Below are 343,008 nucleotides of genomic sequence, written 5' to 3'. Positions count from 1 at the left end.
GAGTCCCGTCCACTCCGCCATTTATTATTGAGTTCGGGTTTGATACCTGAGCTCAGGTGAGAGTAGCGCGTTGCGCTACGGGTCGCGGGACTAGGCGTCCCCGTTGAGTCCCGTCCACTCCGCCATTTATTATTGAGTTCGGGTTTGATACCTGAGCTCAGGTGAGAGTAGCGCGTTGCGCTACGGGTCGCGGGACTAGGCGTCCCCGTTGAGTCCCGGAAACGAAGCCATTTATTTACAGAAAGCCTGAGTCGAAAGACTCAGGCTTTTTGGCATATCCGGAGTTTGAGTTGCGGACAGTTCAGTGGTTCGTGGGTGTTGGCTGCGAGCAACACTTCCCTGTGATCTCCCCCAGGCTGCCTTCCATGGCAGCCGCTTCAGGCCTGCGTCGCTTTGCGACGGTGCCCTTCGCCCACTCCGCCATGTATTTGCAGAAAGCCTGAGACTAGGCGTCCCCGACGAAAGACTCAGGCTTTTTGGCATATCCGGAGTTTGAGTTGCGGACAGTTCAGTGGTTCGTGGGTGTTGGCTGCGAGCAACACTTCCCTGTGATCTCCCCCAGGCAGCCTTCCATGGCAGCCGCTTCAGGCCTGCGTCGCTTCGCGATGGTGCCTTTCGCCCACTCCGCCATTATTTACAGAAAGCCTGAGACTAGGCGTCCCCGACGAAAGACTCAGGCTTTTTGGCATATCCGGAGTTTGAGTTGCGGACAGTTCAGTGGTTCGTGGGTGTTGGCTGCGAGCAACACTTCCCTGTGATCTCCCCCAGGCTGCCTTCCATGGCAGCCGCTTCAGGCCTGCGTCGCTTCGCGACGGTGCCCTTCGCCCACTCCGCCATGTATTTGCAGAAAGCCTGAGACTCGGCGTCCCCGACGAAAGACTCAGGCTTTTTGGCATATCCGGAGTTTGAGTTGTGGACGGTTCAGTGGTTCGTGGGTGTTGGCTGCGAGTAACACTTCCCTGTGATCTCCCCCAGGCTGCCTTCCATGGCAGCCGCTTCAGGCCTGCGTCGCTTCGCGACGGTGCCCTTCGCCCACTCCGCCATGTATTTGCAGAAAGCCTGAGACTAGGCGTCCCCGATGAAAGAGTCAGGCTTTTCTTCTTCTGAACAACTCTTTAGCTCTGTAGACCAAAGGGATCGTCGAGGCTATGGCTGGGTTGAGTAAACCAGACCGGCCCTTGCTCATTGAGATAGAAGTGGTCCTCCAGCCGAACACCAAACTGGTCAGGGATCACCAACATGGGCTCATTGGAGAACACCATGCCGGGGGCTAGTGGCGTTCGATCTCCCCGTACCAGGTAGGGCCCTTCATGAATATCCAGGCCGCAGCCGTGGCCGGTTCTGTGTGGCAGACCCGGCAGGGCATAGTCAGGGCCAAATCCATAGGCCTCCAGGGCGCGCCGTGCAGCATGGTCGACCATCTCACAAGTGGAACTCGGCTGGGCAGCAGCAAATGCGGCTTCCTGGGCCGCTTTCTCAGCCTGCCAGGCGTGGCGTTGGGCATCGTTGGGAGTGCCAAAACAGTAGCTGCGAGTGATATCTGAGTGGTAGCCTTCGATCAAACATCCGGTATCGATCAAAACCCAGTCATTGTGTTTGAGTTGCTGTGGGTCCTTCACCCCGTGTGGGAAGCTGGTCGCAACGCCAAACAGTACGATACAGAAGCTGGATCCGCCGGGAGCACCAATTGCTTTATGAGCTTGATCAATAAAGGCTATTACTTCGGTGGTACAGATCCCCTCATGCAGGATCGCTGCAGCGGATCGCTGTACTTCCAGGGTCATGGACTTAGCTTGTTGCAGCAACGCCAGTTCAGCTTTGGACTTGCGGCTTCGGCAGGCTGTCAGCGGTGGCTGAGCATTAGATAAATGCCACTTTGGCAAAGCTTGTTGTAGACCGTCCACCAGAAAGAAGGGGGCAGAAGGGTCGACACCTAGGTGACCTTCGGCACCTAACTGACGGGCAACCTTTTCATAGGGACATTCATGCTCGTGCCACAGTAGCATGGGAGCGGGTTCAATCCAGAAATCCTCAATGGAGCCCTGTTCAAAATGGGGCACCAAGTAACAGAGTTCGCCGGAGGCATGCAGCAGGGCGCCCACCATGCGCTCGCTGGCTTTCCATTTGAGCCCGGTAAAGTAGTAGAGATTGGTACCGGCATTGAGGTAGATGGCATCCATTGCCCCTGCTTGCATCAATTGGCACAGTTGGGCACGGCGCTTAGCGAACTCCTCCTTGGGTAAGGGAGAGATGGTTTGTTTGAGTGCAGCCAGTCGGGCTAGCTCCTGTTGGGCGGTACGACCGCCAACGCCGATGGTCATGATAGGAAGACTCCATTGGGGGACGAAGATCCGGGATATGCTACTTGGGCTATCCCGTGGGGACAAAAGAAAAGCGGCCATTTGGCCGCTTTTGCGAGGAGGCTCAACCGAGCTGGGTGCTGACGGAGAGTTCGCGATCCTCGGGCATCTCGTTATAGGAGAGCACATTGAGGCCCCGGGCAAAGGCGCGGGCGTATCGGGCCAGGACAGGGCGTAGCTGTGGGGCGACCAGCAGGATCGGTGCACTGCCTTGTTGCTGCATCAGGCCGAGCAGGCTAGGCATTTTACTCTGCAGTTGTGCCAGGAGCTGAGGTTCGATGGCAAAACCATCCAGCGGAACATTGCCGGCCTGCTGCGCCTGGTTGAGGGCGCTCATCAGGGTTTGTTCCAACTCCGGGGCCAGGGTAGCCACTTCCAGTTTGCCATTTTGTCCAGCGATCTGGTGCAACAGGGTTTCCTTTAGGGCGCATCGCACGTCTGCTGCCAAAAGGATGGGGTCTTTGGTGTTTTCGACACACTCCAGCAGTGTGGTTGCGATGGTGCGGATATCCTTGAGAGAAACCTGCTCTCTTAGCAATAGACGGTAGATCTTCAACTGCTGTATTGGAGTCAGTGCGGCATTAAGCGACTCTGCCAATCGCGGCGCCTGGGCAGTGAGGCGATCGGTCAGGCTGGTGATGTCATCGTGTTGGATCAGATCGGCCAGCTTCTCCCGCATCAATTTGGAAACGTGGGTGGCGATGATGGTGGCGTTGTCTACCACGGAATAGGCCAGGTTTAGGGCCCGTGCCTTATTTTCCGTGGTGATCCAGACGGCATCCATGCCATAGGCCGGATCTTTGGTCAGAACCCCGTCGATCTCGCCGTACACTTCACCGGACTGGATCGCCAGCAACTGATCCGGCTGCAGCTCGCCACTGGCCACCGGGACCCCCATAAACAGGATCTGGTATCCGGTCGGCGACAGGGTCAGGTTATCGCGAACCCGAACCTCCGGCAGCAGGAAGCCTGCCTGCTCCGACAGGGTACGCCGAATACCGATCAGCCGGTTGAGCAACTCGGCGCCCTTGGAGCGGTCCACCAGGTGAACCAGACGGTAGCCCAGTCCCACCTCAAATACATCCGTGTAGGGCAGGGCTTCCCAAGTGGGTGGCTGGGTCTCAGAGCGAACCTGCTCAACTTTTTGTTCGACCTGTTCAAGGGGGGTCGCCGGAGCAAAACGGTATTGCTGCCAGGCGGCGAAACCCAGCACAAAGGCAAAGGTGCCAAAGGCCAGGGTAGGCATGCCGGGTACCATTGCGATGATCGCCATGACACCTGAGGCCGTACCCAATACGGCCGGACTGGCCAGCAGCTGGCTGGAGATCTGATCCGGCATCTGCTGGGCATCGGATACCCGGGTGACGATGATTGCGGCAGCCGTTGCCAACAGCAGGGACGGGATCTGGGCGACCAGGCCATCACCAATGGTCAGCAGGGAGAAGGTGCGGAAGGCATCGCCGGCACTCATGTCGTGCTGGAATACCCCGATGGCGACACCACCGATGATGTTGATAAAGAGGATCAGGATCCCGGCGATGGCGTCGCCGCGAACAAATTTTGACGCCCCGTCCATCGAGCCGTAGAAATCTGCCTCACGAGCCACTTCGGCACGGCGCTCCTTGGCCTGATCCTGGGACAGCGCGCCGGCGTTGAGATCGGCGTCGATGGCCATCTGTTTGCCTGGCAGCGAGTCCAGGGTAAAGCGGGCGCTCACCTCGGAGATCCGCTCGCCCCCCTTGGTGATCACCACAAAGTTGATGATCATCAGGATCAGGAACACCACCATACCGACGACGTAATCCCCGCCGATCACCACTTCACCGAAGGCCTGGATCACCTTACCGGCGGCATCGCCGCCATTGTGGCCCTCCATCAATACGATCCGGGTCGAGGCAACGTTGAGCGTCAGGCGCATCAGGGTCGCCAGCAGCAAAACGGTGGGGAACACGGAAAACTCGAGGGGACGTTGGGCGGAGACCGCCACCAGCATCACCAGGATGGCCAGAACGATGTTGAAGGTGAACAACATGTCCAGCAGCCAGGGGGGCAGGGGGAGGATCACCATGGCCAACACAGCCAGCAGCAGTACCGGTACACCGATAAAGCTGTTGCTCACATTGAGGCCGGACGGCAGGGAAAACTTCATAGGAGTTGCCTTTGTTGAATGTGCCTGAAATTAACGACGCAAAGATTTAGGTATGTGGAAACTGGGCAGCGCATCGGGCTTGGCCTGGCGGCCCTGACGATAGGCTTTGAGCTGCATCACGTAGGACAGGACCTGGGCTACCGCGACAAACAGGGCCTGAGGGATCTGCTGTTCTATCTGGGTGGAGTAGTAGACGGCCCGAGTCAGGGGCGGCGACGAGACCACCTCGATGTTATGGGTTTTGGCCAGGTGACGGATGTGCAATGCCAGTTCATCTTCGCCCTTGGCGATGACAAAGGGGGCATCAGCCCGCTGGGGATCGTACTGCAGCGCTACCGAGTAGTGACTGGGGTTGATCAGCACCACATCGGCCTTGGGGACGGCTGTGTCGGCCCGGGAGCGTGCCATTTTTTGCTGGATCTGTCGGATCCTGGCCTTGACCTCGGGCTTCCCTTCCATCTGCTTATGTTCATCTTTGACCTGTTGCCGGGTCATTTTGAGCTGCTTGGCGTGATCAAACATCTGCCAGGGGACATCGATCAGGGCAATAAACAGCAGCATCACTCCGAGGGTCAACACGCCCCCCGCCAAAAAGCTGACCCCTTCGGCGATCGCCTGATCCATCGGCAGCTGGTAAAGGCCTATCAGGCTGCCGAGTCGACCGCGCAGCAGGAAATAGAGGGTGGAGAGCAGCAGGGTGATCTTGAGGATCGACTTGACCAGCTCGACCAGAGACTTCATCGAAAACATCCGTTTCAAGCCTTTGAGCGGGCTGATCCGTTCACCCTTAAACTGCAACGCACTGGCCGATAGCAGGGGACCGCCAGGCATGGAGCCGGCCACGGCGGCAAGCACCCCCAGAAGCAAGAACAGTGGGCCGAGCATGCTCAGCAGGTGCATCAGGCTCTGGCCGATGTGGCGCATCATCATGTCCGGCTCTTGGAGCTCTTCCAGCGAGATCGTCATGTTGTAGCGCATCAACTCGGCGGCGTGGCGGGCAAACCACTCCGCACTGGCCATGATCATCAGGCTGGCACCGATAAAAAGCATGGCCGTGGCCAAGTCTTTTGAACGGGGAACCTGACCCTTCTCCCTCGCTTTTTTCAGCTGTTGGGGTGTCGCCTGTTCTGTTTTGTCACCGGCTTGCTGACTCATGGCTGCCCTCCCACCAGTTGATGCATGGCGGACAGGGCATCGAGACAGATCTCCGTATAGCGGTCCGGCAGGCCACTGAAGGAGATAAGGATGCTGACCAGGCCCAATAGCATGGCTAAGGGGAAGCCCAGGGAGTAGACGTTAAGGCTGGGGGCAGCCTTATTGAGTACCCCAAAGGTGATGTTGACCATGAGCATCGCCATGACAGCTGGAATGGCCATCATCAATGCCATTGCATAGGTCCAGCCAAATTTCATCACCACCATCATCAGTGGCAGATCCAGCACACCACTGCCGACAGGCCAGAGGTAGAAGCTGTCGATCACGATCGCCAGGGCGACCAGGTGGCCGTCCAGTGCCAGGAACAGCAGAGTGCCGTACATCACCATCAACTGACCCAGCAGGGCGTGGTTGACCCCGTTGGCGGGATCGTTCATCACCGACATCGCCAGGCCCATCTGCATCGACAGCATCTGGCCAAGCAGACTCAGTACATGGATCAGCAGGGACAGGATCAATCCCATCAGGCTGCCAACGGCCAACTGTTCAAAGGCGAGGCGCAGCGCCGCAAAGGAGAGGGGATCGACCGGTGGCGGGGGAGGCAGTAATGGCGCCGCCAAGCCGGCAATGGCCATGGCCAGCAGGATCCGGATCCTGCCGGGAATATGGCCATTGGAGAATAGGGGCATCAGGGCGAACACACCCATGATGCGAAAGAACGGCCACCAGAAGGTACCCAGGAAGCCGCCCAGTTGTGTCGAGGTCAGTTCCAACATAGGTCAGCCGATCAACGTTGGAATGTTGTAGAACAGATTGTTGAACAGATCACCCAGCTTGGTCAGCAACCATTGACCGGCGTAGAGCACCATCAGCAGGGTGATCACCAGCCTGGGCAGAAACGACAGGGTTTGTTCGTTCACCGAGGTGGCCGCCTGCAGCACAGCAATCACTAGGCCAACGGCCATGCCGGGCATGATCAGCACCCCCACCATGGACACCACCAGAAAGATGGCGTCGGCGAATAGGGAAGTCAGTTGCATTTGATCCATTACTAAGTCATCCCAAAGCTGGCAGACAAGGTACCGACGGTCATGGCCCAGCCATCAACCAGTACGAACACCATCAACTTGAACGGCAAAGAGATGATCAGCGGGGAGAGCATCATCATACCCATGGACATCAGCACCGATGCCACCACCAGATCGATCACCAGGAAGGGGATAAAGAGCAAAAAGCCGATCTGGAACGCAGTTTTGAGTTCTGACAAAACGAAAGCGGGCATCAGAATTGTGAAGTGGATCTGGTCCACAGCCGTATCCACCGGCTCGCCGGCGATCTTTAGCATCTTTTCCAGGTCCGTCTCCCGTGTCTGACCCAGCATAAAGACGCGCAGGGGTTGCTCTGCCGCCTTCATCGCTTCAACCAGATTGATCTCACCGGCGTCATAGGGCTGGTAGGCCACCGAATTGATCTCTTCCCATACCGGTCGCATGATAAAGAGCGTCAAGGTCAGTGCGATCCCCACCAGCAGCTTATTGGGGGGGCTTTGCTGCAACCCCAAAGCCTGCCGCAGCACTGCCAGTACAATGATGATCCGCGTGAAGCTGGTCATCATCAGCAGCATTGCTGGCAGCAGCGACAGCATGGTCATGATGGCGACAATTTCCAGCTTAACGCTGATCGCCTGACTACTGTCGCCATCGCTGAGGGTGAGCAGGGTCAGATCCGTGTTGGCCAGTGCGCCTGGGCTCAACAGCAGCAACAGCCACCACCAATAACGCATGGGATCAGGCTCCCGTCAATTTGCTGGCTTCAACTTCCAGCAGGCGAACACCGTAGCGCCCTTTGACTTCCACTACTTCGCCGCGGCCCAGCAGGGTGCCGTTAACGCGAAGGTCCAGGGGTTCGCCGACCATGCGGTCCAGTGCGACAATGTCGCCTTCACCCATGGCCATCAGTTCACCCAGGCTCAGTTCGGCACTGGCCAGTTCCAGGGAAACCTGGACCGGCAGATGACTGAAGAACTGCATATCGCGAGTGGGTTGAGGGGCAGCTGCCGTTGCAGGCATCTTGCTTTCCAGGGTTGTATCGTCGCTGCCGAACAGGTCGTCGTCCAACAACAGTTCGTCGTCGAGCAGCAAGGTATCGTCGGACATCATTAATCCTCGTGTTGATGTAGTTCTTGGGTGATTTTGGCGACCAACTGGCCATTTTGGCTATGGACGCTCGCATGAAATAGGGGGCGCCCACCGATGGACACCGGGCTACGGGGCAGCAAGGTTGCCGGCAGCACTTCGCCTGCCTGCAGCTCATGAATGGCGGCGGCGGGCATTGCCTGGCGTACCAGCTCACAGGATAAGCGGATAGGCAGTTGGTGCAGCTTACGTTTAAGCTGGTTGGCCAGCTCAGGGGAAGTAGCTTGATGGGGGGCGACCGTCAGTCGCGCCAGGAGATCTTCACTGAGCAGCCATTGACAGGGGGGCAGGGGCTCATCCCGGCGCCACTCCATCTGCCAGCGCAGTGGGGCGCTGACATCGACGGGACCGGTCAGGGGCACCAACTCAAGCTGCTGGGGATCCAGCGCCAGTTCCTTGAGGGCGTTGATCGCACCGGTAAGCAGGCGTTTGACCAGGCGCAGTTCCGATTGACTCGGGCTACGCAAGGGAGAGTAGAGGGCGCCTTGACTACCGCCATAATATTGGCTGGCCAGTTGGTCGAGACTGCAGCGGTCGATCCCCCACCAGGCCAGTGGCTGACGTTCGTAGCTTAGCTGGAACCAAGCCAGTGAGCTCTCCAGTTTGAAAGCCACCTCATCTCGGATCGGCTGTAATGATCGAATGGGAGACTGGTTTACGGCGACGCCCGGGGCAAGTGCCTGGGTAACCGCTTCCAATATCGCACTCTGACGCTTCTCCAGTTCCAGCAGCAACCGGCTGCGGGCCAGGCGCTCTTGCACCAGTGCGACGGGTCGGTAGCTGACCTGTTGACTGGCAGGCAGCACCATCGCTTTTGCGGTGGTTTTCATATCCTGTTGATCCCTTCAAATAGCTCCGCTTAATAATTGGACGATTTGGCTGGCCGTCACAAAATACATAAGCAAACAAAGTTAAATCACACGGTTCATAAATTGAGCGTCAAAATAAATTGCTGCGTCAAAAAATTACCACATGACCTTAAAATAAATATTTCGTCAAATTGTCGTTTCGTTGCCAATCATTTGGCGCGCCGGTTTTTTGTTATTAATGTCATTTTATTGACTGCAAAAATGCCTGCAAGACAGCGTGATAGCTGCGTTTGGGCCGATACATTAACAGCACTAAAAACCAAATTTCAATATTGCTTTTTATCTAGGTTTCACATTAAGTTATGCAACCAAATTAAACGACGGCGGGATAGCTGTCGTCATATAAATAACAACGATTGCCGAGCCCTTCACAGCCATGAATAAAAAGACAATAGGCCTTGTCGCTTTATTAGCGGGTTTTGCCACAGAGACATGCGTTGCCCAAACGGATTTACCGATGGCGAACTACCAGACGCCGATGGATGCGGTTGACTGGCGCTACAGCGGTAACCGGTTCGGTTGCCGCCTGAGTCACACCATCGATGGTTTTGGTACTTTGCGGCTGCATCAGTATCCTGCTCAGTCCATGGGACTGGCTTTGACGACCGACTGGTTGCAGGAAACCCCGACAGGGCTGCGCAGCATCCTGTCTTCCCCGTCCTGGTTGCACAGTACGCCGGCGCAGCAGCACCCGCGAGACTGGCGTTGGAAGGGCGGTGCGGGAGTGATGTCAGGCTCCGCCGAACCGTATCTGGATGCGCTTGAGCAGGGTTGGGGACTCTCGCTGGCTATGGGCCTGGAGGGCCAACGGGGTTACCAGTTGGAGGTGGAGCCGGTTGCGGTGAAATCGCCTTTGCGAGAATTTCGCCAGTGCGTCACGCAATTGGTCCCCCAGCCCTATGATGTGGTCCGCCATGTGACCCTCAATTACGCCAGCGGTCAGCTCCTGCCCAGGGCAGAGCAGTTGCCGATGATCGACGCCATCGCTCAGTACGTGGCCGCCGATAAGCGGATCAAGGAGGTGCTGGTGGACGGTCACACCGACACGGTGGGCGATCACCTGGCGAACCTGGTGTTGTCTCGACAACGCGCGGATGAGCTGACCGGCCTTCTGGTCGAACGCGGCGTTTCTGTCAACAAGATCGAGGTGCGAGGCCATGGCCAGCGTTACCCCTTGACCCGAGCCAACACTGCTGCGGCGCATAACAAGAACCGCAGGGTGGAGGTACGTCTGGTGATGTCCGGAGAGTCGGGAAATGCCAGTGAATAACCGGATCTGTGCCGAAGGTGTTGAGCTACCTCGCCTGTTGGCGAAGCAGCTCTCGCTACAGGGCTATCAGCTGTCTGAACAGCTCGATGAACAGGCCTGGGTGAGTCTGGTGGATCTGAGCCAGCAGACGCCGGAGCAGATCGGTCAACGGCTCAAGGCCGCGGCGGGGCAGCATCGCATCGCCCTGGTGGAGCCAGAGCAAACCGACTTGGCTTGCGCAGCCATGGAGCAGGGGGCACAGGATTACCTCTTGTTGCCCCTGGACGGCGATCAGCTGGTGAACCTGCTGCAACGCCTGAACCAGCTTGAGCAAGATCAACGCTCCATGGTGGCGGTTTCTCCCCGTTCGCGTCAGATGCTGATGCTGGCCCAGCGTGCCGCGCAAACCGATGCCAGTATCCTGCTTACCGGCGAGTCCGGTACTGGCAAGGAGCAGGTGTCTCGTTTCATTCATCGTCAGTCATCCCGTAGCGGTGAGCCTTTCATCGCCCTCAATTGCGCCGCCATCCCCGAGTCCATGCTGGAATCTTTGCTGTTTGGCCACGTCAAGGGGGCTTTTACTGGCGCCCATGCGGATAAGGCCGGAACCTTTGAGGCCGCCAATGGCGGCACGCTGCTGCTCGATGAAATTGCTGAAATGCCCCTGATGCTGCAGGCCAAACTGCTGAGAGTCTTGCAGGAGCGCACCGTTGAACGGCTGGGATCGCACCGTAGCATTCCCCTGAATGTGCGGATCATCGCCGCCACCAATCAGGACCTCACCAAGGCCGTGGCTGAAGGCCGCTTTCGTCAGGATCTCTTCTACCGGCTGGATGTGTTGCCACTCAAGCTGCTGCCCTTACGGGAGCGGCGCGAGGACATCCTCCCCCTGTCGGAGTTTTTCCTGGAACGATACCGGGATATGGCCGGCGGCAGCTGCCTTTTCAGTGACGCGGCACGCCAGGCGCTGATCGCCTATGACTGGCCGGGCAATGTACGCGAGCTGGAGAACGTGGTGCAGCGTGCCTTGATCCTGCGCCGTGGAGCCACGCTGCAATTTGCCGATCTGGGGTTACCGGGCGATGCCACGCCGACCATGGTCCAAGCCACAAGCGGCGATCTGGACAGTGGTCTTAAGGCATCCAAGCGACAGGCCGAATTCCAGTTCGTGCTCGATACCCTGCGACGCCATGGCGGTAACCGCTCCAAGACGGCCGATGCGCTGAGCATGACCACCCGATCACTCAGATACAAGATGGCTCAGATGCGGGAGGCGGGGATCGATGTTGATGCTGCGCTGGCCGCTTCTGATGCCGCCTAATCAACACCGGAGAGTGTGATGTCTTCCCCGATTGCAATGAACCAAACCCAGATGCTGGAGAGCCTTCAGCAACACAAAGAGATCGCCAAGGGCGCCATTATGCCCAACCTGGTCAACGGATCGCATGGTGCGTCCCAGGGGCCCTCTTTTGCCACGTTGATGACGCAGAAAGTGCGCGGGATCAACGAGGACCAGATCCATGCCAGCCATTTAAGAACTGAGGTGGATATGGGCCGCAGTGACGATCTGGTGGGGGCCATGGTGGCCTCACAGAAAGCCAGCCTCAGCTTCAGTGCCCTGATCCAGGTGCGCAACAAGCTGGTGGCCGCTTTCGATGATGTAATGAAAATGCCGTTGTAAGGACAACCAGAATGACAACTGCAACCGCAGCAGCTCCAGCCGCCGGTCTCGGTGTGATGGACCGAATGAAACAACTCTTTGGGCGCTGGCAAGGGGCCAGCCGCAGCGATCGTCAGGTATTGGTGATCGCCGTGATGGCCACTGTCGTGGCCACCGTGATTGTCCTGATGCTCTGGACCGCCAGTCGAGGCTACCGCCCCCTCTATGGAGCACAGGAAGGCTTCGACAGTGCCGAAGTGATCGAGGTGCTCGAAGCCGAGAAGATCCCATACCGGATGCAGGCCGATACCGGTCAGATCCTGGTATTGGAAGACCAACTTGGTCGGGCCCGCATGGTATTGGCTGGCCGCGGGATCCGCGCCGCCATGCCGGAAGGGATGGAGATGCTGGATAAGGCCGGTGCCCTGGGCGCCAGCCAGTTCCTTGAAGAGGCCCGCTATCGCCATGGTCTGGAGGGCGAACTGTCCCGCACCATCATGGCGCTTAAGGCCGTTCGTAGCGCCCGGGTTCATCTGGCGATCCCCAAACGGACCCTGTTTATCCGTCAGCAACCGGAAAAACCCAGCGCCTCCGTGATGCTGGAGCTCTACTCCGGCGCCAAGCTGGCTCCGGAGCATGTCGAGTCGATCGTCAACCTGGTGTCCGGCGCCGTCTCCGGCATGCCCAGTGATGGGGTTTCTGTGGTCGATCAGAGCGGCCGGCTGCTCAGTGCCGAACTCGATCTGAGCGGGGATCTCAGCCGTGCCAGCGACCGCCAACTGGGTTATGCCCAGCAGTTGGAGCAGAGCCTCTCCCAGCGTGTTAACGATATGCTGCTACCGATCCTGGGTTACGGTAATTACCGGGTACAGATAGCTGCCCGCATGAACTTCGACCAGGTCGAGGAGACCCGGGAGCAGCTGGATCCTGAATCCGTGGTACTGATGCGGGAAAACAGCCGCAACGAAGAGCGCAACACGGATCTGGCCATCGGTATTCCCGGTGCGCTGGCTAATCAGCCACCGGCGGACGGCAACCAGCCGCCGAACGCCGCCACCAACATCAGCAATCAAGCTGACCGCCAGTTCGAGTCCAGCCGTTCGGTTCGCCATACCCGGTACCAGCAGGCACAGCTGGAGCGTCTGTCGGTTTCGGTTCTGCTCAATAGCGACTCGATTGAGCTGGCCGCCGAGCAGACGGCCCGGCTGGAGCAGATGGTGGCCGATGCCATCGGCTTCGAAGCCGCCCGAGGCGATACTTTGAGCATCACGGGCTTCCCGTTTGCCACTCAGATGATGCCGGAAATGGAGCCGCTGCCTTGGTGGCAGACCCAAGAATACCAAGTGTACCTGCGTTACATCATAGGCACCTTGTTGGCACTTGGATTGATGCTGTTCGTGTTGCGCCCTCTGGTCAAGCACCTGACCCGCACCGTCGAGCAGGAAAAAGCGTTGGAAGAAGCGCAAACCGCCGCCATCGTGCCGGAGATCGAGCTGGCCGATGCGAACCTACCGGAACTGCCACCGCCAGGCTCTGCGCTGCATATCCAGCTTGAGCACTTGAGCCTGCTGGCCAACAAAGAACCGGCGCGGGTCGCCGAAGTGATCACACAGTGGATGGGCAACAATGAGCGCGATTGAGTATGACAAGCTGACCGATCTGTCCGGCGTTGAACAGGCGGCAATGCTGCTGGTCAGCATGGGTGAAGAGGGGGCGGCCAAGGTGCTGTCCCACATGAACAGTGGCTCGGTGCAGCAGGTCAGCCAGGTGATGGCACGCCTGTCCAACGTCAAACAGGCGGACGCAGAGCTGGTGTTGCTGCGCCTGTTTGAGGATTATCGAGGCCAGGCCGGGATCGCCCGCGCCAGCCGCAACTACCTGCAGCGTACCTTGGACTCGGCCCTGGGCGACAAGCTGGCCAAGAGCCTGCTCGACTCCATTTACGGCGACGAAGTCAAGAAACTGGTACAACGCCTCGAGTGGGTGGAGCCTCAGTTGCTGGCGCGCCAGATCGGACCGGAGCACCCACAGTTGCAGGCCGTCCTGCTGGGCTTGTTGCCACCGGATGCGGCGTCCATGGTGCTGCAGCGTCTGCCCAAGGAGAGCCATGACGAGCTGTTGGTTCGTATTGCGCAACTGGGTGAGCTGGATCGGGAGGTGATCGAGGAACTCAAACAGCTGGTGGATCGTTGTCTGGCCGTGGCCAATGAGCGCTCCCATACCCGGGTGAGCGGCGTTTCCCAGGTGGCCGGGATCCTAAACCGCCTCAACAGCGATCGCAGCCAGTTGATGGAGCTGCTCAAGCTGCATGACAGCCAGTTGGCTGCCCAGGTGGAAGTGAACATGTTTGACTTCATTATCCTTGGTCGTCAGAACGATGAAACGCTACGTAACCTGCTGCAGGAAGTGCCTCAGGATATGCTGGCGATGGCGATGAAAGGGATCGACGTCGAACTGAAGCGCAAGCTGATGGATGCCCTGCCAAAACGTATGGCTCAGGCCCTGGAAACTCAGGTTATGGCCCTGGGTCAGGTTACTTTGTCTCGTGCCCAGGTTGCCCGTAGCGACGTGATGCAGGTGGCCAAGAAGCTGATGGAGCGTGGTGAGATCGAGCTGCAGCTGTATGACGAGAAGGTGGTGGAATGAGCATGCCAATCAATCCGGGACAACGCTGGCGTCTGGATCCCTCCGTCGCCCGCCAATACCGTTACACGCCACTGCCTACCGAGGGCACCGGGCCAGAGCGCTCTGAAGGCGAGAGCTGGCAAGGCTACCAGGATGGCTTTGACAAGGGATACCAGGAAGGGGTGGCCCAGGGCCACCAGGCCGGTTTCGATGAGGGTCATACCCAGGGCGAGGATGCTGGACGTAAACAGGGCTTCGGTGGCGGTCGCCAGGAGGGCCTGGAAGCCGGACGCAACGAAGCCCGAGAACAGTTGCAAACGGCCCTGGTGCCACTGAGTGCCCTTAAGGAGCTTCTCGAGGAGGGCCATCAGGCTCAGGTGCGCCAGCAGCAGGAGCTGATCCTCGAACTGGTGCAGCGCGTAGCCCAGCAGGTGATCCGCTGTGAGCTGACTCTCCAGCCCCAACAGGTGCTTAACCTGGTGGAGGAGACGCTGCAGGCGCTGCCCGACGGACAGGGAGAGGTGAAGATCCATCTGGAGCCGTCCGCCTGTACCCAGCTTAAGGAACTGGCTCCGGAGCGGGTGGTGGACTGGACCCTGGTCGCCGATCCGACGGTGAGCCCGGGGGGCTGCCGAGTGATCTCCGATACCGTGGACGCCGATGCCTCCGTGGAAGCCCGACTGGATGCCTGCATGGCGCAGGTTCGTGAACGCCTGGACAGCATGGAGCACGACGGTGACGGCCACTGATTGGCTGTCGGTGCCGGTAGCTCAGATCTACGGCCGACTGGTGCGGGTTAACGGCCTGCTGCTGGAGGCCGTAGGTTGTCAGTTGGGAACCGGCGAGCGCTGCCTGGTTGAGCGTCAGGACGGTTCATTGGTCGAAGCCGAGGTGGTGGGGTTTGATCGGGATGTCCTGTGCCTGATGCCGATCACCGGGACCGATGGGCTGGTGCCCGGGGCCCGGGTTCGGCCTCTCAATGGGGTCTCTCCGGCTCCTGTGGGCCCCGGCCTGTTGGGACGAGTCCTGGATGGCTGTGGTGAGCCCATCGATGGTAAGGGACCGTTGATGGGGATCCAGTGGTGCCGCGCACGCCTGCAGCCACCCAACCCCATGCTTCGCCGTCCCATCGATGAGCCCCTGGATGTCGGAGTCCGTGCCATTAATGCCTTGCTGCCCGTTGGCAAGGGGCAGCGCCTTGGGCTGTTTGCCGGATCCGGCGTGGGTAAGTCCGTCTTGCTTGGGATGATGACCCGCTTTACCGAGGCGGATGTGGTTGTCGTGGGCTTGGTGGGCGAGCGGGGCCGTGAGGTGCGTGAGTTTATCGAACACTCCCTGGGCGAGGCCGGACGCAAACGTGCCGTGGTGGTCGTGGCACCGGCTGATGCCACCGCTCTGATGCGGTTGCGGGCGATGCGCCTGTGCCACCGTATTGCCGCAGGCTATCGGGATCAGGGTCAGAATGTACTCCTCCTGGTGGACTCCCTGACCCGCTATGCTCAGGCCCAGCGAGAGATCGCCCTGAGCCTGGGTGAGCCACCGGCCACCAAAGGTTACCCGCCTTCGGCTTTTACCCAGTTGCCCTCCCTGGTGGAGATGGCCGGTAACGGCGAATCGACCCAGGGCAGCCTGACGGCCCTCTATACCGTACTGGTTGAGGGGGATGACCAGAATGATCCCGTGGCCGATGCGGCCCGAGCGATCCTCGATGGACACATAGTGCTCAGTCGTACCCTGGCCGAGCAGGGACAGTACCCGGCGATCGATGTGAATTCGTCGGCATCTCGCCTGGCGGCTCAACTGTCTGATCAGGAGACACTCGATGCCATGCAGCGCGTGCGTCGTCTCAACGCCCGTTACAGCGAGGTGCGCTCCCTTATCCCACTTGGTGGATACCAACCGGGACAGGATCTTGAGCTGGATCTGGCGGTTCAGGCCCAGCCGGAGATCAAGGCGTTCCTCAGCCAGGGGATGGACGAAGGACAAGGTCGCAGCGAGAGCCTGGCACAGCTGCAACAACTGACAGGAGGCTGGCCACATGGCTGATCCCATAGTGATGTTGCGCAAGCAGCAGGAAAAGCGTTTGGTGGCCCTGGGTCAACAGCGACAGCAGCGCCAACAGAGGCTCAGTCTGCTGGAGCAGCGTCATGCCCAGTTGCAGGGGTTGATCGCCGAGTATGCTGGCAGCGGGAGCGACAGCGGTATTCTGGCGCTGCGCAACCGCAGCCAGATGGGACAGCAACTGCGGCCTTTGGCCGAGCAGTGTCAACGTCAACAACAGGTCGCTTCCCAGGATCTGATGGGACTGGATCACCAATGGCAGCGTCAATTGGGTCGTTGCCAGGGGTTGGTCTGGCTGGAAGGGGAGCAAGCTCGGAGCCGTTTGCAGAAGGCCGAGCGGCTGGAGCAGAAGCAGATGGATGAGTTTGCCCAGCGCAGTGTTCGTCGGCGCTGATCGACCGGGGAGAGAAAAACGCGGCCATCGGCCGCGTTTTTTTGTCGTTTTTGAGCGAACTGCCTGCCTTATATCGGGCGATTGTGCATTGATGCAGAAAAGCCGCTGGGTCTCAGCGGCTTTTTCCTAGAGGGTGATGTCGGGCTTAGGCGGGCTGACCATAGTCTCTATGGGCGCTATTTTCCCCATCGAGGATCGTATCGATCAGGGATTTCTGACCGACCAGCAGCTTGCCGTTGATCTCGTTTTCATTCTGACAATCGCGGATCAGGCTACCCAGCTGGGCCCAGAGGCTGGCCAAAGGCCGCTGGGTCTGTGCGGACAGGGCTTTGAGCAGTCGCTCCATCCCCTGCTGGTTCGCATTGACCCCTAGGGTGCGAAGAATGTCACTGCGTCGCTTGGCGCGTTTGGCCAAGCGCTGGCAGAGTTCATTCTGGCGTGGATTATGGTCTTGCAGCGCCTGGCTGTCCCGCCGCTGCAACAACTCGCGCTGGTGGCGCAGCAGGCTGCGCAGTTGTTGGTAGTCTTCGACATCGAGGCGGATCTCCCGCACCAACACCTGTAGCAGTTCGCGTTTATTCACCATGCTTAACCGTGTTGATCCAGGATCTGACTTGCCAGGTCGTCCAGGTTTAGCTCGAAGCTGCCCTGTTTCAACGCGGTGCGCAGGGCATTGACCTTGTCCAGATCAACATCGCTGATCTGGCCCAGTTGCTCTCGGGCTTGATCCAGCAGTTGCCAGTCATCACTGATGCTGTCTTTGCGACCAGCAGGAGTCGGCGTCGCCTGCTCTGTGGTTTGGGTCTGTTTCGGAGCGGCCTTCAAGCTGACCGCGTAGTTAGATGATAACTTATTGATTTCCATGGCTAACCACTTCTGTATTTGGCTGTGTTCGGTGCATTTCTGCTTCTGATGTCAAAAAAGCGTCTCGCCGGCGTCAAAACTTAAACGCCTTTTTGATTTTTTTCTCACGGGGGCGCTGTCCCTTGCAATGAGTCGGCGCAACTCGGCTCGTTGCAGTGAAGAGCCGTATTGATCCGGCCATTGGCTGCCTTGGGATCCCCCATTAGGAGATAAGCCCAGCGGATTTGCCATCGTTCCCCAAGCCGGTCAGCTGGTACCGATCAGAACCGGGTTTCCACGATCCCTTCGGAGATCGGGTAAGCGGTGATCACGGCTCCTGAGCTGTGGTTTCTGATCCGGATCCCCTGGCCCTTGCTCCCGTTTTCCAGGGCGACCCCTGTCATGGTGGCGGCGAAGCGATCTGTGCCGGCTCGGATCAACACCTCGTCTCCCAGGCTGATCAGATGGGGGACTGAGATCTGACTGGCTCTTACCGGTTGGTCCGGGCGTAATCCCCGCCGTGCAGACTGACCGATCAACGCCTTATGGGTGAAGATCAGGTCCTGATCTTTTAACCCCAAGGTGCGCACAGCCCAAGTGAGATCGGAAGAGCCCAGTGTCTGACCCTGGCTGATCCGATGGCGTAGCACCGGCACCCGGGCCTGGGCTTCGACCCTGGCCCGGACAAACTGGCGCCATTGGGGAGAATGGCAACGCACCTCACGTTGCACATGGCCCAGCGGAACATTGCGACCGGAAGTGACGACAAGTTTACCCTGACAGGGCGGCAGCGCATTCAGGGCGGAGCCCAGTCGAGGCTCTATGTGGGTGGTGATCAGTTGGGCACCCGTGCGCAGCTGCCACTGCTTGACTTCGGTAAGCAGCTGTTGCTCCAGGGCCAGGGCGATCTGGGAAGCGGTCTCGGCGGCCATGAGCGGGCCGGATAACAGTGGCACCAGCAGCGGAAGCCACGGCGGAAGAATGCGCTTCCTTGTCTCTAAATAAGCGGAATCTGGTTTTCCCATTGAACCCTAAGTTCCATCCTAATTCACTGATAATAAAGAAAAATAAAAGTTGGCATGACTCTTGTTAGTACTGCCGGGCCAACGAGTAAGCCGTTATTGAAAAAGGAGTCGTCATGGCGATTAATCTGGATGCCGCTCTGGGCGTTCATGCTAACACGCTGGATTTCCGCGTAGAACGGTCGCGGGTATTGTCCGGTAATTTGGCTAACGCCGAAACCCCGGGATACAAGGCCCGTGATCTGGACTTTAGCCAACTGATGAACCGACTCGATCCCGCTCAGGGGGTCGATCGAAACTACCAGATGGCCTATCGCATACCCCATCAGCCATCGAAAGATGGCAACAGTGTGGAGCTGGGCCAGGAACAAGCTCGATTCGCGCAGAATGCGATGGATTTCCAGACCAGCCTGACGTTTTTGAACATGAATATTCAGGGCCTGCAAAAGGCCATTGAGGGTAGATAAACATGTCGTTTAACCAGATCTACCAGATCGCAGGCTCAGCCATGAATGCACAGAGCCTGCGTCTGAACACAGTCGCCTCCAACCTGGCCAACGCCGATGCGGCTGCCGCCAGTGAGCAGGATGCGTTCCGTGCCCTGAAACCCGTGTTTCAGACCGTGTACGAGCAGACCCAGACCGGTGGCATGAGTGCCAATGTCCATATGGCCGGCGTCGTGCAGTCCGACGCGCCATTGGAAAAGCGTTACGAGCCGGATCACCCTCTGGCCGATGACACAGGCTATGTCGTCTATTCCAACGTCAACACCGTTCAGGAGATGGCGGACATGATGGCCGCCACCCGCGCGTTTGAGACCTCCACCGATGTGTTGGCCCGGGTGAACTCCATGCAACAAAACCTGCTGAAACTGGGAGGCATGTAATGCTGGGGATCGCAAACTACAACACCGGCGCCGGTGTACAGCAAAACAGTGAAGGTGTGCCAGCGCAAAACAGCGCGGATATCGCCGCTTACAACGGCGCGCCGGCAACCACCAGTGGTGGTGGCTTTGGTGGCGACATGAACAGTGCTGCGGGTCTGCGCAATGAGTTTCTGACCCTGATGGTGGCGCAGATCCAGAACCAGGATCCGCTCAATCCTATGGATGGCGCCGAGTACGTCTCCCAGTTGGCCCAGTTCTCCCAGGTAGAGAGCCTCGAAGGGTTGCGACTCGGTCAGAATAACATGCAGATCTTGGCGGAAAACCTCCAGGTACTGGGGACCACCTCGATGATTGGCCGAGATGTGCTGGTGCCTGCCGATGAGATCAGCATCGGTGAAGACGTGATCAAGGGCCAGGTAGAGCTGGAAAATGCCGTGGAAACCCTGCTGGTGGAGATCAAGAACGAATCGGGTGAGGTGGTGGCTACCGTCGATCTGGGTCAGCAAGGTAAAGGCGCGGTGGATTTTGAGATCGATCCCGAGGCCCTGGGTCTCGAACCCGGTGATTACACACTGGCGGCCAACACCACTGCCGACGGCGCCGAGAGTAAAGGCACTGTCCTGATCGCCGCGACCGTAGAGCGTGTCCACATCGCCTCCATGACCGGCTACATGATGCTTGAACTGGGCCATGGGCTTGGTGCGGTTTCCCTCTTTGATATTCGAGAAATGGCCTAAGCGGCCGGAGTAAAAACAGATGTCTTACAACATTGCCCTGAGCGGCCTGAACAGCACCAGCCAGCAGCTGAACACCATCTCTAACAACATTGCCAACGTTTCCACCCCGGGGTTCCGTGGTGCCCGTGCCGAGTTTGCTGCGGTGTACGCCGGCAACCAGCCGGGCGGGGTAGCGATCGCAAACGTTTCCCAGGATTTCTACAACGCCGGTGACATGATGTATACGGGTCGCCAGTTGGACATGTCGATCTCCGGCAACGGCTTCTTCATGACCTCCAACCAGGGCGCGGTCAGCTACACCCGCTCCGGCATGTTCTCCCAGGACAAAAACGGCTTTATCGTCGATTCCTACGGCGGTACGCTGCAGGGTTACCCGGTTGGGGCCAATGGCAACCTGCTGACCGGCTCGGTGACCGATCTGCGCATCGACAACAGCTCCCAGGCAGCCAATGCTACCGGTAACGTGGGCCTGGGCCTGAACCTGGATTCACGCAACGAGGCGCTGGACATCAACAACTTCGATCCGGCCGATCCAGACAGCTACCACGCCCTGAACTCCACCAAGATCTACGATTCATTGGGTAACGAGCACAACCTGACCCAGTACTACATCAAGACCGGCCCGAACGAGTGGGAAGTGCGCTTCGAACTCAATGGTACCGACGTGAGTCAACACGCCACCAATACCACCCTGACCTTCGATGAGAACGGCGCCCTGACCTCGGGCGGCAACTTCGATTTGAACGTCCCCAACAACATCACCGACGCCGATGGTAACCCGATCCTGGATGGCTCCGCCTCCCTGGCGATCGCCATGAACTACGACAAGGTGACCCAGTTCGGCAGTGACTTTGCCGTGGCATCCATGACCCAAGATGGCTACACCGCCGGTGAGCTGGCCGGGATCCGCATCGACGACAACGGCATGGTCTATGGCGTTTACACCAACGGCCAGGACGCCCTGCAGGGCCAGGTGGCCTTGGCCAACTTCGCCAACCCCAACGGTCTGCAGCAGATCGGCAACACCGCCTGGACCTCCACCTTTGCCTCTGGCCAGGCCACCATCGGTGCGGCCGGGACCGGCACCCTGGGCTACCTGACCGCCGGTGCCATCGAGGGCTCCAACGTGGACCTGACCTCTGAGCTGGTCAACCTGATGACTGCCCAGCGCAACTATCAGTCCAACTCCAAGGTGATCAGCACCCAGAACCAGATGACCCAGACCCTGTTCCAGGCCATCTAAGGACGTAAGCTGCCATGGATAAGTTGTTATACACCGCCACCAGTGGCGCGACCCGGGTGATGGAAGCCCAGAGCATTCGTGCCAATAACCTGGCCAATGCCAACACCACGGGCTTTCGCTCCGATCTGGAACGGATCAACAGCCACGCGGTTCAGGGTGCTGGCCACGGCACCCGGGTGCTGGCCCAGACCCAGACCGCCGGAACCAGCCTGCGCAATGGTGTGATGAACGCCACCGGCCGGGATCTGGATATCGCCCTGCAGGGGGACGGGTGGTTCACCGTCGCCGTGGATGGCGGGGAAGCCTACACCCGTGCCGGGGGCATGACCCTGGATGCGGATGGCCAGTTGTTGCTGGACGGGCGCCCGGTCCTGGGCGTCGACGGCCCCATTCAGTTGCCGGAATACCGCGAGTTGACCGTCGGTAACGACGGTACCCTGAGCGTGATCCCAGCCGAGGGCGGCCTGATCGATGAGGTGGCCCGTCTTAAGCTGGTGAACCCGGCGGCGGCTCAGCTGGAAAAGGCCCCCGACGGTCTGATGCGCTTCGATGGTGGGTTGGCCGCCGCTCAGGATGAAGAGGTCCAAGTGGTGAACGGCTTCCTGGAAGGGAGCAACGTACAGGCCATCGACGAACTGTTGGCGTCCATGAACCTCAGCCGTCAGTTCGAGCTGCAGGTCAAGATGATGAAAACCGCCGAAACCTTGGCCCAGTCCGGCAACCGCCTGGTCCGTGGCAGCTAATAAAACGAATTTTTAGGGAAATAATCCGATGCAATCTGCACTTTGGGTCAGCAAGACAGGCCTGACCGCTCAAGATACCAAGATGACCACCATCGCCAACAACCTGGCGAACGTGAACACCACCGGCTTTAAGCGTGATCGGGTTAACTTTAACGATCTCTTCTACCAGACGCAGCGCCAACCCGGTGCCATGGCGGATCAGCAAAATGAACTGCCAGCGGGCCTGCAACTGGGGACCGGCGTACGCATCGCTGGCACTCAAAAGGTGTTCAGCAGTGGTGAAGTGTTGACCACGGGCCAGCCGCTGGATATGGCGATCATGGGGGGCGGCTTTTTCCAGGTGGAGCAGGTCAATGGCGATTTTGCTTACACCCGTGATGGGCAGTTCTACCGCAATGCCGATGGCATGATGGTGACGGCCGAAGGCTTGCCCATGGTTCCGGCTGTCGAGATCCCGGAAGATGCGCTGACCGTGACCATCGGCACCGATGGGATCGTTTCCGCCCAGATCGCCGGTGACGCCGAGCCCCAGGAGCTGGGACAGATCACCCTGGTGAACTTTACCAACCCGGCGGGCCTGGAAGCGATGGGTAACAACCTGTATCGCGAAACGGCCGCCTCCGGTGTGGCCCTGGAAGGGATCCCGGGCGAAGCGGCCATCGGCGAGCTTAAGCAGGGCTTCCTGGAAGGCTCCAACGTGAACGTGGTGGAGGAGATGGTTGAGATGATCTCCACCCAGCGTGCTTACGAGATGAATGCCAAGGTGGTGTCTTCCACCGATGACATGCTCAAGTATCTGAACCAGGTACTGTAAGGAGTTGCCAGTGAAACGCGCCTTGCATTTATGGGCGGTGCTGCTGCTGGGTGGATGTGCCAGCAGCTACCTGCCGGAAGCCGTGGAGCCGAATACGCCGGAGTACGCACCACCTGCTCTGGAAGTGGTGGTGCCCGAGGCCCGCCACGGAAGCTTGTATCGTCGTGGTTACACCATGGCACTGTATCAGGATCGCCGGGCCTACCGCATCGGCGACATCCTGACGGTGGATCTGGATGAACGTACCCAGGCGAGCAAGAAAGCCGGCACCAGCACCTCGAAGGACAGCCAGGTGCAGGGCAGCGGCTCCTACGGTTTCGGCACCAGCAGCGGCTCTGGCGAAGCCGGTTTGGGCATGGGGCGGAACTTTTCCGGTAATGGCTCCTCCAGTCAGCAGAATCAGCTGTCGGGCTCCATTACCGTTACCGTTGCCGACGTGTTGCACAACGGCGTCCTGGTGATCCGAGGTGAAAAGTGGCTGCGCCTGAACCAGGGGGATGAGTTTATCCGCCTGGTGGGGCTGGTACGTACCGAGGACATCGATCAGCAAAACCGGATCTCCTCACAGCGTATTGCCGATGCCCGGATCAGCTATGGCGGCCGTGGCACCCTGTCGGATGCCAGTGCCCCCGGCTGGGGTACCCGTTTCTTCAACGATCCCATCTTCCCGTTCTAAGGGGTAACCATGCGGAAATTCATCATTATGCTGGCTGCGCTCTTGCCAGCCATGGTAAGTGCCCCCTTACAGGCGAAGGGGGAACGAATGCTGATGGACATCGTCGATGTTCAGGGCGTACGTGATAACCAACTGGTGGGCTATGGCCTGGTGGTTGGCCTGGATGGCAGCGGGGATAAATCCCAGGTGCGCTTTACCAGCCAGTCTGTGGTCAACATGCTCAAGCAGTTTGGTGTTCAGCTTGATGATCGCACCGATCCCAAGTTGAAAAACGTGGCGGCGGTGGCCGTTCACGCCACTGTGCCGCCGATGGCCAGCCCGGGTCAGACCATCAATGTCACCGTATCCTCCATCGGCGATGCCAAAAGCCTGCGGGGCGGGACTTTGATCATGACACCACTGCATGGGATCGACGGCGAGGTGTATGCCGTGGCTCAGGGCAATCTGGTGGTTGGTGGCATCTCCGCCGAGGGACGTAACGGCACGTCAGTGACCATTAACACACCGACGGTTGGTCTGATCCCTTCGGGGGCGATCCTGGAGAACGCCATTCCATCAACCTTCAATGATGGCTCCGATATCGTATTGAACCTGCGCCTGCCGAGCTTCCAGACGGCTCGAAATGTCGAGTTGTCCATCAACGAAGTGTTCGGTCCGGACGTGGCCCGGGCGCAGGATCACGCCAAGGTGATCGTGCAGGCACCCCTGGAACCCCGTCAACGAGTGACCTTTATGTCCATGTTGGAGGAGTTACCGGTGGAGCTGGGACGACAGCGCCCTCGAGTGGTGTTTAACAGTCGCACGGGCACCGTGGTGATTGGTGCCGACGTGCGTCTGCATCAGGCGGCCGTGAGCCATGGCAACCTGACGGTCAGCATCACCGAGAGTCAGTTGGTGAGCCAGCCTGGACCCCTTTCCGGGGGAGAGACACAGGTGATCCAGGATTCGGCCATCGAGATCGATCAGGGGGATGGGCAGATGTTCATCTGGCCGGAAGGCACCTCGCTCGATGAGATCGTGCGGGCGGTCAACAGCCTGGGTGCGGCACCGACGGATCTGATGGCGATCCTTCAGGCATTGGATGAAGCCGGTGCCCTGGAAGCCGAACTGGTGGTGATTTAGGTCGAGATGACAGTGAATAAAGTACAGAACCTGCCCGGCGTGCTCGCCGGGCAAAACCAGACCGCTTCCTCCATTCGCGCCCAACATGGCGAGGAGGGGGCGATCCGTGAGGTGGCACAGCAGTTTGAGGCCCAGTTCCTGCAAACCGTGCTTAAGCATATGCGCAGTGCCAGCGAGGCGCTTAAGGATGAGGAGAGTGCACTGAGCGAAAAGCGCGGCGTATTCCATGACTTCTATGACATGGAGTTGGCGGACACCCTCAGTCGTAAGCAGGGGATCGGCCTGAGTGATGTGATGGTACGTCAACTCGGTGGTGATACCGGCCTAAAGCCCCAGGGGGATGAGGTCGCTTTGACCTCACAAGAACACGATCCGAAGCGGGCGTCTGCCGCGGCCATGGCGCAAAGCAAAGCCATGCAACCGGCGCTGGTGATCCCGCTCTCCATTAAGGAGTCTTAATGAGTCTTTTAGGTAACGGCCTGTCGGGGATCCATGCCTCGCAGGCGGCCCTCTCCGTAGCGTCAAATAACATCGCGAACGCGGCCACTCCGGGATACAGCCGTCAGCAGATCCTGCTCAGTGCCCGTCCCGGAGGCTTCTATGGCGCCGGCAGTGGTGTGCAGGTAGACGGTGTGCGCCGAGTGGCGGATCAGTACCTGACCGCCGCAGTCTGGCAGAACAATACCCAGCTTGGCTTCAACTCGACTAAGGCCTCCTACCTGGGCAAGACCGAAGAGCTGTTTGGCTCCGATGGTTCCAACATCTCCGATGGTCTGGACAGCCTCTATGCGGCGCTCAATGCCTCCATGGAGAGTCCCAATGACATCGCCACCCGCCAGGGGGTGTTGAACGAGGCCCGAGCTTTGGGCAGTCGGTTCAACACCATCAACCAGGGGCTCGACAGTCAGCTCAAACAGATTGAAAACCAGCTGGGGGCGTCGGTCAGCGAGATCAACACGCGGATGCAGCACATTGCCGATCTGAACAAGGAGATCCAGAGTCATAACGCCAGCGGGGATATTCCTGCGGCCTTGCTCGATGCTCGAGATCAGGCGGTCTCTGAGCTGTCGGAGATGCTGGAAGTCCGTACCACGGAAAACAGTGACGGCACCATCAACGTGACCCTGCCTACCGGCCACCCGCTGGTACTGGGTAACAGTGCCGGTACCTTTCATCTGCAACCGGATCCGGATAACCCCCAGTTCTCCAAGCTCAGCCTGACGGTGGGTGGTACGGACTACGCCCTTGACGGCAATGTCGGCGGCACCATGGGGGCACTGTTTGATTACCGGGATAACAGTTGGCAGCAGAGTCGCGACTTTATCGATGAACTGGCGATGAAACTGGCCGATGAGTTCAATGCCGTACTGGCTAACGGTACCGATCTCAATGGCAACAGCCCGACCATGGATCTGTTTACCTATGATCCGGCTAACCCGGCGGGGACAATCCGGGTCACCGATGGGTTTACCGCGGACATGTTGGCCTTTGGTAAAGATGGGACGCCGGGCGACAACTCCAACCTGTTGGATCTGGTCGGCCTGGCCAACAAGAAGTTGGATTTCGACTCCTTGGGTACCAGCGCCACCCTGAACGAGGCGTATGCCTCGAAGCTGGGACAGCTGGGGATCGAAAGCCGCCAGGCCAAGTTGGACGCCGAGACCTCCTATGAGTCCTGGGTACGTGCCATGAACGAGCGGGACAGTGTCAGCGCCGTAAACCTCGATGAGGAGGCGATCAGCCTCATCATCTACCAGCAGCAATACCAAGCGAATGCCAAGGTGATCAGTCTGGCCGACCAGCTGTTCGCTACCGCTTTGAATATGTTTTAAGGGAGTTTGACGATGCGTGTCAGCAGTCAAATGATGCACCGGACCAACTTGATCTCGATGCAGCAAAACGCCACCAACTACGGCCAGGTGATGCATAAGATGTCCACCGGGAAACGGATCAATGTGGCTTCGGACGATCCGCTCGGGGCGGTTCAAACCCTGAGCCTTAAACGTGAGCAAGCGGCACTGAACCAGTACATGGACAATATCGGTGGCCTGCGCATGAGTCTGAGCCGTTCCGAGTCCAACATGGATAACATGAACAATGTTGTGCTGCGGATGCGGGATCTGACCTTGCTGGCGTTCAACGGCGCCAACGGTCCGGCGGAGCGTGAAGGGATCGCCGGTGAGCTTCGCGCGCTGCGGGACTCCCTGGTGGACTACGCCAACGCCAAGGACGAGAAGGGCAAGTACATCTTTGCCGGTAATGAAGTGGATACGCCACCTATTGGCATCGATGCCAACGGTAACTACGTGTACCAGGGGGATGACAGTCAACGGCAGATCCCGGTGGGAGAAGGCAACTTCGTCACGGGCAATGATACCGCCGAACAGCTGTTTTTCTCCGGTGCCGCTGACATCTTTAACAAGATGGAGGAGTGGATCACCGCACTGGAGGATCCGAACCTCGACAGCAATGATCCCGCCTTCCACGCCCTGTTTGAAGAGGCCATGCTGAGCATCGATGATACCTTGGCTGCCATCGGCCAGACCATGACCGAGATCGGTGGTCGGCAAAATGCCATGGATCTGATGGAGACGGCGCACCAGGATATCGGCCTGTTTAACCAGGAACTGATAGGCAACATTGAAGATCTGGACTACGCCGAGGCGAGTCTGGAGTTGGCTACCTATCTGCTGGCGTTGCAGGCAACTCAGCAGAGTTATGCCCAGATCAATCAGATGAGTCTGTTCAACCATATCTAAGGAGAGCCGTTATGGTAACCGCCGTATCCGATGCCTTATCCGTCCAGCAGAGGAAGTCGTCTCAACCTGCGGCCGCCGCAGCCCTGTCTCAACCGCCGAGCAATAGCAAAGCCAAGAGTAAAGGACGGGGCGTGGCTGTGCCCCAGTGGCGCCTGGAAAGCTACCGACGCTGGGCCCAGGTGGGTCAGGGACAGCATCAGATCGCGGCGGCCCAAACCGGTGCCCAGGCCCTTAAACAGGCCAAGGGCCAGTTGGAAAGCCTCAAGCGGCAGGTGGACAGTGCCCTGACTCAGCGCCAGCATGATGGCCAGGCACTGTCCCAGCAGCGTGACCGCTTGCTCGATACCTCGACCTCTTATCAAGGCCAACTGCTGGTGGATCGCCAGTTTAACCTGTTGGGACGTAACGCGGCGCCAGCCCCTCGGCAGTTTGTTACCAAGGGGGTCGATCTGGCCGCGACGAAACCCAGGAACGAACAGGTTCAGGTGCAGCTGGGCAAGGAGCAGGCCTATATCGATCTGCCTGCCGGGCAGGATCGCCAGGCCCTGGCCGAGGTGCTGGATAGTGGCCTTAAGGGGTTGGGGCTGGGCGTTCGCGTCGGCAAGGATGGCCAGGTGTTGCTGCTGCTCAATGAACAGCAGGCGGCGATGCTCGATGGTGGATTATGGATGAGCGGTCAGGGAATGCGGTTACCTGCCGGTCAGCCGGTGGCGATCAAAACCCAGGAGATGCCACCCTGGCAGGATCCCAGGGAGTGGCAGTTTGCCGATCAACAACAGTTGCGGGAGAGCCAGGCCAAGTTGCGTAAGACGCTGGATAAGGTCAATAAGCAACTGGCACAGTTGGACAGCGCTCAGGCTGCGGTCGCCCAGCGGATGACGAAGATCAGCCGGGCAGTGCAGGCCACCGAGGCGGAAATAGAGCAGATCTCCGCCCGTTTTCAGGACAACACCGGCACGGCGCCTTTCCAGGCTCAGATCGTGACCCTGTTGGCCCAGGCAAACCTTACGCGCTCCCAGGTGACGGATCTCTTGAAAAGCTAAGCTTTGTTACACTGGATAACGGCCTTCGGGCCGTTTTTTTATCTCTGCTAATCTGCTGTGCAAACACAATGTAGCGAACTATGGGCCAGCGGCTCCCCGTTACCTTTCCACCTCTCTGTCACCATTGATCTGTCATCAGTGGACTTTTTTCTTCTCCCGTTGTCGATGAGCGGGAAGCCGTCATCTATCCCCCGCCCTTTGTCCCCTGTTGGCTTTTATTACCGTTAGCCGCCCCTGTCCCCTCGAGGAGAGTTGAAATGCGTTGTCGATGCCCTTCTGGAAGCCTTGAGGCACTTCCTGAAGATGGTGCCATGCGAGGGCTGTGGGTTTGCCCTGAGCTGGTGGTGTGTCAAAGGGGGTAGGGGTCAAACGCTGCTGATAGCCACTTGAATCAAAAAGGGCGGACAAGCCAGGGGGCACTAGCAATACTTTGCTGGCCAGCACGGAGTGAGGGCATTCGAAACGACGCTTTGTTGGCTCTTTAATGGGCTTGGCGTGTTGTCAAAAAAATTAATTAAATCAGGATGAAAATGTCAAATGCGTGACACTTTTCTGGGCCGTTCGGGGGGAGCTTGGATCAGATCCTGGTCAAACAGTCGCTGGAACCAGAGGTTGGAGCTGTCATTGTATTGACGGCATGGGGTATATGGGTATTATCGGTTGAAGAGACGGGATTTGAATCCCTTTCCCGTAGTGGAGAAATAATAGAGTGATCAACGTTTTTCTGGTCGACGACCATGCATTGGTTCGTACCGGGATCCGGCGTATTCTGGAAGATGAGCGTGGGATCAAAGTTGTAGGCGAAGCCGAGGACGGTGAGCAGGCGGTGAGCTGGTGTCGTAAAAACAACGTCGACGTTGTGGTAATGGACATGAGTATGCCCGGGATCGGTGGACTGGAATCCACTCGTAAGATCCTGCACTTCAATCCGGATGCCAAGGTGATCATTCTCACCGTCCATACCGAAGAGCCGATCCCATCCAGGGTGATGGCGGCCGGCGCGGCAGGTTTCCTGACCAAGAACGCCCCTCCGGCAGATATGGTTCAGGCGATACGTGCCGTGGCATCGGGTCAACGATACATCGATCCTGTGATTGCGCAGCAGATGGCATTGCGTCCCTTCAGCGCCGAGAATAATCCCTTTGACGAGCTGTCCGACCGTGAGTTGCAGATCACCATGATGGTGACGAACGGCCAGAAGGTTTCCGATATCGCCGAGCAACTCAACATCAGTCCGAAAACGGTGAACGCTTACCGCTATCGCTTGTTTGAAAAGCTTAAGATCAGCGGAGATGTGGAGCTGACCCGCCTGGCGATCCGCTATGGTATGTTGGATGCAGAGAAGATCTGATCCCTGAGATGACCGAACCTTTTGACCATCGGGCGTTTCTGCGCTCGGTGACCAGTGAACCCGGGGTGTATCGTATGTACGATGCTCCCGGGGGCACTGTGATCTATGTGGGCAAAGCCAAAGATCTGAAGAAAAGGCTGAGCTCCTATTTTCGCACCCAGGTCGATAGTGCCAAGACCCGTGCACTGGTGGCGCAGATCCGCCATATCGAAGTGACGGTGACCCACACCGAAACCGATGCCCTGATCCTCGAGCACGACTACATCAAGCAGTACATGCCCAGGTACAATGTGCTGCTGCGGGACGACAAGTCCTACCCCTATATCTTCCTGTCTGAACATCGTCATCCTCGCCTCGCATTCCATCGGGGGGCTCGGCGCGCCAAAGGCAGCTACTTTGGTCCCTATCCCAACGGCGGGGCAGTAAGGGAAAGCCTGCACCTGATGCAGAAGCTGTTTCCGGTACGCCAGTGTGAGGACGCCTTCTATCGTAATCGCAGCCGCCCGTGCCTGCAGTATCAGTTGAAGCGTTGCTCCGGGCCCTGTACCGGGATGATCGCTGACGAGGAGTATGCGCATCAGGTGAGGCTGCTCAAGTTGTTCCTGCAGGGGCAGAGCCAGCAGGTGATCGGCGAACTGGTCGGCAAGATGGAAGCGGCCAGTGGGGCCCTGGAGTTTGAACGGGCCGCACAGTTGCGGGATCAGATCCAGGCCCTGCGCAAGGTCCAGGAGCAGCAAGGTGTCCAGGGGCGGGAGCAGGGAGAGCTGGATGTGATCGGCCTGGCGGTGGAAGGCGGCATGGCGTGTTGCCATCTGCTTTTTGTCCGTAAGGGGCGGATCATGGGCAGTCGAAGCTATTTCCCTAAACTGCCTCGTAATACTGAGCCAGAGGAGGTGCTGGAGTCCTTCTTGCTGCAGTTTTACCTGGGGGGAGGCGAAGACCGGCAGATCCCTAAAGAGATCATCCTTGCTCAAGGGTGTGAGGGGTTGGCGGCCATTGAGCAGGCCATCGGTCGGCACAGCGGTCATGCCGTTTCGCTGAAAACCTCTGTACGCGCCGAACGGGCCCAATTTCAACGTTTGGCTCAGACCAATGCCAACAGCGCCCTGATCTCCAAGCTGGCCCATAAAACCACCATGACGGAGCGATTCCGCCAACTGGCTGAGGCACTGGAGCTGGAGGCGCCCATCGAGCGGATGGAGTGCTTCGATATCAGCCACACCATGGGAGAGAAAACCGTGGCGTCCTGTGTGGTGTTCAATGGCGAAGGGCCCGCCAAGCAGGAATATCGCCGCTATAACATCAATGGGATCACCCCGGGAGATGATTACGCCGCCATGACCCAGGCGTTGACCCGGCGCTATCAGAATACCCAGGATGCCAGCAGTCTGCCGCAGATCCTCTTTATCGACGGGGGCAAGGGGCAGTTGACCCAGGCCGAACAGGTGATGGAGCAGGTCTTGGGGAATACCCAGCTGCCTGTCCCGCTGATGGTTGGGGTTGCCAAGGGCGAGGGGCGAAAACCCGGGCTGGAAACCCTGATCCTCGGTTTTTCCCGAGAGATCGTGGATATTCCCTCTGATGCGCCGGCATTGCACCTGATCCAGCATATTCGGGATGAAGCGCACCGATTCGCCATCAGTGGCCATCGGGCTGCTCGGGGGAAGGCGAGGAAGGAATCGGTGCTGGAGGCGATCCCTGGCGTTGGAGCAAAACGGAGGCAGCAATTGCTCAAGTTTCTTGGTGGTATGCAGGAATTAAAGCGTGCAAGTGTGGCCGAGATCGCTAAAGTGCCAGGGATCAGTTCATCCTTGGCCCAAAAGATCCATGATGCATTGCGTCGATAGCCGTAGATACGGCATGATTGGCGCCAAGTAGTGAAGCCGGGTCAGTTATGAAACTCAATATCCCAAACATCCTAACTCTCATTCGTCTGTTCATGATCCCGGTGTTCGTCGGATTGTTTTATTTCCCCTGGCAAGGTGCCTTTATGGCGGCAGCCATCCTCTTTGTGGTGGCCTCGTTGACCGACGCCCTGGATGGTTACCTGGCGCGCCGGCTGAATCAGTCCACCCCCTTTGGCGCCTTCCTCGATCCTGTCGTCGATAAGTTGATGGTGGCCACGGCGTTGGTGATGTTGGTGGAGCACTATGACAATGGTTGGGTGACACTGGCCGCCATCGTAATGATTGGCAGAGAGATCGTGATCTCCGCTTTGCGTGAGTGGATGGCGGAGATGGGGAAACGTGGCATTGTTGCCGTATCCTGGCTGGGGAAGTTTAAAACCGCCGCCCAGATGATCGCCATTACCGGATTGATTGCACAGTACAATGAGCTGGTGACGAACATCTCTCTGGGCCTGTTGTATGTGGCTACTTTCTTGACCATCTGGTCCATGTTCTCCTATATCCGTGCCGCCTGGAGCGATCTGACCCGTCACGGCTAACAGATACACACGGATCGCCGCCTTGCTGAGCAAGCTGCTTGAAAAGGCGGCAAACGATTCATTTCCTTGAAAACAGGCGTTGACCTAAGGGAAGGGATCCGTAGAATACGTCTCGTCTTCCGGGGAAACGAGCTTTCTCAAGAAGCCGGAGCCGAAAGGTTCCAAGTAATGCGGCACTAGCTCAGTTGGTAGAGCGCAACCTTGCCAAGGTTGAGGTCACGAGTTCGAACCTCGTGTGCCGCTCCAAATTCTCGGATTTGTCTTGTTTAAGGCGGATTTGAAACACAGTTATATGGCGCGTTGGCAGAGTGGCTATGCAGCGGATTGCAAATCCGTGGACCTCGGTTCGACTCCGGGACGCGCCTCCATATAGCCAGTTGGGTCTTTCACCTTGCTGCACTCGTTGCCCGAGTGGTGGAATTGGTAGACACAAGGGATTTAAAATCCCTCGCTCTTAGAGTGTGCCGGTTCAAGTCCGGCCTCGGGTACCATTCTTGCTTTGCCAATTCGGCAAGAGTGACAACAAGCCAGCCTAGCGCTGGTTTTTTTGTGTCTGTAATTTGGCGATGTTTGGCTGTGCTACTAGATGTTTGGCTGTGCTACTAGATGTTTGGCTGTGCTACTAGATGTTTGGCTGTGCTACTAGATGTTTGGCTGTGCTACTAACAGAAGCGGAAGCTCTGCCGCGGGACCACTCTTGCTTTGCCACTGTTCACGACAAGCTCGGCAAGAATGACAACAATCCAGCCTAGCGCTGGTTTTTTTGTGCCTGGAATTTGGCTATCCGTCGTATCACGACTCTCCTATCTCCTTAGCGTATCTGGCCTGTTCTGGTCGTCTTGATGCATTCCCCTGTCCGTATACTGTAAACGCGCTCCTGGTCCCTGTGCGGGCTTCCTGTGCATGGTTGCTGCTGCGGGTAGCGGTGGGTGATCGTCGCTAGAGTATCGGATGGAGATGGCTGAGGTTGGGGCAGGGGAGGGTTTACGGGCTGGGTACTGTCTGTGGGTGGCTAGATACACAAAAGGCGCTGCTCAGCTACGGGGGATCGCTAAGCGAGCTGATCCCGTATCGGGCTGAAACAACGCCTGTTGTGTGCCAGACAGGGGTAGGCTGTTTGATCGCTCCATCAACCCAAGGACGTGGATCGCATCCAACGAGTGAGCCAACAGAGCCAGCCTAACCAACTGACGCTGTTTATCTTATGTGCAGGTTGGCTGGAGGTCAATGATGATCTCCGAGGTGCATTCAGCTTGTGTTTGGGGGTATTCGGGTGGATCAGTGTTTGTCAGGCTCGTGGCCGGTGCGGGAGCATGAGGCAAGCTATTTTTGCTTACCTCAGTGTTTAGGTTACGGCATGTTGTTTACGGTAACAAAAGCAAACACGAGTACTATGAAACATAGAAGAAATATTCCGGCAGTTGAGCCGTTACTCTGTCCGATTTCTTCTTGAGGTTGGGCATCTATAGTAGCTGCATTCACTACTTTATCGCCTGTTGCACAAGAATTGGCACTTTTTGCACTTTCAACAATATTCTTCACTACATCATCAGTCATTGCGGACTCTCCCAACGCAATGAATACGCGAGAGAGTTCTTCTTCGGCAAACTCATGCTTTTCATCTGGGAGTTGAGCTTTGATACTTGCCAACTTTTCCTGGACAACTGTCACGTATTGCTTTGCAACACGCCATTTTTCGCATTCTAGTGTTGGGTTAGTTACCTCAAGTGCATCAGTGTGCGAACTGGTAGCACCCTCCACATTTACAGAAATTTCCCCTTTTGAGTTCTTCTTCATCATTAGTAGAATAATGTGGAATACACCTGTAACAACGAGGGCAGGTGGTACAGTGAGAAGAGCAATAAAATGCACAATAAACATCATGATGTTCACGGTTGAAATCCTCTTGAGCGTATGTCTTTTTAAGCCATATCAAAGTTGTGACTGTAGCAGTCGTCATCCTATCGCTATTTTCGGTTATTTAGCCAGAACATGATCACATCAGCCTGTCCATCTCTGCGCTACTTTTAGTGCTTACCCCCACTTCCTATCCATATCCTGAAACCTTGTCCTGACTTCTGTGCGAAAGCGCCAGGCGTCTTTGCGCTGCGAGATTAGCTGGACTGATTATCGCTAGGGATTGATGGCTAGAATGTCGTGGGGCAGGAGGGGCAGGGTTCTGGTCCGGGTACGGTCTTCTCAGGTCCAGAAACACAAAAGACGCTGATCAGCTTCCAGAGGTCCGCAAAGCAGTTTTACTCTGGATCGATGCTGAAACAACGTCTTCCATGTGCCAGATGCGATTAGGCTGTTGAGTGCTCTATCAGCGCAAGATCGCGGATCGCATCCCTCGGGGGGGCCAACAGAACCAGCCTAACCGACTGACGCTGTTTATCTTATGTGCTGAGGAGGTGGCGAGCAAGCGCGACATCTGACGCTGATTCGGTTTTTGGTGGCGGGATAGCGGTTGGGTTGGTACTTGGGATGCTGCTGGGTGTGGACGGTGCTGTAGTTTAGGCTCTCAGGTGCACGCGGTGGAGTGTTCACTCTATACAAAGGACTCTTCGGCAATATCTGCTTTAGGGAAAATGCACGTGATACCTCCGCTAGCTATTGCAAACTTATGGCTGTTAGCGGCTTGAAAAGCTGTATCTGAATGCAATGACTGCGGTGCTAATACTCGAACTGTATCTTGACTCTTTGGAGAGTGAACGGCCTCAAGGTCCTTCGAATAGTTGTTCTGAGTCTTTAACCCCGCATATAGCCGTATTTCGGAAAGCAGCGCCTCCAAGCGTTGATAGCTAAGTACGACAGGGTAGTAAGGCAAGCTAACAGCATGACAAACATCACCTGCGTCGGTTCTTCGTATGTACTCCACCGAGAATGCGGATTCGCTATCAACCGAGATGCCAAGAGGTCTCATTCGTTCTAGAAAGTCGGAAACCACATTCAGGAAACGGTCTTCGTGTTCAACAGCCTCGAGTTCGTTGCTTAGCCAAACTGGGAAGTCAGTTGAGTAAGCTGATAAGTGTTCGGCAACCGCATTATTGTATTGAAACTCGACGTGCTTAGGTGAATTTCCTGGAAATACAGCATGGTACAAGCGCCTTGCATCGATTTTGAAGTTAAATCGCTCCTCTAATTCAGAGCAAAATTCAGCAAACTCCCGACGGTGCATAAAGTAGTTGTTCGCCATATTATGTTCTGTAGTGAGCTCGATTTGTGCATCTGCCCGCTCAATCTGAGCATCTGTTCGGGCAATCTGACGCTCTGTCTGCACAGAACGCTTTAGGACAGTGATGATACCGAGAGCAGGTATCAGGCCAGCGAGGCCGGTTAGGGGTACCTTGAGCACCTCACTGAAGAAGGTGTTGATACCACTGACCGAGATATCTGACGGCATGGTTAGCGCAGCAAGCCCTATCTGAACGGTGGCAATGATGAGCAGGGTACCGCCACCCCACTTCAGGGCGCGGTTAAACCACCGGTCGTACTGATCCTGTTGAATATCGAGAGGTGATTTATCCTGCGTGTCACGTTCCATGCTGCTGTACCGTATTCCTTTAGTTCGAACACTTTATCAGCAAGAACAAGCAGTCGTCATTACCGAACCTCAATGTTGATGAGGCTGATGAGTTGGTGCAGATTACGGTGGCAGAGTCGATGGGCGGGATTACTCAGGGCTCGCCGTGAGAAGTGGACGGCGAGCCTTATAGGAGATTGACAAGGTCAGGCGTCCACTTTTGCTTTGGCTTGAGGCGAATTTCTCTAGCGTTTCGCCATTTCGTCTAGGTTATTACCCTTCTTACCATCGCGATTTGTACGGATATAGCTGCTGCCATCCGATAGTTTGACTACGTGGGCATTGGATGAGCCACCACGTTCAACGATAGGCTTGGCTCTATCAACTGAAGTGAAGTTAGAATTTCCTTCAAACTTTACGGCAGTGATTACACCATTGGAATTAGCGCGAGCATCAATGATTTTTCGAGAGGCAGGTTTGTGGGAAGTATATTTCTTGCGTGTCATGGGCCTTTCCTTTTCAAAGTGATAGAAAACGAAACGCGGCTCGATCCATAGAGCCTTCAACCCAAAATCCATGTCAAACAGTACTTTAACAAACATCGGTGTGTAAGTTGAATGTTATGTGTGCGTGAGTGACATTTTGTTGTCCGAGTTCTAATGCGACAATTAAGTTGCAGGTCTAGTGCGGCATCAAATCAGGATTATCACTCGATATATGCCCCTCAATACCAAGGAGGCATTGAGGTATCTCGTTAGGATCATTTCAGTGAAGCTGAGCCGATGATGCGGGCTAAGGTCAGCGGCTATAGTCGGTGGGTTGCGCGAGGGTTGAGATGGGAAATCAGGCGGATGTCACAGGGAAAGTTAACCCAATATCCCGATATCCCCTGCGGGGATATAGAATCATCCACAGTGTTAAAAAACTGGTGTTGCACAACTGCCGTCCATGGCTGCTTGTGCAAGACCAGTGCTCGGGAGAGCCACTGTAGCGTTCCATCAACATGCCATCAGTTCAGTGAACTGACACGACGAGAGAAACGAGATCCTATATCAATGATTTGTTGGTGCGAACGGTCGGTTGGTGATTGGGGTTAAGCCCTATCAATAGCAGCAGACAGGTCCTGGCTACCCCAGTTCGATTACCTCGTCACCCACCTTGATGCGGCACCCCCTCCATCATCACCATGGCACGTGATCATAGACCCGATACCATGCCTCGCTTTGCACGACTCTTAACCGTTCAGTATTCGGCCCGTAATGAGGCTTAATCATCGGGGTTAGCTAGTACCAGGTCATCCATAAAAGAGTCGTTGAGAGTCGAAAAGACAACGCTGCCGATGCTACCTGGTGGCGAAATGCGTCGATTAGCGACCCACTCCAGTCCCCGTAACAACCTGAAGCTCAAACACATATTAAATAAATGATGTGTATTGAACCTAGGGGGACCAATGGACAAGAAATTCAAGTTCACCACAGCCAGCCTCAAAGCCCTTCCAGCAAATCCAGCGTCATCGAAAGCCACAGAGCTGGAGTTTAGCGATACCGAAGTGATCGGACTCAAGTGCCTATGCGGTAAATCGGGGTCTAAGCGGTTCTTGCTGCGCTACACCTTCATGGGTAAGAAGACCAGCATAGGCATTGGTCGCTTCCCCGATGTGGACTTGGCGACGGCAAGGAAGGTTGCCAGGAAGTACCGAAGCCAGATAGCGGAAGGCATCGATCCAAAGGCCGAAAGGGACAACTACCGCGCCATGCCGACAGTGGGGCAGTTCTTCAATGAGTCATACCTGCCATTGGCGAAGAAACGCAAACGCAGTTGGGGCCATGATCAAACCCGTTTCATTGCCCACTGTAAGGGAATAGCCAAGTTGCCATATAGCCAACTCAAGGCGGCTCATATCATGCAGATCCAGATGGAGATGAGCGAGGGCAACCATAAGCGTGGAGAATATGCCCCTGCGACCTGCAATCGGGTGACGGCCATGCTCAAGTCCATGGGCAAACTGGCGGAACGGTTGCTTGATCTTCCCAATGTGGCCATGCGAGTGCCGCTGCTGCCGGAGAACAATGTGCGCACCCGATACTGCGATGTGGATGAAACCAGAAGGCTGATAGGTGAAGCCAGACGGTACCGATGTAAGCGCAGGGGATCGTTCATCGCACTGCTTTTCCTGATCGGCTGTCGGGATTCGGAGTTGCGATTGCGGCGCTGGGAAGAGTTAGATCTGGAGAAGGGCACCTTGATCGTGCCACGAACCAAGAACGGCACTTCCAATGTGATCTACCTTTCCGAACTGGCGATAGAGATCTTCCGTGAGATCCCGAAGGCGACTGGCAGTCCTTTCATCTTTGCTGGCTGGAAGAAGCATAAGGCGATGGGCCAACCGCGCACGGCTTTCAAGTTGATCAAGGAACGGGCGGGCATCAAAGATCCCAACGAGGTGCTGTTTCACACGGCGAGGCATTCCGTGGCAAGTAACTTGATCTCATCCGGCACAGATATCGGCACCGTACAACGAGTCCTCAACCACAAGAGTATTTCCAGCACCTTGCGCTACGCCAAGCTCAGTGAAGGACGACTAAGGCAAACCGCAGAGCACCTATCGCAAATGATTGAGCAGTCACCACCGCCTACATCGGATTAACTGCTTACTACGTCCGAACCACCTAACCATATGGCCCCATGATGAACCTTCGTCATGGGGCTTTTCTATTTCAGGGAGAAACACCATGCATGTGATCAGAGACATCAACCAGATCGACAAGCTGCCAATCGCCAAGGGCATCAAGGAAGAAGTGATCCGTCTACTGCTGGAGCCATTTGACGGCGATGTTCGGGTAGCCATGGATCTATGGAATGAAACGGCCACCGTCCTGCTACTGCTCGAACCAAATGATACCGACGACAACCTGGCTGAGGATCATGCCGAGTGCCAATCCATATTGCAGTTCGTCAGCGACTATCCGGAGTTCGCGATGGTGATTGAAGGCAAGCCGGAACCCTACCTCATGGCATTGGCGATCATGACCGATGACGGAGGGGGCTGCTATCTGCTGGCTCCGATATCCCACAACAGCCAAATTGTGACAGCACTCAAGCAGCACCTCAAAGCCCAATACAAGGAGCGTTTCCTATGACCCGTAAACAGACCAACAGCAAAGCCAAGGTTACCGAGGCATCGACGGTTGAACCCGTCGAAGTCACCCAGCCGGACACCACCGATGATGGCAATGAGCAAGGCCAAGCCGGTGAGCCGAGCCAAACCGAACCATCAACTAGTCAGCCTGATACACCGAAACCATCCGCACCCATCTATAAGGTCGTGCTCGAAGGCAAAGCGTTAAAGCTTAGCCCCAAGACCGATAAACATGTGCTGTTCGTGGTGGCGGTCAACAATGATGACGATCAGCTCTACCTGCGACTGAGCGGTAATGAGGGCGGGGGGCTGCACTCTAAGGAATGGCTGCTTCTTCAATCCATTTTTGATCTGCTGGATAAACAGGGTAACGCGCCGTTCGCCAGTTCCAGATTGAAGCCGTTGTTCAAAAGCGGCAGTGCCAATAAAGCCGGTTTCTTAGCGGCGGTACTGCGGAGTCCGGATGCAGGGCTGACCGTTCAATCCGAAGCAAGCCGCTTTCAACACCAATGTTCGCCGGACTACGTCAAACGCAAAACAGCCTGGCTCAAATTGGCCGAAACCCCGTAAAACATTCCCGCCATACCTGCACCGCTGCAAGCCCACTGCCTAGACCTGCTCAAAGCGCGGTCATTATGCGCCGTTAGCCATTTCATATTTCCAGTCAGATCACTAAGCCCGTAAGCACCCATCAAAGCCACCTAAATACCGCCATCCGGAAGATCGAAACCGATGTGTCCGTGTGTCGCAGAGAAGTGGGTCCAAGGGGCCAGTGATGGCGCAGGAGGAGGTCGGCAAGGTGGTGGGGGATAACGGCAAACAGCATCGGTTTAAGGGCTGTCTGGACTGATGAGGCGGGGCGGGAGGCGTTACCGAAACCTGCGCGGGACTTTACATCCTGCGTAACCAGAAGCGGCTTGCCATCTGATCGGCTGGCCGCATTAACCCGAGAGCAAAGGAGTAACAATGAAGATAAACCCGATAGCGGATAACTCGGTGATCGAGATCGAAGATCCGGCAGAGAACAAAAGGCGAGTGACGGTCAAGCTGAGTAAGTCTGGTGCCAAGAAGGGGGCGGCGATAGGCGGTATGCTGGGCGCTCGCTTGGGTCCACAAGGGGCAGTCGTTGGTGCGGTCGCTGGTGGAGCCGTGGGGGCCATACTCGGACCCGATGACTAGGGCGGTGCCATCGGAGCTACGTTAAGCTCCGATGGCTAGAGAGGTTGGGGCGGCATAGTGCTGCCCCCTATTTTTATTGCGCTTACGAGGCTTAGCCAGGCAGTGCATAGTATCTATTCCAAATTTTAGTAGTGGCTTGGGTTAAAGAGCTATGAAGTCGTTAACTCACGATCTCACAGATCTCAGCTAAATACGTTTCGACCGTATCGAAGGACGGGCGGGGAGATAAGCTCTTGGACTGCATCAAGCGATGCTGCATGAGAACGGGCAATTGCCGCTTAAGAGGGTTTTGGCCGCCATAGGACTCGATAAACGCAACAAACTCATGTAGTCGCGCATCGCACTCCAGCGGGAGCTTGCTGGCAACCTCCGAGTAACTCTCGCGCAAGAAGAAAAGTTGGTCTTGTAGGTCATTCGTTAGATTATCCATGGTTAGTTTCTCCGGATAGGGTTGAGTTGAGGGTTTGTTGGCGGCACGTATCCTCGATGGCCGCCATTAACTGAGCTGAGGCCTTTTTGTACCCCCAGCCAGGTTGAGCGGACAGGCGCTGGTGGAAAGCGCGACGGAGTTGATGGATGGTCTCGTCTGGCAGTTGATCACCGATGACCTCGGCAATGGCCCATTCAAAGTCGAGCTTAAGCGCCGCAGTATTTTTATTGCTCTTAGTACGAGCGAGACGCATAAATGCGCGATGAATTTCAAGGAACTTAGTCATGAGTTTTGTCCTCTAGTTGACTATTAAAAAAGACCCAGGAGGGCCGGTACACCTTCGACGGAGTGGCGGGCTGAATGGCCTTCACTAGCTCATCGGAGATCTGTTGCTGCAGTTCAGCCCTTTCGACGGGGATGAATGCAATGATTCGGTTACGGAAACCGCGAACTACCACACCCTGATGTCGACCAGAGTGAGGTTCGATGGCGAGGACACTGTTTTGGCGGATGAGGTCACCGTCGGGCAACTCTATGAATTGATTCTTGTCACGTTCCGAAGCAGATTTAAGCTTCTGCCGGAGTGAAGCCGCCGCTTCAGTAGCCGCCACATCATCGGCAAAGGTCCGATAGTCAATACAATCACCAGCAGCCCCCTTAACAGAGACGGCGGTGCGGTGGCGCACCATGGCGTGTATCGCACTAGGGCGAATCACACCACCGGAGAAACGTTCGATTATCGTAGTGACCTTTGACATTGCCTTGCACCTCGCTGGCTCGCTGATCGTCTTGTTATGTGGAATCTACATGGCGATATCGATCGCTCAAAGCTGGCGGCATGGTTTTTGGTTCTGTTTTTGCTTGTTGTTTTGGGTGAATGTGCAATTTCACTTCCTGCCTTGGACAAGGCGCAAAAAGTTCGTCAAAGAGGTTTAAGCAGTCATCAAGGCAGATAATGGGGCGAACAAAAAAAGAACAAAACAGGATGTGAAGGCTGTTGAGACAGGCTAGGGCGGTAGGATCTGTCGAATTGCCACCGACTCAAAAAAAAGAACGAAGCTGACCCGAGAAGCTACGAAATTAACGATACCCGCGTTCTAGCACCATCGAGGTTTTCCCTTATGGGATAGGGGCTGAGAGGCAGGTGATAGAAAAGACATAATGGTATGGTGACATACCGCGACCCTCTTCTGGCTTTATTGGCATCATCCTGCTGCGGAACCGATCACCTCAAGCCGACCTGATGTGAGTATCGATAGCAGGGTGGGTAGCGTGGTATTACATACCATAGTGTTTCCTCTACGATCGGCTTCAAAACCTTGATATGTCTGGGTTTGTGCGCGTAAGCTAGAACGCTAATATGGGTCATTTCGTAGTTGTTTTTATTCAGACCAAAGGGATGTGGTTGATGGTAGTGCCGAGTGAAAAGGCAGCAAAGTTGGCAGGGAGCCGAGCTGTTGATGATGAGTTGGATCAGTTCCATGCCGACCTGCAAACCCCTCCAGACCCGAGTGTGGCTGATGATGAGCTAGACGACTTCTTTACTGGCTTGGTTGATAGCGCTGTTTCCCCCGAATCGGTTGATAGTGAGATTGATGATTATTACACCTCGATCCTGACTGCGCCGTGGGAAGCGATCCGAGGGGGTGGCGAGAATGTCCATATTGGCATCGACACCGAGTACGTCTACAACGAGCAGACCAACAGTAACGACATCCTGAGCTACCAGTATTACCTGATCTGCGGTGATTATCATATGTCGAAGGTGGAGCTGACTCCGGTGGCCGATGAGATCAAAAAGTCCCGTGCTGCTGGCAAGTCTCCCGAGGATGAACAGAAGGTCATTAAGCGGATCAAGACCCCCCGTAAGACCTTCGATAACTACCTTGTTGATATTCTCGAAACTGCACGGTTTCGTGGTTTTATCGACGAGTGGCCGAAGAACATCTACATCTATGCCCACTTCATGCGGGCCGATCTCGCTTCGTTCAAGGCGTTCTGGGATGTGGGTAAAGGGAACGGTAGTGAAAGCAAACTGGCCGTGATCCGGAACACCGTGGCCTCAGTGCGAGGAGCCTACGGGATAGATGTGGAAGCCGTGGGTCGTTCTCGTCGCCGTCTTGAGCCGGTTCATTTGGTTGATAAGAACCGCAATAAGAAAGAGTCCAAGGTGCGCTTTGTCGACACCATGCTGCTGGCACCAGGTCGTTCAACCCTCGATGCTTTGGGTGAGTTGATTGGTATACCCAAGTTGAAGCTGCCCGAAGGTTACCGCATCGACCGTATGGATGAGCTTCTCGTGGGTGATGAGCAGGCGTTTCGAGCTTATGCCCTGAGAGATGCTGAGATCGCCGTGAAGTACGGATTGGCGATGCAGGAATTTGCACTGGCCGATCTGTCTTCTGATCTCGATATCCATATGAAAGAGGTGCCTTCGACTCTGGGTAACTTCGCCGTATCGCTGTTTCGCCACATTGCCGGTGATAAGCACGATCTCAATCGTCTGCTGGGTAAGCAGATCCATAAGCGTCAGTTCTGGCATGATGGTCAGAAGAAGACCATGGAGCGGGAAGAAGTTGTACTGTCACCTGCACGTAAGCTCTTTGAAGATCTGGCGATTGACTGTTACCACGGTGGGCGGAATGAGTGTTACACCTTCGGGCCAACGGCGATCGGTGAATTCAATGACTTTGATTTGGCTGGGGCCTACACCACGGGCTTAGTTGATCTGCTGCCTGTCGATTATCAGCGTGCCTATACCTCTACTGATGTGGAGGATTACATTGGTCACAAGCTGGGCTTTGCTTATGTCCGTTTCAAGTTCCCAGCTAAGACCCGATTCCCGTCCTTGCCTGTTCGAACCGATATGTATGGGCTTTATTACCCCTTAGACGGTATGTCGTATTGCACCGCACCGGAGATCGAGGTTGCTCATAACATGGGGTGTGAGCTTGAGATCCAATTCGGGGTGGTGGTGCCTTGGGTCGAGGGTGCCAAGCCTCTGTTCAAGAAGTTTACGCAGATCATTCGGTACCAACGCGGTAAGTATGCCGAAAGCTGTGAGGTGCTGAAGGAGAAGCTGTGGAAGGAGATTGGGAACTCGCTATACGGCAAACTGGGGCAAGGTCTGAAGGGCAAGAACGGCTTTGACTCTGGCACTGGTTTTAGCAAGACCATTCCTCATTCACCGATCACCAATCCTTACTTTGCAGCCCACGTGACTGGTTTCGTCCGAGCGGTCATGTCCGAAATGCTTGCGGCGACCCCAGATGACGTTTCCATCATTAGTGCCACCACCGATGGTTACTTGACCGACTCCACTGAAGAGCAATTGGATATCAGCGGGCCGATAAGCCATCGTTTCATTCAGATCTGCGAGCAGTTTGGTGATGGTGAGATGATCAAGTTAAAGCATCGGGTCAAGCAGGTGATTGCCATGAAGACCCGAGGCCAATTGACGGGTGAGGTGTTTGATCCTGTAGATCCCAGCGATCCAGTGTCAGTGAAAGCCGTGAAACCAGTCATCGCTAAGGCCGGAGTGAAGCCCCCGCAGTCAGAAACCGACGAGAACCGCTATATGGTGGCATTGTTCCTAGACCGGTTTGCTGGGCAGAAAGTCTCGAATAACTCACTGGTATCAGCCCGTGACATGTATCTGAAGGAGATGGATCTGATTGAGATCCATCGGGAAAAGTTCCTGAATCTGGACTTCGACTTCAAACGTAAGCCGGTTAATCCCCGTATGGTTTCGGTAAGGCATCCGATCAGTGGTGAGATCATTGAACATATTGCTTTCGATACAGTACCTTGGGAGACCGAACAGCATGGTCAGCAGGCCAGAGCGTTGTTTGATGGTTGGCGGAAAGGGAACTGTCTCAAGACCCTGGCTGACTGGGATAACTGGCAGGATTACTACCTGACGGTGCCACGGTTGAAGGGAACGCGTCTGCATTACACCGAGAATGGCTCTCAGGATGTGCTGCACCGACTGGCGTTACGGGCTATCACTCAGGGTAAATGGGGCATGGAGAAGCGCATAGTGAACGGTAAGCGGATGACCAACAAGCAGATCGCTGATGAGTTCACTGCGGCTGGCTTTCCGACATCCAAAACCGATGTTGATAACGCGAGATCGGCTAAATCAATGCCCGAACAATGCTTGGATGGTACAGCGCCGAAGTTGAAGAAGTTGCTGGCTTGGTTGCAGAAGGTGTACCCGATTATGCAGGTTAAACATTTTTGTTTGAATGAGCCTCGCTCATTGAGAGGTATTTAATTGATGATCGCTAAACGTATTGAACGATGGTTGTCACGATGGAAGCGTCACCGTTCTGTTACTGCTGACGACATTGTGTCTTTCTCCTTAGGTACAGACCGTGGCCTGAACCGAGAAGAAAACCAAGACAGGATAGTTGTTGCTCGAATTGAAGGAGCAAACGCTTACTCGGCCCCTTTGTTCGTAGCTGCTATATCCGATGGAATGGGTGGAATGATCGATGGGAAGAGTTGTTCAATTCTCACAATTTCTCATGTCGTTGAGTCTCTATTTTCAGGTTCAGACTCGTGCTTATCGACGCGTATTACAAAAGCAATATCAGTAGCGAATGATGCGGTCTACGAGCGTTTTTCCGGTAATGGCGGGGCAACACTTTCATTGATTGTTATGGATGAGCGGTCTGGAGCCTCCTACGTTGCCAATGTGGGTGACAGCAGGGTTTATGGGCATACTGAAGGTCAGCTACAGCGTTTGACAATTGATGACTCCATGGAAGAGCGCGTGGGAGGGCAAGGTAAAGGATTGCTCCAGTTCATTGGTATGGGATATGGGATAAAGCCAGAGGTAAACCCAATCGAAAGTGCTTTTGAACAGTTTTTAATAACTACTGATGGGGTCCATTTTGTGGATCAGACCACTATGCAAAGTGTGGTCGATCATAGCGAGCTCAAACCTGTCAGGGCAGTTCAGCGCCTCTTAGCTTTGGCTGGCTGGTGTGGTAGTCCCGATAATGCCTCAGTTGCTGTACTGAATGTTGAAAAAGTACTTGAGAGGAAGATATACCCTGGACTCTTTGACGAAGAGAGTTCGGTTCCTGCCATAGAGCTTACAGATCCCTTCGGTGAACTGAGTATGGAAGTGTCTCCGTCGCTTGAAGTTGAGCCAACTGCTGGTGAGGATTCTGCGCGAATTAAGGGTGATGAAGGCACTAGCGGGTCTGTTGTAGACGGCGACCAGCAATCGGATGTTGAAGCAACCTCTTCAGCTATTGATGAGGCAGATGAGGAAGGCACGGTTGTTATCGCTGACGATAAGCCAAGACGGAAAAAACGTGCATCTAAAGTTCAAAAAACAGAAGCTGACGAAGAACAAATTCAGCTCGTCATCAGGGATGTTGACAGTAGCGACCAGGAGGGTTCGTCATGATTTTTCCGGAACGCTATGAGTTAGATCCTGACACTACCCTCAACTCTGGTGGTATGGGGGACGTGTTTATCTGTCGCGATAGACACTTGAAGCGTAAAGTGTTGATTAAAGTCTTGCAGGCAGGGCAAGAGCATAGGCGATTCATAGATGAGCAGCGTGCACTGATTCAATTACGTTCCCGGCATGTTGTCCAGTTGTTCGACTCCATTGTTATTCAGCGCGATGGAGTTGATTGTAATGCGCTTGTGATGGAGTTCATCGAGGGGCGGGAGGTTCCAGTTAATGGCTATGTCGCAGGTGAAGAGTTCACCAGAACGATGTGGCAAGTTGCAGCCGGTCTCAGAGATATTCACGGGGCTGGAATCGTGCACAGGGATATAAAGCCAAACAATGTGCTAATCGGTGATGATGACATTGTCAAAATTATTGATTTTGGCTTGGCTCGTCCGATAACAAACGCAAGCACGTGCTCAGTGATTGGCACACCCGCTTTTATGGCTCCAGAGCTTTGGGGGCAACCGCAAATCAATTTTGATCATAAGGTGGACGTGTATGCATTTGGGGTTCTAGCTATCGCAATGCTTGGGGTTCCTGCCCCACCTGGTTTGACTGCTCAACCTCCTTTAAATGTTGGAAATGGTTGGTTGGCTGCACTTGCCCCTTCATTGGAACCCGAGTTGACCTCACTGATTGAGCAGTGCATTAGCTATAGAAAGGACGACCGTCCATCAATGTCAGAAGTTGAATTGGTCCTCAGGAAGCACTTGCTAAAGGATCAACATAGTGGGTTATTTGTACTGAATGGGCGTGAGTCTTACATAAGTGCCACACGTCGCTCGGTTACATTGACATATGGAAATGTGGGGACGATTGAGGTCCACTATGACGGTTTTAGTTTTTGCATTCGAAGTGTCTCCGGGGCTGTAAATGTTAATAACATCGCAGCAGCTATTGGAGACGATCTTCCCGCAGCATGTGTTGTTACCTTTGGAACCGTTGGAGGGCAAAGGGCGTTCGTTACATTTGACGTTTCTAACCCGGAGGTGATGGTATGATTCTGCCTAATACGCTAGTTGGTGGTCGCTACCGCGTAGTGTCTCACGTTGGCAATGGTGGTATGCAAGAAGTCTATCGCGCGAACGATGAGTTGCTGCATATTGAAGTTGCGCTAAAAACCCCTTTGCCCGGTCAAGCTGACAAGCGATTTGAGCGAAGTGCAGTAGTATCCGCCAAGGTTAACAATCATCATGTTGCAAAAACTTTGGATTATTTTGTCGATGGTGATCGTCCTTTCCTTGTTGAGGAATTTGTAGCTGGTGAAGACCTCGAGAAAAAGTTGCGACGACTAGGGCTACTTGATCCTCATCTTGGAGCGCATGTATTACACCATCTGTCTAAGGGGGTTTTTGCTTCACATCGTTGTGGGGTGATTCATCGTGATCTAAAGCCCAGTAATGTGATGGTATCTGGAGGACTGAATGTCCACGAGTTGAAGGTGACAGACTTCGGGATTGCCACTTTAACTCAGGAGGTCTTTGAAGAAGCGGCTCAGGCTGGTGATCTCACGCAGTCACATTCGGGAACCGTGAAGGGTGCTCTTCCTTATATGTCGCCGGAATTGATGTTCCCTGGTGATGGCATCGAGCCTGACCGACCGACCGACATTTGGTCAATAGGGGCAATGATGTATCAGCTCTTAACGGGAGAGTATCCATTTGGCGTGTACTTGGAAGCTGCGGTGAATGTTCGGGGCAATAACCGGAAACCGTGGCCTGACTTTATGACTTCAAAGCCACAGTTTTCTCCGCTTGCGAGGCAACTGCAAGAGCTTGTTGATAGCTGTTTGGAGTATAGACCTGAGGATCGACCAACAGCTGAGGAACTGGTTAAAGCTTGTCAAAACCTACGTTATTTGGCCGTTGAGCGTTCCGAAGCCAGAGTATACCGATTGATTCAAAATGGCTTTAGTGGTTTTGCTTCGAACGATAGGGAAGAGGTGTTCTTCAGTATGGAAAGTGTGTACGGGCCGGTACGACCAAACGACAGTGATCGTAATCGCATCTTGTATAGTTGCTTTGCTGGAGCGCCAAACCCGAGGGCACACCCAGTTTGTGTGTTACCTCAATAGACGTGAGTTCAGGTGCCCAATCGCTGAAACCCTTGCCAGCTGCCGGTTTCAGCGATGCGCTTACTCTAGGCTGTGAGTCGGCGGCAGTTCGGTGGCGCAGCGTTTGAGTCAGATTTCCTTGTGCGCCATGGTCTGTTTGCGGTTGTTGCTGCGAGGTTGGCGGATCTCTATGACGCGCATAGAGAAATTGGGTTCAATTTAAAATCCCTTGCTCTTATCTGCACGATATATGAGGAGTCTGTGGCTGAAACCCTTGCCTGCTGCCGGTTTCAGCCCTGTCGGCTATGGTGACGGGTCTCTTTTTAAAATCCCTTGCTGTTGTTGGATCTATTGATGATGTTGGCGCACTTGACTGGATTGTTGATCGAGACGAATACGAAGGAGGGATGGCAAACAGCTGTACCTCCTTTTTTGTACGAAATTATAGTTTTGCGCGTTCTTGATGCAGATTTGAAACCCAGTGCTGGCAAGGGGTACGGCAAGATCGTAGAGAAGACATAATGGTATGCAATAGCATGCCACCCACTCTGACATGGCATCGAGATTGTCATTTGGTGGTGGGGAGGTGTTGGATTTCCTGGCTGGGATGACGAGCGTAAAGCAAGAGCAGGATGGCGAGTATGTACCATACCATTATGTCAGTTCTACTGATCTTCCTCTGAGTCTTGGTACTACTGGCTTCTGCGCGATTACTGTATACGAAGCGTGGTGTAATTTCGTAGCTGGTGTAGCTCGGGAAAGTGGACATGGAGCCTTAATACCGATTTATAAGGGAGGGCGTCCACTTTGAATGTGTGGCAGAGCTCGTGCTGAAATGGGCTGCAGGAGTATGAGAAGGACAGCTGTCAGTTTACCGATCTGAACGAGGCTGGTCTGATAGCTTTGATTGCTGAGATTGGTGGTCTGGAGATTGCTGGGACTTGGGTAACCGAGGATAATTGGCTTTATTGGGAAGAGGCTTGGCTAAATGCTTTGCTGAAGCGAACCTGAGTAGACCGTTTGTAAACGGAGGAAATGCTCTGGGCGATGTTTCTGGACTGCCGGGTTGAAGGGATCATCCTAGTTCGTGCTGTTGAAATACCCCTCACAAGTTGCAATGGAGTGCCTGAATAATGTCCACGTCTATTTCTACATCTTGGCTTAAACCCGCTTATCAGACGAAAGGGCTGGACTTCCTAGGTGTCCAGGCCCCTTGTATACAGATATACAGCGAACTCTTGCCCGGTGTAACAAACGTTACCGATCGCATCCGTTATTACAGTTTTTACCCTTGGTTATTGGTTCAGTTCGAACAGCGAGGTTGGCGTGAAAACGAACAGGTCCAGACGAAGCTTCGGCGAGCAGAGTGTCTTCTTACCCTGATCGCACAGCGGCACCGGTATGCGGGAGGGGATGAGTCGCTCCACATTGGAGCAATGGTTGGTAATGTCGCGATGGAGAAGGCCATTGTTCTCATTAGCGAAGGTGAGACCGTTACACTCTCAACTTATGCCAACAAAGCCGAAAATCCTAACCGTTACTTCAAAAATCCCAACGGGGGATTTGGGCAGTACTACTATGGAACGCTATTCAGTCTCGGGTTGATGAAGGGGGAAAACCCCTCGCAGGCTAGAGTGGTAAGGGAAACAGGGGAGAGACTGGCATCAGCTTTTGATCAACATGTGCCGGGTCAATTGTTCTTAGATGCGTTGGTTGATGACCAGGTGAATGATGAACTTTTGGATAAGCTTGCACCATTTTGCTTTTGCCACCTGAAGTCAGCGGAGGTGGAGGCAGAGGCATTAATTGCGCTGCTTTCACGCGGTTGGTCAGCCTTTTATCCGGATAAGGACATGCCCGAGGTAGAGCTTCAAATGACTCGTAACAGGGCGCAGTCACTGGTATATCTCGCCCTGTTAGCTGATAGGGCGAGCAGGGAGAATCCAGAAGATTCTCAAGGTGTTTTTGATGTCAGTTTTTTCCGTGGAGTCAGCTACGCAGAGAGTCTCGAAGGATACACATCCCTAGATACGGTCGAAAGGTTGTGGAAGTCGTATCATCGCAGCGAGATGCTTGCGATCGCTCTGCAAGGTCTTTTCTTTGCTCTGCTGGACCGAGCGCAGTGGCACTTGCCCAACTTTATGTCGACAGAAGCAATGAGTGAGTGGTTTTGGACAGAGGGTGCCGGATTTGACGTGCTTATGGGGGCAGGTTCAAGCACTTTTTTGGAATGGCTCGAAGCTAAGGCAGAACATCTGCCGCCCCTGAAAAGGTGGAGAGATGACAAACACGAGTTCCGCTGTATGGAACGGATTGTTCAGGCTACAGGTCGTGGCAACCTATCACAGGTTGAAGTGACAGCACTTATTGATGATTGCTTAAGCGTTGTTGCTGCGTTGTATACGCGCTCGGAGAACGCTAAAGGGTATGACCTACACCAGTTTGAATCAAACTGGCTTAGTTACTATCCGGCGAATCTGAACACGATAAGGGAGTTTCTCGAAAGGGAGGCATCAAGGTCTTCTCCTGCAACCGTTCTGGCTAATCTCTGTCGGCATTTCTGTTTGGATGCTCATCAGCGAGTTGCTATTCGCAAGTTGAGTCAACAGAGTAACGATACTTTTCGTTTCCGTCAGGGGGACACAGGATTAGAGGTTGAATACGCCTCACCGGCTGTCCACACAAGCCCTCGTTTTTACCAGGCTCTCAATGCGATGAGGGATCTTGGCTTGTTGGCTAACTGTAGTGCTGGGTATCAACTCAGTGAGAGAGGCTGGCGGTTTGTGAGGGAGGTCGTATGAGCGGAACTGTTTCCCTGTATAACGAACTCAGAAGCGGCGGTTACGAAAGTTGCTTGATGACTTCGTTCAATATCGATTTCCCTTTCTACGAAGAGGTTCTACTGCGTCGCATGCGCTCAGTGGGTATCAGTCATCACGTGGTGCTCGTCGATGCAGGGATGTTAAATCAGTCGCTAAAGCATCGGCCACCTAAGTGGGCAGGTTGGTATTACAGTTTGGCCCCAATGCATTGTGGAGGCAGCTTTCATCCTAAAGTGATGATGCTGTTGGGTCGGGATAAGGGACTGCTGGTTGTTGGCAGTCACAACATCACTCAATCTGGATTCGGCAGAAATCTTGAGGTCACAAATGTCATTCGATTTGATAGGAAGAAGTCACCTCAAACAGCAGCGATATTTCGTCAGACCTATGAAGCATTTGTGACTTGGCTGGGCGACTATCAATCAGACGATTTGCCTGAGCAAGTTGAAAATTCACTGTTAAAAGCAAAAGAGTTCAGCCCATGGTTGAATGCTGATGATGAACAGGGCGCTACAGAAAGTGTTTTCATTTTCAGCTCTTTTTCGAAGCCGACTCTTTGGAAGCAATTGACACCGTACATCCCCACACCTTGTATCGAGGTTCGGGCCGTTTCCCCATTCTTTGATGCTCAGCTTTCGGTAGTGCGTAAGCTCACTGACTTAGGCGACGCGAAGATAACTTTGGGTGTTCAGCCTGATAAGGTGAAGGCCCCTCTGGCTCTAACCGGTATTCAGGGTGCCAGGGTGGTCGACAGCGGGTGCCTTAATGCCGCAGCTAACCGAGACAGTATTGATGGTTATGTTCATGCCAAGGTCATCGCCGTTACTGGTGAGGATGGCCAGGTTTTGGTTTCGGGAAGTGCCAATTTGTCAGCTCCAGCATGGCTAAACCTAGATGGCCCGAGAAATGCCGAAGCGGTTTTGGTGCGCTGGGGCAGCGGTGCTGAAGATGCGATTTCCGACATGGGACTGTCAGAGCTTGATGACGCTGAGACCGTGATGGAACTGCCGGAGTCTGCTTCGGTATATGAAGAAGCGAAAGAATCGGTCCGCTGTTTCATGGCCACCTTTACTCTTGATGCTGGTGCTGTGTGGATCGACTTAAAAGGGCATTTTAGTCAGCCTGTGCAATTGGCTTACAGTGGTCAGTTTGGTCATTGGGAAACAGTCCCTTTCCGCGAGGAGGCAGGGCTTCTGTGTGTCGATAGGGCACATATCGATAGCCAGCGTTGTTTGACTGTTCTCGTGGATGGAGACCTTGGAGCGAGAGTACTCATTCAATTTGAGGCTGAAATCGAAAAGAACAGCGCAACTGGAACGGAACGCATGGTTCGTCAAGCGCTTGGTTCTCTGGGGACTGATGCGCCCGACTTGAGCCTTTGGGGTAAGATTTTTAACCAACTGCTGAATCTTGAGACAAACAAGCCCGTTCAGATGAAAGCCAAAACCGACAGAGCAGACAAAGAGGAGCAGGTCGCGGAGGCAGAAAGCCTCTTGGTGAATGCCGAACTTTGGCTGGGTCTTGACAGTGATTCGAGACGTCGTATGCAAATGGCTAATGATATAGACCTATTGTTTCAAACGTTGAGCGCGTTGATGCGTCAGCAGGTTTCTTCCTCTCATCACTCAAGCATTGAGGACTCTCTGGGGCGGACTGAAGAGGAGCTCATTGGTTCAGACGATGGTGAGGAGGCTGAGACCTCAACCGACCAAGCCAAAGCGGTTATTGCACTCTGTGAGCAACGTCTTACTCACATCATCAAAAGACTATCTGGGTTCCTGCAACAAGCCGTTAAGTGTCAGGTTGACGAAGAGCGCCCGGAAGCCAAGGCCAGACAGATGAAACAGGGTACGATCGCTGCGTTAGGCGTCCTTTCTCTGGTTGTAGGGCTTCTTCGTAACGACAAGTTGGCAGTATCTGTTTCTGATGAGGCTTTGGAAGAATTGTTTAGTATCCTTTGCACTGAGCTGATGACAGAAAGTCCTACTAGTGATGTTTGGGCGGAAGTAGCAGAGGTGCAGCAGACAGAGGATTGGGGGCACTTACTGGGGTATTTGGTTTGGTTAGGCAGCAAGATTCAGTTGGGCGTACAACCTATGCCGCCCCTGTCATACAGCAAGCCTGAGCGCCAAAGGGTGCATTGGAGCAATGCTTGTTGGCTCTTTTTGGCTCAGTCTCTGATGGGGGATTCTATTGCCTTGGATACGGCTCGTGGTTTGATCGGTAATGATCCCAATTCGCTAGCGTGGCTGCAGCGGGTCATGCAGTTTGAATGGAGTGCGTGGCCGAAGATTGCTGACGGTTATGGCTTGGTATCACGGAAGGATGCAGCGGTACCTAGCTATCTGTTGGTCGTGGGCGAAGATCGGGATCTGCTTCGGCTTGCAACCGTTGCGACTCCAACCTCTGAAAGGCGTTTTTTACGGTCGCGCATGCATATCAAATTTGATGTTGGCATCAACGCTAAGAGCGAGCGAAGGCCGATTTTCAACTGACCGTTATATTGAATCGGCTGACGAAAAGTGTAGTCACCTTCTCTGTGGGTAATCGCTGAAACCCTTGCCTGCTGCGGGCTTCAGTGATGTGCTTACGCTAGGCTGTGAGTCGGCGGCAGTTCGGTGGCGCAGCGTTTGAGTCAGATTTCCTTGTGCGTTATGGTCTGTTTGCGGTTGTTGCTGCGAGGTTGGCGGATCTCTATGACGCGCATAGAGAAATTGGGTTCAATTTAAAATCCCTCGCTCTTAGAGTGTGCCGGTTCAAGTCCGGCCTCGGGTACCATTACCGTCTTGTGCGGAATGACAAATAACCAGCCTAGCGCTGGTTTTTTTGTGTCTGCTGCTCGGCGAATTAGTGGTGAATGCGTGAGGAATTCGCTTTCCTCCCTGCTGCATCAGCCTGTCCATCTCTGCGCTGCTCTTAGGGCTTATAGCCACTTCCTATCCCTATCCTGAAACCCTGTCCTGACTCCTGTGCGAACGCTCTGGTGCGCTTTGTGCCGCGTGCTTGGCGGGATTGAGTATCGCTAGGGCGCGATGGCTAGAGTGTTGTGGGTCGTAGGGGCAGGGTTCTGATCTGGGTATTGGTTTTTTGGTGGGAGGGGAGTCGCAGTGATGCGCCTCAAAGCGGCTTAGAGAGTTTAGCTCTCCGCACGAGGTTGAATCACTGCGACAGTGCCAGAGCCAGGAAGGCTGTTTAAGTGCTCCATCTGCGCAAGGTCGGGTTCGCATCCCTCGGGTGGGCCAACAGAGCCAGCCTAACCGACCGGCAATGCTTATCTTATGCGCAGGTTGCTGGATTTTGATCACTGTCTCCGAGGTGGATTCAGCTTGGGTTGGTGGTTAATCAGGTGGATTGGTGTTTGTGAAGCCGGGGGGGAAATGACTGGGAGGTGGGGGCGATCCAGCATGGGGCGGTCTATCATCGCCTGCCTGTACCGCCGAACACTCCTCCTGCTCCTGTCCGTCTCGGGCGGCGAGCTTGCCCCTATAAACCTGCATCAGGCTCCCTGCCGGGGGGATGGTGGGGTTCGTTCGGGCATAGACGTAAGGTCGCAGGCCCGCGCTCATCCAGGGCGCAATGCTCAAAATTTGCCCATTTTTTAGCCGGTAAGGCATAGGAGAGTTTTTTCGCGAACGAAGGGGAGGAAAGATTTCGCCCAACTTTTGTAAATTAACCTTTTACTATTGCGCAGATCCCTGTACCATTCGTCGTGCTCTGAGATTCAGAGTTATTAATTAGCGTCAAGTAAAGTAAGCCTTAGATGTCTGCGTTTTTCGTTGTTATTCATAGTGTTTCCCTTGGCTTCACAGTTACATTTAATAATTCAAGCTTCAGTGCATCGCATTACCGCGATAGAGTTTATTAATTTTTTTTAGAAGGGACATATTATGTCTAACAAAACAACTGGTACCGTAAAGTGGTTTAACGAAGAGAAAGGTTTTGGTTTCATCACCCAAGACAACGGTGGTGCTGACGTATTCGTTCACTTCCGTTCTATCGTTTCCGACGGTTTCAAGACTCTGGCTGAAGGCCAAAAAGTATCTTTCGAAGTTGAGCAAGGCCAGAAAGGCCCTCAAGCAGCTAACGTAACTGCTATCTAAACTTCGTCAAAGATAGCGCAAGGGGTTTAACGACCGCTTGCGCTTTTTTTTGTCTGAAATTTGTCACTTTTTTCACTTTCCGGCTCCTCTGTAGCATCAAACCTTCCTCCTATCTCAACCTGCTTTTCCCCCGGTATTGCTCCTAACCCCTGTATCGCTCCTGGTCGCCCTCTTTGTCTAACCGTGTTTGGACGAGGTCAGCGGAGGGCTTCGTGTTGGTCGAACGCCGTGACTCCACCCTTTCCAGCTAGCAAAAACGACGGGATCTCTAATCCTTGATTGTGCCCAGATAGGTATCCAGGGTCTTTTTCAGGCTTGAGACCGCCGGATATTCCCGAAAAAGGAAGTGGCGGCTGGGATCCAGGCACTCCAGTGACTCTTGCCACTCGCCCTTGAGCAGGGTGCGATCTATGGCCAGGATCAGGGGCTCCTTTATCTTTTCCAGCTCCTCCAGGCGTTGGGTGAGTGGACCTCGGTGCCAGCGATGGAAGATCTCAAGATACACGGTCACCCCGGAGCTGTGTTGCAGGGTGAAGTCGGGAAAGATCAGCCGGCCCCTGGGACGTTTGAGGAAGGGCGACTCGGCGACAAACTGCCACTCTTCGACCGTGTCGGCAAAGTGCTTGGCGAACAGCTTGACCTCGTCGGGCACATAGGCAGACATATGGCGGTAATGGCTGATCAGCTGGCTGCTCTCATCCAGTTTCAGGGTTTTAATGGCGCGTTTGGGTTGAACCTTGGCACTGATCTGCCACTGCTCTAACAGGCAGATGATGGGAAAGAAGGAGGCGATCTGCAGCCCGTACTTTCTCGAGCCCTCCATTATGGAGAGTGGGCCGTCGATCACAACTGTGGTCTTATCCTTGCTCTGCTTGAGCTCGGCCAGCAGGCGAAAGAATTTCAGGCATTTAAATATACGGCGCAGCTGCGCTGCCGAGGTTTCATTAGTGGTGAGGGTCAGGGATTGGGTCGACAGCAGCAGGGCCTGGATCTGGGCCATGTTGTAGCGTTGCAACAGCCGCCGGGGCGAAAAGCTTTTGATCCGGGTTAGCTGTTCGAAGGCGGGAAGATCCGGATACAGGAGGCTGTCGATCTCCTGCTGGCTTTGCGTCTCCACCGCGTCGCGGTATTGCGTCAGGGTTTGTGGTTCTGGCTGCTTCAGCTGGGCGGCAGCGGCCCTCAAGATGGCGTCGCGGCGTGCTCCTGCATCCTCGGCGGCCAGAGTGAAATCGGCATGGTCCATCAGGACCTTGTACAGGCCTTTGGCGAATTTGAGGTCTTCTTGACCCTGCAGATAGAGTCCGGCCTCAGACTCAAGGGTTTCCCGGGTCTGGCCTATTCCCTGGTCAAACAGGTTCAGCAGCCGCTCGGCAAACAGCAGTAACTGGGGATCGTCGACGTCGACAAAGTTGGGAAGGATCCGTGTGGATTTAAGGCTGTATGACAGCAGATCTTTGGTCAGCATCCCGATCTCTGGGTTGGGTTGTGTGGGGCGGGTTCGTAGGCCTGGTGTTGGCGCCGGCGCTGGGAGACGTTTTGCTCGGAGCTGCCGGCGGAGATCAGCTCGTAGAGACGGGCCTGTTTGTCGGCAGAGGGCCTGAGGATCCGGCCCAGGCGCTGTACATGCTCCCGCACCGAGCCTGAGCCCGAGACAATGATCCCGACGCTGGCTTCCGGCACATCGATCCCCTCATTGAGTACCTTGCTGGTGACCAGTACGGTCAACTCGCCCTGGCGGAAAAGATCCAGGTAACGCTTACGTTCGGCAGCCTTGGTGTGGTGGGTGATCACCGGCAGCAGGAAGCGCTCGCCGATCTCGTAGGCCAGCTTGTTCAGCGCGGTAAAGAGGATGATGCGCTCGCCGCGATGTTGATTGAGCAGCGTCCAGATCTGGTCGAACTTGGCGCTGCTGGCGGCGGCGATCTCCTTTTGTGTCCGATAGGCCTGCAGCACCTCCCGACCGTCCGGTGCCTGGGCACAGGCTCTCAGGAATCGACTCCAGCCATAGGGCGAGGAGAAGCTGATCCTATGGTGACGGACAAAATCCAGGTATTGCTGCCGATTTTCCTGATAGGTCGCTTGCTCTTGGGCATTCATCGGCACTTCGATCACCAAGGTGTCGTATTGGGCCAACACGCCCTCATCGAAGTCGTGAATGTCGCGGCGGTAGATCTCCTCACCGATCAGGCGGTGGAGCAGGTGCTCGCCGTTGTCATTGCGCTCCGGCGTGGCAGTCAGACCCAAGCGGTAAGGGGCAGGGCTCAGCTCGGCCGCCTGGCGATTGACCGTCCCGGGAAGATGGTGGCATTCGTCGAAGATGATCAAGGGGAACCGGTCGCCGATGTATTCCATCATCAAAACGGCGGAATCGTAGGTGATGACGGTGATGGGCTGTAGATCCTTGCTGCCGCCACCGTATACCCCGATGGGTTGCTTAAAGTGTTGTTCCAGCTGGGTGGCCCACTGCACCATTAGATCGATGGTAGGCAGGACGATGAGGGCCGGGACCCGGCAGCGACGGATCGCTTCGACCGCAACAAGGGATTTGCCGACGCCGGTGGGCAGTATAACCAGGCCTTGCCCCTTGTTGGCCAGCCAGCTGTCCACTGCTTGCTGCTGGTAGTCCCGAAGGGTGAATTCGAGCTGCTCAGGCACGGTTAATGGCGTGGTGTTGAAGACCTCATCGTCGAACTCACACTGGGTGAGCAACTGCTGTTTGAGGCTGCTGTAGGCCCAGGCCGGGGCGCGCCAGGCGTCGACGCGACCGTCAAAGACCAGGTGGTCGATGCGGTGGGACGCAAGCATAGAGGTGTCACCGCTTAGCAGCAGTGAGCCGGCATCGAAGTTCAGCTTCATGGTCGGGAGAGATCATTGGAAAACGGCATCATAGCAGATGTTCTTACTGATCTTTCTACTGACCTTTTGCTACCGGCAAGCGGGGGGTGCAGGTGTGCGGATATTGGGCAAGTGAAAAGACTTTGGTGGATTAATCAGCGATTTGTGGCGGATTCTGCTTCAGTTGGTTTTGTTGTGGGTTTACAGGCAATGGCTGCTGCCCTAATATGCGTAACCGCTGGAGGGATGGCAGAGTGGTCGAATGCACCGGTCTTGAAAACCGGCAGGGGTTTATAGCCCCTCTAGGGTTCAAATCCCTATCCCTCCGCCATATAAAGAAGAGCCCGCACCATCGTTAAGATGGTGCGGGCTTTTTCGTGACTCGTTGTGACAATAACAGCCTGGCCATCGTGCCTGAATGGGTGTTTAGCTCTGCAACAGACCGGCCTGTTTCAAAGTGTTTGTCATTCGAGCTCCATGACTGCCAAGCCAATAGTGACGTTGGCAATTGGGGCAGTATCGCATAGGGGCACCGGCACGGTGACTGGCGTAGTCGGGAAGGGGCTGTTCGGCGGTCGACACAGCCAGGCAGGTGTTGCACAGCAGGCAGCGGTCAAATGTGAGCCGAACGGGGGCGAGTTGGCACTGGCTAATGACCTGTTGTAGCTGTTCCAGGGGGCGTTGTGAATGGATCAATAGGGCACCATGGGGATGCAACTCGCGCAGCAATGTACGATCTCGGGTCAATAGCAAGCGGTGCTCGGCATTGGCACGGGCAACCAACTCTCTGTCACTCCAGCCGGGACAATCCAGGGTGTCATAGCCCAAGGCTCTCAGCCAGCGGGCAAGGCGCAGTAGCATGGCATCGGCGAGGAAATGTTGAGCACTCATCCGCTGAGTGTAGTCAAGGCATCCTGCGCCAGATCTGGCAGCGTCGCAGGTGACGGCTCAGTTCATTCGACCTAGGCGTGAGTTGCGGATATCGTCGGCCGAGATCGGTGCGCGGCCTGTGGGAGTCAGCTCTTTTTTCGGTGCGCGACGCTCAGCCAAGGCGGCCATCCGGCGTTGACGATCCCGTTCGGCGCGCTTTTCTCGCATCTGCTTGTAACCTTTGAACGCCATGGCTGCGATCATCAGCCACGGCAGGACCTTCACTGGTAGCACCATCACCAGGATAAAGGCCAGAAATTCAATGTCATATTCCATCGCGCCTCTCCTGTTTCGGTTTCGTGATGAAGGGTATCAGTGATCTTGGCGCGCAAAATGTACCAGTGTTGTGAACCAGGATTCTGGGGGATTTGTCAGGTTGTGATGGGGCTCTCGAAATTGTTTCGGTGGTGGGGACAGGGTTATGGAAATTTGAGGTATTAAAACGTCAGCCTGACGATGGCCCGAAAGGAAACTGGATCTCAACGCCACTTCTTGCCAAGGTAGTGCAGTTAAGGTTTTTACATTGTGGCGAGAGGACAGAGGGATGAGTTTTGAGTTGCGGCCGATAGGCGTTGCGGATGATAAGGCGTTGGCCCGTATCATTCGGGCGGCCCTGACGGAGTTTGGTGCCAACCAACCGGGCTTTGCCTGGGCCGATCCTGAATTGGATAACCTGAGTGCCGTGTACCAGCGTGACGGCAGTTGTTATCTTGTAGTGGAAAGCCGTTCAACCCTGTTGGGCGGCGGAGGACTGGCCCCGTACCCTTGTCACCTGGAAGGGGTATGTGAGCTGCAGAAAATGTATCTTTCCCCTGATGCGCGTGGCTTAGGGGTCGGGCGCTCTTTGGTGGCCAGGCTGGTGCAATATGCCCGCAAGCAGGGTTATCGCTATTGTTATCTTGAGACTTTTGGCCCCATGACCCAGGCCCAGCAGTTGTATCAAAGTTTGGGTTTTCGTGAGTTGGAAGCCCCTTGGGGCAGCAGTGGCCATACCGGCTGTGATCGCTGGTATGCCTTGAGATTGTAAGTCGTACACTCCAGGGTTTTGCTGAGGTGTTAAGGGCACCTGGAGCGAAACGCAAGCTCCTGTGCCTTTTTGCATTGCCGATTGCCCATTTGTAGGGGGACGTTGATCCCTACCATGACCATGGCAACCACAGTGACGTCTCGCTTGGGTCGTGAAGAGGAGGCGAGGTGGGGCGGACAACTGGTGCCCTTGCCATGAGGAGATGCGAACTCGAGCCGCCTGCTGCCCACTTGGTTTGGGCGCCAAACTCTCAAGCGCGGTAAAAGGTGCCGTTGAGAAAGTGGTGGATGGCGCCTTTGCTGGCTTCGAAATGGGGTTGGGGCAGGGGGGTATCGAGATCATGCCACAGCCAGCCTTCACATTTATTCGGCTCCAGATTTTGCGCCTCGCTGTCATCATCAGGCCCCAACCGGGCAAATAGGCAGACGGAGATACTGTGGTATCCCTCCTGGCGATAGGTGAGCAGATTGTTGGTCAGGGCGATCATCTCAGGCTGCTTGATAACCAGTCCCGTTTCTTCCCGGATCTCTCGAATGGCGCATTGTTCGAAAGACTCTCCGAGCTCCAAGTGGCCACCGGGAATAGACCAGAAGGGCGCATGGCTGCCCTGTCGTTTACCTAACAGGATCTTACCGTCGTGGCGCTGGAGGATCACGCCGACCCCGATGCGGGGGAGTTGAGAGTGGGTGGCCATAAGGGGACTTCCTTTGAGATGAGCCAGGACAGGCGGAGTAGGCGCTATGGTGCCAAAGGCAGAGCCGCTTGCCAAATTGGACCGTTTTGCTGGTCGGATGGGTTAGCAAAGTGTAAGGCTAACAACTTGTCTGAAAAGCAATTGTGATGTTTTTGCACCCATCGGAGGTGGATCCGGCGCAAGGATCACGCCTGGGGTGGACCGAGCTTGCTTACCTTAGGCCAAGGCTTAATATATTCACTACTGTGCGACACTCTGTTGTCGTTGGTGTTCACCCGATAAGGAGAGCAGGCTTGGCGTCCATTTCCCCCGACCATCATCACCCACAATTTGAATGGTCTTTTTTGCATCCCAAGTATTGGGGGCTGTGGTTGGCCCTGTTGGTTGCGGCCCTGCTGGCCTACTGCCCCTATCGTTTGCGCGACGCCTTGGCGGGACGGATTGGACGCATTGCAGGACGTCACTCCAAGTCTATGCGACGCCGTGCTCGGATCAATCTGGAGTTGTGTTTTCCCCAGTGGGATGAGCAGCGACGGGAGCGGGTCTTGGATGAGATGTTTGAGCGTGCCGCCCAGGTGATGTTCTCCACCGGGATCCTGGTGGTGCGCAGCAAGCGCTACCTGGAGACGCGGATCAAGCTAAGGGGACTGGAACATCTGGAGAGTCTGTTTGCACAGGATAAGAAGGTGATCCTGATGGTCCCTCATACTTGGGCCATCGAATTTCCCGGGGTGTTGTTAGCGTCTCGAGGCCATTCGTGGACGTCGATGATGAGTCCGGATAAAAACCCCATGCTGGACTGGATGATGACCCTGGCACGCAATCGTTTTCCCGGTAAGCTCTTTACCCGTCAGCATGGGATCAAGGCGATGCTGGCGGCGATCCGGGCCGGACATATGGCGTATTATCTGCCGGACCAGGATCACGGCATGGCTAAGAGCGAATATGTGCCTTTCTTTGCCACCCATAAGGCGACGCTGCCTGGATTGGGACGAATGGTTGAGTCAACGGATGCCGTGGTGGTGCCCCTGTGCGCAACCTATGATCCCAACACGGGCTTGTATGAAGGGCATATTCGGCCGCCGATGTTGGATCTGCCCAGTGGGGATCGGGTCACGGATGCTCGGCGGATGAATGAGGAGATCGAAGCGATGATCACGGCAAATCCTGAGCAATACATGTGGATCCTGAAGATCCTCCGTAGTCGACCCGAAGGAGAGCCGGATCCCTATCGGCGCCCATGAAGCTGCTCCTTAGCCCGCCTTGTGCGGGCTTTTTTCTGCCTGCGATTGCTGTTTATTCCGGCGACTGAAGTTTGCCTGTCTGTTGTTATGATTCGGCCTGGGTTAAGGTTGGGTTAATAATAATAAGTACCAGGATGGTGCATATGACTCCCTCTTCTGCCGGTTACCGGGCGCCATTTCATTGGCATATGTTGGCCCCAATCCATTGGCCTGCTTGGTTCGCTGTCGCGGTATTGGCGCTGACGGCCTTTATTCCCTTGAGCGTTCGCCAAGGGGTGAGCTCTGTGTTCGCGCCTCTGCTCAAAGTGTTGTGTCGTAAACCCGTGCGGATCGCCCGGCGAAATCTACTAGCCTGTTACCCCCAATACAGTGAGGCTCAGCGAGAACGCTTGCTGACACAATTGGTGTACGCCTTCTGCTGTACCGCACTGGGCATGGGAGAGCTGGCGGTACGCGGTCGCTCCTATCTGGAGCGTCGCATCCATATTGATGGACAAGAGCATATGGACATAGCGCGGGCCCAGGGCAAACCCATAGTGTTTCTGGTCCCCCATATGTTTGCCCTGGAGTATGCCGCAGCCGGTCTGGCGCTGACCGGCCTGCCCATGGTTGGCTTGGTGAAACATCATCGAAGTCCGGTCTTTAACTGGTTTGCTTGCCGCCAGCGACTGCGCTTTGGTGGACGCTTGTATCATCGTGATATGGGGATCGCGACCGTGATTCGGGCACTGAGACAGGGGGATAGCCTGTTTTACCTGCCTGATCAGGATCATGGTGCAGAAAACAGCGAATTTGCCCCCTTCTTTGGGTGCCAGAAGGCGACGCTGCCGGTGATCAGTCGTATTGCCCGTTGCAGCGGTGCTGTGGTGCTGCCGCTGAGTACCGGTTACGTGGATGGGCAGGTACGGCTGGTGCTGGATCCCCCATTGAACCTGGAGCAATTGGACAAGCCTGCCGAAGCTCGTTTGCTTAATCAGCAGTTGGAGCGCTTGATTGGACGCCACCCGGAGCAGTACATGTGGTTCTTAAAGGTGCTTAAAAGCCGGCCCGAGGGGGAGATCCGGTTTTATTAAAGTAAACTGGCTTCCTAGGTTCAGCCCTTCGCGAGTTTGGTCGCATCAGGGAGGCAGATCCGATTTAGCATACAGGCCCCGTCATGTTCGAACTTCGCCCCCTGGGGGCTTATGATCTTCCTTTACTTAGCGCATTGTATGGCTGCGCTGACCGAATGAGCCAGGTCGGACCCGTGATGGAGTGCGCACAGATCCAGACGTTGCTGGATGAGAGGTTGCAGCCTTGGCAGCCGGGAGATCTGCATTGGCGCTGCTGGGTGATCCTTCACCGGGGTGAAGGCGCCGGGATCGTAGGTTGGCGACAGTTACCCCTGGCTCAGAGCACCGCAGAAGTCGGTTTTATGTTGTTGAAACCTTATGAAAAGCATGGTCTGGCCCGCAGGGCAGTGCGCCAGATCATCGGGCACAGCTTGCTTCCCTTGTCATTTGAACGCCTGGTGGCCTTGTGTACCGTCGGCAACCGGAGCAGTTGTGCGGTGTTGACAGGCTGTGGTTTTCAGCGGGTTGGACGACTGCCGGATAGTGTCGAACTGGCGGGTGGGCTGGTCGATTCCTGGATGTTCGAGCGGGATCTGATCGAGTAAAGCGCCTTACTGGCTGCGATCCTGTGATAACCGGGGCAGTGGACACTCGCCCCTGATCAGGGCCTCTTTCCTGGCCTTGGGCCACCGCTTGATCTGGTACTCGGTACGCAGTGCCTGGCTTCGCACACCGATTTTCTCGAAGAATTCCAGGGTGAGTGGTCCCTTGCCCCGTAGCGCCTTTGCCCCCTTGGGAGCCCCTTGTTGATGTTCGGAAAAACGACGCTCGACGTCCGTGGTGATCCCGGTATAAAGGCTGTTGCTGCCGGTTCGGATGAGGTATAGCCACCAGGCTGAAGGGGACATAGGGGATCTCTGAGGCTTTGACAGCGGGATCATACCCCGGCGGCGACCTGTTGTCCTGCTTTAAGAGGGAGGTAAGGTTTGCATTGGCGCTGGAAAACTCATTATTCTGCGGAGAGTTTATCTAGTAAGGGATTTGGATAATGAAGCGTCTGGTGATCTGTGCTTGGGGCGATTGGAGCGGGGATGAGGTGACGGCAGAGCAGGCCAGTGTGGCGCGCCTGGCCCGGGGGATCCTGCCACGCAGTCAGCAGGGTGTCGGCCAACAGATCCTGATGTTAAGGGTGTCAGCAAAGGGGAGCCTGGATCCGGCGACTCTGGATACCGCCTTGCTTGATGCTTATCGAGCCGTCTGCCTGAATTATGAGCCGGGTGATCAGCTCTATCTGTTGGGCCAGGGTGTGGGCAGCTACCTGTTGCGACGCCTGGCGAGCATGTTGGAGCACTGTGGTGTGATGAGACGCAGTTGTCTTGGTGAGGCTCCCCTGGCCTTGAGGCAATTCTATTCACCACAGATCCTGGAAGACGATCAACTGCTGAGTCAGTTTCGGGCACAGTTTTCCCAGGCGGACGAGTGCCAGATTGCCTTTATGGGGTTGATCGAGCCCGTTGGAGAGCGGGGGGTTCCGGCTCGAGTCCTTGGAGTGCTCAGCGAAACGGCGTTGTTTCATGATCAGGGCCTTTCGCAAACCGTCTGTGTGGCGGAGATCGCCTGGGCGCTGGATGAACAGAGGGGCGACTACACGCCCTGTGACTGGCTGGATGAGGGGCAGGCCTCGGTTGCTCGTACCTGGTTTGTGGGCAACCATGACGATCTGTTGGGGGCCTCGTCATTGGCGGATCCCGTTATAGGGCATTTTGCCGAGCGTTTACAGGCACTGGAGCTTGAGCTGGATCCGGCGTTGTTTGCACAACTGCAAGATCCCACCGACATTACGCCGGGAGCCGGTTCAACCTATGCTGACCACTTTGGTTTGCAGCAAAGATATCCCTTGCCACACCATGCCTTGCACGCCAGCGTCGAGGAACGCATGGCGGTGCGTTACTACGAACATCCCGGGGTAGCAAGCTGGATGCAGCAGGCACACTCTGAGCCTTGATGGCAAAGGGCTCGGTGCGTTTTGCCTTTTGCCGGATGCGTCGTAAAGGGATCAGGGTTTGTCCGGTGGTGGCTTTAGCTGCACGATATCGGCCTGTGTTTGGCGAAAGCCCGCAGGATCTCTCAGGGCAAATGCCAGGGTGTCGAGTTTGCCACGCATCATGGCCATGGCGGTTACCATCCTATGGTAGGGGTTGCTGCAGCGATCCAGTCGTGTGTCTATCTGGTGTTGCAGCGCGGCCAGTTGGGTTTGTTCGCTCGATTCGTCGATGGTTTGACGGATCAACCTTTGCCTTAACTGTTCCAACTGTTCCGGGTTTTCCTTGGCCAGGCGCATCAGGGTATCGAAGTCTGGTAAGGTGACCAAAGGTAAGCTCCAACGGAGGGGGCAGGAAAAAGGAAACCGCTCCGTTGGCAAAGCAAAGACCCAAAGCGGCATTTTGGCAAGGGAAAGGCGATGAGTTGTCACCACCGCCGACATGCTTTGGATTGCCAATTTTGCCCTGTTGGCACCGCCAATTGGGGCCTCACCGTGCGGCGTTTGAACCGCGAGGAGTCCAGGGACGGAGGTTAGCCTCGGGTGCCGACGTAATAGTTGGTGCGCCCTGGCGGATCCAGGTACTGGAGGGCAGCCGGGGGCAGGTTGTCCGGCAGCAGGGTGCTTTCGATCTTCAACTGCATCTCCGCCAGGCTGACGATGGGTGCATCGATAGAGGGGATGGCGGGATCGTAGAGGACGACATTGGGCTGCAATAGGTTGCTTTCGTTGGTGGCGATCACCATGGCGTATTGCCTGTTTTCCAAGCGAACCAGCGACGCTGGTGGGTAGATCCCCATCATCTTGATGAAGAGCTGAAGATATTCTCGGTTAAGTTGTCCCTGGCGGTGTTTGAACATCCAGGCAAGGGCATGGCTTGGTGGCCGAGGTTGGTGGACCCGATGTAGCAGTTCATCAAAGTCATTGACCACGGCAACCAGTTGCGCCAGCGGATCGATTTGATCCCCCTGGAGACGGTCAGGAAACCCTGAACCGTCTCGATATTCATGGTGCTGACGTATGATGGCTCGGCTGCTGGCTGGCAGTTGGGGTTCTTCCCCCAGTAGTTTGAGTCCCAGGCGCGGATGCTGCTGGTAGAGCAATTGGGCTTGTCGGTCCTGATGTTGTCGCTGTGCAACACCAGCGGGTAACTTGAGCTTGCCCAGATCGTGCAGCAGGGCACCGAGTCCAGTGGCATGCAGTTCATCGCGGCTCAATCCCAGTTTTCGGCCCAGCATCATCGAAAGCAGCATCACATTGAGGCTGTGGTGGTGGGGATCATCACTGTGTTGGCCGCTTCCCATCAGGTGAAGATCCAGTTCTTCAGCGCTGTGGAGATATTCGAGAGTGTCGCTCACCAGCTCACTGGCGACGACGGTCGCATGGGCAGGGCGTTGTTGAAACTTATGGTTAACGTTGCGGATCCGTCCCAGGTTGTTGTTGTAGCGTCTCTGGGTTTCCTTGAGGGCGCGCCGGTGTCGGTTCAGGTGCTCGATGCTGCGGCGCTTGTTGTGATCCATCTGTCTAAGCAGTACCGGGGCGTCAACAGCGAACTCCTGGGGCTCTGGGCTTCCGGACTCGTCCACTTGTGAACGTTTGAGGTCCAGTTCAACATGCTTGAGACCAAGCTGCTTGATCACCATGATCTGCCGTGGATCTTTAATACGGAATCGATTCATTAGGAAAGGATGGTCGCGCCAGGGCAGGGGAATGATCACGACATGGCCTATCTGGATCTCGTCGACCGGAATATGCACTTTCTCTTTCTGCATAAAATGCCAGCAGGTTGGAAACTCTGCTGGCATTTTAACTGCTTTGTGAAAGAAAAATAAGCCTTTATTTACGAGTTAGTAACTCCACCAGCAGTTCGTCACGACTCCAGAGCTGGTGTGCGATTTCACTCCCGCGCTCGTCTTGGAGCATAAAGCTGGGGTCCTCTGCATAATCTTCGGCTTTGTCCAGCTCCATCATCGGGGCAGAAAGGAAGTAGTCCTGGGACTGCTGAGCATCGAAGGCCAGTACCTGGATCTCGCTGCGAACGAAGTGGTGTTGTTCTGTGTTGGGAATAAACAGCTCGTCATACCGGACGGTGAGTACCTGGGTACCCTGCATCAGTGGAAGGCGATCTTCATAGCTTTCCACCGGATTGCCATTGACCGTCAGGATCTGCACGTTGTCGGCCGGAACGAGATCGCCACCTTGAGTGGCAAAAGTGAGCAGGGTTAGCGAAATGAAAATAAGCGATTTCATGGTGACGGGCTCCTTTGGCTGCACTGTCCAGGCAATAGACCGGCCTAAGGTGCCCTTTCATTCACTTTTTATCGTAACCGTTAGCGGGTATAACCAAGGCGATGCGAGCGCCGCCCAACGGGGAGTCATCGATCTCCAGTGTTCCGCCGTAGCTGCGGCTGAGGGCATGACACACCGCCAGGCCAATTCCTTGACCGGGATGACGCTCGTCGGCCCGAACTCCGCGTTGCAGTACGAGCTGGCGTAACTCTGGCGCAATGCCTGGGCCGTCGTCTTCCACTACCAGGCTCAATTTGTTGTCGTCATCAAGGCTGACGCTGATCCGGACCAGGGAGCAGGCGAACCGATGAGCGTTATCCATGAGATTACCCAGAAATTCCATCAGGTCGTCCCCGCTCCCGGGAAAGGTGTCATCATCCTTGAGCTTCAACTGACAGTTGATGGCTTTATCGCGATAGACTTTACTCAACATCTGTTTGAGCTGGCTGGCAATGGGTTTGATGGCTACCTGTTCTTGGATCAGGCCCTGGCGTCCCATGACGGCTTTGCGCAGTTGGTACTGGATCAGTTGGTCCATCTGGCTGAGCTGATCGTACAGATCGTTGCGGTGTTGCTGAGGGTTGCCCTCGGGATCGTCCATGATGGCCTGGATTGCCGCGAGGCGGGTTTTTAGGCTGTGAGCCAGGTCTTTCATGGCATTTTGATACACTTCGCTGCGCACTTCCCCCTGTTCCAGCAGTGCGTTGAGCGCATTACCGATCCCCTCTAACTCCCTTGCCTGGGGAGCAGCCAGACGCTTACGCTTACCGGCAATCACCTCATTAAGCTGTTGGCACATCTCTTTCAAGGGCTTCATGCCCCAACGGGCACAGCTGATCAGCAAGATCAGGATCACCGGTAGGAAGATGAGCATCTTGATGGTGGTTACCCGGTTCTTGGCTTCCAGTACTTCTTTGGCTTTATTGGCGCTGCGAAAGACCACCATGGTGATCTCTCCCTGCTTGGTGTTGATCGCCACCGGGTAGACGTAAAAGGCGTCACCGCTGCCCAGTTGCACGGGCTTGGTTGGCCAGTGATCAAGGCTTGTTCCACCCTCGCCGATGAACTGTGAACATTCTCCGTTCATGCCCAGTTGGCGCAGGCGTCGCGAGACGAAAGTGAGCTGAGGACCATCACAGATGGCAAAGAGGTTGGTACCGGGCCGGAAATCATCGAGCTCCAGCCACTCTTCCGGCGCTTGATGCATTCCCTCTTGCCGGAGTTCAATGCCAATGGCCGCGAGCTGGGATGGCAGGCTCGTTCCTACGTGGCTGTAGATCTCACGTTCGTTCTCGAATCGCTGGGCGCCCGCCAGGGCCATCAGACTGAGCGTCAGTAGCAGCATGGAGGTGCCAATCACACGGCGAAAGATGGTTGGGTGCTGTCGACAGCGGTGTTTATTGGGCATCAGTTGCAGGCCTGGTTGAAACGGTAGCCTTGGCCCCGAATGGTGGCAATCGGGTTCTCCATACCGCCGCTGACCAATTTTTTACGCAACCGTGAGATCATTACTTCTACGGTGTTGGGATCCCCTTCCCGGTCTTCATAGAGGACGTCGAGGAGGCGCTGTTTGGACACGACCTGCTGATGATGGCGCATCAGGTATTCGAGGATCTGGTATTCGAATGCGGTCAGTTCCAACACTTCATTGGCCAGCACCACGCGACGACCGGTCAGGTCCAGACTGAGCTCGCCGCAGTGGATCTCGGGCTTAGTAAATCCCGCGCTTCGCCGGACTAGGGCATTCATCCGGGCTTCGAGCTCTTCAATGCGAAAGGGTTTGACGACATAGTCGTCGGCCCCGGCGTTGAGTCCCTCCACTTTGTCCTGCCAGCTGTTGCGTGCGGTAAGGATCAAGATAGGAAAAGCCTTGCCCTGCTCCCGCAGGCGACGGATCAGGGAAAGGCCACTTTCATCGGGAAGGCCGAGATCGATGACTGCCACGTCCAGTGGATAGTTGTTGGCGAGGTATTCACCTTCGGATGCGGTTTGGCTGGCCTGCACCTGATTGCCCAGATCAGTCAGGCGAACTTTCAGGTGGTGACACAGGAGCGGATCGTCCTCAATAACCAGGATCTGCATGGTGGCGTTTTTCCTTCGTGGTAGCAGGTTTATTTGGCCAATTTGTAGCAGCTATTGTGCCATAGCCCAAGTGACAGGGCCTGTATCGTCGCTGAATCAAGATGCCAACCGGGAAGATGAATGGGGTTACTGTTGTTTTATACAGTTGTTTTGGTAGGATAGCGTTAGATGGAATAACACAACAGGGGGGGCCAACATGGCGGTGGTCGTCAAATACGTGGTTGAACGCAAAGGTGAGGAAGTGATGACCTTTTCCAGTAAAGCAGAAGCCGATGCCTACGATAAGATGCTCGATATGGCGGATGGGTTGGCGGATTTTCTGGAGAAAACGTCCCTGCTGTCCGATGCACAGATAGAGGAATTGTCTCTGTATATGGCGCAGAATAAAGAGACTCTAGGTACTTTGCTGAAGGGAAAGAAGGCCAGCAAGCCGGTTGCAAAGGCTTCGAAAGTGGCCCAAGAGCAGGCCGCCTGAGGATCAGTTCGAGCGAGTCAATAAGAAAGCCCATCGTTTTGCCGATGGGCTTTCTTGATCTTGCTGGGGCCTACTCGGCCGCTTTGGCTTTGCGGCGAGGAGTGGGTGCTGGCGCTGCCGCCGGGGTTGCGGGGACGTTCAGGGCACCGGAGGCGATTTCGGCGACGGTTTCACTCAGCTTGGTGAGGTCGGCCACATTGGCTTTAACAAATTCTTCGGCCTTGTTACGAACCTCATTAGCGTAAGCGCTTTGCTGCTCGATCACTTGCATGGGGCTCTTACAGGCGGTCAGGCTCTTGCTGACATCGGCACCGCTTTTGAACAGTTCGGTCAGGTATGAGTTGCTGCGCAGCGCAATGTTGTTGGCAAATTGAACGTTAAGTTCGCTCAGTTTTACTTGATTCTCAATGGCACGCTGCAGTCCATCTTCGAACTGCTGTTTCATATCGTTGAACATAGCTAGGCTCCTTGAAAGTTAGAAAGGAATTGTGCGCCGCACAATTTCATTGTCCAATTTATGGTCAGCAGGTCCAAAGGTCAAGAAAAATTGTGCGGTGCACAAAAGTGTAAGCTGGGGGAGAATGGGTCGTGCCTTTTGATGAAAAAGGCTGTGAAGCTGTTGCGCAAGACTCTACACTGGAGGAAATCCATTTCGGCACTGCAATATGAAACTGATCAAGCGTTACCCCAACCGTCGCCTGTACGACACAGAGCGGAAAGGTTACATCACCCTGTTGGACGTACGGGGATACATCAAGGGTTATGAAGCGTTTCAGGTGGTGGATTCGAAGAGTGGGGATGACATCACTCGCCAGGTGTTGTTGCAGGTGCTCTCCGAGATGGAGAGCGAAGGGCATGCATCGGTACTTACCAACAAGTTTTTGGAAGAGATCATTCGTTTGTATGACAGTCGTATGACCGGAATGGCCGGTCAGTGGTTGGAGCAGGCGATGGTGGGCCTCCTTTCTCAGCAACAGCGCTGGCAACAGGAGCTTAAACGCATGCAGGATATGAATCCGGCTACGCTCTTCACGTCGTTTTTTACGCCGCCGGATATCGACCCCAATAAGCGTGACGATCCGGAACGCTGAACACGCGCATCCCTTTTACCCCAAATCAAGCCTCGCTCCTTAGTACCGAACGCACACCCTCCGATCAGCTGCTACAGTGAACGAATAGGGTGATAGTTTCTGATATCTAGGGAGTTTTCATGGGAAAGGCGATCCTGGTCAGTGCGGTAAAAGGGGATGTATACGTAGTCCAGCCGGATTCCACTCTCAGTCAGGTTTTGACCGGTAATGTTTTGGCCGAAGGCATGCAGCTGGTATTGGGAGATGGTGCGCAGATCAATCTGGGTACCGGTGAAGAGCCTTTGGTTATTGATGGGTGCAGTGTTTGCCGCATTGGTGAAGTGACGGAGGAGGGATCTACCCTTAGTGTGACCTCCCACCCCATAGAGCCCGGTTTTGATCTTGCGGCGTTGCAGCAACTCTTGGCTGAAGGAGGGGATCCCTCCAATGTTATGGCTCCCCCGGCGGCCACCTCGGCCAGCAGTGAGCATGGCGAAGGGGCTTGGATCGAACGTACTGGCCGAGCAACCCTGGCGGAGGCCGGATTCGACACTCAAGCGAATGGCGTGATGACGATGCCGCTGGCGACAGCTCCTTTTGTCACGGATCTCCCCGCAACAACGGAGCCGGGTGCTGGCAGCGTCATTGAAGATATTCAACCCTCGACCTCGGACCGACTGCGAGTGGTTGATCCCGATGGGATCCCCCCCACCTTTGTTCCGGCTCAGCTTCTGGGGGAGTACGGGGCATTCAACCTCGATAGCGATGGCAACTGGAGCTATACCCTCAACGCCAATGCCGATCCCCTGGCCGAGGGGGAGCAGGCCAGTGACACCTTTACCGTCACCCTGTCTGACGGCTCCACCACTCGGGTGATCATCGAGATCACAGGGACCGACGATCTGCCGGTGATCTCCAGTGGCTCAGGGAGCGTGGTGGAGGACAGCCAACCCAGTACTTCGGGGACGCTCACCGCCACGGACGTCGATAACCCGAACTTAAGCTTTGTACCCGGGAGTCAGAGTGGCGCTTATGGCGAGCTGAGCTTGGATAGCGATGGCAACTGGAGCTATACCCTCAACGCCAATGCCGATCCCCTGGCCGAGGGGGAGCAGGCCAGTGACACCTTTACCGTCACCCTGTCCGACGGCTCCACCACCCGGGTGATCATCGAGATCACAGGTACCGACGATCTGCCGGTGATCGCCAGTGGCTCGGGGAGCGTGGTGGAGGACATCCAACCCAGCACCTCGGGGACGCTTACCGCCACGGACGTCGATAACCCGAACTTAAGCTTTGTACCCGGCAGCCAGAGTGGCGCCTATGGCGATCTGGTCTTGGATAGCGATGGCAACTGGAGCTATACCCTCAACGCCAATGCCGATCCCCTGGCCGAGGGGGAGCAGGCCAGTGACACCTTTACCGTCACCCTGTCTGACGGCTCCACCACTCGGGTGATCATCGAGATCACAGGGACCGACGATCTGCCGGTGATCTCCAGTGGCTCAGGGAGCGTGGTGGAGGACAGCCAACCCAGTACTTCGGGGACGCTCACCGCCACGGACATCGATAACCCAAACTTAAGCTTTGTACCCGGCAGTCAGAGTGGCGCTTATGGCGAGCTGAGCTTGGATAGCGATGGCAACTGGAGCTATACCCTCAACGCCAGTGCCGATCCCCTGGCCGAGGGGGAGCAGGCCAGTGACACCTTTACCGTCACCCTGTCCGACGGCTCCACCACTCGGGTGATCATCGAGATCACAGGCACCGACGATCTGCCGGTGATCTCCAGTGGCTCAGGGAGCGTGGTGGAGGATAGCCAACCCAGTACCTCGGGGACGCTCACCGCCACGGACGTCGATAACCCGGCCTTAAGTTTTGTACCCGGGAGTCAGAGTGGCGCTTATGGCGAGCTGAGCTTGGATAGCGATGGCAACTGGAGCTATACCCTCAACGCCAATGCCGATCCCCTGGCCGAGGGGGAGCAGGCCAGTGACACCTTTACCGTCACCCTGTCCGATGGCTCCACCACCCGGGTGATCATCGAGATCACAGGGACCGACGATCTGCCGGTGATCTCCAGCGGCTCGGGGAGCGTGGTGGAGGACAGCCAACCCAGCACCTCGGGGACGCTCACCGCTACAGACATCGACAACCCGAACTTAAGCTTTGTGCCCGGCAGTCAGAGTGGCGCCTATGGCGAGCTGAGCTTGGATAGCGATGGCAACTGGAGCTATACCCTCAACGCCAATGCCGATCCCCTGAGCCAAGGCGAACAGGCCAGTGACACCTTTACCGTCACCCTGTCTGACGGCTCCACCACCCGGGTGATCATCGAGATCACAGGGACCGACGATCTGCCGGTGATCTCCAGCGGCTCGGGGAGCGTGGTGGAGGATAGCCAACCCAGCACCTCGGGGACGCTCACCGCTACAGACATCGACAACCCGAACTTAAGCTTTGTACCCGGGAGTCAGAGTGGCGCCTATGGCGAGCTGAGCTTGGATAGCGATGGCAACTGGAGCTATACCCTCAACGCCAGTGCCGATCCCCTGGTCGAGGGGGAGCAGGCCAGTGACACCTTTACCGTCACCCTGTCTGACGGCTCCACCACCCGGGTGATCATCGAGATCACAGGTACCGACGATCTGCCGGTGATCTCTGTTGGCCAAGACAGTGTCATCGAAGATCTCCAACCAAGTGTGTCCTGTACCTTGACGGCACATGATCCGGACAATCCCAATTTAAGTTTTATCCCCGATAACCAGAGTGGCACCTATGGCGAGCTGAGCTTGGATAGCGATGGCAACTGGAGCTATACCCTCAACGCCAATGCCGATCCCCTGGCCGAGGGGGAGCAGGCCAGTGACACCTTTACCGTCACCCTGTCTGACGGCTCCACTACTCGGGTGATCATCGAGATCACAGGCACCGACGATCTGCCGGTGATCGCCAGTGGCTCGGGGAGCGTGGTGGAGGACAGCCAACCCAGCACCTCGGGGACGCTCACCGCCACGGACGTCGATAACCCTAACTTAAGCTTTGTACCCGGGAGTCAGAGTGGCGCCTATGGCGATCTGGTCTTGGATAGCGACGGCAACTGGAGCTATACCCTAAACGCCAATGCCGATCCTTTGTCGGATGGAGAGCAAGTGAGCGACACGTTCACTGTGTCCCTGTCTGACGGGTCCACAACGACGGTGACGGTGAATATTTTGGGCAGTAGTGAGGGACCGGTGGTGATCGGCGGTGCGGTATTGTTGATGGAGCCGCTCTACCTGGACAATGTTCTGGGAGTCGATGGTACGGGGGAGGGAACGACGACGGTAACCTACCCGGATGGTACGGTGATCTCCACAGAAGATGGCCTGCTGTATTTTAGCGGGGGGCAGGGGATCGGGGTCGGTACGAATGGCCAATTTCGCATCAGTGGAGACGATGAACTGACGATCAGCTTCAAGGAGGGGTATACCTTTTCCAGCGTTGATTTGACATTAAAAAATGCCGGAAGCGAGATCATTCGTGTGGTGTTTTTCGACCAGTATGGCGACGTCATTTCGGAAGAGCTGTTTGATGTGGCGGTTTTGGCGCAAGATAACGACAATGCGTTAGACCTTATTACCCTAGGTCCTGCAAATGGTGAATTCTTTGCTTCGTTTACCATCAGTGATGCTGACAACATAGGCGATGGTTTCACACTGTTTTCCATTCAGACGCAAACACTGGCTTATCCTTTAACCCTTGAGTTCAGCCTAAGTAGCGGTGCGGATCTGGACACCCTGGATTCCGTGATCCTCTCAGGCTTGCCCGATGGAGCGGGTCTAACGGCAGATGAAGGGCTGGACCCTCAAATGATCGTCGATAACGGCGATGGCACCTGGAGCCTTGATGTTAACGCCTTTACTGAGGACCCTGCTAAACCCGGTGTCTATAGGCTCGAGGGGATCACCCTTAATGTTGAGGCACTCCTGCCCGATGGGTACTCACCCTCCATGACGGTGCAGTCAAATGATGGAGGAGTAACCGCCTATACCATTGTTGATGGTAGTGATGGCAATTTGCTTCAGGGCGGGGAGGGGGTCGATGCACTCTATGGCGGAGGGGGAGATGATCAACTCCAGGGACATGGTAACGATGACATTCTGCAAGGTGGGCGCGGCAACGATATTCTTACCGGTGGCGACGGTGGTGATCTCCTGATTTGGTCCGCCAATGATGCCGATGGGGGAATAGACACCATTACGGACTTTGGTCAAGGACACGACACGCTTGATCTTAGCGACCTGTTGCAAGGTGAAGAGCTCGGGGACATTAATGATTTCCTTCGGGTTGAGACTGTGTCCGATGGTCAGGGAGGCTTCGACACCCTACTCTCCATCGACGTTGACGGTGCAGCCGGTGGCCAGAGTGTTCATCAGAGCGTGCTGCTCAAAGGTATCGACTACAGCGGGATGAGCAGTGCCGAGATCCTGACTCAGCTTCTGGATAACAACCAGCTGATCATCGATGAGAACGGTTAAGCCTGTTTTCAGGGATGCTTGACGCTGCGCAGGGGGGCAACTTTCCCCTCACGCAGCGCGTTAAGCACTTGAGCTTTGGGTCCATCACTGACGAGTCTGCCTTGGTCCAGGACAATGATCCGGTCGACGATGTCGAGCATGCTCGTTTTATGTGTCATTAATATCAGGGTCTGTTCCTTTCCCAGCGCTCCGAGTTGTTGCTTTAGCTGTATCTCACTGCGATTGTCCATCGCACTCGTGGGTTCATCCATCAGAAGAACCGGTGGCTCGGATAACCAGGCCCGGGCGATGGCAATTGCGTGGCGCTGGCCACCGGACAGCATGGTGCCACCTTCTCCGACCTGTCGATCCAACCCTTCCGGCTCATGATTGCTGAAGTCCGTTACTCCCGCACGGTGAGCCGCTCTTAGTAGGCTTTGATCATCGACCTGTGGACGACCAAGCTGGATGTTGTCGCGAATGCTGCCGTGGAAAAGGTGTGGCTCTTGAGGCACGCTGCCAATGTTCCGCCGGACATCGTTGGGGTGGAGCTGAAGAATGTCGATGTCGTCCAGGCGGATTGCACCTTGAGTGGGACGGTAGAGCTTGAGAAGGAGACGCTCTATGGTGGTTTTTCCTGATCCGATCCGGCCAATGATGGCCACTTTTTCACCGGGTTTGATGGTAAAGCTGATATCACTGATTGCGGCTTTTTCAGTACCAGGGTACGTGAAGCTCACTCGGTCAAACTGGATCCGCCCGGTCAGCAGAGGCCGATGAAGATAGCGCTGTTCCGGCTCCTGTTCTTTGGGTAAAGCCATCAGTTGGGTGAGGATCTGGTAGGCACTTTTCGCCTGATTATAGCGACTGCCCAGTAGCGAGAGCTGCATCAGTGGGCCGATGGCCCTCCCACTGATCATGGTGGCGGCAATCATGCCTCCCATGGTTAAGTCACCAGCAGCGATCAGATAGACACCGGCAACGACCATGGCAGTGAAGGAGAGTTGCTGTGCCGTACCTGCACTGATCTGCAACCAGTCGGTTAGACGCTTGGTTTTGATTGACCAATGGGACAGGTGGGACACGGCTTCCTCCCACTTGTATTGAAACTGGCCCTGGGCACCGAATCGTTTGAGGGTCTCAAGCCCGGATAACGCCTCGATCAGTGTTGCATGCTTCTGGCTGGACAGCTTTGCACCCTGCTCGACGCTGTGCCTCAGCCGGTGTTGAATGAACAGGCTCTGGAGCAGCAAGACGATGACCACGATGACCGGCACCAGTACTAGGGGGCCAGCAATCAGATAGATAACCAGCAGGAATAGCAAGGCAAAGGGCACATCAATAAGGCCAATGATGGTTGTCGAAGTCAGAAACTCTCGAATGGATTCAAACTCCTGCATATGGCGGGCAAAGGCGCCGACCGAGCTTGGCTTAGCCTCCATTCGCAGCCCCATCACCTGAGCAAAGATCTTGGAGGAGAGTAACAGGTCGGACTTTTTTCCCGCCAGATCGACAAAGTAGCTTCGTAGCGCTTTTAGACCCAAGTCAAAGACTAATACGAGGCCGAGGCCGGTTGACAGCACCCAAAGGGAGTCAAAGGCGAAGTTGGGCAGTACTTTGTCATAGACGATACGACTGAATAGCGGCACGCTAAGGGCAAACAGGTTGATTAACGCCGAAGCAACCAGTACATCGCGATAGATAGGGTAGGAGTGGCGCAGGGTGGACCAAAACCAGTGTTTGCTGTTGTCGGCCAGATCGGCACTGCGATCATCATGGCGAAACAGTCGTTTGAAGATGAGCAGTTGTCCCTGGTAATTGGGCTGCCAGTGGTCGAAATCGACCCATCGTTGGGATCCATCGGCATCGGGTTCCATGATCAGCAAGTTACGCTGCTCTTGATCGACTTCTAGCACGACACATGCCCCATCTTCCAGGGGCATGATCGCGGGAAGCAGGGCGTTTGGGATGGCTTCCAAAGGATAGCGAGTCGGCTTGCAGCTGAGTCCTGCGCTCTGGGCGGCCTTGGGTAGCAACGCCAGGGTCAGTTGCCCGTCGGACAACGGCAACCCGGCGATCATTGCCTCGGGGGCATTGCCAACGCCATGATGGCGGGCAATATAGAGCAGGCATTGCAGCAAGGGATCGGTCATTGGCCTTGAGCCTCTTCCCATGAGTGGGACAAAAAGCCCTGGATCCCGTCAACGTGCAGCAGGTTGAAGACCCTGAGTTGGTTCGAGTTTTCGATACGGGTGGCAATGGTCTTAAGCCCCAGGCTATGGGCAGTACGACACAGCGAGATAAGCAGATCACGCTGTTGCTCGTCATCCAGTCGCTGGCTGTACAGGTGGTCCAGTTTGACGTAGGCCGGCGACGGGACCTCTGTCAGGTAATCCAGATTATCCAGGTGACGGCCAAAGGTATCGATCCCAAAGCCAAATCCGCTTTGTTCAATCATTTCGCAGACCATCAAGCATTCATCGCGTTGCTGGAAAAAGGCGTTTTCCGGGATCTCAAACAACAGGGTCTCATTGAGTTCATGATGGCTTTTAAGAGTTTGTTTGAGCCAGCGAACAAAGCCATGATCTGACAGGCTATAGGCCGATAGATTGATGCTCACCTTGGCTTGACGGTCCTTCTTCAGGCGCTGGATCACTTGCTCGATCACATGGCGATCGAAGAAAGCCGTTCTGTTTAATGCTTCCAGGGCGGGCAAGAACTGGTTGGCAGAGCAATACTCGCCGGGCAGTTCGATGGCACTGAACAACTCGTAATGAATCAGCTCGCCATTCAAGGTAAGGGCGGCTTGCTGGCGGAAGCTGATCTTTTGTTGTTTCAAGGCCGTCTCTACCAGTGCCTGCCATTGGCGGCGTCCCCGAGCTATCCCCTGCTGATCATGTCGTACGAGCAGAGGCAGTGTTTCACCGCTTTTTTTATGCTCTGACAGCATGTTGTCCAGTAGTGCTAAAAGTTGGGAGGGATTGTGAGGGCTTTCTATGTACAAGCCTACCAGGGTCGCGGATGTTGGGTTGAGTGCAAGAGGATCTACCTGCACGTTTTCCAGTACCTGTTGGGCCTGGTTAAAGGGACTGCGGATCGCTTCTTCCGATACCTCACGCAGTACCAGGGCCAGTTCGTCATTATTCATTCGGACCAGATGATAGCTGCCAACATTGTTGAACAACATCGACAGGTTTCTGTCCAGTGCTTCAGTGGTTGCACGGTAAGCTCGGGACTCGTGAGCGTCCAGTAGATTGGAGAGGCCGGGCAAGGCGACCAGTGCAAGAACCCCGTTGTTGCCATCCTGTACCCAGCTGTCCATCAGTGCTTGCAGTAATTGTCGGTTTCCCAGGCCCGAGAGTGGGTCGCGATAGAGACGTTTACGCAGTCGCTGGGCATCCTTGGCTTGATCGGCGAAGAGTCGGTTAAAATGGTCGGACACTGCAGTGAATGCCCTCTGTACCTGGGCAAACTCCTGAGTCTTTGCCAGCTGAACGGTGGGAGGCAGTGGTCGCTTCTCGGCGATGGTTTTACTCTGCTGGCACAGGGCTTTTAATGGCTTAAGGAGTTTCTTTAACCACAGTGCCAGCAGGGCACCGGAGGCCAGGATTAACAACAGGGTGATCAGAAAGGTTCGGCGAACACTTTGCCAGAGTTGGCGATAGGCGAGCCTGGGATCCGTTGTTAAAGTGAGGACGGCCAGAGGGCGCCACTGAATATCGAGCTGCTGCTTCTGTTCAATGGGGGAAAATAGGGGAAGCGCCTGAAACCAGTCTGGCACCTGGGTCAGTTGGGCTGAGCTGGTTCGTTCCCACAGTGGTGTACCATCAATATGGTGAATCTGCCCCGAGAGGTATTGACCGGTATCAAAATAGGCGGCCATTGTCGCCTCCAGCGCGATCCGATCGTTGGCAAGGACTAGGGGTTTGACGGCCAGCGAGGCACTGGTGAGCATGCTGCCCAGTGCCAATCTTTGTTGGTGAACAATAAACTGTCTCTGTTCGGCCAGATTGAATCCTTGCTGGATCGTCGTAAGCAGGATCAGGGCGCTAGAAAACACCAGTGCCAGTTGTCGAAATAGCGTCATTGTTCCGCTCCTAGGCCAATGGCCGGGATCCTAGGGTGTTGTCGAGAATGGACAGAATGCCATAGGGAAAAGTTGGATCCGTTGCCGACCCGTTCATCGTCCAGACGAGTTTTATTGAGCCAAAGGTTGGCAATATTGAAACTGAAGATCGGGGTTAAGTCTGGCCGCTGATCGGCGGGTACGAGCTGTTCGGTCAAGTTATCGAGCAACAGCGGGATCGCGTCGGCAGTCGGGTAGTAGGCCAGCACGACGTGGTATTCATCACGCCGCTGCGCCTTGGCATAAACCAGGCGCAGTCGGTCGGGTTCGACCCCTAACTGGCGCAAACTGTCGAATTTGGCGATGGCGAAATCTTCGCAGTCGCCCCCTCCAGCGCCGATAAATTCGCTGGCACTGGCCCAATAGTCCGCCATTCCCCACAGGGTTTCGTCGTCCAACTCCACCATGGTATTGATAAAGCGGTTGATGCCTTCAAGTTGCAGCTGGCGGGGTTGGTCTGCCAGCTGGGCAAGAGTTTGCTGCCAGCGCTCCAGACGCAACCGTGCTGCCTCACCATAGAGTAGAGCGATACGCTCGTCCCATTGTTGCGCGAGCAGCGTCGGCATCAGCAGCATGGTCGCCGCCATCGCCTTAAGGGGTTTCCACACTGTTGATATGCCAGCGCATCAAGGGCAAATCATGATAGGTGAAAAAGCGAACCTCGACCCTCCGGTTAGTGGCTTGGGCAAGGGCGTCACCCCGTCTATCTTTCAGTTCGTTTTCACCCCGGTAGTCGGTAGTCAAACGTTCGGGCGCTATGCCTGCCTGGATCAACGCATCGCGCACGGCCATGACTCGGCGCTTGGATAGAGCCAGATTGTAGTGGGGATCCGCCGGTGCACTGGTATGGCCGACCAGGGTTGCCTTGCCCTTGGGATCGGCTTGCAGGATGGTGATGGCACGGCGGATTGCTAGCTGTTGATCGACTCGGATCGCGTGTTTGTCATTGTCGAACAGGATCACTGCCGGGATGATCTTCTCGGTCGTGTGGTTGCTGGCACAGCCATCGTTGTTGACCAGGGCACCGGTGAGGGTGTCGAGGCAAAGATCCCGTTGATTGATCACGCCATCTAGATCCTGATCGGCCAGGTCCAGTTTTTGCACCATTGGGGGGAAGGACTCGGCCTGCCACAGGTTTCCGCAACCAGACAGCAAAGGTAATAGCAGTAGGGGGAGATAGAGATGCTTCATGGATGATTACCTCCGGCTTTCCATCCAGGCGGTGGGTACGGTGATCCTTAAGGCCTCAAGCAACTGCCCGGTGGCATTCAGGACCCGGTAGCGGGCTTCAATCTCATCGTATTCGGCGACGAGATAGCTGCTGCGAGCCTCAAACAGTTCGTTCTCGGTATTGAGCAGGTCAAGCAAGGTACGTCGACCGATCTCGAACTGTTTCTGGTAGGCCTGGGCCGTCTGGTAGGAGGCTTCCACATGGCCCTGTAGAAAGCCCTTTTGCTGGTCGGTAAAGCGCCAGGCGTTCCAGGCCAGACGCGTCCCTTCCTCCAGCTGACGCATGCTGTTGTCTCGCACACTCTTGGCCACGGCCAGTTGTGAAGCGCTGCGGCGTACCTCGGCGTTGTCGGCAAAGCCGTTGAACAGGTTCCATCGCATTTTGAGCATCGCGCTCAGATCATCGATCCGGCCGTCCTGTCCTCGGGTTTCCTCTTCCCAGCTTTGTTTTACCTCAATGTAAAACTCTGGATAAAAGGGGCTCTTTGCCACTTCGCGCTGGGCCACGGCCGCTTCGATGTCTTGCTGAGCCAGCTTCAAGGTGGGGTTGGTCCCCATGGCCTGCGCCAGAGCCTGGTCGAGATCGCCGGGCAGGTAGTTGCCGTCGACTTCCGGCCGGATCTGCTCAGAAGGCAGGCGGCCTACGACTCGAAGGTAGGTTTCTTGGGCGTCTTGATAGTTGTTCTGGGCTGCGATCAGGTTGCTATTCGCCCGAGCGAGACGGGCGGCGATCTGCGACATGTCGGCACTGGAGCCAACGCCCTGCTGTGTCCGTCGGCTGATGTCGTCATAGATCCGCTGGTGAGTATCGCGATTGGTTTTGGATAATCGGTAGATCTGTTCACTCTTCATCAGTGCCAGGTAGACCTGGGTCACCCTCAGGGCCAGGTTTTCGGCATCGGAAAGCAGTTGAAAGCGCTGGGCTTCGGCTTCGGCTCGCACTCGGGTCAGGTTTTCACTGGTCTCGAACCCTTGGAACAGATACTGACGCAGGGTCAGGCTGATCTCCTGGGGATCGAACTCCTCGTTGCCGTTGATCCGCGTGGTATCGCTTTCGAGTTTCTGATACCCCAGCGCCCCTTCCACATCGAGGCTGGGTTGGTAGCCGCTATAGGCCCCCTGGATCTGTGCATTGCGGCTTGCCAACTCGTTAAATGATCGGTGGATGGTTGGGTGGCTTTTCAAGGCAAATGCCACTTCCTGCTCAAGGCTTAGTGCTTGAGCATAAAGGGGGGTTACGAACAGTGCGGCGGTCGTGGGGATAAACCAGATCAACGATCGTTTCTTCATAGTTATCGTTCCCTGAGTGCGTTTTGAGAAGCTGAGCGAATGGGGCGGATCAGGTAATCCAGCACGGAGCGCTTGCCACTGATGATGTCAACGGTCGCTGTCATGCCGGGTATGATGGTGTTTTCTTTGTGGGTGCCAATGTGGCTCTTTTGAGTACGGATCCTGGCTAGGTAAAAGCTGTTGCCCTCCTCATCAGAGACGGTATCGGCGCTGATGTGCTCCAGGGTGCCTTCGAGTCCGCCGTATCGGGTGAAGTCGTAGGCGCTGAACTTGATGATGGAAGGAAGACCGGGCCGCAAGTGGGCGATGTCTTGTGGGGCGATGCGGGCCTCTATCATAAGCACGTCGCCGTCGGGAACGATCTCGACCAGATCCGCCCCGGGTTGGATCACACCGCCCAATGTGTTGACGTGGATCTTTTGTACCACGCCATTGACGGGAGAACGCACTGCGGTGCGATTGACCTTATCCTCCAGACCGACATTGCGCTCGGTTAAGGCAGCCAATTCGCCGCTGACCTGATTCAGTCTGGCTCTCTTGTCGGTTTTGAAAGCGATGGCGGCCTCGTTGCGTTTGAGGATGGCTTCGGTGAGGGCGGAGGCTAGGACAGGTAGCTGCAGTTCCGCGGATTGCAACTCCCTGAGCGTGTCGTTGGTTTGGCGTTCCAGTTTGAGGATCTCGACTCGGGAGACGACGCCTTCGTCTGCCAGGGGCCTGGTCAGATCGTACTCGTTCCTGGCTAAGGCATAGCTGTGGCCCAGATTGTCCAGCTTGGCTCTGCCTTCACGCAGCGCTTGCTGACGTTGGGTGATCTGTTGTTCCAACTGGCGCAGTTGAGCCTTGAGGTTATTGAGCTCTTGTCGATATTCCGCCAATTGTCCCTCAATCAGTTGGGTTTGTTGCCACTGGGGTGGGAAATTAGGTTTTTGCTGGGAGATCAGCAGGTCATTGCTGGGATCGCCATCCTGATTCTCTGCATCCAGGATCTGTACAGAGTGCAGTACGGCCTGCAAACGGATGGCTCGGGCCCGCAGATCTTTTTGTTGTTGTGCCTGTTCGCGAAAATCCGCTTGGAACCGGGTGTCGTCGATCTCCATCAGCAGCTGGCCTGCCCGGACCCGCTGTCCCTCTTGTACATCGAGGCGTTCTAATAGCCCCCCTTCTAAATTCTGTACGACTTGGCGCTGGGAGGAGGGGATCACCTTTCCGGGTCCACTGGTTACCACGTCCAGTTCGGAATAGTGAGCCCAAAGTGCAATGAGCAATAAAAACAGCAGGGTACACCAGAGGATCCCTCGGCCGGAGGTCGAAGGCGCCATCAGCGCTGCCACGCTGGTGTCGTCGAGAAACGCGACGTCATCCTTGCGGGGCTCCTGGCCGGTTTGGTGCATGCCGTTACCTCGTTAAGTATTTATTGAGAAGTGTAGGCAAAGATCTCACAAATGTTTGTTTTTAGGCTTTTTAAATGCTTCATCTCGGATTGGTGGGGCGCTCATTCGCACAGGTATTTTTGGGGCTTGCTGGTTCAAGCAACAGCCGCGCTTCAATAGGGGCCGCCGTCATTGGTGCGCCGCCGCTTCATTGCCGACTTGGAGGTGCCCGAATGACGTCCTGTGATGCGGCCTGAGGGGTCAGCGAAGGCATGGGTAAAAACCGAAGGTTTGAACGCGTAGCCGGGCTTATTGACGAAGCTGGGACTGCGCCGTCATCAAAGCCGACTCTGGCCCCAGCCGCTGCGGCATGGAGAGAAAGCGAGGCTAAGCACCAAATGGAGTCGAAAGGGAGTCAGGGCAGGGCGCGCAGCCTGGAGGATCCCCTTTTGTTGGCCGCTCATCCGCATCCATGCTGTCGCGGCATTGGTGCTTCCTGCACGGCACCATGCCAACGGGACAAACGGACGTTATGGGCCACAACATTCCCACGCCTGTGGCGTCCCCTAAACTGGCTGCGATGCGGAGGTGCATCCGGACCATGGGTTGCTGTATGCATTCCCCGGTAAAGTGCGAAGCACGCCTTCAATGGGGAAAGAGGGAAGCTTAACTCTTCACGAATTCAGCGATATGACGGTAAAGGCTGTCGACCCTTTCTGGCACCAGCCGTTCCAGATTCATAAAAGCGTGGGGCATGTCGGCAAAGTGATGATGATGACTCAGTACCCCGGCCAGCAGCAATCGTCTGTGGTATTGGATCCCTTCGTCCTGTAGGGGATCCAGGCCGGCGGTGATGATCAGGGTCTCGGGCATTGTGGCACTGAGGGGGCCAAGCAGGGGGGAGTGCGCGGCCCGGTCTTCACCGCACTGGAAGTACTGATCAAAGTACCAAGCGATCTTGTCTTGCTCAAGCAAATACCCCCGACCGAACTGCTGCAGTGAAGCTTGGCTTTGGGTGTAGTCCAGGCTTGGGTAGATCAGGCATTGCTTGTGGATCCTCGAGGGATTACTGGATTGATATTCTTGACTTAACTGGGCTGAAAGTGCCCCTCCTGCGCTGTCACCTGCGAGGATCCTGCTGGGTAGGTGGGGCAGATCAGCCAGCAGGGTGTCGAGCCCTTCGACAACGGCTCGGGCGTCGTCGAGTCCAGCAGGGAAGGGGAACTCAGGGCTGAGGCGGTAATCAACCGCGACGACAATGCAGTGGCATCGCTGAGCCAGTTTTCGACACATGGGATCGTACAGGGTCACGCTGCCACACATATGGCCTCCGCCATGCAGATAGATCATCACGGGCAAGGATTTGGAGGGCGCGGGATGATAGATGCGGACCGGGACCCGGTGGTGTTGGTGTGTGACCGTTCGGTCCGCTGTCCAGGTGATTTCGGGACCGTCATCATAGTAGTCACGCAAACCTTCGAGGCCCGCTCGAACGGCCTCGACGGTGAAAGGAAGCTTGGCGATCTTTGCTTGCGCAATCAGCTCATTGACACGGGATATAAAGTCTTTCAGATCAGGATGCAGCATTGGAACATCGCTCCTTGGTTGGCAGCACCAGGCCGGTTTCGGGCAAGGTGAAGCTGCCGAAGAGGAAGGTCAGGCTGAGCAGGGAGATCATCATCAGCGCCGGGGTAAAGTTTCCGTCAAACCAGTCCACCAGGTAGCCAAAGAACCATAAAGCAACGGTGGCCAGCAGGTAGCTGATGGACCAGAACAGGCTAAAGACGATGGTGATCCGCTCCGTGGTCATGCCCGGCAGCTCCTGAGGGAGGGTGATCAGGGCACTGATGGGGAAGAATACTGCGAATCCCAGGACAACTCCGATCATCGGCTGCCAGTCAGTAGGCACGACAAAGGTCAGTAGCACAATACACAGGCTAATGGCCGCACCGCTGAGCTTCATCACCGGCAGACGCAGCGGTGATCGCTGGCTGTGGAGGATCCCGGCCAAAGTGCCAAAGATCCCGGCGCCGATCACCCATTTGGTCGCTTCGAACCCCGCCAAGGGGTAGAAGGTAAAGAGACAGATGTAGAAAGCGAGTAGGCCGGAGTATGTCAGGGCGTAGCGCCAGCAAAAGGGATCTTTCAGTCCCTGCCAGTATCCGTAGTGTCGTGCCCCCCTTAGTTTTGGGGAGTGAGGGATACCCTGTGAGGGAACAAGAAGCCAGAGCAGGGTCACGGCCAAACTGAGCAGGGAAAACAGTGCCAAGGTCATACGCCAGTGGCCGGTGAGTAGGGTGATCTCGTCAACAAACCAGAATACGAGAGCAGTCCCTATGTTAAAGGCAACCGCGTTAAGGCCATTGATCCGGGGCCGTTCGTGGGGTTGGAAGTAGCTTAATATGTAGGGATTAAAGTAGACCACCATAAAGGCGCCGCCCAATCCCATCAGGAAGCGGCAGAGTAGGAGGAGATCAAATGCTTGAACAAAGGGAGTCGCGATCCCGACCACCACGAGTAGGGCTGCGATAAAAAAGGCCCACTTTAGGCCCATTTTCAGGGCCAGGGCGGCGGCAGCAAAGGTACCGGCGATCTTGGCCAGGGTGACGGCTCCGCTGAGTAGGCTCGCATCGGCCCAACTGTGGATCTGCGCCTGGGCCATGATAGGTTCCATGTATACGGTTCCGCCAACCCATGCCATGGCAAACAGCAGGTAGTTCAGAAAGAGCAGTGCCTCGATAAAATACTTGTTGTCTGTTCGCATGGCTGAAATAAGTGCAGATGTGGTGTAACGTTTCAGTAGTTAAAGTAACGAATGATTTTGTTAATTGAGTTAGTACCTTAGTGCTAGCTCAGGAGGAGCCAAGGATGGCTGAACAGGTGCAGATTGACCCCGGCTACGTGGCCGCAGCCTCGGTGGCTTTTTTCGCGGTATTTTTCTTCCTGGCCTGGATGGCGGGACGTCGCCCCCAGTGGGTAGGCCGTCCCTGGCTGTTGACCCTGAGTCTGGCGGTCTGCTGCACCAGTTGGGCGCTGTATGGCACCGTTGCTCAGGCGGCGCAGTCGGGCTGGCTTATCTCGCCAATTTTTATTGGCACGCTGGCCATGGTACTGCTGGGTTATCCGGTATTGGCCAAACTCGTCGCTGTGAGCCGCCGCCAGAATGTCACTTCCATCGCCGATTTTCTGGCCGGGCGCTATGGCCATTCCTCTGGGCTGGCAGTGATTGCCAGCCTGGTTTGTCTGATAGGGGTTGTGCCCTACATGGCGTTGCAATTGCGCGCCATCGGTCAGTCTTTTGATGTGTTGGTTGGTCAAGCCTTGGCCGGGTGGGACACCGTGTTTATGGTGACTCTGTTGATGGCGGCGTTTTCTTTTGTGGTTGGAACGCACCGTTTGTCGGCCACGGAGCACAACCCAGCGTTATTGATGGGGATTGCCTTTGCCAGTGCCTTCAAGTTACTGGCAATCTTGCTGGTGGGCGGCACTATGGTATGGGTGTTATGGTCTCCTGAAGACTGGCCTTTGCACATGACGCAATGGCATGCGTTGCCAGGATTGGAAACCAATCGCTGGGTAGGGCTGACACTGCTTGGCGCCCTGACTCTGTTTTGCCTGCCTCGCCAATTTCATGTCCTGGCCGTTTCGGCACACCCGTCTGGTGCGTTGCGCAGTGCGCGTTGGCAATTTGCGCTCTATCTGGTGCTGATCAACCTATTCGTCTTACCCATAGCTTTACTGGGAAAGCTGCACCTGCCAACCGAAGTGTCGGCAGAAAACTATGTGTTACTTTTGCCTCTGGTCCTAGGTCATCCCGGGCTTGCCTTATTGGCTTATCTGGGAGGACTCGCTGCAGCGGCCGGGATGCTGATCCTAAGTTCCATCGTGATGAGCACCATGCTGACCAATGAGATCCTGGTACCTTGGGGACTGGGACGGGGACGCTCAGCCGGAGGGAAAGAGCGGCTCTGGCTTAAGCGAGCCCGACAAGGCATGAATGTTCTGCTCCTGTTGTTGGCTTATTTGTTCCATCGTTGGAGTGGCAGTGGCAGTGTTCTGGTGGATCTGGGCTTGCTGGCTTTTGTCCTGCTGGCACAATTGGCCCCATTGATGTTGCTTGGCCTTTATTGGCGTGGGGGAAGTGCCAGTGCGGCGATCGGCGGTTTGCTGGCCGGCAGCCTGGTGGCGGTGTTGACTCTGCCGATGCTGCCTATGGGCCAGATGTTTGAGAGCTTGAGTTTACTGGATGCTTGGGATCCTATCACTCGTTCCATATTGCTCTCTTTTAGCGCCAATCTAATGGTGTTTTTTCTCTTATCTTTCCTCGAACAGCCCTCTTTCAGCGAAGAACAACAGGCTCAGGCGTTTGTGGGTGAAGCTCACTTATTTGTTGATACGGCGACGGGGTTGGACATGAGCAGGCTGGAAACCTTGCTCGAACGTTTTACTGAACCGGCCCAGCGCTTGGAGTTGTTGTCGGGATTTGAGGGGCTGGCGCGGGATGCCCAGGTGCCCGTTGCATTACTGGAGCGGGTGACCCATTTGCTCAATGGGATCTTGGGGACGACCTCAACGGCCATGGTGCTTCGGGCGGCTCAACAGGACCAGGGAGCCCTGTCTTCGGTTGTTGAATTGGTGGATGAGGCGCAGCAGCTGCTGCGCTTTAACCGAGAACTACTGCAAGGTGCGGTCGAGAACATCGAGCAGGGGTTGGCAGTGGTGAACTCGGATCTCCAACTTGTGTGCTGGAATCACAAATACATTGAGCTGCTTGGGTTTCCTGATGGCCTGGTGCGCCAAGGGGTTGCCATCGAGGAGTTGCTGGAGAACAGCCAGGGAGGGGAGAAGCCTGAGGTGCATCGACAGATCCAGCGGCGTCTCGATTATATGCGGGCGGGCTTGCGCTACAGCCAGCGTCATGGGACGGAGGGAGACAGAGTTCTGCAGGTGATGGGCAATCCCATGCCCGGTGGCGGTTATGTGATCACCTATGCCGATGTGACGGCCGATGTAGAGGCTCAGGCGGTGTTGGAGCAGCGTGTTGCTCAACGGACCCAGGCACTCGAACTGGCCACTAAGGAGGCGGAGCTGGCCAACCTGAGTAAAACGCGTTTTTTGGCGGCGGCCAGCCACGATCTGATGCAGCCATTTAGCGCCCTGACGCTTTTGATCTCAATGATGAAGCAGAAGGTGGCGGGGACCGAATTGGCGCCCATGACGGCGCAATTGGCTCAGTCTCTGGAAGCGCTAGAATCCCTTTTGTCGGATCTTGTCTCAATCTCCCGACTGGATGCCCGGCGAGAACAACCGTCGATGCAGCCGGTGGCGGTGCACGAGTTGGTCGGCTGTTTGTGTGGTGAATTTGAACTGTCGGCCCGGGAGAAAGGGATCCGTTTGCACTATGTGGCAAGTCGAGCCTGGATCAATACCGATAAGGCGATGCTGCGCCGGGTGATACAGAATCTGTTGGCCAATGCGATTCGCTATACGCCGACGGGGGGACGTATCTGTGTTGGGGTGCGGCGGCGGGGTGAAGCCTTGGGTGTGCAGGTATTGGATACCGGCCCTGGGATCCCGAAAGACAAGCAGCACCTGGTCTTTCAGGAGTTTGAACAACTGGGGAGCGGTGGTGAAGGGTTAGGGCTGGGCCTGGCGATCGTAGAGCGGATCACCCAACTGCTGGATTTGCCTCTGATCTTGAATTCAACCCCGGGGAAAGGCACTCAATTTGAGGTACGTGTGCCCAGGATCGCGATACAAGGAGCCCCACCGCAAGAGGTATCCGACATGGTTTCTGCCGAGTCGCTGGCACCACAGCGAGAGCGAGTGGCAGTGATTGATAATGATCCTCTGGTGCTCCAAGCCTTGCAGACCTTGTTGCAAGGGTGGGGGTGTGAGGTATTGGTTGCTGCGGATCGTCACTCTTTGGAGCAATGCCTCCGTGTCGCGGCCTGGCAAGGTGAGCAACCGGATTTGCTGGTCGTGGACTATCACCTAGGAGAGGAGAAAGGGACCAACCTGATCCGGGCGATGAGAAAGAGCTGGGGCTTTCAAGTGCCTGCCATCGTGTTATCTGCCGATCCTTCGGAGTTGGTGCGTCAGGATACCACCGACTGTGATGCGGTCTTTATGCGAAAGCCGGTTAAGGCACTGGCACTCAAGCAGCAGATCCGTCGCGTGATGCAGGCGCAGATGGCGTAACCGATAAGTCGGATATCCCTAAAGACTTCGGAGGGATTGTCAAAGTGTTGAGTTCAAGCCGTGCTTGGCCCTGATCAAGGCTGCAGTTTATGGCGATTGCCTTCGAAGCATGAACAAGTGCAGCCATGTTGAGTGGGAGTGGATGGCGTGCTTTCGCGCTCTGACTCTCTGGTGAAGAGAGGATGCGCTTGGGGCCAAGTTATCTGGTCCAAGCGCCGACTCATTGATTGTAGGGCTAAACCGTCTCCATGGCTTCCAACTGACGTAGCTGCTGGTAGAGGAGTCCCGCCTGGGTGCGATTGTTGACTGAGAGCTTGCTCAGTATTGCAGAAACGTGCTGCTTTACTGTGGTTTCCTGAATGTGCAGTTCATAGGCGATCTGCTTATTCAGTTGGCCATCGGCGAGCAAGGACAGAACCTTAAGCTGCTGTGGCGTCAGCTTGGCCAGGCGGGACGCCAGTTGATGGGCAGGGTCGGGCTGGGCCGTTTGTGTCGCTGACTCTGGTAACCAGGTGTGACCCTGAAGGACCTGATTGATCGCATCTGCCATGGTTGCGACATTGACGGATTTTGGGATAAAAGCACTGGCACCAAAGGTCAGGGCCCGCCGCATAATGGTCGGGTCGTCCTCCGATGAGACCATGATCACCACTAGGTCGGGAAAGGCATTGAGCAGACGGATCAACCCGGTGAAACCGTCGTTACCGGGCATATGCAGATCCAGAAAGACCAGCTCCAGATCATCATACTGCTGGGCAAAGGCGATGACCCCGTCCAGGCAGTCGGTTTCCTGCAATTCGCTGGCGGGTAAACACTGCTGCAGTGCCTGGTTCAGGGCACTGCGAAACAGAGGATGGTCATCGGCAATAGCGACGCGATTGGGTTGCATACTTCCCTCCTTGGCCCTTGGGCTTTCCTGGCCCAGAGGATCTCCAGAATTACAATCGATACCCAAGTGTCAGGGTAAAGGTCCGTGGATCTATGTGGTAGGACGTGACGACGCTGCCAAAGTCGTAGCCCGCTACCCGTGCTTGTTGATCGGTCAGGTTCTTGCCATAGGCTCCTAGCGACCAGTAGCCGTTACTGCTGTACCAGGTCACGCCCACGTCCACCAGAGTATAGGCATCTTGATCGAGCAAGGGGTTCGGGGTTTCAAACAGGGTACTCTCCCCCCGGTAGTTGGCACTGCCGGTGAAAACCAGATCGCCAAAGTCGAAGGTATGGGCGTAGTTCAGTGCAAAGCGGCCGCTCCAATCCGGGGTGTTGGAGACGACGACCCGATCCGAAATGTCGGTACCTTGGTCGATCCATTGGGTGATCTCTGCATCTAGGTAGCCAAGGATCAGATCGGCGGTGAGTCCTTCGGTGATCAGCAGCGAGGACTCGAGCTCAATGCCCCAGGTACGTGCCTGACCGGCATTGAGTACCCGCTGAACGATGTCCGTGGCATCATCCGAGGGCTCCTTGAACTCGCCGACGATGATCTGCATATCCTGATAGTCGTTATAAAAGCCCGCGAGGTTTAGGCGGAGTCGGCGGTTGAACATCTCACTCTTGAAACCCAGCTCATAGGCGTCAACGATCTCCGGATCGAAAGGTTGCGCGGCCTTGGGATCGATGGACAGGTTGCCTCTGGGATTGAAGCCGCCACTCTTAAAGCCCCGACTGAAACTGGCGTAGAGCATGAGATCGGAGGAAACCCGATACTCCATGCCAAGGCGGGGAGAGAAGTTGCTCCAGCCGTCATCATTTTCCCAATCTGAGATGATTTGGCCCAGGAGGGTGACCCGGTTGTTACCCACCTTGTCATCCCGGGTATAGCGCCCCCCCAACGTGGCAGAGAGGTCATCGGTGAGGAAATAGGATCCTTGCAGATAAGCCGCGTAGCTCTTGGTTTTCACACAACCGCTATTGCTGAGGACCCCGTTGATCTCGTAGTGGCCACAGGCATCGCCATTAAAGTAGTAGAGGCCGGCGATCGATTTTAGTCTGTCACCCAGATAGCTCGCCTGGAGCTCATGGGTTTGCTGAGTGTCATCGTAGATCGCAGGAACATCCACCAGACTCTGCTGCATGGAGTCCATGTCGATATGGGTGCTGCTGTCGTTGTCACGCCAGGAATAGATGTACTTGCCGGTCCACTCAGGGCTAATCTCCCAGCGGCTCGTCAGGGCCACCCCTTTGGAGCGAACCTCATTGTCCGTGGACAGACCCGATTCGGAATCATAGAGATCGGTAAGGGGGGGCTTTTGCGCCAGATCCGGCAGCAGGCGGTGGCCGCCCTTGGCGTTGGAGTCATCCTGAGTCTGATCATAACTGAGCTGAAACTTGAGGGTGTCTGTGGCAGAAAACTCGGTGTTTATCCGCCCGGCCCAGACGTCCTGATCGTAGTTTTCCTCGCCCTGATTGAGGGGGCCAAGATACTCGCCAAACCCATCCCGAGTGAGTCGGGCCAGGCCAATGCCAAGATGCCACCTGTCCTGGATAATGGGAGCCTGCCCGTTGAATTTCACATCCATCTGGTTGTAGGAACCATAGCTGGCTTTGACGTCGAAAGCGGGATCGCCGTGCAGCTCCCGGGAAACGTATTTGACTGCTCCCCCTATGGTGTTTTTGCCGTACAGGGTACCTTGTGGTCCCCGTAATACTTCGATGCGACTCACATCATAAACACTCATGACGGCCCCCTGAGGGCGGGCAATGTAGACGTCGTCAACGTAGATCCCGACGCCGGGCTCAAAGCCCCAGATGGGATCCTGCTGGCCTATCCCACGGATATACGCCGTCAGGGTTGTATTGGTCCCTCGGCTTACCTGCAATGTCGTATTGGGTGAGATCTTCTGGATCTCGGTGAGCAGCTCGATCCCCGTTTCCTCCATCTGTGTATCCGTGACGGCGGTGACGGCCACCGGTACTTGTTGCAGGGTCTCTACCTGACGCCGGGCGGTGACTTCAATGCGTTCGAGTCCCTCATAGAGACCCTCCTCGGCTGCTATGGCATAGGGTGTGAGAGCCGTCAGGATTGCCAGGGACACGGCATTGAGTTTGGGCAATTCCATTATCAGTTCCTTTGATGGACATGGAAATTTCGACGTAGCTTGTTGCTCAAGCTACCAGTGGCTAAAGCAATAAGGATCTGTACCATAGTAGTATTCGTCTCGTCACCGACTTTATTAACAATGCACTGAGATCATTGATTAAAGGGATGAAAGCAGATGACAGCCAAAGTGGCGTTGATCACAGGAGCCGGCTCCGGGATCGGTATGGCGGTTGCCCGAAGCCTGGCTCAGGCTGGATGCCGGGTCGTCCTGGTCGATCGGGATGAGGCTGCGGTCAAGGGGCTGGCAACAGAGCTAAGGGGGATCCCTTATCCCCTGGATTTAACTCAGGACGGCGGTTGTGAACGTATGGTGCGGGAGTTGGTGGCCATGGGACTGGCGGTGGATATTCTGGTCAACAACGCCGGTTTTCAGCACGTATCCCCCATCGAGTCCTTCAGTGAGACGGCCTGGGCTGAGATCCTCAAGGTGATGCTGACAGCACCGTTTTTGTTAACGAAATATTGTTGGCCCCATATGAAGGCAAAAGGGTGGGGACGGATCATCAACCTGGCGTCGGTGCATGGCTTGATCGCCTCGCCCTATAAATCGGCCTATATCGCTGCCAAGCACGGCTTGATTGGCCTAACCAAGACGACGGCCTTGGAAGGGGGAGAATTTGGGATCACGGTGAATGCCGTGTGCCCTGCTTACGTGCGGACTCCGTTGGTTGATGAGCAGATCCTGGCTCAGGCGGAATTCCATCAATTGGAACCGGACCAGGTGGTCTCTGAGATCATGTTGGCGCCAGCTGCGATTAAGCGTTTGATCGATCCCGAGGAGATCGGCGCCATGGTAAGCTATCTGTGCAGCGAATCGGCACGTAGTATTACCGGAGCCAGCCTGACCATAGATCTGGGTTGGACGGCGCGCTGATCAGAATGCGCCTCCATGTTGCTGATCTTGTACGCACCGAGTATCGATCTTGACTAAGATTAGGATCTGTTAGGGCAACAAGGATCTCGTTCTATGTCGGCCAAGGATCGCCACCCCATCACAACCCATCTCACTCACGAGCAGTTATCTCGCCTGGAGCATCTGACTTTGATCTCAGGCTTCATGACTGTGGAAGATTACATTGCTTACTTGATCGCCGCGAAATGCCTGGAACCCGATCCTCGGGAATTTCTGGTGTTAGATCTCCATGAAGAGATTGAGCAAGCTTGCAGTTTGTCGGTTGCGCATCAGCGCGACAGCGTCGCATCGAGCCAGACCAACCGATGATCCGATGAGGCGCGCCGATTGCGGATCAGCCGGTGTAATGGGTCGCCGGCCCGGGGCCAGAACACACCGCCTCCGGTGATCGTGAGTCCAGAACGACTGGGAAGCACATAATCCACCCTGGCGCCCCAGGAAGCCGTATGACTGGCTGCGAAGGGGTTGTCAGGGCGATGTGCCAAGCCGCCTCGGCTGGTCGGGGTGAAGTCGGCGTTGATCCTGGGGTGGTTAAGCAACTGCTCAATGGCGCCGGGGCGGCTGCGTCCTTCATCGGGCGACGCGTTATAATCGCCTAAGATCACGAAGGGTCGGCCCGTTGCCAGTCCTCCCCGATGACCCAGATCATCCATCAGATACTCCCACTCCCGTTCATCAATATAATTGGCCCACAGGCGGATCTCGTCATAGTTACGAGCGCCATTACGCCCCTCACGGCCATCAAAGGCGGGCGGGGTTGGGTGTGCGGCGAGCAGATGCAGCACCTGTTGATCCAGTTGCACAGGAAGATCCCAGTGAGACTTGGAAGAGAGTCGCAGGCCCTGCCAGGTTTCTGGCTTATAGAAGGGCTTGCCATCTGGGCCAATAATGGGCTGAGCGTCCGGCAGGGTATGCCATTGCAGAGTGCGAAAGGAGCGTGCCTGTTGGGGCAAAAGGGGGTAACGGGAGAGCAAGGCCATGCCATATTGGCCGGGATAGTGGCCAAATCCCCAGGCATCGCCACCGGTACCTGAGGCGATGCCATCGCCATCGATGTCGTAGGGACTGGGCACCCCGGTATTAACGGGGCCGACATGGTAGTAGGGGTAGTCGATGGGCTGGGCCCCGCTCTGGCTTTTGTGCAGATAGTGCTGGATAAAGGCACCGATCCCCTCGGAGGGATCGGCGATATAGTCGAATTCGTTAAGCAGAAGAATGTCCGGGCGGATCCGTTGAATGATCTCGGCGATGTTTCGAATTTGAAGATTTCGTCCGGTTGCCAGGTGTGTGCGCAGTGCATCGGGATCCAAGGCCGCATCCGGTGAGGCAAGGTAGTTACTCGCTTCCATACTGACGTTAAAGGTGGCGATCCGCATGGCGTTCCTCGTTCTGCATTCTGTCTTGGTCCCACGCCTAGGGTAGACTGAGTCCGCAGATTGTCCCCTGAAATACCCGATTCAAGCAAATGGTGAATAGAAAGTGCCTTCTGAAACAAGAAGTTGTTCGTTGTCATAGGGGGCTAAGGTAGAGTAGGAAAGCTCTCTATGCTCGGGGAGACCGAGTCACACGGGGTGGTGGCGGCGATGCAGGATGGAAGGAACGCATGACGGGACAGGCTGAGAGCCGGGTACTTTCCTGGCTTTGGGGATTTCTCTCCCCCTATCGGATCCGAGTGGGGTTGGCACTGACAGCCTTGCTGGTGGGATCGGCCACCTGGCTGGTTTTGGGCCAGGGGATCCGCCTGCTGGTGGATGAAGGTTTTCTCAGTGGCGATCCTGCGGCCCTCAATCGTTTGATGACCCTGGTGCTGATCATCAACTTTATCGGTGGTTGTGCGGTGTTTGTCCGCTTTTACCTGATGACCTGGCTGGGCGAGCGGATCAGTGCCGACATTCGAAAAAGTGTGTTTGAACGCCTGCTGCTGCTCTCCCCCGAGTTCTTCGAGCGAACCCGAACCGGCGAAGTGATCTCCCGCTTTACCGCCGACACCACGGTGCTGCAAACCGTGGTGGGGATGAGCCTGTCCATGGCGCTGCGCTCGGCATTGACCTTGATAGGGGGACTGGTGATGATGAGCATTACCAGTGCCAGTCTGACCCTGATGGTATTGTTTGCCGTGCCCGTGGTGTTGGGTCCTATCTTCTTTTTTGGCAAGCGGGTACGGAGGTTGGCAAAGGAGAGTCAGGATCGCGTGGCGGATCTCGGCGCCCATCTCGATGAAACCCTGCATGAGATCCAGACCGTCCAGGCCTATGGCCACGAGTCGCTCGATAGAGACCGTTTTGCCATTCGGGTCGAAAGCGTCATGGCCACCGCGCGACGCCGGATCCGCTATCGCTCGGGCCTGATCGCCTGCGTGATGATCCTCTCCATCACTGCCATCACCCTGGTGAGCTGGAAAGGGGCGCTGGAGGTGATGGCCGGCACCATCACTGCCGGTGCCCTGACCGCCTTTATGTTTTACGCCGTACTGGTGGCCGGTGCGGTGGCCACCCTCAGTGAAGTGATTGGCGAGATCCAGCGGGCGGCGGGTGCCAGTGAGCGGTTGCGTCAACTGATGGCGACCAAGCCCGCTCTGCAGACTCCGTCTTCACCACGGCAACTTCCCAGTCCGATTCAAGGCGCACTGCGCTTTGAAGGGGTTGACTTTGCCTACCCCGCTGCACCAGATGTGAATGTCCTATCCCAGTTCTCTTTGTCAGTACGACCGGGTGAGACGGTGGCGTTGGTCGGGCCCAGCGGCGCCGGCAAGTCGACCCTGTTTCAGCTGTTGAAGCTGTTTTATCCGCCTGGGGCCGGGCAGATCTTACTGGATGGGGTCGAGAGCAGGGCGTGCGATCCCGAGCATTGGCGTCGTCAATTTGCCCTGGTTTCCCAGGAGCCGGTGATCTTTGCGACCTCGGTGCAGGAAAATGTGCGCTATGGCCGTCCCGATGCCAGCCTTGAGGAGGTCCGTGCTGCCTGTCGTGCCGCTCGGGCGGAGGAGTTTGTTGAGGCCTTACCTCAGGGCTATGACACGGATCTTGGCGAGCGGGGAGTGCGCCTCTCCGGCGGGCAGAAGCAGCGCATCGCCATTGCCAGGGCGATCCTGGCGGATAGGCCCATATTGCTGTTGGACGAGGCGACCTCGGCGTTGGATGCTTTGAATGAAAAGTGGGTTAAGGAAGCGCTGGAGACCCTGATGGAGGGCCGCACCACCTTGATCATTGCCCATCGACTGGCCACCGTAGTGCGTGCCGACCGTCTGGTGGTGATGGCAGGGGGGCGGATCCGTAATATCGGTGATCATGCCAGCCTGTTGAAAACGGATCCCCTCTATCGTCAACTGGCCCAGTTGCAGCTATTGGGAGAGGAAAAGCTCAGCCAGGGAAATATGGCTGAGCAATAGGCGAACGGTTCAGTTGGCGGAGGGTAACGGCGTACGCCTTATCGCTGGTACGCCGCCATCTCGGGTTCAAGGGGGGATTACAGCTGGATCTTGCCCTCTTCAGCGGCGACGACATAGCCCCGGAAGAACTGGTTCAGGGTTTTGGAGATGTGCTTCTCCAGGAGTTCGGCCGCCAGATCCTGGCCGATGGAGGTGCTATCAAACTGGCCCCGTTCGTGATCGATCTGGTCCTGGACACGAAACACGTCGTGATACAGCTCTGTTCCTTGGCGATCTTTGAGGCGGTAAGTGACCTCGAAATCGGCGATTATATTGTACTCGGAGGATGCTAAGCCCAAGGTTAACAGCGACTTTCCAAGGCTTTTCATTGCTTCATAATCTGAGTAGGCCGGGCCTTTCTTGTCGTAGGCAACCAGCTCTGTGGTCAGGATGTAGTCGGGATCTTCATTGGGCGTGAAGGCGGCTTCGGCGGGCAACTGATCGATCATCAACTGCTTGAACCGACTCAGGACTCGGGCTGCGCCGACCGAGATCTTGGCATCTTTGATGGGAACCAGGGCTTGTTGTGTCGCGGCGGTAAAGAGTCCCGGCTCCGGCTGGCTGTACCAGACATCGTAAGCAAACTGCTTGCCGGTAAAACCTTGCCAGTCGATCACTTGGGTTGGTTCGACCTCGACCTTGCCGTGGCTGGCACAGCCGCCCAGTAACAGGAGTCCGATGGCGAACAGGGTGTGGTATCTCAACATACTTTCGTCCTTGTGTGAGGAGTGACGGGTTATTGCATCCTTGCACTGTCGATACTGCATTCGACAGTCATTCCAATTTGCCGTTGAGTTGATCCTTTGTCCAGAATTTCTGTCTAAGCTGGCTGCAGCGCTCGCTTTCACTGCCCTGTCTTTTTGCTTCTGGACCCTGTGCGCATTTGTTTCCAGGGCCTGGCATTGCAGGGGGGTGTTAACGAGGCTTGTGTCACAGGTAACAATCCTGTTGCTTGCGATTGGGAGTGATTACCGTATTCTTGTCGCCCATAGAGACAGTGGACAAAGATCCATACTGAAAATAAAGGACATTCCAGATGATTGATTCGAAATTGCCTTTGGTGGATCTGCACCGCCATCTCGACGGTAACATCCGGCCTGCCACCATCCTGGCACTGGCTCACCAATATGGGCTTGCCCTGCCTGCCAATGATCTGGAAGGGCTCAGGCCCCATATCCAGATCACCGACAATGAACCAGATCTGATGAGCTTCCTGGCCAAGGTTGATTTTGGTGTCACCATGCTCAAGGACTACGACGCCGTTTACCGGGTGGCTTATGAGAACGTCGAAGACCTGAAAACTGCCGGGATCGACTACGCCGAGTTGCGCTTTTCCCCTCACTTTATGGCCCGTACCCATGGATTAAACATGGAGGGGGTGATTGAAGCGGTGGCAGATGCGGTACGTGCTGGCTGTCGCCAGTGGGGGGTTCAGGCGCAGTTGATCGGGATCTTGAGCCGGACCTTTGGTCCAGATGCTTGTCATGGCGAGCTGCAGGCGTGCCTGGCCCATCGGGACAAGTTGGTGGCTTTGGATCTGGCTGGTGATGAACTGGGACAGCCCGGGGTGTTATTTGAGGATCATTTCCGCCTTGCCCGGGATGCCGGTTTGCGGATCACCGCCCATGCCGGTGAAGCTGGCGGGCCGGAAAATGTCTGGCATGCCATCGAGAAGCTGGGTGCTGAGCGCATCGGCCATGGCGTCAAGGCGGTAGAGGATCCCAAGCTACTGGAATACATGGCAAAGCATAAGATCGCCTTCGAGACTTGCCTGACGTCCAATGTTCAGACCACCACGGTCACCGCCATCGCCGCACATCCAGCCCGTCATTTTCTGGCTGCAGGTGTGCCCGTGACTCTGAATACTGACGATCCCGCCGTCGAAGGCATTGAACTGCGTCACGAGTATGAACAGGTTGCCGGCTTGGCCGGACTCACGGCGTCGGATTGTCATCGGATCCAGCGCTACGGCGTGGAAGCCGCCTTTTTGTCCGCTTATGACAAGCAGGCATTGCTGACGGCAAAGGCCCAGTAACAAGGCCGCTTCGCTGCATCGGCAGTGATGGTTGTGGGGCAATGTTTCCCGGAATGGGGTTGGCGGGCACGGGAACCATGAAGGTCCCCGGCCGCCAATGTCGAGCCTGACTGAGATTTGACTGAGTCAGGCTCAACTCAACCGCTCAATTCAATGGCCTTAGTCAAAGCCAATCAAATAGGTATCTACGCTGAAGCTTAGCCCAGTTTGTGGTCCCCCGGTGCTGATCACCAGTTGATTATTCAGGGTACCGAATCCGGGACCGTGAGTCGGAGCCTGAGCATTGCCCAGGGTCTTCCAGCTATCGGTTTGTGGATCGTACTGCTCAACGGAGTTATACACCCCGCTCGAGGAGTCGGCATCGTCCTCTCCGCCTATAACCTGAAGTTTACCGTTCGCGGTACCCACGGCAAATGCCCGGCGTCCATCGGTCATGGGATCGGCATTTGACCAGCTGTTATTGTCCGGATCGTACACTTCCATACTGGCTAGGCTGCCGTTGACCGTCGTACCGTTGGCCAGGCGTTCCCGTCCGCCGAGCACATAGAGTTTACCATCGAGGACGGCGCTACCTGGATTGTCCCTTGTCTGGCTCATCGACGGGCCACTTCGCCAGCTGTTATTGCCCGGGTTGTAGATCCACAGGGTGTCGACCGAGGCCCCCGAGTCTGTCATGCCTCCAGCGATGTAGATCTCGCCGTCGAGGCTCTCGGCCCGGATCCCGCCCAAGGCCACAGGCATGTCGGCAACGGCACTCCAGCTGTTGCTGGCAGGATCGAAACGCCATGCATCGTTAACCGCACCACTGAAGGCGGCTGTCGAGCCACCAAACAGGTAGAGCTCGCCATTATGGTTCACCAGTGCCGGGTTCTCGACCCCCGGACCAGGCTTGGCCGCCAGTTCACTCCATTGGCCGGTGGTTGGATCGAAGGCATAGTGGCTGGTGCGGGGACCACTGCCATTTTTGCCCGCCACCAGATGCAGGCGGCCATTGAGCACGGCACTGCCCGCATCGACCAGGGCGACCGGAGCATCTGTGGTAGCCAGCCAGCAACCCGAGTTGACGAGGGCCATGACCGCGATGCGGTTGGCACCAAACTCGGCGACGTAGAGATCCCCCTGATGTTCGCTCAGTACCAGGGGATCCACCAGATCGAAGCCGATCTTCTCCTTGAGCAACACCTGATCGCCACTTTCATTGAGAACGAGCCGTTCGACGCCATCGTTCTTGGAGTAATTGGTGTACATCAGGTTGCCCTGCAGGGCACCACAGGCACGACTGGATCGGTATTCGATCAGGCCGTTTGCCGACAGATTGTTACCCAGGGTGTATGTAGGCGGTTCGTAGTTCGACAATGGATTGACGCCCTGTAAGCTGCCGTCTTTGAACACGCACTCGTCCCGGCTGGGATTGGGGTGACCGTAATACTGACCGGATTCGAGCCGGAAGAGCAGATCGGGCTGAACCCCGGGATTATCGCCCCCTTGAGAGACGGGGCGCGGATCGCCAAACCCGGAACAGTCAGGGGTCGGCCTGGGTGGGAATGCGCCGGTGACCCCTAGACCATTGTCCGTAGCATAGGCTTCCCCGTTGCTGTGGAACACAAAGTCATAGCTGTTGCGCAGTCCGGTCACCCAGTTGTCCACATCACAGGGATTGGGGCCGAAGATATTGGGGCTATTATCACAACTTCCGTCGAAGCCGGAGGCGAAGACATCGGCCACCAGGATAGCGGCAGACAGCGGCTGTTCGGCGCGATCACCAAACTCTGTGTCGGCGATGGCAGGGTCCACGGCAGCGCCTGCTCCCGTGATCCCACCGATGGCGATATAGAGTCGATCGTCCGGCCCAAAGTGCAGGCTGTTTGGACCGTGGTTGGCCTTGGCACGGGGCAGCCCCGTAATGATGGCTTCAGCATTCTGCCAGTTGTTGCCGCTGATCCGAGTCACGATCCCGCTGTTGATCACCCCGTCATCCACCGAAGGACTGGAGTGGTTCAGCCACAGCGAAAAGCCATTGGGGTCGGAGGGGGTGTCATGGTGGACCGTGATCCCCAAGGTCATCCTCGGGCCATGCAGATCCGTGAGGGCGTCGATCACCACGTCGCTGCTAACCGTGCGATCCTCGTTAAAGGTCAGTTCGTGGATGGTGCCAAACAGTTCGGTGACATAGAGTTTGCCATTGGGTCCCCAAACCATGGAGCTTGGGAAACTCAACGCATGGGTGGAGATCTTATTGAAGGACCATTCGCCGTTACCGGGGATCGGGCCACCGCCGTTGCTGTCATCTTCGACAATCTCGAAGAATTCAAAGGTGTAGGGTAGGGCGCTGTTGGCGTTCCTGTGGCTGGTCATCAAGCCGGTGAAGGTGCGAGTGCCGATCTGGGGATCGATCCCGGCGGCATCGAAGCTGAAGAACTCCGCCGGCAAAGGAATGGTGGCCAGCACGGATTCACCGCCGCCATTGATGCTGACTCGACCTTGCAGTGTCAGATCGTCTGGGTTGGCGATGAGCACTAATTCCAGGGTTTGGCCCGTCAGATCGCCCACCGTGGTGCGATCGGCTTGTTGGCGCACACCGTTCCACTCGTACAACATTTCAACGTTGTTGATGCCGTTGGCGGAGAGCAAGACCAGTTTGACATAGTGATCTTCACTGAATCCGAACCAGAGCCCCGCCTGTTCATAGTTGCTGGTGCCGTTGGGCGGATCCACCAGTTGTGTGCTGATCCGTGCCACCTGATTGGCACCGGCAAAGCCGACACCCAGTGCGTTGTCCAGATCATTATCGCCGAGATACTGGAGGCCAGCGGTGCTGGTGATGGTAAGACGCTCGGTTTGCTGGTTAAGATCCAGCCGATCTGCCAGGTAACCGACGCCATTGCTGCTCTCTTGCAGGAAGGTGAATCCAGTGCCATCACCAAGTCGGTCGTTCAGCCCCCCGGCATCCTGGTCGAACTCCAGCCTGAATGGCAGGGTGACCTTGATCTGCTCGCAGATCACCAGCCCACAGTTGGATCCACCGCCGCCATCGGCAGTTACGGTCAGGGTGACGGGTACGTCCACCGGTAACGCACCGTTGGCCTCAAAACGAATGGTTTCGTTGTAGCTCCCTTCGTTCAAACTGGTGCTGTCGATCTGGACTGTGGCCAGTGCCGGTTGGACTCCGTTATCGATAATGACGTTGAGCCACTCGGCACTTTCGCTGGCGGAGACGACTAAGGGGGAGTCATCGGACGCACCAACCGAGACCGACCGGGTTTGCAGACCCTGCCCCTCGGTGGCACTGACACTCAGCGCCGAGGGCGTGGCCTCTAGTGTCGTGATACCTGAATCTACGGCAAAGCTGGCGCTGATCACCAAGGGACCGGAATCGGTTTGCACCTCGGCGGTCACCGGGTAGCTGCCCGAGGCCAGGGTGCTGGTGTCGAAGGGGCGGGCATTGCCATTCCCCTCGGTGCCCATCATGTCATAGGGTGCCCGGTTTTCGATCTGGCTCGGTGTCCCATTGGGAGAGCTTTGATTAAAGAAGAAGCGCACACGGTTGATGTTATTCTCGGGTTCGACAAAGACATAGATATTGCCGGCCAGGGTCTGTCCGGCCAACGGGACGGCGCCACTGCGATCAGCCTGCTGACTGATTTGGAGGCTGTATGGGCTGTTGCCATCAACGACACTGAGCGAGACCGAAAAGGTTACATCGGGAAATCCCGAGGCCTCTGCCGTCAGGGCCGCGTTGTAGTTACCGGCGGTCAATGCGCTGCTGTCGATCTGATAACCGATCTCGACAGGTGTGGTCCCTGAGCTTTGTGACAGCATCAGCCAATCCGCATCACTGGAGAGCGTGACACTGTAGGCTGCGCCATCGCTGGCTTCGAGCGTCACCGAGTCATTGCTGCTTTGGCTCGGTGGCAGGGTGTAGCTGGCCGAGCCGGGAACGAAACGCAGGGACAGTGCCTGCTGGTTATCGACAGTGAAGTCGGCCCGCTCTTCAAAGATGCCACCCGAGGTCGGGGTGATCTGGGCGACGACGTAGTGGCTGCCATCCGCAAGGCTTGCGGTGTCAAACGGGTTGCCGACGTCTTCATCTGTGCCTGCGAAATCGTAGGGGGCGAAGTTTTCGGTCTGGAAGATGGGGCCGCTGCTGCCATTATCCAGATAGAAGCGCACTCGGCTGATGGCCTGACTCTCTTGATAGAAGATGTACTGGACACCGGAGAGACTGGCGCCATCGAGCGGTTGGGAGTTGCTTCGGTCCGGACTGCTGCTGACGCGCAGTTCAGCCTGAGAAGGCATTGAAATTGCGAGTAAGCCAAACAACAGAATTGGCAAAAGAGTAACGCCCCGGATCCACATAATTTGGTTCTCCGACAAACAGTTAAGACAGCTTTGTCATCCAATACGACTCTATAGGGGATCCTTTCCCTTGGTGGCTTTTCGAAAGATACTGAGCATAGTTCAGGCATTGTTATGTGCCAGAAATTGAGTGCTTTCCGGCAGAGGCAAATTGTTTTAGATCAAGTTTTGCAAGGGCTCAGGTGGCTTGATGATTAATCAGAAGATTGATTTTTTTGGGATTGTTGACTGTGCCCGGCCGGATCGGTTTGGGGTTTAGAAACAACCGATTTAGGGGAACCCGTCTGACTGGCGGCCAGACGGGTAACGAGGCGGGCTCAGGAGTGGGCTGGGGGAGAGATGCGATAGAAGCTGGCAAACAATACCGGAACCACGATCAGGGTCAGCAGAGTGGCAAAACCCAGGCCAAACATGATGGTGACCGCCATCGACGCGAAGAAGGCGTCGGCCATCAGGGGGATCATCCCCAAGATGGTAGTCAGCGCCGCCATGGAGACGGGACGGACCCGGCTGATGGCACTGTCGACCACGGCCTGATAGGCGGCTTTGCCGGAGTCCAGTTCGCAGTTGATCTGATCCATCAGCACAATGCCGTTTTTCAGTACCATGCCCGACAGGCTCAACAGGCCCAGCAGTGCGGTAAAGCTGAACGGGTTGTTGGTGAGCAGCAGGCCGGTGGTGACGCCGATCAGTGCCAGGGGCACGGTTAACCAGATCACCAGCGGCTTGCGCAGTGAATTAAACAGAAACACCGTGATGATGAACATGATGAGATACCCCATTGGCAGGGAAGTGAACAGCATCTCTTCAGCATCCTTCTGGGCTTCATACTCTCCGCCCCAGCTCAGCTCATAACCCGGCGGCAGTGCGATCGCCTCGACTTGTGGCTGGATGCGGTCAAACAAATTGGCGGCGGTGTCGTCACCCAAAATGTCGTGATCGGCCATCACCGTCAGCGTACGTTTACGATCCCGGCGCTGAATGAGCGAATCCTGCCACTCGATGTCGATACGGCTGATCACCTGCTGGATCGGTACATAGGATTGCAACTTTGGGCTCCAGATCCGCAGGTTATCCAACGACTCCAGATCGCCACGTTCATCAAAGGGCAGACGCGCAACAATGGGCAGCATACGGGTGCCGTCGCGGTACAGACCCACCTGTGAGCCGGTGTTGGCGCTGAGCAGGGTGGTGGCGATGGACTCGTTGCTGATCCCCAAACGTCGGGCCTGGGATTCATTGATCACGGGAACCAGCACCTTGGTGCGCTCACGCCAATTGTGACGGATATTTCGGGCCCCTGGATCCTGCTTCAGGGTGTTTTGTACCTCCTGCGCTAATTCACGCAACACGTCGGGATCCGGCCCTATCAGTCGGGCTTCAATTTTGGCCGCCGGTGCCGGCCCTATTTCCATCAGGCGCAGTTGAAACTGGGCTTGCGGGTAACGATCTTCCAGCTCGGCATCGATCTTCTTCATCAGTGCGGCCTGACTGTCTCGATCCCGCATGCGGATCTGCATCTGGGCGAAGGCTTCGTAGCTGTGCTCCGGGATGTAGGTCAGGGTAAAGCGACCCATGCCGCGGCCCGTGGTGGAGGAAACAAACTCCACGCCTTCCTGTTGTTGCAGGAAGGCTTCCACCTCTCGCAGATTGTCGCGGGTGGTGCGGAGATCCGTGCCCTGTGGCAGCCACATATCCAGGTAGAAGATCGGCGTATTTGACGGTGGGAAGAACGCCTGTTTGACCGAGCCGAAACCGGCACCAGCGGCAATGAGCAGGGCAAACATACCAGCCAGGGTCACGCTCTTGTGCTTCATGGCCCACTTCAGGGTGCGACCAAAGATCACAAACAGCATGCCCTTGTAGGGATCTTCCACTTCGTCACCATCATCGGCCATCTGTTCCGGCAGGATCAGATCTGCCAGGAAGGGGGTCAGCGTCAGGGCGGTGATCCAGCTTAAGAACAGCGAGAAAAACAGCACCCAGAACAGGGATCCCATAAACTCACCGGTGGCATCCGGCGAGAGGCCGATGGGAGCGAATGCCATGATGGCGATCACCGTGGCGCCCAGCAGTGGCCAGGCGGTTTGACGGACGATCTCGATGCTCGCTTGCAGCTTGGTTCGGCCCCGCTTGAGCCCCACCAATATGCCTTCCACCACCACGATGGCGTTATCCACCAGCATCCCCAGGGCGATGATCAGGGCGCCCAGGGAGATCCGTTGTAGCTCGATGTCGGCATAATCCATGGCGATAAAGGTGCCGAGCATGGTCAGCAGCAGTACCAGGCCGATGATCAGGCCGCTGCGCAGCCCCATGGCGAACAGCAGCACAATGATCACGATCCCCACAGCCTGAGCCAGGCTGAGGATAAAGCCGTTGACCGAGGACTCCACCTCCTTAGGTTGATCGTACAGAGTATGCAGTTCAAGGCCGGCTGGGCGAGACAACTCCAATTGGGCGATGCGATTGTCGAGGCGTTTGCCCACTTCCACCACATTAACGCCCTCGCTGAATGAAATGCCAAAGGAGAGAGCGGGTTCACTGTTATAAGCCAGCAGGTGAGATGGGATCTCCTCCAGCCCCCGGTAGATATTGGCCACATCGGACAGACGCACCAACTGACCACTGTCACGGCCATGAATGATGGGATCGATGTTGGAGTCCAAGCCGCCGGGACGCAGGTACAGGCTTTCGCCATTGATGGTGATCTTACCCGCATCCAGCACGGCATTTTGTTGATTGAGCAGGCCAATGACCTGTTGGAAGTCGAGATCCAGCGCCGCCAGTTTTTTCAGGGAGATCTCGACAAACAGCTGCTCCTGTTGATCGCCTTCCACCTGAATTTTGCCGATGCCATCCACCAGCTCCAACTCACGCTTGAGCATGTCGCTGTACTGTTTTAGCTCGGTATAATCAAAGCCTTTGCCGGTGATCAGCAACATCACACCAAACACGTCGCCGAAATCGTCCATCACTTGAGTCGGGCGGGCGCCCGGCGGCAACATGGGCTGTTGATCGTTAACCTTGCGGCGCAACTCATCCCAGATCTGCGGCAGTTCATCGGCACCGTAATCCATCTTCATCGACACCTGGATCTGAGACAGGCCCGGTGACGAGGTGGAGACGATGAAGTCGACGTAGGGGAGCTGGCGGATCGCCTGCTCCAGCGGATAGGTGATCTCCTCTTCGACCTCCTCGGCAGTGGCGCCCGGATAGGCGGTGATCACCATGGAATCTTTGATGGTGAAGGCGGGATCTTCCAGCCTGGCGAGGCTGTTAAACGCGTTCAAGCCACCGATGGCGAGGATCAACAGGAACATCCAGCTGATCACCCGGTGCTGAATGGCGTATTGGGCAATGTTCATGATTACTGCTTATCCTGTTGCTGCGCTGGGTTGGCGGACGAGTGGGGGCGCACGGTCATGCCGTCGCGCAGGCGTGATAAACCGGTGACGATCAACCGGTCGCCGGTATTGATGCCATCAATGATCTGGGCGCCAGAGTGGGTCAGCTCACCGATGGTGACATTGATGCGACTGGCCTTATCCTGCTCCAACCGCCAGGCATAGAACTGCCCCTGCTCCGCACCGGACTGCAGGGCAGTCATGGGCACGGTAAAGCCCTCGGGCAGGTCCAGTTCCGCGGCTTTCATATCGACCACCACGGTCACCGGCTGACCCGGGCGGATGGGCTCCGCCGTGGGCGCCATGGTCAGCCACATATGGAAGGTGCGGCTGCTGGGATCCAGCTCCAGCGTGTGCTCCAGATAGCGGGCCGGATAAGACTTACCTGAGCCGGTCACTCGGATCAGCGGTTGATAGTCGCTGTTGTCTGGTTGGCCGGGATCCACCTGTGACAGCAGGGCGTCCGGCAGCGGCACTTGGATATCGACACGGTCATTGCGATACAGGGTGATCACCGCTTCGCCCGGCTGCACCGTCTCAAAGTCTTTCTTATTCACCTCAGACACCACGCTATTAAACGGCGCAAACAGCTCGGTGTAGCGCAGGCCCAGCTCGGCCGCTTTTTGATTGGCTTTGGCCAGACGATGATTGGCCGCCAGTTCATCCAATTCCGCCTGAGACAGCAGATCTTGCCCCGCCAGCGTCTGGGCGCGGCGCAGCTGGCGATCCAGCAGGGCATACTGGGCCTTGGCATCGGTCAGGGCATCCCGCGCGGTGCTGTCGATCAGGCGGGCGATCAGTTGCCCTTTTTTCACGGTTTGGCCGGACAGCACGGCGATGTCGCTGATCTTGCCATCGACGCGAAACGACAGACGGGTGAGATCCGCGGGGACCACACTGGCGTTAAACTCACGTTGGTTATTCAGCACATCGGCGACCACCGTCAGGGTGGCAACCCGCATAGGTTCGGCTATCGTCTCGGCTCGCTCGCTGCTGCAGCCCGCCAGCGTCAGGCTGATGGTGGCGGCCAGCGCCAAGGGTTTCAGTAGGCTGTTTTTTACTTTCAACATCTTAAATTCCTCGCTCGCGCTGCCAAGGGCGCACTTGTTGTCCCTCGACCAACTGCTCGCCGCCGACGGCCACCACCTTGTCACCGGCGGACAGCCCTTGGGTGATCTCGCCTTGTGGGTTCAGCCGCAATAGCACCAGCTCCAGCGTCATATCGGCTTTGAGCCGCCATGCCCGGGCACGGTTGGGGCCTCTATCCATTAAGGCGCTATCCGGTAGCGCTAATGCTGTGGGGCGGGCCAGCGGGTTATCCAGCGTCACTTGTGCAGTCATGCCCGGCAGGATGTTGAGCGCATCGGGGCGCTCCACCGTGAGTAGGACACGGTAACTGTTGGTGTCCGGATCCGGCTGGGGCGAGATCTCTTTCAGATAGGCGTCCAACTGCTGGCCGGGAAAGGCGTCAAAGGTGACGACAGGACGGGCCTCGTCCACCGAGGCCAGCACCTGGCGGTATTGGATTGGCAGGTTAAACGCCACGTCCAACTGGGCATCACTTTGCAGGTTCAACACCGGCTGATTAGCGCCCACCACCTCAAAGGGGCGGGCGTGGGTCAAGGCGATCTGGCCATCAAACGGGGCGGTCAAACGGGTGTAGCGCAGTTCGGTTTTGGCTTGCTCCAGCTGGGCTTGCGCCACCGTGAGCTGGGTTTGTGAGCGATCCAGCTGATCGTCACTGATCAACTGGCGGGCGTGCAGCGTGGTGTCCCGCTCCAGTCGGACCTTCGCCAGCTGATACTCCGCCTGGCGCGCCTCAACGGCCACCTGATAGTCGGATGGATCCAACTCGGCCAGTGTCTGGCCGGCTTTGACTTCATCCCCCATGCGGACTCGCAATGCTCGGATCTCGCCGGGCACCTGAAACGCCATGCGGGCGCGATTATTGGCTTCGATCTGACCGGCAAAGCGGATGGTTTGATGATCCGCGAGAGCGGGGATCTCGATTATCTTGACTGGCTTAATGCCACTTAACTGTGGCTCTGCGTGGGCTGCGAAGTTAAGGCTGATCACAGCGCCAACGGTGATGATGGCGGCCAAACTGAACAGCTTAAGCTTGGTGGAGAGCGATTTCATCTTCGTCCCTTTAGGATTGGGCAGGTGACTATACATGCGTATAATATATTTACTGTCCGAGTGGATAGCAAGTATATTATCCGGGTGGATAGCAAGTTTGCTGTACTGATGGATAGTAAAGTAGGCTGGATCGGGCATAATGGGCCCGTTCCCGGCGCCCTGATTAGATGAATGGCGTGATTGAGTTATAGGTAAGCGTATGATTGAGAAACGTTCAGGTAGGCAGAGTGCCGACTCGGCTGAACACACCAAAGATCAGATCTTGTGTGCCGCCGCGGCGCTGTTTTGCGAAAAAGGCTACGACAAGGTCTCGGTACGGGAGATCAGCGAACGTGCGGGGGTTTCCCACGGCCTCATCCGTCATCACTTCGGCGCCAAGCAGCAGGTTTGGGAGCGGATCTGTGACGGCGTGCATCAGGAGTTCGGCCTTATTCTTGAGCGACTGGTCTCGGAGATGGATCCGTCGATGTCAGCCAATGTGCGCCTGTATACCTTGATGAGCCGGTTGACGGCCACCCTGTTACTGGATCCCCGTCCCTGTCAGTTGATGGCCGGTGCGGTTCGGGAAAATACCGAACTGTTTGATTACCTTAAGGACCATCCAACCTCAATGGTGATGCCTATCGAGCAGGCCTTGAAAGAGGCGCAGGACGCCGGATTCATGCGTGACTCCAGCGTTGGGGAGCTCAAGTGGATGATGATTGTCCACCTCGATGCGGCAACGACCCTGACGCCCATGCTGCAGGAAACCTATGGTGAGGATAAATCTCTGGCGCTGTACCGCCACTGGTTGATGTATTGCCGCAGTTTGGGCTCGATGCTCGGGATCGAACACGATACTTTCCCGCGTCCGGCGACGCTGGAAGAGATCGCGATTGAACGTACCTGCGGACTGAGCCGCTAAAGGCAGAGCCGTTGGCCAAAGCCCCGACATAGATCGGGGCTTTTTGCGTTTTCAGGGGGCACCCGCGGTGTCTAAGCCAATGCCGTCGCCGGTCACTGAGCGCTCAGCGGGCGCGGTCGATTGACTCCTTCTGATCAGGGGCTCGTCACTTGCGGGCCTTAAACAGGCGTAAACGGTTGGCATTGCTGACCACTGTGATGGAGGAGAGCGCCATCGCCGCCCCGGCGATCATCGGGTTGAGCAGGGTGCCGGTCAACGGGTAGAGCACACCGGCGGCAACCGGAATGCCAATGCTGTTGTAAATAAAGGCCCCCAGCAGGTTTTGATGCATGTTTTTCAGGGTGGCGCGAGAGAGTTGCAGCGCGTCCACCGCGCTCATCAAGCTATGGCGGATCAGGGTGAAGTGGGCACTCTCCTTAGCGATATCACTGCCACTGCCCATGGCCATGCTGACGTGGGCGGCGGCCAGGGCGGGCGCATCGTTGATGCCATCGCCGATCATCAATACCCGGTGTCCCTGCGCACTGAGCTGCTCCACCAGGGCGGCTTTCTCACCGGGCTGAACGCCGGCATACAGGTCATCGATGTTGGCCTGTTTGCCGATCGCACGAGCGGTTTTCTCGGTGTCGCCGGTCATCATGATCACCCGCTTGCCCATGGCCTGCAGTTGGGCCACGGCGGCGGCACTGTCCTCGCGCAGGGGGTCGCTGACGCCCAATACCGCGATGACTTCTCCCTCACTGGCCACAAATATCGGCGTCGCGCCTTGCTCGCTGATGGCGTCGGCGTGCGCCTGGATGGCCGTCGATAGGGCGGGCATAAAGCGGGCGTTGCCGATCAGCCACTGCTGGCCGTCGAACGAGGCGCTGATCCCTTTGCCCGGATGGGCCTGAAACGCCGAGGGCTTCGATGGCGCCGTCAGGTAGGGACGGAAGGCCATCGCCAACGGGTGCTCGGAGTGGCCCTCGATGGCGGCGACCGCGTTGAGCAGCACCGTTTCATCGCCATGATAGATATGGCGGTGGGTCAGCTTGGGCTGGCCCTGGGTCAGGGTGCCGGTTTTATCCAGCACCACGGTATCGATGGCATCGGTGAGCTGCAGTGCGGCGGCGTCCCGCACCAGGATCCCCAGCTCGGCGGCGCGGCCCACACCAATGTTGACCGACATGGGCGTGGCCAGACCCAGAGCGCAGGGGCAGGCGATGATCAGCACTGTGGTGGCGGTCACCAGCATATAGCTGATGGTCGGCTCTGGGCCGAACAGGCCCCAAACCACCGCGGTCAACACCGCGATCGCCACCACCACGGGCACGAAAACGGCGGCGATCCGATCCACCAGGCGGGCCAGCGCCGGCTTGGAGTTTTGCGCCGTGCGCACCATCTCGACGATATGGGCCAGCAGGGTGTCACTGCCGGTGGCGGTGACCCGATAATCCAAAGCGCCTTGCTGGTTTTGCGTCCCCGCGCTGACGCGATCGCCCGCACTCTTGGCCACGGCGATGGGCTCACCAGTGAGCATGGCTTCGTCGATGTAGCTGTGGCCATCCACCACCACCCCATCCAGTGCCACTTTCATCCCTGGCTTGAGGCGGACGCGCATGCCCGGCTCAATCTCGGCCAGCGGCGTGATCACCTCCTGCTGATCCACCATGACCACAGCTTCCGGTGGCTGCAGATCCAGCAGCTTTTCCAATGCGCGGGAGGCACGGCGCTTGGCCTTGGTCTCGATGGCGTGACCCAGCGAGATCAAACCGATGATCATGGCCGAAGCTTCAAAGTAGACATGGCGGGCGGCTTCTGGAAAGAAGCCGGGACTGATCACCACCAGCATGGAGTAGAGCCAGGCACTGCCGGTGCCCAGCGCCACCAGGGTGTCCATGGTGGCACTGCCACGACGCAGGGCAGACCAGGCATTGGTGAAAAACAGGCGGCCCGCGCTCATCAGCATGGCCAGGGTCAGCAGGCCGGCGATCCCCCAACCCAGTTGCAGGGCAGGGGAGGTGATCATCATCGAGCCCCCCAGCAGGCCGTAGGCCATCATAGGGATCCCAAGACCCAGAGCGATGGCGGTGTCGCGCAGGAAACGGCGGTATTGCGACTGGGTTTTCTGCTCCAGTTTATCGCGTCGCTCCTGCTCACTGCGCATCGGCTCGGCAGGGTAACCCGCCTGCCGCAAGGCGTTCAGTACGGGCGTGATCTCATCGCATTGTACTTGCAGGCTCTGCTCCGCCAGACTGACGCTGACGTGAGACACCCCTGGGGCGCTGGCTGCCGCGTTTTCGACGGCGCGCACACAGCTGGCACAGGTCATGCCGGCCACCAGCAGATGGTGTGTGGTGCCTCGTTTGGGCTTCGCCGTGTTGCTGAGAACGGCGGGATCCGGGTTGACGTTCAGCGGCGTTAAGGGAGCCTGGGTGTGAGCGGTCGTCTCTGGTTCCGGCTCAACGGGGGGCTGGGTATCAAAGCCAAGTTCGCGGATCAGGCCGCGCAGCGTGTCGGCGTCGATGGCGCCGTGCACCGTCATGGCCTCTTTATTGACACTGAACTGCTCAATGTCGCTACGCTGCTCAAGCGCTGCTTCCACCTTCTTGACGCAGCGGCCACAGTTCAGCCCATATAAGGGATAGTGGCGTGCCATTGAGTCAGAATTCGGGACGGCAAACCCAAGCGCTTCAATCAGCTCGACCGCCTGTGCACGGCTGATGGTGCCATGCAGGGTCATTTGGGTTTTGCTGATCTCAAAGTGCTCTACGTCGCTGCGCTCACTCAGGGCAGCGGAGACTTTGTTGACGCAGCGCTGGCAGTTGAGGCCAGCCAATGGAAGCGCTAGGGACATCGTGTTTTCCATCTCGATTCGGTATGCTGACAGCATAAAGCTTCCAGCTACTGTAAGGTCAAGCGTGAATATCAGTGAAGTGACCCAGCGCACGGGCGTGCCCCAGAAAACCATCCGTTTTTACGAGCAGCGGGGCCTGTTGACCCCGCCCGAGCGAGCAGGCAACGGCTATCGGACGTACGCCGCAAATCACCTGGCGGAGATCTTAATGATCAAACGGGCTCGCCTGATCGGCTTCAGCCTCGATGAGTGTCACTCACTGTTGGCCCTGTCGCGGGATCCCCATCGCTCCAGCGCAGACGTTAAGCAACACGCACTGGATAAGTTGACGGAGATCGACAGTAAGATCGCCGAACTCGAAGCGATGCGTACCACCTTGGCGGCCCTAACCCAACAGTGCCCCGGCGATGGCTCTCCGCAATGTCCTATCCTGATGGCCCTGAGCGAGACGCCCTGCAAGCACAACAGCTGAACGGGCTCCCAGCGAATAAGAGCCTGTCAGGGCGCGACCCTTAGTCTGAATGCATGTCGCTGCCGTGCGTTTGCTGCGGTAGTTTGGCGCTTTGTTGGCTTAGCGTTAGGGGAGTCCGAATGGACAAGGCATTGGCGGGTAAAACCGTGTTTCTGACCGGCGGTTCACGGGGCATAGGGCAAGCCATCGCGGTGCGCTTGGCGCAGGCGGGGGCCGACATCGCCATCGGCTCGAAATCGTCCGAGCCCCATCCCACCTTGCCGGGCACCATCCATGAGACCGCCGAATTGGTCGAGCAGGCAGGGGGCAGGGCGCTGGCCATCGAACTGGATGTGCGGGACCAAGCCAGCATTCAGGCAGCTGTCGAGCAGACGGTGGGCCATTTCGGCGGCATCGATATCTGCATCAATAACGCCGGGGCTTTTTGGCTGCAGCCGTCGATGGAAACCCCGGCCAAGCGCCACGATCTGCTGTTTCAGATCAACGAGCGTGCCTGCTTCCTGGTGACCCAGGCCTGCTACCCCTACTTGAAACAGTCCGACAATGGTCATGTGCTCAGCCTGGCCCCGCCACTGGATCTCAAACCCATCTGGTTTCAGCACACCTCCCCCTATAGCGTCTCCAAGTACGCCATGAGCCTGTACACCTTGGGGTGGGCCAAAGAGTTCGCTGCCGACGGCGTGGCCGCCAATACCCTGTGGCCGCGAACCGGCATCGAATCCCCCGCCGCCCTGTTTCACGGCGGCGACGAGCTGCGCCGAGAGTTTCGTAAAGCCGAGATCATGGCGGACGCCGCCCTTGCCATCGTCAGCAAGCCAGCTTCGGAATTTACCGGCAACTTCTGCATCGATGACAGCCTGCTGTATGCCGAAGGGGTGCGGGATCTTGATCGCTACAGCGTAGAACCCGGCGCCGCCCTGGTGCCGGACTACTTTGTGCCCGACAGTATTGCCGCGCCACCGGGCGTCAAGCTCAGCCAGTTTCGCATGTACCCGTTGGATTGAGGTGTCAGCTTAGCGTCGGGCTGGATGTGCGCCTGAAGATGGGCGCCGATGCTTGTGAGTCTTCGCAACGCATTGATATGCATTGATAAGCATCGAGTGATTGGGTCTAGCGACCGTAAGGGATGCGGTCGCGTGCGAGCGGTTTGGCCGCTTGCTGAGCTCGTTAGCGCCAGTTGATCCAGGGATCGTCGCTGGCTTTCGATGCAGAGGTGCTCGTCTCGCCCCTGGAGCCGCTTTTTCCCCGCTTTTTGTCACCATCGCGCGAACCGTATGAGGCACTGCGGGCGCCACTAAAGCCTCTGCCTGAGCCCTTGCCGCCTTGACGGAACCCGCCATTTTTCTGGTGGGATTGGGCTTTCTCCTCGCGCTTCTTACGCTGCTCTTCGGCATCTTCAAAGCTCAGTGCTTTGGGCTCGCCGATCTTGTGATGATCCGGAACGATGCGATCTCGCGGGGGCAGCGCAAACTGTTCCGATGAAGGTCGGGGCAGGCTCTTAAACGTATACAAATAGAACACTTCCAGTTTGTGGCGTGCCCACTCGGTTTTCTTTAAGAACTTCAAACTGGACTCAATCGTCGGGCGATTTTTAAAACAATGGATATTTAAATACGCATCCAATAACTCAAATCCATATTGGTCCACCACCTGCGTCAGCATGTCTTGCAAACTAAGACCATGTAGTGGGTTGTTTTCATAATTAATTTTGTCAGTCATTCGATTTTCCAATATGGACAGCCTGAGTGACATTGTACGCTCGAATGCCCTTCAGGCACAGCTGGCTGCGATGGGTCTGCAAACAACCGAGAGGCTAGCTACGGCGCGCAGCGTAGGGAAAGCCGAAGGGGGAGTGTTTGCATGGTCATTGACCTCTGTAACCCAGCATGCTGACGGGGTGTGCTTCCGTTGTCCCATCAACCTGACGCCCTGGTACGATCTTGATGTGATCAAATAGGCGAGATCGCAACCATTCGAACCGGCTCCCCGGCGTCGGTTTTCCTTGTGTTGGCGACTTGATATTCGCTACTAGTGCATTTTTATGCGCGGTTGCGAGATTTTTTGAGAAGTGGTTATGAGTGTTGAGATCTGGCTGGCCTATCTGGGCGTGATTGGGTTGTTGATTGTGTTTCCGGGACCTTTTGCCCTGTTGTGCGTGACCCATGGGGCGCAGCATGGCCGACGACGTTCGCTGGCGACCATCGCGGGTGGCACGCTGGCGTCATTGACCCTGATGGCGGCGTCGGCGCTGGGCCTGGGGGCGGTACTGGCCAGTTCGACAACGGCCTTTATGGCGGTAAAGCTGTTTGGTGCTGGGTATCTGATCTACCTGGGGGTGTCAGCCTGGCGGGAGGGAAGTGTCGAGTTAACCGCAGCAACCACCACCGAACAAGGCATGGGCCGGATGAGTCGCTGGCGCCTGTTGCGCACCGGTTTTATGGTGGGGATCAGTAACCCCAAAGGTCTGCTGTTCTTTGCGGCTCTGTTTCCGACCTTTATTCAGATCGACCAGCCGTTCCTGGCGCAGATCATGATCCTGGCTTTGACCTGGGTTGTTCTCGATTCGCTGGTGATGTTTCTCTACAGCATGCTTGGTACGCGTATTACCCCTTGGTTTGCAAAGTGCCGGAATCAGCAGCGATTTAATCGAGTTACGGGCGGATTGTTTGCCAGTGCGGGTGGGGCATTGCTGTGGCGCACGGCTCGGGAGTGATGTCTGAGCGAAGATCAATGGCTCGGATCGAGGCCCCGACAGGCATACCGTCGAGACCTCAATTTGGGCTTAAAATTGATAATCCAGCAAAAAGTGGAGGTTTGAGTCACTCTCTTTGAGGGCTTCCCAGCGGGTGTGGCTGCGCACGTACTCCAGGGTCAAGCCCAGTCCCATGCGCCAGCGGAACTCCATGGCCAGGTTGGCCCCATAGCTGCGGCCATCCAGGCGGTAGTCCTGTTGCCAGTGGGGATCCTCATCCGGGTACCAGCGACGCTGCTCCCCCTTGAGCCGGTTGTCCCGGTAGTAGGGGCCGCCGTACAGCAGCACGAGATCCGAAGCCCGGTAACCCAGGATCCAGGCGGCATCGATCCCGGTGATGTCATGGGCCCAACGATCATAAACGTCGTTCTTGTCCTGATCACGCAGCGTCCGTTGTCGACTCTGTGACTGGGTTAGTGCTCCCAGGGTCAAGGCCTGGGACAGGTTTCCTTCGGAAGCGTTACCCCGACCCTCTCCCCAGAACTGGTATTGGATCTGGTAGAGGGTACCGCTCTCTTCGTCCCGAACCGCGAGGGCAAGCTTGGGGGCGACCGTCAGGCTGCCACGAACTCCAAAGTCCACTTCATAACCTCGATGAGTGAGCGCATCCTCATCCACCCAGTAGTTGGCAGTCGTCGCCGAGCCCAGGGTCAAACCAACCTTGGGTCGCCAGGCCTCGCTGCTGATCTCCGGGCTGTCCAGGCGGGTATTGCCTGTGCTGAGGTAAACCGGGTTGGCACAACCGGAGAGCAGCAGGGCGATAAGGGGATACAGGAGCGATCTCAACATGGGGCATTCAGTAGGGCAGTCCAATTTGGCCGGGAGTATCGATGATTGGCTTGGTGAAACGCCAGTCGGCTTGGCGAGTTTGTGATCGCCTAGGAAAAAGAGGAAATGGTTACAGTGGGTTACAAAGGGCCTCTGTATCGTTTCTGGGTGGGGCCTGGGACGGTTAATGCTGACGGAGAGGCAATGCAAACAGGCCCGGTGCGTATGCGCCGGGCCTGTGTTTTTTTAGTCTGAGCCCAAGGCGGGCTTAGCGACGGAAGTCCACCACTTCGGTGTTTTCCAGGGTGATCTCGGTGTGTGCAGGACGGGTCTGGGCCAGTACCTTGCCATGACGGATGGAGTAGCGCACCGGCACCTGGCGGCGCAGGGCATCAAAGCCGTTTTCCGCCGGCAGCACCAGCAGGCTCATGGGCTTACCCACCTCGATGCCGTATTGATCTTCCACCTGCAGGGTGCGGGCGCTGTGGCGGCCAATCAGCTTGAGGCTGTCATTGAGCTGGTCATAGCCCATGATCTGACACACGTGCATGCCCATGTGCAGCACCTGCATCATGTTGGCCGTTCCCAGGGGATACCAGGGATCGAACACATCGTCGTGGCCGAAGCAGACGTTGATCTCGGCGGCCAGCATCTCCTTGACCCGGGTGATCCCGCGGCGCTTGGGATAATCATCGAAGCGGCCCTGCAGGTGGATGTTCACCAGGGGGTTGGCGACGAAGTTGATGTCGGACAGTTTCAGCAGACGGAACAGGCGTGATGCGTAGGCCCCGTTGTAGGAGTGCATCGCCGTGGTGTGGCTGGCGGTGACGCGATGGCCCATGCCACGCTCGTAGGCCAGGGTGGCGAGGGTCTCGATGAAGCGGGACTGCTCGTCGTCGATCTCGTCGCAGTGCACGTCCACCAGACAGTCGAACTCTTCGGCCAGGCTGAACATGTAGTGCAGCGACTCGATGCCGTACTCTCGGGTGAACTCGAAGTGGGGAATGGCGCCGATCACATCGGCACCCAGCTCCATCGCCTCACGCAGGATCGCCTTGCCGTTGGGGAAGGATTGAATGCCCTCCTGGGGAAAGGCGACGATCTGGATGGTGATCCACGCTTTCATCTCTTCGCGCAGTTCGATCATGGCCTTGAGGGCGATGAGATCCGGATCGGAGACGTCGACGTGAGTACGCACAAACTGGACGCCATTGGCGATCTGCCATTTCAGGGTCTGCTTGGCGCGAGTTTTTACATCCTCGGGCGTCAGCATTGCCTTGCGCTCAGACCAGCATTCGATGCCTTCAAACAGGGTGCCGGAGATGTTCCAGCGAGGCTCGCCTGCGGTCTGGGTGGTATCCAGATGGACATGAGGCTCGATAAAGGGGGCGACCGCCAGGCCGCCCTCACCGTCGAGGACTTCGCCATGAGCGCTTTGTGAGCAGGCATCGGCCATGGGGACGATGGCGCGGATCACGCCTTCGTCGCTCTGGATCTGCCACAGGCCGTCACGCCCTTCGAGGTGTACGTTGTTGACCAACATGGATCAGGCTCCTTGGGCTGAGTTCTGAGCTTGGCTCTGAGCTTGTTTGGAGCTTACGCTATTTTCCAGGCGAGCGAGCAGCACGAAGGAGAGGGCACCGCCGATCACCGCATTGACCGGGACGATGCCGGGCAGGAAGTGGCCAGCCGCCACACCGATGGCCACGGCGGCCAGGGCGCTCCAACGCACGGTCTGGAACTTGGCGTTGGCAAAGTCGTGGTAGCGCTCGCGGTTCATCAGGTAGTCGGCGATCAGGACGCCGCCGATGGGCGGGATGGCGGCGGAGAGGAAGGTCAGCCAGCCGACGAAGTTGTTGTACAGCCACATGGCGAACAGGGTACCAAACAGGCCGTTGAGCATGGAGAGGCTCTTGGCGTCGAAGCCTGTGATGTTGGCAAAGCCCAGGCCGGAGGCGTACAGGGCATTGTCGTTGGTGGTCCAGATATTCAGGCCCAGCACGATGATGGCGGGAATGAGCAGGCCCTGCAGGTACATCACCTCGGAGATATCGGACTCACCGGTGGCGGCGGCGCCGGCGGCACCGAAGATGAACATCAGGGAGTTGCCGATAAAGAAGGCGATCAGGGTGATCAGCACGGCGGTGCGTGGGCTTTTGCCGAAACGAACGAAGTCGGCGGTCAGGGTGCCGGCGCTGATAAAGGAGCCGACCACCATGGCCAGGGCCATGTTGAACTCGATGGGCTCTGCCGGGGTGAGGCTGGTCAGTTCACTGACGCCGCCCACGGAGTCCGCGGCCAGGAATACGGAGTAGCCGCCCAGCAGGGCGATGGCCGGTACGGCGATGGTGGAGAGCACCATCAGGGCCTTGATCCCAAAGGCGACGGTGGCGGTCATCGCCAGGCCGGCAACGCCGATCAGGATGTAGGCGTCGATCCCGGTGAACTTCTGTACCGGGAAGGCGAACATGGCCACACCCACACCGAACCAACCCACTTGGGTGCCGCCAAGCAGTGCGGAGGGGAGCCAGGAGCCTTTCACGCCGAAGGAGTATCGAGCCAGCAAGTGAGTGGAGAGTCCGGTGGAAGCACCGATGTAACCAAGAGAAGCGGTGTAGAGGCCGAGGAGCAGGTTGCCGATCAGAACGGCGAGGGCGAACTCTTTAAAGCTGAGGCCGGTGCCGAGGGCGCCGCCGGTCCACATGCTGGCGGAGAAGAAGGTCAAACCCAACATCACCAGCGTCAGGGGAATGAATCCCTTTCGAGCTTGACGGGGGACGGGACTGAGTCCGTATTCGGTATCGGCAGACATGGCGAGGCTCCTAATATTGTTATAAAAATTGAGTGAAGTTCAGGGCTCCAGACAAATTGCGCGGGAGTCTACGTGGGTGTTTTGTCCAGTCAAGCGGATTGCAACGAAAGCGGGCAGGGATCACAATGAACCCAATAGTGGACGGAAGTTCTGAGACATGGAGCGTAATGATGGGATTGTTGAACGCCCTGATGGGCAACGCCAGTGAAGTTGATTTGACCCAGTTGGCCGAGGAGTTGGAGCCGGTTTTGATCGAGACTGAGCAACTGGAGCTGGCTTATAAGCTGGTCCGGGATCTCTTCGTCTTTACCAACAAACGGCTCATCCTGATCGACAAGCAGGGGATGACAGGTTCTAAGATCAGCTACCTGTCGATCCCCTTTAAATCCATCACCCGTTTCGCGGTAGAGACCTCGGGACGCTTCGATCTGGATGCAGAGCTTAAGCTCTGGCTGTCCGGCCAGTCCGAGCCATTGGTTCAGGAGCTGAAGAAGGGCACGGATGTGGTTGGGATCCAGAAAGCCCTGGCCCGACTGGTCCTGTGCTGATCTTGGCAGCGGTATGATGGAGGACGGAGCGACTCCCCGGGATGGGTTTCGTCTGGCCACGCTGAACCTGTTTAACTACCTGGCTCCGCCCGGGGCCTTCTACAGTCCGGAAAATATCTATACCGAGCAGGAGTGGCAACACAAACAGGCGTGGCTTGGCCGTTACCTGGCCAATGTGCAGGCGGACATTCTCGGCTTTCAGGAGGTGTTCAGCCCACAGGCGCTCAAGGCACAGCTGCAGGGATTGGGCTATGGGCATTTCGCCGTGGTTGGCGAGCCGAAGCGGGAGCAGGGGTATCTTTACTTTGCGCCCCCCGTGGCCCTGGCCAGTCGTTTTCCCATCGAGTCCTGTGTGCCGATCACCCCATCAATTCAGCTGCTGGAACAGTTGGACCTGCCGGAGTTTGCCTTCAGTCGAGCGCCCCTTCGGGCGCTGATCCGGATCCCGGGGTTTGGCCCACTGCGGATCTACGTGGTGCATCTCAAATCTCAGCGCGCCGAGCTGAAGGAGGCGTCCGGCGGTGACGACAGCGAGCGCCTGTGGTTAGAGCCCAAGATCGGTGGCTGGCTGTCGGCCCGGCAGCGGACGGCGGAGGCGCTGGGTGTGCTGGCGGATCTTCAGGGGCAAGATCAGAGCGTGCCGACCGTGGTGATGGGAGACTTCAATGATGTGCCCGGCTCGGAAACCCTGGCCCTGTTTTCGGCGCCCAAGCGTCTGCCGCTGCGCCCCAGCGGCAGCGACCTGTCCCAGCAGGCGATCCAGGCGGTGGTCGAGGAGCGTGCGCTGTCCTGTGCCTTTGAGCTGGCGCTGGAGCACAGTCCGGTTGGACCGACCCACTACTGGGGGCCGATAGGCACCACGTTGGATCATATCCTGCTCTCCGCCGCCTTTCGGCCAGAGCACGGCATGAGCCTGGCCCAGGTGGACTGGGTGCGGCCTTTTGATGCCCACCTGGTGCGCAACGACGCCGAGGCGGATCGCCAGTGCAGCGATCATGCCGCGGTGGTGGCACAGATCCGCATACGGCAGTGAGTGCCAGCGGTGGGAGAGTGTCAGTGTCGACTGTGAAAGCCGGTTGTGAAAGCCGGGCGCAGTGCAACGGGGATTCAAGTTCGCATCGGACTTGCCGGCAGCCACGATGCCGGGCGCACAGGGTGCGATTCAACCCACGTATCGAGGTACAGATCCCGCGCCGCGATACGTAGACCTTGAGGCATAAGCGCATGTCGCTGTCGCGGAGCCTAAATGTTCGCCAGGGGTTAAATGCGGTCATTGGCTGATTGGCTGCATTTCACCATCCGGCTTCTCTGTTTCACCCACAGAACGGTGCCGTTAGGCACTTAAGGCATTGATTGAGCTAGATTCGCTTGTTAGCGTGGATTCACTTTCGCCGGTGTTAATGCGCCCATAAAGGTGCCACAGGCGCAATAACAACACTGTTAGGCCTATAGGACACGGATGACTACAGTAAAACGACTTCAAGCCGGGCAATATCAAGTATCTGACGGTCGTACCATCATCAAGGAAGGTTCAAGTTGGTATGTACTAAAAGAGAACGGTGATGTTGATATGGGGCCTCTTTCTACTCTCGCTGCTGGAAAGGAGTATGTGAGCACAGGTTCAACTTCGCTTGGCCATCATAATCTCGCATCAAAGCACGGTAGGAGGCAAAGTAAAAAGGAATTCAATGCCTACTTAGCGTCTGAAGCAAAAAATGGAAACTACGGGCCAGCAATTGTATGGATGATATTGCTGATTCTCGTAGCTGTGCTTCTAGAGGTGTTGAAGGCTAGTTGATGGGAGCATCAAGGCCTAACAAGCCCAATCAGAAATGCGCACTGTGTGCGCGGGATCTCGCTACGCTCGTCCCCTGTTGGGGGCGTTAATGTTCAAGGAGGACGGAATGAGACTATGGATGTCTGCTCTATTGTTTTGGCTATTGACTGGTTGTGTAACGACATATCAGACAGTCCAACTAGATTCTTTGGGGCAAAATTATTGGACTAACGCGGAACTTTCACATCTACAAAGTAACGACTTTCAATTAGAATTCTCTAAAGTAAAGGGGCAATGTAATGTCGAGGCATATAAATTGCCAGTACCGTCACCAAGTTGTGTGCAACCGCCTAGACAGGATTGCACGGGCCTAACTGGGTTTGCATTAGGATTCTGTCAGTCACATACACCCCAAATGAAATGTGACTATTCTGGAGTGAATGCCGCAAAGAGTGCACGTAACGAAATATATTCAAGTTGCATGCAAGCAAATGGTTGGGTGCTACAAAAGAAAAACGGGCAAGGGACTGACATATCTGGTGGAACATTTGAGTATGTCGCTTACGATAATACAAGTAACTACTACGTGAAGCTTGGCACAGTCATTAAGCAAGGCTCTATATACTCAGCAATAGTAAGGAAGATCTCCAAGACTAATGCCGATGAGTCTTATCAAGGAAGATTCTACTTTGATACAACTTCTAATACGTTAAGTGTTGATAATGCTGCTCCTGTAATTATTAATGACGGTAGTGCTGCTACATTTTTGTTAACGCGACTTAAGCAGTTGATATAGAATGAACATTAACAAGCCGCTTCAGATGGATCGAAATTTGGTTGGCTGTTGCTCGTGCCTCGCATACGTTAGCCAACCAAACTGCTTCCGCTGTGCTAGGCGTTATTTCTACCATAGGGAATGGTCATCGAATGAAAGTTAAAGGATTGATTTTTGGACTAGGCACACTCATCGCTTTGTTTGGATGTGTAAATTCTGAACAGGTGCTCTTCAATGTGGAAAAGGAGCAAGCGATAAAAATAGCTTATTCAGCAGCCATAGAAAAATATGGTTCTGAAAATGTCAGTGGTTATGATGATGTAACGGTAGAAGTAAGAGAGGCCGTCAAGAAAACGCCTGTAGAACATTTGAAAGTCGATTTTGCAAAGGTAAACTCAGTAGAGCTATTAACCAGTGGACTAGAGCTGGTTAAGTCTGAGGTGATTACTGTTAAGTTAGCAAAAGATGGAAAAGTTCTAAGCGTTAACAAAGGGCGTGCTAAGTCTACAGGAATTATGCCTTGAATTGACATAACACATATGAGTCTTCTCGGAGTCAAGAGGTACAAGCAACGCCCACCGACAAATAGGTCAGTGCAATGAGTTAACCGAGCAGCCCTGCTTCGTCTGTCTCAGCGAGCGTTTGCCGCAAACACATAGAGGGGCTCGGTTACACGGCGCTTTGCCGGTGTCAACAGCGCTTCGGCGACTGTTGAGGCACGAGACAGTCATCGGTAACCCAGGACGGACGGGAGTCGAGTCGGTTGGTGTGTTCGTCCCTTTTCAGCGCGACGCCAGTCAAGTTCACCTATGGCGGGGTGCCAACCCACTGGGTTGACTCCTTGTCGATGAGGTGCATGGCAGATCCAGTCAGGGAAACTGGTTACTCCGTGCCCTGCAGCCTTGGGTCGGATCATGCCCAGTTCGTTGAGTTTTTACCGCAATCCGTGCTTGGGACATCATCCCTCGTCATGGGAGTGGCTTGTGCCCTGAGCTACTTTTGAACCGATTTCGTGGACACAGCGAGAGCCGTCAGCTTACGCGGCGTTGCCGCTAAGCGAACCTGCGGAGCTTGGCGGTGATATTCGGTGGTCAGGGTTTGGTTGGCGAGAGCCGTCAGCTTACGCGGCGTTGCCGCTAAGCTAACCTACGGAGCTTGGCGGTGATATTCGGTGGTCAGGGTTTGGTTGGAGAGAGCCGTCAGCTTACGCGGCGTTGCCGCTAAGCTAACCTACGGAGCTTTCAGAGCTTTCAGAGCTTTCAGAGCCGTCAGCTTACGCGGCGTTGCCGCTAAGCTAACCTACGGAGCTTTCAGAGCTTTCAGAGCTTTCAGAGCCGTCAGCGTACGCGGCGTTGCCGCTAAGCTAACCTACGGAGCGTGTTGGTTCGGAGCGTGTTGGTTCGGAGCGTTGCCGTTCAGCGCGTTGCATCCGCAGGAACGTTCTACGTAGGATCCCTTGATTGGGTGTAATGGAGCAAGCATATGATTAAAGGAAGTTGTCACTGCGGTAATGTTCAGTTGTCTATTCCCGATTTGACTGAAACGGCGACGAGTTGTAATTGTTCAATCTGCTCACGATATGGGGCGATTTGGGGCTATTTCACCGGATCCGATGTGGAGGTTGTGGTTGGGGAACCGGGTTTGTCGTCCTATTGTCATGGCGACAGGTTGATCAACTTTAACCGGTGTAATGAGTGTGGTTGTATTACGCATTATATGTCAACGAGTTCCACGGCAACTCCAAGGCTTGCGGTGAATTATCGCATGTTCCCGGTTTCATTGACCTCCAAGGTAAAAGTGAGACTTTTTGATGGTGCAGACACCTGGAAATTCTTGGAGTGACGTTTTGCCCAGGGCTTACTGCCTTTAAGCCGTGACTGGAGTCGCTTAGGGCCCAATAAGCGCAGTCGGATCCCTTGTCTGGCAGGGAGTTCCCTGAAGCCGAGCCTGGGCTATGGTGGGCACTGGCTGTGCTGCGGCACTCACTGGTGGCCAGGGGGGCCAAAGGACTTCTTGCTGCACTTTGAGGTCAAGTCCGGTCGATCTACCCTGTTGAAAGCCTGGCAGATTGCGCGGGATCCCACTTCTTCTGCTGCGGGTTTGAACTGACGTCGCACAATCCTCTATGGTGGGCCATATCTCCTTTTATGACTCCTTGTGGTACCGGGCGGCGTCCGGCAGGTGAATTATGTCAAAGATCAATCAAGAACGTCTGATCCAGCACTTTATCGAACTGGTGAAGATCAACAGCGAATCCATCAACGAGAAAGCCATCAGCGAGACCCTGGCCGAGCAGCTGGGTCAGATGGGCTTCGAGGTGAAGAAGCTGGCCGTTCCGGCCGAGATCTCCAACGGCCACAACCTGTACGCCAAACTGGCTGGCACCCTGGAGGGCAGCATTGCCCTGAGCTGCCACATGGATACCGTGGCGCCGGGCAATGATATCGAGCCGGTGATTGAAGACGGCGTGATCCGCTCTGCCGGTGACACCATCCTTGGCGGTGACGACAAGTCCGGGATCGCCGCCATCATGGAAGCGGTACGCGCGCTGCAGGAGCAGGGCGTTGCCCACAAGACCATCGAGTTGGCCTTTACCGTTCACGAAGAGGGCGGCTTGCACGGCTCTCGTCTGTTCGAGATGGACCACCTGGAGTCCAACGAGTGTGTGGTGCTGGACTCTGGCGGTGAGATCGGCACCATCATCACAGTGGCACCGGGCCAGCAGAACCTGAAAGTTGAGATCACCGGTCGTCCGGCCCACGCCGGTCTGGCCCCCGAGGAGGGGATCAACGCCCTGACCGTGGCCTCCGATGCGATCAGCCAGATGAAGCTGTCCCGTATCGACGCTGAAACCACCGCCAACATCGGTGTGGTGAAGGGCGGTATGGCCACCAATATCGTGATGCCAAGCCTCTCTCTGGAAGCGGAAGCCCGCTCCCTGTGTGACGACAAGCTGGCTGCTCAGGTGGCGCACATGACCGAGACTTTCCAGGCTGCCGCAGACAAGCACGGCGCCCAGATCGACATTCAGTCCAGCCGTGCCTACAACGCCTACCAGATCGCCGATTGCGATCCCCTGGTTCAAAGTGTCATGGTGGCCTTTGAAGCCAATGGTGTTGCGCCGCTGACCGCCTCCACCGGCGGTGGCTCCGATGCCAACATCTTCAATGGCAAGGGTCTCAAGACCATCAACCTGTCCACCGGCATGGCCAAGGTGCATACCTGTGATGAGTTCATCACCATCGATGATCTGACCAAGATCACCGAGTTTATGCACACCTTCCTGAGCCGTTAAGCGCGGTCGATTCCAGGTCCAAGCCCCGCCCATGTCGGCGGGGCTTTTTGTATTGCGTTAACCGACGATGGCGTTTGTAACTGTCATCAAGGGTGACTAGCTCATCGTGCCAATCGCCTTGCCGACACTGCCGGGTAGGACACATCAATGTCGCGATGGCAGAGATCCTAGGGAGTGGCGAGCAAAGGGGCGGCCCTCTCAGGCACTCTCTGTGCCGTCAACCATCGCCCTCACTTTCTGATGTGGATCCTGCGATTGAGGAAAATGCGGAGAGTCCCCCTTTATTGTGATTGCGCACTTCCTGCGTGTTGTGACTGCGCAGTCCCTGCCTGGGCAAAATGCCCGGCGAAGGGCTCCCTGGCTGAGTGTTTGAACCTGGGGTTTTCGTCCCTGTCCCGGCGTATCTACTTCGGCTTGGTCGTTGCTGCGCGTCAGAGTCTGGCCTGAGCATGCATGCCGGCCGGTTTGTATCTTCGATGTTCCCTCTTTCTCTCTTTTCCTCTTTTCCTCTTTTCCTCTTTTCCTCTTTTCCTCTTTTCCTCTTTTCCTCTTTATCAACGGCATGAAATAGAAGCATGACGGCGTGGGCTAAAGAGACTGTTGAGACCTTGTCCCGCTGATCTTTAGGTTGTCCATTGCTCGGCCTATTGGCCAGGGCCAGGGCCAGGGCCAGGGCCAGGGCCAGGGCTTGGTTTGGGTGAGCACAGGCGGGGTAAGCGGCTGTTTATGGTATGGGATGCCTATGGCCTCTGCGTACTCGGTACGGCGTTGATGGCGGTATGGAGTTGCTCTCGGCCAGGGCATGACGGGGGAGGGGGAAAGTGGTGCCAAAGGTCGGTTTTCGTTCGTTTATTTAACGAGTTATCAGTGATTTACCGAACTTTTCATTAGCATACTTGCCTGTTTGCGAGCGTTATTAGTAAGTTGCTTTACCTTAAGGGCTCGCTATTGAGTCCAGACAGTCGTAATACATTGCGGGCTGCCCAAACTGCAGGATGCGCGGGATATGATAGAGATAGTTGGCCTGACCAAGCGCTATACCCTGGGTCAGGAAGTGGTATATGCCCTGAATGGGGTCGATCTGCGGATCGAACAAGGGGATTTTGTTGCGATCATGGGGCCGTCCGGCTCGGGAAAATCGACCCTGATGAACGTGATCGGTTGCCTGGATCGTCCCACCAGTGGGGATTTTTATCTCGATGGTGAAGCGGTTTCCGGTCTGGATGATGATGCGCTTTCCGCCATTCGAAATCGTCAAATTGGCTTTATTTTTCAAAGCTTCCACCTACTACCCAGGCTGACAGCGCTGGATAATGTCCTGTTGCCCATGCGTTTTGCCGAGGCCGAGCCCAGTGCAGAGGATCGGCAACGGGCCGAGGCGCTGTTGCAGCGAGTGGCCCTGGGCGAGCGCCACAAGCACAGGCCAAATCAGCTGTCTGGTGGTCAGCGTCAACGGGTCGCCATCGCTCGCTCCCTGATCAACCAACCGGCCATCCTGCTTGCGGATGAGCCTACCGGGGCGCTCGATTCTAAGACCACCGATGAGATCATGTCGCTCTTTACCGAGCTAAACCAGCAAGGCCAGACCATCATCGTCGTGACTCATGAAGAGGAGGTCGCCGACTATGCCCGTCGTGTGGTGCGGATGCGGGATGGTCAGATCCAGAAGATTGAGGAGCGTCACAATGCGGTGGCCTAGTCTGTGTGCCGGTTTGCTCTGTGCCCTGGTAAGCCCAGCCACGATGGCTGAGCACCCCCCCTTGTTACTCACAGGTCAGGTGGTATCCATGGAATCCCAGGCTTTGTTGGTGCCCAAGGCCGGTGAAGGGTGGCACTACCAGATCCAATGGATGTTGCCCGAAGGTGCTGTCGCCGAGGTGGGACAGCCTGTGGTGATCTTCGATAAGAGCCAGCTTGCCGATCGTATCGAGCAGCTAGAAGCTCAGGTCGAAAGGGTCGAAGCCCAAAAGCTGAGTCGCATCGTCGAGCTTGATGCCCAGGTGGTACAGGCCGAGTTTGAGGTGCTTGAGAAGCAGCTTCAGCGGCAGAAAGCCGAGCTAGATGCTTCGATCCCCGAGGGCTATATCCCCAATAAACGCCACGCCGAAAATCAGTTCAATTTGCTTAAGGCCGAGCAGGACCTTGTCGTCGCCCAGCAGAAGCTGTCGGAGCAGCAGGCTCGGTATGAATTGACCCTGGAGCAACTTGCCCTGGAGCAGGAAAAAGCGGATCTGGAACTGAAGTTGGCATTGGAGGGGGTTGAGCAGCTAACCCTGCTGGCTCAGATCCCCGGGCCGGTTCTCTACGGTTTTGATCAACGTCAGCAGCGCAAATTTGGGGTCGGTGATACGGCTCAAGTTGGCCGACAGGTGGGGGCCATTCCCTCCGCCGATCGCTTGCAGGTTCGGGCCTGGGTAAACGAGGTGGATGTGGACCGTCTCAGCCTGGGACAACCCATCGAGGTGAGGATGGACGCCATGCTTCAGCAGGCTCATGGTGCGAGCATCTCAGCCATCGGACGCCGAGCTACGTTCCGTCCGGGCTGGGGCTCTGGCAACTGGTTTGAAGTGGAAGTGCAGTTCGATGGGGCGTTGGAAGCCGATATCGTGCCAGGCATGAGTGTATTGCTCAGCACGGAGGTGCAATGAGACAGCTAGGATGGAGTGCCTTGTTACTGGCACTGACCGGGTGTAGCCCCGCAGAGCAGATTGAGGTGGTGGCTGGGCATCTGCAGGACAAGATAGAGATCAGCGGTCAACTGCATTCGGCCGATACGGTCAATGTGATGCCGCCAAGCATTCGCCGGGTGTGGCAGTACCAGATCCAGGAGATGGTGCCGGAAGGTCAATTTGTCCAGGCCGGCGAGCAACTGGTGCAGTTGGATACCTCTGACGTCAAGCAGTCGATCTCGGTGCGGGCATCCCGACTTAAGGCGACCAAGCAGGATAGGATCACCAGTGCGATGCGTAACGAGAAGCGGATCGAAAAGCTGAAGTTGGATCTGGCCAACGCTCGGATGCGCTACGAAAAGGCCAAGCTCAAGGCGGAGCTGTCCGATGATTCCATTGCACAGATCGAGCAGGAAAAACGCAAGTTCGACCATCGTATTGAGCGCCAAAGGGTAGCGATGGTTGATGAGAAGCTTAAGCTGGAGCGGGAGCGGGCGAAACAGCGCGATACCATTCTGGAGACGGACCAACGCAAGCTCGAGAGCGAACTTGAGGTGCTCAGGAACGGGTATGAGGCGCTGACCCTGAGAGCCCCCCGTGACGGGATTGTGGTGTATGGCAGTGATAGCCGTGGCAACAAGCTGAGCCAGGGGGACATTGCCTATGTGGGGAATGTCCTGTTGACCATGCCTGATCTGTCTAAGATGCAGGTGCATATGGCGGTGCCCGAAGTCGAGGCCAGCCGGGTCCATGTAGGTCAGAGAGTGGCCATTCGTCTCGATGCCAACCCGGATCGTCAATTCTTCGGTGAGGTGCTGGAGATCGGCGCCGTGTTCCGGGAGCGAACGCCGGATCTTCCCCTTGCGGTGTTTGATGTGATCACCAGTATCACTCCGGTGATGCCTGAGCTGATGCGTCCTGGCATGACCGCCAAGATCAGCCTGGAGATGACGGAGGGTGAGGCGCAGCCCCTGTTGCCACAGGATGCCGTTTGGTTCGAAGGGGATCAGGCGTATGTGCTGCAATCGCGTTGGTTTGGCGATCGCGTGGTACCGGTGCAGATCGGTGGGATCGGCGAGTCATATGTGGCCATTGCCGAGGGGCTGAGTGTGGGTGATAAGGTGGTAATGCCATGAAGCAGGGTAAGTTTGCGATCCTGCTCAGTGCCATGATGATGCTGAGCGGCTGCGGCGAGGAGGCCGAGGAGTCGATACTGACCTATGCGGTGGACCTGGGGGACTTTCGTATGGTGATCCCGGCAACCGGGGAGCTGGAGGCTCGGCGCTCTATGCCCGTGGTGGTGCCCTCCGGCCTGCACGGACGTCAGTCGCTCGCCTGGGTGCTGCCCAATTTTACCGAGGTGAAGGCGGGAGAGGTCGTGGCTTTGCTGGATCCGACCCGGTCGAAGTATGGACTGAAGCGGGAGCGTTTTGACTACGATCGCTTGGCACTCGATCAGCAAATGCAGTCCGATAAGGACAAGACACAAAGCGTCGAGATCGATGTCGGGATCCGGGTGACCCAGGAGGAGGAGGCGTTAGCGGAGGCTTTCTTTAGCGACGATGAACGGGTCTATACCAAGGTTGAGATCATCGACTTGATGCGCAACCAGTCCTATCTGGATGCCAAGCTGGATTATTTCCGTTACAGCCTGGCAGAACATCAGAGCCAGGCGGAGGCCGAGCAAAATCTGCTTCAGGCAAAACAGATGCGCTTTACCACCACGATCGACCGCTTCGAGGAGAACCTCAAGCGGATGGTGATCAAGGCACCCCATGACGGCATGTTTGTGGCGGAGCTGGGGAGCAGCGGCTTGCAGCCGATGCCGGGTGATGTCGTCCATTCCGGGACTCGGCTGGGGATCATGCCGGACCTGTCCGAGATGCAGGCGCGGCTGTATGTGCTGGAATCCGACGCGGCCGGTTTAGCGGTCGGCCAGGCGGCCAGTGTGACACTGGATGCTTACCCGACCCGGCAGTTTCGCGGGCAGGTTTGCCGCCAGGACTCCTTGGCCAAACCGAAAGATCGGGGAAGCCCGGTCAAGTATTTTGAGTTTGTTGTCTGCCTGGATGAAACCCAGCCAGCGATCATGCAACCGGGTCGTCAATTGCGTGCCCAGGTGATGGCGGCGCAGCAGGACGGCGTGCTGGCCGTACCCAATCAGGCCGTCTTCAATGAGAATGGCCGCTACTGGGTCTACGTCCAACAAGGCAATGGCTTTACCATGCAAGCCGTAACCGTGGCGCAACGCAGCCTGGAACAGACGGTGATCGCCGAGGGCCTGAAGGCGGGTGATGTGGTGGCTTTGGTCCAACCGAGTAATCGATTGTTGCTGTAACGGCATAACGAGGGAAGTAATGATGTTTCAAAGGATCCGCTCGGGTATGGGCCAGGCGTTTGATGAAATGTGGCACCACAAGCTACGCACGGCTTTGACTTTGCTGGGGATGATCTTCGGCGTCGGTGCCGTGATTGCCATGCTCAGCGTCGGTGAGGGGGCTGAGCGGGAAGCCCTGAAGATGATTGAGTCCATGGGGGTGCGCAATGTGCTGGTGGATGCCCGCAGCGTGGATGGCCAGAGCCTGCGCGCGATACGGGAGCACTCCGTCGGTTTGGACCTGCGTGATGTTGACAGCATCATGACCACGCTGCCGGTGTTCGAACGCTGGAGCGCACAAAAACGCGTGCAGACCTACAGCCTGTTCAGTTTTTACGGACGAAGCGACGCCCAGATCCGGGCGGTGACGCCCAGTCATTTCGACATGAGCAGTTTGGCGTTTCACAGCGGGGCTGGCTTTTCCGACGAGGATAATCGGGACTATCGACAAGTCGTGGTATTGGGTACGGAGGCCGCCCGCAGTCTGTTTCCTCAAGGCGGGGCAGTCGGCCAATCGGTGAAGTTGAACCATCAATGGTTCACCGTGATCGGGGTACTTTCGTCCGGAGATGCTGGTCGCACCAAGATCCAGGGCGTACGCTTGGGCGGGGAGCGCAACCAGGTGTTTATTCCCCTGGAAACCGCGCTGAAGAAGATGAACTTCAAGCCGCTGGAAGATCAGCTGGATCAGATCAAACTGGCCTTAGCCGAAGGGGTCTCGCCGATCCAGGCTGCGGCAAGTCTCGAACACCTGCTGGAGCGGCGTCATGGGGGCGAGAAGGACTTTGATATCGTGGTACCTGCCCAGCTGCTGGCTCAGCATCAACAGACTCAGCAGATCTTCAATATCGTTATGGCCTGTGTCGCCGGGATCTCCCTGCTGGTGGGGGGGATCGGCATCATGAACATCATGCTTGCCACCATCCTGGAGCGCACCCAGGAGATCGGTCTGCTGCGCGCCATTGGGGCCCGCAAGAAGGACATTGAGCACCAGTTTTTGATCGAGAGCATCGTGATCTCGGGCACCGGCGGGGTGATCGGGATCTTCGTCGGCCTGCTGCTGGCGCTGCTGATCGCCACGGCGGCGGACTGGCCCATCGGCTGGTCACCCAGTGCCATCTTCCTTTCCCTGGGCGTCTGCATGTCGGTGGGGATCGGCTTTGGCCTCTACCCGGCAAAGAAGGCGGCCCAGTTGGATCCCATCGTGGCGTTGCAGCGGGATTGATGTGCCCTTTATAAGCCCCTTGTCGCGCCTTGTATGCGCAAAGGGGCTTAGTTGATAGCCTCTTGAACGGTGCATGGGCGATGAAACTCGATTGGCGTATGTATTTGGTCACCAACCTAGGGTATAAGGGTCCCCGTGAAGATCCCAAAACGACTCCAACCTCTGGTTGATGATGGACTGCTGGACGAAGTGATCCGGCCTTTGATGAGCGGCAAAGAAGCCGACGTATTTATCGTGCGCTGTGGCGAGGAGATCCGCTGCGCCAAGATCTATAAGGAGGCGGAGAAACGCAGCTTCAAACAGGCGGTACAGTACCGCGAAGGGCGTAAGGGCCGAAACAGCCGACGTCAACGGGCGATGGAGAAGGGCTCCAAGTTTGGCCGTGAGCAACAGGAGCAGGCCTGGCACAATGCCGAGGTGGATGCTCTGTACCGCTTGGCTCAGGCTGGCGTTCGAGTGCCCCAACCCTATGGCTGCTTCGACGGCGTGCTCTTGATGGAGCTTATCACCGACGATGACGGGGACGTGGCACCACGGCTCAATGACGTGGTGATGTCACCCGAGCAGGCAAGGGAAGACCATGCCCTGGTGATCCGGGATGTGGTGCGGATGCTGTGTGCCGGCCTGGTGCATGGCGATCTGTCGGAATTTAATGTGTTGGTGGACGACTACGGTCCGGTGATCATCGATCTGCCTCAGGCGGTGGATGCGGCGGCCAACAACCACGCTAAGGCGATGTTGCTGCGGGACGTGAACAACATGACCGCCTACTACGCCGAGTTTGCCCCGGAGTTGGCCAAAACGCGCTATGGCGAGGAGATCTGGGCCCTCTACGAGAAGGGGGAACTGACTCCCGAGGTGGCATTGACTGGCCGCTTTGTGGAAACCAGCAAGGTCGCGGATCTCAAGGCGATCATGGAGGAGATCGACGCCGCCAGAGAAGCGGAGCTAGAGCGACGCCAGCGGATTGCCGAAGCCAACGAGTGAACTCTGTATGGCGAAATGCAAAGGGGCTGCGTGAAACGCCGCCCCTTTGCTTTGGCGTACCCGGATCACCGGGCGCTTGAACCCTGTGTCATCCCACCTTTGAGATAAACGCATCGATACGTCTCGATGAGACGATACTCGGGGCGAGATCTGAGATCGCGCACTATTGGGGTTGCGACAGTCAACCGAGATACCTTTATGTGTTGTTGATCTCGTAGTAAAAAGTGCTCGATTGACCTCACCATTGAGTTCTTTAGCATGGCCCTCACTCCGGCTGTACTGGCAGCCTTCAATGCATCGATACGGGATCTCTCCATGTTGAAACACTCCTCACGAATGGCCAAACAGGGCCTGGCAATTTTGGCTCTGGCGATGGCGTCCTTGGGCGTGCAGGCCGAGATAGGCGGCTGTGGTGGTGATGCACCGGCTCAAGCCGGTGAACCTGCCCCGTTGTTCTCCACCTGCACTCAAAGCGTTGGGGCGGAGTCGGCGCCGGTCAAACAACTCAACCCTGGTGAGTATGTGGAAGGGATCCACTATCAGCGGGTCAGTGGTATTGAAGTGTCCGCCGAGCGCCCCTATCTGGTGGAGTACCTCTGGATCGGTTGTCCCTACTGTGTGGCCATCGAGCCTTACCTCAAGGACTTTTTGGCCGATCACGATGGCATGAGCCTGATCCGCCGTCACTCGGTGAAGAATGACACCTGGGAGCGGGACGGGCGGATCTTCTACGCCATGCAACACAGTGGTCATGATGAGCTGTTGATGCCGCTCAAGGAGTTCTATGTCGCCCTGCGTCGCGCGGAAACTCCACCGCAGGAGGCGGACTTTGAACGGTTTTTCACCGAGCATGGGGTCGACTTCAGTGCACTGATGGCCGTCGCGGAGGGTGAAGCTGTCTCCGTTGAGATTGCCGCGACCCACCGTGAGATGGCTGCCATCGGGCTGCAATACGTACCGACCCTGGTGATCAATGGCAAGTACATGGTGCTCTATTCCGACGAGATCGAAACCAATGCGCAGCGCATGGCGCTGGCCGAGTACCTGCTTACCCTGGATTAAGCCTCCCGCCTCGCCATGATCTGGCGGTAAAGCGGCCTCCAATGCCTACGCCCGTAGGCATTGGTCTCTTCACGCCTTGTAGAGCCCGGCTTCGATGCTTTCGCCGGGCAGTGGTCCTTCGCCGCCCGTTTGTCGTTGCTTCGCCGCCCGTCCATCCGTGCCCATCGCTGGCCGTTTTTCTATTGCCTTCGCCCATTCGTCGTTGCTTCATCGCCTGACTCTCCGTTGCCTTTGCCGCCCGTATCTGGTTGCTGTCATTAACAATGCACAAGTGATCCACTTGGTTAACGCCTGTGCGTTGCCGTCCTTTCTTCCATATCAAGAATGAACGCAGGGTCTGCGATCCGGGGCTCAATAACCAATGGGAGAAGATTTTGAACGTTAGGGCGCCTGACAAAGGATAAGGCTTCAGGGGCTAAGGCATCGGGATCGCCCGTTGATCTTCGTGGTCCGCCGGAGCCTAGCCCCTAGGTCGAGCATCCATTCGTTTCAGGAGTAAAACAAACGCCATAGGTGGTATGTCAGGCTGAAATCGAATTAAGCCTGGCGGAAATTTGGGGCAGGGTGCCTGGGAATACTGATGCTGCGGCCGCACTCAGTTTACGTCGCGAGGGGCGTGCATCGCACTGCGGGGCGAAGTGAAGGCCCTTTAGAGAGTGGATCACTTTTGGCCGTTGTCGCGGCGCTCGCCGAAGGATCTGCTTTAACGTTTTGCCTTAAAAGGGGAGGGACTCTCAGAAAAAAGCCGCGGGAGAGCACCGCGGCATCAAAGGGTAAGTAATGGGAGAGTTACTTACTGGCTGGGAAGGCAAACAGAGGCTTAACCACTTCGGTCACGGTCTCAGAGTACTGCTTCAGGGTTTCGCTTTGGGCTTTAACAAAGGCTTCGGACTGGGCCTTGAGTTCGTTGGCCAGTTCGGTTTGCTTGTCCAGTACCTCTTTGGGGGCCTTGGGCGTGGTGCCCTGGTAGGCGGCAGTGCTGGTCTGAGCAACCTGCTTAAGGAAATCGGCGTTGCTGGTGGCCAGGTTCTTGACCAGATCCAGTTGCAGTTCGGTCAGTTGAGACTGGGCCTTGATGGCTTGTTCTACGTTGGCTTCGAGGGTCTTTTGAAATTCGGTAAACATGACGAGCTCCTTTCAATGCAATGACTGGCGAAATTTGTGCGCTGCACAATGAACTTGTTCACACTGTAGATCTCTGGTGGATTATTCGTCAAGTGAAAATTGTGCACTGCACAAAAAAAGTTTTGTCATAGGGGGGATCGGCCGTGTTGGCCTTGGGGGCGGATGCATGTGAGGACTGAGCCGTGGGGCAGTCACTGTGGGTTGGGTAACAAAAACCCCGCTGGAAAGATCCGCGGGGCTTCTCTTCAACCTAAAAGGGCGTTCAAGGCGTCCTGTACCGGGAGGGGGCTAGCGCCGGGCCGCTTCCGACCATTGGCTGACCACCTGCTCAAGGAAACGCTGTTTCCGTGCTTCAAGCTCGGCCATATCCAGGCCGACAAAGGCCTGGGCCTGTGCCTTGTCGGCGTAGTCCGGGTAGTTCACGGACTCGACGCCCAGATCGGCCAGCAGGATCCCAAGCTTGGCCCGGGCCATCTTCGCCTGTTGCAGGCCCACGGCCATCAGATCCAGTGCCTCCTGTGGATTGTGGGCATGAATGCCGTGGGAAGCGACGGCGAAGTCCCAGCGCCACTGAGAGTGGCGAATATCCATCAGGATCGATTCCATCTGGTGCCAGTTGGCTCCGGCATTCCAGGCAGCACGGGCTTCCACATGAGCCTTGACCAGCATGGGCTCCAACTCATCCCGAGCGGCATTGATGGCGGCCTTGGCATCCACCAGGCTCTGCATCAGCTCGGCCTTGCTGTCGTGGCAACCGGCACAGGACAGCTCGAAGTTGTCCATGGCATTGCTGACGTTGTGGTCGGTGTAGCCTTGCCCCTGGGCGTTGGTCCTGGTGGGCATATGACAGGTGATACAGGTGACCTCAAGATCCGCATGGGGGCCCCGGCTCCAGGTTTCAAACTCCGGGTGCTGAGCCTTGAGCATCGGCGCACCGGACAGCGGATGCACCCAGTCGTGGAAGCGGCGGGTGTCGTAGTACTTCTCGATCTCCTCCAGGGTGTTGCCGAAGATCCAGGGGATGTTGACCTTGTTCTCCTTCTCCGGTTGGAAGTAGTACTCCACGTGGCACTGGCCACAGGTCTGGGCGGCCTGCATGGCGGGGCTCTGGGCCTCAAACGGCTGCTTGATCTTGGCCATGGCATCCTGAGTGAAGGGGCGTGCCAGGTGCAGTGTCGCCTTGCCCTCTTCATGACAGTCGATACAGCCGATGGCGCCATGGGTGATCTCATGGCCCACTTCGCTGAAAGTCTTGGCGGCAAAGCCCTCCTGACCGTACTTCTCCATCAGCCTTGGGGCGTCCGGCGTTTTGCAACTCCAGCAGCTGGCGGAGAGATCATGCTCGCCCTCGATGCCGATAGGCCCGCCGGTGCGCAGAGTCTGGGTCACATCGGTGACCGCGTACTGGTGGCCCCGGGCGCTTTTGTAGTCGTGGGAGAAGGGGTAACCGGCCCACAGCACCACCATGTCCGGGCGCTCGGCCAGCAGATCGATTTTCTCTTTGGTGTCGATGCTGGTGGACCAGCTTTCATGCTGGGTCGGAAAGATCTCCTGCCAGGCATCGCTGTCGTAGCCGGGCTTAACCGCACTGGGCTCGGAGCATCCAGCAAGGCCAAGCATCAAGACAGATGCGGCCGTCAGCCCAAACGTTCGGCCCGCTTGGGCGGCCAGGTTGAGTAAGTTGGGGGAAATCATAGTGTGGGCGGTGCCTCCATTACACAACTGCTTGGCGATAGGGTGTTGTTCAAACATGCTTTTTGCCGGGAACGTCATGGTAAATAATCGCCAGTGATGCAGTGATAGTAAGGGTAACAGCTCTGAGGGTTGAGAGACATTCTTGAGGTTTTGTCTCATTTTCTTTGTTCACGCCGTTTTTTTGTGATCCCTCAGGCAGTTCCCTGTGGGTCAAACCCGCAAGATCGCCGTCTCCCCATGGCTTAACGCGTTACGATGACAAAACTCAAAACACGGGTCCGGATCCTTGATGCCTTCGCGCAACTGGTCTGTCGCAAGGGCTACTTAGATGTTGGCATGGACGAACTGATCGGCGCGGCCCAGATAGGCCGCAGTACCTTTTATCGTTATTTCAGCACCAAGCTGGATCTGCTGATCGCCTTGCACGATCGAACCTTTATTCTGTTGCTGGATGGGCTGGACCGGGCCGAGGCCTGGCAGAGTGATACGCCGCCGGACGCTCTGGTGGCTTTGTTTGAACGATTCGCCGGGCAGCGAGGCCTGCATCGCTCGATCCAGGATGCGCTCGGCGCCGATGGCGAGCCCGCCGCCAAGCGTATTGAGCACTCTCTGGCGCAGATCCTGGAGCAGCATCTATTGGCAGCATTTGGCGATAAACCGTGGCAGGTGCCGGTGCGGATCCTGGCTCAGATCCTGGCGGGGCTTTACCTGTGTCATCTCACCCAGTGGCGCCGAGGACAGGGCCTGGAGAGCGCCGAGCAAACGGCGACTCTGCTGCATCGCCAGTGCCGGGCGCTGATCTGCGATGCACTGGATAACGCGCCCAGATCATAGGTGATAGCTTGGTCATAGGCCGGGAACTCAGGGCAGCTGTTCACCCTGGTTCCACTCCTGAGGCTGCCAGCGGCGGGCGCGGATCTCGACCCCCTCGGGGGCGTAGACCACCAGGGGATATTGACCGCTATGGCGTTGCAGGCGCTGGCCGATCATCACCTCGGTGGGCGCTTCGGGCAGATCCGGACAGGCCGCCAGAGTGCTGGCATAGGCGCCGGGCTCGAAACCGCTCACCTCGGCATAGCCATAACCCCAGCCCTCCAAGGTTTCCCAGCTCAGTGCCCCCTTGCCTCGGTATTGGTTACAGGGTGGCAGGCTCTCAACGCTGTAGGCCTGGATCTCGACTTGGTGGAAGGACTCGTGGCTTTGCGGGAAATGGAACAGGTGACGGACCAGGCCGGGCTTTTCGCCAAACATCCAGCCGGGTGCTTTGCTGTCGTTGGCATCGGCCGCACTCGCGTTAAAGGCGGTCAGCGGTGTCATCATCATGCACCCCAGTAAAAGAGCTCTTTTCATCGTGGATCCTCGGATTATCTGTTGCCTCCACTCTAGCAGCGGTGCCGCCGAGGCAAAGCATAGAATCATTTCCATTCAGGCTCGGTGCGGCTTTGTCGCAAAGTGTATCGGTGCCAACAGGCGCGGGAACTTTTTGCGGCGGGCTTGATAGAGCGAAATATGAGAGAGGCACAGAGATCACAGTGGCGGTCGTTGCACCATCAGCGCGGCAGTCTTCGGGATTGGATGAAGGGCTAGGATGATTGGGGATAAAGGCGGCGGCTGTGTCACGCCATCCAGGTGTCGCCTGCAGGTTGGGGCAATGACAGTCACCATGGGGGCAAGCAGGGCAACAGAGTGTCTCAATGGTTTGAAGGGAACTGCCTCGAGTTCGGTCTGATTGCGATATTTAGACCCTTTCTCATCGGAGTTTTCTTACCGTCCATGTACGTTGAAGGCGCAGTCCTGTTGAAGTTAACCGGCTTGAATCAAGGCGGGGCATTCGAGTCGGTAAAGGCTCTCCCCGCAGCTTGAATCCGTTTTACTGCCCGACAAGATGGGGCAGTAAATCGCTCGTTATTTGATTCTGGTGATCCCAAGCACGACCGAGATTGCTCCGCCAATCATGCCAGCCCAGGCTTCAATGGGGGTGTCGCCGCTCAGTGCACGTGTGACTTGAGAGCTCGCTGAGTCGTATATGTTGTAACCCCAGAAAGCCAAAGCCACGCCGACGATGATCAGTGCAACACCAATAATTTTATTGTTCATCTCTACTCCAAATAGCTACTAGCCTTGGGCCGGTTAAGTTAAGGCCCTTGAAACGCCGAATACCGCGTTGGCTTGATTTCCCACCAAGGGTGTTTGTGACGATACCCGTCATACCCGTCAAGTTACGAAATGCTAACGATTTGTTATCAATCAAACCATGATCCAGGCGACAGTTCCGACGCTTGGCTTACGCAAAGGGAGAAAAGCGTGTCCGTGCGATGTGATCTCACGACGCCTTGTGGACGATTGATCACAGTATGACGGGCGTGCATTGGTCGAGATCTGTGCCCGTTGAGGCGGGTGTCGTTTGAACTCACACGCCAAATCCGACCGTTCGTTGCTTCAGGCTCACTTTCACCAGATGGATTCTCTGTTTCACGAGAAGAACAGTCCGCCATTAAACGCTAACATATTGAGTGGTAATGGTTTATTTGCTATTTTGGGAGCATGGTTGCCTGAGATAATGTTGCGGCAACATTATCCTGCATAAGTGGAAATTCCGCTTAATAACACTGTTAGTGTTCAGCCAAACATGGATACTTTTATCATGAAACATACAATTAGAGAAACAATCATTGAGTACGACAAGCAGCTGCTGATTGATTGGAAAAGTGGAAGGAAGGATTGGGTTCCAGACTCTTTGTACATGCCTAGTGATGTTTACAATCAACCTAACTATCATTTTGGCGAGTATTACGCTCTTCGTCACTTCATGGAACAGGGGTGGAAAGGGACAGCGTTCTATGCTTTAGGAGACTGGGAAGCTAATAACCCAAAGTATGACGAAGGAAGAGCGCTCATAACGAGATATATAGACCCTAAAAGGTTGGGCATCTTAAAGTCAGTACGGCGAGACCTACTATCTGGAGAGCCAGATCTGTTTCTCTATAAAAATGATGGATCGACACTGTTTGTTGAAGTTAAGAAAGAAAAAGATAATCTTAAAGAAAGTCAGCTGATTTGTTTGTCTCAGATTAAACCGATATTAGGCTGTGATGTGGCTGTTGCATATTTAAAGGAGTGTGGAAGGGAATACATTCCCCGAGAGTATGAATTAGATATTGTTAGCTTTCCCGATTCATGGACAATATAAACACTAACAAGCCCAATCAGAAATGCCCACTACGTGGGCGGGATCTCGCTACGCTCGTCCCCTGTTGGGGGCGTTATGTTCTCGAAAGGAGAGGGAAGTGAATAGAGTTGTACTAGTTTTGTCGTTTATCCTAGTTAGTGGCTGCGCATCATTTGGTAGTGACTTTTATCATAATGATGAAGTTTCTGATAAGGCTACTCCAATAGTTAGAATTGAGCCAAGGTATCCAGAATCTGCTCTAGATAATGGTATCTCTGGATTTGTGAAGGTCAGGTTCTTAATCAAAGAGAATGGTAGTGTAGGGAAGGTGAAAATACTGGATTCAACTCCTGGTGGACGTTTTGATAAAGAAGCTGTTGGCGCGGTTAAGCGGTGGAAATTTAGGCCAGCAAAAGTTGATGGTAAGCCAGTCAAGGTCTGGGAAGACACTAGATTTGACTGGCAGATTTAGAATAGAGAGAACATAACAAGGCGCTGCAGGCGGATCGCAATCGTTTGGCTGGCTGTTGCTCGTGCCTCGCAGATTTTAGCCAACCAAACTGCTTCCGCTGAGCGGGGCGTTAGGCATACAAATGGAGGTGTAATGTCAATCGATGAGCTGAAAACAATGCTGGAATTTACTATCCGATATGGCTTTGAGGGGATAGTAGCTGGCATAATTGTATTTCTACTTATTAAGCACTTCCTGCCAGGATATTTGTCAGAGAAAGGAAAAAATTTAGCGACTAAAGAAGATATCACAGAGATAACTGATAGAGTTGAGTCTGTTAAGGTTAGTTATGCTGAAGTGTTAGAGGAAATAAAGAGCAACAATCAGATAAAGGTTGCTGCAATCGAGCGAGAAAAATCCTTAAAGAAGGAGGTGTACCTTGAAGCCGTAGAAGCAATCTCAAGTAGCTCCAGTATTATTGGCAATTTATCTAACATTAATATAGACCAAGAGCACTTATCAGCAAGGTTTTCAGAAAATGCTGGTAAGATTGCAAAAGTTCAGCTAGTTGGTAATAAAGAAACAGTCCGTGCTGTTACTTACTTTGTCGGCGAAACGGCGTCAGCATTCTTAGATTTAATGCTTGAACGTAGCTCATTGGTGCAGCGAAAACACGCTATATATGCAGCTGAGCAGCAACGGGATAAGCATCAGTCAGAGATAGATAGATACCTATCCATAATGAAGAACTTAAACTATGAAGGTAACATTAACCAGAGAGTCTGGGATTTTGTAAATCGTAGTGTTGAGTTTGAAAGTGAACAAAGAGACAAATTAAATCAAGAAATTGATGAGCTTTATGAAAAGCAAAATAGGGAGCAACTGTCTTTTTCTAGAGTTTGTATGTCGAGGCACTTCGAGGTGTCAAGATGTTTGCCTAACGCTGTGCTAGCTGTGCGCAATGAGCTTGGGTTGGATATTGAACTCAGTGACTACTATGAGATTTTCTCTGCAAATTTGGATAGAGGGGAGGAAGTTTTCAATGATTTTCTAAAAAAGGTAGAGGAACAAAATGCCTAACAAGGAAATTCATCCGATCGCTTCGCTCCGGCTGATTTAGGCGTTAAGTGTCACAGGGAGTAAGTGTGGTAGAACTAAATCAACAACTCTTAGAGAGTGATATAAAGCAGGCGATGAAACTGTATCGTTTGGCGAAGTGGTTGAAAGTAGCCCTGGCTATCGCAGTTGTTCTATCGCGGTTCAAGGGGTCAGAGTCATTGAAATCCCCAGTGACTCCTTTGTGGCGAAACCAGCCCCCTACGTAGGGGGGCTTAGCGAAGCGTAAGCCACCGTTACCCGTGCCCATACTGCGTATTTCGATAGGCGACGATCCCATTTGGTGAAGCCGGCAGGTTACGCCGCAGCGCGGCTAACCAACCCTACGAAGCGCGACATCTGATAATTGGCCGGTGTGTGGCGAAACCAGCCCGCGCAGGCACTGCCTAAAACGTTGAGCTTCGCTGCGCTCAACTCAACCTACGCCGAGGGGGCCAGGTTCAAACCGGCCGGAATGAGGGCGAAACCAGCCCTCCGCAGGCGTGTTCAACAACGTTGAGCTTCGCTGCGCTCAACTCAACCTACGCCGGGGGGGGCAGGTTCAAACCGGCCGGAATGAGGGCGAAACTAGCCCGCGCAGGCATTGCCTAAAATGTTGAGCTTCGCTGCGCTCAACTTAACCTACGCCGTGGGGGGCCAGGTTCAAACCGGCCGGAATGGGGCAATAGGAGTCATCTGGGAGCCACTGCCATAGATCAGCAGGGTGATCGTTTATCGGTTCCCGGATTCGATGCCCCTGGCGTTTGTATGGGCTCGGCTCAGAACACTTCGTTGACGTGGAAATAGAAGGCGGCTTCGTGTTCGCCAAAGCCAAGATCGGCACGCAGGTTAACCTTGTCCATGATCTTTAAACGAAAGCCGGTTCCGACGCTGTAGAGGGTATCGTCCCACAGACCGGACACCTCATCGGAGACCGAGCCAGCGGCTCCCCAGAATACCATCCCCAGGCGCCAGTAGATGGGCAGGCGGTATTCCGCCTGGGCCATCATCATCTGGCGGTCGCGATAACGCCCCTGAATGTAGCCGCGCATCGCTTCGTCACCGCCGAGATCCGGCAGCCGGTTCCAGGGTACCTCGCCGGAGGTCAGGCTGGCCTGTACCTGCCAGGCCAGCAGGCCGGGCAGGGGATCCAGTGACAGGTACTGGGCGGCGGAGAGATCGTAGCGGCCAAAGGCGTTATCGCTGCTGGCATCGAAATAGCCTCCCAGATCGGCCCGGGCGTAGAGTCCCTCGGAGGCGCTGATGATGTTGTCGCGGCTATCAAAAACGGCGGAGACGAAGGCACCGTAACTGGTATTGTCCGTAAGCTCTACGCCGGGATCCCGGCCAAGCTCCGGTGTCGAAAACGGCTGGCCGTCGGCGGGCTTGATATCATGGGGGCGAACGACATGGAGATCCAGACCCGCACCGAGAAACAGGTTACCGCTGCGGCGGTTGATCCAACTGGGTCGAAGGGTGAGTTGACGAGACGAGTAGTCCACCTTGTTGCCGTCCAACTGGCCTGCCTGGTAGCCCACGCCGTAATACACGGAGGTGTCGTCTTTGATCTTCGCCTCCAGGTGAACCCGGTCATCGCCCTGGTTGAAGAAGTGGTCGTTGTAGAGCGACAATCCCATGGATCCGTTGGTGGAGAGGTAGGGGTTGAGGATCAGCGAGGAAGGTTGCCGCGTACCACCGTCGGTTTCACCATAGAGGCCGACAAACAGCATGCCTACCCCCAGCCCCTGCTCCGGGCTGTAAAACAGGGCCGGAATGTAGCTGGCGTTCATCCCCTTGGACTCATCGTACTCCTCTTCGGCACCGAACACCGACAACAGGCTGTCCAGGGAGCGGGTAAGGGTATTGGCCCGGGTCTCGAACAGGGGCTGGATCTCGGCGGCGTGGACGACGGGCGACTGGGCTAACAGCATCACGGCTAACAGGGGCGCAGCGAGGATCCGGACTGGTTTGAGGGACAGAAACTTCATGGCAACGGCTTGATAGGTCAATCAAAACACGCAGTTATACCGGATCCTGACGCCATAAGACAGGATCCGATCATGTGTCGGCAAGGCACTCGCCCGGTTGAGCGGGTTTCGCTTAGCCTGGATCTCGTCCCGGTTGCTCTTCTGCCTGTCCAGCCTGCTGCCCCATTGTTACCAGTATTCGGGCTTATCCAACGCCGTCGCGCAGTGGCACTGCTCACCCAGTTCGCCCGGTTTGGGCAGTTCGTCCCCAGTCAGTGATTGCGCCAGCCATCCGTGGGGATGAGAGAGGGGCTGTGGCGAAGGCAGTTGGGCCGTCGTCACCGGCTCAAATCCGACTTTGGCATAGAAGTTGGGATCGCCATAGGTTACGGCCAGTTGGGCGCCCATCGCTTTGAGCTGTTCCAGGCCATAGCGAATAAGCTGCTGACCGATCCCTTTTCCTTGATGGTCGGGGTGAACCGCCACCGGAGAGAGGATAAAGGCGTTGACCTGTGTCTCGAAGCTGAGCCGGGTAAAGAGGATAGCGCCGATCAGCCCCTGATCGCCCTCAGCGACAAAGATGTGCCGTTCTTGTGGCGGTGTGGTGGTGGCCAGATCCTGGGCCAGTTGGCCAATAACTTTGCCTTCTACTTCGCCCTCGGAGTGAGTGAAGGTGTCGGTGAAGAGTTGCCGGATCGGTGCCGGATCGGTGAGTGAGTCGCGTGAGAGTTGCACGATTTGCTCCAGATGAGTCGGTGATGGGCGGCAGCGTAAACCATGAAGCCGTAGACAGGTCTAAGGCCGGGGTCTATTTGTGGGTCTATCTCTGGATCTGAGACGATGGCGTCGACCTAAGGTGCGCCGCTCCAGGCATCAAGCTGGCCCCGACGACAGTATTGCCGGGCCAGCTTGATGGGATCAGATGATAAGGCCGATCAGCGGCGTTGGCCCTTGACCATGTCATAGGCCATGGCGCCGATCTGGGCGATCAGCACTAGGGTGAAGGGCAGGGCACCGGCGATCGCCACCTGTTTGTTGAGATCGACGTCGTTGATAAACAGCAGTGCCATGGAGAGGGTGATCAGCAGGCCAGCCCAGAGCAGCTTGTATCGCTGGCTTTCGTTGCCTGTGAGCATGCCGCACACCAGCAGGGCCGAGTCGGCACTGGTGATGATAAAGGTGATCAGCAGCAGGATCGCCGCAAATGACAACAACTGGCCCATGGGCAGATGGTGGAAGAAGCTGAACAGGCCCTGGGTGTAATCCTGGTTGACCGCGTCGATCACCTCGCTGGCAAAGGGTTGATCCAGCGCGGCGCCGCCAAAGGCACTGAACCAGAGCAGGGAGGCGGCGGTGGGCACCAGCACGACGCACAGCAGGAACTGGCGTACGGTGCGGCCTCGGCTGATCCGCGCGATAAAAGGGCCGACGAAGGGGGCCCAGGCGATCCACCACACCAGATAGATCACGCTCCAGCCCAGGCTCCAGGGGCGGGAATCGGGATCGATGCTGAAGGAGATGCCGGGCAATATGGCCACGTAGGCACCGGTGGAGGTGAGCAGATCCTTCAGGGTGGCCAGGGGATCCAGCAGGGCGATCACAATCAGGATCATCACCAGCATCAGGGCGGTGTTGAATTGGCTGAGGCGTTTGATCCCCCGGGTCAGGCCAAGGATGGAGGAGACGGTGAACAGCAGGGCGATGGTCAGCAGCAGGCCGTAGCGAAAGGCGACGGAGCCGATCTCGGGCGAGAGCAGCTGCTGCAGTCCGGTCTGTACCAGGGCGATGGTGTTGGCGAAGGTGCCCGCGACGCCAAACAGGATGGCCAGGATCGCCAGGTAGTCCATCAGGGCAAAGCCGCCGGGCTGGGGCCGGGCGGTGAAGCTGGCGGAGATCTGCAAGGAGCGGCCGCGGTTAAAGCTGAACCAGGCGATGGCCAGCCCGGCCAGGGCGTAGATACTCCAGGCGTGCACGCCCCAGTGGAAGTAGGTCAGGGCCAGGGCCGTGTCCTTGGGCATGGGGCTGCCCTGGGCAAAGGCCGGAGGATTGGCGAAGTGGAACACCGGCTCGGCGATCCCCCAGAAGATCAGGCCTGAGCCCATGCCGGCGGTAAACAGCATCGCCAGCCAGCTCAGGGTGCCAAACTCGGTCTTGGCCTGCTCGCCACCCAGACGTTGCCGACCTATCGGGCTGAGGCTGATCCCCAGGGTAACAATCACCATAAGGCTGGAGAGCAGGATAAAGCCCAGGCCAAACTGTTCGATACAGAACTGGGTGAGCTCGGCCACCAGGCCGACGCTGTACTCGGGGAAGAGCAGGAAGGCTGCCATCAGCACTGAGATCATACCGATGCGGTACAGTAGTGCGCGTTGTGACTGTCCGGCTTGGCCGAGTGCAGTATTACGGTCCATCGCTGTTTCCTGTGAAAGCTGTTATTGCCAAAAAAGGGAGCACATTAGGGGGCTTTGCCGTTAACGACAAGGGGCGGATCCCGATAGGAGCCGATCGGGGTTTTCAACGGGTTCGGCAAACTCTGTTTTTGTGATCCGTGTCCCTGCTGAGGGGGGGTCAACCAATGGGCCAGGGAGGCGGGGATAGCCTGAGCCAAGAGCGGAAAGTGAATAAGCAATGGAGCTTTGCCGTTTGTCCCCCAATCGAGTGATCACCAGAGAGTACTCTCGCGCCTTGAGTTCTATTTCGCCAAGGGCTTAGAGCCTCCCAGGGGCGGGCTCAGGGAACCTGAAACCCAGGAGCTAGGATCTAGAACCTTGGAGCTTGACTCTGGAGCCTCGCACTCAGGAGCAGGTTGCTGATCTTGAGAGTGACGCCGAACCCATTCGTTCCAGCCACCGTCGTAGAGGGCTGCCCTGTGATAGCCCAGGGCCAGGCTCAGGGCCCACATCCGTGATGCGCGCCAGCCTGTGCCGCAATACCAGATGATGCGGTCGGCTCTGTTGATCCCCCGTGCCCTTAGGGCTTCGTCCAGTCGGGCCAGCAGGGTGTTGAGATCCGTCTGTTGCGACAGCTGGAACTCGCCGTTGATGATGTTGAGCGCACCGGGGATCCGGCCCGCCACGGGAATATAGTCATAGCCGGTTACCTGCCCGGTAAACTCTGGCTCGCTGCGGCAATCCAGCAGCCAGAGCGGCTCGCTGGGCGCGGCCAGGTCACGGAGCAGACCGGCGTGATCCACCCGTGGGTGAGCTGCCGGAGATGGCCAGGAGGCTTTGCCGCCGAAGGGGACGGGACTCGGTGCGGCGCTTCGCTGTGCAGAGGCCAGGCGTGCCGCCTGTTCGAGGGCGTCGAGATCGGGGTCCATGACGATGGCGACACGAGTAAAGCCGAGCCATCGCAGTGCAAAGGCGACCCGGGCGGAGGCATCGAAGCGGGAGGTGGCGCTGCCGCACCGCACCTGGATCCGATCAAACAGCAGGATCTGAGCTTGTGACTCGGGCACCAGACCCTGTTGTGCCAGCGCGTGACGCATTTTTTGCGGGGAGTTGAGGTTCCACAGGGGGCCGCATTCCAGCTCTTGGGTGCTGATCTGACGGTGTGCCTTGCAGGACGGTGGCGTCCCGGGATAGTCCTCGCAGATCACCTCGATCAGCGCCACCTGGGCGCCTCGATTCGCCAGGATCGCCTTCGCTTGCGTTAGGGTGATCACCAGATCCCGGTCGGCACTGTTCATCATTGTTTGGATCTCTGGCACGGTCATAAGGCGGGGGATTATAACGGGCGCGGCGCGGCCATTTTGCGCGGAAAGTGGCGTTGTGGCACAAAACATGGACTCGGAGCGCATTCCGGCGGGCAGCGTTGGGCAGGGGAGAGCGAGCTGACATCGCGCCTTTTGATTAGAGCGGGCTTGCGTGGAGCGTGCCGTAAAGGCGTGAGCCGGGGCTGGGGAGAGCTTGCACGTGTGGTAGGCTTAGTTCGAAACGACCCCCGTTGCGAGTGCGCAACGGGGGTCGAAGGAATGACGGGATCAGTCCTTGTGTTTACCCCGGTAACCGACTTTGGGTCCGACGTGGGGGCCCCAGCCAAACAGCTGTGGTGCATTTTGTGCGCGCCACTTCTCCAGCTCCTGGCGCATGGTCTCCGCCATCTCCGGGTACTGGCGGCTAACATCTGTGGTCTCGGCGGGATCGTCGCTGATCCGGTACAGGGCCTGGATCCGGCCAGGGCGCTTTTGTCCCCGTTCGCGCTTGTTGGAAGATTCAACGTACTTCCATTCATTGTTGCGAATGGCGGCATTGACGTTGTTGTCCCAGTAGAGGTAGCGATCCTCCAGGGCCTTGGCTTTACCGCTGGCGTAGGGCAGCAGATCGACGCCATCGAGCTGCCATTCTGGCTTGAGTTCGCCGGTGGCGGCCTTAAGCAGGGTAGCGGTGATGTCGATGCCGTTGGCCGGCTCCTCCAGCGTCACCCCTTCCATGACTACGCCCTTCCACATCACCAGGTAAGGTACGCGAATGCCACCCTCCAGGGTGGTGCCCTTGGTGCCGGAGTACGGCTTGTTACTGGAAGCCGGGTAGCCTTCGCCGCCGTTGTCACTGGTAAGGAAGATCAGGGTGTTATCCAGCAGATCTTCCGCTTCCAGCTTGTCCAGCAGTAAGCCGATGTTCTTGTCCATGTTATGGACCATGGCGTTGTTGGTCTGACGCAGTTCATCCTCGATATGGGCAAACTTGGCCAGATCCTCCTCCGTTGCCTGGAATGGACCATGGGGGGCGTTGTAGGCCAGGAACAGGAAGAAGGGATCCTCTTTGTGGCGTTCAACGAATGCCACCGACTCCAGGCCGAAAGCGTCGGTCATGTAGAGTGGGGTATTGGGGACGCGCTTGGCGTCTTCACGGAAGATCCCCTGCCAGACGTTTTTCTGCTGCTGGTTTTCATGCAGGACAAAGTAGTCAGCGGCGCCGTTGTTAAAGCCGTAGAACTCCTGGAATCCCCGGTTGTAGGGCCAGAACTCCTGCTCGTCGCCATCGTGCCATTTGCCGATCAAGCCGGTGATGTAGCCCGCATCGCTCAGGTAATCACCGATGGTGTTGAGCTCCAGCGGCAGGCCTTGCTGGATCCCGTGCTCACGCACACGGGGCCCCGTGTTGTCGTAGTAGCCGAAACTTTGCTGGTAACGGCCGGTCACGAAGCCGGCGCGGGAGGGGCCGCACACCATGTTCATGGCGTAGCCATTGGTGAAAGAAACGCCCTGAGTGGCGATGCGATCGATGTTCGGGGTCTCGAGATCTCCCTCACCCTGAGGGTTGTAACTGACGTCACCCATACCGAGATCGTCGGCCATGATCACGATGATGTTAGGGCGCTCCTGGGCGAGTGCACTGCCGTAGCCCAGGCTGAGCATGGCCAGGGAGCTGGCCAATAGTCGAGGGAACTTCATTGATTTTCCTGCTTATTGTCTTTGTCGTTGCTGCAAGGCGAGACGGTTTCGCGCCAGCGGCAATGGTGGATAGAGAAGCAATAGGGAGTCAAGTTGGGCGTGCGACCAGGGGGATGGGATGTGACGGTATTCACAGTGATCCTGGGAGGGTGATCGGGAATTGTTAGGGTGGGGGATTGTGCCGTGATCAGGCGCGAGTGTCCCACTGAAGGACACTCGCTCGGACTGTTCTATTGGCTTAATGGAAACCGAACTTGCCGTTATCGTTTTGCCATTCGCTACGGGGTGGGATGGCTTCGATGGTGTCCCAGTGTTCGACGATCTTACCTCCATCGACACGGAACAGATCGTAGAAGGCCACATGTTCACCGATAAACTGCCCTTCGCTGATGGCCAAGACAAAGTTGCCCTGTCCCAGGATCTTATGGTTTCGCTCAAACACCATGGGGGTGCCCGCTTCGGCGAGGGCAGCCAGGGCGGCACCCAGGCCACTGAGGCCGTCGGCGACACCCGGGTTGTGTTGCAGATAGTCCTGTTCATTCGGACCGATAAAGTCGGCAATGCGATCCATCTGGCCCTTGATCAGGATGGCGTCGACGAAGTCGCTCACCAGTGCCTTGTTGGCTTCTGTCAGGTCGAGATCGGCGACCTTCGTGGGGCCGTCAAACTGGGTTCGGCCACTGGGGTTGGGCTCGGCGATGGGCTGAAGGTTGTCCCAGTGTTCGACGATCTTCTCGTCCTCGAAACGAAATACGTCAAACCCGGCTTTGGGCCCGAAGAAGTTGTACTCGGTGTGCAGCACCACATAGTCACCGTCGGTAAAGGCTCGCTGCACATTGGCCCGGGCGCTGCCTTCGGGCAACTGGGCCAGTACTGCGCCGAAACCGGCCAGCCCGTCGGCGACGGCCAGGTTGTGCTGGGTGTATTGTGCGGCGTTGATGTAGCCAACCGGCTCCTGGGCTCCGGTCTCGATGCTCTGGATCAGGGCAACGGCTTTATCTTGAATGGTCATGGTATCACTCTCCTTGGACAGGGCGGCGCCAGTCGACAGCGTCAGCAGGCTGGCGGCAAAAAGGGTTGGTTTCATGGCTTGGGTCAAGGTGATCATGCTTTGGGTCCTCCCGATAACGATGGGGCCCATGGTAGTGATCTCGCGCTATACCAGGCAGAGTGGAAGTGGGTCGGAAAATGGTGAATGTCGAACCCTTTGAGCAGGTTCAACCTTGAGAATTACGGAATTGACTCGGCGTAAATCCAGTTAACTTTTTGAAGTACTTTACAAAATTGCTAGGATCGTCAAACCCGAATTCGTACGCCAGATGCTGGGAGCTTTGCTGGCCGAGGACCAGACGACGCTTGATCTCCACCAGGGTATAGGCATCAATCAGTTGTTTGGCGGTTTGCTCCGTTGCCTGTTTGCATAAGAGGTTTAGGGTTTTGTAGGTAGTACCTAACTGGCTGGCGTACCAGTGGGCGTCGCGGATCCGGCGAAACTCCCCCTGCAGCAGATCGAAGAATCGGGCGAATTGTCGACTTTGCCCCTCCGACAGCTTTTGGTGCTGGATCTGTGGTTGCTGGCGGTTGAGCAAAAGGGCCAGGGCGCAAAACAGGTGCATGACCACCAAGGGATCGGGCTCCGTGAGTGCCACCTCGATGCTCAGTTGCGCAAGCAGAGCCTGGCAGCGTTCCTGGTTGGTCGGATCCAGTCTGATCAGCGGAGAGTAATGCTGGTTGAGGTGAGTCGGGGTGTAATTGGGCAGGTGCATGTTGGCGTGAACCCGATCGAGAAAGGCCTGGGTGAAGACCATCACCTTGCCTTCGGGGGATTGACTGAGATCGAAGGCGTGGACCTGCTCTCGCTGCACCAGAATGAAACTTCCGCTGGCAAAGGGGAAGTGGTGAAAATCCACCATATGGCGTCCTTCGCCTCGAGCGATATAGACGAAGGTGAAGAAGCCAACCCTGTGGGGTTGATCCGGACGGTGATCGTGAAACCGGCGTCGCGACAGGGAGGCCAGTTCGAAGATCTCAAACTCGGCGTCCATCGTCTTGCGGTGCTTAAAGCCAACGAGGGGGATCGACATGCTCTGTTTTGGGTCGGTGACGAGAGCCTGAGTCTAGCCGACGTGTCGTTTGGAAACCATGCAAAATATTATTATTCAGTTGCTTATGCCAGTGGGCCGAGACGCCTAGGCCAGGGATTGGTCCACTCGTCAGGGCAGCCTGCCATCGGCCTGGGAAGAGGGGGTGGCACTCTCAGTCAGATAATGAGCGATTTGAGCCAGGGGCTCGCCCACCTGGGTCGTGTGATTGGCAAAGGTTAACTGGCAGATGGGTTGTACCGAGCAGGCGAGGGCGGTCGGTTCAGGATCCCTGTCAAGCTCAGCTAGGTAAGTGGACTCCGTGCCCGCTTCCCTGTTTCGGTGGAGGGGGAGCCTCTCCTGGCCATACTGTAACCAACCCAGGGGGGAGCTGCGCACCGTTTGGCTGGCATAGAGGCGGACACTCTGGTTGCCTTGAGTATCGCCGTAAGCGAGTCCTATCCGGATCGTGTCTTCACCTGTGTCCCACAGCATGAACAGCTCATCGGCCAGATCGGGGCCGGTGGCCGTGTGATAGCCACACTGTACTGTGCTTGAGGCGCACAGTTGGCGGGTCAGGGTGGGGGCCAGCTGATATTTGACGATCAGGCGATCCAGCCAGTCTCCCGGGGTGAGATCTCCGCCATCCTCAATGACCCACTCGTCATCCAGAATGATGCTGCCGTCGGAGTCATCAATCTGGATCTCAAAACGCTGCACCACGCCAGGCCGGGGGAAGACATCGGCGTAGGCGATCCCCGCATAGGTGGGCACGGTCAGCAGGTAGGGCATCACAGACTGGGGCGCGTAGATCCAGTGATGCCCCTCTCCCGGCTCGAACACGACCTTATCCAGCTGTGGTTGTTCGCTCTGGGCAGGGTGATCGTCCACCACGATATGCCCCCAGCGTGCGTTGCTCAGGGTGATGGTGAAGTGCTTTGCTTCGGCGGCGACCCATGCCTGTCCTTGCAGGGCATAGTGAGTGCCCGGAACGGTTTGCTCGGCCAGTTTGGGGTGGCGCAGGATGAGCTTGGCCGCACCATAGAGGGTCAAAGTGAGGGGCTGGCTGACGTCCAGTTCGGTCAGGGTACGTTCGCCCAGTTGATCCTGGATTGTCAGGCTGTAGTCGGTCAGTACCCGTCCCCGATGAGGGTCGTACTGGGGGACCTGCGGTTGAGGCGTTTCCCGCATCACCGCAATTTCGCCAACGTCCAGTTGCGGCGTGACGGTCACGGTCCGTCCCTCCATGGAGGGCTCCGACGATTCACAGGCGGTCAGCAGCAGGAAGAAGAGAGAGAGGAAAGGGATCCGCACAGAAAATACGCTCAAAAAAATGGTAATGGATTGTAGTAGTGAGCGGATGGAGTGGGCAGAGATCTTCGAACGGTTCGATTGAAACTGTGAGCGGGATCGTCGGGCTGTCGCTGGCAACAGCGAACAGCCCGGCTCTGGATCTCAGGATCGCATCTCGGGGGGGGGCCGCTTGGCCGAGGGGGATTTAGCGGTAGGGGTGTGCACTGGGATCTCCCCGCCTTTTGGCCCGGAGGGGCTCGGTGTTAGATCCGGCGTAGCTGGGCTGCTGGGCTGAAGGATTTGTGTGCTAGAAGCTTCGATTTGAGGCGACGCGTGACGGCTGTGCGTCTGTTGCCGAGCCTTGGCATAGCTGGCCAGTTTGTCGCAGTAGTTGGCGATCCCATGATCTTCGACCCCGGCCTTGAATCGGGTGGCCAGCAAGCGGCGCAGCAGACGCACGCTGCGATCGATGATATTGGGATTTTGCAGCAGTTGCACCGGCTCCCCGCTGCCCACGCTGTGGGTCAGAAAGCGCATGTCACCGATGTGGCGATAGCCCTGCATTTGGTTGAGCTGTTGGATGATCCAGTCGCTGAGATAGGGGATGCGGATAAACTCGAACAGGGCGATCAGGCCGTATTGCAGGTAGGCCGGTGGCAGGCGGGGCACCAGATCGGCAGCGTTGACGATGCGATAGATGGGGGTTCGGATCTGCTCGGCAAAGTTGGCGGTGGCAACACGCGGCCCGCCAAAGGTGTAGCAGGCACCGACGCTGTTGCTGGCCAGGAAGTGGGTGGCGATCAGCGCCAGGGCGCCGCCAAGAGAGTGACCCGTGATATAGAGGGGCAGGCGGTTTTGCCGAACCCGTGTCAGGGCCGCTTCCAGTTCGGGTTGGATCGCCTCAAAGGCTTCAAGAAACCCCTTGTGGATCCCGATCCCATTACGTTGGACCTGCACCGCATCGAGATCGGCCTGGATATCCTCGATGGCCATCTCGGTACCGCGAAAGGCCAGGACGTTCATTCCCAGGCTGGCGCTGCTACAGAGGAATGCCTGGGTCCCCTGGTGGTTAAACACCCCCTCAAGGGTGAAGTGGGCTACCGTCAGGTATTGAGACAGCTGCGCCCGGGCTTCGTCGGCACCGAGATCGCGTTGAGCCAGCAGGGCACTGAGCGCCTCCTGCACAGTGACCGCATCGGTTTCCGTTGCCAGCCGCAGCGCCAGGGTTTCGAGCTCCTCATGGCCTTCAAATCGGAAGTAGGCCAGACGGGCGAGTTCGGCCATCAGGTAGGCGGTTCGGTCACTATAGGCCGCTCGCGTTACAGGAGGGCTAAGTAGTTGGGATTCCATGAAATACATAAGACGTTCCTTCGTCATTGATCCAGCTTTTTCATCCTAGTTGGAAATGAGGACGTTAGGAAAGGGTTCGAGCATTTGAAATGAAGCAACGGACCCGTAATGGGTCCGTTGCTTCGGTGGGAGCGGGGAACTAGCGAGGGATCGCTTCTTTCACCGGGTAGGAGAGGGTAGCGGTGACCCGACGGTTTTGCGCATCGATCGCTTCCCCTCGGCCCTGGATCTTCAGTTGGCTTTCGCCCACGCCGATCGCCTTCAGAGTGTCGGAAGGAATATGATGCACGGTCACCAGGTGGTCCCGAACCGCCTCGGCCCGGCGCAGGGACAGGGCCTGGTTGTAGCGATCCGAGGCCGGTGCCGAGGCGTGGCCTGTGAGGATCACCGGCGCCAGTCCATGGGCCTGGATCCGATCAGCCAGCTCAGTCAGGCGTGGGTAGTCGCGGCGCTGGATCTCGCTGCTGTCGTTGGCGAACAGCACCTCGAGGTGGAACTGCTCCGTGACGCTGAGCCAGCGGGTGCAGCCGGTGGCATCGACGGCATGCTGCATCGGGGTCTCCGCACAGGCATCCTGGGGATCCGGTACGCCGTCCTGATCCCAGTCTTGAATGCTGGCCACTTGGGTTTGTGTTGCCAGCGCCTGTGTCACGTTGTCGTCCTTGCGGCCGCCAAAGTGATAGCGCAGGTTAAGGCCAAAGAGGGTCGAGGGGTAGTTGTCGAACTCGATCCGCTGGGCCTGCAGTGAGAGCAGCCAGCGTTGGCCCAAGCGGTGATCCAGGCTCACCCCGTAGAGCAGATCGGTACCGTCGGGGCGATCACTGCCGCCACCGTTGGTGCTGTCGAGGGGGGTACTGGAGTAATCGCCGCGCCAGAAGAAGGCGCCCAGGGTCGCCGAGGCGGACCAACGTTCGGTGAAACGATGACGATAGCCGACTTGGGCATAGGGACCACGGCCCGACTCGGGATAGATATGCTCAATCTCATCGTAAAACGCCTGAGGATCGTCGAAGCGCCCCTGCAGGGTGAGATCCACCTCGTCGAGATCCAGATAGCCCGCCTCGACAAACCAGGAGTCGGTGAGGCGATAACCCAGCCCCAATCCCCAGGCCGGCCGGTCCTTGTCCAGGCTTAACACCTCGGCATCCAGTCCGGCATCGGCAAAGTCACGGTTGAGATCGCCCCGGCTGGCGTCGCTGGTGGCCCAGTTTCCCTGGCCGCTGAGATACCAGGGAGCCAAAGGGCTTTGCTCGGCCGATGCGGTCGGCACGACTGCCAAGGAGAGCATGGCCAAGGATGGCAAGGTCTTCAGGCCCCGCCGCCGGAGCGCCAGCGTCATCACGGACCCCTGTGCCAGGCGACGGCTCAGCAGCAGGGTGAGCAGGGCGGTCAGCCAAGCCAGGCCCAGGCCGCCTGAGCTGCCCCCTTCGGTCTTGACGATCTGATCCCCCCGGACATCGATCTGAACCTGTGCATCGGCCAGGCCACCTTCGCCATCGGAGATCTGGTAGTGGATCCTGGTGCTGCCGATCCAGTCCCGGGGCGGCTCATAGTAGAGCTGGCCGTCATCCAGGACGCTGAGCGAGCCCTGTTCCACCGTCGCCGAGACCAGGGTCAAGGTATCGTGATCGGCGTCGCTGTCGTTAGCCAGTACGTCCACAGTTACCGCCTTGTTGTTATGGGTCTGGGCGCTATCGTCCATGGCGACGGGAGCCCGATTGAGGTAGATCGCCAGATCAACCTGGGTGTTGGCACTGCCTCCCATGCCATCACTGACGCTGTAGCTGAGTTGGTCGCTGCCCAGGAAGTTCTGCGGAGCGGTATAGCTCAGGGTGCCGTCAGCGTTGATCTCGACCTGTCCCAGGGCGGCGCTGGCGGCCACCAGGGTGAGGGGGTCTTGATCCGGATCCCTGTCATTGGTCAGCACGTTCAATACCTGGGTCTTGCCGGCGCGGATCCGGTATTGGTCCCGTTCGGCGATGGGGTCCCGGTTGGCACTGAGCATGACGCCGACGCCACCGGGATCGATCACCGAGCCATTGATCTGGCCATCGGCATCGTAGCGGCCACCATCTTCCAGAGTCAGCTGAACACACCAGTGGCCTTCGGTCAGACCCGGGCTCCAGTGGTCGCCACCGGGCGGCGGACAGAAGCCGGGCTCACCGGCGCTTGAGTGCACCCGGTTACCGCCGTCTTCGACCAGGGTGATCCAGCCTTCATTCGGCAGGAACTTACGGTAGACCGCCAACGCCGGGATCGCCTGACGCTGGGGCATCACCACCTGCAACTGCTGGCCCGCCTGGGGCAGGTTGTAGGCGATAAAGTCGAAGATCCCGCCGACGTTGCGTGCCTGGGTATCCTCGACCAGCTCATCGGACTCCTTGGCGATGTCCTCATCGACGATCTGGGCGCCACCGGTGACGCCCGCGGTGCTGTAGCTGCCGGTTCGCAGACACACGGCCGGATCGCCCTCGACGATGTAGCCATCCCACTCGCTGCCGGTTTCCGGGAGCACGTTACACTCGTCCACCATCTGATCACGGTAATCCGGGATCCCGTCGAAGTCGGAGTCGGTATAGCCCTCCTCGGTATCCGGGATCAGATCCCCATCGCTGTCGACACCGGGGATCAGCGGCTCCAGGCTGGCTCTCAGATCCAGCACCAGGCTGGCGATATCTTTCAGTCCGCCATCGTCATACACCTCCAGCTCCAGGGTATAGAGGCCGGGCGTCAGATCCCGGGGATCGAAGACAAAGCGAGTGTCGTCGACATCCAGATCGGCCAGGGCGGCATCATGGTGCCAGAGCCGCAGATGGCTGTCGCCGACGTTGGGATCTTCGATCTGTGCCAGGACGGTGACCTCGCCGCCGTCGGGCACAATAAGCAGCCGGGCCTGACCGTCTTGGAAGGCCGACAGGTGCACCTCAGGGGGAAGGTTTTGCTCTGTGATGGTGATGGTGTGGCTGGATTTCACGCCGGTATTGACGCTGTGATCCAGGGTGAGCACCAGAGTTTCGTCCATCTCTTCCATCTGATCGTCGGCTACGGTAAAGCTCAGGGTGGCGGAGGAGCCGCTTTCGATCAGGAACTCACCCTGGCTCAGATCATGATCATCACCGTCGGCACTGCCACCGAGGCTGAAGGGGATGGTGACCGGATACTGGAAGTGGGCCCCGTTCATCACCACTTCAACCTCCACCCGGTTGCCTTCCACCACCTGTTGGTCTTTGGCCAGGGAGATGAGGGGACGGACATAGACCTTCTGTGGCGCAATGGCGCAGCGCTGCGCTTCGTCACAGGCTTCCCACAGGGCGGTGTTTTCACCGGGCTGGAAGAAGGGAACACCATCCACCAGGCTGACCGGCAAAGGATTACCGAAGCGGTCGAGGGCTGTAGCTGTGCCCAGATCTACCTTGGTAAACAGGCCTTGGGCATCGACCCAGACCGGCTCGGGTACGGTGATCACCGGCTTGAGGGCATCCTGATCCAGGATCAGCACTAGGGCACTGTCCTCACCGCCGAAGCCATCACCAATGCGGTATTCGATGCTGGCGGTGCCGGAAAACGCCTCGGTCAGGGTAAACCTCAGGTTGTTGTCGACGATCTCCACGGTACCGCTGCGGCTGGCGGCACCCAGCAACGTCAGGGGATCCCCATCGGCGTCGGTGTCGTTGCTCAGTACATCGATCACAACCTGGGTTTGGTCCTGCGCCAGGATCACTTCGTCATCCGTGGCTTGGGGGGCCCGGTTATTGGCGGTGATCGTCATCCACACCGTGGCGCTGTCTTCGGCCCCCTGTTCGTCGCTAATCCAGTAGCGGATCCGGGTCGGCTCGGCCCAGTCTGGACTCGGGGTGTAGCTCAGGGTGCCATTCGGCTCGATAACGACCTGGCCATGATCCGCCTGGGCCCGGACGACGGTCAGGCTGTCCGTCTCGCCGTCGGGATCCGAGTCGTTGCTCAGTACGGCGATGGTCACGCTCTGGCGCACATCGGTCGAGGCGTGATCATCCCGGGCCTCTGGTGCATCGTTGAGCGGGGTGATGGTGACGGTGATCCTGGCATGGGCGATGCCGCCCTGGCCATCGCTGATCCGGTAGCCAAACTCCACGGCACCGTGATGATTGGCCGCCGGCACATAGTGGATCCGATCCTCCACAACGCTGGCCTGTCCCAAGGAGGGCAGATCTTGCAGGGCCAGCCCCAGGGGATCGCCGTCACCGTCGAGATCATTGGCCAGGACAGCAATGAAGACCGGCGTGTCTTCCGCAGTCGTGATCGCGTCGTTGTTGGCCACCGGAACGTCATTGACCGGGGTGATGCTCAAAGAGACGGTAACCGGCTCTGAGTTCAGTGCGCCGTCGTAGGCGTGGTAGCGGAACTGGTCATTGAGGGTTTCGCTGCCATCGTGCTGGTAGATAAGGCGGCCGTCGTCCCCAAGCTCAAGGGAGCCGTGCTCGGGCTGGGTCAAGACCACCACACTCAGCGGATCGCCGTCGAGATCCGTGTCGTTGTCCAGCAGCGCCAGGGTGATCCGTCCGCCCTCATTGAGGCTGGCCAGATCGGGATGGGCAACCGGGGGATCGTTGACCGCAGTGATGGTGAGCGACACCTCGGTCTCCTCGGAGGAGAGTGTCCCGTCGAACGCGACATAGCTGAAGCGGTCCGCATGGTTCTCCGAGCCATCATGCAGATAGCTGAAGGAGCCATCTTCGTTGAGCTCTAGGGTGCCATATTGTGGCTGGGAAACGAGGCGCACAGTCAGCGAGTCCCCATCCACATCATTGTCGTTGCCGAGCAGATCCGTATCGGCCGACAGCAGTGCCCCTTCGGCGAGCTGGTAACCGTCAGCCTGAGCCAGGGGGGCATCGTTGACCGGTGTGATCGTCAGGCTGACCTGTGCCGGTTCGGACGGGTTGCCGGCATCGTCCTGGACTCGATAGGACAAGCTGTCCATGCCATGGTAGTTGGCCTTGGGTGTGTAGATCAGGCCGCCATTGGGATCGATCGTCACTTCGCCATGACTGGGCGCCTCTGTGATCGCCAGGCTGGTGGGATCGAGCTCGCCGTCGATGTCGCTGTCGTTGTTAAGCACAGCAATGGTGACGCTGGCGTCCTCTTGGACAGTGGCGGCGTCATCGTTGGCCAGGGGGGCGTCGTCCACTGGGGTGACGGACAGGGTGACCAGGGCGGGCGCCGACCAAGCACCGTCATTGTCCTGCACCCGGTACTCGAAGCTGTCCGCACCAAAGTAGTGGGGAGCGGCGCGATAGGTCAACAGGCCCTTTTCGCTGTCGAAAGCCAGGCTGCCATGGGTTGGTTGGGTCACCGCTTCGATGCTGGCAGGCACCAGCTCACCGTCGATGTCCTCGTCATTACCCAGGACATTGATGGGCAACACGCCATCTTCGGCCAGCTCGACGGTGTCGGCGTTGGCGATCGGGGCGTCGTTGACCGATTCGATGGTGAGGGTAACGGTGGCCGGCTCGGACGTCAGTTCGTGCTCGTCTTCGAGCAGGTAGGTGAAGCTGACCGTACCGAAATGATCCTTGGCCGGAGTGTAGTACCAGGCGTTGTCGTCATTGAGAGACACGCTGCCTTGCTCCGGTTGCGTCAGGATCTGGATATGGGCATTGCTCAGGGTGCTGTCGACATCCTCATCGTTGGCCAGCAGATCCAGTGTTGCCCCCAGATCTTCCTGCAGGGTAAAGCTGTCATCCCTGGCCACCGGGCCATCGTTGATGGCGGTGAAGGCGACAGTCACCGTGGCCGGCAGTGATTCGGCACCCGTGTGATCGGAGATGGCATAGGTAAAGGTGACGGTTTCAACCTGGTTGGGGGCAGGCTCGAAGCGCAGCTTACCCTCAACCACGGAGACACTGCCCGATTCTGGCGGACTGATAAGACGCAGGCTGGCGGGATCCAGTTGGTTCTCTCCGTCCGGATCGCTGTCGTTAACCAGCACATCAATATCGATGGCGACATCTTCATCGGTACGGGCCTGGTCGTGCGCCGCTTCGGGGGCATCGTTAACCCCAATGACTGTGATGGCGACAGGGGTGACGGCCGAGCTCAGGCCCTGCTGATCGTCCACCTGGTAGGAGAAGCCGTCGTTGCCGAAAAAGTTTGTGTTGGGGGTGTAGGTGATGACGCCGGTGCCGGTATTGATGGCGATCTGGCCGTTGGCCGGACCATCACCGGACAGACGAAGGCTGGCGACGTTGAGCTTGCCTTCCGGATCGCTGTCGTTGTCGAGCACGGCGATCTGTACCGCTTCCTCCTCCTGCGTTTCGGCGCTGTCGGCGACAGCGACCGGGGCGTCGTTGTCGCCGGTGATGGTGAGGGAGACGGTAACCAGGTTGGAGTCGGCGCTGCCGTCATTCACCTTGTAGGTGAAGCTGTCGTCGGTGGTCTCACCGCCATCATGGGTATAGGTGAGGGTGCCGTCGAGATTGCTTTGCAGAGCGCCGTTGGCGGGCGGTGTGACAACATTGACACTCAGGCCCGGGCCATCGGGATCCCGATCATTGGCGAGCAGGTCCAGAACAACACTCCCTCCCTCTGAGAGGCTGCCGCTGTCTGCCATGGCCATGGGCGCGTCATTGCGACCCGTGATGGCGATGCTGATCTGGGTACTGTTTTCATCATTGAGGTACACGGTAAAACCGTCGGAAACCTGCTGTCCCTCGGTCAGGGCGTCGGCATTGGTGTTTAGGCTGTACTGCCAGTTGCCGTTGGCCTCAAGGCTCAGGGTTCCGTAGTGACCGCTCTGCTCCCCGGGAATAAAGGCTAATCCCGGGTTGTCCTGATCAATGGCAGTGATTGTGCCGCCGGTTGTCGGCGAGGTGTCTTCAATTACGCTGCCGCTGCCTGTGCCGATCTGGGGCAGGCCATCGGTGCCGGTAATGGCGATGGTGATGGTGGTGGTGCTGGTGTCGTTCAGGGAGACGGTAAAGGCGTCGCTCACCTGTTGGCCCTGACTCAGGGCATCGGCCCGGCTGTCCAGGGCATAGCTCCAGCTGCCGTTGGTTTGGAGCGTGAGGTTCCCGTAACTGCCGCTTTGTGTTTCGGCGACGAAGGCCAGCGCGGGGTTGTCGGCGTCGGTGGCGGTCAGGGTGCCGCTGGCGCTGGGCTGGCTGGTTTCGACCACGCTGCCGGTGTCGGTGCCGATCTGGGGCAGGGTGTCGGTGCCGGTAATGTTAATGGTGACCGTGGTGGTGCTGGAATCGTTCAGGGAGACGGTAAAGGCGTCGCTCACCTGTTGGCCCTGACTCAGGGCATCGGCCCGGCTGTCCAGGGCATAGCTCCAGCTGCCGTTGGTTTGGAGCGTGAGGTTCCCGTAACTGCCGCTTTGTGTTTCGGCGACGAAGGCCAGCGCGGGGTTGTCGGCGTCGGTGGCGGTCAGGGTGCCGCTGGTGCCGGGCTGGCTGGTTTCGACCACGGTGCCGGTGTCGGTGCCGATCTGGGGCAGGGTGTCGGTGCCGGTAATGGCGATGGTGACCGTGGTGGTGCTGGAATCGTTCAGGGAGACGGTAAAGGCGTCGCTCACCTGTTGGCCCTGACTCAGGGCATCGGCCCGGCTGTCCAGGGCATAGCCCCAGCTGCCGTTGGTCTGGAGCGTGAGGTTGCCGTAACTGCCGCTTTGTGTCTCGGCGACGAAGGCCAGAGCGGGGTTGTCGGCGTCGGTGGCGCTCAGGGTGCCGCTGGTGCCGGGCTGGCTGGTCTCGACCACGGAGCCGGTGCCTGTGCCAATGATCGGGGCATCGTCCACGGCGGTGACGGTCAGGGAGAAGGCCGCCGTCAGGCTGTCGGCTCCGTCATTGTCCGTCGCGAAGTAGTTGAGAGTGGTTGCGCCGTTCCAGTTGGGCCCCGGCAGGTAGTAGAGGGTGAGCGTGTCATTCGCAGCGGTGTAGTCGGTGTCCGCCTTGGCCGCCGTTGTGAGCGCTTCATCGGTATAGAGCGTTCCCCCTTGAGGCAGGGCGCTCAGGGTAAAGTGGGCGATCTGGCCGTCGGGATCGCTGCCCGACAGGATAACAGCGATGGCGCCACCATCTTCAGCGCCGCTGGCACTGCCAGCCTGGGCGCTCGGGAGATCGTTGATCTCGCTGATGGTGAGGGTGGCGGTGGCACTGCTGGCACTCTCATCCCCGGCATCATCTTTGACGGTGAACTGGAAAGTGCGCGTGCCAAAGGCGTTGGCCTGGGGGACATAGTAGAGGATCAGCTGCTGGCCGGTCGCGGCGTGGTCGACGTTGATCTGCGCTGGGGTGTTGAGCGTGTCGTCCAGGTAGAGGGTGCCGTCGAGGGGCAGGTTGGCGAGACGGAATGAGTCGATTTGACCGTCGCTGTCGCTGCCCGACAGGGTTATGGCGATGCTGGCCGCATCCTCATCCCCAGTGGCGTTGGCTGGTGTTGCCGTCGGCAGGCTGTTTACCGGGGGCGCGGCATTGAAATCATCGCGAAAATTCACCGTTTCACTCTGGTAACCCCCCAGGATTATGTCGGTGACGCTGTTGGGGCTGCCCTCGGCCAGGATGGCACCGGCGGGATCGGTCTCCGTCAGGGTGTAGGTACCGTTGCCCAGGGCGGTGAACGCATAATATCCCTGTGCATCGGTCAGCGTGGTGACCGAACCGTTGAGGCTCAGGGTAATACCGGCGATCCCTTCGCCTGCATCAAAGCTGTCGTTGCCGTTGGCGTCTTCATAGACATGGCCAGCAATCGTGTTGGTGCGGGCCGCACCACAGCTGGCACCATCCAGAGGTTTGAAACTGGATCCGGCAGGGGTTTGCTGCTCCAGGTCAAAGGTGAAGAGCTGGGTGAAGGCCGGATCGGTGATATCGTCAATTCGGTAGAGGTTGCCCGCCGCGTTGTTGATCAGCATCAGCCGGTCGGCGGCATCGAACCAGATCGCACCATAGACGCCACTGTCCCCGTCAAGCCTGGGATTTGCGACACTGTCGTTAGTGTTCGATGCGAGATCGAAGAGGGATAACCCGTCGCCCTGAGCCCCCCAAAGGCGATCTGTGCGTTTGTGATAGGCGACATCGGCCCCGCTTATGGCGTTTGCTGAGTTAGCTACCGCAGCCGCAGTCATATCATCGATATTGACTAGATAAACTTCATTGTTTTTGCTTTTGTCCAGGACATAGAAGTTGCCTTCTGGACCAAAGGCAGCTTTATGCGGGGTTGTGATCTCAGTAAATGTTCCTAGGTTTTGTGTCTTACCGCCTTGGCCAATGCGAAGCAGAGAGTAATCTGACGCATCAAATCCATAGAGGTAGTTGTCGAGACTGTTGTATCCCAGAGCGTCAAGTTCAAGATCCGCAACCAGGGTTTCATAATGGTAAAGGCCAGCATCGGCTTTGATACGGCCGAGGTTATAACGGGTAGTACCAGCCGTATCTTTGTATTTGTAGGCAATATAAGCATCGTCGTTACACACCAAGGGTGGAATGTAGTCCGGGCTCAAAGGCGGGGTAAACAGTCCCAGCTCTTCATAGCTTTTGGTGTAGTCGCTGGACTTATCATTGATCCCGGAAAAATCGCCGTTGATGCTGTTGGTCTGGTTCAGTGAGAAGACCACGTAGCGCAACGCCGAGGTGCGGTTGATGGTAAGGCCACTGACGCTATTGAGGGTATCTTTGACGGTTTGAAAACTGAGCTTGAAGCTGACGAAGTGGTCTTCCCCTTCGAAATCGCCGATGTCGGCGTCGAGGATATCGGTATCTATCGTCGTGACGGGGCCGAAGTGGTAGTTCGTGGCCGTGGTGTTCTCGTCATGGCTGGCTTTTGAGGCGATGGTGGTGGTACTGGGGCCATCGTTCCACTGGCGACCCGCTGGCGGAGTCTTACCTGTATCTGAGGCCCAAAGTTCCAACTTGCCGGATTTGCCACTGGCGCTGATAAAGAGATCCAGCACACTATCTTCGTTGGCGTCGATCCCGATCAGATAGGTATTGGCGTCACTGTTGGTGCCGATGCGAAAACGAAAGGCGATCTCGTCGTCGCTCTCATCCGAAGTCTGCTTATCATCATAGAGGGTATAGAACTGTGGGTGCTGCGCATCGCCCACCAGATCCAGCCCTGAGGTCTGTGCCTGTTCATCATCGATGGGATCGAAGTTGCTTCCCTGGAGTACGCTTTGCCACTGGGAAGAGGGGCCGTTGAGCACAATCTCTGCGGCAAACAGTGAGTGACTGATGAACAAGCATGGTAATGCGCAGACGCCTAACCGGCCCCAAACCTTCCTGTTTTGCATGACTTCGATTCCTTTCGTTTCATGGCACCGGGCAAAAATTGACGCAAGTCACATTTTTGACGGTTTTATGTGGGCGACTATACAAAGAAAATGGGTCAGCGAGAACCCTGGCGGTTACATTTGTGCAACAACTTTACAAAATATTAACCTTTTGGTTTGTAGGGGTAAGTGTCGAAGAGATAAGGGTTAATGGTTATTAAGGGGAGAAAAACTAAGGTGGGCTGTCTTGAGGGTTAAGGGGCTTGATGGGGGCGTCACTGATCTTTTGGAGCCGGTTCAGCCGTTATTCCGGGTCAAGGTATGAGTCGCGAAGCTCAAACGTGAAACGACGGTGCAAAACTGGGGATCAACGGATGTAACGGGTGTTTTTTGTGGGCAGATAGGCTCAATGTCTCTCCTGGCTCAATGGCCATGTCATGGCGTCCGATGCCTTAAACCTTCATTACTCATCGCTTTGTCATGGTCCAACGATCCCGACGGCCATTTTGTTGAGAAACGATGAGCCGCCGTACCGCCTGAGGCTATAGCTTGGGAGGCGGGGTAAGGCTGGCCGTGCCGCCCTAGGGCTCCAAACCCTCTCTGCGCCTTGCCCGGAGGCGAAACCAAATAGCCCCACACCGCGATTTCAATTTCTGTTAGGATCCGGCGCCACAAAAAACGTAAGTTTAAACATTCCTTTCGGAGTTTTTTATGACCGCTGACGGTTTTGCCAGTGTCGCCCTGCTTTCCTATGGCGTGATCGCCCTGGCCGAGATGGGGGATAAAAGCCAGCTAGTCTGCATGACCTTGGCGGCCCGTCATCGTGCCAGGCCTGTGCTGTTGGGAGCCATTGCGGCCTTTGCCCTGTTGAACGGCTTGGCCGTTACTCTTGGCGTGGGTCTGGCCCAGTGGATCCCCATGGAATACCTGGCCTGGGGGGCGGCGGCCCTGTTTGCCCTGTTTGGGATCCAGGCGCTGCGCGGTGAAGAGGACGAAGAGGAAGGCTTTAGCTTTAAGAGCGGCAGTCGCAGCCTGGTACTCACCACCTTTATGATGATCTTCGTCGCCGAGCTGGGCGACAAAACCCAGTTGGCGGTGGCAGCCATGGGCACCACGCACCCGCCGCTGGCGGTGTATCTGGGTTCCACCCTGGCCTTGGCCACCACCACGGTGCTGGGTGTCTATGCGGGTCGAAAGTGGCTGGCCCGATTGAGCGGCAGTTGGCTGCGTTGGGGCAGTGGTGTGTTCTTTTTGTTGATGGCGGTGATCGCCGCCAGTCAGGCGTTCTAAACGAACGGCTCACTTGAACGGAAAAACCAAAACGCCGACATCCGTCGGCGTTTTTTCATTTCTGCAAGGGGGATGTGGCGCTGAGATGTGTCGTTGCAATGAAGCGAGAGAACAAAGGGGAGCACGCAAAGTTGCAGCCCAATGGCCGGAGGCGTCGTCGCTGGCACAGGATACGCTCTCTTACCTGCAGACAGAAACGGCCGCTTCCTATCGAAGCGGCCGTTGGTGTTTTAATTCGTGCTCCGGGACTCAGCGCCCGGCATAGCTGGGCAACGCATAGTAACGATCGCTGCGGTGGTTCATCGCCAGCACCAGGTTGAGCATGATGGCGCCGAGCACCGAGCAGGCCAGTACCATGGGGCTCATAAAGAAGGCGGAGGCGATGAGAATACTGACGTCGATCCCCATCTGCATCTTACCGGCGGCGATGCCAAAGCGTTGCTGACAGTAGAGCACCAGCACGTTGAAGCCGCCCAGGCTGGTGTTGTGGCGAAACAGGATCAACATCCCCAGGCCCATCAGCAAACCGCCGATCAGTCCACTATAGATGGGTGAGAGCCAATTCAAGGCGATGACGTGGTGAAGATGATCGGTGATCACGGCCACCAGACCACCAGAAGCCACGCTGCTCAGGGCGAAGCCACGGCCCATGCGAAACCAGGCCATCAGGTAGAAGGGCAGGTTGATCAGCAGATACAGGGTGCCGAAGGAGAGCGCCACATGGTGGCTGACGAGCAGCGCAAGTCCCGTGGTGCCGCCGGTCAGCAGGCCACCCTGCTGCAGAAAAAACACCCCCTGGGCCACGATAAAGGTACCGGTGAGGATGGCGATCAGATCTTCTCGGGTGCTATGGCGTGGCTGGCTCAAAAGGGGCTCCTACTGCATTGATGGCGCTGTGGATCAAAAGGGCAAAGCGCTTTTGCTAAAAGTGCGGCGCGGGATTGTAGAGGAACACTCAAAGACAGAGAAGGGGAGAGAAAGCTAACGACTTGAACGGGGTGAATTTTGTTGCCAAATTGGGGGGAAGATCGGATTTTTGATCGATCCTCATTGGCGCCCGTGGAGGTGCGTCCAAGAAAGGCCGGTCAGGGCGAGTCGCAGCCGATCTTTGCGCGTGGCTTCGTTTATCTTATTCACCATACCGCGCGCACCTGGCAGTGAGGCTGACTTGTTTTCCATGCCTCCTGGCCCCACGTTTATGGGATACGCAGTGCCGGTGGGAGTGCCAATGAAAACCTTGAAGATCGATATTGTCTCGGACGTGATGTGCCCTTGGTGTGCGATTGGCTACCGGGCGCTGAAGCAGGCGCTGGAGAACCTTGAGGGCGAGGTGGACGCACAGCTGCACTGGCAGCCGTTTGAACTCGCGCCGGAGATGGCTCGCGAAGGGGAGGATCTGGCTGAGCACTTGCTCAATAAGTACGGCTTCTCTTTGGCTCAGCTCAAGCAGAATCAAGCCACTATTGAGCAACGGGCCCAGGCGCTGGGCCTGCCAATCCGCTTTTTCGATGGCATGAAGAAATACAATACCTTCGACGCGCACCGTTTGTTGCACTGGGCCGGAGAGATGGGCAAGCAGACCGAACTGAAGGAGGCGCTGTTTGCGCTGTATTTCGTCGAAGGCGGCGATCCCAGTGATGAAGGGCAGTTGATTGACCTGGCCGGCTCTGTTGGGTTGGACAAGGAGGTGGCCAGTGAAGTGCTGGAGTCCGGTTTGTATGCCGAGCATGTGCGGGCACAGCAGGCACACTATCGTAATATGGGGGTGACTTCGGTACCGACCTTCATTGTTAACGACAAATACGGGATCACCGGCGGTCAGCCGGTGGCAGTGTTTGAGCAGGCGCTGCGGGAGATCGCCGCAAAACAGAGCGAGTAATAACTGAGCAGATGGATTAGATCAGACTGGCTTGGCGCAAGCGTGCGCCTTGCCTATCAGGGACAGACGAAGTTCGGTGCTCAGCCATTGAGTTTTAGGCGGGCTCCGGCTTGAACCTTATCACTGCTTTTTCCTTACTTCATTCGTAACGCTTAGGTTTTACACCCCCAAACCGTTATGCATAGCGTCGATCCCCCCTGAGAACGTGGCACCGGTAAATGCCTCAGCAGGATCCTGAGCATAAGCAAGGCATACTGCAATCCCCTGAGAACGCTGCGCAGCGATGCGTAAGGAAAAGCAAGAACGAAGGGTGAGTGGCCAAGAGCAGCAGCAAGTTCCTAGGAGCGCTTGCTGCAAGGTTCTAGGAAGAGCTAGAGCGAAGGACCGCTTGGGGGTCAAAAGTGGTCGTTCGTTGCCTCAGGCTCACTTTCACCGAATGGATTCTCTGTTTCACGAGAAGAACAGTCCGCCACGTAACGCTAAGGTGTTGATTGGCAATGACTTATTTGCTAGCTTGGGAGTTTGGTTGCCTGAGATAATGTTGCGGCAACATTATCCTGCATAAGTGGAAATTCCGCTTAATAACACTGTTATGTTGCAGTGCCACCCGTGAGGCATCCATTGTTATCAGGAGAAAATAATGAAAACTTAATTCACCAATATTATCCGCATTATTTGCTCTATAACCTATTGCTTCCACACAACATAAATGGGAAACATTAACAATGTTTAGGTATCTTCTATTATCGCTCATGTTACTTTCTGGGGTAGCTTCAGCTGACGAGTGGCATGATATGCTTTTTGCCACTTGTGATCCGTCCAACGGGATATTCAAAGTTGAATATCGTGGTGGATACAATGACGAAGGCAAGGAAATGATAAGCAATCTTGAAGAAAAGACTCAAGCTAACTGTGTTTTAAATGAAAATAAGTATGAGCTACTTAAGCAACCTAAAATAGAAAGGAATATCCTTGGCCGCTGCGGATCTGTGTTTCCCTGGTATATACATATTCAGGTAAATGGGAAAACAATTTTTGAAGACTGGGTGGAAGAGGATTGTCACTACAGTAAAACGAAAATCAGATCGGTAACAATAGAATCTAATACCAAAAACCTCCTTATAAACAGAGAGGTTAGTTATCATCGCCTGCGATAAGCAACATAACAAGCCCAATCAGAAATGCGCACTGCGTGCGCGGGATCTCGCTACGCTCGGCCCCTGTTGGGGGCGTTAAGTTCACAAGGAGGTAGAGTTGAGTTTAGAGTATTGAGGGTTCAAGGGGTCAGAGTCATTGAAATCTTCAGCGGTTCAAGGGGTCAGAGTCATTAAAATCCCCAGTGACTCCTTTGTGGCGGAAGGAGCCCCCAGAGCTGGATGCCCCATCAGCTTTTCGCCGACTTCGAGGACGGCGCTGCGCACGGAACTCTGTGCTCGTGCGTTAACGCCAATCGAAACAAAACCGCGAGCAGCGCCGCCGCAGGGAGGCAAAGGGGGTTGTCAGGGGGCGAAGCCCCCTGGCCTGCCGTCGCCAGCGCGACAACCCAGGTTGGTGAAGCACAGAAGGCACATGCCGCAGGCATCCACCACATAGAGAGTGATGACCGCAAGGGGGCGTCAGGAGCCATTTAACAGAGCTCTCCCATCGAACCAATAAGCCCGTGCCAATAGAGAAGCCGATATGTCAGGTTACGGCGTATCAAGGTTTATGGTCATGGCCAAATAAGTGCGCGCCTAACCTGACCTACGCCGAGGGGCTGTGCACCGGTTCAAACGGGCCGCTCAGGGGCGAAACCAGCCCGCGCAGGCATTTCCTACAATGTTGAGCTTGGCTGCGCTCAACTCGACCTGCGCCGAGGGGTGCAGAGGCTCAAACAGGCCGCCCCGGAATGAAAGAAGCCTTCTTTTTTCTGAAAGGTTCGCCTGTTAGCGAGATTGTAGACAGTAGGGCCGGGGGAGATGGGCCCAGTAAGCTGACTTTCGCGCCGGTGCCTCGCAGCGCACGTTTCGATTTGCGCCCGCTTCTGAGTCGGCGGAATGGCTTGAGTGCCACGTGGGTTATGACTAAACTGTCGTGTTTTCTTTTTTGATAGGCAAGAACATGAGCGATGCAAATACCCGTCCGGAGCTTCCGGATCACCTGTCTGGCAACCCTCGCAGCCCGCACCATGTGGCTGAGTGTTTCGAGCATGAGATCGGGATCCGTCTCAATGGCAAGGAGCGCTTCGATGTCGAGGAGTACTGCATCAGCGAAGGTTGGGTGAAGGTCCCGGCGGGCAAAGCGCTGGATCGCTACGGTCAGCCAATGCTGATCACGCGCAAAGGCGAAGTAGAAGCCTTCTACAAGTAAACGACGTCGACTCATTGCATTGAGTCCGTCTAGAAAAAGGGCCTGGAGTGATCCAGGCCCTTTTTGTTATCCAGTGCTCGTAGCCTTGCTGTAAAAATGCCGACAGGCATGTCGGCATCTTGCTTTATTCGCTTCGTTAGAGCACTTGTGCGCCTTACTTGTGCCTTTGCGCCAGCTTGGCGATCACTTCTTCCATCGGCACCTGCTGCTGCTCCAGCAAGACGGTGAGGTGGTAGAGCAGATCGGCGGTTTCGTCGATCAGGTTTTCGCGGTCGTTGGTGGCGGCGGCCAGGGCGACTTCAACGCCTTCCTCGCCCACTTTCTGGGCCACCCGGCGCGGGTTACCCTGCAGCAGGGACGCGGTGTAGCTGGAATCGGCGGGGGCATCGCGGCGCGCGGCGACCACGGCAGCCAGCTTGTTCAAAAACGGCTGGTTGGCGCTGTCATCAAAGCAACTTTCGGAGCCCAGGTGACAGGTAGGGCCGACCGGGCGGGCCTGCACCAGGATGGCGTCGTTGTCGCAGTCGGTGCCCAGGGTCACCAGCTCCAGCACGTTGCCGGACTCTTCGCCCTTGGTCCACAGGCGGTTCTTGGAGCGGCTGTAGAAGGTGACCTTGCCGGTTTCCACCGTGGTGGCCAGGGCCGCCGCGTTCATATAGCCCAGCATCAGTACCCGGCCGGTGAGGTGGTTTTGCACCACGGCGGGCACCAGGTTGTCCATCTTGTCCCAATCGATTTTAGGAATGCTTACGTCGCTCATGGGCGTACCACCACTTGTTGTTCTAATAGGTATTGTTTGAGCTCTGGAATGGGGATGATCCCCTTGTGAAACACGGAGGCGGCGAGGGCGCCGTCGACGCGGGCCTGTTTAAACACCTCGGCGAAGTGCGCCATGGTGCCGGCGCCGCCGGAGGCGATTAGCGGTACGCTGCACACCTCACGAACGGCGGCCAACTGCTTGATATCATAGCCCTGGCGTACGCCATCCTGGTTCATCACGTTGAGCACGATCTCCCCGGCACCGCGTTTGATCACCTCTTGGATCCAGTCCAGGGTGTCCCAGGCGGTGTCGCGGGTGGCGGCTTCGGAGCCGGTGAACTGCTTCACCTTGTAGCGGCCGGTAGCTTCATCAAACCAGGAGTCGACGCCGACGACCACACACTGACGACCGAAGCGATCGTTAAGGCGGTTGACGAGGGACGGATCGGACAGGGCCGGGCTGTTGACGGAGATCTTATCGGCGCCGTCGGCGAGAATTTTCTGGGCGTCCTCGATGGTCTTAATGCCACCGGCGACACAGAAGGGGATATCCAGCTGCTCGGCCACTCGGGCGACCCAGCTCTTGTCGACGGTGCGGCCGTCGGCGCTGGCGGTGATGTCGTAGAACACCAGCTCATCGGCGCCTTCGGCGGCGTAGCGGGCGGCGAGATCGACGATCTCACCGACGATCTCGTGGTTGCGGAACTGGACGCCCTTGACCACCTGACCGTCTTTGACGTCCAGGCAGGGGATTATCCGTTTTGCCAACATGCCAGGGCCTCCTCGATGTTAAAGCGACCGGCCAGCAGGGCTTTGCCTATGATGATCCCGCCGATATTGATCGCTTTGAGTTCACGCAAGTCGTTTAACTCGGCAATGCCACCGGAGGCTTGCCAGCGCACCGTGGGGTAGGTGGCGATCAGGCGTTTATAGAGCTCGACATTGGGGCCGGTCAGCATGCCGTCTCGGTCCACATCGGTGCAGAGCACGTCGGTCAGGCCCGCTTCCAACAGCGGTGCGATCACCTCGGCCAATTGCTTGCCGGAGCCTTTCTGCCAGCCGTGGGTCAGCACTTCCGGCTCACCGGCTTCATCTAAGCGCACGTCCAGCGCGACGGTGATCTTTTCCGCGCCGTATTTCTGCATCCAGCTGGCAACCAGCTCGGGCTGGCTGACGGAGAGGGAGCCGATCACCACCTTGGCCACACCAATGTCGAGCAGGGCCTGAACGTCGGCCTCGCTGCGGACTCCGCCGCCGACCTGGATGGGCGCACTGAGGTTTTCCACCAGGTTTTGGATGGTATCCAATTGGCGGTTTTCCGGGTTTTTCGCCCCGTCCAGATCCACCAGGTGCAGCAGCTCGCTGCCCGCATCCTGATAGGCCTTGAGCTGGGCCAGGGGGGAGTAATCAAATTGGGTGACGGCGTTAAAGTCGCCCTTCTCCAGACGGACAACCTTGCCGTCGATAAGATCAATAGCCGGGATGATCATGCCGGGATCTCCAAGAAATTTTTCAAAATACGTGCGCCGACGGCACCGCTGCGCTCGGGGTGGAACTGCACCCCCATGATGTTGCCGCGGCCGACGGAGGCGGAAAAGCGCTGACCGTATTCGCTGGCGGCCAGGGTCAGCTCGGACTCCGCCACGCCGTAGCTGTGGACGAAGTAGACGTAGTCACCTTTGCTCACGCCAGCGAACAGCGGGTGATCCGTGGGCTCCAGGGTGTTCCAGCCCATATGGGGCAGGGGTTGATCGCCGACCCGCAGTTTTTCCGTGGTGAAGGGCAACAGGCCGGGAAGGCGAGTGATCTTTTGATCGACAGTGCCTTCTTGCGAGGCTTCGCCCAGGAGCTGCATACCGAGGCAGATCCCCAGCAGCGGCTGTTCAATCTTAGGCAGCACGGCCAGCAGTCCTCGCTGCTCAAGCTGCACCATGGCGGCCTGGGCACTGCCCACGCCGGGCAGGATCACCCGATCGGCGCTGAGGATGGTGCTGGCGTCCTGACTTACCACGGGCGTGGCTCCGAGTCTTTCCAGGGCGAAACGTACCGAGGAGAGGTTGGCACAGCCGGTATCGATAATGACGGTCATGGTTGGTTTCCTTAACTACCGCTGAATTAGAGCACGCCTTTGGAGGAGGGCAGATCGTTGCCTTCCTTCTTCACGGCTTGACGCAGGGTTCGGCCCAGTGCCTTGAACAGGGCTTCCACCTTGTGGTGCTCATTGTCACCCGCCACTTTGAGGTTTAGGGTGCAGGCCAGGCCGTCGGCGAAGCTGCGGAAGAAGTGCGGCACCATCTCGGTGGCCATGCCGCCGACGCTGTCGCGCTCGAATTGGGCGTCAAACTGCAGGTAGGCACGACCGGACAGATCCAGCAGGCAGTGAGCCTCGGTTTCATCCATGGGCAGGGAGAAGCCGAAGCGGCCAATGCCGCGCTTGTCACCGATGGCTTCGCGCAGGGCCTGGCCCAGTGCCAGGGCGGCGTCTTCGACGCTGTGGTGATCGTCAATCTCCAGATCGCCGGTCATGGTCAGCTCCATGGCGAAGCCGCCGTGGGTGGCAATTTGGTCGAGCATGTGGTCGAAGAAGCCGATCCCTGTGTCGATCTTGACCGGTCCCTTGCTGTCCAGATCCACCTTGACGTTGATGTCCGTCTCGCGGGTGGTGCGGCGCACGGCGGCGGTGCGGTTGGCCCCGGTCAGCTGCTTGGCGATGGCGGGCCAATTCAGGGTTTCCGGGTGGTATTGCAGGCCGCGAATGCCCATGGCGGAGGCCAGGCCGAGATCCGTTGCCCGATCACCAATCACAAAGGAGCGTTCGAAGTCGACTTTACCAGCGACCAGATATTCTTGCACCAGGCCCAGCTTGGGTTTACGGCAGCTGCAGTTATCCTCATCGAAGTGGGGGCAGATGAGGACGTCGTCGAACACCACCCCCTGGCTGCGGAAGATGGCCATCATCATGTCGTGGGGCGCGTCGAAATCCGCCTGGGGGAAGCTGTCGGTGCCCAGGCCGTCCTGGTTGGAGACCATCACCAGGCGGTAGCCAGCGGCCTGCAGCTCAAGCAAGACAGGAATGACCTGGGGCTCAAACTTGAGCTTGTCGAGGCGGTCCAGCTGCTTGTCGACGGGTGGCTCTTCCACCAGGGTACCGTCCCGGTCGATAAAGAGGATGGGCTGTCTCATTGCTGAGTCTCCTTGGCTAATTGGGCTTGACGGATCCGGTCGGATTCTCTGTCGATCTGGCGATTGGCCGAGTTGGCCAGTTGTTTGCTGATGTCCTTCAGGGCGGTTTCCACTTTGCTCATTTCGCTGTCGGCACCAATGCTGATCCGCAGCCAGTCGGCCAGCTCCGGCTTGCTGTAGGCGCGGATCAGCAGGCCTTGCTGAACCAGTGCGTCGTAACAGGCCCGGGCCTGATCGATCCGGAACAGGATAAAGTTGGCCCGGGAGGGGATCACCTGTTGGACGCTGTTAAAGCAGGAGAGGCGCAGCGCCAGGGCATCTCGACGGGCATTGAGCTGGGCAACCTGGCTTTGCATCCGTTTCACCCCTTCCGGGCTAAGCGCCTCGGCGGCCAGCTGTGCCACCGGCTCGGGGACCGGGTAGGGGGCGATCACCTTCTCCAGTACCTCGATGATCGCTTCATTGGCCAGGGTGAAACCACAGCGGGCGCCGGCCAGGGCAAAGGCCTTGGACAGGGTGCGCAGCACGACAAGATTTGGGCACTGCGCCAGGGCGCCGGCGACGGTTAACTCCGGACAAAACTCGATGTAGGCCTCATCCACCACCAGCAGGCTGTCTGGCAGTTGGCCGGCCAGATCTATCAGGGTTTGCGGATCGATCACCGTGCCGCTGGGGTTGTTGGGGTTGCAGACAAACACCAGCTTGCAGTCTTTGACCTGCTGGACAAAGTCTTCCGGCAACTGGTGGCCTTGGGCCCAATCCAGGGTACGGCATTCGACCGCGTTGGTGGCCGCGCTGATGGCGTACATGCCGTAGCTGGGGCCACAGGTGGCGACGCTGTCGACACCAGGACGACAGAAGGCGCGAAACAGCAGGTCGATCCCCTCATCGGCTCCGCGGGTGATCAGTACCTGCTTGTTACGCACCCAGGCGTAAGTCGCATAGGCGTTGCGCACGGAGTCTGGTTGACAATCCGGGTAGCGATTGACGCCGGGCACACCCGTGTTATTCCAGGGGGACTCGTTGGCATTGAGCCAAACGGTGCCGCCACTGACTTCACGGCGGGCTGAGGCATAGGGGATCAGCGCGGCGATCTCCGGCCGCACCAGCCGCTGGGCAACTTGTTGCGCGGTGGGTTTGTTCATTGTTGTGCCTCCAGTCGCAGGGCCACGGCATTGGCGTGGGCCTGCAGCCCTTCCGCCTCGGCCAGGGTGATCACAGTCTGGCCAAGACCGACCAGACCGCCCCGGGACAGCTCCTGGACGGTGAAGCGGCGCTGAAAGTCCGCCAGGGAGAGGCTGGACACCGTCTTGGCACTGCCATAGGTGGGCAGTACGTGGTTGGTGCCACTGGCGTAATCGCCAACGGACTCCGGCGTCCAGGCGCCGAGGAAGATGGAGCCGGCGGCACGCAGTTGCGGCAGCAGATCCCGCGCATTCTGGGTCTGAACGATCAGGTGCTCCGGCGCATAGGCGTTGCTGATCTCACAGGCCTGGGCAAGATCTTCGGCAATGATGATGCGGCTTTGGGCCAGGGCGACCTCGGCGATCCCGGCGCGGGGCAGGGTGGCCAGTTGTTTGGCCACTTCCGCCTCGACGGCATCGGCCTGGGATGCACTGTCGGTCACCAGGATTGCCTGGGAGTCCTCACCGTGTTCGGCCTGAGACAGCAGATCGGCGGCGATGAAGGCCGGGTTGGCCTGCGCATCGGCGATCACCAGAACTTCGGAGGGACCGGCAGGCATATCGATGGCGGTACCTTGCTGGCTGACCTGGGTCTTGGCTTCGGTGACGAAGCGGTTGCCCGGGCCGAAGATCTTGTCGATCTTGGGTACACTCTCGGTGCCGTAGGCCAGGGCAGCCACCGCCTGGGCGCCCCCCAGGGTAAAGATGGTGTCGACACCACAGCGGTCAGCCGCATAGAGGATGGCGTCGTTAACCGGTGGTGGTGTAACCATCACTTTCAGCGGACAGCCGGCGATGTCGGCGGGCAGGGCCAGCATCAGCACTGTGCTGATCAGCGGAGCGCTGCCGCCGGGGACGTACAGACCCACCTTTTCAATCGCTTCACTGCGCAGCTCACAGACGACGCCTGGCGCCACCTGTTGACGGAGTACCTGGGGTTGCTGGGCGCTGTGGAAGCGACGAATGTTGTCGATGGCGGCATCGATGGCCCCCTTCAGCTCAGGCGAGAGCCTCTGCTCGGCGGCGGCCATCTCCTCGCGACCCAACTGCCAGTTCTCCGGCATGGCGCCGTCGAACTGCTCGGTCAGGGCGATCAGGGCTTGATCGCCGCCCTCTTTCACTTGGGCCAGGATCCCAGCCACGGTGTCAGCCAGTTTGCTGTCGGTGACGATGTCGGAACGCTCCAGGGCGGCTTGTCTGCCGGCAGCGTCCAGTTGTTGCCAGATCAGTCGTTGCATCGTTTACCCCAGCATCTTTTCAATCGGCAGGACCAGGATGGAGCTGGCGCCCAGGGCCTTGAGCTCCTCCATGGTGTCCCAGAACAGGGTCTCGGTGCTGACGGAGTGCAGGGCAACACGGCTGTTGTCTTCGGCCAGAGGCAAAATGGTGGGACGCTCGGCACCGGGCAGCAGGGCGATCACCTCTTCCACCTTGTCCTTGGGGGCGTGCAGCATGATGTACTTGGACTCTTTGGCTTGAATGACGCCGTTGATGCGGACCATCAGCTTGTCGATCAATTGCTGCTGCTCTGGCGCCAGTTCGCGGGTGCCCTGAATGAGGGTGGCTTTGGAGCGGAAGATCACCTCCACCTCTTTAAGGCCATTGGCCTCTAGGGTGGCGCCTGTGCTCACCAGATCGCAGATGGCATCGGCCAGTCCGGCACGGGGGGCGACTTCGACGGAGCCTTTGAGCATGCAGCTGGAGATGTTGACGCCCTTCTCATCCATGTAGCGCTGCAACAGGTAGGGGTAGGAGGTGGCCAGGCGCATCCCCTCCAGGGAATCGGCGGCGGCGTAATCGAACTCGTCCGGCACCGCCAGTGACAGACGGCAGCCGCCAAAGTCCATGCGACGCAGAGTGCTGAAGTTGGCGTCCTGTCCCTTGGACTCGCGCTCCAGTTGGGTTTCCACCAGGACGTTTTCACCGACGAAACCCAGATCCACCACGCCATCCATCACCAGACCCGGAATGTCGTCGTCACGGACCCGCAGGATATCCACCGGCATGTTTTCCACGTGACTGATCAGGCGCTGCTCACGCAGGTTGATCTTCATGCCACAGGCTTTCAACAGGGCTTGGGTTTCGGTCGAAAGACGACCGGATTTTTGCATTGCGATTCTAAGTCTCTGAGTAGTCATGGTTACTAAATCCTTTAATGTGTAAAACGAAAAACCCCCGGCGCTTGGCCAGGGGTTTTGTCATGTCTCAGGACTCCACTGGCGGCACCGTAACGGCAGCCACCAGCGTTCGCGCTAGGCTACCGGTTCACGTGATGATGATGGTGATGGGTGGCGCCGCTGCGAAGGGTCATGATAAGTCCAAAAAGTTCAATATTCGTTAACTTGGTCTCTACGCTAAACCAAAGTGGCCGGGCTTGGCAACTCTTATCTGCGGGAAGGATTGATTCTATTTATCGAACGATGGCTAGGGGCCTAGGGAAACAAGTCTTATAAAAACAAGTGCATACATACATGCGTTGATTAGCGACCGATAGGAGGGCCGCTCGAACCGGGACAACGGGCGTTGTTGACCCCAAAGAAAACCCCGCAACGAGTGCGGGGTTGGTTATTCAGCAAGGGCGAAGGGATTAACCCTCTCCCATACGGGGAGATCAGCTTAGAAGTTGTAGCTGACGCCGAAGGTGTAGGTCGGGCCGGCATCGGTATAAGTGCGGTTGATCCCGCCTTCATGATACTGGTAACCGGCGATGTCCATGACGTTGCTGACCGAAGCGGTCAGGCGCATGTTGTTGATCGGGCGATAGGAGGCACTGATCCCCAGTCGCTTGGACATACCAACATACTGTTCCGTCTGAATTTCGCTGGCCAGGTTCTGCAGGTAGTCGTCGCGGAAGCTGTAGTTCGCCCGCAGATCGAACTTACGCGTGCTGTAGTACAGGGTCGCATTGTAGTTGTGCTTCGACGAGGACTTGAGCAGGTCCGGCCGGGAGTTATCCATAAAGGTGTAGTTGGCCCGCATACCTGTGTTGCTGAGGAAGCCAGGCAGGAAGCCAAAGGGCTGCTGCAGGCTGAACTCCACGCCTTTCAATACCACGCCGTCACTGTTACGGTAGGCGTTGATCTCGGCATCAATGGTTTGCAACTCGACGAGTTCATCATCTTCGGTCCGATGGTACAAGGTGATCTGGTCTTCGACGGTATGCCGGAGGTTAAGGGAGTCCAGATCCTTGTAGAAGCCTGCGATGGCAAACAAAGACTCCGGAGTGTAGTACCACTCCCAGCTCAGATCGACGGTGGTGGCCAGGGTGGGGTTCAGATCTGGATCCGGTGCCGTAATATTGGCCGTCTCGTCGCTCGCGCGGTAGCTGGCTTCTGTCTTGGCAGACAGGCCACTGATACTGGCGCGGGTCAGGGCGCGGCCAGCGGCGAAGCGCAATGCCTGCTCCGGGCCAAGGCTGAAGTTCATGGTCAGGCTGGGCAGCCAGTAGTCGTAGGTTTTCTCCTGGCCGTAACCGTCCTCGAAATCCAGCAACTCAGCATCGGAGCATACGTTGTCATTATCGAACTCCGTACAGATCATCCCTTTTGTCCAGTCTCCGCCACGACCGCTGGAGGACTGGTTGGTGCGGACATAACGCAGACCCAGGTTGCCGTTGACGAATCCGGCATAGTTGAAGTCGGAACGGACGTAGAAGGCGAAGTTATCTTCTTGCAGTTCGTCGTCCCAGGCGTCCAGCCAGCGGCCATAGTCGGTCTTGTAATCGCCGGTATCAGTGAGCTCGCCATTGGGGCCACCGAGCACCAGATCTCGCAAGCCATCCTCGCCCCAGAAGCTCAGGAAACCCTCCATGTCCGGTGCCAGCCAGCTGTAGGGACGCTGGCTGCCGCCGTATCGGCTGTCGAACCAGTTGCCCCGGGCCAGGGCGACGGGGGTGAAATGCATGTTGTAGTCGGCGCCATAAGCCCCCATAAAGGCAGCGTATTCGGCGTTGGACATGCGAAGGCGTTGTTTGGTCTCACGACGGTCACTTCGGCTGTAGCTGATGCCGGAGCGAATGGACTGCACCTCGAGATCGTCACCGATAAAGCCATAGAGCAAGTAGGTGAAGTCCAGGTTGGTGGCCAGGGAATTGTTCTCCCGTGTGGTGCCGTAATCGCTACCGGTCAGGGACTGGTTGTAGTAGTTGCTCTCGCTTAGCAGGAACTCTGCCGCATTGGGGTCGTTGTAGACAATTCCCCAGGGGCTGTGTTTGCCCTGGTTGTAGAAGGAGACGTCCATGCCATCCCACTCACCGTTCTCGACGTTGAAGAGTTCTTGTTTGAAATTGACGTTGGTGGTGTCTGACTTGGAGTGGGCATAGGTGATGCCCCCCTCCAGTTTCCAGTCCAGTGCCTCGTACTTGGCTTCTAAGGTATTGGCAAAGACGTAGTTTTCGTTGTTTCGGTACTTGTTCTCTACGAAAGACTTGCCGTTGGTAACACGGAACTGATCCAGCATGATCGTTCCGTCGTTACCGACCACATAGCTGTTGTCGATGGCCTGGATCCCCCCCTCGGCGGCGACGTTCATCTGGTACATGTCAGCAAAGCCAGAGTTTTGCTGATGGGTAGCAAAGGTTTCATAGAGGAAGGAGAGGGAGTCGGTGGGGCGCCACTCGAGGTTGGAGAAGATGGCTTTACGCTCACGCTCGGCTTGGTTGTACTCATACTGTACCCGGCCAATGCTCCCGACTTCGGTTTCCGGATCCAGCCCCTCCAGGCCGATGGCGCCTGCCGCATATTTTCGTTGCACGTTGCCGGACGTGACGGCTTTTTGGGTATGGTTCTTTGAGTTGACGTAATCCAGGCCAAAGCTGAAGCCGAGGGTGTCGTCGGCAAACTTATCGGAGAAGATGAAGGAGGTGCTCAGGCCCGGCTCGCCGGTGTTGTCCTGAACCTTGGTGTTCACCCTCAGGCTGGCATGGCGACCACGCTTGTCGAAAGCGCGGTGGCTGCGCATATTGATGGTCCCCGCAATGCCCCCTTCACCCAAGTCGGCGGAGGTGGATTTTTGTACCGCCACGGAGGAGATAAAGGCCGAGGGCATGATGGAAGTGGAGAATTTCCGATCGTTTGAGGCGGCCGTGGTGATGGGACGGCCGTTGAGCAGGGTGTTGGTGTACTGACCCGGCAGGCCGCGAATGTTGGACTCGCGAACGGTACCATCCTCGTCCCGGGTGACCTGAACCCCGCTGATCCGCTCCAGGGCGTCACCGATATCATCATCAGGGAAGATCCCGATATCATCGGCGGAGATGACATCGACAATGGCATCGTTGAAGCGCTTTTCGTTCAACGAGGCGCTCATACTGGCTCGCGTGCCGGTTACCCGGATCACTTCTACATCGTCTGCTTGGATCTCAGCTATATCGTTGTCATTTTCGGCTGCGTAAGCGACAGGGGAGCCGGAGAGGAGCAGCGCTACGGCGGCTGCAACCGGGGCTATCTTGTAAACCTTATTCGTCGTGTTCATCGCGATCTTTTACTTCCTTGATAAATACATCACTGTGATTAACCCGCGTGATGTAATTATTTGCGCCACTTTAAATAAATTGATCCCTTTTACGTCGCGGGCAAAAGGTGATCATCAATGATGAATGATGTGTGTTTGGGTCGCGTTAAAAGTCATAGAGTCGTTTGTGCACCGCCATAATTTGTATTTGTTCAGGTCATGTCAAGCAACGGTGGTGGATGGAAATACTTAGAAAATATTTGTGACACAAGCTGGGTTTCAACATCTTACGGAACAAAATGACGTTCAGTGAGGCATTAGTGGTGGTTTCCCCTGTTAGTGGCTGTGACATTTGTGTCTGCCATCTGGTTTTGTAATTGAGTTACATTCTGGGAGGGGTTAGATGTAGCGTCGAATGCTCATTTGTTTACGCAAATTTGCTATGTGGCTCTAATTTTTAGTGAAAGGCGCTGTTTCCTGCGTGAACATCAATCGGGTAATTGGTGTGTTGATGGAATATTGAACACAGGGTGTAATTAAGTGTAAATTTGCGAGGGGTGGGTTGAAACATAATGACACGGAAGTTAGTGTCCGGACCCGATGAGTGCGTTGTTTGGTATCGGGAATAAAAGTCGGGGTCGTATTTAAGCCAGCATATTTTGATTGCGAGTAAAATACGATAATGGCGACATTTAAGGTTTCTAAAATTGCTTCTGCTTTGGCATTGGGCTCTCTGAGTGCAGCTGCATTTGCCCAAGGTCCAAATATTTTGATGATCAGCATGGATGGTGTTAATCCTGCTTATCTTGATTCTGTTTCGCCGTCCCCGGTGACCAACCTGACCACGCTGATGGACAGCGGTAGTGTGTTCACGCGTGCCCATAATGCGGCCACGAACTTGGCCCCTGCGGTGAATGCCACATTGACCGGTGTTTATCCCTACCAAAGCGGTGTTGAAGGTGTGAGCCAGGTATGGCAAACCTGGGCGACAGCCTTGCCTGAATTGTTGCAGCAACAGGGCTATTACACCGGGGTGATTGGGGACGAAACCCTGCTGACCCCCTATCACCCATACGCCCACTGGAATTATCGAACCACGCTGGGCCAGGGTGACTCCAACCGGGATCCGAACATTTACGGCAACTGGGCTGCGGAAGCTTTCTCACAGAGTGAGCTGTTAGATACCCCTTTCTTTTACGTCGTTAATATCGCCGATCCGCAGCGCGCGTTCTGGGATCCGGACAATGCGTCTGCTCCCAGTCCTGGTAATGATTATACTCTGGGCTCGCCGACGATCCCCGCTCCTGTCCTGCCGTTGGTCAATGGTCCGGAGACCGAGCGGGATATTCAGCTTTACTTGAGCACCTTGTCCCGGGCTGATCTGGCACTGGGTCAGATCCTCGGCGAGTTGTCTGCGGCTGGGGAAGCCAATGCGGCTTTGAACGATACTGTTGTGATCTTCTATTCCACCCAGGCGTGGGCAATGCCCTACGGAGACTCCAGCGTCTGGAATGGCAGCACCCACACGCCCCTGGTGATTACAGGGCCCAGCATCGCGGGTCAGCAATCCTTTGACGACCAGGTGTCGACCCTGGATATCTTCCCTACCGTGTTGGAGTTCGCCGGGCTACCTGTGCCGGAGTATGCCCAGGGCAGTTCGCTCAAGACGCTGGTCGAAATTGGCTATAACGAAACGCATCGCCAAGGTGTCTACAAGGTACACACGGAAAATAATACCTTCCACAGTCGCAGCATGCGATCGCTGCAGAGTGAGATTGAGGGAGTTGAATATAGCTATGTGATCAATCCCTGGTCTGGCTCAGATGAGATGACCGGTTACCTCTCCTCGGATAGTGATGGCAATCCGGTTGGCGATGCCAAGGTCTTTGCCGAGATGGCGGAGGCGGACCAGCTGTTTTACCGTGAACGGATCACCCAGGAGTTATATAACCTGAGCACGGATCCGGCAGAGCGTAATAATTTGATCTCGGCAGAGGGTGACGCGGAGCAGCCTCAATTGGCAGTCATCGAGGCGATGCGGGATAAAATGGCGCAGGTGATGGTCGATACCCATGATCCTGCCTTGACCGCGCTGCAGAATATTCAGGATCCCGCCTGGCTGGCGAACTTCCATTTCGAGCGCTCCAACGAGGCGACTGCGCGCAATGTGAGCGAGATGAGGCGTACCGCCAAGTCGCCCACCATCTTCGTGCAGAACGACTACTACAACACGGCGTTTGGTGAAACGTTGACCGTCTCTGCCGAAAAAGGGCTGTTGGCGAACGATCAGCGCCCCGAGGGGACCAGTCTGAGTGCTCGCCTCGTCGAGGGCAGCGGCCCCCAGAGTGGTAGCCTGATGCTCAACACCGATGGTAGCTTTACCTACAAGCCAAATATCTTCTTCGAGGGGCAGGATCGCTTCGCCTACGAAGTGACCGACAACGCCACCTTTGAGAAGTACCAGGCCACGGTCAGCATCAATGTGGCCGATCTTCACGGCTATACCATGCTGGATAATGAAACCTTCGAGGGCAAAGGCTATGCGCTAAACCAAAATGTTGCCGCCGGTCTGACTGCCGGGGAGGGATGGACGAGCATCGAGCGGGATGCCGACGGTCACATTCGATATCTGGGAGGGATGACCGGCGAGATCGCCATGGTCCTGCGGAATGTGAGCAACTCGGTAACCCGGGTGGTCGATACCCGAGGCTACCGGGATATCCGCCTGCAATACGCGCGCCAGTGGCAGGTCACAGACGACAGTGATCTGACAGTGGCCAGTACTCGCGGAACGGTTGAATGGTCAGCCGATCCGGAAAACGGCCCCTGGTTTGAACTGGAGCGCCTGGGCCCTTCCTATGATAAACAGGTTAAGGTCAAGGACGTTGCGGTCAAGGTGTTTTACCTGCCTGAGGAGGCGAAAAACATCCCTGAGTTGGGCATTCGCTTTACCAGTGCGTCGCCGAATAAAAAGCACACCACGCAGTTGCTGATCGACAATATCTCGATCAGTGGTATAGCCATTGACGAGAACGAACCGCCAGCCTTTGAGGGGGACGTGGTGCGCATCAAGGACGCCAAGGCCAACGGACCTTACTCCTTCAATCTCAACAGTGTCGCGAAGGATGCCAATGGCAGTGAACTGACCTTTAAGCTGGTGGGTAGCTCCGACTGGCTGACCCTGGATGGTGAGACGGGCATGCTGACCGGGACTCCGGATGACAGCCACAAAGGCATGAACACGCTGGTGGTGGAAGTCCAAAACGCGAAGGGACTGACGGACGAGGCTGAACTCCTGGTGTTCGTCGGAGATCAAAATCGTTTGCCCGAGTTTGTCACGGAGACCTTAAGCCAAACGGGTCAGGCGGTAGAGATCTTTAACGGACTGCTGGAAGCAACCGATCCCGATATCAACGATACCCTGACGTTTGCCCTGGTCAGCGAGTCGACCTGGCTGACGGTGGATCGGGATGGCACTTTGTCAGGCTTACCGCTGGATGAGCATGAAGGGACGCAGCGCTTTACTGTCTCCGTGACCGACAGTTATGACACGGTGGAAGCCGAGCTGGTGATTGAAGTGGCCCGGGCTGAAGAGCGTGATCCTATCTGGCGTGACAACGAGGATGGTGAGGTCGTCAAGTATTCGGCTTATGAGGAGACCCAGTATAAGGGAAGCCTGGCCGACGACGCCTATGACATGGATCGTGACGATTACATCGCGGCATTTACCAAGATCGATGGGCCAGATTGGCTGAACATCGCGTCGGACGGCACCCTGTCTGGTGTCCCACCGGTACAGGTATGCAAACAACCGCCGATGATCGGTGGTGAGGAAGCACCCAAGTGCCGACTCCACAAGTTTAGCGTCCGTGCGACCGACACGACTGGCCGCTCGACGGATACCACTGTGGTGATTAAGGTGGGTAAGACCCCGCACGATAAGAGGGATGGTGGCAGCCTGGGCTTTGGCACCCTGGCATTGCTGAGCCTCTTGGGTCTGCGCCGTCGTCGCCACTAAGCACTACTGAGTAATCAAACAAAGCCGGCTTGGAAACAAGCCGGCTTTTTTAATGGGCGCTAGGAAAGCGACAAGATCAAAGCTTGCTGTCTTCGGCGTCCTGGTTGCTTGCCAGCTGGCCCGGTTGCCCCAAGGTGTCGAGCATCGCCTTGATCGCCTTAATTTGTGGGGCGTTGCGGCTGTAATAATCCGGTGTGACCAGGTTGCCGGGCTGGCTGTAGCCCCAGAAGTCCCAGCAGCCACCGGGGTTGACGGGGAATAGGGTGGAGGGGGAGATCTGAGGATAGAGCACCAGCATCCTATTGCTGGCCGCCAGTTCGTTGTAGCCGGTGTGGGCGACGAAGTCTGTACCGACCAATTCGCTGCTTTGCAGGCAGCCATGCAGTGCAATGTGCACCTTGCAGCCACCGGCCCGGCAGGCATCGGGGACGTAGAGAAAGCCTTTGGGGCTCAATCCTGTGGCGGCACTGCCGGCGAACGGTAACTGATCGAACGTCAGCAGTTGTCCCTGTTTGGCCTCACCGGGTGGGTTGAGACTCGGGTACAGATGGTTGAGCAACTGGTGGGATTGCTCGAACTGGCAATTATTGATAAAGGGAGCCGAAGTCTCGCTGCAGGGCGTATCGTCGGGATCGTTGGTAAGGATGGCGTGTCCTGCGGGTACCGATTGGTTAAACAGGATGGCATCGGCCGGTACGTCCAGCGCTTGAAAAAAACTGACCCCGGCCTGGACCACGGAAGTGGCCACCACTGGATCCTTCTCGCCGCTGAACAGGTAGAAGCGGTCGCCGTTGAGGGCATCCAGGGGGGCGATCTTCTTTTCATCGGCCAGTCGTCTGGCCTTATTGGCGAGGGTTTTGCCATTGGGAGGGCGGCTAAAGCTCAAGGTGGGATTCATACAGGTGGTGCCAGCAACGGCCATGGGGGCCAGCCAGGGGTTGGACTGGGCACACAGATAGGGGCCACCGGCGATGGACGCCATTCCCACCATGATGTCGGCATGGGCCATATAGAGTTGGGACGCCATGTAGGCGCCGGAGGAGATCCCGGAAACCGAACTGTGTTGGAGCTCAGCCCCCAGCTCGGGCAATGGGGGGAGCTTGGCCAGGGCCTGAGGGGCAAGCAGCAGTGTGGCAAAGAGCAGGCGCTTCATAACAAACATCCTTGTCAGCGAGTTATCCAGTATTTGGCACCAGGGATCGGAGCGGATCCATACTCCTAAAGTACAGTGTGATGGTCAAAGCCCGCGACTTGCCCTTGGGGCAGATGTGAAAACAGATTTAGACCGGGTTAGCTTGTGCAATGTACTCCTCGACTAATTCGTCCAGAATGGGTAGAGGCACGGCACCGTTTCTCAATACGACATCGTGAAAGTCACGCAGATCGAAACGCACCCCTAACCGGGCTCGAGCTTTTTCCCTGAGCGCCAGGATCTTCATCATGCCGACCTTATAGGCGGTAGCCCGTCCCGGAAACACCAGGTAACGCTCAATTTCGGCAACCGCCGTTTCTCGGCTCAGGCCGGTGTTGGCCCGAACATAATCGATCGCCTCAGCCGGACTCCAACGTTTGGCATGGAGCCCGGTGTCCACAACCAGGCGGGCGGCGCGTAGCAGTTCCGCCTGCAGGCGGCCGATGTTGTCAAAAGGATCGAAGTGAAAGCCCTGCTCCCAGGCAAGGTGTTCGGCATAGAGGGCCCATCCTTCGATATAAGCAGTGAAGGGTGCGATCCGGCGAAACAGGGGCAGGGCCCTTTGTTCAATACTCAGGGCCTGTTGGAAATGGTGCCCGGGGATCCCCTCATGATATGCCAAGGTACGTATGGCGTATTTGGGCAGGGTGCCGAGATCGCTCAAGTTGGTAAAGATTTGGCCCGGCCGGGAGCCATCGAAGGGCGGCGGTTCATAATACGCCAGGAGGGCGTCATCTTCTCTGAAACGCGGGATCCTAGCGATCTTCAGCGGTGTCTTAGGATGAAGTCTGAAGACTTCTTCCAAGCCGATATCGATATCGTGCAAGGTCTCCTGAAAGTCTTTAAGGAACTCATGGCGTCCGGCATCGCTGTCTTCATAGTAGAAGCGTGGATCGTTGATCAGGGCTTCCATGGCTAAGGTAAAGCCCTGAGTAACGTCGTAGCCTTGTTGCTCAAGCCGGTTAAGCAAAATTCCCTGCAGCCGCTTTACTTCGGCCAGTCCTATCTGATGGATCTCATCGGCAGTGAGCCCGGCACCGGTATGGAAATCGAGGAGCGCCTGGTAGGCTTGATCGCCATTGGGCAGGTAGCAGATCCCTCCATCGTGCAATGGTTGACGGTTGAGCGTTGTGAAGTAGTTGATAAGGCTTTGGTAGGCCGGGTAGACCCGAGTCGCTATCTGGATCTCGGCCTGTTGCAGCAGGTGGGCTTTCTGCTCTTTGGTCAATGAAGAGAGGCGAGACAGTTTGTGCTCCAAGGTGAGGTAGAGGACATTGTCGTTTGGCGGAGCGGCGACAAAGTGATGCATCTCCCTGAGCACTCGCTCTACGACACTTCGGGGCGGCAGGAGCCCGCGCTGTTCCCTCAGACGCAGGCCCTCCAGTACTCGGGAAAACTTGCTGTCCACGGCACCGAGACGGGACAGGTATTGCCGGGCCGAGTGGTGATCTTCGATTGAGTGTTGGCTGTCCATCAATGGGGGAAAGGAGTTTTGGAACCCCAGCAGCTGGTTAACCGGGTAGTAGTGATAACGATAGGGCCTAGTGTGTTTCAGGCTTGTCAGCAGGTGGAGTGCGACCTTTTTGGAGAGTCGCTCCTCTCGGTTGAGGTTTGCATCGTCGTAGCGCAACAACCCTGAATGGATCTGATCCAACCGGTGATACAAGACTTCCAGTGCATCGGGATCGGCCTCGTTCAGGTAGCCATGATGTTGATTCAAACCAAGGGTATGGAGAAAACCCTTGCGGCTCAGGATCTCGGGGCGGGCCATGGCCAGTTTGAGCACCTCCCTATCCAGGTAGGAGCGCAGCAGCCAGGGTTTCTCGGCAAACCATTCGTGGGTGAAAAATCCAGCGCCGACCGTACACAACGCAAGCAGGCCAATCCCGGCTTGTAGGAGCAGGCGTTTCAACATGTGTGATCCTTCACATGACTGTTGATAACCCCATTGTTAGTCGGAATTGGTCTCGGGGTAAAGTCACGAAGTGTAAGTCAGTGTACAGACGATTATGCATTCAATCTCATTGGGTTAGTGGCAATGAGGCCGGGGAAACTGCGAGCGATATTTGCCATTCGATGTATCGATCCTGGTCGTCTGGGTATGGATGTTCAGTGAGTCGGGCTGCCGATACAGGGTGCATTCCCTTAGGGGGAGGTTGGCTTGTTCGTCGAGTCGTGGGGCATGTCGTCTTGCTTATCGGATAGGGCAATGACGGGATCCCCCAGTTGCAGGGTTCCCCCCTGAACCACCCGGGCGCACAAGCCACCGTGTCCCCGCATGGCGTTAAAGCCACCGGGGCCAAGGACCGCTTCCATCTTGCTGCAGGGGGCGCAGGGGCCGGTACCCTCTAGGACGACCGCGCCGATCTGAAAACGTCTGCCTTTGAGCGCCAGCAGGTTGATCCCGGCGATGACCAGGTTGCGGCGCAGCATTTGGGGGGTGATCAGGGGGAGGGCGGCCAGGGCAGCAATCACCGGCAGGTGCTCGGCTTGGATCAGGGTGATCTGGCGAGCGCTTTGGTGCTTGCCGGTAAAGTGGTCCGGAACCAATCCTTCCCATTCGGTTGCCTCGACCCGGGCGAGATCCTGCATCGGTTTGCCCCGCTCCGGGCGCACGCCGATCCACTCCAAGGTACCCGTCTGCGGAAGTATATTGATCAGTTGCTGAACTTTTGGCGTAGTCGTCGCCATGGCAGTCTCCCGTGTGATGGCCCTGTCATTGAGCATAGGCGGCAATGAAGCAAAGGGAGGAGCGTGTTAAGCTTGCCGCGCCCCCATCCTGGAGGGCGTTGTTGTTTCTGGCCGGTTCGGGTGAAAAAGATGCGTTTTGCTGCTGCGATATTTGATATGGATGGACTGCTACTGGATACCGAGCGGGTATGCATGAAGGTGTTTAAGGAAGCCTGTGCTTCACTGGACTTACCCTTTATGGAGAGCGTCTATCTGTCGATCATTGGTCGAAACGCCCAGGGGATCGCGGAGATCTTTCGTGGGGCGTATGGGGAGGACTATCCGGCATTGCATGAAGCGTGGCGAGCGCGCTATCACGGCGTGGTGACGCAGCAGGCGATCCCGGTTAAGGCCGGAGTGATAGAACTGTTGTCCTGGCTGCGTAAGCAGGGGATCCCCACCGCGGTAGCCACCTCCACGCAAAAGGAGATCGCCCAGACCAAGTTGCGTCTGGCCGGCCTGGCGTCCTACTTCGATTGTGTCACCACTGGGTGTGAGGTGAAGAACGGCAAGCCGGACCCAGAGATCTACCTTCTGGCGGCCGCTCGTCTGGGCGTGGATCCCAAGGCATGCTTGGCCTTTGAAGATTCCAACAATGGGGTGCGCTCGGCGGTGATGGCGCAGATGATCGCCTTTCAGATCCCGGATCTGGTGCAGCCCTGTGCGCAGACGCTGGCATTGGGGCATGAGATCGCGCCTTCGCTGCTGCAGGTGCTGTCCCGCCTTCGGCCTGAGTCGGGTGACGGCCTAGGTGATTTGGCGAGTGTTCACCGCGAGCCCGTAACGCCTTGAGCTTGAGGGTCGAGCGTAGGTGTACAGCACTGACGGCCAAGGCGATCCGGTAGCGGCCAAAGGTGCGGTGTGCCGATGCCAGCGGGAAGCCGTGATTGGGCAGTTTGCCTGGTGGCCTACACTTGGCCCGACCAGGCTTTGCCCTGGAGCCACCACGATGGCGCCTGACACAATGGCTTAAAACAAAACGCCCCGGCTATCTCCAGATGGCCGGGGCGTTGTTCCGAAGCTGACGGTTAGTGTCAGTCGGTTTACAGGCGGAACTTGAGGCGTCGGGCCAGACGCTCGGCGCAGCCGAAGTTATCCCATTGCTCGGTCAACAACAGGGTTTTTTTGCGGTTGCAGATATGGGGCAGGAACGCATCGTGGCAGTCGGAGATCAGCTTGATGTACTCATACGGCGTGCCGTCCTCGGCATTACGAGCCCGGCTGAGCATACGCTGGTAGGCCAGTTGCGGGCTGGATCGCAGGTACAGCACGGAGGTGACCTTAGGGTAGTCGTCCAACTTGTCCCAGATATCGTAGTAGTAGGTCAGATCTTCGCCATCGGGCCGGCACGCTTCCTGCAGGTTGGCTTGGCAAAACACCAGATCGGAGTAGAGGGAACGCTCCAACACATAGTTGTAGGCGGGATCCAGATCGGCGCACAGTGAAGCGCGATGGTTGGTAATAAATCGCTGAAAGTTGATGCGCTGTGTTGGATCCTGAGTGAACTCGGCCAGCAGGCGACGAAACTCCGGGTTGGTATCGACATCTTCCAGGATCATTTTCCAGGGACGGTCGTCGAGGGCGTTGAGGTGCTCAACCAGTTTAGGTACCAGGGTCGATTTTCCAACACCGATATTGCCTTCTACCGCAACCAGTTCAAATTGCTGTTCTTTCATCATTCACCTTTGCAACGCACACTTCAGATCCCGTAGCCTGTGGGGCCAAACGGCGGGCAATACTAACGGCATCTTCAGGCAGTTTCCACAAAAAAATGACGCGGATTCGAGTCAAGTTTTTTCAGGTAAATTTATTGATTTTTTTTGCTTCACGAGCTGCGCAGTCGGGTTGCAAAAAGTTGGTGTGTTTGCTCGGAAATTGGGCGTTTGCCTCTTGGGTTCGATCCGTCTTTGGTTACACTAAGGTTCACAGTCTATCCCTTAAGTGGTGCCCAAATGAGTCCAGATCTTGCCGGCAACGAGCCGGCCCCATTTTCACTGATGCGTATCGATGTGTCGTTTGAATTGGATAGCAAGCTGGTGGCGCAGGTAGAGCGTGCGTTGTCGGCCTATGTGGATCACCCCGAGGTCGCGACGGAGATCGTAACCTGTGGCTATCACGGGGGGCAGATGGAGCTGGAGTTGGTGTACTTCTCCGCCGATGGCAGCTTCAAACATGAGCTGGTCTGGTTGCATAAGGCGATCCAGAGCGTTGTCGTCCCTGTCCCCGTATTTACCGTTCAAGTCCGGGAAGACTGAGTGAGGAAAGCCGGCGCACGATTGAGCGCAAAAGGGTTTTGACCCTCACTTCATCAAGAGAATGCCTGCTTGAAGAGCGCTGTTAACTCATCATTCGGGTTACAGCGCTTTCTTCTCCATCTCTAGCCCCTGCAGGGCGATCACCGCCTGGGTCCGATTACGCACGCCAAGCTTGCGGAAGATGGCGGTGGCGTGGGCCTTGATGGTGGCTTCGGATACGCCGAGATCGTAGGCGATCTGTTTATTGAGCATCCCTTCGGCAAACATCTGCAGCACTCGATACTGCTGTGGTGTCAGCTCGGCAAGTTTGTTGCCGATGTCATCCACAGGTGCTTCCTGATCCGCTAATGCCGCCATGTGGGCGGGAAGGTAGGTGTCCCCCTCCAAAACCACCTGGATCGCCTCGGCGAGTTGATCCGGATCGGAGGATTTAGGGATAAACCCCTGGCAGTCATAGGAGAGTGCCTTGAGGATGGTTTGCGGATCCTCATGGGCGGAGATCACGACAACGGGCACCGCAGGATGGTGGCTGCGCAGGTGGATAAGGGTGGAATACCCGTGGCTACCTGGCATCTCGAGATCGAGCAGCACCAGATCCGGTTGATGATCGTCCAGCAGGGTTTCCAGGCTGGCGGCACTGTCAGCCTCCAGCCAATGTGCCTCGATCCGCCCGGTAAGGGCCTGACGCAAGGCATTACGAAACAGCGGGTGGTCATCTGCGATGACAATGCTCAGTTGAGTGGCGTCCATGTCGTGTTTGGCCTGTAGTCTGTGTCGTGATTGGATTTTTATGTTCCTACTGTAAGAGAAAATACAGTGTGATAAAAGTCACTCCGACAAATTGTCGGAGTGAGATCTAAGTCAAATCAGGAATTTGCAGGCTTATTGAAGTATTGGCGACGGGCCCGGCTGGCTTGAGCAAGGGTCAGCAGCAGTTGCTTGGAGTCCTCCCAGCAGAGGCAGGCATCGGTAATGCTCTGGCCATAGGTCAGGGCCTTGCCCGGTTCGACCTTCTGGCTGCCTTCCACCAGGAAGCTTTCCGCCATCACCCCGGCGATGGCCTGGCCATGATCGGACACCATCTGCTGGGCGATGTCCTTGGCCACATCGAGCTGACGCTTGTGCTGCTTGAGGCTGTTGCCGTGGGAGAAGTCCACGACGACCCGTGGCAGTACACCGAAGTTTTCCAGGGTGTCGCGGGCGGCGATGATGTGCTCGGATTGGTAGTTCGGGCTCTTGCCCCCTCGCAGGATGATGTGACCAAAGGGGTTACCATGGGTCCGATAGACGCTCATCTGACCGTCTTTGTCCGGGCTGTAGAAGATGTGTGGTTCACGGGCGGCCCGTACGGCATCGATGGCGATCTGAATATTGCCATCGGTGCCATTTTTGAACCCCACGGGGCAGGAGAGGGCGGAGGCCATCTCACGATGCACCTGAGACTCTGTGGTACGGGCACCAATGGCTCCCCAGGTGATCAGATCGGAGATGTACTGGCCGTTGACCATATCCAAAAACTCCGTGGCGATGGGCAGCTGCAGTTCGGTGATCTTGACCAACAGCTCCCGGGCCAGTCTCAGGCCCTTGTTGGCGCTGAAGCTGCCGTCGAGATCGGGATCGGAGATCAGGCCTTTCCAGCCAACAATGGTCCGTGGTTTTTCGAAGTAGACCCGCATCACGATCAGCAGGTCGTCTTTAAACTCCTGGTGCGCCTTGGCCAGTTGCTCGGCGTAGGCCACGGCAGCGTCAGTATCGTGAATAGAGCAGGGGCCGATGATCACCAGGAGGCGATCGTCTTCGCCACTGATGATCGCTTCGACGTCTCGGCGAGCCTGCAACAGGGCCGCGGCGCCCGCATCACTCAGGGGGAACTGAGCAGCGAGTTCGGCCGGTGTGATCACCTTGGAAAGTAAGGTGGTTCTGAGTTCGTCAGTTTTTATGGTCATGGATTTCAGTCAAGGCACAACGCTGCCTGGTGCAGCGGAAATGGGGCAAGTATACCGAATTTCCGTCTGGGCTGATCGGTGAGTCGGTGCAAGTGGGGAATATTACCGCACCTGGGTCTGACCCAAGTGCGGCCGGGGGATAGGGGGAACTCTCACCCTGGCTGCGGGGATCATCGACACGGGTCCCCGCCGCTTGATGGTGAGGATCAGAACATCTTCCGTTCGAGGCCGGTTTGGGACAGGATCTTGGTGGCGATCTCTTCAACGGAATGGAAGGTGGTATTAATAAAGGGGATCCGCTCCTTCTTGTACATCAGTTCCACCTCCTTGACCTCCATGCGACATTGGCGCAGCGAAGCGTAGGTGCTGCCCTCCAGGCGTTGATTGCGGATCTCCCGCAGCCGCATGGGGTCGATGGTCAGCCCGAAGATCTTGTGTTTGTACTTTTTCAGCTCGGGCGGCAGCCTGAGGTGGTCCATATCCTCGGCGATAAAGGGATAGTTCGCGGCCTTGATCCCAAACTGCATCGACAGGTAGAGGCTGGAAGGGGTTTTACCACAGCGAGAAACGCCCACCAGGATAATGTCCGCCGACTCCAGATTTTTCAGCGTGATCCCATCATCGTTATCCATGGCGTAGTGGATGGCATGGATCCGATCGGCATAGGCTTCGTTGTCAATGGAGTGGGTGCGGTGGACCTTGGGCTCAGCCTTGACCCCGAGTTGCTCCTCCAGGGGCGTCACGAAGGTGTTGAGGAAGTCATAATCCCGGGCTTCGGAGGAGTAGATGATCTCACGGATTTCCGGATTGACGATGGAGTGAAACACCAAGGGGCGCTCGCCTGTAGTAATAAAACAGTCATTTATTTTGGCTTTAACCTCTTCGGCTTTCTCTAATGTTTCGACGAAAGGTATGGTTGATTGTTCAAATTCCATAGGAAATTGCGACAAAACCGCATGACCAAACACCTCGGCCGTAATGGCCGTTCCGTCGGAGATATAGAAGACTTTTCGCGACATCTTTCGCCTCATGTTGTAATTAAATTACAAATAAATATAAGGATTTACCCATTTGTTGCGGGCAGTGTAAGATGTCCGCGCCCCCACCGGAAGGGGCCAAATGAAAACCCGTGGTTGATGAGGAAAGAGCAGTGACCCAATACGTACTCTGGTACCAGGAACTTGGCATGCACGATGTGAATCGGGTAGGCGGCAAAAACGCTTCTCTGGGCGAGATGATCAGTAATCTCGCCAATGCCGGCGTGCAGGTGCCCGGTGGCTTTGCCACCACCTCCGATGCGTTTAATGAGTTTCTCGAACAAAGCGGGCTGAATGAAAAGATCTACGGGGTGCTCGATACCCTGGATGTGGATGATGTGAGTGCACTGACCGAGGCCGGTGCCAACATTCGTCAATGGATCATCGATACGCCCTTTACGCCGGCTCTGGACGCTGCCGTCGAGCAGGCGTATGCCGAGCTGGCCAAGGACGCCGGTGAGGAAGCCTCCTTCGCGGTACGCTCCTCGGCGACGGCCGAAGATATGCCCGATGCGTCGTTCGCGGGCCAGCAAGAGACTTTCCTCAACGTCAAGGGGATTGCCGCAGTGAAGTTGGCGATCCACCATGTCTTTGCTTCCCTGTTTAATGATCGTGCCATCTCCTACCGGGTCCACCAGGGCTATGATCACCGTGGTGTCGCCCTGTCAGCGGGTGTGCAGCGCATGGTGCGCTCCGATCAGGCCTCCTCCGGCGTGATGTTCTCCATCGACACCGAGTCCGGCTTCGAAGACGTGGTGTTTGTTACCTCGGCCTATGGCCTGGGTGAGATGGTGGTGCAGGGCGCGGTGAACCCCGATGAGTTTTACGTGCATAAGCCGATCCTGGCCCAGGGCCACAAGGCGATTGTCCGTCGCAATCTGGGCTCCAAGCTGATCCAGATGGTCTACTCGAACGATGAGTCCCACGGTAAGCAGGTCGAGATTGTCGATGTGCCGGTTGAGCAGCGTAACCGTTTCTCCATTACCGACGCCGAGGTGGAGGAGTTGGCTAAGCAGGCGGTGATCATCGAGCAGCACTATGGTCGCCCCATGGATATCGAATGGGCCAAGGACGCCCTGGATGGCAAGCTCTATATCGTTCAGGCCCGTCCGGAAACCGTCCGCTCTAACGAAGATTCCCAGGTGATCGAACGTTTCTCCCTGAGTGGCCGCTCTGCGGTCCTGTCCGAGGGACGTGCCATCGGCCATAAGATCGGCGCGGGTACGGCCAAGGTATTGGATTCCATCGACGATATGGACAAGATCAAGCCTGGCGACGTGCTGGTGACCGATATGACGGATCCCGATTGGGAGCCGATCATGAAGCGGGCGGCGGCCATTGTGACCAACCGTGGCGGGCGTACCTGTCACGCGGCGATCATCGCCCGTGAGTTGGGGATCCCGGCGGTGGTGGGTTGTGGTGATGCCACGGCCAAGATCAGTAATGGCGATGCCATCACAGTGTCCTGTGCCGAAGGGGATACCGGCTTTATCTATCAGGGCGAGCTGGAGTTTGAAGTCACCCAGTCTCGGGTGGATGCTCTGCCGGACTTGCCGATGAAGATCATGATGAACGTTGGTAACCCGGATCGGGCGTTTGATTTCGCCCGTCTCCCTAATGCGGGGATCGGCCTGGCCCGTTTGGAGTTCATCATCAATCGGATGATCGGTGTTCACCCCAAGGCTTTGCTGAATCTGGACGATCAGGATCCCACGACCCGTGCTGAGATCGACGAGATGATGGCCGGATACGATGATCCTCGCGAGTTTTACATCAGCCGTCTGTGTGAAGGGGTTGCGACCCTGGCCGCCTCGGTCTATCCGAAGCGGATCATCGTGCGGATGTCGGATTTCAAGTCCAACGAATACGCCAACCTGGTGGGTGGCGATCGCTACGAGCCCGAGGAGGAGAACCCGATGCTGGGCTTCCGCGGGGCCTCCCGTTACATTTCCGAGGAGTTCCGTGACTGCTTTGCCCTGGAGTGTGAAGCGATCAAGCGGGTGCGTGGCGAGATGGGTCTGACCAATGTGGAGATCATGATCCCCTTCGTTCGTACCGTGGGCGAAGCCGAGGGCGTGATGATGCGTCTCAAGGAGAATGGCCTGGAGCGGGGCCAGGACGGGTTGCAGGTGCAGATGATGTGCGAGCTGCCCTCCAACGCGCTGCTGGCGGATCAGTTCCTTGATCACTTCGATGGTTTCTCCATCGGCTCTAACGACATGACTCAGCTGACCCTGGGCCTGGATCGGGATTCGGGGATCATCAGCCACCTGTTTGATGAGCGTAACGAGGCGATCAAGGCGTTGCTCTCCATGGCCATTAAAACCTGTAAGGCGCGAGGCCGTTACGTGGGGATCTGTGGTCAGGGGCCGTCGGATCATGAAGACTTCGCCCAGTGGTTGGTGGAGGAGGGGATCGATTCCGTCTCCCTCAACCCGGACACAGTGGTGGATACCTGGTTGTATTTAGGCAATAAAATGTCGTAATGATCGCAGGAAATAAGCTCGGGGGATAAGATCATAACTCCTGCCCCCAGCGAAAACCCGAAGCCGCCGACAAGGCGGCTTCTTTTTTTTATCCTAGGCGCATAAACCGAAAAGTTGTAACAAGGAAGCCGTTATGCTGCCCGCACTGGATCCCCAGGCAACGCTGGATCCCCAGTACCAAGGATATCTGTTGGCCCTTAAAGGGGCTGGCTTTCAGGGGGAGATAGAAACCCGCTACGGTCATCGTCTGGCCTACGCCACCGACAACAGCATCTACCAGATGCTGCCCCAGGCGGCCATCTGTCCCACCTCAGTGGCGGATCTGCAGATCGCCCTGCGTCTGGCGCGCAACGGAGAGTTTGATGGACTGACCTTCTCTGCCCGGGGGGGCGGCACGGGAACCAATGGTCAGGCCCTCAATACAGGGATCATCGTCGACACCAGTCGTCATCTGACCGAAGTGTTGGCGGTGGATCCCCTGGCGCGCACCGCCACGGTGCAGTGCGGGGTGATCAAGGACGCCCTCAACGATACGCTTAAGCCCCACGGCCTGTTTTTTGCGCCGGACCTGTCCACCTCGAACCGGGCGACTCTGGGGGGGATGATCAACACGGATGCGTCCGGGGCCGGTTCACTGGTGTACGGTAAGACCTCGGATCATGTCGTAGGGATCACGGCGGTACTGGATGATGGCTCTGTGGTGCAGACGGCCCCCTGGGACGCCCAGGCACGCAGTGCGTTGCGTGGCCGCATCGCCGAACTGGCGGAGGCGGTGTTGACTCTGTGTCGTGACAGGCAGGCCTTAATTGAGCAGCGCTTTCCCAAGCTCAACCGCTTCCTGACGGGTTACGATCTTAAACACGCCTACGATCCCGCCACCGATACACTGGATCTCACCCGACTGCTGTGTGGCAGCGAGGGGACCCTGGCCTTTGTCGTCGAGGCCACGCTGGATCTGACTCCCCTTCCCGAGCGCAGGGTTCTGGTCAATGTCCAGTATGACAGCTTCGATTCGGCGTTGCGCGATGCGCCGGCCCTGGTGGCGGCCGAGGCCAACGTGGTGGAAACCATTGACTCCAATGTGCTGGGGTTGGCCCGAGAGGACATTATCTGGCATACGGTGGCCGATCTGGTGGAGCCGGCGGATCCCGGTGCGTCGGCACGTTTTGACGGGATCAACATGGTGGAGTTTGCCGGTGAGCCCGAGACGGTGGAAGCCCGGGTGCTGGCCCTGTGTGCCCGCCTGGACAACGGCGGAGCGGGCGTGATCGGTTACAAGATCTGTCGGGATCCCGGTGATGTAGCTCGGATCTATGGCATGCGGAAGAAGGCGGTAGGCTTGCTGGCCAATGCCAAGGGGGCGCGTAAACCCTTGGCCTTTGCCGAAGATACCGCGGTACCTCCGGAAACGCTGGCGGACTTTATTGCCGAGTTTCGCGCCCTGCTCGACAGCGAAGGCCTGCAGTATGGCATGTTTGGTCACGTGGATGCGGGCGTGCTGCATGTGCGCCCGGCACTGGATCTGTGTGATCCCGCCGATGAGCGATTGCTGCTTGAACTTTCTGACAAGGTGGCGGCGCTGACGGAAAAGTATGGCGGCCTGATGTGGGGGGAGCATGGACGGGGCATTCGCTCCAAGTATGGCCCCCAGGTGTTTGGCGAGCTGTTTGACGATCTGAGGCGGATCAAGGCTTGGTTCGATCCGGCCAACAAGCTCAATCCCGGCAAGATCTGTACGCCCTGGGGCAGCGAGGACGAGTTACTGCCTTTGGACAGTGAAACCCGAGGGGCCTTCAATCGTCAGATCAGCCCGCTGAGTCGGGAGCAGTATGAGCGCTCCATCCGTTGTAACGGCAATGGTTTGTGCTTTACCTACCAGAAAGAAACCCCCATGTGTCCGAGTTTCAAGATCAGCGGCGATCGGGTGGAGAGCCCCAAGGGGCGGGCCGAGCTGATCCGGGCCTGGCTGCGCCTGCTGGCCCGGGAAGGGATCGATCTGAGCCAGTATCCCCCCAAACCGGCTTCCTGGTGGCAGCGGTGGCGCAACAGCCGCTCTGGCGAGGCGGACTTTTCCCACGAAGTGTATGCAGGCATGCAGTCCTGCCTGGCCTGCAAGGCCTGCTCCGGTGCCTGTCCGGTGAAGGTGGACATTCCAACCCTGAGGACCGAGTTTCTTCATCACTACTATGGCCGCTATCTAAGGCCGATGAAGGACTATCTGGTGGCGGGCTTGGAAGACACTCTGCCCCTGCAGGCCCGCTTTCCCAAAGTGGTGAATGCCCTGAGCCAGAACGCGCTCAGTCGCTACCTGGTTGAGAAGCTGCTGGGCTATGTGGATGCCCCTGCGTTGTCGGTACCCACCTTGCGAGAGCGGGTGGGGCCACAACAGGTACTGACGCTGCAACAGTTGGAGCAGCGTCTGGCCAATGCCAGTGAAGCGCAGCGCCGTGATATGGTGCTGGTGGTGCAAGATCCCTTCAACAGTCACTATGATGCAGCCGTGGTGGAGCAGGGGATGCGTCTGCTCCACCACCTGGGGCTCTCGCCTCTGCTGGTGCCCTATCTGAAAAATGGTAAACCGGAGCACATCAAGGGGTTCCTCGACAAGTTTAAACGAACGGCCCAAGGCACGACCGAGGTGCTCAACCGCCTGGCCGCGTATGGGGTGCCCATGGTGGGCTTTGATCCCGCTCTGGTGCTGACCTACAGCGATGAGTATGTGGAGGCTCTGGGGGAGGAGGGGGTGCGTTTCACCGTGCGAATGCTCCCTGAATACCTGCTGACTCAACTGGATCGCTGGCCGGCGACAAGCCAAGCCCTGGGTCATTTCCGCTTAATGGGCCACTGTACCGAGAACAGTGTGCGGCCACAGGGTGTCGGTGAATGGCAACGTCTGTTTGCTCACTTTGGTCTGCAACTGGATCCGACCAGTGTCGGTTGCTGTGGCATGGCGGGTACTTACGGTCACGAGACTGCCAACCTGGCGCGCTCCAAGGCGCTGTATCAGATGCACTGGGCCGATGCCATTGACGCCGAGGCCCCCGAGCCACTGATCAGCGGCTACTCCTGTCGCAGCCAGGCCAAACGACTGGCTGGGCGGCCCATGCGTCACCCGCTGCAAGCCTTGCTACAGTCAGTGGAGCAGGTGCGACGGGGAGAGTCCTGATGTTGGAGCGGCTGAGCAGTCAACTCAGTGCCGAGGTGGGGGCCCATCCCAAGCTTGATAGCTGGGATCCTGCGCTGTGTGGCGATATTGATATTGAGATCGATGGCCAGGGTCAGTGGCACAGTCAGGGAAGCCCCATAGCCCGGGAGCGCCTGGTCCGCCTGTTTGCCAGCGTTCTGCGCCGGGAGGTGGATGGGGAGTACTATCTGGTGACGCCGGTGGAGAAGTGGCGGATCCAGGTGAAGGATAAACCCTTTGTGATGACCGAACTGGTCGAGCGGGAGGGGCAATGGTGGTTGCTTGGCCCGTTTGATCTGGCCTGCCCACTGGATGAAGCGCACCCCTGGACTCTGGATCAGGGCTTGCCCTGTATCGGCTTATGGCACGGTAATGAGGCTCGCCTGAGTCGTAATCTCTATTACCGCCTGGCGCAGCAGGCCGAGCAGCGTGGCAGGGAGTATGGCATCGAGCTTAACGGCCGCTGGTGTGTGCTGGGTCTGGAGGATGGCGGGCAGTAGGCATCGCCGGGAAGGGGGCTGGCCTGACGCCAGGGGTTAGCCGGGGATCACAAAGGCCAAAGCGGATGCTTTGGCCTTTTTGATCGGCTCGGCGTCCGTTACTTGTCGGCCATCTTGTTGTTAAAGCGCATCACATTGACTCGGTGCCCTTTATCGAACTTCTTGTTGCGGTTGGTGGGCTTGGCGCTGAGCTTGTTCACCGGCAGGGTGGCTTCCCAGGCGTCAAACTTGTCTTTCAGTTGCTGGGTCTTTTCCGGCATCTTAAAGGCCAGATCTTTCCACTCGCCGGGATCATCCGCAATGTTGAAGAGCTGAATGGTTTTTGGCCCGTTGGCGTCGTTCCAGGTCAGCTTCCAGTCGCCATCACGGATGGCATAGTCTTCATCACGGCGCCAGTACAGGGTTTCGTGCGGGATCTCGGTATCCTGCTTGGCCTCCAGTAGGTAGGGAAGCAGGTTGACACCATCGAATTTCATCGGGCCGTCGCCCCCCGCTTTGCCGCCCAGCACGGCGTTGATGGTAGCCATGATGTCCAAATTCATCACAGGATGCTCATATTGCCCACCGGCGGGCAGGACGGCAGGCCAGTGCATGATGAAGGGCACACGGATCCCGCCCTCATAGGTATCGCCCTTGAAGCCGTTGTAGATCCCTGGGTTGGACATGGTGGTTTCCCCCCGCTTTTTCTTACGGGGTTTCTTGATCCCCTGGCCGGATGGGGTGCCGTTATCACTCATAAAGAAGATCAGGGTATTTTCGTACAGGCCATGCTTCTTCAGTGCTTCCACCACTTCACCAACGCCATCGTCCATGGCCAGGGCCATGCCGGCAAACAGTTTACGTTCATCGTGGGTATCGAGATCCTGAACCCGATCGATGTAGCTTTGGGGGACGCTCCAGGGGTGGTGAACCGCAAAGTGAGCCAGGTGGATAAAGAAGGGCTGATCGGCGTTGCGATCAATAAAGTCCACCGCTTCTTCGGTAAAGAGCTCGGTCAGGTAACCGTTTTTATCCTGAATGGGGGGCTCAGGGGTCTCATTGCGGTAGATGGGCGATAGCCAGGGCTTGCCTCCCTCCTTGGCGTCGGATTTGTAGTAATCGTGGGAGCCCGCTTTAAAGCCATAGAAAAAGTCGGCGCCGCGCTCGTTTGGGGTGCCGGTGGGTTCGCCCATATGCCATTTGCCGATCACGGCGGTTTTATAGCCAAACCCCTTCATCATCTCCATCATCATAGGTTGATCATGGGGGATCAAATTGTCCTTGAAGTTGCCGTAGACACCGAAACGCTGCTGATAGACGCCGGTTAGCAATCCGGCGCGAGAGGGGCCACAGACAGACGCCGAGACGTAGGCCTGAGGAAAATGAACACCGCCGGCGGCGAGCTTGTCAATGTTGGGGGTCTTGATGTCGTCATAGCCATGGTAACCCACGTCACCCATACCCTGATCATCGGTGTAGATCACAATGACATTGGGTTTCTCAACGGGTTTGGCAACCACCGGAGCAGTAACCCCCATAGCTAAGGTAGCGGCGATCAGAGAGCCGCTTATTTGCGTAACATTGTTCATTTTCTGCTCTGCTATTTTGACTGTTAGTTGAAATTTTCAACTAAAGCAGAGGTTTGTAACAAGGCCTTGGACGTAAAGCTTGTTAAATATTCGTGGAGTGCGTGTTGATGATGGGGGAGGGCTTGAGGAGGGAGATCACCAAGACGGTGGCGTCAAGGGAAAGGGTCGTGACCGAGCTCGCCAGTGGATGGCGGTCGGCTGACAAACGCTGTTGATTTTCCCGAGGCAAAAAAAAACCGCGTGGCGATCCGGCCACGCGGTAAAAAGGACAATGAGTTGCTTGCTGCGAAACCGATAAAATTACTGAGGAAACGGTATTTCGCGGACAAGGTACGGTCTGGACTGCTAACTCCCCTCACCTGGTAGTGTGAGTACCGTCCCGTTGTCGATGTGGCGTAGTATAGGGAGGGTTGCGAATCGTCGACAGCGACTTATTATGATTCTCGAATGACTTAAGATAATGCGAGCGACCTATGCTGAGTAGCACCATCCTCTCCTCCATGTACTGTTTCTCCAGTGCTGCACGCCACCTGAGCTTTACCAAAGCCGCAGAGGAGTTGCACTTAACTCAGAGTGCGGTGAGCCATCGCATTAAAAAACTTGAAGAACAACTGGGTTTTAAGCTCTTTTTACGATTTAACCGTCGGCTTCAACTGACGGACCAGGGACAGGGACTGCTGGCGGTCCTGGAGAACTCACTGGGCGATCTGGATGATGCGATCCGTGATCTGAAACAGCAGGAGTTCACTTCGACGCTCAGTATTGCGGTACCTCACAGTTTCGCCCGCTGTTGGTTGGCCGAGCGATTGGGGGACTTGCACAGCCAGTATCCGAAATTGACCCTGCAGGTGCGGGCCCAGAGTCGTTCGACGGATTTCCAGCATGAGAAGGTGGATGTGGCGGTGTATTACGATCTCCCTGGCCGACACAACCTCCATGAGCATGAGTTGTTCGATGAGTTCCTGGTACCCGTATGCAGCGCGGATTATGCGGATCAGCACAACCTGTGGCAAAACCCGGATGGCTTGCAAGATTGCCTGTTGCTGCACGATGAGACGGCTTGGCAGGGCACAGGGTTTTATACCGAATGGGTGTACTGGGCCCGGGATGCACAGCTCGCCCATCTGGATGTGGAGCGCGGTTTTGTCTTCAACCGGGCGGATTTGGCATATCGAGCGGCCATGTCGGGCCAGGGGGTAGCCATGGGGCGCTGGCACATGGTTGCACCGCAGTTGGCTGCCGGTAATCTGGTGGTGCCCTTTGATGCGTTTGTTCGCGCGGCCCAGCGTTATCTTCTGGTGTGTCATCCGGATCGTCGAGAGGTGCCGGCGATCAAGGCGATGTTTGACTGGCTGTCGAGTCATGCCGAAGAGAGCATCAAGCAGCGTGAACTGCAGCGAAACCGGTTGAAATTTAACAGTTGAGGCCCGTGGTCGGGCCTCAGTGTCAGGCAAAGGCGAGTATCCTATTGCGCTGCGATAAGACGTAAGAATAGGAATAACCATGCAGCTGTCGATCCACGCCGACCAGATCCCATCCAATGTTCACTTGCTTTGGAAATGCTTCACCAAGCGTTGTGAGAATGGGGAGCTGCCCGAGGCGGTCATTCGCGTCGACAAATTTCGTTTCGATCTGCTGAAGCTGCGCCGTTACAACCAGTATTGTGGGTTTGAGCTGGATCAACTGCCATTGTGCTACCCGTTCGTGGCAACCCAACCCCTGCAGATGATGTTGATGACCCATGCCGAGGTCCCGGTAAAGCCCCTGGGGATGATCCATATGGGGGTGAGTTTTGAGCAGTTCAGCCCCCTGGATCTGGATACCGAATACGATTTCGAGTTGAAAGTCGGTCACCAGGAACGCACTGAAGCCGGTCTGGAATTTGAGTTGTTAGGGCGTTTCTTCAAGGCTGGCGAACAGGTGGCAGGTTACCGCAGTCGTTGCCTGTTGCGCTTGCCTGCCGAAGGTGAGCGTCGTCGTCGCCGTAAAGCGCGCGAGCCCAAGGTGGTACGACAATGGCACAGCCTCAGTGACATCAAGCTGGATGCTCAGCATGCCCGAGGCTATGCCCGGGTGTCGTCCGATTATAACCCGATCCATCTGCACCCCCTGACGGCGAAGCCTTTTGGTTTCAAGGCTCCCATTGCCCACGGCATGTACATGGTGGCTCGCCTCCTGGCTGAAGTGGAGCAACCTCTGACGGGGGCAAGCTTCGATTTCAAGCGTCCTGCGGCGATGCCGGTTGATGCGAAGGTTGAGCAAGATGCGACTGCCATCCGTATGGTCAATGATGCGGGTAAGCCTCTGGTGGAAGGCACGCTCGATTACGCGGAGTGACGCCGCCTTTAACGGCAATAAAATGCCCCAGCCGGCTTCCCGGCTGGGGCATTTTGTTAGGCTTGGATGATAATAACGCCACCCCTCAGTGGCGTTATTAAGATCATCGATTCAGAACGCAGAGCGTTTGTAGGTGCGATATTCCGGCTGCCAGTAGACGTTATCGATGGCGGCGCGCAGATCATCCTGCTTCACCTTCATCGCCACACCATCCGCCATGGCGGCCTTGCCCACGGCAAAGGCGATCTGCTTGCTCACTTCCTGGATCTGCTCCAGGGGAGGGAGCAGCGGTCCTTCTCCTTTCTGACCCAGTGGAGAACACTCGGCCAGGGCACGGCTGGAAGCCATCAGCATGCTGTCAGTGATGCGGTTCGCACCACTGGCCAAGGCACCAAGCCCCACGCCTGGGAAGATGTAGCTGTTGTTACATTGGGCGATGGGGTACACCACATCGTTGAGATGTACCGGAGTGAAGGGACTTCCGGTGGCGACCAGGGCTCGGCCATCGGACCAGCGCAGGATATTTTCCGGCGTCGCTTCCACTCGGCTGGTGGGGTTGGACAGGGGGAACACTATGGGGTGCTCGTGGTTGTCCGCCATGGAGCGGATCACCTCTTCGGTGAAGAGTCCTGGCTGGCCGGAAACTCCGATCAAAACACTGGGCTTGCCGTTTTTGATCACATCCAGCAGGGAGATGTTGGCCTCTTCCACCTTCCAGTCGGCGACGGCTTTTGGGGCTTGTACCAGATCTTTCTGGAAATCGAGCAGGTTGACCATGCCTTCCTGTAGCAGGCCCCAGCGATCCACCATGTAGACACGGGCACGCGCGGCTTTTTCACTCAAACCCTGGGCGATCATCTCGGCGATGATCGCTTCGGCGATACCACAACCGGCAGAGCCTGCGCCCAGGAAGGCGATGGTTTGATCTTTCAATTCACTGCCTTGAGCCTTACAGGCCGCCAGCAGGGAGCCGACGGTCACGGCGGCCGTGCCCTGAATGTCGTCGTTGAAGCAGCACAAACGATCTTTATAGCGGTTGAGCAGGGGCATGGCGTTTCTCTGGGCGAAGTCTTCGAACTGCACCAGAGAATCGGGCCAGCGGCGCTGGATTGCCTGCATAACCTGCTCGACGAAGGCATCGTACTCCTCGCCGGTAACCCGTGGCTGACGCAGTCCCATGTACATGGGATCGTCCAGCAGTTGGGCGTTGTCGGTACCGACGTCCAGGACGATGGGCAGGGTGTAGGCCGGGCTGATCCCGCCACAGGCGGTGTACAGGGCCAGCTTGCCGATGGGGATCCCCATGCCGCCGATCCCCTGATCGCCAAGACCCAGGATCCGCTCACCGTCGGTGATCACAATCACCTTGGCGTGGTGGTTGACCGTGTTGGCCAGCAGATCATCGATACAATCGCGGTCGGCGTAGGAGATAAACAGGCCACGGGAGCGGCGGTAGATGTTGGAGAACTGCTGGCAGGCTGCACCTACAGTCGGGGTGTAGATGATCGGCATCATCTCGCTGATGTGTTCCTGCACCAGGCTGTAGAACAGGGTTTCGTTGGTATCCTGGATGTTACGCAGGTAGACATGGCGGTCCATGTCATTGGTGAATGCGGAGTATTGCTGGTAAGCGCGGGCAACCTGTTCCTCAATGGTCTCCACTGCGGCAGGCAGGAGACCGTGCAGGTTGAAACTGTGGCGTTCCTCCAGGGTGAAGGCGGAGCCTTTGTTCAGCAGTGGGGCTTCCAGCAGGACCGGGCCTGCATAATGGATATAAAGTGGGCGTTTGTTGTCGTTCATGAAAGACCTTCTACGACAATGGGTTATTAGGGCATGTATTGGCGACAGAGTTTACCATAGAACACTCGGGATCGGGGCCTTTAGTCACGTTGACACGGAAGTTTGTGGCCTCCATAGGGGGCCAGCGCAGCGCAACCCCTGGATCAGGGGATATGCGAGGGGTGTTTGTGCAATTGGATCGCAACAAGTCCTTAGAATGAGAAGTCTTTACTGGTGGGGAAGGGGATCGCTCGGCAGGTAGGTTGCTCGGTGGCGCATTGACCAGTGTGGGTACTTGTCATCGAGATAGTCTATGGCCTGGTGTTCGTGTAGCTGTTTGCCCTGGCGCGACAGGGTGTGCTGGACGGCCACCGGCCGTCCGCCATGGGTCGTACGATGCTCCAGCACCAGGGTCCAGACCCTGTCGCTGAGCAGTTGCAGGGCAGAGAGGCGTTGTGGCGGGCACCCGCCTTGCACCGGGCGCTGCGGAGGGATCGCCACCGGAGCGGCGTCGATGCACAGGTGTCGGACATCGAGTCTTACTCCGGAACGTTGGGCGAAGCGGGTAAAGACTAAGGTGCGCCGATCGGCGGCGAAGGTGATGATCAGTTTGACCGGGTAGGGTTTGAGGCCGGCGCTGTGTCCTGGATCAAGGGTTAGCTCACCATGCCATCGACCCACGAGGCTGGTCAGCAGCCGCTCTTCGAGGGGACTTGAACTGACTCGACACGGCTGAATTGCCAACAGAGCCAGGGCGGCGATGAGCGTGCTGATCCGCTTTATGTCCGTTGCAGTGATGGCGTTATTTGATGGCACTGAGGGGTGACCTAGTGAGGCGGAACGGCCGTCAGGGCATCGCACAAGGCCTGGCGCAGGGGGCTGGGGATAGGGGAGGTGTTCAAGCTCAATGCCGGGTGCTGGACGGCGAAGGCGACGGGCGCACCACCAAGAAGCGCTGCTCGGTTGGCAGGGGTCAGTTGCCATCGCAGGAAATGGACACTCGAGGTCTTGTCCGGCTCGCTGCGGGGAAGATCTTCATCGGCGATGGGGGCGATGGGGGGCTCATTGCCAATACAGAGTAAGATCTGGTTTTCTATGCCAACCAGGCGGGTAAGGGCGAGGCGCCGCTCATCGCGATCTGTGTATTCGATCATCAGGGTGGCTTTCCAATTGTCACCGTCGGGGATCAGAGGGTTGTAGGCATCGAGCTCCTGCTGGATCTCGTCGGCTTCAAACAGTTTTTCAATGCGCAGCATCTCCTGGATCTGGTACTGCACCGTCAGCCGATCTTCAAACAACAGCCGCAGATGGGGGCCTAAAGGCAATTGGCGTGCCCGCTTGTGCTGCATCACCTGAGTGCGAAAAGCGTCGCGCTGGGCCGCATAGGCTTCCAGGGAGAGCAGATCTGAGCGTTGCAATTTGTTCATTGAAATGTCCCTCATTACAGACCGTAGGCGCGTCGCAGCAGCGTTATGGGGTGGAGGGCCGTCATGGCCGGAGTGGTCAGTCCGGCAATATGACCCGCCGCCATGGGACAGTCACTGGTGTGCAGTTGAGGTTTTGCCGCTTCGATCTGACGTACCACGGGCCGGGCGATCTTGACCGAGGCCTGGCGGGTTTCGCTCTTGACGGCGTAGGTGCCGTTGTGGCCCGAGCAGCGCTCGATGGTGGTGATCTCCGTTTCCGGGATCAGGGCCAGCAGATCCCGAGTACGGGGTCCAAAGTTTTGCACCCGCTGATGACACGCAGGTTGATAGCTGATTTTGCCCAGGGGCTGGCGAAACTCGGTATTCAGGGCCCCTTCTCTGTGCCTGAGCCAGAGGTACTCGAAGGGATCGAAGAAGGCCTCGGCGACTTGCGCGACGGCGCTATCGTCCGGATACATCAGGGGTAGCTCCTGTTTAAACATCAGCACGCATGAAGGAATGGGGGCGATCAGATCCCAGCCCTGCTGCACCAGGGTGAGCAGCAGGGGAAGGTTATGCCGTTTAAAGGCATCCACGCTGTCCAGATCGCCCAACTCCAACTTCGGCATGCCGCAGCAGAGCTCGCCTTGAACCGCGGTTATGCGGATCCCGTTGTGTTCAAAGACTTTGACGAAGTCAGTGGCCAATGACGTCGCGGCATAGTTGGCAAAGCAGGTGGTAAAGAGGGCAACCTTGCCTCGGGTCCTTCCTATGGCCACGGCGGTTCCACTATTGGCCGTTGTCGATTGCGTCATGACCTGTTGCTTCAGGGTGGGGCGCTGATATTGGGGCAGGTTGGCATCTCGATGGATCCCCAGACCTTTCTCCAATATGACCCGAAATACTTGAACGTTGCGGCTGGCGTTGTAGGTGTGCGAGATGCCGGGCAGGCTGGCCCAGCGTCCGGTTTGTTCGGTGCTGCTCAGCAGGGTGTCGCGAAATCGACTGCCCTGCTGTTTAAACCGATTGGCCTTGGCCTGGAGCATCAGGTGGGGGAAGTCGATGGCCCACTCGTGGGGCGGTACGTAGGGGCATTTGGTCATAAAGCAGAGATCGCACAAGTAGCAGTGATCCACCACCTGCTTAAAGTCAGCCCGGTCTACGCCGTCCAACTCCAGGGTGTCGGATCCATCGATCAGATCAAACAGGGCAGGGAAGGCCTGGCACAGGCTGACACAGCGACGACAGCCGTGACACACATCAAACACCCGAGTCATTTCATCCAGAAGCTTGTCGGTGTCGTAATAGTCCGGACTGCGCCACCGGATGGGGTGGCGCACCGGAGCGCCAAGACTGCCCTCTTTGTGCTTCATTGCTTTGTTATTTATCCAGGTTAAACAGGGCCTTTTGGAAACGATTGGCGTGGGAGCGCTCCGCCTTGGCCAGGGTTTCGAACCAGTCGGCGATCTCATCGAAACCCTCGTCCCGGGCGGTTTTGGCCATGCCTGGATACATGTCGGTATACTCGTGAGTTTCGCCGGCGATCGCCGCTTCGAGGTTTTGCTCGGTGTTTCCTATGGGCAGGCCGGTGGCGGGATCACCCACCGCCTCCAGGTATTCCAAATGGCCGTGGGCGTGGCCGGTTTCGCCCTCTGCCGTGGAGCGGAATACCGCGGCGACGTCGTTGTACCCTTCGATATCCGCCTTACCGGCAAAGTAGAGGTAGCGTCGGTTGGCTTGGGATTCGCCCGCAAAGGCGTCTTTGAGGTTCTGTTCGGTTTGTGACCCTTTAAGAGACATGATGACCTCCGCGCTCAAACAACAGGGCTCCTTGTAACCCTAGACCCTGTAAGCCGTAAGCTTGACGATTTTTTCCAAGTGGTTTAATCGATAAAGCAGAATGTGCTGCCTGTTTGTGTTGCACCGGGGGTGAACTCCTGTACAAGGGCAAAATGGTGTACCCTATTTTTTTCTTTTTTATCAGGTTGTTCTTATGGCAGTGACCCTGGTTGGGCGGCACACCAGCAAGCGCGAGATCTTTGGCTGGGCGATGTTTGATGTGGCCAATTCCGCTTATACCACCGTGGTGATCACCATCGTATTCAGTGCATTTTTTGTCGATCACCTGGTACCCGAAGACTCGCAATGGGGCAACAGCTACTGGGGGCTGGCCATGGTGCTGTCGAATCTGGCGGCCATGCTGTTAGCGCCGTTACTGGGTACCCTGTGCGATCTGACCGGGCGAAAGAAACGTTTCCTCATTGGCAACATGCTGCTGTGCGCCCTGGCAACCGGCCTGCTCTTCTTTGTTGGCCCGGGCGGGATCTATTGGGCGATTGGCCTGATCGTGATCAGTAATACCACCTGGATGCTCTCTGAGGTGTTTTGCGCCTCGTTCCTGACGGATCTGGCTACGCCGGACAACATGGGGTTGCTGTCCGGCATCGGCTGGGGTGTGGGCTATCTCGGAGGCCTGGTGAGTCTGGTGTTGGTACTGTTTGGCGTGATCACCACCAGCGCAGATCAGGATCTGAGTCTCTATATTGCTCAAAATCAACAGGCGATGTTGGTGGTCGCGGCGTTTTTTGTGCTGGTTTCCATTCCGACCATGTTGTGGTTGAAAGACCGGCCTGTCGGCAACCCGATTGACACCCACTGGCGCAGTGTTTGGCACCATACCCTGGAACGTTTAACCCATAGTTGGCAACTGAGCCGCCGCCTGCCGGTACTTCTGCAGTTCTTTCTGATCTTCACTCTGTACAGCGCTGGCATGGCGATTGTGATCAAGTTCTTCGGGATCTATGTGGACTCCGAGTTGACCCTGACCGCCACGGAGAAAACCGGAGTCTTTCTGGCGCTGCAACTGTCGGCATTTGTTGGCGCCGTGGCATTTGGGGTGCTGGAGATCCGCATCGGTCCCAAAGCCACCATTTTCCTGACGCTCATCTGGTGGGTGATGGGCGTACTCTCGATCTATTTCCTTGAGCCCTTGGCCCTGTGGCTGATCATGGAGGAGAACCTGTTGTTTATGGTGTCGGCGGTGATCGCCGGTGCCGGTCTGGGTTCCACCCAGAGTGCCAGCCGAACCCTGGTGGGGTTGCTGACGCCCAGCAGCTACAGCGCCATGATGTTTGGTTTTTGGGGTCTGTTCGGTCGTGTAGCCGCCATCTTGGGCAGTGTCTCCTTTGCCATCGTGGCGGATCTGGTCTCCGTACAGCAGGCACTGTTGGTGATCCTCGCGTTTTTCCTGGCTGGCGCACTGCTGATCTTGCTGCTGCCTATCGATCAAGGTCGGCAGCAGGCGCAAGGATTCGTCGAATAATTGGCCGATAGGCGGGCTAAATGGCCGTGATTTGCTACGTTTTTCACTATTGTGCGGTTTTTGCCTGTGATGAACGAGGAAATTATGGCCAGCCCGATCCGAGTGTTAGTGAGCACAGTCATGGCAATGGCTGTGCTGTTTGGGTGCAGCAAAGAGCCAGCACAACAGGGCGGTCTCCCTCCTGCCACGGTCGGTGCGATGACCGTTCGATTGCAACCTGTGACCCTAACCACCACGCTGGCGGGGAGGACCAAGGCCTCGCTGGAAGCGGAAGTGCGCCCTCAGATCAGCGGTATTGTGCTTGCGCAGGATTTTCGCGAAGGAGCCCTCGTCACCCAGGGCCAACAGTTGTATCAGATCGATCCGGCGCCGTTTGAGGCACAGCTGCAGCAGGCTAATGCAGAGTTATCCCAGAGTCGTGCCAACCTAAAAGCCGCCAGGGCGAAGGCGCAGCGGTACCAGATCCTGGTGGACTCCCGAGCCGTGTCTCGGCAGGACTTCGACGATGCCCAGGCCCAATATCAGCAGGCCCTGGCGGCCGTGGAAACGGCCAAGGCGTCGGTAGACACCGCCAAGATCAACCTCGACTACACCAAGGTCTATGCGCCGATCTCGGGCCTGGCCGGGCGTTCAAACGTCACCGCAGGGGCCCTGGTCAGTGCGAATCAGGCGCAGGCCCTGGTGACGGTGCAACAGTTTGATCCCATGTTTGTTGACGTGACCGAGTCGAGCCGTGAGCTCAATACGCTACGTCGTGCCTGGGCCAGTGGTGCCATCGTCAAACAGGAGGGCGAAGCGGCGCAGGTCCATCTGTTGTTTGATGATGGTTCCGAGTATGAACATCCGGGGGAGTTTAAGTTTGCCGACATCAATGTGGACGTTGGCACGGGCACCTTTACCATACGTACGACCTTTCCCAATCCGGATAATGTCCTGCTGCCAGGGATGTTTGTCCGCGCCACCCTGGTGCGCGGGGTCCTGCCCGATGGGGCGTTGGTCCCTGCCCGGGGAGTCAGCCGCAACGCCAAGGGGGAGGCCACTGTGGTGGTGGTGGGTCCGGACAATACGGCCGAGGTGAGGCCCGTCGAGGCGGACCAGATGATCGGCCAGTCCTGGCTCATTACCCAGGGCCTGGCAGAAGGTGAACGCGTAGTGCTGGAAGGGCTTCAGTCCCTTCGTCCCGGCGTCACGATAGGAACCGTCAACGAACTGGCCCCGGAGTAACCCGTCATGGCTCAATTCTTTATTGATCGTCCGGTGTTTGCCTGGGTGTTGGGGATCCTGCTGATGCTCGGTGGCGTGCTGGCGCTGATGCAGCTGCCGGTCGCCCAGTATCCGGATATTGCCCCGCCGTCGATCGAAGTGACGGCGACCTATCCCGGGGCTTCGGCAAAAACGGCGGAGGAGACGGTCACCCAGGTGATCGAGCAGCAGCTGACCGGACTGGATAATCTGCTCTACATCTCTTCCACTTCGGATTCGTTCGGTGGTGTCAGCATACGTTTGACCTTCCTGGCGGGGACCGATCCGGATATTGCCCAGGTGCAGGTACAAAACAAGGTATCGGCGGCCACGGCACAACTCCCCGATGCCGTCCAACGCCAGGGGGTGACGGTGCAAAAGGCCAGTGCCGGCTTTTTGATGGTGCTGTCGCTGATCTCTGAAGATGGCAAGATGACCTTTGAGGATCTGTCCGATTACATCGCCAGTAACCTGCAAGATCCCCTCAGCCGGGTCAACGGCGTCGGCTCGGTGCAGTTGTTCGGGGCGCCCTATGCCATGCGGATCTGGCTCGATCCCAACAAGCTGGAAGGCTATGGCCTGCTGCCCGGCGACATCAATGCGGCGATCTCGGCCCAGAATACCCAGGTATCGGCTGGACAACTGGGCGCGGCGCCACTGGTTTCCGGCCAGCAGCTCAATGCCACCATCTCCGCCCAGTCATTGTTGACCACGGTGGATGAGTTCGAGCAGATCCTGCTCAAGGTCAACACGGATGGCTCTCGGGTGCGGATCAAGGATGTGGCAAGGGTTGAGCTGGGTGCCACCAGCTATGGGGCGCTTGCCCGCTACAACGGTAAACCGGCATCGGGCATGGCCATCAGCCTGGCGACCGGAGCCAATGCCCTCGATACCATGGCGGCGGTACAGGCCAAGCTGGATGAACTCAAACCCTACTTTCCGGACGGTGTCGCCATGGCCGTGCCCTATGACACTACGCCCTTTGTCCGGATCTCGGTTGAGAATGTGGTGCATACCCTGATCGAAGCCGTGGTGCTGGTCTTCCTGGTGATGTTCCTGTTCCTGCAAAGCTTCCGTGCGACCCTGATCCCCACATTGGCGATCCCCGTGGTCGTGCTGGGTACGGCCGCGGTGCTGTTTTCGCTGGGGTACAGCATCAATACCCTGACCATGTTTGCCATGGTGTTGGCCATCGGACTGCTGGTGGACGACGCCATCGTGGTGGTGGAAGGCGTCGAGCGGGTGATGGAGGAGGAGAAACTCTCGCCCCTTGAAGCCACCCGCAAATCGATGAAGCAGCTCTCCGGCGCCCTGGTGGGGATCGGCATGGTGCTGTCGGCGGTGTTTGTTCCCATGGCCTTCTTTGGCGGTACGACCGGGATCATCTACCGTCAGTTCTCCATCACCATTGTGACCGCCGTTGCCCTGTCGGTACTGGTGGCCATGATCCTGACCCCAACGCTCTGTATCCAGTTGATGAAGCCGGGTCACACAGCGGAAAGCACCACCACCGGCTTCTTTGGCTGGTTTAACCGCACCTTTCATCGTGCCACCGAAGGTTATGTCAAAGGCATTGCCTGGATGGCCAAGCATATGGGGGCCGTGGCCCTGGCGTTCCTGCTGATCACCGCCGCAGCGGGATTCCAGCTCAGTCGCTTGCCCAGCTCATTCCTGCCCGATGAGGATCAGGGCGTCATGATGGGGATGGTGCTGCTGCCCGCCGGCGCCACGCAGGAGCAGACCGTGGCGGTGCTTAAGAAGGTGGAGAACTATGTGCTCAATAATGAGATGGAGTACGTCAACTCTGTGTTCTCCGTGGCCGGGTTCTCCTTCGCCGGCGCCGGCTCCAATGCCGGGATGCTGTTTTTCAATATGAAGGACTGGAGCGAGCGTAGCGCAGATGAAGCGCATGTGACCGCGGTTATGGGTCGGCTACAGGGCTTTATGTTCTCGATCCAGGAAGCGATGGCATTTGCCTTTGTTCCGCCGGCCATCATTGAGCTGGGTACGGCCTCTGGCTTCGATATGTATCTGCAGGATCGCAGTGCCCAGGGGCACGCGGCGTTAACCCAGGCGCGCAATATGCTGTTGGGCCAGGCCAGTCAGCACCCGCAATTGCAAAACGTGCGCCCCAATGGCCTGGAGGACACGCCTCAGTTTGTTATCGACATCGACAGCCTGAAAGCGGAAGCCCTGGGCGTTGCGATCGCAGACATCAATAACACCCTGATCACCGCCTTCGGCAGTGCCTATGTGAACGACTTTATCGATCGGGGTCGAGTGAAGCAGGTCTACGTCCAGGCGGATGCACCGTTTCGAATGACCCCGGAGCACCTGGATCAATGGTATGTGCGCAACGCCAGCGGCCAGATGGTTCCGTTGAAATCCTTCAGCAGCTCTCGCTGGGATTATGGCTCCCCCCGCCTTGAGCGTTATAACGGTATCGCCGCAATGCAGATCCAGGGGGAGCCCCGTTCCGGGGTGAGTACCGGGGCGGCGATGCAAGCGATGGAGGAGATCGTAGCCTCTCTACCCGGCGGTGTGTCGGTGGAGTGGACCGGACTCTCCTACGAGGAGCGTCAGTCGGGCAATCAGGCTGGGGTGCTCTACGCGCTCTCGATCTTGATCGTTTTTCTGTGCTTGGCGGCCTTGTATGAGAGCTGGAGTGTGCCGTTTTCGGTGATCCTTATTGTCCCCCTCGGGGTGTTGGGGGCGGTATTGGCGACCGGGATCCGCGGCCTGGAAAATGATGTGTATTTTCAGGTGGGGTTGCTGACCACAGTGGGGTTGTCCTCCAAAAATGCCATCATGATTGTCGAGTTTGCCAAGCAGTATCACGATGAGGGGCAGGGGATCCTGGAGGCGGCACTGCATGCGGCGCGGGTGCGACTGCGTCCCATCCTGATGACGTCTCTGGCGTTTGGCTTTGGGGTTTTGCCGTTAGCCCTGTCGTCAGGAGCGGGCTCGGGTGCGCAGAATGCCGTGGGGACTGGCGTGGTCGGCGGTGTATTGACGGCGACCTTTGTTGGGATCTATTTCGTGCCGCTGTTCTTTGTCTTTGTGCTGAACCTGTTCAGCGGACGAAAGCAGCCTGCAGAGGAGAACAGCCAATGAAGCCGCTAATCTTGTTCGGCTCTGTCTTCCTGTCTGGCTGTATGAATTTGGCTCCCGACTATGAACGGCCGTCGTCACCCGTACCGGAGATCTGGCCGGAGAATACCCAGGTGGTGCTTGACGGCAACAGCGCACTGCAGGATTGGCGCCAGTTTATTATTGACCCCAAGCTGCAGCGTTTGATCGAGCTGGGTTTGGCCCATAACCGGGATCTGCAGGTGGCGGTACAGACTCTTCGCCGAACCCAGGCCCTGTATGGGATCCAGCGCTCAGAGCGCTTCCCCAATGTGGATCTGCGTGCCGGATCGGTAAACCAGAGGCTGCCGGAAGCGGTCACCGGCGCCTCGGCTACCGTCAGCCGACAGCACAGTGTGGATCTGGGGATCCTCAGTTATGAGATGGACTTCTGGGGACGGATCGCCAGCCTGGAACGCCAGGCACTCAACAACTACCTGGCCAGTGAACAGGGACGGCGCAATACCGAGATCGTACTGATCAATCAGATCGCCTCAACCTATCTGACCTTGGCGGCGGACCGTGCTCTGCTGGCCCTGGCCCAGGAGACCCTGGACAGCCAGCTAGCCTCTCTGGCATTGACCGAGCAGAGTTTTGACAATGGCGTGGTGTCCGGACTGGATGTGGCCCAGGCACAGGTCACCGTGGCGACCTCTCGGGTGGATCTGGCGAACTTCTCTAACCGGGTTGCGTTGGACATCAATGCCCTGGCGGTTTTGGTCGGCACGGAGTTTGACCGAAACCTGCTGCCTGCGGCGGGCGAGCTGGGGGTCCTGGCACAGGTGCAGGTCGGCATGCCCTCGTTGCTGATGACGCAGAGGCCGGACATTATGCAAGCCGAGTATCGCCTCATCTCCGCCAATGCCAGCATCGGTGCGGCGCGAGCGGCCTATTTCCCGAGCATCAGTTTGACGGCGACGGCAGGCTTGCTCAGTGCCGATCTGGATGAGCTGTTCAGCGGCGATGCACGCAGTTGGAGTTTCTCCCCGGCCATCAACCTACCGATCTTTAACTGGGGCCAGATCAGCGGCAATGTCGAGGTGGCCAAGGCCGATGCGGCGATCGCCCTGGCGCAGTATGAACAGTCCATCCAGGTGGCATTTCAAGAGGTCTCCGATGCTCTGGCGGGGCGACGCTATCTGGCCGAGCAGTACCGGGCGCAACAGTTGTTGGTTGCGGCGACGGGGGACAGTTTTGAATTGTCGGAGCTGAGGTTTCGTCAAGGCGTGGACAGTTTCTTCTCCGTGTTGGATTCACAGCGCAGTTACTACACGGCACAGCAGGGGCTGATCAACCTGGGGTTGAGCCAGCAGGCCAATCTTCTCACCCTGTTTCGGGCACTGGGCGGTGGTTGGGTCGGTGCCCTGGAAGGGACGAGTGAAGGGGCGACAAGCTCCGACAATGACGATGGCCAGTAGGATCATCGCCTAGACTTAACCTGTTGGCCGTGTCGGGAGGGACAAAACTATGTTGCTGCGGGATAAACATTCGGGCGATCTGGTGGAGGTGATTGATAGCAATGCGTTGCTCAATCCCTTCGTCGACCGGATCGAAGTACAATATCAGTGTGGTCAGGATCTGGCGGATCCTGAATTGTGTGACAAGCAGACCCTGGTCTTTCCATCCGGGGAAGGATTGCCAGAGTGCTGGCTTAACGGCCACTACCGAACCAAGTCGTAATGCTCGGTAGTAGGTTAAGGCACCGCGATGCGGTGCCTTTTTCGTGTTTACTCCTTAGGCGCCTCGACGCATACCCGGGCCTTGCCGGTGCGTTTGGCACGATACAAGGCCTGATCGGCGGCCATATAGAGATGGTTGAAGGTGTGATGTGGGGGGGAGAAGGCCAGGCCAGCACTGCAGCTGAGGGCGATCTCATCGGGACAGTTGGATGTTTGTGAGGCGTTGGCTGCGGCCAACAGACGCTGGGCATACATTTGGGCGCTGTGCTGATCTTGAGTGGCCCACAGGACACAGAATTCGTCTCCCCCTATCCGCCCAATCAGGCTGGCCGACTCCTGTGCGGCGTTCAGCCGGGCAACCAGCCTCTGCAGTGCCCGATCGCCAAAGTGATGCCCATGGGTGTCGTTGATGGCCTTGAAACTGTCGATATCAAGCAACATCAGGCAGGTGAGGGAGGAGCCGCCCTGGCTTTGCGCCTGCTCAAACTGCTGCAAGATTCGGCGACGACCCCAGGCTCCGGTCAGTTGATCGGTTTCTGCCAACTGGGCCAGTTTCATTCTATGGCGATAGCTCTCATTGGCAAAGATCCAGGAACACAGGACCAACACGATGACGCTGTTGATAAAGACCGAGATCTGCATCTCCCTTTGCTGGACGCTGGTCAGGATGATGTGGTCGCCATTTCCCCCCTTGATGCAGGCCATCCAGGCGAGGGAGATCAGTGTCACCTTGCCCAGTTGGTGGGCCAACTGACGATTGGGCCACAGCAGAAAGACGACAGGGTAGAGGATCAACAGGTGCCAATGGGTGCCCGAATCGATCCCATATTGCTGGGTGGTAAAGTAGACGATGTCACAGGCAAAGATGGTGATCAGCCCATAGCGGGCCAGTACGGGACGATTGGCCTGGTTTAGCCACAGAACAATGCCATAGGAGGTTATAACCAGGACGTGATACAGGTAGATCACCAGATCATTGATGGGCAGCAGATGGATATGGAAGAAACCGTTGGCCAGGCTGATGGGCATCGCGATCACAGCCAGCAGGTTACATACCTTGGTGGGGGCTGCTTCGGCTTCTGGTCCAGCCTGGGTACCGAGGTGAATACATTGGCGGAGCAGTGACAGCATGAGACGTGATAGGCCCTGATTGACGGATGTGACCCCGTCAGAATTAAGGTATATGTAGTTTATAGTCAATGGCTTATGTCTTAATTGATATGGCTATATAAGCTTGGCGTTGGAACGCTTGAACCGTGTTGGGCAGGCTTAACGGGCCTTTGGCCTTGCCTCCGGGTCTCTTCATTCGGTCACTCTGGGCGGAGTTCGAGGTTAAGTTGTGTTCGTTTGTCGGAATGACTGGATTGGCTCATTGGTAGGGGAGAGTCCCTACGAACCCCTTTCCTGACTGCGTTGAAGAGGGGGAGTGGCCTCCTTTTCTGGGTGTTGTGGGCGCCTCCAAAGCGAATTTTTTCAAAGGCTTGGATCCCGCTTTGCGCCACACCGGCGAATTCAGCAAATGTGTGAAGGATCTCCTGCCACGGCGAACGACTCCATTTAGGACCGTTAAGCGGTTCTAGTCGTTGCGGAGTGTTGTCTGCCTGCTTATGATGGAAAAAACCAAGCCTGAACAAAGGCTTTTGAAGGGAAGACGGAGAACCATGGAGGTCGGTGTTATGAAGGAGCAGTTTCACCATCCCTTACCCGATATTGAGGGGTATTTCGGTGAGTATGGCGGGAGTTTTATTCCCCAACCGTTACAGGAGGTCATGGATGAGATCACCCAGGCTTATCAGACATGCCGGGAAGACCCCACTTTTCTCAATGAGTTGGCTCGCCTGTACAAGCATTTTGTTGGCCGGCCCAGCCCCATTTTCCATGCTCAGAACCTGTCCGCCCAATTGGGTGCACAGATCTTCCTCAAGCGGGAAGACCTCAACCATACCGGGGCGCACAAGATCAACCACTGCCTGGGTGAAGCCCTGTTGGCGAAACGCATGGGTAAGCGCAAACTGATAGCCGAAACCGGTGCCGGTCAGCACGGGGTTGCTCTGGCTACCGCAGCGGCCCTGGTCGGCCTCGAGTGCGACATCTATATGGGCGAGGTGGACATCGCCAAGGAGCACCCCAATGTGGTGCGGATGCAGATCCTGGGGGCCAAGGTGATACCGGTTAGCGAGGGGCGAAAAACCCTGAAGGAAGCCGTGGATGCAGCGTTTGGCGCTTACCTTGAAGATCCCCACACCCAGTTGTATGCCATAGGCTCTGTCGTGGGGCCTCATCCCTTTCCCATGATGGTAAGGGATTTTCAGTCGATTATTGGCATCGAGGCCCGTGAGCAGTTGTTGGAGATGACCGGTGCCCTGCCGGATCACCTGGTGGCCTGCGTGGGCGGTGGCTCCAACGCCATGGGTTTGTTTTCCGCGTTTCTCGACGATAAGTCAGTGGTGATCCATGGTGTCGAGCCGGCAGGCCGAAGCCTGGAACAGGCGGGAGAACACGCGGCGACCCTGTCACTGGGCGAGCCGGGTGTGATGCATGGTTTTAAGTCCTATATGCTCAAAGACGCCGATGGCGAGCCTCAGCCTGTCTACTCCGTTGCCAGTGGTCTGGATTACCCCTCGGTGGGCCCGCAACATGCCTACCTGAAAGACATTGGCAGGGCACACTATGTGGCGATCAGTGATGAGGAAGCGATCGATGCGTTTTTCACCCTCTCCCGCAGTGAAGGGATCATCCCGGCGATTGAATCGGCCCATGCCTTGGCCTACGCACTGAAACTGGCCAGGGAAAAACCGGGCAGCCAGATCCTGGTCAACCTCTCCGGGCGAGGCGATAAAGATATCGATTTCGTGGTGGCCAATTATGGTCACCAGTACGGGATCCCACGTGCCGAGTGAATCATCACAGCAAACCGCCGGCGGCAGCCGGCTTGGTTATTCAAGCGAACGTTTTGCCCAGGGTTTAGGGCGCTCGTCACATTGTTGCAACATGAGTAATGGTGCTCACCCGTTCAGTCACAGTTACCGTCCTCAAACTCCTTAAGCTTGGTGGCAAGCAAGCCGATGCCTCACATGGAACGTGGGGTACGCGGGATTGGATCGAGGGAGGAAGCGGTATGTTTGGTTTGGTCCGTTGGTGGTCACGTTTATCCGTTACTGAGAAGCCGGGCCTGATTGTCCTGCTGGGACTGATCTGGAGCCTGTCTCTGTTTCTATTTGGGGTCGAGTTGGGGGCCGCGTACGGCAAGATCTTCTGAGCGATACCCTTGGCAAGGCGCGAAGGAAGGGAGTGGTATCCGATACCACTCCCTTTGATTCAGGCTGCCTGGATCCGCGCGGCACACACCTTGAATTCGGGGATCTTGGCATCGGGATCCAGGGCGGCGTGGGTCAGCACATTGGCCGCCGCTTCGGCAAAGTGGAACGGCAGGAACAGCATCCCCTGGGGAACCCGCCGGGTGATGTACGCCTCAAGGACCAGGCTACCACGCCGGGTGCTGACCTCGACTCGAGTACCATTGACCAGTTTTAGGCGCTCGGCATCGGCCACCGAGACCATCACCATGGGCTGAGCCAGGGTGTCCAGTCCCGCCGTTTTGCGCGTCAGGGTCCCGGTGTGGAACTGCGCTAACTGACGCCCGGTACTGAGGATCAAGGGGTAGCTTTCACAGGGCAGTTCCGCTGCCAGCCGATAGGGGATGGGCGAGAACTGGGCTTTCTCCATACGGGCGAAACGGGTCCGGTGTAACACTGTGGTCCCCGGGTGCTGCGCCGACGGACAGGGCCACTGCAGCAGACCTTGCTGAGCGCGCTCCCAGGTGATCCCCCGGTAGGCGGGGGCGACCCGACAGATCTCGTCGGTGATCTGACGTTCCTCCCGGTAACGCCAGGGCGTGCCCATCGCCTGGGCGATGGCCTGAATGATGGCCCAGTCGTGGCGGGCTTCCCCCGGCGGCTTGAGGGCCGGGTTGAGTCGTTGTACCCGTCGCTCCGTATTGGTGAAGTGACCGGATTTCTCGGCAAAGGCGGTGGCCGGCAGGACCACATCGGCCATCTGCGCGGTCTCTGTCAGGAAGAGATCCTGCACCACCAGGAAGTCCAGCTGGGCCAGGGCTTCCAATACATGCTTCTGATCCGGATCGGATAACACCGGGTTTTCCCCAACCACGTAGAGGGCCTTGAGCTGGCCGTTGGCCATCGCTTCGATCATCTCGGTCAACTTGAGGCCGGGCTGGGCCACCAGCGGCGTGTCCCAATGTTGTTCAAATTGGGCCCGCAGGGCGGGATCGGTGATCTTCTGATAGCCCGGCAGGTAATCGGGCAGGGCACCCATATCACAGGCCCCCTGAACATTGCTCTGACCCCGGAGGGGGTTGAGACCCCCGCCGGTGATCCCGATATTGCCACACAACAGCTGCAGGTTGGCCAGGGAGCGGACATTGTTGGTGCCGTTGCTGTGCTGGGTGATCCCCATGGCGTAGTAGACGGCGGTATGTCCGGCGGTGCCGATCAGCCTGGCCAACTGTGCGATCTCCTTGGCCGGGACACCTGTGATCGCCGTCGCATTGGCCAGGGCGTACTCGGGGCGCATTACCTCATTTTTCAACACGGCGAACCCCTCGGTCCGGGCGTCGATGTAGGCTTTATCGTGCCAGTCATGCAGCAGGATCTGCTGCATCACGGCATTGAGCAGCATGACGTCGGTGCCCGGTCGCTGGCTGATGTAGAGCTGGGCGTAATCCGCCATATCGATGCGACGGGGATCGATCACCACCAGGCGAGCCGTCCCGGCGCGGACGGCCTGCTTGATGCGGGAGGCGATGATGGGGTGGGCGTTGCTGGTGTCGGTGCCGATCAGCAGGATCAGATCGGACTGATCGATGCTGGCGATATCATTGGTCATGGCGCCGCTGCCGATGGCCGGCTCCAGCCCGGTGACCGTCGTGGCGTGACACAGGCGAGCACAGTGATCGACGTTGTTGCTGGCCAACGTCGTACGAACAAACTTCTGGAACAGATAGTTGTCTTCATTGGTGGTTTTCGCCGAGGAGAGGCCCGCCAGGGCGCTGCCGCCATGCCGCTGTTTGATCTCAGCAAGGCGGCTGGCCACATGATCGATCGCCTCGGGCCAGGTGACCGGCACCAGTTGACCCTGTTTGCGGATCAGCGGACGGGTCAGTCGCTCCTTCGAGTGAAGGAAATCGAAGCCGAACCGCCCCTTGACGCAGAGCATCCCCTGGTTCACGGGCGAGTCCGGATTGCCGCTGATCTTGACGACGCGGTTGTTTGCCTCATCCACATGCAGGACGAGGCCACAGCCTACGCCGCAATAGGTGCACAGGGTGTTGACCTGTTTGTGGGTGGGTTTCGAGCCATGCTGATGGGGTTGTTTTTCCGTCAGGGCGCCTACGGGACAGGCTTGGACGCACAATCCGCACTGCACGCACTTGGAGTTTGCCATCAATTGACCGTCGCCGATCTGAACCGGGGAAAGCGGGTCGTTATTGGGGAAATTGAGCACATTGTGAACCCCCTGCTCCTGGCAGGCCTGGACGCACTGGCCACAACGGATGCAGCGGTTGGGATCAAAGCGGATAAAGGGGCTGGACTCATCAATGGCTTTTTGTGATGACCAGGGCTTGGCCAGATCGGCATCGTCGATCTGGTAGATCGTCGCCTGATCTCTGAGCTCGCAATCGTGGCTTTTCTGGCAACCGCAGGCCAGGCAGCGGGCGGCCTCGGAGATCGCCTGCTCCTGGCTGAGCCCCAGCTCGACTTCGGCAAAACCTGCCGATCTGGCTGCCACGGGCAACTCCGGCATGACACTGCGAGGCCGGCGCTCAACGGCGTCGAAAAAGCGGGCCTCCACCTCGTTGAGACTCTGTGCCTTGCGGGCATTGTATTGGGGCTTTCGCGGGGCGAAGGCCCCGCTACGAAAGTAGGTCAGCATCGCCTCGGCGCTGCGTTGTCCCTCGCCGATCGCTTCCACGGCGGTCGCAGGTCCCAGGCGAAAATCGCCGATGGCGAACAGGTTGTCGTTCCCTACCTGCAGGGTATCCGGGCAGGCATCGGCGGTTTGCCAGCGGGTGAGGGGGATGGCGCCCTCCGGGATAAAACTGAGATCCGGTTTCTGGCTCACGGCGGCGATCACCGTATCGAACTCATGCCACTGTTGCCGACCCGTGGACTCAAGGCGTTGCCGTCCGGCGCCGTCCGGTTCGCCCTGGCGCAGCTGCTCCACCGCTACCTGGCAGATCCGTCCCTGGGGGTCGGCACGGTTCTCCACCGGGTTGGAGAGGAACATGAACTGGACGCCCTCCACCTCGGCCTCGTGGATCTCAAACTCTTCTGCCGGCATCTGGTCCTTGGTGCGGCGGTAGATCAGGGTGACCTCGGCGCCTTGGCGCAGGGCGGTACGGGCGCAATCGATGGCGGTGTTACCGCCACCTATCACCGCCACCTTTTGGCCCAAGGCCGGTTTCTGGCCACTGTTGACGGCACGCAGGTAATCCACCCCGAGTAACATGCCGTCGAGATCCGAGCCGGGGTAGGTCAATGGGGCGGCTTTTTGAACGCCGACGGCCAGGCACACGGCATCGTATTGCTGTTTGAGGCTCGCCAGTTGGATATCCCTTCCCAGGGCCACCGAGGTGTGGATCCGCATGCCGGCACGACACATCAGTGCGATCTCCTGAGCCAGGATCGCCTTGGGCAGCCGGTATTCCGGTATGCCGTATCTGAGCCAGCCACCGGGCTCAGCAGCGGCTTCAAACAGGTCCACCTCGACCCCGCCGTGGCTAAGGAAATAGCCGGCACTGAGGCCGGCGGGCCCTGCCCCGATGATCGCCACCCGTTTGTTTAAAGGGGGAGCGATGGGCGCCAGTTCGGGCTCCTCCTGGGCCAGATCCCAATCGGCGGCATGGCGTTTGAGTTGGCGAATGGCCAGGGGCTCGTCCACTTTATGGCGGCGGCAGTCGTTTTCGCAAAAGGCGGGGCAGACCCGGCCGATGGACAGAGGCATGGGCAGGGTCTGTTTGACCACCCGATTGGCCAGACCCGGCTCTCCGGCTGCGATATGGTGCAGATAGCTCTGTACGTCCACGTTAGCGGGGCAGGCGGTTTGGCAGGGGGCGTCACAATCGGCGGTGTGTTCGCTGAGGATCCGCTTGAGGGCATCACGGCGGCGGGCGGTGATCGCCTCCGAAGCGGTGATCACCCGAATGGGGTGTTCCAGGGTGATCTCACAGCTGCGTACCAGGGTCCGATCGACCTCGACCACACAAAGATCACAGGGGATCTTGGCACCATGCCGATTTTGTTGGCATAGGCTGGGAACCGTGATCCCCTGGCTATTCAACCAGTCCAACAGGCGTGCACCACGAGGGGCCAGATGGGGAACATGGTCAAGCTCGATAGAGAGCGTCGGTTCAAGATCGAGGGGAGTGGTCTGTGAAGAATCGGTAGTCATAGTGAGGTTTGGTGCTGAGTATTCACAAAAGTTAACCAAGATTAACGTGCTCGGCCCGGTTGGGTGTGGCAAAAGTGCTGAGAATGGGCTGGGGCTCACACAATTGCCCGGATCAACCGGGTGGGCCTGCTAAGCCGGCAGGGGCAAAAGGACCATTGAGAATAACAGGGAGCAAGGGGGCGGTTTGCGATCGGCACGACACTTCTTTACAAAGTAACGGCCCTCACCCTTTACCTCAAATCCAATTAACTGATATAAAACGAAATAACAGCAAGTTGATGTAGAGAGAGATACATGGGGATCGGAGAAGTGCCCGCCGTGGCTGAGGTGGAAGATCTGAGGGGGCTGTATGCCGACGGCTCAGAGGAGCGTCGGCTGGTGCGCCAGCAGATCGCCCGGCTGGAGTGGGATACCAGCCAGCATGCCCTGGCCCCATATTGGCAGTCCGGCAGTGCGATCACTGAGTTGGGGGCGGCCACGGGCCGTTATTCCCTGGATCTGGCCGCTCGGGGTGCCAGGGTGACGGCGGTGGAACCGGTCGCCGAGCAGTTGGCCCAGCTCAACACGCAGGCACGGATGCGAGGGCTGAAGGTCGAGGCTCACCAGGGCTCTGCCGAGTCCGTACCCTTTATTGCCGATGGCTCGCAGGATCTGGTGCTGATCCTGGGGCCTATGTACCACCTGCAACAAGCCGCGCAACGGCACCAGGTGATGGCAGAGGCGCACCGTATCCTGCGCCCGGGAGGGGTGGTGGCGGTGGCCTACATCAGCCGTTTCTTCGTGGCTGGCATGATGGCCCGTGAAGGGGTGGTGACGCCCGAGGTGCTCAGCCAGCTAAGAGCGACGGGCTTGATCAGTGATCCTCGTCCCGAGCCCTTCTTCCGCCTGGGATATTTTGCCACGCCTAATGAGATGGCGAGTCTATGCAGCCAGTCCGGTTTTTCACTGTTGCGTCATCTGGCCACCGATGGCTACGGTCGCTATCTTCAGTCGGCCATCAATGGCCTGGATGAACGCCAGTACCAGGACTGGTTAACTTACCACCTGTCCGTGTGTGATGAGCCGAGCCTGCTGGGCAGCAGCAATCATGGCCTGGTGATCGGTCGACGCGCCTGATCGACTCAGTTGGCGATGGCAAGCGCTTCAAGTCAAATCTTGAGGCGCCAGTCGATCTGCGCGGCAATCATTGGCGTTGATTGGCAACGGGACGTATCTACCTTTTCCGGGAACCTCTGTGTTCCCCTGATGTATTTATTCACGCTCTTTTAAGCACGTTTGCCACTATTTGCTCAGGTGAACGAATACCGATATTCCTCGTCAACGACCAGCTTTATATTGAATGCTTTAATCCTGGTCTACTTGGGTGTTGGACACATTCTGTAATGGTGATGGCCGGCAAGCCGTCCTGGTTTTGCCTGGTCCGGGATCCACGGTTACTCGAATCGAGATATTCAGCCTTGGTGGCGGTAAAGCTCCGAGCGCCGGTAGAGGGTTTATCACCATTCCTGGCTAGGGGGACTTCTCTGGCCAGTGACAGAAAATGTCTTTCTATCCTGTCGGCAATTTCCCTGAGATTGAATACGGCCTCGGGTATGGATAAAGGGCGTTGGGTGGACGCCGGTGTTGACTGTGTCGGCCAGCCAACTGCCAGACTGCCTATCTAATACTAATTGCCTAGTGGGTTGTTCGAACACTGGTCATACACTGATTGCCTCTACACCTTGTTAAAAAATACGTATAAATCAGCTTGTTCTAAAAGTGGTATCCACTTTCTGGGTACTAGAGCCCGGAGCAAAGCTGTAGCAGTATGAAGTACTCCCCCTATCGGTTTATTTTTGAGTGTTTTAAGGGAGGCGGTAGACGGAGCTTTGTACATAGGGGTGAAGATCAGCGAGCGGCATCAGGACGATGGCAATTTGAAATAGGGAGATCACCGATGACTGAGAACAGTAATAAGGGGATGTTGGGTGCGGATGTATCTGGACAACTGGCGTTGGAGATCCCGGAAGATAGCCCTCTGGAGCCGGGTGAAAAATCGCTGGAACCCACCGGCCTGTACCTGAGCGAAATCGGTTTTTCTCCTTTGCTCAATGCCGAGGAGGAAGCGTATTACACTCGACGCAGTCACGCTGGTTGCATGAAGTCCCGCAATCGAATGTTGGAAAGTAACTTGCGCTTGGTGGTGAAGATCGCACGGCGTTATAACAATCGGGGATTGGCCCTGCTGGATCTGATCGAGGAGGGTAACCTGGGTTTGTTCCGTGCGGTGGAGAAGTTTGATCCCGATAAGGGGTTTCGTTTTTCGACCTACGCGACCTGGTGGATCAGACAGACCATCGAACGGGCCATTATGAATCAGACCCGCACCATTCGACTCCCGGTCCATGTAGCCAAGGAACTGAATCTCTATTTGCGTACGGCCCGGGAGTTGGCGCAAAGCGGCGTCGGTGAGCCCACGGCGGAAACCATTGCTGCCACGGTGGATGCACCGGTGGAAAAGGTCAGCAAGATCCTTAAGCTCAATGAGAGGACCTCGTCACTGGATGTACGGCTCAAAGAGGATGGTCACCGCGCTTTGGTTGATGTCATCGAAGATGTCCACTTTTCCAGCCCGGAAGAGGACCTTCAGCAGGGAGAGATCCGGACGGTGCTTGAATCCTGGATAGGTCAGTTGCCGGAACGGCAGGGAGAGATCCTGGCAAGACGCTTTGGCTTGATGGGTTACGATTGCATGACATTGGAGGCCATAGGTCAGGAGATCGGCTTGACCCGCGAACGGGTACGGCAGTTGCAGGTGATGGCGTTGAAGCGATTGCGCCAGCAGATGGAGCAAGAGGGACTGGAACTGCCGGATCTGGTGAAATCGGAATGAGATAAGTTCGAGGACTTGAATTGGGTCAAGTTGCCACCATGTCATTTATACTGGGGCGGTACAGTTTTTGTACCGCCCCGTTTATTTTAGACAGGGGAGACATAAGTATGCCCATTCCTTCAGAGCTTGGTCGGTTGAAGCGGGCTATCGGTCTTTGTGTTTTGTTTGTCGTGCTGCTTTGGGGGATCTGGTTGTTGGATCAGATCTTCGCTTGGTATTTACCCCAGTACGGTGTCTTGCCCCGGACTGCTGGAGGGGCTTGGGGTATCGTGATGGCACCCCTGATCCACGGCTCCCTGTCCCACCTGGCGGCCAACAGCACAGGACTGTTGATCCTGGGAAGTGCGCTCTTGTATGGCTATCCGAGATCCTGGTTCAAGGTCGTGTTATTGGTCTGGCTCGTGGCGGGGACCGGGGTCTGGCTGGTGGGCAGGACCAGTTTTCATTTTGGTGCCAGTGGGGTGACCCATGGGATCTTCTTTTTTTTACTTCTGGTCAGCTTGTTACGCCGAGATCCCCGCTCAATTGCCCTGATGATGGTTGCCTTCTTCATGTTCGGCGGAATGATTTATGGGATCTTGCCACGGGAGCCCGGGATCTCATTCGAATCCCATCTGCTGGGGGCGGTCGGTGGGGTGATCTCCGCCCTGTGGTTTTGGCGCGATGATCCCATGCCAGCTCGTCAGCGTTATGCCTGGGAGGGGGATACACAGCCCCTGGAGGGCGATAAGATTGGTGAGCTTTGGCGTCAGGCATCGGGGCCGGAACAGCCTTTGGAGCAAGCACAGGATCCGGGCAAGAAAATGTCCGAGGATTAAGCGAGCAATTTGCTCCAGAGCAGGGCCAGTGTGGAACCGCCTACGGTCGACATGGTCAGCAGGGTACCCAAAATGATCTCTGACAGGGCACGCTCCTTGAGCAGGGTGATCAGCACGAAAGCCGAGCCTGCCAACAGCGAAAAGATCGTGCTTAGGGCAAAAATCGCAATGGACATGAAAGAGTGCCTTGTCTGGGAGTTCAATGGCGCCGACTTTACCAACTCTCCAGCGTCTTTCTACCTTTGTTTGGGAAAAGTGTCGACTCAATGGCACTTAATTGCCATCAAAAGGAAGAATTCTTACTCGACATCCTCTTTTGACTCTCTGCACTGGGTCATTTTGGGCTTTTTCGTGGGCCTGGTTCCCCCTGTTCTGTTAGAACAGGGCGACCCGGCAAATTTTAGATTAAATCCATCAGTCCAAGCTAAGCCGGGCCGGTGCAACGATGGCGTTAGAGATGAATGATGGCCTGATAGCAGGCCAGGATCTCCGATCGGATCCTTTTAGCCTGGGCCTGATCGCCGGCATCGAATGCGGCGATCATCTTGGACTCGAGGTCATCGAGCCTGTGACACAGGGACTTGAGTTCGTCGCATTGAGGGTGGGATAAGACGTTTTGGGTCAAGGGATTGGGGAACTGAGCATGATCCGTGTCGGCGATGGCACGGTGTGGGGTTTTCGGGATGATCCCCTGCTCCTGATTGTAGGCTTGTTGTCGGGCGCGGCGTGATTCGGTTTGAGCGATGGCCGATTTCATCGCCTCGGTCATGCGGTCGGCATATAAAATCGCTTTGCCCTGGGCGTTACGGGCAGCTCGGCCGATGGTCTGGATCAGGGCGGCTTCACTGCGCAGGAATCCCGTGTTGTCGGCATCCAGGATGGCCACCAGCGAGACTTCGGGCAGGTCCAGGCCTTCACGCAACAGGTTGATCCCGATAAGCACATCAAATTTCCCCAGTCGCAGATCGCGAATGATGGCGATCCGTTCCGGGGTCGCAATGTCCGAGTGCAGGTAGCGAACCTGGACCCCCTGCTTCGAGAGCTGTGCCGTCAGGCTCTCGGCGCTGGCCTTGGTGAGGGTGGTGATCAGTACCCGCTGCTGTTGTGCCCTCCTTTGCTGGATCTCTGCCAGGAGATCGTCCATCTGATTGTTTCGACCACGGATCTCGATGATAGGATCGAGCAGGCCGGTCGGACGGATGGTCTGCTCGACTGTTCTGCCCGGGCAGCGGCTCAGTTCATACGCTCCCGGTGTGGCCGAGACAAAGATGGTTTGGGGTTTGATCGTTTCAAACTCCTTGAACGACAAGGGCCGGTTATTGGCCGCCGAGGGTAGGCGAAAACCATAGTCGATCAGGGTCTTCTTACGTGCTTGGTCGCCGCTGTGCATGGCGGCGATCTGCGGCACCATCACATGGGATTCATCGATAAACAGCAGGGCATCTTTTGGCAGGTAATCGAGCAGGGTCGTCGGGGGTTTGGCGGGATCCCGTTCATTAAGGTAAGACGCATAGTTTTCTATGCCCGAGCAGTAGCCCAGTTGTGCCAGCATCTCCAGATCCAGCCGGGTACGCTCCTCCAATCGCGCGGCTTCGAGTCCCTTGTTCTGGAGCGTCAGTTCCCGGATCCGGGTGTTGAGTTCGGTTTCGATGGCTTGGATTGCCAGGGCGATGGTGTCTTGCGGGGTCGCGTAGAGGGTTTTGGGCGAGATCGAATAGTGTTCCAGCGGACCGAGAATGGCACCTGTGATGGGATCGATCCGTGTCAGGCGTTCAATCTCGTCGTCAAACAGTTCGATCCGGATCGCATCATGGGCCGAATCGGCGGGAAACACATCGATCACCTCCCCGCGTACGCGAAACGTGGCGCGTTCAATCGTCTTCTCGCATCGAGTGTAGTGCAGCAGGGCAAGCCGGGTCAGCAGTTGGCGTTGAGAGAGTTGAGCCCCCTGACGCAGAGGGATCTGTAAGTTGCGGTAGCTGTCGGGATCGCCCAGGCCATAGATCGACGACACAGACGCCACAACGATCACGTCGCGGCGCTCAATCAAGGCTTTGGTGGTTGCCAGCCTCTGGCGTTCGATCTGTTCATTGACCGAGGCGTCTTTTCGGATAAAGGTGTCGCTGGCAGGAAGATAGCTCTCTGGTTGGTAGTAGTCGTAATAGGAGACGAAGTACTCCACGGCGTTGTCGGGAAAGAATCCCTGCATTTCGCTGTAGAGTTGAGCCGCCAGGGTCTTGTTGTGGGCAAGCAGCAAGGTCGGGCGCTGGAGGCGGGCAATGACGCTGGCCATGGTAAAGGTTTTGCCGGAGCCGGTAACCCCTTTGAGGATCTGATGGCTTGCCCCGGAGTTGATGTTGGCAACCAGGCGAGCGATCGCTTCGGGTTGATCGCCTCCCGGGGGATAGGGACTACGCAGGATAAAAGCGCCTTTCGCCATGGTCGCCGCCTTGCTGTTGCATCGGGTATTACTAGGTTAGCGGGTTTCGCAAACATTGGCCGTTGGACGCAGGGAAGGGGCATCAAGCTTCTTCAGCGCTTCCTTTTGCCACAGGTTGTCTCGATGAGCCGGTGATGAGAAAGGGGCAGGCAGAAACCTGACGGTTTCTGCCTGCACGGTGTTTATCGGTCGTAATGGATCACTGAACGGATACTTTCCCCTTTGTGCATCAAATCAAACGCATGGTTGATCTGGTCCAGGCCCATGGTATGGGTGATAAAGTCATCCAGTTTGAACTTACCATCGAGATAGTCTTCGACCAGTTCGGGTAACTCGGAGCGACCCTTCACGCCACCGAAGGCGGAGCCTTTCCAGACGCGCCCTGTGACCAGTTGGAAGGGGCGGGTGCTGATCTCCTGACCGGCCCCGGCCACCCCGATGATCACGGACTCACCCCAACCTTTGTGGCAGCACTCCAGGGCACTGCGCATGACGTGCACATTACCGATGCACTCGAAGGAGTAGTCCACGCCGCCGTCGGTGAGTTCGACGATCACCTCCTGGATCGGCTTATCGTATTTGCTCGGGTTAATGCAGTCGGTCGCGCCCAGCTTGCGGGCCAATTCAAACTTACTTTCGTTCAGATCGATGCCGATGATCCGGCCGGCCTTGGCCATGGTGGCGCCAATGATGGCAGAGAGGCCAATTCCCCCCAGGCCGAAGACGGCCACGGTATCGCCCGGTTGCACCTTAGCGGTCTTCAGCACGGCTCCCATTCCGGTGGTCACGCCACAGCCCAGCAGGCAGACCTCCTCCAGCGGGGCACTCTTGTTTACCTTGGCCAGTGAGATCTCCGGTAACACTGTGTATTCGGAGAAAGTGGAGCAACCCATGTAGTGGAAGATGGGTTTGCCGTCTTTATAGAAGCGGGTGGTGCCGTCGGGCATCAGGCCTTTGCCCTGGGTCTCCCGGATCTTCTGACACAGGTTGGTTTTGCCGGAAAGGCAGAATTTGCATTCACCGCACTCCGGGGTGTAGAGGGGGATCACATGGTCGCCGACGGCGAGACCGGTAACCCCTTCGCCCACCTGCTCGACAATCCCGCCCCCTTCATGGCCTAGGATGGCCGGGAAGATCCCTTCCGGATCCTCCCCAGACAGGGTAAAGGCGTCTGTGTGGCACACGCCGGTGGCGAGGATCCGCACCAAAACCTCCCCTTTTCGTGGCAGCATGACATCCACTTCTTCCACGGATAGGGGTTGCTTGGGACCCCAGGCGATGGCGGCGCGAGACTTGATGAACTTGTCGGTCATAGCGGATTCTCTTACGGTTGTGGTGGGTAGATAAACCATAGAGGAAATTGTGCCCTATGGCTCAGCGAAGCTGGCTGTCTTTGCTTCCCCGCCGGTTGTATAGCCGGGTTAATGCCTGCGCCTCATCCTCTTGTGCCTGGCAATGAACGCATAGGCGAACCCCGGGCAGGGCGGTTCGTCGTGCTTCCGGGATGGGCTCCTGGCACTCGTCACATTCCAGGGCACTGGCTTGTGCCTGACGCACATTTCGGGCGCGGATCTGCTCAATGGCATCGTCGATGGAAGCGTCGATCTGTTCCTGAACGGCACCGTCTTTACTAAACCCTCCTGCCATGATCTATCCTCCGGCTCCGATTGGGGTTATGGCCATAAGCCGGAGCATCGCTTTACCGGCCAACTTGTCCTGGGTAATGACTTTTCTTTGAAATGTTTTCAATGTTCTGTCTACTCTTTATCATAGATGGATGCATTGACCGAGCATGGAGCCTGTTCCCGAATGGATGCGAAATCTCAATCTGATCCCAGTACCGATCTCCTGCATGACGCCAAGGTGGCGATCCGCCAAATGCGTTGTGGTGACATCGTTGATCTCCAATTTGTTCATGTCTCCCGCTCCCGGATCAAATGCCGATTGATCGGGGTGGATGAAGGCAGTTTTTTGATCATCTCCGTCTCGGCTCAGGTCAAGCAATCCCATGGGGATGTGCTGGCCAGTGGGATGCCCTGTATTGTGCGTGCGATCATCGAGGGGGAGGCGGGCCAGTGCATCGCCTTTCGAAGTATCATTAAGGTGATCACCACGACGCCCAAAACCCTGGTGTTCCTCAGTTATCCCAAGGAGGTTCAGCGTTTCGCCCTGCGCCAGACTCAGCGGATCAGCACCAGCATTCCCGCCAATTTCTGTCAAAGCAGTGGATCCGGGGCAGAGGGTGGGGAGCCCGCGCAAAGTTACGGTGCCTTGATCATTGATGTGTCCGATGGTGGCCTGCGTCTCAAGACTCCCTGGCCGGATCCCAAGGCCCCCCTTCACCTGGACAAGATCACCATTACCGTCAGTTTGCCCACGAGCAACGAGAAGGCGATCGAGATGGCTGGTGAGATCAAAAAGCAAACCTCTACGGGTACCGGCTATCTGGTCCTCGGCGTGGCCGTCCAAGATAAGGAGGGGATCGGCCAACTCCTTAATTATCTTGCGGTTGACGGGATCCATAGTGCGGGGGCACAGGTCGAGGGCCAAGATAGCGAAGCAACTCAGCCCCAGTCGGAAACGGAGTCCGTAGGGGCTGATGAGGCGACGGCCAGTCGCGACGCTACCAAAGCTTGAGCTGAGGCCGAACCAGGCGTTGCAAGCCGTTAAGCATCAGCAATAAGCTGCCTTTAATCGGCCCATGCAGGGCGATCAGGTGCCGCCGATACAGGGAGGCATAGACAAAGCGGGCCGGGCAGCCGGCCACTGCCAGGCCTCCGCGCAGGAAAGAGAACATGTTGCCCACGGTGTGGAAGCGGGACAGGTTCACAAAGGATCCCAGATCTTTGTAGACATACTCTTTCAGTGTCGCCTTATCGTCCTTCAAAAGACGGATAAGATTGTCGCCGATCAGCAGCGCCATCTGGCGAGCAACCTGGCCGCGGGGTGGGGTCCAGCTGCCGTCGGCCTGTGGGGTTGGTGCACAGTCGCCAAAGGAGAAGATCCGAGGATCGTCACTGGTGCGGCCATTCGCTTCGATCACCAGCTGATTGCTGGGATGATTCTCCAGACCTAAGGTGGCCAGAACTTCCGGCGCTTTTACGCCCGCTGCCCATAGGGTCAGATCCGATGGGATAACCTCCCCCTCGGCGGTTTTCAGGCCGTCGGCGGTCACTTCGGTGATGCGGGTTTCGGTGCGTACGTTCACGCCCAATGCCGCCAGCTGATCGCCCACGGCCCGACGCAGGTGGCCCTTATCCAGCGCTGGCATGACCGATTCGGCGGCTTCGATCACTGTAATGTTGAGAATGGACTCGTCCAACTCGTAACCATAGTCGCGCAGAGTCTCCACCATGTGATGCATCTCGGCGGCCATCTCCACACCGGTTGCCCCGGCGCCGACAATGGCCATATTAAACTGTGGTTTCTCCGCCACACCATGGGTGTATTTGAGGAAGGTCTGCTGGATCCGCTCACGCAGGATCATCGCCTGGCTGGTCAGATCCAGGGAATAGGCGTGCTCTCTCACTCCAGGAATGCCGAAGTCATTGGTCACGGCTCCGATCCCGATCACCAGGTAGTCGTAATCCAGGGTGCGCTCGGGCAGGACTTCAACGCCCTGGTCGTCGCGCAGTGGTGCCAGGAATACCTTGCGGGCGACGCGGTCGATCCCCGCCAGTGCGCCCTGTTCAAAGCGATAGCCGTTGAGGCTGCCATGAACGCGATAGTCGACGGCGTTCATGCCTTCATCCAGGCTCCCGGTGGCCAGCTCATGCAGCAGTGGTTTCCAGATATGGTGATCCGCCACGTCCACCAGGGTGATCTCGGCCTTGCCACGCTTGCCCAGTTTGCTCAATTTCTTCAGCAACTCCATCCCGCCGGCGCCGCCGCCGATCACTAGGATCTTACTCATCGAAAACCTCCGATAAAATGTATTTTTAGTGGGCCGTCGAAGGCTTCGGCGGCACAGAAACGGTTTGTCGGGACAGTCACCTGTGTTGCAAAGGGTAGAACGTGGTGACCGCAAGTGCCCCGGATCTCAGTGGCTGTGGCCTTGGGACAGGTTGACGATCATGACCCCGATGGCGATCAGCACCATGCCCAGCCAGACTGACGTGTCCAGGTGTTGGCGATAGATAAAGGTCGAAAGTAGGGTGACCACCAGGATAGCCAGTCCCGCCCATAGCGCATGCACCACCCCCACGGGCAGCCCCTTCATGGCCTGTCCAAGGAACAGGAACGCCGAGAGATGGCCCAGCAGCACCAGTGCTGCCGGGAGTGGCCGACTGAAGCCGTCGGTTGCCTTGAGCGCGACGTGGGACAGGGCCTCGGCCACCACACCAAGGAAGAGAAACAGCCAGCTCATTGTGAACACCTCATTCGTAATTGATGGGCCGTATTTTATTGCACACGCTAAAAATGATAATCCTGCAAAATTGCAAATTACCTTTACTCAGTAGTAACAATGCTGGTTAAGCCGAACGGGGGCATTAAGCTCTGAACACCAATTGGGCTTCTCGGCAAAGGGATATCCCTTTTGTATTCAGCCGCAGGCGAGACAAAGGCATAGAGAATCGCGACTCCGCAGTGATTGATGTGGTCAGGCCGAGGAAAAAGCAAGCAAACGTCTCAATTCGCAGAGAAAGTGACATCTGCCACGAAGGGAAGGATCCCTGGCGGATCACGCTGTCACGCTGTATCGGTGTAATGGTCAGCCAGTACATGGCCTTGTTGTGCAGAGGATTGTGCTGTCTACGCCCAGGTTTCGCAGCGATATGTCATTTGCCAGGTGGGTCACTCGGTGGTATTCCTGTCCACAACCTGAAAAGAACTACTTATAAAACAGGAATATAAGATGTCAGAAGCGACTATAAGTCTGGGAAGAAAGGCGGGACAGGCGGCGGAAAGCCAGTGGTCCAGCCGCATGGTATATGTATTGGCGATGACCGGCTCTGCCGTGGGATTGGGCAACATTTGGCGTTTTCCCTACATCATGGGAGAGCACGGTGGTGGTGCCTTTGTTTTGGTATACCTGCTGTGTATTGCCTTGATCGGCCTGCCAGTGCTGATGTCCGAAGCGCTGATCGGTAAGTTTGGTCGTCGATCTCCGGCCAAGTCGGTTGCGGCCATCGCCGAGGCGTCCGGCGGGAACAAGTTGTGGTCCATTGTTGGGACCACGGGATCCCTGGCGGGCTTTTTGATCCTCTCCTTTTACGTGGTGATCGCCGGTTGGGCCGTGGCCTATACCTGGTTTGGCTTCACTGGTCAGTTTACAGGCAAAGACGCCGAGCAGATCGGTGAGATGTTTGGTGGTTTGCTCTCCTCGCCCTCCAGCCTGCTGCTGGTGAGCTTCGTGATGATCGGCGCGATCACTTTCGTGGTATCTCGTGGTCTGCGCAATGGCCTGGAAGCGGCGGTCAGCAAGATGATGCCGATTTTGTTTGTGCTCCTGTCCATACTGGTGATCTACGCGGCGATCACCGGTGAGTTCGGCCAGGCGGTACAGTTCATGTTCGCCCCGGATTTCTCCAAGTTAACCTGGACCAGTGTTCTGGTTGCTGTGGGCCACAGCTTCTTCACCCTGTCTCTGGCGTCCGGGATCGTGATCATGTACGGCGCTTACCTGCCGGAAGGCACCTCCATCGCCAAGACGTCGGTGCAGATCGCCTTGCTGGATACCGTGGTAGCCCTGATGGCCGGCTTGGCGATCTTCCCGATTGTGTTTGCCAATGGCCTGGAGCCAGGTGCCGGCCCTGGCCTGCTGTTCCACTCCGTACCGATCGCCTTCGGCAGCATGCCTATGGGTCAGATCGTCGGTGGCCTGTTCTTCCTGATGGTGGTTGTGGCGGCGTTCACTTCCGGGATCTCCCTGATCGAGTCCACCGTCGTGCGATTTAGAGAGATCACCAATCTGAGCCGTGTGAACAGTGTGCTGATCGTGGGTACCGTGCTGGCCTTGATGAGCCTGCTGACCATCTACTCTTTTGCCGGTGCCGAATGGGCCTCGCCCGAGTGGTTGGGCATGAGCTACTTCGATGGTCTGGACCAACTGACCGAAAAAGTGATGCTGCCTCTGGGTGGCCTGGCCATCGCAGTGTTTGCAGGCTGGTGTGTGTCCCGTCAGATCTCCCTCGATATGCTGGGTGGCAATGTGCTGGTGCACAAGATCTGGTTGGCTTGTGTCCGTTATCTGGCGCCGATCGCGATCACTATTGTGTTCCTGCAGTCCTTGGGCCTGTTGAGCCAGTAACCCTTGCAGAGATAGTGGCATAGAGTCATGACAGCCGAGTCCATAAGGACTCGGCTTTTTTGTAGAGTTTGGGGTCAGAGTAAAAACTATGGGGATGGGGTCGGCGTAAGCCGATTTGGTGTGGGGAGTTTTTACTCTGACCCCAAATTGCTTTTAGCGGGGCAGTCAACCGCGGGTTGGGCGGTGTTGCAGGAGAGCAGTCCGAACAGTGCAGCGAAGAGAATCAGGGCCATAAGCAGCGGCAGCAAGTTGTGCCAGCTCAGAGTGATCTCGAATAGCCAACCAAAGATCACAGGTCCTGAGGCTGCCAATAGGTAGCTAATGAACTGTGTCATACCGGACAGGGCGGCGGCGTGCATCGGTCCGTTGGCACGAAGGGCGATAAAGGAGAGGCCTAGGACCAGGTTCATACCGGTCCCGGCACCGATCAGCATGATCCAAAGCCCGGCGCTGTTTGTATTCAGCCACAAGCCCCCCAGACCAATGAGCACCAGCAAGTTGGCCGCCAGGATCAGCCAACCCTGTGTATAGCCACGGCTGAGCAGGATAGGCAGTGCCACGCCCGCTACGGCACCGCATAGGTGCAGCAGGCCATGCAGTTCGCCTGCCTGCGAGGCAGAGAGGCCCTGCTCGAACAAAAGGGCCGGTAGCCAGGTATTGATCACGTGAAAGGTGACGGAGCCCAGCGCCATAAACAGGGCGAGGTACCAGGCGGTGGCAGAGCGCCAAACCGATATCGTTTTACTGACGGCTGGGCTCAGTTGGAGCTGGCTATTGTCAGGCTGCCAGATCCTTGGCCACCAGATCAGCACAGCCATCAGGGGCAGTGCGCCCAGGAACAGCAGGGCATGGGTCGGTGTGCTGGACTCGGCCAGGGGGATGATCACGATCGATGCCAGGGTGGCACTGAGCCCCATGACCAATGTATAGCCAGCGGTGATCAACGGGATCCGGCCTGGGTATTGCAGTTTTAGCAGGGCGGGAAGCAGGACGTTGCCCAAGGCGATACCGCTACCGAGCAGTGCCGTGCCAGCAAACAGGGCGGCGGCACTTCCGCTGGAGCGCAGTGCGATCCCAAAGAGCATGATCAACAACGCCAATAGCAGTGTGGGCTCGATCCCAAGCCCGCGTGCTACCGGGGGCGCTAAGGGTGACAGCAGGGCAAAAGCCAGGAGGGGCAGGCTGGCCAGCAGGCCAGCGGTGCTGGCGGAGAGGGCGTGCATGGCGCCAAGGGGTTCAAGCAGGGGACCAATGGCGGTGATGGGGGCACGCAAGCTGGCGGCCAGGAGTATGATCCCTGAAATTGCCCACACAGGGTGGCGTTGAATAATGGACGGCATAGCGGTGGAAAGTCGAAGTAGGGTAGGGCGATCCTACGCCTTGTTGGTGGGTAATGATTTCGCTAACATGACAAAAAATCACTAAAATCGGTCAATCTGATTGTCTCTGTTGAATCCCACCGATTTCTCTTTGCGTCCCCTGTTTGCGTTTTGTGAACAGGCCGAGCAGCAAAGCCGGAGATCGCTGACGCATCAGCATCCCAGCGGCCAGTGGGTGATCCCTCTGGAGGGATCGATGACCTGTGAAGTGGCGGAGAGCCTTTGGATGGTCCCGACCCACTGTGCCATGTGGATCCCGCCGGATCTGCCCCACAGCAATTGTGCTTCGGCGCACAGTCGTTTTTGCTTCCTCTTCCTTAAGCCTGGACTGGCAGGCTTGCCTGCCCAGCCGGGGACCTTGATGATGACTCCTTTGGTCCGAGAGCTGGTGTTGCACTTGGTACAACAACCTCAGCAGGGGCGGCCGGAACCCGCCACGGCCAGACAGATCCGGGTGTTGCTTGATCTGCTGATGCAGTTGCCACCGGCCCCGATGGATTTCACCATACCGTCCGATCCGCTGCTGGCGCAGCTCGCCACCCACTGGCTGGAGGATCCCGCTGATCGCCGCACCCTGGCGCAATGGGCCAGCCGCTTGTCCATGAGCGAACGTACCCTGGCCCGTCGGATCCGGATCCGAACGGGGCTGACCTTTGGACAGTGGCGTCAGCGTCGCCAACTACACCATGCCTTGGCGGGGTTGAATTCAGGAGACAGTGTGCAGGTGATCGCCGGTCAGTTGGGGTATGACTCGGTCAGCGCCTTTATCACCATGTTTAAGAAAGCGATGGGACGTTCGCCCAGACAGTGGAGTTTGGGGTCAGAGTAAAAACTATGGGGATGGGGTCGGGGGCAGTTAATTGGGTGTGGGGAGTTTTTACTCTGACCCCAAATTGTTTGAGGCCAGATCTCAGGATCTATACTGGGTGTTTTTAACCGGCGCGAAGTGAGGCGAACTCATGGAAAACATCGATAAGAACACCACCTCTGACAGTGATGATGGCCATGTCGAGATCGGGGCGGTGATCCAGGAGCAGGACAGGGTGATGGGTCTGCGGATCGAGGCGAAAAATGCCCAGACTGCGGATGCCCAGTACCAGTTGCTGCTGCAGCAGGCTCAAGGGCAAAACAAGGCGGTGGTGGGCCAGGCCAAGTGGGACGGGGCGCAGTGCTGCTTGGAGGCCACACTGGAGTTCCCCAGTGCGGCGGAGCGGTTGGTCTTTGAAATGTCGCTCCAATAACGACTTTGGCTCAAGCTCTTGGGGAATGTCTCCGTGCCGGGTTGTCCCTGTTCCGGGTCCCGGAATGGCTTATTGAGAATAGTGGTTAAGAAATGCGTGCAGTGGGGGCAGCGGATCCTGCCGTCGTGCAGCCGCTTCAAAGGCCGCCAGTATAGCGCTCTCATGATCCGCCAGGAGTTGAAACAGGGCGTGGGACTCACTGCTTTGCTCGGCCCATCGACGGTAGCGAGATTCATAGGGGCAGGCCCAGTGTGCCAAGGTGGTCATCAGCTCCAGCCAGGGCAGCGACTGCCATTGTTGTGCGTCTTTTTGGCCCCGGGCTGCTAATTGACCGAGATCCAGTGAAACGAGGGCGCCGGAGCGATGGAGAGTGGGGTAGAGCCTATTGGCGGTGGTTTGCTCCACGGTAAGCAGGGTGCGCCACAGGGCCCGATGAGTGGGATCCTGGCTGGCGTCAAGCAGGGTCTGGAAAAAGGCGAGCCCATAGATTTCGCCTTCGTAGGCTTGGGTTAGGCGCAGACGTTCGTTTGCTGTCATGGTGGTCGATATCGCGTTAATGATCCGGTACCGGGTACGACTAAGGCACGCTCCGTTAACGGGCGTGCCTTTTCTTGTCGAGGAAGCCTTCATCAGCCAGCCAGATGCCGGGCGTGGAAGCGCAGGTGCTGCTCGATAAAGCTGGCGATAAAGTAGTAGCTGTGATCGAAGCCATCGTGTCGCTCCAGAGTCAGGGGGTAACCACTGGCACTGGCGGCGGCGGAGAGTTTCTCCGGCTGCAGCTGGCTTTGCAAAAATTCATCCTTGTTACCTTGGCTCACCAGGGTTGGCACAAACTGCTCGGGCTCGGCTGCGCGGATCAGCAAGCTGGCATCGTATTGGGCCCACTGTTTGGGATTGTTCCCCAGGTAGCTGGCGAGGGCCTTTTGACCCCAGGGCACGTTGACCGGATTACTGATGGGGCTAAATGCCGAGACCGAGGAAAAGACCCCCGGGTTGCGCAACGCCAGCGTCAGGGCACCATGGCCGCCCATGGAGTGGCCGGAGATCGCCTTAGTTTGGGTCACCGGAAAGGTGGCTTCAATCAGTTTGGGCAACTCCTGCATCACATAGTCATCCATGTGAAAGTGGCGGTTCCAAGGCGCCTGGGTGGCATTGACATAGAAGCCTGCACCCTGGCCGAGATCGTAGCCGTCGTCGTTGGCGACCGTTTCGCCACGGGGACTGGTGTCCGGGGCCACGATGGCAATGCCAAGCTCAGCGGCAATGCGCTGGGCACCGGCTTTCTGCATGAAGTTTTCGTCGGTACAGGTAAGGCCCGACAGCCAGTAGAGTACAGGTACCGGATTGACGGCACTGGCCTGGGGCGGCAGGTAGATGGCGAAGCGCATGTCACAGTTGAGCACTTCGCTACGGTGGCGATATTGCTTGTGCCAGCCACCAAAGCTTTTGTTGCAGCCCAGCGGCTCAAGGCCTGCGTAGGAATTCAGTTGCATGGTTTTGGCTCCCTCCCTTGTAGTAAAACGAGGGGGATCGAAAAATGAGACGGCAAGGCCTGGGCCTTGCCGTCGAACAGACAGGTTCGGTGGAGTCTTACTTGTCGAAGTGGATCACGGTGCGGATGCTCTTGCCTTCGTGCATGAGATCGAAGGCGTCGTTGACCTGATCCAGACCCATGGTATGGGTGATAAAGTCATCCAGCTTGAATTCGCCGGCCATGTAGCGCTCGACATAGTCCGGCAACTGGGAGCGACCCTTCACGCCACCGAAGGCGGAGCCTTTCCAGACGCGGCCAGTGACCAGTTGGAAGGGACGGGTGCTGATCTCCTGACCGGCCCCGGCCACCCCGATGATCACGGACTCACCCCAACCTTTGTGGCAGCACTCCAGGGCACTGCGCATCACGTGCACATTACCGATGCACTCGAAGGAGTAGTCCACGCCGCCGTCGGTCATCTCAACGATCACTTCCTGGATTGGCTTGTCATAGTCTTTCGGGTTGACACAGTCGGTGGCACCCAGTTTGCGGGCCAGATCGAACTTGCTCTCGTTGATGTCGATGGCGATGATCCGACCGGCTTTGGCCATGGCCGCCCCTATGATGGCGGACAGACCAATGCCACCCAGGCCGAAGACGGCCACGGTGTCACCGGGCTGAACGTTGGCGGTGTTGGCCACGGCGCCCATGCCAGTGGTGACGCCACAACCCAGCAGGCACACCTCTTCCAATGGCGCTTCCGGGTTCACTTTCGCCACGGCAATTTCCGGCAGTACGGTGTACTCGGAGAAGGTGGAGGTGCCCATGTAGTGGTAGATCGGCTCACCATCTTTGGAGAAGCGGGTGGTGCCATCTGGCATCAGGCCTTTGCCTTGGGTCTCCCGGATCTTCTGACACAGGTTGGTTTTGCCCGACTTACAGAACTTACACTCGCCACATTCCGGGGTGTACAGAGGGATCACGTGATCGCCCACTTTCACGCTGGTGACGCCTTCGCCGACAGATTCGACGATGCCACCGCCTTCGTGGCCCAGGATGGCGGGGAAGATCCCTTCCGGATCGTCGCCAGAGAGGGTGAAGGCGTCGGTGTGGCAGACGCCGGTGGCAACCATCTTCACACGCACTTCACCGGCCTTGGGCGGTGCCACGTCCACGGTTTCGATGGACAGAGGTTGACCCGGACCCCAGGCAACGGCGGCTTTGGACTTGAGGGTTTGTGCAGTCATGTCACTCTCCTTGGAGTTTCACTAAGAAAAGGTGCGGTGTCGCAGGGGGGCGTCACCGTCTCGATGGGGGCCATTATATTGAGAGCTGGAAAGATGATAATCCGCCTAGAGTGCAAATGACTTTTGCAATACGGTAATAATCAGGGGATGGCGGCCCGGCTCAAGGGCAGAAGTAAGCCTCGGGCCGAAAACCTGAAACCGTAAGCGGCGGCCTGTTGCCTATCGCTCGCCGCTGTGCATCGTGGCCCCCTTGGCTGCCGTCGTTGGCGCGACAAAGCGAGTGACACGCCAGTGAGCCCAAGCCTCCGGCCGTTTCAAACCGCAGCATTTATGAGTACACAACGAAAACAGGGACCGTATCGACGGTCCCTGCAGCAGGTGGGGAGGAGGTAGGGATTGGGCTTAGCAGCAACAGGCTTGGGAGTGAGCCACTTCCCGGTTGTCGGGCACCTCATGGAGGAGAGGCGGGCGCTGATCTTGGCGCCAGTCATCGGGCGCTTCTTGCTGGTAGGCGGGTTGGGGCAGAAATGCCTGGATCCAGATCAGTATCGTCAGGATCAGATTGGTCGCCAGCAGCAAGAGTCCGGCAATCAGCAGGGTGTTGGCCAGCCAATAGGCACCACCCCCTGCAACCGTCAGCACGGCCAGCAGGGCCAGGGCGATCCCGCCACTCTTGCTCAGGTGCTGCAATTCATCCAAGTGCTGGGACAGGCGTGTGATCAGACTCATGGTGTGCTCCTTTAGGGCAGTGCCATCTTTGGGAAATATCGAACGTTCGACCATTTTATCTCCCCCCTTTTCTGTGATAATCAGGCTAATATGCAAATTACCTTTGCAGTTTTGTAATAATCGAAGGAGTCAGCCATGTTCCACTGGGAAGGGATCAGCGAATTTGTGGCCGTGGTGGAAACCCAATCCTTTACTGCCGCGGGCAAACGGCTGGGGATCTCCACCGCCCAGGTCAGCCGCCAGATCACCGCACTGGAAACCCGCTTGGCCACCAAGCTGTTTTACCGCACCACACGTCGCGTTTCGGTGACGGAATTGGGACAGATCTATTACCGTCACTGTCGTCCCCTGCTGGAAGGATTGGAGGAGGCGGAGCGGGCGGTTACCGATCTGCACAGCACACCTCGGGGCAAGCTGAAGTTGACGGCGCCGGTGATCTACGGTGAACAGTATGTTGCTCCGGTGCTGAACGACTACTGTACCGAGTACCCTGAGATCGATGCCGAGTTGATCCTGACCAATCAGCGGGTCGATCTGGTGGAGGAGGGGATCGATCTGGCGATCCGTCTGGGCCAACTGGAGGATTCCAGTATGATGGCCCGGCGACTGGGCAGCCGTACCCTCCACCTCTGCGCGGCACCAGCCTATCTTCAGCACCACGGCGAGCCTCATACGGTGTCTGAGCTGGAGGGGCACAACTGTCTGATCGGCACCCTGGATCATTGGCGTTTTCAGGAGGGAGGAAAGGCACGCAGTGTGCGGGTACAGGGGCGGCTGCGCTGCAACAGCGGACGCGCCCTGTTGGATGCCGCGCTCAAGGGCGTGGGAGTGGTTCAGTTACCGGATCTCTATGTGAAGGAGCATTTGAGCAGCGGTGCGTTGATCGAACTCCTGCCCGCTTATCGTCCCGCCGCCGAGGGGATCTGGGCCCTCTATCCGCAAAATCGCCATCTCTCCCTGAAGATCACCACCCTGCTCGAACGGTTACAGGCCGCCCACCCCGTTTGAGGCCGGAAAACAAGCTTCTCCGGTATCCGGGATCCCTCTGTTTCCCTTAATGCCCTGCTGGGGCCTTTGCCCGGAACCGCTTTGCTTCGGTGGTCAAAACACGCCTTCGAAGCACAGCCGGTGTCGATTTTGGTCGCCTTAGGTATAGGGTCGCGTTTCACTCATTTTTTCGACCGGTGAACTCAAGGAGTGCTTGGTGAAACAGATAGTTAGCATAAACAGGTTAGGGAGGGCACTGGTCAAGGTGCTGTGTGTGCTGAGCCTGCCTGCCCAGGCCGTCCCCATCTACCTCTACAGTGAAGCGATCGGCGAAGGGGCCAACAGTGACTGGTATGCCCGAGTGCTGTCGGCGCAACCGCCGGAGATCGCGCTGCAGTTGAGTCGTTCGTCCTCGGGAGCCTGGCATCATATCCGGGTGGAGTTGAACTGTGACAACGGCCAGATCCATCCGGAGCCTGAACTGGCACCGGAGGAGGGAGCCGAGACTCTGGAGCCGGAGGCGATCCCTGTGATGGCCTTGGCGACGGCGCGGATCACCTTCTGCCGAAAGGCATACATCCAGTGAGTGTTACTTTGCCTGGCATCCCCCTTGGCAACTGCCAGCGCCATGACTGAGGGGGCGGCCTGTAAAAAGGGGGCGCTGGCCAGAGAGAAGAGTGGGGTGTTGGACCTTCCAACGGACTTGGTGGCTGACGATATTGGGGCAGGTACGATGTCCGGCACGGAATACAAGAGGTATCGGTTTGTAAAAGAAAGGAAAAATTATAGTTCGTGAAGGCGGACCTATTGTGATCTTTTCATGCTGTTGCCATACTGCTCGGGTCTTGTCGGAGTGCCTGATGCTGCAAAGCAGCCGGGCTGAGATCGCGAAAGCGGGATCCGTGGAACCTGAACCGGGTAATACCGGCGTAGGAAAACAAGCAACGCCCCCGGTGTCAGTGTGAGATCGGACTCCCATCCCCGGTCGGGGGCGCAGAATTTGTTCGCCAACAGGCTCACGTCCGACAGGCAATTTCCCAATGGATTTTCCGGAGATTGTTATGTCGAGCATGCAACAAAACGCCACCCCAAAGGCACCGTCACGTAAGAACAGCCGCGAGGTGCGCGCCGAGGCCCAGCAATACCTGGATAACCTCAAAGGTCACCCCTTCCCCAATTCAGAGAAACTGTACCTGACGGGCTCCCGTGACGACCTTCGCGTCGGCATGCGGGAAATTCACCTGACGCCGTCGGTGATCGGCGGCGACAAAGACAATCCCATCACCCGGGATAACGAGTCGATCCCTGTGTATGACACCGCCGGTCCGTACAGCGACGCGGCCAGCGAGCTGGATGTGCGCAAGGGGCTGGCACCCCTGCGCCGTGACTGGGTACTGGAGCGGGACGATACCGAGGAACTGCCGGGCGTCAGCTCCCACTTTACCCAGCAGCGTCTGGCCGATGGAGGCTTCGATCACCTGCGTTTCGAGCACCTGCCCAAGCCTCGCCGGGCCAAGCCGGGTAAGAACGTCTCCCAGCTGCACTACGCCCGCGCCGGTATTGTTACCCCGGAGATGGAGTACGTCGCCATTCGGGAAAACCTGGGGCGCGATCGGGTGCGCAATGAGATCTTGAAAAGGGCCCATCCGGGCCAAAACTTCGGCGCCAACCTGCCCGAAGACATTACGCCGGAATTTGTCCGCGAGGAGATCGCCCGGGGCCGCGCCATTATCCCGGCCAACATCAACCACCCGGAAGCGGAGCCGATGATCATCGGCCGTAACTTCCTGGTGAAGGTCAACGCCAATATCGGCAACTCCTCCGTCAGCTCCTCCATCGAAGAGGAGGTGGAGAAGCTGGTGTGGTCCTGCCGCTGGGGTGCCGATACCGTGATGGACTTGTCCACTGGCCGGCATATCCACGAGACCCGGGAGTGGATCATTCGTAACTCGCCGGTTCCTATCGGTACCGTGCCCATCTACCAGGCGCTGGAGAAAGTCAACGGTGTCGCTGAAGATCTCACCTGGGAAGTGTTCCGTGACACCCTGATCGAGCAGGCCGAGCAGGGGGTGGATTACTTCACCATCCACGCCGGTGTGCTGCTGCGTTATGTGCCCATGACGGCCAACCGGGTGGTGGGCATGGTGTCCCGTGGCGGCTCCATCATGGCCAAGTGGTGCCTGTTCCACCACAAGGAAAACTTCCTCTATGAGCACTTCGAGGAGATCTGCCAGATCTGTGCCCAGTACGACGTCTCCCTGTCCCTGGGGGACGGCATGCGCCCCGGCGGCATTGTTGACGCCAACGACCGCGCCCAGTTCGCCGAGCTGGAGACCCTGGGTGAGCTGACCAAGGTGGCCTGGCAGTACGATGTGCAGACCATCATCGAAGGCCCGGGCCATGTGCCGATGCACCTGGTGAAGATCAACATGGAGAAGCAGTTGGAAGACTGCATGGAAGCGCCGTTTTATACCCTGGGTCCGCAGATCACCGACGTGGCACCGGGTTACGATCACTTCACTTCCGGCATTGGCGCGGCGATGATCGGCTGGTACGGCTGCGCCATGCTCTGTTATGTGACGCCCAAGGAGCACCTGGGTCTGCCGGACAAGCAGGACGTCAAAGAGGGCTTGATCGCCTACAAGATCGCCGCCCACGCCGCCGACGTGGCCAAGGGCCACCCGGGCGCGCAGATCCGTGATAACGCCCTGTCCCTGGCCCGCTTCGAATTCCGCTGGGAGGATCAGTTCAACCTGTCGCTGGATCCGGAAACCGCCAAGGCCTATCACGACGCAACCCTGCCCCAGGAGAGCGCCAAGGTGGCGCACTTCTGCTCCATGTGTGGTCCTAAGTTCTGCTCTATGAAGATCACCCAGGAGGTGCGCGACTATGCCGCGGCCAATCCTGAGTGTTTGATCGAGGTGGAGGACGTCACCGACGGCCCCGCCACCGAGCATGTGGCGCAAGCCGGCATGGCGGCCAAGGCCAAGGAGTTCCGTGAGAGCGGTGCCCAGCTCTACGCCGAGGTGAACGCCGAGGAGCGCGCATGAGCTCGGCAGACAAGCCAAAGCGTTCCGCTCCAGCCCAAAGGCCGATCGTCTGGACCATCGCCGGAAGTGATTCCGGCGGTGGCGCCGGCATTCAGGCCGATCTGCTGACCATCCAGGATCTGGGCGGTCACGGCTGTAGCGTGATCACCGCCTTGACCGCGCAAAGCTCGGTGGCGGTGGATCACGTCGAGCCTGTCTCTGACATCGGCTTTATTGCTCAGCTCGACACCCTGTGGGCGGATCTGAAACCCAGCGCGATCAAGATCGGCCTGCTGACCGGTCCGGCCCAGGTGAAGTTGCTGGCGGACTGGTTTGCGGATCGTAAGGATGAACTGCCGCCCATCGTGCTGGATCCCGTGCTGGTGGCCAGCTCCGGCGCCATGCTCAATACCGTGGAGGCGTCGGATCAATTTGACGCCCTGCTGCCTTATGTCGATCTCATTACCCCCAACGGCGATGAGCTGGCGGCCCTGACCGGCGTGGTGATCGATTCACCCCAGGCGGTGGTCCAAGCCTGTGAGCAGTTGTTGGCGCGGGGTGCCCGGGCGGTGCTGGCCAAGGGCGGCCACCTGTTTGTCCAAGGCGAGCATCGCCACGGCGACAAGGATGCGCCACGCTGTGTGGATCTGCTCTACAGCAGCGGGCTCAAGGCCCTGTTTGACGGGCCGCGCATTGAGACTGACAACACCCACGGCAGTGGCTGTACCCTGTCGTCGGCCCTGGCCACGGTGCTCGCCCAGGACTATGTGCTGGAGGACGCCTTCTGCGTGGTGCGGGCCTACCTGCATAACGGCCTGTTGGCGTCACAGCAATACGGCGATGGACCCGGGCCCCTGGCCCGTACCGGCTGGCCGACGCAATTGGAGAGCTTTCCCCGCATTCCCCTGCCGGGAAGCGCGCTGCACAGGGCCTATGGTCTGGACGACACCCTTGCCGACGGCGTACACCATCGTTCATTCGGCAGTGATGATGCCTACATACCTAATGCCGAGGAGCAAGCGGGCGCATTCGCCGACTGTGAGGTGGCACAGCTGGGTATCTATCCCGTTGTCGACAGCGTCGACTGGGTCGAGCAGCTGTTAAAGCAGGGGGTGAAAACCCTCCAGCTGAGGATCAAGGACAAGGCGGCGGATGAGGTGGAGGCAGAGATTGCCCGGGCCATCACCCTGGGTCATGCCTTCGAAGCCCGCCTCTTTATTAACGACTACTGGCAGCTGGCCCTCAAGCACGGCGCCTACGGCGTGCACCTGGGGCAGGAAGATATGGCCGTGGCCGATCTGGCCGCGATCCGCCGCGCCGGCCTTAAGCTGGGTCTCTCCACCCATGGCTATTACGAGATCCTGCGGGCCCACGCCTTACAGCCCAGCTATATCGCCATGGGCCATATCTTCCCGACGCCGACTAAGGCCATGCCCTCGGCGCCTCAGGGTCTGGAGCGGCTCAGCAAGTATGTCGCCCTGGTCCAGCCCCACCGGCCGGCGGTGGCGATCGGTGGGATCGATATCCCCCGCGCCTTCGAGGTGGCCAAAAGCGGCGTCGGCAGCATCGCCGTGGTGCGGGCCGTGACCCAGGCGGAGGATCTGGGCGCCGCGCTGACGGCACTGCAGCAGGCCTTCGACTCGGCGCCAACCCTGCCGACGCGACCGCTGAGCCCGGAGGGTGCGACCCATGCTTAGGGATGAGGCGTACCTGCGTTTCGGCCGTCAGCTCCTGCTGCCCGAATGGGGCGAGGCGGGACAGCAGCGCCTCGCCGACAAGCGGGTACTGGTGATAGGTCTGGGCGGGCTGGGTTGTCCCGCAGTGCAGTACCTCGTTGGCGCCGGGATTGGTGCTGGCATTGGCGCCGGCATTGGCGAAGCGCAGGGCGCAGGCGAGCGCGGAGCGCTGGTGTTGATGGATGGCGATCGGATCTCCCTGTCCAATCTGCCCCGTCAGACGCTCTACCGGGCCGATCAGATCGGGCAGAGCAAGGCACAGGCGGCCAAAGCCTGGGCCAAGCAGCACAATCCCGGGATCCGGGTGGAGGCACTGGCCCAGATGGCCAGTGCCGAGGGGTTACCTAAGCGTCTGGCGGGGATCGATCTGGTGCTCGACTGTACCGACAACCTCGCCAGTCGTCATGCCATCAATCGGGCCTGTGTCCGGGCTGGGGTGCCCCTGGTGAGCGGGGCCGCCATCGGCTGGCAGGGCCAGCTGATGGTGATCGAGCCCGGCGCGGTCGACGCCCCCTGCTTCGCCTGCTTCAGCGATCCCAATGAGTCGGCCGATGCCGGCTCCTGCCGCGAGGCTGGCGTGGTCGGCCCCGTGGTCGGCGCGGTCGGGACCCTGCAGGCCCTGATGGCGCTGCGACTGTTGCTGGGGTTACCACCGGAGCACAAGCTGCACCGTTTCGACGGACTGACTGTTCACTGGCAGGCCTTCGGGCTGGCCAAAGCCGATGACTGCCCCGTGTGTGGCAGCGGCGTGAAGGAAAGAGTATGAATATCACCCTGAATCAGGAAAGCAAAACCGTGGCGGCGGTCACCGTCGGCCAACTGCTGGCCGAGCTGGGCCAGGACAAGCCCGGTGTGGCTGTGGCGCGCAATGGTGCCGTGGTGCGCCGCACCGTCTGGGCCGACACGCCCATCGCCGAGGGCGACACCCTCGATATCTTCTCCGTGATCGCGGGAGGGTAGGGACGACTTATGTTAACCATCGCGGACAAAACCTTTGATTCCCGCCTGTTCACCGGTACCGGCAAGTTTGCCAGTAATGCCTTGATGCAGGAAACCATCGCCGCCTCCGGCTCCCGGCTGGTGACCCTGGCGCTCAAGCGGGTCGATCTCTCCGGTGCCCAGGGGGATATCTTCTCGCCCCTCAAAGCACTCGGGGTGGATCTGCTGCCCAATACCTCGGGTGCCAAGACGGCCGAGGAGGCGATCTACGCCGCTAATTTGGCTCGTGAAGCGCTGGGGACCAATTGGCTCAAACTGGAGATCCACCCGGATCCCCGCTACCTGTTGCCGGATCCCATTGAAACCCTCAAGGCCGCCGAAGCCCTGTGCGCCGACGGCTTCGTGGTGTTGCCCTACTGCCATGCCGATCCCGTGCTGTGCAAGCGTCTGGAGGAGGTGGGCTGTGCCGCAGTGATGCCGCTGGGTGCGCCGATTGGCTCCAACCAGGGACTCAAGACCGAAGCGTTCCTTAAGATCATCATCGAACAGGCCAGCGTGCCCGTGGTGGTGGATGCCGGCATTGGCGCGCCATCCCACGCCGCCTGGGCGATGGAGCTGGGTGCCGACGCCGTACTGGTGAATACCGCCATGGCGGTGGCGGGGGATCCCATCGCCATGGGCCGGGCCTTTAAGCAGGCGGTGGAAGCAGGCCGCACCGCCTACGAGTCGGGCCTGGGTCAGGTGCTGACCCAGGCCGAAGCCTCCAGCCCCCTGACCGGCTTTTTGTCTTAGCAGCGGCTCCTTGGACGGGCTTCACCACGCTCCGTAGGTCAGCTTAGCGACCGCCTGCTCCGTAGGTTAGCTTAGCGACGCAGTCGCGTAAGCTGACGGATCGCTCCCTAGGTAGGTGACGAGAAGCCTAGGAGAGAGCCTAGGTACTAGGGCGGGCTTCGCCCTGCTAGGCGCTAGGGAAGAGCGTAAGGCTCCGTAGGTTAGCTTAGCGACGCCGTCGCGTAAGCTGACGGCTCGCTCTGTAGGTTAGCGCTCCGTAGGTTAGCTTAGCGACGCCGTCGTGTAAGCTGACGGCTCGCTCTGTAGGTTAGCGCTCCGTAGGTTAGCTTAGCGACGCAGTCGCGTAAGCTGACGGCTCGCTCTGTAGGTTAGCTTAGCGACGCAGTCGCGTAAGCTGACGGCTCGCTCCGTAGGTTAGCGCTCCGTAGGTTAGCTTAGCGACGCCGTCGCGTAAGCTGACGGCTCGCTCTGTAGGTTAGCGCTCCGTAGGTTAGCTTAGCGACGCAGTCGCGTAAGCTGACGGCTCGCTCCGTAGGTTAGATGGCATGAAACGAAGCGTCAGATCACACCCGCTACGCGGGCTGATCTGACCTACGAAACGAAGCGCGAGGCGGTCCCGGTGGAACGTCACGAAAATTAGGAACAGTGATGAGCTTTTATGATCTCTGGCAGCAACAGGACTGGGATGGCCTGGCGCTGACCATCAACAGCAAGACGCCCGCCGATGTCCAGCGGGCGCTGTCCAAGCCCAAGCGAGACTGGCAGGATTTCCTGGCGCTGATCTCCCCGGCCGCCGATGGCTTCCTGGAGCCGATGGTGGGGGAGTCCCAGCGGCTGACCCGGCAGCGTTTTGGCAACAACATCGGCCTCTATGTGCCGCTCTACCTCTCCAACCTCTGTGCCAATGAGTGTGACTACTGCGGCTTTACCATGAGTAACCGCATCAAGCGCCACACCCTGGACGAGAATGAGCTGGAAGCCGAATTGACCGCCATCAAAACCATGGGATTCGACAATATCCTGCTGGTCACCGGCGAACACGAGCGCAAGGTGGGCATGGAGTACTTCCGCCGTATGCTGCCCAGGGTTAAGAAGCAGTTCACCTACCTGCAGATGGAAGTACAGCCGCTGGACAGCGAACAATACGCCGAGCTGAAAACCCTGGGCCTGGATGCGGTCATGGTGTATCAGGAAACCTACCATCAGCGCACCTATGCCAAGCACCACTTGCGTGGCAATAAGACCGACTTTCGCTATCGTCTGGAAACCCCGGATCGCCTGGGCCAGGCCGGCGTCGACAAGATCGGCATTGGCGCTTTGCTGGGGCTCGCCAACTGGCGGGTCGAGGCGGCCATGGTGGCGCTCCATCTTGACTATCTGCAGCGTACTTATTGGCGCAGCCGTTACTCGGTCTCCTTCCCGCGGATCCGTCCCTGCACCAGCGAAGGGCAGGGCGCGATGCCGGGGGAGCGGGATCCGGTTTCGCCGGTGGGCGAGCGGCAACTGTTGCAGTTGATCGCCGCACTGCGCCTGTTTGGCCCGGAGATCGATCTCTCCCTGTCGACCCGGGAATCCGAGCACTTTCGCGATAACGTCTTTCCCCTTGGGATCACCACGGTCTCGGCGGCCTCCAGCACTCGACCCGGCGGTTACGCCGAGCCCTCGGACGATCTGGAGCAGTTCTCCATCGACGATGACCGATCACCTCAATCGGTGGCGGGTGCCATCATGGCCAGCGGACTGCAACCCGTGTGGAAGGACTGGGACAGGGCCTATTCGGGTTAAACTCGCTCAATATTCCCGAGAGTGTTGGGTCACAGCCCGGCGGACAATGGATCTGCCGGGCTTTATCTTCCGGCTTACCGTTGAACGGGCACTGGCGTCTCACTAACTTTCCCCATACCAGCTCTCCCCATCCCAGCTCTCCTAATCCGGGCTGATTCCCGCAACGGCGATCGGTACAGCGGTCGGGCTTTTGCCTGTTTTTTCTGTTTTTCCGGTTTTGCCTGTTTTCAAGAAACAGGGCCAAACTGGATTGAAGAGTTTTGGTCGCGGATCATCGTTGGACAAGCCTGCGGAGAGGGCGAATGGCATCTGAATCTGAGAAAGGTGAGGTGGAGATCGGGATCTTCCGGCGGTTCGCCGAAGCGGCCGGTTTGTTGTGTACCCAGGTCTCCAAGCAGTCCCCCCATGAAGGCAAGCCAGATCTTAAGTGCCACATTAATGGTGAATGGGTCTATTTCGAGCTGACTGAGGCCTGCTCCGAGGATGTGGCAAAAGCACTGTCCGCAGCGCGCAATACCCAAGTCCCGGATATAGAGCAGGTGAAGGATTACACCTCGGCGACCTATCGAAGAAAAATAAAGAAACGCTACGCAGTGTCTGAGCCGGTTGATTTGTTGATCTACAACGTCGGCCGGACGATCTTGTCGGACGATGTGTTGATAGAGAACATCAAACTGATCTCACACAAAGATAAAGGCCAGTTTCGCAAGGTCTGGTATTTCGGCGAGCATGTCACCGAGCTGTAATCTTCATTGCCTGTCCCTTTGCAGTGAAGGTTTGAGGAGTAGAGCGCTATGGGCTGACGAGCCTCTGGCTCGCAACGAATATGGGGATATGGATAGCTCAGGAAGTCCAAGGTGCTTAGCCCTGTTCCGGCTAAAGCCCAGTTAAGACATCCCTGCCATTGGGATTGCCTCCAGAGGCGAGTCGGTCGGCCGGACTTAGGGTTCCCGCATGCCTTTGACCGGTGACATGGGTATAGATCTCCGTAGTGCGAAGATCACTGTGTCCCAACAACGTCTGGACCGTGCGAATGTCGGTACCGTTCTGTAATAGGTGCGTGGCAAAGGAGTGGCGAAAGGTATGCGCGGTGACGCGTTTCCGAGTGCCCGCTGCGATAACCGCCTGGCGAAGCCGTTTGGCGTACGCACTGCGATGTTTATGGTGGCGGCAGCGATAACCGTCATAGGGATGGACACAGATCGTCGATGAGGGAAACAGGTATTGCCATGCTGGGCTGTTCAGGCTGTGTCGATATTTCCGATACAAGGCAGGTGGCACCGAACTCCGGCCTTCACCCTTTTCCAGATCGGCCCGGTGCAGGGCTTCAACGTACTCAATCTGTGATTGAATAGGACCAACCGCACATTCCGGCAGGAGAGAGTACCGATCCTTTTGGTGTTTACTGCGAAAGATAAAGAGAGAGCGACCTTCAATATCAATATCCTTGAGTCGAAGCCTAAGCGCTTCGTGGATCCTGAGGCCACTTCCGTAAAGCAAGGCGGTAATCAGCCAATACTCGCCGCTCTGATGCGCCATGATCTGATTGACCTCGTGTGCAGAAAGGACTGTAGGAAGGTTCTTGGGGCGCTTAGACAGGCCAAACTGCAATCCCTCAATGGGCTTCTCAATGACATGACGGTACATAAAGATCAGCGCACACAAGGCCTGATTTTGTGTCGAGGCACTGACCTGTCGCACATTGGCCAGATAGTTCAAAAATCCCTCTATCTCCGGGTTGCTTAGCTCAGAGGGATGTCGTAAGTTATTGAAACGTATAAACTGTCTAACCCAAAATAGGTAAGTTTTTTCCGTCTGCAAGGCATAGTGTCGCACCCGCAGTGCTTCCCTAACCTGACGGATAAATGGACTGGCACTCATGTTCAACCTCGCAGATGTAATTGCACTGTATGTATATACAGTTATAGGTGTAATCTAGCGAGGATCAAGCAACTGGGTGGCGACAGTCAGAGTGTTAACGCGCCGTACGAATCAAACTTTGAACGATATAACCTTTTAATATCATTAGGTTGCAGGTTGGTGATTGCTAACGAAACTGGCGTGTTTTCAACACGATTCTCGCTTTCACCAAGGACCATAAGCGCTGATGGTGACATTTTGATAGGCAGTGTAGGCACTTAGTTGAACTGCCAGAATTTTACAACAGCGGGATAAATGGAAATTCCGCATAATATACTGTTAGAAGCATCAGAGGGAATTGATGGTGTCGTACTATAACTCAGGGATTATCAAAACGGCTGCGAAAGTCTCCTTTCTACACATTTCATGGCTAGTAGCGCTTATTGGCGTGCCCATTGTGTTTTTTAGAGATGGATTGGGCCTATATTCAAAGTCTTTGCTGTTTATTGGCTTGATTTTGTTTTTCTGGTCTGTTTATCTCTTGGCATGCTTTGTATTTCATAGGGTTAGCCTTGGAGATGAAAACAATCGTTTGGGATATATGTCAAAAAATGACCAAGACAAGGGAAAAGAGGTTGGCTCCTACCTAGAGGGCTGGTAGGTATGAGCTTCTAACAAGACGCTGCAGGCGGATCGCAATCGTTTGATTGGCTATTGCTCGTGCCTCGCAGATTTTAGCCAACCAAACTGCTCCCGCTGAGCGGAGCGTTAAGTGCCCAAGTTGGCCCAACAATTCGGAGGTTGAATGCAGAATGGAAAACTGATTTGGCATGTTGCCTGCGATGAGTCAGGCGTCGATGGCCAGGCGTACTACGGGTTTGGTTCCCTTTGGATGAAATACCAACGAAGGGGAGATTTTGCTCGATTGATAAGGGAGCTAAGAGAGCAGCACAACTATGACAGTGAAATAAAGTGGCAAAAAGCACATAAGAAGTTTTATGCCAATTTCTATGAAGACTTAATTGATATGTTCTTCAAGCACCAGTGGCTAGCTTTTCACTGTATCGTCGTTCGCAAGGGTGTAGTTGATAAGAAATATCATGGCGGTGATTATGATTTAGCCATGAGGAAGCATTTTACCAAGTTGATACAGACAAAAATCAATGCAATTAATAAAGCTCACCCCAATCGTGACTGTGAGTTTAGGATTGAAGTCGATCCATTGCCCTCGAGATACAAAAAGGCTGATGAAGCCTTTCACAAGATTGCAAACAGCATGCTCAAAAACAAGTTCAATGGTAATGTCCCTATCAGAGCTGTTGTAACCAAGGATTCGAAAGAGTCTGAGCAAATCCAAATTGCTGATTTTCTGCTCGGCTCTGTGATGAGTGCATTCCAGGGGAAAGCTAGCTCGCCTGCGAAACTTAAAGTAGCATCCAATGTTGCTAGTCACCTTGGCTGGGAATCTTTACGACATGACACAAGACCAAACGAGCGAAAGTTCAACATTTGGTATTTTCATGACCCAACTAAGGGACCAAGAGAAATTCAAACTAAAGATGTGCGGCTGAAGTACCCGCTTCCAGAGCGCACTTAACAAGCCGCTACAGGCGGATCGCAATCGTTTGGTTGGCTACTGCTCGTGCCTCGCAGATTTTGGCCAACCAAACTGCTTCCGCTGAGCGGAGCGTTATACATCAGTCCCAGATAGTGGGAACAAGGAAGTAATATGAATAATCAAACTATTGTACATAGCCAAACTGAACAAGTGAGCGACTTGAACATTTTTCTTATGTTGGCCCTCGCTTTTTTTGTTGGTGTTTTTGGGGCTCATCGTTTCTACGCAGGTCGCTACCTATCAGCCGTAGCACAGGTTCTTACGCTAGGTGGTTTGGGTATCTGGGCATTTGTAGACTTTATTATCATCGCTTTCGGTGAATTTAAGGACTCCTCAGGTTGCAAAATCAAGTACTGATGTATAACAAGGCCAATCAGTTTGCGCACTGCGTGCGCGGGATCTCGCTGCGCTCGTCCCCTGTTGGGGGCGTTATCTCTCGGAGGTGCTGTGAAGAAGGCAGTCATCATATATATAGTTTCATTGGTTCTCGGAGTTCTTTGTGCGCTTTTTGGCTCAGGTTATGTGTTACAGACAGTAATGTGGCAAGTTGGAGAAGATGCTAAGTTGACCCTTCAACAATCGAGGGGAGAGTCACACATTTCCATTCTGATTGGATTGGATAATGTGGATAGATTAAAAAACAATGAGACTGATGCAGTTTTCTCTTCCTTGTGTGAATTGTTACAAAGGCACGATAGAAACCTAACTCGGCATGCTAACTCTGAAGGTGATCTTCGTATTGATTACGATCAGTATTTGAAGCGTAGGGTTGACGAAACTTTATCTGAGCTCTACGAAAAAGGGCATTGTGAGCCGTGGTGACGAGAGATAACAAGACGCTACAGGCGGATCGCGATCGTTTGGTTGGCTGTCGCTCGTGCCTCGCAGATTTTAGCCAACCAAACTGCTTCCGCTGAGCGGGACGTTATGGTGCTACGAGTAAATAACAAAATATGATTAACTATAAAGAAATTTATACAATTTCAGATTACAGGCGTGAAGATCTCACTCAGAAACAGTTAGAAAAAATACTTCAAGTACTGTTTTCATTGAATTCTTCAAATAGACTCTCAAGTAAATTGATTTACAGAGGTCTTGATTATGAATATTTATCAGACAGGCTAAATGGATTAGATCAAGATTTAAATGATACTGAGCTTGCTCAAAGGCTTTTTTACTTTGGAGAAAAGGCTCAGCACTTTAGAAATGACAATGTTGATAGAAAATGGCTTGTTGACATTGCAGATGTGAGCAATAAAACTTCAAGTAAAATATTTGACAGAATGAATGGGTTAAGAAAATCAAAAAAAGATGAAATAAAAGAATTCATAAAAGACAATGACGACTTCTTTGATTTTTTCTCCAACAAAGATAATAAACAAACTTTCATAGAAATGATTGATTCTGTAGGTGTTGAAGCTAGAGATTATTTTTGGGCAATACTCCATACAGCTGGTTATATCGGTACAGTGGGCAGATCAATATCACTATCGACATCATATAGCTTTGATCAAGCTTCAAAATTTTCAACAGAAAACTGCAACCGTAAATATGTAATAATTGCCATATCAAGAAATGATCACAGACAAAAATCCAATTTACGAAAAAGAATTGAAAGAAATTATGTCCCAACTTTAAAATCTGGAAACGCAATTTATAAACAACAACGAGAAGAAACATTAAAATCTGGATTATTTCCACATGACATAATTGGTATCTTCTGCGTACATTCAAAAGAATTAATCATTAACCCGCACATCTTCACGGAAGAAAACGAAAAAGTAAATATTGTTTTTCAGCCATTATTTATAAATCAACTTAACTTTGAGGATAGGCTTGTAGAGCTTACAAATTACAACAGTTGGTTTTATACATTTGATCATCACCAACACTACGAGTCAGAAGCTAACCACGCCCCATAACAAATGGTTCCAGTTCGTTCCGGGGCTTCGCCCCTCCACCCGACCGCCTTCGGCGGCGGCTGAACCAGGCGTTATGTTTCTGTAGTTCATCATAAAGAAGGAGTTTTGATGAAACCTTATAAAAATATTAAATCTGAGAATCTTGGCTTGTTGCTCTTTCTTGCAAGACTTACGGCCGTTTTTGGCATTGCACTTAGTGCTTTATCACTAATATTTGTTCTCATTATGGTTTTCTCATCTGGCTTCATGGCTATGACAAGTAGCCTAGCCATTATCCCAATATGCTTAGGAATTCTGTTTCTCTCTGGATTAATGGCAGCAACAGTTGCAATTGAAGAAAATTATAGAGTTAGAACCATGCACCTTGTCAGCAATAGTGAAACATAACAAAGCGCTACAGGCGGATCGCAATCGTTTGGTTGGCTATCGCTCGTGCCTCGCGGATTTTAGCCAGCCAAACTGCTTCCGCTGAGCGGGGCATGAAGCATCAAGAGGTATCGTAATGGCTACGGAAGGATATATCAGGTACAGAGCCAAGTATAAATATCAATTGGCGAATGACTACAAAATTACTATTTGTATTTTACCTAAGTCAGATATTGAGACGGAGTTTATTGGTTTGGACACCGAAGGGAATCTGCTCATTAAGAGTGGGTATGCTTGGGATGGTCCCTCCGGACCGGTAATTGATACAGAAGAAAACATGCGCGCCTCATTGATTCATGATGCTTTGTATCAATTGATGCGAAATGAGGAGCTTAGTGCACGAACGCATAGAAAGGCTGCGGACCAATTATTTAAAGATATTTGCAAGGAGGATGGCGTTTCCAACTTTACAGCATCTGCCTACTACAAGGCATTGCGGAAGTTCGGTAAGCCATCTGCGAGTCCACAGAATAAGAAAGTAGTGCACCGCGCCCCAAGACCATAACCGGCGTGATCAGGGGGCATTGAGCGGCTACTGAGGTGGCTCTCATCTCCTCATCGCCTCACCTCTCTGATGTAATGTTTGGGTGGACGCTGTTTAGTAAGCCGTGGTGCCACGACGGGACAACGACTAGCCGGCAGTGGCAACGCAGAACAGCGAGTTATCTCAAGTTCCAGAGCGGTTCGACTCGCTAAGCCTGGATAGAGGCATTACCCTTTACGCCAGTCTCAATTTATCAAGTAAGTGTGTATGTCTTTTCCTCCTTGTCCTAAGTGTCAGTCTGAATTTGTATACCAAGATCAAACCCATCTGATCTGCCCCGAATGTGCGCATGAGTGGAACCCTGCAGAAGTCGCCACGGAAACGGATACTCTGGTGATAAAAGATGCCAATGGCACGCCGTTGGAAGAGGGCGATAAGATCACCTTGGCTAAAGATCTGAAGGTGAAGGGAAGTTCTCAGGTACTGAAAATAGGGACCAAAGCGGTGATCAGGCGCATTTTCGAAGGGAAAGATCACCAGCTTGACTGCAAAGTGGAAGGGGCTGGCGAGATGATGGTGACAGCCAAGTTTGTAAAGAGAGCCTGAGCACACCCGGAAACTTAGGTTGATATGCACTGCGGCCTTGGGTCTCAGGAGCGACCCTAGGTGAAATGCACCAGCGCGTTTCGTTTATATGAAATGGGCCTTAGTGGTCCATTACTTCTTTGCCTGAAAGAGAGCCCGTCCCGATGGACGGGCTCTTTGCGTTAAGGGCTCCTGGAGTCTCTTTGCTAAGCAGCATTAGTTGGACGGCAAACTCGCTACCGTACTCCTTGCTGGCAATGTTGTAGTGGGATCTTCTCTCCCTGGGGCTGGTGGTGATCAGTACCAGGGTTAACAGGCCGCTTTGGTTCAGTACAAGATCACTCGCGGCAATCTCCAGCCAGCGATCGACGTCGGCAGTGGTTATTTCGAAGCTGTTATCAGCGACTGCCGGGGCAGGCTGGGTGTTCCCGGTGACGCTGTTTTCGCGCCAGTCGCTGCTGTCGGCCCGGTACGCTGTGGCGGTGCGCGAAATCGCGGCCTTTGTACTGGTGACATGGAGCCGCAAGGCAGCATTTGGACGGGCCTTACCAGGGCGCTTACATCATGTTTACGCAACAGATGGCGAGTTTGATGGATACTGGCGTTTTTGATGGTCAGGTTTGTGGCGGTGGCATAGACCTTGTTGGCGTGTTCGCCTCCGGGAACCTGGGCGTCCTCGCTGACTGACAAGCTTTGGGGGTCAGTGCTGGAGTGGACTCCGAATTACCGGTTGGAGATGGGGTTGGTATTGCCCTGTTGCTGTATGGGGAATAGTTGGTCCACCGAGTTGTCAGTGAGGCCGAACCCGGGGCCGCTGTTGGCGGCAATCGGTTCATGGGCCTGGCTGGGGTCACATTATTGGCGCTGGCATCGGCATCATCCGGGTTAAATTCTGGATCGTGGCCGTAGGCTCTGCCCTCTTTGAGCCCGCCACCGATCATCAACGGGTTGCTGGTCCTGCCGCTATCCGTACCTTGATTGGCGTTTTCGATGGTGGGGCCAAAGTCGGACAGGGTAAAGGCGAGGCCTTGTCGGTGAGCCCTTCACCGGCATGGGAGGCAGAGAAGCTGCCCAGCGCATCATCGATGCCGGCCATCAACCCGTTGTGGTTTTTCCTCAGGTTGCTGTGGTTGTCGAACTTTTCGAGGGTCATGAGGAAGAAATGACGCTGATGACCCAGCCCAGGTGGTGGCACGCAAGCTGTCCCAGGCGTGTTGCCAGATAGCCTGCTGGCGACTGAGTGCCTAGAGGTTGGGCGGTTTACGCACCTGGGCGTAGTTGGCTTTTGTCGAGGTGCCACTCGGGTACCGACGTTGGTGATGCCGGAGGCGGTACCGTCTGCATCATGGCGGCCAGCTGCGGTTTGTTGGGGTACAGACCCAGCTCAATACCCTTGTCGGTGGTGAGCCCGCTGGAGTGCAGTTCAGTTACGGTATGGGCGATGTCGGGGCGGGAGGTGAGGTACTGATCCCAGTGATTTGGCCATCGTGGCGGGTGCTAGGAGTCATGTAAATGTATCGAGATCTTGGCGAGGGAGAACGAGTCAATTCGCGTTGTGGAATGTGAACTTCTAAGCTGCCAGCAGGCGAACCGGTTAAGGAGGCTGGGGTGGCGGGAGAGCAGGATGCCGTGATGGCGGCGGGACGTGAACGTGTGGTGGCTTACTTTGCACGCTATGAGGAGCAGTTGGGGCAGATCCGAGCCTTGCTGCAGATCCGCCTGGATCAGCTGGCACAGGCGTATTGTCGACGTCATCGGTTGCCACCGGAAGCGGTGTTGGTTCGGACAAGGGTGAAAACGATCAACAGCGTGTTGGCCAAGTTAGCGCGCAAGGGGTGGCCTCCCTTTGAGCAGATCACGGATGTGATCCAGGATCTGATCGGTGCGCGCCTGGTGTGCTGGTTTGTCGATGACTGTGACGGCATGATGCGTTTTATTTCTCACTCCAAGCATCTGAATTTTGATGCCGGGATCGAGGATTACATTACTCAGCCGAAACCTTCGGGCTATCGGGCGATACATCTGTTGGCGAAGGTGGGGTATGACTGCGTTCGTGGTGGGGATGAGAGCGTCGGGATCGAGGCGGCGCAGATGCTCTGTGAGATCCAGATCCGCACCAAGTTGCAGGATGCCTGGGGCGACATCACCCACGAGTTTCACTATAAGGCCAAGGGGCAAGGGATAGAGCAGGGCGATTATGAGCGGGTTCTGGCGCAGATCGCCGGACGCCTGGCGGCTGAGGACGAGGCGTTGATGCAGATCCGGGATGCTTATCAGGGATTGGCAGCCAATGTCCCCTCGAGAAAGGAATGAGGCCCGCCCGGTGGGCGGGCCTGTGACTCACGGCTGGATACGGGTTCTGGGCATGGGGGCTGGGCGCGGCGCAGGCATGGGGCGGGTGACCGGGCGGGGCATGGGCCGGATGGCCGGTTGCGAATGCCTGGGCTGCTGAATGCTTGGACGAACCGGGTCTCTGCGTGGGCGGGGTTCCGGACGTACTGATGGCCGTGTTTGCGGCCTCTGTACCGGCATCCCTTCAGGCGCATGGCTCGGCCTCTGTACCGGCTGGGCCGGTCTGCTGGGCAGTTGCTCCGGTGTCACCGTGGGCAAGGTTGGACGCACCGAGGGCTTACCTGGATTCGCCGGTAACTGGGCGGGCAGCACGGGCGTGGCGTCTTTGGGCAGCTGGATAGGGCGCTGCACTCCTGGGCCCTCCGGCAGGTGGACCGGTGGACGCTCGATGGGCGGCATGGGTTTCACCGGCGGCTTGGGCGGCCGGATCGGCGGATAGGGGCGCCAGTAGATGGGGCGATAATACCAGTAATGGTAGTACCAGGGATCGTACCAGTAGGAGCCGACGTAGTAGCTGGAGTGCCAGGTGGTCGTATAGGCGGTTCTTGGTGTATTGGAACACCCGGTGAGCAGCAGTGCCGCAGTGATTAGCATTAACCAGGGACGTCTGGACAGGGTCATTTCACTGGCTCCTCAGTGTCGTGCTGGGCGATAAGTCCGAACAGCGCGCCAACGGGATCCACCATCAGGATGATGCTTGCATCCGGGGTGGGCTCTTGCAGGTACTGGGCTCCGGCGGCAATGGACTGGCGGGCGGATTCACCGGGATTGGCCACGGTAATGGCGGCGATCCAGACTGCGGGAGCACGATCCTCCTGTTGTTGGCTGGGGCTGATCCCTGCTCGGTTGAATCCATCGGAGCTGAGTAGCCAGCCTTCACCCGCGGGCACCCGCTCGGTCGAGAGTAACGACTGATAGAAGGCGGCAGCCGCCTCGGGTTTCGGGGTGAACAGCAGATGCCAGCCGAAGGTCCCGATCTCACTGCGATAGTCATCGGGATCGCCGGCATCACTGGCCAGCAGCCCATAGATCGCGCCCTGAGGATCGGCGGCGATGGCTTGAACGCCTCGTTGACCCATGGGCCGGGGCGGCATCAGCCAGCGGGCCGAAGGCGCGATGGGCGTCTTTTCATTGAGTGAGGGCAGGGAAAAGTGAGGGATCCACATGGCACCGGCGCGCTCTTTATCGTTTTCCTGGCGCATCACCAAGCCGGCGACTGGCAGCCCCTGATTGTAGAACAACCAGTAAGGCTCGCTGTCACTGGCGACGATCTGCCAACCGAAAACGGTCTGGTAGAATTCGGCGCTGGCTCGGGGATCGGCGCTGAACAGATCATGCCAGACCGCCTTGCCGGCATGGTATCGATCGGGTTGACCGCCTGCGATGGGCGGGAAATTGGCGTGGGCCGACAGACTCAACATCAGCACTGCGGTGCCGATGAGGGCCTTGAACAGATTCGACATGCCATTTATCTCCAAAATTCGGGATGTTTTGAGTGTAACATGATGCCCAAAGGGTCTGGGTTAGCGTGTTGTATCAATGCGTTATCCCTTTGAGATGCAAGTGTGACCAAGGTCACGAAAGCTGGCCGTCACAGGTCGGGAGCGGTATCATAGGGCAAACCAAAACCGACCGGGTTCCAACCGGTTACCCTGAGATGTTGGGGTAGGACACCCCTGGAGTGAGCAATGGCTGTGATCCAAAAAGAGCACTTCATCAGTTCCGTGGCTGATGCGCTGCAATACATTTCCTACTATCACCCAAAAGATTTTATCCAAGCCCTGTCCCAGGCCTACGAGCGGGAGCTTAATCCTGCCGCCAAGGATGCGATGGCGCAGATCCTGATCAACTCTCGAATGAGTGCCGAGGGCCACCGCCCCCTGTGTCAGGATACGGGGATCGTGACCTGTTTCGTGAAGATTGGCATGCAGGTGCAGTGGGACAGTGATCTGACTGTGCAGCAGATGGTGGATGAGGGCGTCCGTCGTGCCTACACCAATCCGGATAACCCGCTGCGCGCCTCCATCGTGGCGGATCCCGCCGGTGCCCGGAAGAATACTCGGGACAATACCCCGTCCGTGGTGCATGTGGAGATGGTTCCCGGCGGTGAGGTGGAAGTGATGATCGCGGCCAAGGGGGGCGGCTCGGAAAACAAGTCCAAGATGGTGATGCTCAATCCTTCCGACAGTGTGGCGGACTGGGTGGAGAAGACCCTGCCCACCATGGGGGCAGGCTGGTGTCCACCGGGTATGCTGGGGATCGGGATCGGCGGCACCGCTGAGAAGGCGGCGGTGATGGCGAAAGAGTCCCTGATGGAGCATATCGATATCCACGAGCTGCAGGCCCGTGGAGCTCAAACCGCCGAAGAGCAGCTGCGGTTGGAGATCTTCGAACGGTCCAACAACCTGGGGATCGGTGCCCAGGGGCTGGGCGGCGTGACCACGGTATTGGATGTGAAGATCAAGTCGGCGCCGACCCATGCCGCCTCCAAGCCTGTGGTGATGATCCCTAACTGTGCCGCGACCCGTCATGTCCATTTCCACCTCGATGGCAGCGGCCCTGCAGAGCTGCCGGTGCCCAGCCTGTCCGACTGGCCTGAGGTGACTCAGGAGATCGGTGACAAGGTTAAGCGGGTCAACCTGGATACCCTGACGGCGGAGGAGCAGCGTAGCTGGAAGGCCGGCGATGTCTTGCTACTCAATGGCAAGATCCTGACCGGGCGGGATGCGGCCCACAAGCGGATCAAAGATCTGCTGGACTCGGGTGAAGGGCTGCCGGAGGGCGTGGATTTCAACGGGCGCTTCATCTATTACGTGGGCCCGGTGGATGCGGTGGGCGACGAGGTGGTTGGTCCGGCGGGACCAACCACGGCGACCCGGATGGACAAGTTTACCGAGCAGATGCTGTCCGAAACCGGCCTGATGGGCATGATTGGCAAGGCGGAGCGGGGCCCGGCCACGGTCGATAGCATTGCCAAGCACCAGTCCGTGTACCTGATGGCGGTGGGCGGGGCGGCCTATCTGGTGGCCAAGGCCATTAAGCATTCCCGCGTGGTGGCGTTCGAGGATCTCGGCATGGAGGCGATCTACGAGTTTGATGTGCAGGATATGCCGGTGACCGTCGCCGTCGATTCCGATGGCAACAATGTGCACGAAAGCGGACCGGCCTTCTGGCGCGGCGAGATCGCCAAGATGGCTTAAGCCGCGAGGTTGGACAAAGCCCACTCCCTGACAGGGGAGTGGGCTTTTTTGTTTTGCTAGCGTTGAGCGAGACTCGCTTTGCTCGCTTCGCGGTAGCGCGGATTGATCGTCGGCTCCGACTCAAGGGCCGGCAGGGCGATGGGCGCTGACAGCGTTGAAACGCCATGTTCATTAAATGCCTCGATGGCCAAGTAGTAGTCCTGCCCCTTGGTCAGCGCCCGCAGTTCAATCTGATTGGGTTGGTCGGCCCACACCTGGTAGGTTTGATAGAGTTTATCCGGGGCGATCCCCCAGCGCAGGTTGTAGCCCACCATATCGTCACTTCCCCGCCACTGGATGTGGGCATTGCGGCCATCCTTGGGATCCCTCGTTGCACTCAGGCTGGCCGGTGTCGGCGGTAGTTTGCCGTCGCCGATCCCAAAGACGCGGATATCACTCAGTGCCAGGTGAGCCGTGGGCACATGGTGGTTTTCGAACCGTATGTAGCGGGCATGGACGGGCTGCTCTAGGGCAATATAGGGGTTGGCCCGATTGTCCCGCTCCTCCAGATTATGGGCGATCGTTTGCCACTGCTGGCCGTCTTCGGAAGCCAGCAATTTGAAGTGGGTGTAGAGCTCGCGGTAGTACGCATCCTGAGACTCACGGACCGGCATCGGCGGGATCAACGCCAGGTTTCGGACCAGATAATCCGTGTAGTTGAGCTGAATGGCGTTGACTCGGTAGGGCTGACCGAGATCGACCGTGGCGTGCTCTCCCTTGGCGTTGCTGGCGGCGACCCAGAAGGTCTTGGGATCTTCATCGGTCAGGTGGTGGGCCGGGTAGTCCGGCTCAAGTTGTGAGGAGATCGCCACCGGCTTTTTGTAGGAGAGCAGCATCCAGCCGGTGAACAGACTTTCCCCTGGGGCGCTGGCCTGATCCGGGATCCTATGGGGAAAATCGGCAAACCGTGTCTGGGTGTACATCAGGCCATCGTCGTCAAAGCCAGCCGGCAGCAGGGTGACGCGGCGTTCAAAGTTCCAGTTGATGCGGAGGGAGGAGGTTCCCGTGTTCCAGTAGTTGCCGTACTTGTCGGCAAAGGTGTTGCCATGGCCGACCCCATGGACAAAGCCGCCGGGCTTATAGGCCATGGGGTTACTGGCCATGTAGCGAAACGGACCCAGGGGGGTATCGCCGACATAGACGCCGTTGCTGAACACGCTGCCGATCCCGCCGGGCGCCCCGTATTGCAGGTAATATTTGCCCTTATGCTTGGTGATCTCGCCGCCTTCGATATAGGGCGCCGCCGCGGAGCGGTGCTCGACGCCGAATCGCTCCCAGCCATGGCGCTCCGGGTAGAGGTTGATCAGGTATTTACGGGCGGGATCCAGGGTTTCCTTCGAGTGGCTGAAAAGCTTGCTGCCGACCACGGGGTGAAGATTTGAGGAGCCCCAATAGAGGTACCACTGATCGTCGTCCGGCTCATGATACAGCCCCACATCCCACAGGTTGTTGTCCCCGAAGCGGGGAAACGCAATGCTGTCATCAAAGCGCTCGAACAATCCGTTTTTGGGATCGACACTGGCAAAGATGGGCGCCTTATGGGTGTGGGAGGAGGGCATGACAAACAAACGGTCCTGGGTGGAGAGGGCGGCGGGCGCGATCATGTCCCGGTAGTTGACCTCAACGCCGTCCTCTAACTCCCGGTGGAACTGGGGGCCCTGATTGCGGAAGTAACTGACCGGCCAGTCTCCCTTGGGCTGCACATGATGCCAGCGTATGAGATCGTCCGATCGCCAGTAGCCATAGCCATGGGAGGCAAACAGATAGTAACCCTGGTGGAGGCCCTGTTCGGTGTGATTGAGCATCACGGGGGCACCGCTGCTGCGTGCGGTCAGGCGCTCACCTTTGAAATAGACGCGATTGGCCGGGATCTCCTCGTTGTATTGGTAAGGAAGATCCACCGGGTTGCAGTAGGTCTGTAACGATGTGGACGCAAGCAGCGATACCAGCGTGGTCATGGTGTGGAGCATCATCGAGTTTCACTATCCCTGTCGTATGGCTCGTATGAGGAGGGCTGAGGCTTACTGATGTTACGCAAGTGTTGCGTGCGATAGAAGGGATGATGCGGGAAAAGAAAAAGCTATATCCCAATTAGCTGTTGCGGCTAAAAGTTTCTGAAAAGAAAGCCAAAACTCGATGCCCCTCCAGGTATCTTCGCCGACTTCGAGGACGATGCCTGCGGGTAATCGCTACGGAGTGCGAAGACACGAGAGGCGAAAAAAGACAGAAATCCGTATCTAGCCTCGGCCCCAATGCAGATTTGGCGAGGCAAACGGGGAGCGCAGCCGGGACGAGTCCTCATGCTCTGACTCACAGAGATGGCTGTCGCCAGCGCGACAAGGATGCTGGTGGCTAAGTCTATGAACAGATTAAGGTAGTTCAGTGCAACAGTTATCTGGTACACAGCCAAAGAAAAAGCCCCCGCTGGCGAACCAGCGGGGGCTTTAGAGGCTTAGCTCAAGTAAAAATTACTTGTTAGCAGCGCGCTCTTTGGCTTCCGCGATAACTGCTTCAGCAACGTTTTGCGGACAAGCAGAGTAGTGGCTGAACTCCATGGAGAACTGACCACGACCGGAAGTGATGGTACGCAGGTGACCGATGTAACCGAACATTTCGGACAGAGGTACGTCTGCTTTGATGCGAACACCAGTAACACCAGCTTCTTGGTCTTTGATCATGCCGCGACGACGGTTCAAGTCACCGATAACATCACCAACGTGATCTTCTGGGGTGAACACGTCAACGTTCATGATCGGCTCCAGCAGCTGTGGGCCGGCCTTAGGCATGGACTGACGGAAAGCGCCTTTCGCAGCGATTTCGAAGGCAACAGCAGAGGAGTCAACGGCGTGGAAGCCACCGTCGAACAGCTCAACTTCAACGTCCAGCACAGGGAAGCCAGCCAGAGGACCGGTTTCCATCATGCCAGCGAAGCCCTTCTCAATGGCAGGCCAGAATTCCTTAGGAACGTTACCGCCAACAACAGAAGAGGTAAACTTGAAGCCGGAGTTCTGCTCGCCTGGCTTGATGCGGTAATCGATCTTACCGAACTGACCGGAACCACCAGACTGCTTCTTGTGGGTGTAGCTGTCTTCGATTGCGTTGTTGATGGTTTCGCGGTAAGCAACCTGTGGCTGACCAACTACCAGCTCTACGCCGTAGGTACGCTTCAGGATGTCTACTTTGATGTCCAGGTGCAGTTCGCCCATACCTTTCAGGATGGTTTCACCGGAATCTTCATCAGTTTCAACACAGAAAGTTGGATCTTCTGCAACCATCTTACCGATCGCAACGCCCATCTTCTCAGAACCGCCTTTGTCCTTCGGAGATACAGCGATGGAGATCACTGGCTCTGGGAAGATCATTGGCTCCAGGGTGCACTCGTGCTTAGGATCACACAGGGTGTGACCGGTTTGCACGTTCTTCATGCCAACGATGGCGATGATGTCACCGGCTTGCGCAGTGGAGATCTCGTTACGCTCATCGGCGTGCATCTCTACCATACGACCGATACGCTCGGTCTTGCCGGTAAAGGAGTTCAGGATGGTGTCACCCTTGTTCAGCTTACCGGAGTAGATACGTACGAAGGTCAGGGCGCCGAAACGGTCGTCCATGATCTTAAATGCCAGGGCACGCAGAGGCTCTTCTTCGGAAACCAGTGCAAATTCACCGTTAGGCTCACCAGCAGCGTCAGTCAGAGGCTGAGGATCAACGTCGGTTGGGGATGGCAGGTAATCGGTTACCGCATCCAGAACCAGCTGAATACCTTTGTTCTTAAAGGCAGAACCACAGTAGGTCGGGAAGAACAGCAGCTCTTTGGTACCCTTACGGATACAGCGCTTGATCTCTTCCAGTGCTGGCTCGGTACCTTCTTCCAGGTACTCCATCAGCAGGTCTTCGTCCGCTTCCAGAGCGGTTTCGATCAGCTCTTCGCGGTAGGCAGCGGCATCGTCAACCATGTCGGCTGGGATGTCGGTGATCTCGAAGTTTTCTGGGCGGCCAGTGTCGTCCCATACGTAAGCCTTCTGGCTCAGTACGTCTACCACACCGACGAAGTCATCTTCGCGGCCGATAGGCAGGGTCATGATCAGTGGGCGTGCACCCAGTACTTTCTTCACCTGCTCGGTTACGCGGAAGAAGTCTGCACCCATACGGTCCAGCTTGTTTACCAGGATCAGACGTGCAACGCCGGATTCGTTCGCGTAGCGCCAGTTGGTTTCGGACTGAGGCTCAACACCACCGGAACCACAGAATACGCCGATACCACCATCGAGAACCTTCAGGGAGCGGTAAACTTCAACGGTGAAGTCAACGTGCCCAGGGGTGTCGATGATGTTCAGACGGTGGTCGTTCCAGAAACAGGTGGTCGCAGCGGACTGAATGGTAATACCACGCTCAGCTTCCTGCTCCATGAAGTCAGTGGTGGCAGCGCCATCGTGTACTTCACCGGTTTTGTGGATCTTACCGGTCAGTTTCAGGATACGTTCGGTGGTAGTGGTTTTACCGGCATCTACGTGTGCGAAGATACCAATGTTACGGTACTTGGATAAGTCAGCCATTTTTCACTCTATAAAAAATCAGCGCCAAAATTCCGCGCAAGTATACAAGATTTTTGGCTCATTGTTATGGGCAATCTGCGGTTTACTGACTCAATATGGGTTCCAAGCCGCGGATTTGGGGGGCAAGGTTCTGGGAAATCGCGCTTTCAAGGGCTTCGGTGAGACCTGGGTGTTAGCTTTAAAATCCACAAAAGTGGTGCAAATGTCGTCTCCTTTAGGGCTGAAAAGCTTTTAAAATAGACACTTGCGTCTTTGGAGAGGTGGTCCTTCACAGTCTCTTTAGGCGAGCGGCTTCATCACCCTCTCTCGCAGCAAAATTCTCAGAACATTTTTGTTAGGCGTTGTAATTTTAGCCTTTGTGGCCATACGGATTCGGAGTTTGGCACTGAGTCAGCCACACTAGGGGAATTGATGCGACAGAAGGCAGGCTGAAAAAGATGAAATGTGTGCGAGTAGGTTGGTTTATCGTTGTGAGCGCCCTGATGGCCGGGTGCAGCACGGTGCCGAAGGGAGCACTGGAGGGGCGTGTGGGTTACACAGAGAAAGGGATTGCTTCCTTTTATGCGGATAAATACCAAGGGCGACTGACGGCCAATGGTGAGCGCTTTGATCAGCAAGCGATGACGGCGGCGCATAAAACCTTACCGTTTGGGACTTGGGTTCGTGTGACCTCGCTGGATACGGGGAAGAGCATCAGGGTCCGGATCAATGATCGAGGCCCCTTTGTCCGTGGGCGGGTGATTGATCTCACTAAACGCGGCTTTATGCTTTTGGGTGACCCAAGTAAGGGGTTGATCCAAGTAGAGATCCAAGTAGTGCAATAAAGGAGGGGGAAGTGTACCTGGACCCTGCGAAGCGTGACCGAACGTACAGTTTCCGAGCCTGCGCACTGTGTTTTTTCGATTTCTAAATGGTAAGGTAAAGTTTCTTAGGACAAGAGTAAATACAGATCGTGGAAGCGGGAATGAAGCAGGTGATGATGTTGTGCCTTTGGTGTTTGGCCTGGCCCTTGTCGGCTGAAGCGGATCCCGCTGTGGCCAAGTTCTTCCATCTGCAGATCCCTGAAGACTCGCAAATGGTCCTTGAGGATACCGAGGGCGGGATGCAGTTCTGGGGCACGACGGTGGTATCGGGGCAGTTGGAGATCTACTACCAAACGGTCAATACGGAAAGTCCCTTCTTCGATGCGACCTTCTTCCCGGATGAGCAATCTCTGACCAAACTGCCTTCTTTACGTGTAGGTGGCAAACCGAGTTTTGCGGATCATATCTACTTGCTCAATGGCGATGTCACTGCACGCCAGATACTGACCAAGGATGAACGTAAGGCGATGCGCAATGGCCAGTATCGAGTCAAAGTCCGAACCAAGCTTGGTTTGCGTCGACTCTGGGTAGGAGTGGAATGCGAGGTTCCCGTGTTTACCGGCATGTCGAGTAAGATCTATCGCTCGAAAACCATTAGCCAAGATGCTTTGGCGCCTAGGCGGAGTTACGATGATGCCTGGCCCAGGGCCAATCAACCCGGCTGTCAATAATACCCTTCGTCTTAGCTTGTTACCTCCTGTGCTACTTAGTGTTACCGAGTCGGAGCGAAGCGCGCTCGGCCCAGGGTTATCGGTTCGATGCTCGTGCACGGCACGAATTTAACGCCTTTCCAACTCCTGTTTTCTGATGTAGCGATGTCACCGCCACGTCGCCAGTTCTTTATTGTTCCGTCCCTCAAGCTCGCTTATGCCGACCCAGTCGCGTTTCTGTGATACGCCAGAGAAAAGGGGCGGGCGCCGCCTTAACGGGAGTTGGTTAAGTTCAGAGCCGTATACGAAACCTTATGAGAATGAAGAAGGTGAACAACACACCTGTGCACCCTTTGCTGGAGCCAGAGATCATTGATCTTTTTTGGCTTTAGCCGGTGCTGGCAAAACGATAAACATGTTCCCACACGCTGGGGAACCCGATGAGTTTGGCCCTTCACCGGCAAAGCCGTGCCAGAAAATGGGGCAGTGGACGGGAGGCTTTACCCCAGGTTTGCAAACCACCACAAAAAAGCCCTGTGTCTGAGTTAACGGTTGAACGTGCCGATAACATTGTTTTACAAACTAAAGATGGTGTACCACCTGCTTTTACGCCGACTTTGAGTCGCCCGAACGAAAAGGATTGAGACAAGGCCGGAGGCCAGGGTGAACGCGCAGGCCGGGATGCCGCAGCCGGACTTAATGACAGAGCATGGACTGCGCAGTCATAAAGGCGATTCGCGATGCTCTCCGCAAAATCATGCCGCAGGATCTATCCCTGAAAGAGAGGGCGACGAAGGTCAGCAAAGGGAGAGTGCAAAGAGGGCTTGCCCTCTTTGCTTGGCCGCTCCTAGGCATCCCTGCTGGCGCGGCATTAGTGCGTCCTGCACGGCACCACGCCAACGCGAGTGGCACTGGAGTCCATGAACCCAGAATGACAATAAAATGCGCAACAATTCGTTGGTACACAGCCCAAAAAAGCCCTCACCGACAGTCAGGGGTGTCGATGAGGGCAAGGGTTAGGGTAGCGATCAGTTCAGTTGCGGCGGTGCACTGGCCAGGGCTCCGGCGACCTCGACAGAGATCTTGTAGTCACTGACGCCCACCTGCCAGTCGAGTCCTGAGGGCAGGATCTCATAGCTTCCTGGCTTGAGTTCGTTTAAGACCAGATCACAGTCAACGTCGGCCTCTAAGCAATCGTATTTTTCGGTTTGATGCCATGCCAAACCGTATTTGGTGGAAGACGGCCCAGCGTCGGGGTACCCCAGGTATAAAACCCGGACCCGCTCCGCTCCGGTGACCGGGAGGGCATCGTCCCCGGTGAGTGTCAGGAGCACCGAGCCGCTGGGACCGTCAAACTGGTCAATCGTCAGGTTCATGGTGTTGGTTTCATCCGCAGTAATGCTGTCCACTGCAGTTGCGCCATCATTGTCACTGCCACCACAGGCGGCGACCAATGCGCACAACCCGAGCGGGATCAGGACGTTGCAATGTCTCATGATTGCCTCCTTGTGGTTAGAAATGGCCACCGTGGCAGGTATCGCATTCCATGTTGCTCATTACACTTGGGCCGAAGCTGTCAGCCTTGGTGTGACAGGACTTACAGTCTGAAACGCTATCGGTAATGGGGTAGACGGCGCTGAGATCCTCGGCATCCATTGCCATGTTCAGGATCTCGGCGATCTTGTAGGCCACGGATGCGGACAATTCGGAACAACGTTCCCCTTTGTCGGAAGCGTTTTTGTTGTTGGTCCTTGCCCAGTTGGTGATGGAGGAGTGGCACAGTACGCTGTTGGCCTGAGAGGGTTGACCCACTTTGGCCTTTTTCTCGTCTGTGTTGGCGCCGATCCCGTTGAGGAACGCTTCGTCACGGTAGGGCAGGGTTTCCTGCTCGTAGAAGCGCAGTATCTTGGTAACGAAGGGGTTGGCGGGTGCGCCATTGATGCTCAGTAGGTTAAACAGCATGCCGGTGGCGTTGACGTTACCGCAGACCGAACCCTCCCCCAGGATCCCGGCATAGCCATAGTGGGATAGGGCGGTGGGGATCTGGGCGTACTTGGCGGCGACCTCTGCGTCGGGATGACGGGCCGCTAAGGTGGAGATCAGGCCGTGGAACACCTGGTACATGCAGCCATTGCCGGCTTCATAGGCATTCTTCGCCACTTCCATTGGGTCAAGTTTGGTATAGGGAAGCCGTTCGCCAACGGAAAGTTTCCAGCTACCTTCGTCATTGACCAGGGCCATTGCGGGTTGGCTTAGCATCAGGGTGCCTGCGGAGGCGCCAGTGATCCCGATGATCTTGGTGATGGCTTGTCTTCTGTCCATGGTGGTCACCTTAGGTTTTTCTACAGATTCCGGCTCATGCCGGGCTTGATGTCAGTGTTGACCCCAGGCCTGGGAGCGAACGTGAAGAGGATCACAGTAATCTGACGATAAGATCGGGCGAAGGGGATGAAGGATCCGAGGCCAGTGCATTTGGTGTGAGTTCGATTCACTTTGGGCTTATTTGGTGGAATATTGCGCAAACCGGATGAGTAATCGATATTACTGCTGATTATTCCCCAGTATTACCGTGCAACCGACTTGATCTGGAACAAGGTTTTGCCCAATCGTTGGTTCGCCAAGGCGATCTGCACCTGCCTTGAATGAGGGTAACTTGGTAAAGTACTTGTTAATAAAGCATGGGGGTGAACGACAGGATGAAGTGGGGCTCTATCGAGTTTGAGCGGGAAAAGGCGGAGCTTCGTCATCGGCAGCGAAATGAGTGCTGGAATCTGCCCCGGGCCGAGTTCTTGGTGCTGACCCAGTTGATCGATCACCCCAATATCCCCCTGAGCAAGGCGCGGCTTAGCTGTGGGGGCGAAGCCGAGCCGGTGATGAGTGAGTCGGCCGTTGTAAAGGCGGTCTTTACCTTACGTCGTTTTATCGGAGGCGGCGATGATGGCCCCATCGTCACGGTTCCCGGGCAGGGCTATTTGTGGCGACGAGAGACCGAGTTATCAAAGGCAACGACCTCACGCTGGTCTTTAGGGATCTGGCCGATGATTCTGTTGATTCTGGTGATCTTGGCGCTTCTGGCCGGACTTTGGACAAGCCCCTGGGGTGCTGCCCCTTCCTCCCAGCTTTATCCGAGTCGGGTGACATTTTCCAATGGTCAACAGATGACGGTGGTTCAAGTGCGAGCGAGTGAGCGTGACCGGTTGTTGCTGGAGCGCTTGGGTACTGAGTTGGCGGCAACCATTGCCGAGTGTGTCGATCCTCCTTGGCATACCTTGTACCTGGCGAGATCCATCGATGGGCAGGTGTTGAATCTGACGCTCAGGGGCGAAGTACAGGGGATCCCTCTCTTGCGCAACATTAAGATCAGTGATCAGAGAATGGAGCAAAACTTCCTGGCACCAGAATGGATTGAGGAGGCGGGTCTCTGTGAGTCGTAAAGTGATATGGGCATGCCTAATGGCCTTGGTGTTACTGGCCTGCATTGCATTAGCGACCTGGCGTTGGCCCCGGCAGCCGGATGCCGATCTGGTGATGTCCTGCAAGGGGGAGCTGGTGGAACTGGCGGGGAGCGGGATCGCACCGACCCAGTTCTATGTCTTGGCGGATTTCCTGTTGCAGGGTAATCGAGCCAGCTTGAGTTATCGCTACTTTAGTCAACAAGGTCAGGCACTGGGTGAGATCGCCATGAACGGGGAGATCCTGGCGATTGAGCAGGCGGACTCGGTTTACCAGCTCAATCTGCGCCAGAGTGGCTTACAGCTTTTTGAAACGGATCAGCCTCTACCCCAGCATATGCGTCATCTGGATGCTTATGGCAAAAGAACGGCGGCGGGTGATGGCGTGCACTCCATGACCTTGAAGATCCTGGAGCGCAGTGATGAGGACGATCATGCCATCGTCCTGTTTTTACCCAATTGCGCCGTCTGCGGCTGCACCATGACCCATACGGGCTGACGCTTCCCAATTGGACTCGGCCCATCCGAGGTGGGACAGGACCTGGGTAAAGACCTCGTCCAGGGAGGCGTTTAGCCGGAGCTGGGTGTGATGGATGGGGTGGGAAAGGTTCAGCGACTGGCAGTGCAGCAACATTCGGTTCACACCAAAGTGATCGCGAAAGTAATGGTAGTGGCGGTTTTTCCCATAGCGGGTATCACAGAGGATGGGGTGTCCCAGGTGACGCAGATGCCGCCGGATCTGATGCTTTCGCCCAGTGAGTGGTTGGCACAGCACCAGGGCGTAGCGGGAGCTGGGGTACTTATCGATGGCAAGGGGCAACTCGGCGGTGGCCAGGGCCCGGAAATGGGTTTGTGCCGGCTTCTCGGGTTTTGGGACCCAGTTGGGATCGAACCGGTCTCGCGGCGGTGCCAGGGGCAGATCCAATCGCGTATCTTGCAGGTGGCCACGAACGACGGCCAGGTAGTGTTTCTCCACCTGATGCCATTGCTTGACCATTTTCGATGCCACCTGGGGGGACAGGGCCATGAGCAGGACCCCGGAAGTGGCTTTATCTAGGCGGTGCACGGGGTAGACATGCTGGCCGAGTTGATCACGCAGGGCTTGCAGGATGGGCTCTCGCCCATGACTGGTGCGCTCTCCCTTGTGGACCAGCCTGCCTGCGGGCTTGTTGATGGCGACCAGGTGTTCATCCTGATACAAGATCTCTAACGTCATGGGACTTCCTCTTTGATGCGGGGGGATCATAGCGTAAAGGGACGCGCGAGCGGGATGGTGTGTTGGGCAAAATCAGCGATCAAACAGGAAATGGACTGTTAGTGGGCGATCTGTGGATTGTCGTGATCGGCCTCCCCGGATCCGTGGGTCAGGGTTTGCCTCATGCTGCAGATCCGCGATACTTGGGACAGTATCAATGACTGGGATAGAGAGATGGGGTGGAACCCGAAACGGTTGAGTGAGATCCTTCGCAATGGCGTGATGGAGGAGGGGCTGATCGAAACGCTCAAGCCGACCCTTAAGGCGGTAGAGCCCAAGTTAAAGCAGGCCGAGGCAAGGGCCCGTCTTGAGCTGAGTCAGGCCGGATGGCCCCTTTGCCCTGACCCCAATACCGATCCTGTCGGCGTGTTGAAGTATCAACTCAATGAGCTGGTTCGCCAACTGATGCAGTCTCCGAAAAGTCATGCCTATTATGTGGTTGAAGAGGTCGCAGGACTGCTCACCGGCGTGCTGTCCATGCACCCGAAGATCGGGGGCATGCTGGGCCTGGCTCGCTCCCTTGGGGTGTCTTTGCCCGGTCGACGTTCGACCCACAGTGCGGCGGTCAGCCAGTTATCGACGGTCCTTGGGAATGGCCGTATGGCTCGCACGGTGGCCGAGGGGGGAGAGGCGCTGTTTTCCGGCCACCGGGCCTTCGAGTCGGCCCAGGCTCACGCCCGGCGAATCGAACAGCTCAATGGCGCGCAACAGGCGGTCGTCGAGCATTGCACGGTGATCTTCAGCTTGTTGGAGCAAAACCCGATGCCGCTGGATATGATCCGGCAGCAACTTGATCTGCTGCAGCCAGAGCTTCGAGCCGATCGGCAGGAGCTGTATGAGGGGTTGGACGGTGAACACGCCGCCGCGCTGCGCAGGTTACTGGAGCAGCCCATATCTTATCTGTAGTGCCTGAGGGGGAGCGATGCATTGGTTGGCCAACCTGTGGCAGGGCGCCGAGGACGATCTGGAACACGAGGTGATCGAACCTTTGCTGGAGCAAGATGGGATCCGGATCGAGCGCATCGTTTCTCACGGACAGTCTTCTCCCGATGAGGGCTGGTATGAGCAGGAGCAGCACGAATGGGTGGTGGTTCTCAAAGGGGAAGCGGTGCTGGCCTTTGAGGATGGCCGGGAGTGTCGCCTGGCAGCGGGAGAGCACCTCAATATTCCCGCCGGTTGTCGGCACAGGGTGGCCTGGACCCACCCTGATATGAAAACCCTTTGGCTGGCTGTCTTTTATGACTGAGGTGGGTTCATTGCTCGCAGCGTGACAAGCCGATCACCACAGATCGGCCAGGTAGATCTCGTTGAGATCCTGGTTGGGATCGGCCAGCACATTGTCGTAGACCGACAGGGCGTTGGACATCTTGGCCAGATAACGGCTCGCTGCTGCCTGTCCATGTCTTGGATTTCGCCGCAAGGTGCCTGGGCCAACGTTGTAATTGGACAGGGCACAGGCGTAGGGGGCGGTATCCTGCGCGCAGAAACGGTTTTTATAGTGTTTTAAAACCAGTCCGGCGCATAGCACATTGGTGCGCGGCTCATGGACATCCCCACAGGACTCTTCCCATACCCGGGGCATGATCTGTGCCGGGCCTACGGCCCCCACAACGGAGACCACATCGTCGCGGAAATGACTTTCCGTATGGATCAATGCTGCGAGGAGTTCCTTGGGCACATTGGCATAAGAGGCTGATTCCAGGATGTACGCACTGAACCGATAAGCGGTACCATCGGTGAGGCGATAGGCTTCCTGTAACCGGTGGGCATAGTCCCGGACTTCGTCCTGAAACTTAACCGTGCTGGCATCAAATGGCGGCAGTTCGAGGGATGTACGCACAGGTATGTATGCCTTGTTATGGGCATACAGGCTTGCGGTCATGATCATCAGGCATCCGGTGCCGACACTGCAGAGAGTAGTTCGAGTCAAATCCATGACGCCAATATGCCAGACCCTTGACATGATGGCCCGTAATTTCTGAGTAAGGATGTTCAAATTTACTCAGACATTTCCGTGTTTTACCACCAAATCAACCTCGCCAACAAACTGGTAACCCTCCTTACGCGGATGAAACGGTTTCGCTCAGCCGTTTGGATCGTCCTCCAGGGCATTGGCGGCAAGGCAGACATCGAGCCAGCCCGGAGTACGCTGGTGGCTGTTTTTGTAGAGAGATTTGGCCTTACCCGGATGATGTCGGACCCACTGACACAGGCCGGCAAAGGCGGGACTGCCGAGGAAGTCTCCCCCCGAACTGACTTCGCTTGGTGAGGTGCGCATCGGCAAGCCAAAATGGGCGGCGAGCTGCAGGATCTGCTCTTCGTCCAGGGCGCTTAGCGGGATGCTTTGATGCGGACCGTAGAGTCTCCAGCCCGGACTGATGGGATCGCCATAATGAAGCTCGGCGTCACCGATGGCGATACCCGCCCCCCCCACCTGTTTGATGTGGGGACCGTCGTGGCTCAGAGAGCCCTCGAATTGCAGTGGGCCCAGGCTGACCAGATAATAACGCATGGACATACAACGGATCCTCCATGCCAGCGCTTTGCTGTAAGTGTAGCCGTGTCGCGGCCGTCCCGTGTGTACGGCCGCGTTGGTCATGGCTTGAGATTACTGGCGATCCAGGATCGTTTCCATCCGGTCCATTAAGCTTTCCATTCGCCGGATCAGGGCTTCGTAGGGAGCTGGAGTGGCCAGATCGACCCCGGCGGCGCGGACCAGTTCATAGGGGTAGTCCTTACTGCCTGCCTTGAGCAGCGTCAGGTAACGATCATAGGCGGCTTGGTCACCACTGAGCACCTGCTCGGCAAACTGGGCCGAAGCGGCGATGGAAGTCGCATATTGGTAGACGTAGAAGTTGTAATAAAAGTGGGGAATGTAGGACCACTCCACGCCGTACTTCTCCTCGATGGTCATGACGCCTGAATCGTGGCCGTGATAGCGCCGCTGCAGATCCAAAAAGGTATTGTTAAGCAGATCTTCGGATAGGGGCTTGCCGGATTCAACCGCCTGGTGAATGGCCAACTCGAACTCGGCAAACAGGGTCTGACGGAAGTAGGTGCCACGGATCCGATCCAGGGCTTGGCCGAGGTAAAACAGGCGTTCATTGTCACTCTGGGCATTGGCCAGCACATATTCGGTTAACAGATGTTCCTGAAAGGTCGAGGCGATCTCGGCGACGAAGGTGGCGTAGCCCGAGGTCGGGTAGGGCTGGGTCTCATTGCTGTAAACCGAGTGGATGGCGTGTCCCCATTCGTGGGTGAGGGTGGAGACGGAGCCGAAATCGTCGTTGTAGTTCATCAGTACATAGGGGTGGACATCGTAGGCCCGGCCACTCATGTAGGCACCCGCACGCTTGCCGTCCTTGGGATAGGTATCCATCCAACGATCGGCCAATCCGGTAGCGATACGGGACTGGTAATCGCTGCCCATGGGGGCCAGGGATGCCATCATCAGATCGATCCCGGTCTCAATGGGAAAGGTTAATTCGGTGCTGACCACCGGGGCATAGATATCCACATAGGACTGATCATCAAGCTGCAGCATTCGGGCCCGAAGCGACAGGTAGCGCTGGAAGGTTTCCAGGTTTGCGTTGGTGGTTTCGACCAACTGGTGGTAGACCCGAACCGGGATCTTGTTATCGGCCAGGGCCGCCTGCAGCGCCGAGTCATGGTGGCGTGCCCGAGCTTCGAAAACATGACCGCTGATCTGGGTATTGAGCAGCGAAGCCAGGGTCCGTTTATAACCTTCCAGAGAGCCGAAGAAGGTATCGAAGGTGCGTTGCCGCGTGACACGATCATCGCTGGCACGATAACGGCTGTAAGCCGAGGGATTGAGGACGATCTCTTCCCCTTCGATGCGGATCTTGTCCCAGGGCAGGTCCGCGTTAGTCAGGGTTGAGAAGCTGGCAAAGGGCCCGGCACTGAGTACGGCACTGCCGGCCAGCAGGGATTCTCCTTCCTGGCTCAGGGTATGGGGCTGGTCGGCCAGGATCCGCTCAAGGGCAAACTGATAGTCCACCAAGGTTGGCTCGTTTTTGAGCAAGGCTTGGACGCGTGTGTCTCCCAAGGCAATGATTTCTGGGCGGATGTAGGCGCTGACCTGATTAAAATGCGCACTGAGGATCCTCATCTCGCTGCGGCGCGCCGTATTGGCACCATGGCGCAGATCGGTATCGGCATTGAGGTTGGCGTAGATCGCCAGGCGTGCCAGGGCCTTACGTTGCTCATACCAGAGCGGTAAAACCTGAGCCAAGACACCGGGCTGTGCCAGTTGTCCTTGGAATTGAGCGAGTCGGTCGAGTTGGGTTTCCAGATTGTGTTTATCCTGCTGCCAGGCATCGGAGTTGGCATACAGTGGGGTGAGATCCCAGTCATGGTTGGCCGGGTAGGGTGCGGTTTGAGCACAAGCGAGATTCGTGAAGGTAACGCTAGCCAGTAGGGCAAGGGTCTTTAACTGCATTCCAAGATCCTTTTGTGATTATTTTGAGTTGACCCTTAACGTTATCACTACAAATGACTCATAAACAGAATCTTATGCCCCGTGTGTGACCTGTGTAGACGGCTTTGTACCTGGCTGGATGAGGGTAGAAAGCAACATGGCCAGGGTAACCAGTTGATACAGGATCCCGGACCAGGAGAGCAGGGTGATTGACAGGGTAAGGTTGAGCAGGTTCGTGACGATCAAGCCCAGGCGAAGCTGATCTCCCTTAACCAGAAAGAGCAGATAACTGGACAGCATGGCCGCGAGCACGACGCACCACTCGGCCCAGTGCTGAGCGAGGAATAGGCCTTGCAGCAAGGCGATCAGGGCGAAGAGCAGGGCAAGGCTCACCGCACCTTGGCGATAGCGGCTGGCCAGCGCGAACCGTCCTGCATTGACCAGTTGGTTACTCATCCCCAGGGCACTGCCGAGCATTCCCAGATGGAGGGCGGTCAGGCTCGCGGCGATCAGGTTGCCACGCATCAGCCGATGATCCTCCTTTTGACCGTTTGCCCACCAGCCCACAGCCATGGAGACGATCCCCAGGAGCTGGGCAAACAGGAACAATGTATCGGTCATCACAGGGTCTCGGCGAGGCAAAAGGCGTCATTGTCTTTTTTTTCGCCACGTTTGCTGTGAAGGAGGTCCAATTGCAGGCTTTGTATGTGTCCGTGTGGTGAAACTGTGAACTGGACAAGGGAAGGCTGACGCTGCGGGTGATCAGGGTCACGGCACCCTACCCAGTGGCCTTGGGGCTGAAACTCTGGGAAAGACGCCGGATAATTGAGCGGGCGTCATGACGGGACTCTCACTTTTTTCTTTCGTTTAACCGCACTTCCGGTTGCATGGTTATATTGAAATGCCCTGGTCGAACGAATAATTGTATGTTTTCTAAGAGTAAAAGAGAGCTTGAAGCGCTTGGGCAACGGCACCGTCAGCTTCAGGATGAATATCTTGCTCAACAGCAGGAATTGAAATCACTGTATCGCCAGCTGGAACAGGCAAAAGCGGCCCACTCGATGCAGCATGATCGCGACGAGAGTGAGAATCGCTCCCGCCTGGCGCTGTTGTTGCGCAGCTTTGCCGGGATAGGAGCTGTGAGGCAAACGGTGGCCGAGCTCTCTTCAAGTATGATCGGGCAGAGAGATCAAGTGACCGAATCGGCAGGGTTGTATGATCAATCGACCCAGGTGTTGGTTCATATCGGTGAAGAGGTACAAAGGGTGGCCGCTCATGCCCAGGAAAGCCTGGATAGCCTCAGTCAGCTCAAAGAGGTCGCGGCACAGATTGCTCAATTTGTTGCCATCATCGGCAATATCTCGGAGCAGACTAATTTACTGGCCCTCAATGCGGCCATCGAAGCGGCCCGTGCTGGAGAGCAGGGACGGGGTTTTGCGGTGGTCGCCGGGGAAGTGCGGGTCTTGGCGGAGCGAGCTCATGAGGCCAGCAGTGAGATCGCCACTCTGGTGGGGCGGATCGAACAGGAAACGCAATCGACCGATCTCCACTTGGCTGATACCCACGCCATCTGTGCTCAACTCTGCCGGGAAGCCGATGAAGGATTGCAGGCGGTCAAAGATGCTCTGCTCCTGTCAAAGGCGATGCACAGTAGCATCAGCAATAATGCCGAACTGGGGTTTATCGAGACGGTGAAGATGGATCACCTGGCCTGGAAGGCGAGCATCTATAAGGCGGCGGTTTCCGGTGAGGGGCGCCTCGATGAGTTTGCCGATCACACCCTGTGCCGCCTCGGTCAGTGGTATTACCAGGGGGAGGGCGCGCAACGTCATGGGGAGAGTCGAGTTTTTCGTGAACTCGAAGCGCCCCATAAAGCCGTCCATACCAATGGGCTGGCGGCCCTGCAAGCGACACGTGAAGAGGACGATGCGGCGACAGAGCTGTTTGTCGCCATGGAGAATGCGTCCGACGAGGTGATGATCTGCCTGGATCGCTTGGCTCGTGAGCGCTTAGTGCGCAAATAAGGGATCCCAACGGCTGAGGGATCCGGGATAGAACAGGAAAAAACCCGCACTTGAGTGCGGGTTTTTGCTATCTGGATTCAAGCTACCTGTTGGGCCAGCGGGCCGTAGAAGGCTTGGCGGTAGATCGCCTTAACATCGGCAACCTTGGGTTGGCCTGGGTTGGTGAGGGTACAAGGATCGTCGAAGGCGTTCTGACTCATGCGATCGAGTACGGATTCGAAATGATCTGAACAGAAGTTGACTTCATCGCATTGCTGGAAGGTGGCCGGGATGTCAAGTTGCGCATTGAGATCGCGGATCGCCTGGGCGATGTCCTTAATCCCTAGTGTGGCTTCCAATTGGCTGTACTTGTCGCTGAATTGGCGATTGAAGTCGATGATGTAGGGCATCAGGATGGCGTTTGCCAGGCCATGGGTGACACCGAATTCGCCCCCGATCTTATGGGCCAGGGAGTGGACCAGTCCCAGGGAGGCATTGGTAAAGGCCATGCCGGCGAGGGCAGAGGCGTTGTGCATCTGAGTCCGAGCATCCATGTCATCGCCCTGTTCAAAGGCCTTGGGCAGATAGGTCAGCACCAGCTTGATCGCTTCGGTGGCGTAGGGATCGGTAAAGCTGGTGGCGGCGGTGGAAGCCAGGGCTTCGATGGCGTGGCACATCACATCCATGCCGGTGTGGGCGGTGATGTGTGGCGGCATTTTGGCCGGTAGGGCCGGATCCAAGATGGCGATGTCGGGCACCATGTCGGCCGCAACAATGGGGTATTTGATGTGATTTTCTACGTCGGTGATCACGGAAAAAGCGGTGATCTCGGAGGCAGTGCCACTGGTGGAGGGGATGGCAACAAACCGGGCTTTGTTCCTTAGGGGGGGCATGGCGCCCACTTCGATGATCTCTTCAAACTTCAATTCCGGGTGCTCATAGAAGCACCACATCACCTTGGCGGCATCCAGCGCCGACCCACCACCGATCGCGACAATCCAATCAGGTTCGAACGCCTGCATCGCCTTGGCGCCGCGCAAGACGGTTTCCACCGATGGGTTGGGCTCAACGCCGTCGATCAAGATGGATTCGATCCCGGCCTGCTTCAACAGTTTGGCGGCCTGATCGAGGAAGCCAAATCGTTTCATCGAATTGCCGCCGGTCACGATGGCAGCTTTATTCCCTTTTAACTTACTCAATTCAGTCAGAGAACCTTCACCGTAATAGATATTGCGTGGAATGGAGAACCCCATAGTACTCATAGTTACTTCCTTTTTAATTAACCCGCTCTGCCAGTATTAGTAACCCTTTATTCATTGAAAAAGAGTGACGCAGCTCATTGATCTAAAAGGTCTCGCGCTATTGGTGTAAGCAACTGGATCGGCTCGTCTTTTTTGATGAAATCTGTGACCGCATGCGAGTTTTATCGCTTGTCGTCTCGCTGTTGTTGCTCGTGTCTCAATTAATGGCCAGTGGTTTAAATATTTTTTCGAACATCAGGGAAATAAATGAAAATGTATTTTTTGCGGGCCGGACATTTGTGACCCTACAGGCGGTTTGAGTAAAGGAAGCACAGAATGAAAGAATATTTCATCGTGACTCGTCGCTTGGCCTTGCGGACCACGATCCGTGTAAGTTGATGCGTTCGAACTCGGTCTTTTTATGATGAGAAAGGGGCTTCCTCTCAAACGCTTGCCTGTATCACTTGAGGTGAGTAGAGCCCAGATCATGGGATGACAAGCAAATTGACCTTTCTTTGCCAAGCAGAGGATCCTGCGGCCCCGAGGCGTATGGCGACAGGATCTTGTCATGTCGGACTGTCGAGGATGAAGGAGCCACTACTGTTTCTGTAAAGGTGGTGGATTTCTTTTACAGTGCAGCGAGTTAGAGTCGTTCCTCTGGTGATTGTGTGGTTGTGCAACTCAATCAATGTGGCTAACCTTTTATTAACGCGCGCGCAACCTTCCTCTGAGGCATCGCGGAAGAACGGGCTTGAGGGTGGCTCAAGGGGTGCGCCGGAGTTGATGACGCCGCTCGACACAATCTGTGGTTGGCAAAGCTGTAAACTTAGGGGTAACAGAATGAATATAAAAGATATTGTCGCAATCCTGATCACCATAGCCGTTGGACTGGCTGTCTACTTGTCCATCAAGGCTGACGGGATCACAAATTGGCCCTACGTGATCCTTGGGATCCTGGTGATTGGTTTGGTAATGCTGGGTGCGTTGGGTCGAGAGAGCAACAATAACTGAGGTGTATGCGGGAAGGCTCCCCGTTTAGGGGCCAGTCGAGGGATCTCCGCCTTCCTGGCCTATGGCGTCTGAGCCCTATGCCAGATCACAGAGCGGATCCGCTCGGTTGATGGAATGGCTTCGATGGCGGTCGGGCAACCTGGTTTAAAGGAACAACTAAGTTAATTGTTTGATGTTAAAGCGTCGCTTTGTTGGGGCCATGCTCATTTCTACTACACTCATCCGATGCTGTCCTGATCTCGACGAAACAGGAGACTCGTATGCTGTCACCACACGCGATCGAAGTCCGCAGCGCCCTTGAGGCGGCCGGGCTAGAAACGCCCATGCTGGGATCCTCAATGACGGATGACCAAAAGAGACAGGCTATTGCTCAGCATATGGCAGCGATCATGGATGTTTTGGGCCTGGATCGGGCAGACGATAGTCTGTCGGAGACGCCCAAACGGATAGCGAAAATGTATGTGGATGAGATCTTTCGAGGCCTGGATTATGGCGGCTTTCCAACAGTGGCCTTGATCGATAACAAGATGCGCGTCGATGAGATGATCACCGTCTCGGATATTGATGTGACCAGTACCTGTGAACATCACTTTATTACCATCGATGGCAGAGCTAAGGTTGCCTACTTACCCAAGGAAAAATTGATAGGCCTTTCTAAGATTAACCGTATTGTCCGTTTTTTTGCCCAGCGTCCTCAAGTTCAGGAGCGACTCACAAGGCAGGTTCTTGTGTCGTTTCAAACCCTCTTGGGGACGGATAATGTCGCAGTCTCCATCGACGCCACCCATTATTGCGTCAAGGCCAGAGGGATCATGGATACCAACTCCCATACCACGACGACGGCCTTGGGCGGGGTCTTTCGTACCGATCCCAGTACTCGGGCAGAATTTCTTCGTTAGCTATGCTGTGCCACGCCTGCTCCTGCTCTGTGTCTCAGGTTTTTTCGTCACAGGGGACGGATCAGGGATCGCAAGACATAGGTCAAGCCTGGATGATTTTTGCTCAGTTGTGAGCGCTGAAGGTCAATCCAATGCACAGTTCTGTGGTTAGGACTTGGTGAATGCCAATCGATATTTTATCGTAGCGACAAATTTTTTTTCTGTGTTTTGAAATATGTGGCCTCTACTTTTGGCACTGCTAACACCAACCTCAGGTGATGGGATCCTGAGTTATCTGGATGCTGATGGCAAAACGCTCTTGGACCCGGCCCAAGCCCGGATCATCCGTGTGGAAGACGATACCGGTTATGGTCGAGAGTACGATCTCGACCATGTGTTGCTACGGGAAGGACGCCTCGTCGACGGCAAGCAGGAAGGGCTGTTTACCTACTATTTCCCTTCGGGGGCACGTAAGGGCGTTAAGTATTTCGATGCTGATCTTAAGGTGGGCCTCTGGCAGTGGTGGTATGAAGACGGTCAACTGAAGGAGGAGGGGCGTTGGCAACGCTTCACTGACAAGCAAGGCAAGTCCAGAGAACGATTTGTGATCGAAAATTTCTGGGGACCGGATGGGCACTTATGGTTGAGCCAGGGCACAGGACGATACGAGAGTCATAACGATCTTGGCGTACGCATACAAAGCGGACAATACAGGGATGGCCAACGTCACGGTGAATGGACCCAGTATGCCGAAGATGGCCGGATTTTGTATCGTGAACTCTATGAACTCGGTGAATTTGTTGTCGGCTGGTCCGTGCGTGAGGGGGGCAGCACCCGATATCAGCAGATCCGCTCAACTCCCCGGCCGCCAACCAGTTGGGAGCAGCATTTGAGCCAATTTCGTGGGGACCAGCCTGAGCCCGTCGAAGTGCGGTTGATGATCGAGGCCGATGGCAGCATCAGCGATATGACCATCTTGTCGGCACCCGACCACAAGTTGGCTCAGCTCAAGCGGGCACTGGAGCAAAGCCCAAATTGGTTTCCTGCCTTGTTACGGGGAAGGGCGGTCAGCCAGTCATTGCGCGTAGAGCTGGTGCTGTAAGCTTCGGTTTAAGTGAAACGAGACTCAAGCCCATCCGGAGGGATGGTGAGTCGCTTGGGTGATGGTGCTCAGACTCAGGATGGAATGAGAGGGATAGCCCAGAGGAAGGGATAGGGGGCCGTGCTCTATGATGGGCTCTCGTTTGACCGAAGTTGGGGCTGTTGACTGGCACTATGGGGCAAAGCCTGCCACCTTCACAGGGACCGCAATGCACAGGCGGTCCCTTTTAGTCTTTAAGGGATGGCAGCAATGAAACCTTTTACTCTCTTCACCGTGGCAACGGCCCCCAAGGACAGTCAACCCCTGCTGGCCCAGTCCCAAAGCGATTACGGTATGGTGCCCAACCTGCACGGCGTGATGGCACGCTCGCCGGCTTTGCTGGAAGCCTACCAGCACCTCCATCGTTTGTTTATGGCAACCCGTTTTAACGACACGGAAAGAACCGTGATCTGGCAAACGGTGAACACAGAACATGCCTGCCATTACTGCAAACCGGCTCATACGGCGATCGCTTATCAGATGGGCGTGGACGAGGGGGTGATCCTGGCGCTGAAAGAGGCGAAGCCTCTGGCGGATCCCAAACTCCAACTGCTGCGGGATACCACCCATGCCATGGTGCATCAGCGGGGCGTGCTGAGTGAAACCCAGATCGAGACCTTCCTGGCTGCCGGGTACGATCAGCAACACCTGCTTGAGCTGTTGCTTGGGGTGTGTCAAAAAGTGATGAGTAACTATACCAATCATCTGGCTCAAACACCTATCGATGAGCCGTTCATGCCCTACGTCTGAATTTGGGAGTGATCATGTCTATTCGGGGGATGCGCCAGCAGCAACAGCAGGGGATTGAGCGTCAGTTGATGAGGGAGCAAAGCAGTGCCCTGGGGGAAGCCGGTGAGGCGTTGCGCCGGGCGATCGATCATTTTGACTCCATGGCCGGGGCCAAGGGGCGACACAGGGAAGCCCTGCTGGATGAGATTGCCGAAAAGTGCTGGGAGTTGCAGCTGCAGCGCGAGTTTGTTGGTTTTGCCAGTGGCAATCTGGAGTTTATCGTCGCGCAGTACAATCCGCCGAAAGAGGCCCTGGCACGCATGGGGCGACCGAGGGCCAAGGGTTAGTGCCGACACCAGGCTATTTGCCACTTCTTCCTGCTAACGGCGTGGTTAGCGGCTGGGGCTCGGCGCGCCGCTGGGGACCATGAAGCACGCCGCGGATCAGCAGTCCGGCGAGCAGACCCCAAAGCGGAGCACCGAGGCCCAGCCACTGGACCCCGGAAGCGGTCAGCAACAGGGTGATCAGCGCGGCTTCCTGATCTTCGCTCATGGCCCGCTGCAGACTGGATTGCAGTGTGCCCAACAGAGCCAGGCCTGCCAGCAGTTGCACCACCACAGTGGGAAAAGCCATAAACAGGGTGGCGACCGTCATGCCAAACAGGCCGGCAACCAGATAGAAAATACCGGCTGCCACGGCGGCACGATAGCGCTGCTCCCGTTGCTCTCCTGCTGCGTCGGTCATACAGATGGCGGCGGTGATCGCCGCCAGGTTGCAGCTGAATCCGCCCAGGGGGGCAAACAGCAGATTCAAGGCGCCACTGCCCTGCAGTAACCGGTCGGCCCGGGCGTGAAAGCCATGGGCTCTGAGCACCGCGATGCCGGGCAGGTTTTGCGACACCATGGTGATCAGGTAAAGGGGCAGGGCGATCCCCAGTGCGGCGGACCAGGAGAAGGCGGGGGGCTGCCACACCGGGGTGGCCAGAGACCAGGACAGGGTGTGCCATGACAGCTCCCCCAGGGTGAGGGTGGCCGTGATGGCGCTACAAAGCAGCAGCAGACCCAGGTAGCGGGCGCAGAAACGACGACCGATCAGGTATAAGGCGAGCATGCCGACGCACAGGGGAGCGGAATCCGCCAACGGGGTAAAGATCCCCAGGCCAAAATCCAACAGGATCCCGGCCAACATGGCGGCAGAGAGGGAGGCGGGCACCCGCTCGATCATCCGTGCCAGAGGGCGGAGGGTGCCTGTGATCAGGATCAGCAGGGCGCTCAAGATAAAGGCCCCAATCGCATCGGCCAGTTGATAGCCCTCCAGGGCCGTCAGCAGGAGTGCCGCACCGGGTGTGGACCAGGCCAGCATCACCGGCTGCTTGTACCTCAGTGATAAACCGATCCCGCCGATCCCCATGCACAGCCCCAGGGCCAGCAGCCAGCTGCTGATCTGGGCGGTGGTGGCATCAAGGGTTTGCGCTGCCTGGATCACCAGCACCACACTGCTGCTGTAGCCTACGACCACGGCCGTCAACCCGGCCACCCAATGGCTCGTTTGCCACGCTCCTTTCATTTGATGCATCCTTTTAAAACAGGTTGTGCGCTATAGCGCACAGGCTGGGGTGTCAGTTTGTGCGTTATAACGTACAATGTCAATGTACCGATGGGAGTGAGACGCTTCGGCGCCTTAAGCTGCAGCAACACAGGTGTTGATTGAGAGGAGAGTGGAATGAGTCAGGGGTTCAGTGAACGGGTTGGAAAGCGTCTAAAGGCGATGCGCTCGCAGCGGGGTTGGAGCCTGGACCGAACGGCTCAGGCCACCGGTGTCTCCAAGGCGATGCTGGGGCAGATCGAGCGGGGAGAATCGAGCCCGACCATTGCCACCCTGTGGAAGATCGCCACCGGCCTGGCCTGCTCCTATACCGCCTTTTTCGTTGATCGCACCGCTCCGTTTGACGCCGAGGAGGCTTTTCCCCGGGATCCCAACATGCAGGTGGAAGCGCTGTTGCCGTTTGCCGCAGATACCGGATTGGAGCTGTTGGCCATCACCCTGAGCCCGGGCCATCGTCAGTTATCTGAGCCTCATCAGCAGGGCGTGATCGAGCATGTGATCCTGATCAGCGGGGAGCTGTCGGTTCTGTTTGATGGGCAGTGGCATCCACTTAAGGCCGGCGAGGCGCTGAGATTCAATGCGGATCAGCCCCATGGTTATCATGCTGCTGCGGGCAAAGTCCGATTTCATAATGTGATCCACTACCCGCTTATGGCGTGAGGGGGACTGGCTATCCCCCAGCACCCCATTACAGCCCTTAGCGATGGAGCCCTTGGTTTTGAGTGGGAAAGGGCAGCAGCTTACATTGGTGAAGGTGCAGCTCCAGGGTGTTGGGTTCCTGGCGCACAGGCTGACCGATCATCTCGTCAAAGGGGCTGTCTTGCAGCAGCCTGAGTTGGCGGATCTCGATCCCACTGAGCCAGGTTTGAAATTGGCCCAGACTGTGGCCGATCAGAGAGCGATGATCGTCGGTTCTCAGCAGATGGGACTGACCCTTGATGATGGCCACGGCGTGGTAGAGGGGACCTCCGAGGGAGCGAATATCGATTTGATCTATGGGAGCGAGGGCTTTGAGTTGTTCTAACGTCATCGGCTGGACCTCTCTTTTTGCTGTCAGCCGAGCTTAGCAAAGGATCCCATGGCTGGCGGCTATCACTCGACAAATTCAGTGGTGAACACTTGTACGCACAGGGCGCCGTAGCTCGGGTGGGGGCCATAGGCGATCCCTACGTAACGGTGATCTGGGTTGAGGATCTGTGTGCGGTGGCCCCGATCCTTGACACCATCGTCAATCAGTAAAGACATGACCGCATGGCGTGCCACCATCCTTTCGGCTTTGCCATAGAAGAGGTTTTCACCGGCAAGCCCCGTCCAGTGACCCTGGCGATCGATCCGTACCTGCGGGGTAGAGCCGTCCGTACCCAGGTGCCCTACCTGGTTGTGCTGGGCTTGATCCCTGAGGTGCTCGCGAGCGGCAAGGACCAAGCCATAACGGGGGATCAGGGCGCCCATGGGGGATGTTTCCTGCACAACGTGGATCGCTTCCTCAAGCGCCCTTGATCCCTCCTGAGTGTCGACCACATGGGTCCGATCGGCGCGTTCAATAAACCAGGGCGGTGCCCAGATCTGTTTGTCTCGGTAGTAGGGGCGCATGGGGATCAGAACGGCTTTGGCATAGCGATCCGGCTCGGTGCGGACAAAGTTAAGTTCGGCGAGGATCTCGGTTTCTACGGTTGTCAGGGTAATTGTGGGGGCCGACGCCTGGGCGGGGGAGGTGGTAAGGAGCAGGGCGAACAGCAAGCGTAGAGTCGGCATAGGGACACCTGACGAAAAAGGCGATGAGAGAAAGCATAGCGGCACCGGGCGCTGGGTGAGCCACAAGGGTGAAGGAGTGTCGAGGAGCCCTGGTTCAATGAGCGGCGCTGCCGGGTTCTAAATGGCGGTTGTTACATCTGCTCCTTTATTAACGGGCGGCTGCGGTGCTTGGTTCTTAGGTTCCGGGTTCCGGGTTCCGGGTACTAGGACCTAAGAGCGCAGATCCCCAAAACCCGGGAAGACTAACCGCTCGTCGGGTGTCGCACAATTGGGAACGAGTATTGAGTCGAGTCGGTTGGTATGTTCGTCCCTTTTCAGAGATCTCGAGTCGACTTTGTGGATCTGTGCGATGAGCGCCGTCGCCATGTCAGGTTGCGGCGCATCGACGCCTTTCGTCATGTCCATATCGATACGCGCCCTGATCTACGCCAAAAGGCTGTCCACAGGGGCAAACGGCTTGCAGCGATCTCGAACCAGTCTCTTGGTTCCTTGCCCTGATCGTTACCGTAATGTCAGGTTACGGCGCATCGACGCCTTTCGTCATGTCCACCTGGGTACGCGTCCTGCTCTACGCCAAGAGGCCGTGCGCAGGGGGTTCAAAGGGGCCGGTTCATTGAATGCCCATCAGCGGCTCTCATCCAGGCTTAACACCCTTATAGCTTAGCTAGTTTCTAGGAGGGCCTTGATACCGGCGGCGGGGAGCGCCGCTCGCTCAGGTGTTTCAGTCATAGCGGTGGGTGTGATCGGCTCTCATTTGCACCACATCCAGTTCAATGCCTCGACTTTGTTAATATTTTCACTTACAAGTCATGTTGTTAGGTTATCATCGAGCCAATGACAACAGGGAGAGGTTTTAAGATGGAAGCGGTGTGCTTGCCCAGTGGTAATAGGATCCCGAGACTGGGGTTGGGGACTTGGCATATGGGGGAAGATCCCCGTACTCGTCAACAGGAGATCAATGCCCTTCGTCAGGGGATCGAGTATGGCGCCAGGCTGATCGATACCGCCGAGATGTATGGCGAGGGGGAGGCGGAGCGGATCGTCGGCAGTGCGATGCAAGGGTATCGCGACCGGATCTACCTGGTGAGCAAGTTTTATCCCTATCACGCATCACGATCTCAGTTGATCCGCACCTGTGAGGCGTCTCTGCGCCGACTCGGTACGGACTACCTGGATCTCTACCTGTTGCACTGGAGCAGCTCGGTGCCCTTTGAGGAGATCCTCGAAGGCCTGCTCACCCTAAAGGCGCAGGGCAAGATCCGGGATTATGGCGTGAGCAATCTCGACATCGACGAGATGAAACCCTTTTGCCAGGCCGATGGTGATCAGCAGTGCGCGGTGAATCAGGTGCTCTACAACCTGGCCCATAGAGAGACCGAGTGGGCATTGAAACCCTTTTGTGATGACCGTGGGATCGCCACCATGGCGTACTGTCCGCTGGATGAGGGGGCATTGTTGCACCATCCACTGCTGGGGGAGCTGGCCGACGAGCATGGCAGGACACCAGCCCAGATCGCCCTGGCCTGGCTGTTGGCGCAGGAACGGGTGATCGCCATTCCGAAATCTTCTCGTATCGAGCGGGTGAAGGAGAACCTGGATGCGGCGACTCTTACCTTGAGTCGAGACGATCTGGCACGACTCGATGCGGCCTTTCCGCCCCCGGCCAGTGCCCGTGCGGCTCGATTGGCGATCCGCTGAGTTTGATAGCCCGAGATCTCTCTGAGCTGGGGCTCAGTGATGGGTGAAGCAGACGTTTAAGCCCGGACCCAAGAGAGCGGCGTCGAGTTTGCACCGTCGGTGCCGATGACCGCTCCCGTTCAGTGGGAGCGGTGCCGTGGAAAAAGATCACCGCATCTCAAACAACTCTTGATGGAAGTCGACGGCATGGCGCTGCTTGTGCAGTGCGGCTTTTAGAGCGAGCCCCAGGGCCGTTGGTCCGCAGAACCAGAAAGCCACGTCCTGCCAGTCCTGTACCACGGCATCGAGATCCGCCAGATCCAGTCGCCCACGTTGTGTCGTATCCACGATGACCAGGGTGATATTGGCCGCATCCGCCAGGGCCTGAAGCTTGGCCAGGGTGTCTCCATGGGGGGCTCGGGTGCTGAAAAACAGGGTGATATCCCGTGACTGGTGAGATTTGGGCTGATGATGGGCCAGTGCCTCCAGGCGGGCGGTAAATGCGGCCAGGCCGATCCCTCCGGCGATCCAGATCTGCTGCCGGGCGCCGTGATCAAAGTGAAACTGACCATAGGGTCCCTCCACCGTCACACACCGGCCGGTCAGGGCCCCGGACTGGGCCTGGGCCAGCAGGTTCTGAGTATGATCCCCCAGGGCCTTGATGGTAAATCGGATCCTGCCATCACCGCGATCCTGTGAAGCCAGGGTGTAGGGGTGGGGCGCTTCGTCGTCAAAACCCAGGTAGGCAAACTGCCCCGCCTTGTGTCCCGGCCATTGGCCCTGGGTGTCGATGGTGAGGGACACCACTTTCTCCTCGCTGTCGATCTCAGCCTGGCTTACCCGGCCGGCAACACGACGGTGGTGACCGATCCGGCCAAACAGGCTGCACAGTGCTGCGAGGCTACCGGCCAAGATCAGCAGTGCCATCATCAGGCCGCTCGGGGTCTGCCATTGATCAAAGCGCAGCAGCACGATGGAGTGGAAGACAAACACCAGGTAGGTGGCAGCGACCAGCTTGTGGCTGTAGCGAAACAGGCCGTAGCGGATGCGCTTAAGCAGGGACAGGGCCAGCAGTCCGATCAGAAGGTAGAAGGCCCACTCACCGGCGATCTCCGCCAGTTTTCTCTGTGAACGCAGTAGGGCTTCGATACTGGCGGGATCCAGTTCGGGTCGTGGACCCCGCTGTGGCCGCTCGAGAATGCCCCAGCCCACCAGGTATTTGGTGCCTTTGGCCCAATACCAGTGGAGGGCGCCGACGACCAGTGTGGCGATCCCCAGCCACTTGTGCAGGCGGTAGGCTTTATCCAGGCCAGCGGTTAGGCGTTCCACCAGTGGCAGGCGCAGGGCCAGTACCATGGCGACGCTCATTATGGCCATCAGCAGCACGCCTGAGTACTGCACCGTGTAGTAGCGAATGGAGAAATAGCCGGGTTTCAGTCCGCCCAGATCCATGGAGATCAGCCAGAGGGCGGTGACGGCCAGGAGCAGGCCAAACAGGGTAAGACGAATAGGACGCATGGTGCCAAGCCTTAAGGTTGATATTGATCCCGAGCGCCGAGCAACCGGCGCGCGGTGGATTCGAAGTGTTTTCAGAATACGCTTTTTAAGTCAGCAAGTTATCAGTGACATGTCGACAGATGGTTCCCTAGGGTCTGTTGACCTTTCGTGATGGTTTTTGCAGCTGTTTGCTGGTGATTTAGGCAAGGTGGAGGGCGCGAAGTTGAGTGGGCCTCAAGAAGTGGCCGACAACGCTGAATAAATCGCCAGCAAGCGCTGCCCTGTGGGTTCGTCCAAAGGCGCTTTACTCTTTGTTGAGCACTCTTTGCTTAGCCCACTAGGCGTCATCGTACTCGCCGCGATTAAAGCGCCTTTGGCTCGAACAAAAGTTAACCACGAAAGGTCAACAGACCCTAGGTTACAAGCCTTGTATTAGAAGCTCAGGGTGGCCGCTGCGCGCAGGTTACGCCCTTCGCCCAGGCTGACATCGCTGTAGCTGCCTCCTGCCAGGTAGTGGGTATCCAGCAGGTTTTCCAGGTTGAGCCGCAGGCTGAGTTCGCTGCCGCCCAGGCGGGTACGATAGGAGGCACCGGCATCCAGACGGAGATAGCCCTCTTTGATCATGGCGTTGGGGGCGGCAATGGACTGGTCGTTCTGCACCACCTCGCCCAGGTTGGCATAGCGATCGCCTTCGTAGATCAGGCCCAGGTTCAGGGCAAAGCCTTCGCTCACCTGGTAGCGCGACCAGAGGCTGGCGCTCCACTCCGGTGCATCGATGGGGATCAGCCCCTGATACTCGTCATGTTCGATGTACTTGGCGTCCAGGTACATCATGGAGCTCATCACGAACCATTGCTCGGCCAACCGGCCCTGAGCCGCCAACTCCAATCCGCGATGGCGCTGTTTGCCACCCTGGGTGGTAACGGTGTCAAACTCGGGATCATCCGGCAGGGTTTGGCTCAGGGTAAAGCCGCTCTTCTCAATATTGAACAGGGCCCCGGTGAGCAGCAAGCGTCCATTGGAGAGCTCCCATTTGCCCCCCAGCTCCCAGGAGCGCGCCAGCTCCGGATCCAGATCCAGGCCAAAGTTGGCGTCGGCTTGATCGGTGATCGCACCCTGGGGCTCAAAGCTTTCGGCATAGTTGACATAGAGGCTGGCATCGGGGTGGGGATGGAAGATCACACCGGCCCGGGGCAGAAACGCCTGGTTGTCGCCGCCAGCCTCTTCTTTACTCATCCTGTCGTAGCGTCCTCCCAGTAGCAGTTGCCAGTGATCGCCCAGGGTGATCAGATCCTGCAGGTAGATGCCGTAGTACTGATACTCTGTTGCTGGCCCCTTGTCGATCCGGTGAAAATCGAGGTCGGGTCGTTGACTCACCGGCGTACCAACCGTGACCCTGGTCCAGCTACCGGTATCGCGGCGGGTTTGGTAGAAGTACTCCAGGGCATTGGCACCGATCAGCAGTTGATGCTGAAGCCCGCCGAGCTGCACTTGGCCGGTGAGATCGGCGTAGTAGGTGGTGAACCGCCAGTCATCCTCCCGATCAAAGGCGCGATATTGATAGCTTTGCGTGTCGGCCTCGTACCGTTCGTAGCTGGGGGATGAATCGAAGCGCTGACGGTAGAAGTTTTGCTGGTTGTAACCTGTGTGCAGATCCCAGTGATCCCCCAGGTAGAGGGTGAGATCCAGGCCATAGTTATCGATCTCGTTATCGGTAAAGGACCAGGGCATGTCCCAGATCTGACGGTCATCGCCGATCACCTTGCCCTCGCCATCGAGCCAGGCACCCCGATCGATCCCGGCTTTGTCCTGAGTGCGGTCGGCATGGACGGCGACCTGCCCCCATGAGCCCAGATCGGCCTCCAGATTGAGATACCCCAGAAAGCGGTCACGCTCGTTATGCTCACCGTCCTGATAGCGGCGCCAGTAGCGACTGTCCTGCTTTACCAGCACGGTGCGATAGCGCAGGGCGCCCTGCTCATCGAGCCGGCCCCCCCCGTCAAGCTGGTAGCGGGTCCCGCCCTGATCGTCGATGTCGGCCGCCAGGGATAAGGATCTCTGATGGGTTGGCTTCTTGGTGACCATATTGACGAGCCCGCCGGGCGCGGACTGACCATAGAGCATGGAGGAGGGGCCTTTCAGTACCTCGATCCGATCCAGGGTCTCCATCGGCTGCACATAGTGGGACCAGTGCTGGTGACCATTGCGCAGGTAGCCGTTGCCGGAGTTGAGCTCAAAGCCACGCAGGTTAAACACCTCCCGGTTCCATTTGCGGGAGCCGGCGGTGATGGAAGCATCGTTGCCCAGGACTTCACCCAGGGTGGTGGCCAATTGTTCATCGATGACGATCTCCGGGATCACCGAGACCGATTGCGGTGTGCTCAGCAGAGGAATGTCGCCCCGCAGGGCGCCGCTGGCGTTATCGGGTTTGTAGTCGTCAAACGACTGGCCGCGTACCGTCAGCGTTTCGATCGGTGCTGCCGCCAGGACCATGGGGCTGCTGAGCAGGGTGATCAGGGTAATGGCGACGGAGTGGGGGTACAGCATGGAAGCGCCCTCTCAAATGGGAATGATAGTCAGTTGCACAAGTTGGTCGCCAAGTTAATTGAGAATGATTCTTAATGCAATCCATTGTTCATGGCCGTGTTCAGGTAGAAAGGGCTGAAAAGTCAGAACAAATTGGGTCATGTTTGCTGATCCAAGGCATTAAACGATTGAGGTTGAGGGGAGCTGCGCCATTTTCTGGTGCGGATCGATCGGGGCCTGGGAAGTGAAAATGTCGATCCAGATCACACTTATTGAGGGGGTTTGGATCGGAAACCGGCTGAAATGGCGCCTTTGAACCGGCAAAAACGTGTCAACCGGCATAGCCTTACACAATAAACTCAGGCGGGAGCATGGATGGACATTGAGACGATCGCCGGGGCCATTACCCCTTTTGCCTGGCAAGATCTGCTGACGGCCCTGTTGTGCGGAGGGCTGGTGGGATTTGAGCGTCAGTCCCGGGGGAAAGCGGTGGGGATCCGTACCTCGGCCCTGGTGGTACTGGGCACCCACTGGTTTATGGTGGCGGCAATCGCAGTGAGCGGCCCGGCGACGGATCCTTCTCGGATCGTCGGTCAGGTGGTGACGGGGATCGGCTTTCTCGGTGCTGGGGTCATGATGACCCGTAAGGGCGAGGTCCACGGTTTGACCACGGCGGCCACCATCTGGGCGTTGGCGGCCATCGGCGTGTGCCTCACTGTGTTTAGCCCGGCTGTGGCGATCAGCCTGTCGCTGATCCTGGTGGCGGTCCTCTGGGGCGTTGATCTGTTGGAGATCCTGTCAAATCGAGTACGTGGTGGGGTGTTGTCCCGGTTTGCCGCATTGAAGCAGCATCTGACGAACCCCTCCAACGAGTCAAAGGACGATTAGTACCGGCTCGGCCGATTCAGTGCGGTAAAAAGTAGTCAGCCGATGGGGATCCCCTTAACCTGGCGGCCTGAGCCTGATAGGATCCGCCGGTTAACAAGAAGACTGACAGGATCCCGCCTTGAGCAACGCCAATCCCTTTTCCCCCCAAGAGCTTGTCCACTGTATGGCGAGCGATGCGGCGACCATTCGCAAGCGCCTTGCCGGCATGAAGAAGATCAAGGACGTCGACAAACGGTCCGCCATCACCGAGCAGCTGGTTGCGCTAAAGGAGCAAAGCCAGCAGCGGGTGGCCCAGCGCACCATCGATCTGCCGAAGATCGTCTATCCGGATCTGCCGGTGTCAGAGCGTCGCGAGGAGATCGCCGAGGCGATCGCTAACCATCAGGTGGTGATCGTGGCCGGCGAAACCGGTTCGGGGAAGACCACCCAGCTGCCCAAGATCTGCATGGAGCTGGGGCGGGGCACCCGGGGGATCATTGGGCACACCCAGCCGCGGCGTCTGGCGGCCCGGGCGGTAGCCAGCCGGGTGGCCGAGGAGCTGCAGTCCGAGTTGGGCCAGCATGTCGGCTTTAAGGTGCGCTTTGCCGATAAGACCTCAAAAGAGAGCTACGTCAAGTTGATGACCGACGGGATCCTGCTGGCGGAGATCCAGCACGACCGTTGGTTGGATCAGTACGATACCCTGATCATCGATGAGGCCCACGAACGCAGCCTTAACATCGATTTTATTCTGGGCTACCTCAAGGAGTTGCTGCCCCGGCGGCCGGATCTTAAGGTGGTGATCACCTCGGCAACCATTGATGTCGATCGCTTCTCCCGTCACTTCGACGGGGCGCCGGTGATCGAGGTTTCCGGCCGAACCTACCCGGTGGAACAGCGTTATCTGCCTCTGGTGCGTGATGACGGACCTGACATGGATCTCATGGAGGGCATTTTTGCCGCGGTGGATGAACTGTGTGCCGAAGGGCCGGGGGATATCCTCATCTTTATGAACGGCGAACGGGAGATCCGCGATGCCGCCGATGCCCTGAGCCGTCGCAACCTGCGGGATACGGAGATCTTGCCTCTGTATGCCCGTTTGTCCCACAGCGAGCAGGCGCGGATCTTCTCCGGTCACGCCGGCCGGCGTATCGTGCTCTCCACCAACGTGGCCGAGACCTCGCTGACGGTGCCGGGCATTAAATATGTGATCGATCCCGGGACCGCGAGGATCAGCCGTTACAGCTACCGCACCAAGGTGCAGCGTCTGCCCATTGAGCCGGTGTCCCAGGCCAGCGCCAACCAGCGCGCGGGCCGTTGTGGCCGGGTCTCCGAAGGGATCTGTATCCGCCTCTACTCCGAGGAGGATTACCTGGGTCGACCCGAGTTTACCGATCCGGAGATCCTGCGCACGAACCTGGGCTCGGTGATCCTGCAGATGCTCAACCTGGGGCTCGGCGATATTGCTGCCTTCCCCTTCGTCCAGCCGCCGGATAACCGCCATATCAACGATGGCATGAACCTGCTGGTGGAGCTGGGTGCCATCACGGTGCACAAGGGGCTGCCGAAGATGACCAAGTCGGGTCGTCAACTGGCTCGCCTGCCCATCGATCCCCGCCTGGCACGCATGGTGCTGGAGGCCAAGGGGCAGGGCTGTGTCAACGAGGTGATGGTGATCGTCTCGGCCCTCTCCATCCAGGATCCCCGGGAGCGTCCCATGGATCGCCAGCAGGCATCGGATGAGAAACACAGCCGGTTCGTCGACAAGGACTCGGATTTCATCGCCTACCTGAACCTGTGGGATTACCTGAGGGAGCAGCAGAAGGCGCTCTCCTCCAGTGCCTTCCGGCGCCTGTGCAAGAGCGAGTTCCTCAACTACATGAGGGTGAGGGAGTGGCAGGATCTCTACTCGCAAATTCGCCAGAGCCTGAACGATCTCGATATCCACATCAGCCTGGGTGAGCGGGCGGGATACGATCAGATCCACCAGGCACTGCTGTCCGGGTTGCTGTCCCACATCGGCCAGAAGGAGGCGGATGGCAGCTTCAAGGGTGCCCGCAACGCCAAGTTTTACGTCTTCCCGGGCTCCAAGCTGGCCAAGAAGCCGCCCAAGTGGCTGATGGCCGCCGAGCTGACCGAAACCAGCCGGCTGTTTGCCCGCACCGTGGCCAAGATCAACCCGGACTGGGTGGAGTCGCTGGCGGGCCATCTGGTGAAGAAGAGCCACAGCGAGCCGCACTGGGAGAAGAAACCTGGCTCTGTGGTGGCCTCCGAGCAGGTGAGCCTGTTTGGCCTGATCATCGTCCCCGGCCGCAAGGTGCAGTTCGGGCCCATCGATCCCATCGAGTCCCGCCAGATCTTCCTGCGCGAAGCCCTGGTGAACGGTGAGCTGGGCCTGAATGAGCCCTTCCTCAAGCGCAATATGGATTTGCTGGACGAGGTCGAGACGTTGGAGCACAAGTCCCGTCGCCGCGATATTCTGGTGGACGATGAGATCCTGCGCGCCTTCTATGACGAGCGGGTGGGTGAGGGCGTCTATACCCGCCAGTTGTTCCAGGGCTGGTGGAACAAGGCCAAGCGTGAGAACCGGGATCTGCTCGACTTCACCAAGTCGGAGCTGATGAAACGGGACGCAGACCATATCGGCGAGCAGGACTTCCCGGATTTTTGGACCCAGCAGGGCATAACTCTGCCGCTCTCCTACCAGTTTGAGCCGACGGCCGAGGACGATGGTGTCTCCCTGCACCTGCCTATCGCCCTGCTTAACCAGTTCGAGCCACAGGGGTTTGACTATCTGGTGCCGGGCCTGCGCCATGAGTTGGTGGTGGCATTGATCAAAACCCTGCCCAAGGCGCTGCGCCGACAGTTTGTTCCGGCGCCCAATTATGCCTCGGCGGCGCTGGCCAATATCACGCCGTTTGAAATGCCCCTGCTCGAGGCCCTGTGCAAGCAGTTTTTGCGCATGTCCGGCACCAAGTTGACGCCGGAGGACTTTGTCCTGTCGGATCTTCCCCGCCACCTGGTGTTCAACTTTAAGGTGGAGGACGACAAAGGCAAGGTGCTGGCCCAGGGGCGGGATCTTTTGGCACTGAAGGAGTCCCTCAAGGGCAAGGTTAAGCAGGTGATCGCCAAGGTGGCGGACTCAGGCATTGAGCAGTCGGGCCTGACCGACTGGACCCTGGGTGACTTGCCACAAAGCTATGAGCAAAAGCGTGGTGCCTACACCGTCAAGGCGTACCCGGCCCTGGTGGACGAGGGGGAGAGCGTGGCGGTGAAGCTGTTTGACAGCGAAGAGAAGGCGGTGGGTGCCAACCGTGCCGGCCTGCGTAAGCTGCTGCTGATCAACGTCCCCAATCCGGTGAAATACCTGCAGCAGAAACTGCCCAACAAGTCCAAGCTGGCGATGTATTTCAACCCCTTTGGTCGGGTCGACCTGCTGATCGCCGACTGCATCGATGCGGGGATCGATCAGATCCTGGCGACGCATCATTTGGGCGTGTCCAATGAGCAGAGTTTCGTCGCGGCCCGGGAGCGAGTGCGGGCGGATCTGGGCGATACCGTGGTGGCGATTGGCACCAAGGTGGAAGCGGTGCTGACCGCCTGGGGCGCCATTAAGAAGCGGCTCAAGGGCAAGATCACCCTGGATATGGCTTTTGCCCTGTCGGATGTTCAGGCTCACCTGGATCGCCTGGTCTACAAGGGCTTCGTGGCTGATACCGGTTGGGACAAGTTGGACGATTTAGTGCGCTACCTGAAAGCCGTGGAGCGACGTCTGGAGAAACTGCCGGCGGATCCTCAACGGGATAAGCTGCAACTGCTGAAGATCCAGAAGGTCGAACAAGCCTATCAGGAGGCGCTGAAAAAAGTGCCCAAAGGTCAGTCGGTGCCCGAGGCGCTGACGGAGATCCGCTGGATGCTCGAGGAGTACCGGGTCTCCTGTTTTGCCCAGACGCTGGGGACCAAGTATCCCATCTCGGATAAGCGGATCCTGAACGCCTTGAAGGCGCTGTAGGACACAGTCCGCTTTGATACAAGTAAAAGGAAGCCTGTTGGCTTCCTTTTTTGATGATTGAGAGAGACGGTTTTTGGAAAAATCATCTAAGGCACACCATGCTTAGTCTTGCTTGGTTTGTTCTGAACCTCACGGTCTAAACCGCGCTCAACGGCGAAACACAAGGATGGGTTTCCTATGTTTTCTTTCAAGGATCTGCGTTTTAGTATCAAATTGGCCATAGGTTATGGTGCGATTCTCCTGTTAACGGCTGCTATTGCCGTCATCGTCTACTTCGAAGTGCAACGTATGATCGAATCTTCTCGTTGGGTGAACCACACCTATGAGGTGATCCGTGTGGCTGAAGGAGCCGGGGCCGCCATGGTGGATATGGAAACCGGACAACGGGGCTATATGCTTACCGGCGATGAGAGTTACCTGGAACCCTATCGACGGGGTGAGCGACAATTTGACGACCAAGTCGTACGAGGCGCTCGGCTTACGACGGACAATCCGCAACAGGTGGCCCGTTGGGAAGAGATCCGCAGATTGAAGGCACGCTGGGTGCAAGAGGTGGCTGAGCAGGAGATGGCATTGCGGCGCGAAGTCACTCTGGGAGCGGAGGCTCAGTCCCATTTTCGTCAGATCTCGTCGAGGACGTTGGGAAAGACATTATTTGATGAGATCCGCCAACGATTGAATACGTTGGAAAGCCCCCTGGAGAAAGGCAGTGAGGCCCACTGGTTGATGAGCCAATTGACTCTCGAACTGGTGAACATTGAAACCGGACAGAGAGGGTTTCTGCTGACCGGAAAGGAGGCGTCTTTGGAGCCCTTCCATCGGGGACAAGCGGCGTTTGAACGCGTGCGAACCCGACTGCAAGGCATGGCTGTAATCGAGTCGGATGGCTTGGAGCAATTGAATCTGCTGGTGCAACGCTGGCTTGAAGAGGCCGCCAAGCCGGAGATTGAAGCGCGCCGGGCGGTGAACGAGCATCCTACCACCATTGAGGATCTGGCGTTGATGGTTCGTTCGGGCCAGGGTAAGCGCTTGATGGATCAGATCCGCAGTCAGCTCAATGACTTGGTTTCAATGGAAGAGACACTGATCAGCCAGAGGGTCGAGGCACAACACGCCTCGGCAGAGCACACTCTCTATTTCTCGATGCTCAGTACTCTATTGGCGATCGGTTTTGGTGCCGGGATAGGTTTTTGGGTAACCCGCAGTGTGGTGGGGCCCCTGAAACAGGCCAGTAGCGTGATTGCCGGGATCGCTCAGGGAGATTTGACTCGAAGAACCCAGCTGTCCCATCAGGATGAAATCGGGCAGATGGGCTGCAGTGTCGACGCATTCGTTGGGGCTTTGCAGGGTAAGATGGAGCAGATCAACGACTCCAGTGTGCAATTGAGCAATGCATCGGAACAGATGGCGGCCGTAACGGAGCAAACCAGTCGTTGCATGACAGAGCAGCAGGCGGCCACGGAACAGGTCGCATCGGCGGTTAATGAGATGGCGTCAACGGCACGGGAGGTCTCTCGTAATGCAATCGAGGCCAATAATGCGGCAGAGTCTGCCGATCAGGAGGCATTGGGGGGCCAAGAGGTGGTTGCCAATACCATTTCGGCCATTGAAGATCTGGCCAATGAGGTGGAGGGATCCTGTCAGGTTATCGAGCAACTGCGTCATGATGGTGAAAACATTGGCACCGTCCTGGATGTGATCAAGGGGATCGCAGAGCAAACTAACCTGTTGGCGCTCAATGCGGCAATCGAGGCGGCTCGGGCGGGCGAGCAGGGGCGGGGCTTTGCGGTGGTAGCGGATGAAGTCCGGACGTTGGCGATGAAAACGCAGAGCTCGACGAAGGAGATCGAAGCCCTTATTGATGCGTTGCAAAGCGGTGCGGCGCGTTCAGTCGCCGTGATGGAACATAGCCGTGATAATGCGAGGACGACGGTCGCTCAGGCGCAAAAAGCGGGCATTCGACTCGAGGCCATTACCAGCAAGGTCAGTTGCATCCTGCAGATGAATACTCAGATAGCGACGGCGGCCGAGCAGCAGAGCATGGCCGTGGAAGAGATAAATCGAAGCGTGGTTAACATTCAGCATATCTGTGAGCAGACCAACGAGGGAGCCAGACAAAGTGCCGCTGCCAGTCGCAAGGTGTCAGAGCTTGGAGGAGGGCTGAAAGCCTTGGTTGAGCAGTTTAGGCTGAGTTGAAGTGGCCGTCGATCCGGGCTGCGATGATTGCAGTGGCTGAGGCGAGGAAGTTAAGGGTTTCTCGGCGGCTTAAAGATAAAAACAGGGAGGTTTTCAAGATCTGTTTGGCAGATTACAATGCGTCTGAGTCCTGAATTTTGTTATGGAAAACGCTGTAGATGACGCCTGCCTTACCTGCGCTTCAACACGATCCTCACTCTTCACCCGTCATTGCTATCGTTGGCGCCGGCGTTGCCGGTGCCACCATTGCGCTGAAGCTCGCTCAGAGGCATCGATGCAAGGTGGTATTGCTCGAAAAGGGCGAGAGTGTGGTCAACGGACCACCGATCTGCCATCTTCACGCGGGGGGCAATTTGTATCGGGAGATCCCGGAGTCGGAGTGTCTGGTCCTGTTGGAGCAATCGATAGAGACACTCAAGTTTTATCCCCATTGTGCCAATATCCGGCCAACGGTGATCGCAGTACCCACTCGAGATCCGGGTACGGTTGAGGAGTTGTTACCTCGTCTTACTCAGCTTCAGGCTCACTACCAGAAGCTGGTGAATGATGATCCCGCGAATCGGGTTCTGGGGGCACCCGAAGAGTACTTTCGTCTCTATGAGCGAGAGGCGATGGAGGCTCTGGCGAAGCAACCGCTGCCCGAGCGCCCGATGACGGCGGATGACTGGATGATCCCCCTGGCGCGAGAGCTGGATATGAACCGGGTCAAATGGCCTTTGATCCAGGTACAGGAGTACGGCCTCAGCGTCTTCCGACTGGCGGCGAATGCGATGCTAGCCCTCAAAAGCTTGGATAATTGCCAGTTGATGCTGGGCACGCGGGTGACCCAGGTTAAGGAGCAGGGTGGCGGTTGGCGGATTGCTTTTGAACAACAACAGCACCGGGGAAGTATTCAGGTGGATTACCTGATCAATGCTTGCGGATTTCGAAGCGGCGAGTTGGATGATCTGATCGGCAAGAAACGCCAGCGCCTGGTGGAGTTTAAGGCCGCTTATGTCACGCACTGGCCAGAGGCTCAGGGCCACTGGCCGGAAGTGATCTTCCATGGCACCCGGGGAACGGATCAGGGAATGGCCCAGTTTACCCCATACGCCGATAACTACTTTCAGCTCCATGGCATGACCAAGGCCATCACCCTGTTCGAGCAGGGACTCAGTGCCAGTGGGGAGATCAGTGCCCAGCCCAAGCTACCACGTGTATTGGCACAAAAGCTGGAACTGGGGTGGGATACTTATACCGCCGCCCGCCGCAGTCGTAATGCCATCAACCATTTAGCCTATTTCTTGCCCGCCTTTGGTGCGGCGGAGATTGGGGGTAAGCCCCTATACGGGGCGCAGCAGATCCCAGGTGAAAACCCTGAGTTACGGGCTGCCGATGTCTCTTTTTGTGGACCGAATTACGCTCGTGCCGAAATCGTTAAAGCAAATTCGGCGCTGGCGGTGGCGGCGGCCATTGAAAACCGGTTGATGACGTTGGGCTGGCTGGAGGCGAAGGCTAAGCCCTGCCTGACACCTGTGCTGTTGGCCGAAGACGTGGAAGCCGCTGCCTGTAATCTTGCCGGTCAGAGACGTTATCCCAATGCACTGGCCCGGCGGGTTGGGACCAGTGATCGGTAGGGAGATGGTTGGTTGAGCCTTGATCTGGATCAACTCTTTTCCTTGCTCTTTAGGCGCACCGCACCCATATAAGTAATGAGGTTCAGGAGATATGGTTAAGGAGGTGGATCATGCGTCGAGGATTCCCCAGCCTGTTTGGCCATAGCCGTGCTATGGACCCCTGGCGCAATGACTTTGGCAGTCTGTTTGAGCAGTTAGATCAGTTCTGGCCCTTTGGTGTCAAAGAGGGTCAGGGTCAAGGTAGGTTGATCCCGGCCGTGGACGTTCGTGAGCTGGACGATCTGCTTGAGATCACCGCTGATCTGCCCGGGCTGGCCGAAGAGGATATTGAGTTGCAATGTTATGGCGATCGCCTGTTACTGAAAGCCGAGCGCAAAAGTGAACACAAGGAGGAAAAGGAGAAGGGCTATCAGGTTGTAGAACGCAGTTATGGCACGTACCAACGTGTTGTTCCTTTGCCCTTTACCGTCACCGACAACGCCAATATTCGCGCCAATTACCGTGATGGTGTATTAAAAGTGATGATCCCGAAGCCGGCTGAAGCACAAGCTCAGCAAAAACCTATCCGGATCAACTTTGAGCACTAGTACGGTGTTCGTATCAACGCCCGGGCAATGACTCGGGCGTTGTTGTTTTGCGGGGAAAATGACAACGTTTAAGATCGCTTTTTCATTCAAACTGGTCGCCTTTCTATCTTATCTTGTGCGCGCAGGTGCAGTCCCTGATCCCCCCCGTGAGAGTAATGCCTTTCACGGCGCAGATGCGCCAAAGGGACTGGGCTGGTAGACTGGGCGTTTGTCAGTCAAGGAGAAGCTTCTTCGTGCGTCATCTGTTGTATCTTTTGCTTGCATTTACCTTGCCTCTGCAGGCGGCCATCTATTCGGCACCCCAAGCTCAAAGCCGTTTGATCGGTTTTGCCATGGAGCACAGGGTGGAGCAAGGTCAATCCCTCGATGCGATCGCCCAGCAATACAATATGGGGCTGCTCGGACTGATAGCGGCCAATCCTGAGGTTGATCCCTTGTTGCCGACACCCGGCAGTTTGGTTAAGTTACCCTCTCAGATCCTGTTGCCGGATGTGGAGCGGGTTGGCATAGTGGTGAACATCGCCGAGCTGAGATTGTATTACTTCGAAAATGCCCGGCAGCGGGTACATGTCTATCCAATTGGAATCGGTGTTATTGGTCGGGAAACGCCCATCGGTCTGACTCGGGTGAGCCAGAAACGCAAAGACCCCACTTGGACGCCTACCGCGACAACCCGACGCAACTGGTTCGCTGAAAATGGCGTAGAGCTGCCGAGAGTTGTTCCACCAGGGCCGGATAATCCCTTGGGTCACAGGGCGTTGCGTCTGGGTTTTGGCAATGGGGAATACTTGATCCACGGTACGAACCAGGATTTTGGCATCGGCATGCGGGTATCTGCCGGGTGTATTCGTTTGCGCCCCGACGACATTGAGCACCTGTTTGACATGGTGCGGGTAGGGGAGCCAGTTCGGGTGATCAACGAACCGGTAAAGCTGTCCGAAGAGATCGATGGATGGTACATCGAGGTTCATGAGCCCCTGTCTGGAGATGTTGAGCTGGACCGAGCTGACAAGTCTCTAGAACTCAGTGAAGAGATTCTGCAGCAGCTGGATGCACTGCCCGGCTCTCCCCAGCGTCTTCAACAGTTGCTTGAGGAGCAAAGCGGTTTGCCCATGCGTTTGTTATGAAACGGAATGAAAACAAAAGGCTCGCCAATGGCGAGCCTTTTTTACATGGTATTCGTCGTTACTTTTTACGGTAACCGGATGCCATGTTATCGATACGGGCGTTGGCACGCGCCGCTTCTTCTTGTGCTTCCATTGCGGCCGCTTTCGCATCATTGATGTTACTGTTCATGGCAGCGTGCTGTGAGCTCAGGTTACCCACTTGATCAGCCAGAGCATCAACCTTATTTGACAGAGCGTCAACTTGGGCTTCGAGATCTGCGGTGTTTGCACAACCAAACAGCAAACCACTCATGGCGAGACCGACCAACAGTTTTGCTTTCATATCCTCTCCTTAAATTCGGTACAGCGACGAACGACGGCAGTAAGGAATGCGATTCATACGAGGCCGTCGCGCCGTAAAGTATGGCATAAAAGTAAGCCGACTCAAGGTTGGCATACCTGATAAGTCTTTGCCAACAAAAAGTTTTGCTTAGATCTGATGCAAAAGGCATAAAGATAAAACGTTTTACTATGGCGATCTTTGCTGGCTCGGGTCTCAGGGAATCACATAGACGCCGACTGCGACGCAGTGGCAGGCAGCCCCTCCCAGTACAAAGAGATGCCAGATGGCGTGAGTATAGGGCCTATGTTTCGCCGCATAGAAGAGAGTTCCCAGGCTGTAGCTCAATCCACCACTGAGTAGCAGGATAAAGCCTGGTAGTGCCAGTACATGGTACAACTGCCAGATCACTACCAAGCTGGCCCAGCCCATGGCAAGGTAAGTTAAAAGCGCAAGCTTCTTGAAGCGATCGATAAAGAAGGCTTTGAACAGGACACCCGCGCCGGCTAATAGCCAGATCAGCGCCAACAAACCCAGTGACAACTCGCTGTTAACGGCGATCAGCATGAAAGGCGTGTAGCTGCCGGCAATCAAGAGGTAGATGGCACAATGGTCGAGTCGTTTAAACATCGCTTTGGCTTGTTGGTGAGACACTGCGTGATAAAGGGTAGAGCAGAGAAACAGCAGGATCATGCTGCTGCCATAAACGCTGATCCCTGCAAGCTCACCGGGAGACAGGACAGGGATCCCTTTGGCAAGCATCAGGGTAAACCCCACGATCGCAGCAGCGACGCCTAAACCGTGTGATACGGCATTGGCGATCTCCTCTCCCTGTGAATAGGCACGGACGGTCATAGTGCTTCCTTTCAGAACTTTTTGGGTCATCTTACCAGTAAATTTTGAGCGAACAAGTGTGCGCTCAAATTTCTTTTCGGCACTCAAGGCTGGGTCGAGTCATGACTGAGTGAGTTGATGCTTGGGTGTCATCGAGCAGGGCAAAGGTCGCCTGGTGTCGCTACGTTTTATCCAGCTTGTTGTATCTTCACCAGGGCGGAGCCCCCTTTGGTTGTCATCAAGCCGTGTGACATAAGCCAAAAGTCCTTAATGCCAAAGGTAAATAAGGGTTTCTGTAATGACTGGAGTGAACATATCACTTTTAGACTGGGTTAGGATGGGGCCATGATTTTTGACGATCCTCGTTCGATAATGTGGGCGCGAGTTACCATTCGATTTATTCTTTCGGCACTGGTGTTGCTGTCTGTGTATGCCCTGTCGACCAATCAAAGTGATGAGGCGTTAACGCTCCTCTGCTGGCATAGCCTGTTTGGACACTTCTTGCTCTACGGTACGCTAACCGTATTGGCTAATTTTGCGTTTTCGTTCCAGTGTATTCACGCGTTTTTGCCTTTGCCTAAAGGGGCGATGGTGATTGGCGCCATCGCCCTGTTTGAAGAAGTGATGATGTTTGCGTTACAGCAAAGCTTTACTTTTGAGTTGGATATCTTGGCGGATCTGTGCGGGATCCTGGCTGGCTGCCTGGTTTCGGCTTATTTGGTTCACCGCTTGAAGGTCTAATCTGCTTTACGGTCTACCTCAACAGTTCGATCAAGTGGTGGCTCTCGAGTATTGTGAGTTTTCCTCCGGGGTAGCCGGCGCCAGTGTCGAGCCAGATCCGGTTACCATGGCTGCGCAGCATGGCTTGTGGTGTATGACCCGTCACCAGTACATCGATGCCAAGAACGGGGGAGGGGTAGTCTCCTCTGTTCATCTTGCTCAGCATCTGGCGGGACCACTGACAGATCGCCCACTCCTCTTGGCTGAGGCCTGCAACGCAGCGTTGACGAAAGGCTGGCCAGCTGTTGCCGGGCAACTCGGCGTGGACCACGCCTATGGTAGCGAGCCGTGTTTGGATCTCCAGTGCAAGGGGCAAGTGGGGCAGCAGCGCCAAGCCTTCTGACGCCACTCTCTCTTGCTGGCCTGGCGGCAACTTGGCAAACCACTTTCCTCCGGCGTTGAGCCAGAAGTTCATCTCCTCTTCTCCTCCCTGCAGGGCGTTGAGCATCATCCACTCGTGATTGCCCTGAACGGCGAAGAACCAGGGCTGCCTGAGTAGGCCCAGGCAAGCGGGGCTGTCAGGACCGCGATCGATCAGGTCGCCCACACAGATCAGGCAGTCACCTTCATCGGGGTTAAACCCTTGTTGACGAAGTGCCTGCTGTAACCGGGCATACTCACCATGAAGATCGCCGACAAAGAAAACGCGCTCGCTGCAGGTAAGGGTTTTAAATGGACTCATCACTCTAAGGCTATATCACTCTCTGAAAGAGGGCGACAAAAGCTTCATCGCGATTTGTGGGAAAGCCCCCGCTCGCGATTGCCGCCATGGTGCTCAGCTTGTCCGACTTCTGGGGTCGCCCTGGCGGGGAAATGCCTTTCGCGGTTCATCAAGGGGGTTCGCCCCGTTGGTGTGGTACCGCGCGGGCAGCATTTGTGCCGCGACAGCTGGGATGCTGATGAGCCACTAACACAAGGGCTGCTGCCGGATGCGCGCTTTGCCCTGACGCCTCTGAGCCTTCATTGGGGGCATATCCTTAATTCCACCCGGTGCGGCAGGGGCCCGGCCAGAGTCGGCTTGATGACGGCGCGGTTCCTGCTTTTTTAAAAAGACCGGCTACGGCATTCCTGCCCCCACTGGCCTTTCGGGCCATCCAGGCTTTCTCCCTTGCCTTGCAGGGCTTCACTCGGGCATTAAGCCGCTGGGCACCCGGTGCGATCTGTCATGGGGTAAAGAGGGCAGGATCGCCCAAAAGGCGGTTATTTGGAGGAAACCGTCATTCCTCGGAGATCCGTGAAGCAATAAGTAAAAGCTGTTTGGAGCAAAAGGGCGTCATTTCCCGGGCGGGAAGCCAAGTGAAAAACTGTGGCCTGTGACTAGGAAGCGGTTGTGGCCATGGGGTACTCTTTACCCTTAAATTTCAAAGTTTTTACATGTAAGTTCACTCATGACGGATAGCCCAATGAACAGGATTAAGACGCTGACGATCTCTGCCTTGACCATGGCCCTCGCTGGCTGTGCCTTGGCCCCATCGTCTTCGGCACCTCAGATCAATAATGTGATCTTTATGATCGGTGACGGCATGGGCCCGGCCTATGTGACGGCACACCGCTATGATGTGGCGGGACGGCCCGGCAAAGTGGTCGAACCGACCGTGTTTGATGAGCTGATGGTTGGGGCGGCCGCCACCTATCCGGGTAAGAACACCTTCGTGACCGATTCCGCCGCCTCGGCTACGGCATTGGCCTCCGGCGTGAAAACCTATAATGGTGCCGTCGGAGTGGATCTGGACAAGCTGCCGGTGCGTTCCATGCTGGAGCAAGCCAGAGAGGCGGGGATGAGCACAGGGGTTGTGGCAACGTCACAGGTGAACCATGCGACCCCCGCCGGTTTTGTCGCCAACGTGGCCAAACGCAGCATGTACGACATCATCGCCGAGCAGTACGTCCATAAGCGCATTGCCGATAAGACCATGCTGGATCTGATGATCGGTGGCGGTCAGCGCTACTTCTCCCGGGATGAGGGTGGACTGGCTGATCAGCTGCAACAGAAGGGCTGGCAGCAGGCCTGGGACATGGAGCAGATGCAGCAGCTGGATAAGCTGCCGGCCATGGCCCTGATGGCGGATACGGGCCTGCCCTTTGCCATCGATACCGACTACCCCAATCGACTGGAGCTGATGACCGATAAGGCGCTGGAGCTGCTTTCTGCTCGTGACGAAGGCTTCTTCCTGATGGTGGAGGGCAGTCAGATCGACTGGTGTGGTCACGCCAATGACATCCGTTGTGCTCTGGGCGAGATGCATGATTTTGCCAAGGCGATCGAGCGGGCCAAGGCTTTTGTCGATGAAAATCCGGATACCCTTCTGGTGATCACGGCCGATCACTCGACCGGCGGGCTGACCCTGGGCGCTCAAGGCAAATACCGCTGGCTGCCAACGGTGATCAACCAGGTTCATCGTACCTCCGGATACATTGCCGGGCAGATGCTTGAGGAGCCTGAGCTGGAAATCGCCGAGATCTGGTCACGTCATGCCGATCTGGTCCTGACCGAGCAGGACCTGGCCGAGCTGGAACTGGCCCGTCAGCAGCAATTGGCGGGCGAGCATAATTATGCCCTGTCCAATGCCATCTCTAAGGTGGTGGCCCATCACTCCTACACCGGATGGACCACCCATGGACACACAGGTGTCGATGTGAACGTGATGGCTTATGGCGCGGGGGCCGATGCCTTTATCGGCTATCAGGACAATACCGACATTGCTAAGAAGATCATGGCGGCCATTGAGGCTCGCTGAGCACCCGCTTGGATACAACGGCCTGCAGAGATGCGGGCCGTTTTTCATTGGGCTGAGCTCGGCCAACCCTTATACCTCAGGTTTTGAGTCTCTTGTCCGGTATTGAACTGGGCAGCTAGGCGTTTGCCGGTGCCCGCTGGCGGGGATCCTGGCGGTAATAGGCCTGAAGCTGGCGATACCAGTCGGGGAAAGCCTGGAACAGGCGATGGGGCAGGGTAAAGAATGCTTCAGAGCTGACCGCAAAAAACTCGTCGTCGCTTTCCAGGGCATAGGGATCCATAGGTAGGGCTTGTAGCCTTTGCTCGTCGTCCCCACAGGCAGCCAGGGCCTGCTCCAGTCCCGCCTTGGCGTGTGCCAATGTCCGTTGCCAATCGTTTAGCCGAGCCAGGGGGAGAGGAGGGCAGCCATTGATCTCGCCGCTGGCCATATCGAGCTTATGAGCCAGTTCGTGGATCACCAGGTTAAAGCCACTCCAGTCGCCACAGTGTGCCAGATCTTCGAGGGAAAAGAGTACCGGCCCCTGTTCCCAGGCTTCGCCGATCAAAAGGCCGGGTTGATCATGCACCAGGCCATACTGATCCTGATAGGGGCTGGGGGTGACAAATTCATCGGCGTAGAAGCGCACTTCATAGAAAGTGGCATAGCAGTCCAGTCCTGAGCTTAGCTCCAGAACCGGCAGCGCGGCCATCAGGGAGGTCCTGATACAGGTGGGTTCATCCAGTATGCCTTCCACCACGACAAAACGTTTCTGCTTAAGGAACTGTTGACCCAGGGCGATCAGTCGCTGGCTTTGTAGGGGGGTGAGTCCATGCAAGATCGGGAGCCGTCGGAGATAACTCCGCCACATTCGCTCACGGGATTTTTCATCGATTCTGCGACGATGTGTGAACCAGTTCAGCATGCGGCTTTTGCTTGTTTAGCCGGGTTTGGCAGACAAAGAAATTTGCAGATCAAGCTTGAATTCTCCTAAGGGTGATCGGCGACAAGTATCCGGTTTTTTGAGGTGATCCGAAAGGGGCTTTTGGCTATAGTGCGCCGCCTTTAGGGCCGACTGCCCAGAGCCTCACCAACCTTTGCTCGCATTCTAAGCCAACACACCTTTTGTTGATCCGGATCACTATCATTCGGGAGCGGATGGTGCTTGAATGTGCCACCATATGTTGTGTTAGAAATTTTGCCCGTCACCATATCTGGTGCCGGATGGGACCATGATTCATAGGAGTGATAGACGATGCCAGTTGTGATTAAGCGGGATGGATGCCGCTCGACGTTCGACGGTGAACGCATTAAACAGGCCGTTTTGCGCGCCGCTGCCGCCGTGTGCAAAGGCGATGCAGGCTATGCCCAGAGGGTGGCTGATACCGTAACCGAACAACTGGCAAGTCAGGCCGAAGTGGCCATCGAGCAGATCCAGTCTGCGGTGGAAGATGTCTTGATGGCCGGACCTGAGAAAGAGGTGGCCCGCGCCTACATCGAGTATCGTCATGATCGGGATGTGGCCCGTGAGCGCGCCAGCCGTCTGAACCAGGAGATCCGTGGCCTGGTTGAACAGAGCAATGACGCTCTGCTTAACGAGAACGCCAACAAGGATGCCAAGGTGATCCCGACTCAACGGGATCTGCTGGCGGGGATCGTCGCCAAGCACTACGCCTGTCGCCATATCCTGCCCCGGGACGTGGTCGAAGCCCATGAGCGTGGTGAACTGCATTACCATGATCTGGACTACGCCCCCTTCTTCCCCATGTTCAACTGCATGTTGATCGATCTTAAGGGGATGCTGACCGGCGGCTTTAAGATGGGCAATGCCGAGATCGATACCCCGAAGTCGATCTCCACCGCCACGGCGGTCACTGCCCAGATCATCGCTCAGGTGGCCAGCCACATCTATGGCGGCACCACCATTAATCGCATTGATGAGGTGCTGGCACCCTACGTTCGCACCAGCTATGACAAGCATTTGAAGGTGGCCCAGGAGTGGGACATTCCACGGCCCGAGGCCTATGCTCAGGCACGCACCGAGAAGGAGTGTTACGACGCCTTCCAGTCTCTCGAATATGAAGTGAACACCCTGCATACCGCCAACGGCCAGACGCCGTTTGTGACCTTCGGTTTTGGCCTGGGGGACAGCTGGGAAGCGCGCCTGATCCAGCAGTCGATCCTGAAAAACCGGATCCATGGCCTGGGCAAGAACCGCAAGACCGCGGTGTTCCCTAAACTGGTGTTTGCCATCAAGGATGGCCATAACCACAAGGCAGGCGATGCGAACTATGACATCAAGCAACTGGCCCTAGAATGTGCCAGTAAGCGGATGTACCCGGATATCCTCAACTACGAGAAAGTGGTAGAGGTGACCGGCTCGTTCAAAAACCCTATGGGCTGCCGCTCCTTCCTCAATGCGTTTGAAAAAGACGGGCAGTTGGAGCACGAAGGGCGTAACAACCTTGGGGTGGTTTCCCTGAACCTGCCCCGCATCGCCATCGAAGCCAAGGGTGATGAGCAGCGTTTCTATTCCCTACTGGACGAGCGGCTGACGTTGGCCCGCAAGGCGTTGATGACCCGTATCGAGCGGCTCGAAGGGGTCAAAGCCCGAGTCGCCCCCATCCTGTACATGGAAGGGGCCTGTGGTGTGCGCCTTAACGCCGATGATGAGATCACCGAGATCTTTAAAAACGGCCGGGCGTCCATCTCCCTGGGGTACATCGGCCTGCACGAAACCATCAATGCCCTGTTTGGCGATGGTTGCCATGTGTATGACTCCCAGCAGCTTCGCGACAAGGCGCTGGGCGTGGTAAGCCGGCTTAAGCAGGCGGTGAACCAGTGGACCGAGGAGACGGGTTACGGCTTCAGCCTCTACTCGACGCCGAGCGAAAACCTCTGTACGCGTTTTTGTAAGATCGACACCAAGGCCTTTGGCCTGGTGAGTGGCGTGACCGACAAGGGCTACTACACCAACAGCTTCCACCTGGATGTGGAAAAGAAGGTGAACCCGTTCGACAAGATCGATTTCGAGATGCCCTATCCGGCGATCACCTCAGGGGGCTTTATCAGCTATGGTGAGTACCCGAACATGCAGCATAACCTCGAAGCGTTGGAAAATGTGTGGGACTACGCCTACAGCCGAGTGCCTTACTATGGGACCAACACTCCCATTGATGAGTGTTACGACTGTGGCCACACCGGAGAGTTTGATTGCACCAGCAAGGGGTTCGTCTGCCCCAACTGTGGCAACTCGGATCCTTCCAAGGTGTCGGTGACCCGCCGGGTCTGTGGCTACCTGGGCAGCCCGGATGCGCGTCCTTTTAATACGGGCAAGCAGGAAGAGGTCAAGCGTCGGGTCAAGCACCTGTAATTGGAGCAGGGCGCATCGCGGCCAGGTACTGGGGCGAAGCCCAGGACCGGTTCCTGGTTTCTAAGAGCGAGGTGGCTGGAGATGATCACTTTTTCCTGCTCTTAGAAGCCCGTCCTAGAACCTGATACCTAACCGTATGAATTTTAAAGCCTCGATCCGTTCGGGGCTTTGCTGTGAACAAGGCAAGGTAATGAATTACCACCAGTACTATCCGCTTGATGTGGTCAATGGTCCCGGAACCCGCTGTACCCTGTTTGTCTCAGGATGTGAGCACCAGTGCCGTGGCTGTTACAACCAGTCGACCTGGCGCCTGGACTCGGGACATCCTTTTGATCAGGCCATGGCCGATCGCATCATTGCCGATCTCATGGATCCCCGGATCAAGCGTCGCGGGCTCTCTCTGTCCGGCGGTGATCCCCTTCACCCGGCCAATTTGACCGATGTTTTGGCACTGGTAAAGCGGGTGCGTCGTGAAGCGCCGGGTAAAGATATCTGGGCCTGGACCGGCTATACCCTGGAGGCTTTGACACCCAGTCAGCAGGAGGTCGTAGCCTTGCTGGATGTTTTGGTGGATGGGAAATTTGTCGAAGCACAAAAGGATCTGAGTTTGCCCTGGCGCGGAAGTCGAAATCAGTTGATTCATCGACTGACCCCGCAATAACATAGGCTTCCGCTCGGAATCGCTTGTTGCGCCGAGCGGGCCTGATTAAGCTTTTGCTGTTTTGATACTGGGTTTTTGAGAAGCGATAACAATGAGATCCGTACTAGTTGCCGGGGCCACGGGGGCGACCGGCAGCGCCTTGGTCAACCTGTTGTTGGCCGACGAGACCATCGAGTCCGTCCACCTGCTAAGCCGCCGAACCACCCACTGGCGCAATCATGAAAAAGTCACCGAACACATTTTAGCCCTAGAGCGGATCGACGTGCTACATGCCAAACCGGCCGTGACCGAGATCTATTGCTGCCTGGGCACCACCCTCAAGCAGGCAGGGAGCGCCGAGGCGTTTCGTGCCGTGGATCACGATGCCGTGCTGGCCTTGGGACAATGGGCGAAGAAGCACCAAGTCCAGGCGATGCATGTGATCACCAGCCGGGGGGCCAACCCTGCCAGCCGTAACCTCTACCTTCGTACCAAGGGGGAAGTGGAGCAGGCGCTGTCGGCGTTGGATCTGCCCAGCCTCTACCTCTATCAGCCCTCGGTGTTGATTGGCGAGCGTAATGAGCGTCGTCGCCGGGAGGAGTGGGGCGCCAGGGTTTTGCGCACCATGGATTGGCTGCCAGGCAGTCAGGCGTGGACCCCGGTACCGGTAAAATTATTGGCGACCGTAATGCATGAGTTGGGCCAAGCGCCACAGCGCGGTCGATCCAAGATCGATTCGGCCAAGATCCAGGCCCGGGCCGAAGCGGCCTAAGGCTGCTGGCCCGTCCCACCTGGCCAGGGAAGACACCTCTCTTTTCCTGGCCGGGAGCCGGCATGCGGGTGAGCCGCTAAGCATCAGAGTCCAGTTCGGAAACCATTGCAATGTCAGAATCGAGTGTGCGACGCCTCTATGCGGCTTCAGCCGGACAGTTTCATACCTGCTTCTATTGTGGCTGTGTGGCCAGCGAGGTAGATATCGTGCTACCTGCCGCCCTCAAGGATCTTCTGATCAGCCCGGATCCGACGGTGGATTACTATGAGATCCCCGCCTGTGACGAGTGCTATCAGGCGCTGCGGCGGGAGCGCACGGCGGGGCTGGAGCAGCGTTTTGATACGGCGCGAAAGGCGATTGGCCACCGATATGCCAAGGCGTTGCGGGTGTATGAGATGTGGGAGCCGGACGAGTTGGCTGAACTGAGTGACGATCTGAAGATCAGCATCGAAGCCGGGGTGAAGCTGGGTTGTGAAGCGGATCAAAGGATGCGTTTTGGCGGCTATGATTTTGAGATCAACGGCAGCAAGTATCCGGCTTTACTGGTGAATCAGCAGCCAGTCTCAGTATTTGGTGAACGTTTCAGCCACTATCGCGATGCCCTGCATTACGCCAGTCGAGCCTATCGGATCCCAAAGGCCACTCTGGCTCAGCTGTTTCTGGACCATCAGCACAGCTTCGATCGGGCGATCTCGGCACATCATGAGGCCCTAGTCCGTCGACAGGAGAGCGGAGCGCAGGGCGAGGAACGTTGACCCTAGGTGTGAGACTCCTTGCCGTCAGAGTGCGATGCCCTCTGTACAGCGACGGATCCGGCTCATTTTCCCATTTAGGCCCTAGTCTAAGATCTCCTTCAACGGCTGTTCGATCATGTCGACGGAGAGGACACCGGGAAGCGTGTGCATCGCTTCGAGCCGGGCAGGGAGGTCCTGGTTACCCTGTAGGGTTACAATCAGCTGATGATCACCCATACCGTCCTGGATCCGGGTGTCGGAGAGTGCACTCAGGTAGTGCAACACGGCATCACGGCGGCTGGGAAGCAGGTTCAGGACAAGGTTGGCGGTACGATCTTCCATAGGGTTCCCTCCTTTGAACTGGCGGTAAGTGTAGGAAAGAACGCAATCGTTTGGGGAACAAAAAAGCCGACATAGTGTCGGCTTTTATCTGTTCAGATGCAGCGTGCGGGTTTGGGCAGGCCGGCGATCTTGGTGGCCTGCTTGGCTGGGCCCTTGGGAAACAGCTTGTAGAGGTACTTGCTGTTGCCTTTATCCTCACCCAGCTTCTGCGCCATGGCCTTGACCAACACACGGATCGCCGGGCTGGTATTGAACTCCTCGTAGAAGCCCCGGACGAAGTTGACCACCTCCCAGTGGGCGTCGGTCAGGGTGATCCCCTCCTCCTCGGCGAGCAGGGGGGCCATGTCAGTGTGCCATTGGCTGGCATCAAGCAGATAACCCTGCTTGTCGGTTGGGATCTCTTGGCCGTTAAAGATCATAGGCTCACCATGTTACCTGATTACGATGTTGCAGCGTCAGTTCGACGAAAGCGGCATAGTCTACCAGCTTGGCCCCGTTTTGCGCACTCAGGCTCAGGCCCCGGGCGATAAGATCCTCCTCCAGCACATAGCAGGCATAGCGGGCCAGCAGCGGTGCGAAACGGCTTTGGGCCGCCATCACCACGGCGTCCTGAAGCAGCAGCAGGCTATCGCTGTCATTCAGCAGAACCAGGTGTGCTTCCAGGGCTTGGGGAGTCAGCTGTGGCTGAGTCAGGGTATTGAGGGTCGAATTCAAAACGTCAGTACCTGTTGGCTGTGGTTGAGCTGTGCCCGGAGGGCCTCGCGCTCCAGCGGTTGGGCCGGGAGAAGGAGGTCGTCGAGGATCAGATCCCGTTGGCGCAGGGACTCGGCACAGACGAAGATCTTCTCCACGTCGTACATGGGCAGAGCGCGGAAGGTGGCGATATGATCCTTGCTGTCAACCGTCTCGGGGGACTGCGCCTTGAGCAGCTGGTAGACGCCGTCATCGACGAAGCAGACGGCGGTGTCGATCTCGTAGCTGGCGGCCAACAGGGTCAGATCCAGCGCTTCTCGGCCCCTGCTGTTGCCATGGGGGACAGTGCGATAGACGATGGTCAGTCGGGTGCTCATGATGGGGTGATCCGGTGAATTAGCCAAATTGCACCACCCGATCGACGTCATTGGCGGCGGTAATGAATTCGCCCAGACCACCGAGGATGAATCCGGCCGCGATATTGGTGCTGTCGAGTTCGGCATCCTCGGCCGCTTCGGCGTCTATCACCCCCCGGCGCAGGCCGGCGGAGACACAACTGACAAGCTCAATGCCCTGCCGGTGGAGTTGGTCCCAGGCCCTGGCGATATCAAACTCATCGCTGGCGGGGCACAACAGACGCGAGGCATTATGCACTCCGTCCTGATAGAAGAAGACTTGGCGGATGGCATGACCATTGGCCAGGGCGGCCTGGGCAAAGCGCAGTGCCGTATAGGCATGCTGGCTGCCGTACGCCGGTCCATTAACAAATAAAACGAAAGAATTCATAGCAAAAGAAAAGGCCCACAGGCGTTATCGCTGTGGGCCTAATTGTATCCGAAACTTCACCACTAAGCCGAGGCCCAGTGGTGAGAATTAATCGTTGGACATGCCCAGCAGGCTGAGCAGGCTGACGAAGATGTTGTAGATGGAGACAAACAGGGTCAGGGTGGCGAGGATGTAGTTGCGCTCGCCGCCATGGATGATGGCGCTGGTCTGCATCAGGATGGCACCGGAGGAGAACAGGATAAACACTGCACTCAGGGCCATGGAGAGGGCCGGAATGTTCAGGAAGAGATTGGCAACAAACATCGCCAGGATCACCCAGAAACCCGCCTGCATCATGCCGCCCATAAAGGACATGTCCTTACCGGTCATCAGCACATAGGCGGACAGGCCAAAGAACACCAGGGCGGTGCCACCGAAGGCGGTCAGGACCACATCGCCCATGCCTGCACCCAGATAGGCACTGAGGATCGGGCCCAGGGTGTAGCCCAGGAAACCGGTAAAGGCGAACACCAGCGGCAGGGCCGCGGCACTGTTGGCCTTCTTGTGGATCAGGAACATCAGGCCGTAAACACCGACCAGGGTAATGATCAGGCCGGGATGCGGCAGGTTAAAGGCCATGGCGATGCCAGCCATCGCGGCGGCAAAGGCCAGGGTCATGGCCAGCAGCATGTAGGTGTTGCGCAATACTTTATTGACGACAACGCCAGATTGGGCACTGGCCGCTTCGAAACGACGGGTTTCCATAGTTGTTAGCTCCATTGTCTAGGGGCAGGGTACAGTTAACATCTAAGACTACCCTAAAATCGATAAGTTTCGTTAGTTATTGGTGGGCAACCGCTCAGTTTGGGTTCAGTTTCGCCTTTTTGGATGAAATCCGGGCACTTAGCTGAAAAATAGAGAATTTGGTCTTTACAGCATGGGGGCGGATCTCTAATATTCACAGCCGTCGGAGGGATGGCAGAGCGGTTGAATGCACCGGTCTTGAAAACCGGCATACGTTAGTAGCGTATCTAGGGTTCGAATCCCTATCCCTCCGCCATATAAAGCAAACCCTGCCATAGTGCAGGGTTTTTGCGTTTTGGGCGATTCGTATGGTGGGATAGCTTCGTAGGGCAGGTTAGCCGCGCAGCGGCGTAACCTGCCGAATGCTCCGGACTCTTCCTGGTCGCATGCAGGGAAAGGATATCCGAGTGGGGCCTTGTCAGCTTACGCGACGATGTCGCTAAGCTAACCTACGGAGCCAGAGGGTTCGCGTGCCCTACGTTCCGGGATTGTCAGCTTACGCGACTGCGTCGCTAAGCTAACCTACGGAGCCGGAGGGGCGCTTGGCAATGTTTCGGGTTCGTCATGGCCGAATGTAGGAAATGGAGGTCCGAGCGTTTTTTGTCAGCTTACGCGACTGCGTCGCTAAGCTAACCTACGGAGCCGGAGGCTTCACGTGCCCTACGTTCCGGGATTGTCAGCTTACGCAACGATGTCGCTAAGCTAACCTACGGAGCCGGAGGGGCACTTGGCAATGTTTCGGGATCGCCATGGCCGAATGTAGGAAATGGAGGTCCGAGCGTTTTTTGTCAGCTTACGCGACTGCGTCGCTAAGCTAACCTACGGAGCTGGAGGGTTCACGTGCCCTACGTTCCGGGATTGTCAGCTTACGCGACTGCGTCGCTAAGCTAACCTACGGAGCGGGGGGCGTAACCTACGGAATGCATATGTTCCTCCGAGTTGGGCCTGCTTCGTAGGGCAGGTTAGCCGCGCAGCGGCGTAACCTGCCGATCGCACACAAGGGGTAGATCACCTTGCGGCTAAGTTGATTGGGCTCGGGTAAACTTTGTGCTTTCTACCCTCTTCTCCGCCTCGTTTCGTCGAATGAGTGAGGAAAAGACCTGCAGCAATGCGGGCTTTTTATTTGCGGGGTGTTTTGATTGGGTCCCTCCATTTCCCCCCTTAGCCGATCTCTCCTGTCCCCTGGCAAGGTGTGTGACGGCTTTGTTTCCCCTGAAAACGAGCCTGTCCGTGCTTAACTCATTGATTGAGTAACATTTGCTTGCTAGTGTTCGGCCAACTTTGCCGGTGTTACGGGGCACTCCCGCTGCCACTTTGTAAAGTCTGGTGAGGAGAACATGGAATTTTTTCAACCTGAGCACTATCAAACCGCGTGTCGAGAGCGGTTCTTGAGCCACAAAGCCTTGATCCTGGAGTTAGTGCCCGATGCCAGGGTTGAGCATATCGGTGCGTCGTCGATCCCCAATGCCATCTCAAAAGGCGATCTGGATATATTTGTCGGTGTGCACCGGTCAGTGCTGGATGCAACAATCCCTGTGCTGAATAGACTGAATTTTGAGGTTAAGCGAGATACCCATCGGAGCCATGAGCTTTGCATGCTGGTATCAAAGGATGATGACGAGGTGGCGATCCAGTTGGTGGCCTTGGGCTCTGACTATGAATTTTTCATCGTATTTCGGGATCGCTTGCGCAAAGATCCTTCTCTGGTGAAGCAGTACAACGAGATGAAGCGGCGTTGTGTCGGGATCTCCGAGGGGCGTACAGGCGAGAGAAGTCCAAGTTTATCGAAGCGGTTTTGGCCTCGGCATAACCCAGAGCGTAGCGGTGATTCTTGCAGGTGTTTTGCTGTCAGTCCGGTATTGGGATCGGGTATATAAAAGGAGTTTTATAATGAGTTTAAGATTGCTGGTTGTATTGTCACTGCTCATTCTGTCTGGTTGTGCAACACCCAGGTACAGTATTCATCCCGCTGAGTACAGCGCTTGGAAGAACGGGCAGATGGAAGTGCGTGAGGCTCTCTTTAAGATCGACCATTAGACAGGGGATGTTTGGAAAATGACCTATTCACTGGAGGACAGATATCACTGGGTTAAGGTGATCCACCCTAAGCCGATGAGGTAAGCGGACGCACAGGAGTTTAGCACCATGCTCTGCTGTTGATACGCCTGGGCGGGTTGTTAGCGTCGCCTCAAGCCGGTAATTCGGCGGCGCCATTCGTTGTAGAAGTGATTCATATCTAAAGGTAAACTGGCCCGTATTTCGCCCCGCCATTTCTCTACTATTCGAGCAACCCTCCTATGCCAAGACGAGTCAGCAAGGACAAGCGTGAGCTTTGCTACCCCTTTATCTTTGAAACCGGGCCCAGCTGTGACTTTGAGGTGGAAACCGACACTCTCTGCTCCCAGGTGGGGTTTGCCATTGCCCAGTTAGAGGCCGAATTAGACGGGGATCCCCTGCTGGCGGAGCTGGTCCCTGAGCTGCACCGGGTTCAGGAACTGGTCTACCACCTCAATGGCTCGGTGCGGGGCAAATTGGCGATCACCGAAGGGGATCTGGACTGGCTCAAGGTGCATTTCGACCGTCATCAATCCTTCAGTCAGGTGCGCAGCTTTGTCTTGCCCACGGGGACGCCGGCGGTGATGGCCCTGCACCTGTGCCGCGGCGGTGCCAAGAAGAGCATCCGGCAACTGGTGCGCTGTGAGCAGGCCGAGCTCAAGGTGGATCCCATCCTGTTGCGCCTGGCCAACCTGTTGACCAACTACTTCTTCTATTTGACGGTGCGAGTGAAACAGCATCTGGATCTGCCGGAGATCCCCTTTATCAGCAAGAGCTATTGATCCCGGTTTTCCTCGCCCGTCAGGTGGGACACAAACCCCCGCCCGTCAGGTGGGATACAAACCCTCGCCCGTCAGGTGGGATACAAACCCTCGCCCGTCAGGTGGGATACAAACCATAGGGGCGCGCTGGGGAAGTACCAGTGGACAAAGGAGGCGAGGGTGTTGCGGTGGCGGTATATCGGCTCCTGCACTCGGGCCATCTGCCGCTGTTGGGCCAGGTAGGCGGGAGCCATGGCGGTGATCATGCTGGCATGGTGAAAACAGTGGCCTGTGAGCCCATGCTCGCCCAGATCCGTTTGCAACAGGCCAATGCCCTGCAGCCGCTCTTCCATTTTCCCTTCGCCCGGCAGGGCAGCGCAGAGCTCGGTCCGTTGGCCGCTCTTGTCGGTCAGGCCATCCAATAGATAGAGCATGCCGCCGCACTCGGCCAGGGTGGGGCGGTCGCTGTCGATCCAGGCCTTGACGGCACTGCGCATGGCCTGGTTGGCGTGCAAGGCCGCCAGGTGCAGCTCGGGGTAACCGCCGGGCAGGTAGAGGGCGTCGGCCTCGGGCAGGACGGGATCGTTGATGGGCGAGAAGAAGTGCAGCGATGCGCCCAGACGCTGAAGCATCGCCAGGTTATCGGCGTAGAGGAAGCTGAAGGCGGCGTCGCGGGCGATGGCGATCCGCTTGCCCGTCAGAGGTGTGCCCAGTGCCTCAAGGGGATCGGCCGCAGGCTCGGTAAAGCGCACCGGTGCGGGCAGGGTGGGCGCCATGCCCTGGCCCAGAGCTTCGGCCAGGCGGTCCAGGTAGGTATCCAGTTGGGGTAATTCCTCCGGCTGGACCAGTCCCAGATGGCGCTCGGGCAGGGCAAAGCTGGGATCCCGTGGCAGGTAACCGGCGAAGGCGATCCCGTCCGGCAGGCTGTCGGCCAGCATTCGGGCGTGGCCTGGGCTGCCCACCCGGTTGGCGAGCACGCCGGTCAGCGTGATCGAGCCCTCAAAGCCGGGATAGTGGGCCAGGCCATAGGCGATGGCCCCGAAGGTCTGGGCCATGGCGCTGCCGTCGATCACCGCCATCAGGGGAATAGCAAACTGTTCGGCGAGGGCGGCGCTGGAGGCGATTCCGTCGTACATGCCCATCACTCCCTCGATCAGGATCAGATCCGCCTCTTCGGCGGCCCGCCACAGGTGACGCCGACAGGCCTCGTCGCCCATCATCCGCCGATCCAGCTGGTAGGCGGGTTGGCCGCTGGCGAGTTGGTGAAACTGGGGATCGATAAAGTCCGGGCCGGTCTTGAACACCCGAACCTTTTTTCCCTGGTTGCGCCAGTAACGGGCCAGCGCCGCCACGACCGTGGTCTTGCCACTGTCGCTGGCCGGCGCGGTGATCATCAGGGCGGGGCAGTGTCGCTGCCTGGTTTGCTCAGTCATGGCGATCCAGCTCGTTGTGGAGGATAAGGACCGGCCCCTGTCGGTCCTGCTCCTGGCCCCGCCGTCGGCGCTGCTGCTGGGGGCGGGGGTGCTGGGGTTGCCAGCCGGGCAGGGTGCTAAACAGTGCCTCCAGATCCAGGTGCTGCTCCAGGGCATCGGCGAGCTGCTCGAAACCCTGCTCCTGCAGGGCGTGCAGATCCACCGCCCGAGCGTCTTGTTGCGGCGTCAGGCCCGCCCAGGCGAGCAGGGCATCACAGGCACCGGGTTGATCGAACAGGCCGTGCAGATAGGTGCCCAGCACATTGCCCTCGGCGTTGATGGCGCCATCGGGGCGACTGCGGCCGTCGGCGGTAACCAGGGTAAAGGGCTGGGGCCCCTCGACCCGGCTGACACCGGCGTGGATCTCATAACCGGCCAAGGGCACCGAAGTTGCATCCTGAATAAACTGGCCGGTCACCTGCTCCAGAGCCTTGTGGGGCGTGAGCCGAGTGTGAACCGGCAGGTAACCCAGGCCTTCACTGCGGCCCGCCGGGCCCTCGATCCCCTCGGGATCGGCAATGATCTGTCCCAGGATCTGATAGCCACCGCAGATCCCCAGCAGCTTGCCGCCAAAGCGCAGGTGACGGGCGATCTGCCGATCCCAACCCCATTCCCGTAGCTTGGCCAAGTCGGCCCGGACGCTCTTGCTGCCGGGCAGGATGATGAGATCCGCCTCGGGCAGGGGATCGCCGGGGCGCACATAGTGCAGGTTGACGCCCGGGTGCATCCGCAGGGCGTCGAAGTCCGTATGGTTGCTGATCCTCGGCAGGCCCGGGACGACGACGGTGAACAGGCCTTGATCGGACTGATCCTGGATGATGGCGTCTTCGGCCTCGATATAGAGGCCCTGAAGGTAGGGGATCACCCCCAATACCGGGACGCCGGTCACTTGCTCCAGCCAGTCCAGGCCGGAGTCGAGCAGGCTGGGATCGCCCCGGAAGCGGTTGATGATAAACCCCTTGACCAGTTTGCGCTCGTCGATGGAGAGCAGTTTCCAGGTGCCGTAGAGGTGGGCGAAGACCCCGCCCCGATCGATGTCGGCGACGATCACCACGGGGCAGTCGGCGGCCAGGGCGAAGCCCATGTTGGCGATATCCCGATCCCTCAGGTTGACTTCCGCCGGGCTGCCGGCCCCCTCCACCAGTCGCACCTGAGCCTGGGGTTTGAGGGTTTCGAAGCAGTCGAGCACCAGTTGCAGCGCCCTGGGCTTGTAGTCGTGGTAGGTCCGCGCCTCCATCTCGGTGAGGGCCTTGCCCTTGAGGATCACCTGGGCGCCGGTATCGCTGTTGGGTTTGAGCAGTACAGGGTTCATTTCGACGCTGGGTGTAACGCCACAGGCCTGGGCCTGTACCGCCTGGGCCCGGCCGATTTCACCGCCACAGGGGGTGACGGCGCTGTTGAGTGCCATGTTTTGCGGCTTGAAGGGGACGACGGCGTACCCACGGCGTTTCAGCACTCGGCCCAGGCCCGCCACCATGACGCTCTTGCCTGCATCCGAGGTGGTGCCCTGAACCATCCATTTGAGATCAGTCATGCTCTACCGCTCCGGCCTGTTCGGTTAACGCATCATCCTGACGGGCGCGTTCCAGTGCCTCGCACACCGCCGCCATTCCCTGTAGGACTCGAGGGCCGGTGCGGTGGATCAGATCCCCTTGAAGCTGGTGGATCTGTCCGTTGGCCACCGCAGGCACTTCGGGCCAGGCGTCCCAGCCCGCCGGATCGGGTCTTTGGCCATCACTGGCGGCGTGCAGGATCACCTCGGGCTGGGCCACCAGGACCTGCTCGATGCTCACCTGGGGGTATTGGGCGGTGGCCCCGGAGAAGACATTACGGCCGCCACACCCTTGGAAGATCTCATCCATCCAGGAGGAAGCGGTGGTGATCAGCGGACTGGCCCAGATCTGGTAGAACAGGCTGACCGTCGGCCGCTCCTGGTACTCTTGGCGCAGCCGATCCAGCTCGGCCTGAAACGCCAGGGCCTGCTGCTCGGCCAGTTCAGTCTGGCCGGTGGCGTTGCCCAGCCGGTGCATTACTCGGGGCAGATCGTCGAGCCGGGCGATCCCGGAGTCGAGCATGGGCAGGCCCAGCTCGGCCAGTCGGCGGTACAGCTCCCGGTTGGTGCTTTGTTCGCTGGTGATCACCAGATCGGGCTCCAGCAACAACAGCGCCTCGTAGTCGATGCTGTCGTAGCGGGCGACGCGGGGGATCGCCAGGGCGGCGTCGGGGTAGTCGGCATAGGCGACGGCGCCGACGATGCGATCGCCGGCGCCGATATGGAACAGCAGCTCTACCGAGTGCGGCGTCAGGGCCACGATGCGCTGGGCACTTTTGGCTTGAGCGGCGTTTGCCGGATTGGCTGCGCCCTCGGCGGCATGGCTTAACGGGCTGAGCGAACTCAGCAAAGCAAGTACGAGTGTCGCCGCGAGGCCGCGTAACGAATAGGAAGTCATAGTCTCAGAGGAGTTCGGGTTCATCATCTTTGCTCTAGGCACTGCGCTGGCGCAGCAGTACCACCAAAAAGAACAGGCTGCCGAGGATGGCGGTCATCACCCCGACGGGCAGCTCCTGGCCGGGCAGGGCGGTGCGGCAGAGCAGGTCGACCCAGATCATCAGCAGGGCACCACACAGGGCGGTGGCGAGCAGTCCTGCCCGCCCGGCGGTGCCGATCATCAGGCGCACCAGGTGGGGCACGATCAGCCCGACGAAGCCGATCCCGCCGGTGTTGGCCACCAGGGACGCGGTGATCAGGGCGGTCAGCACCAGCATGGTCAGGCGCAGTGGCACCACGGCCACCCCCTGGGTGTGGGCGCTCTCGTCACCGGCCATCATCGCCTGCAGCATGCGTTGGCACAGGGCGATGAGCAGGCTGCCGACAATCACCACGACCGCCGGAAGCCAGAGGGTCTCCCAGCTGGCCCGGCTGAAGCTGCCGAGGTTCCAGAACAGCACGGCCTGCATCGCCTGGGCGTCGCCGAAGTAGATCACCAGGCTGGCCAGTGAAGAGAAGAGGAAAGAGATCGCCACACCGGCCAGGATCATCCGTTCGATCTGCCCGCCCGTGGCCAGGATCATCACCAGGCCCACGGCCAGCAGGGCACCGGCAAAGGCGGCCAGGGGCAGTGACAGTCCGGCGGCGGCGACGGGGGCACCGAAGCTGATGGCGAGCACGGCGCCGAGGCTGGCGCCGGAGGAGACCCCGAACAGGTAGGGATCGGCCAGGGGATTGCGAGTGATGCTCTGCAAGACGGAGCCGGCGATGGCCAGGCCCGCGCCGCAGAGCATGGCCAGCAAGACTCTGGGCAGGCGCAGCTCCCAGATGATCCGCTCGCCGATGGATGCGGGGCCCTGACCGCTGAGGCCATGCCAGAGCGCCGAGGCGATCTGTGTCAGTTCAAGCTGGGCGCTGCCGATGGCGATGGCGGCCAGGGGCGAAAGCAGGCAGGCCGGGATCAACAGGGCCAGCAGGAGGGCGGGGGGGATCAGGCGCATGGTCCGGCCTCCGGTTGGTATCGGGGATTGAAGTGGTATGTGATGTGCGGATGGTGGTGATCCGGATGGGGCGCGACGTCGCACTGAACGCCGAACACCTCGGCGATGGCCGTGGGGGTCAACACCTGCTCAGGTGTGCCGAAGGCGGCGATCCGGCCCTGGTGCAGCAGCATCAGCTTGTCGCAGAAGGCGGCGGCCAGGTTGAGATCGTGGATGGAGGCGATCACCGTCAGCCCCAGTGCCTTGACCCGGCGCAGGGTGTCGAGTTGATGGTGAATGTCCAGGTGGTTGGTGGGCTCATCCAGGATCAGCAGTTCGGGTTGTTGCAGCAGGGCCCGGGCGATCAGCGCCCGTTGCTGCTCACCGCCGGAGAGGGCATCGAAGCGTTGCTCCGCCAGGCTGGTGAGATCGGCCAGTGCCAGGGCGTCGTCGATCTGGCGCTGCTCCCTGGCGGGATCCCGCCATTGCCACCAGGCCTGATGTGGCAGCAGGCCCGTGGCCAGGAGTTGGCGTACCGACATGGCAAACCCGCTGGGTCTGTGTTGCAGCACCACGGCCAGCTTTCGAGCCAGTGACCGGCGGCCATACTGGCGCAGGGGTTTGCCCTCCAGGGCAATGGTGCCGGCTTGCGGCCGATGGAAGTGATAGAGACAGCGCAGCAGGCTGGACTTGCCGACGCCATTGGGGCCCAGAATACCGACAAACTCTCCTCTGGCGATGGCGAAGCTGAGATCCTGCAAGATGGCATGATCCCCCAAGGACAGATGGAGATTTTCTACGGTAATGATGGGAGAGGTGTGTTGAACCATAGTATGACCAAAGGGGGGCCTTATCGGCCGCCCCTTTATGTTCCTATCAGAATGTCAGGTAAGAGACGCTGACAAACCATTCCTGACCCGGACTGTTATATCCGTCGGCAGAAACCATCTGTTCATCCAGCAGGTTATTGGCCTTAAGCCGGAATTGCACTCCGTTGGTTAGCCGATAGCCGAGGCCGAGATCCAGTTTGTGGTAGTCGTCCAGTGTTCCGGCGAGATCCTGTCGCTTACCTTGGTAGCCGTAGTTCAGCAGAGTATCCCAGTTGCCCCAATTGAGGCTAACGCCGTAGTTGAATTCGTGACGCGCCCGGGCGACGAGCCGCTGGCCGGTATCTTTGTCTTTGGCATCCAGATAGGTGTAGGCGACGTTGTGATGGGCAATCCCGGTTTGCAGTGCCAAGCCGGTTTCGATCCCGCGGATCTTCGGGTCCATATTGTAGGGAGCCCAGTTACCCTCGTTGTCCGGCAACCACTGGATATAGTTCTCGATGTCGTTGTCGAATCCGCTGATGTAGGCCTTGACGGTCTGAGTCGAGTATTGCAACGAGATGTCCTGACTCTTGGCCCGTTCGGACTTCAGATCGGGATTGCCCCAAGGGCCATAGAGATCGTTAAAGCTGGGCGCCTTAAAGGAGGTGCCGGTATTGGCGGAGAGCTGCCACTGCTCACTGAGCTGCAGTGCGGCGCTCAGGTTATGGGTGGTTTCGCTGTCGACTTTGTCGACGTCGTCGTAACGGACCGCGCCTTCCAATATGACCAGGCCTAGCTGTGCGCGAGCGGCGGTATAGGCGCCGAACAGATCGCGCTCGTCAATGGCGAAGTCGCCATCAACGGATTCTTTGATTAAGTCCACCCCACCAAACAGCTGGACCATTTCACCCAGTTGCAGCCGATTGCTCCAGTTAAGCTGATGACGGGTGGAGTCATAGAGTCGGCGATTCTTGGGGTCGCTGTCCTGATAGTTGTCCTGCTTGTCCCGCGCCGTGGCCCCACTGAGCTGGCTTGTCAGGCGCTCACCCTGATAGCGGGCGGCAAGCTGACCGAAGTAATTCCGATAGTCCGAAACGTTGGTGCCGAAATTGGCTGCGTCGTAGTCGGACTCACCATCGCTGAGCTGGCCGTTCCAGTTGATCTGCCAGTGTTGGCCCAGGGGCTGATGGCCGTTGATGCCGATGCTGCTGCGCTTGTAGCCGTCATCATCCTCTTCGCCGTCGTTCTTGACGTCATAGCCGTCGCTGCGTTCGTGGGAAAGTACCAGGCTGGTGGCCCCTTTGCCATGGCTCAGGCCCAGCCCCGCCGTACCGCGCAGGTAGTGGTTGCTGCCGGCTTCGGCGGTAACGAAGTGCTCGCCTCCTTCGAGCTTGCGGGTGAAGATCTGGATCACCCCACCGATGGCGTCTGAGCCCCAGACGGCGGCACGGGCGCCTTTGAGCACCTCGATGCGCTCGATCATTTCGGGCTGGAGGATGCTCAGATCGGTCGCGCCCAGTGAGGCGGAGCCGACGCGTACGCCATCGATGATCAGCAGGGTGTGGGAGGAGGAGGTACCACGAATAAACACGGAGGCCGCCTGGCTGGCACCGCCGTTACGGCGCACGCTTACGCCGGGTAGGGTTTCCAGGATATCGACCACGGCCTTGGGGGCGAGGCGCTGGATCTCGGCCCGTTCGATGGTATTGACGATCACCAGCTCTTGTTCGGTTTCGAAGCGTGTACCCGTGACGGTGATGCGCTCAACAGGCTCGGGATCGGTGCCGATGTTGTTGGCGGCGAAGGCCACCGGGGTGAGGAGCGTGGCCACACTGAGGGCCAGTAAGGAATAACGCGTTTTCATATCCAATAACATCCTTTGGGATAAAAAACGCGGGAAGGCTTGGATGCGTCGTCCGACGCAGCACGCAGATCAAAGCGGCCTTAGGACCGGGCCAGATCAATGAGGACCGGTGCACTTCAGGCACAGTTTATTCCGCTCAAGAAAACCCGCTTGAGTGATAAAAAATTCCCTTTCAAGGTAGGTCTCCTGGCTCTCAGCATCCCGGCGTACCCCTTCCCAAAGCCTTGGCTTCAGTGGATATGTACGCTGCTCTGATCACAGTTGCAGGTTCAGCCGCGGATTCTCACCGCGTTCCCTGTTATGGCTTGCGCCACCTCAAAAGACATCCAGACGTCTATCTGAATGCGATGGCAATACTAACTCCATGATGTACAAAGTCAAGTGAAAGCCTCTTGCCACCGTTTATGGCGATGATGGCATTAGAAGCGGACACTATAGAGAGGGGCCTGGTTGATCTGAACCATGACAGGCTGGCCCAATCGACTGAGTTGGGCATCCAGTTGTTGCTGAAATGCCTGTTGCGTCAGGCTGCCCTTGGGATCATCTCCAACTGCCAACAGGTAGTACTCCCACTGGCCACGATCCGGGATCAGGTGGACCAGGTGGTGGCCATCCTCTCGGGAGATGTGGTTGATGTGGGCCAGAGGGTAAAACAGGGCCAAGCCCAGGTGGGACGGCGTGTCTGAGGCGCTCGTTTTGCCCCAGGTGGCGAGGTAGCCCCAACCGTTTCGCTCATCTCGCATGGGACGATTTTGCGGATCCATTTTCAGTCCGGTCACCAGACCCGGCAGGGGACCGGTGGCGCTCAGTGAGATCTGGGTGAGATCTGAACCTGCCTGAATGCGGTACTGAAGATGCAGGTCGGCACGGATCCCGGCGACGTCCCAGCCCGAATAGGTCAGATCAAATCCGCTGGCCAATGGGCTGCTGGCGGCCGCTTGGTAACGCAGCGAGCCGTTGTGGTGGAGAGGATGGATCTCACTGTAGAGCAGTCGACCTATTCCCCCCAGGCCCAGGGAGTCTCCCCCAAGCAGCAGGGGGTGCTCCAGGTTGATGTCAGGTGATGCGTGAGAGTTGTGGTTTGAGTGATCCCTGCGCGTTGCTTGGCGGTTTGCTTTGGCAGGTTTCAAGGGGAAAACATCGAGGGTGTGGTGCCCGGCCAACTCCAGCCGATAGGCGATCCGGGAAACGCCCCAGACCGGGCCACTATAGGGAAACTGTTGGGCGATCGTCTCACTGGTCAGAATGATCTCATCGGCTGTCTTGGGGTCGCCGTCGGAGGACTCTGTCGGTAAAGGGGGTGGGTCCGGTGGCAGCAGGCGCAACTGTCGCTTTTCGTTGGGGGCCAGGGAGAGCTGGATCTGCAGGGTGTCCAGTTTGGCGTCGCCGGTCGTGTCCGACCAGGCATACTGTTCGACCCCCTCGACGCCAACCGCTGTGGAGGGTTGAAACAGGGGCGGAATGGTCAGGGTCAGGGATTGGGCCTGCAGGGGGACGGGGGCGGTATTTTCCAGGCTGATGATCACCGGCAGCGGGGCGGGATCGCTGCAGGCAATAAGCAGGAGAGGTGACAACAGGGGCAGGATCCTAGACAGGGAGATGATGCGCATCGGGCGTTCCTTCGTCCGGTTAGTTATTGGCGTCCCCTTCATACCGGGTGAAGGGTTTAATTGTTCAGTAGATCAAGAAGATCGCCTGGTTTCTCCTACTGACTATAGTCCGCTTGGCGGTCATTTGCGGTTGGCAGTGGCGGTGTTTGTTTCCGGGGAATGGTTAGAGGGGCCACCACCAGATCAGCAGTGGCACCGCCACCAGGATGATCAGCAACTCCAGGGGCAGCCCCAGGCGCCAGAAATCGCCGAATCGCAATCCGGCGGGCCCCAGGATCAGGGTGTTATTCTGATGGCCGATGGGGGTGAGGAAGGCGCAGGAGGCGCCGATGGCGACGGTCATCAGAAAGGCGTCGGGGGACAGCTCGAGCTGCTGGGCCAGGCCCAGGGCGATGGGGCACATGATCACCGCCGTGGCGGTATTGTTGATCACATCGGACAGGGTCATGGTCAGGGCCATCAGCAACGCCAGGATCACGGCAGGGGGCATATCGACCACCAGTTCAAACAGGCCGGCGACCAGCCAGGTGGCGGTGCCGCTTTGGTGCATCGCCTCGGCCAGGGGAAACAGGGCGGCGATCAGCACCAGTACCGAACCGTCAATGGCGCTGTAGATCTCCCTGGGCGGGACGATGTCCAGTAGGGCGTAGAGCAGGGCCGCGGCACAGAAGGTTTGAGGGGCCGGGGTATTGGCGAACATCATGGCCAGCAGCGCCAGCAGCATGATGGCGGAGGCCAGTAGGGCCCGCCGTGGATCCTTCATGGGGATCGTCCTGGGGGCCAGGGGGGCCAGGCCAAAGCGCTGGGCAAAGTCATTCATCGTTTCTTCATCACCTTGCAGCAGCAGCAGATCGCCGGTGGCCAGGGCGGTGGAGCGCAGGCGCTTATGGCTGAGCTGTCCCTGGCGGGAGAGGGCCAGCAGCAGCAAGCCGAAGCGGCGAAATACGCCCACCTGTTTGGCACTGCGTCCTCTTAGGGGGCTGGAGGGCAGAACCACCCACTCCTGGCTGTGGACGGCGCCCGAGGAATGTTCGCTCTGGGTCGGTGGCGTTTTTGCGGAGTCCTCATTTTGCGCACTCTCCAGGATCAGGCCCAGGGTGTCCAGCAAGGGGGTGATCTCGGCGGGATCGCATTCCAACACCAGGATATCCCCTTCAAACAGGCGTCTTTGTGGCGCCGGGGCGGTAACCTGGATCCTGTCTCGTGCCAACGCCAGCAGTTGACCGTCCAGGGCGTCGATCTCCTTCTCCAGCTCTCGGACCCGCCGACCGGCCCAGGCGCTGTTTTCGGGGATCCTGGCTTCGAACCGGTAGGCGGCGACGGCCGCCTGAAGCGAGGGCCCCTTGCGCGCCGGGATGAGCCGCCGGCCCAGCAGGACGAAGGCGATCCCCAGCAGGGCGATGGCCAGTCCTACCGGGGTGAAATCAAACAGGCGGAAAGGTTCACCCAGTTGCTGATCACGAAAGCCGGCGACGATCAGGTTGGGTGGTGTACCAATCAGTGTGGTCATGCCGCCCAGGATGGTGGCAAAGGCGAGGGGGAGCAGCAGTTGTGCCGGGGGCAGGTCGTGCTGTTGTGCCAGCCGAGTGGCTACGGGGATCATCATCGCCAGGGCACCCACATTGTTGATGAAGGCGGAGAGGGCGGCTCCCACCAGCATCAGGCCCAGCAGTTGCAGTTGGGGAGGGGCCTTGGTCGGTAGCAGACGTTGGGTGAGGGCATGGATCACGCCACTGCGCTGAAGGCCATGGCTGAGGATCAGCACACAGCCAACGGTGATCACCGCGGGATGGGCGAAGCCATCGAAGGCGGCAGAGGCGGGCACCAGATCCAGTGCGACCGCCAACAGCAGAGCCGTCATGGCGATCAGATCATGACGCAGGCGACCCTGAATGAACGCTGCCAGGGTCAGGGCGAGCAGGCACAGCAGAAGGAACTGGGGTTGCACCATGGAGGTTCCCAGCGTCGGGCTTTAGGCCAGTGTAGTTGCCTTTGCGGCATACCGGCGAGCAGGGCTCACCGGTAGAGCGCGGCAAAGGCGCATAGAGGTTATTGATGGCAGACAGGCGCGAGGGCTGCGTCGATTTTGTTCAGAGGGGTGAGCTGTGCCCTCTTTGCCTGTCCCTGATGTTGAAATTGCACCTGCAAGCCGAAGCGGTCGCCGATGAACCAACTGGTCTCGCGCCGCCAGCTTGGCAGTTGCTCCATCTCATAGCAGCCCAAAGCCTCACTCCAACGGTAGCCAGTGGTGTCGGCAAGCTGGATCTGCCAGTAATCAAAGCCGGCCTGTGGGGTCATCACCTGATAAAAACCGTCAAACCGGCTTGGTTTATCGCAGCTGGGATAGAGGGCTAAAACATCCGGTTTAAACCGGACAAACTCCCCCATGCGGGTTGTGCCATCTTGGTCAACGTATTGCAGGTGAAGGGTGCTGTCGAGCAGGGGATCGCCTTCCAGAACAAAGCCAAGTTCAACCTGGTAGCGATGGCTGCAGAGGCCGCCTGAGGGAGCGGGTGTTAGCTCAAACAGGGTGTCCCCTACGAAGTGGACAAATCTGTCTCCTTCGGTGTGGGAGTGCCAATAGTCAATGGTCCTGATCTCAGCCGGTGGGTCTTGCTGCTCACGGTCACTATCGCAGCCAGCCAGGGCAAGGGGGGCGGTAAGCAGGGCGATGTGGATTGGGTTGAGTCGTTTCATCGGTTTCATGGCTCCCGCGATCCGGCCTGGGTGATGGCATCACAGGGCTGGCCGTTGGCCAGGCTGCAGGCACCATCGTCCGGTCTCATGCACTGGTGCCATTGATCCGCGTTGGCACAGTATGCCTCGGAGATCCGGTAGTGCATCTGCTCGGTCTGGCGGCAGAGGCCGGGCGCCGCCTTACCCTCAAGGCTGCAGTTGGCGTAGCCCTTCATCTCCATCATGCGGTCCCAGCTTTGCACCACCGTGCGCCAGGGATCATAGTCAAGGAAGCTGTGCCAATGGCCATCGCTGTCGGGCGGTGTCGGGTAGTAGGTCATCTGCTGGTTGATCAGGGTCGGCACCTTTTGAGATGGCTCTTTAAACCCTTTTAATGCCCAGTACAGCCCTTCCAGGCTGTCATCGACCACAGGAACCCCTTGACCAAGCGCGAGGATCTGCACCATCACTCGATAGTCGGTTTCCTCAGCCTCAATGGCGCGGATGGCGTCCGGACTCTCCTCCGCAAGGGCGTGGCTGATCCGGGTACGCAGCTGGCGACGCTCTGTCAGTGAGCGACTGTCGGATAGGACATTGAAGGAGACATACCAGGCGTGGCCCAGTTCAATATTGGAGAGGTAGCCATCGCCACAGGCATTGCGAAAATTGACCTTGCTGATCAGAGAATCGTGCGCCAGCCAGTATTGGGCGCTGGCGTGCAGGCTCGGCAGGGTATCCAGGGCGTATTGGTGGGTTCGCTGGGAAGCGTACCAAACCAGGGAGGTGCCATCGCCGATCTGCGCTATGCCGTGGGTAAAGCGATGCAGTTGGCGATCCAGCTTGGGCGAGCCGAAGTTGCTGCTCCTGAGTCTGTTGTACAGGCCCCAGGCGCTGGTGGGGTAGGCGTTGCCACCGGTTCCCGAACTGGCAGCTTGGGGTCGATAGTCATGGCGGGTGAGGCAGTGCCGCAGCGGCGTGTTGGATACGCCATTGACGCCTCGAGCGATAAGATCCAGAGCGTGATCCTGCGGACCTGGGTCGGCAAAGATCGTCATCAACTCATCATCGGTCAACAGTTCGGTCAGGCCCTTTTGCGTCAGTTCGTCCACACGGCTGGACGCCGACACAGACAGGGGCCAGAGCAGGCAGAGCAGGTAGAGCAGGCTGAAGGTTCTTGGCATGGATCGCTCCGAATGACGAGGCTGTGAGTTTACCTCTTTTGCATGGGCGGGTCGCAGGGAGATATCACATTTAAATCAGTACTTTGGAGGTCTCCAGTCGTTTGGCGTTCGCCATGGCTCTGTGATCCCCAACGGGTTGTGGTAGGGTGAGGCCTTGTTGTACAGGGATGGATAGAAGCATGCGTGGGCGCAGTCATAGCCAAGTGAAATTCAGCGACGTTAACTGGCGGGTTCTTAAGGATCTGGTTCCCTATCTGAGCGAGTTTCGTGGTCGAGTGGTGGGGGCCCTGCTGTGTCTGGTGGCGGCCAAGCTGGCCAGTGTCGGCCTGCCCTTTATCCTCAAGCACATTGTCGACGGCCTGGATGTGGGACGGGAGAGTGAACTGTTGGCACTGCCACTGGGGCTGCTGCTGGCCTACGGCACGGTGCGCTTCGCCAATGTCCTGTTTGGTGAGCTGCGCGACACCCTGTTTGGCCGGGTGACCGAGCGGGCGATGCGTCGGGTTGCCCTGAAGGTGTTTAAGCATCTGCATGCCCTGGATCTGGATTTTCATCTCAATCGTCAGACCGGCGGCTTGTCCCGGGATATCGAGCGGGGGAATGCCGGGATCAGCTTCCTGATGCGCTTTATGGTGTTCAATATCGGCCCCACCCTGCTGGAGGTGGGCATGGTGCTGGTGTTGCTTGGCTGGCAGTACCATTTGGGCTTTGCCGCCATCGTGGCGGTGGCGGTGATCGGTTATGTTGGCTTCTCCGTGGTGGCGACAGAGTGGCGTACCCGCTACCTGAGGGAGATGAATGTCGCCGAGTCCCAGGCCAGTACCCGGGCCATCGACAGCCTGATCAACTTCGAAACGGTGAAGTACTTCACCAATGAAGGGGAGGAGGCGCGGCGCTATGATCTGGGGCTGGCGGCCTGGGAGCAGGCTCGGCGCAAGAATCGCCTCTCCCTGTTTGCCCTCAATGGCGGACAGGCGTTGATCATCGCCCTGGCCATGACCTCGGCCATGGTACTGGCGGCCAGTGATGTGATGGCTGGTGCCATGAGTCTGGGGGATTTTGTGCTGATCAACGCCTTCATGATCCAGGTGTTTATGCCCCTCAACTTCCTGGGCTTTGTCTACCGGGAGATGAAGGGGTCCATGGCCAATATCGAGAAGATGTTTGAACTGCTGAATGTGCAGCCCAAGGTGCAGGATCGGACCGATGCCCGGCCATTGAAGGCGAGCCAGGGGCGGATCGAGTTTGATGGCGTGAGGTTTCGTTATCAACAGGCACGACCGATCCTCAAGGGGATCAGCTTTACGGTAGAGCCCAGGCAGAAGGTGGCCATTGTCGGGGGCAGCGGCGCGGGCAAGTCGACCCTGTTTAAACTGCTGCTGCGCTTTTACGAGGTGGAGCAGGGAGCTATCCGGATCGACGGTCAGGATCTGCGGGAGATCAGCCAGGAGTCCCTGCGCCGTGCCATCGGCGTGGTGCCTCAGGATACGGTGTTGTTTAACACCAGCCTGCTGGAGAACGTGCGCTATGGTCACATTGATGCCGACGACGAGGCGGTCTGGGAGGCGATCCGCCTGGCGCACCTCGACCGCTTTGTCGAGGAGTTGCCCGATGGGATCCATACCCAGGTTGGTGAGCGGGGGTTAAAGCTCTCCGGTGGGGAGAAGCAACGGGTGGCGATCGCCCGGGCGATCCTTAAGCGTCCGCCCATCATGGTGTTTGATGAAGCCACCTCCTCCCTGGACAGTCATTCAGAGCGCAGCATTCTCAAGGCACTCAAGGAGATCGCAGCGGATCAGACCACGCTGGTGATCGCTCATCGGCTCTCGACCGTGGTGGATGCCGATCGGATCCTGGTGCTGGATCAGGGAGAGATCGTCGAGCAGGGTGACCATGCCAGCCTGTTGGCCCAGGGCGGTCACTATGCCCGGTTGTGGCAGCTGCAGCAGCGCCGTCAGGTCCCGCTACTTGAACACTGAGTGCCCGGCTTATTACAGAGGGATCAGTCCAAGTGGTAGAGGTGCAAGCGGGGAATGAGACACTCCCCCTTGGGACCGGGCAGGGCACTTTGTTGCCAGGGGGGGAGCGGGCTGATCTGAACCGGCTCCCGTTGGCTCAGGAGGAGCGGCAAATTGGCCGGGAACTGTCGGCGTCCGCCCTCGGAAAACTGGACAAAGGCGGTCGGCCGCAGGCCGCCGGGTCGATCGAACCTCAATCTGGCACCGGCGGCTAGCCCACTGATCCCCTCCATCTCACGCGTTACGTGGTCTTGCCAGGCAGCCATATCCAGAATGCTCTGTCCCGGGTTGGTCAGGGCGTTTTCCAGTTTTTGCAGGATCTCATCTCGAGTGGTCTTGGCGACGATCCGCTTGCCGACCCAACCAAAACGGATCCGCCTGATCGGTAGACTCAACCAGACCGGGGTGCGATAGAAGTGCATGGTAAAGAGGTTGGGAGAGAGCTGATGGAGCAGCTCGAAGCGTTGATCCTGAACATTGGCCGCATCCTGAGTCAGGGCATGGAGCTGGGTTTTAAACTGCGCGAGGGCTCTCTCCAGGGCCAAGAGCCTACTGGGAAGCGCCTTGTGGGTGTCAAAGCGCAGTAGGCCCGGATAGCGTCGAACTTTCTGGCTCTGCTCGTCCGTGCTTTTGCGATGCAGATCGGACAGCGCCTGGATCGCCCAGCGATGGGCCTGCGCTCCCTCAAGCGGGTCGGGCTCAATGGTTTCGATCTGCGCCAGGGGGCGGGTCTGCAGCCATTGGGGTAGGGCATAACCCATGGCCTGAGCGGGCCCCTGCTGTGCCAACTGCTCGTTGAGGGATTGCCTCAGGCTCATGGCGTGGTCAAACGCCAGGCTCAACTGCCGTAGGGCATCGGGATCATAGTGGGACATGGTGTGCAGTCGCGATTGTTGTCGGTTGTCTCTACTCTATTGCAATGGTGCCTACATACCAAATTATTTTTACCAAGGTGGCAACCCAAACCCACTGGGGCAACACCTCGGTTTCCGTGGACGCCACGCAGGCCCATGGGGCGGTCCGGTGGGGAATAAGGAGAAACAAAAACGGCGCCCCAAGGGCGCCGTTTAACAGGGAAAAACCTGAAGGGGCTTATCGCATCAAGCGGTAAACACCTGGTTCAGCCAGGGCAGCATCTGCTTCTTACGGCTGAGGCAGTTCTCAAAGACCAGCTCACCCTCTTTAGCGTCGTGCAGCATCTGAGCGGCTGGGCCGGCAACGATCAGGCGGGTCTGTTCGCTACGGATGTTGGTGAGCATCAGTACGGCCACATCCAGGCCAGCGGCCTCGACGCGGCTTGCCAGGTTCTTCGCCATCTCGGCTTCAAACTCGGCGGTCTGGGCAAAATCGGCCAGCTCCAGCTGGGCAACGGTCAGGGACTTGCCGCCAAACTCGAAGCTCTTGACGTCTTTGTTCAACAGTTCATCGACGCTCATGCCAGCCAGATCGGTCTTGGCCACCAGCAGCTCGGCGGTGAAGGCGTCCACGTCGACACCGGCGATGGGAGCGATCAGATCCACCAGCTCGATATCACGGGCAGTGGTGGTGGGAGACTTGAGGCCGACGGTATCGGACAGCAGGGCACCCAGCATCAGCACGGCCAGGGGCTGAGTCAATTCCACCTTGTGGATCTGACACAGTTCAAACAGTACGGAGGCGGTGGAGCCCAGTGGCATCATCCAGGCTTCCAGCGGGCCCCGGCTCTGCAGGGTACCCATGCGGTGGTGATCGACCAGACCCACCAGCTTGGCATCAACCAGATCGGCCGGACCCTGCTCCTGCTCACAGAAATCAACCAGGTAGACTTGCTCGTCTTTCAGTGGCTTATCCAGAACGGTTGGCAGTGCCAGGCCCGCCTTATCAAAGATGAACTGGGTTTCACGGCTCGCTTCACCCGGGCGGAACGCTTGGGCGTTCATGCCGCGAGCATTAAGCCAATGGGCCGCAATCACGGCGCTGCAGATACTGTCACTGTCGGGGCTCAGGTGGCCAAAAACGTGGATCATGGAACTTCCCTTGAGAGGCTGCGTTGGGGAGACGCAGCATGGTTCGACTGGCCCCAAGAGTGAGCTCGGGGCGAAAAGGGGGAAATGTAAAAGCTACTAACAGGGCTGTCCAACACTTTTGGAGCACAGTGTTAGCTGGATCGTTCAATTGGCCACAACTTCTGAAGGATGGCGCAAAGGCTCTGTGATACCAGGCTCCAGGGTTCGCGACCTTAATGACCTGGCTCCTGCAGCATGGATGAGGTCGTAGACAAACCGGTTCCTGCCCACTCTTTTGAGGTGGGGGTGGAGATTATTCCGCCATGGTCTGGCGGAAAAGTGCACGGATTTTTATTGCACGAAGCCAACTATCAGATTAAACCTGTTAGATAAGGCTAATGGATATGGCTGAATCAACCGTGTATGAAATGGATTTTGGATCCGAGCTAGGCATCGATCTCAGTGGAGCGCGCCGGCTCATGGCTGAGATGGGTGAGGTGTTGCGTAAGCCCCATACCTCTGAGCAATTGCAGGCAGTGGCTTCGCTCTTTACCCAGATCTGGCCTAACTATGTATTGATCTGGTATTGGCGAGGACGTCCTTTGGAAACTTTGGTTCTCAAAGGACAGGAGCAAGGTAAGATCAGTTGTTCGAACATTATTGCCGCTCGGATCTATGGGCCCTGTGCGCTCAGTGATACAACCCAGGCTCATATGCTGGGTTGGATCCGGGCAGCGGCAGAGATCGTCGTCGTCGCTAATCGTGGCAGGATCAATAAGGCCGATTTTGCGGCGCTGGCGGACCTGCGTAAAGAGCTGGGGAATTGCATCTATATCAAGGCAGCGAATCAATATGTCGAGTTATTCAACAGTGATAACCGCTGCTCCCTGTTTCGAGTCAACCTGCATCAAGTCGAGAGTCTGTTTGCCCCGGAGAGGGTATTACGGGTCCATCGAAGCTATCTGGTGAATCCAGAACACGTGGTGTCGAGCCGAAAGCAACGCAACGGGCGGGTTCGGTTACTCCTAAATTGTACCGAGATCCCAGTGGGTGAGCGTTATGCTCCTTCACTCAAGGAGGAGTATCCACAATGGTTTTCCCGTCACGATCAGCATACGGCATTACGTCAATGGCTCTATGCGGGCACGGATGAGTAATAGGAGATTGGATTTAGAATGTTGCTGACTTCGACGGCACCGAGGCGAGCCATTTTTGCCTGTGTTTCCAAGGCCACCTTTCATCGCCTGCAACCCTGGTGTCAGGGGCAGGATATGGACTTGGTGCCGCTTGGGAGCCTAGAGGAGTGTCGCCAGCGCTTGAGTCGGGAATTTGGTCTGGTGCTGGTCGAAGAACGGACCTTTCCACAAGCCTCAACGGAATGTGAAACCTTTAAGAACAGTCTGCATTGTCTTGGGGTTGTGATGATCCCGGCGGATGCCACGATAATGCACAGGAAGCGCTCGTGGCGTGCGGGTGCGGATGTGGTGTTACCTGAATCCCCAGACGGGGAAGAGCTGTATTTGTGCTGTCGTCAACTGATGCGGCGGTGGGTGGAGACCCCAGGCTCGCCTTCGACTGGGGGGAACCGGCCCGACTGGAGATTGGATTACGAAGGGGCACGATTGTTGGACTCCCAAGGAAACTGGCAACGTCTGTCGCGTAATGAGGCGGCGTTGATGAAGGAGTTGGTTGCTCATGCAGAACAGTTGGTTAAGCGTGAAACTTTGTGGGCCGTGTTACAAAGATCAGATTGGCAATACAATGATCGAACCCTGGATGTGTTGATTGCCCGGCTTCGCGGCAAACTCAAGAAACTTGGTATCGATCCCAGAGTCATAGTGACCCACTATGGTGCCGGCTATGAGCTAAGACACTTGTAGTTTCCGGGTTGTGTTAAAACGAATCGATGTCCAGATTTTCCACACATTGCTGCAATGGTGAGCATTTGATTTTTTAGGGCTTTACACAGGCCAGGGGAATCACTAATATTCGAATCCGTCGGAGGGATGGCAGAGCGGTTGAATGCACCGGTCTTGAAAACCGGCATACGTTAGTAGCGTATCTAGGGTTCGAATCCCTATCCCTCCGCCATATAAAGCAAACCCTGCCATAGTGCAGGGTTTTTGCGTTTTGGGCGATTCGTACGGTGGGATAGCTCCGTAGGGCAGGTTAGCCACGCAGCGGCGTAACCTGCCGTGTGCTCCGGACTCTTCCTGGTCGCATGCAGGGAAAGGCTCTCCGAGTTGGGCCTTGCTCGCGTTCCATCCTCCCTCCGCCGCCACACCCATATAAGCAGCAAACCCTGCCATAGTGCAGGGTTTTTGCGTTTTGGAGAAAAGCCCCTGCTTCGTAGGGCAGGTTAGCCGCGCAGCGGCGTAACCTACCGTGTGCTTCGGACTCTTCCTGGTCGCATGCAGGGAAAGGCTCTCCGAGTGGGGGTTTCGTAGGGCAGGTTAGCCGCGCAGCGGCGTAACCTGCCGAATGCTCCGGACCCTTCCTGGTCGCATGCAGGGAAAGGCTCTCCGAGTGGGGTCTCCGTAGGGCAGGTTAGCCGCGCAGCGGCGTAACCTGCCGAATGCTCCGGACCCTTCCTGGTCGCATGCAGGGAAAGGCTCTCCGCCTCGCTCTGTTGAATGAGTGAGGAAAAGGGCTGAAGCCATGCAGGCCATATTCGTGTATACGGATATTTGAGCGGTTCAATCTGCTGTTATCGCCATAAACAACAAACCCGCCTCTCGGCGGGTTTGTTTATGGCGCTTAGTGCAGGACCAGAGATCAGATCTCTTTATCGGCCAGCTTTTTGGCCAATTCGAAGGGGTCGCACTCGATACCGTTGAGCTCAGTATCCCAGTCCAGGCCGACCATCACCTTGTCTTCGTCCAGGCTTGGCAACCATTGTTCGAAGAAGTCATCCAGTGCGATGGCAACGGCCTGATAGTCCGCCCAGTCTTCACGACACAGTGCTTTTGCTGCAGACTCGGTGGAGAACAGGGGCATGACGTCAGTGTTTTCAAATTCAATGGAGTCACATACGACGTATTCGTTGTCTGCGCTCAGTACCCAGATCTGGCCGCTTTGAGTAACGGCATCGGCAAAGGCTTGCAGGGAAGGGGTGATATCGGTCATGGGTGGCTCCTTTAAGTGATTGTCCGGATCCTTGCCCATCGATCTCCCAATCGCAAGTAAAAACCGTAATTAACCGATGATTTGGCGATCTTTCTCTCTTTGCATGGGGGCCGGGGATCTGTAACCATCGAAATGACTCAGGGATTGGGAAAGCGCCATGATAGATAAATCGACAAAGGTCAGTCCAAAGCAGCAGGTTTTGCTCCTGTTGGAGGAGTGTTTGCAGACCGGAGTTCGGGGGCGGGTCGCACAGATCATCAAACAGGCAAAGAGCGAGATTGAGGGCCGTCTTGAGCTGGACGACGCTTTTTATCGCCAGGCTCGAACTGATCTGTCGGTGCCAGGCTGTCCGGGTCTGACCTTCAAGGTTGCAAAACAGACTCGCCGCTGGATCTATCGTTATACCCCGGAGGGGGCGCGTTCGACTCGGCAGAGGACTCTGGGCTACTTTCCCGAGATGACCGTGGCACAAGCGATGGCAGAGTGGCAACGGCAAAGGGATGGAAGTGACCCGATGGAAGGGTTGATGCCAGCGATGACGTTCGCCGAGTTGGTACAAAGATATCTGGTTTATGCTCGGGCCAGACGAACAGGGTGGCGTCGGGAACGTGCCTTGCTTGAAAAGTACCTCCTGCCCCTGTGGGAGCAAAGAGATCCGGTGGAGATCGAAGCTGAGGATATAGGTTGTTTGCTGCGAAGCGTAAGGGAGCAGGCCCAGGCCAAGGGGGGACATGGTCATAGATCTGCTGCCCACGCCTTAACGACATTGCGCCATCTGTACGATGTTGCTCGGGGTAAGGGGGAGTGGATCTGCCCTCAGTTGCCCTGGTTACCAGCGACCATGGCTAACCCCTGTGAGGGGATCAAGATGGAGCGCCTGCCCAGTTTTACTGTGCCCCTGGCACTGACCGAACTGGTCGCGTATCAAAAGGCGCTGACAACCCTGCCTATCAATGAGCGGATCCGACCGGTGCTGCAGTTGCAACTCACGCTATTGGTGCCCTTCAGTGCCTTGTGTCGACTCCTGTGGGATGAGATCGATTGGCAGGGCAAGCGGGCAAAACTGGTGACTGCCGATGGGCGAAAGCAGAGCCTATATCTGACGCAAGCCAGTGTGAAGATCCTCCAGCAGCAGCGCACCTTGTCCAGCCATTCCGCCTGGATCTTTCCGGCCATGACTCAGGTTGAAAAACCGATGCCACCCCGTTACCCCAGTCAGCAGATGGTCGTGATCCGGCAGCATCTTGGTCTGTCTGACCAATTTACAGCAGAGCGGATCGGCCGTCTTGGCCGGCATTGGCTTGCAGAGCAGGGGAGGGCATTGGCCAAGCAGAAACTTCCCTTGGATAGTCGGCAAGACAACGAACTGTCTCGACTTCAAATCCAGGAAAACCTCGAGTTATGGCAACAATATCTGAGTAGTTTACGACTGTCTGTATGAGTTACGTACTGTAATTACTTTTGTAACGGATAGGTTTCAAAGCACTTTAGGCGGGCAGTTATGGGGCGGACGAGCAAATTACTGAGTCAGGGGAGTGGCTAGGGGTCCCAGGACGCCTAACGGACTCGAAGGGGGTGGTGAGCCCTCACCGTTTTGGTGATGAGCCGGCGCTGGCCAGGAAAAACGGACTTGCTGTGCATACTGAAAGCAGTCTGCAATGCAATAAAGGGAGTTAGAGTTAAAGGTCAGACCAAAGGACCGTGATCAGTTTCAACGGCATTGGTCTGACGATGCTGGTGTGGGTTACTTACGGAACGGTGCCAGGAATTCGTTGCGCAGGGAGGCGTCGCGACGGGCAGATTTCAGATCCTTGATCATCATCTTAATGCCTTGGGCAAACAGTTGCTGCAGCATGGCATCGGTCTGCTCTTCGCT

290 protein-coding genes, 6 tRNA genes and 2 riboswitches (1 of these 298 cut by a window edge) are annotated in these 343,008 nt (G+C 57.1%); of the genes, 152 read left to right on the top strand and 144 right to left on the bottom strand.

Annotated elements, in window-relative coordinates:
• Positions 1–1,115 precede the first annotated feature (1,115 nt).
• From AC2D8U_RS07200 to AC2D8U_RS07165, 8 genes are all read right to left on the bottom strand, one after another.
• A complete protein-coding gene (locus tag AC2D8U_RS07200) occupies positions 1,116–2,321 on the bottom strand; it encodes a M24 family metallopeptidase (RefSeq protein ID WP_484618379.1) in 1,206 nt (401 codons plus the stop codon).
• 103 nt (positions 2,322–2,424) lie between these two features.
• Positions 2,425–4,509, bottom strand: a complete 2,085-nt coding sequence (flhA, locus tag AC2D8U_RS07195; RefSeq protein ID WP_484618378.1) for a flagellar biosynthesis protein FlhA — start codon at positions 4,507–4,509, stop codon at positions 2,425–2,427.
• Between the two features lie 30 nt (positions 4,510–4,539).
• Positions 4,540–5,664, bottom strand: a complete 1,125-nt coding sequence (gene flhB / locus AC2D8U_RS07190) for a flagellar biosynthesis protein FlhB (protein WP_484618377.1) — start codon at positions 5,662–5,664, stop codon at positions 4,540–4,542.
• Positions 5,661–6,440, bottom strand: coding sequence for a flagellar biosynthetic protein FliR (gene fliR, locus AC2D8U_RS07185; RefSeq protein ID WP_484618376.1), 780 nt, complete (start codon positions 6,438–6,440; stop codon positions 5,661–5,663). The genes flhB and fliR overlap by 4 nt, the downstream gene beginning before the upstream one ends.
• A gap of 3 nt (positions 6,441–6,443) precedes the next feature.
• The gene (locus AC2D8U_RS07180; protein WP_484618375.1) at positions 6,444–6,713 is read right to left on the bottom strand and encodes a flagellar biosynthetic protein FliQ; all 270 of its coding nucleotides are present in this window, start codon (positions 6,711–6,713) and stop codon (positions 6,444–6,446) included.
• A gap of 2 nt (positions 6,714–6,715) precedes the next feature.
• On the bottom strand, positions 6,716–7,447 hold the full coding sequence (fliP, locus tag AC2D8U_RS07175) for a flagellar type III secretion system pore protein FliP (protein ID WP_484618374.1): 732 nt from the start codon (positions 7,445–7,447) through the stop codon (positions 6,716–6,718).
• Between the two features lie 4 nt (positions 7,448–7,451).
• Positions 7,452–7,820 carry a flagellar motor switch protein FliN gene (locus tag AC2D8U_RS07170; RefSeq protein ID WP_484618373.1) on the bottom strand — a complete coding sequence of 123 codons (369 nt, stop codon included), beginning with the start codon at positions 7,818–7,820 and terminating at the stop codon, positions 7,452–7,454.
• A gap of 2 nt (positions 7,821–7,822) precedes the next feature.
• A complete protein-coding gene (locus AC2D8U_RS07165; protein ID WP_484618372.1) occupies positions 7,823–8,689 on the bottom strand; it encodes a FliM/FliN family flagellar motor switch protein in 867 nt (288 codons plus the stop codon).
• Positions 8,690–9,185: 496 nt separating this feature from the next.
• Here AC2D8U_RS07165 and AC2D8U_RS07160 point away from each other — a divergent pair, with 496 nt between their 5' ends.
• The 8 genes from AC2D8U_RS07160 to AC2D8U_RS07125 are packed head-to-tail and all read left to right on the top strand — an operon-like array spanning position 9,186 to position 16,717.
• Positions 9,186–9,998, top strand: coding sequence for a MotY family protein (locus tag AC2D8U_RS07160; RefSeq protein WP_484618371.1), 813 nt, complete (start codon positions 9,186–9,188; stop codon positions 9,996–9,998).
• On the top strand, positions 9,985–11,298 hold the full coding sequence (locus tag AC2D8U_RS07155; protein WP_484618370.1) for a sigma-54 interaction domain-containing protein: 1,314 nt from the start codon (positions 9,985–9,987) through the stop codon (positions 11,296–11,298). Before AC2D8U_RS07160 ends, AC2D8U_RS07155 begins: the two co-directional genes overlap by 14 nt.
• 18 nt (positions 11,299–11,316) lie before the next feature.
• Positions 11,317–11,658, top strand: coding sequence for a flagellar hook-basal body complex protein FliE (fliE, locus tag AC2D8U_RS07150; protein WP_484618369.1), 342 nt, complete (start codon positions 11,317–11,319; stop codon positions 11,656–11,658).
• 11 nt (positions 11,659–11,669) lie between these two features.
• Entirely contained in the window at positions 11,670–13,277 is a 1,608-nt protein-coding gene (gene fliF / locus AC2D8U_RS07145) for a flagellar basal-body MS-ring/collar protein FliF (RefSeq protein WP_484618368.1), read from the top strand.
• Entirely contained in the window at positions 13,264–14,283 is a 1,020-nt protein-coding gene (locus AC2D8U_RS07140; protein ID WP_484618367.1) for a FliG C-terminal domain-containing protein, read from the top strand. The genes fliF and AC2D8U_RS07140 overlap by 14 nt, the downstream gene beginning before the upstream one ends.
• The gene (gene fliH / locus AC2D8U_RS07135) at positions 14,280–15,011 is read left to right on the top strand and encodes a flagellar assembly protein FliH (RefSeq protein WP_484618366.1); all 732 of its coding nucleotides are present in this window, start codon (positions 14,280–14,282) and stop codon (positions 15,009–15,011) included. The genes AC2D8U_RS07140 and fliH overlap by 4 nt, the downstream gene beginning before the upstream one ends.
• A complete protein-coding gene (locus tag AC2D8U_RS07130) occupies positions 14,998–16,308 on the top strand; it encodes a FliI/YscN family ATPase (protein ID WP_484618365.1) in 1,311 nt (436 codons plus the stop codon). The genes fliH and AC2D8U_RS07130 overlap by 14 nt, the downstream gene beginning before the upstream one ends.
• The gene (locus tag AC2D8U_RS07125; protein WP_484618364.1) at positions 16,301–16,717 is read left to right on the top strand and encodes a flagellar FliJ family protein; all 417 of its coding nucleotides are present in this window, start codon (positions 16,301–16,303) and stop codon (positions 16,715–16,717) included. Before AC2D8U_RS07130 ends, AC2D8U_RS07125 begins: the two co-directional genes overlap by 8 nt.
• 145 nt (positions 16,718–16,862) lie before the next feature.
• On the opposite strand, the gene AC2D8U_RS07120 is transcribed toward AC2D8U_RS07125, so the two are convergent.
• The 3 genes from AC2D8U_RS07120 to flgA all read right to left on the bottom strand — a co-directional run bounded on the left by AC2D8U_RS07120 (position 16,863) and on the right by flgA (position 18,492).
• A complete protein-coding gene (locus AC2D8U_RS07120; RefSeq protein ID WP_484618363.1) occupies positions 16,863–17,303 on the bottom strand; it encodes a flagellar protein FlgN in 441 nt (146 codons plus the stop codon).
• 2 nt (positions 17,304–17,305) lie between these two features.
• Complete coding sequence (gene flgM, locus AC2D8U_RS07115; protein WP_484618362.1) at positions 17,306–17,581, bottom strand: flagellar biosynthesis anti-sigma factor FlgM; 276 nt, start codon at positions 17,579–17,581, stop codon at positions 17,306–17,308.
• Positions 17,582–17,841: 260 nt separating this feature from the next.
• Complete coding sequence (gene flgA, locus AC2D8U_RS07110; protein WP_484618361.1) at positions 17,842–18,492, bottom strand: flagellar basal body P-ring formation chaperone FlgA; 651 nt, start codon at positions 18,490–18,492, stop codon at positions 17,842–17,844.
• 206 nt (positions 18,493–18,698) lie between these two features.
• Here flgA and flgB point away from each other — a divergent pair, with 206 nt between their 5' ends.
• The 18 genes from flgB (at position 18,699) to AC2D8U_RS07020 (ending at position 32,893) form a co-directional block, all read left to right on the top strand.
• On the top strand, positions 18,699–19,049 hold the full coding sequence (gene flgB / locus AC2D8U_RS07105; RefSeq protein WP_484618360.1) for a flagellar basal body rod protein FlgB: 351 nt from the start codon (positions 18,699–18,701) through the stop codon (positions 19,047–19,049).
• Between the two features lie 2 nt (positions 19,050–19,051).
• Positions 19,052–19,468 carry a flagellar basal body rod protein FlgC gene (gene flgC, locus AC2D8U_RS07100; protein ID WP_484618359.1) on the top strand — a complete coding sequence of 139 codons (417 nt, stop codon included), beginning with the start codon at positions 19,052–19,054 and terminating at the stop codon, positions 19,466–19,468.
• The gene (locus AC2D8U_RS07095) at positions 19,468–20,205 is read left to right on the top strand and encodes a flagellar hook capping FlgD N-terminal domain-containing protein (RefSeq protein ID WP_484618358.1); all 738 of its coding nucleotides are present in this window, start codon (positions 19,468–19,470) and stop codon (positions 20,203–20,205) included. Before flgC ends, AC2D8U_RS07095 begins: the two co-directional genes overlap by 1 nt.
• A 19-nt stretch (positions 20,206–20,224) precedes the next feature.
• Positions 20,225–21,448 carry a flagellar hook protein FlgE gene (gene flgE, locus AC2D8U_RS07090; protein ID WP_484618357.1) on the top strand — a complete coding sequence of 408 codons (1,224 nt, stop codon included), beginning with the start codon at positions 20,225–20,227 and terminating at the stop codon, positions 21,446–21,448.
• Between the two features lie 14 nt (positions 21,449–21,462).
• Positions 21,463–22,191 (top strand): flagellar basal body rod protein FlgF, encoded by a 729-nt coding sequence (locus tag AC2D8U_RS07085; protein ID WP_484618356.1) that lies wholly within the window; start codon positions 21,463–21,465, stop codon positions 22,189–22,191.
• A 28-nt stretch (positions 22,192–22,219) separates the two neighbouring features.
• Positions 22,220–23,005, top strand: coding sequence for a flagellar basal-body rod protein FlgG (gene flgG, locus AC2D8U_RS07080; RefSeq protein WP_484618355.1), 786 nt, complete (start codon positions 22,220–22,222; stop codon positions 23,003–23,005).
• A 10-nt stretch (positions 23,006–23,015) separates the two neighbouring features.
• Positions 23,016–23,681 carry a flagellar basal body L-ring protein FlgH gene (gene flgH, locus AC2D8U_RS07075; protein ID WP_484618354.1) on the top strand — a complete coding sequence of 222 codons (666 nt, stop codon included), beginning with the start codon at positions 23,016–23,018 and terminating at the stop codon, positions 23,679–23,681.
• Positions 23,682–23,690: 9 nt separating this feature from the next.
• A complete protein-coding gene (locus AC2D8U_RS07070; protein WP_484618353.1) occupies positions 23,691–24,803 on the top strand; it encodes a flagellar basal body P-ring protein FlgI in 1,113 nt (370 codons plus the stop codon).
• Between the two features lie 12 nt (positions 24,804–24,815).
• Positions 24,816–25,262 carry a rod-binding protein gene (locus tag AC2D8U_RS07065; protein WP_484618352.1) on the top strand — a complete coding sequence of 149 codons (447 nt, stop codon included), beginning with the start codon at positions 24,816–24,818 and terminating at the stop codon, positions 25,260–25,262.
• Positions 25,262–26,635: a flagellar hook-associated protein FlgK gene (flgK, locus tag AC2D8U_RS07060; RefSeq protein WP_484618351.1), complete on the top strand. Its 1,374-nt coding sequence runs from the start codon at positions 25,262–25,264 to the stop codon at positions 26,633–26,635. The genes AC2D8U_RS07065 and flgK overlap by 1 nt, the downstream gene beginning before the upstream one ends.
• A gap of 12 nt (positions 26,636–26,647) precedes the next feature.
• A complete protein-coding gene (gene flgL, locus AC2D8U_RS07055; protein ID WP_484618350.1) occupies positions 26,648–27,562 on the top strand; it encodes a flagellar hook-associated protein FlgL in 915 nt (304 codons plus the stop codon).
• A gap of 11 nt (positions 27,563–27,573) precedes the next feature.
• The gene (locus tag AC2D8U_RS07050; protein ID WP_484618349.1) at positions 27,574–28,605 is read left to right on the top strand and encodes a hypothetical protein; all 1,032 of its coding nucleotides are present in this window, start codon (positions 27,574–27,576) and stop codon (positions 28,603–28,605) included.
• 709 nt (positions 28,606–29,314) lie between these two features.
• Positions 29,315–29,956, top strand: a complete 642-nt coding sequence (uvrY, locus tag AC2D8U_RS07045; RefSeq protein ID WP_484618348.1) for a UvrY/SirA/GacA family response regulator transcription factor — start codon at positions 29,315–29,317, stop codon at positions 29,954–29,956.
• An 8-nt stretch (positions 29,957–29,964) separates the two neighbouring features.
• Complete coding sequence (uvrC, locus tag AC2D8U_RS07040; protein ID WP_484618347.1) at positions 29,965–31,803, top strand: excinuclease ABC subunit UvrC; 1,839 nt, start codon at positions 29,965–29,967, stop codon at positions 31,801–31,803.
• Positions 31,804–31,850: 47 nt separating this feature from the next.
• Complete coding sequence (gene pgsA, locus AC2D8U_RS07035) at positions 31,851–32,402, top strand: CDP-diacylglycerol--glycerol-3-phosphate 3-phosphatidyltransferase (protein ID WP_484618346.1); 552 nt, start codon at positions 31,851–31,853, stop codon at positions 32,400–32,402.
• Between the two features lie 170 nt (positions 32,403–32,572).
• Positions 32,573–32,648 (top strand) — tRNA-Gly (locus AC2D8U_RS07030).
• A gap of 48 nt (positions 32,649–32,696) precedes the next feature.
• A tRNA-Cys gene (locus AC2D8U_RS07025) sits at positions 32,697–32,770 on the top strand.
• Between the two features lie 37 nt (positions 32,771–32,807).
• Positions 32,808–32,893 (top strand) — tRNA-Leu (locus AC2D8U_RS07020).
• A gap of 859 nt (positions 32,894–33,752) precedes the next feature.
• Here the strand turns inward: AC2D8U_RS07020 and AC2D8U_RS07015 are convergent.
• The 3 genes from AC2D8U_RS07015 to AC2D8U_RS07005 all read right to left on the bottom strand — a co-directional run bounded on the left by AC2D8U_RS07015 (position 33,753) and on the right by AC2D8U_RS07005 (position 36,431).
• Positions 33,753–34,295: a hypothetical protein gene (locus AC2D8U_RS07015; RefSeq protein ID WP_484618345.1), complete on the bottom strand. Its 543-nt coding sequence runs from the start codon at positions 34,293–34,295 to the stop codon at positions 33,753–33,755.
• 655 nt (positions 34,296–34,950) lie between these two features.
• Complete coding sequence (locus AC2D8U_RS07010) at positions 34,951–35,946, bottom strand: hypothetical protein (RefSeq protein ID WP_484618344.1); 996 nt, start codon at positions 35,944–35,946, stop codon at positions 34,951–34,953.
• A 224-nt stretch (positions 35,947–36,170) separates the two neighbouring features.
• A complete protein-coding gene (locus AC2D8U_RS07005) occupies positions 36,171–36,431 on the bottom strand; it encodes a DUF3892 domain-containing protein (protein WP_484618343.1) in 261 nt (86 codons plus the stop codon).
• Between the two features lie 944 nt (positions 36,432–37,375).
• On the opposite strand from AC2D8U_RS07005, the gene AC2D8U_RS07000 reads away from it, so the two are divergent.
• The 4 genes from AC2D8U_RS07000 to AC2D8U_RS06985 all read left to right on the top strand — a co-directional run bounded on the left by AC2D8U_RS07000 (position 37,376) and on the right by AC2D8U_RS06985 (position 40,243).
• Positions 37,376–38,572 (top strand): tyrosine-type recombinase/integrase, encoded by a 1,197-nt coding sequence (locus tag AC2D8U_RS07000; protein WP_484618342.1) that lies wholly within the window; start codon positions 37,376–37,378, stop codon positions 38,570–38,572.
• Between the two features lie 85 nt (positions 38,573–38,657).
• Complete coding sequence (locus tag AC2D8U_RS06995) at positions 38,658–39,065, top strand: hypothetical protein (RefSeq protein ID WP_484618341.1); 408 nt, start codon at positions 38,658–38,660, stop codon at positions 39,063–39,065.
• Positions 39,062–39,634 (top strand): hypothetical protein, encoded by a 573-nt coding sequence (locus tag AC2D8U_RS06990; protein WP_484618340.1) that lies wholly within the window; start codon positions 39,062–39,064, stop codon positions 39,632–39,634. Before AC2D8U_RS06995 ends, AC2D8U_RS06990 begins: the two co-directional genes overlap by 4 nt.
• Positions 39,635–40,030: 396 nt before the next feature.
• Entirely contained in the window at positions 40,031–40,243 is a 213-nt protein-coding gene (locus AC2D8U_RS06985; RefSeq protein ID WP_484618339.1) for a hypothetical protein, read from the top strand.
• Between the two features lie 422 nt (positions 40,244–40,665).
• On the opposite strand, the gene AC2D8U_RS06980 is transcribed toward AC2D8U_RS06985, so the two are convergent.
• Both AC2D8U_RS06980 and AC2D8U_RS06975 read right to left on the bottom strand, forming a co-directional pair.
• A complete protein-coding gene (locus tag AC2D8U_RS06980; protein ID WP_484618338.1) occupies positions 40,666–40,959 on the bottom strand; it encodes a hypothetical protein in 294 nt (97 codons plus the stop codon).
• Complete coding sequence (locus AC2D8U_RS06975) at positions 40,952–41,431, bottom strand: hypothetical protein (protein WP_484618337.1); 480 nt, start codon at positions 41,429–41,431, stop codon at positions 40,952–40,954. The genes AC2D8U_RS06980 and AC2D8U_RS06975 overlap by 8 nt, the downstream gene beginning before the upstream one ends.
• Before the next feature lie 602 nt (positions 41,432–42,033).
• Between AC2D8U_RS06975 and AC2D8U_RS06970 the strand changes: the two genes are divergently transcribed.
• From AC2D8U_RS06970 to cspE, 7 genes are all read left to right on the top strand, one after another.
• Positions 42,034–44,949, top strand: a complete 2,916-nt coding sequence (locus AC2D8U_RS06970) for a DNA polymerase (protein WP_484618336.1) — start codon at positions 42,034–42,036, stop codon at positions 44,947–44,949.
• Entirely contained in the window at positions 44,950–46,095 is a 1,146-nt protein-coding gene (locus AC2D8U_RS06965; protein ID WP_484618335.1) for a PP2C family protein-serine/threonine phosphatase, read from the top strand. It abuts the gene before it with no gap.
• A complete protein-coding gene (locus AC2D8U_RS06960; RefSeq protein WP_484618334.1) occupies positions 46,092–47,150 on the top strand; it encodes a serine/threonine-protein kinase in 1,059 nt (352 codons plus the stop codon). The genes AC2D8U_RS06965 and AC2D8U_RS06960 overlap by 4 nt, the downstream gene beginning before the upstream one ends.
• Positions 47,147–48,223 (top strand): serine/threonine-protein kinase, encoded by a 1,077-nt coding sequence (locus tag AC2D8U_RS06955; RefSeq protein ID WP_484618333.1) that lies wholly within the window; start codon positions 47,147–47,149, stop codon positions 48,221–48,223. The genes AC2D8U_RS06960 and AC2D8U_RS06955 overlap by 4 nt, the downstream gene beginning before the upstream one ends.
• 1,112 nt (positions 48,224–49,335) lie before the next feature.
• Positions 49,336–51,003, top strand: coding sequence for a hypothetical protein (locus AC2D8U_RS06950; RefSeq protein WP_484618332.1), 1,668 nt, complete (start codon positions 49,336–49,338; stop codon positions 51,001–51,003).
• Positions 51,000–53,519 carry a hypothetical protein gene (locus AC2D8U_RS06945; RefSeq protein ID WP_484618331.1) on the top strand — a complete coding sequence of 840 codons (2,520 nt, stop codon included), beginning with the start codon at positions 51,000–51,002 and terminating at the stop codon, positions 53,517–53,519. The genes AC2D8U_RS06950 and AC2D8U_RS06945 overlap by 4 nt, the downstream gene beginning before the upstream one ends.
• 1,392 nt (positions 53,520–54,911) lie before the next feature.
• Positions 54,912–55,124 (top strand): transcription antiterminator/RNA stability regulator CspE, encoded by a 213-nt coding sequence (cspE, locus tag AC2D8U_RS06940; protein ID WP_484618330.1) that lies wholly within the window; start codon positions 54,912–54,914, stop codon positions 55,122–55,124.
• A 268-nt stretch (positions 55,125–55,392) separates the two neighbouring features.
• On the opposite strand, the gene AC2D8U_RS06935 is transcribed toward cspE, so the two are convergent.
• Both AC2D8U_RS06935 and AC2D8U_RS06930 read right to left on the bottom strand, forming a co-directional pair.
• Complete coding sequence (locus AC2D8U_RS06935; protein WP_484618329.1) at positions 55,393–56,589, bottom strand: DUF790 family protein; 1,197 nt, start codon at positions 56,587–56,589, stop codon at positions 55,393–55,395.
• A complete protein-coding gene (locus AC2D8U_RS06930; RefSeq protein WP_484618328.1) occupies positions 56,583–57,980 on the bottom strand; it encodes a DEAD/DEAH box helicase family protein in 1,398 nt (465 codons plus the stop codon). Before AC2D8U_RS06930 ends, AC2D8U_RS06935 begins: the two co-directional genes overlap by 7 nt.
• Positions 57,981–58,199: 219 nt before the next feature.
• On the opposite strand from AC2D8U_RS06930, the gene AC2D8U_RS06925 reads away from it, so the two are divergent.
• Positions 58,200–58,290 (top strand) — tRNA-Ser (locus AC2D8U_RS06925).
• Between the two features lie 95 nt (positions 58,291–58,385).
• On the opposite strand, the gene AC2D8U_RS06920 is transcribed toward AC2D8U_RS06925, so the two are convergent.
• A complete protein-coding gene (locus AC2D8U_RS06920) occupies positions 58,386–58,850 on the bottom strand; it encodes a Mut7-C RNAse domain-containing protein (RefSeq protein ID WP_484618327.1) in 465 nt (154 codons plus the stop codon).
• A 57-nt stretch (positions 58,851–58,907) separates the two neighbouring features.
• Positions 58,908–59,165, bottom strand: a complete 258-nt coding sequence (locus AC2D8U_RS06915) for a hypothetical protein (RefSeq protein WP_484618326.1) — start codon at positions 59,163–59,165, stop codon at positions 58,908–58,910.
• 268 nt (positions 59,166–59,433) lie between these two features.
• Between AC2D8U_RS06915 and AC2D8U_RS06910 the strand changes: the two genes are divergently transcribed.
• Positions 59,434–59,916, top strand: a complete 483-nt coding sequence (locus tag AC2D8U_RS06910) for a GNAT family N-acetyltransferase (protein WP_484618325.1) — start codon at positions 59,434–59,436, stop codon at positions 59,914–59,916.
• Positions 59,917–60,166: 250 nt separating this feature from the next.
• Here the strand turns inward: AC2D8U_RS06910 and AC2D8U_RS06905 are convergent, their stop codons facing one another.
• Positions 60,167–60,610 carry a nucleotide triphosphate diphosphatase NUDT15 gene (locus tag AC2D8U_RS06905; RefSeq protein ID WP_484618324.1) on the bottom strand — a complete coding sequence of 148 codons (444 nt, stop codon included), beginning with the start codon at positions 60,608–60,610 and terminating at the stop codon, positions 60,167–60,169.
• Between the two features lie 293 nt (positions 60,611–60,903).
• Here AC2D8U_RS06905 and lpxM point away from each other — a divergent pair, with 293 nt between their 5' ends.
• The 3 genes from lpxM (at position 60,904) to AC2D8U_RS06890 (ending at position 63,511) form a co-directional block, all read left to right on the top strand.
• A complete protein-coding gene (lpxM, locus tag AC2D8U_RS06900; protein ID WP_484618323.1) occupies positions 60,904–61,854 on the top strand; it encodes a lauroyl-Kdo(2)-lipid IV(A) myristoyltransferase in 951 nt (316 codons plus the stop codon).
• A 143-nt stretch (positions 61,855–61,997) separates the two neighbouring features.
• Positions 61,998–62,927: an LpxL/LpxP family acyltransferase gene (locus tag AC2D8U_RS06895; RefSeq protein WP_484618322.1), complete on the top strand. Its 930-nt coding sequence runs from the start codon at positions 61,998–62,000 to the stop codon at positions 62,925–62,927.
• 83 nt (positions 62,928–63,010) lie between these two features.
• Positions 63,011–63,511 carry a GNAT family N-acetyltransferase gene (locus AC2D8U_RS06890; RefSeq protein WP_484618321.1) on the top strand — a complete coding sequence of 167 codons (501 nt, stop codon included), beginning with the start codon at positions 63,011–63,013 and terminating at the stop codon, positions 63,509–63,511.
• Between the two features lie 6 nt (positions 63,512–63,517).
• Here the strand turns inward: AC2D8U_RS06890 and AC2D8U_RS06885 are convergent, their stop codons facing one another.
• Positions 63,518–63,814, bottom strand: a complete 297-nt coding sequence (locus tag AC2D8U_RS06885; RefSeq protein WP_484618320.1) for a GIY-YIG nuclease family protein — start codon at positions 63,812–63,814, stop codon at positions 63,518–63,520.
• A 140-nt stretch (positions 63,815–63,954) separates the two neighbouring features.
• Between AC2D8U_RS06885 and AC2D8U_RS06880 the strand changes: the two genes are divergently transcribed.
• Positions 63,955–64,911, top strand: a complete 957-nt coding sequence (locus AC2D8U_RS06880; RefSeq protein WP_484618319.1) for a T6SS phospholipase effector Tle1-like catalytic domain-containing protein — start codon at positions 63,955–63,957, stop codon at positions 64,909–64,911.
• A 51-nt stretch (positions 64,912–64,962) separates the two neighbouring features.
• On the opposite strand, the gene AC2D8U_RS06875 is transcribed toward AC2D8U_RS06880, so the two are convergent.
• From AC2D8U_RS06875 to AC2D8U_RS06855, 5 genes are all read right to left on the bottom strand, one after another.
• Entirely contained in the window at positions 64,963–65,277 is a 315-nt protein-coding gene (locus AC2D8U_RS06875; protein WP_484618318.1) for a DUF3135 domain-containing protein, read from the bottom strand.
• 203 nt (positions 65,278–65,480) lie between these two features.
• Positions 65,481–66,752: an HD-GYP domain-containing protein gene (locus tag AC2D8U_RS06870; protein WP_484618317.1), complete on the bottom strand. Its 1,272-nt coding sequence runs from the start codon at positions 66,750–66,752 to the stop codon at positions 65,481–65,483.
• Between the two features lie 31 nt (positions 66,753–66,783).
• Positions 66,784–67,197, bottom strand: coding sequence for a DUF2057 family protein (locus tag AC2D8U_RS06865; RefSeq protein ID WP_484618316.1), 414 nt, complete (start codon positions 67,195–67,197; stop codon positions 66,784–66,786).
• A 61-nt stretch (positions 67,198–67,258) separates the two neighbouring features.
• Complete coding sequence (locus AC2D8U_RS06860) at positions 67,259–68,644, bottom strand: ATP-binding protein (protein WP_484618315.1); 1,386 nt, start codon at positions 68,642–68,644, stop codon at positions 67,259–67,261.
• Positions 68,644–69,318, bottom strand: coding sequence for a response regulator (locus tag AC2D8U_RS06855; RefSeq protein ID WP_484618314.1), 675 nt, complete (start codon positions 69,316–69,318; stop codon positions 68,644–68,646). Before AC2D8U_RS06855 ends, AC2D8U_RS06860 begins: the two co-directional genes overlap by 1 nt.
• Before the next feature lie 196 nt (positions 69,319–69,514).
• On the opposite strand from AC2D8U_RS06855, the gene AC2D8U_RS06850 reads away from it, so the two are divergent.
• A complete protein-coding gene (locus AC2D8U_RS06850; protein ID WP_484618313.1) occupies positions 69,515–69,793 on the top strand; it encodes a YebG family protein in 279 nt (92 codons plus the stop codon).
• Between the two features lie 70 nt (positions 69,794–69,863).
• Here AC2D8U_RS06850 and AC2D8U_RS06845 read toward each other — a convergent pair whose 3' ends face one another.
• Complete coding sequence (locus AC2D8U_RS06845) at positions 69,864–70,250, bottom strand: phasin family protein (protein WP_484618312.1); 387 nt, start codon at positions 70,248–70,250, stop codon at positions 69,864–69,866.
• Positions 70,251–70,458: 208 nt separating this feature from the next.
• Here AC2D8U_RS06845 and phaR point away from each other — a divergent pair, with 208 nt between their 5' ends.
• Both phaR and AC2D8U_RS06835 read left to right on the top strand, forming a co-directional pair.
• On the top strand, positions 70,459–70,884 hold the full coding sequence (phaR, locus tag AC2D8U_RS06840; protein ID WP_484618311.1) for a polyhydroxyalkanoate synthesis repressor PhaR: 426 nt from the start codon (positions 70,459–70,461) through the stop codon (positions 70,882–70,884).
• 119 nt (positions 70,885–71,003) lie between these two features.
• Entirely contained in the window at positions 71,004–75,383 is a 4,380-nt protein-coding gene (locus tag AC2D8U_RS06835) for a retention module-containing protein (protein WP_484618310.1), read from the top strand.
• Positions 75,384–75,391: 8 nt separating this feature from the next.
• On the opposite strand, the gene AC2D8U_RS06830 is transcribed toward AC2D8U_RS06835, so the two are convergent.
• The 8 genes from AC2D8U_RS06830 to AC2D8U_RS06795 form a co-directional block, all read right to left on the bottom strand.
• On the bottom strand, positions 75,392–77,515 hold the full coding sequence (locus AC2D8U_RS06830) for a type I secretion system permease/ATPase (protein WP_484618309.1): 2,124 nt from the start codon (positions 77,513–77,515) through the stop codon (positions 75,392–75,394).
• On the bottom strand, positions 77,512–79,449 hold the full coding sequence (locus tag AC2D8U_RS06825) for a bifunctional diguanylate cyclase/phosphodiesterase (RefSeq protein WP_484618308.1): 1,938 nt from the start codon (positions 79,447–79,449) through the stop codon (positions 77,512–77,514). Before AC2D8U_RS06825 ends, AC2D8U_RS06830 begins: the two co-directional genes overlap by 4 nt.
• The gene (locus tag AC2D8U_RS06820) at positions 79,446–80,096 is read right to left on the bottom strand and encodes a transglutaminase-like cysteine peptidase (protein ID WP_484618307.1); all 651 of its coding nucleotides are present in this window, start codon (positions 80,094–80,096) and stop codon (positions 79,446–79,448) included. Before AC2D8U_RS06820 ends, AC2D8U_RS06825 begins: the two co-directional genes overlap by 4 nt.
• Positions 80,080–80,679, bottom strand: coding sequence for an OmpA family protein (locus tag AC2D8U_RS06815; RefSeq protein WP_484618306.1), 600 nt, complete (start codon positions 80,677–80,679; stop codon positions 80,080–80,082). Before AC2D8U_RS06815 ends, AC2D8U_RS06820 begins: the two co-directional genes overlap by 17 nt.
• 6 nt (positions 80,680–80,685) lie before the next feature.
• The gene (locus tag AC2D8U_RS06810) at positions 80,686–82,008 is read right to left on the bottom strand and encodes a TolC family outer membrane protein (RefSeq protein ID WP_484618305.1); all 1,323 of its coding nucleotides are present in this window, start codon (positions 82,006–82,008) and stop codon (positions 80,686–80,688) included.
• A gap of 2 nt (positions 82,009–82,010) precedes the next feature.
• Positions 82,011–83,399 (bottom strand): HlyD family type I secretion periplasmic adaptor subunit, encoded by a 1,389-nt coding sequence (locus AC2D8U_RS06805; RefSeq protein WP_484618304.1) that lies wholly within the window; start codon positions 83,397–83,399, stop codon positions 82,011–82,013.
• A gap of 645 nt (positions 83,400–84,044) precedes the next feature.
• The gene (locus tag AC2D8U_RS06800) at positions 84,045–84,965 is read right to left on the bottom strand and encodes an alpha/beta hydrolase (protein WP_484618303.1); all 921 of its coding nucleotides are present in this window, start codon (positions 84,963–84,965) and stop codon (positions 84,045–84,047) included.
• On the bottom strand, positions 84,952–86,142 hold the full coding sequence (locus AC2D8U_RS06795; protein WP_484618302.1) for an MFS transporter: 1,191 nt from the start codon (positions 86,140–86,142) through the stop codon (positions 84,952–84,954). Before AC2D8U_RS06795 ends, AC2D8U_RS06800 begins: the two co-directional genes overlap by 14 nt.
• Positions 86,143–86,246: 104 nt before the next feature.
• On the opposite strand from AC2D8U_RS06795, the gene AC2D8U_RS06790 reads away from it, so the two are divergent.
• Positions 86,247–89,579 (top strand): hybrid sensor histidine kinase/response regulator, encoded by a 3,333-nt coding sequence (locus AC2D8U_RS06790; RefSeq protein ID WP_484618301.1) that lies wholly within the window; start codon positions 86,247–86,249, stop codon positions 89,577–89,579.
• Positions 89,580–89,814: 235 nt separating this feature from the next.
• On the opposite strand, the gene AC2D8U_RS06785 is transcribed toward AC2D8U_RS06790, so the two are convergent.
• Entirely contained in the window at positions 89,815–90,468 is a 654-nt protein-coding gene (locus AC2D8U_RS06785; protein WP_484618300.1) for a response regulator transcription factor, read from the bottom strand.
• A gap of 49 nt (positions 90,469–90,517) precedes the next feature.
• Positions 90,518–92,638 carry a TonB-dependent receptor gene (locus AC2D8U_RS06780; RefSeq protein ID WP_484618299.1) on the bottom strand — a complete coding sequence of 707 codons (2,121 nt, stop codon included), beginning with the start codon at positions 92,636–92,638 and terminating at the stop codon, positions 90,518–90,520.
• A 156-nt stretch (positions 92,639–92,794) separates the two neighbouring features.
• On the opposite strand from AC2D8U_RS06780, the gene AC2D8U_RS06775 reads away from it, so the two are divergent.
• Both AC2D8U_RS06775 and AC2D8U_RS06770 read left to right on the top strand, forming a co-directional pair.
• Entirely contained in the window at positions 92,795–93,553 is a 759-nt protein-coding gene (locus tag AC2D8U_RS06775; RefSeq protein ID WP_484618298.1) for a 3-hydroxybutyrate dehydrogenase, read from the top strand.
• Positions 93,554–93,646: 93 nt separating this feature from the next.
• Positions 93,647–93,901 carry a hypothetical protein gene (locus tag AC2D8U_RS06770; RefSeq protein WP_484618297.1) on the top strand — a complete coding sequence of 85 codons (255 nt, stop codon included), beginning with the start codon at positions 93,647–93,649 and terminating at the stop codon, positions 93,899–93,901.
• Here AC2D8U_RS06770 and AC2D8U_RS06765 read toward each other — a convergent pair.
• A complete protein-coding gene (locus tag AC2D8U_RS06765) occupies positions 93,862–94,968 on the bottom strand; it encodes an endonuclease/exonuclease/phosphatase family protein (RefSeq protein ID WP_484618296.1) in 1,107 nt (368 codons plus the stop codon). The two genes, AC2D8U_RS06770 and AC2D8U_RS06765, sit on opposite strands and share 40 nt — an antisense overlap.
• A gap of 227 nt (positions 94,969–95,195) precedes the next feature.
• Between AC2D8U_RS06765 and AC2D8U_RS06760 the strand changes: the two genes are divergently transcribed.
• Positions 95,196–96,980, top strand: coding sequence for an ABC transporter transmembrane domain-containing protein (locus tag AC2D8U_RS06760; RefSeq protein WP_484618295.1), 1,785 nt, complete (start codon positions 95,196–95,198; stop codon positions 96,978–96,980).
• Between the two features lie 77 nt (positions 96,981–97,057).
• Here the strand turns inward: AC2D8U_RS06760 and AC2D8U_RS06755 are convergent, their stop codons facing one another.
• Positions 97,058–97,726, bottom strand: coding sequence for a hypothetical protein (locus AC2D8U_RS06755; protein ID WP_484618294.1), 669 nt, complete (start codon positions 97,724–97,726; stop codon positions 97,058–97,060).
• A 329-nt stretch (positions 97,727–98,055) separates the two neighbouring features.
• Here AC2D8U_RS06755 and add point away from each other — a divergent pair, with 329 nt between their 5' ends.
• Positions 98,056–99,054 (top strand): adenosine deaminase, encoded by a 999-nt coding sequence (gene add, locus AC2D8U_RS06750; protein ID WP_484618293.1) that lies wholly within the window; start codon positions 98,056–98,058, stop codon positions 99,052–99,054.
• A 159-nt stretch (positions 99,055–99,213) separates the two neighbouring features.
• Here add and AC2D8U_RS06745 read toward each other — a convergent pair whose 3' ends face one another.
• From AC2D8U_RS06745 to AC2D8U_RS06730, 4 genes are all read right to left on the bottom strand, one after another.
• Positions 99,214–103,350 carry a Kelch repeat-containing protein gene (locus tag AC2D8U_RS06745; RefSeq protein WP_484618292.1) on the bottom strand — a complete coding sequence of 1,379 codons (4,137 nt, stop codon included), beginning with the start codon at positions 103,348–103,350 and terminating at the stop codon, positions 99,214–99,216.
• A gap of 377 nt (positions 103,351–103,727) precedes the next feature.
• The gene (locus AC2D8U_RS06740; protein WP_484618291.1) at positions 103,728–106,778 is read right to left on the bottom strand and encodes an efflux RND transporter permease subunit; all 3,051 of its coding nucleotides are present in this window, start codon (positions 106,776–106,778) and stop codon (positions 103,728–103,730) included.
• A gap of 2 nt (positions 106,779–106,780) precedes the next feature.
• Positions 106,781–107,887: an efflux RND transporter periplasmic adaptor subunit gene (locus tag AC2D8U_RS06735; RefSeq protein WP_484618290.1), complete on the bottom strand. Its 1,107-nt coding sequence runs from the start codon at positions 107,885–107,887 to the stop codon at positions 106,781–106,783.
• Position 107,888: 1 nt separating this feature from the next.
• On the bottom strand, positions 107,889–108,956 hold the full coding sequence (locus AC2D8U_RS06730) for an efflux RND transporter periplasmic adaptor subunit (protein ID WP_484618289.1): 1,068 nt from the start codon (positions 108,954–108,956) through the stop codon (positions 107,889–107,891).
• Between the two features lie 199 nt (positions 108,957–109,155).
• Between AC2D8U_RS06730 and AC2D8U_RS06725 the strand changes: the two genes are divergently transcribed.
• Positions 109,156–109,860: a TetR/AcrR family transcriptional regulator gene (locus tag AC2D8U_RS06725; protein WP_484618288.1), complete on the top strand. Its 705-nt coding sequence runs from the start codon at positions 109,156–109,158 to the stop codon at positions 109,858–109,860.
• Between the two features lie 145 nt (positions 109,861–110,005).
• Here AC2D8U_RS06725 and AC2D8U_RS06720 read toward each other — a convergent pair whose 3' ends face one another.
• Entirely contained in the window at positions 110,006–112,696 is a 2,691-nt protein-coding gene (locus tag AC2D8U_RS06720; RefSeq protein ID WP_484618287.1) for a copper-translocating P-type ATPase, read from the bottom strand.
• Positions 112,697–112,760: 64 nt separating this feature from the next.
• Between AC2D8U_RS06720 and cueR the strand changes: the two genes are divergently transcribed.
• Both cueR and AC2D8U_RS06710 read left to right on the top strand, forming a co-directional pair.
• Positions 112,761–113,168 (top strand): Cu(I)-responsive transcriptional regulator, encoded by a 408-nt coding sequence (cueR, locus tag AC2D8U_RS06715; RefSeq protein ID WP_484618286.1) that lies wholly within the window; start codon positions 112,761–112,763, stop codon positions 113,166–113,168.
• A 119-nt stretch (positions 113,169–113,287) separates the two neighbouring features.
• Complete coding sequence (locus tag AC2D8U_RS06710) at positions 113,288–114,172, top strand: SDR family oxidoreductase (RefSeq protein WP_484618285.1); 885 nt, start codon at positions 113,288–113,290, stop codon at positions 114,170–114,172.
• A gap of 163 nt (positions 114,173–114,335) precedes the next feature.
• On the opposite strand, the gene AC2D8U_RS06705 is transcribed toward AC2D8U_RS06710, so the two are convergent.
• Positions 114,336–114,887 carry a VF530 family protein gene (locus AC2D8U_RS06705; RefSeq protein ID WP_484618284.1) on the bottom strand — a complete coding sequence of 184 codons (552 nt, stop codon included), beginning with the start codon at positions 114,885–114,887 and terminating at the stop codon, positions 114,336–114,338.
• Positions 114,888–115,242: 355 nt separating this feature from the next.
• Between AC2D8U_RS06705 and AC2D8U_RS06700 the strand changes: the two genes are divergently transcribed.
• The gene (locus AC2D8U_RS06700) at positions 115,243–115,881 is read left to right on the top strand and encodes a LysE family translocator (RefSeq protein ID WP_484618283.1); all 639 of its coding nucleotides are present in this window, start codon (positions 115,243–115,245) and stop codon (positions 115,879–115,881) included.
• 69 nt (positions 115,882–115,950) lie between these two features.
• Here the strand turns inward: AC2D8U_RS06700 and AC2D8U_RS06695 are convergent, their stop codons facing one another.
• From AC2D8U_RS06695 to codB, 3 genes are all read right to left on the bottom strand, one after another.
• Positions 115,951–116,709 (bottom strand): hypothetical protein, encoded by a 759-nt coding sequence (locus AC2D8U_RS06695; protein WP_484618282.1) that lies wholly within the window; start codon positions 116,707–116,709, stop codon positions 115,951–115,953.
• A 247-nt stretch (positions 116,710–116,956) separates the two neighbouring features.
• Positions 116,957–118,231 carry a cytosine deaminase gene (locus AC2D8U_RS06690; RefSeq protein ID WP_484618281.1) on the bottom strand — a complete coding sequence of 425 codons (1,275 nt, stop codon included), beginning with the start codon at positions 118,229–118,231 and terminating at the stop codon, positions 116,957–116,959.
• A gap of 3 nt (positions 118,232–118,234) precedes the next feature.
• Positions 118,235–119,500 (bottom strand): cytosine permease, encoded by a 1,266-nt coding sequence (gene codB / locus AC2D8U_RS06685; RefSeq protein WP_484618280.1) that lies wholly within the window; start codon positions 119,498–119,500, stop codon positions 118,235–118,237.
• 170 nt (positions 119,501–119,670) lie between these two features.
• Between codB and AC2D8U_RS06680 the strand changes: the two genes are divergently transcribed.
• From AC2D8U_RS06680 to AC2D8U_RS06615, 14 genes are all read left to right on the top strand, one after another.
• Positions 119,671–120,048: a PH domain-containing protein gene (locus AC2D8U_RS06680; protein WP_484618279.1), complete on the top strand. Its 378-nt coding sequence runs from the start codon at positions 119,671–119,673 to the stop codon at positions 120,046–120,048.
• Entirely contained in the window at positions 120,002–121,081 is a 1,080-nt protein-coding gene (locus AC2D8U_RS06675) for an endonuclease/exonuclease/phosphatase family protein (protein ID WP_484618278.1), read from the top strand. Before AC2D8U_RS06680 ends, AC2D8U_RS06675 begins: the two co-directional genes overlap by 47 nt.
• A 426-nt stretch (positions 121,082–121,507) precedes the next feature.
• Entirely contained in the window at positions 121,508–121,846 is a 339-nt protein-coding gene (locus AC2D8U_RS06670; RefSeq protein WP_484618277.1) for a hypothetical protein, read from the top strand.
• Positions 121,847–121,952: 106 nt separating this feature from the next.
• Positions 121,953–122,621, top strand: coding sequence for a hypothetical protein (locus AC2D8U_RS06665; protein WP_484618276.1), 669 nt, complete (start codon positions 121,953–121,955; stop codon positions 122,619–122,621).
• Between the two features lie 131 nt (positions 122,622–122,752).
• Positions 122,753–123,124: a hypothetical protein gene (locus tag AC2D8U_RS06660; protein ID WP_484618275.1), complete on the top strand. Its 372-nt coding sequence runs from the start codon at positions 122,753–122,755 to the stop codon at positions 123,122–123,124.
• Between the two features lie 958 nt (positions 123,125–124,082).
• A complete protein-coding gene (locus tag AC2D8U_RS06655) occupies positions 124,083–124,442 on the top strand; it encodes a GFA family protein (RefSeq protein WP_484618274.1) in 360 nt (119 codons plus the stop codon).
• A 346-nt stretch (positions 124,443–124,788) separates the two neighbouring features.
• On the top strand, positions 124,789–125,895 hold the full coding sequence (locus AC2D8U_RS06650; protein WP_484618273.1) for a M20/M25/M40 family metallo-hydrolase: 1,107 nt from the start codon (positions 124,789–124,791) through the stop codon (positions 125,893–125,895).
• 1,006 nt (positions 125,896–126,901) lie between these two features.
• Positions 126,902–127,594: an ABC transporter ATP-binding protein gene (locus AC2D8U_RS06645; RefSeq protein ID WP_484618272.1), complete on the top strand. Its 693-nt coding sequence runs from the start codon at positions 126,902–126,904 to the stop codon at positions 127,592–127,594.
• Positions 127,581–128,543, top strand: a complete 963-nt coding sequence (locus AC2D8U_RS06640; RefSeq protein WP_484618271.1) for an HlyD family secretion protein — start codon at positions 127,581–127,583, stop codon at positions 128,541–128,543. The genes AC2D8U_RS06645 and AC2D8U_RS06640 overlap by 14 nt, the downstream gene beginning before the upstream one ends.
• Complete coding sequence (locus tag AC2D8U_RS06635; protein WP_484618270.1) at positions 128,540–129,700, top strand: efflux RND transporter periplasmic adaptor subunit; 1,161 nt, start codon at positions 128,540–128,542, stop codon at positions 129,698–129,700. The genes AC2D8U_RS06640 and AC2D8U_RS06635 overlap by 4 nt, the downstream gene beginning before the upstream one ends.
• The gene (locus AC2D8U_RS06630; protein ID WP_484618269.1) at positions 129,697–130,902 is read left to right on the top strand and encodes an efflux RND transporter periplasmic adaptor subunit; all 1,206 of its coding nucleotides are present in this window, start codon (positions 129,697–129,699) and stop codon (positions 130,900–130,902) included. The genes AC2D8U_RS06635 and AC2D8U_RS06630 overlap by 4 nt, the downstream gene beginning before the upstream one ends.
• A gap of 19 nt (positions 130,903–130,921) precedes the next feature.
• Positions 130,922–132,166 carry an ABC transporter permease gene (locus AC2D8U_RS06625; RefSeq protein WP_484618268.1) on the top strand — a complete coding sequence of 415 codons (1,245 nt, stop codon included), beginning with the start codon at positions 130,922–130,924 and terminating at the stop codon, positions 132,164–132,166.
• 135 nt (positions 132,167–132,301) lie between these two features.
• Positions 132,302–133,153: a PA4780 family RIO1-like protein kinase gene (locus AC2D8U_RS06620; RefSeq protein WP_484618267.1), complete on the top strand. Its 852-nt coding sequence runs from the start codon at positions 132,302–132,304 to the stop codon at positions 133,151–133,153.
• Between the two features lie 258 nt (positions 133,154–133,411).
• Complete coding sequence (locus tag AC2D8U_RS06615; protein WP_484618266.1) at positions 133,412–134,215, top strand: DsbA family protein; 804 nt, start codon at positions 133,412–133,414, stop codon at positions 134,213–134,215.
• Between the two features lie 789 nt (positions 134,216–135,004).
• On the opposite strand, the gene AC2D8U_RS06610 is transcribed toward AC2D8U_RS06615, so the two are convergent.
• Both AC2D8U_RS06610 and AC2D8U_RS06605 read right to left on the bottom strand, forming a co-directional pair.
• Entirely contained in the window at positions 135,005–135,340 is a 336-nt protein-coding gene (locus tag AC2D8U_RS06610; RefSeq protein ID WP_484618265.1) for a phasin family protein, read from the bottom strand.
• 288 nt (positions 135,341–135,628) lie between these two features.
• Entirely contained in the window at positions 135,629–137,035 is a 1,407-nt protein-coding gene (locus AC2D8U_RS06605) for an ammonia-forming cytochrome c nitrite reductase subunit c552 (protein ID WP_484618264.1), read from the bottom strand.
• A gap of 255 nt (positions 137,036–137,290) precedes the next feature.
• Here AC2D8U_RS06605 and AC2D8U_RS06600 point away from each other — a divergent pair, with 255 nt between their 5' ends.
• Positions 137,291–137,869, top strand: coding sequence for a TetR/AcrR family transcriptional regulator (locus tag AC2D8U_RS06600; RefSeq protein WP_484618263.1), 579 nt, complete (start codon positions 137,291–137,293; stop codon positions 137,867–137,869).
• A gap of 27 nt (positions 137,870–137,896) precedes the next feature.
• Here AC2D8U_RS06600 and AC2D8U_RS06595 read toward each other — a convergent pair whose 3' ends face one another.
• Together AC2D8U_RS06595 and AC2D8U_RS06590 are read right to left on the bottom strand one after the other, a co-directional pair.
• Positions 137,897–138,385, bottom strand: a complete 489-nt coding sequence (locus tag AC2D8U_RS06595; protein WP_484618262.1) for an ecotin family protein — start codon at positions 138,383–138,385, stop codon at positions 137,897–137,899.
• 555 nt (positions 138,386–138,940) lie between these two features.
• Positions 138,941–139,132, bottom strand: coding sequence for a DUF3185 family protein (locus AC2D8U_RS06590; RefSeq protein WP_484618261.1), 192 nt, complete (start codon positions 139,130–139,132; stop codon positions 138,941–138,943).
• Positions 139,133–139,679: 547 nt separating this feature from the next.
• On the opposite strand from AC2D8U_RS06590, the gene AC2D8U_RS06585 reads away from it, so the two are divergent.
• The 3 genes from AC2D8U_RS06585 (at position 139,680) to AC2D8U_RS06575 (ending at position 141,735) form a co-directional block, all read left to right on the top strand.
• The gene (locus tag AC2D8U_RS06585) at positions 139,680–140,225 is read left to right on the top strand and encodes a VRR-NUC domain-containing protein (protein ID WP_484618260.1); all 546 of its coding nucleotides are present in this window, start codon (positions 139,680–139,682) and stop codon (positions 140,223–140,225) included.
• Positions 140,226–140,322: 97 nt separating this feature from the next.
• On the top strand, positions 140,323–140,676 hold the full coding sequence (locus AC2D8U_RS06580) for an energy transducer TonB (protein WP_484618259.1): 354 nt from the start codon (positions 140,323–140,325) through the stop codon (positions 140,674–140,676).
• Between the two features lie 132 nt (positions 140,677–140,808).
• A complete protein-coding gene (locus tag AC2D8U_RS06575) occupies positions 140,809–141,735 on the top strand; it encodes a chromosome segregation ATPase (RefSeq protein ID WP_484618258.1) in 927 nt (308 codons plus the stop codon).
• A gap of 794 nt (positions 141,736–142,529) precedes the next feature.
• Here the strand turns inward: AC2D8U_RS06575 and AC2D8U_RS06570 are convergent.
• The 10 genes from AC2D8U_RS06570 to AC2D8U_RS06525 all read right to left on the bottom strand — a co-directional run bounded on the left by AC2D8U_RS06570 (position 142,530) and on the right by AC2D8U_RS06525 (position 164,097).
• Positions 142,530–143,738, bottom strand: a complete 1,209-nt coding sequence (locus AC2D8U_RS06570) for a BamA/TamA family outer membrane protein (protein ID WP_484618257.1) — start codon at positions 143,736–143,738, stop codon at positions 142,530–142,532.
• Between the two features lie 168 nt (positions 143,739–143,906).
• Positions 143,907–144,452, bottom strand: coding sequence for a GNAT family N-acetyltransferase (locus AC2D8U_RS06565; protein WP_484618256.1), 546 nt, complete (start codon positions 144,450–144,452; stop codon positions 143,907–143,909).
• 200 nt (positions 144,453–144,652) lie between these two features.
• Complete coding sequence (locus AC2D8U_RS06560) at positions 144,653–146,128, bottom strand: BCCT family transporter (protein WP_484618255.1); 1,476 nt, start codon at positions 146,126–146,128, stop codon at positions 144,653–144,655.
• 281 nt (positions 146,129–146,409) lie between these two features.
• Positions 146,410–147,408, bottom strand: a complete 999-nt coding sequence (locus AC2D8U_RS06555) for a sulfurtransferase (RefSeq protein WP_484618254.1) — start codon at positions 147,406–147,408, stop codon at positions 146,410–146,412.
• A gap of 291 nt (positions 147,409–147,699) precedes the next feature.
• Positions 147,700–149,112 carry a sulfatase-like hydrolase/transferase gene (locus AC2D8U_RS06550; RefSeq protein WP_484618253.1) on the bottom strand — a complete coding sequence of 471 codons (1,413 nt, stop codon included), beginning with the start codon at positions 149,110–149,112 and terminating at the stop codon, positions 147,700–147,702.
• A gap of 238 nt (positions 149,113–149,350) precedes the next feature.
• Positions 149,351–150,220 carry a nuclear transport factor 2 family protein gene (locus AC2D8U_RS06545; protein ID WP_484618252.1) on the bottom strand — a complete coding sequence of 290 codons (870 nt, stop codon included), beginning with the start codon at positions 150,218–150,220 and terminating at the stop codon, positions 149,351–149,353.
• 109 nt (positions 150,221–150,329) lie between these two features.
• A complete protein-coding gene (locus AC2D8U_RS06540; protein ID WP_484618251.1) occupies positions 150,330–151,196 on the bottom strand; it encodes an AraC family transcriptional regulator in 867 nt (288 codons plus the stop codon).
• A gap of 129 nt (positions 151,197–151,325) precedes the next feature.
• Positions 151,326–152,507 carry a hypothetical protein gene (locus AC2D8U_RS06535; protein WP_484618250.1) on the bottom strand — a complete coding sequence of 394 codons (1,182 nt, stop codon included), beginning with the start codon at positions 152,505–152,507 and terminating at the stop codon, positions 151,326–151,328.
• 141 nt (positions 152,508–152,648) lie between these two features.
• A complete protein-coding gene (locus AC2D8U_RS06530; protein ID WP_484618249.1) occupies positions 152,649–153,845 on the bottom strand; it encodes a lipase family protein in 1,197 nt (398 codons plus the stop codon).
• 130 nt (positions 153,846–153,975) lie between these two features.
• Positions 153,976–164,097, bottom strand: coding sequence for an Ig-like domain-containing protein (locus AC2D8U_RS06525; protein ID WP_484618248.1), 10,122 nt, complete (start codon positions 164,095–164,097; stop codon positions 153,976–153,978).
• Positions 164,098–164,787: 690 nt separating this feature from the next.
• Here AC2D8U_RS06525 and AC2D8U_RS06520 point away from each other — a divergent pair.
• Positions 164,788–165,366: a TMEM165/GDT1 family protein gene (locus AC2D8U_RS06520; RefSeq protein ID WP_484618247.1), complete on the top strand. Its 579-nt coding sequence runs from the start codon at positions 164,788–164,790 to the stop codon at positions 165,364–165,366.
• A 249-nt stretch (positions 165,367–165,615) separates the two neighbouring features.
• Here AC2D8U_RS06520 and AC2D8U_RS06515 read toward each other — a convergent pair whose 3' ends face one another.
• Positions 165,616–166,233: a DUF6198 family protein gene (locus AC2D8U_RS06515; RefSeq protein WP_484618246.1), complete on the bottom strand. Its 618-nt coding sequence runs from the start codon at positions 166,231–166,233 to the stop codon at positions 165,616–165,618.
• Between the two features lie 361 nt (positions 166,234–166,594).
• Here AC2D8U_RS06515 and AC2D8U_RS06510 point away from each other — a divergent pair, with 361 nt between their 5' ends.
• The 3 genes from AC2D8U_RS06510 to AC2D8U_RS06500 all read left to right on the top strand — a co-directional run bounded on the left by AC2D8U_RS06510 (position 166,595) and on the right by AC2D8U_RS06500 (position 169,594).
• Positions 166,595–167,245, top strand: a complete 651-nt coding sequence (locus AC2D8U_RS06510) for a DsbA family oxidoreductase (RefSeq protein ID WP_484618245.1) — start codon at positions 166,595–166,597, stop codon at positions 167,243–167,245.
• 725 nt (positions 167,246–167,970) lie between these two features.
• Positions 167,971–168,402 (top strand): hypothetical protein, encoded by a 432-nt coding sequence (locus tag AC2D8U_RS06505; protein WP_484618244.1) that lies wholly within the window; start codon positions 167,971–167,973, stop codon positions 168,400–168,402.
• A 943-nt stretch (positions 168,403–169,345) separates the two neighbouring features.
• Positions 169,346–169,594, top strand: a complete 249-nt coding sequence (locus AC2D8U_RS06500) for a DUF3297 family protein (RefSeq protein ID WP_484618243.1) — start codon at positions 169,346–169,348, stop codon at positions 169,592–169,594.
• A 154-nt stretch (positions 169,595–169,748) separates the two neighbouring features.
• Here the strand turns inward: AC2D8U_RS06500 and hisIE are convergent, their stop codons facing one another.
• From hisIE to hisG, 8 genes are read right to left on the bottom strand one after another with little or no spacing between them, the layout of a single operon-like run.
• On the bottom strand, positions 169,749–170,354 hold the full coding sequence (hisIE, locus tag AC2D8U_RS06495; protein WP_484618242.1) for a bifunctional phosphoribosyl-AMP cyclohydrolase/phosphoribosyl-ATP diphosphatase HisIE: 606 nt from the start codon (positions 170,352–170,354) through the stop codon (positions 169,749–169,751).
• Positions 170,351–171,124: an imidazole glycerol phosphate synthase subunit HisF gene (gene hisF, locus AC2D8U_RS06490; protein WP_484618241.1), complete on the bottom strand. Its 774-nt coding sequence runs from the start codon at positions 171,122–171,124 to the stop codon at positions 170,351–170,353. Before hisF ends, hisIE begins: the two co-directional genes overlap by 4 nt.
• Positions 171,106–171,843 carry a 1-(5-phosphoribosyl)-5-[(5-phosphoribosylamino)methylideneamino]imidazole-4-carboxamide isomerase gene (gene hisA, locus AC2D8U_RS06485; RefSeq protein WP_484618240.1) on the bottom strand — a complete coding sequence of 246 codons (738 nt, stop codon included), beginning with the start codon at positions 171,841–171,843 and terminating at the stop codon, positions 171,106–171,108. Before hisA ends, hisF begins: the two co-directional genes overlap by 19 nt.
• Positions 171,840–172,442 carry an imidazole glycerol phosphate synthase subunit HisH gene (hisH, locus tag AC2D8U_RS06480; protein WP_484618239.1) on the bottom strand — a complete coding sequence of 201 codons (603 nt, stop codon included), beginning with the start codon at positions 172,440–172,442 and terminating at the stop codon, positions 171,840–171,842. Before hisH ends, hisA begins: the two co-directional genes overlap by 4 nt.
• A 26-nt stretch (positions 172,443–172,468) precedes the next feature.
• Positions 172,469–173,536 carry a bifunctional histidinol-phosphatase/imidazoleglycerol-phosphate dehydratase HisB gene (hisB, locus tag AC2D8U_RS06475; protein WP_484618238.1) on the bottom strand — a complete coding sequence of 356 codons (1,068 nt, stop codon included), beginning with the start codon at positions 173,534–173,536 and terminating at the stop codon, positions 172,469–172,471.
• Positions 173,533–174,681 (bottom strand): histidinol-phosphate transaminase, encoded by a 1,149-nt coding sequence (gene hisC, locus AC2D8U_RS06470; protein ID WP_484618237.1) that lies wholly within the window; start codon positions 174,679–174,681, stop codon positions 173,533–173,535. The genes hisB and hisC overlap by 4 nt, the downstream gene beginning before the upstream one ends.
• A complete protein-coding gene (hisD, locus tag AC2D8U_RS06465) occupies positions 174,678–175,958 on the bottom strand; it encodes a histidinol dehydrogenase (RefSeq protein ID WP_484618236.1) in 1,281 nt (426 codons plus the stop codon). The genes hisC and hisD overlap by 4 nt, the downstream gene beginning before the upstream one ends.
• 3 nt (positions 175,959–175,961) lie before the next feature.
• Entirely contained in the window at positions 175,962–176,858 is an 897-nt protein-coding gene (hisG, locus tag AC2D8U_RS06460; RefSeq protein WP_484618235.1) for an ATP phosphoribosyltransferase, read from the bottom strand.
• Positions 176,859–176,920: 62 nt separating this feature from the next.
• Here hisG and AC2D8U_RS06455 point away from each other — a divergent pair, with 62 nt between their 5' ends.
• Positions 176,921–177,061, top strand: a complete 141-nt coding sequence (locus AC2D8U_RS06455) for a hypothetical protein (protein WP_484618234.1) — start codon at positions 176,921–176,923, stop codon at positions 177,059–177,061.
• A 275-nt stretch (positions 177,062–177,336) separates the two neighbouring features.
• On the opposite strand, the gene AC2D8U_RS06450 is transcribed toward AC2D8U_RS06455, so the two are convergent.
• Both AC2D8U_RS06450 and AC2D8U_RS06445 read right to left on the bottom strand, forming a co-directional pair.
• Positions 177,337–180,192 (bottom strand): TonB-dependent receptor, encoded by a 2,856-nt coding sequence (locus tag AC2D8U_RS06450; protein ID WP_484618233.1) that lies wholly within the window; start codon positions 180,190–180,192, stop codon positions 177,337–177,339.
• A 429-nt stretch (positions 180,193–180,621) separates the two neighbouring features.
• Positions 180,622–180,954: a hypothetical protein gene (locus AC2D8U_RS06445; protein ID WP_484618232.1), complete on the bottom strand. Its 333-nt coding sequence runs from the start codon at positions 180,952–180,954 to the stop codon at positions 180,622–180,624.
• Here AC2D8U_RS06445 and AC2D8U_RS06440 point away from each other — a divergent pair.
• A complete protein-coding gene (locus tag AC2D8U_RS06440; RefSeq protein WP_484618231.1) occupies positions 180,944–184,189 on the top strand; it encodes an Ig-like domain-containing protein in 3,246 nt (1,081 codons plus the stop codon). The genes AC2D8U_RS06445 and AC2D8U_RS06440 overlap by 11 nt on opposite strands.
• Before the next feature lie 76 nt (positions 184,190–184,265).
• Here the strand turns inward: AC2D8U_RS06440 and AC2D8U_RS06435 are convergent, their stop codons facing one another.
• The 3 genes from AC2D8U_RS06435 to AC2D8U_RS06425 form a co-directional block, all read right to left on the bottom strand.
• The gene (locus tag AC2D8U_RS06435) at positions 184,266–185,342 is read right to left on the bottom strand and encodes an extracellular catalytic domain type 2 short-chain-length polyhydroxyalkanoate depolymerase (RefSeq protein WP_484618230.1); all 1,077 of its coding nucleotides are present in this window, start codon (positions 185,340–185,342) and stop codon (positions 184,266–184,268) included.
• A 127-nt stretch (positions 185,343–185,469) separates the two neighbouring features.
• Entirely contained in the window at positions 185,470–187,296 is a 1,827-nt protein-coding gene (locus AC2D8U_RS06430) for a DUF885 domain-containing protein (protein WP_484618229.1), read from the bottom strand.
• A 230-nt stretch (positions 187,297–187,526) separates the two neighbouring features.
• A complete protein-coding gene (locus AC2D8U_RS06425; RefSeq protein ID WP_484618228.1) occupies positions 187,527–188,072 on the bottom strand; it encodes an MOSC domain-containing protein in 546 nt (181 codons plus the stop codon).
• Between the two features lie 129 nt (positions 188,073–188,201).
• Here AC2D8U_RS06425 and AC2D8U_RS06420 point away from each other — a divergent pair, with 129 nt between their 5' ends.
• On the top strand, positions 188,202–188,903 hold the full coding sequence (locus tag AC2D8U_RS06420; RefSeq protein WP_484618227.1) for an HAD family hydrolase: 702 nt from the start codon (positions 188,202–188,204) through the stop codon (positions 188,901–188,903).
• 251 nt (positions 188,904–189,154) lie between these two features.
• Here the strand turns inward: AC2D8U_RS06420 and AC2D8U_RS06415 are convergent, their stop codons facing one another.
• Complete coding sequence (locus AC2D8U_RS06415; RefSeq protein ID WP_484618226.1) at positions 189,155–189,787, bottom strand: deoxynucleoside kinase; 633 nt, start codon at positions 189,785–189,787, stop codon at positions 189,155–189,157.
• Between the two features lie 276 nt (positions 189,788–190,063).
• Here AC2D8U_RS06415 and AC2D8U_RS06410 point away from each other — a divergent pair, with 276 nt between their 5' ends.
• On the top strand, positions 190,064–190,366 hold the full coding sequence (locus AC2D8U_RS06410) for a hypothetical protein (protein ID WP_484618225.1): 303 nt from the start codon (positions 190,064–190,066) through the stop codon (positions 190,364–190,366).
• 99 nt (positions 190,367–190,465) lie between these two features.
• Here AC2D8U_RS06410 and AC2D8U_RS06405 read toward each other — a convergent pair whose 3' ends face one another.
• From AC2D8U_RS06405 to ppsR, 3 genes are all read right to left on the bottom strand, one after another.
• Positions 190,466–191,116, bottom strand: a complete 651-nt coding sequence (locus AC2D8U_RS06405; protein WP_484618224.1) for a response regulator transcription factor — start codon at positions 191,114–191,116, stop codon at positions 190,466–190,468.
• 116 nt (positions 191,117–191,232) lie between these two features.
• Positions 191,233–192,312 carry a 3-deoxy-7-phosphoheptulonate synthase gene (locus AC2D8U_RS06400; protein ID WP_484618223.1) on the bottom strand — a complete coding sequence of 360 codons (1,080 nt, stop codon included), beginning with the start codon at positions 192,310–192,312 and terminating at the stop codon, positions 191,233–191,235.
• A gap of 206 nt (positions 192,313–192,518) precedes the next feature.
• A complete protein-coding gene (ppsR, locus tag AC2D8U_RS06395) occupies positions 192,519–193,331 on the bottom strand; it encodes a posphoenolpyruvate synthetase regulatory kinase/phosphorylase PpsR (RefSeq protein ID WP_484618222.1) in 813 nt (270 codons plus the stop codon).
• A gap of 131 nt (positions 193,332–193,462) precedes the next feature.
• Here ppsR and ppsA point away from each other — a divergent pair, with 131 nt between their 5' ends.
• From ppsA to AC2D8U_RS06380, 3 genes are all read left to right on the top strand, one after another.
• Complete coding sequence (gene ppsA / locus AC2D8U_RS06390) at positions 193,463–195,835, top strand: phosphoenolpyruvate synthase (protein WP_484618221.1); 2,373 nt, start codon at positions 193,463–193,465, stop codon at positions 195,833–195,835.
• A 133-nt stretch (positions 195,836–195,968) separates the two neighbouring features.
• On the top strand, positions 195,969–199,001 hold the full coding sequence (gene ydiJ / locus AC2D8U_RS06385) for a D-2-hydroxyglutarate dehydrogenase YdiJ (RefSeq protein ID WP_484618220.1): 3,033 nt from the start codon (positions 195,969–195,971) through the stop codon (positions 198,999–199,001).
• Positions 199,001–199,519: a DUF1285 domain-containing protein gene (locus AC2D8U_RS06380; RefSeq protein ID WP_484618219.1), complete on the top strand. Its 519-nt coding sequence runs from the start codon at positions 199,001–199,003 to the stop codon at positions 199,517–199,519. Before ydiJ ends, AC2D8U_RS06380 begins: the two co-directional genes overlap by 1 nt.
• 98 nt (positions 199,520–199,617) lie before the next feature.
• Here AC2D8U_RS06380 and AC2D8U_RS06375 read toward each other — a convergent pair whose 3' ends face one another.
• The gene (locus tag AC2D8U_RS06375) at positions 199,618–201,087 is read right to left on the bottom strand and encodes a sulfatase family protein (RefSeq protein ID WP_484618218.1); all 1,470 of its coding nucleotides are present in this window, start codon (positions 201,085–201,087) and stop codon (positions 199,618–199,620) included.
• 473 nt (positions 201,088–201,560) lie between these two features.
• Here AC2D8U_RS06375 and dsdC point away from each other — a divergent pair, with 473 nt between their 5' ends.
• Together dsdC and AC2D8U_RS06365 are read left to right on the top strand one after the other, a co-directional pair.
• Positions 201,561–202,511, top strand: coding sequence for a DNA-binding transcriptional regulator DsdC (gene dsdC / locus AC2D8U_RS06370; protein ID WP_484618217.1), 951 nt, complete (start codon positions 201,561–201,563; stop codon positions 202,509–202,511).
• Between the two features lie 79 nt (positions 202,512–202,590).
• Positions 202,591–203,424 (top strand): MaoC family dehydratase, encoded by an 834-nt coding sequence (locus tag AC2D8U_RS06365; protein ID WP_484618216.1) that lies wholly within the window; start codon positions 202,591–202,593, stop codon positions 203,422–203,424.
• Positions 203,425–203,535: 111 nt separating this feature from the next.
• On the opposite strand, the gene AC2D8U_RS06360 is transcribed toward AC2D8U_RS06365, so the two are convergent.
• From AC2D8U_RS06360 to AC2D8U_RS06340, 5 genes are all read right to left on the bottom strand, one after another.
• Positions 203,536–205,224, bottom strand: coding sequence for an NAD-dependent malic enzyme (locus AC2D8U_RS06360; protein ID WP_484618215.1), 1,689 nt, complete (start codon positions 205,222–205,224; stop codon positions 203,536–203,538).
• A 207-nt stretch (positions 205,225–205,431) separates the two neighbouring features.
• Positions 205,432–206,019 carry a hypothetical protein gene (locus tag AC2D8U_RS06355; protein ID WP_484618214.1) on the bottom strand — a complete coding sequence of 196 codons (588 nt, stop codon included), beginning with the start codon at positions 206,017–206,019 and terminating at the stop codon, positions 205,432–205,434.
• Positions 206,020–206,030: 11 nt separating this feature from the next.
• Positions 206,031–206,630 (bottom strand): DUF3501 family protein, encoded by a 600-nt coding sequence (locus AC2D8U_RS06350; protein WP_484618213.1) that lies wholly within the window; start codon positions 206,628–206,630, stop codon positions 206,031–206,033.
• Positions 206,631–206,644: 14 nt separating this feature from the next.
• Positions 206,645–207,982: a heterodisulfide reductase-related iron-sulfur binding cluster gene (locus tag AC2D8U_RS06345; RefSeq protein WP_484618212.1), complete on the bottom strand. Its 1,338-nt coding sequence runs from the start codon at positions 207,980–207,982 to the stop codon at positions 206,645–206,647.
• A gap of 7 nt (positions 207,983–207,989) precedes the next feature.
• Positions 207,990–208,409, bottom strand: a complete 420-nt coding sequence (locus AC2D8U_RS06340) for a rubrerythrin family protein (RefSeq protein WP_484618211.1) — start codon at positions 208,407–208,409, stop codon at positions 207,990–207,992.
• Between the two features lie 193 nt (positions 208,410–208,602).
• Between AC2D8U_RS06340 and AC2D8U_RS06335 the strand changes: the two genes are divergently transcribed.
• The 5 genes from AC2D8U_RS06335 (at position 208,603) to AC2D8U_RS06315 (ending at position 215,982) form a co-directional block, all read left to right on the top strand.
• Positions 208,603–209,931, top strand: a complete 1,329-nt coding sequence (locus AC2D8U_RS06335) for an MFS transporter (protein WP_484618210.1) — start codon at positions 208,603–208,605, stop codon at positions 209,929–209,931.
• A 198-nt stretch (positions 209,932–210,129) separates the two neighbouring features.
• Complete coding sequence (locus tag AC2D8U_RS06330; RefSeq protein ID WP_484618209.1) at positions 210,130–211,155, top strand: efflux RND transporter periplasmic adaptor subunit; 1,026 nt, start codon at positions 210,130–210,132, stop codon at positions 211,153–211,155.
• A gap of 6 nt (positions 211,156–211,161) precedes the next feature.
• Positions 211,162–214,287, top strand: a complete 3,126-nt coding sequence (locus tag AC2D8U_RS06325) for an efflux RND transporter permease subunit (RefSeq protein WP_484618208.1) — start codon at positions 211,162–211,164, stop codon at positions 214,285–214,287.
• The gene (locus AC2D8U_RS06320; RefSeq protein WP_484618207.1) at positions 214,284–215,720 is read left to right on the top strand and encodes an efflux transporter outer membrane subunit; all 1,437 of its coding nucleotides are present in this window, start codon (positions 214,284–214,286) and stop codon (positions 215,718–215,720) included. Before AC2D8U_RS06325 ends, AC2D8U_RS06320 begins: the two co-directional genes overlap by 4 nt.
• A gap of 49 nt (positions 215,721–215,769) precedes the next feature.
• Positions 215,770–215,982, top strand: a complete 213-nt coding sequence (locus AC2D8U_RS06315; RefSeq protein ID WP_484618206.1) for an acetyltransferase — start codon at positions 215,770–215,772, stop codon at positions 215,980–215,982.
• A gap of 47 nt (positions 215,983–216,029) precedes the next feature.
• Here the strand turns inward: AC2D8U_RS06315 and AC2D8U_RS06310 are convergent, their stop codons facing one another.
• The gene (locus tag AC2D8U_RS06310) at positions 216,030–217,112 is read right to left on the bottom strand and encodes a GGDEF domain-containing protein (protein ID WP_484618205.1); all 1,083 of its coding nucleotides are present in this window, start codon (positions 217,110–217,112) and stop codon (positions 216,030–216,032) included.
• 545 nt (positions 217,113–217,657) lie between these two features.
• On the opposite strand from AC2D8U_RS06310, the gene trpB reads away from it, so the two are divergent.
• Both trpB and AC2D8U_RS06300 read left to right on the top strand, forming a co-directional pair.
• Positions 217,658–218,881, top strand: coding sequence for a tryptophan synthase subunit beta (trpB, locus tag AC2D8U_RS06305; protein ID WP_484618204.1), 1,224 nt, complete (start codon positions 217,658–217,660; stop codon positions 218,879–218,881).
• Positions 218,882–219,099: 218 nt separating this feature from the next.
• A complete protein-coding gene (locus tag AC2D8U_RS06300) occupies positions 219,100–219,240 on the top strand; it encodes a hypothetical protein (RefSeq protein WP_484618203.1) in 141 nt (46 codons plus the stop codon).
• Between the two features lie 59 nt (positions 219,241–219,299).
• Here the strand turns inward: AC2D8U_RS06300 and fdhF are convergent, their stop codons facing one another.
• Positions 219,300–223,451 carry a formate dehydrogenase subunit alpha gene (gene fdhF / locus AC2D8U_RS06295; protein WP_484618202.1) on the bottom strand — a complete coding sequence of 1,384 codons (4,152 nt, stop codon included), beginning with the start codon at positions 223,449–223,451 and terminating at the stop codon, positions 219,300–219,302.
• Between the two features lie 294 nt (positions 223,452–223,745).
• Here fdhF and AC2D8U_RS06290 point away from each other — a divergent pair, with 294 nt between their 5' ends.
• The 3 genes from AC2D8U_RS06290 to AC2D8U_RS06280 all read left to right on the top strand — a co-directional run bounded on the left by AC2D8U_RS06290 (position 223,746) and on the right by AC2D8U_RS06280 (position 227,141).
• The gene (locus AC2D8U_RS06290) at positions 223,746–224,567 is read left to right on the top strand and encodes a class I SAM-dependent methyltransferase (protein ID WP_484618201.1); all 822 of its coding nucleotides are present in this window, start codon (positions 223,746–223,748) and stop codon (positions 224,565–224,567) included.
• Between the two features lie 820 nt (positions 224,568–225,387).
• On the top strand, positions 225,388–226,323 hold the full coding sequence (gene rpoS / locus AC2D8U_RS06285) for an RNA polymerase sigma factor RpoS (RefSeq protein ID WP_484618200.1): 936 nt from the start codon (positions 225,388–225,390) through the stop codon (positions 226,321–226,323).
• A gap of 107 nt (positions 226,324–226,430) precedes the next feature.
• Positions 226,431–227,141, top strand: coding sequence for a rhomboid family intramembrane serine protease (locus tag AC2D8U_RS06280; RefSeq protein ID WP_484618199.1), 711 nt, complete (start codon positions 226,431–226,433; stop codon positions 227,139–227,141).
• Here AC2D8U_RS06280 and AC2D8U_RS06275 read toward each other — a convergent pair.
• The 4 genes from AC2D8U_RS06275 to AC2D8U_RS06260 all read right to left on the bottom strand — a co-directional run bounded on the left by AC2D8U_RS06275 (position 227,138) and on the right by AC2D8U_RS06260 (position 231,228).
• Positions 227,138–227,317, bottom strand: coding sequence for a hypothetical protein (locus tag AC2D8U_RS06275; protein ID WP_484618198.1), 180 nt, complete (start codon positions 227,315–227,317; stop codon positions 227,138–227,140). The two genes, AC2D8U_RS06280 and AC2D8U_RS06275, sit on opposite strands and share 4 nt — an antisense overlap.
• Positions 227,318–227,592: 275 nt before the next feature.
• Positions 227,593–229,581: an excinuclease ABC subunit UvrB gene (gene uvrB / locus AC2D8U_RS06270; RefSeq protein ID WP_484618197.1), complete on the bottom strand. Its 1,989-nt coding sequence runs from the start codon at positions 229,579–229,581 to the stop codon at positions 227,593–227,595.
• 182 nt (positions 229,582–229,763) lie between these two features.
• Positions 229,764–230,894, bottom strand: coding sequence for an S-(hydroxymethyl)glutathione dehydrogenase/class III alcohol dehydrogenase (locus tag AC2D8U_RS06265; RefSeq protein WP_484618196.1), 1,131 nt, complete (start codon positions 230,892–230,894; stop codon positions 229,764–229,766).
• Positions 230,895–230,955: 61 nt separating this feature from the next.
• Entirely contained in the window at positions 230,956–231,228 is a 273-nt protein-coding gene (locus tag AC2D8U_RS06260; protein ID WP_484618195.1) for a DksA/TraR family C4-type zinc finger protein, read from the bottom strand.
• Positions 231,229–231,390: 162 nt separating this feature from the next.
• Between AC2D8U_RS06260 and AC2D8U_RS06255 the strand changes: the two genes are divergently transcribed.
• Positions 231,391–232,218 carry a flagellar brake domain-containing protein gene (locus AC2D8U_RS06255; RefSeq protein ID WP_484618194.1) on the top strand — a complete coding sequence of 276 codons (828 nt, stop codon included), beginning with the start codon at positions 231,391–231,393 and terminating at the stop codon, positions 232,216–232,218.
• Here the strand turns inward: AC2D8U_RS06255 and AC2D8U_RS06250 are convergent.
• Both AC2D8U_RS06250 and AC2D8U_RS06245 read right to left on the bottom strand, forming a co-directional pair.
• Complete coding sequence (locus tag AC2D8U_RS06250) at positions 232,205–233,494, bottom strand: NAD(P)/FAD-dependent oxidoreductase (RefSeq protein WP_484618193.1); 1,290 nt, start codon at positions 233,492–233,494, stop codon at positions 232,205–232,207. The genes AC2D8U_RS06255 and AC2D8U_RS06250 overlap by 14 nt on opposite strands.
• Before the next feature lie 126 nt (positions 233,495–233,620).
• Positions 233,621–233,947 (bottom strand): DMT family transporter, encoded by a 327-nt coding sequence (locus AC2D8U_RS06245; RefSeq protein WP_484618192.1) that lies wholly within the window; start codon positions 233,945–233,947, stop codon positions 233,621–233,623.
• Positions 233,948–234,436: 489 nt separating this feature from the next.
• On the opposite strand from AC2D8U_RS06245, the gene AC2D8U_RS06240 reads away from it, so the two are divergent.
• Complete coding sequence (locus tag AC2D8U_RS06240) at positions 234,437–235,831, top strand: sodium-dependent transporter (protein WP_484618191.1); 1,395 nt, start codon at positions 234,437–234,439, stop codon at positions 235,829–235,831.
• A 131-nt stretch (positions 235,832–235,962) separates the two neighbouring features.
• On the opposite strand, the gene AC2D8U_RS06235 is transcribed toward AC2D8U_RS06240, so the two are convergent.
• On the bottom strand, positions 235,963–237,171 hold the full coding sequence (locus tag AC2D8U_RS06235) for an MFS transporter (RefSeq protein WP_484618190.1): 1,209 nt from the start codon (positions 237,169–237,171) through the stop codon (positions 235,963–235,965).
• Between the two features lie 100 nt (positions 237,172–237,271).
• On the opposite strand from AC2D8U_RS06235, the gene AC2D8U_RS06230 reads away from it, so the two are divergent.
• Both AC2D8U_RS06230 and AC2D8U_RS06225 read left to right on the top strand, forming a co-directional pair.
• Complete coding sequence (locus AC2D8U_RS06230) at positions 237,272–238,039, top strand: AraC family transcriptional regulator (protein WP_484618189.1); 768 nt, start codon at positions 237,272–237,274, stop codon at positions 238,037–238,039.
• Between the two features lie 130 nt (positions 238,040–238,169).
• On the top strand, positions 238,170–238,451 hold the full coding sequence (locus AC2D8U_RS06225; protein ID WP_484618188.1) for a DUF406 family protein: 282 nt from the start codon (positions 238,170–238,172) through the stop codon (positions 238,449–238,451).
• 69 nt (positions 238,452–238,520) lie between these two features.
• Here AC2D8U_RS06225 and AC2D8U_RS06220 read toward each other — a convergent pair whose 3' ends face one another.
• The 4 genes from AC2D8U_RS06220 to AC2D8U_RS06205 form a co-directional block, all read right to left on the bottom strand.
• On the bottom strand, positions 238,521–238,988 hold the full coding sequence (locus AC2D8U_RS06220; RefSeq protein WP_484618187.1) for a hypothetical protein: 468 nt from the start codon (positions 238,986–238,988) through the stop codon (positions 238,521–238,523).
• Positions 238,989–239,080: 92 nt separating this feature from the next.
• The gene (fghA, locus tag AC2D8U_RS06215) at positions 239,081–239,944 is read right to left on the bottom strand and encodes an S-formylglutathione hydrolase (protein ID WP_484618186.1); all 864 of its coding nucleotides are present in this window, start codon (positions 239,942–239,944) and stop codon (positions 239,081–239,083) included.
• A 97-nt stretch (positions 239,945–240,041) separates the two neighbouring features.
• A complete protein-coding gene (locus AC2D8U_RS06210; protein WP_484618185.1) occupies positions 240,042–241,172 on the bottom strand; it encodes an S-(hydroxymethyl)glutathione dehydrogenase/class III alcohol dehydrogenase in 1,131 nt (376 codons plus the stop codon).
• Positions 241,173–241,574: 402 nt separating this feature from the next.
• On the bottom strand, positions 241,575–241,901 hold the full coding sequence (locus tag AC2D8U_RS06205) for a hypothetical protein (protein WP_484618184.1): 327 nt from the start codon (positions 241,899–241,901) through the stop codon (positions 241,575–241,577).
• 135 nt (positions 241,902–242,036) lie between these two features.
• Between AC2D8U_RS06205 and AC2D8U_RS06200 the strand changes: the two genes are divergently transcribed.
• From AC2D8U_RS06200 to AC2D8U_RS06160, 9 genes are all read left to right on the top strand, one after another.
• The gene (locus AC2D8U_RS06200) at positions 242,037–242,909 is read left to right on the top strand and encodes a LysR substrate-binding domain-containing protein (protein ID WP_484618183.1); all 873 of its coding nucleotides are present in this window, start codon (positions 242,037–242,039) and stop codon (positions 242,907–242,909) included.
• A gap of 196 nt (positions 242,910–243,105) precedes the next feature.
• A complete protein-coding gene (locus AC2D8U_RS06195; RefSeq protein WP_484618182.1) occupies positions 243,106–243,474 on the top strand; it encodes a hypothetical protein in 369 nt (122 codons plus the stop codon).
• Between the two features lie 253 nt (positions 243,475–243,727).
• Positions 243,728–243,842, top strand: a riboswitch (TPP riboswitch).
• A gap of 107 nt (positions 243,843–243,949) precedes the next feature.
• Complete coding sequence (gene thiC / locus AC2D8U_RS06190; protein WP_484618181.1) at positions 243,950–245,938, top strand: phosphomethylpyrimidine synthase ThiC; 1,989 nt, start codon at positions 243,950–243,952, stop codon at positions 245,936–245,938.
• Complete coding sequence (gene thiE, locus AC2D8U_RS06185; protein ID WP_484618180.1) at positions 245,935–247,614, top strand: thiamine phosphate synthase; 1,680 nt, start codon at positions 245,935–245,937, stop codon at positions 247,612–247,614. Before thiC ends, thiE begins: the two co-directional genes overlap by 4 nt.
• On the top strand, positions 247,607–248,419 hold the full coding sequence (locus AC2D8U_RS06180) for a HesA/MoeB/ThiF family protein (RefSeq protein WP_484618179.1): 813 nt from the start codon (positions 247,607–247,609) through the stop codon (positions 248,417–248,419). The genes thiE and AC2D8U_RS06180 overlap by 8 nt, the downstream gene beginning before the upstream one ends.
• A complete protein-coding gene (gene thiS, locus AC2D8U_RS06175) occupies positions 248,416–248,613 on the top strand; it encodes a sulfur carrier protein ThiS (protein WP_484618178.1) in 198 nt (65 codons plus the stop codon). Before AC2D8U_RS06180 ends, thiS begins: the two co-directional genes overlap by 4 nt.
• Positions 248,614–248,622: 9 nt before the next feature.
• Positions 248,623–249,384 carry a thiazole synthase gene (locus AC2D8U_RS06170; protein WP_484618177.1) on the top strand — a complete coding sequence of 254 codons (762 nt, stop codon included), beginning with the start codon at positions 248,623–248,625 and terminating at the stop codon, positions 249,382–249,384.
• Between the two features lie 648 nt (positions 249,385–250,032).
• Entirely contained in the window at positions 250,033–251,169 is a 1,137-nt protein-coding gene (gene thiH / locus AC2D8U_RS06165) for a 2-iminoacetate synthase ThiH (protein ID WP_484618176.1), read from the top strand.
• 302 nt (positions 251,170–251,471) lie between these two features.
• Entirely contained in the window at positions 251,472–251,915 is a 444-nt protein-coding gene (locus AC2D8U_RS06160; RefSeq protein ID WP_484618175.1) for a hypothetical protein, read from the top strand.
• Between the two features lie 130 nt (positions 251,916–252,045).
• Here AC2D8U_RS06160 and AC2D8U_RS06155 read toward each other — a convergent pair whose 3' ends face one another.
• A complete protein-coding gene (locus AC2D8U_RS06155) occupies positions 252,046–253,050 on the bottom strand; it encodes an integron integrase (RefSeq protein WP_484618174.1) in 1,005 nt (334 codons plus the stop codon).
• A 343-nt stretch (positions 253,051–253,393) separates the two neighbouring features.
• On the opposite strand from AC2D8U_RS06155, the gene AC2D8U_RS06150 reads away from it, so the two are divergent.
• The 7 genes from AC2D8U_RS06150 (at position 253,394) to AC2D8U_RS06120 (ending at position 258,085) form a co-directional block, all read left to right on the top strand.
• On the top strand, positions 253,394–253,690 hold the full coding sequence (locus AC2D8U_RS06150; protein WP_484618173.1) for a hypothetical protein: 297 nt from the start codon (positions 253,394–253,396) through the stop codon (positions 253,688–253,690).
• Positions 253,691–253,834: 144 nt separating this feature from the next.
• Positions 253,835–254,626: a DUF3800 domain-containing protein gene (locus AC2D8U_RS06145; protein WP_484618172.1), complete on the top strand. Its 792-nt coding sequence runs from the start codon at positions 253,835–253,837 to the stop codon at positions 254,624–254,626.
• A 132-nt stretch (positions 254,627–254,758) separates the two neighbouring features.
• On the top strand, positions 254,759–255,004 hold the full coding sequence (locus AC2D8U_RS06140; protein ID WP_484618171.1) for a TM2 domain-containing protein: 246 nt from the start codon (positions 254,759–254,761) through the stop codon (positions 255,002–255,004).
• 596 nt (positions 255,005–255,600) lie between these two features.
• On the top strand, positions 255,601–256,569 hold the full coding sequence (locus tag AC2D8U_RS06135; RefSeq protein WP_484618170.1) for a hypothetical protein: 969 nt from the start codon (positions 255,601–255,603) through the stop codon (positions 256,567–256,569).
• Between the two features lie 108 nt (positions 256,570–256,677).
• Complete coding sequence (locus AC2D8U_RS06130; protein WP_484618169.1) at positions 256,678–256,956, top strand: hypothetical protein; 279 nt, start codon at positions 256,678–256,680, stop codon at positions 256,954–256,956.
• Between the two features lie 115 nt (positions 256,957–257,071).
• Positions 257,072–257,500, top strand: coding sequence for a DUF1353 domain-containing protein (locus tag AC2D8U_RS06125; RefSeq protein ID WP_484618168.1), 429 nt, complete (start codon positions 257,072–257,074; stop codon positions 257,498–257,500).
• 246 nt (positions 257,501–257,746) lie between these two features.
• Complete coding sequence (locus AC2D8U_RS06120) at positions 257,747–258,085, top strand: zinc ribbon domain-containing protein YjdM (RefSeq protein WP_484618167.1); 339 nt, start codon at positions 257,747–257,749, stop codon at positions 258,083–258,085.
• A gap of 100 nt (positions 258,086–258,185) precedes the next feature.
• Here AC2D8U_RS06120 and AC2D8U_RS06115 read toward each other — a convergent pair whose 3' ends face one another.
• Both AC2D8U_RS06115 and AC2D8U_RS06110 read right to left on the bottom strand, forming a co-directional pair.
• Positions 258,186–258,590 (bottom strand): CBM96 family carbohydrate-binding protein, encoded by a 405-nt coding sequence (locus tag AC2D8U_RS06115; RefSeq protein WP_484618166.1) that lies wholly within the window; start codon positions 258,588–258,590, stop codon positions 258,186–258,188.
• Between the two features lie 414 nt (positions 258,591–259,004).
• On the bottom strand, positions 259,005–259,259 hold the full coding sequence (locus AC2D8U_RS06110; protein ID WP_484618165.1) for a hypothetical protein: 255 nt from the start codon (positions 259,257–259,259) through the stop codon (positions 259,005–259,007).
• Between the two features lie 413 nt (positions 259,260–259,672).
• Between AC2D8U_RS06110 and AC2D8U_RS06105 the strand changes: the two genes are divergently transcribed.
• Positions 259,673–260,377 (top strand): GTP pyrophosphokinase, encoded by a 705-nt coding sequence (locus tag AC2D8U_RS06105; protein WP_484618164.1) that lies wholly within the window; start codon positions 259,673–259,675, stop codon positions 260,375–260,377.
• A 27-nt stretch (positions 260,378–260,404) separates the two neighbouring features.
• On the opposite strand, the gene AC2D8U_RS06100 is transcribed toward AC2D8U_RS06105, so the two are convergent.
• Together AC2D8U_RS06100 and AC2D8U_RS06095 are read right to left on the bottom strand one after the other, a co-directional pair.
• Positions 260,405–261,037 (bottom strand): hypothetical protein, encoded by a 633-nt coding sequence (locus AC2D8U_RS06100; protein ID WP_484618163.1) that lies wholly within the window; start codon positions 261,035–261,037, stop codon positions 260,405–260,407.
• Positions 261,034–261,879 carry a VOC family protein gene (locus tag AC2D8U_RS06095; protein ID WP_484618162.1) on the bottom strand — a complete coding sequence of 282 codons (846 nt, stop codon included), beginning with the start codon at positions 261,877–261,879 and terminating at the stop codon, positions 261,034–261,036. Before AC2D8U_RS06095 ends, AC2D8U_RS06100 begins: the two co-directional genes overlap by 4 nt.
• Positions 261,880–262,104: 225 nt before the next feature.
• Between AC2D8U_RS06095 and AC2D8U_RS06090 the strand changes: the two genes are divergently transcribed.
• Positions 262,105–263,616 carry a fumarate hydratase gene (locus AC2D8U_RS06090; protein WP_484618161.1) on the top strand — a complete coding sequence of 504 codons (1,512 nt, stop codon included), beginning with the start codon at positions 262,105–262,107 and terminating at the stop codon, positions 263,614–263,616.
• 56 nt (positions 263,617–263,672) lie between these two features.
• On the opposite strand, the gene AC2D8U_RS06085 is transcribed toward AC2D8U_RS06090, so the two are convergent.
• Both AC2D8U_RS06085 and fusA read right to left on the bottom strand, forming a co-directional pair.
• Positions 263,673–265,628, bottom strand: a complete 1,956-nt coding sequence (locus AC2D8U_RS06085; RefSeq protein WP_484618160.1) for a discoidin domain-containing protein — start codon at positions 265,626–265,628, stop codon at positions 263,673–263,675.
• Between the two features lie 495 nt (positions 265,629–266,123).
• Positions 266,124–268,211 carry an elongation factor G gene (gene fusA, locus AC2D8U_RS06080; RefSeq protein WP_484618159.1) on the bottom strand — a complete coding sequence of 696 codons (2,088 nt, stop codon included), beginning with the start codon at positions 268,209–268,211 and terminating at the stop codon, positions 266,124–266,126.
• 470 nt (positions 268,212–268,681) lie between these two features.
• On the opposite strand from fusA, the gene AC2D8U_RS06075 reads away from it, so the two are divergent.
• Positions 268,682–269,035, top strand: coding sequence for a septal ring lytic transglycosylase RlpA family protein (locus AC2D8U_RS06075; protein ID WP_484618158.1), 354 nt, complete (start codon positions 268,682–268,684; stop codon positions 269,033–269,035).
• 140 nt (positions 269,036–269,175) lie between these two features.
• The gene (locus AC2D8U_RS06070; RefSeq protein ID WP_484618157.1) at positions 269,176–269,745 is read left to right on the top strand and encodes a hypothetical protein; all 570 of its coding nucleotides are present in this window, start codon (positions 269,176–269,178) and stop codon (positions 269,743–269,745) included.
• 1,007 nt (positions 269,746–270,752) lie between these two features.
• Here the strand turns inward: AC2D8U_RS06070 and AC2D8U_RS06065 are convergent.
• Complete coding sequence (locus tag AC2D8U_RS06065) at positions 270,753–271,220, bottom strand: hypothetical protein (RefSeq protein ID WP_484618156.1); 468 nt, start codon at positions 271,218–271,220, stop codon at positions 270,753–270,755.
• Between the two features lie 16 nt (positions 271,221–271,236).
• Positions 271,237–272,046 carry a cytochrome C gene (locus tag AC2D8U_RS06060; protein WP_484618155.1) on the bottom strand — a complete coding sequence of 270 codons (810 nt, stop codon included), beginning with the start codon at positions 272,044–272,046 and terminating at the stop codon, positions 271,237–271,239.
• A 374-nt stretch (positions 272,047–272,420) separates the two neighbouring features.
• Between AC2D8U_RS06060 and AC2D8U_RS06055 the strand changes: the two genes are divergently transcribed.
• Both AC2D8U_RS06055 and AC2D8U_RS06050 read left to right on the top strand, forming a co-directional pair.
• The gene (locus AC2D8U_RS06055; protein WP_484618154.1) at positions 272,421–273,158 is read left to right on the top strand and encodes a winged helix-turn-helix domain-containing protein; all 738 of its coding nucleotides are present in this window, start codon (positions 272,421–272,423) and stop codon (positions 273,156–273,158) included.
• Positions 273,159–273,177: 19 nt separating this feature from the next.
• Complete coding sequence (locus tag AC2D8U_RS06050) at positions 273,178–273,675, top strand: hypothetical protein (protein WP_484618153.1); 498 nt, start codon at positions 273,178–273,180, stop codon at positions 273,673–273,675.
• On the opposite strand, the gene AC2D8U_RS06045 is transcribed toward AC2D8U_RS06050, so the two are convergent.
• Positions 273,628–274,392: a pseudouridine synthase gene (locus AC2D8U_RS06045; protein ID WP_484618152.1), complete on the bottom strand. Its 765-nt coding sequence runs from the start codon at positions 274,390–274,392 to the stop codon at positions 273,628–273,630. The two genes, AC2D8U_RS06050 and AC2D8U_RS06045, sit on opposite strands and share 48 nt — an antisense overlap.
• Positions 274,393–274,554: 162 nt before the next feature.
• Here AC2D8U_RS06045 and AC2D8U_RS06040 point away from each other — a divergent pair, with 162 nt between their 5' ends.
• The gene (locus tag AC2D8U_RS06040) at positions 274,555–275,337 is read left to right on the top strand and encodes a hypothetical protein (protein WP_484618151.1); all 783 of its coding nucleotides are present in this window, start codon (positions 274,555–274,557) and stop codon (positions 275,335–275,337) included.
• A gap of 16 nt (positions 275,338–275,353) precedes the next feature.
• Positions 275,354–275,677, top strand: a complete 324-nt coding sequence (locus tag AC2D8U_RS06035) for a cupin domain-containing protein (RefSeq protein ID WP_484618150.1) — start codon at positions 275,354–275,356, stop codon at positions 275,675–275,677.
• A gap of 33 nt (positions 275,678–275,710) precedes the next feature.
• Here AC2D8U_RS06035 and AC2D8U_RS06030 read toward each other — a convergent pair whose 3' ends face one another.
• The 4 genes from AC2D8U_RS06030 to AC2D8U_RS06015 form a co-directional block, all read right to left on the bottom strand.
• On the bottom strand, positions 275,711–276,319 hold the full coding sequence (locus AC2D8U_RS06030; RefSeq protein WP_484618149.1) for a transglycosylase SLT domain-containing protein: 609 nt from the start codon (positions 276,317–276,319) through the stop codon (positions 275,711–275,713).
• Positions 276,320–276,514: 195 nt separating this feature from the next.
• The gene (locus AC2D8U_RS06025) at positions 276,515–276,949 is read right to left on the bottom strand and encodes a hypothetical protein (RefSeq protein WP_484618148.1); all 435 of its coding nucleotides are present in this window, start codon (positions 276,947–276,949) and stop codon (positions 276,515–276,517) included.
• A gap of 90 nt (positions 276,950–277,039) precedes the next feature.
• Entirely contained in the window at positions 277,040–278,890 is a 1,851-nt protein-coding gene (gene pepF, locus AC2D8U_RS06020; protein ID WP_484618147.1) for an oligoendopeptidase F, read from the bottom strand.
• 72 nt (positions 278,891–278,962) lie between these two features.
• Complete coding sequence (locus tag AC2D8U_RS06015) at positions 278,963–279,490, bottom strand: YgjV family protein (RefSeq protein ID WP_484618146.1); 528 nt, start codon at positions 279,488–279,490, stop codon at positions 278,963–278,965.
• Positions 279,491–279,795: 305 nt separating this feature from the next.
• On the opposite strand from AC2D8U_RS06015, the gene AC2D8U_RS06010 reads away from it, so the two are divergent.
• A complete protein-coding gene (locus tag AC2D8U_RS06010; protein ID WP_484618145.1) occupies positions 279,796–280,893 on the top strand; it encodes a methyl-accepting chemotaxis protein in 1,098 nt (365 codons plus the stop codon).
• A 77-nt stretch (positions 280,894–280,970) separates the two neighbouring features.
• Here AC2D8U_RS06010 and AC2D8U_RS06005 read toward each other — a convergent pair whose 3' ends face one another.
• Positions 280,971–282,134, bottom strand: coding sequence for an iron-containing alcohol dehydrogenase (locus AC2D8U_RS06005; protein ID WP_484618144.1), 1,164 nt, complete (start codon positions 282,132–282,134; stop codon positions 280,971–280,973).
• Positions 282,135–282,953: 819 nt separating this feature from the next.
• On the opposite strand from AC2D8U_RS06005, the gene AC2D8U_RS06000 reads away from it, so the two are divergent.
• The 5 genes from AC2D8U_RS06000 to AC2D8U_RS05980 all read left to right on the top strand — a co-directional run bounded on the left by AC2D8U_RS06000 (position 282,954) and on the right by AC2D8U_RS05980 (position 286,219).
• Entirely contained in the window at positions 282,954–283,124 is a 171-nt protein-coding gene (locus tag AC2D8U_RS06000; protein ID WP_484618143.1) for a hypothetical protein, read from the top strand.
• Positions 283,125–283,384: 260 nt separating this feature from the next.
• Complete coding sequence (gene folE, locus AC2D8U_RS05995) at positions 283,385–284,023, top strand: GTP cyclohydrolase I FolE (protein ID WP_484618142.1); 639 nt, start codon at positions 283,385–283,387, stop codon at positions 284,021–284,023.
• A gap of 214 nt (positions 284,024–284,237) precedes the next feature.
• Positions 284,238–285,104 (top strand): hypothetical protein, encoded by an 867-nt coding sequence (locus tag AC2D8U_RS05990; RefSeq protein ID WP_484618141.1) that lies wholly within the window; start codon positions 284,238–284,240, stop codon positions 285,102–285,104.
• A gap of 249 nt (positions 285,105–285,353) precedes the next feature.
• Positions 285,354–285,893, top strand: a complete 540-nt coding sequence (locus AC2D8U_RS05985; RefSeq protein ID WP_484618140.1) for a carboxymuconolactone decarboxylase family protein — start codon at positions 285,354–285,356, stop codon at positions 285,891–285,893.
• 14 nt (positions 285,894–285,907) lie between these two features.
• The gene (locus AC2D8U_RS05980; protein WP_484618139.1) at positions 285,908–286,219 is read left to right on the top strand and encodes a DUF6665 family protein; all 312 of its coding nucleotides are present in this window, start codon (positions 285,908–285,910) and stop codon (positions 286,217–286,219) included.
• A gap of 13 nt (positions 286,220–286,232) precedes the next feature.
• On the opposite strand, the gene AC2D8U_RS05975 is transcribed toward AC2D8U_RS05980, so the two are convergent.
• On the bottom strand, positions 286,233–287,438 hold the full coding sequence (locus AC2D8U_RS05975; RefSeq protein ID WP_484618138.1) for a benzoate/H(+) symporter BenE family transporter: 1,206 nt from the start codon (positions 287,436–287,438) through the stop codon (positions 286,233–286,235).
• 156 nt (positions 287,439–287,594) lie between these two features.
• Here AC2D8U_RS05975 and AC2D8U_RS05970 point away from each other — a divergent pair, with 156 nt between their 5' ends.
• Positions 287,595–288,137, top strand: a complete 543-nt coding sequence (locus AC2D8U_RS05970) for a helix-turn-helix domain-containing protein (RefSeq protein ID WP_484618137.1) — start codon at positions 287,595–287,597, stop codon at positions 288,135–288,137.
• A 37-nt stretch (positions 288,138–288,174) separates the two neighbouring features.
• Here the strand turns inward: AC2D8U_RS05970 and AC2D8U_RS05965 are convergent, their stop codons facing one another.
• Entirely contained in the window at positions 288,175–288,507 is a 333-nt protein-coding gene (locus tag AC2D8U_RS05965) for a DUF6482 family protein (RefSeq protein ID WP_484618136.1), read from the bottom strand.
• A gap of 62 nt (positions 288,508–288,569) precedes the next feature.
• The gene (locus AC2D8U_RS05960) at positions 288,570–289,232 is read right to left on the bottom strand and encodes a CAP domain-containing protein (RefSeq protein ID WP_484618135.1); all 663 of its coding nucleotides are present in this window, start codon (positions 289,230–289,232) and stop codon (positions 288,570–288,572) included.
• Between the two features lie 858 nt (positions 289,233–290,090).
• On the opposite strand from AC2D8U_RS05960, the gene AC2D8U_RS05955 reads away from it, so the two are divergent.
• On the top strand, positions 290,091–290,930 hold the full coding sequence (locus AC2D8U_RS05955; protein WP_484618134.1) for an aldo/keto reductase: 840 nt from the start codon (positions 290,091–290,093) through the stop codon (positions 290,928–290,930).
• A gap of 147 nt (positions 290,931–291,077) precedes the next feature.
• On the opposite strand, the gene AC2D8U_RS05950 is transcribed toward AC2D8U_RS05955, so the two are convergent.
• Together AC2D8U_RS05950 and AC2D8U_RS05945 are read right to left on the bottom strand one after the other, a co-directional pair.
• A complete protein-coding gene (locus AC2D8U_RS05950; RefSeq protein WP_484618133.1) occupies positions 291,078–292,427 on the bottom strand; it encodes a ferredoxin reductase family protein in 1,350 nt (449 codons plus the stop codon).
• 411 nt (positions 292,428–292,838) lie between these two features.
• A complete protein-coding gene (locus tag AC2D8U_RS05945) occupies positions 292,839–294,953 on the bottom strand; it encodes a TonB-dependent siderophore receptor (protein WP_484618132.1) in 2,115 nt (704 codons plus the stop codon).
• A gap of 354 nt (positions 294,954–295,307) precedes the next feature.
• Between AC2D8U_RS05945 and AC2D8U_RS05940 the strand changes: the two genes are divergently transcribed.
• The 6 genes from AC2D8U_RS05940 (at position 295,308) to AC2D8U_RS05915 (ending at position 305,337) form a co-directional block, all read left to right on the top strand.
• The gene (locus tag AC2D8U_RS05940; RefSeq protein WP_484618131.1) at positions 295,308–295,820 is read left to right on the top strand and encodes an MgtC/SapB family protein; all 513 of its coding nucleotides are present in this window, start codon (positions 295,308–295,310) and stop codon (positions 295,818–295,820) included.
• A 118-nt stretch (positions 295,821–295,938) separates the two neighbouring features.
• A complete protein-coding gene (gene hrpA, locus AC2D8U_RS05935; protein ID WP_484618130.1) occupies positions 295,939–299,811 on the top strand; it encodes an ATP-dependent RNA helicase HrpA in 3,873 nt (1,290 codons plus the stop codon).
• Between the two features lie 177 nt (positions 299,812–299,988).
• The gene (locus AC2D8U_RS05930; protein ID WP_484618129.1) at positions 299,989–302,007 is read left to right on the top strand and encodes a CHASE3 domain-containing protein; all 2,019 of its coding nucleotides are present in this window, start codon (positions 299,989–299,991) and stop codon (positions 302,005–302,007) included.
• Between the two features lie 158 nt (positions 302,008–302,165).
• Positions 302,166–303,623 (top strand): FAD-dependent oxidoreductase, encoded by a 1,458-nt coding sequence (locus AC2D8U_RS05925; protein ID WP_484618128.1) that lies wholly within the window; start codon positions 302,166–302,168, stop codon positions 303,621–303,623.
• Between the two features lie 110 nt (positions 303,624–303,733).
• Complete coding sequence (locus tag AC2D8U_RS05920) at positions 303,734–304,210, top strand: Hsp20/alpha crystallin family protein (protein WP_484618127.1); 477 nt, start codon at positions 303,734–303,736, stop codon at positions 304,208–304,210.
• Between the two features lie 233 nt (positions 304,211–304,443).
• On the top strand, positions 304,444–305,337 hold the full coding sequence (locus tag AC2D8U_RS05915) for a L,D-transpeptidase family protein (protein WP_484618126.1): 894 nt from the start codon (positions 304,444–304,446) through the stop codon (positions 305,335–305,337).
• A 58-nt stretch (positions 305,338–305,395) separates the two neighbouring features.
• Here the strand turns inward: AC2D8U_RS05915 and AC2D8U_RS05910 are convergent, their stop codons facing one another.
• Both AC2D8U_RS05910 and trhA read right to left on the bottom strand, forming a co-directional pair.
• On the bottom strand, positions 305,396–305,659 hold the full coding sequence (locus AC2D8U_RS05910) for an Lpp/OprI family alanine-zipper lipoprotein (protein WP_484618125.1): 264 nt from the start codon (positions 305,657–305,659) through the stop codon (positions 305,396–305,398).
• 213 nt (positions 305,660–305,872) lie between these two features.
• A complete protein-coding gene (gene trhA / locus AC2D8U_RS05905; RefSeq protein ID WP_484618124.1) occupies positions 305,873–306,511 on the bottom strand; it encodes a PAQR family membrane homeostasis protein TrhA in 639 nt (212 codons plus the stop codon).
• A 324-nt stretch (positions 306,512–306,835) separates the two neighbouring features.
• Here trhA and AC2D8U_RS05900 point away from each other — a divergent pair, with 324 nt between their 5' ends.
• Positions 306,836–307,231 carry a hypothetical protein gene (locus AC2D8U_RS05900; RefSeq protein ID WP_484618123.1) on the top strand — a complete coding sequence of 132 codons (396 nt, stop codon included), beginning with the start codon at positions 306,836–306,838 and terminating at the stop codon, positions 307,229–307,231.
• A 13-nt stretch (positions 307,232–307,244) separates the two neighbouring features.
• Here the strand turns inward: AC2D8U_RS05900 and AC2D8U_RS05895 are convergent, their stop codons facing one another.
• Entirely contained in the window at positions 307,245–307,952 is a 708-nt protein-coding gene (locus tag AC2D8U_RS05895; RefSeq protein ID WP_484618122.1) for a metallophosphoesterase, read from the bottom strand.
• Between the two features lie 721 nt (positions 307,953–308,673).
• Here AC2D8U_RS05895 and AC2D8U_RS05890 point away from each other — a divergent pair.
• The gene (locus tag AC2D8U_RS05890; protein WP_484618121.1) at positions 308,674–310,008 is read left to right on the top strand and encodes an alkaline phosphatase; all 1,335 of its coding nucleotides are present in this window, start codon (positions 308,674–308,676) and stop codon (positions 310,006–310,008) included.
• A 115-nt stretch (positions 310,009–310,123) separates the two neighbouring features.
• On the opposite strand, the gene AC2D8U_RS05885 is transcribed toward AC2D8U_RS05890, so the two are convergent.
• The gene (locus AC2D8U_RS05885) at positions 310,124–310,909 is read right to left on the bottom strand and encodes a M90 family metallopeptidase (RefSeq protein WP_484618120.1); all 786 of its coding nucleotides are present in this window, start codon (positions 310,907–310,909) and stop codon (positions 310,124–310,126) included.
• Between the two features lie 330 nt (positions 310,910–311,239).
• Here AC2D8U_RS05885 and nrdD point away from each other — a divergent pair, with 330 nt between their 5' ends.
• The 4 genes from nrdD (at position 311,240) to AC2D8U_RS05865 (ending at position 315,524) form a co-directional block, all read left to right on the top strand.
• Positions 311,240–313,357, top strand: coding sequence for an anaerobic ribonucleoside-triphosphate reductase (gene nrdD / locus AC2D8U_RS05880; RefSeq protein WP_484618119.1), 2,118 nt, complete (start codon positions 311,240–311,242; stop codon positions 313,355–313,357).
• A gap of 190 nt (positions 313,358–313,547) precedes the next feature.
• On the top strand, positions 313,548–314,018 hold the full coding sequence (gene nrdG / locus AC2D8U_RS05875; RefSeq protein WP_484618118.1) for an anaerobic ribonucleoside-triphosphate reductase-activating protein: 471 nt from the start codon (positions 313,548–313,550) through the stop codon (positions 314,016–314,018).
• Between the two features lie 91 nt (positions 314,019–314,109).
• On the top strand, positions 314,110–314,769 hold the full coding sequence (locus AC2D8U_RS05870; protein ID WP_484618117.1) for an NAD-dependent epimerase/dehydratase family protein: 660 nt from the start codon (positions 314,110–314,112) through the stop codon (positions 314,767–314,769).
• Between the two features lie 110 nt (positions 314,770–314,879).
• The gene (locus tag AC2D8U_RS05865) at positions 314,880–315,524 is read left to right on the top strand and encodes a hypothetical protein (protein ID WP_484618116.1); all 645 of its coding nucleotides are present in this window, start codon (positions 314,880–314,882) and stop codon (positions 315,522–315,524) included.
• An 81-nt stretch (positions 315,525–315,605) separates the two neighbouring features.
• Here AC2D8U_RS05865 and AC2D8U_RS05860 read toward each other — a convergent pair whose 3' ends face one another.
• The 6 genes from AC2D8U_RS05860 to AC2D8U_RS05835 form a co-directional block, all read right to left on the bottom strand.
• Positions 315,606–315,845, bottom strand: coding sequence for a hypothetical protein (locus AC2D8U_RS05860; RefSeq protein WP_484618115.1), 240 nt, complete (start codon positions 315,843–315,845; stop codon positions 315,606–315,608).
• A gap of 92 nt (positions 315,846–315,937) precedes the next feature.
• Positions 315,938–316,264 carry a TusE/DsrC/DsvC family sulfur relay protein gene (locus AC2D8U_RS05855; protein ID WP_484618114.1) on the bottom strand — a complete coding sequence of 109 codons (327 nt, stop codon included), beginning with the start codon at positions 316,262–316,264 and terminating at the stop codon, positions 315,938–315,940.
• 4 nt (positions 316,265–316,268) lie between these two features.
• A complete protein-coding gene (tusB, locus tag AC2D8U_RS05850) occupies positions 316,269–316,559 on the bottom strand; it encodes a sulfurtransferase complex subunit TusB (RefSeq protein WP_484618113.1) in 291 nt (96 codons plus the stop codon).
• Entirely contained in the window at positions 316,556–316,915 is a 360-nt protein-coding gene (tusC, locus tag AC2D8U_RS05845; RefSeq protein ID WP_484618112.1) for a sulfurtransferase complex subunit TusC, read from the bottom strand. Before tusC ends, tusB begins: the two co-directional genes overlap by 4 nt.
• A gap of 19 nt (positions 316,916–316,934) precedes the next feature.
• Positions 316,935–317,324, bottom strand: a complete 390-nt coding sequence (gene tusD, locus AC2D8U_RS05840) for a sulfurtransferase complex subunit TusD (RefSeq protein ID WP_484618111.1) — start codon at positions 317,322–317,324, stop codon at positions 316,935–316,937.
• 87 nt (positions 317,325–317,411) lie between these two features.
• Positions 317,412–318,068 (bottom strand): Bax inhibitor-1/YccA family protein, encoded by a 657-nt coding sequence (locus AC2D8U_RS05835; protein WP_484618110.1) that lies wholly within the window; start codon positions 318,066–318,068, stop codon positions 317,412–317,414.
• Positions 318,069–318,272: 204 nt separating this feature from the next.
• Between AC2D8U_RS05835 and AC2D8U_RS05830 the strand changes: the two genes are divergently transcribed.
• The 3 genes from AC2D8U_RS05830 to AC2D8U_RS05820 all read left to right on the top strand — a co-directional run bounded on the left by AC2D8U_RS05830 (position 318,273) and on the right by AC2D8U_RS05820 (position 320,944).
• Positions 318,273–318,363 (top strand) — tRNA-Ser (locus AC2D8U_RS05830).
• 1,081 nt (positions 318,364–319,444) lie between these two features.
• On the top strand, positions 319,445–319,984 hold the full coding sequence (locus AC2D8U_RS05825; RefSeq protein ID WP_484618109.1) for a GrpB family protein: 540 nt from the start codon (positions 319,445–319,447) through the stop codon (positions 319,982–319,984).
• A gap of 420 nt (positions 319,985–320,404) precedes the next feature.
• Positions 320,405–320,944 (top strand): ATP--cob(I)alamin adenosyltransferase, encoded by a 540-nt coding sequence (locus AC2D8U_RS05820; protein ID WP_484618108.1) that lies wholly within the window; start codon positions 320,405–320,407, stop codon positions 320,942–320,944.
• Between the two features lie 71 nt (positions 320,945–321,015).
• Here AC2D8U_RS05820 and AC2D8U_RS05815 read toward each other — a convergent pair whose 3' ends face one another.
• The 10 genes from AC2D8U_RS05815 to AC2D8U_RS05770 all read right to left on the bottom strand — a co-directional run bounded on the left by AC2D8U_RS05815 (position 321,016) and on the right by AC2D8U_RS05770 (position 334,003).
• Entirely contained in the window at positions 321,016–322,356 is a 1,341-nt protein-coding gene (locus AC2D8U_RS05815) for a cobyrinic acid a,c-diamide synthase CobB (RefSeq protein WP_484618107.1), read from the bottom strand.
• Positions 322,349–323,929 (bottom strand): cobyric acid synthase, encoded by a 1,581-nt coding sequence (locus tag AC2D8U_RS05810; RefSeq protein ID WP_484618106.1) that lies wholly within the window; start codon positions 323,927–323,929, stop codon positions 322,349–322,351. The genes AC2D8U_RS05815 and AC2D8U_RS05810 overlap by 8 nt, the downstream gene beginning before the upstream one ends.
• Positions 323,922–324,872: a cobalamin-binding protein gene (locus AC2D8U_RS05805; RefSeq protein WP_484618105.1), complete on the bottom strand. Its 951-nt coding sequence runs from the start codon at positions 324,870–324,872 to the stop codon at positions 323,922–323,924. The genes AC2D8U_RS05810 and AC2D8U_RS05805 overlap by 8 nt, the downstream gene beginning before the upstream one ends.
• 7 nt (positions 324,873–324,879) lie before the next feature.
• Positions 324,880–325,884, bottom strand: coding sequence for a FecCD family ABC transporter permease (locus AC2D8U_RS05800; RefSeq protein ID WP_484618104.1), 1,005 nt, complete (start codon positions 325,882–325,884; stop codon positions 324,880–324,882).
• On the bottom strand, positions 325,875–326,693 hold the full coding sequence (locus AC2D8U_RS05795) for an ABC transporter ATP-binding protein (protein WP_484618103.1): 819 nt from the start codon (positions 326,691–326,693) through the stop codon (positions 325,875–325,877). The genes AC2D8U_RS05800 and AC2D8U_RS05795 overlap by 10 nt, the downstream gene beginning before the upstream one ends.
• Before the next feature lie 46 nt (positions 326,694–326,739).
• A complete protein-coding gene (locus AC2D8U_RS05790; protein ID WP_484618102.1) occupies positions 326,740–328,536 on the bottom strand; it encodes a TonB-dependent receptor domain-containing protein in 1,797 nt (598 codons plus the stop codon).
• A gap of 159 nt (positions 328,537–328,695) precedes the next feature.
• A riboswitch (cobalamin riboswitch) is annotated at positions 328,696–328,869 on the bottom strand.
• Between the two features lie 86 nt (positions 328,870–328,955).
• Positions 328,956–330,146 carry a DUF4861 family protein gene (locus AC2D8U_RS05785; protein ID WP_484618101.1) on the bottom strand — a complete coding sequence of 397 codons (1,191 nt, stop codon included), beginning with the start codon at positions 330,144–330,146 and terminating at the stop codon, positions 328,956–328,958.
• A 163-nt stretch (positions 330,147–330,309) separates the two neighbouring features.
• A complete protein-coding gene (locus tag AC2D8U_RS05780; protein WP_484618100.1) occupies positions 330,310–332,097 on the bottom strand; it encodes an SLC13 family permease in 1,788 nt (595 codons plus the stop codon).
• 98 nt (positions 332,098–332,195) lie between these two features.
• Entirely contained in the window at positions 332,196–332,852 is a 657-nt protein-coding gene (locus tag AC2D8U_RS05775; protein WP_484618099.1) for a hypothetical protein, read from the bottom strand.
• Positions 332,849–334,003 (bottom strand): hypothetical protein, encoded by a 1,155-nt coding sequence (locus AC2D8U_RS05770; protein WP_484618098.1) that lies wholly within the window; start codon positions 334,001–334,003, stop codon positions 332,849–332,851. Before AC2D8U_RS05770 ends, AC2D8U_RS05775 begins: the two co-directional genes overlap by 4 nt.
• Before the next feature lie 179 nt (positions 334,004–334,182).
• Here AC2D8U_RS05770 and AC2D8U_RS05765 point away from each other — a divergent pair, with 179 nt between their 5' ends.
• Positions 334,183–335,982: an ABCB family ABC transporter ATP-binding protein/permease gene (locus AC2D8U_RS05765; protein WP_484618097.1), complete on the top strand. Its 1,800-nt coding sequence runs from the start codon at positions 334,183–334,185 to the stop codon at positions 335,980–335,982.
• 23 nt (positions 335,983–336,005) lie between these two features.
• Here AC2D8U_RS05765 and AC2D8U_RS05760 read toward each other — a convergent pair whose 3' ends face one another.
• Together AC2D8U_RS05760 and AC2D8U_RS05755 are read right to left on the bottom strand one after the other, a co-directional pair.
• Complete coding sequence (locus tag AC2D8U_RS05760) at positions 336,006–336,896, bottom strand: DNA replication terminus site-binding protein (RefSeq protein WP_484618096.1); 891 nt, start codon at positions 336,894–336,896, stop codon at positions 336,006–336,008.
• A 225-nt stretch (positions 336,897–337,121) separates the two neighbouring features.
• Positions 337,122–338,027, bottom strand: coding sequence for a manganese-dependent inorganic pyrophosphatase (locus AC2D8U_RS05755; protein ID WP_484618095.1), 906 nt, complete (start codon positions 338,025–338,027; stop codon positions 337,122–337,124).
• Between the two features lie 383 nt (positions 338,028–338,410).
• Here AC2D8U_RS05755 and AC2D8U_RS05750 point away from each other — a divergent pair, with 383 nt between their 5' ends.
• The 3 genes from AC2D8U_RS05750 (at position 338,411) to AC2D8U_RS05740 (ending at position 340,097) form a co-directional block, all read left to right on the top strand.
• The gene (locus AC2D8U_RS05750; RefSeq protein WP_484618094.1) at positions 338,411–339,163 is read left to right on the top strand and encodes a LytTR family DNA-binding domain-containing protein; all 753 of its coding nucleotides are present in this window, start codon (positions 338,411–338,413) and stop codon (positions 339,161–339,163) included.
• Positions 339,164–339,181: 18 nt separating this feature from the next.
• A complete protein-coding gene (locus AC2D8U_RS05745; protein WP_484618093.1) occupies positions 339,182–339,886 on the top strand; it encodes a winged helix-turn-helix domain-containing protein in 705 nt (234 codons plus the stop codon).
• Positions 339,887–340,006: 120 nt separating this feature from the next.
• Positions 340,007–340,097, top strand: a tRNA-Ser gene (locus AC2D8U_RS05740).
• A 684-nt stretch (positions 340,098–340,781) separates the two neighbouring features.
• Here the strand turns inward: AC2D8U_RS05740 and AC2D8U_RS05735 are convergent.
• Positions 340,782–341,132 carry a DUF2750 domain-containing protein gene (locus AC2D8U_RS05735; protein WP_484618092.1) on the bottom strand — a complete coding sequence of 117 codons (351 nt, stop codon included), beginning with the start codon at positions 341,130–341,132 and terminating at the stop codon, positions 340,782–340,784.
• A gap of 157 nt (positions 341,133–341,289) precedes the next feature.
• Between AC2D8U_RS05735 and AC2D8U_RS05730 the strand changes: the two genes are divergently transcribed.
• Positions 341,290–342,573: a hypothetical protein gene (locus AC2D8U_RS05730; RefSeq protein ID WP_484618091.1), complete on the top strand. Its 1,284-nt coding sequence runs from the start codon at positions 341,290–341,292 to the stop codon at positions 342,571–342,573.
• A 303-nt stretch (positions 342,574–342,876) separates the two neighbouring features.
• On the opposite strand, the gene AC2D8U_RS05725 is transcribed toward AC2D8U_RS05730, so the two are convergent.
• Positions 342,877–343,008: the 3' portion of a DUF3069 domain-containing protein gene (locus AC2D8U_RS05725; protein ID WP_484618090.1), read on the bottom strand. Its footprint extends 267 nt past the window's final position; 132 of the gene's 399 nt are visible here — the last part of the coding sequence; its start codon lies beyond the right edge, outside the window; its stop codon occupies positions 342,877–342,879.

Source organism: Ferrimonas sp. YIN67, from assembly GCF_057219095.1.
Note: the sequence above shows the minus strand (reverse complement) of the source record. Positions and strands in the feature narration are given on the sequence as shown.

Excerpts from the sequence above, each read along its gene's own strand:
- AC2D8U_RS07200 (WP_484618379.1), bottom strand. The coding sequence starts at position 2,321 with ATGACCATCGGCGTTGGCGGTCGTACCGCCCAACAGGAGCTAGCCCGA.
- flhA (WP_484618378.1), bottom strand. The coding sequence starts at position 4,509 with ATGAAGTTTTCCCTGCCGTCCGGCCTCAATGTGAGCAACAGCTTTATC.
- flhB (WP_484618377.1), bottom strand. The coding sequence starts at position 5,664 with ATGAGTCAGCAAGCCGGTGACAAAACAGAACAGGCGACACCCCAACAG.
- fliR (WP_484618376.1), bottom strand. The coding sequence starts at position 6,440 with ATGTTGGAACTGACCTCGACACAACTGGGCGGCTTCCTGGGTACCTTC.
- AC2D8U_RS07180 (WP_484618375.1), bottom strand. The coding sequence starts at position 6,713 with ATGGATCAAATGCAACTGACTTCCCTATTCGCCGACGCCATCTTTCTG.
- fliP (WP_484618374.1), bottom strand. The coding sequence starts at position 7,447 with ATGCGTTATTGGTGGTGGCTGTTGCTGCTGTTGAGCCCAGGCGCACTG.
- AC2D8U_RS07170 (WP_484618373.1), bottom strand. The coding sequence starts at position 7,820 with ATGTCCGACGATACCTTGCTGCTCGACGACGAACTGTTGTTGGACGAC.
- AC2D8U_RS07165 (WP_484618372.1), bottom strand. The coding sequence starts at position 8,689 with ATGAAAACCACCGCAAAAGCGATGGTGCTGCCTGCCAGTCAACAGGTC.
- AC2D8U_RS07160 (WP_484618371.1), top strand. The coding sequence starts at position 9,186 with ATGGCGAACTACCAGACGCCGATGGATGCGGTTGACTGGCGCTACAGC.
- AC2D8U_RS07155 (WP_484618370.1), top strand. The coding sequence starts at position 9,985 with ATGCCAGTGAATAACCGGATCTGTGCCGAAGGTGTTGAGCTACCTCGC.
- fliE (WP_484618369.1), top strand. The coding sequence starts at position 11,317 with ATGTCTTCCCCGATTGCAATGAACCAAACCCAGATGCTGGAGAGCCTT.
- fliF (WP_484618368.1), top strand. The coding sequence starts at position 11,670 with ATGACAACTGCAACCGCAGCAGCTCCAGCCGCCGGTCTCGGTGTGATG.
- AC2D8U_RS07140 (WP_484618367.1), top strand. The coding sequence starts at position 13,264 with ATGAGCGCGATTGAGTATGACAAGCTGACCGATCTGTCCGGCGTTGAA.
- fliH (WP_484618366.1), top strand. The coding sequence starts at position 14,280 with ATGAGCATGCCAATCAATCCGGGACAACGCTGGCGTCTGGATCCCTCC.
- AC2D8U_RS07125 (WP_484618364.1), top strand. The coding sequence starts at position 16,301 with ATGGCTGATCCCATAGTGATGTTGCGCAAGCAGCAGGAAAAGCGTTTG.
- AC2D8U_RS07120 (WP_484618363.1), bottom strand. The coding sequence starts at position 17,303 with ATGGTGAATAAACGCGAACTGCTACAGGTGTTGGTGCGGGAGATCCGC.
- flgM (WP_484618362.1), bottom strand. The coding sequence starts at position 17,581 with ATGGAAATCAATAAGTTATCATCTAACTACGCGGTCAGCTTGAAGGCC.
- flgA (WP_484618361.1), bottom strand. The coding sequence starts at position 18,492 with ATGGCCGCCGAGACCGCTTCCCAGATCGCCCTGGCCCTGGAGCAACAG.
- flgB (WP_484618360.1), top strand. The coding sequence starts at position 18,699 with ATGGCGATTAATCTGGATGCCGCTCTGGGCGTTCATGCTAACACGCTG.
- flgC (WP_484618359.1), top strand. The coding sequence starts at position 19,052 with ATGTCGTTTAACCAGATCTACCAGATCGCAGGCTCAGCCATGAATGCA.
- AC2D8U_RS07095 (WP_484618358.1), top strand. The coding sequence starts at position 19,468 with ATGCTGGGGATCGCAAACTACAACACCGGCGCCGGTGTACAGCAAAAC.
- flgE (WP_484618357.1), top strand. The coding sequence starts at position 20,225 with ATGTCTTACAACATTGCCCTGAGCGGCCTGAACAGCACCAGCCAGCAG.
- AC2D8U_RS07085 (WP_484618356.1), top strand. The coding sequence starts at position 21,463 with ATGGATAAGTTGTTATACACCGCCACCAGTGGCGCGACCCGGGTGATG.
- flgG (WP_484618355.1), top strand. The coding sequence starts at position 22,220 with ATGCAATCTGCACTTTGGGTCAGCAAGACAGGCCTGACCGCTCAAGAT.
- AC2D8U_RS07070 (WP_484618353.1), top strand. The coding sequence starts at position 23,691 with ATGCGGAAATTCATCATTATGCTGGCTGCGCTCTTGCCAGCCATGGTA.
- flgK (WP_484618351.1), top strand. The coding sequence starts at position 25,262 with ATGAGTCTTTTAGGTAACGGCCTGTCGGGGATCCATGCCTCGCAGGCG.
- flgL (WP_484618350.1), top strand. The coding sequence starts at position 26,648 with ATGCGTGTCAGCAGTCAAATGATGCACCGGACCAACTTGATCTCGATG.
- AC2D8U_RS07050 (WP_484618349.1), top strand. The coding sequence starts at position 27,574 with ATGGTAACCGCCGTATCCGATGCCTTATCCGTCCAGCAGAGGAAGTCG.
- uvrC (WP_484618347.1), top strand. The coding sequence starts at position 29,965 with ATGACCGAACCTTTTGACCATCGGGCGTTTCTGCGCTCGGTGACCAGT.
- pgsA (WP_484618346.1), top strand. The coding sequence starts at position 31,851 with ATGAAACTCAATATCCCAAACATCCTAACTCTCATTCGTCTGTTCATG.
- AC2D8U_RS07010 (WP_484618344.1), bottom strand. The coding sequence starts at position 35,946 with ATGGAACGTGACACGCAGGATAAATCACCTCTCGATATTCAACAGGAT.
- AC2D8U_RS07005 (WP_484618343.1), bottom strand. The coding sequence starts at position 36,431 with ATGACACGCAAGAAATATACTTCCCACAAACCTGCCTCTCGAAAAATC.
- AC2D8U_RS07000 (WP_484618342.1), top strand. The coding sequence starts at position 37,376 with ATGGACAAGAAATTCAAGTTCACCACAGCCAGCCTCAAAGCCCTTCCA.
- AC2D8U_RS06995 (WP_484618341.1), top strand. The coding sequence starts at position 38,658 with ATGCATGTGATCAGAGACATCAACCAGATCGACAAGCTGCCAATCGCC.
- AC2D8U_RS06990 (WP_484618340.1), top strand. The coding sequence starts at position 39,062 with ATGACCCGTAAACAGACCAACAGCAAAGCCAAGGTTACCGAGGCATCG.
- AC2D8U_RS06985 (WP_484618339.1), top strand. The coding sequence starts at position 40,031 with ATGAAGATAAACCCGATAGCGGATAACTCGGTGATCGAGATCGAAGAT.
- AC2D8U_RS06980 (WP_484618338.1), bottom strand. The coding sequence starts at position 40,959 with ATGACTAAGTTCCTTGAAATTCATCGCGCATTTATGCGTCTCGCTCGT.
- AC2D8U_RS06975 (WP_484618337.1), bottom strand. The coding sequence starts at position 41,431 with ATGTCAAAGGTCACTACGATAATCGAACGTTTCTCCGGTGGTGTGATT.
- AC2D8U_RS06970 (WP_484618336.1), top strand. The coding sequence starts at position 42,034 with ATGGGTCATTTCGTAGTTGTTTTTATTCAGACCAAAGGGATGTGGTTG.
- AC2D8U_RS06960 (WP_484618334.1), top strand. The coding sequence starts at position 46,092 with ATGATTTTTCCGGAACGCTATGAGTTAGATCCTGACACTACCCTCAAC.
- AC2D8U_RS06955 (WP_484618333.1), top strand. The coding sequence starts at position 47,147 with ATGATTCTGCCTAATACGCTAGTTGGTGGTCGCTACCGCGTAGTGTCT.
- AC2D8U_RS06950 (WP_484618332.1), top strand. The coding sequence starts at position 49,336 with ATGTCCACGTCTATTTCTACATCTTGGCTTAAACCCGCTTATCAGACG.
- AC2D8U_RS06945 (WP_484618331.1), top strand. The coding sequence starts at position 51,000 with ATGAGCGGAACTGTTTCCCTGTATAACGAACTCAGAAGCGGCGGTTAC.
- cspE (WP_484618330.1), top strand. The coding sequence starts at position 54,912 with ATGTCTAACAAAACAACTGGTACCGTAAAGTGGTTTAACGAAGAGAAA.
- AC2D8U_RS06935 (WP_484618329.1), bottom strand. The coding sequence starts at position 56,589 with ATGCTGACCAAAGATCTGCTGTCATACAGCCTTAAATCCACACGGATC.
- AC2D8U_RS06930 (WP_484618328.1), bottom strand. The coding sequence starts at position 57,980 with ATGAAGCTGAACTTCGATGCCGGCTCACTGCTGCTAAGCGGTGACACC.
- AC2D8U_RS06920 (WP_484618327.1), bottom strand. The coding sequence starts at position 58,850 with ATGAGTGCTCAACATTTCCTCGCCGATGCCATGCTACTGCGCCTTGCC.
- AC2D8U_RS06915 (WP_484618326.1), bottom strand. The coding sequence starts at position 59,165 with ATGGAATATGACATTGAATTTCTGGCCTTTATCCTGGTGATGGTGCTA.
- AC2D8U_RS06910 (WP_484618325.1), top strand. The coding sequence starts at position 59,434 with ATGAGTTTTGAGTTGCGGCCGATAGGCGTTGCGGATGATAAGGCGTTG.
- AC2D8U_RS06905 (WP_484618324.1), bottom strand. The coding sequence starts at position 60,610 with ATGGCCACCCACTCTCAACTCCCCCGCATCGGGGTCGGCGTGATCCTC.
- AC2D8U_RS06895 (WP_484618322.1), top strand. The coding sequence starts at position 61,998 with ATGACTCCCTCTTCTGCCGGTTACCGGGCGCCATTTCATTGGCATATG.
- AC2D8U_RS06890 (WP_484618321.1), top strand. The coding sequence starts at position 63,011 with ATGTTCGAACTTCGCCCCCTGGGGGCTTATGATCTTCCTTTACTTAGC.
- AC2D8U_RS06885 (WP_484618320.1), bottom strand. The coding sequence starts at position 63,814 with ATGTCCCCTTCAGCCTGGTGGCTATACCTCATCCGAACCGGCAGCAAC.
- AC2D8U_RS06880 (WP_484618319.1), top strand. The coding sequence starts at position 63,955 with ATGAAGCGTCTGGTGATCTGTGCTTGGGGCGATTGGAGCGGGGATGAG.
- AC2D8U_RS06870 (WP_484618317.1), bottom strand. The coding sequence starts at position 66,752 with ATGCCAGCAGAGTTTCCAACCTGCTGGCATTTTATGCAGAAAGAGAAA.
- AC2D8U_RS06865 (WP_484618316.1), bottom strand. The coding sequence starts at position 67,197 with ATGAAATCGCTTATTTTCATTTCGCTAACCCTGCTCACTTTTGCCACT.
- AC2D8U_RS06860 (WP_484618315.1), bottom strand. The coding sequence starts at position 68,644 with ATGCCCAATAAACACCGCTGTCGACAGCACCCAACCATCTTTCGCCGT.
- AC2D8U_RS06855 (WP_484618314.1), bottom strand. The coding sequence starts at position 69,318 with ATGCAGATCCTGGTTATTGAGGACGATCCGCTCCTGTGTCACCACCTG.
- AC2D8U_RS06850 (WP_484618313.1), top strand. The coding sequence starts at position 69,515 with ATGGCGGTGGTCGTCAAATACGTGGTTGAACGCAAAGGTGAGGAAGTG.
- AC2D8U_RS06845 (WP_484618312.1), bottom strand. The coding sequence starts at position 70,250 with ATGTTCAACGATATGAAACAGCAGTTCGAAGATGGACTGCAGCGTGCC.
- phaR (WP_484618311.1), top strand. The coding sequence starts at position 70,459 with ATGAAACTGATCAAGCGTTACCCCAACCGTCGCCTGTACGACACAGAG.
- AC2D8U_RS06835 (WP_484618310.1), top strand. The coding sequence starts at position 71,004 with ATGGGAAAGGCGATCCTGGTCAGTGCGGTAAAAGGGGATGTATACGTA.
- AC2D8U_RS06830 (WP_484618309.1), bottom strand. The coding sequence starts at position 77,515 with ATGACCGATCCCTTGCTGCAATGCCTGCTCTATATTGCCCGCCATCAT.
- AC2D8U_RS06825 (WP_484618308.1), bottom strand. The coding sequence starts at position 79,449 with ATGACGCTATTTCGACAACTGGCACTGGTGTTTTCTAGCGCCCTGATC.
- AC2D8U_RS06815 (WP_484618306.1), bottom strand. The coding sequence starts at position 80,679 with ATGAAGCATCTCTATCTCCCCCTACTGCTATTACCTTTGCTGTCTGGT.
- AC2D8U_RS06810 (WP_484618305.1), bottom strand. The coding sequence starts at position 82,008 with ATGAAGAAACGATCGTTGATCTGGTTTATCCCCACGACCGCCGCACTG.
- AC2D8U_RS06805 (WP_484618304.1), bottom strand. The coding sequence starts at position 83,399 with ATGCACCAAACCGGCCAGGAGCCCCGCAAGGATGACGTCGCGTTTCTC.
- AC2D8U_RS06800 (WP_484618303.1), bottom strand. The coding sequence starts at position 84,965 with ATGCTGCATCCTGATCTGAAAGACTTTATATCCCGTGTCAATGAGCTG.
- AC2D8U_RS06795 (WP_484618302.1), bottom strand. The coding sequence starts at position 86,142 with ATGCGAACAGACAACAAGTATTTTATCGAGGCACTGCTCTTTCTGAAC.
- AC2D8U_RS06790 (WP_484618301.1), top strand. The coding sequence starts at position 86,247 with ATGGCTGAACAGGTGCAGATTGACCCCGGCTACGTGGCCGCAGCCTCG.
- AC2D8U_RS06785 (WP_484618300.1), bottom strand. The coding sequence starts at position 90,468 with ATGCAACCCAATCGCGTCGCTATTGCCGATGACCATCCTCTGTTTCGC.
- AC2D8U_RS06780 (WP_484618299.1), bottom strand. The coding sequence starts at position 92,638 with ATGGAATTGCCCAAACTCAATGCCGTGTCCCTGGCAATCCTGACGGCT.
- AC2D8U_RS06775 (WP_484618298.1), top strand. The coding sequence starts at position 92,795 with ATGACAGCCAAAGTGGCGTTGATCACAGGAGCCGGCTCCGGGATCGGT.
- AC2D8U_RS06770 (WP_484618297.1), top strand. The coding sequence starts at position 93,647 with ATGTCGGCCAAGGATCGCCACCCCATCACAACCCATCTCACTCACGAG.
- AC2D8U_RS06765 (WP_484618296.1), bottom strand. The coding sequence starts at position 94,968 with ATGCGGATCGCCACCTTTAACGTCAGTATGGAAGCGAGTAACTACCTT.
- AC2D8U_RS06760 (WP_484618295.1), top strand. The coding sequence starts at position 95,196 with ATGACGGGACAGGCTGAGAGCCGGGTACTTTCCTGGCTTTGGGGATTT.
- AC2D8U_RS06755 (WP_484618294.1), bottom strand. The coding sequence starts at position 97,726 with ATGTTGAGATACCACACCCTGTTCGCCATCGGACTCCTGTTACTGGGC.
- add (WP_484618293.1), top strand. The coding sequence starts at position 98,056 with ATGATTGATTCGAAATTGCCTTTGGTGGATCTGCACCGCCATCTCGAC.
- AC2D8U_RS06745 (WP_484618292.1), bottom strand. The coding sequence starts at position 103,350 with ATGCCTTCTCAGGCTGAACTGCGCGTCAGCAGCAGTCCGGACCGAAGC.
- AC2D8U_RS06740 (WP_484618291.1), bottom strand. The coding sequence starts at position 106,778 with ATGAACATTGCCCAATACGCCATTCAGCACCGGGTGATCAGCTGGATG.
- AC2D8U_RS06735 (WP_484618290.1), bottom strand. The coding sequence starts at position 107,887 with ATGTTGAAAGTAAAAAACAGCCTACTGAAACCCTTGGCGCTGGCCGCC.
- AC2D8U_RS06730 (WP_484618289.1), bottom strand. The coding sequence starts at position 108,956 with ATGAAATCGCTCTCCACCAAGCTTAAGCTGTTCAGTTTGGCCGCCATC.
- AC2D8U_RS06725 (WP_484618288.1), top strand. The coding sequence starts at position 109,156 with ATGATTGAGAAACGTTCAGGTAGGCAGAGTGCCGACTCGGCTGAACAC.
- AC2D8U_RS06720 (WP_484618287.1), bottom strand. The coding sequence starts at position 112,696 with ATGTCCCTAGCGCTTCCATTGGCTGGCCTCAACTGCCAGCGCTGCGTC.
- AC2D8U_RS06710 (WP_484618285.1), top strand. The coding sequence starts at position 113,288 with ATGGACAAGGCATTGGCGGGTAAAACCGTGTTTCTGACCGGCGGTTCA.
- AC2D8U_RS06705 (WP_484618284.1), bottom strand. The coding sequence starts at position 114,887 with ATGACTGACAAAATTAATTATGAAAACAACCCACTACATGGTCTTAGT.
- AC2D8U_RS06700 (WP_484618283.1), top strand. The coding sequence starts at position 115,243 with ATGAGTGTTGAGATCTGGCTGGCCTATCTGGGCGTGATTGGGTTGTTG.
- AC2D8U_RS06695 (WP_484618282.1), bottom strand. The coding sequence starts at position 116,709 with ATGTTGAGATCGCTCCTGTATCCCCTTATCGCCCTGCTGCTCTCCGGT.
- AC2D8U_RS06690 (WP_484618281.1), bottom strand. The coding sequence starts at position 118,231 with ATGTTGGTCAACAACGTACACCTCGAAGGGCGTGACGGCCTGTGGCAG.
- codB (WP_484618280.1), bottom strand. The coding sequence starts at position 119,500 with ATGTCTGCCGATACCGAATACGGACTCAGTCCCGTCCCCCGTCAAGCT.
- AC2D8U_RS06680 (WP_484618279.1), top strand. The coding sequence starts at position 119,671 with ATGGGATTGTTGAACGCCCTGATGGGCAACGCCAGTGAAGTTGATTTG.
- AC2D8U_RS06675 (WP_484618278.1), top strand. The coding sequence starts at position 120,002 with ATGTGGTTGGGATCCAGAAAGCCCTGGCCCGACTGGTCCTGTGCTGAT.
- AC2D8U_RS06670 (WP_484618277.1), top strand. The coding sequence starts at position 121,508 with ATGACTACAGTAAAACGACTTCAAGCCGGGCAATATCAAGTATCTGAC.
- AC2D8U_RS06665 (WP_484618276.1), top strand. The coding sequence starts at position 121,953 with ATGAGACTATGGATGTCTGCTCTATTGTTTTGGCTATTGACTGGTTGT.
- AC2D8U_RS06660 (WP_484618275.1), top strand. The coding sequence starts at position 122,753 with ATGAAAGTTAAAGGATTGATTTTTGGACTAGGCACACTCATCGCTTTG.
- AC2D8U_RS06655 (WP_484618274.1), top strand. The coding sequence starts at position 124,083 with ATGATTAAAGGAAGTTGTCACTGCGGTAATGTTCAGTTGTCTATTCCC.
- AC2D8U_RS06650 (WP_484618273.1), top strand. The coding sequence starts at position 124,789 with ATGTCAAAGATCAATCAAGAACGTCTGATCCAGCACTTTATCGAACTG.
- AC2D8U_RS06645 (WP_484618272.1), top strand. The coding sequence starts at position 126,902 with ATGATAGAGATAGTTGGCCTGACCAAGCGCTATACCCTGGGTCAGGAA.
- AC2D8U_RS06640 (WP_484618271.1), top strand. The coding sequence starts at position 127,581 with ATGCGGTGGCCTAGTCTGTGTGCCGGTTTGCTCTGTGCCCTGGTAAGC.
- AC2D8U_RS06635 (WP_484618270.1), top strand. The coding sequence starts at position 128,540 with ATGAGACAGCTAGGATGGAGTGCCTTGTTACTGGCACTGACCGGGTGT.
- AC2D8U_RS06630 (WP_484618269.1), top strand. The coding sequence starts at position 129,697 with ATGAAGCAGGGTAAGTTTGCGATCCTGCTCAGTGCCATGATGATGCTG.
- AC2D8U_RS06625 (WP_484618268.1), top strand. The coding sequence starts at position 130,922 with ATGATGTTTCAAAGGATCCGCTCGGGTATGGGCCAGGCGTTTGATGAA.
- AC2D8U_RS06615 (WP_484618266.1), top strand. The coding sequence starts at position 133,412 with ATGGCCCTCACTCCGGCTGTACTGGCAGCCTTCAATGCATCGATACGG.
- AC2D8U_RS06610 (WP_484618265.1), bottom strand. The coding sequence starts at position 135,340 with ATGTTTACCGAATTTCAAAAGACCCTCGAAGCCAACGTAGAACAAGCC.
- AC2D8U_RS06605 (WP_484618264.1), bottom strand. The coding sequence starts at position 137,035 with ATGATTTCCCCCAACTTACTCAACCTGGCCGCCCAAGCGGGCCGAACG.
- AC2D8U_RS06600 (WP_484618263.1), top strand. The coding sequence starts at position 137,291 with ATGACAAAACTCAAAACACGGGTCCGGATCCTTGATGCCTTCGCGCAA.
- AC2D8U_RS06595 (WP_484618262.1), bottom strand. The coding sequence starts at position 138,385 with ATGAAAAGAGCTCTTTTACTGGGGTGCATGATGATGACACCGCTGACC.
- AC2D8U_RS06590 (WP_484618261.1), bottom strand. The coding sequence starts at position 139,132 with ATGAACAATAAAATTATTGGTGTTGCACTGATCATCGTCGGCGTGGCT.
- AC2D8U_RS06585 (WP_484618260.1), top strand. The coding sequence starts at position 139,680 with ATGAAACATACAATTAGAGAAACAATCATTGAGTACGACAAGCAGCTG.
- AC2D8U_RS06575 (WP_484618258.1), top strand. The coding sequence starts at position 140,809 with ATGTCAATCGATGAGCTGAAAACAATGCTGGAATTTACTATCCGATAT.
- AC2D8U_RS06570 (WP_484618257.1), bottom strand. The coding sequence starts at position 143,738 with ATGAAGTTTCTGTCCCTCAAACCAGTCCGGATCCTCGCTGCGCCCCTG.
- AC2D8U_RS06560 (WP_484618255.1), bottom strand. The coding sequence starts at position 146,128 with ATGGACCGTAATACTGCACTCGGCCAAGCCGGACAGTCACAACGCGCA.
- AC2D8U_RS06555 (WP_484618254.1), bottom strand. The coding sequence starts at position 147,408 with ATGATGAACAGTGCCGACCGGGATCTGGTGATCACCCTAACGCAAGCG.
- AC2D8U_RS06550 (WP_484618253.1), bottom strand. The coding sequence starts at position 149,112 with ATGAAGTTCCCTCGACTATTGGCCAGCTCCCTGGCCATGCTCAGCCTG.
- AC2D8U_RS06545 (WP_484618252.1), bottom strand. The coding sequence starts at position 150,220 with ATGATCACCTTGACCCAAGCCATGAAACCAACCCTTTTTGCCGCCAGC.
- AC2D8U_RS06540 (WP_484618251.1), bottom strand. The coding sequence starts at position 151,196 with ATGTCGATCCCCCTCGTTGGCTTTAAGCACCGCAAGACGATGGACGCC.
- AC2D8U_RS06530 (WP_484618249.1), bottom strand. The coding sequence starts at position 153,845 with ATGTATTTCATGGAATCCCAACTACTTAGCCCTCCTGTAACGCGAGCG.
- AC2D8U_RS06525 (WP_484618248.1), bottom strand. The coding sequence starts at position 164,097 with ATGCAAAACAGGAAGGTTTGGGGCCGGTTAGGCGTCTGCGCATTACCA.
- AC2D8U_RS06520 (WP_484618247.1), top strand. The coding sequence starts at position 164,788 with ATGACCGCTGACGGTTTTGCCAGTGTCGCCCTGCTTTCCTATGGCGTG.
- AC2D8U_RS06510 (WP_484618245.1), top strand. The coding sequence starts at position 166,595 with ATGAAAACCTTGAAGATCGATATTGTCTCGGACGTGATGTGCCCTTGG.
- AC2D8U_RS06505 (WP_484618244.1), top strand. The coding sequence starts at position 167,971 with ATGTTTAGGTATCTTCTATTATCGCTCATGTTACTTTCTGGGGTAGCT.
- AC2D8U_RS06500 (WP_484618243.1), top strand. The coding sequence starts at position 169,346 with ATGAGCGATGCAAATACCCGTCCGGAGCTTCCGGATCACCTGTCTGGC.
- hisIE (WP_484618242.1), bottom strand. The coding sequence starts at position 170,354 with ATGAGCGACGTAAGCATTCCTAAAATCGATTGGGACAAGATGGACAAC.
- hisF (WP_484618241.1), bottom strand. The coding sequence starts at position 171,124 with ATGTTGGCAAAACGGATAATCCCCTGCCTGGACGTCAAAGACGGTCAG.
- hisA (WP_484618240.1), bottom strand. The coding sequence starts at position 171,843 with ATGATCATCCCGGCTATTGATCTTATCGACGGCAAGGTTGTCCGTCTG.
- hisH (WP_484618239.1), bottom strand. The coding sequence starts at position 172,442 with ATGACCGTCATTATCGATACCGGCTGTGCCAACCTCTCCTCGGTACGT.
- hisB (WP_484618238.1), bottom strand. The coding sequence starts at position 173,536 with ATGAGACAGCCCATCCTCTTTATCGACCGGGACGGTACCCTGGTGGAA.
- hisC (WP_484618237.1), bottom strand. The coding sequence starts at position 174,681 with ATGAACAAACCCACCGCGCAACAAGTTGCCCAGCGGCTGGTGCGGCCG.
- hisD (WP_484618236.1), bottom strand. The coding sequence starts at position 175,958 with ATGCAACGACTGATCTGGCAACAACTGGACGCTGCCGGCAGACAAGCC.
- hisG (WP_484618235.1), bottom strand. The coding sequence starts at position 176,858 with ATGACTACTCAGAGACTTAGAATCGCAATGCAAAAATCCGGTCGTCTT.
- AC2D8U_RS06455 (WP_484618234.1), top strand. The coding sequence starts at position 176,921 with ATGTCTCAGGACTCCACTGGCGGCACCGTAACGGCAGCCACCAGCGTT.
- AC2D8U_RS06450 (WP_484618233.1), bottom strand. The coding sequence starts at position 180,192 with ATGAACACGACGAATAAGGTTTACAAGATAGCCCCGGTTGCAGCCGCC.
- AC2D8U_RS06440 (WP_484618231.1), top strand. The coding sequence starts at position 180,944 with ATGATCAGCATGGATGGTGTTAATCCTGCTTATCTTGATTCTGTTTCG.
- AC2D8U_RS06445 (WP_484618232.1), bottom strand. The coding sequence starts at position 180,954 with ATGCTGATCATCAAAATATTTGGACCTTGGGCAAATGCAGCTGCACTC.
- AC2D8U_RS06435 (WP_484618230.1), bottom strand. The coding sequence starts at position 185,342 with ATGAAGCGCCTGCTCTTTGCCACACTGCTGCTTGCCCCTCAGGCCCTG.
- AC2D8U_RS06430 (WP_484618229.1), bottom strand. The coding sequence starts at position 187,296 with ATGTTGAAACGCCTGCTCCTACAAGCCGGGATTGGCCTGCTTGCGTTG.
- AC2D8U_RS06425 (WP_484618228.1), bottom strand. The coding sequence starts at position 188,072 with ATGGCGACGACTACGCCAAAAGTTCAGCAACTGATCAATATACTTCCG.
- AC2D8U_RS06420 (WP_484618227.1), top strand. The coding sequence starts at position 188,202 with ATGCGTTTTGCTGCTGCGATATTTGATATGGATGGACTGCTACTGGAT.
- AC2D8U_RS06415 (WP_484618226.1), bottom strand. The coding sequence starts at position 189,787 with ATGAAAGAACAGCAATTTGAACTGGTTGCGGTAGAAGGCAATATCGGT.
- AC2D8U_RS06410 (WP_484618225.1), top strand. The coding sequence starts at position 190,064 with ATGAGTCCAGATCTTGCCGGCAACGAGCCGGCCCCATTTTCACTGATG.
- AC2D8U_RS06405 (WP_484618224.1), bottom strand. The coding sequence starts at position 191,116 with ATGGACGCCACTCAACTGAGCATTGTCATCGCAGATGACCACCCGCTG.
- AC2D8U_RS06400 (WP_484618223.1), bottom strand. The coding sequence starts at position 192,312 with ATGACCATAAAAACTGACGAACTCAGAACCACCTTACTTTCCAAGGTG.
- ppsR (WP_484618222.1), bottom strand. The coding sequence starts at position 193,331 with ATGTCGCGAAAAGTCTTCTATATCTCCGACGGAACGGCCATTACGGCC.
- ydiJ (WP_484618220.1), top strand. The coding sequence starts at position 195,969 with ATGCTGCCCGCACTGGATCCCCAGGCAACGCTGGATCCCCAGTACCAA.
- AC2D8U_RS06380 (WP_484618219.1), top strand. The coding sequence starts at position 199,001 with ATGTTGGAGCGGCTGAGCAGTCAACTCAGTGCCGAGGTGGGGGCCCAT.
- AC2D8U_RS06375 (WP_484618218.1), bottom strand. The coding sequence starts at position 201,087 with ATGAACAATGTTACGCAAATAAGCGGCTCTCTGATCGCCGCTACCTTA.
- dsdC (WP_484618217.1), top strand. The coding sequence starts at position 201,561 with ATGCTGAGTAGCACCATCCTCTCCTCCATGTACTGTTTCTCCAGTGCT.
- AC2D8U_RS06365 (WP_484618216.1), top strand. The coding sequence starts at position 202,591 with ATGCAGCTGTCGATCCACGCCGACCAGATCCCATCCAATGTTCACTTG.
- AC2D8U_RS06360 (WP_484618215.1), bottom strand. The coding sequence starts at position 205,224 with ATGAACGACAACAAACGCCCACTTTATATCCATTATGCAGGCCCGGTC.
- AC2D8U_RS06350 (WP_484618213.1), bottom strand. The coding sequence starts at position 206,630 with ATGAACAAATTGCAACGCTCAGATCTGCTCTCCCTGGAAGCCTATGCG.
- AC2D8U_RS06345 (WP_484618212.1), bottom strand. The coding sequence starts at position 207,982 with ATGAAGCACAAAGAGGGCAGTCTTGGCGCTCCGGTGCGCCACCCCATC.
- AC2D8U_RS06340 (WP_484618211.1), bottom strand. The coding sequence starts at position 208,409 with ATGTCTCTTAAAGGGTCACAAACCGAACAGAACCTCAAAGACGCCTTT.
- AC2D8U_RS06335 (WP_484618210.1), top strand. The coding sequence starts at position 208,603 with ATGGCAGTGACCCTGGTTGGGCGGCACACCAGCAAGCGCGAGATCTTT.
- AC2D8U_RS06330 (WP_484618209.1), top strand. The coding sequence starts at position 210,130 with ATGACCGTTCGATTGCAACCTGTGACCCTAACCACCACGCTGGCGGGG.
- AC2D8U_RS06325 (WP_484618208.1), top strand. The coding sequence starts at position 211,162 with ATGGCTCAATTCTTTATTGATCGTCCGGTGTTTGCCTGGGTGTTGGGG.
- AC2D8U_RS06320 (WP_484618207.1), top strand. The coding sequence starts at position 214,284 with ATGAAGCCGCTAATCTTGTTCGGCTCTGTCTTCCTGTCTGGCTGTATG.
- AC2D8U_RS06315 (WP_484618206.1), top strand. The coding sequence starts at position 215,770 with ATGTTGCTGCGGGATAAACATTCGGGCGATCTGGTGGAGGTGATTGAT.
- AC2D8U_RS06310 (WP_484618205.1), bottom strand. The coding sequence starts at position 217,112 with ATGCTGTCACTGCTCCGCCAATGTATTCACCTCGGTACCCAGGCTGGA.
- trpB (WP_484618204.1), top strand. The coding sequence starts at position 217,658 with ATGAAGGAGCAGTTTCACCATCCCTTACCCGATATTGAGGGGTATTTC.
- AC2D8U_RS06300 (WP_484618203.1), top strand. The coding sequence starts at position 219,100 with ATGTTTGGTTTGGTCCGTTGGTGGTCACGTTTATCCGTTACTGAGAAG.
- fdhF (WP_484618202.1), bottom strand. The coding sequence starts at position 223,451 with ATGACTACCGATTCTTCACAGACCACTCCCCTCGATCTTGAACCGACG.
- AC2D8U_RS06290 (WP_484618201.1), top strand. The coding sequence starts at position 223,746 with ATGGGGATCGGAGAAGTGCCCGCCGTGGCTGAGGTGGAAGATCTGAGG.
- rpoS (WP_484618200.1), top strand. The coding sequence starts at position 225,388 with ATGACTGAGAACAGTAATAAGGGGATGTTGGGTGCGGATGTATCTGGA.
- AC2D8U_RS06280 (WP_484618199.1), top strand. The coding sequence starts at position 226,431 with ATGCCCATTCCTTCAGAGCTTGGTCGGTTGAAGCGGGCTATCGGTCTT.
- AC2D8U_RS06275 (WP_484618198.1), bottom strand. The coding sequence starts at position 227,317 with ATGTCCATTGCGATTTTTGCCCTAAGCACGATCTTTTCGCTGTTGGCA.
- uvrB (WP_484618197.1), bottom strand. The coding sequence starts at position 229,581 with ATGGCGAAAGGCGCTTTTATCCTGCGTAGTCCCTATCCCCCGGGAGGC.
- AC2D8U_RS06265 (WP_484618196.1), bottom strand. The coding sequence starts at position 230,894 with ATGACCGACAAGTTCATCAAGTCTCGCGCCGCCATCGCCTGGGGTCCC.
- AC2D8U_RS06260 (WP_484618195.1), bottom strand. The coding sequence starts at position 231,228 with ATGGCAGGAGGGTTTAGTAAAGACGGTGCCGTTCAGGAACAGATCGAC.
- AC2D8U_RS06255 (WP_484618194.1), top strand. The coding sequence starts at position 231,391 with ATGGATGCGAAATCTCAATCTGATCCCAGTACCGATCTCCTGCATGAC.
- AC2D8U_RS06250 (WP_484618193.1), bottom strand. The coding sequence starts at position 233,494 with ATGAGTAAGATCCTAGTGATCGGCGGCGGCGCCGGCGGGATGGAGTTG.
- AC2D8U_RS06245 (WP_484618192.1), bottom strand. The coding sequence starts at position 233,947 with ATGAGCTGGCTGTTTCTCTTCCTTGGTGTGGTGGCCGAGGCCCTGTCC.
- AC2D8U_RS06240 (WP_484618191.1), top strand. The coding sequence starts at position 234,437 with ATGTCAGAAGCGACTATAAGTCTGGGAAGAAAGGCGGGACAGGCGGCG.
- AC2D8U_RS06235 (WP_484618190.1), bottom strand. The coding sequence starts at position 237,171 with ATGCCGTCCATTATTCAACGCCACCCTGTGTGGGCAATTTCAGGGATC.
- AC2D8U_RS06225 (WP_484618188.1), top strand. The coding sequence starts at position 238,170 with ATGGAAAACATCGATAAGAACACCACCTCTGACAGTGATGATGGCCAT.
- AC2D8U_RS06220 (WP_484618187.1), bottom strand. The coding sequence starts at position 238,988 with ATGACAGCAAACGAACGTCTGCGCCTAACCCAAGCCTACGAAGGCGAA.
- fghA (WP_484618186.1), bottom strand. The coding sequence starts at position 239,944 with ATGCAACTGAATTCCTACGCAGGCCTTGAGCCGCTGGGCTGCAACAAA.
- AC2D8U_RS06210 (WP_484618185.1), bottom strand. The coding sequence starts at position 241,172 with ATGACTGCACAAACCCTCAAGTCCAAAGCCGCCGTTGCCTGGGGTCCG.
- AC2D8U_RS06205 (WP_484618184.1), bottom strand. The coding sequence starts at position 241,901 with ATGAGTCTGATCACACGCCTGTCCCAGCACTTGGATGAATTGCAGCAC.
- AC2D8U_RS06200 (WP_484618183.1), top strand. The coding sequence starts at position 242,037 with ATGTTCCACTGGGAAGGGATCAGCGAATTTGTGGCCGTGGTGGAAACC.
- thiC (WP_484618181.1), top strand. The coding sequence starts at position 243,950 with ATGTCGAGCATGCAACAAAACGCCACCCCAAAGGCACCGTCACGTAAG.
- thiE (WP_484618180.1), top strand. The coding sequence starts at position 245,935 with ATGAGCTCGGCAGACAAGCCAAAGCGTTCCGCTCCAGCCCAAAGGCCG.
- AC2D8U_RS06180 (WP_484618179.1), top strand. The coding sequence starts at position 247,607 with ATGCTTAGGGATGAGGCGTACCTGCGTTTCGGCCGTCAGCTCCTGCTG.
- thiS (WP_484618178.1), top strand. The coding sequence starts at position 248,416 with ATGAATATCACCCTGAATCAGGAAAGCAAAACCGTGGCGGCGGTCACC.
- AC2D8U_RS06170 (WP_484618177.1), top strand. The coding sequence starts at position 248,623 with ATGTTAACCATCGCGGACAAAACCTTTGATTCCCGCCTGTTCACCGGT.
- thiH (WP_484618176.1), top strand. The coding sequence starts at position 250,033 with ATGAGCTTTTATGATCTCTGGCAGCAACAGGACTGGGATGGCCTGGCG.
- AC2D8U_RS06160 (WP_484618175.1), top strand. The coding sequence starts at position 251,472 with ATGGCATCTGAATCTGAGAAAGGTGAGGTGGAGATCGGGATCTTCCGG.
- AC2D8U_RS06155 (WP_484618174.1), bottom strand. The coding sequence starts at position 253,050 with ATGAGTGCCAGTCCATTTATCCGTCAGGTTAGGGAAGCACTGCGGGTG.
- AC2D8U_RS06145 (WP_484618172.1), top strand. The coding sequence starts at position 253,835 with ATGCAGAATGGAAAACTGATTTGGCATGTTGCCTGCGATGAGTCAGGC.
- AC2D8U_RS06140 (WP_484618171.1), top strand. The coding sequence starts at position 254,759 with ATGAATAATCAAACTATTGTACATAGCCAAACTGAACAAGTGAGCGAC.
- AC2D8U_RS06135 (WP_484618170.1), top strand. The coding sequence starts at position 255,601 with ATGATTAACTATAAAGAAATTTATACAATTTCAGATTACAGGCGTGAA.
- AC2D8U_RS06130 (WP_484618169.1), top strand. The coding sequence starts at position 256,678 with ATGAAACCTTATAAAAATATTAAATCTGAGAATCTTGGCTTGTTGCTC.
- AC2D8U_RS06125 (WP_484618168.1), top strand. The coding sequence starts at position 257,072 with ATGGCTACGGAAGGATATATCAGGTACAGAGCCAAGTATAAATATCAA.
- AC2D8U_RS06120 (WP_484618167.1), top strand. The coding sequence starts at position 257,747 with ATGTCTTTTCCTCCTTGTCCTAAGTGTCAGTCTGAATTTGTATACCAA.
- AC2D8U_RS06100 (WP_484618163.1), bottom strand. The coding sequence starts at position 261,037 with ATGACCCTGTCCAGACGTCCCTGGTTAATGCTAATCACTGCGGCACTG.
- AC2D8U_RS06095 (WP_484618162.1), bottom strand. The coding sequence starts at position 261,879 with ATGTCGAATCTGTTCAAGGCCCTCATCGGCACCGCAGTGCTGATGTTG.
- AC2D8U_RS06090 (WP_484618161.1), top strand. The coding sequence starts at position 262,105 with ATGGCTGTGATCCAAAAAGAGCACTTCATCAGTTCCGTGGCTGATGCG.
- AC2D8U_RS06085 (WP_484618160.1), bottom strand. The coding sequence starts at position 265,628 with ATGATGCTCCACACCATGACCACGCTGGTATCGCTGCTTGCGTCCACA.
- fusA (WP_484618159.1), bottom strand. The coding sequence starts at position 268,211 with ATGGCTGACTTATCCAAGTACCGTAACATTGGTATCTTCGCACACGTA.
- AC2D8U_RS06070 (WP_484618157.1), top strand. The coding sequence starts at position 269,176 with ATGAAGCAGGTGATGATGTTGTGCCTTTGGTGTTTGGCCTGGCCCTTG.
- AC2D8U_RS06065 (WP_484618156.1), bottom strand. The coding sequence starts at position 271,220 with ATGAGACATTGCAACGTCCTGATCCCGCTCGGGTTGTGCGCATTGGTC.
- AC2D8U_RS06060 (WP_484618155.1), bottom strand. The coding sequence starts at position 272,046 with ATGGACAGAAGACAAGCCATCACCAAGATCATCGGGATCACTGGCGCC.
- AC2D8U_RS06055 (WP_484618154.1), top strand. The coding sequence starts at position 272,421 with ATGAAGTGGGGCTCTATCGAGTTTGAGCGGGAAAAGGCGGAGCTTCGT.
- AC2D8U_RS06050 (WP_484618153.1), top strand. The coding sequence starts at position 273,178 with ATGGCCTTGGTGTTACTGGCCTGCATTGCATTAGCGACCTGGCGTTGG.
- AC2D8U_RS06045 (WP_484618152.1), bottom strand. The coding sequence starts at position 274,392 with ATGACGTTAGAGATCTTGTATCAGGATGAACACCTGGTCGCCATCAAC.
- AC2D8U_RS06040 (WP_484618151.1), top strand. The coding sequence starts at position 274,555 with ATGCTGCAGATCCGCGATACTTGGGACAGTATCAATGACTGGGATAGA.
- AC2D8U_RS06035 (WP_484618150.1), top strand. The coding sequence starts at position 275,354 with ATGCATTGGTTGGCCAACCTGTGGCAGGGCGCCGAGGACGATCTGGAA.
- AC2D8U_RS06030 (WP_484618149.1), bottom strand. The coding sequence starts at position 276,319 with ATGATCATGACCGCAAGCCTGTATGCCCATAACAAGGCATACATACCT.
- AC2D8U_RS06025 (WP_484618148.1), bottom strand. The coding sequence starts at position 276,949 with ATGTCCATGCGTTATTATCTGGTCAGCCTGGGCCCACTGCAATTCGAG.
- pepF (WP_484618147.1), bottom strand. The coding sequence starts at position 278,890 with ATGCAGTTAAAGACCCTTGCCCTACTGGCTAGCGTTACCTTCACGAAT.
- AC2D8U_RS06015 (WP_484618146.1), bottom strand. The coding sequence starts at position 279,490 with ATGACCGATACATTGTTCCTGTTTGCCCAGCTCCTGGGGATCGTCTCC.
- AC2D8U_RS06010 (WP_484618145.1), top strand. The coding sequence starts at position 279,796 with ATGTTTTCTAAGAGTAAAAGAGAGCTTGAAGCGCTTGGGCAACGGCAC.
- AC2D8U_RS06005 (WP_484618144.1), bottom strand. The coding sequence starts at position 282,134 with ATGAGTACTATGGGGTTCTCCATTCCACGCAATATCTATTACGGTGAA.
- AC2D8U_RS06000 (WP_484618143.1), top strand. The coding sequence starts at position 282,954 with ATGAATATAAAAGATATTGTCGCAATCCTGATCACCATAGCCGTTGGA.
- folE (WP_484618142.1), top strand. The coding sequence starts at position 283,385 with ATGCTGTCACCACACGCGATCGAAGTCCGCAGCGCCCTTGAGGCGGCC.
- AC2D8U_RS05990 (WP_484618141.1), top strand. The coding sequence starts at position 284,238 with ATGTGGCCTCTACTTTTGGCACTGCTAACACCAACCTCAGGTGATGGG.
- AC2D8U_RS05985 (WP_484618140.1), top strand. The coding sequence starts at position 285,354 with ATGAAACCTTTTACTCTCTTCACCGTGGCAACGGCCCCCAAGGACAGT.
- AC2D8U_RS05980 (WP_484618139.1), top strand. The coding sequence starts at position 285,908 with ATGTCTATTCGGGGGATGCGCCAGCAGCAACAGCAGGGGATTGAGCGT.
- AC2D8U_RS05975 (WP_484618138.1), bottom strand. The coding sequence starts at position 287,438 with ATGAAAGGAGCGTGGCAAACGAGCCATTGGGTGGCCGGGTTGACGGCC.
- AC2D8U_RS05970 (WP_484618137.1), top strand. The coding sequence starts at position 287,595 with ATGAGTCAGGGGTTCAGTGAACGGGTTGGAAAGCGTCTAAAGGCGATG.
- AC2D8U_RS05965 (WP_484618136.1), bottom strand. The coding sequence starts at position 288,507 with ATGACGTTAGAACAACTCAAAGCCCTCGCTCCCATAGATCAAATCGAT.
- AC2D8U_RS05960 (WP_484618135.1), bottom strand. The coding sequence starts at position 289,232 with ATGCCGACTCTACGCTTGCTGTTCGCCCTGCTCCTTACCACCTCCCCC.
- AC2D8U_RS05955 (WP_484618134.1), top strand. The coding sequence starts at position 290,091 with ATGGAAGCGGTGTGCTTGCCCAGTGGTAATAGGATCCCGAGACTGGGG.
- AC2D8U_RS05950 (WP_484618133.1), bottom strand. The coding sequence starts at position 292,427 with ATGCGTCCTATTCGTCTTACCCTGTTTGGCCTGCTCCTGGCCGTCACC.
- AC2D8U_RS05945 (WP_484618132.1), bottom strand. The coding sequence starts at position 294,953 with ATGCTGTACCCCCACTCCGTCGCCATTACCCTGATCACCCTGCTCAGC.
- AC2D8U_RS05940 (WP_484618131.1), top strand. The coding sequence starts at position 295,308 with ATGGACATTGAGACGATCGCCGGGGCCATTACCCCTTTTGCCTGGCAA.
- AC2D8U_RS05930 (WP_484618129.1), top strand. The coding sequence starts at position 299,989 with ATGTTTTCTTTCAAGGATCTGCGTTTTAGTATCAAATTGGCCATAGGT.
- AC2D8U_RS05925 (WP_484618128.1), top strand. The coding sequence starts at position 302,166 with ATGACGCCTGCCTTACCTGCGCTTCAACACGATCCTCACTCTTCACCC.
- AC2D8U_RS05920 (WP_484618127.1), top strand. The coding sequence starts at position 303,734 with ATGCGTCGAGGATTCCCCAGCCTGTTTGGCCATAGCCGTGCTATGGAC.
- AC2D8U_RS05910 (WP_484618125.1), bottom strand. The coding sequence starts at position 305,659 with ATGAAAGCAAAACTGTTGGTCGGTCTCGCCATGAGTGGTTTGCTGTTT.
- trhA (WP_484618124.1), bottom strand. The coding sequence starts at position 306,511 with ATGACCGTCCGTGCCTATTCACAGGGAGAGGAGATCGCCAATGCCGTA.
- AC2D8U_RS05900 (WP_484618123.1), top strand. The coding sequence starts at position 306,836 with ATGATTTTTGACGATCCTCGTTCGATAATGTGGGCGCGAGTTACCATT.
- AC2D8U_RS05895 (WP_484618122.1), bottom strand. The coding sequence starts at position 307,952 with ATGAGTCCATTTAAAACCCTTACCTGCAGCGAGCGCGTTTTCTTTGTC.
- AC2D8U_RS05890 (WP_484618121.1), top strand. The coding sequence starts at position 308,674 with ATGAACAGGATTAAGACGCTGACGATCTCTGCCTTGACCATGGCCCTC.
- AC2D8U_RS05885 (WP_484618120.1), bottom strand. The coding sequence starts at position 310,909 with ATGCTGAACTGGTTCACACATCGTCGCAGAATCGATGAAAAATCCCGT.
- nrdD (WP_484618119.1), top strand. The coding sequence starts at position 311,240 with ATGCCAGTTGTGATTAAGCGGGATGGATGCCGCTCGACGTTCGACGGT.
- nrdG (WP_484618118.1), top strand. The coding sequence starts at position 313,548 with ATGAATTACCACCAGTACTATCCGCTTGATGTGGTCAATGGTCCCGGA.
- AC2D8U_RS05870 (WP_484618117.1), top strand. The coding sequence starts at position 314,110 with ATGAGATCCGTACTAGTTGCCGGGGCCACGGGGGCGACCGGCAGCGCC.
- AC2D8U_RS05865 (WP_484618116.1), top strand. The coding sequence starts at position 314,880 with ATGTCAGAATCGAGTGTGCGACGCCTCTATGCGGCTTCAGCCGGACAG.
- AC2D8U_RS05860 (WP_484618115.1), bottom strand. The coding sequence starts at position 315,845 with ATGGAAGATCGTACCGCCAACCTTGTCCTGAACCTGCTTCCCAGCCGC.
- AC2D8U_RS05855 (WP_484618114.1), bottom strand. The coding sequence starts at position 316,264 with ATGATCTTTAACGGCCAAGAGATCCCAACCGACAAGCAGGGTTATCTG.
- tusC (WP_484618112.1), bottom strand. The coding sequence starts at position 316,915 with ATGAGCACCCGACTGACCATCGTCTATCGCACTGTCCCCCATGGCAAC.
- tusD (WP_484618111.1), bottom strand. The coding sequence starts at position 317,324 with ATGAATTCTTTCGTTTTATTTGTTAATGGACCGGCGTACGGCAGCCAG.
- AC2D8U_RS05835 (WP_484618110.1), bottom strand. The coding sequence starts at position 318,068 with ATGGAAACCCGTCGTTTCGAAGCGGCCAGTGCCCAATCTGGCGTTGTC.
- AC2D8U_RS05825 (WP_484618109.1), top strand. The coding sequence starts at position 319,445 with ATGGAATTTTTTCAACCTGAGCACTATCAAACCGCGTGTCGAGAGCGG.
- AC2D8U_RS05820 (WP_484618108.1), top strand. The coding sequence starts at position 320,405 with ATGCCAAGACGAGTCAGCAAGGACAAGCGTGAGCTTTGCTACCCCTTT.
- AC2D8U_RS05815 (WP_484618107.1), bottom strand. The coding sequence starts at position 322,356 with ATGACTGAGCAAACCAGGCAGCGACACTGCCCCGCCCTGATGATCACC.
- AC2D8U_RS05810 (WP_484618106.1), bottom strand. The coding sequence starts at position 323,929 with ATGACTGATCTCAAATGGATGGTTCAGGGCACCACCTCGGATGCAGGC.
- AC2D8U_RS05805 (WP_484618105.1), bottom strand. The coding sequence starts at position 324,872 with ATGATGAACCCGAACTCCTCTGAGACTATGACTTCCTATTCGTTACGC.
- AC2D8U_RS05800 (WP_484618104.1), bottom strand. The coding sequence starts at position 325,884 with ATGCGCCTGATCCCCCCCGCCCTCCTGCTGGCCCTGTTGATCCCGGCC.
- AC2D8U_RS05795 (WP_484618103.1), bottom strand. The coding sequence starts at position 326,693 with ATGGTTCAACACACCTCTCCCATCATTACCGTAGAAAATCTCCATCTG.
- AC2D8U_RS05790 (WP_484618102.1), bottom strand. The coding sequence starts at position 328,536 with ATGAAAACGCGTTATTCCTTACTGGCCCTCAGTGTGGCCACGCTCCTC.
- AC2D8U_RS05785 (WP_484618101.1), bottom strand. The coding sequence starts at position 330,146 with ATGCGCATCATCTCCCTGTCTAGGATCCTGCCCCTGTTGTCACCTCTC.
- AC2D8U_RS05780 (WP_484618100.1), bottom strand. The coding sequence starts at position 332,097 with ATGGTGCAACCCCAGTTCCTTCTGCTGTGCCTGCTCGCCCTGACCCTG.
- AC2D8U_RS05775 (WP_484618099.1), bottom strand. The coding sequence starts at position 332,852 with ATGAAACCGATGAAACGACTCAACCCAATCCACATCGCCCTGCTTACC.
- AC2D8U_RS05770 (WP_484618098.1), bottom strand. The coding sequence starts at position 334,003 with ATGCCAAGAACCTTCAGCCTGCTCTACCTGCTCTGCCTGCTCTGGCCC.
- AC2D8U_RS05765 (WP_484618097.1), top strand. The coding sequence starts at position 334,183 with ATGCGTGGGCGCAGTCATAGCCAAGTGAAATTCAGCGACGTTAACTGG.
- AC2D8U_RS05760 (WP_484618096.1), bottom strand. The coding sequence starts at position 336,896 with ATGTCCCACTATGATCCCGATGCCCTACGGCAGTTGAGCCTGGCGTTT.
- AC2D8U_RS05755 (WP_484618095.1), bottom strand. The coding sequence starts at position 338,027 with ATGATCCACGTTTTTGGCCACCTGAGCCCCGACAGTGACAGTATCTGC.
- AC2D8U_RS05750 (WP_484618094.1), top strand. The coding sequence starts at position 338,411 with ATGGCTGAATCAACCGTGTATGAAATGGATTTTGGATCCGAGCTAGGC.
- AC2D8U_RS05745 (WP_484618093.1), top strand. The coding sequence starts at position 339,182 with ATGTTGCTGACTTCGACGGCACCGAGGCGAGCCATTTTTGCCTGTGTT.
- AC2D8U_RS05735 (WP_484618092.1), bottom strand. The coding sequence starts at position 341,132 with ATGACCGATATCACCCCTTCCCTGCAAGCCTTTGCCGATGCCGTTACT.
- AC2D8U_RS05730 (WP_484618091.1), top strand. The coding sequence starts at position 341,290 with ATGATAGATAAATCGACAAAGGTCAGTCCAAAGCAGCAGGTTTTGCTC.